Origin of the sequence: Pseudomonas sp. JBR1 (assembly GCF_028198185.1) — a bacterium.
GTDB classification, from domain to species: domain Bacteria; phylum Pseudomonadota; class Gammaproteobacteria; order Pseudomonadales; family Pseudomonadaceae; genus Chryseomonas; species Chryseomonas oryzihabitans_E.
Genome location: NZ_CP116340.1, coordinates 503,696 through 954,076 on the forward strand (window position 1 = coordinate 503,696; position 450,381 = coordinate 954,076).

Below are 450,381 nucleotides of genomic sequence, written 5' to 3' on the forward strand. Positions count from 1 at the left end.
CTTCATCCAGCGCCGCGGTCGCGAGCGTCACAACCTGGACGCCACTGCCATTGAGCGCGAAGACGTCCGTGCCATGCTCAAGGTCCTGCGGGCCGGGCGGGCGATCTGGTATGCGCCCGACCAGGACTATGGCGCCAAGCAGAGCCTGTTCGTGCCCCTGTTCGGCATTCCTGCGGCCACCGTCACGGCCACCACCAAGTTCGCGCGGCTAGGACGGGCGCGGGTGCTGCCCTTCACCCAGGAGCGCCTGGCGGATGGCTCGGGCTACCGGCTGGTCGTCCATCCGCCCCTGGCCGACTTTCCTGGCGAGAGCGAGGAAGCCGATTGCCTGCGCATCAATCGGTGGGTCGAGCGGTGCGTCAGCCAGCTGCCGGAGCAATACCTCTGGGCCCATCGGCGCTTCAAGACCCGCCCGCCCGGCGAGCCCAAGCTGTATCCCAAGAAGAAGCGCTAGATGAGTGGCGCCGCCGAGCAGCGTACCGGGCTGATCCTGGCCGGCGGCGGTGCCCGCGCGGCTTACCAGGTCGGTGTGCTGCAGGTGGTGGCAGACACCCTGAGCGCCCCGGCGAACAATCCCTTTCCCATCCTCGTCGGTACCTCGGCTGGCGCCCTCAATGCGGCGGTACTGGCCTGCGGTGCCTTGGATTTCGGTCGCGCGGTAACGCGCCTGGCAGCGGTGTGGTCAGGGCTGGAAACCGGGATGATCTATCGCAGCGACTGGGGTGGAGCGACACGCCAGGCCGCGCGTTTCGGCCTGCAGACGGTGTTCGGCGCCTGGCGGCAAGAACCACTGGCCTTGCTCGACAACGCGCCTCTACGGGCGCTGCTCAGCCGCGAACTGGATTTCTCCGGCATCACCGCCGCCCTGCGCCAGCGCGCCTTGCGGGCGGTGGCGGTCACCGCCTTTGGCTATGCCTCGGGTCAGGCCATGACCTTCTACCAGGGCCATGGCACGCTCGATCCCTGGTTCCGCCATCGCCGGGTCGGGGTACCGGCGCGGCTGGCGGTCGATCACCTGCTGGCCAGTACGGCCATTCCGTTGTTCTTTCCGCCGGTCAAGGTGGGTCGCGAATATCTCGGGGACGGTTCGGTCAGGCAGACGGCGCCCATCAGTCCGGCGCTGCATCTGGGGGCGGATCGAATCCTGGTGATAGGGCTCGGTGCCCCGGGTGGTAACGAGCTAGGTCTGCAGGGGCGGCCGCCCTCGGTGGCGCAGATCGGTGGGCATCTGCTCAACAGTACCTTCGTCGATGCCCTCGATAGCGATACCGAAACCCTGCGGCGACTCAATCTGCTCAGCAGCGCCTTGCCGGCCGGTGATCCGGTCACCGGGCGCTTCTGCCGCCCAGTGGAAATGCTGGTGATCTCGCCAAGCCAGCCGCTCGCCGACATCGCCACCCGCCACCGCAAACGCCTGCCGCCAGCATTGCGGCAGTTGCTGCGGGGCGTCGGCGTGAACCGGCCTTCGGGCAGCGCCTTGCTGAGTTATCTGCTGTTCGAGTCGGCCTACTGCCAGGAGCTCATGGCGCTGGGCCGGGCCGATGCCCAAGCCCGCTTACCGGAACTCCACAGCTTTCTCGCCGGGGGCTGACGCTTACTCGGCGATCTGCAGTTCACGCGCCTTGGTGTAGAAGTAGCGGATCTTCTCGTACTCGAACGGCGAATTCAGCTGGCCGTATCTCATGTCGGTGACGTATCTCAGGTTGATACCACGCAACACCATGATCTCCGGATGGCGACTGCTCTCGTCGTTGACGTTGAGGAAGTTCACCTGACTCTCCGCGGCGAAATCCACCGCCAGCCCGCCGGTATCGCGCAGGTTGGACGGACCGAGGATCGGCAGCATCAGGTAGGGACCATTGCCGACTCCGTAGAAGCCCAGGGTCTGGCCAAAGTCTTCCGGTTGCTTGATGAGGCCCACCTTGGTGGCCGGATCCCAGAGGCCGAACACCCCGATGGTGGTGTTGAGCAGCAGCCGGCCGGTGGTGTCCAGGGCACGACGGCCCTTGAACTGCAGGACACTGTTGAGCAGGTTGTTGACATCACCCAGGTTGCTGAAGAAGTTGCTCACGCCGGAGCGGACGAAGCGCGGCGTGATCCAGCGGTAGCCATTGACCACTGGTAGCAGTACCCACTCATCCAGTCGGTAGTTGAAGTGATAGACGTGGCGGTTCCAGGATTCGAGCGGATCGTAGACGTCCAGGGCGACCAGGGAAGCTCGTTCGAATTCGCGTTGGTCCAGTCCCGAGTTGTACTTGAGCGTCGAGAGCGGATTGCTGAAACCGTCGGCCCCGACCGGTGCGGCCGGCATGGTGTCCGAGCCGATGGTCAGCGACGAGGAGGGCAACGGGCTCGATTCGGCAGCGAAGACAGAGGCACTGGCCAGCAGAAGAAGAGCGAGCAGGGACTTAACCACGGGCGAAGAACTCCAGCATGGCGTTCGCATTGACGCGGTAGTTGAGATTGCCGCAATGGCCGCCGTGGGGGTAGACGGTCAAGCGATCGCCAAAGGTCTTGCGCAGGAAACCGAGGTCGCCCGGGCCGAGAATGATGTCGTCGGCATTATGCATGACGCCGATCTTGGGGCTGCTCTTCAAGTAGTCCTCAAGGGCCGTCAGACTGGATTTGCGCGCCAGATCGTCAAGGTTCTGCCCCTTGAAGTTCTTCTGCCAGAACGGCATCACCTGCTCGGTCATGTAGCAGTCGAAATCGCACTGCAGCGAGCGGGCGAAGAAGCGCGTCAGGCTGGTGCCTTCGGTGATGGGGTAGGTCGGCGGGGTGATCAGACCGCGACGATTGATCAGGTCAGAGGTGAAGGCGATGTCTGCTGCCGAGAAGCGGAAGGACGAGCCGATGAGCATGGCCAGTTCTTCGTTGCTCAGGCGCTCTGGCGAACGCTGGAAGTCGCGCACCACGGCGTCATTGAAGTCGACATAACCCTTTTCCTGGAAGTAGCGGGTCAGCTTCGCCAGGATGAGTTCGTAGAAGGTGCGGTTGTTGGTCACGCCCTTCACTTCGGTCTGTACCAGGCGATCGAGGTTGCGCACCGAGGTCAGCAGATTGACCGGCGGATTCACCATCAGCACCTTCTTGAAATTGAAGCTGCGCTGGCTCTCGTCGAGGTAGGAGACGAAGGCCGCATCCAGGCCACCCAGGCTGTAGCCGGTCAGGTAGTAATCGGTAACCGGCAGCTTGGGATGCTGGGCACGTACCGCCTGCATGGCGCGATAGAGATCCTCGGCGTCATGCGGGGTGTAGCCCGGGGTAGCGGTCCGCGAGACCGATACCATGAAGTCCCAGCTGGTGGGCGAGGACAGCTGCACCACGTGGTAGCCGGCGGCGTAATAGAGCCGCTTCAGGTATTCCTGGGTGCTGGAGGAATAATTGGCGCCAGTGCCGGCGATGAGGAAGATCAGCGGCGCCGGATGGTCCTGGCGAGCGAGGCGGTAGTGGAATTTCTTGACCGGCCAGAAGTTGCCGGGCAGCTGATATTCCCGTTCCGGACGCAGGTTGATGCTGTAGTCGTCCTGGTCGATGGTGCTTTCGGGCGGCAGCTCCGGCCGGAATTTTTCCGGCGTGGTGACGATGGTGGCCTCGAAAGGATTGACCAGGGGATAGCCATAGGTGGCGGCATCCACTTCGGCTGCCGCCTGCGCGGTACCGCAGAGACTGCAAAACAGCGCGCCCAGCAGGGCGGCGACGCGCAACGTAAAACGCATGGACAGAGTCCTTTCAGAGGGCTGAGAGCGTAGGTAAGACAACGGCCCGCCGATAGGTTGCATCGACAGGGGAAGGTTTCTGCGAGGCGTTGATTACAGAGCGGTCCATGGTCCGCGTCAAGCGACAACCGATGTCGTGAAAAGTGCGGCTCTTGTCGCTAACCGGTCTATGTAGGTCGTCCAGGCGGTAGTGGCCATCTTGCATTGCCCGAATGATGGGTATGGGGCAACCGCCCGAATTCCATAGCGAGAGGACTGCTGCATGAGCATGGTGAAGAAACTGTTGGGAATAGGACTCGGTGTTGCGCTCACCACCGCCATGGGCCTGGCCCAGGCGGCCAAGCCCGAAATCACCATCGGCTATGTCGATGGCTGGGCCGACAGCGTGGCAACCACCCACACCGCAGCTGAAGTGATCCGCCAGAATCTGGGCTATGAAGTCAAGCTCATGCCGGTTGCCGCCGGCATCATGTGGCAGGGCGTCGCTCGCGGCAAACTCGACGCCATGCTCTCCGCCTGGTTGCCGGTCACCCACGGCGCCTACTACGAGAAGATGAAAGACCAGGTGGTCGATCTGAACGTCAACACCCCCGACGCCAAGATCGGTTTGATCGTGCCGGAATACGTCAAGGCCAACAGCATCGCCGATCTGCAGGCGCAGAAAACTGACTTCGGCGGCCGTATCATCGGTATCGACGCCGGTGCCGGGGTCATGATCAAGGCCGATCAGGCGATCAAGGACTACGGTCTGGATTACAAGCTGGTGGCCAGTTCGGGCAGCGGCATGATCGCCGAGCTGACCCGCGCCGAGAAGGACCAGAAGGCCGTCGTGGTGACCGGTTGGGTGCCGCACTGGATGTTCGCCAAGTGGAAACTCAAGTTCCTGGAAGATCCCAAGGGCGTATTCGGCGGCTCCGAGCATGTCGATACCGTGGCCAACCCCGCGCTGGAAGCCAAGGCCAAGCCGGTCTGGGACTTCCTGAAGAAGTTCGCCTGGCAGCCGGGTGAGGTGAACGAGGTGATGCTGGCGGTCGAAGAAGGCCAGAAGCCGGAAGAGGCCGCCAAGGCCTGGCTGGCCAAGCACCCGGATCGCGTGAAGTCCTGGCTGCCCTGAGACGTAGCCGAATGAAGAACGGGCCCCGCGGGGCCCGTTTTTTTTAGCTGTGCAGCTGTTCGGCAGCGTACAGGGTGTTTTCCAGCAGGCAAGCCCGCGTCATGGGGCCGACTCCGCCCGGTACCGGGGTGATCCAGCTGGCACGTTCGCGCGCGCTTTCGTATTCCACGTCGCCAACCAGACGGCCGTCGGCCTGGCGATTGATGCCGACGTCGATGACGATGGCGCCGGGCTTGATCCATTCGCCCTTGACCAACCCCGGCTTGCCCACGGCGACCACTACCAGGTCGGCCTGGCTGACATGGTGTTCGAGGGAGCGGGTGAATCTGTGGGTGACCGTGGCGGTGCAGCCGGCCAGCAGCAGTTCCAGCGCCATGGGGCGACCAACGATGTTGGAAGCGCCGACCACCACCGCATCCAGACCATAGAGGTCGACACCGGTGCTGTGTAGCAGGGTCATGATGCCCTTGGGCGTGCAGGGCCGCAGCTGGGGATTGCGCTGCGCCAGACGGCCCAGGTTATAGGGGTGGAAGCCGTCCACGTCCTTGTCGGTGCGGATGCGTTCGAGCAGCGTGGTGGCATCCAGGTGGGCGGGGAGGGGCAGCTGCAGGAGGATGCCATCCACGCTGGTGTCGTCATTGAGACGGTCGATCAGGGCTTCCAGCTCCGCCTGGCTGGTGCTGGCGGGCAGGTCATGGGCATAGGAGTCGAAGCCTACCTCTTCGCAATCCTTGCGTTTGTGCGCCACATAGACGCGCGAGGCGGGATCGTCGCCGACCAGGATGACGGCGAGGCCAGGGGCGCGCAGTCCGGCGCTACGACGTTGAGAGACTCGCTGGGCAATATCCTGGCGCAGGCGGGCGGCAATGGACTTGCCGTCGATCAGTTGGGCGGTCATGGGCGGTTTCTGGTGGTGACGGAAAAGGGTCGGCTATTTTCGCATGGACGGGCCCACTGGCAACAGAGAAGCCTCGGGCGACGGCTAACTCATTCTTTCTGCTTCAAAATTTTTAAAAAATTAGTTGACGGGGTGCCGCGAGCTTTATAACATTCGCCCCGCTTGCCGAGCACAGCCCAAGTCACTGACAAGGGCCAGGCAAGAGGCTTCTCACCAAGGAAGTCTCTGCTAGGGCAGCTGCCGTAACAGGCGCCCGTAGCTCAGCTGGATAGAGCATCCGCCTTCTAAGCGGATGGTCGCAGGTTCGAGTCCTGCCGGGCGCGCCATTGGCGGTTCGGCGACGGCAAGCATGTAAGATATGGTGGGCGTAGCTCAGTTGGTAGAGCACAGGATTGTGGCTCCTGGTGTCGTGGGTTCGATTCCCATCGTCCACCCCATATTCAGCGAACGCCAGACCTCGTGTCTGGCGTTCGTCTTTCAAGCGTCTCGCGGACGTGGTGGAATTGGTAGACACACCAGATTTAGGTTCTGGCGCCGCAAGGTGTGAGAGTTCGAGTCTCTCCGTCCGCACCAATCAAGATGCAAAGCAGAAAGCCGGCCTAGTGCCGGTTTTTTTGTGTCTGGAATTCGAGCGGCGACCGGTGCCTTGAGGTGCGCAGCCGCCAGCGCCCCTGTTTCCAGCCTTGGGTGGTTAGTGGAGATGCCGGAGCAGAGGCGCGCAGAGGGCGAGGCCAAAGGTGGTGCCAAACAGCACGGCCCCGGTCCATATCTGGCGGAAGCCGCTGGCTAAGCGTACGCCTGTGGGCGCTGGTGAGCTGTCCCTCACGGCCGCATACGGGTGCGGGTCGTCGAACAGGGTGATCGAGCGGGTCAGTTGGGTTCGCATGATCCGGCCTCTCGCTGTGTGCACTAATAGTTATTGCCACCTTTCGAGAGTAGCGCGCCGGGCGATCAATGCAAGTTGCAGGCGGATCACTGGCGGACAGGGCGCGTGCGGGCAGGCGAGCGTCGGGTCAACGACGGACTCGCTGTGCCTGGTAGCTGAAGACGCCAGGCGACAGACGGTCAGGCAAGGGTCTCGCTCAGCAGGAAGAGCGTACCGCCAATGGCGCCGCCACTGAGCAGCACCAGGCTCAGCAAGACGCTGCCGACCCACTGAGCGATGTCGTCACTGATTTCGTAGTCCGAGTTCATGCCAGGCTCCAGGTAGAGATACCCGTCCTAGATATCAGTCGTCCGTTACAGTGCGACGACGCCGCAGCGATAACGTCTGGGCGGGCACCTCAGCTGGAGGCCCAACTCAGCCACAGCGTCTGTTCTTCGCTGAGCTGGCCGACCTCACGTAGCGCGCGTTCAAGGTCTTCCCGTACCCGGCGCTTGAGATCGGCATTGAGGTCGATCTGGGCGGTTTCCGCCAACTGATCGGCAAGTGAGAGGTCCGCGCTGAGCTGGCGTAATCGAGGGCCGATGAAATCCTTTTGCTGCATGAGCCGCTCCTGGTTCCTGATGCCCCGGAGTGTGGCATGAGCCGGCTTCCACTGAACATAAGTCGGAAAGATATTGTCTGACTCGATTGGTTAAAAGTTCGACTTGCGTCGTTTTGAGACAAGGCAATGTCCGAAGCGGTAAGAGTTTTATAGGGAAGCAAGGATCATGAGCGGGAATTCGACGCGCAAGCTGCTGGTATTGACGGCAGGTTTCGGTCTGCTGGTAGTGGCCGCCGTGGCGACCACGCACAAGAGCGATTCGACTGGCAGCGAGCCGGCCGTGGTAGCGACGACGGCGCCGCCGGTGGCAGCCCATGCACCGACCACGGGTACCCATCCCGTTGCCGAAGAGCACAAGCAAGATCTGCAGAGCTTTCTCGCTCAAGCCTCGTTGACGCCCTGCGGCGTCTCGATACCGGCGACCATCAGCGATCCTGCCTGTCGTGACGCGGTCGCGACCCATGCTCGCCATGCGGGCTATGACGATGCGGAGATTACCGCCTACCTGGACGCGCATCGCCCAAGATGATCCCTCAGGCATAGCGCCAGGGGTTATAAGCAAAGATTCTTTCAATATATCTCGGCATAACCTGAGTCGTTATCCTGTGCGGCCGCTAGATGAGCCGACAACGGCAATTGGGGCTGTAATGGAAGTAGGGGCAATAGGCTTCGTGATCGCGGGGCTGGTGGTGGGCTTCATCGTGGGCATGACCGGGGTAGGGGGCGGGTCCCTGATGACGCCCATCCTGCTCTGGTTCGGGATCAACCCGGCCGCCGCGGTGGGTACCGATCTGCTCTATGCCGCCATCACCAAGGCCGGTGGCGTCTTCGTCCATCAGCGCAATCGCAACATCGACTGGGCCGTGACCGGTTGGCTGGCCGCAGGCAGCGTACCGGCCGCGCTGCTGACGCTACTCGCCCTGGCGCTGTTGCCGGGCGATCAGCACGCCACCAATGCGCTGATCAAGCAGGCGCTGGGCATCGTGCTGCTGCTGACGGCCTTGGCCATCCTGTTCAAACGGCAGATCTTTGCCTTCGCCAGTCGCCATGCCGGCGACAGACTGCACCTGAGTGCCGGTCGCCTCATCGCCCTGACGGTGCTGACCGGCGCAGTGCTGGGCTTCATGGTGACCCTGACCTCCATTGGCGCCGGGGCCTTGGGCACGGTCGCACTCTTTCTGCTCTATCCGTTGATGGCGACCCGGCGGCTGGTCGGCACCGAAATCGCCCATGCGGTCCCCCTGACCCTGGTGGCGGGGCTCGGTCATGCCGGCCTGGGCAATCTGGACTGGCACGTGCTGGGCTTTCTGCTGCTGGGTTCGCTACCGGGCATCTTCATGGGCAGTCATCTCTCTGGACGGGTGCCGGACAAGGTACTGCGGCCTTGCCTCGCGATCATGCTGATGCTCATCGGCGCCAAGCTGGTGGCGTGAGACCAGCTGCAAGCGAAACGGGTCATTCGTCAGACGACTACTGGCGCTCCGCTGAGCGAAAACCTCTCTAGGATAGACGGAACTCAAATTGTTATCGCAATTGCCGATAGCCTGATTGCCGAGTCCCTTCCTGGAGTTGCCCCCATGTCTTCCGCTTTCACCGCCTCTGCCACCGTCGATGATGCCAGCGCCTATCACACCCTGCGCCAGGCCCTGGATCGCTCCCTGGCGGTGATCGAGTTCGATCTGCAGGGGACGGTGCTGCATGCCAACGGCAATTTCCTGGAGACCTTCGGTTATCGCCTGGATGAGATCAGCGGACGCCACCATCGTCTGTTCTGCCCGGCGGCAGTGGCCGAGAACGAGGACTACCAGGCGTTCTGGGAGACGCTGAGTCGTGGCGAGTTCCGCAGTGGCGTGTATCGACGCAAGCGCAAGGACGGCAGCCTGGTGTGGATTCGCGCCACCTACAACCCGCTGCTGGATGCCGAGGGCAAACCCCAGCGCATCATCAAGTTCGCCACCGATATCACTGAAGCCCGGCTGCAGGCGGTGGAGTTCGAGGGCAAGATCGCAGCCATCCATCGCTCCCAGGCGGTGATCGAATTCGATCTGCAGGGCAACGTGCTCTGTGCCAACGACAACTTCCTTGACATGACCGGCTACGCGCTGGATGAGCTGCGCGGGCGGCATCATAGTCTGATGTGCCCGGCCGACTACGCTCGCTCGCCGGAATATGCCCTGCTGTGGAATCGACTGGGCCAGGGCACCTTCGATACCGGCGTCTACAAGCGTATCCGCCGCGATGGCCGACCGATCTGGATCCAGGCCACCTACAATCCCATCCTCGACAGCGACGGCCGACCCTACAAGGTGGTGAAGTTCGCCACCGACGTGACCGACGCGCAACTCCAGGCCGCCGAATTCGAAGGCAAGATGGCCGCCATCGATCGGGCCCAGGCGGTGATCGAATTCGATCTGCACGGCACCATCCTCGACGCCAACGAAAATTTCCTCGCCGCACTCGGCTATCGCCTGGAAGAGGTGCGTGGCAAGCATCACCGGATCTTCTGCGAACCGGATGATGCGCGCTCGCCGGGGTATCGGCTGTTCTGGGAAAAGCTCGGCCGCGGCGACTTCGATGCCGGCTTGTACAAGCGCCGCGCCAGCGATGGGCGTCAGGTGTGGATCCAGGCCACCTACAATCCCATCCTCGATGCCGAGGGCAAACCCTACAAGGTCGTCAAATTCGCCAGTGACGTGACCGAAACTCAGCTGCGCAACAGCGACTACGAAGGCAAGGTAGCGGCCATCGACCGGTCCCAGGCCATCGCCGAATTCTCGCTGGACGGCACGGTGCTGACCGCCAACCGCAACTTCCTGCTGGCCCTGGGTTACCAGACCGACGAGATAGTGGGCAAGCATCACCGCCTGTTCTGCGCTGACGACTATGCCCGCTCGGCGGAGTATCGGTTGTTCTGGGATAAGCTTGGGCGCGGTGAATTCGATGCCGGGGTGTACAAGCGGCGCAACAGTCGTGGCGAGGAGATCTGGATCCAGGCCACCTACAACCCGATCTTCGACGCCGACGGCAAGCCGTGCAAGGTGGTGAAGTTCGCCGTGGACATCACCGAGAGTCAGATTCGCAACAGCGACTATGCCGGCAAGGTGGCCGCCATCGATCGCGGCCAGGCGGTGATCGAGTTCGACCTGACCGGCAAGATCCTCGATGCCAATCGCAACTTCCTGGCTACCCTCGGCTATCGCCTGGAAGAGATTCGTGGCCAGCATCACCGGCTTTTCTGCGAAGCCGAGCATGTCGCTTCCAGCGAGTACCGTGAGTTCTGGGCGCGACTGGCTCAGGGCGAGGTGTTCGGCGGGCGCTTCATGCGGCTGAGCAAGTTCGGTCAGCGGATCTGGATCCAGGCGACCTACAACCCGATCTTCGACGCCGAAGGGCAGGTGCACAAGGTGGTGAAGTTCGCCACCGACATCACCCGCCAGGTCGAGATGGAGCAGCACGTGCGGCAGAAGATCGAGCAGATGAATCTCTCGCTGCACGCCCTGACCCGTTCCATCAACCAGATCGCCGAGACCACCGATGACGCCAACCGCATGGCGCGCCGCACCCTGGAGGAAGCCGAGCGCGGCTCCCTGACACTGACTCGCTCGCTGGATGCCATGGCTGCCATAGGCACCACCGCCGGTGGTATCCAGGACATCGTCCAGGTCATCAGCGACATCGCCAACCAGACCAACATGCTGGCCTTCAACGCCGCCATTGAGGCCGCTCGTGCCGGTGAGCACGGCCTGGGCTTCTCGGTGGTGGCCGACGAGGTACGCAAGCTTGCCGAGAAGTCGTCCCAGGCGACCAAGGAGATCAACAAGTTGATCCTGGAGTCGGTCAAGAGCATCGCCCAGGGCAGTGAGATCTCCCGCAGTGTGGGAGAGGCCTTCGGCATGATTGCCGAAGGGGTGGGCAAGACCCAGCAGTCCATCGAGGCCATCAACGGCTCCACCGCCGCGCAGCTCGACGATGCGGCGCGGGTCAATCAGCTGATCCAGGAGCTGGACGCCGCCACTACGCTCGCGCCGGTCGTGGGAGGACCGCGTTCGTGATGCAGACCCAGGGCGTCGTGCGGATCGGTGACCTGGAAGTCGCCATCGCCGCCCAGGCCCTGGAGCGCGTAGTGGCCTGGCCGGAGCGCCTGGTGCCTCATCCCAGCCCGGCGTCCTGGATGCTCGGTCTCTTCGAGCTGGACGGGCGCCCGCTGCCCCTGGTCGACGGTCATCGCGTGTTGGGATTGCCCCCGGTGGAAACGCCGCGGCGGGTCGCCGTGATTCGTCAGGGCGGCGGCCGCTTCGGCCTGAGCATCGACGGCGTCGTGGATATCCTCAATCTCGCGCGCGAGGCCATCGTGGCGCTGCAGGGGGCAGCCGGTCGCCTGCTGGGGCGCATCCATCTGCAGCCGGAGACGGGACGGATCATCCACCTGCTGGACCTGGAGGTACTGGCGGCGTTGCCAGGTTTCGAGGCCAGCGCCGAGGCGCCGGCGGGTCGGCACCAGGCCGCCAGCGCGGACCGCAAAGGCGAGCGTCTCTATCTGCTGTTCGAGTGCGATGGCCGGCGCCTGTGCCTGGATGCGGCGGTGGTACAGGAGCTGGTGGATCGACCGCAGCTGGAGCCCACTGAGTTCGCCAGCGACAGCTGTCGCCATCACGTCCAGCTGCGTGGCCAGACGCTGCCGGTGCTCGAACTGTCCACGTTACTCGGCCTGACCACCTCGACGGTCCACGGTCGCGAGCAGTTGCTGGTGTTGGCCGCGGGCGAGCGGGGCGAGTACCGGGTGGCCTTCGGCTTCGAGCGCCTACTCGGCATGTGGCGCCGTGACCCGGCGCAGTGCGCGCCGCTGCTCGACTTCGGCCTGGAGCAGCCAGGGCTGTTGCGGGGGGTGTTCAGCGATGCGGACGGCGAGTCGGCGGTGGTGCTCGATCACGCTGCCCTGGGGCGCCAGGAGGCCGCCGTGGCCTATGCACGCATCTATCGCACCGACCGCAATCTCCTGAACGAGGAGCGTCAGCGGACCCGGCGTCAGCCCTGCCTGAGTTTTCTTGCCGGCGCGCTGTTCGCGGTGCCCTTGGAACAGGTGGCCGAGGTCTTGCCGCTGCCGCCGCGCTATCTGCGCCTAGGGCAGCGCGATCCACGATTGCTGGGGCTGCTGGAAGTGCGGGGGCAGCAGATCACCCTGGTCTGCCTCCGTACCCTGGCGGGGGAGACGGCGGTCGAATCCGCCGCCAGCGATCAGGTGATCGTGGTTCAGGGCGAGCGTCAGCGCCTGGGCTTCGTGGTCCAGCGGGTAGAGGCCATCGAGAGCTTTACCGATCTGCGCGAGGATGCCCTGGCACGCAGCTGGCAATTGCCGGAGGACGGCCGGCTGGCGGCGCAGCGGGCGCTGAGTTGGGTAGGTATCGGTACGGCGGGTAATAGTCGTCAGGCGACTCTGATCGACCTGCTCGGGCTGGTCCGCCGCTTCGAAGGCCAGGCCAGCCAGCAAGGTTTGCCGGTCAATTGAGGCTACCATTCGTCGATTCCTTGAACGGTATCCTGGCCGCCATCGGGAAGGGAGCCGTGGCTGCCCAGGTAAGGGCCATCGAAGCAGTAGGGGCGACCTAGAGCCTGTAGGAATTCGCGGCCAATGCCACGGCCTGCCTGGCGCTGGCGCCAGCGCGACCATAACTGGCTCTTTGCCGCTAGACGCGGCGTCCGGTGGGGTTTCAAGAAATGTCGCGGCGCGTCGAACCAGAGTAGGACACAACTTACCTGGGTGATCCCATGTTCAACTCCGCACTCAAACGCCGTATCGCTGATCTCGAAGCCGAGCTGGCCGAGCACCGTCAGCTGCGCGCGGCGTTCTGCAACGATGCCATTAGCCTACTGCTGGACGCCCAGGGCCGCATCGAGGATTTCAACGAGAACTTCGCGCTCTGCCTGGGCTATGCCCCGGGCAGCCTGACCGGGCGCAATCTGGATGACATCATTCCGGACTATGTGAAATGCATGGAATGCTATGGCGACCTGAAGCGCAGCTTCAGCGAAGGTCGCCAGGTGAGCGGCATCTATCGCCTGATCCGTAGTACTGGCGGCGTGGCCTGGCTCTATGCGATCTGGACGCCGGTGCGCGACACCCAGGGTCGGGTCAAGCAGATCCGCTGCTATGCCTACGACCGCACCGAGCAGGTGGAAACCGCCACCGAGCACTCAGGGATCATCAATGCCCTGTTGCGCTCCACCGCAGTGATCGAATTCAACCTGGCGGGCGAGGTGCTTACCGCCAACGAGCGGTTCCTCCAGGGCATGGGCTATTCGCTGGCGCAGATCGTTGGCAAGCACCACCGGATGTTCTGCACTCGGGAAGAGGCGGAGTCTCCGGATTATCGCGTCTTCTGGGACCGGCTGAATCGCGGCGACTATGTCGCCAGTCGCTTCAAGCGCATTGACAGCCACGGCCGCACGGTCTGGTTGGAGGCGTCCTACAATCCGGTGCTCAATACCCGCGGCGAGCTGTACAAGGTCATCAAGTTCGCCACCGTCATCACTGAACAGGTAGAGCAGGAGCTGGCCGTGGCCGAAGCCGCGCGGGTCGCCTTCGACATCTCCCAGACCACCGATGAAAGCGCTCGTCAGGGCGCGGCCGTGGTGCAGGACACGGTGGCGGTGATGACCCGCATCGCCGACGAGATCCAAGTCGCCGCCAACGGTATCGAGGACCTTGGCAAACAGTCGCTGGTGATCAGCTCCATCGTCAAGACCATCAGCGGGATCGCCGAGCAGACCAATCTGCTGGCGCTCAACGCCGCCATCGAGGCGGCGCGGGCCGGCGAGCAGGGGCGCGGTTTCGCCGTGGTCGCGGACGAGGTCCGGCAATTGGCCGGGCGCACCAGCAAGGCCACCGAGGAGATCGTCGGGGTGGTACAGCAGAACCAGCAGCTGGCCCAGACCGCGGTCAGCAACATGGCGGCGAGTCGGCAACAGGCGGAGCAGGGGCTGCACCTGGCCAGCAACGCTGGGGTGCGCATCACCGAGATCCAGGACGGCGCCCGCCAGGTCGTGGGTGCGGTCAGCCAGTTCGCCCGGCGGCTGAGTTAAGGCTGCTCGCCCCAGCCGGCGGCGCTGTACCACCGATAGCCCTCGGCCGTGAGCTCCAGCCAACGGCCCTGGTGGATGACCATCCGGGTGGCCACCTCGGCGCTGGCCAGGCCGGTCGCTACCAGCAGGCTGCGGATCAGGGCGCCGTGGGCCACCAGCAGGGTGGGGCCATCGAGCGCCTCCAGCAGCGGGCGAACCCGCTCAGCCGCATCCGCATAGCTTTCGCCACCCGGTACCCGAAAGGTATAGGGCTCGGCAGCGCGGCTGGCGTGCTGCTCGGGATAGCGCTGGGCGATGGTGGGCATGTCCAGGCCTTCCCAGTCGCCAAAGGCCTTTTCCGCCAGGCGCGCGTCCCGGCCCAGGCTCCTTGGGGTACCGGGCAGTTGCGCGAGGATCAGTTCGAGGGTTTCGCTGGCGCGCTGCAGCGGGCTGCTCAGGCAGGCGAAGGGACCTATGTCGTAGCGTTCGCGCAGGGCGAGGCCGACGGCCTGTGCCTGGGCGCGACCGCGAGCGTTCAACGGGATGTCCTGGCGTCCTTGCAGGCGGCCGCTGGCGTTCCAGTCGGTTTCGCCGTGACGGATCACCAGCAAGGGAGTGGGCAAAGGCAAAGGCATCAATCCAGGGCAGTGGGTAGAGTCAGGATGAAGCGCTGACGACCGTTCTCCAGGCGGGCGATCAAACTGCCGCCATGGCCGCGGGCGATCTCCTGGGCGAGATAGAGGCCCAGCGCCAGGCCGGCGGGTCGTTGCGCGTCGGCCTGGGTCAGCGCGGGCTGGAACAGTTGGGCCAGGGTAGCAGGGTCCACCGTGGCGGCGCTGCTGTTCACCTCGAGTTGGTAGCTGCGCTCTTCGAGCGCACCGCGCAGGACGAGGGTGTCCCCCGCAGGGCTCTGGACGGCGGCGTGCTCGAGCAGGGCGCCCACCGCCTGCAGGAGGCGCGGCAGATCGAGCCGGAGCGCAGCCGGTAGCACGGGCAACTCGCCGTTGAAATGCCGATCGGGAAAACGCGCCTGCAGTGTCGCGAGCAAGCTGGCGAGACGTTCGTTCACGCCATCCTCCAGCGCCAGCTTCAGGGGCAAGCCCAGCCCCAGGCGCGTCCGCACGAAGTCGGCCGCCTCGCCACAGCGCCCGGCCAGCCTGCCGGCCTCGGCTTGCCCGTCGCGGGCCTGGGAATCCTGGGTGGCCAGCGCCTGCAACGGCCGCTGCAGGTCCTGTTCAAAAAGCACCAGCAACTGCTCGCGCAGCGTTTGCAGATCGCTGTCGCCGCGCGGTCCGGGCATTTCGTCACGGCGTTGCTCTTCGCGTGCGAGCAGTTCGCCCAGCAAGCGGGCGAACCCCTCCAGGGTGGTGATCACCGAGCCCTGCTCCAGTCGCGGAGCGGGTCGAGGATCGAAGGCGCAAAGGGTGCCGAAGAAGGTGCCATTGGGGCGGAATACGGGCACTGACAGATAGCTCTTCCAGCCATAGAGGCTGGGCGCCGGATGGTCGCAGTAGGTGGGATTCTGTTCCACGTCGCTGATGACCACGGCGTCGTGGGAAGAGCGCACGTGATTGCAGAGGGTGGACTCGAGATCCAGCTCCGCGCCGGGTTGCAGGCCGTAGGCGATCCGATCCTCCACGGCGCAGGCGATCCAGCGCTGGTCGGTGACCTCCGCGATGGTGGCGACACCGAGGCCGCTGACCTCGCACACGACGCGCAGGAGCGCCGCGACGGAATCCAGCGACGCCAGCAGTTCAAGGCTTTCCACGGCGCTGGAGGGGTGACTGGACATGGTGTGGTAACTCTCTGACGGACAAGGCCTGAACGCTAGGCCAAGAGACGCCGGAGGGCAACCATCAGCTAGACGTCGTTGAGGTTGTTCCAGGCTACGACTAGCCGATCAGATCGGTCGCGTAGGCCAGTACGGTAAGGCAGAGCAGTAGCAGCAGCAGGTTGGCCGGGGTGATGCTTTTCATCAATGGGATCCTCTCACGCAAGGGGTTTTCCTTGTCCAGGTACACCTGGAAACGCCACGTCGGCGCGGGGGATCGCTAGGGGTGGAGCGGGTAGGTTCATCTCTGCGTCTCGATACTGCTGGCAAAGGACAGGAGTCGGAACGCCACTGTCGCCGTTCGTTCAGCGCCTGCCAGGGCAGCTGCGACATCTGGTCGAAGCGGCAGTGCGAGCGGTTCGCAGTTGCCAACGGCTGAGCAAGCCGGTAGCGTGACGCCCCATGCGAACCTTCCTCTGTCCTATCAGCGCTTATTACTACTACCTGACCAATATCGGGTGGTAGGTACTGCGCTGCATGACCGAACCGCCTAGGGCGGCTCGGTCAAGGCAACTTCTCCCGGTCTCCCTGGCACCGTCCAGCCACAGGAGACCCCATGGACAGCACCACGCAAGACCTGCTCGCCACCCTCGAAGCCCGCGGTTTCGTCCACCAGACCACCGACCGGGATGGCCTCGCGCGCGCCTTCGCTGCCGGGCCGGTGACCGGCTATCTCGGCTTCGACGCCACCGCCGATAGCCTCCACGTCGGCCATCTGCAAGGCCTGATGCTGATGCGCTGGCTGCAGCGTGCCGGCCATCCCATCCTCTTGCTGATCGGTGGCGCCACCACCCGCATCGGCGACCCCAGTTTCCGCGACAGCAGTCGCCCGGTACTCACCGACGGCCAGATCGCCCTGAACATGGCCGGCATCGCCAAGGCCTTTCACCGCTATCTCGAAGTGGGCGATGGCCACGGTCGTGCCCAGGTGGTGGACAACGCCGAGTGGCTCGACGGCCTGGGCTACCTGGATTTTCTCGGCGCCGTCGGCCGGCATTTTTCCATCAACCGGCTGCTGACCTTCGATGCCATCAAGAATCGCCTCGACCGCGAGCACTCGCTGTCCTTCGAGGAATTCGGCTACACCCTGCTGCAGGCCTATGATTTCGTCGAGCTGTCGCGGCGCTACGGCTGCACCCTGCAGCTGGGTGGCGCCGACCAGTGGGCCAACATCATCAACGGCGTGGAGCTGTCGCGCCGTCAGGGCGGCCCTCAGCTCTATGGTCTGACCATGCCGCTGCTGGCCACCCGTGATGGGCGCAAGATGGGCAAGTCGGCTCAGGGCGCGGTCTGGCTCAACGAGGAGCGGCTGTCGGCCTTCGACTTCTGGCAGTTCTGGCGCAACTGCGACGATGCGGACGTCGAACGTTTCCTGGCCCTGTTTACCGAATTGCCGTTGGACGAGGTCCGCCGACTGGGCGCCCTGGGTGGCGCGGAAATCAACCTGGCCAAGACGGTGCTGGCCAACGAGGCGACGCGGCTCGCCCATGGGGAGGGGGCACAGCGCGAGGCCGAGGCGGCGGCCGCCGAGGTATTCGCCGATCGAGACGGCGCGGGTCAGCTGCCGGAAATCGCCCTGACTCGCAAAGAGCTGGAAGGGGGCGTCAGCCTGGTCGAGTTGTTGGTGGCAGCCGGGCTGCAGCCTTCGCGCAGTGCGGTGCGTCGCCTGGCGGAAGGCGGTGGCCTGCGTTTGGACGAGCAGCCGGTGATGGATCCCGATATCCGTCTAACGCTGACGGACGCCGGGCGGCGGGTAAGTCTGGGTAAGAAAAGACATCTGCGCATCACGTTGACGGACTGAGGAGAAGGCTATGAATGTCTGGGTGATCGGTGCCTCGCGAGGCATAGGTTTGGGGTTGGTGGAGCGCTATCTGGCGCAGGGTGCTCAGGTGTTGGCGCTGGTGCGAGCGCCGAATGCCGCGTTGGATGCCCTGATGGCGACTGCCAAGGGCCGGCTGCGGGTGGTGACCGGCGATCTGTGCGATCCCGACCTCGGCACACGACTGCTGGAAGAGTTGCGTCCTGGCTCGCTGGATCGGCTGATCGTCAACGCCGGCATCATGGGGCCGGCAGAAGAGGACGGGCAGTGGGCGACGGCCGCGGAGCTTGGCGAGCTGTTCCTCACCAATGCCGTGGCACCCCTGCGGTTGCTGGATGTCCTGGCGCCGCGAATGGCCGCCGAAGGGGTGATGGCCTGTCTGAGTTCGCAGATGGGCAGCGTCAGCCTGGCGCGGTCCGCCGAGATGCCACTCTATGGCGCCAGCAAGGCAGCGCTGAACAGCCTGCTGCAGAGCTGGGTGGCCGGGCGGCAACCGCCCTGCGCGGTGCTGGCACTGCATCCGGGCTGGGTCCGCACCGAGCTGGGCGGGGCAAGCGCCCCGGTCGAAGTCGCCGATAGTGTGGCTGGTCTGGTCGCGACGATCGAGGCCCGGGTTGGCCAAAGCGGCAGCGCCTTTCTCGACTACCAGGGCCAGGCCTTGCCCTGGTGAGCCGGTGGCCGGATCGCTCAGGCGCGCTGAGCGATCCGGCCCTTGTCCCGCTGCGGGGGAGGGTCGAAGATGCGGGCATTACCCCCCTGGGAGTGCCCTCATGCGCATCGATGATCGAACCTTCCTGGTAACCGGCGCCGGCTCCGGCCTCGGCGCGGCCACCGCCGGGCTGCTGGTGGCGGCAGGCGCCCGGGTGGCGCTGTTGGATCTGCAGGCCGATGCCGTGCAGGTCCAGGCCGAACGCCTCGGCGACCAGGCCCTGGCGCTGCCGGTGGACGTGACCGATGCTGGAGCCCTGAGCGCCGCCATCGACAGCCTTATGGAACGTTGGGGCAGTCTGCAGGGCGCGATCAACTGCGCCGGTATCGTCGGTGGCGCCCGCATCCTCGGGCGCAATGGGCCGCACGATCTGGCGGCCTTCGCCCGCATCGTCACCGTCAATCTGGTGGGCAGCTTCAATGTCTTGCGCCTGGCCGCGGCCGCTATGGCCCAAGGTGAGGCCGACGAGGGCGGCGAGCGCGGCGTGATCATCAATACCGCCTCCATTGCCGCCTTCGATGGCCAGATCGGCCAGGCCGCCTATGCTGCCTCCAAGGGTGGGGTCGCCTCTCTCACCCTGCCGGCTGCTCGCGAACTGGCCGGGCAGGGGATCCGGGTCATGACCATCGCGCCTGGGGTGTTCGAGACGCCCATGATGGCCGGCATGACCCCTGAGGTCCGCGATGCCCTGGCCGCCAATGTGCCCTTTCCACCGCGGCTCGGGCGGGGCGAGGAATTCGCCGCCCTGGTCCGCCACATCATCGAGAATCCCATGCTCAACGGCGAGGTGATCCGCCTCGACGGCGCCCTGCGCATGGCCCCGCGCTAGGAGAATCGTCATGAACGACCCCATTGTCATCGTCGCCGCTGCCCGTACGCCCATGGGCGCCCTGGGTGGCGAGTTGGCCGCGCTCTCGGCGCCGCAGCTGGGTAGTGCCGTGGTTCGCGCGGTACTGGAGCGGGCCGGCTGGTCGCCCGAGCGAGTCGACGAAGTGCTGCTGGGCTGCGTCCTGCCCGCGGGCCTTGGCCAGGCCCCCGCGCGCCAGGCCGCCCTCGGCGCTGGCCTGGCCCAAACGACGCGCTGTACCACCCTGAACAAGATGTGCGGCTCGGGCATGCAGGCGACCATCCTCGGTCATGACCTGCTGCGTGCCGGCAGTGCCGAGGTGGTGGTGGCAGGTGGCATGGAAAGCATGAGCCGTGCGCCTTATCTGCTGGAAAAGGCCCGCAGCGGCTACCGCCTCGGCCATGGCGCCCTGATCGACAGCATGTTTCTTGACGGCCTGGAAGACGCCTATGAACCCGGGCGCCTGATGGGGACCTTCGCCGAGGATTGCGCGGCGCGCCTGGGCATCGGCCGCGAACGCCAGGATGCCTATGCTCAGCAGTCTCTCGCACGGGCACGCCAGGCCCAGGCCAGCGGCGCCTTTGCCGGCGAGATCGTCCCGGTGGAGGTAGTGACGCGCAAGGAGACCCTGCGCCTCGACACCGACGAACAACCCCGCCGCGCCGACCCTGCGCGTATTCCCACGCTCAAGCCGGCCTTCCGCGAAGGCGGCACCGTGACCGCGGCCAATGCCAGCTCCATCTCCGATGGCGCAGCGGCGCTGCTGCTGATGCGCGCCAGCACGGCCGCGCATGAAGGCCTGACGCCGCTGGCGACCATCCGTGGCCACGCCGCCCATGCCGGGGCGCCGGGCGACTTTCCCACCGCCCCCATCGGCGCCATCCGCACGCTGCTCGAGCGCATCGACTGGCAGTTGGGTGATGTCGACCTCTTCGAGATCAACGAAGCCTTCGCCGTGGTGGCGCTGGCTGCCCAGGATGCCCTGGGGCTGGACCCGGAACGGCTGAACGTGCACGGTGGTGCCTGTGCCCTGGGTCACCCCATCGGTGCCTCCGGCGCGCGCATCCTGGTGACCCTGATCCAGGCGCTGCGCCACCGTGGCTTGCGCCGGGGCGTGGCCGCCATCTGCATCGGCGGCGGCGAGGCCACCGCCCTGGCGCTGGAACTCAACGACTAGACAAGGACAAGATCATGAGCGAACCCTCTGCCGAATCGACCCTGTTGCTGGACATCCAGGACCGCGTGGCCCTCATCACCCTCAATAGACCCAAGGCGCTCAACGCCCTCAATGCCCAGCTACTCACTGAGCTGGATGCCATGCTGGCGCGCCTGGACGCCGATCCCGAGGTGGGGTGCGTGGTGCTCACCGGCTCGGCCAAGGCCTTCGCCGCCGGGGCGGACATCAAGGAAATGGCCGGGCAGGGCTATCCGCAGATCTATCTGGACGACTACTTCCGTGTCGCCGACCGCATCGCCGAGCGGCGCAAGCCCTTGATCGCCGCCGTGGCCGGCTACGCCCTGGGCGGTGGCTGCGAACTGGCGCTGCTGTGCGACTTCATCTATGCCGCCGACACCGCCCGCTTCGGCCTGCCGGAGCTTACCCTGGGCGTCATCCCTGGTATCGGCGGCACCCAGCGGCTGACCCGCGCCCTGGGCAAGGCCAAGGCCATGGAGCTGTGCCTGACCGGTCGACAACTGGACGCCACCGAGGCCGAGCGCGCCGGCCTGGTCGCCCAGGTGTTTCCCGCCGACCAGCTCCTGGAGCGCACCCTGGAAGCCGCGCGGGGCATCGCCAGCCGTTCGCTGCCGGCGACCCTGCTGCTCAAGGAAAGCGTCAATCGGGCCTTCGAAACCAGCCTGGCCGAGGGCATCCGGTTCGAGCGCCGGGTCTTCCATTCGCTGTTTGCCAGCGCCGACCAGAAGGAAGGTATGGCAGCCTTCGTCGAGAAGCGTCCGGCGAAGTTCGAGCATCGCTAGGCAATACCGGAGGAATCAGGACGTGTCAGCCGATAGGTTAGGCGAGCGCTATCAGGCCTATCTCGACTGCCTCAATCGCCAGGCCTGGGCGGAGCTTGGCCGTCATGTCGACGAGGCTGTCGAGCACAATGGTCGGCCCTTGGGGCTGGCGGGCTATCAGGCGATGCTCGAAGGCGATCATGCCGCCATTCCTGACTTGCACTTCGCCGCGCAGCTGCTGCTGGTCGAGCCGCCCTGGCTGGCGGCGCGGCTGGACTTCGACTGCACGCCGCATGGTGAATTGTTCGGGTTGGCGGTGAAGGGTCGCCGGGTCCGCTTTGCCGAGCACGTCTTCTATCGCTTCGAGAACGGCCGCATCCGCGAGGTGCGTTCGGTGATAGATACGGCTGCCATCGCGGCTCAGCTGGCGGCGGGCTGACTGGCGCGGGTAGGGCGCTGGCGATAACCCAGGGGGCTCAGCCCCGTCCATCTGCGGAAGGCGCGCTGGAAGGAGCGAGGATCGGCGAAGCCCAGGCGCAGGGCCAGTTCGTCCAGGGGGAGGGCGCCCTGATCCAGCTGGCGGCAGGCCAGGCGGCAACGGCGCTCGTCCTTGAGGCGCTGGTAGGACTGGCCACTAGCCGCCAGCTGACGTCTCAGGGTGGCGGGCGAGAGGCCCAGGTCTGCCGCCAGGCGGACGGCATCTGGCCAGTCCTCGGGCGCACGACTGCGCAGCAGGGCGCGGATGCGGGCGATCAGGCTGGCGTCGTCTCGATAGTGCACCAGCAGATTGCCCGGCGCGGCGGCGATAAAGCGCCGTGCGTCCGTGGCAGTACGCCGGATCGGCAGGGCCAGCAGGGCGGCGTCCAGCACCAGGCAGTCGTCGTCGCTGCCAAAGCAGAGCCCTGGACCGAAGCGTTGTTGGTAGTCGGCCAGCAGTTCCGCACCCGGCGCCTGAGCGGTCAGACGGATCTCCTCCAGCGGCAGGCGCCGGCCCACCAGCCAGCAGGCCAGGCCATGCAGGATCAGCCAGAGGGTAAAGACCGCGAAGCTGCCCGGCAGACTGCCGGGTGCCAGTCGCAAGGTCGACCGCTCACCGTCGCGTTGCAGCCGCAGATCCACACCCAGGGTCAGCCGCAGGAAGTCGGCGCTGTGCCGCAGGGCATCGCCCAGGGTCGGCTGCAGACGGGCGCTCTGGCAGAGAAAAGCAAAGCTGCCAGCCGGAAGCGGGCGCGGACCCAGGGCGAAGAACTCGTCATCGAAGCGGCGCGCCAGGCGATACCACAGCTGGCCGAACAGCGGCGCCGAGAGGCGGTCGCCGGCACCGCCAAGGAGCAGCGCCGGCAACGGGATGCCTTCGGTGGCGAGCAGCGCGTCCGGCCGCTGGCCACTTTGCCGGCACAGTCCGGCCAGGGCTTCTTCTAGAATGCCCAGGGCCAGGCTGTCGCGCGGCAGGCCGGTCACAGGTGCAGCGCCCGGCCCAGGGCCCGCAGCGCCGCTTCCTGCACGGCCTCGCCTAGGGTGGGGTGTGGGTGCAGGGTGGCGGCCACGTCTTCCAGTTGCATGCCCATCTCCAGGCTGTGGGAAAAGGCCGTGGCCAGTTCCGCGACCTGCTGCCCGGTGGCCTGCCAGCCGAGAATGCGGTGGTCGTCCGCACGGGCCACTACCCGTACGAAGCCCTCAGGAGCTTCCAGTGTCAGGGCGCGGCCATTGGCGGCGAAGGGGAAGCTGGCGACCTTGGTCTCCAGGCCCTGGGCCTTGGCCTGTTCGGGGGTGAGGCCTACCACCACGATCTCCGGATCGGTGTAGCAGACCGCTGGAATGGCCACCGGCGCGAAGCGCCGACGCTTGCCGGCGATGAGCTCAGCCACCACTTCGCCCTGAGCCATGGCGCGATGCGCGAGCAGCGGCTCGCCGGTCAGGTCGCCAATGGCCCAGACGTCGGTCATGCTGGTGCGGCAGCCGTCGTCGACGCGGATATAGCGGCCGTCATAGTCCAGCGGCAGGCGGTCCAGGCCTTCGGTGCGCGGTCGGCGGCCGGCCGACACCAGGATGCGCTGCGCCGGCAGGACCTGCTCCTGGCCGTCGCTGGTGGTCATTCGCAGGCCAGCGCCATCGGCTGCCAGGCCAGCGACGGTGCAGTTCAGGTGCAGCGCAATGCCCAGACGTTCCAGCCGCTGGCGCAGGGGCGTCGTCAGCTCGGCGTCATAGCCGGGCAGCAGTCGCGACTGGGCTTCCACTACGGCGACCTGAGCGCCCAGCTTGCGATAGGCGATGCCCAGTTCCAGGCCGATGTAGCCGGCGCCCACCACGACCAGATGCTCGGGAATGTCGGTGGGCGACAGCGCCTCGGTCGCCGAGATCACGGGGCCGCCAAAGGGCAGGTTGGGCAGCTCCACCGAGGTGGAGCCCATGGCCAGTACCAGGTGCTCGGTGCGGATGCGCAGCCGCTCACCACCGGCCCGCTGCACCTCGACGGTCTTGCCGTCGAGAATCTCGGCCCAGCCTTCGACGACGGTTACCCCCTGCTTCTTGAGCAGGGCGGCGACGCCGGTGGTGAGGCGGTCGACGATGCCATTCTTCCAGGCCACGGCCTGGCCGAGGTCCAGTTCCGGACGCCCGTGGCGAATGCCCAAGCTGCCCTGTTCCGCACGCCCGCAGGCCCGCTGATATTCCTCCGCTACGTGGATCATGGCCTTGGAAGGGATGCAACCGACGTTGAGGCAGGTCCCGCCGAGGGCGGCGCCCTCCACCAGGGTGGTGGCGATGCCCAGCTGGGCGGCGCGCAGGGCGGCGACATAACCGCCGGGGCCGCCGCCGATGATGAGGAGTCGGGTATCCATGGCTACTCCAGGAAAAGGGTGGCGGGTTGTTCGAGCAGCTGGCGCACGGCCTGGATGAAACTGGCGGCGTCCTGGCCATCGATCAGCCGGTGGTCGAAGGAAGCGGAGAGATTCATCAGCTTGCGTGGCACCACCAGGCCATTGCGGAAGGCTGGGCGTTCGACGATGCGGTTCACGCCGATGATGGCCACCTCGGGATGGTTGATGATGGGCGTGGAGGCGATACCCCCCAACGGACCGAGGCTGCTGATGGTCAGGGTGGAGCCACCCAGCTCATCGCGACCGGCCTTGCCGCTGCGCACCGCGGTAGCGAGGCGCGCCACCTCCTGGGCACAGCCCCAGAGATCCAGCGCCTCGGCATGGCGCACCACCGGTACCGCCAGGCCCTGTTCGCCCTGGGTGGCGATGCCCAGGTGCACCGCGCCATAACGCGTCACGGTGCTGGTCTCTTCGTCGAAGCGCGCATTCATCTGCGGGAAATCCCGCACCGCCACCACCAGCGCTCGCGCCAGGAAGGGCAGCAAGGTGAGGTGTGCGCGGCGTCCCTGCCAGCGCTGATTGAGGGTGGCACGCAAGGCTTCCAGCTCGGTGACGTCCAGCTCTTCCACATAGGTGAAATGGGGGATGTGGCGCTTGGCGGCCTGCATCTTCTCGGCGATCTTGCGTCTCAGGCCGATCAGCGGGATGCGCTCCTCGCCACTGCGCCTGACGAGACCTCCGCCACCCGTGGCCGGCGGCAGACCCGCGTCGCGTTGCTGTACATAGGCTTCCAGATCGCCGTGCAGGATGCGTCCGCCCTGGCCGGTACCGGTGACGAAGCGGAGCTCGATGCCCAGGTCCCAGGCGTGCTGGCGCACTGCCGGTGACGCCAGCGGCGTACTGCCCGGTGCCGGGCGGGAAGCCGGTCTATCGTCCTCGCGCTGAGACTCGGGTGCCGGACGCGGCGGAGCGGGTTCCGGCGCAGGCCTGGGCGCTTCTACCTTGGGCGCGGGTGTGGATGCCACGGGAGCGGGGCGAGTGGCCTCCCGCTGGTTGCCGTCACCGGCCACCTCCAGACGGATCAGCTCGGCGCCCACCGCCAGCACCTGGCCAGGCTCGCCGCCCAGGGCTAGCACCCGGCCAACCACCGGGGAAGGAATCTCCACCATGGCCTTGTCGGTCATGACATCGGCGAGGGTCTGGTCTTCGCTGACCTCGTCCCCCACTGCCACGTACCACTTGACCAGCTCCACTTCGGCGATGCCTTCGCCGATGTCCGGCATCTTGATGACATGGGTACCCATCTCAGACCTCCATCACGCGCTTGAGCGCGGCGCCGACCCGGGACGGACCTGGGAAGTAGTCCCATTCCTGGGCATGGGGGTAGGGGGTGTCCCAGCCAGTGACCCGCTCGATGGGCGCCTCCAGGCGATGGAAACAGTGTTCCTGTATCAGCGAGACCAGCTCGGCGCCGTAGCCACAGGTACGGGTGGCTTCATGCACCACCACGCAGCGGCCGGTCTTGGTCACCGAGTCGGTGAGGGTCTGCAGATCCAGGGGCCAGAGGCTGCGGATGTCGATCACCTCGGCGTCGATGCCGGTTTCGGCGGCGGCGGCCAAGGCGACCCAGACGGTGGTGCCGTAGGTCAGCACCGTGACCTGCTTGCCCGGGCGGACCACGGCGGCCCGTTCCAGCTCGACCCGATAGTAGCCATCCGGCACGGCGCTGGCCGGGTGTCCCGACCACGGCGTCACCGGACGGTCGTGATGGCCGTCGAAGGGGCCGTTGTAGAGGCGCTTGGGTTCGAGAAAGATCACCGGGTCATCGCTCTCGATGGAAGCGATCAACAGGCCCTTGGCGTCATAGGGATTGGACGGCATCACGGTGCGCAGGCCGCAGACCTGGGTGAACATGGCTTCGGGGCTCTGGCTGTGGGTCTGGCCGCCATAGATGCCGCCGCCGCAGGGCATGCGAAATACCAGCGGCGAGGTGAACTGGCCCACCGAGCGATAGCGCAGCCGCGCCGCCTCGGAAACGATCTGGTCGATGGCCGGATAGACATAGTCGGCGAACTGGATTTCCGCCACCGGCCGCAGGCCATAGGCGCCCATGCCCACCGCGGCGCCGGCGATCCCGTTCTCCGAGATGGGCGCATCGAACACCCGCGAGGCGCCGTACTTGGCCTGCAGGCCCTCGGTGCAGCGAAAGACGCCGCCGAAGTAGCCGACGTCCTCGCCGAACACCACCACGTTGTCGTCGCGTTCGAGCATCACGTCCATCGCCGAGCGAATGGCCTGGATCATGGTCAGGGTGCTGTGGCTGCCGGCCTGGGTCGGCAGGCCGGTTTCCTGTTGTACGGTCATGGCGTCACTTCCCGAGCTGTTGGCGTTGGCGGCGCAGGTGCGGCGGCAGGTCCTGGTAGACCTCCTCGAACATGTCGGCGGCGCTGGGGGCGAGATCGCTGGCAAAGGTGCCATGGGCCTCGGCGGCCTTCTGCGCGGTTGCCACCTCGGCTTCCAGCTCGGCGGTCAGCGCCTGGTGCTGCTCGTCCGACCAGAGGCCACGGCCGATCAGGTGCGCCTTGAGCCGGTCGATGGGGTCGCCCAGGGGGAAGTGCGCCCAGTCATCGGCAGGGCGGTACTTGGCGGGATCGTCCGAGGTGGAATGGGGACCGGCGCGGTAGGTGACCCATTCGATCAGGGTCGGCCCCAGGTTGCGCCGGGCGCGCTCGGCGGCCCAGCGCGAGGCGGCTAGCACGGCGAGGAAGTCGTTGCCATCCACTCGCAGCGCGGCGATGCCGTAGCCGATGCCACGGGTGGCCAGCGTGATGCCTTCGCCGCCGGCGATGGCCTGGAAGGTGGAGATGGCCCACTGGTTGTTGACGACGTTGAGGATCACCGGCGCCCGGTAGACATGGGCGAAGGTGAGGGCGGCGTGGAAGTCCCCTTCGGCGGTGGCGCCGTCGCCGATCCAGCCGGCGGCGATGCGGGTATCGCCCTTGATCGCCGAGGCCATGGCCCAGCCCACCGCCTGGATGTACTGGGTGCCCAGGTTGCCGGAGATGGAGAAGAAACCGAGGTCGCGGTAGGAGTACATGACCGGCAGCTGGCGACCCTTGAGGGGGTCACGAGCGTTGGACAAGAGCTGGCAGATCATCTCGTCCAGCGGTGCCTCGCGGGCGATGAGGATGCCCTGCTGGCGGTAGGTGGGAAAATGCATGTCGTCCGGGCGCAGCGCCAGGGTCTGGCCGACGGCGATGGCTTCCTCGCCCAGGCACTGCATATAGAAGGACAGCTTCTTCTGCCGCTGGGCCTTGAGCATCCGGGCATCGAACAGCCGCGTCTTGAGCATGGCGCGCAGGCCTTGCAGCAACAATTCGGGCGCTTCTTCCGTGGCCCAGGGCCCGACGGCGCGGCCATCCTCATCGAGGATACGGATCAGTTGGGTCGCCAGCTCGCGAGTATCCACCGGTGCCACGTCGATGGGCGGCTTTTCCGCGCGACCGGCGGGGCAGAGCTGCAGATAGCTGAAGTCGGTAGGGCGTCCCGGTCGGCCGCTGGGCTCGGGAACGTGCAGGCGCAGGGGTGGGTAGTCGCTCATGGCCGCCCCCTCAGGTAGGTAAGGGTGCGGGCGGGTCGCAGGACGGGTTGGCCGTCCGGGTGCGATGCAGGGTGCCACATGGTGGAGGCCTCGGCATTCTTGTTATTGGTCACCTGAGTATAGGCCGGCTCTGCTAGCCGTTTTGCCGCAATTTGGAGGTGTGCAGCAGGGTCGTTTGGTGCTATTGAACTCTCTACAAGAACAACACTAGAGGTTTTGCACCATGGCTGGTCTGGACCGTATCGACCTGCGCATCCTCAATGCCCTGTCCGCCGATGGCCGTCTGAGCTGGCGCGATCTGGCGCAGAAGATCGGCTTGTCGCTCACCCCCACCCTGCGGCGGGTCAAGCGGCTGGAAGAGGAGCGCTACATCCAGGGGTATCACGCCCAGCTCGACGAAACGCGGCTCGCCGGCAGTGTCAGCGTCTTCGTGTCGGTACGGTTGGAAAAGCAGTCCACCGACTACCTGCGCGCCTTCGAAGGGGAGATCGTCAAGGCACCCCAGGTGATGAGCTGCTTCCAGATGACCGGGGATGCGGACTATGTGCTGCGGGTGGTGGTGCAGGACCTGGCGGCCTACCAGCGCTTCCTGGCGGAGGTACTGACCTGCATCCCGGGGGTCGCCAGCGTGACCTCGGCGTTTTCGCTCAAGGCCGTCCTGCTCAGACCGGCGCCACCCCTGTGAGCGGTCAGTAGCGCTCAGCTACCCAGCGAGCGACGAACCTGCTGCGCCTGAACGGCACAGTAGTTCGAATCCCGAAGGCGGGCGGTATCCAGCATCAGCGTCACGCGACGTTGACCGGAGGGACTGCAGAGCTGCGCGGGCAAACCACCGTCCGGCGTGAGCGGGCCGAATAGGCAGGAGACGTTGGGGAGCTGGGAAACGAACTGCTGGGTAAGGGCGAGCATTGTTATTGTCCGGAATACCGAGGTGGCAATGTGACATCGCGCACACTGCCGAGGTTCCCGACCATCAGGCGCTGGGCGTCACCGAATAGGCCACGCCGTTTACCGCATCGATCAGTTGGCCGATCGACCAGGGTTTCGGCAGGAAGCGGACCTTGCACTTGATGCTGGCCGTGGACGGCGTTTCGTAGCCGGACATGACAATAATCGGCATGTCTGGCCACCGCTGGCACACCAGGTTGGCCAACTGCGCCCCATCCATCGAGCCGGGCATGCGGATGTCCGTCAATAAGATGTCGATAGTGGCGTCTTCTTTCTCCAACAGCGACAGGGCGGTGTCGGCGGAGTCAGCGGCGATGACGTTGAAGCCTTCGGGCTCGAGGATCTCGCGGACGAAATCCGCTACCAGTGGCTCGTCGTCCACCACCAGGAGAGTGGGTTGGAAGACAGGGGTTCCCGGCTGTTCTGCGCGCATGACTGGACCTTATATACAAGACATTGCTGAGCCTTGGAGGGCAAGGACCGGGGAAAATTCCCTGGCCATTAGCTAAGGATTTTGGCGTCATTTTTCTGTCTGTGCGTGCGAATTCTTCTGCCAGACGCAGCTATCCGCCCCTGCGACCCTGAGTCGCGCATATTTGGTTACGTTTACCGCAAAGGCTCTAGCGCAAGGCTTTCAGGGTTTTGATTTCCACCGCGACTGCCGGATGGCTGAAAGGTTTCATCTGGGTGGCATGTGACTTGTATTGGACAAGGCAACTGCAGGACGCAGAGCGCTTTTTTTGTCACGTCCCAGTGGCCCTACCTAAACCAGGCTTTGCTCGTACACAAAGGATATCGACGCCACGCCTCCCAAAGCAGTACTCGCCCATGACGCCTATCCGCTCCTTTGCTACCGCCCTCCGTCGTCCGCTCGTTGCGGCCGCTACCATTCTCGCGCTGTCCGCTGCCGTAGCCCAGGCCGAGCCTGTCAGCCTGGTCGGTCTGAATCTGTCTGGTGCGGGCTTTGCGCCCCAGGTGCTGCCCGGTATCAATGGCACCAACTACATCTTCCCGGTAGAGGCCTACTTCCAGCAATGGAGCGCGCGGGGCGTCAAGTTGATCCGTTTCCCCGTCATCTGGGAGCGTCTGCAGCCGCGCCTGGGCGGACCGCTGGACAGCGCCTATGTCGCCCTGGTGAACCAGAGCTTCGGCTATGCGCAGAAGCACGGCATCAAGATCATCCTCGACCTGCACAACTACGCCCGTTATCGCGGCCAGGTGATAGGGACCAGTAGCGTGCCTTATGCCCGCTATCAGGAGATCATGACGCTCATCGCACGGCAGTGGAGCGGTCAGTCCGCGCTGTACGCCTACGACATCATGAACGAGCCCCACGATGCCATGGCCTACTGGCCGACCGCGGCCCAGTACGGCATCAATGGTGTCCGTGCCGTAGACAGCACTCGTCCGATCATCGTCGAGGGCAACGGCTGGTCGAGCGCGACCCGCTGGGCCGAGTTCAACGATGCCCTGCTGGGGCTGAAGGATCCGTCCAACAACATCATCTTCTCGGCGCACTCCTACTTCGACGAGAACGCCGGCGGTAGCTACGACAAGACCGACGTCAACAAGCTGGATGCCAACTATGGCGTGACCCGGGTGAAGCCCTTCGTTGACTGGCTGAAGAAGAACGGCAAGCGTGGCTATATCGGCGAGTTCGGTGTCCCGGACAACAATCCGCGCTGGAACCTGCTGATGGACAACATGCTGGCCTATCTCAAGCAGAACTGCATTCCGTCCTCCTACTGGGCCGCCGGCCCGGGCTGGGGCAGCTACTTCATGTCGGTGGAGCCCATCAACGGCCAGGAGCGCCCGCAGTGGCCGACCCTGCGCAAGTACCTGGACGACAGCAGCTGCACCGCCATCGGTCCGATCGCCGGTGGCAGCACCGCCCCCGCGACCGGGGGCACCGCTCCCGGCAACAGCGGCTCCACGGGTGGCAATGCCGGCGCCGTCGGTAACGCGGGTAGTAGCAACAACGTGGGCAACGCAGGCAATGCAGGCAGCAATGCTGGCGTCCAGATTCCGCCGAGCACCGGGGCGACCGTGGGCACCGTCACCTCGGTGGTCAACGACTTCACCAACCCGGACTGGCACAAGGGAGTGTTCCTCAAAAAGGCCGCTATCTCGGTACCTGGTACCTCGGTGAATCGCGCGGCCTTCAAGGCCGGTGCCTACCTCACCACCGCGGACGGCCAGGTGCGCCGGATCTCCTCGGTCCAGGCTGGTAACAGCCTGGGTGTCTTCACCGAGGGCGCGCCTTTCAACGGCAACGTCGTGGGCTATCCCAAGACGGTGAGCGTGTCGCCCACTGGAGTGACCAGCGCCGCCAGCGTCAGCAGTGCCATCAACGACTTCACCAACACCGACTGGAACCGAGGCGTCTATCGCCGTGCCGCCGCCATCTCGATCCCGGCTACCGCGGCCAATCGCTCGGCTTTCAAGCTGGGTGGCTCGGTGCGGCTCGCCAACGGCCAGATCGTCAAGATCAGCTATGTGCAGGATGGGGCGAAGAATCTGGGCGTCTTCCTTGATGCCAGCCGCTTGGATGCCAGCGTCGGCTACCCCAATACCCTGGTGTCCTTCAGCCGCTGATTTCCAGGATCGGGCAATAAAAAACCCGGTGGCCAACGGCCACCGGGTTTTTTATTGCCTGCTCAGAGATGGATGAAGGTGGTGACCTCTTCCGGCTGCACCCGGCATTCATCCACGGCATGGATCACCCCCGTGGTCAGGGCTGCTTCCGGGCTCAGCAACCGGGCGTTGGCCTTCAGGCAGCTGTGGATGTCCAGGGCCTCCGCCGCACCGGCGGTGCGCTCGGCGACGATACGGGCATAGAGGTCCAGGTCGTAGTCCAGGCACATGGCGTATTCGGCCATGCGCGCATGGTCCACCGAGTTGTTCAGGTTCCAATAGAAGGAATGGTAGAGAAACTTGCTGTGACGACTGGCGGTGCGGTGCTCGCCGGCCAGAAAGAGGATGTTGCCCATGGATTCGACGGTACCCAGGTTGTGGGTGTGGACTGGAACCGGCAGGGACAACAGGAAGTTGTACATCGTGAAGCCATAGCTGCAGTCGCCGCCCATGGTGGCGATCTTGAGCAGGATGCGCGAGGCGTCCTGTTGCACCGCCTGCGAGCACTGGGCGATCAGTTGGCCGCAGCTGCCGGAATTGATGGGACCGGTGAAATGGATGACATGGGTGCTCATGGGGCCTACCGACGCGCCGGGGAGCCCGACGGAGGGCAGGGCTCTATGTCCCTTGCTTCGGCCGACCTGCGGGTCGGCTTGAGCCCTGACCGCGCCGCGCCGACGAAGCGCGCCTGGCGGGGACGGACGTGATCTAGCGCAGCAGCAACATCGGCACTTCGGTCTTGTGCAGCAGCTGGGTGGTGCGACTGCCACGCAGGAAGCGCCATACCGAGGAATGGCTGAAGGCGCCCATGATGAGCAGGTCTGCCCGGCGTTCGTCGAGATGGCGAGGGACGATGCGTTCCACGTCGCCATGGGCGACCGTGGTATCCACTCGGCAACCGGCGCTGCGCAGCAGCAGCGCCAGGTCTTCCAGGCGCTTGCGCAGGATCGGGTCGTCTTCGCCGACCCGCAGCAGGGTGCCACTCATGCCGGTCAGCAACGGACTGCGTGCCAGGGCCAGGATGCCCTGGTGGGTCGCTTCGCGGCCGTCGTAGGCGATGGTGAACTGGCGCGGCGGCTTGAAGGGGCCCGAGCACACCAGGATCGGCCGATGCACGGCGCGCACCACCGCTTCCAGCTGGCCACCGATACCGCTGTCCCCGGAGCGTTCGCCGCGCTTGCCGATCACCAGCAGGCGGGTGTCGGCTTCAAGGGTCTTGAGGGTATCGACCAACCCCTCCGGGCGACGCAGGATCTGCGGCGCCGAGGTCAGGCCCTGCTGCAACAGCCGCTGGCGGGCATTGAGCAGCAGCGCCTTGGCCATCCCGGCACCAGCGTCATCGTCGAGATAGACCGGCGTACCGTTGGCGACCTTCTTGCCACTACTAGCGGATTCCTGCACATGGAGCAGAGTGACGGGTGCATCCAGCCGTCGCGACAACCAGGCGGTGTGGTCGCAGACGCTTTCGGCGTGGGGAGAACCATCGATGCAGGCGAGCAGGGAGGCCATAGCGGTATTCCTTGGGGAGACGGGACCAGACACGATCCCAGTCCGGAGCGTAGCACCCGCCCAGCGCCTGCTGATGACGCTTGGGTGTCATCTTCGGCTTTTGCTGGGCAGGTCACGGCCGTCATCCCGGACGCCCTCACATTTCGTAGCGATCGAGTTCCCGGGTGATCAGCAAACGCTGGATTTCACTGGAGCCTTCGTAGATCTGGGTGATGCGGATATCGCGGTAGTACTGCTCCACCGGATAGTCCTCCAGGTAGCCATAGCCGCCATGGATCTGGATGGCCTTGGAGCACACCCATTCGCCCGTCTCGGTGGCGAACAGCTTGGCCTGGGAGGCTTCGCTGAGGCAGGGCTCACCGGCCGTGCGCAGGCGCGCGGCATGCAGGATCAGCAGGCGCGCGGCGTTGAGCCGGGTGTGCATGTCGGCCAGCATGTTGGCGATGCTCTGGTGCTGGATGATGGCCTTGTCGAACTGGATGCGCTCGCGGGCATAGCCCAGGGCCGCCTCGAAGGCGGCGCGGGCGATCCCCAGGGCCTGGGCGGCGATGCCGATGCGTCCGCCTTCCAGGTTGGAGAGGGCGATGGCGAGGCCCTTGCCGCGCTCGCCCAGCAGGTTGGCTGCCGGAATACGGCAGTTGTCCAGGGTGACGGCGCAGGTGTCGGAGGCGCGCAGGCCCATCTTGTGCTCGGTGCGCTCGACGCGAAAGCCGGGGGTGTCGGTAGGCACCAGGAAGGCCGATAGACCCTTCTTGCCCAAGTCCGGGTCGGTCACCGCGAAGACGATGGCCAGGCCCGCGCGGCGCCCGTTGCTGACGAACTGCTTGCTGCCGTTCAGCACCCAGCTGTCGCCCTCCAGCACGGCCCGGGTGCGCAAGTTGTGAGCCTCGGAGCCGGCCTGGGGTTCGGTCAGGCAAAAGCAGCCGATGACCTTGCCGGCGGCCAGGTCGGGCAGCCAGCGATCCTGCTGTTCGGCGTTGCCGTAGCGTAGCAGGGGACCGCAGCCCACCGAGCTGTGGATGCTCATCAGGGCGCCAAGGCTGCCATCGCCAGCGGAAATCTCCTCGACGGCCAGGGCATAGGCGACATAGTCCATGTAGGTGCCACCCCATTGCTCCGGCACCACCATGCCCAGCAGGCCGAGCTCGCCCAGCTGGGCGACCACGGTGTCGTCGATCCACTCGGCCTTTTCCCAGGCGCGGGCATGGGGCGCCACCTCACGGCGGGCGAAGTCGCGCGCCATGTCGCGGATCATGCGTTGTTCTTCGGTGAGTTCGATATCGTGCATGGAGGCCTTCCTCAGGAATGGCGGAAATCGGTGAAAAAGGCCGCGACGCGACGCGGATCCAGATCCTGCCAGCGGGCCGGATTCCAGCGGGGCGTGCGGTCCTTGTCTACCAGCATGGCGCGCACCCCTTCGACGATCTCGCCCTTTTCGAACCAGCGGCGATCCAGGTGCAACTCCAGGGCGAAGCATTGCTCCAGCGACAGCCCGCTGCCCTGGCGCAGCAACTCCAGGGCCGTGGCGACCGCCAGCGGCGAGCGCCTATCCAGGGTGGCGAGGGTTTCCTGCGCCCAGTCGCGATACGCGGGGCGGCTTTCCGCCTGCAGGCTGCCGCGCAGCTCCTCGACGGTCGCCGCGGCGAAGTGCTCGGCGATGGCCGGACGCAGGTCGGTCAGGCGGGCGGTTTCGGCCGGCGCCCCGGCGAATTCCTGGAGCAGGGCGGCCAGGTCCGTCGGTCCTTGGGCCGTGGCCTCTTCCAGGCGCTGCGCCAGGGCCTCGTTACTGGCTTCCGGAACGAAGACATCGGCGAGCCCAGCGGCCAGGGCATCGGCCGGGCCGATCTGCTCGCCGGTCAGGCCCAGATAGAGGCCGAGGTGATCCGGCAGGCGTGGCAGGAAGTGGCTGGCGCCGACATCGGGAAAATAGCCGATGGCAGTCTCCGGCATGGCCATCCGCGTACGTTCGCTGACGATGCGTAGTCGCGCGGCCTGCACCAGGCCCATGCCGCCGCCCAGCACCAGGCCATGGGCCAGTGCCAGCACCGGCTTGGGATAGCGGTGCAGGGCCAGGTCCAGGGCGTATTCCTCGGTGAAGAAAATCTGGTGCAGGTCGTCGCCACGCTGGTAGCTGTCGTACAGCGCGCGGACATCGCCGCCGGCGCAGAAGGCCTTGGGCCCGTTGCCGCGCAGCACCACGACCCGCACCCCGGGGTCGCCTTCCCAGTCGCGCAGGGCGCCGTGCAGGCTGCGCACCATCTCCAGGTCCAGGGCATTGAGCCCGGCCGGGCGATCGAGGGTCAGGTAGCCGACCCCGCCGCGTCTTTCCAACAGTACCTTGGCGTCGCTCATGCACCGTCCTCGTCCAGGTAGTCCTGGATGATGGCCGAGAAATCCAGGCCGCCGCCACCGGCGCGGCTGAACCGTTGATAGAGCTGCTGAGCCACCGCGCCGAGGATCACCGGCTGGCGCACGGCGCGGGCGGCCTCGGTGGCCAGGCCCAAATCCTTGAGCATGAGGTCGGCGGCGAAGCCACCCTGGTAGCCGCGCGAGGCTGGCGCCTGGGGCAGGACGTCCGGATAGGGGTTGTTCACCTCCGAACTCCAGCAGCGGCCGCTGCTGGTATTGATCACCCCGGCCAGGGTCTTGGCGTCCATGCCCAGGCGCGTGCCCAGGGCCATGGCCTCGGCCGCGCCGATCATGGAGATGCCGAGCAGCAGGTTGTTGGCCACCTTGGCTACCTGGCCGTTGCCACTGGCGCCGCAGTACACCAGGTTGCGGCCCATGGCGGCTAGCAGCGGCTGGGCGCGCTGGAAGCCGGCCTCGCTGCCCCCGACCATGAAGGTCAGGGTGCCCGCCGCGGCACCGCCGGTACCCCCGGAGACCGGGGCGTCCAGCAGTTCCAGCCCGCGTTCGGCAGCGGCCGTGGCCACTGCCCGGGCGCTGAGCGGATCGATGGTGGAGGAATCGATCAGCAGGGTGCCCGGTCTCGCGTGGGCGAGCAGGCCCTCCTCGCCGAGATAGACCGTTTTCACGTGGGTCGCGGCAGGCAGCATGGTGATGATCACCTCGGCACCGCTCTGCGCCACGGCGACAGGAGAGGCAGCGACTTCGGCACCTTCGTTCCGCAACGCTTCGAGGGCCGCGGCGGAGAGGTCATAGACGGTCAGCTGATGGCCGGCCTTGAGCAGGTTGCGGGCCATGGGCGCGCCCATGTTGCCCAGTCCCAGAAATCCCAGATGCATGCTGGCGTCTCCCGCTACTTGAGGGTGATGGTGGTGTTGACGACACCGGCGCTGCCGACATCCTGCTCGTCGGGCCAGCGTGTGGTGATGGTCTTGGTCTGGGTATAGAACAGCACCGCCTGCTTGCCATAGGGCCCCAGGTCGCCGAGCTTGGAGGCGCGCGAACCGCTGAAGGAAAACAGCGGCACCGGCACCGGGATGGGCACGTTGATGCCAACCTGGCCGACATCGATGTCTTCCTGGAAGCGACGCGCCGCGGCGCCGGAGCGCGTGAAGAGGGCGACGCCGTTGCCGTTGGGATTGGCGTTGATCAGGGCGATGGCCTCGTCGAGGGTGGCGGCGTGCATCACGCAGAGCACCGGGCCGAACAGCTCTTCGCGATACAGCGTCATCTCCGTGGTCACCCCGGAGAACAGCGTCGGGCCGACGAAATTGCCTTTCTCGTAGCGCTCGACCTGGATATTGCGACCGTCCAGCTCCAGGGTCGCGCCTTCGCTCACGCCACGCTCGATCAGGCCGCTGACCCGGTCCAATGCCTGGCAGGAGATCAGCGGGCCGACGTCGGTGCCATTCTCGTGACCCGCACCCACCTTGAGGCTGCGCGCCTTGGCCACCAGATCCGGTACCCAGCTGTTGGCTTCGCCCACCAGCACCACCACGGAAACCGCCATGCAGCGCTGACCGGCCGCGCCGAAGGCGGCGCCCACCAGATTGGCCAGGGTCTGTTCGCGGGGCGCGTCGGGCATCACCACCGCATGGTTCTTGGCGCCCATCATGCACTGCACGCGCTTGCCAGCCTCGCTGGCGCGGCGATAGACATGGGTACCTACACGGGTCGAACCGACAAAGGACAGCGCCTTGATATCCGGGTGATCGCAGAGGGCATCCACCACCGCCGGTCCGCCATGGACCACGTTGAGCACACCGGGCGGCACGCCGGCTTCCAGCGCCAGCTCGGCCAAGCGCATGGTCACCAGCGGATCCTGCTCCGAGGGCTTGAGGACAAAGGTGTTGCCGCAGGCGATGGCCATGGGGAACATCCACAGCGGAATCATCGCCGGGAAGTTGAAGGGGGTAATGCCGGCGCAAACGCCCAGGGGTTGCAGCAGCGTATAGGTGTCCACCCCGCTGGCGACGTTATTGGCCAGTTCGCCCAGTTGCAGGTTGCCGATGGCGGCCGCGTGCTCAACCACCTCCAGGCCGCGAAAGACGTCGCCCTCGGCGTCGGCCAGGGTCTTGCCCTGCTCGGCGGTGAGCAGCGCGGCCAGTTCGCTCATATGCTCGCGGATCAGCTGCTGGTAGCGCAGGAAGATGCGCGCCCGGGCGCCGATGGGCGTCTTGCGCCAGGTGGCGAAGGCCGTCTTGGCACTGGCCACGGCGCGTTGCACTTCCTCGGCGGTGGCGAAGGGCACCCGCGCCAGCACCTCCTGCGTCGCCGGATTGATCACCTCGCGGCCTTCGCGGCTGGTGGAGGTGACGAATTGGCCGTCGATCAGCAGCGGCACGTCTTGGATGGCGGTCTGGGTCATGACAGGGATTCCTGGGCGGTGGCAACGGAGGCCGGGGCAGGGTGGTTGGCGAAATCTTCTTCGGCATAGTCGTGGAGCTCGGCTGTGCCAGCCGCGCGGCGCTGTGCCTCGCCCAGGCGCAGCTCGATGCGGCGGATCTTGCCGGACAGCGTCTTGGGCAGTTCGCTGACGAATTGCAGGCGGCGCACCCGCTTGTAGGGCGACAGGCAGTCGCGGGCGAAGCCGAGCAATTCCCGCGCAAGGGCGGCCGAGGGCTGCTGGCCGGCGGCGAGGATGACGAAGGCCTTGGGCACATTGAGACGCAAGGGGTCCGGGCTGGGCACCACGGCCACCTCCATCACCGCGGGGTGCTCGATCAGGGCGCTTTCCAGTTCGAAGGGGCTGATGCGGTAGTCCGCCGACTTGAAGACGTCATCGGCACGCCCGACAAAGGTGATGTAGCCATCGACGTCACGTACCGCGGTATCACCGGTACGGTAGTAGCCGTCGCGCATCACCTCGGCGGTTTTCTCCGGGCTGTCCTCATAGCCCAGCATCAAACCGGCCGGTCGTGGCTGGAGCGACAGGGCCACCTCGCCGTCATCGCCTGGTTGGCCGTCGGCATCCAGCAGCTGGATCTGGCAACCCGGCAGGGGGCGGCCCATGGAGCCGGGCTTGAGCGGCTGCCCTGGGGTGTTGCCGACCAGTGCCGTGGTTTCCGACTGGCCGAAGCCATCTCTCAGGGTCAGGCCCCAGGCATCCTGCAGGCTGTCGATGATCTCCGGATTGAGCGGCTCGCCGGCGCCAACGAGTTCGCGCAGGTTGAGGCGATTGCGATAGGCGGCGAGATCCTCCTGGATCAGCATGCGCCACACGGTCGGCGGCGCGCAGAGGCTGGTGACTGGGTAGCGCGCCAGCACCTCCAGCAGCGCCTGGGGCTTGAACCGCGGCACATCATGGATGAACACGCAGGCACCGGCGTTCCAGGGCGCGAAGACGCAGCTCCAGGCATGCTTGGCCCAGCCGGGGGAAGAGATGTTGAGGTGCACATCGCCCGGTTGCAGGCCGATCCAGTAGAGGGTGGACAGATGCCCCACCGGATAGCTGCTATGGCTGTGCAGGACCAGTTTGGGTCGCGAGGTGGTTCCCGAGGTGAAATAGAGCAGCAGCGGATCCTCGGCCCGGGTCGGCCCATCGGGCAGGAAGTCGCTGGCACAGGCGGCCGGTGCATAGGGTTGCCAGCCGGCCACGGGCGTCCCGACGCAGATGCGGGTAAGGCCGGGGTCCAGACTGGCGCAACGCGCCGTATGAGCACTGCCCACCACCAGGTGGGCGATGCACCCCCGCGCGACCCGATCCTGCAGATCGGCATCACTGAGCAGGGTGGTGGCGGGTACCACCACTGCCCCCAGTTTGAAGGCGCCCAGCAGGGTTTCCCACAGCGCCACCTCGTTGCCCAGCATCACCAGGATGCGTTCGCCACGACGAACGCCCTGGCTGCGCAGGAAGTTGGCAGTGCGATTCGAGGCCTGGGCCAGCTCGGCGAAGCTGTAGCGTTCTTCACGGCCCTCGGCATCGAGTCGCCACAGTGCCGGACCGGAATGCTCTTCGGCCAGGCGATCGAAATGGTCCAGCGCCCAGTTGAAATGCTCCAGCTGCGGCCACTGGAAGTCCCGGACGGCAGTGGCATAGTCGGTGCGATGGCGCAGCAGAAAGTCGCGTGCCTCGCGAAAGGCATCTCCGGTCGTCATGACGGATACCTCGCGATATCGATGACCAAGGGAGGGTGGCGAAGTCCGGCGTGGCCCCCGGACAGGGCGTGATCGTGGGTCATGGATGCCTGCTCTTTATTGTTGTTGGCTAGCAGCGGGTCGCGCCGTCACCACTCGTGACGCGCCCTGGTAAGCAGTATAGTTCCGGCAAAAGTCTCTTGGCTTCCGACAAAAACGCCCGACCGACATGCAAAAATCCAATAATCCGGCAGCGCGTCTCGACTGGGACGATCTCAGATTCTTCCTCGAAGTCGCCCGCACCCAGAAGGCCAGCGCCGCGGCGCGGCGGTTGGGGGTCGACTACACCACCGTCTCGCGGCGTATCTCGGCCCTGGAAAAGGCGCTCGGTGCCCTGCTGTTCGAGAAATCGCGCAGTACCGGCTTCAGCCTCACCATGGAAGGCCAGCGCCTGCTGGTGCACGCCGAAACCCTGGAAAGCACCCTGCAGACCGCCTGCGAGCAGATATCGGACACGCGTCTGGCGCCTTCCGGCCAGGTGCGCATCGGCGCGACCGAAGGCTTCGGCAGCTACTTCGTCGCGCCCCAGCTGAGCTTTTTCCAGGATCGCTATCCCGGCATCACCCTGGAGGTGCTCCCGGTTCCGCACTTCGTCAACCTCTCGCGTCGCGAGGCCGACATCGCCATCACCCTGGAGCGCCCCGAGCGCGGGCCCTATGTCTGCCGCAAGCTGTGCGACTACCGCCTGCGGCTGTATGCCACCGCCGACTACCTGGCCAGGCACCCGCCCATCACACAGCTCGCGGACCTGCGGCGGCACAGGTTCATCACCTATGTCGACGATCTCGCCTTCAGCCCCGAGCTGCTCTACCTGGAACGCATCCTGCCGGAGGCCAGCAGCAGCCTGCGCAGCACCAGCGTGATCGCCCAGTACCAGGCCGCCCTGTGCGGCCACGCCCTGGCGATCCTGCCCTGCTTTGTCGCCGAGCCCGATGCGCGACTGGTGGCGCTGTTGCCGGAGCAGATCCAGATCACCCGGCAATTCTGGCTCTACTACCGCGAAGACTTGCGCCGCCTGCGTCGCATCACCCTGGTCACCGACTATTTGCGCGCCTGTACCGATGCTAATCGCGACTTCCTGCTGGGCGAGACCCGCAGCCCTCGCCTGGGTTGGCCAGAGACTTGAAGTCCGTCACCGACCGGCTGGGCACCCCTGACCGGGAGTGGGGTCTCAGAGCTGTGGGTCGTCCGTCGACGGCCTCCAGTCAACAGATGGGAACGGCAATGGAACGATATCAGGCATTGAGTCAGGCGCTGAGCAAGGCGGCCGAGCGTGAGGAAGCCTATTGGCAGGAACTGGAGCGGCGCCTGCATGAGTTGCCGGATTGCTTCACCCGCTATCTGGGGCTGAACTCCGCGGATCAGGTGGACGCCGGGCTGGGCCTGGAAAAACGCGTCGATGGCAACATCGTCCGCGAGATGGAGGTCTATGCCCGCTACGACCTCACGGTGATCGTCGATGACCTGGCCGGTACGCCGCAGACCTTCGCCATCGGCTTGTCCTTCTTCTATACCAACGAGCATTTCGTACTGAAGGAGCGCGATGGGGAATTCTCCGTTGCCCTCGAACCGCAGGACGATCCCGACCGATTCTGGGACGAAGGCTGCCGCGAGATCTACGATTCGCTGGCACGGCGGATCCGCAGCAAGACCCTGCCCGACATCGAGTAGGAGAGGGCGGCCGCTCGGGCCGCCGCTTTTCAGACGGGAGTGACCAGGGTGCCGTCGGTGAAATAGCGCTCCACATTGGCCAGCACCAGATCGGCCATGGCCTGGCGTGTCTCCCGGGTGCCGCTGCCTAGGTGCGGGGTAAGTACCACGTTATCCAGCGTCAGCAAGGCCTCGGGGACTTGGGGCTCGTCGGCGAAGACGTCCAGCCCGGCGCCGCCCAGGGCTCCCGACTGCAGCGCCTCCACCAGGGCCTGCTCATCGACCACACTGCCCCGGGCGATATTGATCAGATAGCCACGCGGACCCAGGGCCGCAAGAATGCCGGCGTCGATCAATCCATCGGTGGCGGGGCCGCCAGGCAGCGACAGCACCAGGAAGTCCGCGGCCTTCGCCAGTTCTTCGAGACTGGCATGGTACTGGTAGGGCACATCGGTCTGTTGATGACGGCCGTGATAGGCCACGTCCATGCCGAAGGCTTGCACCCGGCGCGCGATGCTCTTGCCGATGTTGCCCAGGCCGACGATGCCACAGGTCTTGCCGGCCAGGCGCGAGGTCAGCGGAAACTTGCCCGAGCGCCAGTCGCCCCGGCGCACGAAACGATCCGCGGCGCTGATGCCCCGGGCGACGTCGATCAGCAGGGCGAAGGCGGTATCGGCTACGCAATCGTCCAGCACGCCCGGGGTGTTGCTCACCACCACGCCCAGGTCCCGGGCGGCGGCGATGTCGATGCTGTCATAACCCACCCCAAAGCTGAACACGGCTTTCAGGCCGGGAAGGGCGCTCATCAACTCACGGGTCGCACCGTGTACGCCGGAAGTCACCAGGGCGCCAACCTCCTGGCCCCGCTCGCTTAGCAACTTGGCCTGATCCGGTGCCTCCCAGAGGCGCAGTATCTCGTGGCGTTCAGCGAGGGCATCTTGTAGTGCAGGCAGCAACGGGCCCACCTGCAGCAGCACGGGGCGATCTTTCTGTTCAGCCATCTCTAGTCTCCTTGAAAAAGAAGGGGCGGCGAACCCGCCCCTCTGATCGATTGGCCTCAGCCCAGCAGCTGGATGCCAAGCTGGATCGCGACCCAGATCGCCAGCAGGGTGGCGAAGCCCAGGGCGAGGTTCTCGAACCAGTTGTTGCGGTATTTATCGCCCAGCAGCGACTTCTGGTTGGACATGATCAACAGGCCCAGGGAGATCACCGGCAGGCCGACGATGTTCAGGGCATTCACGCCGATGGTCAGGGTCACGAAGTCAGGCATGCCTGGCAGCGACCACACCAGCGGCGTCACCAGAATGAAGAGCATGAACCACTTGTGCAGCGGGTCCTTGTGGAAGGTCTTGCCATAGCGCTCGCGGCGCTCCGGACGGATGTGTTGCAGGGCGTCGGTGATCAGCATGGGGAAGGCGGTGGTCTTGCCCACCACGCTGGCGAACAGGGTGGCGAAGACGCCGGTGAAGAAAATCAGCCAGCCGCCCGAACCGAAGAACAGTTCCAGCGCCGAGCCCAGGTCATTCAGGGTGTTCACCTGCAGGCCGTTGGGTCTGAGGATTTCCACGCCGACGACCCAGATAGCCAGGTTGATGATGATGCCAACCACCACGGCGAACAGCAGATCGTTGCGCTGGATGCGCTTGTGCTCCGGGCCGGTCCAGCCCTTTTCCTTCATCACATAGGGATGCACGAAGTTGGCGATGGAACCGGCCACGGCGCCAATGACCGATACCGCTACCAGCAGCGCTCCATGCACGCCTTCGTCCGGTGGAATGCTGAAGCCGATGGTGCCGCGCAGGATGCCGCCCAGGTCCGGGCCCGACATCACCGCCAGGGTGATGAAGGCCAGGGTCATGACCGCCAGCAGCACCTTCATCACGCCTTCGATCAGGGCATAGAAGTTGCGCCCCACCAGCAGCCAGACCGCGATCACCACCGCCACCGAGCAGAGCAGCGGATAGTCGACATGGAGGAGGGTAGCCAGGGCCTCGCCAGCGCCCTTGAGCATGTAGGCGTTGGTCAGGTGCCCCATGACGAGCGCGTAACCGAGCATGAACCAGGCGAACACCGGGTGCAGCTGGGCATAGCCTTCGAGGATCGACATGCCCTTGTTATTGCACAGCTGGAAGCGCGCGATGATGTTGACGATGAGAAAGCGCAGTAGCAGGGAAACCGCCAGCACCCACATCATGGCGTAGCCGTAGTTCGCCCCCGCCACCGAGGAGGTGATGAGGTCGCCAGCGCCCAGCCAGGACAATACGGCGATGATGCCGGGGCCGAGCAGTTTCGCCATCCGGCGCAGGCCGGAGCTGTGTTCCTGGGCAACGGGTACGGATTTATCGACGGAACCGGATCGCTCCATGGGGCAACTCTCCTAACGATTGTTGTTGTTCTGGATGAGGCCTCGGGAGGCCTTATCGTTAGCTTGCCCTTTCAGGGTTTAGCACTACATACGATGTCGTACAACTCATGGCGGGCTACAAAATGTTGCCTTTGGTCAGGTAAGGCGTCGCCGGATCGTGGACTGCCTTACGTACCGCTGGATCAAGCCAGGTGACTTCGCTTGAGACTGTCTCTAGAATGGTCGCCCTTGATTCTGGGGGGTCGGAAAGCCGGCCTGTTCTTGTGCCACGAGGAATATCCATGCAAGTTTCCGTTGAAAACACCTCTGCTCTCGAGCGTCGCATGACCATTGGCGTGCCGGCCGAGCGTATTGAAACCGAAGTGAACAAGCGTCTGCAGCAGACTGCCCGACGCGCCAAGGTTCCCGGTTTCCGCCCGGGCAAGGTACCCATGAGCGTCATCCGTCAGCGCTACGAAGCCTCGGCGCGTCAGGAAGCCTTGGGTGATCTCATTCAGGAAACCTTTTACGAAGCCGTCGTCGAGCAAAAGCTCAATCCGGCCGGCGCACCCGCCGTCGAACCCAAGGTGTTCGAAAAGGGCAAGGATCTGGAATACGTCGCGACCTTCGAAGTCTTCCCCGAATTCGAAGTCAAGGGTTTGGACGGCATCGAGATCGAGCGCCAGGACTCCAGCGTCGAAGACGCCGACATCGACAAGATGCTCGACGTGCTGCGCAAGCAGGGCACCCGTTATGAAGTCGTCGACCGCGCTGCCGCTACCGACGACCAGGTCACCATCGACTTCGTCGGCACCCAGGATGGCGAAGCCTTCTCCGGTGGTTCCGCCGAGGGCACCAAGCTGGTCCTGGGCTCCGGCCGCATGATCCCCGGTTTCGAAGACGGTCTGGTCGGCGCCAAGGCTGGTGAGGAGCGCGTGCTCGACCTGACCTTCCCCGAGGACTACCAAAACCTGGACCTGGCCGGCAAAGCCGCTCAGTTCAAGGTCACCGTCAAGGAAGTGGCCGCTCCCGAGCTGCCCGAGCTGAACGAAGCCTTCTTCAAGCAGTTCGGCGTGGAAGAGACCACCGTCGAAGGGTTCCGCGCCGAAGTGCGCAAGAACATGGAGCGCGAACTGCGCCAGGCCCTGAAGACCAAGGTCAAGAACCAGGTCATGGACGGTCTGCTGGCCGCCAACCAGATCGACGTACCGGCTGCCCTGATCAGCAACGAAGTGGATCGTCTGCGCGTGCAGGCCGTCCAGCAGTTCGGCGGCAACATCCAGCCCGACCAGCTGCCGGCCGAACTCTTCAGCGAGCAGGCCAAGCGCCGCGTGCTGCTGGGCCTGATCATCGCCGAGATGGTCAAGCAGTTCGAACTCAAGCCCGATGACGCCCGCGTTCGCGAGCTGATCGAGGAGATGGCCGCTGCCTACCAGGAGCCCGAGCAGGTAGTGAAGTGGTACTACCAGAACGAGCAGCAGCTGAACGAAGTGCGTTCGGTTGTACTGGAAGAACAAGTCGTGGATACTGTCCTCAAGCAGGCAAAAGTCACCGACAAGCAGGTCTCCTACGAGGACGCGGTCAAACCGACCGAGGCTCCGCAAGCAGCCTGATCTGCCTCCAGTTGCTAGTTCACCTAAGCCAGCCTCGTGCTGGCTTATGTGTTTTTGACAGGTTATCCAGATAGGGAGCTAGTGCAGGACATGTCCCGCAACTCATACATGCAATCCATGCCCGATATTCAAGCCGCTGGCGGTCTGGTACCCATGGTGGTGGAGCAATCCGCCCGTGGCGAGCGCGCCTATGACATCTACTCCCGGCTGCTCAAGGAGCGGGTCATCTTCCTGGTCGGCCAGGTCGAGGACTACATGGCCAACCTGGTCGTCGCCCAGCTGCTGTTCCTGGAAGCGGAGAATCCTGACAAGGACATCCACCTCTATATCAACAGCCCGGGTGGCTCGGTGACCGCAGGCATGTCGATCTACGACACCATGCAGTTCATCAAGCCCGACGTCTCCACCATCTGCATCGGCCAGGCCTGCAGCATGGGTGCCCTGCTGCTGGCAGGCGGCGCCGCCGAGAAGCGCTTCTGCCTGCCGCACTCGCGGATGATGATTCACCAGCCCCTGGGCGGCTTCCAGGGTCAGGCGTCGGACATCGAGATTCACGCCCGTGAAATTTTGACCATCCGTGAGCGTCTGAACAAGGTGCTGGCGCATCACACCGGTCAGCCCATGGACGTGATCGCCCGCGATACCGACCGTGACAACTTCATGAGTGGCCCCGAAGCCGTTGCCTACGGTCTGATCGACAAGGTCCTCGAGAAGCGCAACATCCCCGCCTGACCCCGCCTCGACCACCTGCCCAGGCGCCGGTCGTTTGGGCGGGTAGGCTTGAAAAACCGTGCAATAGGCTCCATCTTGCTGATGTAAGCACATTCCATTGGATCGATCGAATGACAGATACGCGCAATAGCGACGATAACGGCAAGCTGCTTTACTGCTCCTTCTGCGGCAAGAGTCAGCACGAAGTACGTAAATTGATCGCTGGACCCTCCGTCTTCATCTGCGACGAATGCGTCGACCTGTGCAATGACATCATCCGCGAGGAAGTCCAGGAAGCGCAGGCCGAAAGCAATGCGCACAAGCTGCCAGCGCCGAAGGAAATCAGCGCTATCCTCGACCAGTATGTCATTGGTCAGCAGCGTGCCAAGCGGGTCCTCGCCGTTGCCGTCTACAACCACTACAAGCGTCTGAATCAGCGCGAGAAAAAAGACGACGTCGAGCTGGGCAAGAGCAATATTCTGCTCATCGGCCCGACTGGCTCGGGCAAGACGTTGTTGGCGGAAACGCTGGCGCGCCTGCTCAACGTACCTTTCACCATCGCCGATGCCACTACTCTGACCGAAGCCGGTTACGTGGGTGAAGACGTCGAGAACATCATCCAGAAGCTGCTGCAGAAGTGCGACTACGATGTGGAAAAGGCCCAGATGGGCATCGTCTACATCGACGAGATCGACAAGATCTCGCGTAAGTCCGACAACCCCTCCATCACCCGTGATGTTTCGGGCGAGGGTGTGCAGCAGGCGCTGCTGAAGCTGATCGAAGGTACCGTGGCGTCGGTTCCGCCCCAGGGTGGCCGCAAGCATCCCCAGCAGGAATTCCTGCAGGTGGATACGCGCAATATCCTGTTCATTTGCGGCGGTGCCTTCGCTGGCTTGGAAAAGGTCATTCAGAACCGTTCCACCAAGGGCGGCGGCATCGGCTTCAACGCCGAGGTCCGCAGTCAGGAACTGGGTAAGAAGATCGGCGAATCCCTGCGTGATGCCGAGCCCGAGGATCTGGTCAAGTTCGGCCTGATTCCCGAGTTCGTCGGTCGTCTGCCGGTCATCGCGACCCTGGACGAGCTGGATGAGCCAGCGCTCATGCAGATCCTGACCGAGCCGAAGAACGCCCTGACCAAGCAGTACGCCAAGCTGTTTGAAATGGAAGACGTCGACCTGGAGTTCCGCCCCGATGCACTGAAGGCAGTCGCTCGCAAGGCACTGGAACGCAAGACCGGTGCCCGCGGCCTGAGGTCCATCCTCGAAGGCATCCTGCTCGAGACCATGTACGAGATTCCTTCACAGAAGGAAGTCAGCAAGGTGGTCATCGACGAGAGCGTCATCGATGGGAGTTCCCAGCCGCTGCTCATCTATGAGAACACCGAGCCCGCCAAGGCGGCGCCAGACGCGTGACAAAAGGGGCTTCGGCCCCTTTTTCATTTCAGCGACGGTTGTATTTTGCGGCGGCCAACCTCATGTTAGGGAAAACCGAGGCCTTAACCGCATCTGCGGCCGATTATTTGCCGAGACCCGTACCCCATGACTACGACGATAGAACTTCCCCTGCTGCCCCTACGAGACGTAGTGGTCTATCCCCACATGGTCATCCCATTGTTCGTCGGAAGGGAAAAGTCCGTCGAGGCCCTCGAGGCCGCCATGGCTGGCGACAAGCAGATCCTGCTGGTCGCACAGAAGAATCCCGGCGATGACGATCCCGCCGCGGATGACATGTATCACATGGGTACGGTCGCGACCGTTCTTCAGCTGCTCAAGCTTCCTGACGGTACCGTCAAGGTCCTGGTCGAAGGCGAGCAGCGCGGCCGCATCGAGTCCTTCGTCGAGAACCAGGCCTATGCCCGTGCCCTGGTGACCCTGATCGACGACAGCGAAGCCCCGGATCGCGAGTCCGAGGTCTTCTCGCGCAGCCTGATGAGCCAGTTCGAGCAATATGTTCAGCTCGGCAAGAAGGTACCTGCCGAGGTCCTGTCTTCGCTCAATAGCATCGAAGATCCCAGCCGCCTGGTCGACACCATGGCTGCCCATATGGCGCTGAAGATCGAGCAGAAGCAGGAAATCCTCGAGATCACCGAGCTCGGCGCGCGCGTCGAGCACGTGTTGGCCCTGCTGGATGCGGAAATCGACCTCTTGCAGGTGGAAAAGCGCATCCGTGGTCGCGTCAAGAAGCAGATGGAGCGTAGTCAGCGCGAGTACTACCTCAACGAGCAGATGAAGGCCATCCAGAAAGAACTGGGTGACATCGACGAAGGCCACAACGAGGTCGAGGATCTCAAGCGCCGCATCGACGCCGCGGGTCTGCCCAAGGATGCCCTGGCCAAGGCCACTGCCGAGCTGAACAAGCTCAAGCAGATGTCGCCCATGTCCGCCGAGGCCACCGTGGTGCGTTCCTACATCGACTGGCTGGTGAACGTGCCGTGGCAGGCCGAGAGCAAGGTCCGTCTGGACCTGGGCCGCGCCGAAGAGGTCCTGGACAAGGACCACTATGGCCTCGAGGAAGTGAAAGAGCGCATCCTTGAATACCTTGCCGTGCAGAAGCGCGTGAAGAAGGTACGGGGCCCGGTACTGTGCCTGGTCGGTCCGCCCGGTGTGGGCAAGACCTCCCTGGCCGAATCCATCGCCCGCTCCACCGGCCGCAAGTTCGTGCGCATGGCCCTGGGTGGCGTGCGTGACGAAGCCGAAATCCGTGGTCACCGTCGTACCTACATTGGCTCCATGCCGGGTCGTCTCATTCAGAAGATGACCAAGGTCGGCGTGCGCAATCCGCTGTTCCTGCTCGACGAAATCGACAAGATGGGCAACGACATGCGTGGCGATCCCGCCTCCGCGCTGCTCGAGGTCCTGGATCCGGAGCAGAACCATACCTTCAACGACCATTACCTCGAAGTCGACTACGACCTCTCCGACGTGATGTTCGTCTGCACCGCCAACTCCATGAACATTCCGGCGCCACTGCTGGACCGTATGGAAGTCATTCGCCTGCCCGGTTACACCGAGGCGGAAAAGGTCAACATCGCCACCCGCTACCTGATTCCCAAGCAGGTCAAGGCCAATGGCCTGAAGAAGGACGAGGTGGCCTTCGACGAAGATGCCCTACGTGACATCATTCGCTACTACACCCGTGAAGCGGGCGTGCGGAGTCTGGAGCGCCAGGTAGCCAAGGTCTGTCGCAAGGTGGTCAAGCAGCATGCCCTGAGCAAGGAGCGTACTGCCAGCGTCACCGTGGATACCCTGGAGCACTGGCTGGGCGTGCGCAAGTTCCGCTATGGCCTGGCCGAGCAACAGGATCAGATCGGCCAGGTGACCGGCCTGGCCTGGACCCAGGTGGGTGGTGAACTCCTGACCATCGAGTCCGCTGTCGTCCCCGGCAAGGGCCAGATGATCAAGACCGGCTCCCTGGGTGATGTCATGGCCGAGTCCATTACCGCGGCCCTGACCGTGGTGCGCAGTCGTGGTCGCAGCCTGGGCATTCCCAAGGACTTCCACGAGAAGCACGACATCCATATCCACGTTCCCGAAGGCGCCACGCCGAAGGACGGTCCGAGTGCCGGTATCGGGATGTGTACGGCGCTGGTCTCGGCCGCCACCCGTATTCCGGTGCGTGCCGACGTGGCCATGACCGGCGAGATCACCTTGCGCGGTCAGGTACTGGCCATCGGTGGGCTCAAGGAAAAGTTGCTCGCGGCCCATCGTGGCGGTATCCGTACCGTGATCATTCCGGAAGAAAACGTCCGGGATCTGCGGGACATTCCGGACAACATCAAGGCTGACTTGCAGATCAAGCCGGTCAAATGGATTGACGAGGTCTTGGAGGTTGCGCTGCAATACACGCCGGAGCCGCTTCCGGACGATGGTCCGGAGCTCGTCAGCAAGGACGAGAAGCGGGATCAGGAAGGCAAGGAGCGCGTCAGTACCCACTGACGGCGTACCTGGGCTTGATGGGCGGGCCGCCAGACGAGGTTGCTGGTGTTCCGCCGTCCTGCTGGATGCAAGGTCCTTGATCGACGAAAAGGCGCATCTCGAGATGCGCCTTTTCGCTATTTGCTATTCGACGATTTCGCCATGGCCGGTCTGGCCACAGCTCGTGGGGGGAACATGCTACAAAACATCAGGGACCGTTCGCAGGGATGGATTGCCAAAGTCATCATCGGATTCATCATCCTGCTGATGGCATTGACCGGCTTCGAAGCGATCATTCGTGCGACGGGTCACCAGGGCGCCGTTGCCCTGGTCAACGGCGACGAGATCAAGCAGACGGAGCTGGCCCAGGCCGTGGAAATGCAGCGTCGCCAGCTGCAACAGCAACTGGGGCAGGGGTTCGATCCGTCCACCCTGGATGACCGCCTGCTGCGTGAGTCCGCCCTAAAGGCGCTGATCGACAAGCAATTGCTGCTGCAGAGCGCCAAGGCCGATCGCTTCGCCTTCTCCGAACAGGCGCTGGATCAGCTGATCCTCAACACCCCCGAATTCCAGACCGAAGGGCGTTTCGATCCCCAGCGCTTCGATCAGGCCGTTCGCCAGATGAACTACAACCGCCTGCAATTCCGGGATCTGCTGCGTGACGAGATGCTGATCGGTCAGCTGCGCGCCGGCATCGTCGGCAGCAATTTCGTTACCGATGCCGATATCGAGACCTTCGCGGCCCTCGAGCGCCAGACCCGTGACTTCGCCATGCGTACCGTCAAGGCTTCCACCAGCGGTATCGTGCCGACGCAGGAGGAGATTCAGGCGTACTACGACAGCCACAAGAATGACTTCATGACGCCCGAGGAGGTGGTCATCGAGTACGTGGAGCTGAAGAAGGACGCCTTCCTGGCCAAGGCCAAGGTGGACGAAAGCCGCCTGCAGGCGGCCTACAAGTCCGAAATCGCTAATCTGTCGGAGCAGCGTGACGCTGCTCATATCCTCATCGAGGTCAACGACAAGCAGAATGACGAGCAGGCCAAGGCCAAGATCAAGCAGATCCAGGAGCGCCTGAGCAAGGGTGAGGACTTCGCCAAGCTCGCCAAGGAGTTCTCCCAGGATCCGGGCTCGGCAGCCAATGGCGGTGACCTGGGCTTTGCCGGTCGCGGTGTCTACGACCCGGCCTTCGAAGAGGCGCTGTATGCCCTCGCGCCGCATCAGGTATCCGCGCCGGTGCGCACCAGCTTCGGCTGGCATCTGATCAAGCTGCAAGGGGTCCAGGCGCCAGAAGTGCCCACCCTGGCCAGCGTTCGGCCACGCCTGGAGCAGCAACTGAAGGCGGAAGACGCTGATCGGCTGTTCGTGGAAGCAGGTCGTAAGCTGGAAAGCTCTGCCTATGAGGCCTCCGACCTGAGCCAGCCGGCCCAGGAGCAAGGCCTTCAGGTCAAGACCAGTGCTCCCTTCGGTCGTGAGGGTGGTGAGGGTCTCACTGCCAATCGTCAGGTGATCGAGGCGGCTTTCAGCGAGGACGTGCTGCGCAACGGCGCCAACAGCGCCGCCTTGCAGCTCGATCCAGATACCCTGGTGGTCATTCGCGACAAGGAGCACCGCACGCCGCAGCTGCAGCCCCTGGACGCGGTCAAGAAAGAGATCGTGACCCGCTTGAGCCAGGAAAAGGCCACAGCCGTCGCCAAGCAGACTGGCGAAGAGCAGCTCAAGGCCCTGCGTGACGGCGGTAAGGCGCCGGCAGGCGACTGGCGTACCGTCGAGGCGGCTACCCGCAATCAGGAGGGCGTCGATCCCCAGGTACTGCAAACGGTGTTCCGCATGGCCAAGCCGGAAGCCGACAAGCCGTCCTATGCCGGTATCAGCCTGCGGAACGGCGACTTCGTGCTGCTGCGCCTGCAGGGCGTCGGGGTACCCAAGGAAGCCCTGAGTGCCGAGGACAAGGCGCTCTATCGTCGCTACCTGGCCTCGCGAGCCGGACAGGTCGACTTCGCGGCCTATCGCCGGGCCCTGGATGCCAAGGCCGAGATCAAGCATCTCTGATACGAAAAAAGCCCGGGAAACCGGGCTTTTTCTTGAGGGGCATTCAGAGCGCCGGATGCCGTGCGGCCTGCCAGGCCAGAGGCCGGGAAGGGAGGAGGGGGCTCGTTGCCGGCGTTCTACTGCACGAGTTCCTGCTCGTCGAACAGGTCGTCGAAGAGCATGGTCGACAGATAGCGCTCGCCGGAATCCGGCAGGATGACCACGATGGTCTTGCCCTGCATCTCCGGCGTCTCGGCCATACGGACCGCCGCAGCCATGGCGGCACCGCAGGAGATACCGCAGAGGATGCCTTCCTCGCGCATCAGGCGCTGGGCCATCAACTTGGCTTGCTCATCGCTTACCTGCTCGACGCGATCGACCATGGCGAGGTCCAGGTTGCCGGGTACGAAGCCGGCCCCGATGCCCTGGATCTTGTGCGGGCTGGGTTTCACTTCCGCACCGGCAAGGGTCTGGCTGATGACCGGCGAGGTTTCCGGCTCCACGGCGACCGAGAGGATCGGCTTGCCCTTGGTGTTCTTGATGAAGCGCGAGATGCCGGTCAGGGTACCACCGGTACCGACGCCGGCTACCAGTACGTCGATGGCACCATCGGTATCGTTCCAGATTTCCGGGCCGGTGGTCTTTTCATGGATGGCCGGATTGGCCGGATTATCGAACTGCTGCGGCATGAAGTAGCGATCGGGCTCGCTTTCGGCGATCTCCCGTGCCTTGTCGATGGCGCCCTTCATGCCCCTGGCCGGTTCGGTCAGGACCAGCTCCGCACCCAGTGCCTTCAGGACCTTGCGTCGCTCCAGGCTCATGGAGGCGGGCATGGTCAGCACCAGGCGATAGCCACGGGCGGCGGCGACATAGGCCAGGCCGATACCGGTATTACCCGAGGTCGGCTCCACCAGGCTCATGCCGGGCTTGAGCAGGCCCTTGGCTTCGGCGTCCCAGATCAGGTTGGCACCGATGCGGCATTTGACCGAATAGCCCGGGTTGCGTCCCTCGATCTTGGCGAGCAGGGTGACCCCCTTGGGGCCGAGGCGATTGATGTAGACCAGCGGCGTATTACCGATGGACTGGGCATTGTCAGCGAAGATGCGGCTCATGGCGAATCCTGTACGGCGCGGAAAACTCGCAGCCTAGGCCTTGCGTCCGATGGCGTCCAGCCCAGGCACGGCGTGCTATCGTCAGGCGAGACAGCTGCTAGAGGATCGATGATGGCTTTTCAGGGTACCGAGCGTTATGTGGCCACGGCCGAGCTCAGTCTGGCGGTCAATGCCGCCATTCAACTGGGACGTCCACTCCTGGTGAAGGGTGAGCCCGGCACCGGCAAGACCCTGCTGGCCGAGCAGGTGGCCCAGAGCCAGGGCGCACGTCTTATCACCTGGCACGTCAAGTCCACCACCAAGGCGCAGCAAGGGCTCTACGAATACGACGCCGTGAGTCGCCTGCGCGATTCCCAGCTGGGCGATCCCCGGGTGCAGGAGGTCGCGAACTACATCAAGCCCGGCAAACTGTGGGATGCCTTCACCGCTGAGGAGCCGGTGGTGCTGCTGATCGACGAGATCGATAAGGCCGACATCGAGTTTCCCAACGACCTGCTGCTGGAGCTCGACCGCATGGAGTTCCATGTCTACGAGACGGGGGAGACCATTCGCGCCGAGCGGAGGCCGGTCATCATCATCACCTCCAACAATGAGAAGGAGCTGCCGGACGCCTTCCTGCGCCGGTGCTTCTTTCATTTCATTCGTTTTCCGGAGCGCGACACCCTTGAGCGCATCGTCCAGGTCCACTACCCCGACCTCCAGGGTCGGCTGGTCAGGGAAGCCCTGGATCTCTTCTATGATCTGCGCAACGTCTCGGGCCTGAAGAAAAAGCCGTCCACCTCGGAGCTGGTGGACTGGCTGGCGCTGTTGCTGGGTGACGAGCAGGCGCAACAGGGGTTGCATGCGGAGGGTGGCCTGCCACCTCTGGCGGGCGCCCTGTTGAAGAACGAGCAAGACCTGCAGCTGCTCGAGCGCCAGGCGTTCATGCGTCGTCGGCGGAGCTGAGAACCGGCATGTTCCTCGACTTCTTCACGCGCCTGAGGGCCGCTGGCATTCCGGTGTCCCTGGGCGAATTGCTGGATCTGCATGCCGCACTGGACGCCGGTCTCGCCGTCGCCGATCCCGAGGCCTTCTATCTGCTGGCGCGGGCAGTGCTGGTCAAGGACGAGCGCTTCTTCGACCGTTTCGACCAGATCTATGCCGGTGAGATGGCCAGGTCGGAGCGTCTGTCGGAGACGCAGGCGATTCCCGCGGACTGGTTGCGGTTGGAACTGCAGCGATTGCTTTCCGACGAGGATCGCCAGCGACTTCAGGCCCTGGGTGGCCTCGACGAATTGCTCGATACCCTGCAGCAGCGGCTCGCCGAACAGCGTGAGCGCCATGCCGGTGGCAACAAGTGGATAGGCACGGGCGGTACCAGTCCCTTCGGCAGCGGTGGCTACAATCCCTTTGGCGTACGCGTTGGTGAGGCCGGTACTCGTCAGGGGCGGGCGGCCAAGGTCTGGGAGCAGCGGGACTACCGCAATCTGGACGACCGCGCGCCCCTGGACAGACGCAACCTGCAACTGGCCCTGCGCCGGCTGCGTCGCTTCGCTCGCCAGGGCGCGGCGGCGGAGTTCGACCTGGAGGGCACCGTGGCCGCGACGGCCCGGGAGGGTGGGTTGCTGGACGTGCGCTATCGCCCTGAGCGACACAATGCCACCAAGGTGCTCCTGTTGCTCGATGTCGGGGGTTCCATGGATCTGCACGTACGCCTGTGCACCGAGCTGTTCAGCGCCTGTCGCCTCGAGTTTCGCCACCTGGAATACTACTACTTCCACAATTGCGTCTACGAGCGGGTCTGGCGCGATAATGCCCGTCGACACGAGGAAGGTCTGGCGACCGCCGAGCTGCTGCGCCGCTACGGAGCGGACTATCGCCTGGTGATCGTAGGCGACGCCAGCATGGGGCCCTATGAGATCACCCATCCCGGCGGCAGCGTCGAGCATTGGAACGAAGAACCTGGCGCGCTTTGGATCCAGCGGCTCTGCCAGCATTTCCCCCGGGCGGTCTGGCTCAATCCCTATCCGCATGATGGCTGGGCCAGCAGCACCTCGATCCAGCTGCTCCGCGACCTCATTGCCCAGCGCATGTTTCCCCTGACCGGCGAGGGGCTGGGCGATGCCATCCGGTCCTTGACCCGCCCATGAAAAAACCCGGCCGAAGCCGGGTTTTTTTCATCGCTCGCGCTTAGCGCTGACCGTAGCGGCGCAGGGCCTCGATGCGGTCTTCCAGCGGCGGGTGGCTCATCAGCAGACCGGCCAGGCCGTTCTTCAGCGAGCCATTGATGCCGAAGGCGTTCAGGGTGTCGGGCATCTGCACCGGGATGCCCTGCTCGGCGCGCAGGCGCTGCAAGGCGCCGATCATGGCGTTGGGACCGGCCAGGCGCGCACCGGCTTCGTCGGCGCGGAATTCGCGTTTGCGCGAGAACCACATGACGATGATGCTGGCCAGGATGCCCAGTACCAGCTCGGCGACGATGGTGGTCACGAAGTAGGCGATCCCGTGGCCTTCTTCGTTCTTGAAGATGGCCTTGTCGACGAAGTTGCCGAAGATCCGCGCAAAGAACATCACGAAGGTGTTCACCACGCCCTGGATCAAGGCCAGGGTCACCATGTCGCCATTGGCGACGTGGCCGATCTCGTGGGCCAGCACCGCACGCACCTCGTCAGGCGAGAAGCGCTCCAGCAGTCCCTGGCTGACCGCGACCAGGGCGTCGTTGCGGTTCCAGCCGGTGGCAAAGGCGTTGGCCTCGTAGGCCGGGAAGATGCCTACCTCAGGGGTCTTGATGCCGGCCTCGCGAGCCAGCTCTTCCACCGTCTGCAGCAGCCACTGCTCATGACGGGTACGCGGCTGGCTGATGACCTCGGTACGGGTGCTCATCTTCGCCATCCACTTGGAGATGAACAGCGAGACCAGCGAGCCGGCGAAACCGAATACGGCACAGAACACCAGCAGACTGCCATGGTTCTGACCGGTGTAGCGATCCACGCCAAGCACCTTCAAGGTGATGCTGGCAACGATCAGCACCGCCAGGTTGGTAGCCAGAAACAACAGAATGCGCATCATGGTGGGGTACAGCTCCTCACAGGTTTATCTGCCGGCTATATAAGGTTCGGCCCCGATCCATTCAACGTTTCCACTATTGCAAACTGTGTCGTCCGTTGGCCAGGCGGGCGAGGGGGCGAGCGCCTGTGCCGGCTGACGCCTTCAGGGGCGGCAACCGGTGAAAGACGCGGAAATGCTTTGCTCTACTGGGAATAGCCACCCAGGAAGTTGCCGATGCGGCCGATGGCCTGCTCCAGATCGTCGACGCGGGGGAGGGTGACGACGCGGAAGTGGTCGGGCCAGGGCCAGTTGAAGGCGGTGCCCTGCACCACCAGCAGCTTCTCCGACAGCAGCAGGTCCAGGACGAACTTCTCGTCATTGTGGATGGGGCAGACCTTGGGGTCGATCCGCGGGAAGGCATAGAGCGCGCCCATCGGCTTGACGCAGCTGACGCCGGGGATGGCGTTGAGCAATTCCCAGGTGCGGTTGCGCTGCTCCAGCAGGCGACCGGCCGGCAGGACCAGGTCGTTGATGCTCTGGTAGCCACCCAACGCCGTCTGGATGGCGTGCTGGGCCGGGACATTGGCGCACAGGCGCATGTTGGCGAGGATGTCGAGGCCCTCGATATAGCTGTGGGCGCGGTGCTTGGGCCCCGAGACGATCAGCCAGCCCGAGCGGAAGCCAGCCACGCGATAGGACTTGGACAGGCCGTTGAAGGTCAGGCACAGGACGTCCGGCGCGAGGGAGGCGGTGGAGATGTGCTGGGCTTCGTCGTAGAGAATCTTGTCGTAGATCTCGTCGGAGAACAGCACCAGATTGTGCCGCCGGGCCAGCTCGACGATGCCTTCCAGTACGTCCTTGGAATAGACCGCGCCGGTGGGGTTGTTGGGGTTGATCAGCACCAGCGCCTTGGTGTTGCTGGTGATCTTGGCTTCCATGTCGGCCAGGTCCGGGAACCAGCCAGCCTGTTCGTCGCACAGGTAGTGCACCGGCTTGCCGCCCGCGAGGCTGACCGCCGCTGTCCACAGGGGGTAGTCCGGCGCCGGGATCAGCACCTCGTCGTTGTTGTTGAGCAGCGCCTGCATGGCCATGACGATCAGTTCGGAGACGCCATTGCCCAGATAGATGTCTTCGATGCCGACACCTTCGATGCGCTTCTGCTGGCAATACTGCATGACCGCCTTGCGCGCGCTGAACAGCCCCTTGGAGTCGCTATAGCCCTGGGCGGTCGGCAGGTTGCGGATGACGTCCTGCAGGATTTCCTCCGGCGCCTCGAAGCCGAAGGGCGCCGGGTTGCCGATGTTGAGCTTCAGGATGCGGTGGCCTTCCTCTTCGAGGCGCTTGGCATGCTTGAGGACCGGACCGCGGATGTCGTAGCAGACATTGGCGAGCTTGTTCGACTTGGAGACCTGCATGGGGAAATGAATCCTGGAAAAGGGCGAGAAAGACTCGGTGAAGGCGGACGCCGACCGGCGCTTGGCAGCATCCGGGGGTGGATGCCAGACTGAGCGGGAATCATACGGCTGCATCGCCTGTTACAAAAGATGCGCCGGCATCCAGAGAGGTCACCATGGAAAAAGTACAGCGTAGCCCAGAAGATTGGCGCGAGCGTCTGACCGACGATCAGTTTCGCGTGTGCCGCCTGGCGGCTACCGAGGCGCCCTATACCGGTGCCTACTGCAACACCAAGACGCCTGGCGTCTATCGCTGCGCCTGCTGTGAGCTCGCGTTGTTCGACTCCAGCACCAAGTTCGATTCCGGTTGCGGCTGGCCGAGTTACTACGCGCCCATCGACGCCGAGGCCGTGCGCGAAAAAGAAGACTTCAGCCATGGCATGCACCGGGTCGAGGTACTCTGCGCCCGCTGCGACGCCCATCTGGGGCACGTCTTTCCCGACGGCCCTCCGCCGACCGGCCTGCGCTACTGCATCAATTCCGTCGCCCTTGATCTCCAGCCCAGAGAAACCGCGTGATCTCAGAGATTCTGCAGTTACCCTTCCAGACGGCGGACGGCCAGCAGGCGTGCCTGGCGGACTGGACGGCCCGAGCCTATCTGGTGGTCAATACCGCCAGTCGCTGCGGTTTCACCCGCCAGTACGCCGGGCTCGAGGAATTGCAGCAGCGCTATCTGGCCGACGGCTTGCGCGTGATCGTCTTTCCCTGCAATCAATTCGGCGGCCAGGAGCCGGGAAGCAACGCCGAGATTCAGAATTTCTGCGTGACCCGCTTCGGGGTCAGCTTTCCGGTCATGGCCAAGCTCGACGTCAATGGCGAAGCGGCCCACTCCTTGTTCAACGCCTTAAAGCGCGCGGCGCCAGGGTTGCTCGGAACAGCTATCCGCTGGAACTTCACCAAGTTCCTGATCACTCCGGAGCGAGAGCGGGTGCAGCGCTTTGCCCCCATCACTCGGCCTTCCCAGTTGGACAAGCACATCCGCCGGGCCCTGGCGCGTTAGCTCCGGATCTCGACAAGGGCTTTCAACTGGATTGAAAAGTAATACGATTAAAGCGCCCTCCAAGGAGGGCGCCTTGTCCGCTTCCCTTTTTCGTCGTCAAGGATGTTTCCTGTGAGTGCCTCCCTAGAAGACTTTCTGCTCCAGGCCCGCCAGGTGCTCGAGCGCCTGGAGCCCCTGTTGCCCCATCGCCGCGAATCTCTGGATTGGCAGCACTGCTATGCCGCACGCTGGCGCCGTGAAGGCCATGGCGGCTACCTGCAGCCGCTCGAGGTCAACCTGGAGTTGCGGCTGGCCGATCTGCTGGGTATCGATCGGCAACGCGACCAGCTCGCTCGCAATACCCGCCAATTCGTCGCCGGACTGCCGGCCAACCACACCCTGCTGTGGGGGGCTCGCGGTACCGGCAAGTCGTCGCTGATCCGTGCCCTGCTGGCGGAATACGCGGGGCAGGGCCTGCGCCTGATCGAAATCGAACGCGATGATCTCGCCGATCTGCCGCGTGCGGTAGAGCAGCTCGCCGGGCAAACGCAGCGCTTCGTGGTGTTCTGCGACGACTTGTCCTTCGACGCCGGCAGTGACGATTATCGAGTGCTCAAGAGCGTGCTCGATGGCTCGCTGGAGCAGGCGCCGGACAACGTCCTGCTCTATGCCACCTCCAATCGTCGTCACCTGGTGGCCGAGCGGCAGAGCGACAACGCCAACTGGGAGCACGTCGACGGCGAACTGCACCCGAGCGAGGCGGCCGAGGACAAGATCGCGCTGTCGGACCGTTTCGGTCTGTGGCTGTCCTTCTATCCCTTTACCCAGGATCACTATCTCGCCGTCGTTCGCCACTGGTGCACGACCCTGGCCGGCAAGTCCGGGGTGGAGCTGGAGTGGTCGGAAGACGCCGATCGCGAGGCCATCCGCTGGGCCTCCGGCCGCGGCAACCGCAATGGCCGCTGTGCCTATCAATTCGCCCGGCAATGGGTCGGGCTCAAGCTATTGGAGAAAGCATGACCGTAGAACTGACGGGCGTAGGTGCAGGACTAGAGGGCTACGCCATGTTGGCGGCCCAGGTCGAGGCCCTGCTGGCCGGTGAGCGCAATCTGGTGGCCAATGCCGCCCAGCTGTCGGCCTTCATCTACCAGGAAGTGCCGGACCTGAATTGGGCCGGCTTCTATTTCGTCGAGGGGCAGGACCAGCTGCTGCTCGGACCCTTCCAGGGCAAGGTGGCCTGCATGCGCATTCCCTTCAGCAAGGGTGTATGCGGCGCGGCCGCCCGGGAGCGCCGTACCCAGCGCGTCGAGGACGTCCATGCCTTTCCCGGGCATATCGCCTGTGACGCTGCTTCGCGTAGCGAACTGGTGGTTCCATTGATCCAGGAAGGTCGCCTGGTCGGCGTGTTGGATCTCGACAGCCCGAATCCAGGACGCTTCAGTGCGGCGGATCAAGCGGGCATCGAAAGCGTGGTGGCGGTCTTCATGGCAGCCACCGACTGCTGATCCCAGAGGAGGGCAGGGAAGCCCTCACTCGTAGTCGTTCTTCTTGCGCCAGCTGTCGTCCTTGAGGGTATCCACGCTGTCCGACAGCTCGTTGGCGCTGCTGCTGGCCTGCTCGGCCAGTTCGCTCTGCTGACGTTTCACCTGAGCGATCTGTTCTTCCAGATGGGCCAGCAACTCGGTGTAGCGCTCGGGCTGCTGCTGCTTGCGAATCTGCATGATCGCCCGTTCGTACGATTGGCGTGCCTGGATGTAGTGGTCGGTCTTGATCTGCTGTTCGGCCTGATAGCGGAAGAACTCCACATAGGTCACGGTGAGCAGATAGCGCATCTCGCCTACCCAGCGCTGCGCTTCCTGGCCATCGAGAATGCCGATCTGGTTGGCGTGGGCGACGAGTGCATGCAGCATCTCCATATAGCCGCGGACTTCCTTGACCCGGGCCTCGGTATGCACCGGCCGGGCGGCATTGGTGAGTTCGATATCGTCGCCCTTGGCCAGGGCTTCTTCCAGTTCGGTCTTGCGCGCGGTCAGGCTGGCGGAAGGAGCCTGCAAGGCGGCGAGGCGGGCGATCAATCCCAGTTCGATGCGATGAAACAGCTGCTTGAGCGCCGGTGTCATCAGCTGGCCCGGCAGGCTGCCGGACAACTGGGCGCAACGCTTGATCCGGTCGGTGAGATCGGCGACCAGCCGCTGCTTTTCCAGTCGTCCCGCTTCGAGCTTCTGGTTGACGAAGGCGATCATGATCACCAGAAGGATGCCAAGTCCCACTACCGCTGCAATCATCGTTGAGGACATGACCTTCTCCATGGTGCTTGCCCGCCGTTTGTCGTACGAGCGAAGTCGTTGATTTGAAAAGTATTTAATCAGCTATTGACGCCCAGGGTAAGGCTCCCTAGAATGCGCGCACTCCCAACGGCGGCAAGCGTCAGCCGAGTGGTAGGCCAGAGTCCTCAGGGATTCTACCTGGTCCCCTTCGTCTAGTGGCCTAGGACACCGCCCTTTCACGGCGGTAACAGGGGTTCGAGTCCCCTAGGGGACGCCAAAATTGCGGGAATAGCTCAGTTGGTAGAGCACGACCTTGCCAAGGTCGGGGTCGCGAGTTCGAGTCTCGTTTCCCGCTCCAAATACAATCCGGTTGCCCAAGGGCAGGCGGATGCAAGGTGAAAGGCCTTGCGGAAAGAGGTTTCGTCCCCTTCGTCTAGTGGCCTAGGACACCGCCCTTTCACGGCGGTAACAGGGGTTCGAGTCCCCTAGGGGACGCCATATTGCGGGAATAGCTCAGTTGGTAGAGCACGACCTTGCCAAGGTCGGGGTCGCGAGTTCGAGTCTCGTTTCCCGCTCCAAACATAATCCAGCGGTTTCGTTACAGTTGGATGCGAGGTGAAAGACCTTGCGGAAAGAGGTTTCGTCCCCTTCGTCTAGTGGCCTAGGACACCGCCCTTTCACGGCGGTAACAGGGGTTCGAGTCCCCTAGGGGACGCCACATTGCGGGAATAGCTCAGTTGGTAGAGCACGACCTTGCCAAGGTCGGGGTCGCGAGTTCGAGTCTCGTTTCCCGCTCCAAATAAACAAGAACACCGCCTCCGGGCGGTGTTTTTGTTTGTGCGTTTTTTGGCTGCTCCAGGCGCCCGGCACTGGGCCGGGCGAGGCAGGTTTACTGGGGCGTATAGATCTGGTCGAAAACACCGCCATCGGCGAAGTGGGTCTTCTGGATGCCGCTCCAGGGGCCGAATTCCTTTTGCGCATCCACCAGCTCGAGCGTGGGAAAGCGGTCGGCGTACTGCGCCAGGATCTGGGTATTGCGAGGGCGCAGGAAGTTTTGCGCGGCGATCTTCTGGCCTTCGTCGGACCAGAGATATTTGAGGTAATCCTCGGCCTCGGCGCGGGTACCTTTCTTGTCGACGACGCTGTCGACCACGCTCACCGGTGGCTCGGCCTGCACCGAGATGCTCGGGTAGACCACTTCGAAGCCGCCACGACCGAATTCCCGGGCGATCATCTCGGCTTCGTTCTCGAAGGTCACCAGGACATCGCCCTGCTGATTCTTCATGAAGGTGGTGGTAGCGGCGCGGCCGCCGGTATCCAGGATGGGCACATGCTTGAACAGGTCGGCGACAAAGGCGCGGGCCTTCTGCTCATCCCCGCCCGGCTGGCGCAAGGCGTAGGTCCAGGCGGAAAGGTAGGTGTAGCGACCGTTTCCGGAGGTCTTGGGATTGGGCACGATCACTTCAACGCCGTCCTTGAGCAGGTCGGACCAGTCGTGGATACCCTTGGGGTTGCCCTGGCGCACGATGAGTACCGTGGCCGAGGTGAAGGGCGCGCTGCGATCGGGTAGGCGGGTTTCCCAGTCCTTGGGCACCAGGCCGCGGTCGGCCAGCGCCTGGATGTCGGTGGCCTGGTTCATGGTGATGACGTCGGCCTGCAAGCCATCGATGACCGCGCGAGCCTGCTTGCTGGAGCCGCCGTGGGACATCTGGATCACCGGAGTGTCGCCGTGCTCGGCTTTCCAATGCGCCTGGAAGGCCGGGTTGTAATCCTTGTAGAAGTCCCGCATCACGTCATAGGAGACGTTGAGCAGCGGTGGGGCGGCGAGGGCCTGGGTGCTGGCAGCCAAGGCCGCGAGCAGGGTCAAGCGAAGGGTCTTCATGGGGGCGTCCTGCGGATAGGGATGCAGGACTATAGCCTGTCACCCCGGCGGCAGGCAGAACGGCTGGAAATAAGCTAATGCGGCGACGGCAGGCAGGGCCGCCAGTGGTAGACTTTCGCCCTTTCGCCTGCGGTTGGGCACGGCGCGGTGAACAAGGGCTCCTGATATGCGGTTGAGGTCGATCAAGCTGGCGGGATTCAAATCCTTCGTCGATCCGACGACGGTGAATTTCCCGAGCAACATGGCAGCGGTGGTCGGCCCCAACGGTTGCGGCAAGTCGAACATCATCGACGCCGTGCGCTGGGTGATGGGCGAGAGCTCGGCCAAGAACCTGCGCGGCGAGTCGATGACGGACGTCATCTTCAACGGTTCCAACAGCCGCAAACCCGTATCCCAGGCTTCCATCGAGCTGATCTTCGACAATTCCGACCATACCCTGGTGGGCGAGTACGCCAGCTATGCGGAGATCTCCATTCGCCGCCGGGTGACCCGCGAAGGCCAGAACACCTATTTCCTCAACGGCACCAAGTGCCGCCGCCGCGATATCACCGACATCTTTCTCGGTACCGGCCTGGGGCCGCGCAGCTATTCGATCATCGAGCAGGGGATGATCTCCAAGCTGATCGAGGCGCGTCCGGAGGATCTGCGGCACTACATCGAAGAGGCGGCGGGTATCTCCAAGTACAAGGAGCGGCGTCGCGAGACCGAGAATCGCATCCGTCGCACCCAGGAGAATCTCGCCCGCCTGACCGACCTGCGCGAAGAGCTGGAGCGTCAGCTGGAGCGGCTGCATCGCCAGGCGCAGTCGGCGGAGCGCTTCCAGGCCTTCAAGCAGGAAGAGCGGCAGCTCAAGGCGCAGTTGCAGGCGGTGCGCTGGCGCGAGCTGGATAACCGCGTCGAGCAGCGCGAAAAGGTGATCCGCGACCAGGAAACCGCCCTCGAAGCCCTGGTCGCCGAGCAACGCCAGGCAGACGCCGGCATCGAACGGCTGCGCGATGGCCATCATGAGCTGAGCGAGGCCTTCAACCTGGTGCAGGGCCGCTTCTACTCCCTGGGTGGCGACATCGCCCGCCTGGAGCAGACCATCCAGCACGGTCAGCAGCGCCAGCGCCAGCTGCAGGACGACCTGCGCGAAGCCGAGCAGGCCCGTAGCGAAGCCGAATCCCACCTCGAGCACGACCGGGTGCTGCTCGCCACCTTCGAAGAAGAGCTGGCGATGCTCGAGCCCGAGGAAGAGGCGGCACGTGAGTTGGGCGAGGAGGGCAGCGCCGCGCTGGAAGAGGCGGAGCTGGCCCTGGCGGACTGGCAGCAGCGCTGGGAGGCCCTCAGTGCGGCGAGTGTCGAGCCGCAACGGGAGGCGGACGTGCAGCAGGCGCGCATCCGCTCGCTGGAGCAGAGTCTGGAGCGCGGCATGGACCGGCAGCGCCGGCTACGCGACGAGCGCACCCTGCTGGGTGAGGACGGCCCATCCGAGCGCCTGGTCATGCTGGAAGAGCAGATCGCCGAAGACGAATTGCTGCTGGAGGGCCTGGCTGAACAGGAGTTGCAGGTCGCCGATGGCCTGCAACAGCTGCGAGATGAATTGCTGGTGCTGGCGGGCGAACAGAGTCAGCGCCAGGGCGAATTGCAGCGGCTCGAAGGCCGTATCGCCTCGCTGGAGGCTCTGCAGCAGGCCGCCCTGGCGCCTGATACCGGTGCTGCCCAGTGGCTCGAGGCCGAGGGTCTCACTCAGGCGCCGCAGCTGGCGGACGACGTGCAGGTCACTCCCGGCTGGGAGCTGGCAGTGGAAACCGTGCTGGGCAGCGATCTGCAGGCGGTCTGCCTGGATGACCTCGCGCCGCTACGGGTCGACACCTTCGCCAGCGGCTCCCTGAGCCTGGCATCGCCCGGTCCGGCACCCGCCGCGCTGGGCAGTCTGCTGGAAAAAGTGCAGGCGCCGCGCGACCTGTCGCCCTGGCTGGGGCAGGTGCTGGTTGCGAGCGGCTACGACGAGGCCCTGGCGCGGCGGGCTGCTCTCGCGCCGGGGCAGAGCCTGATCACCCCGGAAGGCTATTGGATCTCCCGGCACTTCCTGCGCGTGCGGCGTGCCCAGGCCGCCGAGGGCAGTGTGCTGGCGCGCGGTCGTGAACTGGAAGAGCTGCAGGCCCGTCGCCTGGAGCTGAGCGAAGCGCTCGTGCTGCAGGAGGAGCGCCTGGAGGATCGTCGCGCGGCCCAGCAGCGGCTGGAGGGCGAGCGCGAAGATGCGCGTCGGCGCCAGCAGCAGGAGCAGCAGCGTCTGGCCGAGTCTCGCGCCCAGCTGTCTGCCCAGCAGGCACGCGCTGAGCAGCTGAGCATTCGTCGACGGCAGCTGGAAGCCGATCTCGACGATGTCGAGCAGCAACTGGCGCGTGAGCAGGAAGAATTGGGTGAGTGCCGGCTGCGCCTGCAGGACGCTCTCGATGCCATGGCCGTGGATACCGAACAGCGCGCCCAGCTCCAGGAGCAGCGCGACCGCCACCGGCAGGCGGTGGAGTCGGCGCGGCAGCGACAGCGGCAGGCCCAGGAGCAACTGCATCAACTCACGGTGCGCCTGACTACCCTGAGGGCGCAGCGCCAGTCCACGCTTCAGGCGCTGGAGCGTCTGGAGCTGCAGACCGCACGGCTCGGTGAGCGCTGTGAGCAGCTCAGTCTGAATCTGGAGGAGGGCGGTGAGCCCCTCGACGAGTTGCGCCTGCGCCTGGAAGAGCTGCTCGAACGACGCCTTCAGGTGGACGAGGAGATGCGTACCGCGCGGCTGGCGTTGGAAGATGCCGATCGGGAGCTGCGCGATTTCGAGCGGCGGCGTCTGCAGGCGGAGCAACAGGCCACGCTGCTGCGCGGCCAGTTGGAGCAGCACCGCCTGGAATGGCAGGGATTGGCGACCCGCCGCAGCGGCTTCGCCGAGCAGTTGGCAGCCGATGGCTATGACCTGCCGACGGTGATCGCGAATCTGCCGGAGGAGGCCAGCGAGGCAGCCTGGGAGGAGCAGCTGGAAACCGTCGCGGCGCGGATCGCCCGGCTTGGACCGATCAACCTGGCGGCCATCGACGAATATCAGCAGCAGGCCGAGCGCAAGACCTATCTGGACGCCCAGAACGCCGACCTGGTGGAAGCGTTGGAGACCCTGGAAAGTGTCATCCGCAAGATCGATCGGGAAACTCGAAATCGCTTCAAGGATACCTTCGACCAGATCAATCAAGGCCTGCAGGCATTGTTCCCAAAAGTTTTCGGTGGCGGCAGTGCCTACCTGGAACTTACCGGGGAAGATTTACTCGATACCGGGGTTGCGATCATGGCGCGTCCGCCGGGCAAGAAGAACAGCACCATCCATTTGTTGTCGGGTGGCGAGAAGGCGCTGACGGCTCTGGCCCTGGTCTTTGCCATTTTTCAGCTGAATCCGGCGCCGTTCTGCATGCTCGATGAAGTGGATGCCCCTCTGGATGACGCCAACGTCGGTCGTTATGCCCGCTTGGTCAAGAGCATGTCGGAGAAGGTGCAGTTCATTTACATCACGCACAACAAGATCGCCATGGAAATGGCCGATCAGCTATTGGGCGTTACCATGCACGAGCCGGGCTGTTCACGGCTGGTGGCGGTGGACGTGGAAGAGGCGGTGGCCATGGTCGATGCCTAGTGACCCACAGCCTCGCGGCATGGCGGTGTAAAGTTGTCAGTAGTCGTGCTAGCTTATGGCCGCGGTAGCGGTAAGTAGAAAAAGCTAAGAAGAACACTGACTTGGCGTAGGTTGCGGACGTTTTGGAAAGGCCTCGCAGGCGTCGACTTTCCAAAGTTTCCCGACGGATGTCGGTCCATTATTTTACAGGGGTATGTCTTTTTCATGGATATGGGTCTGCGCGAGTGGCTGATCATCATCGGCGTCATCGTCATCGCCGGTATTCTGTTCGATGGTTGGCGTCGCATGAGCGGCAAGGGCAAGCTCAAGTTCAAGCTTGACCAGTCGCTGAGCAATCATCCGGAAAACGAGGACGAGGATCCGGAAATCGTCGGTCCGACGCGGGTGGTAGAGCCCAAGGAGCCGTCGTTGGACGACCCGGGCGAGCCGACGCCGCCACGCTCCACCCAGCGCAAGCGTCGCGAAGAGCGTCGTGAAGAACCCAGTGCCGACAACTTCGACCTGTCCGCCAGCGATGAAAGCCTCGCGGGCCTGGCAGCCGATTCCGATGAAGTGGTGACCCGCGGTCGGGACAAGCCGCGCAAGGAAAGACCGCTGAGTACCAAGGCGCCCGAGCGCGAGCCGATCAGCGAGCCCGTCAGCAGCGGCAGCAACCAGGCCGCCATGGCACCGGTGGACGAGGTGCTAGTGATCAACGTCATTTCCCGGGACGAGAAGGGCTTCTCCGGTCCGGCCCTGCTGCAGAACATCCTCGAAAGCGGATTGAGATTCGGCGACATGGACATCTTCCATCGTCACGAGAGCATGTCCGGCAATGGCGAGGTGCTGTTCTCCATGGCCAATGCCGTACGTCCGGGTACCTTCGACCTGGACGCCATCGACGACTTCCACACCCCCGCGGTGAGCTTCTTCTTGGGCCTGCCCGGCCCGCGCCATCCCAAGCAGGCCTTCGATTTGATGGTCGCTGCGGCGCGCAAGCTCTCGTCGGAACTCAATGGCGAGTTGAAGGATGAGCAGCGCAGCGTCATGACCGCTCAGACCATCGAGCACTATCGCCAGCGCATCGTCGACTTCGAACGCAAGAGCCTGATGCTCAAGCGTTGATCGCGCCGGAGCGAACCAAGAGCAGCCTCGGCTGCTCTTTTTGTTTGTAATCTTTGTAGCGGCGCCGCTGGTGGCGCCAGGGCCACCCCTGGGTGGCGACAGTGAGAGACCGCCATGACCGACGCCCAAGATGCCGTCACCCGGATCGCCGCCCTGCGCAGCGAGATCGACGCCCACAACTACCGGTATTACGTGCTGGACGAGCCGAGCGTGCCCGATGCCGAGTACGACCGGCTGTTCGGCGAGCTCAAGGCCCTGGAGGCCGAGCATCCCGAATTGGTGACGCCCGACTCGCCCACCCAGAGGGTCAGTGGTTCGGCGCTGGCGGCCTTCGGCACCATCCGTCACGAGGTGCCCATGCTCAGCTTGGGCAATGCCTTTGCCGACGAGAATCTGCAGGACTTCGACCGCAGCGTCGGCAAGCGCCTGCGCGAGGAATTCGGCGAGACCGACTTCGCCGGACCGGATTCTGGGGTGGAATATACCTGTGAACCCAAACTCGACGGCCTGGCCGTCAGCCTGCTGTACGAGGAGGGCGTGCTGACCCGGGGCGCTACCCGTGGCGATGGCACCACCGGCGAAGACATCACCGCCAACGTGCGCACCATCCGCAATATTCCGCTGCGCTTGCAGGGCGAAGGCTGGCCGGCGGTGCTGGAGGTGCGCGGCGAGGTATTCATGTCCCGCACTGGCTTCGAGGCACTCAACGCCCGGGCCATGGAGAGCGGCGGCAAGACCTTCGCCAATCCGCGTAACGCCGCGGCCGGTAGTCTGCGCCAACTGGATTCGCGCATCACCGCCCAGCGTCCGCTGGAGTTCTGCGCCTATGGCTTTGGTCGCGTCGAAGGCGGGGCGCTGCCGGAGACTCAGTACGACATCCTGCAGCGGCTCCGGGAATGGGGTATTCCCATCAGTCGGGAGCTGCGCAAGGTGCAGGGCGCGGAAGGTTGCCGCGCCTACTATCAGGACATCGGCCAGCGGCGGGATGCCCTGGCCTATGAGATCGACGGTGTGGTCTACAAGGTCAACCGTCTCGACTGGCAGGGTGAGCTGGGTTTTCGCGCGCGCGAGCCGCGCTGGGCGCTGGCGCACAAGTTTCCCGCTCGCGAAGAGCTGACCGAGCTGCTCAATGTCGAATTCCAGGTGGGGCGCACCGGGGCCATCACCCCGGTCGCCCGTCTAAAGCCGGTACAGGTGGCGGGCGTCACCGTGACCAACGCCACCCTGCACAACATGGATGAGATCGCCCGCCTCGGGGTGATGATCGGCGATAGCGTGATCGTGCGCCGCGCCGGGGACGTCATCCCGCAGATCATGCAGGTGGTACCGGAGCGGCGGCCAGCGGATGCCCGGCCGGTGGAGATCCCCACCCATTGCCCGGTATGCGGTTCTGCGGTGGAGCGCACCCAACTGATCAAGCGCGGCAAGGGCAAGGAGTCGGTGAGCGAGGGCGCGGTCTATCGCTGCGTGGGGCGCCTGGCCTGCCAGGCCCAGCTCAAGCAGGCGATCATTCATTTCGCCTCGCGACGGGCCATGGACATCGACGGCCTGGGCGATCGCATCGTCGAGCAACTGGTAGACCGGGAGCTGGTGAAGTCGCCGGCCGACCTGTACACCCTGACCTACGAGCAGGTCGTCGAGCTCGAAGGCTTCGCCGAGCTTTCCAGTCGCAACCTGCTGGCCGCCATCGAAGCCAGTCGCAAGCCGGCGCTGGCCCGCTTCATCTTCGCCCTGGGGATTCCCGAGGTGGGTGAGGAGACGGCCAAACGCCTGGCGCGCACCCTGGGCAGTCTGCAGCGCATTCGCGAGGCGCTGCCCGAGGTGCTGATCTATCTGCCCGATATCGGGCCTGAAGTGGCCTTCGAGATCCACAACTTCTTCCAGTCCACGCACAACCGTGACGTCCTGGAAGCGCTGCTGGCCAATGGTATCGAGCTGGCCGACGAGGCTGAGGTCCACGCCGAGTTCTCCGGCTATGCCAGCTTCGCCGATTTCCTCGACCAATTGCATATTCCCTATCTGGGCAAGACCGGCGCCAAGACCCTCGCCACGGCTTTTCCCAGCCTGGCCACGCTGATCGAGGGCTCCCAGGACTGGCTGACCTTCAAGACGCTCGCGGGACTCAACGAGCGGGCCAAGCAGGGACTGCGCGAATACTTCGCCGAGGCGGACAAGGTAGCCAAGGCACTGGCCATCGAGGCACAGCTCAAGGCCTTCGGCATGCACTGGGAGAGCACGCGCCAGATTGTGCAGGGATTGCCCTTCGCCGGTCAGACCTGGGTGCTCACCGGGACGCTGGAGGCCATGAGTCGCGATGAAGCCAAGGAGCGCCTGGAAGCCCTGGGGGCCAAGGTCTCGGGTTCGGTGTCGGCCAAGACCGCCGTGGTGGTCGCCGGCCCGGGGGCGGGCTCCAAATTGACCAAGGCCACGGAGCTCGGGGTGAAGGTATTGGATGAGGCGGCCTTCCTGCAGATCCTCGCCGCCCAGGGCCGGTAGCGTCGCTGCGGGGCAGGGCGGGTAGACGGCCTCGAGCCTTCGATCTCCCGCGTTACCTTGCAGCTAAGTCCTTGTAAGACTTGCAACTTCGCCCCAACCGCGTAGAATGACGCACCTCACCTCAGGGTGAGGCGTTATGGTGGCTCTGTCGGTCCCCCCGCAACGATCAACCGTGAACCCGGTCAGGCCCGGAAGGGAGCAGCCGCAGCGGTGATGTCGTGTGCCGGGGTGTGGCTGGCGGGGCCACCTCCATTTCTGCCCCTCGCTTTTCCCTTCTGCTTTTCCCTCTGCGCTGCTCTTCCCCTGTTTCGATCCTTTTCAATGCGCGAACCCCTTCACAGGGTTTAAGTGACGAAATGCACTGTTTTGGATCATGGCTCCGTGCCATTATGAGCGATGAATTTCAATACTGGACGAATGTCCAAGGATCTCTCGTGAAGAACGGACTCGAAAGCGCAGGACGCGCCCTTAGCTATGGTTTGCAACCCTATCGTGTCGATTGCCGGCGCGATTCTCCCGCTACCCTGGTGGCGCAGATCTTTCACCCTCAAGAGCCGCTCCTCCTGATCAGGATCAACCTGACCAATGAGGAGGCGACCAACCCCTTCAAGCTGAACGCGACCGTTACCCGGCTGCGTAGCCAGCTAGATGCGCTCGCGGCCTATGTCTCCAGTGTGGTCCTCGCAGACGGCGAAGAGTGCTGCCTGCGTGCCTGAGACGGCCTTTTCGGCGCCATTTCTCCTCCTGATCGCTTGAAAATCCCCCTGGCTACCTCCATCTAACGAGGTAGCCGAAGTCCTCGTGGCATCGCCTTGGTGCCACGCCACGGGATGCATTCGTGGCCCCTCTTCGTTAGCATGTGCTCCCCCCACGTCTTCTCCTGATCAGGTCTCGATGAGTTACCAGGTTCTTGCGCGCAAATGGCGCCCGCGGTCGTTCCGCGAAATGGTCGGCCAGACCCATGTGCTCAAGGCGCTGATCAACGCGCTGGATAACGAGCGGCTGCACCACGCCTATCTCTTCACCGGAACCCGCGGGGTGGGCAAGACCACCATCGCGCGGATCCTGGCCAAGTGCCTGAATTGCGAGACCGGGATCAGCTCGACGCCCTGTGGTAGCTGCTCGGTATGCCGCGAGATCGACGAAGGCCGTTTCGTCGATCTGATCGAGGTGGATGCCGCCAGCCGTACCAAGGTGGAAGACACCCGTGAGCTGCTGGAGAACGTGCAGTACGCGCCGTCCCGCGGTCGCTACAAGGTGTACCTCATCGACGAGGTGCACATGCTCTCCACCCACAGCTTCAATGCTCTGCTCAAGACGCTGGAAGAGCCGCCGCCCCACGTCAAGTTCCTGCTCGCTACTACCGATCCGCAAAAGCTGCCGGTCACCATCCTCTCGCGCTGCCTGCAGTTCTCGCTGAAGAACATGCCGCCGGAGCGGGTCGTTGCCCATCTTCAGCACGTACTTGCCGCGGAAAGCATTCCCTTCGAGGACGATGCCCTCTGGTTGCTGGGGCGCGCGGCCGATGGCTCCATGCGCGATGCCATGAGCCTGACCGACCAGGCGATCGCCTTTGGCGAGGGCAAGGTACTGGCTGCCGACGTGCGCGCCATGCTCGGCACCCTCGATCATGGCCAGGTCTACGACGTGCTCCAGGCCCTGCTGGAAGGGGATGGGCGCGCCGTGCTGGACGCGGTCCGCCATCTGGCCGAGCAAGGCCCGGATTGGGGCGGTGTTCTGGCCGAGCTGCTCAATGTGCTGCACCGCGTGGCCATCGCCCAGGTGTTGCCCGATGCGGTGGACAATGGCCAGGGCGATCGCGAGCGGGTGTTGATGCTGGCGCAGACGCTGCCGGCGGAAGACGTCCAGTATTATTACCAGTTGGGTCTGGTTGGCCGGCGCGATCTGCCGCTGGCGCCGGACCCGCGGCACGGCTTCGAGATGGTCCTGCTGCGCATGCTGGCCTTTCGGCCGGCGGGTGCGGCCATCCCCGAGCGACCGGCCTTAAAGACGACGGGAGCCAGCCCGGCCACGGCTGACTCCAATCCCCGTCCGGTGGCCGCAGCGGTCCCGACGCCGACAGCGCCCGCAGCCTCGCCTCAAACGGCACCCGCGCCGGCATCGGCATCGCCATCTTTAGGTAATACCACCCCTAAAAAATCGCCGGTCGATCTTCCCTGGGAGGAACCTGCGCAACCAGTAGTCGAGGCGGCAAAGGCGCCGGCCCCGGTGGCGCGGCCCGTTACGCCAGTGCCCCAGCCGACGCCCAGCGCGCCCGCCACGCCCCGGGTCGAGACGACCCCTGCGGCGACGGTGATCGCCGAGTTGCCGGCGGACACCTCCGGTGACGATCTGGACGGTGACGAAGAGCCGCCGCCAGCCGAGGATTACTACGAAGTAGGGCTGGACGACTATCTCGACAGCCTTGGCGAACCGGCGGTCGACGAGGTAGCCGCGGCTCCAGCGCCTGCGGTGCAGCCGGCCACGGGCCTCGCGGCCGATTGGCAGGCGCTGTTCCCCGATCTCAAGCTGGGCGGTCTGACCGCCAGCATCGCGGCCAACTGCACCCTGGTGGCGGTGGACGACGACCGCTGGCATCTGCACCTGGATCCGGCGCAGAGCGCCCTGTTCAACGCCAACCAGCAGCGCCGGCTCAACGATGCGCTGAACCAGCAGCAGGGACGTACAATCACGCTCGAGGTCACCATCCAGACCCCCGAGCAGGAGACGCCCGCCCAGGCCGCCGCCAGGCGTCGGGCGGAGCGACAGCGGCTGGCGGAGCAGTCCATCCAGGATGACCCGCTCATCCGCCAGATGATGCAACAGTTCGCCGCCACGGTGCGCGCGGGTACCATCGAGCCGGTCGACACCCAAGCCTGACCGGTTTTCCATTCATAGTTCGAGGTAGCAGACATGATGAAAGGTGGCATGGCCGGCCTGATGAAGCAGGCCCAGCAGATGCAGGAAAAGATGCAGAAGATGCAGGAAGAGCTGGCGAACGCCGAAGTGACCGGTCAATCCGGCGCCGGGCTGGTCAGCGTCGTCATGACCGGCCGGCACGACGTCAAGCGCGTCAGCCTGGACGACAGCCTGATGCAGGAAGACAAGGAAATCCTCGAAGACCTGATCGCCGCCGCGGTGAATGACGCGGTGCGCAAGATCGAGCAGAACAGCCAGGACAAGATGTCCGGCATGACTTCCGGGATGCAACTGCCGCCCGGCTTCAAGATGCCTTTCTAAGACGCTCCAGCTCCGGGTGTCCGCTGGACACCCGTTTCTCCCGCCTTCCAATACGGTAGTCCATGAGCTTCAGTCCCCTGATCCGCCAATTGATCGATGCGCTCCGGGTCCTGCCCGGTGTTGGCCAGAAGTCTGCCCAGCGCATGGCCCTGCAACTGCTCGAACGCGAACGCCAGGGCGGTCTGCGCCTGGCCAGTGCCCTCAGCGCGGCCATGGAAGGGGTAGGCTACTGTCGCCAGTGCCGTACCCTGAGCGAAAGCGAGATCTGCGGCTTCTGCAGCGATACCCGGCGTGACGACAGCCTGCTGTGCGTGGTCGAGGGCCCCATGGACGTCTTCGCCGTTGAGCAGACCGGCTATCGCGGGCGCTATTTCGTGCTCAAGGGGCATCTGTCGCCCATCGACGGTCTGGGTCCGGACGCCATCGGCGTGCCCGAACTCGAACGGCGCGTCAGCGAGGGCGGCTTCCAGGAAATGATCATCGCCACCAACCCCACGGTGGAAGGCGAGGCGACTGCCTACTACATCGCCCAGCTGCTGGCGCCCAAGGGCCTGACCATCTCCCGGATCGCTCATGGCGTGCCCCTGGGCGGCGAGCTGGATCTGGTCGACGGCGGAACCCTGACCCACGCCTTCGCCGGGCGCAAGCCGATCTCGCTCTAGCGCCGTACTATCCCGTCACCCTGATAGGACGACAGCTCTGTATCTTGTGATCGAGAAGCATTATCATTATCGGATGTCAGCTGCTTCCGAGGATGGTGATGCAGACGCTCGAGTCCGACCGGCACGGACAAATCCGGACCCTCTACCTGGACCACCACGGCTGGCTGCGCGAGCGCTTGCAGCGCCGGCTGGGTTGCCTGGGGCAGGCGGCCGACCTGGCCCAGGACACCTTCGTCCGGCTGCTGGCGCGAGAAACCGAGCTGGAACGCCTGCGTGAACCACGCGCCTTTCTGGCTACCGTTGCCCAGGGATTGCTGGCCAATCATTGGCGCCGCCAGGCGCTGGAGCGCGCCTATCTGGAGGCCCTGGCCACGCGACCCGAGGAGGTACAGCCTTCGCCGGAAGCCCAGGCGCTGATCCTGGAAACCCTCACCGAACTCGATGCGCTACTCGATCGCCTGCCCAGTCGCGTGCGCCAGGCCTTTCTGCTGGCGCAGCTCGAAGGCCTCACCTATGCCGTCATCGCCCAGCGTCTGGGCGTGTCGGAGCGGATGGTCAAGAAGTACATGGCGCAAGCCATGCTCCACTGCCTGGAACTGGTCTCTTGAGTGCCCTGAACCCTGGCCGCGGTGAACCGCTGGAAGAGGCGGCGCTCTGGTTTGCCGAGCTGGCTGCCGACGAGGTGGATCCCGCCACCGAGCGCGCCTGGGAGCGTTGGCTCCAGGCGGACACTCGCCACGCCGTCGCCTGGGCACGGGTGGAGGAGATCAGCGCCCGCTTCGCGGGTCTGCCGGTGTCAGGACGCTTGGCACTGGCGCGGCGCGAGACCCTGGGGCGGCGCCGTGCGCTCAAGGTGTTGGGCCTGGCCCTGGGTGGCCTGGCACTGGGCTGGAATCGTCCGGACGACTGGCGGCTAGGGCAGGGTGCTGATCTGAGCACGGCAGTCGGTGAGATCCGTGCCTTCGACCTCGCCACTGGGGTGCGGGGCTGGCTCAACACCGACAGCCAGCTGGCGCGGGAGACTTCAATCCGCTGGCGGCTACTGCGCGGCGAGGTGCTGTTGGAAAGTCGGCGCGGGGCGGCGGTCCTGCAATTGGACACGGCGGTCGGTCAGGTGCGTCCTGGCCCGGGCTGTTGCGCGGTCCGAGCGCGCGAGGACGGGCTGGAGGTCGCAGCCTATAGCGGCATCCTCCAGCTGTTGCCACTACAGGCACCCCCTCAGGTCCTGGCTGAAGGGGCTCGCGCCCTGATGACCGTGAACGGGGTGCGGCCGCTGGGTCGCGTCGATCCGGGTCGTCAGCTCTGGCGCCAGGGGCGGCTGGTGGTGGACGACTGGTCGTTGCAGGCCTTGATAGAGGAACTCGGGCGTTATCGCCCGGGGCTGCTGACCTGCACCGCCACGGTCGCCGGACTGCGCGTGGTAGGCAGCTATCCACTGGGCGACACCGATCGCGCCCTGGCAGCCCTGGCCGATAGCCTCCCGGTGCGGGTGGAGCGGCGCCTGCCCTGGTGGGTGCAGCTCGTGCCCGCCTAAAAAAAATGCGGCGGGTGGTTCCCCTTTTGTGCGCTCGTGGGGCTTAGGAGAAACGATCTGTTATTCGAGGCCTCCATGCATTGCCCACCCTGCTTTACCCTTCACCCCCTGCGTCGCGCGGCACGTGTCCTGGCGCTGGCCGTACCGTTGGGGATTACCGGTCTGGTCGCGCCGTTGGGCCTGGCCCAGGCCGCGCCCCCAGCTCAGGAGTACCGTATCGAGGCAGGCAGCCTGGCCACTGTGGTCAGCACCTTCGCCGCCCAGAGTGGCGTACTGCTCTCGGCACCAGCCCAAGGTCTGGAGGGGCGCCGCAGTCCGGGGCTGCAGGGCCGCTACACACCGGGCGAAGGCTTCCAGCAGATCCTCCAGGGCAGCGGCCTGCAGGCGGTGCGCCAGGCCGATGGCAGCTATCGCCTGGAGTCGGTGGCCGCGACCGGCGTGACTTCCCTGAGCGACACCACGGTGACCGGCTTCGCCCTGGGCAATGCCCTGGGCGAGACCGATGGCTACCTCGCGACCCATAGCAACGTGGCCACCAAGACCAGCAAGGGGCTGCTGGAAACCTCCCAGTCGGTCTCGGTGGTGACCCGCGAGCAGATCGATGAGCAGGGCGCCAAGACCGTGCAGCAGGCCATGAGATACACCCCGGGCATCTTCACCGGGCAGATCGGCGCGTCCAATCGCTATGACTATGTGGTGATGCGCGGTTTCGCCGACAACAGCGTCGACAATGTCTTTCTCGACGGCCTCAAGACCATGGGCGACAGCGGCACCTTCAGCTCGCTGCAGGTCGATCCCTATTTTCTCGAACGCATCGACGTAGTGAAGGGGCCGGCCTCGGTGCTCTATGGCCGTAGCCTGCCAGGCGGGCTGGTGGCGCTCACCAGCAAGAAACCGCTGTACCAGCCCTATCATCAGGTCCAGGCCATGCTGGGCAATCTCGGCCAGCGCGGCGCCGGCTTCGATTTCGGCGGGCCGCTGGACGAGGAGGGGCGTATCGCCTATCGCCTGGTGGGCCTCGCCCAGCACAGCGATACCCAGTTCAACCACGTGGAAGAAGAGCGCTATGCCCTGGCGCCCAGCCTGGCCATCGACCTGAGCGACGACACCACCCTGACCCTGCAGGCCTATCTGCAAAAGGACCCGGACGGTGGCTACCACAGCGGGGTACCGGCCGAGGGCAGTCTCTATCGGCGCAACGGTCGCTACATCAGCAACCATTTCTTCGACGGCGAGCCGGACCACGACAAGTTCGAGCGGACCCAGCAGATGGTCGGCTATCAGTTCGAGCACAGGTTCAATGACGTCTGGAGTGCGCGGCAGAACTTCCGCTATGCCAAGTCGCGGGTCGAGCTGGAGCAGGTCTATGGCTACGGCTATGTTGGCGACAGCAACCTGCTCAATCGCTATTACTCCGGCGGCCGCGAGAACCTGCATGCCTATACCCTGGACAATCTGGTCCAGGCGGACTTCGATTGGGCCGGCAGCCGGCACACCCTGCTCGCCGGATTGGACTACCAGCGTCGCTGGACCCATGTGGATTGGCCCAGTGGCACGGCGGATCCGCTGGACGCCTTCGAGCCCAGCTACGGCGGTCAGGTGACCATCTCCCCCGGCAGCGAATACCGCCGCGAGCTGGCGCAGACCGGCGTCTACCTGCAGGATCTCATCGAGCTGGATCGCTGGCGCTTTTCCCTGGGTCTACGCCAGGACTGGGTGGAGATCGGCATCGAGGATCGTCTGGCGGGTACGCGCAGCAGCGCGCGCCGCGGCCAGGCCAGCGGGCGGGCCGGGGCACTCTATCTGTTCGACAACGGGCTGGCGCCCTACCTGAGCTATTCCACGTCCTTCAATCCCAATGCCTACAACGACGCGGCGGGCAATCCCCTGGAGCCCACCGAGGGCAAGCAGTGGGAGCTGGGCCTGAAGTACCAGCCGCCGGGCAGCACCAGCTTCTACACCGCCTCGCTGTTCCACATCACCCAGGAAAACGTGGCGACCAAGCTGCCGCAGGAAGACTTCTATTCCTCGGTAGGCGAGATCCGTTCGCGTGGCCTGGAGCTGGAAGGCCATCTGCAGCTGGCCGAGCGCCTCAAGCTGCTGGGCAGCTATACCTTCACCGACATCGAGTACCCCCAGGCGCTGGATGGCAACCAGGGCAACACGCCGAACCAGGCGCCACGCCACCAGGCGTCGCTGTGGGGTGAGTACGAGCTGGCCGGACCACTGGCGGGGTTCAGCGTCGGCGCCGGGGCGCGCTACGTGGGTACCAGCTGGGCGGACAAGGCCAACACCCGTAAGGTACCGGCCTACACCCTGGTGGATGCCATGCTCGCCTATGACTTCACCCGGCTGGGGATGCCAGGGCTCACGGCGCGGGTCAATGCCAACAACCTGATGGGCAAGGACTATGTGGCGTCCTGCTACAGCCTAGACTTCTGCTACTTCGGAGAAGAGCGCAACGTGACCGCGACGGTCAGCTACAGCTTCTAGAGGGGGAGAGCGCCTACCGCTGGCTGAGCGGCAGGCGCAAGTCGTCAGCCTTCCAGCTGGCCGCCCGCGAGGGCGCAGAGGCGGGCGGAGTCGAGGATGCGTACCTCCTTGCCTTCGGCCGCCAGCACGCCGCTTTGCTGGAAGCGGGTGAAGACCCGCGATACGGTCTCCACCGCCAGGCCGAGAAAGTTGCCGATCTCGTTGCGCGACATGCTCAGGCGGAATTGCTGGGCGGAAAAGCCACGGGCATGGAAGCGCGCCGAGAGATTGACCAGGAAGGTGGCGATGCGCTCGTCGGCGCTCTTCTTGGACAGGAGCACCATCATCTGCTGATCGTCGCGGATCTCCCGGCTCATCACCCGCAGCAATTGCCGGCGCAGTTGCGGCAGCTGCTCGGAGAGCTCGTCCAGGCGCTCGAAGGGGATCTCGCAGACGGTGGTGGTCTCCAGCGCCCGGGCCGAGACCGGATAGCGCTCGGTGTCCATGCCCGATAGCCCGACCAGCTCGCTGGGCAGGTGGAAGCCGGTGATCTGCTCCTCCCCGGCATCGCTCAGGCTGCTGGTGCGCAGGGCGCCAGAGCGGACCGCATAGACCGAGCCGAAGGTATCGCCCTGGCGGAACAGGTGGTCGCCCTTGGCCAGCGGCCGGCCGCGCTTGACGATCTGGTCGAGGGCGTCGAGGTCCTTCAGGTCGAGCGAGAGCGGCAGGCACAGCGAGGCGAGGCTGCAATCCTTGCAATGGGCCTGGGCGGTGCGCAGCTTGAGGGGCTCGGTCATGGCGGAGGATCGCTTCTCGTCTGGTTCCAAAAGTCTAACTTTAGCAGTCATGGCAGGCATGGGTCATATCACCCGGGAAAAGCGCTGGTTGTCGTGGCCCGACAGGTAGCGGTCGAACAGCATGCACAGGGCGCGTATCAGCAGGCGGCCAGGGGGCAGCACCTGAAGGCCGCGCTCGTCGAGGCGGATCAGGCCGTCGGCGGCCATGGCCAGTAGCTGCGGCCAGGCGTCGGCGAAGTACTGGCGAAAATCCAGTTCGCAACTGCGTTCGATGGCGGCGAAATCCAGCTGGAAGTGGCAGATCAGCTGGCCAATCACCGCGCCGCGAATGCGGTCATCCCGCGACCGTCGCACGCCGCGGGCCACCGCCAGGTCGCCGTGGCCCAGGCGTTCCTGGTAGCGGGCGAGGTCGGGCGTATTCTGGCAGAGGACATCGCCGATCTGGCTGATGGCGGAGACGCCCAGGCCCAGCAGGTCGCAGTGACCGTGGGTGGTGTAGCCCTGGAAATTGCGCTGCAGGGTACCGTCTTCCTGGGCGATGGCCAGGTCATCGTCGGGCAGGGCGAAGTGGTCCATGCCGATGTAGCGATAGCCGGCGGCCAGCAGCTGTTCCACGGTGCGCTGCAGCATCTCCAGCTTGGCCGCGGGGTCCGGCAGTTCGCTGACTTCGATGCGTCGCTGCGGCGGAAAGCGCTGTGGCAGGTGGGCGTAGTTGAACACCGACAGGCGATGCGGTTGCAGCTCCAGCACCCGCTCCACGGTGTGGGAAAAGCTGGCCGGGGTTTGCCGGGGCAGGCCGTAGATGAGGTCCAGGTTGATGGAGCGGTAGTCGAGAGCGCGAGCGGCCTCCACCAGGGTGCGGGTGTCGTCGAAGGGTTGCAGGCGATTGACCGCCAGCTGCACCTGCAGATCCAGGTCCTGGACGCCGAAGCTCACGCGGTTGAAGCCCAGCTCGCGGAGCAGGCCCATGGTGCTCCAGTCGGCTTCGCGCGGGTCGATCTCGATGGAGTAGTCGCCGCGGTCGTCGTCGGCCAGGGTGAAGTGGCGGCGCAGGTCAGCCATCAGCTCGCGCAGCTGCATGGGATTGAGAAAGGTCGGGGTGCCGCCGCCAAGGTGCAGCTGTTCCACCCGCTGCCCACCGTCCAGGTGTCGGCTGGTGAGGATCATCTCCTGGCGCAGGGCCTCCAGGTAGGCGGCGCTGCGGCTGCGGTCCTTGGTGATGACCTTGTTGCAGGCGCAGTAGTAGCAGATGTTCGCGCAGAAGGGCACGTGCAGGTAGAGCGACAGCGGGCGTCCGGCCTGGCGGCTCAGGCGCAGGGCGCCGAGCAGGTCGAAGGGGCCGATGCCGTCGTGGAATTGCACGGCGGTGGGGTAGGAGGTGTAGCGGGGGCCGGCGCGATCGTAGCGGGCGATGAGGTCGGCGTCCCAGACGAGGGCGGCTGTCATGCCGGACTCCAATGGTTTCGAGGCGCCCAGTGTGAGGGGCAGGCTCCTGGCTTTATTGATCCAGATCAATAAAGGCCGGGTTAAGCTCTGGCGTTTGACGAGGAGTAGCCCATGGCAGACGAGTTGTACCTCGGTGGTTTTCGCGAATGCCGCCCCGCCGGCAGCCCCTTGGCGACCCTGTTGCTGGCCCATGGGGCAGGGGCGGGGATGGACAGCCCCTTCTTGCAGCAGCTGGCCGAGGAGCTGGCCCGGCGCGAGATCCGTACCCTGAGATTCGACTTTCCCTACATGGCGCGGGCGCGCGCCGAGGGCAGGCGGCGCCCACCCAATCCGGCGCCGGTCCTGCTGGAGCACTGGCGGGAAATGGTCGCCACCTGGCGCGCGGCAGAAAGCGGTCCGCTATGGCTGGCGGGCAAGTCCATGGGTGGGCGGATGGCCAGTCTGCTGACCGACGAGCTGGGCGCAGCGGGCCTCATCTGCCTGGGCTATCCCTTCCACCCGGCGGGCAAGCCGGAGCGTCTGCGCACCGAACACCTGGCGACCCTGGCCACGCCGACGCTGATCGTCCAGGGCGAACGCGATGCCCTGGGGTCGCGGGAGGAGGTGGCGGGCTACACCCTGGCGCCAAGCATCGAGGTGCAGTGGATCGCGACCGCGGACCATGATCTCAAACCACTCAAGCGCAGTGGCCTGAATCAGGCCCAGGTGCTGGTGGACACGGCGGCGCGGGTGGCGGGCTTCGTGCGCGCTGCGGCTATGCAGACGACGTCCCTATAGATCAGGGACGCGCTGCCAGCGTTGCAGTGCTTGTCGGCGCAGTCGAGGCATCCTGCGGATGCCTCGACCTATGCATATGCCCCATTCTTATTTCAAAAGCGGCTAATCGCCTAGGTAGGCTATAAGCCAACCTCCTGGCTGAGCCCTGCATCATGTCTCTTCGCCCACCCATTACTCGCTCGTTCCAGGCTTTCCGCGTCACCGCCAGGCAGCCTGCGTTGGTCCGCGGTGAGGCGCAGCAGCGGCGCTGTGCGTCGATCTTGGCGTCGGCCCCCGAGCAATTCCCACCCTGTCATGTAAGGCGCTTTGCGCGACGCGGGTGGAGGTCGGCACGCTGATCGTCGAGCACAAGGCCACCGCCTTCTCTGCCAACACGCCCGAGCGACAGGGCGATTGATCCTTTCCCTACGGGTTCCACCGGACCACCGGACGAGCCCTCGATATCTCGAGGTCTCATCATGGCTATACCTTCGATTTTCCAGCGCCTCGGGCTGCTCCTGGCGAGCACGACCCTGGTGCTGTCCGTCCAGGCCGCCGAGCTGCAGAAGATTCGTCTCGGCATCAACGACAGTCCGCAGAACGCTGCCCTGGAGCGCGCCGCCGAGGTGGCGCGGGAAAAGGGCGTGGAGGTGGAGATCGTCGCCTTCAGTGACTGGAACACGCCGAATCTGGCGCTCGCTCACGGCGACATCGACGTCAATTACTTCCAGCACCAGCCGTTCCTGGACAACGCCAACGCCCAGAACGGCTATGCCCTGGTGCCCATCGCCTATGGCGTGGAAAACAAGGTCGGCCTCTATTCCAAGCGCGTGAAAAGCTTTGCCGAGGTGCCGGACGGCGCCACCGTGGCGGTGGCCGACGACCCGGTCAACCAGGGGCGCGGGCTGCACCTCTATGCCCGCGCCGGTCTGATCCAGCTTGGGCCAGATGCCGGGCCCAAGGCGAGCCTGCAGGACATCGTCGCCAATCCCCGGCACCTCAAATTCATTGAGTTGCCCGGGCCGCAACTAGCGCGGGTGCTGGACGATGTGACCCTGGCGCAGAGCTATCCCTCGCATATCCTCGCCGCGGGCACCATGGATCCCAACAGTGCCCTGCTGTTCAGTGACGACGAAGCCAGCGGTCACCGCTACGCCCTGAGGTTCGTGACCAGGCCGGACAAGGCCGCCGACCCGGCGATCCGCACCTTCATCCAGGTGTTCCAGAACGATCCGCGGGTGCGCGAGGCCATCGCCAAGGCCTACGGCAATCCGCAGCTCTACAGCCTGGCCTGGCTGAACCGGCAGGAGGCCTCGCGATGACCAGTGCACTGCGTCACTCTCCAGCACCGCAGATTCTTGCCGAACCCGAGCGCCTGGCCGTACAGGAGCATCTGCGTCTGACCGGGGTGCAGAAGGTCTACACCGGCGGCGCGGTGCCCGTCACGGCCCTGGCGGACATCGACCTCAGCATCGCCCGTGGCGAGATCTTCGGCATCATCGGCCGCAGCGGCGCGGGTAAGTCCAGCCTGATCCGCACCCTCAACCGTTTGGAGGATGTCAGCGCCGGCCAGGTGCTGGTCGACGGCGTCGACATAGGCGCCCTGAAGGGCGACCGGCTGGTGGCGCTGCGGCGACGCATCGGCATGATCTTCCAGCACTTCAATCTGCTGGCCTCGCAGACGGTGCTGGAGAACCTAGCGCTGCCGCTCAAGGCCGCTGGCTTTCGCCGCGACGAGATCGAAGCCCGGGCCCGGGAATTGCTGGAACTGGTGGGCCTGCAGGGCAAGGAGCAGGTCTATCCATCCCGTCTGTCCGGCGGCCAGAAGCAGCGGGTGGGCATCGCCCGTGCCCTGATGCTCAAGCCCGAGCTGCTGCTCTGCGACGAGGCCACCTCGGCCCTGGACCCGGAAACCACCCAGTCGATCCTGGCATTGCTGCAGGACATCAATCGGCGCCTAGGCCTGACCATCGTGCTCATCACCCACGAGATGGCGGTGATCCGCCAGATCTGCGACCGGGTGGTGGTACTGGAGCACGGCCGCATCGTCGAGCAGGGACCGGTGTGGCAACTCTTCGGCGCGCCCCAGGCGGAGGCCACCCGTGCACTGCTGGCGCCGCTCTCCGCACAGTTGCCAGCGGATCTCGCCAATCGGCTGAGTGCCAGCCGCCAACCTGGTGCGCGGACAGTGCTCGAATTGAGCTACGACGGCCAGAGTGAGGAGCCCGACTTCCAGGCGCTAGGCCGGGCGCTTGGCGCGCCGCTGGAATTGCTGCATGGCGGTATTGATCGCATCCAGGGGCGAGCCCTGGGCCGCTTGCTGGTAGCCACGACAGCGCACGAGCGGCGTTTGGCCGCCTTTCTTGGGCAATCTGGCCTGTTCGCCCGCGCGGAGGTACTGGGTTATGTCTGAGTTCATGCTCAAGGCGCTGTGGAAAGCCTTCCTCGATACCCTAACCATGGTCAGCGTGTCCGCGGCCATCGTCTGGTTCGCCGGCATCGCCCTGGCGGTGGTGCTGGTCATCACCGGGCGCGGCGCCATCTTCGCCGCGCCCACCCTCAACCGAGTGCTGGGCACGGTGGTCAACGCCTTTCGCGCCACGCCCTTCATCATCCTGCTGGTGGCCCTGATCCCGCTGACGCGGCTGATCACCGGTACCACCATCGGCGTCTGGGCGGCGGTGGTTCCCATCACCCTCAGCGCCACGCCGTTCTTCGCCCGTATCGCCGAGGTCAGCCTGCGCGAAGTTGGCGGTGGGGTAATCGAGGCGGCCCAGGCGCTGGGCTGCGAGCGGCGGCACATCGTCTTCAACGTGCTGTTGCCCGAGGCGCTGCCCGGCATCATCGGTGGCTTCACCGTGACCCTGGTGGCCATGATCGGCGCCTCGGCCATGGCGGGCGCCATAGGCGCGGGCGGGCTGGGCGACCTGGCCATCCGCTACGGCTACCAGCGCTACGACACCCAGGTGATGGCCGTGGTGATCGCCATCCTGGTGGTGCTGGTGTGCGGTATCCAGTTCATCGGCGACCGCTACGTGCGGCACCTGCGGGCGCGTTAGCTGAGGCGCTCCAGATAGGACGGCAGTTCTGGGTCGGGCAGCACCGACAGTACCTTGAGCCGCTGCAGGGTGCGGTCGCGGCCGCGCAGGAGGTGGTTGCGCAACTGGCTGGCCGCCGCATCGGGACTGCCCACCAGCAGGGATTCCAGCACCAGGCGATGCTCCACCAGCACCGCCTCGTCCAGCGGGGTGCCGAGCGACTGGTGGAAGATGCGTGACACATTCAGCGGACTCTGGCTGTGAGCGATGAGTTGGGCCAGCTTGCGATTGCGCAGACCGGCCAGGCAGCGCCCATGCAGATCCGCCTCGATGCGCTCCACCGCCGCCCAGGAAGTGGGGGCGGGCTGGTCGGCCAGTTGCTCGAGCCGTTCGAGCATATCCAGCAGTTCGCTGCGCGCCAGCCCCGGCGCGGTCTGCAACAGCGCCTCGGGTTCCAGAAGCGCGCGGATCTCGTAGTCGTCGCGGATGGCCTGGGCGGTGAGGGGGCCGGCCAGCCACTGGCCATAGGGCTCCTTTTCCACCAGGCCGCGATCGCGCAGGCGCATCAGGGCTTCGCGGACCACGGCGCGACTGACGCCCAGGTGGTCGGCAGCCGGCTGCTCGTCCAGCCGGAAATGGCCGAAGAGCATGGCGTGGCTGACGCAGGCGGCGATTTCGTCGCCGACCCGCTCGCCCAGGGAGCGCGTATCGATCAATTCGTCGCTGCTGTCCAGGCCGAGCAACTGCCGCGTCAGCGGCTGACGCTGCGGCTGGCCCGCGGTACCGACCGGATCGATCAGGTAGCCGCGCCCCTCGAAGCGGCGAATCAGGCCTTCCTCCTGCAGCAGCGTCAGCGCCTGGCGCACCGGTACCCGGCTGGTACCGAACAGCTGCGCCAGCGGCGCCTCGACCAGCACCAGCCCCGGCGCCGCACGGCCGGCCAGGATGGCTTCGCGCAGTGCACTGCGGATCATCGCGTAGCGCGCGGCGGTACGACTGTCATCGAGGGGGGCGGGGACTGCTGCCGACATCGGGGACCTTCCGGAAACGAGATGAGAATTGTGGCACAGGCCCACGGCCTTTCGCGCGTTACCGGTGGGGTCAGGTACACGCACGGTAACGGGGCAGGCGTTACGGTTCTGCACAAAAATGGATCTATTTAATTTAAGTACATTTTATTGGCTTGGGGTGAGGGCAGGTTTAGATCACCCCTATTGCCTCTGTTTGCGCGCGGGCTGCGGCCTTTTGCTAAAGCTGGCATAAAGCCTGCTCTATTAAACGTACCAAATTATAAAATGTACGTTTAAGGAGTGACGATGGAATCCGCTCAAGCCCTGGCAATGGATGCGGTCGGTCTCGGTGAAGCCTATGCCGCCGGGACCCTCGATCCGGTCGCGGTATTCGAAGCGGCCCTGGGGTGCGCCCAGTCTTCCTCTTCCGTCTTCATCACCCTGACGGTGGCACGCGGTCGCGCCGAAGCCCTGGCTTCCAGGGAGCGCTGGCGCGCTGGACAGCCGCGTTCGCCGTTGGATGGCGTACCCCTGGCCTGGAAGGACCTCTTCGATCTGCAGGGAGAGATCACCACCTGCGGTGCCGGACTTCGCCGCGCAGCGTCGCCTGCCACGATCGATGCCGTCATGGTCCAGCGCCTGAGCCAGGCTGGGCTGGTCAGCCTGGGCAAGGTCAATCTCAGCGAGTTCGCCTATTCCGGCATCGGCTTGAATCCCCATTTCGGTACGCCCGCCAACCCGTGGGCGAGCGGCGAGGTGCGTATCCCGGGAGGCTCCTCTTCCGGTTCGGCGGTGGCCGTCGCCGCGGGGATCGTACCCCTGGCCCTCGGCACCGACACTGCCGGGTCGGTACGCCTGCCGGCCGCCCTCAATGGCCTGGTGGGCTATCGCCCCAGCCTGGGTCGCTATCCGGCGGCTGGCATCTTTCCGTTGGCCGCCTCCTATGACGCACCGGGTCCGCTGGCGCGCAGCCTGCGTGACGTGCAGTGCCTGGATCGCCTGCTGGTGGGCGGCGCTGCTCGACCGCTGCCGGCGGCAACGGATCTGCGGGTGGTGCTGGATGTGAGCGTGCTGGACGATGCCCGGATAGAGCCGGCGGTGCGAGCCAATCTGCTGGCCGCCGCCGAGCGGCTGGCCCGTGCCGGGGTAAGTGTGGAGCGCCGCGCCCGCACGGTCTTTGCCGAGGCCCTGGAGTTTCTCGCCGAGGAAGGCTGGCCAGGTGCGGTGGAGGCCTTCGCGCTGCACCGCGACGTGCTCGACGGTCCCGACGCCGCGCGCCTGGATCCGCGGGTACGGCAGCGCCTGGAGCGTGCGCGGGCGTTGCCGGTCGACCATCTGGCCGTTCTGCATGAACGCCGCGATCAGCTGCGGGCGCGCTTTGCCGCCGAATTCGCCGAGGCCCTGCTGCTGGTGCCGACAGTGAGCCGCGTGGCGCCGCTGCTGGCCCCTCTGGAAGCCGACGCTGATCTGTTCGCCGTTACCAATCTGGAGCTGCTGCGCCTGACCATGGCCGGGAGCCTGCTCGGTGCGCCTGGCGTATCGCTACCGAGCGGCCGCGATGCCCAGGGCCTGCCCACCGGCCTGCTGCTGGTGGCCCCGGCGGCGGCGGACGAGCGCCTGCTCGATGCCGCCACGATCCTGGAAGCTCAGCTCCGCGTCTGATTTCAAGCGGCGGTGGCGGGGGCCCGGCTCCGCCATCGACCTGTGTCTGTCCGGGTACTGGAGGTTGCAACGATGGCCAAAGAAATCTTCGTTTCCATCGGCGTCGACGTCGACGCGGTGGCAGGCTGGCTCGGCTCCTACGGCGGCGAGGATTCGCCCGATGACATCTCTCGTGGGTTGTTCGCCGGCGAGGTGGGGGCGCCGCGGCTGCTCAAGCTGTTCGAGCGCTACGGCCTCAAGACCACCTGGTTCATTCCGGGGCATTCGGTGGAAACCTTTCCCGAACAGATGCAGGCGGTGGCCGCGGCAGGTCACGAGATCGGCATCCACGGCTACAGCCACGAGAATCCCATCGCCATGACCCCTGAGCAGGAGGAGGCGGTGCTGGACCGGTCCATCGAGCTGATCACCACCCTGGCCGGCAAGCGGCCCACCGGCTACGTGGCGCCCTGGTGGGAATTCAGCCGGGTCACCAACGAGCTGCTGCTGAAAAAAGGCATCAAGTACGACCACAGCCTGATGCACAACGACTTCAGTCCCTATTACGTGCGGGTGGGCGACAGCTGGACCAAGATCGACTACAGCCAGCAGCCCGAGAGCTGGATGAAGCCCTTGGTACGCGGCCAGGAAACCGACCTGGTGGAGATCCCGGCCAACTGGTACCTCGACGACCTGCCGCCGATGATGTTCATCAAGAAGGCACCCAACAGCCACGGCTTCGTCAATCCGCGCCATCTGGAAGAGATGTGGCGCGACCAGTTCGACTGGGTCTATCGCGAGATGGACTATGCCGTCTTCCCCATCACCATCCATCCCGATGTCTCGGGGCGGCCGCAGGTGCTGCTGATGCTCGAACGCCTGATCGAGCACATCCAGGGTCACGCCGGAGTGCATTTCGCCACCATGGACGAGATCGCCGACGACTTCCTGCGGCGCCAGCCGCGCCAGCGCTAAGCGCCCAGCCCACAGGTACAGGACCATGACCCTCCCTGCCGCCAGCTCGCTCCATACGGAAACCACCGCTGCCTGGAAACCGCAGCAACTGTCTTCCGGCGATGTCCGCTATGCCACCTGGATCGCCTTCTTCGCCTGGGTGTTCGCCGTCTACGACTTCATCCTGTTCGGCACCCTGCTGCCGGTGATGGGTGGGCACTTCAACTGGAGCGAGGCCGAGCAGGCCGAACTCGCCACCTGGGTGGCGCTGGGTGGGGCCATCATCGCCTTCGCCATCGGCCCGCTGGTGGACCGGATCGGTCGCCGCGGCGGCATCATCGTCACCATTGGCGGCACCGCCCTGTGCTCGGCGCTGACCGCGCTCTGTGCCGGCATGGGCAAGGTGCCACTGGTGCTGGTTCGCTCGGTCGCTGGCCTGGGCTACGCGGAGGAGGGGGTCAACGCCACCTACCTGACCGAGGTCTATGCCGCCTCCGACGATCCTCGGCTGATCCGGCGCCGGGGCTTCATCTACAGCCTGGTGCAGAGCGGCTGGCCGATCGGCGCCCTGATCGCCGCCGGGCTCACTGCCTTGCTGCTGCCCCACATTGGCTGGCAGGGCTGCTTCGTGTTCGCCGCCGTGCCGGCCTTCGTCATCGCCGTGCTGGCGCGCAAGCTCAAGGAGTCTCCACAATTCCAGGTGCACGCCCGCATCCAGCGTCTGCGTCGCGAAGGCCAGGAGCAGGACGCCCGTGCCTTGGCCCACGAATACGGCGTGGACTACGAAGAGCACGCCAAGGCCGGCGTGGCCATGGCCTTCAAGGGCCAGGCCCTGCGCCCGACCCTGGTATTGAGCCTGGCCATCCTGCTCAACTGGTCGGCGATCCAGGTGTTCAGCGTGCTGGGGACCTCGGTGATCGTCAGCGTGCACAAGCTCAGTTTCGAGAACTCGCTGTGGATCCTGGTGCTGTCCAACGCCGTCGGCTTTATCGGCTACCTGTTCCATGGCTGGCTGGGCGATCGTATCGGCCGGCGCAACACCGTGGCCCTGGGCTGGACGTGCGGCGGTGTGGCCTTCTTCGCCATGTTGCAGGCGCCGAGCCAGTTGGTGCCGGTGGTGGCGCTCTACAGCCTGGGGCTGTTCTTTCTCACCGGGCCCTATTCGGCCATGTTGTTCTTCATGGGCGAAAGCTTTCCCACCAGCATCCGTGCCACGGGTGGCGCCATCGTCCACGCCATGGGACCGATCGGCGCCATCCTCGCCGGCCTCGGCATCACCAGCGTGCTCGGCAACGGTGGCCAGTGGCATAGCGCTGCGCTCTGGTTCGGCGCCCTGCCGTGCTTTCTCTCTGGCCTGGTGATGTGGGCCGCGCGCCACGTCGAACCCACCAGCCTCAAATGACAGGAGCCTCGATGAATGCTCACACCTCACCCGTTGCCCTGATCACCGGCGCCGCCAGCGGCATCGGCCAGGCCCTGGCCGTCACCTATGCCCGCCATGGCGTGCGGGTGGTCGGTGGCTACTACCCCGGCGATCCCCATGACCCCGAAGACACCCGGCGGCTGGTGGCCGCCGCGGGTGGCGAGTGCCTGCTCGAACCGCTGGACGTCAGCGACAGCGCCTCGGTGGATGCCCTGGCCGATGCCGCCCAGGCGCACTTTGGACGCCTCGACTATGCCGTGGCCAACGCCGGTCTGCTGCGCGCCGCGCCGCTGCTGGAGATGAGCGATGAGCGCTGGCACGAGATGCTCGACGTCGACCTTACCGGGGTGATGCGCACCTTCCGGGCCGCGGCGCGGCACCTGGGGGAGGGCGGCGCCTTGGTTGCCATCTCTTCCATCGCCGGCGGTGTCTACGGCTGGCAGGACCATGCCCACTATGCCGCCGCCAAGGCCGGGGTGCCGGGCCTCTGTCGCTCGCTGGCGGTCGAACTGGCACCGCGCGGCATTCGCTGCAACGCGGTGATTCCCGGTCTGATCGAGACGCCCCAGTCGCTGGACGCCAAGAACTCCCTGGGTCCGGAGGGCCTGGCCAAGGCCGCCCGCAGCATTCCCCTGGGCCGCGTCGGCAAGCCCGAGGAGGTGGCTGCGCTGGTGCGTTTCCTGACCAGTACCGAAGCCAGCTACATCACCGGCCAGAGTCTGATCGTCGACGGCGGTCTCACCGTGCGCTGGCCCGATTGAGGAGAAGAGCATGTTCGAGCTGACAGACCGTCGCGCCCTGGTCACCGGCGCCGCAAGCGGGATCGGCGCCGCCATCGCGCGAGCCTATGCCGCTGCCGGCGCGCACCTGGTACTGGCCGACCGCGACGCCGAGCACCTGGCGCGGGTGGCCGAGGAATGCCGTGCCCTGGGCGCGTCGGTGACGGAGACCGTGGCCGACGTTGGCCAGCCGGATGGGGCCAGAGCCGGAGTGGACGCCTGCGTGGCGGCTTACGGCGGTATCGACATCCTGGTCAACAATGCCGGGATGCTGACCCAGGCACCCTGTGTCGACCTGACCCTGGAGCAGTGGAACGACATGCTGCGCGTCGACCTCACCAGCGTCTTTCTCGCCAGCCAGCGCGCCCTGCCGCACATGCAGGCGCAGCGCTGGGGACGCATCATCAATGTCGCTTCCCAGCTCGGCATCAAGGGTGGCGCCGAGCTCTGCCACTATGCGGCGGCCAAGGCCGGGGTTATCGGCTTCAGCAAGTCCCTGGCGCTGGAGGTGGGCCGCGACAACGTGCTGGTCAACGCCATCGCCCCCGGGCCCATCGAGACGCCCCTGGTGGACGGCATCAGCGCCGACTGGAAGGCAGCCAAGGCCCGCGAGCTGCCGCTAGGGCGCTTCGGGCGCGCGGAGGAGGTGGCGCCGGTCGCACTGCTGCTGGCCAGCGATCCGGGTGGCAATCTCTTCGTCGGCCAGACCCTGGGCCCCAATTCCGGCGATGTCATGCCCTAGGAGGTACCCATGTGCGGACTCTGCGGCCTGCTCGGGCCAGATCTCCACTGGAGCGATCCCCTGGGCGACGACCTGCCGCGACGGCGCGAGCGCCTGCGTCGGGTCGCGGCCATCAACCGGGTGGTGGCGCCGTTCCGGCTCACGGTGAGCGACGTCCAGGGCGCCTCCTACCTGGTCCAGGGGCCGACCGGACGCCAGGCGCTGGCCGAGGGGCTGGACGATCTCTGGCGCCAGGCCGAGGGGGTGCTGGGGCGACCGCTCGATCCCCTGGATCCGCGCGTCCTGGCACCGCTGGAGGGGGCGCCATGAGCCTGGCGGTCAATGTCATCACCGGCTTTCTCGGCAGCGGCAAGACCACGCTGCTGCGGCGCCTGCTGGCCCAGGAAGCCCTGGGCGAGACGGCGCTGCTGATCAACGAATTCGGCGAAGTCGGCATCGACCACCTGCTGGTGGAAGAGGTGGCGCCCGATACCGTGCTGCTGCCCAGCGGCTGCGTCTGCTGCTCGGTGCGCGGTGACCTCAAGGAAGCATTGCTGACCCTGCACGGGCGCCGTAGTCGCGGCGAGATCCCGGCCTTTCGCCGAGTCCTGCTGGAGACCACCGGCCTGGCCGATCCCGGCCCCATCCTGGCCACGCTCAACCTCGATCCCCAGCTGCGCGGACGCTTCCACCTGGGGCTCCTGGTGACGGTGGTGGACGCCGAGCATGCCGCGCTGCAGGAGCGATTGCACCCGGAGTGGCTCAATCAGGTCACCGCCGCCGATCGCCTGCTGCTGAGCAAGGCCGACAGGGTTGCGCCTGCCACGCTGGAGCGACTCGACCGGCACCTGGCGCAGCTCAATCCCACCGCCACCCGGGCGCTGACGTCCAGCGTGGCCGGTGGTGACGATCTGCTGCTGGGCGAAGGCCTGCGGGCCGCCGACCCGGCCGCCGAGGTCGGTCGCTGGCGCCTGTTCGCCGCGGTCGCCGAAGGCCGCCACGGCAGCGCCGAGGTCTGCTGCCTGGAGTTCGACCGGCCGCTGGACTGGATGGCCTTCGGGGTGTGGCTGTCGATGCTGCTAAGATGCCACGGGCAACGCATCCTGCGAGTCAAGGGCATCCTCGACGTGATCGACGCCAGCCAACCCATCGTCATCCACGGCGTGCAGCACAGTCTGCATCCACCGGTGCATCTGCCGGCCTGGCCGGCGGGCGAACGTCGCTCGCGCCTGGTATTCATCGTCCGTGACCTGGATACCGCGCTGCTCAGGCGCTCCTTCGCCGCCTTCATGGGCGGCCTGGGCCGGGCCGCATGAGCACGCCGCTGACCCTGAGGGTGCTGGGCACCTCGGTGACCCTGCTTGAACCCATCCGCCAGCGGGCGGAAGCAGAGCTGGGCATCCGCCTGGTCTACCAGATCCACGATGTCCAGACCGCCCAGCGCATCGCCGTGCTGGAGCCTGATAGCTACGACCTCTACGACCAGTGGTTCCACAACGTCGACTTCGTCTGGCCGGCACGGGCCATCCAGCCCATCGACATCCGCCGCATCGCGCTCTGGGAGGAAATCAACGACCTGCCCAAGCGTGGGCGGCTGCACGCCACGGATCGCCTGGCGCCGGGCTGCCGGCCGTGCGACCGCCTCTATGTGCAGCACGACGGCAGCCTGGGCGGTCAGCCCAGCGAGCGCATCAGCATGCTGCCGCTGACCCACAACGCCGACAGCTTCGCCTACCGACCCGAAAGCCTGCCCACCGCCCTGGTCGGCCAGGAGGAGAGCTGGGCCTGGCTGATCGACGAGGGTTGGTGCGGCCACAGCGCCCTGCAGAGCGACGCTGCCATCGGTGCCCTGGACGCTGCCCTGGCGATCCAGGCAGCAGGTCTCGCGCGCTTCGACGACATCGGCAACCTGCGCCTGGAGGAGATCGACCGCCTGGCCGAGCTGCTGGTGGAGCGCCAGCGGCATCGGCATTTCGCCGCCTTCTGGTCCGACGACCGCAGCGCCGGCGAGCTGACCCTGGCCGCTGGCGTGGACATCCAGAGTCTCTGGTCGCCGATGCTCATGGCCCTGCATCGCGCCGGGGTCGACTACCGGGTGGCGGTACCACGAGAAGGCTATCGGGCCTGGTTCGGCGGCCTGTCGCTGTCGCGTTGCGCCGAGGGACGGGTGCGTGATGCCGCCTATGCCTACCTCAACTGGTGGCTGGCCGGCTGGCCTGGCGCGGTCATGGCTCGTCAGGGCTTCTACATCGCCAATCCGGTAAGGGCCAGGGATCACCTGAGCGCAGCGGAGTGGGATTTCTGGTACGGCGGTCTGCCAGCGCGGGAGGAGCTGTACGGTAGCGACGGCCTGCCGTTGATCGAGGTGGGTCAGCGTCGCGAGGGCGGTTCCTACGCCGAGCGCATGAGCCATATCGGCGTGTGGAATTCGGTGATGGACGAGCACAACTACCTGGTGCGGCGCTGGAGCGAATTCCTGCGGACCACCGCCACTTGAGGCGGCATCCGTGTGAAACCGGCGTGCCAGAGGCCTTGCTGCACTGTTGCTCAGGCAACAGCGGCCGGACAGCTGTCCCTTCGGCAACACGGGAAATCGTCGTGTTTTATCCGCCAAGTCATTGAATCAAAGGGACATTCAGACTTGGTTCGGTTCTTGATTGGAGGCTCAGGGTCAACGTTTCGCTCGCCTTGTATGGCGAGCCCTACCTGGAGAGCCTCGTATGTCGCAGAACCCCGTCAAATTCGCCTATTGGGTCCCCAACGTCAGCGGTGGCCTGGTGGTCAGCACCATCGAGCAACGCACCCACTGGGGCATCGACTACAACCGCACGCTGGCCCAGCTTGCCGAGCAGGCCGGTTTCGACTATGCCCTGACGCAGATCCGCTTTACCGCCGGCTACGGCGCCGAATACCAGCACGAGTCGGTGGCCTTCAGCCATGCGCTGCTGGCCGCCACCGAGCGTCTCAAGGTGATCGCCGCCATCCTGCCCGGCCCCTGGAATCCGGCGCTGGCGGCCAAGCAGCTGGCGACCATCGACCAGCTCACCAACGGACGCATCGCTATCAACCTGGTATCTGGCTGGTTCAAGGGCGAATTCCATGGCATCGGTGAACCCTGGCTGGAGCACGACGAGCGCTATCGGCGTTCCGAGGAATTCCTCCGCGCCCTCAAGGGCATCTGGACCCAGGACAACTTCAGCTTCGCCGGCGACTTCTATCGGTTCCGCGACTACACCCTGAAACCCAAGCCGCTGCAGCAGCCGCATCCGGAAATCTTCCAGGGCGGTAGTTCCCGGGCGGCACGGGACATGGCGGCGCGGGTCTCGGACTGGTACTTCACCAACGGCGGTACCCGCGAGGAGATTCGTGCCCAGGTGCAGGATCTGCGCGCCAAGGCCGCGGCGGAGGGGCGCGAGGTCAAGGTGGGGGTAAACGCCTTCATCATCGCCCGGGACACCGAGGCCGAGGCGTACGAGGTCCTGCGCGAGATCGTCGCCAAGGCCAATCCCGAAGCGGTCAAGGCGTTCGGCGATGCGGCGCGCCAGGCCGGCGCCGCCAGCCCGGAAGGCCAGGGCAACTGGGCCAACTCCAGCTTCGAGGACCTGGTGCAATACAACGATGGCTTCAAACCCAACCTGATCGGCACCCCCGAGCAGATTGCCGAGCGCATCGTGGCGCTCAAGACGGAGGGCGTGGACCTGGTGCTGGCGGGCTTCCTGCACTTCCAGGAGGAGGTGGAGTATTTCGGCCAGCGGGTGCTGCCGCTCGTGCGTGAGCTGGAGGCTCGGGCCGCCTCCCAGGCCGCGGCCTAGGCCAAAGGGCTCGCCTGGGTGGCGCGGGAGGCACTGGCAGGCCCGTGACCCAGGCAGCTAGCCGGAGAACGCCAAACCGCGGTAGGAAAAATTGCCAGGTGAAAGGGCCGATGCGAGAAGCAGGGCCCTTTCGCCGGGAGCTGGCTGGGCTAAGCTCCTGGGATAGCCAGGGAGCCCGACCTTGAACAAGACCTCCTACAACGCCATTGCCGACACCTTCCGCCAGGCCAGGATCAGCCTTAGAGACGACGAGCGGCGCTATCTGGCGCTGCTGCTGGAGAATCTGGCACCCGGTGCCACCGTGCTCGATCTGGGCTGCGGCACGGGCACGCCGGTCGCCGCTGCCATCCTGGCCGAGGGGCATCGCGTGCTCGGTGTCGATCAGGCCGCTGCCATGCTGGCACATGCGCGACGGGAATTCCCCAAGCAGCGCTGGATCGAGGCGCGCCTGGAAAACTACGCCTGCGCCGAACCCTACCAGGGCGCGCTGCTCTGGGATTCGTTGTTCCACCTGGAGCGCCGCTGGCACGGGCCCGTCCTGGCGCGAGTGATCGCCGGGCTGCCAGCGGGCGGGCGACTGATGCTGACGGCGGGCGGTTCGGGGAGCGAAGCCTTCGTCGATACCATGTTCGAACAGCCGTTCTTCTACGATTCCCATCCGCCGGAGGTGCTGCGGGGCCTCCTGCTGGAGCAGGGCGTGCGCATCCTCGTCGACGAATTCATGGACCTGCCCGATGGCGGCAGGAACCGCGGACGTTGCGCCTTCGTCGTCGAAAAACCTTGATCGGGCCCGCGAGCGCTACTTCTTCCAGCCTGGCTGGTACAGGGTGCCGTAGGCCTGGTCCAGGGCGGCGCGCACCTTGGGCGAGTGCTGGTAGAGATCGATCAGCTTGGCCAGGCGCGGGTCGTCCCTGTTGTCCGGACGGGCGACAAACTGGATGACGTACTCGGGATGGTCGAGGCCGTCGAACAACAGCGCCTGGTTGGGATCGAGGGTCTTGGCCAGGCGCAGGTAATGCGGATAGCCCTGGGCCAGGTCGACGTCGTCCAGCGAGCGGGCCAACTGCACGGCTTCGAGTTCGATGATCTGGATGTCGCGCGGATTGCCGGTGATGTCGGCGAGCGTCGCGTGGTAGCCGACGCCAGGCTTCAAGGTGATGAAGCCGGCCTTCTCCAGCAGCAACAGGCCACGGCCGCCATTGATGGCATCGTTGGCGATGGCCACCCGCGCGCCCTTGGGGACTTCCGCCAGGGTGCGGTACTTCTTCGAATAGAGCCCGACGTTGTTGATGATCCCCGGCGCCACCGCCATCAGGTCATAGCCGGCACTGCGCTTGGCGTTCTCCAGGAAGGGGATGTGCTGGTAGTAGTTGGCGTCGATGTCACGGTTGGCGAGGCTGGTGTTGGGGGCGATCCAGTCGCTGAATTCGACGAGCTCGACGTCCACGCCGGCGGCCTTGGCTTCCTGCACCGCCACTTCCAGGGGCGGGGCGAAGGCGGCGGTGGTGCCAATCTTGAGCGGGGCTGCAAAGGCCGTACCGCTGACGAGGCCGAGGGCGAAAAGCAGGGGTTTCAGGCGGGGCATGGGGTGTCCTTGAGCGTTCAGTCCTGACGGAAGCGGGTGCCGAAGTGCCGGGAATCCAGGCGATCACCGCGCCCGAACAGCTTGTGTCTGAAGCTGCCCTCGGCGTAGGCGGTCTTGTAGCGACCCCGGCTCTGCAGCTCCGGGATCACCAGGTCGATGAAGTCGCCGTAGCACTCGGGGGTGACGGTGCGGGCGAGGTTGAAGCCGTCCAGCCCGGTCTCGTCGGTCCACCCGAGCAGGGCATCCGCTACCTGCCGAGGATCACCGACCAGGGTGGTGTAGCGTCCGCCTAGGGCGTGCTGCTCCAGCAGCTTGCGACGGGTCCAGCCGGCATCCTTAGCCACCAGGCGCTTGAGCGCCGATTCGATGGCCTCGGTCCGTTGCGGGCGGATGGGTTCGTCGAGGCCATAGGCGGCCAGGTCGATGCCCACCGAGGCCGCATGGTGGGCGACCCCGGCCTCGGCGCTGGCATGGTTCAGGTACTCGGCGTGCTTGTCCCGTGCCTCGGCGGCGGTAGGGGCGACGATCACCGTGAGGCCCATGAACAGTTTGACGTCCGCGGCATCGCGGCCCGCCGCGACTGCCGCGCCGCGCACTCGCTCGACCTGGGCGCGGGTGGCGGCCTGGTCCTGCCCTGAAATGAAGACGCACTCGGCATGGCGTCCGGCAAAGGCCAGACCGCGATCCGAGGAGCCGGCCTGGAACAGCACCGGGGTGCGTTGCCGCGAGGGCTCGCAGAGGTGATAGCCCTCGACGTCGAAGAATTCGCCGTGGTGCACGACCTTGCGCACCCGCTCGGGACGGGCATAGATCCGCTGGACGCGGTCACGGACCACGGCGTCGTCGGCCCAGCTGCCTTCGAGCAGCTTGTAGAGCACTTCCAGGTATTCGTCCGCCTGGTCGTAGCGGCGGTCGTGGGCGATCTGGCGCGCCAGGCCCATGGCCCGGGCGGCGCTGTCCAGGTAGCCGGTGACGATGTTCCAGCCGACGCGGCCTTCGCTCAGGTGATCCAGGGTCGAAAGGCGGCGGGCGAAGGGGTAGGGCGCCTCATAGGTAAGGTTGGCGGTCAGACCGAACCCCAGGTGCCGGGTGCTGGCGGCCATGGCCGAGACCAGCAGGAAGGGATCGTTGACAGGCAACTGGATGGATTCGCGCAGGGTCAGGTCGACATTGCCGCCGTAGACGTCGTAGACGCCCAGGATGTCGGCGATGAACAGGCCATCGAACAGCCCGCGTTCCAGCAATTGGGCCAGCTCGGTCCAGTAGCCCAGCGTGTGGTAGGCGCTGGAGGTGTCGCGCGGATGGGTCCACAAGCCATGATTGATGTGGCCCACGGTGTTCATGTTGAAGGCGTTGAGCAGTATCTGCTTGGCGGGAGCATTCATTGGAAGGGCGCCCGCAAGCGGAGAACGGTGTAGAGCACGGCCATGGGATCCTCGGGAGTAAAGGCGGAGGGAGAGATCCGGTGGTCCGGTGGTTATACGTTAACTGCGTTGGAGTGCTGTCTTTAAATAACCTTATGGAATAACTTTAGGATGGCGCTCTGCCGGGTTTGGAACGCCCTGGCACCTCACCACCGAGCCCCGACAGACGCCGGAGAACTCGGGTAAGACTCGGCAAGAGGCGTGCAAAGGCCGTGCGGAGGCAGCACTATGAAGCCGCCGTGCCTGCGGCAGCAAAGCGTCGACTCGGCAATCCCTCTGATCCAAGGAGCTCACATGACCCCCTCCACAGCGGTAATGACTGAACTCGCCCCTCACGGCGTCCTGCGCACCGCGATCAACTACGGCAATCCGGTGCTGGCCCAGCGCGGACCCGATGGCGAGCCAACCGGTGTCTCGGTGGCGCTGGCCCGGGCGTTGGCCGAGCGGCTGGGCGTGCCCTTGCAGGCCACTACCTATGACGCCGCTGGCAAGGTCTTCGCGGCGCTGGAGCAGGACGCCTGGGACCTGGCCTTTCTGGCCATCGAGCCGGTGCGGGCCGCGCAGATCGCCTTCAGCGCACCCTACGTCATCATCGAGGGCACCTATCTGCTGCGCGCGGATGACCCGGCCCGGGGGGTTGCCGACCTGGATCGGCCGGAACGGCGCATCGCCGTAGGCCAGGGGGCTGCCTATGACCTCTATCTCAGCCGCACCCTGACCCAGGCGCAGCTGGTGCGGGCGCCCACCTCGGCGGCGGCCATCGACTGGTTCGTCGACCAGAAGCTGGATGCCGCGGCGGGCGTGCGACAGCCCCTGGAAGCCCATGCCGCTGCCCACCCGGGCTATCGGGTGCTGGACGACAGCTTTACCGAGATCCGCCAGGCCATGGCCGTGCCCAAGGGGCGCGAGGCGGCAGCGGCCTTCGTGCAGGCCTTTCTCGACGAGCAGCTGCGCAATGGCTTTGTCGCCCGTGAGCTGGCGGCCAGCGGTCAGGGCGATGTGCGCCTCGGTATGGCTTCAGGGACGCCCTGAGGTCACCGGACACTGGCGGGCGGTCACGTTTCCGAGACCTGTATCCGCCTCCAGTGCCTGATCGTCGCGAAGAGCAAGGCCGAGGACGGTATTCTTGCCTCCTTGGCAGCCGCCGGATGAAATCATCGACGCGGCCCGCTGCCAAAGGCCTGTCCCATCGCATTCGTCTTGAGGTTGCCCTTGCTCGCCACCCTGTCCGATCCCGTTTTTCTCGCTGGTGTGCTGCAGATCGTCATCATCGATATCCTGCTGGGGGGCGACAATGCCGTGGTGATCGCCCTGGCCTGTCGCCGCCTGCCCGAAGCACAACGTCGCAAGGCCATCCTCGGTGGAGTTGCCGGCGCCGTGATCCTGCGCATCCTGCTGCTGTTCGTCGCCAGCTATGTGCTGGGCTGGCCGCTGCTCAAGGTGGTCGGCGGTGTGCTGCTGCTATGGATCGGCATCAAGCTGCTGGTGCCAGAGGATGACGAGGCGGACGTCAAGGCCGGGACCACCCTGGGGCAGGCCATCTGGATCATCATGGTGGCCGACGTGGTGATGAGCCTGGACAACGTCATCGCTGTGGCGGGCGCGGCCCAGGGGCACCTGGGCCTGGCCGTCACCGGGGTGCTCATCAGCATCCCCATCATCATCTTCGGCAGCCAGATCATCCTGAAACTCATGGAAAAGTTTCGCTGGCTGGTCATGGCCGGCGCGGCCCTGCTCGGTTGGATCGCCGGCAAGTTGATCGCCAGCGATGAACTCCTGCAGGGGTGGCTCGGTACGGCCGACATGCACTGGGTCCCCTATGCGGCCGGCGCCCTCGGCGTCCTCATCGTGCTCGTGACTGGTCAGGTGATGGCCCGGCGTGTGGTAACGGCCTGAGCGTAATCGCGACGGCCGATTGCCAGGCTAGAAGCGTTCGCTCGTTACCTGCATCGCAGGGAAGCATCAGCCTGGAGGGTGTTATGAGCGCGGCACCAACCAAGTGTTCATTGGCCTCGCCACCGTGATGACCATTCCTCAATGGATGCTCGCTACCCTGAGGATGGGATGATGAGGGAGCATTAGGCGTTTCTTCAGGGACCGGCCCTGGCTACTGTAGGAGCGACCGCATCAGTGGACTACCTGACCGCCATGATGACTTAATCTTTTTCACCTACGGCTAAGGCCTCGGTTGAAGGGCTCCATCGCGGCCATGGGTGGCTCATACGAAAGGTCTCAGCTGGGAGAAGGTCCGACGCTTCATTTTGAGCGCAGTCCTACCAGCGCACTAGGAGCTAGCATCCAGCAGCCAGTCCTTTGAAGAGATGCCTGCTATGCACGCCTTCTGCACTGAACCTTGACCCCATTGGACGCCACGTCCGCGACACCTGTCCTGGCCGCTGGGCCAATGTGCGCGCAGCGTCGGTCTTCTCGGTTCACAAAGAAGGTCCTTCATGTCCAAAGAACTCCTGGGTATCTCGGCTATCGCCCTCATGATCATTGGCGAAGCCTGCATCATCTACGGTGAGTTGGCCGCGGCGCGCTTGGCGGTAGCGGTAAGCCGCGACTGGCGAGATGTGCTGTTGCTGGCCGGCTTCGCCTGCTTTTCCGGGCTCTGCCTGCTGTTGGCCTACGCCCTCGGCTATAGGGCAACCGGCAATATCTGGCTGGTCGCGGTCGTCTCCGTTCTGGTTCTGCTGATCTGCGAGCCGCTGCTGATCTGGATGCTGTTCCACGAAGTGCCTGGACGGGGCGCCTTGGTCGGCTTCGTGCTCGGTGCCCTGGGGTTGGCCGCGACGGTCTGGCTTTGAAGTTGCGGGCATGAGCATTTGCACCCTGGGTCCCCTGGGCAACCTTGAGGAGTAGCGAGGCAGGGCGGCACCAGGAGTCTGGAGTCCTGGACCGTTCTTTCGACGGCCCGAGCCTTGGTACGGCAACCCCCTGACAGCAGAACGCCCGGCAGCCAGGCTGCCGGGCGTTCGCTGGCGCCTGCTTAGGCCGCAGGCTTGGCCAGGAACTCCCGTAGCACGTAGTGCAGGATGCCGCCGGCCTTGAAGTAGCTCACTTCATTGAGCGTATCGATACGGCAGAGCACCTCGACGCTTTCCAGGCTGCCATCCTCGCGGGTGACTTCCAGGGTCAGCGGCATGCGCGGACGCAACTCGACGCCGTCGATGCCCAGCACGGCGATCTTCTCCTTGCCGGTCAGCCCCAGGGACTTGCGGTCGACGCCGTCCTTGAACTGCAGCGGCAACACGCCCATGCCCACCAGGTTGGAACGGTGGATGCGCTCGAAGCTCTCGGCGACCACGGCCTTGACGCCCAGCAGGTTGGTACCCTTGGCGGCCCAGTCACGGGACGAACCGGTGCCGTATTCCTTACCGGCGATGATGACCAGCGGGGTGTTCTCCAACTCGTACTTCATGGCCGCGTCGTAGATCGACAGCTTTTCGCCACTGGGCACGTGGTAGGTGTTGCCGCCTTCCTCACCGCCCAGCATCTCGTTCTTGATGCGGATGTTGGCGAAGGTGCCTCTCATCATGACTTCGTGGTTGCCACGGCGCGAGCCGTAGGAGTTGAAGTCGGCATAGGCCACACCATGCTCGGCCAGATAACGGCCAGCGGGGCTGTCCTTCTTGATGTTGCCGGCCGGGGAGATGTGGTCGGTGGTGACCGAGTCGCCCAGCAGCGCCAGGATGCGGGCATCGTGGATATCGGCGATACGTGGCGGATCGCCGGCGATGGTTTCGAAGAACGGCGGATTCTGGATGTAGGTGGAGTCGGCATCCCAGACATAAGTTTCGGCGTCCGGCACCTGGATCGCCTGCCACTTCTCGTCACCGTCGAACACGGCGCCGTATTGCTTGTGGAACATGGCGGTGTCGAGCTTCTGCACGGCGTCGGCCACTTCCTGCTGGGTGGGCCAGACGTCTTTCAGGTAGACCGGCTGGCCGTCATTGCCGGTGCCCAGCGGCTCCTGGGTCAGATCGACCTTGACGCTGCCGGCGAGCGCATAGGCCACCACCAGCGGCGGCGAGGCCAGCCAGTTGGTCTTGACCAGCGGATGCACCCGGCCTTCGAAGTTGCGGTTGCCGGAGAGCACCGAAGCCACGGTGAGGTCGGCGTCCTGGATCGCCTTCTCGATGGGGTCGAGCAGCGGGCCGGAGTTGCCGATGCAGGTGGTGCAGCCATAGCCGACCAGGTCGAAGCCAAGGTCGTTGAGATAGGGCGTGAGACCGGCGGCATTGTAGTAGTCGGTCACCACCTTGGAGCCGGGGGCGAGAGAAGACTTCACCCAAGGCTTGCGCATCAGGCCCTTCTCGGCCGCCTTCTTGGCCAGCAGACCGGCTGCCATCATGACGCTGGGGTTGGAGGTGTTGGTGCAGGAGGTGATGGCAGCGATTACCACCGCGCCGTCCTCCAGCTGGAAGGTCTGGCCGTCGAGCTGGACTTCGACGCCACTGCCGGCCTTGGGTGCCTCGGCTTTTTTCGGCGCCAGGGCGGTGAAGTCAGCAAAGGTCTTGGCGACCTCGCCGAGCAGTACGCGATCCTGGGGTCGCTTGGGACCGGCCAGGCTGGACTGGACTTCGCCCATGTCCAGTTCCAGCACGTCGGTGAATGCCGGCTCGTCGCCGGGGTTGCGCCAGAGGCCCTGGGCCTGGGTGTAGGCCTCCACCAACTGCACGGTTTCCTCGGGACGGCCGGACAGGCGCAGGTAATCCAGGGTGATCTGGTCAACCGGGAAGAAGCCGCAGGTGGCGCCGTATTCCGGCGCCATGTTGCCGATGGTGGCGCGGTCGGCCAGGGGCAGGGTGGCCAGGCCATCGCCAAAGAATTCGACGAACTTGCCCACCACGCCCTTCTTGCGCAGCATCTGGGTCACGGTCAGCACCAGGTCGGTGGCGGTAATGCCCTCGCGCAGCTTGCCGGTGAGCTTGAAGCCCACCACCTCGGGGATCAGCATGGACACCGGCTGGCCGAGCATGGCCGCCTCGGCCTCGATGCCGCCCACGCCCCAGCCCAGCACGCCCAGGCCATTGATCATGGTGGTGTGAGAGTCGGTGCCGACCAGGGTGTCGGGGAAGGCATAGGTGCGGCCGTCCTCTTCCTTGGTCCAGACGGTGCGGCCCAGGTACTCCAGGTTGACCTGGTGGCAGATACCGGTGCCCGGCGGGACCACGCGGAAGTTGTCGAAGGCGTTCTGGCCCCAGCGCAGGAAGGCATAGCGCTCGCCATTACGCTCCATCTCGATCTCGACGTTCTCGTGGTAGGCGTTTTCATTGGCGTAACGATCCACCATCACGGAGTGGTCGATCACCAGGTCGACGGGGGAAAGCGGATTGATCCGCTGCGGATCGCCACCGGCCTTGGCCACGGCTTCGCGCATGGCGGCCAGGTCGACCACTGCCGGTACGCCGGTGAAGTCCTGCATCAGCACCCGCGCCGGCCGGTACTGGATCTCGCGATTGGCGGAACGGGTCTTGGTCCAGTCGGCCAGGGCCTGGAGGTCCTCGCCGGTAACGGTCTGGTTGTCTTCCCAGCGCAGCAGGTTCTCCAGCAGCACCTTGAGCGACTTGGGCAGCTTGTCGAGAGTGCCAAGGGTCTTGGCCGCGTCGGGCAGGCTGTAATAGTGGTAGGTGCGCTCGCCTACCTGCAGGGTCTTGAGGCTTTTTAGGCTGTCCAGGGCTGGCATCAGGGTCTCCTTATCGACGGTTGCCCGCTGGCCGTTCGGGCCTCGAAAGGCAGACAAGACCCGTTCCAGCGCTGCGCGGACTGATTTTTCTAGGTGTAGTACTGGACCGACAGCCGCCGCTGGCGTTCCCCAGACGGCGCGCTGGGGTATAGTGCGCGCCCTGCGTGACCCCTTGAGGAAGCCCTGTCGTGAATACCTTGTTGCTGCTGTGCCGTACCGGATTCGAAGGCGAGGTCTGCGCCGAGCTCGGTGAGCGGGCGGCGCTGCTCGGCGTGGCGGGCTACGCCAAAGGCAAGCCGGGCGCGGCCTATGCCGAATTCGTCTGCGGCGATGCGACCGACGCCGCGCGCCTGATGCAGCACCTGAGGTTCGCCGAGCTGGTCTTTCCCCGCCAATGGTCGCGCGGCGCCTTTCTGAGCCTGCCCGAGCAGGATCGCATCGGTCCGTTGCTGGAGCTGCTGGCGGGCTATCCCGTCTGCGGCAGCCTGGCCCTGGAGATGCCCGACACCAACGATGGCAAGGCGCTCTCCACCTTCTGCAAGAAATTCGAGCGCCCCCTGACCCTGGCGCTGCGCAAGGCCGGCCGCCTGGTGGACGATGCCCGGGCGCCACGGCTGCAGCTGACCTTTCTCAGCGGACGCGAGGTTTTCGTCGGCGTGGTCGAGCCGGGCAACGCCGCGCTCTGGCCCATGGGCATCCCGCGGCTGAGGTTTCCCCGCGAGGCCCCCAGTCGCTCGACGCTCAAACTGGAAGAAGCCTGGCACCAGTTCATTCCCCGCGCCGAATGGGAGACTCGCCTGGCGCCGGAGATGCGTGCCGTGGATCTGGGCGCGGCGCCTGGTGGCTGGACCTGGCAGCTGGTGGCCCGCGAGATGCTGGTGACAGCGGTGGACAATGGCCCGATGAACGAGGCGCTGATGGACAGCGGCCTGGTGGAGCACCTGCAGGTCGACGGCTATGCCTACGTCCCCAAGCGACCGGTGGACTGGATGGTCTGCGACATCGTCGAGAAACCTGCGCGTACCGCGGCGTTGATCGAACGCTGGATCGGCGAGGGCCATTGCCGCGAGGCGGTAGTCAATCTCAAGTTACCGATGAAGCAGCGCTATCGCGAAGTAGCCGGCATCCTCGAGCGCCTGCGCGACCATTTCGAAGGTCGCGGCCAGCGCGTGGTCATCGGCTGCAAGCAGCTCTACCACGACCGCGAGGAAGTGACCTGTCATTTGCGCCGGATGGATCGGAAACCCTGAGGACCTATCCAAAGTTTGCTGCGCGTCGGCCAGGCTGCGTTGGCAGCCGCCTGGATCGCCAGCCCGCCCTGAGGTGGACCCGTCGAAATGCTCATTTACACTCGTAAACTGCGCTTCCTCGACGGCTTTATTCGCTGGCGCTCACCCTTCGGGCCAGCCGTTGGCTGTTACTCTCGCTCGTCGTTGCGCCTTGCCTGTCTTTAGCTCGCGAAACTTTGCACAGGTTCTCGCGCCTACTCGATATCTATTTTTAGCGTTTTCTGGAGTGCCGATGACCCTCGAAGCCGATGCCACCCTCGACGCCAGCGGGCTCAACTGCCCGGAGCCGGTGATGATGCTGCACAACAAGGTGCGCGACATTGCCCCCGGCGCCCTGCTCAAGGTCATCGCCACCGATCCCTCCACCCAGCGCGACATCCCCAAATTCTGCGTCTTCCTCGGCCATGAGCTGGTGGAAAAGAGCGAAGGGGAAGGGCGCTACCTGTACTGGATCCGCAAGAAGGTGGAATGACCTTCAGCGCAGGGCTCGCTTTGCTGCTGTGACTTGGCTCACAATCGCCGGTCCATCGCGCCTGTTGCCTCGACCGCCACGCCGGCTGCGCTGACCGTTGAAGACGAGCTGGCTGCACTTCAGGCCAGAAACCTGGGTTATCAGGCTTATAGCGAGCAGTACCACGCCCTTCGTCAATGTTACGGCCTGGATCGCTGAAAACGGCGCTGAACCGAGAGTGTTGGGCTTCGCTGCGCTCAACCCAACCTACGTTGATGCGGTTCTGTAGGTTGGGCTGAGACGGCTCCTTCGTCGAAGCCCAACAAGACGATGCCCGTTACCTCGTAGCGTGGAAAACCGCGCAGCGTTTTCCACTGTGTGGCATCAAGTCCGCGGACAAGGCTGCGCCGTTGTCCACACTACGTTCAGCCCTGCAGTACCTGTAGGAGGGGCCCATGGCCGCGATAACCTGGTTTACTTCCGGTAACCCAAGTCAAGGCTCAAGCCTCATCGCGGCCATGGGCCGCTCCTACATAGGCGAGTCATGCGTAGGTTGGGCTGAGACGGCTCCATCGTCGAAGCCCAACAGAGCAATGCCAGCCACCCCGTAGCGTGGAAAACCGCGCAGCGTTTTCCACTGTGTGGCATCAAGTCCGTGGACAAGGCTGCGCCGTTGTCCACACTACGTTCAGCCTTGCAGCTCCTGTAGGAGCGGCCCATGGCCGCGATAACGCCCGCTTACTTTCGGCAACTCAAGTTCAAGCTCAAGCCTCATCGCGGCCATGGGCCGCTCCTACATAAGCGAATCATCCGTAGGTTGGGCTGAGACAGCTCCATCGTCGAAGCCCAACAGGGCGATGCCAGTCACCCGTAGCGTGGAAAACCGCGCAGCGTTTTCCACTGTGTGGCATCAAATCCGCGGACAAGGCTGCGCCGTTGTCCACACTACGTTCAGCCCTGCAGGCCTGTAGGAGCGGCCCATGGCCGCGATAAAACCCGCTTACTTCCGGCAATTCAAGTTCAGGCTCAAGCCTCATCGCGGCCATGGGCCGCTCCTACATAGGCGAGTCATGCGTAAATTGGGCTGAGACGGCTCCATCGTCGAAGCCCAACAGGGCGATGCCAGCCACTCGTAGCGTGGAAAACCGCGCAGCGTTTTCCACTGTGTGGCATCAAATCCGCGGACAAGGCTCCGCCGTTGTCCAGGCTACGTTCTACGTTCAGGCGCTAGCGGCCGCTCTGACCACCCCCACCAGATGTTCCCCCAGCCGCCGATGCTGGTCCGCTTCGAAATGCACGCCGTCCACTGGGCTTACCTGGATGAGCTCCCCGGCATCGACGAAGGTCGCGCCCTGGGCCTCGGCTACCTGGCGATAGCGCTCGGCCAATTGGCGGGACTTGGCCGCGCCACCGGCGAAGATCTCGCCGAGAAAGCCCACTTCCTCGATGGGGGCCGGTGCCATCACGATGAGCCTGGGCGTGGCGCCGTTCGGGCCGGCATTGCAACGCTTGATCTCTTCCAGCAGCACCTGCAACGCACTGGCGATGTCCGCGGGCGTTACTGACAGCCGTGCCTTGAGATCGTTGGTGCCGAGCATCAGGAGCAGGGCGTCCACGGGCAGCTGGCTTTCCAGGCAGGGTCGGAGATAGGTGAGGCCGTTCTTGTGCTGGCCGTCGATGGGGTCGTCGTGCACCGTGGTTCGTGCCGGCAGGCCTTCTTCGATCACCTGCCAGTCGCTGCCCAGGCCGCGGGCCAGGATGCCGGTCCAGCGTTCGTCCCAGCCGAAGCGTTCGAGTACGCCCGGCTGGGTCAATGGCCGGGTGCCGTGGGTGTTGGAGTCGCCATAACAGAGCAGGGTACGCAGGGGCATGTCGGAACCTCGCCAGGACAGAGTGACGTCCACCCTAGAGGCTTTTCCGCAGCGCCGCGAGGACCGACAGTCGCGTCGGCGGCCTCAGCCTTCGCTCGGCGCTTCGCTGCCCCGCGCCGCCTGATCCAGCGGCGAGCCGCCTACCTCGTAGCGCACGTTCATGCGCGGCGACGCCAGTTCGATGCCGGCATCGTCCAGGTAGCGCTTGAGCTTGAGGTTGAAGGCCCGCGAGACCTCCCACTGCTTGATTGGCGCGGTCTTGAAGCGAAATCTCAGGATGGCCATGCCCGAATCGAAGCTCTCCACCCCCTGCAGCTCCAGCGGCGACCAGATGTCCCGGCCCATCAGCGGGTCCTGGCGCAGCGAGCGGCCGACCTCCTGGACCATCTCGATAGCCTTGTCCACCGACATCGCCTGCGGGATCGGCAGGCGGAAGATGGCGTAGCCGAACTGCCGTGAGTAGTTCTGGATGCTCTTGATCTCGCTGAAGGGGATGGTGTGGACGATGCCGTCGATGTCCCGCAGCCGCACGGTGCGGATGGTCAGGCCCTCGACGGTGCCCAGGTGGTTGCCCACGTCGACATAGTCGCCGATGGCCAGGGAGTCCTCGATGATGATGAACAGCCCGGTGATGAGGTCGGCTACCAGGCTCTGGGCACCAAAGCCCACCGCCAGGCCGATGACGCCGGCACCCGCCAGCAGCGGGGTGACGTTCACGCCCATGTTGGCCAGGGCGACGATCAGGGCGATGACGAAGATGGTCAGGAACAGCACGTTGCGGATCAGCGGCAACATGGTCTGGGCGCGAGCATTGTTGGGGCTCACGCGGTGCAGATTGAGGCTGCGATGGATGGCGGTGTCGGCCAGGATCCATACCAGCCAGGCCAGCAACAGGGTGCCGCCCAGGCCAAAGAACTTGCTGGCGACCGCATGGCCGTCACCCTGGCTGAACCCCAGCAGGGAGAGATTCCAGGCCCGCAGGGCCAGCTCGATTCCCACCAGCCAGATAACGATCCCCAGTACCAGCACGAAGAACGCCCGCAGCCGTTCGGCATAGGCTTCCTGGATTCGGCCGTGATGGCGCCGGTGCAGCAGGCGCGCCCTGACCAGGGCATTGAGCCCCATGGCGGCACCCATGGTCACGGCGAACAGCAGTGCCCGGCGCAGGGCGTCGCTGGTGTCCCCGGCGGAAACGAAGGTGGCCACCACCGAGACGGCCACCAGGATCAGCAGCGGCAGGTGCCAGAGCCGGGCGATCAGGTGGCGCACGCCCTGCAGGCCGCGCAGCGCCTGACGCTTGGCCAGGGGCTGGTTGCGGATCAGGTGGGCGATGGGGCGGCGGAATCTCAGGGCGAATTGCGCCGTGAGCAGGGCGGCGCAGATATTGGCGCCAATGGCGATGACCGCGGCTAGGTGCGGCCCCAGGGTCTCGGCCAGGTGCGGATCGCTGGCCACGCCGCCCAGGGCCGCCAGGCTGCCGATGATCCACAGCGGGCGAAAGGCACGCCGGCGCAGGATCAGCAACGCCCGGCTGCGGTGCGCGCCGCTGGGCAGGGAGCAGATCACCACCACCGTTGCCGCGAACAGCGGGCCGATGACGGCGGCATAGGCCAGGGTCACGGCGACGGTCTTGCCCAGGGAATCCGGCATCCACAGGGATACCAGCAGGGTGATGACGAACGCCAGCAGCCAGGGTGCCAGTTTGCGCAGGGCGAAACGCACCAGGTCCAGGGTCCGCGGTCTCAGCGGCAACTCCTCGGCCAGTCCGAACCTGATGCGCAGCCGATGGCTGATGCTCTTCAGGCCCAGGGCACAACCGGCCCAGAAGGCCAGGGTGATGACGAAACCCAACAGCAGATTGAGCCGCTGTTCGGGCGCGGGCGCCAACATGGCCAGCTCCGCGCCAGCCTGATCCAGCTGGAATTGCCAGCGCTCGCGCAGGTTGTCGCGCTGCAATTGCTGCTCGACCACCGTCATGGTGTCGGTGATCAGGCCGATCACTCCCTGGGAGGCGCTGGGTTCCGCCTTGGTCTGGGCGGCCTGCAGCTTCTTGAGATCCGCCAGCAGGCGATTGCGCTGCTGATCGCTTTCCAGGGTCTTGATGACCTGGTCCAGGGACTGGCCGAACTGGGGGTCGACCTGATCCTTCTCTGTACCTGGCAGCCCGGGCAGGGCTGCCTGGACCGGACCGATGAGCAGGAAGCAGAGGCAAAACAGCTGTAGCAGGCGAAAGATCATCGAAGCCGCACGCTCGCGAAAGGTGAAAACGCCCGTCCTGAACGGCCCAGGGCCGTCCGACGAGGGGGTCAGTGTAACAAGGGCTTGGCGCCGTGGATGCGTCGACGGGCACTGCGCGCCAGGCGCACCGAAAGCAGGATGGCTGCGCAGGTCAGACCCAGTACCAGGCCCTGCCAGAGGCCGGCCGGTCCGCGTGGCGCACCGAACCAGTCGCTCAGTCCCAGCGCCCAGCCGACCGGCAGTCCCACGCCCCAGTAGGCCAGCAGGGTGATGACCATGGTCGCGCGGGTATCCTGATAGCCGCGCAGGGCGCCCGCGGCGGTGACCTGGATGGCGTCGGAGAACTGGAAGATGCCGGCGAATACCAGCAGCGAGGCCGCCAGCTGGATCACCGCCAGGTCCTGGGAGTACAGCCCGGCGATGAAGGTGCGCGCGGTCAGCATCAGGGTGCAGGAAACGCAAGCGCAGAGCAGCCCGGCGGCCATGCCGACGCCCGCGGCGAAACGGGCCTCGCGTGGCTCGCCGCGGCCCAGTGCCTGACCGACGCGGACGGTTACCGCCATCCCCAGCGCCAGGGGCACCATGAACACCAGACCGGAGAAGTTGAGCGCCACCTGGTGACCGGCCACCACGGTCGGGCCCAGTTCACCGATCAGCAACGCCACCACGGAGAAGATGCTGGACTCGGCGAACACGGCGATGCCGATGGGTACGCCGATGGCCAGCAGGGCGCGCAGCGTGGGTCCGTGCGGCCGCTCGAAGCGGGCGAAGATGGCGCAGGAGCGATAGCGTTCGGTACGGATGATCGCCAGCATGGCCAGCAGCATCGCCCACATCACCGTGCCGGAGGCGAAGCCGCAGCCGGCGCCGCCCAGGGCCGGCAGGCCCAGGTGGCCCTGGATGAAGATCCAGTTCAGCGGCACGTTCAGCGCCAACCCCGCGAGGCCGACCAGCATCGCCGGCCGGGTGCGCCCGAGGCCGTCGCTGAAGCAGCGCAGCACATAGTAGAAGGCGGTGGCGGGCAACCCCATGGCGATGCCCTTGAGATAGAGCAGGGTCGGGCCGATCAGTTGCGGGTCGACGTGCATGGCCACCAGCAGCGGCCGGGCATTGAGCAGCAACAGGCTGGCGATGAGGCCGCAGCCCAGGGCCAGCCACAGCGCCTGGCGCACCAGCGAGCCGATCTCACCGCTGCGCCCGCCGCCGTGGCGCTCGGCTACCTTGGGCGTGGTCGCCAGCAGGATGCCGGTCATCAGCAGGAACACCGGAATCCACACGGAGTTGCCCAGGGCGACGGCAGCCAGATCCAGTGGCCCGACCCGGCCGGCCATCACGGCGTCGACGAAGCCCATGGCCGAATGCGAGAGCTGGGCGATGACGATAGGCGCGGCCAGGGAGAGCAGGGCGCCGAATTCACGTCTGATACGAGGCAGAGAGGAGGTCACTTGAGCGGTCGGTCAGCTTCGGGGCCAATAGTCTAGACCTCATGGCCGGCGTGGCAAGCCTCGCGGCGACCGTTGCCTGGTGCGAATGGCCTGCTAAAGTGCCGATCCCCGCCCTTGCGAGTGCCCAGGCATGCACATCCTTGCCGACGAAAACATACCGCTGCTGGACGCCTTTTTCGGACCCCATGCGACCCTCGAACGCCTTCCTGGTCGCGCCTTCGATCGCGAAGCCGTGGGCCGCGCCGATGCGCTGCTGGTGCGCTCCATCACCCGCATTGACGAGACGCTGCTGGCAGGTTCGAAGGTCGGCTTCGTCGGTACCTGCACCATAGGCACCGACCATCTCGATCTCGGCTATCTGCAGCAGGCGGGCATCCGCTGGAGCAACGCCCCCGGCTGCAATGCCCGTGGGGTGGTGGACTGGGTGCTTGGCGCGCTGCTGGCGCTGGCCGATGGCACCGGCGCGGAGCTGGCGCAGCGGACCTATGGCATCGTCGGCGCCGGTCAGGTCGGCGGCCGCCTCGCCAAGGTGCTGCGCGGACTGGGCTGGAAGGTACTGGTCTGCGATCCGCCGCGTCAGGCGACGGAGCAGGGCGACTTCCACAGCCTGGATGAGCTGATCGCGCGGTGCGACGTGCTCTGCCTGCATACGCCACTGATCCGCGAGGGTGCGCAGCGCACCCTGCACCTGTTCGATGCCGACCGCCTGACCAGCCTGCGCCCAGGAAGCTGGCTACTCAATGCCTGCCGCGGCGAGGTGATCGACAACGCCGCGCTGCGTACCCATCTGGCCGGTGGCGCCGAGCTGGCGGTGGCACTGGATGTCTGGGAAGGCGAGCCAGGTATCGACCCTGAATTGGCCCGTCTCTGCCACCTGGTGACGCCCCATATCGCCGGGCACAGCCTGGAAGGCAAGTGGCGCGGCACGGCGCAGATCTATGAGGCGTTTTGCGCCTGGGCGGGAGAAACGCCACGCTTGGGTCTGAGCGACCTGTTGCCGCCGCAGCAGCTGGAACGCCTGGTGTTCAGCGGGGACACGCCGCAGGCGACGGCCTTCAAACGCGTCTGTCGTGCGGTCTACGATCCGCGTGATGACGATGCGGCGCTACGCGCGACCCTCGGCCTGCCGGCCCTGGCGCGTGCCCAGGCGTTCGACGCCCTGCGCAAGGGCTACCCCATGCGTCGGGAGATTCCGGGGCTGGTGCTCGAAGGGGCGGGCATGACTCGGCTGGCGAGTGCCCTGGGCTGCAGCTGGCGACATGGCGACGACTCCGAAAGCGGCGGTGTCGCTTAGGACAGAGCCGAAGCGCAAGCGTTCAGGCGGGGTAGCGGCCCCCGCCAGTCGGCCTGGATGGCCGAGTGACGGGACTCACGGACTCAGTGGTATTCGCAGAGGTAGGCGGTGTCTTCCGCGACCTTGAGCTGGAACTTGGCGTTGGCCGGCACGGTGAACTGGCTGCCCGCGGTGAAGGTTTCCCAGGTCTCGCTGCCCGGCAGCTTCACGGTCAGGGCGCCGGCCACCACGTGCATGACCTCCAGCTGGCTGGTGCCGAATTCGTATTCGCCGGGGGCCATGACGCCCAGGGTGGCAGGCTTGGACTTCAGGCTGAAGGCGATGGATTTGACGGTGCCGTCGAAGTATTCGTTGACCTTGAACATCGGGTTTCCTTGTGCGAGAGCGGTTAGAACCGTCCGCGAGTATGCCCAAGGCCGTCCCCGGCTGTCACCGCTTCCTGCGTCGGTCAGCGCGCGAAGGCCGGCAGACTGGCGGGCAACAGCTTGGCGGTGTTGCGCGCGTCGGTCTCGGCACGATGGAGCACCCCGGTAAAGGCCAGTCCGGCCGACTCCAGCGCGGCGGTAAGACCCAGCGGGCGCGCCAGGCCGCGGGCCTTGGCGAAGGCCTGCTTGAGATTGCGATGCGGCACCCGCGCCAGGTGGGTGTGCAGGTCGTGCTCGCGCCAGGCGCGTTCCAGCAGGCGGCGGTCGAAGTCGCCCCAGCTGCACCAGCCGGCCAGGGTGGTTTCGTAGGCGCCCAGCCAGCGCTCGAAGGTCAGCCAGGTGCCCGCCAGCCGCTCGGCCCCATCGACATCGGCCTGGCTGATATGGGTGAGGCCGCGGCAGAAGGGTGTCAGCAGCGGCAGGCGCTCAGGCTGGACGAAGCTCTGGTAGCGATCCAGCTCCTGGCCCTCGGCGTCCACCATCACCGCGCCGATCTCGATGATCTCCATCAATTCCAGCGGCCAGCCACCTTCGTCGGTGGTCGCTTCCAGGTCCAGCACCAGCCAATGCTTCATTGTCACGCCCTCGGGCCAGCCGCCTCGCTCATCGCAGATAAGACGGCCGAAAAATCTCTGGGTTGCGTAGCATCGTGCGAATGGATGTTACATTCATGACTGTATAGCGACATCTGGTCACGATTCGCTTGTGAGGCCCCAGCCTTGGTTTTAAGCTTCAAGCCTCTTCTCTGCGAGTTTCACCATGGAATGCCGTCCGGGTTGTGGCGCCTGTTGCATCGCGCCGTCGATCTCCTCACCGCTGCCACGCATGCCTCAGGGCAAGCCATCCGGCGTGCGTTGCGCCCATCTGGACAGCACCAATCGCTGCGATCTGTTCGGCTCGCCGCTACGTCCTGCCGTATGCGGAGGCTTCCTGGCCGAGCCGGCCTTCTGTGGCACCAGCAGTGCCGAGGCCATGGCCATCCTGTTGCGGCTCGAAGGCGAGACCGCCGCCTGATCCGATCTCTCGACAACGCTCTCCGACAACCACAACAACAAGGGACGTCCCATGCACAAGCCGCTTCGCTCCATCCTTGCCCTGACCCTGCTCGCAGCCACCGGCCTAGCCCAGGCCGAGGACTGGCAGCTCGCCAAGCAGGAAGACGGTATCCAGGTCTATACCCGTGCCGTCGCTGGCTCCAAGTACAAGGCCTACCGCGGCGTGGTCCAGATCAAGGCCGATCCGGCCACCATCGCTCGCCTGCAGGATGATCCGGTGGGCTCGTGCAAGTGGATCTTCCGCTGCCAGTCGCTGGAGGTACTCAAGCGCCAGGACAACCAGGCCTGGACCTATATGCGCATCGACATGCCCTGGCCGGTGACCGCCCGTGACGTGGTGCTGCACATCACCGAGCAGAAGACCCCCGACGGCGGCTTTACCCGTACCCTCGAAGGTCAGCCGGATTACCGTCCCGCCGCCGATGGCTATGTACGGGTGGCGAGCTTCCAGGGCCAGTGGCGGGTGGTGCCGAAGAATGGCGGCTCGGAAGTGACCTACGAGGCCCAGAGCGAGCCGGGTGGCAGCGTGCCGTCCTGGCTGGCCAACAGCTTTGTGGTGGATGCACCGCTCAACACCTTGAAAGGCTTGCGCCAGGCTGCGCAGCGCTGATCGCTCATCTCTACCCTAAGGCCTGGCGCCCCTGGCGCCGGCCTTTTAATACCACCCCTACGATTTTGAGGTGTGGAGGATTTGCCTCCCTGCCGCGACAGCTGTAATCAACGGGCAGGGAGGGTGGCTGCCTGACTGCGTCTTCTACGACGCCAGCCATCCACCAGGCGGAAGGCCAGCAATGCAGCGCCGATGGCGGCGTAGATCGCCCATTCTTCCAGGTCCGAGCGTACGATCCAGAGATAGTGTAAAAGCCCCAGGCCCAGCACCAGGTAGGCCAGCCGATGCAGCTCCTTCCAACGCTTGCCCAGGCGGCGCATGGCCGGTCGATTGGAGGTGACGGCCAGGGCCAGCAGGATCAGCAGGGCCGCGGCACCCACGATGATGTAGGGCCGGCGCTGCAGCTCCACGCCCAGTTGCGACAGGTCGAAGCCCAGCACGAAGGCCAGGTAGCCCAGGAAGTGCAACAGGGCATAGGTGAAGGTCCAGAGCCCCAGCTGACGGCGGATCACCGGCCAGAGCTTCCAGCGGGTGAGGCGCGACAGCGGGGTCAGACTCAGCGTCAGCAACAGCAGCACCAGGGCACCGGTGCCCAGCTTGTCCACCAGCGCCTTGCCCGGGTCCGGGCCGAGGGCAAAGATCCACGCCTGGTACAGCCACCACAGCGGCGGACAGAGTGCGGCGATGAACACCGCGACCCGCCAAAGCAGCAATCCCATCAGTAGTTTCTCCGCAGATCCATGCCGGCATAGAGCGAGGCCACTTCCTCGCCATAGCCATTGAACATCAGGGTCGGCCGGACGTTGGGGCTGAAGAGGCCGCTGGGCAGCCGACGTTCGCGGGCCTGGCTCCAGCGCGGGTGGTCCACTTCCGGATTGACGTTGGCATAGAAGCCGTACTCGTTGGGCGCCATGCCCTGCCAGGTGGTGCGCGGCTGTTCTTCCACCAGGCTGATCCGCACGATGGACTTGATGCCCTTGAAGCCGTACTTCCAGGGCACGATCAGGCGCAGCGGCGCGCCGTTCTGGTTGGGCAGCACCCGGCCGTACATGCCCACCGTCATCAGGGTCAGCGGATGCATGGCCTCGTCCAGGCGCAGGCCCTCGACATAGGGCCAGTCCAGCAGGGCGAAGCTGGAGTTCATGCCGGGCATGTGCTTTGGGTCCTTGAGCGTCTCGAATCTGACGTAGCGGGCCTTGCCCGTGGGTTCGACCCGCTTGAGCAGGCTGGCCAGCGGAAAACCCAGCCAGGGAATGACCATCGACCAGGCCTCCACGCACCTCATGCGATAGATGCGCTCTTCCAGGGTGTCGGGCCCGAACAGATCCTCCAGGCCATAGGTGCCGGGTTTGCCCACCTCGCCATCGACCACCACGCTCCAGGGTTGGGTCGGCAGCTGGCCCGCGTGGGCCGCGGGATCGCTCTTGTCCGGACCGAATTCGTAGAAGTTGTTGTAGTGGGTGGCGTCCTTGAAGGGGGTGATGTCTTCGCCCTTGACCGTGGCCGCCTGCCAACGGGTTTCCGGCAGCTTGCGCTCGAACCAGTCGGGGCCCTTGGCGGCGTCGACGTCACCATAGGTAGAGGCGGCGGCCATTGCCCAGCCGGGCAGGGCGGCACCAGCGAGCAGGGCGCCACTGGCACCGAGCAGCTGGCGCCGGGACAGGTAGACGGCTTCGGGGGTGATCTCCGACCCACGGCAGGCAGAGCGCGGAACGATCTTGATCGGCATGACGAACCTCGACGGGATGCGCGCAGGAGGGCGCGGCTGGCTATCAGCGTGAGACATCCCGGTCGTGAAAAGCTTCCAGACCAGACGATAGCCTGCCGCCCCGGTCGGGCGGAAGGCCGTTTCGCTCAGCCGAGCAACTTGTCCAGGGTGATGGGCAACTGCCGCACCCGGATGCCGGTGGCATGGAAGACCGCATTGGCGATGGCCGGGGCAACCCCGACCACGCCGATCTCGCCAAGCCCCTTGATACCCAGCGGATGCCCCAGGCGATCGTCTTCGTCCAGCAGCAGGGCCTCGAGCACGGGCACGTCGGCCTGCGTAGCCACCAGGGCTTCGGCCAAATCCGCGTTCATCCAGCGCCCTTGCGCCAGGTCCAGTCGACTCTGTTCCAGCAGCGCCTGGCCGAGGCCCCAGATCATGCCGCCCTCCAACTGATTCTGGGCCAGACGGCGATTGACGATACGGCCACCGGCGAAGGCACCCACCAGGCGGCGGACCCGGACCGTTCCCAGCTGCGGATCCACCGCCACCTCGGCGAACTGGGCGCCAAAGGCGGCACGACCGAGCGCCGGGCGTTGGGCCACCTGGTCGGCGGTGCTGGCTTCAGCGCTCACCTCGGCGAGGCCATGGCATTGCAGCAACAGGCCCAGCTCATGACGTTGATCCGGGGCACGCTCGCTGACCAGAGCGCCGTCCGCGAGGCGCCAGCCCCCGGCGTCGGACGCATCCGCCCCGGTCAGCGCTACCAGGCGCCGACGCAGCTGGTCGGCAGCGGCCTGGATGGCCGCGCCGAGACTGAGCGTGGTGGAGGAGCTGGCAGTCAGGGAACTGTAGGGGAGGTCGGTGTCGCCCCAATGCAGCTGAACACGCTCCAGCGGCAGCCCCAGCGCCTCGGCGGCCAACTGAGTCAGCGCTGTCCAGCTGCCCTGACCCAGCTCGTGGGTGGCGCTCTCGACCACCGCCGTGCCATCGGCGCTCAGCCGGATACGTGCCGAGGCGGCCATCTGGGCGACATGGTAGACCGCGGTAGCCATGCCGTAGCCGATCAGCAGGTCGCCATCGCGCATGGCGCCGATGCCGGGATCACGGTCCGCCCAGCCGATGGCGGCGGCACCGGCCGCGTAGCACTGGCGCAGGCTCTTGCTCGACCAGGGATTACCGGTCTGGGGTTCCACGTCGGCATGGTTGCGCAGCCGTACGTCCAGCGGGTCCAGGCGCAGGTGATGGGCCCATTCATCCAGCGCGCTCTCCACCGCGAACTGGCTGACCGCCACGCCCGGGGCGCGCAGCCAGCTGGGTGCATTGAGGTGCAGCCGCGCCGTGGCATGGCCGGTATGCAGATGAGGGCAGGCATAGAGCTTGGGCGTCATCTCACCGACCGGTTCTATGAAGTTAGAGGTGTGGGCGTTCTGGATCAGGGCCTCCTGCAGCAGCACGCTCAGCTGGCCGTCGCGAGTGCCGCCCAGGCGCAAGCGCTGGCGGGTGGCGCCCCGAAAGGGCATCAGCGAGAAGGTCTGCCGCCGGGTCAACACCAGCTTCACGGGCCGGCCGGCGAGCCGCGCCGCCATGGCCGCGAGCAGGGGATGGGCATTGCCTTTCTTGCCGCCAAAGCCGCCGCCGACCAGGGGTGAGCGAAAGCGGATGCGCGTGGAGAAGTCCGCCTCGGCGCGACCGGCGCGCATCACGGCGGGGAAGTCCGGGCTCACGCCGAGGTCGAACGCCTGCGCCAGGGCATAGGCATCGCCATAGGTGAACTGGGTGCCGGCGTCCACCACCAGTCGGCCCTGGTTGTCCCAGGCGGCGAGGGCCGCCCCGGGCTCCAGGGCATTGTGATGCTGGGGCTCCGTGGTGTACTCCAACTCCAGGCGCTCTTCCGCCTGCGTCCAGGCCGCATCGGGCTGGCCGCGCTCGGTGATCGCCGGTTCGCCGGCGCCGACCACCTGCGGATATTCAGCCGGCAGCCGGGTGAAGTCGAAGTCCTGCTCCGTCGCTTCTGCGCTGTACTCCACCTCGATCAGCCGCGCAGCGAATTCGGCCTGGTCCGCCCGCTCGGCGACCACCACCGCCAGGGGCTGGCCGCTGTATTGGAGGCGGTCGTCCTGCAAGGGCAGGAAGCGGCCCAGCTCGCCGCCGGGCAGGGTATTGATCGGCTGCAGGCGCGGGGCGTTCAGGTGCGTCATGACCAGCAGCACACCCGGTGCCCGCTCGGCGGCCGCCACCACCAGCCGCGCCACCTGTCCTTGCGCGTGATCGCTCTGCACCAGGGCGGCATGCAGCGGCATGCCTGGGATGTCGCTATGGGTGAGATCGGCGCTGTAGCGGGCGGCACCCGTGACCTTGGCCAGGCTTTCGAGGCGGTGAGGGGCAGAGGACATGGGCAGGCTCCGGTGGGTGGCCTTTCGGCAGACTGCCCCTGGCGGCGTGCCGTTCGTGCCACTGGTCGCGTGCCATACTGCGGCGACCTCTCGCCCTCAGGAGTGCCCGATGAAGAAGCTGATCAATAACCCCGTCACCGTGGTTCGCGAGCTGCTCGAAGGTCTCGTGAGCCTGGACCCCGGTCTTGCCCTGCTGGCCGACGAACAGGTGATACTGCGCCACCCCCTGGCCGACGTCCGCGAACGCCCGGTGGCGGTTATCTCCGGTGGCGGCAGCGGCCATGAACCGGCCCATGCCGGCTACGTCGGCGAGGGGATGCTGACGGCGGCGTTGGCGGGCGACGTCTTCACCTCGCCCAGCGTGGATGCGGTACTGGCGGCCATCCGGGCGGCGGCCGGCCCGGCGGGCGCGCTGCTGGTCGTCAAGAACTACACCGGTGACCGCCTCAACTTCGGCCTCGCCGCGGAACTGGCCCGCAGCGAAGGCATTCCCGTCGAAACGGTGCTGGTGGCGGACGACGCGGCCCTGCGCCATACCGTGGCGCCGGAGAAGCGTCGTGGCATCGCCGGCACCGTGTTGATCCATAAGCTCGCCGGCGCCGCTGCCGCCGCTGGGCGACCCCTCGCCGAGGTGGCCAGCCTGGCGCGCGCGGCCAGTGCCGAACTGCGCAGTATGGGGGTCGCCCTAGGCGCCTGCACGGTGCCGGCGGTGGGGCACCCAGGCTTCGAACTGGCGGACGACGAGGTGGAGTGGGGCCTTGGTATCCACGGCGAGCAGGGCGTCGAGCGCGGGCCCTGGCTAGGCGCCGATGCCACCGTGGCGCGACTGCTGGATACCCTGGTCGAGGATGGCGGCTATCCTGGCGGGACGCGTCTCGCCTTGCTGGTCAATGGCCTGGGCGCCACGCCACCGCCGGAGCTCGTCCTGGTGGCCCGGGCGGCGTTGATCGAGTTGCGTCGGCGCGGCCTGAGCGTGGAGCGGGCCTGGACCGGTACCTTCCTCAGCGCCCTGGACATGCCGGGCTGTTCGCTGTCGCTGCTGCCGGTGGACGAGGCCCGCCTGGCACTGCTGGATGCGCCAACCCAGGCGCGGGCCTGGCCCGGTGACGGTCGGGTGCCAGCGGCGCCGCGTCTGCTGTCCGCGCCTCAGGTGACGGCCGAGGCGACGACGTGCACGCCCGGTCCCCTGGCGGAGCGCCTGCATGCCGCAGTGGACGCCGTGATCGCCAGCCTGCTGGCCAACGAAACCCGTCTCACCGACCTGGACAGCCGTGCCGGTGACGGCGATCTGGGCACCAGCCTGGCCCGTGGCGCCGAGGCGATGCGCGCCCTGCCGGCCAGCGCCTGGTACACCCCGGCCAGTGCCCTGGCCGCCATGGGACAGGCCCTGCGGCGTGCCATCGGTGGCAGTTCCGGACCCTTCTATGCCTGCGCGCTGGTCCGCGCGGCCCAGGTGTTGGACGGGGTCGCGCGACCGACACTGTCCCAGTGGGCCCAGGCCTTCGACCAGGGTGTCCAGGCGCTGGCGGAGCTGGGCGGCGCCCAGCCGGGCCAGCGCACGATGCTCGATGCGCTTCGACCTGCCGCGGATACCTTGCTGGCAGCTGCCCAGGCTGGCTCCAGCCCGGCGCAGGCCTTCGCCGAAGCGGTGGCTGCCGCTCGGAAGGGCGCCGAGGCTACCGCCGAGATGGTTCCGGGCCAGGGTCGTGCCAGTTACCTCGGCGAACGTACCCGTGGCATTCCCGATGGCGGCGCCGTGGCCGTGGTCTGTTGGCTGGACGCGTTGGAACCCGTGATCGCCCGCTAGCGCGAACCAACGCCATGGCCGGTCCCGCGACGTCCGGGCCAGCCATGGCGGCAGACCAGCGAGAGCAAGGCGCCGAGAAAGGCCAGTGCCATGTCTTTCTGTGCGTCCCAGGGATCGCCCTGGGCGCCGACGAAGGCTTCCGCGTCATCGCCCGCCAGCAGGTCAGCGCCCAGCCATTCCATGAGCTCGTAGCCCGCCGAGGAGGCGAGCACGAACTCGAGGGCGACATAGGCACTCTGCCAGCCGCGTAGCCCGGTCAGGCCCTGGACCACTTCACGAAAGGGGCGGGCCAACAGCAGCCCGTAGGCGAGGTGCACCAGGCGGTCGTAATGGTTGCGCTGCAGACCCAGGGCCTTGTCCAGGCGGAAACCGGTCAGCGCCTGCCAGGCATCGTCGTAGGGCACCTGGGAATAGGTGTAGTGGGCGCCGATCTGGTGCAGTACGAGAAACGCGAAGAGTTGCAGGCTGGCGCTGGCCGAGAGGGGAAACCGTCGCTGGATAACCACGATGGCTACCACTGCCAGGATCACCAGCAGCTGTTCGATCCCCCAGGTCAGCCGGTCCACGGGTGCCCAGCCGAGTGCCAGGGTAAGGGTGACCAGTATCAGCAGCAGGACCAGTTGTAGCCGGGAACACGGGGAAACGTTCAAATGCTTGGGGGCCTTGCGGGGACGGAAGGAGGCGAGTCGCGGTGGCGACCACTGCTGCATGGACAGATCGACACCTGCCAGCGTTCCAGCACCTGCGCGGCTTCGGTGAGAAAACCCCAGGCGCAACGTAGGCACCTGACGCCCGGGTATCCGTCGTCCAGGCGGCATGGGTACGCGAAACCTTCGCAGGGCCCCTGTAGGTTCCGGGTGCCGCTGGATCTCAGGTGCCGACCCAGGATCTAGGCATCGACCTTGTTCGGATGCCGATGCGCCCCGTCTGCGGTCTGATCCCTAGCGAGATCGGGCGGTGCAGCGCGCCGCCATGGTTCCCTTGCCTGACTGGTCAGGCCGACACGAAGGGTGCTACTTCGCGCAGCTCGATCAGCAGTGGTCGATCGGTTGGCGCGCTGGCGAGCAGGTCCTGGACATGATCCAGATCCCGTGCGCGTTCGGCCAGGCAGCCAAAGGCCCGCGCCAGCGCGAGAAAATCCGGGGTGACCAGGTCGACGCCCAGGGGCGTGATGTCCCGCTGTTCCATATAGCGGCGGATCTCGCCGTAGCCGTGGTTGTTCCACAGCAGGATGACGATGCCGATCCTCGCTTCCACGGCGCTCGCCAGCTCGCTGAGGGTAAAGAGCAGACCGCCGTCCCCGACGAGGCAGATCACCGGACGTCTGGGGTCGGCCAGGCGTGCGCCCAGGGCGGCGGGCAGGCCATAGCCCAGGGTGCCGTAACCGGTGGAAGCATTGAACCAGCGCCGTGGACCGTCCAATTCCACCAGGTGATTGCCGGCGTAGACGGTCTGGGTGGAATCGCCCACGTAGCGCGCATCCGGCAGCACTCTTTGCAGCCGCTCGAACAGCTGGCGAAAGTGCGCCCAGCCGGCCAGTTCGCGCGCCAGGCCAGCCCGGGCAATGGCCGTGCGCCGGGCGCCGGGTCCAACTGGGTCGAGTTCGCGGGCGGGCAGGCGTTGCAGCAGGCCCTGCAGTGCGGCCTGGGCGTCGCCCACCAGGCCTAGCCAGGGCGGGTGGCCGGTGACCAGCATCCTGAGGTCCAGGTCGATGCGGATCAGGTCGCCGGTCAGCTGGAAACCGCCGTCGAAGACCACATCGTAGTCGGTCTCGCCCAGTTCGGTACCCACCGCCAGGATGACGTCCGCCTCCCGCGCCAGGGCGCGTACCGGTGGTAGCGCCTGGTTGCTGCCCAGTGCCAGGGGATGGCCAGGCGGCAACAGACCCTTGGCATTGATGGTGGTGGCGGTGGGCGCATCCAGCGCGGCGGCCAGGGCGCGTACCTCGGCAGCCGCGTCCTGGCAGCCCCCACCGATCAACAGCAGCGGGCGTTCGGCCTTGCGCAGGCGAGCCGCGGCGCGGTCGAGCAGGGCTGCGGCCGGCTCCGGGCGTGCCAGCCTGGGCTTGGGCATCAGTGCCAGGTGATCGGCCGGTGCCGTGATGATGTCCAGCGGCAGTTCCAGATGGACCGGCCTTGGCCGCTCGCCGTCGAACACGGCGAAGGCACGCGCCAGTACGCCTGGCAGGCCGTCGACCTCCAGCAAGGTATGGCTGAAGGCGGTAACCCCGGCCGTCAGGTTGCGCTGGTTCGGAAGCTCATGCAGATAGCCGGCGCCATGGCCGAGCCGCGCGCGTTCGTTGACGCTGGAAATCACCAGCAGCGGGACCGAATCGCCATAGGCCTGGGCCATGGCGGTCAGGCAGTTGGTCAGTCCGGGTCCGCTGATGACGAAGCATACCCCGGGCCGTCCGCTGGCCCGGGCATAGCCGTCCGCCATGAAGCCCGCGCCCTGCTCATGGCGTGGGGTGATGTGGCGAATACCGCTGCCGGGGAGGCCGCGATAAAGCTCCACGGTATGGACCCCAGGGATGCCGAAGACGGTGTCCACGCCCCAGGCGGCCAGTTGGCGGACCAGAAATTCGCCACAGGTGGTCATGCGCATTCTCCTCCAGGGTCGATCAGGCAGGACGGCCGGCAACCTCGGCGCGTGGCGTGAGCAGGCTTACCAGCACGAAGCTGAGCAGGCTCAGTACCAGGCTGAAGTAAATCGGCGTATTGGCTTCCAGGCCATCCTTGAGCATGAAGACGATGGCCGCGCCGGATCCCAGCAGCATGCTCGCCAGGGCCCCGGGCGTGGTGGCGCGCTTCCAGAAAATGGCCCCGAGCAGCGGCACCAGGATGCCGCCCACCAGCAGGTTGTAGGCCAGTGTCAGGGCGCCGATGACGTCGTTCACCAGCAGCGCGATGACGAGCACGGCAATGCCGGTGAGCAGGGTGAACAGCCGGGCCATGCCCAGGGTCGAGGCCTTGCCGCCGCGCAGCCGGGGCAGAAGGTCTTCGGTCAGGGTGGTGGACGCGGCCAGCAGGCCGGCGCTGGCGGTGGACATCATGGCGGCCAGGGCGGCGGCGATCACCAGGCCGCGAATGCCGTCCGGCAGGGCGCTGCGGACGATGGCGGCGAAGGCATTGTTGGCATCGCCCAGGTCCGGCAGCAGCACCCGGGCGCACATGCCGATCAAGGCGCCCACCAGGCCATAGATCACGCAGTAGACCCCGGCCAGGCTGCCCGCCACCCGCGCCACGCCTTCGCTGCGGGCGGTGAAGACGCGCTGCCAGATGTCCTGGCCGATGAGGATGCCGAAGAAGTAGATCAGGAAGTAGGTGAGGATGGTGTCATAGCCAATGGTGGTCAGGGCGAAGGCGCTGGCCGGCAGCTTGGCCACCAGGGCGTCCCAGCCGCCTACTCGGGCGAGACAGATGGGCAGCAGCACGAACATCAGGCCGGCCGTCTTGATGATGAACTGGACGATGTCGGTCAGCGTCAGCGACCACATGCCGCCAATGCTGGAATAGATCACCACCACGCTGCCGCCGAGCAGGATGGCGCTCCAGAAGGGCAATTCGAACAGCACCTGGATCACCGTGCCCATGGCCAGCACCGAGACCACGCTGAGCATCAGCGCATAGACGAACATGATGGCGGCACTGGCCTGGCGTGCCAGGGGGGTGTAACGCCGTTCCAGCACCTGGGTCACGGTGAAGATGCGCAACTTGAGCAGTGGTTTGGCGAGAAACAGGTTGAGCACCAGGATGCCGCCGCCAAGCATGGCGCACAGCCAGAAGCCGGAAAGACCATGGACGTAGCCCAGCCGTACCGTGCCGACGGTGGCGGCGCCACCTAGTACCGTGGCGGCCATGGTGCCCAGATAGAAGGCCGGGCCGAGGTTGCGGCCGGCGACGAGGAATTCTTCCTGATTGCGAGCACGGCGCATGCCGTACCAGCCGAGCAGGAGCATGGCCAGGGCATAGGCCAGGACGACGGAAATATCCAGGATCATGGGAGCGGATCTCTTGTAGGGATGGGCAGGGCCGGGCACGCCGGGCCTGTGAGGACTCGGTCTTCAGGCGACGCGAGCGCTATCTAGAGCGGAGCCGGCCGCGGCGTGCCAGGGTCACCGTGCGCCGGCCGAACCGTATACGGCGGCCGGTTCCGAAAACAACCGGAGCAGGGCCAGGTAGACCTGGGTGGCGCCGCCCAGGCCCCCACGAGCGATGGCCAGCCCCCCGGCCGTGAACGACCGCCCGAAGAGGATCGGAGCGCGGCCAAGCGCGGCGGTGGCGAAGGTGTTGGCGCCGCCGAAGATCAGGCGGAAGAGATCGAAGGGGGTGGCATGGCGTTCGTGGTCGGGAATCTGCTCGACCCCGAAGGTTTCGATACGGGTGATGCCGTCATGATGGTCCATGGATGACGCCTCGACACGGTTATACGCAGGGCAGGGCCCGCGTTCTTGTTGTCGGCGGGCCAGGAGCCCGCCGGTGTTCGGCAGCGAAAGACAGCGGGTGGGCGACCGTCATGGCGGGTCACCGCACCGAAGGGGTTAGCGGTATGTCACCCCCGGCAGCACGCAGAGCATCTCGTAGAGCAGGTTGGCGCCGAGCAGGGCGGTGTTGCCGGTGGTGTCGTAGGGCGGCGACACCTCCACCAGGTCACAGCCCACCAGATCGAGGCCGCGGCAGCCGCGGATGATTTCCAGCGCCTGGATGGTGGTTAGCCCGCCGATCTCCGGGGTACCGGTGCCTGGCGCCCAGGCCGGGTCGATGCTGTCGATGTCGTAGGACAGGTATACCGGCCCGCCGCCCACCCGCTCGCGCACCTCGGCCATCAGCGGGGTCAGGGACTGATGCCAGCACTCCTCGGCCTGCACCACCCGGAAGCCCTGTTCGCGGCACCAGTCGAAGTCGTCGGCGGCATAGCCCTGGGCCCGCAGGCCGATCTGCACCACCCGGTCGCAGTCCAGCAGGCCTTCTTCCACGGCGCGGCGGAACGTGGTGCCATGGGCGATCTTCTCGCCGAACATGTGCTCGTTGACGTCGGCATGGGCATCCACGTGCACCAGGCCGATCTTGCCGTATTTCTTCTTCATGGCCCGCAGGATGGGCAGCGTCAGGGTGTGGTCGCCGCCCAGGGTGAGGGGGGTGACATCGTGCTCCAGCACCCGGTCGTAGTGCTCCTCGATCAGCCGCACCGTGTCCAGCAGGTTGAAGGTATTGATGGCGACGTCGCCCAGATCGGCGACGCTCAAGGAGTCGAAGGGCGCCGCGCCGGTGGCCATGTTGTAGGGACGGATCATCACCGATTCGCTGCGCAGCTGCCGCGGCCCGAAGCGGGTGCCGGAGCGCAACGAGGTGCCGATGTCCAGGGGGATGCCGATGAAGGCGGCGTCGAGTCCGGCCGGGGAAGCGAGGTGGGGCAGCCGCAGCATGCTGGCGATGCCGCCGAAGCGGGGCATCTCGTTGCCGCCCAGCGGCTGGTGCAGGATCTTTTCCACGGGTCATCCTCGTTGTGCTGATGACCCGATTGTGCAAAGTCACTGACAGGCGAAGAATCGGCGCGGGCAAAAAATCACTTCAGAGATTTCTGAACTAATGGCTAGACTGCCGGGCCGCGTCCACCGGGAGTCCGCCATGGCCAATGCTCTCCACGACATCCGCCTGCTCAAGCTGTTTGCCTGCGTGGTACGCCACCAGGGCTTCGCCGCAGCGCAGCAGGAACTTAACCTGTCCACCTCGGCCATCAGCACCTACATGAGCCAGCTGGAAGGTCAGCTCGGGGTCACCCTCTGTCATCGCGGCCGTGGCGGCTTCGCCCTGACCAGCAAGGGCGAACTCTTTCACCAGGAGACGCTGCGCATCCTGGGCGAGATCGAAGGCTTCGAACGCTATGCCACCACCCTCAAGGGCGAGTTGAGCGGCACCCTCAACCTGGGCGTGCTGGATTCACTGTCCAGCGAGCCGGCGCTGCCGCTGGCCGATGTGATCGGCAGCTATACCCACGACTATCCCGGCGTCCACCTGCATCTGGCGGTGACCAGTCCCTACGAGTTGCAGCTGGGCGTGCTCGAAGGACGGCTGGACCTGGCGGTGGGTGCCTTTTCCGCGCGCATGAACGGGGTGGTCTACCAGCCGCTGTACCGCGAGCAGCACTGGCTCTACTGCAGCGATCGTCATCCGCTGTTCCCGGAACGGCGCATTCCCGCCGAGGTGATCACCCGCCAGCGCATGGTGCGGCGCGGCTACTGGAGTCAGGCTGAGCTGGCACGCCATGGCTTCAAGGAAAGCGCCGCCACAGTCGAAAGCATGGAGGCCCAGCTCATCCTTATCCTCTCCGGCGCCTATATCGGCTACCTGCCGGAGCACTATGTCCATGCCTGGGTCGACCAGGGGCGCCTCAAGGCGCTGCAACCGGCGACCTTCGGCTATCAGGCGCCGTTCTCCCTCATCACCCGCCGAGGGCGTGGAAGGGAGCCGCTTATCCAGAGTTTTCAACGCATTCTTAAAGCCCAGATGCAACATGCCGATAGCGACTAGGACGATAACCAAGGGGTTACCGTTTTCACCTGTGCGGGCAATTAGCCACCATTTAAATGGTTGATGTCCCACGGAGTAGATAACCTGCTAGATAAGGCACCCGCATGCGCACGAATTTGCCGGTCACCCAACAGGGCCGTACCTTCAAGGAAGAAGAACGACTCATCTCCACCACCGACCTGCAGGGGAACATCACCTACTGCAACGAAGCGTTCATCGCCATTAGTGGCTATACGCGGGAGGAGCTGATCGGCAGTCCGCACAACCTGGTGCGTCATCCCGACATGCCGCCGCCCGTATTCGGCCACATGTGGGCGACCCTCAAGGAGGGCAAGCCGTGGATGGGCATCGTCAAGAATCGCTGCAAGAACGGCGACCTCTACTGGGTCAGTGCCTACGTCACGCCGATCTTGGAACAAGGGCGGGTGATCGGCTACGAATCCGTGCGTTCCCTGCCCAGTGCCAACGAGGTGCGCCGCGCCGGCGAGCTCTATGCCCGGATCAATGCCGGCAAGGCACCCGTGCCCCGGATCCGTCGCCTGACCAGCGCCATCTCCGCCTGCTGGTCGACCGTGGCGGCCGCCGGCGGCATCCTGGGCGGTCACTTCCTCCTGGACGACACCGCTCAGGTAGCCCTTATCGTCGCCGCCCTGCTGGGCGTTAGTGCCCACCAGCTGTATCGCCAGCGCGCCAGTATCGAGCGCATTCTCGCGGATCATCCCAAGATGTTCTCCAGCGATGTGGTCGCGCCGACCTACAGCGACCAGATCGGCGCCCCGGCGCGTCTGGATCTCGCGTTGCACAGCGAAGCCGCGCGCCTGCAGACCGCCTTGACGCGTCTGGCCGACGTTGGCGACAGCGTACGCCAGAAGGCCCGCGAGTCTTCCCAGCTATCTCAGTCCGGGGCCGAGCTGCTGGAACAGCAGCGCCACGAGACCGACCAGTCCGCCGCCGCCATCACCCAGATGACCTCCACCATCCACGAGGTCTCGCAAAACGTCCAGGAGACCGCCCAGGCCGCCGCCAACGCGGAGAACATGGTGCATTCCGGACGCGACAAGGCTGAAGAAAGCCTGATGTCCATGCGCGAACTCGGCACGGCGGTCAGCGACATCGGCCAGGCGGTGGGCGAGCTGGCCAGCTCGACCCAGAGCATCGGCAGCGTCGCCGACGTCATCACCGCCATCGCCGAGCAGACCAACCTGCTGGCGCTGAACGCCGCCATCGAAGCCGCCCGCGCCGGTGAAGCCGGTCGTGGCTTCGCCGTGGTGGCCGATGAGGTCCGCTCCCTGGCCTCCCGCACCCGCGAGTCCACCGAGCAGATCCACCAGATCATCGCCAACCTGCAGGCCAATGCCGAGCGCGCCGTGGCCACCGCCAGTCGCGGTGAAGAGACCTCGCGCCAGAGCGAACGCCATTCGGCGGCGGTGCGCGAATCCCTGGAAGGCATCAGCGAATCGGTCAGCCTCATCACCGCCATGAGTCAGCAGATGGCCACCGCCGTGGAAGAGCAGAGCCACGTCTCCGAAGACATCAACCGGCAGATCAGCCGGATCGCCGATCTTTCCGACAACAGCTCGGCCCAGGCCCGCCGTGGCTCGGAATTGAGTCGCGAACTGGAAGGCATGGCCGACTACCTGCACGACCTCACCGCGCGCTTCAATCGCTGAGGTGCCGGGGGAGCGGCGGCGATCCGGTATGATCGTCGCCGTCCTCCGCTGCGGAAATCCCGATGTCCCGTCCCGCCTGCGCGCGTTGCCAGCGCCCACTGTCGCTGTGCCTGTGCGCACTGATCCCTTCGCTGTCCAGCCATACGCGGATACTGCTGCTGCAGCATCCCAGCGAACGACGTCATCCGCTCAATACCGCGCGCCTGGCCGCCCTGGGGCTCGCCAATGCACAACTGGAGATCGGCGAGACCTTTGCCGACCTCCCACGCTGGCTCGCCGGCCATGAAGCCTGGCTGCTGTTCCCGGGCTCCGAAGCGGTCACGATCGACCGACTGCCGCCCGCGAGCGCGACCCCGGCGAAACGGCTGCTGGTGATTCCCGATGGCACCTGGCGCAAGGCGCGCCTGCTGCTGCATACCAATCCGGCGTTGGCGGCGCTGCCGAGGGTCTCCTTGCCACCCGGCCCACCGTCGCGCTATCGCGTACGCAAGGCCCCTGCAGCCGAGGCGTTATCCACCGTGGAGGCCGTCGTGGCAGCGCTGAATGCATTGGAGGCACCGGCCCGCTTCGAGGCCTTGCTGGCGCCTTTCGACGCGCTCATCGATGGCCAGATCGCCGCCATGGGCGCAGAAACCTTTGCACGCAATCATGGCGGGCCAGTGCGGGGTGATTGAGGGAATTCCCCTGCTGCAGGACCACTCTACCTAGAGAGTCAGCAGAGGAGTCACGCCATGTCCCGCTTCCCGATCCATTCGCACGACGAATTCGCCACCCTTGCCGCCTATGCCATGCCCCGCGCGGGGGGCGAGCCCGATCAGCCCGATCCCGCCCCCATCCAGCCCAGCGAGCCGGGCGAGCCCACCGTCCCCGACCAAGCACCGCCGACCCCCATGGCCAGAGCGGCCTGATGCCACCGCGTCACCCATGAAAAAAGGGCGATCATCACTGATCGCCCTTTTTTCTGCCCAATGCCGGCTAGCGCCGGGTCTTCTGCCGGAGCAGGTAGACCGTTACCGCCGCACAACTGGTAAAGGCCGCTACCCGTGCCCAGACATAGGGCACCAGCCAGCAGGAAAAGCCCACGCTGATCCACATGGCGACGATGGCGTAGACCTTGCCCTTGAGCGGGATCCCTTCGCCTTCCAGGTAGGGCTTGATCCAGGGTCCCAGCCATTTGTGGTTGACGAGCCACAGATAGAAGCGCTCCGAGCTGCGCATGAAGCAGGCGGCCGCAAGTAGCAGGAAGGGCGTGGTGGGCAGCAGCGGTAAGAACGCGCCGATAACGCCCAGCGCTACGCTGAGCCAGCCTAGCCCTAGCAGCAGGTAGCGCACCCAGCCCTTCTTCTGCCGGGGCCTGGCGGCAGCTTTGTCCATCGCTCAGTGGCGCGGCTTGAGCAGCGCCGGCTTTTCTTCGGGAGAGTGGCAGAGCAGGAACAGCTGGGTCAGCAACTCCGGGATCTGCACCATCATGTCGGCGACCAGGCGGCGATCCTGGGCGATCTCGGAGAACTCGGGCTGTTCGTCGAACAGACCCGAGCCGACCATGATCGGCAGCAGCAGCTCGCTGACTTCGTCTTCGGCATCTTCGAACCATACGGCTTCGCGCAGGAACACCCCTTCCATGAAGCCGATGCACCAGCCGCGCAGCTCGGATTCGTCCGGCTCGGGGCCGAGGTCCAGGTCGCACGGCAGATCCAGCTCTTCGTCACTGCCCAGCACGCGCAGGATATGAGCCTTGAGCTGCACCAGGGCGCGCTCGATCTCTTCCTGCTGGGTGGCATCGCGATACTGCGGCGGCTCGGCGAAGAGGGCGTCGATCCACTCGCGTTCGGGAACCTCTTCCGGGCAGATGGACAGGGCGGTCAGGTAGCCGTGGGCGGCTACGTAGTCGAGCGCTTCTTCGTGCAGATCGTCTGCATCGAGAAAATCGCGCAGACGGGTCAATTGTTCGGCGAAGGACATCGGCTACTTACCTCGGAAAGGAATCGAAAGGGCAGAACGGCCGGAATTGTAGACGAGCGCCCGAGTCACGTCGAACCTGGCGGCCAGTGGCCGGCCGACGGAAAAGCACCGCCGCAGCGACCTCGGCATCCGTATAATGGCCTTTCCATTCGAGGAGGCTTCATGTCAGAACCCGCGCTGCGCATCCTTAAAGACGTCTTTGGCTACGACGCGTTCCGTGGCAACCAGGCCCGGATCATCGAGCGCGTGGCCAGCGGTGGCGATGCGCTGGTGCTGATGCCCACGGGCGGCGGTAAATCTCTGTGTTACCAGGTGCCGGCCCTGATGCGCCCCGGCGTAGCCGTGGTGGTCTCGCCGCTGATCGCCCTGATGGACGACCAGGTCGCCACCCTCGAAGAGCTTGGTGTGGCGGCCACCGCCCTCAACTCCACCATGACCGGCGAACAGCAGCGTTCCGTCGCTGCGCGGCTGGAGCGCGGCGAGATCAAGCTGCTCTACCTCGCGCCCGAGCGCCTGGTTCAGCCGCGCATGCTGGATTTCCTCAAGCGCTTGCCCATCGCCCTGTTCGCCATCGACGAAGCCCACTGTGTGTCCCAATGGGGCCATGACTTCCGTCCGGAATACATGCAGCTCGGTCAGCTGGCCGAACACTTCCCTGGCGTGCCGCGCCTGGCGCTGACCGCTACGGCGGATTCCCGCACCCGCGAAGAGATGGCGAGCCGCCTGCACCTGGAGGAGGCCGAGCGCTTTCTCTCCAGCTTCGATCGTCCCAACATCTTCTATCGCATCGTGCCCAAGGAAGCGCCGCGCAAGCAGCTGCTGGCCTTTCTTGCCGAGCGCCGTGGCGATGCCGGCATCGTCTACTGCATGTCGCGCAAGAAGGTGGAGGAGGTGGCCGAGCAACTCAGCAAACAAGGCTTTCCGGCCTTGCCCTATCACGCCGGCCTGCCCAATGACGTCCGCGCCGCCAACCAGAAGCGTTTCCTCAACGAGGAAGGGCTGATCATGGTCGCCACCATCGCTTTCGGCATGGGCATCGACAAGCCGAACGTGCGCTTCGTCGCCCACCTCGACCTGCCCAAGAGCCTCGAAGCCTACTACCAGGAAACCGGTCGTGCCGGTCGTGATGGCTTGCCGGCCGATGCCTGGATGGCCTACGGCCTGCAGGATGTGCTGCTGCTGAGGCAGATGATGCAGAGTTCCGAAGGCGACGAGCGCCACAAGCGCATCGAGCGGCACAAGCTCGAAGCCATGCTGGCGCTGTGCGAGGAAACTCGCTGCCGCCGCCAGGTCCTGCTGGCCTATTTCGACGAGCACCTGCCCCAGCCCTGCGGTCATTGCGACAACTGCATCGACACCGTCGAGACCTGGGACGCCACCGAACCGGCGCGCCAGGCGCTGTCGGCCATCTACCGCAGCGGTCAGCGCTATGGGGTAGGGCACCTGGTCGACATCCTGCTCGGTCGCGAGACCGAAAAGATCACCAGCCTCGGTCACCAGCGCCTGGCCGTGTTCGGCCTGGGCAAGGCCCGCGGCGAAGATGAATGGCGCACCCTGTTCCGCCAGCTGGTCGCCCGTGGTCTGGCCGAGGTTGACGTCGATGGCTACGGTGGTCTGCGGCTGACCGAAAGCTGCCGACCCCTGCTGCGCGGCGAGGTACGCATCGAATTGCGCCGCGATCCCAAGCCTCAACGTGGGCGGGGTACGGGTAGCAGTGGGTCGGCCAGTGCCGCCAGCCAGCTGGTGCGTGCCGATGAACGCGAGCTGTGGGAAGTCCTGCGCACCCTGAGGCGCAAGCTGGCCGAGGAGCACTCGGTGCCCCCCTACGTGATCTTCCCCGATGCCACCCTGCTGGAGATGTTGCGCAGCCAGCCGCTTTCGCTGGACGAGATGAGCCGTGTCAGTGGTGTGGGCGCACGCAAGCTGGAGCGCTATGGTCAGGCCTTCCTCGATGCCTTGACCGATGGCAGCGCCGCCCCGGCCCCGGTCGCCGACGTGCGCCATGAGGTCTTGACCCTGGTGCGTGCCGGCATGACGCCAGAGCAGGCCGCGCGGCAGCTGAGTTGCTCGGAAAAGAATGTCTATGCCCTGTTGGCCGAAGCCATCGCCCAGCAACAGATCGCGCTGGAACAGGCCTTGGACTTGCCCGAGGACCTCTTGGCGGAGATTCAGGACGCCTTCCTCGAAGACGAGGGCGAATTGCCGCCGGTAGCCCAGATCGCCGCGCGCTTCGAGGGGCGGGTGGCGAGTGGTGCGCTGTACTGCGTGCGGGCTGCCCTGCAGGCGGAATTGGCCGACTAGCGAGGCACGGCGGTTGCCCCGCCGTGCCTTCAACCAGAATAATGAGAAAATCCAAGTACAAGGTTTAGCCTGAATGACCCCTACCGATCCACATCTGTTCGGCCGCCAGATCTTTCATGTCTCTCGTGCCTGGCGCGCCGAGCTCGACCGTCGCCTGAGTCATCTGGGGCTCTCCCAGGCCCGTTGGCAGGTGTTGCTGAACCTCGCCCGGATGAAGGGCGTGCAGCCTACCCAGCGCGAGCTGGCGCAGAGCATCAGTATCGAGGGGCCGACCCTGGCCCGGCTGTTGGACGGTCTGGAGAAGCAGGGGCTGGTGAAGCGTCTGGCAGTCACCGAAGATCGCCGCGCCAAGCGCATCATGCTGACCCAGGAAGCCGGTCCGCTGATCGAGAAGATCGAGACCATCGCCGAGGCCCTGCGCAAGGAGCTGCTCAGCGGCTTGGATGACGCGGAGATCGCCATCTGTCAGCAGGTGCACCAGCGCGTCCTTGCCAATCTCGAACGCGGTTGAATGCCGTCTGGCGGCTTGACCAGCCCCGAGGCCGGGGCCAGATGCCGGCGCAAGTCCGGGCCGAGACGTCTGGCACCGCAGCTGGCGGCCTAACTCACCCACCATCGCCTTTTCTGCGCTGACGACCATCGGTTTGCCGTCTGTCGGTATCGATGCTACGTTCCAGCGTAGCGGAGGCGATTTTTGTGAGCCACCACGCTAAAACACCGGTTTCTTCGAATACCTGACGCAGCGGTATCCATGGTCGCGAAACGCCGTCCCCTTGCCTTATTCCTTCTGTCGGCCGCCACGCTGACCACTCTTCCTCAAGCGGCGCTTGCCCTCGGCCTGGGTGGTATCACGCTCCAGTCTTCTCTCAACGAGCCCCTGCGGGCGCGAATCGAGCTGGTCAACATCGGTGCTGCCGAGGCCGGGGACTTCCGCATCCACCTGGCCACGAACGAAGCGTTCGCCCAGGCGGGGGTCGACCGTACCCAGTTCTTGAACGATCTGGTGTTCACCCCGCACCTGCGCACGGCCGCGGGCAGCTACATCGAGGTCACCTCCCGCCGCTCCCTGGTCGAGCCCTATCTCGGCTTCATCGTCCAGCTGGAACAGCCGGGCGGCAAGCAGCTGCGTGAGTTCACCCTGCTGGTGGATCCGCCTCGCAGTAGTGGCGCGCCTACCAGTGTTGCCAGTACCGCCCCGATGCCCGCCCCGGTTGCCCCTGGTCGCGCCGGTACTTCGACCGCTAGCCCGGCGGCTCGTGAGTCCGCGCCTCGGCAGCCCGAGCTCGCACCCTCGCCAGGCCTGGCCGCCGGTGACGGCATCTACCAGACGCGGCCCAAGGACACCCTCTGGAGCATCTCCAAGCGTCTTGGTCCGTTGGCCAATCGGTCGGCGGAGCAACTGATGGCGGATCTGTTCGCGCTCAATCCGGCGTCCTTCGCCAACAACGATCCTGGACGGCTGAAAGCCGGCCAGCGACTGCGTCTGCCGGCGGGTGTCAACGAGCCCGCGCCGCGGCAGCCGGTGGTGGCCAAGGCTGCACCACAGCCCGCAGCCAGCCCGGTCCCTGTCGCGCCCGTTACGCCTGCGCCCGCACCTGCGCCAGCCGCGCCGGGGGCTGCCACAGCGCCGGTTTCCACGCCAGCTGCAGCACCGCCAGTGACCCCGTCTCAGCCAGCTGGAAGCATCCCGGAAGATGCCAAGCCCTTGCTGGTGACCCAGGATCTCGGGCGGCAGGTCGGCGATCTGGAGGGGCAGCTCACCCAGTTGCAGGAACGTTACGATACGCTGCTGGCGCAGAAGGAAGCCCAGATCACCCAGCTTCAGCAAGACCGGGATGGCTTGCAGCAGCAACTGAATCAGGCGCGGTCGGTAGCCCTGGCCACGCCAACGCCTGCTCCGACGCAGGCGCCGGCGACCCCGGTAACGGAAACGGCTCCTCCTCCGGCGGCTGCTGTTGCCAGCAGTCCTGTCTCAGGCGAGGCCGACGAAGGCCTGCTGTCGCCGCGTTCGCTCCTGCTGGCCGGTGCTGCGGCCATCCTGGCCCTGGCTGGTGTGCTCTGGTGGCGTCGTCGCCAGGCGGAGCAGGCAGCGGTCTTCAGCGAAGACGAGGAGCTGAACGTGGAGCCGGCCGAGCCCTTGCCCGAGCCGGTGCTGGCGGCTACCCAGCCGGTCCCCGTCCGCGCCAAGACTCCTGCCGCGGCCAGTCCGGCACCGGTCGACGATCATGCCGGTCGAGCGGAAATCTACATCGCCTATGGTCGCTATGGTCAGGCGCGAGAGGTGCTGGAGAGCGGTCTCGCCGAGGACGATCGTCGCCAGGATCTACGTCTGCTGCTGCTCAGGGTGCTGGCCACCCTGGGTGAGGCCCAGGCGTTCAGCCAGCACGAACAGCGCTTTCTGGCCCTGGGCGGGGCGGCGGCCAGTCTTGTTGTCTTGCACGCACAGTTTCCGGGCATTTCGGCCAATGCGCCAGATGATCTACCCGAAGAGGATCTGGATCTCGATCTGCCGGCGTTCGACGCGCCGGCCAGCGAGTGGTCGGCGGAGCTGCAATTCGCCGAGCCAGCTGCGCCCGCGCCGGTGACCGAAGAACACTACGATCTGGATCTCGCTGATCTGAGCCTCGATGAGGCCATCGCCCTGACCGAAGAGCTGGACGCCGATTCCGGCTGGAAGCAGGCCGATGCCCTGGAGATCACCCTGGAAGACGACTTTCCTGAGGGGCTGGGCGAGTTGCCGGCGGTCTTGGAGCTGGACATGAGTCTCGACGAGCACTTCATGACCGACGACATCGCCCGACGCTTCGCCGAGGCCGAGGCCTGTCTCGACCAAGGCGACCTTCAGCATGCCACCTCGCTGCTGCAGGAGATCGTCAGCGAGGGCAGTGACAGCCAGCGCGAGCGAGCGGAACTGCTGCTCTCCCGTATCGCGTGATCAGAAGCTGTTGCCCAGGTTGATGTAGAACGCGTGCTCGCCCTGGTCGCTCAGGCCATAGGTGAACTTGAGCGGTCCCAATGGCGTGTCCAGGCCCAGGAACAGACTGGCGGCGCTGATGTTGCCACTGTCATAGTCGTCGTCTCGATTCCAGATGCGCCCCTGTTCCAGGCTGCCGCCCAGGTAGACCGGGGTGTCCAGCGGGAACAGTGAACGCTGGGTGAGCTGGTGGTAGTAGATCAGCCGCGCCAGGCCGTAGTTCTGGCCAGACAAGGCGTCCTGGCGATAGCCCGAGAGCTGCCAGGCGCCGCCCAGCAGGAAACTGCTGGTCACCACATTGGTATCGCTGTCGGTCGACAGGGTGCGACCCAGGCCGCCCCCGATCACGAAGGTGTTGTAGCCATAGCTGAGCGCCTTGTTCAGGTGCAGGTCCAGCTGCCGGTAGCGGGAGTCGGAGCCCAGGCTGGGATCGAATTGCTTGAGTGTCAACGCCAGGTCCTGGCCCTCACGCGGGAAGTTCACGTCGTCCAGATCGTCCAGCGAATAGCGCAGCTCATAGAAGCTTTCGGTGAAGGATTCCTCCGGAGTGTCACGCGGTCCGACATGCACCTTGGTACTACCCCAGTCGTGGCCGATGCCCAGCCGCACCTCGGCCTTGTTGCCGATTTGCCGGCCCAAGTTCAGGCCGAAGCCATAGCGTTCGCGACGGTACTCGGCGATGGGGTGATTGCGCTCCAGCTGTTCGATATTGCGTGCCTCGCCACCGACGTAGGGCGCGATGAAGTAACGTGAACCGACATCCAGAGGTTGGTAGAACTCGCTGTAGAGCTCTTGGTGATCGCCGATCTGGGCCCGCGTCAGCCATTCGCCACCCAGACGGTTGAGGCCGTTGATGCGATAGCTGGCGCCGAAGTTGAAGGCGCTGTCGCCCCGCAGGTCGTCCGACAGGTTCAGGCCCAGCCGCAGAAAGTCCGTGCCGCTGCGCTTGCCGCGGGCATAGATCATCAGCACATTGTCACCGGGTCCGTCCCGACGTATGCGGTATTCCACCTGATCGAAGTAGTCCAGGCCGTAGAGCGTGCTCATGTCGTCCTGGAGGCGTTCGACATTGAGCGGCTCTCCCAGCCGCTGACGGATGTAGTGACGGATGACCTCGTCCTCTACCTTGGAGTCGTTCTCGATGCGGATGGCATCAATGACCGGGGTCCGGCTGCTGGGCGACCGGGCGGCAGCCACCGCCGAGGACGGCTCGCTCGGCGCATTCCTGCGCAATACCGCCAGTTCGCCGGCCATGGCCATGGTAGCCCGATAGCCCGCATCGATCAGTGCCTTGACCTCGCTGAAGTCGGCGCTGGTATAGCTGGCCAGCGGCGGCTGGATGAGCAGGTCCTGCTTGCCCAGCGTCGCCAGCTGCGCCTGGGAGTTGTTGCGGGTCATCAGGGTGGTGGACTGGTTGAGCACGTCGAGCACCGTGGTCAGGTCCTTGCGCTTGAGCAGAGGGGTGCCGATATCGACCACTATGACGCGTTGCGCCCCCATGTTCCGGGCAACGTCGATGGGAATGTTGTCGACCATGCCGCCATCCACCAGCAGTCGCCCATCGATTTCCACGGGGGCGAACACCGCCGGAATCGACATGCTGGCGCGAATGGCGCGGGGCAGATGGCCATGATCGAAGACCACCTTCTCGCCGGTGGTGATGTCCGTCGCCACTGCCCGGAAGGGAATGGCCAGCTGGTTGAAGTCCCGGGTATCGCTGGTATGCACGAACAGCTTTTCCAGCATCATCCCCAGGTTCTGGCCCTGGATCACGCCGATGGGGAGGCCCAGGGTGCCATCATCGCGAAAGCTGAGCTTCTGCTTGACCAGGAAGTCCCGGTCATCCTGCTTGCGGCGAAAGGGGACATCCTTGCGTGGCGGCTGGTCGGACAGCACCTGGCCCCAATCCATGTCCAGGGCAATGCGCTCCAGTTCCTCGGCGCTGTAGCCGGCGGCATAGAGCCCGCCGATCACCGCGCCCATGCTGGTACCGGCAATGGCATCGACCTGGATACCTTGCTCTTCCAGCGCCTTCAGCACGCCGATATGGGCAAGTCCCCGCGCGGCGCCGCCGGACAGCACCAGGCCGACGGTAGGCGGTGGCGCGCCCCAGGCCAGGGCGGACAGGAGAAGACAGGCTACCAGCAGCAACGGGCGCATAGGTGGGACCACATGGCGGACAGGATCGAGGGCTGCGTATTATAAGGAGCCCAGGCCTTGCGAGGTGTACCGTGGCTGATGCCAAACCTTTCATCACCATCCACTACTGCACCCAGTGCCAATGGCTGCTGCGCTCGGGCTGGCTGGCTCAGGAGCTGCTCAGTACATTTGGGACCGATCTGGGTGGGGTGACGCTGCTACCGGGTACCGGTGGGGTGTTCGAGATCGCCTGTGGCGGAGAGGTGCTCTGGGAGCGAAAGAAGGACGGCGGTTTTCCCGATGCCAGGGCGCTGAAGAATCGGGTCAGGGACCTGCTGTTTCCGGAGCGCGATCTGGGGCATGGCGAAGGCAGGCGAAGCGGGTCGGGAGATGGCGCCCCCGAAGGGGCGTGAGATCAGGCTTCCGTACTGACCGTATCCCGTACATCGAGGGTGTTGGTGGCAGGCGCGGCAGCGGTCGCGCTCACTTCAGCCGCACGGATCTCCACGGCATGCAGACCCTTGGGGCCCTGAACGATATTGAAGTTGACCGCCTGGCCCGCTTTGAGTGTGCGGTAACCGTCCATCTGAATGGCCGAGTAATGAGCGAATAGGTCTTCATCACTGTTTTCTGCAACGATGAAGCCATATCCTTTGGCGTTATTGAACCATTTGACCTTGCCACTGAGCATACCGGCTCCCTCTGCAAAGGACTCCAAGCCTGGAGTATCATTCGACTACAGTTCCAGTGAATCCACACAGGCGCCACTACTACGGAACCCTTGGTACCTCGTCGGGTACAGGATGTTTGTAACACCCTTTCAGCCTTAGTCAAGGCAAGGCAACGGGTGGCTGAGACGTGGATCAAGCTCTTTTTTCCTGCTATTCATCCCGAAATTCGGAATCGATCAGAATGCGTGCAATCGACCCCATCCGACTGGCGGCGGACGACAACGAACATCAGGACGGCGACAACGGTGGCCTGGCGGTGCAGGAGGCAAAACCTGCGCTAAAACGGCCAGCCAGATATCGTGTTCTGATGTATAACGATGACTACACCCCCATGGAGTTCGTCGTAGAGGTGCTGGAGAGCTATTTCAGCATGAACCGCGAAGCCGCTACCCAGGTGATGCTTACCGTGCATACCCAGGGAAAGGCAGTCTGCGGAACATTTACTCGCGATGTCGCTGAAACCAAGGCCATGCAAGTCAATCAATATGCGAGGGAGTGCAACCACCCGCTATTGTGTGAAATCGAAATCGAAAGTTAGATCTGTGCTGCTTGGGCTACTGTGCTGCTTGGGCTATGAGGTGAAGCTATGTTGAATCGTGAGCTCGAAGTCACCCTGAATCTCGCCTTCAAGGAGGCGAGGACGAAGCGTCATGAATTCATGACCGTTGAGCACCTCCTGCTGGCGCTGCTGGACAATGAAGCGGCCGCCACCGTGTTGAGAGCCTGCGGCGCCAACATCGATCGCCTGCGCCGCGATCTGTTGGAATTCATAGATTCCACCACACCACTCATTCCTCAGCAGGATGATGAGCGCGAGACGCAGCCGACGCTGGGCTTCCAGCGTGTCCTGCAGCGCGCGGTCTTCCACGTGCAGAGTTCGGGTAAGCGCGAGGTAACCGGCGCCAATGTGCTGGTCGCCATTTTCAGCGAGCAGGAAAGCCAGGCGGTTTTCCTGCTCAAGCAACAGAGCGTGGCCCGGATCGATGTCGTCAATTTCATCGCCCACGGCATCTCCAAGGTGCCTGGGGCCGCGCCCGAAGCCGAGCAGGATCAAGACGCCGCCGAGGAAGAGGGCGCCGAGCCCAGTTCCTCCAACAATCCGCTCGAAGCCTATGCCAGCAACCTCAACGAGCAGGCCCGTCAGGGTCGCATCGATCCGCTGGTCGGGCGTGAGCACGAAGTGGAGCGCGTCGCCCAGATCCTGGCCCGGCGCCGCAAGAACAACCCGCTGCTGGTGGGGGAGGCAGGCGTTGGCAAGACGGCTATCGCCGAAGGCCTGGCCAAGCGTATCGTCGATGGTCAGGTGCCTGATCTGCTGGCTGATAGCGTGGTCTATTCCCTGGATCTCGGGGCATTGCTGGCGGGTACCAAGTACCGCGGCGATTTCGAGAAGAGATTCAAGGCGCTGCTGGCCGAATTGAAGAAGCGGCCCCATGCCGTGCTCTTCATCGATGAGATCCATACCATCATCGGTGCCGGCGCTGCTTCAGGCGGGGTGATGGATGCCTCCAACCTGCTCAAGCCGCTGCTGTCCTCCGGTGAGATCCGTTGCATAGGCTCGACTACCTTCCAGGAATTCCGCGGCATCTTCGAGAAGGATCGGGCGCTGGCCCGACGTTTCCAGAAGGTCGACGTGGTCGAGCCCTCGGTGGATGACACCTATGGCATCCTGCGGGGCCTCAAGGGGCGCTTCGAGCAGCACCACCACATCGAGTACACCGATGAAGCGCTGCGTGCCGCGGCGGAGCTCGCCGCCCGCTACATCAACGACAGGCACATGCCCGACAAGGCCATCGACGTCATCGACGAGGCGGGTGCCTACCAGCGTCTGCAGCCCGAAGAGCGTCGTGCCGCGCGCATCGATGTTCAGCAGGTTGAGGACATCGTCGCCAAGATCGCGCGGATTCCCCCCAAGACCGTCAATAGCTCCGACAAGGAACTGCTGCGCAACCTGGAGCGGGACCTCAAGCTGACCGTCTTCGGTCAGGATCTGGCCATCGAATCCCTGTCCACGGCTATCAAGCTCTCCCGTGCGGGTCTGAAATCGCCTGACAAGCCCGTTGGTTCCTTCCTCTTCGCCGGTCCTACCGGCGTGGGCAAGACCGAGGCGGCGAGGCAACTGGCCAAGGCCATGGGTGTGGAGCTGGTGCGCTTCGATATGTCCGAGTACATGGAGCGCCACACGGTGTCCCGTCTGATCGGCGCGCCTCCCGGCTACGTCGGCTTCGACCAGGGTGGGTTGCTGACCGAGGCGATCACCAAGACCCCGCATTGCGTGCTGCTGCTCGACGAAATCGAAAAGGCGCATCCCGAGGTATTCAACCTGCTGTTGCAGGTCATGGACCATGGCACCCTGACGGATAACAACGGCCGCAAAGCCGACTTCCGCAACGTGATCCTGATCCTGACCACCAATGCTGGTGCCGAAACCGCCTCTCGTGCCTCCATCGGTTTCACGCTGCAGGACCACACGTCCGATGCCATGGAAGTCATCAAGAAGAGCTTCACACCGGAGTTCCGCAACCGCCTGGACACCATCATCCAGTTTGGCCGCCTGAGCACTGAAGTCATCAAGAGCATCGTCGACAAGTTCCTCACCGAACTCCAGGCGCAGCTCGAAGACAAGCGTGTCCAGTTGGAAGTCAGCGATGCGGCTCGTGGCTGGCTGGCGGAGCGTGGCTATGACGTACAGATGGGCGCCCGTCCCATGGCGCGACTCATCCAGGACAAGATCAAGCGGCCGCTGGCCGAGCAGATCCTGTTCGGGGACCTGGCGGACCATGGCGGTATCGTCCACATCGATGCGGTGAACGACGAACTGGAGTTCGAGTTCGAAACCACGGCCGAACCTGCCTGAGGGCAGGTCGCGGTTTATCAGCGCCCATGAAAAAGCCCGGCATTGCCGGGCTTTTTCATGAAAGGATCCGCTTAACGCGCGCGGTAGGTGATCCGGCCCTTGCTCAGATCGTAAGGCGTCAGCTCCACGCGAACCTTGTCGCCCGTCAGGATGCGGATGTAGTTCTTACGCATCTTTCCGGAGATGTGCGCGGTGACGACGTGCCCATTTTCCAACTCCACGCGAAACATGGTGTTGGGCAGGGTGTCGACGACAGTACCTTCCATTTCGAAGCTGTCTTCTTTCGACATATATAGAAAAGCCCTCGGTGACAAGAATAGGCCCAGAGCAGTCCGGGCGAAAAAGGCCCATATTCTGACAGAAATTCAGAAAAAGCGCTATTTCGTCAGGCCAGGGCTACCCAGCGTTGATTGACGAAGAGCTCTATGGGGCGATACTCGGTCTTATAGGACATCTTGCGACACCCTTTGATCCAATAGCCGAGATAAACCGCATCCAAGCCCAGTCGGCGGGATTCGGCGATCTGCCACAGGATACCGAAGACACCCAGGCTGCGCTTCTCTTCGTTGGGGTCGTAGAAGGTATAGACCGCCGACATGCCATTGGGCAGCACGTCGGTAACGGCGACACCGATCAGGCGATCCTCTACGCGCATCTCGTAGAAGAAGGCGTAAGGCAGGTGGCTGACCAGGAAAGTGGAGAACTGCCCCCGGCTTGGTGGGAACATATCGCCATCGGCATGGCGCTCGCTGATGTAGCGGGCGTACAGCTGATAGCGTTCTTCGGTGAAGCCCGGGTCGCAGCGGGTGACCTTGATGTCGAGGTTACGCTTGAGGACGCGGTTCTGTTTGCGGCTGGGGCGGAAGCGGATCACGGGAATGCGGGCGGGAACGCAGGCTTTGCACAGCTGGCAGTGGGGGCGGTAGAGGTGATCGCCACTGCGCCGAAAACCCAGTTCGGACAGTTCCGCGTAGATCTGGCCGTTCATGGGCTGCGAGGGGTCGAGAAACAACGTGGTCGCCTGCTCGTTGGGCAGGTAACTGCAAGCGTGAGGCTGGGTTGCGTAGAACTTGAGTCTCGCCAGCTCGGTCATGTCGAACCTCTACATAAGCCTAGCCTGAGTGTAAGTCACCCGCATGAGGTAGGCCAGGCGGCCATACTGGCCTGATCCAGGTATTTGGCCAGGTAATCGGCAAAGCGTTCCCGAGGAAGGCTGCTGGCGCCAAGGCTCTGCAGATGCGCCGTCTGCATCTGGCAGTCGATCATAACGAAGCCCCAGGCCGCCAGGTCGCGCACCAGGGTCACGAAGCCGATCTTGGAGGCATTGTCCGCGTGGCTGAACATGGATTCGCCAAAGAACAGCTTGCCCATGGCGATGCCATAGAGTCCGCCCACCAGCTGGTCGCCGTCCCAGACCTCTACCGAGTGGGCCCAGCCTTGGGCGTGGAGCTCGCCATAGGCCTGCTGCATCTCGGTGGTGATCCAGGTGCCGTCGGCGTCGCGCCGTGGTCCGGCACAGGCCTGGATGACCTGGGCGAAGGCCTTGTCGTAGGTCACGCTGAACCGGGTCTTGCGCAAGGTCTTCGCCAGGCTGCGAGAAACGTGCAGGTCGGGAGGAAAGAGTACCGTGCGCGGATCGGGCGACCACCAGAGCAGGGGCTGGCCATCCTGGTACCAGGGGAAACAGCCGTGGCGGTAGGCACTGACCAGGCGCGCTGCGCTCAGGTCGCCGCCGATGGCCAGCAGGCCATTGGGTTCGCGTAATGCCTGTTGCAGGGGCGGAAAGTCAGGGCTTTCGCGAGTCAGCCATTTTACCATGGTAGGGGAGGGCGCCTTCTGATGCAGGAAGCTGCAGGTGGGAGCCTAGTGCGTAACCAGCTCAAGAAATCGTCATAACTCTTTGTCAGGACAACGAAAGAATGCTCCAATGTTGTGCCTGAAGGCGGTTCCGGTACTGCCGTCCGCTATCGTGCCATGTTTCGCCTCGGGACTGTAGAACCAGGGCCCGGGCGATCTAGAATGGCGCACTGTTTTTGATTCACGGTCACACGTTCCGTGTGCGGGAAAAGCGCGCTTGAAGCAATCCAGTTCTGTCAGCCACGTCAACCAATGGCGTGAGCATCTGCATTATCGTCTCAAGGAGGTGGTGCTCATCGCACTGGCCGCCTTGTGCCTGTATCTGCTCATGGCTCTGCTGAGCTATGACCCCTCTGATCCGGGTTGGACCCATACCAGTCGCATCGATCAGGTCCACAACGCCGCCGGCCGCGCCGGTGCCTGGCTGGCAGATGTCCTGTTCATGGCGCTCGGCTATTTCGCCTTCGTGTTTCCCGTGTTGCTCGCGGTCAAGACCTGGCAGATCTTCCGCAAGCGGCATCTGCCCTGGGAATGGAGTGGCTGGCTGTTCTCCTGGCGACTGACCGGCCTGGTGCTGCTGATCATCTCGGGGTCGGTACTGGCCTACATCCATTTCCATGCGGTATCGGCACTGCCGGCTTCCGCAGGGGGTGCCCTGGGGGAAAGCCTCGGGCAGCTATCGGTCGCTGCGCTCAATGTGCAGGGCAGTACACTGCTGTTCCTGGCGTTGTTCCTGCTGGGATTGACGGTGTTCACCGACCTGTCCTGGTTCAAGGTGATGGATTTCACCGGCAAGGTCGTGCTGGATCTCCTGGATCTGGTGCAGGGCGGTTTCAGTCGTCTCGCGGGTGGCCGTCGCCAGGCGCCGGAGCTGGACGCCTTCGACGAACCGGTATCAGCGCCGGTCGCGCGCAAGGCCAAGGCCCGCGAGGTGCCGATTCCGGTCGCTGACGAAGACCTGGACGATCTGCTCGATATCGCACCGCCGCCTCGGATGGAGCGTGCTGCACCGCGCATCGAGATGCCGGCGTCCAGTCGCGTCGTTGCCGAACCGGTTGAGCCTGCACCCAAGGCCGCCGCCCCGGTCGCTGCGGCTGCCACGGTTGCCATGCCGACGCCACCGCCGCGCAAGGCCACTCCTGCAGCGGCGCCGGTCCCTCATTCGACGCCGGCTGCCGCAACCTGGGTCGATGCAGGCCTGGAAGGCACGCTGCCGCCGCTGTCGATCCTGGATCGTGCCGAGAAGAAACAGCAGAGCTATTCGCCGGAATTCCTCGAGAACATGTCGCGCCTGCTGGAGGTCAAGCTCAAGGAGTTTGGCGTCGAGGTGCTTGTGGAGAGCGTGCATCCCGGTCCGGTGATCACCCGTTTCGAGATCCAGCCGGCCGCAGGCGTCAAGGTCAGTCGTATCTCCAACCTGGCCAAGGACCTGGCGCGCTCGCTCGCGGTGTTCAGTGTGCGAGTGGTGGAAGTCATCCCTGGCAAGACCACCGTGGGTATCGAGATTCCCAACGAGGACCGCCAGATGGTGCGCTTCTCCGAGGTGCTCGAATCGCCCGAGTACGCGGCGGCCAAGTCGCCCGTTACCCTGGCCCTGGGCCACGACATCGGTGGCAAGCCCGTCATTACCGACCTGGCCAAGATGCCGCACCTGCTGGTGGCCGGTACCACGGGTTCCGGTAAATCCGTGGGCGTGAACGCCATGCTGCTGTCGATCCTGTTCAAGTCGAGCCCGGAAGACGCACGGCTGATCATGATCGACCCCAAGATGCTGGAACTGTCGATCTACGAGGGCATTCCGCACCTGCTCTGCCCGGTGGTCACCGACATGAAGGAGGCCGCCAACGCCCTGCGCTGGAGCGTGGCGGAGATGGAGCGCCGCTACAAGCTGATGGCGGCCATGGGCGTGCGTAACCTCGCCGGCTTCAACCGCAAGGTGAAGGACGCCGAAGAAGCGGGCACGCCGCTCACCGATCCGCTCTATCGTCGCGAGAGCATGGACGACGAGGCACCGCTGCTGAAGACGCTGCCGACCATCGTGGTGGTGGTCGACGAATTCGCCGACATGATGATGATCGTCGGCAAGAAGGTCGAAGAGCTGATCGCGCGGATCGCGCAGAAGGCACGAGCCGCCGGTATCCACCTGATCCTGGCCACCCAGCGACCCTCGGTGGATGTCATCACCGGTCTCATCAAGGCCAACATTCCCACCCGGATGGCCTTCCAGGTATCGAGCAAGATCGACTCCCGGACCATTCTCGACCAGGGCGGCGCCGAGCAGCTGCTCGGTCACGGGGACATGCTCTATCTACCGCCGGGAACCGGTCTGCCGATCCGCGTCCATGGCGCCTTCGTCTCCGACGACGAGGTCCATCGGGTCGTCGAGGCCTGGAAGCAGCGGGGTGCGCCCGACTATATCGAGGACATTCTCAGCGGCCCGGATGAGGGCGCTGGTGCGGGTGGCGAGGGCGGTAGCGGCGAAGGCGGTGATAGCGACGAGGATGATCCGCTCTATGACGAGGCCGTGCGCTTCGTGACCGAGAGCCGGCGTGCCTCCATCTCCGCGGTCCAGCGTAAGCTCAAGATCGGTTACAACCGGGCGGCACGGATGATCGAAACCATGGAAATGGCCGGTGTCGTATCGCCCATGAACACCAACGGCTCGCGCGAAGTCACAGCGCCTGCTCCGGTGAGAGACTGATATCCATGAGGACTTCGATGCACAAGCTGCGTTGCTTTGCCCTGGCGGCCCTGGCTGCCGTAAGCGTTTCCGCCCATGCCGACCAGGCGTCGGTGGGTCGCCTGTCGCAACTGCTGGACAAGGCCCAGACCCTGACCGCACGTTTCTCGCAGCTGACCCTGGATGGCTCCGGGACTCGGCTGCAGGAAACGGCGGGCAACATGAGCCTAAAGCGCCCTGGGCTGTTCCGCTGGCATTCCGATGCGCCCCAGGAGCAGTTGCTGGTCTCCGATGGCAAGCAGGTCTGGCTGTACGATCCGGACCTGGAGCAGGTCACCATTCGCAAGCTGGACCTGCGCCTGACCCAGACGCCGGCGCTGCTGCTGTCGGGTGACATCTCCAAGATCGAAAGCAGCTTCGACGTCACCAGCAAGGATGCGGGCAATGTCGTCGACTTCGTGCTCAAGCCCAAGACCAAGGACACCCTGTTCGACAGCCTGCGGTTGTCCTTCCGCAACGGGGTGATCAACGACATGCAGTTGATCGACGGCGCTGGTCAGAGAACCAACATCCTCTTCTTCAACGTCAAGCTCAACGAACCGGTGGCCGCGTCCCAGTTCACCTTCCAGGTGCCCAAGGGAGCCGACGTCATCCAGGAGTGATCGCACCCCTATGGATCTCTTCAGCACCGCACCCGTCGGGCAGCCCTTGGCTGCCCGCATGCGTCCCGAGACCCTCGATGAATACGCGGGTCAGCAACATCTCCTGGCCCGGGGCAAGCCCTTGCGCGAGGCGCTGGAGCAGGGCGCGCTGCATTCGATGATCTTCTGGGGGCCGCCCGGGGTGGGCAAGACCACCCTGGCGCGATTGTTGGCCCAGGTCTCCGATGCCCATTTCGAAACGCTTTCGGCGGTGCTTTCGGGGGTCAAGGAAATCCGCCATGCGGTGGAAGTGGCCAAGCAGCAGGCCGCACAGTACCGCCGGCGTACCATCCTCTTCGTCGACGAGGTACACCGGTTCAACAAGTCGCAGCAGGATGCCTTCCTGCCCTATGTCGAGGACGGCACCCTGATCTTTATCGGGGCGACCACCGAAAATCCCTCCTTCGAGTTGAACAACGCGCTGCTGTCGCGGGCCAGGGTTTATGTGCTCAAGAGTCTGGATGACGAGGCCCTCGGTGGTCTGGCCCATCGCGCCCTGACCAGTGCCAAGGGACTGGGCGAGCGCCATCTGAGCCTGCCCGACGATGCCCTGGCGCTGCTGCTGGCTGCTGCCGACGGCGATGGCCGGCGCCTGCTCAATCTGTTGGAGAATGCAGCCGACCTGGCCGAGGATGGCGGCGTCCTGAACGCCGACCTGTTCCAGAGCCTGCTGGGTGACCAGCGTCGCCGCTTCGACAAGGGCGGTGAGGCCTTCTACGACCAGATCTCCGCACTACATAAGTCGGTGCGGGGTTCCAATCCCGATGGTGCGCTCTACTGGTTCGCCCGGATGATCGATGGCGGTTGCGATGCGCTGTACATCGCGCGGCGCGTGGTACGCATGGCCAGCGAGGATATTGGCAACGCCGATCCGCGCGCCCTGAGCCTGTGCCTGGATGCCTGGGACGTCCAGGAGCGCCTGGGCAGTCCCGAAGGCGAATTGGCCATCGCTCAGGCGATCGTCTATCTGGCCTGCGCGCCCAAGAGCAATGCCGTCTACCTGGGCTACAAAGCCGCCCTGGCCGATGTGCGCCAGAACGGCTCGCGCGAGGTGCCGCTGCACCTGCGCAACGCGCCCACCAAGTTGATGAAGAACCTTGGCTACGGCGACGAATATCGCTACGCCCATGATGAGCCGGAAGCCTATGCCGCGGGGGAGGACTACTTTCCCGAGGAACTGGAGCCGCGCCGCTACTATGAGCCGGTTCCCCGTGGGCTGGAGCTGAAGATCCGCGATAAACTGCAGCACCTGGCGGACCTCGACCAGTCCAGCCCGCGCCAGCGCCGGCGGCGTTCCTGACGCTTCGCCCACACTGCTGCCCCCATTCCTAAGTAAGAGACACGGACATGCTTGATTCGAAACTGGTTCGCACCCAAACCGAGGAGGTAGCCGCACGTCTGGCGACCCGTGGCTACGTCCTGGACGTCAGCCTGGTGGAGTCGCTGGAAGCCCGTCGCAAGGCCGTGCAAACCCGCACTGAGACCTTGCAGGCCGAGCGTAACGCCCGCTCCAAGGGGATCGGCCAGGCCAAGGCCCGCGGTGAAGACATCGCGCCGTTGCTGGCCGAGGTCGATCGCATGGGCAGCGAGCTGGAAGAGGCCAAGCGCGAGCTGGACAGTGTCCAGGGTGAACTGGATGCCCTGTTGCTGGGCCTGCCCAATCTGCCCGACGCCTCGGTGCCGGTTGGCAAGGACGAGGACGAGAACGTCGAAGTGCGCCGTTGGGGTACGCCGCGCGATTTCGATTTCGAGATCAAGGACCATGTCGCCCTGGGTGAAACCCACGGCTGGCTGGATTTCGAGACCGCCGCACGTTTCTCCGGCGCCCGCTTCGCCGTCATGCGCGGTCCCATCGCGCGTCTGCACCGCGCCCTGGCGCAGTTCATGCTGAACCTGCACACCGGCGAGCATGGCTACGAAGAGACCTACACCCCTTACCTGGTGCAGGCCGAGACGCTGCAGGGCACCGGTCAGCTGCCCAAGTTCGAGGAAGACCTGTTCAAGATCGGCCGGGAAGGCGAGAGCGACCTCTACCTGATCCCTACCGCCGAGGTCACCCTGACCAACCTGGTTGCCGGCCAGATCCTCGATTCCAAGCGTCTACCGCTGAAATTCACCGCCCACACGCCGTGCTTCCGCAGCGAAGCCGGTGCCTCGGGTCGCGATACCCGCGGCATGATCCGCCAGCACCAGTTCGACAAGGTGGAGATGGTCCACATCGTCGAGCCGAGCACCTCCTTCCAGGCCCTGGAAGAACTGACCGGCCACGCCGAGACCGTGCTGCAGCGCCTGGAGCTGCCCTACCGTGTACTGTCGCTGTGCACCGGCGACATGGGCTTCGGCGCCACCAAGACCTACGACCTGGAAGTCTGGGTGCCGAGCCAGGGCAAGTACCGTGAGATTTCGTCCTGCTCCAACTGCGGCGACTTCCAGGCCCGCCGCATGCAGGCTCGCTACCGCAACGCCGAGGGCAAGCCCGAACTGGTGCACACCCTCAATGGTTCCGGCCTGGCCGTGGGTCGCACCCTGGTCGCCGTGCTGGAGAACTACCAGCAGGCCGATGGCAGCATCCGCGTACCCGAGGTGCTCAAGCCCTACATGGGCGGCCTCGAGGTCATCGGCTGATGGATTACCTGCCGCTCTTCCACAAGCTCGATGGCCGTCCGGTGCTGGTGGTCGGCGGGGGCGATATCGCCCTGCGCAAGAGCGTGCTGCTGGCCGAAGCCGGTGCCCGCATCACCCTGGTGGCGCCGGAGATCGAGCCGGAGGTACGCGCCTTCGTCGAGGCGCGGGGCGGCAGTTGTCGGGTCGAGCGCTATGCGGCGGACCAGCTCGCCGGGCACTGCCTGGTGATCGCGGCCACCGATGATGACGGCGTCAACGAGGCGGTATCCCATGACGCCCAGGCCCTCGGTCTGCCGGTCAACGTGGTGGATGCGCCGCGGCTGTGCACCGTGATCTTCCCGGCCATCGTCGATCGCTCGCCGCTGGTGATCGCCATTTCCAGTGGTGGGGATGCCCCGGTGCTGGCCCGCCTGGTGCGGGCCAAGCTGGAGAGCTGGATTCCTGCCACCTATGGTCAACTGGCGCAACTGGCCCAGCGCTTCCGTGCCCGGGTCAAGACGCGCTTCGCCGATCTGCAGGCGCGGCGGATCTTCTGGGAAGAGGTATTCCAGGGCGAGGTCGCGGAAAAAGTCTTTTCCGGCCAGCCTCAGGCCGCCGAGCAACTGCTGGAAGCCAAGCTCACCAGCGAGACGGCCACCTTTCGGGGTGAGGTCTATCTGGTCGGTGCTGGTCCGGGCGATCCGGACCTGCTGACCTTCCGCGCGCTGCGGCTGATGCAGCAGGCCGACGTGGTGCTCTACGATCGCCTGGTGGCGCCTACCATCCTCGACATGTGCCGTCGCGACGCCGATCGCATCTATGTCGGCAAGCGGCGCGCCGAGCACGCAGTACCCCAGGATGATCTCAACCGGCTGCTGGTCAAGCTGGCCCAAGAGGGCAAGCGGGTCTTGCGGCTAAAAGGCGGGGATCCCTTCATCTTCGGTCGGGGTGGCGAGGAGATCGAGGAGCTGGCAGCGGAAGGCATTCCCTTCCAGGTGGTGCCGGGTATCACTGCCGCCAGCGGCTGCGCCGCCTATGCCGGCATTCCTCTGACGCACAGGGACCATGCCCAATCGGTGCGTTTCGTCACGGGCCATCTCAAGGATGGTTCGGCCGATCTGCCCTGGACCGACCTGGTCGCTCCCGGGCAGACCCTGGTGTTCTACATGGGGCTGGTCGGGCTGCCGACCATCTGCCAGCAGCTCATCGCCCATGGCAAGAACCCGGCGACACCGGCGGCCTTGGTCCAGCAGGGCACCACGAGCAATCAGCGCGTGTTTACCGGCACCTTGCAAGACCTGCCGCAACTGGTCGCCGAGCATGAAGTCCATGCACCGACCCTGGTGATCGTCGGCGAAGTGGTGGCGCTACGGGAGAAGCTGGCCTGGTTCGAAGGCGCCCAGGCTACGGCTTGAGGTTCAGACCGATCCCTGGATGCCTGCCCCAGTCAGGACCTCTCGGCCATGGGGCAGGTCCAGCTCCAGGGCCGGCCCCTTGGGCACGATGCCGGTCGGATTGATCTGGGCATGGCTGCCGTAGTAGTGATGCTTGATGTGCTGGAGGTCCACGGTCTCGGCGATACCTGGCCATTGGTAAAGCTCCCAGAGCCAGCCCTGTAGCGCCGGGTAGTCAAGGATTCTTCGCAGGTTGCATTTGAAGTGACCGTGGTAGACGGCGTCGAAGCGGATCAGGGTGGTGAACAGGCGCCAGTCGGCTTCGGTCAGCCATTCGCCAGTGAGATAGCGCTGCTGCTGCAACAGTCGTTCGAGATCGTCGAGGGTGGCGAAGACCTCGTCGAAGGCTTCTTCGTAAGCCTCCTGGGTGGTAGCGAAGCCGGCACGATAGACGCCATTGTTGACCGTCGGATAGATGCGCTCGTTGAGGGTATCGATCTGTCCGCGCAGGGCTTCCGGGTAGAGGTCCAGGTGATTCCCCGTCAGGTCATCGAAAGCGCCATTGAACATGCGGATGATCTCCGCTGATTCGTTGCTGACGATGCGTTCCTGTTGGCGATCCCAGAGCACCGGTACCGTGACCCGACCGGTGTAGTCGGCCTGGTCGCGCTGATAGAGCTGGTACAGGCGGTCGAGCTGATAGAGATCGTCGCCACTGGAGCCGTGCGCGGGATCGAAGGTCCAGCCTTCCTCACGCATCAGCCAGCTGACCACCGAAACGTCGATCAGGGCTTCAAGACCCTTGAGCTTGCGATAGATCAGGGTGCGATGGGCCCAGGGGCAGGCCAGGGAGACATAGAGGTGATAGCGGCCGGCCTCAGGCGCGTAGCGCGAGGCTTCTTCCGGAATGGCCTGCTCCGGGCGGGCGATCCAGTCACGGCGCTGGGCCTCTTCCCGTTTGAAATGGCCGTCCTTGCCGTTGTCGTACCAACGGTCCTGCCACTGCCCATCGACCAACAAGCCCATATCGTCATCCTCCGCTACGTTGCGGTTAGGAACCCAGGTGACCACCCTGGGTTCCGACGGCGACGTCAGAGCGTGCGATCACGCGCCTCCCAGCGGCGTTCGGCTTCGCTCTGGGCACTCGCCTGATCCTGGCCGAGGGCGCGCAAGGCCACGGCTAGCGTCGCGATGACTGCCAGACGGCCATAGGGGTCTTCCGCCTCGCCACGCCAGGTGGCGGCCAGCAGCGCCGGATCGAGGCGCTCCGGTTTGACCTGGCGGCGCTCGGTAAGCGCCGGCCAGCTTTCGTCCCAGGCTTCGCCGCCACGGGTGCCATAGAGATGAGCGATGACATCGGGATTGCGCTCGACCTCGCCCCCTTCGCCCTTGATGACGATGCTGTCGTCATGCAGCAGGCGACTGGCCTCGCGATGTACCTCCTGGTACCCCGGATGGAAGATGCTCTGCAGGATGCAGCGCGCGTCACTGGGATTGAGCAGCCGGACCAGCGAGTGGATCGGGGAGCGCAAGCCAAGTTCGGCCTTGAGGTCGATCATCCGCTGCAGCGCTGGCATCCAGGCCGCCAACGGCAGGAAGGCGGGCTGGCCGCGGTCGAGCAGGGCGCCGACGTCCTGCCAATCCTTGGCCGTTTGCAGACCCAGGTGTCCCAGGCATTGCTCGGTGTAGAGCCGGCCTCCCGTGTGGGTGCCGCCGCCATGCATGACGATCCGCACACCGCTGCCGGCCAGGCACTTCACCGCGAGCAGGTACCAGGGCAGGTGCCGCTTCTTGCCGGCGTAGGACGGCCAGTCGAGGTCGACGGGGAAGCCGGGAGACTGCAGGCGCGCCCGAACGGCGCGGGTAAAGCCTGCCAGCTCTTCGGGGCTTTCTTCCTTGTGGCGCAGCAGCATGAGGAAGGCGCCAAGCTGGGCATCGGTCACCTGGCCGTCGAGGATCAGGCCCATGGCCATTTCGGCTTCGGCTTCGGTCAGGCTGCGGGCACCGCGCTTGCCCTTGCCCAGGGCACGGACGTAGACGGCGAAGGGATGTTCTTCGGGCGTGGTGAAGGTCATAGGCAATTGTCCGGTTTCGGCAGGCCGGCGAGCTTGGCGCCGAGCTTGGCCGGTGCTCCCTTGAACAGCAGGTTGAGCTGCAGGCTGGTACCCAGTTCGGGGCCCAGTGTCTGGGCGATGTACTTGATCAGCGGCCGATTGGCTGGTGATAGCTGGAATTGCGCATAAAAGTCACGGAGCGCCTGCAGCACCTGCCAATGGCGCTCGGTCAATTCGATGCCTTCCTTGAGTGCGAGTTGCCGGGCTACTTCGGGACTCCATTGGGAGAGATCGCGCAGATAGCCTTCGGGGTCGAGGTCGAGAGAGGGCATGCTAGGTCCAGCTGATGACCTTGGCGTGGCTCACGCTCAGGTCGACGAAAGTGGGGTAATCGATCAGGGTCACGCCACGCTCCGGATGCAGGCGGCGGGCCTGGACGTCTTCCGCGAGCGCGTAGAGGCCTGCTTCCGCAGGCAGTCGTGCCAACGCCTGGCTGGCGGTGCTACCCGGGCGCAGTGCCTCCACGGCGCCACCGGTGAGCAGGATGGCGTCCCCGCCACGGACCCAGGTCAAGCCGTCCAGGGCATCGGACTCCGTCAGCGGCGAGCGGGAAAACAGGTGCAGAGTCGTCAAATGGAAATCACCTGGTCATGGTCGTGGATCAACGTGGCCAACGCCTCGGGTTCGAGTGGGGTCACCCAGGCGGGCAACTGCTCGGGCGTGATGCCCAGACGCTGCAGGGCCGTGGCTTCCGCATAGATAGCGTCGACGCCGAACAGCGGCAGAGCGGAGAGATTGGCGCTCAGATCCTTCTGCTCGAGGGCAGTGCTGTCGGCTGCCAGCAGTTGGGTCACCCCAGCGCCTGCGAACAGCATCGCCAGGGGCAGCTCGAAGGCGCCACCTGCCAGCACGATATCCAGTGCCTCGCGAGGAGCCGGACCGCCCAGCGCCGGCTGACGAGAGATGACGAGGGTACTCTTGGCCATGCTAGTCGCCTCCAAAGCAGAGCAGGCGATCAGCGTCCTGTACCGCTTCATGCAACTGCCCCAGGCCGGACAACTGCCAGGGCGCGTGCACGTTCACTGCGCCACCCCGTTCATAGCGCTGCGCTTCGTTCTCGTCCAGCAGCCCGCGCTTGAGGGCAGCGGCAATGCAGACCACGGCGTCGATCTGGTGGCGTTCGATCAACTCGCGCCAGCGCGCGGGTAGGTCCAACTCGTCCTGCCCACTGACCGAGGCGTGTGAGGCGTTATGGACGCCGTCGCGGTAGAGGAAGAGTCGAGACAGTTCGTGACCCCCGGCCAACAGCGCTTCGCAGAAGCGCAGGGCCCGCCGCGCCGAGGGCGCCTGGGGGGGAGAAAGGACAACGATGGCAAATTTCATGGATGTAAAAAGGCCCGCCGAAGCGGGCCTCTTGGGCTACCGCTGATGATCAATCGTTGTTGCTGGCGAATCCGAAGATCTGCAGCAAGCTGAGGAACATATTGTAGATCGAGACGTACAGGGTGATGGTAGCCATGATGTAGTTGTCTTCACCACCGTGCACGATGGCACTGGTCTGGAACAGGATGGCCGCGGCGGCGAACAGCACGAAGCCCGCGCTGATAGCCAGTTGCAGGCCGCTGATCTGGACGAAGAAGGACAGCACCACGGCGCCCAGCAGGATCCAGAAGCCCGCCATCAGGAAACCACTCAGGAAGCTCATATCCTTGCGGCTGATCAGGGCGTAGGCCGACAGCCCAAAGAAGGCCAGGGCGGTCATGCCCGCTGCGGAGGCGATCACGCTGCCACCGTTGGGCAAGCCCAGGTACATGTTCAGGATCGGGCCCAGGGTGTAGCCCATGAAGCCGGTCAGGGCGAAGGTGCTGACCAGACCCCAGCCGCTGTCACGCGTCTTCATGGTCAGGAAGAACAGGCCATAGAAGCCGATCAGGACCACGAAGATGTTGGGGTAGGGCAACCGCATCTGCTGCGAGACGAAGGCGACCAGGCCGCTGAACGCCAGAGTCATGGCCAGCAGGGCGTAGGTGTTGCGCAATACACGGCTGACGTCCCGAGATTGCGCGAGGGCAGGGTTGTAGGCGTATTGACGCTCGTTCATGGTGTACTCCAAAGCTAAATAGACGGTGTGATGTACCGTACGACCCCGAAGATAGCAAATGTTGCTTAAGGATCGCTTGCGAGTGTTTGACAGTGTGTTGCCATCAGGTACTATGCGCCCCTCTTACGGAAGTGTGGCCGAGTGGTTTAAGGCAGCGGTCTTGAAAACCGCCGACTCGCAAGGGTCCCAGAGTTCGAATCTCTGCGCTTCCGCCATCTTCGAAGCCCCGTTCCTACGGGGCTTTTTGCTGTCTGAGGGGTCGGATTTCAGGGGCCGTCGGGCCGGTAGAAAGGAAGGTGTTCCGAAAATATCGCGGAACCGCTTCAACGCCCTGTCATGGATGGAGGCGAGCCCCTGACTCCGATCACCCCGGCAGCCATGGCCTGCAGGGTCCCGTGGTCAGTCTGAAGCGCAGTCGCTGCGCTGGATAGGCGAGCCAAGTGGCATGGTTGTCCAAGGCTCGAAGGTGCCTGCCTCTTGGGATGAGCAGTCAGGGCGACAGGCCTCGACTGCAAGGCGTCGACGACCGACCAGCCACTAGCGGACGCCGCAAGTGGAAGCATTTAGCGCCTAATCACGAAGCGACCATGGCGATCACGAAGATGGTAGCCAGGCCAACGCACATCGCGCTCAAAGTGACTGCCAGTAGGCCCTCATCGCTGGATAGCGGTCCTCGGCGAAGACCCGCGGACCTCAGCGGGGTGCTACTTATCTGATAGTGGGGCCTGGGCTCGAAGAGCGTCACTGTCCTTGTTAACTGATAGCGCAACTGAAATATCCTTTTCAGTCTGGGTGCTGGCCGGTGGGAGCCAGCTATTAGCGGCGATTGTGGCGTCAGCAAAGCTCAACAGCAAGACAATTGCTGATACACAGGTCCCTATGGCAATCGCGTCGATCACCTTCTGTTCTTTCACAGGCGCATTCATGGGGGGTTGCCTAGCACGGTGTCGACGTCGATTGAGGTGGTCTGACAACTGGATATGGCAGAAGTGCAGACAGCCGTTGATCCCTGATAAACAACCCCAGTCTTTATCACCGAGCATCATAGGAACGGCGTTGTTTTTCAGCGGGATGGCCAGAGCGGGGGGCGGCTACAGGGACGCAGCCTAGGTGACTGCCGGGAAAGGACTTGAAGCTACGTTTTGCGGTACTGGAAGCCAGGGCAGCTTATCGAGCTCTGGATTCGGCCGAGGTAGGTGGGCAACGCTTGGGGACGGTAGGCGCCCCGGCCTTGCCCTGACCTGTACGGACTAGAGGGTTTTCTTGTATTCCTTGTCCGCCTTCTTGTCCTCGCGATGCCGCTCCTTGTCGAGGTGGTTATCGGTACGATCTGCTTCGTCCGCAGTATGGGCGGCGCCTTTGTCGACCTCCTTGGCGTCGTGGTGGGCATCCTTACGGGTGTCACGCCCGTCCTGACGCACGCTCTTTTCCAGCGGGCTTTCCGCCAGTACCACGCTGGTATCGAAGGCTCCAAGTAGGGCCAACAGGGCTGCCGCTTTAACGGATGATCTCATCGGAAAACTCTCCTGAAAGGCGAAAGAGGAGCGGCGCCTCTGGTGGCCGCTTCGTTCTTCATTAAAGCGGCAAATACCCGGTATCGACGGACAGACGACGAGTGGCGGCGCCGGAGGCAGAGCCTTTGCGTCTTGCACAGGGATCAGTTGGTTGTCCCGGCCCAGGCCGCGGCATCGTGGGGATGCAGGCTTTCCAGGTGGCGGACGTGGATGCTGACGTCCTGATAGCTGTCGCGCAGGGCGATGAGTAGTCGGCGCGCGGCGTCTTCGACGAACATCAGGTTACTGCCGTTGAGGGCGGCGAAGGCCTGTTCGTCGGCGCGTTTGACGGCGGTTTGCACCGGAGTGCCCAGTGCCTTTTCACAGCGTTCGATCAGGGGCAGCAGGCCAAGGTCGGCTACACCCAACGGTATCCCGACGCGCACCTGTGCCAGGCTACGCTGGCTGTGGGGTGTGGCGAGGGAGGCGTGGCGGCGCAGCCAGCCGGCGACCGTGACGGGATCCAGTTGGGTAGCAGCCCCATGCTCTTCGAGAAAAGCCCGCTCGATCAGCTGGCGTGACAGTGAAGCCGAGCAAGGGCAGGTGGAGGAGTAGGTGATTTCCACCCGGGCATTGAGCTTAAAGACGCCCGCTACCCAGCTGGCGTCCAGGCGCACGGGGTAGCGTTTCCAGCCGCTGAGCTCCGCGGTCACCAGGGCGGGACGACGAACCAGCAGGGCGAAATCCAGGCGCAACCGGGCGGCGCGGGAATCACAGCTGCGATGGCTGCTGACCATTTCGATCAGCAGCAGGCGCAACCGCTCGGGTGTCAAGGGCGCGTCCATCCCCAGCCGATCCAGCAACTGGTAGAGCCGGGACATATGGATGCCCTTGGCAGTGGCCGCGGGCAGGTCGACCTGGACATCGGCGCTGGCGGGCAGGAGACCGCCGAGATCACCTTCGCCGAGGCGAAGAGGGAGATCTATATGCTGCATGCCGACCCAATCGAGTGCGGCGGGCAGGGTAGCGGTCTCGCTGAGGGAGACGTCGGGGAGGATGGCATTCATCGACAGGGCTCGGATCAGTGGAGGGCGGAGGCCTGGGGCCAGTCGCTGAAGGGGTTGTGCAGCTTTACCCAGGCTTGAGGGCCAGCGGCGAGCTCGGTATCGGTCAACAGGCAGGCGTCCAGCTTGGCGCGCAGGGAGGGTTCGTCCATGTTCATACCGATGAGTACGAGTTCCTGGCGGGCATCACCGACGCCCTCGTGCCATTTTTCCTTGATGAAGGCGACGGTCTCTTCATCGTCCGGCCACTGCTCGGGTGGTATCGCGGCCCACCAGCGCCCAGCTACGCCATGGCGGGCGACGGCGCCGGCCTGGGACCAGGTGCCGGCATGGGCGGGATGGCTGGCCAACCAGAAGTAGCCCTTCGAGCGCACCACGCCAGGCCATTCCTGCTCGACCAGGGTGAAGAAGCGTTCGGGGTGGAAGGGGCGACGGGCCTGGTAGACGAAGCTTGAGATGCCGTACTCCTCGGTCTCGGGCGTGTGCTCGCCACGCAGTTCCTGCAGCCAGCCCGGCGCCTTGGCGGCTTCGTCGAAGTCGAAGAGACCGGTCTGCAGCACCCGCTCCAGCGGCACGGCGCCGAAGCTGGCCAACTCCAGCCTCGCGCGAGGATTGAGGCTGCGCAGGATGGCCAGCAGGCGATCGCGCTCGGCCGGTTCGACCAGATCCAGCTTGTTCACCACCAGGACGTCGCAGAATTCGATCTGCTCGATCAGCAGGTCGACCACGGTGCGCTCGTCTTCCTCGCCGAGTGATTCGCCGCGTGACTCCAGGGAATCACTGGAGGCGTAGTCGCGCAGGAAGTTGAAGGCGTCCACCACGGTGACCAGGGTGTCGAGCTGGGCGACATCGCCCAGGCAGCGACCGTCTTCACCGGCGAAGGTGAAGGTCTCGGCCACTGGCAGAGGTTCGGAGATGCCGGTGGATTCGATGACCAGCTGATCGAAGCGGCCGTCCCGGGCGAGGCGCTCCACTTCCAGCAGCAGGTCTTCGCGCAGGGTGCAGCAGATGCAGCCGTTGCTCATCTCGACCAGCTTTTCCTCGGTGCGTGACAGCTCGGCGCCGCCGTCACGGACCAGGGTGGCGTCGATGTTGACCTCGGACATGTCGTTGACGATGACCGCCACCCGACGGCCCTCGCGGTTGTTGAGGATGTGGTTGAGCAAGGTGGTCTTGCCAGCGCCGAGAAAGCCGGACAGCACGGTGACGGGGAGTTTCTTGCTGGGGAGGTTGGCTTGGATAGTCATGGTCATCACGGATGGAAGAGGCTGTAGGACGGCTGCATCCCTGGAGATCAATTTCGGGATTTAACTTACGTTATAACATAACATTTATAGTGCGTTAAGCAGGTATTCCTGCCTGGCGTCGAGCCGCTGGCCAGAGAGTCGATAGTGGTGGATTGGCTGCCCGTCACGAGTTTTCGCGGGCAGTCTCCAGAACAGGGCGCCGCCTAGACGTGCTGACCGCCGTTGATATGGATCTCGGCGCCATTGATGTAGCAGGAACGTTCGCTGCAGAGGAAGTAGATGGTCTCGGCGACTTCATCAGGGGTGCCCAGGCGCTTGAGCGGGACCTCCGCCTCTACCAGGCCGTCGGTTCCGGGCGAAAGGATGGAGGTCGCGATCTCGCCGGGGGCGATGGCGTTGGCGCGGACGCCCCGGGGGCCGAATTCATGGGCGAGTTCGCGGGTCAGGGCGGCGAGGCCCGCCTTGGACGCGGCGTAGGCTACCCCGGCGAAGGGATGCACCCGTGAGCCGGCGATGGAGGTGACATTGACGATGCTGCCCTGGGCCGCTTCCAGCTCTGGCAGCAGGGCGCGGGCCAGCAGAGCGGTGGAGACCAGGTTGACGTTCAGTACCTGGGTCCAGGTGTCGGCATCCGATGCCAATACTCCGAGGCGGCTGCCATCGGGCCCCTTGGGTGAGATACCGGCATTGTTGACCAGGGCGTGCAGCTTGCCGCTGGGCAGGCGCTCGCGAACGATGGCGACCAGGCGATCGATCTGGGAAAGGTCGGCAAGATCGGCCTGGATATGGGCCTCGCGCGCCTCGGGCCAGGCGCATTCTTCGGAGAACGGTTGACGCGAGACGGTAAGCAGGCGCCAGCCCAGGCTGCGGAACAGCTTGACGGTGGCGTGGCCGATCCCGCGGCTGGCGCCGGTGAGCAGCATGATGCGCTGGGTCATGGGCGACCCCGGCAGGAAGCAGGGTGGGCGAGAGGCGACAAGGCGAGCATGGTGGTTGGCTCCGGCGTCTGGCAGGCCGGTTCACTATGCCCAAGGTATCTGGGTGGGGCAATCAATGGACCCGCACCACTCGCTCAGCCTTCGTCCTGGCGCAAGCGTCCATGCTCGCTGCGCACCGCCGCCATGAAGGTCTGCATGGCCGAGGATTGCACCCGATGGCGCCGCCGGATCAGCCCATAGGGTGGCAGTCGGGGTTCGAAGGCGATGGGCAGCACGGCCAGGAGATGCCGCCCGGGATAGTCGTTGACCACCGACAGCGGGGTGACGCCCAGCATGTCGGTCTGCTGCAGCAGGGCCAGTAGGGTCATGATTGACGTGGTCTCGACGATGCTGCCGGGGATGTCCACCCGGGCATCGTGGAAAGCCTGGTTGATGATGGCCCTCATGGGGCTGGGATGCTGCTGCAGCACCCAGGTGTGCTCCTGCAACGCGCCCCAAGTGAGGTGCGTGGCCTGGGCCAGGGGATTCTGCGCCCCGGCGATCACGCAGAGCACCTCTTCGCCGAGGCTGTCGAACAGCAGCTCCTCGGCGCGGGCCCCGGTGGGAATGCGACCCAGCACCACGTCCAGCTGATCCTGCAGCAGCGCCTGGACCAGCACGTCGCTGGTGTCCACCTGGATCGACATGGACAGCCGCGGATGACTCTGCTTGAGGGTGGCGATGGTGCGGGTCAGCAGTCCCGAGGCCAGCGCCGGGATGGCGCCTACCGCGACCCGGCCGAGATTGCCCGATTCCAGGGCGACCAGCTCTTCGCGCATGCCCGACAGCTCGGCGAAGACCATCCGCGCGTAGTAGATCACCGTCTCGCCGAACGCGGTGGCGCGCATGCCTCGCGGCAGGCGCTCGAACAGGCCCACCCCCAGCAGGCTCTCGATCTCGTGGAGCATCTTGGTGGCGGCCGGCTGGGTCATGCCGATGTCGTCGGCCGCGCGGCGCAGCGAACCGAATTCGGCCAGCGCCAGCACCAGCCGCAATTGGCGCAGGCGCAGACGGCTATGGATGGTGTGAGCGTCGGGAATGCGGGTCATGCTGGCCAACCGGGGTACGGGGGAGCCGGCTAGGGTAGCGCATGAGTCGGTGCCTGGCGCGGGCGGTACTCGCCCACGCCAGGCCGGCACATTCACGAGGGGCGCACCTTGGCCCGCGGCTGGCCCAGGCGCAACGCCTGGAGTCCTCGCGCCAGCAGGGGCCAGCAGAGCATCAGCAGAGCGGCCGTGGTCAGGCTGCCCACCAGCGGGTTGGACCAGAAGATGCCCAGCTGGCCGTCGGAGAACAGCATCGATTGACGGAAGGCGTCCTCGGCCTTGTCGCCCAGTACCGCGGCCAGTACCAGCGGGGCGATGGGATAGCCGAGCTTCTTGAAGGCATAGCCAAGAATGCCGAAGCCGAGCATCAGCCAGACGTCGAACAGGCTGTTGTGCACCGAATAGGCGCCGATCACGCAGACGGTGAAGATGATGGGCGCGATGATGCAGAAGGGAATGCGCAGGATGGCAGCGAACAGCGGGACCGTCGCCAGCACCACGATCAGGCTGACCACGTTGCCCAGGTACATGCTGGCGATCAGGCTCCAGACGAAGTCGTGCTGTTCGGCGAACAGGGTCGGCCCGGGGTGCAGGCCCCAGATCATTAGGCCGCCCAGCATCACCGCCGCGGTGGCCGAACCGGGAATGCCCAGGGTCAGCATGGGCAGCAGGGCGCTGGTGCCGGCGCTGTGGTCGGCGGTCTCCGGAGCGATCACACCTTCGAGTTCGCCCTTGCCGAAGCCTTCGGGATTTTTCGAGAAGCGCCGCGCCAGGCTGTAGCTCATGAAAGAGGCGGCGGTCGGGCCACCCGGGGTCACCCCCATCCAGCAGCCGACCAGGGCGCTGCGCAGCCAGGTCAGCCAGTAGCGTGGCAGCTGCTTCCAGGTGCCGAGCACGGTTCGCAGGGTGATCCGTGCCTGCTCGCCGCGAAAGACCAGGCCTTCTTCCACGGTGCAGAGGATCTCGCCGATGCCGAACAGCCCGATCACCGCCACCTCGAAGCTGATGCCCGAGAGCAGCGCCGGCTGGTCGAAGGTCAGGCGCAAATTGCCGGACACCGTATCCATGCCCACTGCGGCCATGGCGAAACCGATCATCATGGCCGCCACCGTCTTCAGCGGCGGATTCTTGCTCATGCCGATGAAGGTGCAGAAGGCCAGCAGGTAGACGGCGAAGAATTCCGGCGAACTGAATTCCATGGCGAAGGCGGCGATACGGCTGGAGAGAAAGGTCAGCAGCAGCACCCCGACCAGGGCGCCTAGCAGTGCCGAGGTGAAGGCCGCCGTGAGAGCCTCCCCGGCGCGTCCCTGGCGGGCCAGGGGGTAGCCGTCGAAGGTGGTGGCCACCGAGGAGGGTTCACCCGGGATGTTGAACAGGATGGAGGTGATGGAGCCGCCGAACAGCGCGCCCCAGTACATGCAGGATAGCAGGATGATGGCCGAGGTGGGGCTCATGGTGAAGGTCAGCGGCAGCAGCAGGGCGACGCCGTTGGGCGCGCCCAGGCCGGGCAGCACGCCCACCAGGATGCCGAGCAGTACTCCGATCACCATCAGGCCAATGTGCTGGAAGGACAGGATCATGCCCATCCCATGCATCAGGGAATCCAATTCGCTCATGACATTGTTCTCAGCAGGCGGGCCAGATCGGCCAGGGGACCGGCGTCCAGCGGTACCTTGAACCAGAGGGCGAAGATCAGATAGCTGGCCAGGCTCACCCCGCCAGCGGTGGCCAGGATCTGCAGCACGCCATAGCGCCGTTGCCGCTGGCGATCCCGCGCCATGAACCAGGCGATGAACAGGAAGGCCGTGACATAGAGGCCCAGCAGGGGCAGGGCGACGACGAAGGCCAGCATCGGCAGGAACACCCGCAGCACCTGGCCGAAGGCGGCGCGCTCGACGAAGCCCGTGCGCAGCGCCTGCCAACGCCATAGCGCCTGTAGCGCGGTGGCCAGGCTGGCCAGGGTCAGCAGCAGGCCGATGTAGAAGGGGAAGTAGCCCGGTTCCGGGCCCGCATCGCCCCAGCCGATGCCCTGTTCCAGGCTACCGAACATCACGATACCGCCGAGCCCGGCGGTGAAGGCCGCCAGGCCCAGTTCCACCCAGCGGGTGGTGATCAGGGAATCTCCGGCCATGGCCGTCTCTCCTGTGTCGTTGCGCCGATCAGCGCTTGAGCCAGCCGGCTGCCTCGAATACCGGGGTGACCCGAGCGGTGTCCTGGGCGATGTAGTCCTGCAGCGCCTGGCCTTCGAGGAAGGTCGGCACCAGGGCATTGCGCTCGATGTAGGCCTTGAATTCCGGCGTCTGGCTCACCTTGCGCAGGAGCTCCACATAGAAGGCGCGTTGCTCCTCGCTGACTCCGCCCGGTAGCAGCACGGTGCGCGGGAAACGGTACTGGTCGATGCCCAGGCCTTGCTCCTTGCAGGTGGGCACGTCGGACCAGGCCTGGGTGTCGGTGACCTTGGCGGTGTAGCCCATGCGCGTCTGGCTGAACACGCAGAGTGGTACCACCTGACCGCCACGCCATTGGCTCAGGCTTTCGCTGGGATTGTTGACGTTGGAGGTGATGTGCTTGCCGGCTAGCTGGGTTGCGGCTTCGCTACCGCTCTTGAACGGAATGTAGGTGAGCTTGGTGCCCTCGGTGCGGTTGAGCAGCAGGGTCAGGGTCTGATCCACGTCCTTGGACTGGCTGCCGCCCATACGCTTGCCGGCCGGGTCCTGCTTGATGGCATCGATATAGCCACGGGCGTCCTTCCAGGGCGCATCGGCGTAGGTCCAGAGGATGAAGTCGTCCTCGGCGATGGCCGCCACCGGGGTGAGGTCGTCGAGCTGGTAGCCCAGCTTGGCGGTCAAGGGCAGCAAGTAGACATTGTTGGTGGCGATGACCAGCTTGTCCGCCTCGCCCTTGGCCAGCTTCATTTCCAGAAAGGCTTCAGCGCCATTGCCGCCGCCCTTGTTGAACACCACGGTGCTGGCGTCCAGCAGCTTGTGCTGGGTGATGATCGACTGGATCAACCGACCGAGCTGGTCGGTGCCGCCACCGGGACCACCCGCGACGACGATCTCGACCTTGCCTTCCGGCTGCCAGGCGGCGTGGGCCAGGGGCACTACCGTAGCGGCGAGATACAGGGGAAGGGTGGCTAGCAGGGAAGGGCTGCGCATGGGACTACCTCTTTCTTGTCGTTGTTGTCGGTGGCCGAGTGTGCGCAGCCCAAGGCGTTCGCGACCACTCAAAAATAGGCATGCACCGATAGCCTGGAGTTATGCCATATGGGCAGGAGCGCTGGCTGGTGCGTGGTAGAGCGCCTAGGCAGGATCCGGTCGCCTGACCTATATCCTGGGGCTATACGCCTATGCACAGATTTGATTAGACGGTTATCGGCCTACGCCAGATAGTCGATCTTGCCAGCCGGCAGCTGAACACCCATAACAAGAATCCCAGGGGTCCACGCCATGCTCTCGACATCTCGCACCAGCCGCCATGAGGACGCCGCTGTCCTTCCCACGGCCCTGCAGCCCTCCCGGGTCCGCTGGCGCATCTTCGCCATCATCTTTGGCCTAACCGTCATCAATCTGGTGGATCGTGTTTCCCTGTCCATTGCCATGCCTACCATCGCCCGCGAGTTCCAGCTGACGCCCGCCATCCAGGGGCTGATCCTCAGCAGTTTCTTCTGGGCCTATGCGCTCCTGCAGATTCCCGGTGGCTGGCTGATCGACCGCTACGGCCCACGCCGGGTCATCGGCTGGTCCACCGGCCTCTGGGGCGTCTTCCAGACCGTCGCAGCCTTCGCCACTGGCGGGCTGTCGCTGATCTTCGCCCGCGTCGCCCTGGGCGCCGCCGAAGCTCCCCTGTTTCCCGCTGGCGGCAAGCTCAATTCCCTGTGGCTGGCGTCCAGCGAACGCGGGCGTGGCGCGGTATTGATGGACTGCGGCGGTCCCCTGGGCGTGGCCCTGGGTGGTCTGCTCATCGCCTACCTGATCGCCGTCTTCGGCTCCTGGCGCACCGCCTTCTTCATCGCCGGTATCGCGACCCTGGCCATGGCCTGGCTCGCCTGGCGCTATCTCAGGGACGATCCGGCAATCCATCCGGGCGTGAATGCCGCCGAGCTCGCGCGTATCAACGAAGGCCGCAGCACCTCCGTGGCTCAGGCGGCCAAGGCCGGTGCGCAAGGGCTGGGCATCGCCCGCCGCTCCCTGGCGGGCATCCTGCTCGGTCGCGCCAGCTGGGCCATGGTGTTCTTCGGCCTGCTCACCTGGGGACCGAGCTACCTCGCCCAGGCCCGGGGATTCGATATCAAGGGCATCGGCGCTGCCACTTTCGTCATCTTCCTCTGCGGCGCGGCCGGGTCCCTGGTGGGCGGCTTCCTCTGCGACCTGCTGGTGCGCAAGGGCATGCGTCGCGGGCTGGCGGCCAAGGGTTTGCTGTCCTGCTCAGGGCTGGTAGCGCTGCTGGCTTTTCTGCTGCTGCCGCAGTTGACCGATCCCTACGCTGCCGTGGCGCTGCTGTCGCTCACTGCCTTCTTCCTCATGTGGGGCAGCCTCTACTGGAGTTTCCCGGCGTTACTGGCGGCGCCAGCGCGAGTGGGTCTGATCGGCGGAGTGATGAATCTGGCCGGCAGTCTCGGCGGTATCGCCGTGCCCATCCTGGTCGGCCTCTTGCTGCAACATCTGGGCGGCTATCCGGCGGTACTGGGCTTCTTCGCCCTCTGCTCGGGCCTGTTCATCCTCGGCACCCTGCTGATCGCCCTGGACGAGCGGGAGGTGCAGCATGGCTGAGCTCTACAGTGGTCCCATCATCGACGCTCACCATCATTTCTGGGAGCCCGAGCGCAACTTCCACCCCTGGCTGTCCGGGGCCGAGACCATTCCCTTTCGTTACGGCGACTACAGTGCCATCAAGGGCGACTACCTGCCGGAGCACTATTTCGCCGACGCCGCCGGTCACAATGTGGCCCAGACCGTCTACGTCGAGACCGAATGGGATCCGCGCGATCCCCTGGGCGAAACCCGTTACATCCACGAGCTGGCGCAGCGCCATGGCGTGCCCAATGCCGTGGTCGCCCAGGCCTGGCTGGATGCTGAAGACGCTGCCGACCTGCTGGCTGACCAGGCTGCCTTCGAGCGTGTGCGCAGCGTGAGACACAAGCCAGGCGGTCCGACTTGCCTGGCCGAGATGGGTAGCCAGCGCACCCTGATGAGCGACGACCGCTGGCGCCGTGGCTATGCCGAACTGCAGCGCCACGGCCTGCGCTTCGATCTGCAGACGCCCTGGTGGAATCTCGACGAGGCCGGACGCCTGGCCCGGGATTTTCCGGCCATCCAGTTGATCCTCAACCATACGGGGCTGCCGTCCGATCGCAGCCCTCAGGGCCTGGCCGCTTGGCGAGCGGCCCTGGCACGCCTGGCCGAGTGGCCCAACGTGGCGCTGAAGATCTCAGGGCTCGGCCTTGCAGGCCAGCCTTGGCGCGCCGAAGACAACGCCTGGATCGTCCGCGAGGCCATCGCCATCTTTGGCCCGGAGCGCGCCATGTTCGCCAGCAACTTTCCCGTCGACCGCCTGTGCGGCAGCTACGACACCATCATCGGTGGCTTCAAGCGTCTGGTCGCGGACCTGCCCGCACCGGCCCAGCGCCACCTCTTCCACGACACCGCCCAGCGCCTGTATCGCCCCGTGGCCGACGTCATTCGCCTGGACACCTATCTGAGGACCTCCGCATGAGCAATCCCATCCTTCCTCGCCTAGCCATGGTGTTGGGCGATCCCGCCGGCATCGGCCCCGAATTGATCGCCCGGCTGCTAGCTGATCCCGAGGTGCGCAGCCGCGCCCGCGTGGTGCTCATCGCCGACGAGGACGAAGCCCGTACGGGCATGCGCATCGCCGGCTGCGAATTTCCCTATCGGCGCATCGACAGCCTCGAGGCCCTGAATTTTCAGGACGACATGCCCTTGCTGTATCCCTATCGCGGCACTGCCGAAGGTGCCTTCGCGCGCAGTGAAGCCAGCATTGTCGGTGGCCGCTACAGCCTGGATACCCTGGCTGTGGCGCTCGACCTGACCCAGGCCGGTCATACCGACGCCATTCTCTTCGGCCCGCTGAACAAGACCTCCCTGCACCTGGCGGGTATGGGCCACAACGATGAGCTGCATTGGTTCGCCGAGCACCTGAGATACCAGGGACCGTTCTGCGAATTCAATGTGCTGGACGATCTCTGGACCTCGCGCGTGACCTCCCATGTCGCGCTCAAGGAGGTTCCCGGCTTGCTCAGCCAGGAAAGAGTGATCGAGGCCATCCAGCTGATCGACAACGAACTCAAGCGCAGCGGTCTGGCTCGGCCACGCATCGGCGTTTGCGGACTCAATCCGCACAATGGCGACAACGGCAGCTTTGGTCGCGAAGAGCTGGACCTGATCGGCCCGGCGGTGGAACGCGCCAAGGCGTTGGGCATCGCTGCCGACGGTCCCTATCCGGCGGACACCATCTTTCTCAAGGTCCAGGGCGATGCCCGGGCGTTCGACGCTGTGGTGACCATGTACCACGACCAGGGCCAGATTGCGATCAAGCTCATGGGCTTCTCGCGTGGCGTCACGGTGCAGGGCGGCCTGCCCATTCCCATCGCGACCCCCGCCCACGGGACGGCCTTCGACATCGCCGGCCAGGGTCGCGCCAACGTCGGTGCCACCCGCCAGGCCTTCGAGATCGCCTGCCGCCTGGGTAGCTCCCGCTACTGAGTTATACCGAGGCGCCCAAAGGCGCTTTCCGAATCCGCCGAACCGGCTTGAAGCGCCGGCAGGCCTCGCTCATCCCCGGAAAAGGAACCGCACCATGAAAATCACCAGCGTCCGCACCCGCGTCTTCGAATGGAAAGGTAAGGTCGTCCCGCCCCAGGCGCACTTCTGCACCAATGCCACCGACATCCTTTATGAGCGCGGCGACGCCATGGGCTCTTTCCGCTTCCATGGCTGGTTGGTCGTGGAAATAGAGACCGACAGCGGCCTGGTCGGCTTGGGCAACTGCGCCCTGGCGCCGCGAGTGGCCAAGGAGATCATCGACCTGTATCTGACGCCCATCGTGATGGGGCAGGACCCCTTCGACAACGAATACCTCTGGCAGAAGATGTACCGTCGCACCCACGCCTGGGGCCGCAAAGGCATCGGCATGGCCGCCATTTCCGCCGTCGACCTGGCGCTCTGGGACTTGATGGGCAAGGCCGTCAACAAGCCGGTGTTCAAGCTGCTGGGCGGCCGCACCAAGGAGAAGATTCCCTGCTACGCCTCCAAGCTCTACGCCAACGACAACCTGGATCTGTTCCTGGAGGAAGCCCAGGGCTATCTCAGTCAGGGCTTCGACGCCCTCAAGATGAGATTTGGCTACGGTCCCAAGGATGGCCCTGCCGGCATGCGGCGCAACATCGAGCAGGTGCGTGCCCTGCGCGAACTGGCTGGTCCCGACGTCGACATCATGCTGGAGTGTTACATGGGCTGGACGCTGGAATACGCCCGCCGCATGCTGCCCAAGCTGGTGGAATTCGAACCGCGCTGGCTGGAAGAGCCGGTCATCGCCGATGACATCGAAGGCTATGTCGAACTCAAGAAGATGGGCCTCACGCCCATCTCCGGCGGCGAGCACGAATTCACCTCCTACGGCTTCAAGGACCTGCTCGAACGTCGTGCCGTGGACGTCATCCAGTACGACACCAACCGCGTTGGCGGCATTACCGCCGCCCGCAAGATCAACGCCCTGGCCGAAGCCTGGTCGGTCCCGGTCATTCCTCACGCCGGCCAGATGCACAACTACCACCTGACCATGGCCAGTACCGCCTCGCCCATGGCCGAATTCTTCCCGGTCTTCGACGTGGAAGTGGGCAACGAGCTCTTCTACTACGTGTTCAAGGGCGAACCTCAGCCGGTCGGCGGCTACCTGCAGCTCGACGACGACAAACCCGGCTTGGGCCTCGAGTTGTCGGAGGAACATCTCAAGGACTTCGATGTGATCGAATAAGGTCTGGGCACGCAGCCGCCTCGGGGAAGGCGGCTGTCGTCTGGCGCTCAGGCGCCACCTGCCGCGATACCTGATTCAGCCAGCCAAAATCGCGGCCGCGCCCCGTGGCTGTCGGGTGTACCACAGCACACGACTGACGCCGCGAGTCACCGCCACATAGCTCAGGCGTAGCGCCTCATCGGTCATGGCTTCGTCATAGCTCTGCTGGAAATGCCCACTGGCGGCGTAGAGCGCATTGCGCAACGGATGGGGCTGCTGGGGCTGGCCATCATCCAGGACAATAGCCACCTCAGCCTGCAAGCCCTTGGCCCTATGAATGGTGCAAGTCCGCACGCCGGGCTGGCGACCCAGTTGCTCATTGATGGCTTTCAAGGGTGCATTCAGTCGGCTCATCACCATGACCGCACAGCGCTCTGGCCGCTCACGTTGCGCTGCATAGCCCCGCTGCGCGTTGATCTCCTCGAGCAGGGAGGTCAATTGGCGACCGATATCGAATTGCCCAACGACCTTCACCCCGTGGCCCTGGTCATCCGCGGCACGGAAAGCCTGGGTGCTTTTGGGTTGCTTGTGCCTTACCCGTGTCAGGATGCGCTCGCCGTCCGCCACGATCGCAGGTGAGGACCGGTAGTTGGTCCCCAGCATCAGGGTCTGACTGGGTGTCTGGCCAGGGAACCAGCGGTCGAAATGGATGAAAAGCTCCGGTGAGCTGCCGCGCCAGCCATAGATGGATTGCCAATCGTCGCCAATGGCCATCAGCGACGGTGCGGTTTTCTCCTCGGCAAGCCGGTGTTGCACTTGCTGCAGCCAGAGGGCGATCTGTGGCGAGATATCCTGGAATTCGTCGATCAGCAGATGGGTGAAGGGGTTCAGGCGTGCGATTAGTGCGCGGCTGGGCTTCTTTTGCAGGCGATCCGTCAGCACGGCAAAGGCCGTATTGAAAGTCATCAGCCGCTGATCCTTCAGCAGCTTGCCAAAGTGTCGCCAGAATTGCTGCATGGCCTCCAGAAAGATCCGGTCCCGCGTCGAGCATTCAAGCTGGCTGCTCTTTATCGAGCCGACACGCAATCCCAGGGTCTCGGCGAACGAGGCTTGTCCATAGAAGAGGTCAGGTAGCGGTTGTGGTTGGCGTTCACCGTTGAGTACGAAGGGTTGCAAAGGCGCCGCGCTGGGAGGCGCTTCCTCATTGGGTGCTGCCAATTCCAGCAATAGATGAATGCGGCGACGAAATCCGGGGTCTTCTCGATAACAGGTCTCGTAGGCCTGCAGCAGCAGTTGCCGTTGACTGTCGTTAAGGGTTGCGCCTGCCAGCAACCCGTTATCCGGCTCTTCGTCACCTTTCGAGTTGGCCGATAGCTGCTCGAACCACTGCGTCGCTCTGAGCTCGGCGCGAGCCAGTTGCGCCAAGGCAGAGTGAAAGGTTCGCACCAGTTCGCGTGCTGCGTCGTCATCCAGTGGGACGTCCCAGAAGGCCAGGACGCGCCTCAGTTGCGCTCGCAATTCATCGCAAGACGCCTTGGTAAAGGAAATGACGGTCAGCTGCTCCCGTGGGATGTCCAGATGACAAAGCATGAACACGACCCGCAAGACTAGTGTCGTGGTCTTGCCCGAGCCCGCTCCGGCAAAGATTCGCGTCGCGGGAGCGCGAGCAAGGATCATCTTCCATTGCTCCGGCGAAGGTGGCTGGACGATGCCCTGTGCCACTGCCTGCTCGACGCGGGTCTTCATCCGCTGCTCATGCGAACGCTTCACCGAGAACGCCGGGCCATAGATAGCGGCAGGGGAGGGGATGGGTGGGCTAGGTGGAGTGACAACTTTCTCGCTACGGGTTGCCGCGGCCGGCTCCTTAGCCACCCTTTGCACCTTCCGGGTTTTCACCGGCGATGCACTTTTCCGGGCACTTGGCGGCGTCTCTCCTTTAAGAAAGAGAGTCGTGCGGGGAAACCAGTCACCCAGGGTTTTCCTTAGCTGTTGTCGGTAGCGGTCCAGGATGGAAGTCATGTAGTCCTCGAAACATCATCTCCCGTCATCTTACCCTGCACAGGTGACAGCTCGGCCTCAGGCCAGCTTCCTGGCCTCTATTGCATGTTTTCTGAAATTAGCTGTTGACGCCCTCCAGAAGTCGCCTATAATGCGCCCCACTTCCGGCGCAGATGCTGAAGCGGCTTGAAAATCAAGCACTTAGGTCTGAGCCGGGCGAGGGGTCCACGGATTCTTCGCCATTTGGTTCTCGCCTTCGGGTGATGACGGAATGAAGCGGAGGGGTTGACAGCGTCTCAGGATGCTGTAGGATTCGCCTCCCGCTGCCGAGATTGGTTAGACCGGTCAGGCAAGCGCAAGTGGTTGAGTTGAAACGAAAAAGTTCAAATCAACGCTTGACAGGATGTGAGGTTGGCGTAGAATGCGCGCCTCGGTTAGCGACACGGTCGCAACCACTGCTCTTTAACAAGTTGAATCAAGCAATTCGTGTGGGTGCTTGTGAGATAAGTCTGATGTCGCAAGATTATCAGCAACACAAGTAACTCGTGAATTCATGAGTTTTTTGCGATTGCTGAGCCAAGTTTAGGGTTTTCTCAAAACCCGATCAGTCTACTTAACTGAAGAGTTTGATCATGGCTCAGATTGAACGCTGGCGGCAGGCCTAACACATGCAAGTCGAGCGGATGAAGGGAGCTTGCTCTCTGATTCAGCGGCGGACGGGTGAGTAATGCCTAGGAATCTGCCTAGTAGTGGGGGACAACGTTTCGAAAGGAACGCTAATACCGCATACGTCCTACGGGAGAAAGTGGGGGATCTTCGGACCTCACGCTATTAGATGAGCCTAGGTCGGATTAGCTAGTTGGTAGGGTAACGGCCTACCAAGGCGACGATCCGTAACTGGTCTGAGAGGATGATCAGTCACACTGGAACTGAGACACGGTCCAGACTCCTACGGGAGGCAGCAGTGGGGAATATTGGACAATGGGCGAAAGCCTGATCCAGCCATGCCGCGTGTGTGAAGAAGGCCTTCGGGTCGTAAAGCACTTTAAGTTGGGAGGAAGGGCTCATAGCGAATACCTGTGAGTTTTGACGTTACCAACAGAATAAGCACCGGCTAACTTCGTGCCAGCAGCCGCGGTAATACGAAGGGTGCAAGCGTTAATCGGAATTACTGGGCGTAAAGCGCGCGTAGGTGGCTTGATAAGTTGGATGTGAAATCCCCGGGCTCAACCTGGGAACTGCATCCAAAACTGTCTGGCTAGAGTGTGGTAGAGGGTAGTGGAATTTCCAGTGTAGCGGTGAAATGCGTAGATATTGGAAGGAACACCAGTGGCGAAGGCGACTACCTGGACTAACACTGACACTGAGGTGCGAAAGCGTGGGGAGCAAACAGGATTAGATACCCTGGTAGTCCACGCCGTAAACGATGTCAACTAGCCGTTGGGATCCTTGAGATCTTAGTGGCGCAGCTAACGCATTAAGTTGACCGCCTGGGGAGTACGGCCGCAAGGTTAAAACTCAAATGAATTGACGGGGGCCCGCACAAGCGGTGGAGCATGTGGTTTAATTCGAAGCAACGCGAAGAACCTTACCTGGCCTTGACATGCTGAGAACTTTCCAGAGATGGATTGGTGCCTTCGGGAACTCAGACACAGGTGCTGCATGGCTGTCGTCAGCTCGTGTCGTGAGATGTTGGGTTAAGTCCCGTAACGAGCGCAACCCTTGTCCTTAGTTACCAGCACGTTATGGTGGGCACTCTAAGGAGACTGCCGGTGACAAACCGGAGGAAGGTGGGGATGACGTCAAGTCATCATGGCCCTTACGGCCAGGGCTACACACGTGCTACAATGGTCGGTACAAAGGGTTGCCAAGCCGCGAGGTGGAGCTAATCCCATAAAACCGATCGTAGTCCGGATCGCAGTCTGCAACTCGACTGCGTGAAGTCGGAATCGCTAGTAATCGTGAATCAGAACGTCACGGTGAATACGTTCCCGGGCCTTGTACACACCGCCCGTCACACCATGGGAGTGGGTTGCTCCAGAAGTAGCTAGTCTAACCTTCGGGGGGACGGTTACCACGGAGTGATTCATGACTGGGGTGAAGTCGTAACAAGGTAGCCGTAGGGGAACCTGCGGCTGGATCACCTCCTTAATCGAAAGATGTCAGCTTGCTGGCAAGCACCCACACGAATTGCTTGATTCACTGATAGAAGAGCAATTGAGTTAGTTAGACTCAAGGTAAGACGATTGGGTCTGTAGCTCAGTTGGTTAGAGCGCACCCCTGATAAGGGTGAGGTCGGCAGTTCGAATCTGCCCAGACCCACCAATCGATGGGGCCATAGCTCAGCTGGGAGAGCGCCTGCCTTGCACGCAGGAGGTCAGGAGTTCGATCCTCCTTGGCTCCACCATCTCCACCTACCGCTAACGCGATTGCTTGAAAAGCTCAGACATGAGCGTTTGATACACCATCCGGTGTAGCCCAAACTCTGATGTCTGGTCTTTGATCAGAACTGTTCTTTAAAAAATTGGGAAAGTGATAGAAGTAGACTGCATTAACTGTTTTCACTGGCAGTTAGTGTCGTCAAGGTAAAATCTTGCGAACTCAAGCGCAAGTTTTCGGCGAAATGTCGTCTTCACTCATCTAACGCTTTGCAGATCGGTAGCGTCCTTGGACGCCGGCGAGATTGCTTGGGGTTATATGGTCAAGTGAAGAAGCGCATACGGTGGATGCCTTGGCAGTCAGAGGCGATGAAAGACGTGATAGCCTGCGATAAGCTTCGGTGAGGTGGCAAATGACCTGTGACCCGGAGATCTCTGAATGGGGGAACCCACCTAGCATAAGCTAGGTATCTTAACCTGAATCCATAGGGTTAAGAGGCGAACCAGGGGAACTGAAACATCTAAGTACCCTGAGGAAAAGAAATCAACCGAGATTCCCTTAGTAGTGGCGAGCGAACGGGGACCAGCCCTTAAGTTGATTTGAGAGTAGCGGAACGCTCTGGAAAGTGCGGCCATAGTGGGTGATAGCCCTGTACGCGAAACGCTCTTATCAATGAAATCGAGTAGGACGGGGCACGAGAAACCCTGTCTGAATATGGGGGGACCATCCTCCAAGGCTAAATACTCCTGACTGACCGATAGTGAACCAGTACCGTGAGGGAAAGGCGAAAAGAACCCCGGAGAGGGGAGTGAAATAGAACCTGAAACCGTATGCGTACAAGCAGTGGGAGCCCACTTTGTTGGGTGACTGCGTACCTTTTGTATAATGGGTCAGCGACTTATTTTCAGTGGCGAGCTTAACCGAATAGGGGAGGCGTAGCGAAAGCGAGTCTTAATAGGGCGTCTAGTCGCTGGGAATAGACCCGAAACCGGGCGATCTATCCATGAGCAGGTTGAAGGTTAGGTAACACTGACTGGAGGACCGAACCCACTTCCGTTGAAAAGGCAGGGGATGACTTGTGGATCGGAGTGAAAGGCTAATCAAGCTCGGAGATAGCTGGTTCTCCTCGAAAGCTATTTAGGTAGCGCCTCATGTATCACTCTGGGGGTAGAGCACTGTTTCGGCTAGGGGGTCATCCCGACTTACCAAACCGATGCAAACTCCGAATACCCAGAAGTGCCGAGCATGGGAGACACACGGCGGGTGCTAACGTCCGTCGTGAAAAGGGAAACAACCCAGACCGTCAGCTAAGGTCCCAAAGTCCTGGTTAAGTGGTAAACGATGTGGGAAGGCTTAGACAGCTAGGAGGTTGGCTTAGAAGCAGCCACCCTTTAAAGAAAGCGTAATAGCTCACTAGTCGAGTCGGCCTGCGCGGAAGATGTAACGGGGCTCAAACCAGGCACCGAAGCTACGGGTATCACCTCTGGTGATGCGGTAGAGGAGCGTTCTGTAAGCCTGTGAAGGTGAGTTGAGAAGCTTGCTGGAGGTATCAGAAGTGCGAATGCTGACATGAGTAACGACAATGCGAGTGAAAAACTCGCACGCCGAAAGACCAAGGGTTCCTGCGCAACGTTAATCGACGCAGGGTGAGTCGGTCCCTAAGGCGAGGCTGAAAGGCGTAGTCGATGGGAAACGGGTTAATATTCCCGTACTTCTAGTTACTGCGATGGGGGGACGGAGAAGGCTAGGCCAGCTTGGCGATGGTTGTCCAAGTTTAAGGTGGTAGGCTGACTGTTTAGGTAAATCCGGACAGTTAAGGCCGAGAACTGATGACGATCCTTCTTTTAGAAGGAGAAGTGGTTGATGCCATGCTTCCAGGAAAAGCCTCTAAGCTTCAGGTAACTAGGAACCGTACCCCAAACCGACACAGGTGGTCGGGTAGAGAATACCAAGGCGCTTGAGAGAACTCGGGTGAAGGAACTAGGCAAAATGGCACCGTAACTTCGGGAGAAGGTGCGCCGGTGAGGGTGAAGGGTTTACCCCGTAAGCTCATGCCGGTCGAAGATACCAGGCCGCTGCGACTGTTTATTAAAAACACAGCACTCTGCAAACACGAAAGTGGACGTATAGGGTGTGACGCCTGCCCGGTGCCGGAAGGTTAATTGATGGGGTTAGCGCAAGCGAAGCTCTTGATCGAAGCCCCGGTAAACGGCGGCCGTAACTATAACGGTCCTAAGGTAGCGAAATTCCTTGTCGGGTAAGTTCCGACCTGCACGAATGGCGTAACGATGGCGGCGCTGTCTCCACCCGAGACTCAGTGAAATTGAAATCGCTGTGAAGATGCAGTGTATCCGCGGCTAGACGGAAAGACCCCGTGAACCTTTACTGTAGCTTTGCACTGGACTTTGAGCTTGCTTGTGTAGGATAGGTGGGAGGCTTTGAAGCGTGGACGCCAGTCTGCGTGGAGCCATCCTTGAAATACCACCCTGGCAACCTTGAGGTTCTAACTCTGGTCCGTTATCCGGATCGAGGACAGTGTATGGTGGGCAGTTTGACTGGGGCGGTCTCCTCCTAAAGAGTAACGGAGGAGTACGAAGGTGCGCTCAGACCGGTCGGAAATCGGTCGTAGAGTATAAAGGCAAAAGCGCGCTTGACTGCGAGACAGACACGTCGAGCAGGTACGAAAGTAGGTCTTAGTGATCCGGTGGTTCTGTATGGAAGGGCCATCGCTCAACGGATAAAAGGTACTCCGGGGATAACAGGCTGATACCGCCCAAGAGTTCATATCGACGGCGGTGTTTGGCACCTCGATGTCGGCTCATCACATCCTGGGGCTGAAGCCGGTCCCAAGGGTATGGCTGTTCGCCATTTAAAGTGGTACGCGAGCTGGGTTTAGAACGTCGTGAGACAGTTCGGTCCCTATCTGCCGTGGACGTTTGAGATTTGAGAGGGGCTGCTCCTAGTACGAGAGGACCGGAGTGGACGAACCTCTGGTGTTCCGGTTGTCACGCCAGTGGCATCGCCGGGTAGCTATGTTCGGAAGAGATAACCGCTGAAAGCATCTAAGCGGGAAACTTGCCTCAAGATGAGATCTCACTGGAGCCTTGAGCTTCCTGAAGGGCCGTCGAAGACTACGACGTTGATAGGTCGGGTGTGTAAGCGCTGTGAGGCGTTGAGCTAACCGATACTAATTGCCCGTGAGGCTTGACCATATAACACCCAAACAATCTGACCGCAGGTCAGAGCGTGAGGAAGACGACGCCGAAAACGGGCGCGTGGGTTCGCAAGACCCAAGACGAATTGTCTACTTCGATCACAGACCCAATTGGGCCAGCCAGGCAGTCTTATTGCCTGGCCAGCCAACCGAATTGCTTGACGAACATAGAGCATTGGAACCACCTGATCCCTTCCCGAACTCAGAAGTGAAACGATGCATCGCCGATGGTAGTGTGGGGTTTCCCCATGTGAGAGTAGGTCATCGTCAAGCGCCTAACACCCAGCACCCCCGCTCAGTTCATTCTGGCGGGGGTGTTGTCTTTGGGGCGGGAAAAGTTTTGGCGGGGGGATGCCAAGGGGCTTGGGCGGAGGGGCCTGCAGGCGGAAGCTGGAAGGCCGGTAAGCCATGAGCTTGAGGCTGCCCTAACCCTAACCCTCTCCCAGGGGGAGAGGGGACTAGAGCGGTGTTGCGGAGGACTGGGAGTATGGCTTGCCACAAGGATGCTGCTGGAAGCCAAAAGCGCATAAGCCCCAGACAGCTCGGCTGCGCCGGACTATCGCGGCCATGGGCCGCTCCTATACCAGCTTCAGTGCAGGAGCGGCCCATGGCCGCTATTAGGCAATCATTGCGATGGATAACCATGGAGTTGTGAATCGTAGGGCAGCCACGGAGGGCAGGAACCAGGCACTATGCATCGGCGTGGAACGGTCCTCGGGCATCAGGACGGTAGTGGCCTCGCCTTCGATGACCAGAATTTCCAAGACCAGTTAGCCGATGCTGTCTCCTGACGTGGATCCCATGTTGGGCTTCGCAGTGCTTAGCCCAACCTGCGATGACTTCCAGATGGACCTAAATTGGTACGGCAGGGCTCGGGGTACCGTTGGTAAGAGCATTGGTATTCGGGCCGGAATGAGCCGAGATCCGCTTCATTTCACTGGGCTTTTTCGGTATACAATGCCCAGTGGCCTAAGGCCGGTAGGCAAGGGGTGCGCAGCGTCGTACCCCTTTTTCTTTGCATGACCAATCAAATTTATAGCGTAGCCTAGGATCTTATCCCTTGAACGTTAGGGTCCGCGGACAGTTGTTAGGTGACGCAAGCGATGAAAGCGCAAGCGAAGGGGAGTCGATTTTGATCAAGGTGCTGGTTGTCGACGATCATGATCTTGTTCGGACTGGCATCGTGAGGATGTTGGCGGATGTGGCAGGAATCCAGGTCGTTGGCCAGGCAGACAGTGGCGAAAATGCACTGAAGCTGGCTCGTGAGCTTGAGCCGGATGTCGTTCTGATGGATGTCCGAATGCCTGGCATCGGTGGACTTGAGGCCACGCGCAAGCTCTTGCGCACTCGATCCGACCTGAAGGTGGTTGTCGTGACTGCTTGTGAGGAAGATCCCTTTCCGACCCGCCTCCTGCAGGCAGGAGCGGCCGGGTATCTGACCAAGGGAGCCGACATCGAAGAAATGATCACTGCCATCAAGCAGGCCTTCGCGGGACGTCGTTACATCAGTGCGCAGATCGCTCAGCAGCTGGCTTTGAAGCCCTTCCAGTCGAAGGCTGAAGCCTCTCCTTTCGATCAACTGTCCGAGCGTGAGATCCAGATTGCGCTGATGATCGCTGGCTGTCAGAAGGTCCAGGTGATATCCGACAAGCTTTGTCTGTCGCCCAAAACCGTTAACACCTATCGCTATCGGATCTTCGAGAAATTATCGATTACCAGCGATGTCGAACTGGCCATGTTGGCTGTTCGCCACGGCATGGTAGATGCAACGAGTTGATATGAGCCAATCTTTCGATGCTGCAGCTTTTTTATCCGGCTGCAGTGGACGTCCAGGTGTTTATCGGATGTTCGATGAGGGCGGTAAGCTCTTATATGTAGGCAAGGCCAAGAATCTCAAAAACCGTCTTTCCAGCTATTTTAGAAAGACTGGTTTGGCGCCGAAAACGGCGTCCATGGTGTCCAAGATCGCCCAGGTCGAAACCACCATCACCGGCAACGAGACTGAAGCGCTCTTGCTGGAACAAAACCTCATCAAGCAATGGCGTCCGCCTTATAACATCCTGCTAAGGGATGATAAATCCTACCCCTACGTTTATCTCTCTACCGAGGATCAGTATCCTCGGCTGACCATTCATCGTGGAGAGAAGAGAGGGAAGGGGCGCTATTTCGGGCCGTATCCCAGTGCTGGAGCTATCCGCGAAAGTCTCAATCTGCTGCAGAAAGCCTTTCAGGTGCGGCAGTGCGATGACAACTATTTCCGTAATCGCACGCGGCCGTGCCTGCAGTACCAGATCAAGAGGTGCAAGGGCCCCTGTGTCGCCCTGGTAAGCGAGCAGGAGTACGCCGAGGATGTGCGTCACTCGGCGATGTTTCTCGAGGGGCGTAGCAACGCTCTGGCGGAAGAACTGCAAGTCAAGATGGAAAGCGCTTCGGTCAATCTGCAGTTCGAGCGAGCGGCAGAGCTGCGCGACCAGGTAGCGCTGGTCCGTCGCGTGCAGGACCAACAGAGCATCGAGGGTGGTACTGGCGATGTCGATGTCATAGCCGCCTTGGTCAACCCTGGCGGAGCCTGTGTGCATCTGGTCACCGTCCGAGGTGGGCGCGTACTTGGCAGCAAGAACTTCTTTCCGGAGGTGGGTATCGAGGAAGACTCCAGCGAAGTCCTGGCTGCCTTCCTGGAACAGTATTACCTCGCCTACCTGGAACGTGATCTGCCTGAAGAGATCATCGTGAATTCCGTACATGAGGATTTCGCCACGCTGATCGATGCTTTCGCCGAGGTACACAAGCGCCAACTAGTCATCACCCATCGAGTGCGTGGTACCCGGGCGCGCTGGCAGCAGTTGGCGGTGACCAATGCGGAGCAGGCGCTGAACACGCGCTTGGCCAACCGCCAGCATATGGGGGTTCGCTTCGATGCCCTGGTGCAAGCGCTGGATCTGCCCGAGCCGCCGCAGCGGCTGGAATGTTTCGATATCAGTCATTCCAGCGGCGAAGCGACGGTGGCATCTTGCGTCGTATTTGGGCCCGAGGGTCCGCTGAAATCGGACTATCGCCGCTACAACATCGAAGGCGTCACCGCAGGTGATGACTATGCCGCCATGCATCAGGCGCTCACCCGACGCTTCAGTCGCCTGAAGGCGGGAGAGGGCAAGCTGCCGGATATTCTGTTGGTGGACGGTGGCAAGGGCCAGTTGGCCATGGCGCGGGAAGTGCTCAGGGAGCTGGCGGTACCGGACCTGGTCCTGCTCGGCGTCGCCAAGGGTGTCACCCGTAAACCTGGGCTCGAGGTGCTTTATCTGGACGATCCTTCGAACGAATTTACCCTGCCAGCTCATTCGCCAGCACTGCATCTCATTCAGCAGATCCGCGATGAGGCGCACCGCTTCGCCATCACCGGGCACCGCGCACGTCGTGGCAAGGCGCGGCGGACGTCATCGTTGGAAGACGTCGCGGGTATAGGTCCGAAGCGCAGGCAGGAGCTCCTGAAGCACTTTGGTGGCCTACGCGAGTTGCAGCGTGCCAGTATCGAGGAAATCGCCAAAGCGCCAAGCATTAGCAAAAAGCTGGCCGAGCAGATTTATGCGGCCTTGCACAGCGAGTAGAATCGCCTCACGTTCATCAATAGCCGCGCCAATGAATATTCCAAATCTGCTTACCGTACTGCGCGTCTTTCTCATTCCGCTCTTCGTCATCCTGTTCTATCTGCCGGTCCACTGGAGCTACTGGACGGCCAGCACCGTCTTTGCGATTGCCTGTGCGACCGACTGGCTAGATGGATACCTGGCTCGTCGACTGGGGCAGAGCACACCCTTTGGTGCCTTTCTGGACCCGGTAGCGGACAAGCTCATCGTCGCCGTGGCCTTGGTGCTGCTCGTTCAGGAGCACGCCAATGCCTGGCTGACGCTGCCTGCCGTTATCATCGTCGGGCGAGAGATAGTGGTCTCGGCGTTGCGCGAGTGGATGGCGGAGCTGGGTGCCCGGGCACAGGTCGCGGTATCGAATCTGGGTAAGTGGAAGACGGCGGCGCAGATGCTCGCGCTGGTCATCCTGCTGGCCAACCCGCCGCAATTGACCTTCTGGGTGATCAGCGGTTACACCTTGCTCATCGTCGCCGCGGCGCTGACGCTGTGGTCCATGTACACCTATCTGATGGCGGCCTGGCCCCATCTGATGAGTGCTGAGAAAAAGAAATAAGTTTTTTGAATCAATGGCTTGACATGGTGGGTGGCTCATATAGAATGGCGCCCGTCACCAAGCGGGAATAGCTCAGTTGGTAGAGCACGACCTTGCCAAGGTCGGGGTCGCGAGTTCGAGTCTCGTTTCCCGCTCCATGTTTTACATGAGTGTCGCAAGACATTCAGGTTTGAGGCCGGGTGGCAGAGTGGTCATGCAGCGGATTGCAAATCCGTGTACGCCGGTTCGATTCCGACCTCGGCCTCCACTATTGAGAGCCCCGTAGATTCAGGTCTACGGGGCTTTTCATCATCCAGGGATGTATAAATACTGGATCACGTTTTACAAGCCTGCTTTACGTGGGTTTGGTTTTGCCCGAGTGGTGAAACTGGTAGACACAAGGGACTTAAAATCCCTCGACTTAACGGTCGTGCCGGTTCGATTCCGGCCTCGGGCACCATCCAATTGAAAAAGGCCACTCCTGTATGAGTGGCCTTTTTCGTTTAGGAGGGAATCGTCCAGTAGGGCGTTTCGTCCGCGTCGCGTTCGATGCGCGAGCGGCTGTCGAAGATGAAGGCCTCGAGCATGGCGGCATCGAGTAGCTCGGTACGGGCGATGGGGCGTTTGAGTACCGACTGGCCGCTGCGGGAAAAGACCTCGACGTCGTAAGCTCGCTGATCTCTTGTTGAAATCACACAGCGCAACGGCTCGAAGCCGCCTTTCAGGGTGTTGAAGGCGCTGGCGAGTTCGACATAAAGGGTCATCCGGAAGAGCTTCCTGTTCAAAGGTGGCACTGTGACAGCATCGACTGCTACAGGGTTTCACCTTTGCAGAACAGTGCCGTCATATCGCGATGCTAGTCGCAAAATCCCGGCCCTGCGTTCGGAGTTTCATTGCCAGCCTTGCAGCCAGCATTCTGCATCCTGCAACTCGTGCCAGTCCAGCGTCCAGGTGCGACGAGTGAGAACGGCTTGTAGATCTATTTGCGAGATGGGGTCGGTCTCGACTTCAGGGGTGTGGACGTGGGTGACGATAAAGTGCTTTTGCCGTTCGCGTGGCTGGACAGCTGTCCACTTGCTCAGCAACAGCTTCTTGGGGTTGATCTGTCGCGATTTCATCCCTGCATCGCCTCCAGCAGCGGTGCGCCGCGATAACGCTGCAGCAGGGCTTCCAGGTTGCGATCGGGCATGGCATGGGCTCTGAGCGCTGAAATGGTGCGTTCGACGTACTCCAGGGTGGTGCCGAAATGGCCGGAGGCTTCGGTCAGCACCCGATTGAGGATGTCGTCCGGCAGATTGCCCGCGTAGCAGGGGAGGTTGCGTTTCAACACGAAACCGAGCGCCTGCACCTTGCTGCCATCTTCCAGGTGGCATTGCAGCCAGCGGGGGCGGTAGGAGCCATCCGGCATCTCGCGCTTCCATAGGGCAAGCAGATGGTCATCCAGCTGTTCATCGGGCAATTGGTAGGCGAAGCCCGAGCAGGAGCCGCCACGATCCAGACCCAGTACCAGGCCAGGCTGCTCCGGTGTACCGCGATGCAGCTGCGACCAGAGATAGAGGCCGCGGTGATAGCCGTGCACCCGCGCGCGGCGTACGGCGACGGCCGGGCACTCGGGGCGCCAGATCAGCGAGCCGTAGGCGAACAGCCAGACGGGGCCAGGCTGGCGTTGGGCCAGGGTGGCTTCCAGAGAGGCGACGAGCTGCGGATGGGTGAGCGGCGTGGCAGGCGCGAGTTTGGGTGGATAGGAGTCGTGGATGCTGGAAGAAATCTGTCTGTGCATGAATGGCCTGTTCCTCAACCGCTGGAGCTGCCAGGTCTGCAGGACCCGGCCATAAGATCCTAACGAAAGTCCGAGGAGAACTCCTAGACCGTTCGTGCCCATCTTTATGACGCTTGGTTAGGTTGCAGCGAGAAACATGCCAAGGCGCTTGGGAAACACGCAGATGAAAAAAAGCCCGGCAGATGCCGGGCTGGAAAAGCAGAGCGGATCGATCAGGCGCTGGTACGAATCATGTGATCGAAGGCAGCCAGGGACGCCTTGGCGCCTTCGCCCAAGGCGATGACGATCTGCTTGTAGGGCACGGTGGTGACGTCACCTGCGGCGAAGACGCCAGGCAGGGAGGTCTGGCAGCGGGCGTCCACTTCGATCTCGCCACGCGGCGACAACTCTACGGTGCCCTTGAGCCAATCGGTGTTGGGGACCAGACCGATCTGCACAAAGACGCCTTCGAGCTCGATGTGATGGAACTCGCTGGAATTGCGATCCTTGTAGACCAAACCGTCGACTTTTTGACCATCACCTTTCACTTCGCTAGTGAGGGCGCTGGTGATGACGGTCACGTTGGGCAGGCTGAACAACTTGCGCTGCAGTACGGCGTCGGCACGCAGCTGGCCGTCGTATTCGATCAGGGTCACCTGGGCGACGATGCCGGCGAGGTCGATGGCGGCCTCGACACCCGAGTTACCACCGCCGATCACGGCAACGCGCTTGCCCTTGAACAGGGGGCCATCGCAGTGGGGGCAGTAGGCCACGCCGCGGTTGCGGTATTCCCGTTCGCCTGGGACGTTCATTTCACGCCAGCGGGCACCGGTGGCAAGGATCAGCGTCTTGGCCTTGAGCGAGCCGCCATCGGCGAAGCGGATTTCGTGCAGGCCGCCGACTTCATGAGCCGGAATCAGCTGCTCGGCGCGCTGCAGATTCATGATGTCGACTTCGTACTGCTTGACGTGTTCTTCCAGCGCCATGGCGAGCTTGGGACCTTCGGTCTCCTTGATGGAGATGAAGTTCTCAATGGCCAGGGTATCCAGCACCTGACCGCCGAAGCGCTCGGCGGCGACGCCGGTACGGATGCCCTTGCGTGCAGCGTAGACGGCTGCTGCGGCACCGGCAGGGCCACCGCCGATGACCAGGACGTCGAAGGCGTCCTTGGCGTTGAGCTTGTCGGCGGAGCGGGCAGCGGCGCCGGTGTCGAGCTTGGCAACGATTTCTTCCAGGCCCATGCGGCCTTGGCCAAAGGGTTCGCCGTTGAGGTAGACGCTAGGCACGGCCATGATCTGGCGGCGCTCAACTTCTTCCTGGAACAGGGCGCCGTCCACGGCGACGTGCTTGACCCGGGGATTGAGCACGGCCATCAGGTTCAGCGCCTGGACCACGTCCGGGCAGTTCTGGCAGGACAGGGAGAAATAGGTTTCGAACTGATAGTCGCCGTCGAGGGCCTTGACCTGCTCGATGACGTCCTGGCTGGCCTTGGATGGATGGCCGCCGACCTGCAGCAGTGCCAGTACCAGGGACGTGAATTCATGGCCCATGGGTAGACCGGCGAAGCGCAGGTTGATGTTCTGGCCGGGGGTCAGCAGGGCGAAGGAGGGACGACGCTCATCGCTGCCGTCGGTGCTGAGGCTCACCTGATCGGACAGGCTGGCGATGTCCTGCAGCAAGCTGTGCATTTCACGGGACTTCGCGCCATCGTCGAGGGACGCGACGATCTCGATGGGGCGCGTGACGCGTTCGAGGTAGGTCTTGAGCTGGGCTTTCAGATTTGCGTCCAACATGGCGACGTGGCTTCCGTAAAAAATGGGCAAAAAAAGAGCGCGCGGGCAAAGCGCCCGGGCGCTCGGGCTAGATCAGGCGGGCGTTAGATCTTGCCGACCAGGTCCAGCGAGGGGGTCAGGGTCGCTTCGCCTTCTTTCCACTTGGCGGGGCAGACTTCGCCCGGGTGGTTGGCGACGTACTGGGCAGCGCGGACCTTGCGCAGCAGCTCGCTGGCGTCACGGCCGATACCGTTGTCGTGGATTTCGCACAGCTTGATCTGGCCTTCCGGGTTGATCAGGAAGGTGCCACGCAGGGCCAGGCCTTCTTCTTCGATCAGGACTTCGAAGTTGCGTGCCAGGCGCGCGGTGGGGTCGCCAACCAGCGGGTAGTTGACCTTCTTGATGGCGTCCGAGGTATCGTGCCAGGCCTTGTGGGCGAAATGAGTGTCGCAGGACACGCCGTAGATCTCGACGCCCAGCTTCTGGAACTCGGGGTACAGGTCAGCAAGGTCTTCCAGTTCGGTGGGGCACACGAAGGTGAAGTCAGCCGGGTAGAAGACGATGGCGGACCACTTGCCCTTCAGATCGGCCTCAGTCACCTGGACGAATTTGCCGTTGTGGTAGGCGGTCGCGGTGAAAGGCTTCACTTCGGTGTTGATCAGGGACATTGATGACTCCTTGATGGGTTTAAGTCAGGGTTGAAATCGATAGGACGCATACTAATCGCATTTTGACGATTCACCTCATTGTTAAAGGCGATGTCGGCGATTGGGCGTCTCTATCGAATACTACAGGTTTTGTGTGAAATCAGAGTCTTAGCGCTGGCAAGCCCGGCGCTAGGCGGAGCCTAGGACCTTGATGGTGGCCGGGTGCTGTCCCCATTCGCTCCAGGAGCCGTCGTAGAGTCGCCCATCCGGCAGCCCTGCGACATTGAGCGCGAGTAGCAGGACTGCCGCGGTAACGCCGCTGCCGCAACTGGTGATCACCGGATGCAGGCCATCGACGCCCAGTGCCTGGAAGCGCTGGCGCAATTCCTGGGGTGGCAACAGGGTGCCGTCTTCGGCGAGCAGGCTGTCATAGGGGAGGCTTTGGCTACCAGGCATATGGCCGGATGCCACGCCTGGGCGTGGCTCGGGGATCTCGCCAGTGAAGCGCTTGGCGCCACGCGCATCCAGCACCTGGGTCTGGCCTACGCTAAGTGCGGTCTGGACGTCGCCCAGGCCGCAGAGCAGGCGATTGTTGAGGATGGTGGGATAGGGCGGCTGGGGCACGGGCTGGTTCACGCCAGCTTCCAGTGGCAGCCCCTGGTCACGCCAGAGCGGCAGGCCGCCATCCAGGACCGCGACCTGATCGTGACCGAACAGGCGGAATAGCCACCAGGCGCGGGCGGCGGAGAAGAGGCCCTTCTGGTCGTAGATCACCAGGGAGGTCGTGGGTGTGACACCCAGCTCGCCAGCGAGTCTGGCGAAGCGCCCGGCGCTGGGCACCATGTGCGGCAGCGGCGTATCCGGATCGGAGAAGTGTTCGATGTCGAAACGCAGGGCACCGGGAATGTGCTGCTGCCGATAGGTTTCATCGGCGACCTGAGGCTCGTTCGGTAGATAGAGACTGGCATCGAGGATCATGAGATCCGTGCGGCCGAGTTGATCTTGCAGCCAGGCGGCGGTGACCAGCGGGGAGGCGATCATGGAGCACTCCTTGGTGGGCGAAGGGAACAGCTTACCGCGCCTGGTGCGACGCGGGCTGTCAGGGATGACCGGATACTTTATCCTCGTCAGCCTGGCAACTGGGTAGATGACTTATGAGCGAATTTAATGGGCAACCCACGGGTGGCAATGACTGGCAGCTGAGTCGCATCGTTGGCGAACTGCATGCCGCACGCAGCCAATGGCGCGAAACGCACGGGCGCTTCCGTGAATTCAGCGGCCGCGAACTGCCGTCACGCAGCGTCATGGCCAGCGTGATCGAATCCCTGAGCGGCGCGCTCTTTCCGCTGCGGCTCGGACCGGATCAGCTGCGCCAGGAAAGCGAGGACTTCTATGTCGGCTTCGAACTGGAACGCGCGCTCAACGCCCTGATGATCCAGGCGAAGCTGGAGCTCGACTATTTCGGCAAACAGCGTGGCGAGAACGGTGTCGATCGCGCCGACGAGGCCCGGCGGCTGGTACAGGCCTTCGCCCTGGCCCTGCCGGATCTGCGCCGTCTGCTGGATACCGACGTCATCGCCGCCTACCAGGGCGACCCGGCCGCGCGCAGCGTGGACGAGGTGCTGCTCTGCTATCCGGGCATCCACGCCATGATCCACCACCGCATCGCCCATCATTTCTATCGCAGCGGGCTGCCGCTGCTGGCGCGCATGGTGAGCGAGCGGGCACATTCGGCCACTGGCATCGACATCCACCCGGGCGCCCAGATCGGCGAAGGCTTCTTCATCGATCATGGTACCGGCGTGGTGATTGGCGAGACTTGCATCATCGGTGACCGGGTACGCATCTATCAGGCGGTGACCCTGGGCGCCAAGCGCTTCCCGGCCGATGCCGAGGGCAACCTCAAGAAGGGGCACCCGCGCCATCCCATCGTCGAGGACGACGTGGTGATCTATGCCGGGGCCACCATCCTCGGGCGCATCACCATCGGCCAGGGCTCGACCATTGGCGGCAACGTCTGGCTGACCCATGGCGTGCCAGCCAACAGCAACGTCAGCCAGGCCAGCCTGCAGGGCTGCGCTGGTCTGGCTCAGGAGTAGTCGGCAGCGCTATCACGAACGAACTTGGCGAGAAAACGCCGGGTTCGTTCCTCCCGCGGTCGATTAAACAGCTCGGCTGCCGGGCCCTGTTCGACGATGTGGCCACCGTCCATGAACAGCACGCGGTGGGCGACGTCGCGGGCGAACGCCATCTCGTGGGTCACGATGAGCAGGGTACGGCCTTCCTGGGCCAGCCCACGAATCGTCTCCAGCACCTCGCCGACCCGCTCGGGATCGAGCGCCGAAGTCGGTTCGTCGAAAAGAATGGCCTGGGGCCGCATGGCCAGCGCGCGAGCGATGGCGACCCGTTGCTGCTGCCCACCGGACAACTGCCCCGGATAGCTGTCGGCCTTGTCGGCCAGGCCGACCTTGGACAAGAGTTCGCGTCCGTGGGCGAGGGCGCTGGCGCGGTCCTCGCCCTGGACGATGAGCGGGCCTTCGATCACGTTCTCCAGCGCGGTGCGATGGGGAAACAGATTGAAGTTCTGGAAGACGAAACCCATCCGCTGGCGCACCTGGCGGATGGTCGCCTGCTGGGATTTCAGCGGCCGGCTCGCGTCGATGGTCAACTCGCCCAGGCGGATGCTGCCGGCATCCGGCGTTTCCAGCAGGTTCAGGCAGCGTAACAGGGTGGTCTTGCCCGAACCGCTGGGGCCGATGATGGCCACCACCTCGCCCTGGGCTACCTCCAGATCGATGGCCTGGAGCACGGTCTGCTGCTGGAAGGACTTGGACAGCCCCTTCACCTGGATCATGACTGGCCTCGTTCGTTGATGTGGCGCCCGTAGTGCCGTTCCAGCCGGTTCTGCAAGGTGGACAGCAGGCTGGCCAGGATCCAGTAGAGCAGTGCTGCCGCCAGATAGAGACTGAAGATCTCGAAGGTACGGGCAGTGATCAGCTGGGCCTGGCGGAAGAGTTCGGGCACCTGGATGGTGGCGGCCAGCGAGGTGTCCTTCACCAGCGAAATGAAGCTGTTGCCCAGCGGCGGCAGGGCGATGCGCAGGGCCTGGGGCAGGATGGCGCGTCTCAGGGTCTGCAGGGGCGTCATGCCGATGCTGGCGGCGGCTTCCCATTGGCCGCGGTCGATGGCACCGATGGCCGAGCGAATGATCTCCGCCGTATAGGCCGCCATGTTCAGCGAGAAGCCGATCAGTGCCGCCGGGAGCGGATCGAGTTGCAGGCCCAGTTCGGGCAGGCCGTAGTAGATGACGAACAACTGCACCAGCAGCGGGGTACCCCGGAAAAACGAGATGTACAGCCGCGCGAGGCTACGTAGCAGCAGATTGGATGAACGCCGCAACAGGGCCAGGCCGAAGCCCAGCAGCAGTCCGAAGAACATGCCGCCAAGGCTCAGGACCACGGTCCAGATCGCGCCCTTCAGCAGGAAGGGCAGCGAATCGAGCAGGAGCTGAAGGGTGCCACTCATTGGGTGACGTCGGCCTTGAACCACTTCTCGGAGATCTTCGCCAGGGTGCCGTCAGCGCGCAGCTTGGCGATGGCCTGGTCGACCGCGGCGTGGAATTCCGGATCGCCCTTGCGCTCGGCGACGCCCGATTCCTGACGGCTGAAGGGTTCGCCGGCCAGTGCCAGGCGGTCCTTGGTCTTGGACAGCAGCTCCAGGGCGGCCAGGCGGTCGACGAGGATGGCGTCGATGCGGCCTACGCGCAGGTCCTGGTATTTGGTCGGGTCGTCTTCGTAGGTGCGGACATCCGCCTTGGGTACGTTCTGGCGCAGCCACTGCTCATAGTTGGTACCCAGACCGACGCCGACCTTCTTGCCGGCGAGATCGGCGGCGGTCTTGATGCTGTCGACGTCGTCCTTGCGCACCAGGGCCTGGATGCCGGAGACGGTGTAGGGGGTGGAGAAGTCGTATTTCTTCTTGCGCTCCTCGCTGATGGTCACCTGGTTGATCACCACATCCAGGCGACGCGACTCAAGGGCAGCCAGCAGACCGTCCCATTTGCCGGGCTGGATCTTGGCATCAACGCCCAGTTCCTTGGCCAGGGCCTTGGCGAAGTCCACTTCGAAACCGGTCAGCTGGCCCTGCTCGTTCTGGAAGCTGAAGGGTGGGTAGGTGCCTTCCAGGCCAACGACCAGTTCGCCGCGCTGCTTGACGGTCTGCAGCAGGTCTTCGGCCTGAGCGGTGGCCTGGTGCGCCAGGCCCAGGGCCAGCAACAGGGCGGCACTACGGAACAGACGCTGGGAGAGAGGTTTGCGCATGAGGTGATCCTTGAGTGTATGAGGGTGCGCCACTATGGGGGTGTCTGATCTGACATCCCAAGTCCGAAAACTGCTGACGTTATGCCATCGCCCAGTCAGTTGGCTAGCCGATCAAGCCAACCAATCGCCGTAGGCAAAGGTGCCCGGCGCCCCGCCGGTGTGCAGGAACACCACTGGCCCGGGTGGCAAGGCATCGGTAGTCACCAGGTCCAGCAGGCCGGCCATGGCCTTGCCGGTATAGACCGGATCCAGCACCAGGCCTTCCAGGCGGCCAAGGCGGCGGATGGCGGCCAGGGTGCCGGGATTGGGTTCGCCATAGCGTGGGCCGAAGTAGCCATCACGCAACACCGGTGGATCCTCAGGCGCGGTGACTTCCAGCAGCTCGGCGAGTTGTTGGCGCAGCAGGGCTACCTTGGGCAACTGTTCGGCCTGAGTGCGTGAGACGGTGATGCCGATCACCGGCATGCCCGGTCGCAGATGATGGAGGGCGAGGTCCAGCCCGGCCTGGGTGCCGGCGCTGCCGGAGGCGAGAATGACGGCGGCCGGTTGCAGGTCCAGGGCATCCAGTTGTCCGGCCAGCTCCAAACCGGCGCGGACATAGCCGAGGGCGCCCACGGCGTTTGAACCGCCGATGGGGATCACACGTGGCGTGCGCCCCTGCTGGCGCAGGCGCTCGGCCTCGGCTTCCAGCTGATTGAGCGGATCATCGAGGGCCGCGACCGAACGGATCTGGGCGCCAAACAGCTCCAGTAGAAGGCGATTGCCGCCGTGCAGATAACCGGGATCTGTTGTGCCGAGGGGATTTTCCAGCAGGGCCACGCACTCCAGCCCCTGCTGGGCCGCGACGGCCGCGGTCTGGCGAACGTGGTTGGACTGGATGGCGCCCGCGGTCACCAGGGTGTCGGCACCTGCAGCCAGGGCCTCGGCGACGAGGTACTCCAGCTTGCGCACCTTGTTGCCGCCCAGGGCCAGGCTGGTGGTGTCGTCGCGCTTGCAATAGACCGGTCGGCCGAGTTCCGCCGACAGCCGTGGCAGAACATCCAGCGGGGTTGCCGAGGGTTGTAGCGTCAGGCGCGGGAAGCGGGCGAGGGCGGTGGCGAGCATGGCGAGGCCTGATGCGGGGAGCGGGTCGTCACTCTAGGCCGAAGCCGCGCTCGCCAGCAATCCTGGCCTCAGGCCAGACCGGGGCGGCGCGCCAAAGCCTGGGGCACCAGGGAGCGCAACAGCACCCCGTAGAGCGGCACGAAGAGCAGCAGGCTGACCGTCAGCTTGACGCCATAGTCGACCAGGGCGATCTCCGGCCAGTGACTGGCCATGAAGGGGTTGTCGCTGCGCCAGAAGGCCACGAAGAAGAAGGCAAGGGTATCGAGCCCATTGCCGAACAGGGTCGAGGCGGTTGGCGCCAGCCACCAGTGGGGTGAGCGCCGCAGCCGGTCGAACACCTGAATGTCGAGCAGTTGGCCGAGCACGTAGGCGCAAAAGCTGGCCAGCGAAATGCGCAGGACAAAGACGTTGACCACGGCCAACGCCGTCCAGCCCTGGAAGCCGCCGTCCTGGAACAGCACGGAAACCAGGTAGGAGACCACCAGCGCCGGGACCATTACCCGCGCGATGACCTGGCGCGCAGGAGCCTTGCCCATTACCCGGACGGTAAGGTCGGTGGCCAGGAAGATGAAGGGGAAGCTGAAGGCGCCCCAGGTGGTATGCCAGCCGAAGAGCTGCAGCGGGAGCTGCACCAGGTAATTGCTGGCGATGATGATGAGGATGTGGAAACCGACGAGGGCGGCCACCAGGGCACGCCGCGGGGTAGCAGGCAAGGCAGACATGGGCAGTCCTTTTTTGATTACCTGGGGTGAGGGAACCCAGGGCGCTGAGGCGGGGCGGCATTCTACGGATTCACAATGCCCCTGGCGAGTGCGGCCCGGCGGGGGATGACCAAAAAGACCCGGTTGAGCGATGGGCAGACCCCTCGGGCTCCTGATAACTTGTACGACTTCCGCACGAACAGAGAGCTTCCAGATGCACTTTCGATCGCTGGGTCGTACCGATCTCAAGGTTAGCGCCATCGCGCTGGGCACCATGACCTGGGGTGAGCAGAACACCGAAGCCGAGGCCTTCGAGCAGCTGCGCGCTGCCAAGGCTGCCGGGGTCAACTTCATCGACACGGCGGAGATGTATCCGGTACCGCCGCGCGCCGAAACCTATACCCGTACCGAAACCATCATCGGCAACTATTTCCGCCAGCAGGGTGACCGCGCCGACTGGATACTGGCCAGCAAGGCGGCCGGTCCCGGGCGCGACATGGACTATATCCGCGAGGGCGGGCTGGCGTTCACCAAGGCCAATCTCACCGCGGCGCTGGACGCCAGTCTCAAGCGCCTCAACACCGACTACCTGGATCTCTACCAGCTGCACTGGCCGGATCGCCGGACGAACTACTTCGGTCAGCTGGGTTATGAGCACAGCGAGGTGGCCTTCACGCCCCTGGAAGAGACTCTCGAAGCCCTCGACGGCCTGGTGCGCGCGGGCAAGGTCCGCCATGTGGGCCTGTCCAACGAGACGCCCTGGGGCGTACAGCAGTTTCTGCACCTGAGCGAGACTCGGGGCTGGCCACGGGTGGTCTCCATCCAGAATCCCTACAACCTGCTCAATCGCAGCTTCGAAGTCGGTCTGGCCGAGCAGGCCATCCGTGAGCAGGTGGGCTTGCTGGCCTATTCGCCGCTCGCCTTTGGCGTGCTGGCCGGCAAATACCTACAGGGCGCCCGTCCGGACGGTGCCCGGCTGACCCTGTTCGAGCGCTTCCAGCGCTACAGCAATCCCCAGGCGCAGCGTGCCGCCCAGGCCTATGTCGAGTTGGCGCGGGACCGTGGTCTGGATCCGGCGCAGATGGCCCTGGCCTTCGTCACCAGCCGCCCCTTCGTGACTAGCAACATCATCGGCGCCACCTCGCTCGCCCAGCTGGAAAGCAATCTGGCGAGCAGCGAACTGGTACTGGACAGCGAAACGCTGGCCGCCATCGAAGCCATCCACGTCGCCCAGCCCAATCCGGCGCCTTGATCCACGCGGCATCCCAACGCCCGGGTACAGCACTGTACCGGGCGTGTTTTTTGGGGAGATCCAGTGCCCAACAGGAGCAGCCGGTACGGCTGCGCTCGACGGGGCAGCGGCGCAAGGCCTGCTGACCCTGACGCCTATTAAAACCTTGGCTTTGACGCCATAGAGTCGGTCGGACCTTTCCTCACGCGTGCAGGTGTCCGCCATGGCGTCATACGAGATCGTGCTCCTGGGTGATCAGGATGCTTCCATCCTCGCCCATCAGGCCATTCCACAGGCCCTGGCGCTGGCTGCCACGGAGCTTGGCGTCGTACTGCGGTCGCGCTGGCTGCCGAGCGTGGAAGCGGATGGCGCGCTGCGCGCCTGTGACGGACTCTGGTGCGTCCCGGGCAGTCCCTATCGTCATCGTGAAGGTGTCCTGGCGACGATCCGCACGGTCCGGGAGCAGCGGATTCCTTTTCTCGGTACCTGCGGCGGTCTGCAGTATGCGTTGCTGGAATACGCCCATTCGGTGCTGGGCTGGGCCGATGCCGCCCACGCCGAGGAAAATCCATTGACGACACGGGCATTGCTGACGCCGCTGAGCTGTGCCCGTGTTGAATTTCACAATGAACTTCGTCTGCTACCGGATTCGCGGCTGATAGGGCTGGACGGAAGCGAGCGGGCCCGGGCTGCCTATCATTGTCGCTTCGGCGTGAATGCCGAGTACCTGCCGGCGCTGCTCGCCGCGGGCTGGCGCGTGCTGGCCTGGGATGACGAAGAGCTGCCGGTCGCCTTCGAACTCCAGACCCATCCCTGTCATTTCGGCACCCTCTACCAGCCGGAACGCGAAGCGCTGGCCGGGCAGGTGCCGGTGGCGGTGCGGTCCTGGCTGAAGGCGGTTATCGCCGCCCGGGCAGGGCAGCCATGAGCCGGGTGGCCGTGCCTGAAGACTGCGTAGTCGTCGCCTTCGTCTCACAGCGCGCGGACGAGGATCCCGCCTATGAGCGGATGGCCAGGCGCATGCTGGAGCTGGCGCAGGAGCAGCCGGGCTTTCTGGGGGTGGATTCGGTGCGTGGCGCCGATGGCCTGGGCATCACGCTGTCCTACTGGGTCGACCAGGCCTCCGCGGCGGCCTGGGGCACCCATCCGGAGCATCGCGAGGCGCAACGGCTGGGCCATGAACGCTGGTATCGCTGGCATGACCCCCGGGTCATGCGGCTGCTGTCGTCGCGGTCCGGGGCCGGCGTCACTCCACCCGAACCGCCCCCAGGGCCGGCGTGACGCGAATCCAGCCGACGCGGCTGTCTTCACCGATCAGCATGACCTTCTTCCAGGGGCGGAAGGGCGCGCTGTCCAGGACCAGGATGCGATCACCGGGGTTGAGCAGGGTGATCAGCTGGCGGTTGGCGACCACGCTACGTTCCGGCATGGAGGGATACTGCATCAACGGAATCTGTCCGCCGCGAATCTGCCAGGTCTCGCCGCTGGAGGCGTTGATGAAGGTGGGCAGGCGCGTCAGCACGATGGCCAGCGCGAAGAACCCCAGCAACAACAGGACGAGGCGATGCGTCACCGTGCGGGCGGCGGCGATATCGGGTGAAAGCTTTCCAAGCGAGGACATGGAAAAGGCTCTGGGCGGCAGGACGGTGGAGCTTGAATGCTACCGTCAGGCGGCCAATTGACATCATTCGAATGAACGAAAGGTCAACGGCTACTCATTCGCCAGTGCCAGAGTGTGACCGGCCGCAAAGCAGCCGGCTAGAGAGGCCGCCTCAGGGGGCCAGTTGGCGAGTGACTTCCACGGCCTTGTCGAAGGACGGATAGCCGCTCTTGGCCACCGCGAGCTCCGCATAGGCGCTCTTGTAGGTCTGCGCCTGGATGGGATCCGCCTCGGGCACCAGGAAGGGATCGGTGTACATGCGATAGAGCAGGGCGTACGCCAGGGGATAGTGGTGGCTGGCCGACGTGTTCAGCAGTTCCAGTACATCGTCGGTCTGCGGCCCCTGCTTGATGGCCACCACCGCCCGGTAGAATTCCACCTCCCCATCGGCACTGCTGCCACCGTTGCGCAACAGCAGGGCATCCGCGAGCTTGAGCTGTTCTTCACTGCCGCCCAGCACCAGCAGCTTGGCCTGCAAGAGGTCGTTCTGGCGCAGCAGGGTGGTCTGTTCCGCGGTCAGCGGGCGCATCTCCTCGGCCTCGTGGTGACCGCCCAGGGAGCAGCCGGCGAGTGAAACACACAGCAACGGGAGCATCCATTTCTTCATATCGAGATCTATCCGCGGAGTCGTGACGCTGGTTCCAAACTTTGGACGATAGCAGTTCTTTGGCGCTTTGCGCAGAACCGGAAGCCAATCCTGGAGTCGTATCCGCACGTCCACTGAGCGCCCATGCCTGGCTATTTCCAGCGTCGCGCGCTTCGGGCATTGTATGCGACAAGCGGCTGGATAGACCGCCGTTCGTTTCGCCTTCACGTACAGATCAAAGGACTCCCATGATCACCAAATGTCTGTTTCCGGCAGCCGGCTATGGCACTCGTTTTCTCCCCGCGACCAAGGCCATGCCCAAGGAAATGCTGCCCATCGTGAACAAGCCTCTGGTGCAGTACGCCGTGGAGGAAGCTCTGGAGGCGGGCCTGCATCAAATCGGAATCGTCACCGGCCGTGGCAAGCGTTCGCTGGAAGACCATTTCGACATCAGCTACGAGCTGGAAAGCCAGATCAAGAACACCGACAAGGAAAAGTATCTGGTCGGCATTCGTAAACTGATCGACAACTGCACCTTCTCCTACACCCGTCAGGTGGAGATGAAGGGCCTGGGCCACGCCATCCTGACCGGCCGTCCGCTGATCGGTGACGAGCCCTTCGCCGTGGTGCTGGCGGACGACCTTTGCCTGAACCTCGACGGCGACAGCGTCCTCAAGCAGATGGTCAAGCTCTACAACCAGTTCCGCTGCTCCATCGTGGCCATCCAGGAAGTCCCGGCCAACGAGACCAACAAGTACGGTGTGATCGCCGGCGAGATGATCCGTGACGACATCTACCGCGTGAACAACATGGTCGAGAAGCCCAAGCCGGAAGATGCTCCTTCCAACCTGGCGATCATCGGTCGCTACATCCTGACGCCGGACATCTTCGACCTGATCGAGCAGACCGAGCCGGGCAAGGGTGGCGAGATCCAGATCACCGACGCCCTGATGAAGCAGGCCCAGGACGGTTGCGTGCTGGCCTACAAATTCAAAGGTCAGCGGTTCGATTGCGGTAGCGCGGAAGGCTTCGTCGAAGCCACCAACTTCTGCTTCGAGAATCTGTACAAGGCGCTGTAAGCCGCTGCGTGCAGTCGAGGAGGCCACCTGCGGGTGGCCTTGTCGTTTCTGGCGGCTGGCCACTGGCACCGCGCCAGGGGTGGCTTGCGTTATGCTGACGCCAGCAGCAGCAGAGAGAAAGCTTCATGACGACCTATGATTTCGACCTCTTCGTGATAGGCGCCGGTTCGGGCGGGGTGCGTGCCGCGCGCTTCGCCGCCGACCTCGGTGCCCGGGTGGCGGTAGCGGAAAGCCGCTACCTGGGTGGCACCTGCGTCAACGTGGGCTGCATGCCCAAGAAATACTTCATCTACGGCGCCTCCTTTCGCGATGAATTTCGCCAGGCGCGTGGCTATGGCTGGGATGCCGAGGTGCCGGCCTTCGACTGGAATACCCTGGTCGCCAGCAAGGACCACGAGATCCGCCGGCTGAATGGCATCTACCGGGCGCTGCTGGTCAACAGTGGGGTGACCCTGCTGGAAGCCCACGCGCGCATCCTCGACCCCCATACCGTCGAGGTGGAAGGCCAGCGCTACCGGTGCGAGCGCATCCTCATCGCCACCGGTGGCTGGCCGGACGTACCCGACTTCCCGGGGCGCGAGCACGCCATCACCTCGAACGAGGCCTTCTACCTGCCTGAGCTGCCCAAGCGGGTCGTGGTGGTAGGCGGTGGCTACATCGCCGTGGAATTCGCATCGATCTTCCAGGGCCTCGGTGCCAAGACCACCCTGTTGTATCGCCGGGAGCTGTTCCTGCGTGGCTTCGACCGCGGGGTGCGCGAACATCTGCGCGACGAGATGCTCAAGCGTGGTCACGACCTGCAATTCAACGCCGACGTGGCGCGGATCGACAAGGCCGCCGATGGCAGCCTGCAGGTGACGCTCAAGGACGGTCGCGTCCTGGAAGCCGATTGCGTCTTCTACGCCACCGGCCGCCGGCCGATGCTGGATGACCTGGGCCTGGAAAACACGAGCGTCGCCCTGGATAAGCGCGGCTTCATCGAAGTGGGCGAGACCTTCCAGACCTCGGAGCCCTCGATCTATGCCATCGGCGACGTCATTGGCCGGGTGCAGCTGACTCCCGTTGCCCTGGCCGAAGGCATGACCCTGGCGCGCTACCTGTTCAGTCCGGACAGCTATCGTCCACTGAACTACGATCTGATCGCCAGCGCCGTCTTCAGCCTGCCCAACCTGGCCAGCATCGGCCTGAGCGAGGAGGAGGCCCGCGAACGGGGCCATCGGCTGAAGATCTTCCAGAGCAGCTTCCGGCCCACCAAGCTGAGCCTGACCGAGGTGCAGGAGCGCACCCTGATGAAGCTGGTGGTGGATGCCGACAGCGATCAGGTACTGGGCTGCCACATGGTCGGACCGGATGCCGGCGAGCAGATCCAGTGCCTGGCCATCGCCCTCAAGGCCGGGGCGACCAAGGCGTGCTTCGACGATACCCTGGGCATCCACCCCACGGCAGCGGAGGAGTGGGTGACGATGCGCAAGCCGGTCCGCGAGGACGAGGCGCGCTAGGCAGGCGCCTCACCTTCAGTAGATCACTTGGGAAGCGGCGCCGCGACGGGCGCGGCTTCCACCGCCTCACGCCGGGCATAGCGCTGCGCCAGCACCGCGCAGACCATCAGCTGGATCTGGTGGAACAGCATGATCGGCAGCAGCACCGGACCCATGGTGCTGCCGGCGAACAGCACCTTGGCCATGGGTACGCCCGTGGCCAGGCTCTTCTTGGAGCCGCAGAAGACCACGGTGATCTCGTCTTCCTTGCTCATGCCCAGCAGCCGTGCGCTGTAACAGGTGGCGAGCAGCACCAGGGTCAGCAGGGTCGCGCAGATGAACACCAGGCCCACCAGCGACAGCACCGGCGTTTCTCGCCACAGGCCTTCGATCACCGCGGCACTGAAGGCGGTATAGACCACCAGCAGGATGGAACCCTGGTCGACGAACTTGAGCTTGCCCTTGTGGCGGTCCACCCAGTGGCCGATGACCGGGCGCAGCAGCTGGCCGGCGACGAAGGGCAGCAGCAACTGGACGCAGATCTTGACGATGGCATCCAGGGTGCTCTGGCCGTCCGAGCCGCCATGGGCGTCGAGCAGCAGCCGTACCAGCAGCGGCGTGAGGAAGATACCTAGCAGGCTGGACAGGGAGGCACTGCAGACCGCCGCCGACACCTTGCCGCGGGCCATGGAAACGAAGGCAATGGAAGACTGCACCGTGGCCGGCAGGGCGCACATGAACAGCACACCCAGGTAGAGCTCCGGCGTCACCAGGGGCGCCAGCAGCGGCTGCAACGCCCACCCGAGCAGCGGAAAGGTGACGAAGGTGAAGGCGAACACCAGCAGGTGCAGCCGCCAGTGGGTGATGCCCGCCACCAGTGCCTGGCGCGACAGCTTGGCGCCGTGCAGGAAGAACAGCAGGCCGATGGCGATGTTGGTCACCACGTTGGCGATCTGGGCCGCGAGACCGCGGCAGGGCAGCACGCTGGCGAGGATCACCGTGGCGACCAACAGCAGGGTGAAGTTATCGGGCATCAGGCGGGGACGAGCCATGGTCTCTCTCGGGTTGTCTGCGAATAGGCTCAAGGCTATCGTCTCCTGATCGAGCCGACTAACGCGAAAAGCCCCAATGATGTCGTCAAACGGACAGTCTGCGGTCGAACGTCCCGTTCCCGAACTCACCAACCTGCCGCGGCGCCTCTATGCCCGGGTCGAATCCCTGGCGCAACCCGCCTGGACGCCCTGGCACCGGCACCCCTGGGGGCAGCTGTCCTATGCCATCAAGGGTGTGCTGACGGTGACCACGGCCGAAGGCAGCTACGTGGCACCGCCACAGCGGGCGGTGTGGATCGCCGCCGATGTCGAGCACCAGGTGCGCTCTTCGCCCAAGGCCGAGATGCGCAGTCTCTATGTGGGCGCCGAGGCAGCGCCCTACGTAGGCGAGCGCTGTCGGGTGGTGGCGGTGAGTCCGTTGATTCGCGAGCTAATCAAGACCTTCAGTGGCTTCGCCCGGGAGTATGACGAGGCAGGGCCCGAGGGTAGGCTGGTGTCGGTGATGCTGGACCAGTTGCAGGCGGCGCCGGAAGTGGGGCTGTCGCTGCCGGCGCCGCAGGACGGTCGGTTGCGTCTGCTGTGCGAGGCGCTGGCGGCCAATCCGTCGGACGAACGCACCCTAGCGCAGTGGTCAGGGGTGCTGGGAGCTTCGGAAAAGACCCTGAGTCGGGCCTTCCTGCGTGATACCGAGTTGACCTTCCGAACCTGGCGGCAGCGGTTGCGGCTGATCAGTGCGCTGGAGCGCCTGGAGCAGGGCGTTGCGGTCACGGAAGTCGCCCTGGACTGCGGCTACAACTCACCGTCGGCCTTTATCGCCGCCTTTCGCCGGCAGTTCGGCGCGACACCCGGGGCTTTCGCCTTGGGCGTCTAGGGATCAGGCGGTGGCGCCGAGCAGGCTCAGGTAATCACCAAAGCCACCCCGGGCGCGGCAATCCAGCCGCGAGCTGGTACGGACGCGTACGCTGTTGCTCCAGGCGATCCGCGCGCCCTGGGTCTTGAGCGCCGTGACCAGGGTGACGTCCTCGTCCACGGTCATGGACGGGAAGCCCCCAGCCTGCAGATAGGCCGTCGCCGAGATGCCGAAGTTGGCACCATGGATGTGCTGATGGCCTTCACGGTCATGATAGGCCGCCTCGTAGCGGGCTCTCAGGCTGGGCGAATGGGGAGCCCAGTCGTCCACCTCGACTACGCCACAGACCGCGTCGGCACCATAGGCGAGCTGGGCGGCGAACCAGTCCGGTGCCACCTCGGAGTCCGCATCGGTGCAGGCCAGCCAGCGGGCGCCGCGTTGGATCAGATGGGCCGCGCCCGTCGCCCGGGTCAGGCCCACGTTGCACGCCCAGACCTCCAGGGCGGTCACCGGCAGACGCCGGACGATGTCGGCGGTGCCATCGGTGCAGCTGTCCAGGACGATGACGATCTGGACCTCTTCACCCAGCAGGGCCGGATGCCGTGCTGCGCGTAGAACGGATTGCAGACAGCGTTCGACGTGTTGCTCTTCGTTATGGGCAGGTATCACGGCACCTATCATAGAAGCTGCTCCCGGCGGGCGACGGAGGTGGGGTCGGAGGACCAGAGGGTAAGAACGAAATCGGCTTCTTCGAGCTGGCTCAGGCGGTGCAGGCCGGGCAGGGCGGCCATTCGCGCATGGACCTGGTCGCCGGTCAGGGCACAACCCTCGATGGGATGGCGCCAGTGGCAGCCGAGCAGTACGCCGCCAGGGAGCAGGGCACCTTGCGCCTGCGCCAGCAGGGTGTCGAGACCGTCAGTGCCGAGGTAATAGCCGATCTCGCTGATGACGATGAGATCGAAGCTGCCTTGCGGCCATGCGCCGGGCAGCAGCAGATGACGCACCTCGACATGGCCCTGGTCGGCCAGGCGTTCGCTGGCGGTGGCCACCGCCGAGGCGTTGCCGTCGCTCACCAGCAGCCGGTCGCAGCGCTCGGCCAGGCGGCGTGACAATTCGCCGGTAGAGCAACCGGGTTCATAGCCCTGGGCATAGCGTTGATGAGGCAGCATGGCCAGGGTCAGGTCGCGCTTGCGCGCTTCGTACCAGCGGTGGCGATAGTCCCAGGGGTCTTCACTGTCGGCGTAGAGCGAGTCGAAATAGCTCATGGAGACGGTCATGTGAGGTAGACCTCCCAGGCACGCGTCAGGCGGGTGACGACGGTGTCCGGCAGAATCGGCCCCTGGCCCGTGCTGCTGTCCTCGGTCAACTGACTGCCGAAGGCATTCACCGCCTGCTTCTTGAGCGCCACGACGTCGTCTTCCAGATCGAGGCGCTGGGCGCGGGCCCAGGGTACCCGGGCATCGCCGGGCGCCGCCCAGTGCCAGGTCCAGATCGGCACCTCGATGCAGCGGGCTCCCCGTACCCGGCAGGCTTCCACCGCGGCGCGGCCGGTGGCCTCGTGATCGGGGTGACCATCCAGGCGCCAGGTGGCGAAGACCACGTCCTCGGGCGTGAGGAAATCCAGCAGGCGTTGGCACAGGAGGTCTTCCTGCTCGCTCACCTGGCCATCGGGGATCGCCAGCCGGGTCACGGTGGTACGCTCCAGCTGCAGACGGCGCAAGGCCTCGCGGGTTTCCAGTGGTCGAGTGTTGCGTAGTCGGCTGGCTGGCCACAGCGTCGATTGCGGATGGCTGCCATCGCCGTCGGTGACCGCTACCAGCGCCAGGCGCCGACCCAATTCGCCCAGCAGGTAGAGCAGCCCGCCGCAACCAAGAATCTCATCATCCGGGTGAGGGGCGACGACCACCGCCCGGTGCCCCGGTGGTACCAGCTGGGAAGCTTCCACGGCCGGCATGTCGGCAAAGCCGCTCCACTGCAGCCAGGCTTCGGGCGTGGTGCCTGTGCCTTGAATCTGACGATCACCTACAGTTGCCAAGGAGCACCCTCCAACAGATTGAGATCACCCAGCACGGCCAGGTCGCGTTCGGCGTGGCTCTGGCGCAGATAGACGGGCAGGTCCGCCATATGGCGCGCGCAATAGGCGTCACGACACAGCGGAGCGGCGCCAAAGGCGCGACCGGCATGGCGAATAACGATCTCCGAGCACTGTTCCACCACGGCACGTAACTGGCAGATGGGATAGCGGGCGTCTGCGGTGGGTTCGCGATCTATCCAGGCGGCCGCCTGGCGAAGCGCGGTCGCCGCGCCGAGCAGGGCGGCGTCCACATGGCCCAGGTGGGCCAGGGCGTGAGGTTCGCGATGGCGCTTGCAATGGGCCCGCAGGGTGTCGGCCAAGGCGGTAGCCGAGCCATACCAGCAGGCCGCGATGCCGCCACCGCCATGCCAGAAGCCGGGACGATGCAGATAGCGACCCGGCGCGCCAACGAGAACGCCTGCGGCGCCGTCGAACAGGACGTCGACGCTACCAGTGGCCTGCATGCCCACGGCGCGCCAGCCGTCCTGGGTCACCTCGACGCCGGGTTGATTCATTTCCACGGCGACCAGCATCGGATGATCGTCCATCCAGGCGGTCACCAGCGCGTGGCTGACCAGCGAAGCGCCCGAGCACCAGGACTTGCGGCCATGCAGGGTGACCATGCTGTCGGCGCCATAGCGGACCAACAGGCGCGCATCCGGCGGTTCGGCCGCCCAGACACCCCAGAGGCTGTCAGGCAATGGTACGAACCCATCCAGTTCGCTCAGGATGGCGAGGGCATCGGTGTGGCCTTCGTACAGCTTGACCAGACCCAGGTCGTGATTGGCCACCTTGGCCAGGGCGCGCCAGCGCTCCAGGGTCCGACCCTGGCCTGGCAGCGACAGGCGGTCGAGACCACGCTGATTGAGAATCTGGAGGCGGTGTTGCAGCAGTGCAGGAGTGACCTCTTCATAGGCCCACTCGTCCAGGGTGTCCTGAAGGCTATCCAGATCGATCGACATCGGCTCCATCCCGTGGCTGGCGACGGCGCTGTCCACGACAACGCTCGTTAGTGCAGACCACGGGCAGCGATAAGGGGTTTCGCTTAGGCGGTACGCTGGCCGACGATAGGCGTGCCGCTAATCCGCGCCCAAACGTTCCCGCCGCGCCCGGGTCAGCCCCTGGCGCACCTTCGCATATCCGGCCCAAGGGTCGTCCTTGAGCCCTTCGAGGCGCTGCAGCAGGGTATCGAAGCGCCATTGGTCGCTCGCCTCAAGGGTCGACAGCTCGTCGCGGGCGATGGGTACCGAAACACCGAGGTGTGGGCGGGCGCGTAGGGAAAAGGCGCTGACCGTGGTGGCGCCATGGCGGTTGCGCAGATAGTCGACGAAGATCCGGCCCTGCCGATTCTGCGCGCCCATCTTGGCGGCAAAGAGCTTGGGCAGGGTAGTGGCCAGGTGCTGTGCCGCGGCCTGGGCGAAGCCCTTGACCGTTTCCCAGTCCTGCCGGCGATCCAGGGGGACCACCAGGTGCAGGCCGCGACCGCCGCTGGTCTTGACGAAGGCCTGCAGACCCAGCTCGTCGAGGAGGGTGAGCACCAACTCCGTCGCCTCCACCATGCGTGACCAAGGCAGGGCGGGATCAGGGTCGAGATCGAGGATGAAGCGGTCGGGTCGGTCGATGCGGTCGGCGGTGGCGTTCCAGGTATGGAATTCCACGGTACCCATCTGGGCGGCACCGATGAGGGCATCGCGGCTGTCGATGACCATCAACGGCGCATGACCGGGATCGAGCTCCGTATCCAGTTCGCGGATGTGGGGAATGGCCAGGGTCTGCTTGTGCTTCTGGAAGATCTGCTCGCCGGCGATGCCTTCGGGGGTACGCACCAGCGCTACGGGGCGATCGGCCAGATGGGGCAGCATCCAGTCCGCCACGGCTTCGTAATACCGGGCGACGTCTAGCTTCGTCGCGCCGCTGGCCTCGTCGATCACTCGCTCCGGATGGCTGATACGCACGCCAGCTACGGTGGCATCCTTGGACATGCGCGAGGATTTTCGGCTAGAGGAGGATGAAGGGCCGGATCGTTCAGCTTCGCGCGCTGGTGCCGCTTCTTCCAGGCCGATCTCCTGGGCTGGCTTGTCCTCGCGCAAACCGTGGAAGACGCCCTGACGGACGATGCGATCCTGGGTCATCTCGGCATAGGCGATCTCGCACAGCTGTTCCGGCTTCAGCCAGGTCACCTCGCGATAGGCGGCGCCCTTGGGCGGATCCACCACCGGTGGCCGTTCTACGATCAGCGGCTGGAATCTGGCGTGCAACTGCTTGAGCATCGCCGCGGTGAAGCCGGTGCCGACCTTGCCGGCATAGTGCAGCGCTCCCTGCTCATCATGCAGCGCTACCAGGAGGGCGCCCAGGTGCTGGCGACCCCCCTTGGGTGGGGTATAGCCGACGATGATGAATTCCTGGCGATGGGCACACTTGAGCTTGATCCAGTCCTTGTTGCGGCGGGAGCGATAGGGGCTGCCGAGGCGCTTGCCGATCACGCCTTCCAGACCAAGTTCGCAGGCGCTGGCCAGGATGCGATCGGCCGGTACCTCGAAGGCGGCGGAAAAGCGCAGCAGGTCGCTCTCGTTGCTGTTCTCCAGCACTTTGCCCAGCAGCTCACGGCGTTGCTCGACCGGGACCTCGCGCAAATCCGCGCCGTTGAGATAGGGCAGGTCGAAGAGGTAATAGGCGATACGGCTGTCCTTGCCGGTCTCGAAGGCATTCTGCAGCGCCTGGAAGCTGGAGACCCCATGGGCGTCATTGACCACGATCTCGCCGTCCAGCCAGGCATTGTCGAGGCCAAGGGCGGCGAGGGCCTTGGCCTGGTCCGGCAGGCGCTCGGTCCAGTCGTTACCGCTGCGGGTGAACAGACTGACCGCGCTGCCCTCGATATGGGCGAGCAGGCGATAGCCGTCGTATTTCACCTCGTACAGCCAGTCTCCCGCCGGTGGGCTGTCGACCAGGGTCGCCAGCTGGGCCTCCAGGGTCGCCGGCAGGTCGGCCTTTCGAGCCTTGGCGGTGGTCTTGCGCGCTGGCGCCTTGGGGCTGGCCGCTTGGGTGGAAGCCTTGGCTTCCTTGGCCTTGGTACCCTTGGCCAGGCGCGGCAGGGTCTTGTCGCTCAGTACGCTGTCAGGCGCCTCCACCGTGATGTCGTACTCGGCGGTTTCCCGTGCCTGATCGTCGCGCTCCTTGATCAGCAGCCACTGGGGCTTGTCGCTATGGCCCTGCAAGCGGGTGCGTACCAGGGTCCAGTGGCCACGGAGCTTTTCGCCCCTGAGCTCGAACTTGAGCTTGCCAGCGGCATAGGCTTGCGCCGGGTCGCCGTCGGCCTGCCATTCGCCGCGATCCCAGACGATGACATCGCCCGCGCCATACTGGCCTTCGGGAATGCTGCCCTCGAAGCCACCGTAGGCGATCGGATGGTCCTCCACCTGGACCGCCAAGCGCTTTTCACCGGGGTCCAGGCTGGGGCCCTTGGGCACCGCCCAGCTCTTGAGCGTACCGTCCAGTTCCAGGCGGAAGTCATAGTGCAAGCGGCGCGCATCGTGCTTCTGGATGACGAAGCTCAGGGCACCCTTGGCCTTGCGCCGACGCGGGCTGTCCTCGTCACGCGGCTCGGCGGTGATATCGAAGTTGCGCTTGCGGTTGTATTCGCTGGACGAACTGGCCATGGCGGCGCTCCTCACTTGGCCTTGCGCGTACGGCTGGCAGCCGGGCTGCGCCGGCTAGTCGAGCGGCTCGCGCTCTTGGGCTTGGGCGCATCCTTGGTCTTGTCCTTCTTGCCACCCAGGCTGCGGCGCAGCAGTTCGGTCAGATCGATGACATCGGCACCGCTGTCATCGGCCTCGGGTTCCGCGGCGACGGCTTCGAGCTTGCCGTCCTTGAGCTTGCGCTCGACCAGGGCCATGACGTTGTCCTTGAAGGTGTCATGGTACTGGTCCGGGTCCCATTGCTCGGTCATGTCGGCCACCAGGCGCTGGGCCATGTCCACCTCCTTCTTGGTGACCTTGGCGTCCAGGCCTTCGAGCCCCACCTCTTCGGCGGATCGAACCTCGTCGGCCCAGCGCAGGGTGTTGAGCACCAGGGCGTTGCCCAGGGGCATGATCACCGCCAGGTGCTGCTTGGAGTGCATCACCAGGTTGGCCACCCCGACCTTGCCAGCGGCGCTCAGGGTATCCCTGAGCAAGGCATAGACCTTCTCGCCATTCTTGTCCGGCGCCAGGTAGTAGGGCTTCTCGAAGTGCAGGATGGAGATCTCCCGGGCTTCGACGAAGGTGAGGATGTCGATGGTGCGCGTGGCCTCGGGGAGGGCATTGTGGATTTCGTCCTCACTGAGCACCACGTACTTGCCCTTGCCATGTTCGACCCCCTTGACGATGTGCTCGCTGGGCACCTCCTTGCCGGTGGTCTTGTTGATGCGCTTGTAGCCCACCGGGTCGAGACTGCGCTCGTCCAGCCAATCGAAATCGATGCCCGACTGCCGGGTCGCCGAAACGACCGATACGGGGATGTGCACCAGGCCGAAGCTGACGGCGCCTTTCCAGATCGAGCGGGGCATGAGCATTCTCCATAAGGGGGTATCCCTTATGGATAGGCCGGCGCTCCCGGGGGTTCCGCCGCTGGGGAACCCCGCTCCGTCGTTGGGTTCTACCCCCGGAACGACGATTTCGCCGTCACAGGCGCAGGGTAGAGAGGAGCAGGGCGTGGACAGTGTCGATCAAGAGGTTTTGCGCAAGACCCTGGCCTGGCGACGGGAGGGTCATGGCGTGAGCCTGTTCACCGTGGTCCAGACCTGGGGCAGCTCGCCACGCCCGCCGGGCGCCATGCTGGCGCTGCGTGACGATGGTCAGGTCTGCGGCTCGGTCTCCGGCGGTTGCATCGAAGACGATCTCATCGCCCGGCTCCACGCGGGCCAGTTCGCTGGCGACCGCCCCGAAGTGATCACCTATGGTGTTTCGGGCGACGAAGCCGCGCGTTTTGGATTGCCCTGTGGCGGCACCCTGCGCCTGGTGCAGGAGCGAGTCGCGGATGCCGACTGGGTGGCGCAGCTGCTGGAGCGGTGCGAGCATCACCAACTGGCGTTGCGCGAACTGGACCTGGCGACTGGCGAAGTGCGTATTTCCAGCGCCGAGCGCGATGAGCCGGTTTCCCTGGACGAGCAGCTGCTACGCCTGGTGCACGGACCGCGCTGGCGGCTGTTGCTCATCGGTGCCGGTCAGCTGTCGCTCTATGTCGCCGACATGGCCGCCATGCTCGATTTCGAGGTGCTGGTTTGCGATCCCCGCGAGGAGTTCCGCCAGGGGTGGGAGACGCGCCAGGCGCGCTTCATCTCCGGCATGCCAGACGACGCCGTGCTGTCGATCCGGCCAGACGAACGCACCGCGATAGTGGCCCTGACCCATGACCCTCGGCTGGATGACCTGGCACTGCTGACCGCGCTGCAATCCGATGCCTTCTACGTGGGGGCGCTGGGCTCGCTGCGCAACAACGACAAACGCCGCGATCGTCTGCTGCAACTGGACGTACCGGCGGCCGCCATCAATCGGCTGCATGGCCCCATCGGCCTGCACATCGGCAGCCATACACCGCCCGAAATCGCCCTGTCGCTGCTGGCGGAGATCGTGGCGGTCAAGAATGGCATCGCCCTGACCCAGAAGAAGCGCGCGCTGGTGGCGGTGGAGCAGGTCGCCTAGGGATGGCATCGGTACAGGTGCTGATCCTGGCGGCTGGTGTCGGCAGTCGTTTTCGCGCGGCAGGCGGCGGCGACAAGTTGCAGGCGATGCTGCCTGGCGCGTCTCAACTGAGCGTATTGCAAACGACCTTTCGCCTCTGGAGGGGCCTGGGTCTGCCGTGCCTGGCCGTGGTCTCGGATAGCGCCCCCTGGCGCGCGGAGCTGGCGCTCCAGGAAGGACTGCAGGTCTTGAGCCTGCCCACCACCGGCATGGGTGACAGCCTGGCCGCCGCGGTAAAGGCGACCCCAACGGCAACAGGCTGGTTGGTCGCACTCGGTGATATGCCCTTCGTCCAGCCATCGACGGCTCGCCAGCTGCTGGAACTGCACGAGCCCGGGCGTATCGTCGTCCCCCGGCATCAGGGGCGGCGCGGTCATCCGGTGCTCTTTGGTCGGAATTTTGCCGCTGGGCTGAGCGAGCTCCAGGGTGACGAAGGAGCGAAACGGCTTCTGCGCCAAGGCCAGGTGCTAGAGCGGGAGGTCATGGATCCCGGCATCCACTGCGACATCGACACCCCTGCCGATCTGGAAAAACTGGCCCCGGTCAGCCCCGAACTTCCCCGAATCGCTGTTCTTCCAACGCAGGAGAGCGCTATTTGGAGCAAGACGATCATGAATACCATCGAGTCCATGCTGGACTATCTCAAGGATCACGAGCTGCAGCTCACCACGGCGGAATCCTGCACCGCCGGCAAGGTGGTCGGACTATTGTCGGAAATCCCTGGCAGCGGGAGCTGCATCGAGTCCGGCTACGTCGTCTACTCGCCCGAAGCCAAACAGCGGCTGTTGGGTGTCAAGCCCGAGACCATCGAACGCTACAACCTCACCAGTGAAGAGGTCGCGCGGGAGATGGCCGAGGGCGCGCTGCGCGACAGCCCAGCCCAGATAGCCATCGCCAATACCGGTCTGGCCGGCCCAGGGGGTGCCGACGGCATCGCCCAGGGAACCGTCTGTTTCGCCTGGGGCTACCGGGTGAACGAAGACATCGTGCTCTATTCCGAAACGCGGCTTTTCCCAGGCGATCGGGAGGCGGTACAGCTGGCCGCCGCCCGTCATAGTCTTGATGCCGTGGTGCCCTATCATCAACGTCTTGAACGCGAATCCAAGGAGAACGCCCGATGACCGAAGCCCTTCAGCGCGACATCATCCAAGCCTTGCAGGTCCCAGAGCATTTCGATCCGGCCGAGGAAGCGGAGCGTCGCATCCAGTTTCTCAAGGATTATCTGCTGAACAGCCAACAGGAAAGCTATGTACTGGGCATCAGCGGCGGCGTGGATTCCTCCACCGCTGGCCGTCTGGCCCAATTGGCCGTGGCGCGGGCGCGGGAAGAGAGCGGCAACGCTCGCCTGAGATTCATCGCCATGCGCCTGCCCTATGGGGTCCAGCGCGACGAGGAAGATGCCCAGCGCGCGCTTGCATTCATCCAGCCCGATGAGACCCATACCGTCAACATAAAGCCCGCCAGCGACGCCATGCTTGCCTCGGTCCGAGAAGCCAAGGTGGCCTTCAATGATGAACTCCATGAAGACTTCACCTTGGGAAACATCAAGGCACGTCAGCGCATGATCGCCCAGTACGCCGTCGCCGGGGCGCGCCGGGGCCTAGTGATAGGGACCGACCATGCGGCTGAGGCCCTGATGGGTTTCTATACCAAGTTCGGTGATGGCGCCTGTGACCTCACCCCCTTGCACGGCCTCAACAAGCGGCGGGTACGGGCCGTGGCCGAGTGGCTGGGCGCGCCTGACGATCTGGTGCACAAGGTGCCCACCGCTGATCTGGAATCCCTGTCGCCAGGCAAGGCCGACGAAGATGCCTTTGGCATCACCTACGCGGAAATCGACGATTTCCTCGAAGGCAAGGCAGTGAGTCCGGCGACCCTGGAGATCATCCTCAACACCTACCGCCGTAGCGCACACAAGCGCGATTTGCCCTATACGCCTTTTCATTGATTTCAATGGCTTAGGCTACTTAGTTTAGGTGGATACTCATATGTAGGGCCATTGCTCGGGTGTTCAGGCGCGACGCTTCGGTGCGCTGCGGTCGATACCGAAGCGTTCGCGCTACAGGCTATAAAAGACTTTATATTCCTTGTTCAACTTGTTGAATAAAAAGGTTTTATTAGTATTTTTCGAAAGTCTCAGTCATCGCTGTTCGGCTGAACTTTTGCGCGTCGCCGGCGCTCAGACTCTTTCAGACATACCCGCGTGAGCGATTCCGGTAGCAGTAGGGCCGCGGCTGTCAGGAGTGGTGCCTTTCAAGGCATCACTGTGGACTATCGACCCCCTGTCCCAGGGTGTCGGCCAGCCGGGCCTCTTTGGCGGTAAGCCAAGCAGTAGCGGGTTCATGACCTAGGTCGCATCGCTTGGGCGTTGCGGCCTTTCACGCGTCTCTAGATGGAGTCAGGCTCGATGTCGAACACCGATCTCCCCGGTTCTTTTTCCACGCTTTCCCTCGATCCCGCCACGGCTGCCCAGACCCCACGCATTGCCATCGAGTCGGTAACGCCGACCGTCGACAATGGCCAGTTTCCCGCCAAGGGTATCGCCGGCCGGGTCATTGAGGTGACAGCCAAGATCTTCGCCGACGGCCACGACAAGCTGGCCGCCACTGTGCTCTGGCGGCAGGAGGGTGAGGAGAACTGGCAGCAGGCTCCGTTGACCCTGGAAACCAACGACCTGTGGCGGGGCCGCTTCACGCCGCCAGCGGTGGGTCGCTATGAATTCGTTGTCCAGGCCTGGTGGGACGTCTGGGGTACCTATCGCTACGAGATCGAAAAGAAGTACGCCGCGGGCGTCGGGCTGAACCTGGAGTTGCAGGAGGGCCGTATTCATGTGGAGCAGGCGCTGTCCCGCGCCGAAGGTGAGCAGCGTGGGCCCCTGGAGGCCCTGCTGCAGCGGCTGGATCAGGCCGGTAGCGAAGGTGACAAGGTCGCCGTGCTGCTGGCGGGCGAGGCGAGTCAGGCGATGACGCCGGTGGATGCCTATGTCCATCTGACCCACAGCATCGAATATCCGCTGGACATTGAGCGGGTTCGTGCCGAGTTCGCCAGCTGGTACGAACTCTTTCCGCGTTCCATCACCGACGATCCCCAGCGTCACGGCACCTTCCGCAACGTGATCGGCGAATTGCCGCGCGTGCGCGACATGGGTTTCGATGTGCTGTATTTCCCACCGATCCATCCGATCGGCCTGGCGCACCGCAAGGGTAAGAACAACACCCTGGGCGCCGGTGCCGATCAGCCGGGCAGTCCCTATGCCATCGGCAGCCCGGATGGCGGTCACGATGCCGTGCATCCGGAGTTGGGTAACCTGGAAGACTTCCGTGCCCTGGTGGCCGCGGCGGCCGACCATGGCCTGGAGATCGCACTGGACTTCGCTATCCAGTGTTCGCCCGATCACCCCTGGCTGCAGGAGCACCCGGGCTGGTTCTCCTGGCGTCCCGACGGGTCCATGCGCTATGCGGAAAACCCACCGAAGAAGTACCAGGACATCGTCAACGTCGACTTCTATGCCAAGGATGCCGTGCCAGATCTGTGGCTGGCGCTGCGCGACGTGGTCTGGCACTGGGTGGAGCAGGGCGTGAAGATCTTCCGCGTCGACAACCCCCATACCAAGCCGCTGCCGTTCTGGGAATGGCTGATCGCCGATATCCGCGGTCGCGACGCCGATGTGATGTTCCTCGCCGAGGCCTTCACCAAGCCGGCCATGATGGCGCGCCTGGGCAAGGTCGGGTACAGCCAGAGCTATACCTACTTCACCTGGCGCAACACCAAGGCCGAGCTGACCGAGTACCTGACCGAGCTCAATGAAGCACCGCTGTGTGACTGCTATCGGCCGAATTTCTTCGTCAACACGCCGGACATCAATCCGGTCTTCCTGCAGAACAGCGGCCGTCCCGGCTTCCTGATCCGTGCGGCCCTGGCCACCATGGGTTCCGGTCTGTGGGGAATGTATGCCGGCTTCGAGCTCTGCGAGGGCGCGCCCCTCACGCCGGGCAAGGAGGAATACCTGGACTCGGAGAAATACGAGCTGCGCCCACGCGACTTCTATGCGCCGGGCAACATCATGGGCGAGATCGCCCAGCTCAACCGGATCCGCCGGCAGAACCCCGCATTGCAAACCCACCTGGGGTTGAAGGTCTACACCTGCTGGAACGACCAGATCCTCTACTTCGGCAAGCGCACCGATGACCTGGGCAACTTCATCCTGGTGGCGATCAACCTGGACCCGTTCAACGCGCAGGAAGGTCACTTCGAACTGCCGTTGTGGGAACTCGGCCTGGACGATAACGCCACCACTTACGGCGAGGACCTGATGACCGGGCATCGCTGGGCCTGGCACGGCAAGACCCAATGGACGCGCCTGGAACCGTCGATGCCCTTCGGCATCTGGCGCATCCAGGCGGGCCACTAGCGACCTCTCAGGCGGGTCGGCCAGGCAGCCAGGGAATATTCCGGCTTGCCTGGTCCGGCCCGTCCCCATCGCCGGGCGGCATGGACGACCGGTGCACGCATCTGATTCAGACGCCCTGTTAAGGACCTGACGACATGGCAAAACCTAATAAAGCTCGTTCCCGCAAACCTGCCGCCTTCATCGATGATCCGCTGTGGTACAAGGACGCGATCATCTACCAGGTTCATGTGAAGTCGTTCTTCGACTCCAACAACGATGGCATTGGTGACTTCCCGGGCCTGATCGACAAGCTCGACTACATTGCCAGCCTGGGCGTCAACACCATCTGGCTGTTGCCGTTCTATCCGTCGCCACGTCGTGACGATGGCTACGATATCGCCGAATACCGCGGTATTCACCCCGACTACGGCACCATGGCCGATGCCAAGCGATTCATCGCCGAGGCCCATGCCCGTGGCCTGCGGGTGATCACCGAGCTGGTCATCAACCACACCTCCGACCAGCACCCCTGGTTCCAGCGGGCACGGCGTGCCAAGAAGGGCTCGGCGGCGCGCAACTTCTACGTCTGGTCCGATGACGACCAGAAGTACGACGGCACCCGCATCATCTTCCTCGACACCGAGAAGTCCAACTGGACCTGGGACCCGGTCGCTGGCCAGTACTTCTGGCACCGCTTCTATTCCCACCAGCCGGACCTGAACTTCGACAATCCCCAGGTCATGAAGGCGGTCATCTCGATCATGAGGTACTGGCTGGACCTAGGCGTCGACGGTCTGCGCCTGGACGCGATTCCCTATCTGGTGGAGCGCGACGGTACCAACAACGAGAACCTTCCCGAGACCCATGTGGTGCTCAAGGAGATTCGCGCCGAGATCGACGCCAACTATCCGGACCGCATGCTGCTGGCCGAGGCCAACCAGTGGCCGGAGGACACCCAGCTGTACTTCGGTGATGGCGACGAATGCCACATGGCCTTCCACTTCCCGCTGATGCCACGTATGTACATGGCCATCGCCCAGGAAGACCGCTTCCCCATCACCGACATTCTGCGCCAGACCCCGGAGATCCCGGCGAATTGCCAGTGGTCGATCTTCCTGCGCAACCACGATGAACTGACCCTGGAGATGGTGACCGACCGCGAGCGGGACTATCTCTGGAACTACTACGCTTCGGATCGCCGGGCGCGTATCAATCTGGGTATCCGTCGTCGCCTCGCGCCCCTGCTGGAGCGCGATCGTCGGCGTATCGAGCTGCTCAACAGCCTGCTGTTGTCCATGCCCGGTACCCCGACGATGTACTACGGCGACGAAATCGGCATGGGTGACAACATCCACCTGGGCGATCGCGATGGCGTACGGACCCCGATGCAGTGGTCGGTCGACCGCAACGGCGGCTTCTCCCGCGCCGACCCAGCCAGCCTGGTGCTGCCGTCGATCATGGACCCGCTCTACGGCTACCAGGCGATCAACGTCGAGGCCCAGTCCCGCGATCCCCATTCGCTGCTCAACTGGACGCGGCGCATGCTGGCCGTGCGCAAGCAGCAGAAGGCGTTCGGCCGCGGCACCCTGAAGATGCTGTCGCCCACCAACAGACGCATCCTGGCCTACCTGCGCGACTTCACCAACGCCCAGGGTGAGCACGAGACCATCCTCTGCGTGGCCAACGTCTCCCGCGCTGCCCAGGCGGTGGAGCTGGACCTGTCCAACTTCGCCGGTCAGGTGCCGGTGGAAATGATCGGCGGTAGCGCCTTCCCGCCCATCGGCCAGCTGCCCTACATGCTGACCCTGCCGCCCTATGGCTTCTACTGGTTCTACCTGGCCGGCAACGAACAAATGCCCTCCTGGCACACCGAGCCACCAGCGCCGATGCCCGACTACCAGACGGTAGTGATCAAGCGCAATCTGCAGGAGCTGCTCGACGGCGAGCCGCGCCGCATCTTCGAAGAGGTGCTGCCGGTCTATCTGCCCAAGCGCCGCTGGTTCGGTTCCAAGGACGAGGCCATCACTGGCGTGCGTCTGGACTACGCCGCCCAGATCAATACCCCCAAGTTGCCGGTGATGTTCAGCGAAGTAGTGGTGACCAACGCCAAGGGCGAGGAGCGTTATGCGCTGCCACTGGGCTTCCTCGCCGAAGAGGACCAGCACTGCAGCCCGCTGGCGACCCAGCTGGCCATCTCCCGCATCCGGCACGTGCGCCGCGTTGGCCTGGTGACCGATGCCTTCGCCTTGACCAGCTTCGTGCATGGCGTGTTCGACGCCTTCCACAAGGGGGCCAAGCTCGCCTTGCCCGCGGGTGAACTGAGCTTCGAGGTCTATGATCAGGCCGAGGACTTCGCGCTGGATCCGGACATCGAGATCAAGCACCTGGGTGTCGAACAGTCCAATAGCTCGCTGATCGTCGGCGACCACCTGATGCTCAAGCTGATCCGCAAGGTGGCGCCGGGTATCCATCCGGAAGTGGAAATGGGGCGCTATCTGGCCCAGGCTGGGTTCGCCAATATCGCCGCCACCCACGCCGTGGCCCAACGCATCGCGGCCGATGGCACGCCGCATGTGCTGATGCTCGTGCAGCAACACATCCACAATCAGGGTGATGCTTGGACCTGGAGCCTCGACGGGCTGGATCGGGTCACGCGTGATCTGCTCAGTGGCGGCATCTCCGACGTGGAGAACGAGTTCACCGCCATGGGCGACTTGGCCGCCTTCGCGGGCGTGCTCGGCAAGCGCCTGGGTGAAATGCACCTGGTGCTCGCTCAGCCCACTGACGATGCGGCCTTCGCCCCGGAAACCGTGGACGCCCAGGCGGCCAAGGAGCTGGCGCATCGCGTCCGCGTTCAGGTGGACGGCGCGCTGGATACCTTGCAAGGCATGGGCGATCAGCTCGATGCCACCGGCAAGCAATTGCTGCAAGGGCTGGTCGGCAAGCGCGAGGCGCTGGCCAAGCGCATCGAGGCGCTGGCGGCCGATGTGGAAGGGGGCCTGCGCATCCGCGTCCATGGCGACCTGCACCTCGGTCAGGTACTGGTGGCTCAGGACGATGCCATCCTCATCGACTTCGAAGGTGAACCGGCGCGTTCGCTGGAAGAGCGGCGTGGCAAGTACGGTCCGCACAAGGATGTCGCTGGGGTCCTGCGTTCGTTCGACTACGCCGCAGCCATGGTTACCCAGTCCAGCAATGCCGGTGCCGATACCTCGGACGAGAATCTGCGTCTGCGTGCCAAGGCTGCGGAAACCTACCGGAATTCGTCCTATGCAGCCTTCCTGGAAGCCTATCGCACCGCAGCGGCCGACATCGGCCACCAGTGGAGCGAGCGGGGCGAACAGGCGGCGCTGGATCTCTACAGCCTGGAGAAGGCCGTCTACGAGATAGGCTACGAGGCTGCCAACCGACCCACCTGGATCAACATCCCGCTACGTGGCGTCGTTGCCATTGTCGAGACCCTCTTGTCTGGAGCCCGCGCATGACCGATCACACCACCGCCTCCGTCGCTCCCCTGGACGACGCTCGGCTCTCGGCTGCCGAAGCCGAGTCGCTGGCCCGCGGCGAGCACGGCAATCCCTTCGCCGTGCTTGGTCCCCATCCCGATGGCGAGGGCGTGATCGTCCGCGCCTTCCTACCCAACGCCCTGGGTGCTGAGCTGGTCGATCGCGTGAGCGGTCGGCCGCTGGCCCAGATGCAACCGGGACGGGTGCCCGGCTTGTTCGTCGCGCGGCTGGAATATGCCGCGCCCTACAAGATGGTGATCCGCTGGCCCAGCGGTGTGCAGGAAACCGAAGATCCCTATTCCTTCGGGATGCTGTTGGGAGAAACCGACCTCTATCTGTTCAACGAGGGGCGTCACCGCAACCTTGGCGAGACCTTTGGCGCCCAGCGCTGCCAGGTCGACGGCGTGGAGGGCGTACGCTTCGCAGTCTGGGCACCCAATGCCCGTCGGGTATCGGTCGTCGGGGACTTCAACAGCTGGGATGGGCGCCGGTTGCCCATGCGCCTGCGCGCCAACAGCGGCGTCTGGGAACTGTTCGTGCCGCGCCTGCCGGTGGGAACGGCCTACAAATACGAGATCCTCGGCCAGCGCGGTGTGCTGCCGCTCAAGGCCGATCCCATCGCCCTGGCGGCGGAATTGCCCCCGCGTACCGCTTCGGTGGTCGCCGACAACAAGCCCTTCACCTGGCACGACCAGGACTGGATGGCTCGGCGCCGCGAACTCCAGGGCCTGGAGGCGCCGATATCGGTGTACGAATTGCACGCTGGATCCTGGCGCCGGGAGGGCGGTGACGAAGGTCGCCTGTACAACTGGCGGGAGCTGGCCGAGCGCCTGATTCCCTACGTTCGCGAAATGGGTTTCACCCATATCGAGCTGTTGCCGATCATGGAGCACCCCTTCAGCGGTTCCTGGGGTTACCAGCCACTGGGCCAGTTCGCGCCCACCTCGCGCTTCGGCTCGCCGGCTGATTTCGCCGCCTTCGTCGATGCCTGCCACCAGGCGGACATCGGCGTCATCCTCGACTGGGTACCGGCGCATTTCCCCACCGACGAACACGGCCTGGCCCGCTTCGACGGCACCGCGTTGTACGAGTACGAACACCCCTACGAGGGCTTCCACCAGGATTGGAACACCTACATCTACAACCTGGGGCGCCATGAGGTGCATGGCTTCATGCTGGCATCGGCCATGCACTGGCTGAAGCATTTCCACATCGACGGCCTGCGGGTCGACGCCGTGGCCTCCATGCTCTACCGCGACTATTCGCGCAAGCAGGGCGAGTGGATCCCCAACATCCATGGCGGCCGCGAGAACCTGGAGACCATCGCCTTCCTGCGTCATCTCAACGAGGTGGTCCATGAAGAAGCACCGGGTGCCCTGGTGATCGCCGAGGAATCAACCTCCTGGCCGGGCGTCAGCGCGCCGGTGAGCGAAGGTGGCCTGGGGTTCGACTTCAAGTGGAACATGGGCTGGATGAACGACACCCTCCACTATGTGGAAGAGGACCCGGTCTATCGCCAGTACCACCATCACCAGATGACCTTCGGCCTGGTGTACGCCTGGTCGGAGCGTTTCGTGCTGCCCATCTCCCATGACGAGGTGGTACACGGCAAGGGCTCGATGATCGAGAAGATGCCGGGTGACGTCTGGCAGAAATTCGCCAATCTGCGCAATTACCTGAGCTTCATGTGGACCCACCCGGGCAAGAAGCTGCTGTTCATGGGCTGTGAGTTCGGCCAGTGGCGCGAATGGAGCCACGACCGCGAGCTGGACTGGTTCCTGCTGGAGCATGGCACCCATCGCGGTGTGCAGCAGTTGCTCGCCGATCTCAACCATCTCTATCGTCACGAGCCGGCGTTGCACGAGCGCGATCACCTGCCCGAGGGCTTCGACTGGGTGGTGGGCGACGATAACGGCAACAGCGTCTTCGCCTGGCTGCGGCGGGATGCCCAGCAGCGGCCCCTGCTGGTGATCGCCAACTTCACCCCGGTACCGCGCAACGACTATCGCGTGGGCGTGCCTGCGCTGGGTCACTGGCAGGAGATCTTCAACAGCGATGCCGAGCGCTACGGCGGCTCCAACCTGGGCAATGGCGGCGGCGTGACGGCGGAGGAGGTCGCGGCCCACGGCCAACCGGCGTCCCTCAACCTGAACCTGCCGCCCCTCGGCCTGCTGGTGTTCAAGCCGCAAGGCTAATCCGGAGCGCCTTCCGCGGGCGCTCTGGCTGACAAGCATCACCTGTCTGGGTGATGCTTGTCAGGCATCTGGCAACCGAGAAGCCCATGATCGATCTCGCCGAATGGAATCTGACGGTACCGGTACCCATGCCCGTGGCTCAGGTACAGACCGCCGAACTCAACAGCAGCGGTTTTCGCAGTCCCTATCTCATGCGGGGCCCAGGCGGCACCTTGTTGTTCTGGGTGCCGGTGACGGGCACCCCGCAACCCTTCGATGACTATCCCGCCACCGAATTGCGCGAGACGCGACCGGATGGCAGCACCTATGCGTGGAAGTACCACGATGCAGATGCGCTGTTGCAGGCGGAAGTCGCCGTACAGCAGGTGCCGTCGCGTCCAGAGGTCGTCATCAGCGAGATCGAGGACCAGGCCCGGGTGCCCGCCGCACCCGAACCGCTGTTGCAACTGGTCTACCGGGTGGAGCGCTCGACCGAAGAGGATCGGGGTCAGGCGACGCAAGGCCAGCTGATCGCCCGGCTAAGGGAGAGCCCCAGCGACAGTGCCAAGGAGGTCATTCTGCTGGAACGCCTGCCGCTCAACAGTCGCTTCAGCTACGACATCAAGCTGGCCCGCACCGGTGTACTCACCGTGCGCGCCCACGGCGCGGGTTCCCGCACGGGAGACCTGGGTCTGCAACTGGATGGCGCCTGGAGCGACCATCACCTGTATTTCAAGGCAGGCGCCCGCTTGCGCGATGGGGAGGGGCCCACCAACGAAGGCGGGCGGGTGCTGTTCTACCGCCTGATTTCCATGCACCAGCCCAACAACCGTTGAGGCTGCTTCAGCGTGCACCCTGTTCATGCTGCTTGCGTTCTTCCCGGCGGTCGTTGCTGCGCTTGAGCTTCTTGGCGCGGCTTTCCAGGGCGAAGTACAGCACGGCAGCGATAAGCAGGGGGACGATGAAATACAGCGTCCGATAGCCAAGCAGGGCGGCGATGATCTTGCCCTGGGAGAGGCCGTCATTGGCCAGCAGGGCGATGAATACCGTCTCCAGCACCCCTACACCGGCTGGGATGTGGACGATGACCATGGCGATGCTGGACAGCAACAGCACCCCGAGCACATGCAGATAGTCCACCTGGCGGCCGAGGAAGAGATAGACGATCGCCGCCATGGCCATCCAATTGATCGACGACACCAGCAGCTGCAGGCAGGCCATGCGCAGCGAGGGCAGGGCGAGACGCTGCTTGCGGATCGTCCACTCCCGTTGCTTGGCGAAGGTACACACCCCCAGGTAGAAGACGATGAAGGCGAGCAGGCCGAAGCCGATCAGGCGCAAGGTGGTATCGCCGACGAACCAGTTGGGCGGCATGTCCACCACACCGCTGACGAAGATACCGCCGGCCAACAGGACGTAGCCCAGCCAGTTGGTAGCGATGCTCAGCGAAAAGATCCGGGTGATGGTGCCGCTGGAAAGTCCTAATCGTGAGTAGAGGCGATACCTCATGCCGATGCCACCCACCCAGGTACTTAGGGTTAGGGTGAAGGCGTAGCAGATGAAGGACACCAGGAACACCTGGCGCTTGACCAGCTTGTGGCCGCAGTAGGCGCGGCCGATGAGGTCGTAGCAGCCGTACATGACGTACGACAGCACCACCAGGCCCCCGACCATGGCGAGGGTGGTGATCTTGTAGCCGGTGAATACTTTCCAGACTTCACCCCAGTCGACCTTGCGGGCGTAGATCACCAGCAGGACGATGACCGCGATCAGGAAGACCCAGGCCAGGATGCGTTTGGCCAGGGCCCAGCGGCCGTGCTGCGGCTTGTCCGCGGTCTGCTGATGGTCCTCGTCGCCCTCGGTATGTTCGAGGGTGTCGCTGCGGCTGCTCATCGTTGGGGATACCTTGAAATCGTGGGGTCCACTCGGTCCTGGGTTTCGAGCTCGGGCTGAACCGGCGGGCTCACCAATTCGATCTTGGGCGTGTGACCGGGCAGCCAGCCGACCCAGGCAGGGAAATGGCGCAGGAAGTGGAAGACCAGCATCGTCTTGGCCAGGTGCCAGTAGGTGCGCTTGGGCACCTTGTTGCTGTCGACGTGCTCGCAGTGATTCTGGATCAGGGATTCCAGGCGCCCGCGCAGCTCACGGTTGAAGGCGTGGTCGTGAAAGATCAGGTTGCATTCCAGGTTGAGCGACAGGCTCAGGGGATCGAGATTGCTCGATCCTACCGTGGACCAATGCTCGTCCATGGTCGCCACCTTGCCATGCAGGGGTCTGAGGCAATACTCATAGATCTCCACCCCGGCCTTGACCAGGTAGTTGTAGAGCATCTGGGCACCCACCTTGACGATGGCCATGTCCGGCTCGCCCTGGACGATCAGGACGACCCGTACGCCACGTTGCGCTGCGTTGCGCATCTCTCGCAGCAGGCGATAGCCCGGGAAGAAATAGGCGTTGGCGATCACCACCTCGCGCTTGGCGTTGCGCAGCATCTCCAGGTAGTGCGTCTCGATGTCGGCACGGTGGTCGTCGTTGTCGCGAAACACCAGCAGCGCCTGGGCATTGCCCGGATTGCGGTTGTTGGCCGGCTTCTGCGAGCGCTTGCCCCACCAGCGGTGGGTTTCCTCGGGAGAGTTGATGGCATCGCGAGCGAAACGGTGGATGTCGTCGACGATGGGACCTTCCACCTCGACGGCATAATCCTGCTTGGCTTCCGGTCCGAAGTCGCCCAGGTGTTCGGCGGAATAGTTGATGCCACCGATGAAACCCAACCGGGCATCCACGACCACGATCTTGCGATGCAGGCGGCGGAAGAGGTTGGTCCTCATTCCCATCACCAGCGGGCGCGGATCGTAGTAGCGGAAACGGACACCGGCATGGACCATCTCGTCGAGAAACTCCCGCGGCAGATCGGGCGAGCCATAGGCGTCCACGGTGATATCCACCTGGACGCCGCGCTTGGCGGCGGTTACCAGCTCCTGCTGCAGGGCTTTGCCGACCTTGTCATAGAAGAGAATGAAGGTCTCGATGATGACTTCACGCTCGGCCTCGCGGATCGCTTCGAAGACCCGTGGAAAGAAGTCTTCGCCGTTTTCCAGCAGGGCGATGCGGTTTCCGTCCCGCCATTCGAAATTCATAGATGGAAGTCCGCAGCCAAGGGGGCATGGTCGGACAGGTGCGACCATGGCTGATTGCCCAGCACCTGTGGGCGACCGACACTGACGTTGCGGGTATAGATTCGGTCCAGGCAGAGCAGCGGGCGCTTTGCCGGGAAGGTCTTGGGTAGCCGTCCCGCAGTCTTCATGAACACTTCTTCGAGGCCTGCGCCCTGGCCAAGGATGTCATTGGCCTTCTGCCGCCAGTCGTTGAAATCCCCGGCCACCACGACAGGCGCGTCACTGGGCAGGGAATTGATGTGTTCGCAGATCAGCTTCATTTGCATCTGGCGATGCTTCTCGCGCAGACCCAGATGGACGCAGATGACATGCAGATCCAGGGCCTGATCGGGAATGCGCAGGACGCAGTGAAGCATCCCGCGTTTTTCCGGACCGGCGATGGAAATGTCGAAGTTGTCGTAACTGACGATGGGAAACTTCGACAGCACCGCATTACCGTGATGGCCGTCCGGGTAGACCGCATTTCGCCCGTAGGCGAAATCGGTCCACATCGAATCGGCCAGGAACTCGTACTGCGGCGCAGCCGGCCAGTTCTCGAAGCGCAACGGGTGTTTCTCGTGGGTGCCCAACACCTCCTGCAAGAAGACAATGTCCGCTGACACCGTCCGCACCGCTTCGCGCAACTCCGGCAAGATGAACTTGCGGTTGAAGGACGTGAAGCCCTTGTGCGTGTTGATGGTCAGGACCTTGAACGAAAAACCCTGTTGCGCATTCGTCATGCCTGGCGCTTCCTCCGCTTGGTCTGGGTCAGCTCGAACAGCAATACCGAGCGTCCGGTGACCTGATAGGTTTCTCCGAATTTGAAGACGTCGCCGGTATCCAGGTCAGGCTGATTGGTATCCAGCTGCAGGGACCAATGCTCGCCCATGGGGACTTCCGGCAGGGTGAAATCCACCACGTCATAGTGAGCATTGACCAGAATCAGCAGCGAGGTATCCGCGCCCTTGCGGCGAATGCCGGTCGGCTGGGCCCGGCCATCGAGCAGGATGCCCATGCACTTGTTGCTGCCGTCCTGCCACTGCTCGTCGCCCATCTCGGTACCGCCGGGCTGCAGCCAGGTGACGTCCTTGACGCCCAGTTCCTCGTTGTAGGCACCAGTGAAAAAGCGGCTACGACGCAGCAGGGGATAACGACGACGCAGGTCGATCAGATTGCGCACGTACTCCTGGAGCTCGGCACTCTTGTCGCTGATCTCCCAGTTCACCCAGCCGATTTCGCTATCCTGGCAGTAACCGTTGTTGTTGCCGCCCTGGGTACGGGCGAATTCATCACCCGCCAGCAGCATGGGCGTGCCCTGGGAGAGGAACAGCGTGGCCAGCAGATTGCGCATCTGCCGATAGCGCAGCTCGATGATTTCCGGATCGTCGGTCTCGCCTTCGACGCCGCAGTTCCACGACAGGTTGTGGGAGTGACCGTCGTTGTTGCCTTCGCCATTGGCCTCGTTGTGCTTGTCGTTGTACGACACGGTGTCGGCCAGGGTGAAGCCATCGTGGGCGGTCACGAAGTTCACGGAAGAGTAGGGCTTGCGACCACGGCGGTTGAACTTGTCGCCGGAGCCCAGGAGGATCTTCGCGAAATCGCCGATCTTGTCTTCGTCACCCTTCCAGAAGGCACGCGCGGTGTCGCGGAAGGTATCGTTCCACTCCATCCAGCCGGGCGGGAAGTTGCCGACCTGGTAGCCACCGGGGCCACAGTCCCAGGGCTCGGCGATGAGCTTGGTCTCGGCCAGGATCGGATCCTGACGGCAGGCATGCAGGAAACCGCCGCCTTCGTCGAAGCCATCCGGCTCACGGCCCAGGATGGTTGCCAGGTCGAAGCGGAAGCCGTCCACACCCATCTCGGTCGCCCAGTAGCGCAGCGAGTCGGTCACCATCTGCAGGACGCAGGGGTGGCTCATGTTCAGGGTATTACCGGTGCCGGTATCGTTGATGTAGTAACGCGCATCATCGGGCATCAGGCGGTAGTAGTTGGCGTTGTCGATGCCCTTGAGCGAGAGGGTCGGACCCATCTCGTTGCCTTCGGCGGTGTGGTTGTAGACCACGTCGAGAATGACTTCGAGGCCGGCATTGTGCATGCGCGCGACCATCACCTTGAACTCACCGATGGACTGACTGGCCATGTAGCGCGAATGCGGAGCGAAGAACGCCAGGGTGTTGTAGCCCCAGAAGTTTCTCAGGCCCTTTTCCAACAGGTGGTTGTCGTCGAGGAAGTAGTGGATCGGCATCAGCTCGACGGAGGTCACGCCGAGGGACTTGATGTAGTCGATCACCTCGCTTTCCTGCAGACCGGAGAAGGTGCCTCGGGCATTCTCGGGCACTGCCGGGTGCAGCATGGTGTAGCCGCGGACGTGGGTCTCATAGAACACGGTGCGATCACGCGGGACACGCGGATGGGTGGTGTTACCCCAGGTGAAGGCAGGGTCGATCACCCGGCAGCGCGGCATGAAGGGGGCGCTGTCACGCTCGTCGAAGGACAGATCGCCATCGTCATGGCCGATGGTGTAGCCGAACAGGGCATCGTTCCACTCCAGCTCACCGACGATCTGCTTGGCGTAGGGATCGATCAGCAGCTTGTTGTGGTTGAAGCGATGGCCATTCTGCGGCTCGTAGGGGCCGTGTACACGGTAACCGTAGAGGGTGCCAGGACGGGCATCGGGCAGGTAGCCGTGCCAGATCTCGTTGGTGAATTCCGGCAGTTCGATGCGCTCGATTTCTTCCTTGCCTTCATCGTCGAAGAGGCATAGTTCGACCTTGGTGGCGTTGGCGGAAAAGATGGCGAAGTTCACGCCGGAGCCGTCCCAGGTAGCGCCCAGGGGGTAGGGCAGGCCTTCACGAACACGAGACTTGGACTTACTGATGAAAGTGGTCGCTTCGGTTAAGGGCTTGTTGGAATCAGTTGAAGTCATTTCGACGCTCTCGGGATAGCTAGGAAGGAAGTAGCTCTGACTCGGCTCTCAATACCTGCCGGTGGCTGAATCGATACAGATCCGGCTACCTGTATATGAAAGGCCCGACGCAGCGCAGTTCCAAGCCCTGATGGCTAACCGACAAAGCGTTGTTTTTTCAAGAAAAAATGAGGAAAAAGGCAGTTGCACGAAGGCCGCAGCGAGGCGGCAGGGGGAAGGCCTGGCCGATTGGCCAGGCCGAACATCACATCACTCGCTTGCGGCGGGCTTGGCCGTCGCCGACTTGGCGCGGGAAGCGCGGGGCTTCTTCGGCGTGGCAGGTGCCACACCTACGCCAGTCGCCTCGACGTTGGCATCGGCTTTAGCCTTGCTGGCGGTGGTCTTGCTTGCACTGGGCTTGACCGCCTGCTTCACCTTGGAGGCGACCTTCTTGGCGGCCGACTCGACCTTCTCGGTCACCGACTCACCAGCGGCTGCGGACTCGGTGGCAGCCTTCTCGCTGCCACTCTTGGTCTTGCCAGTGGTGCGCGCCTTGCCTGCAACGGGCTTTTCCGCGCTCGCTGCAGCCGTGGCGGCGCGCGGTTTCTTGGCAGCGGTCTTCTTGGCGACGCCTTCCTGTTCGGCTTCGTACAAGCGGGTCGCCATCTCCCAGTGGCGATCATGTTCGTGGGCCGGCCGTCCTTCGGACTCCCAGATCTGATAGGCGAGCTGCTGGATGCGTTCGTCTTTTTGGGTCATTGCGGTGCGGCTCCTTGAGTGATGTCTTGTGTGCTGAGCAATCCAAGCGGAAAACGTGCCAGAACCTCGCCGACAGAAAGCTCTTTCTTCTGGTCATGGACAGACGAAGGGGCAAAAGTTTCCCCAAAACGGTACATGGACAAGGTTTCCGGGAGTTTTATCCGGGTGTCCTGCCACGCCTCTGCAGAAAAGGTGAGCTTCCCAGCGGTTTCCAGCAGGTCGGAGGCATGTACCGGCACGATGACGATCACCGCGTGCTGCTCCCAGGTACGGGCGAAGGCCAGTACCTGATCAGCATGGGCTCCCGCTACTGTCAGCGGCAGGTAGGTACCTTCGGTGAACAGCTGCGGTTGCTGCTTGCGCAGTTGCAGCACGGTGGCCAGCACCTGTTGCTTGACCGCGCCGTCCTGCCAGGCGTCCAGTGCCGCACTGGCAGAGGCGTGTTGCGCCAGGGCCTGCTGGCGCGGGGCATAGTCCACGGCGCGGCGGTTGTCGGGTTCCACCAGGCTGAAGTCCCAGAATTCACCGCCCTGGTAGAGGTCGGGAACGCCGGGCGCGGTGTTGCGCAGCAGCATCTGCACCAGGCCGTTCAGCGCGCCGGCAGGCGCCAGTTCGTGTACGGCGGTCACGATCTCGCCGCGCAGGGCGCGGTAGTCGTCGTTGGTCAGCAGGCCTTCCAGGAAGGCTTTGCAGGCTGCCTCGTAGTCGCCGTTCGGCGCCCACCAGTCGGACTCCAGCTTCTCTTCACGCAGAGCCTTTTCCTGCCACTGCAGCAGGCGTTCCAGATAGGCCTGCAGGCCGGCCTGATCGTCGGCTTCCAGGTGTAGCGGCCAGCTGGCGAGCAGGGTCTGGTAGAGCATCAGCTCATCGCCCGGCGTCGGCGCGGGAGCATCGTTCCACTGGCCACGCAGGGGCGCCGCCTGATTCATCCAGCCACTGACCTGGGCGATATAGGCATCCGGTCGTTCGGAGACCACCGCCAGACGCGCACGGGTGTCTTCGCCGCGCTTGTGGTCGTGGGTCGCAGTGGTCAGCATGTTGCGCGGGAAGTGCTCGGCACGCCAACCGCTGGCCTTGTGGAAGGCACTCACGGGTTGGGCGAAATGCTGGGGATCGAAACCCACATCGTTGCGCGAGAGCAGAGGGGCGGAACGATAGCAGGCGGTGTCTTCCACAGCCTTGGCGGCGATGGGCGAAGTGAGTTGCTGGAACTTGGTGATGGCGCGACGCTGTTCGCGACGGGCCACGCTGCCCACCGGCTTGTGCCGCGGTGCATCGCCACCCAGCCAGGCGCGCAATTGCTCCAGCAGCGGCTGTTCCGCTTCGCTGACGTGGGGGCGGGCCGCTTCCAGCGCGGTATCGAACCACTGGGCATCGGCGCCGACGAAACCGGCTGCGCCGGCATAGGTGCGATAGACCTTGAACTGCACGATCAGCTCCAGCAGCACCCGGCGGATGGCGCCTTGGCTGGTGTCACGGGTACGCCAGTCCTGTTGGGCCAAGAGGTGCAGCGTGTGCACGGCCGATTCGAATTCGCTGGACAGCGCGCCGGTGAGCACCAGGCGCCGTGCCTCCCGTACCTCTTCGAGGAAGTCCTCGGTACGACCGGTCTGCTCGGCCCAGAACTGACGCAGGGGCGCTTCGCCGCTGGCGGCATGCTGCACCGCCGAGACCTCGTTCATGAACTCGTAGCCGGTGGTGCCATCGATGCCCCAGCCTTCGCGCAGCTGCTCGCCGTCGGCCAGGATCTTCTCGATATAGATGGGGAAGCCATCTTCCGGCGCACCACCGCTGCGGCTGGCGCAGAGGTCGTCCACGCGGCGACGTAGTTTGCGGCAATAGGCACGGGGATTGGCCAGGCCGTCGATGTGATCCAGGCGCAGGCCGTCGAGCAGGCCTTCGCTGATGAGGCGGAAGATCAGCGAATGGGTTTCCTCGAACACCTCGTGGCGTTCCATGCGCAGGCCGCCCAGTTCGGTGATGTCGAAGAAGCGTCGCCAGTTGATGTCGTCCGAGGCGGTACGCCAGCTGGCCAGGCGGTAGTGCTGGCTTTCCAGCAAGGCGTGCAGGCGTTCCTGGTTGGCGGGCTGGCTACCGTCGAAGGCGGCGACCGCTTTCTCGATGGCGGCTGCCACGGCCGGGTCCTTGGCGGCGTCCGCCAGCTGGCGCTGGGCACCGCGGGCTTCTTCCAGGTCCTTGGCACGCGCCGAGAAGGCATCGGCGAAGAGGCTCAGTTGAGGCAGGTCGCTCTCGCGCAGGATCTGGCCATAGGTGCCCGGGTTGATGGGGAAGTGGTGGGCGTAGTACTCCACGCGGAAGGCGCCTTGCTCGGCGTCGAACACCAGCTTGAGGTCGCCGGCCTGCAGTACGTTGCCGTAGGCATCTCCCAGGAAGGGCAGCAGCACCTGGCCCTGCAGATCCGGGTCCGGTCCGTACCAGTTGATGTCGTAGAAGCTGGCATAGCGGCTCTGGCGTCCCCATTCGAGGATGTCCAGCCACCAGGCGTTTTCCGAGCCACCCACATTGGTGTGGTTGGGCACGAAGTCGGCGATCAGGCCCATGCCGTGCTCGCGCAGGCGGGCCACCAGGCGACGCAACGCCTCTTCGCCGCCCAGCGCAGGGTTGACCCGGGTCGGGTCGACCACGTCGTAGCCGTGCACGGACCCGGCGCGGGCCGTGGTGATGGGGGATGCATAGACATGGCTGATGCCCAGCTTGGCGTAATAATCGACCAGGGGCAGGGCATCGTCGAAGGTGAAATCCTTGTGGAACTGCAGGCGTACGGTAGCGCGCAAGCGACTCATCGAGTGTTCTCCGGATTGTTACGGGCAGTGCTCAGCACGCTTAGGCGTCGTTCAGGGGTGGTTGCGTCCAGCAGGCGCTCCGCAGGAGCGTCCCAGCGGCGCAGCCAGTTGGGGTGTTCGTTGGTGGTGCCGGGCAGGTTGGCCTGTTCCAGCTGACCCAGGGCGTCTTCCACCGGCAGGATGATCAGTGGCGCAGGGGTGCGGCCGATGAACTCGATGGCGGCGTCGACGGCCTGTTCGACATTGCTTTCGCGGGTATCGTCCAGCTTCAGCACCTTGGCCAGGTATTGGCGATCCTCGGCGCGCTCGTCGAGCCGGTCCTGGCGCGTGGTGCCGTCGGGCAGCAGGCCGAGCTTTTCCTGCCAGTCGGCATCACGGCCCTGCCACCAGCCGGTGAGGGTTGGCAGATCGTGGGTAGTGGGCATCCCCATGGCGGTGTCCGACCAGCCCGCGGCGGGCTTGAAGGCCTTGTCGTCGCGTTCGAACAGCAGTATCTGCATACCCATGACGGCGCGCTCGGCCAGGCGTTCGCGGAACCCCTCGGGCACCGTGCCCAGGTCCTCGCCCATGACCACGCACCGATGGCGCCAGGACTCCAGGGCGACCAGCCGCAGCAGGTCGTCGATGGGGTAGGAGAGATAGGCACCGTCGGCCGGGGAAGCGCCCTCGGGTACCAGCCAGAGGCGTTGCAGGCCCATTACGTGATCGATGCGCACACCGCCGGCGTGCGCGAAGTTGGCCCTGAGCATCTCGATGAAGGCGCGGAAGCCGTGCTTGACCATCCCGGTGGGCGAGAAGGCGGAAATGCCCCAGCCCTGGCCCTTCTGGTTGAGCAGGTCCGGCGGACAACCGACGGTGACCGAAGCCAGCAGCTCTTCCTGACGACTCCAGGCCTGGCTGCCACCCCCATCCGCGCCCACGGCGATGTCGGCGATCAGACCGATCTTCATGCCCGATTCGCGGCACTGCTTCTGGGCGGCGGACAGCCCTTCGCTGGCCAGCCACTGGGTGAAGGCATAGAACTCCACGTCCTGGGCGTGGCGTTCGGCGAACTCAGCCACGGCAGGATTCTTGGGGTCGCGATACTGCTGCGGCCAATGCTGCCAGCTCGGCGAGGCATCGCCCTGGGTGAAGGAGGCATGCAGGGCTTCGAAGCGGCAGTGATTCTCCAGGGCTTCGCCACCGTCGCGGCGGAAGGCCTCGAAGCGCTCGCGCAGTGTGCCGGCGGCGGTGCGAAACTCCAGATGCAGGGTGCGCAGCAGGCGCAGCCGCAGCTTGGCCAGGGCCGGCCAGTCGATCAGCTCAAGCTGTTCGAGGCGCTCGGCTTCCGCCTGCAGGCCGGCACGCTGCATGGCCTGACGCACGGGCTCGGCGCCCAGCACCAGCTCTGGCGCGGCATAGAGCACATTGAAGAACACCCGACTCGACGGCGAATAGGGGCTGTAGCGACTGCCATCGGCGCTGAACATGGCGTGCAGCGGGCTGATGGCCAGGGCATCGGCGCCCTTGCCGGCAGCTGCCTTGGCGAGCTGCACCAGACCCTGCAAATCGCCCGCACCGCTGCCACCGTCGCGTCTGAGGCTATAGAGCTGCACAGCCAGGCCCCAGAGCCGGGCCTGCTCGTCGCCTGTAGCGTCGGCGATGGTGAAGCAGCGCTCCGGCGCAACGGCCAGGGTCAGGGCTTCACCACCGATTTCCGCCTGGTGATAACCGGCGGTGCTGATGGGCGCGAGCTGGCCCTGGTCATCTACCTGACCTTCCAGGCGCTCGCCGTCTTCCAACTGCACCTCATAGCGGACGCCACGTTTGAACTGGTCGGGTGTCCCGACGGGTTTACCGACCACGGCCGTGAGGAGGGGTGGCAGGTGATCCTTGTCACCGACCTCGGCCAGCTTGCGCAGGCTGGCATCGATGTCCGCGTCACTGTCCGCGGGCAGCTCGATGGCCTTGAGCAGATTGCGTAGCGCCTCCGGGCTCACCCGTTGGCGCTTGCCATCGTAGGCGGTCCATTCCATGGCGATACCGGCGGCCTTGGCCAATTGTTCCAGACGATCTCCACTCATGCCTGTTTCTCCAGCCAGACCAGTGCGCAGTGGGCAGCCAGCTGACCGTCCTGACGTGCTGGCGTTGCTGCAGCGTCGCTGCTGTGCAGCAATTCACCCTGGGGCGCCTCGTCCACCTGCACGGCGTTCTCGCTCAGGTTGAGTTCGATGGTCAGGCGGCTGCCATCGGCCAGGCTCCAGCGTGCCCGCACGGCGCGGTCGGCCAGGGCTTCGGCGCCTTCGGCACGAGCGCCTTCCAGGCGCGGGAAGAGTTCCCGGCGACGGATCTCCAGCAGCTCGCGATACAGGCCAAGCCAGGCGGCATGGTCAGGCTGATCGGCCTCGCCGAAGTTGGGTTTGGAATCTTCGAAGGTCTTGGGCGCATTCGGATCGGGGATCTGCTGGCGATGTTCTTCACTGGTGAAGAAGTCGAAGTCCTTGAACTCGTTGCGGCGGCCATCCCGTACCAGTTCAGCCAGCTCGTCGTTGTGGCTGGTGAAGAACAGGAAGGGTTGGCGGCTGCCCCATTCCTCACCGATGAACAGCAAGGGAATCATCGGGCTGAGCAGCAGCAGGGCGGTAGCGGCCTTCAGTGCGGGTTCCGGCGCCAGTCGGGTCAGGCGTTCACCGAAGGCGCGGTTACCCACCTGGTCGTGGTTCTGCAGGAAGATGACGAAGGCCGAGGCGGGCAGGTTCTTGCTCGGTTCACCCCGGGCCTTGCCATGACGGGTCGGCTCGCCTTGATAGATGAAGCCTTCGCCCAGGCAGCGCACCAGCTTTGCGGTCGCATCCTCGGTGAAGTCCTGGTAGTACCCTTCGTTCTCACCGGTCAGCAACGGGTGCATGACGTTGTGCCAGTCGTCCGCCCACTGGGCGTCGTAATGCCGTCCGCCCAACAGTGTGGCGGTGTTGTCTTCGTTTTCCAGCATGAGGTGGACATGGCGACCCGGCTCGACGGTACTGCGGATCTCCTCGGCCATTTCCTCGAGGAAGCCCTTGTCGCCAATGGCGTGGACGGCATCGAAGCGCAGGCCGTCGAAGCGGTACTCCATCAGCCACATCAGGGCGTTGTCGATGAAGTAGCGGCGCACGGCATCCTGGCGGAAGTCGATGGCGGCGCCCCAGGGGGTATGGATGTCTTCGCGGAAGAAGCGCTCGGCGTAGGCGTGCAGGTAGTTGCCGTCGGGGCCGAAGTGGTTGTAGACCACGTCCAGATAGACCATGACGCCATGGGTGTGGGCGGTATCGATCAGCGACTTGAGATCGTCGGGGGTGCCGTAGGAAGCTTCCACGGCATAGGGCAGGACGCCGTCATAGCCCCAGTTGCGACTGCCCGGGAACTCCGACAGTGGCATCAGTTCGATGGCGGTGACGCCCAGCGCGGCCAGGCGAGGTACCAATTTCTCCACGCCCGAGAACCCGCCCAGGGTGCCGACATGCAATTCGTAGATGACGCTTTCGTGCCAGGGACGACCCTGCCACTCGACGGACTGCCAGTGGTAGGTGGTCGGGTCGATGACGATGCTCGGCTCGTGCACATCGCCGGCCTGGGCGCGGGAAGCGGGGTCCGGGACCAACAGATCTTCGATCTGATAGCGATAGCGGGTGCCGGCACCGCACTGCGCCTCCACTGCGAACCAGCCGTCTTGCTCGGCTTCCATGGGGATGGTCATGCCGCCTTCCAGCACCACCGACACGGCGTCGGCGCTGGGCGCCCAGAAGTGAAACAGCGTACGGTCCTTGCTCACCAGGGTGGCACCGGCGCGGGTTTGCCAGGCGTAGCCCCCGGTTACCGCGGCTGCGTCGCGCGAAATATCAGTCATGGATGGAGAACTCCCGAAACCGGACGGCAAAAAAGGCACTGCGGCCCAATTGGCCGCAGTTGCTGTTATGACCGGTGAGAGTTGCTCAAAGTTGGGCGGGGTGAGCGCTTTTCGTCGGCCTTTTGGCCAGGGAAAAGCGCTTGGTAGCCACGTCGGACATCAGACGCCGACGTGACGCTCCTGGTGAGCGGTGGCCTGGAGCAGATCGAGGTACAGCGAGGCATAGGGTTTGGCGCATTCGGACCAGAAGAACGGCCCTTGCATGGCCCTGTGACGCATGGCCAGCAGCAGGCCCTGGCGTTCGAAAACGCCCAGGGCGCGATCGATCGCACCGATGTAGTTTTCCAGCGACAGCGGGGCGAACAGGAAGCCGGTAGTGCCGTCTTCGATGCTGTCAGCCAGGCCGCCGGTACGGGTAGCGATTGGCAGCGAGGCGAAGCGCTGGGCATACATCTGGCTCAGGCCGCAGGGCTCGAAGCGCGAAGGCATCAGCAGGAAATCGCTGCCTGCATACATGCGTCGGGCTTCCGTCTCGCAAAAGCCGATGTGGGCGCTGACACGACCCGGATAGCGCAGAGCAAGAGCACGCACCTGCCGCTCGATGTGCGGCTCACCGCAACCGATGATCATCAACTGGCCGCCGCGGGCGACGATGTGATCGGCCGCCTGGATGGTCAGATCGATGCCTTTCTGCTGGACCAGACGCGAGACCACGGCGAACAACGGGCCATTGGACGGCTCGAGGTCGAATTCCTCGCGGATGCGGGCAGCGTTGACCGCCTTGCCGTCCCAGTCGGATTCGTGGAACTGCTGGCACAGGTGCGGATCGCTGCAGGCGCTCCAGCCATCGTCGATGCCATTGAGCAGACCGGTCAGCTTGCCCTGACGAGCCTTGACCTGCAGCAGGCCTTCAAGCCCGCAGCCGAATTCCGGGGTGGTGATTTCCTGGGCATAGGTATGGCTGACGGTGGTGATGTGGTCGGCGTAGACCAGGCCGGCCTTGAGGAAGGACACCTTGCCCCAGAATTCCAGACCTTCCATCTGGAAGGCGTGGGCGGGAATATCCAGGTCGGCCATGACCGAGGCCGGGAACAGGCCCTGATACGCCAGGTTGTGGATGGTGGTCAGGCAGGGGGTAGTGGCACCCTTCCAACGCAGGTAGCCGGCTGCGAGGCCCGTCTGCCAGTCGTTGAGGTGCAGCAGATCCGGCACCCAGCGAATGGAGGCGTCGCCCAGGGCGAAATCGGCAGCGGCGCTGGCAAGACGACCGAAACGGATATGGTTGTCAGCCCAGTCGGCGCCGTTCAGGTCGCCATAGGGATTGCCCGAGCGCTCGTAGAGCTCAGGGCAGATCAATACATAGACGACCAGCCCGTCGTCCAGATTGACGCGACCGATGTCGCAGGCCGGCATGGCAGCACGGGCGGCGATGCGGCCGACCATCTGCACCCGGTCCTTGATCGCGGCCATCACCTGACGATAACCAGGGATCAGTACCCGAACGTCATGGGAGGCGGCGAGGGCGCGGGGCAGGGCGCCGGATACCTCGCCCAGGCCGCCGGCCTTGACGAAGTCGGAAATCTCCGGGGTAACGAAAAGAATACGCTTGCGGCTTTCAACAACGGAGCTCAGCGTCAGCTGAGGCTCTTCAATACGCTTGTGAGGAGAGCTGGATCTGGTGGTGCGAGTGGCAGTTTCTACGGGCTCCAGAGCCCCAAATTTCCCCACGACGGCATTTGCCATGGTGCGCTCCCAATGCAGCAAGTTCGAGACTGAGGTTTACCTGATTGCTTCTTCCTGAAGCTCGATGCTCCTGGTTCAAAAACGCCTACAGCCGAGCTGCTACAGCCTTTTTGCCGGTCATCTCTTCTGAGATGTCTGGAATTGGGCGAGAACTGCTTCGCGGATTTCCAGATTGCTCTCGCACTGACTCATGGACAACGTCACAAGTTTCCCGCGCGAATGTTGCGGTTATCCTTCGTATTGCCAGATGCGTGCCCAAAGCTGACGATCATCTCTGGTGCGCTAAGGAATAAATGGCAAGTGAAGCGTTTTTTGCGCACCAGATCGCCGTAGATGACTACCAAGTCAGACTTCTGGCTGTCGCACCGCAGGTTCATGCCTTTCGTCGGAATGTAATGAAGGGAGATGATCGCGACGGCCCAGCTCGGTTCGCAGCTTGGGCAGGCAGAGGGGGAATTCGCGGTTGACATAGGTGATCAGCCGTTCGCGCACGAAACAGCGCAGGTCCCAATTCTTCGAGGAGTCGCCAGAGCTCACCAGCACTCGAACCTGCATGGATTCGCTCGAGGCATCAGTGACCTGCAGCACGCAGACGCGGCCATCCCATAAATGGGGCGCTTCGGCACAGGCGCGTTCCAATTCGGTGCGGATCGGCGCCAGCGGCAATGAATAATCCACCCAGATGAATACCGAGCCGATCAGGCTGGAGGAGGAGCGAGTCCAGTTCTGGAAGGGTGTCTCGATGAAGTACTGGAGTGGCACTACCAGCCGGCGATCATCCCAGATGCGTACCACCACGTAGGTACCGGTGATCTCTTCCACCCGGCCCCATTCGCCCTCGACGATGACCACGTCGTCCAGCCGGATCGGCTGGGTCACGGCGATCTGCAGGCCGGCGATGAGGTTGCCCAGCACGGGGCGCGCCGCGATACCGGCCACCAGGCCGGCAACGCCAGCCGAGGCCAGCAGGCTGGCACCCACCTGCCGGACGGCGGGAAAGGTCATCAGCATCAGGGCGATACCGATCAGCAGCACGACGAAGCTGAGGCTGCGCACCAGTACCCGGCTCTGCGTCTGGATCCGGCGGGCGCGCAGATTGTCGACCACATCCACCGGATTGCGCAGGGCGATGGTGGCGCCCACCGCCTTGACCATGCGCAGGCCCAGCCAGGTGAAGGCGGCGATGCTCAATAGCCCGGTCACATGCTGTACCGCACGCAACAGCGGCAGGGCATCGGGTGCTGAGTTCCAGACACCCTGGAGCACGACCAGTGGCACGGCGAGGCGTGCGGGCTTCTCCGCGTACTTGACCAGGTTGCGAGCGAGCAGGAAAGGGTTGGCCAGGCGGCGGATGGCGGCGAAGGCCAGGATCAGGGCAATGGTGCTGATCAGCAGGGCGACCGCCGCCGCGATCAGGGTGGTGATCCAGGGGGCGGTGAGCCAACCCGTCCAGTCGATGGCCGTCATGCGCTTTCTCCTATGGCAGACGGCTTCCCATGATCCTGAGAGCTGACGCGCCTGAATCGCGGGAAGCCCTTCGAGATACCTGGATTCCGACTGGAGCGGCCACCCGCGGTTCCCTGATCACCCGCCGAAACCCCTTCAGGAGTTAATACCCCTATGGTGTCTAGCCGTGTGCGGATCCCTTCTGCCTTTTTCTGTCGAGCAGTGAGGCAGGATGTCGCACCTCCGGTCTAAGCTGAGAGGAGACTGCGCAGCGGACGCAGGATAGGAGTAGAATTCGCGCCCCAACGAGACACGTCCAGTCAGATGGCGGACCTGCGGAGATCGAGACGGATTTATGAAACCAGTGGTAGTGGTCGTCGAAGACGAGAACATGTTGCTCGGGCTGATGGAAGAAGTGCTCGAAGGGGAAGGCTTTGAGGTACGGACCTTCGGTACTGCGGACCTGGCCTGGGAACACCTGTCCAGCGCGCAACCCACGCCGGACCTGCTGATCACCGATGTCCGCATGCCGGGCGCCATCGACGGCCTGGAGCTGGCTCGTCGCGTCAAGCAACAACTGCCGGGCCTGCCCATCATCGTCTCTTCCGGATACTTCGAAGAGCTGCAGCCCGAGCGCGCACCGGACATCTACTACCTGCCCAAGCCCTGGCGCTTCGACGACCTGCTGGCCGGCTGCTTCCGCTTTCTCAATCAGCGCAAGGGCTGAGGGCGGTCCCCTTGCTGGGAGGCAGGCCGCGCGAAGCGGCCTGCGCAGAGAGCACCAGGCTGACCGTGCTCAGGGGCCTTTCGGCACTTTGAGTGCGGATGGATCAGTCGCCCAGGACGTCGATCAGGCCCAGCACGAAAAACAGCACGATGCACACCGCCGCGACCGCGACGGGGATGAAGCGCGGATCCTTGATCGCCTTCCACATGACCTGACGATTACGGCGAGACCTTTCCATGACGGCGCTCCAAGGGGGAAGCCGGCGAGCTTAGCGCATCGACGAGGGCGGCGAACAGCGGTGCAGGGCGGCTCGCTTCGCCGTTTCCGACTGCCGTGCATGCTCAGGCAACACCGATCTTCCATTGGGGTGGCGGGGCAGTGCCATTGACCGCGAAGTCACCGACGATCCGGTCCTTGTAGATGCGCGGATTGTGGGAGGCGAGGGTGCGAGCATTGCGCCAGAAGCGATCCAGCCCCTGAGGCTTCAGCGTCGCCGATGCGCCCAGGGCGTCGAACAGGCGGCCGGAAGCGTCGAGGATGAGGTCCGTAACCACATTCAGCGACTGGCAGACCTCCAGTTCGGCCAGGTCCACCGCGCGATCCTCAGCGGCGGGATCGTCTGCGTGCCTGAGGTCATAGGCCCTTTGCAGCGCCTCGGCATTCTTCAGGGTGATCACCCCGGCGCAGTAGGCGGCGCTGCGCACCTGACCTACCACGGCCAGCACTTGCGGATCCTGGCTGACCCGGTCGGCATTGCCGATGGTGAAGGTACGGGTGCGGGCGGCCACTGCTGCGGCGACCTCGCCGCTCATGGCGCGTCCCAGGCCGGCCAGATTGGCGAGGTGAAACACCTGAAAGAACCCGGGCGAATAACGGAACCGCTCGCCCACCGGCACTACGTCCTCGGGCGCTACCCGAACACTGGTAAAGGTCGCTGTACCGCTGGCGGTAAGGGTCTGGCCGAAGCCGTTCCAGTCATCCACTACCTCCACGCCGGGGGCGTCGCGGCGAAGGGTGGCCGTTACCCTGTTGCCCGCGTCGTCGGTGGCGCCCACGTCGATCCAATCGGCATAGAGCGAGCCGGTGGTGTAGAACTTGGTGCCGGAAAGCAGCAGGGAATCTCCGTCCCGGCAGAGGCGGGTACTGAACTCGGCACGCCGGGCGTCACCCACTTCGCTTGAAGCCGGGCCCAGGGTCTCGCCGGCGGAGATACGGGCGAACCAGCGCCTGCGCCGCGCCTCGTCCTCACTGTTCAGCAGCCCTTCGACAAAGCCCATATGCCCGCGCAGGGCCTGGACCAGGTTGGAGTCCGCCTCACCCAGTTCGATGAGCAGGGCAAAGAGCTCCGGCAGGGTGATACCTGCCCCGCCGTATTCGATCGGCAGACGCAAGGCGGTGAACCCCGCCGCCTTCAGCCAGCCAAGCTCCTCTACGGGTAGACGCCGTTGTACTTCACGCGCGATGGCCCCCTCGCGGATGCGCCGGAACAGCGGCTGAAACTGCGCCGAGAGTTCGGCGTATCGATCGGAAGGGCCTGCGCCCCAGCCTGCGCAAAGGGTACTCATGCGAACGGGGCTCCTTCAGATCCTGTCAGCGAGGTCGCAAGCTGGGTGATGCCAATACGGGCCATCGCCGTGTGCGCCATGTCGGTACGGCCGATCAGGAGGGCAGCCGCGACAAAGCGTTGGCCTGGCGCCCCGAGCAGCGCCATTGACGACTCCGGGGATAAAGCCTGGCGGCAACTGGTGAGGCCTTGGTTCGCCTCTGCGAGTCCGGCCTGGGGCTGTTGGCCTATTACCGAACCCGCCCGGGGATGCCCGGATTCTTCCCATTCGGTGGCATGGTTCGCGATGGGCGTTTGCGTGACATTGTCTGTATAAGGAGAGCGAGTAAAAAAGAGCATGGGAGTTCATGACCACTAGGGAGGTTGCCAAAGTCTAGAAATACAACCTGGCGATCGACCAATGCTCAAAACTGCTAAGCATATGCACCGGCTTCGAATATCAATATCACTGTCCATTGCGCAACAGCGGTGAAATCGGCGAAATATTTTTAATTTTAATAAATGTCTGATTTTTATAGTAATTTATTTATTAAAAAAATAAAGAGAAAAGCTGTTTCATCTATTACTGTCCAATGGGCAACAGTGCGAAGCCTATCGGTCGTCAGCCAGCGCTGCTCTTTTCATGAGGTAATACCTAAATATTATTTGGCGTCGTTCTCGACCGTACCTAGTGTTGTCGCTCGATTGTCCTGGTTGGGATCTGGCGGTGACTGTCTATCTGGATGCGCGGCATCGCCGCCTGGTCAAAATGCTCTCGCATACCTTTGCCGCCCGCAGTGAGTGGCCTACCTGGGCGCTGGTCTTCGGCGTCTACGGCAGCTGGCTGACGCTCCTCTGTGGCTGGCAGTCGCTTGGCTATTGGACGCTGCCGCCGCTGATACTGGTCGTCGTACTCCATCAGTCCCTGCAGCACGAGCTGATCCATGGCCATCCCACGCGCTGGCCGCGTGCAAACGCCATGCTTGCCTATCCGCCCCTCGGGCTCTGGTTTCCCTTTCCGCTCTATCGCGATAGTCATCTGGCCCACCACCACCGCGAGACGCTCACTGATCCACGACTCGATCCCGAGAGCCGCTATGTCGATGCGGAGCTCTGGGAGCGGAGAGGGCAGGCCGGACGCGCGCTGCTCTGGCTGGACAAGACGCTGATCGGACGGATCCTGGTAGGTCCGGCGCTGGCGCTGCACGGCATGCTCGATCATGAAGTCCGCCGCTGGCGACGCGGCGAGCCTGGCGTGCTGCGCGTCTGGCTGGTCCACCTGGCGCTAGGCGCTGGCCTGCTGGTAGCGGTTCAAGAACTGTCCGGAATGCCCGCGGCGGTCTATGCCCTGGGTATCGCCTGGCCCGGCCTGGCCGTGGCGCTGATCAGGTCCTTCTACGAACATCGGCCGGCACAGGATCCTGCCCAGCGCTGCGTACTCAATGAGAGCGGCGGGGCGCTGCGGTGGCTGTTTCTCAACAACACCCTGCATCTGGTTCACCACGATCTGCCCGGCTTGCCCTGGTATCTCATCCCGCGGGTCTACCGTGCCAGACGCACGGCCTACAGGATGCGCAGCGGTGATTTCGTGTTCTCGGGTTATCGCGAACTAGGGCGACGTTTTGCCTGGCGTGCCGTCGATGGGCCGCTGCATCCCACTGCGCAGCCTTGGATACATGGCCTATGGATCCAGGCTACTCATATCAGCCTGGATCTTGATAATACCACCCCATGAAGGTTGATTAGCCCTGTCTTACTCCTCTGCCATGGCGATCAGGCAGGAGAGGTGGGCGTTCATGGCCGGAGCGGCCAGGTTGAACGTAATGGGGCTACCGCCGTTACCAGACGGATCAGCGGGCCCGAATGGAAAGCCGCCCGATGCTGATGGCCAGGGAGCGTCTTTGGCGGCGGTGGAGAGGGGAGACGCTACCGCGCCATGGCGCTAGGCACGTCTTTGAATCCTTCCGCCATTGGCCGAACCCTGCAGCAGCCTGACCAGGGCGCGGACGCTTTCCGGCAGCGCCTCCAGGTCCCTGACCAGGATATTGCGCTCGCGCAGGGCCCAGGTTTCTTCGAGTCTTATCGTCCGGATCTGCATGCTTTGGCCGTGATGCTGGGCAGCGGATTCCGGCAGGATGCCGATGCCAACCTTGGCTTCCACCATGCGGCACACGGCCTCGAAACTGGAGAGCTGGATACGCATGTTCAGGGTGGCGCCCAGTCGCTCCACCTGATCCTGGAGAAAATTCAGCAGGCTGGTGCCCTCGCGCAGGCAGATGTGCTGGTAGGCCAAGGTCTCACTCAGCGTGACCTGACGCTGGTTCGCCAAGGGATGGTCAATCGGTACCACCAGCACCAGCCGGTCCATGCTGTAGGGCAGGATCTGCAGGTTGTTGGCCTCGATCAGGCCGGCAGTGATACCCAGATCGGCGGCGCCATCGATGACGCCCCTGACGATGTCGCGATTAAGGCGCTCCTGAAGGTCCACCGTCACGCCTGGGCGATCAGCGAGATAGCCGGCCAGCAGGCCTGGCAGGAATTCGGTGACCGCCGTGGTATTGGCGAAGATCCGGATATGGCCGGTGGCATCGCTGCCGTATTCGGTGAATTCGCTCTTGAGAAAGTCGACCTGGCGCATCACCAGGCGGGCATGCTGCAGCAGGCGCTGGCCCGCGGGCGTGAGCTCTACGCCGCGGCTGTCACGGTATAGCAGACGGATACCGAACTGGCTTTCGAGGGCCTTCACCCGGGCGCTGGCGGCCGCTGGCGAGAGCGCGGCGCGGCGTGCGCCCTGGGTCAGGCTGGGCGACTCGGCGATATGGATGAAAAGCCGCAGGTCAGGCAGGTCAAAATGCATGCTCTTGTGCTCCGTGCGCCTTTCGGGCGTTCAGCCTAGCCGAATGCCGGCTTACACAAATGTAAATTCACAGAACGAAACAACTCCCCGCAAGCTGGTCGTGAGCCCATCGAGGGGAGTCAAGCATGAACAAAACGTCGGCCGCAGCCTGGGTAGGGAGAACGCTCGAAACCCGGGATTTCTTGGGGCAACGCCAGATCGCCCGCATCGCCCATACCCTTGACGAGCTGCCCTTGGCAGCTGGCGAGGCGCTGCCGCCGCTCTGGCACTGGGCTTTCTTCGACAACCCTGTGGCAGGCGCCCAGCTCGGGCCAGACGGTCACGCCTCGCGGGGCACCTTCCTGCCCTCGGCAGAAGGGCGCAATCGCATGTGGGCAGGCGGACGCCTGGAGTTTCTTGGCGAGCTGCGCGTCGACGAAGAGGTCCGCTGCGTCTCGACCCTGCTGCAGGTCGAGGAGAAGACCGGCCGTAGCGGTAGCCTGCTGTTCGTGACCGTGGAGCATCGCTATTTCCAGCAGGACGAGCTGGTGCTGCGCGAAGAGCAGGATCTGGTCTATCGCGAGCCTGGTGCGCCCAAGGCCGGAAGCGGCGAGGCCATCGCCCTCGGCAGTTGGGCGGAAGAGGTGGTAACGGAACCCACCCTGCTGTTTCGCTATTCCGCGGTGACCTTCAACGGCCATCGCATTCACTACGACTGGCCCTACGCGACGCAGCAGGAGGGCTACGCCGGTCTGGTCGTCCATGGCCCGCTCATCGCAACCCTGCTGCTGCGCAGTTTTCAGCGCGCCCATCCCGCTGCCCGGCTACGCCAATTCAGCTATCGCGGCCTGCGTCCGCTGATCGCGCCCACCCCCTTCACCCTGAGTGGTCAGGTCGTCGCACCCGGCGAGGCCGAGCTGTGGGCTGGCAATGCCGACGGTGTGGCCCAGGTCGCCCAGCTGCGTTTCGAATGACAGCGGCGCCCATACAACAAGAGAGGAGAGCCCCATGCTGGACGAACGACAAGAGGAATTCGCCGCCATTCGCGACGGAGTACGCGGCCTGTGTACCGGTTTTCCTGCCGAATACTGGCGCCGCCTCGACGAGCAGAAGGGCTTTCCCCAGGACTTCGTCCAGGCGATGACCGAGGCGGGCTGGCTGTCCGCGATGATTCCGGAAGCCTATGGCGGCTCGGGTCTGGGCCTGGCCGAAGCTTCCATCATCCTGGAAGAGGTCAATCGCTGCGGCGGCAATTCCGGCACCATCCATGGGCAGATGTACAACATGTTCACCCTGCTGCGGAACGGCAGCGAGGAGCAGAAGAGCACCTATTTGCCTCGCCTGGCCAGCGGCGAATTGCGCCTGCAGTCCATGGGCGTGACCGAACCCACTACCGGCACCGACACCACCAAGATCAAGACCACCGCGGTGCGCAAGGGCGATCGCTATGTGATCAATGGGCAGAAGGTATGGATCTCCCGGGTGCAGCATTCCGATCTGATGATCCTGTTGGCGCGGACCACACCGTTGGAAGCCGTGCAGCGCAAGTCCGAGGGCATGTCGATCTTCCTGGTGGACCTGCGCGAGGCCATCGGCAAGGGGCTCACGGTTCGGCCCATCCCCAACATGGTCAACCACGAGACCAACGAGCTGTTCTTCGATGAACTGGAAATCCCTGCCAGCAACCTGATCGGGGAAGAGGGCAAGGGGTTTCGCTACATCCTCGATGGCCTCAATGCCGAGCGCACCCTGATTGCCGCGGAGTGCATCGGCGATGGTCGCTGGTTCGTCGAGAAGGCCAGTCACTATGCCCGCGACCGCGTGGTGTTCGGCCGGCCCATTGGGCAGAACCAGGGCGTGCAGTTTCCCATCGCCGAGGCCCATATCGAGATCGAGGCCGCCGACCTGATGCGCTGGCACGCCTGCGATCTGTACGACCGTGGCGAAAACGCAGGTGCGGCGGCGAACATGGCCAAGTACCTGGCGGCCAAGGCCAGCTGGGAGGCAGCCAATGCCTGCCTGCAGACCCACGGCGGCTTCGGCTTCGCCACCGAGTACGACGTCGAGCGCAAATTCCGCGAGACACGCCTGTACCAGGTCGCACCCATCTCAACCAACCTCATTCTTTCCTACGTGGCCGAGCACCTGCTCGAACTGCCGCGCTCGTTCTAGGGTGACCTGCATGACCCATACCGAACGCCTGGCAGCCTTTCTCGGCGAGCTGGCCTACGCGGATCTGCCGGACGACGTCGTGGCCCGGACCGAAGAGCTGTTTCTCGATTGGTTGGGCTCCGCCCTGGCCAGCGACGGCAGCCATCCCATTCCACTGTTCCATGCCTATGCGCAAACCATGGGACCCACCGAGGGGCGTGCCCGGGTGCTCGTCGCACCCTACGGCACCTCGGCCTACTTTGCGGCGCTGGTCAATGGCGCAGCCTCCCACCTGGTGGAGCAGGACGACCTGCATAACAGTTCGGTGCTGCACCCCGCCACGGTGGTCTTTTCCGCCGCCCTGGCCGCGGCCCAGGATCTGGGAAAAAGCGGACAGGAGCTGATCGTTGCCGCAGTCGCCGGCTACGAGGCGGGTATTCGCATCGGTGAATTCCTCGGGCGCTCCCACTACCGGATCTTCCACACCACGGCCACGGTCGGCACCCTGGCCGCGGCCGTGGCGGTGGGCAAGCTGCTCGGCTTCAACCGGGAGCAATTCATCCAGGTGCTCGGCAACGCCGGTACCCAGGCTGCGGGTCTCTGGGAGTTCCTGCGCGACGCCGCCGATTCCAAGCAGCTGCACACTGCCAAGGCGGCAGCGGATGGACTGCTTGCGGCCTATCTCACGGCCCAGGGGCTGACCGGTGCGCGCAACATTCTGGAAGGTGAGCAGGGTATGGCCGCCGGTTTTTCCAGCGATGCCGATGCCCGCCGGCTGAGCGATGGTCTGGGGCACCGCTGGGCCTTGTTGGAAACCTCCTTCAAGTTTCATGCGTCCTGTCGCCATACCCATCCCGCGGCCGATGCCCTGCTGGATCTGATGCAGCGCGAGCGACTGGCGCCCGAGGACATCGCCCAGGTGACGGCGCGGGTCCATCAGGGCGCCCTGGACGTGCTGGGACGGGTCGAGGTGCCTCGTACCGTGCACCAGGCCAAGTTTTCCATGGGCACGGTGCTGGGCCTGATCGCTGTGCACGGCAAGGCGCAACTGGGCGAGTTCGCGCATTCGGCCCTAAGCGATCCCGCGGTCACGGCCTTCCGCGCGCGAGTGGGCATGCGACTGGACCCCGAGGTCGATGCGGCCTATCCCCAGCGCTGGCTGGGACGGGTCGAGGTGACCACTCGCCAGGGCGTCGTCCTGCAGGGACGGATCGACGAACCCAAGGGTGATCCGGGCAATACCCTCGACAGGACCGAACTGGAAGACAAGTTTCGCCGCCTGGTCGCCTTCGCCGGCAAACGCCCACCTGCCGAGGCCGATGCGCTGATCGCCCAGGCCTGGCGGCTGCACGAGTGTGCGGACCTCTACTGCTTCACCTGATCTGGAGTGCCCCAAGATGGCTGTCGAAAAACCTCGTCCCCTGGATGGCATCACGGTCGTGAGTCTCGAACATGCGATCGCCGCGCCGTTCTGCTCCCGGCAACTTGCTGACTTGGGCGCCCGGGTCATCAAGATCGAGCGGCCAGGCAGCGGCGACTTCGCCCGCGGTTATGACGAGCGCGTCGCGGGTCTCGCCTCCCACTTCGTCTGGACCAACCGCTCCAAGGAGAGCGTGGCCCTGGATCTCAAGCAGGACGACGCCCTGGCCGTGCTGGACAAGTTGCTTGCCCAGGCCGATGTCCTGTTGCAGAACCTGGCGCCGGGCGCGGCGAGTCGGCTGGGGCTGGGCTTCGAGGCGCTGCACCAACGCTTTCCCCGGCTGATCGTCTGTGACGTGTCCGGCTATGGCGCCGGTGGCAGCTACGAACGCAAGAAAGCCTATGACCTGCTCATTCAGAGCGAGGCGGGCTTTCTCTCGGTGACGGGTGGCCCTGAGGATGACCAGTTGGCCAAGGCGGGCTGCTCGATCGCTGACATCGCGGCCGGGATGTATGCCTACAGCGGCATCCTCTCGGCCCTGCTGCTGCGGGAGCGGACCGGGGAGGGCAGTCGCGTCGAGGTCAGCATGCTGGAGAGTCTCGTGGAGTGGATGGGCTATCCGTTGTACTACGCGTACGCGGGTATGCCCGCACCTGCACGCGCCGGTGCCGCTCACTCGACCATCTACCCCTACGGCCCCTTTCCGGCCGGCGATGGCGGCACGGTGATGCTGGGCCTGCAGAACGAGCGGGAGTGGCAGCTGTTTTGCGAGCAGGTGCTATTGCAGCCGGAACTGGCCGCGGATCCGCGGTTTTCTGCCAACTTCAAGCGCTCGGCGAATCGGGGCGTCCTGCGTGATCTGATCGTCGAGGCCTTCGCGCAGCTCAAGACCGAGGAGGTCATTGCCCGTTTGGAGCGCGCGCAGATCGCCAATGCCCAAGTGAACGACATGGCGGCGGTCTGGGCGCATCCCCAGTTGCGTGACCGCGATCGCTGGCGTGAGGTCGGCAGCCCGGCCGGTCCCTTGCCGGCCTTGTTGCCCCCGGCCAGCAACAACGCCTTCGACCCCCGCATGGACCCGGTTCCTGGCCTGGGCGAGCACACCGAGGCGGTGCTGCAGGAGCTTGGGTATGATGCGGCCGCGCTGGACGCGCTGCGCCAGCGGGGTGTGCTATGACCGAGGCTGTCGACCTCAGGCCTGACGACCCTCGCTCTGCCCTGTTCGTACCAGCGACCCGCCCGGAGCGAATCGCCAAGGCCCTGGCCAGTGGCGCCGATGCGGTGATCGTGGACCTGGAAGATGCGGTTGCCGAAGCCGCCAAGACGGCGGCGCGCGCTGACCTCGAACAGGCACTGCTCGCAGCGCCTGAGCTCAGGGTCTGGGTGCGCATCAATTCCGCCGCTCACCCGGCGCACGGCGCGGACCTGGCGCTGTGCCAGCGGCTGGAGCAGGTGCGCGGGGTGGTGCTGCCAAAGGCGGAAAGCGCCGCCCAGATCGACCACGTCTTGGCCATGACGGCCAAGCCCGTCTGGCCGATCATCGAGAGCGCCTGTGGCCTGGATCGCCTCAAGGAGATTGCCAAGGCTGCCGGGGTGGAGCGCCTGGTACTCGGCGGTCTGGACCTCGGCCTCGATCTCGGCCTTGAAAGTGGTACGGCGGCAGCGGAACGGCTGCTGGATCAGGCACGCTTCCGGCTCCTGCTGGAAGGGCGACTGGCCGGGCTGCCTGCGCCGCTGGACAGCGTCTTTCCGGCCATCGACGACTTGCCTGGTCTGGCAACGGCCACCCGCAGTGCCCGCGACCAGGGCTTCGGTGGCCTGCTGTGCATTCATCCCCGCCAAGTCGCCGTGGTGCACGACACCTTGACCCCGACGCAGACGGAAATCGACTGGGCACAGCGGGTGATCGCCGCGAGTCAGGGGGACCTGGGGGTCTTCGTCGTCGATGGAAAAATGGTCGATGCGCCGGTCATAGGGCGTGCACAGCGGCTGCTAAGGCGCCTGGGACGAACACTGTGCAGTGTTAGGCAGAGCTGAAGGCCCTGTTGGGCAATGATGAATTCCCCCCTGGTAAGGGGGCGCGTTAAATAACCCCGACCTGATTACAAAAACAAGATGAGGTGTCGCCATGCCCACGTTTCCCTTCAAGACGCTGTTCTGTGCCGCCGTGTTTTCCTTCGCCGGTTCGCTGCACGCCGCGGATGAAGCCCCCATCACCATCAAATTCGCCCACGTCGTCGCCGAACACACGCCCAAGGGGCAGGGCGCAGTGCTGTTCAAGAAGCTGGCGGAAGAACGCCTGCCCGGCCGGGTGAAGGTCGAGGTCTATCCCAACTCCTCGCTGTTCGGCGACGGCAAGGAGATGGAGGCCCTGCTGCTGGGCGATGTCCAGATGCTGGCGCCCTCGCTGGCCAAGTTCGAGCATTACGCTAAGGCGGTGCAGGTTTTCGATCTGCCGTTCCTGTTCGATGACATGGCTGCGGTCGACCGCTTCCAGGCCGGTCCCCAGGGCAAGGCGCTGCTGACCAGCATGGAAGGCAAGGGCATCACCGGTCTGGCCTACTGGCACAACGGCCTCAAGGTGCTCTCGGCCAACAAGCCACTGCGTGAGCCCAAGGATGCCCGCGGCTTGAAATTCCGCGTGCAGGCGTCCGCCGTCCTCGACGAGCAATTCAAGGCCTTGCGCGCCGCGCCCCGCAAGATGAGTTTCGCCGAGGTGTACCAAGGCCTGCAGACCGGGGTCGTCAATGGCACCGAGAACACCTGGTCCAACTACTACAGCCAGAAGGTCCATGAGGTTCAGCCCTATTTCACCGAGTCCAACCACGGCCTGATCGACTACATGGTCATCACCAACACCAAGTTCTGGCAGGGCCTGCCCGAGGACGTGCGCACCGAGCTGAACAAGGTGATGGGCGAAGTCACTGTCGAGGTGAACCGCCAGGCCCAGGCGCTCAACGACGAAGCCCGCAGCGCCATCGCCAAGGCCGGCACCAGCGAGATCATCGAGCTGACCCCCGCGCAACGCGAGGATTGGCGCAAGGCCATGCAGCCGGTCTGGAAGAAGTTCGAAGGTGAGATCGGCAGCGAGGTGATCGAGGCGGCGGTCAACGCCAACAAAGCCAGCTGAAGACCCGCGAGCGCTTCTTCCTTTCGTCCCCTGTCAGTGGTTGTCGGAGGTTCGTATGTCCGCCGTGACACGTCTTTGGGGCCGGCTAGAGGAGGCGCTCGTCGCCTTCCTGCTGGCGGTCATGACCCTGATCACCTTCGTCTACGTGGTGGTCAACAACGTTTACGCCGTTTTCTATTATCTCGCCGATCGCATCGCCTTCCTGGAAAGGCCCTTGTTCGCCCTGGGCGACGGCATCCTCTTCATCTCCCAGGAAATGACCTGGAGCATCGCTCTGACCAAGGCCGTGTTCGGCTGGCTGATCTTTATCGGCCTGGCCTGGGGCGTGCGCATCGGCGCCCACCTGGGGGTCGATCTGCTGGTCAAGACCTTTCCTCCCGGCCTGCGCAAGGCGGTTGCCTTGGTGGCGGTCGGCATCTGTATCTTCTATTGCGGGCTGATGACCTACTCCAGTCAGCAATGGGTGTCCGCCCTGATGACCGCCAACATCGGCGCCGAGGACCTCGATCGTTTCGGCCTGCGCCAGTGGCACATCGTGATGATCGTACCGATCGGCTTCGCGCTCATGCTGATCCGCTTCCTCGAAGTGTTCCTGCGCATCCTGCGCAACGAGCAGACCGGCTTCGGTGGACACAGTGAAGCCGAGGACGCTCTCAAGCTCGTCGACGGGCAGCACGGCACGGAGCGCCAGCCATGACCATCACCTTCCTGTTCCTTGCGCTGTTCGTCCTCATGTTCATCAGCATTCCGGTGGCCATTTCACTGGGCCTTTCCGGTGCCCTCACCATCCTGCTGTTCAGCAACGACTCGGTGCGCTCGCTGGCCATCAAGCTGTTCGAGACCAGCGAGCACTACACCCTGATGGCCATTCCGTTCTTTCTCCTGGCCGGCGCCTTCATGACCACCGGCGGGGTGGCCCATCGGCTGATCGAATTCGCCAACGCCTGCGTCGGCCACATCAGGGGCGGCCTGGCCATCGCCGCGATCCTGGCGTGCATGCTGTTCGCCGCCCTCTGTGGCTCCTCGCCGGCGACCGTCGCCGCCGTAGGTTCCATCGTCATCGCTGGCATGGTTCGTTCGGGCTACAAGCGCGAATTCGCCGCCGGCATCGTCTGCAATGCCGGCACCCTGGGAATTCTCATTCCGCCCTCCATCGTCATGGTGGTCTATGCGACGGCGACGGAATCCTCGGTGGGCAAGCTGTTCATGGCGGGTGTGGTGCCGGGATTGCTGCTGGGGCTGGTGCTGATGGTGACCATCTACGTCATCGCCCGCATCAAGAACATTCCGGCGCTGCCGCGAGCGTCCTTCCAGGAGGTGCTGCGCACCGGCCGGCGTGCCATCTGGGGTCTGATGCTGATCGTGATCATCCTCGGTGGCATCTATTCAGGCATGTTCACGCCCACGGAGGCGGCGGCGGTATCGGCGATCTATGCGGCCATCATCGCCGTCTTCGTGCACAAGGACATGAAGCTGCGGCAGTGCCATCGGGTGCTGATCGATGCGGGCAAGCTGACCGTGGTGCTGATGTTCATCATCGCCAACGCCATGCTGTTCGCCCATGTCCTGACCACCGAGCAGATTCCCCAGTCGATCACCCGCTGGGTGGTAGACCAGGGCTTCTCGCCGGTGGAGTTCCTGATCGTGGTGAACATCGTGCTGTTGATCGCCGGTACCTTCATGGAGCCATCGGCGATCATCCTCATCCTGGCGCCCATCCTGTTCCCGATCGCGGTACAGCTAGGTATCGATCCGATCCACCTGGGCATCATCATGGTGGTCAACATGGAGATCGGCCTGATCACACCGCCGACAGGACTCAACCTCTTCGTCACCTCGGCGGTGACCGGCATGCCGCTGACCACCACCATCAAGGCCGTTTCCCCCTGGCTGCTGGTGATGCTGGCCTTCCTGATCCTGGTGACCTACGTGCCCTATGTGTCCCTCGCCTTGCCTAATTGGTTGGGCATGACCTGAGGTGGAGGAGGGTGGCGGTGTGAAGGAATCCGGTGATCATTCACCGGACTCCTTGCTTTGCTGATGATGGCGGCGCCCTGGGCACATTCACTGGCCTAGCCGTTTCGGTACCTACTCCCTCAAGGTCGATCTCATTTAATACCACCCCTGATATTACTAGATTTCAATTAACCATCTCCCTGCAATGGCGGTTTATCAAGACGATCAGGATCCTGTCTCGGATTCCGGCCTTGGCCCTGGGCGACCTGTCTTGATAGCGTTCGATCCTTGAGCAGAAAAGGCAGGGGATGAAATGACCATCGCGACTTATGACGTCGTTGTTGTCGGGCTAGGCGCCATGGGCGCGGCCACGCTCTATCAGTTGGCCAAGCGTGGGGTGAGGGTCGCAGGTATTGATCGCTATTCACCGCCCCACGAACTGGGCTCAAGCCATGGGGCGACCCGGATCACCCGCCAGGCGGTGGGCGAGGGAGCGGCTTATGTCCCGCTCGCGATCCGCTCGCAGCAGCTCTGGCGCGAGCTGGAAGCGGAGCAGGGCGTCAATCTCTTCGAGCAGTGCGGCGTCTTGATCATGACGGCCACGACCACGGCCACCTCCCACCACGGCCGCCCGGACTTCACCCGGACCACCCTGGAGCTGGCTCGTCAATACGGCATCCAGCATCAGCAGTGGGATGGCGCCACCATCCGCCAGCGCTTTCCCCAATTTCGCGTCGCGGACGACGCCCTGGGCTACTTCGAACCGGGTGGTGGCTACCTCTACCCGGAAGCCTGCATCCAGGCGCAGCTAAACGCGGCTCGGGAGCGGGGTGCGCAGATTCATATCGATACCGTCATCGAGGGTCTTGAGCAAGACGAGGAGGGCGTGCGGCTGCATTCGGCGCAAGGCAGCTGGCGAGCCAAGCGGGTCATCGTCGCGGCTGGCATGTGGAGCTCCGAGCTGCTGGGTGCGCCTTTCGACCGGCTGCTGCGCGTCTGCCGTCAGACCCTGCACTGGTTCGAAGTCGCCAATCCCACGCTGTTTCCGCCTGATTCACCCAGCTTCGTCCTGGCCCACGGCAGCGGCGACAGCGATCTCTTCTATGGCTTCCCACCCTTGCCGGGTGAAAACGCCATCAAGGTCGCCACGGAACAGTATCAAGATAATACCACCCCTATAGGGATTGATAAATTTCCTCATCCTGATGAATCGAACCAGCTGTTCAGTAATCAAGTGGGAAGGTGGATTGGCGGTCTCTCTGCGCGGGCAGTGCGCAGTGCCGTCTGCGCCTACACCGTCACCCCGGATTTCGGCTTCATCATCGACGAACATCCGAGGCTGCCCGGCGTGACCGTGGTCAGCGCCTGTTCGGGACATGGCTTCAAGCACTCGGCAGCGCTGGGCGAGGCGCTCGCCCAGCGGGTGACCACCGGGCGCAGCGACATCGATCTCGGCAGCTTCTCCCTGGCGCGATTCGCCTAGCGGCTGCGTACGGTGAGGGTCACCAGGCGGGTGACCACCAGTGCGATGTACATGACGCCGGAGAACTGGCCCAGCATGACCAGTGAGCGCGCCATCGGCTTGACCGGATAGATATCGCTCAGGCCGACGCCTGAAAGGATGGCGAAGCTGACGTAGAGCAGCTCCGTCCAAGTCCGTGCGGCCATGGGGTCGTTGGCGGCGGTGAAGCTGTTCGGCTGGAGGATCTGGCAGGCCGAGTAGGCGTGAGCGAAGGCCCAGGCCAGCAGCGTGAAGGTCGCGCCTACCGCGAAGAGTTCATCGGTGGTCGCGCGCTGGTCTTCCATCATGTAGGCGATGAGACTGCCGGCGGCATAGAAATAGAAGATCGCGTCGAGAATGGCCAGGGACACCACCAGGTGCCGATCGCCATGCCATTCCACCAGTACCGTGAGCACCAGGATGCAGCCGGCGAGGATGAAGCCCAGCCACTGGATGGTCGGGCTGCGGCGCACCATGCGCAGCGCCGTGGCCAGGACGATGATGCCGAAGGCACCGATGATGGCGCGCCCGTGCTCTTCCTGTTCCACGAAGGGATAGAGCAGCAGACCGAGCAACTGGATGAACAGCAGGTTAGCGGAGGGGTAGCGGACCAGGTAGTGCAGCGGGCTCTTCATCGCGACTCGGCGGATGGCTCAGGGGCGGCCAGCGTAGCGGGTGCCGTAGCGGTTAGCCACGGGAGCTTGAGCCTCCCGTGGCGCCGTCGTCAGCTGGCCTTGCGGCGAGTGGAGGGCAACAGGATGGTGAGCACGCCCAGCAGCGGCATGTAGGAGCACAGCTGATACACGTACTCGATGCCGCGATGGTCTGCCAGATTGCCCAGGCCCGCCGCGGCGATGGCACTGAAGCCGAACATCAGACCAAAGAAGATCCCGGCGATCATGCCCACGTTGCCTGGCACCAGTTCCTGGGCGTAGACCACGATGGCCGAAAACGCCGAGGCCAGGATGAAGCCGATGATGACGCTGAGCACGCTGGTCCAGAACAGGTCGACGTAGGGTAGAGCGAGGGTGAAGGGCGCAGCCCCCAGAATCGAGAACCAGATGACCGCCTTGCGGCCGATACGATCACCAATGGGGCCGCCGAAAAAGGTGCCCGCCGCGACCGCGCCGAGAAACAGGAAGAGGTGCAGCTGGGAGCTGGCCACCGACAAGCCGAAGCGCTCGATCAGGTAGAAGGTGAAGTAGCTGGTGATGCTGGCCATGTAGATGTACTTGGAGAACACCAGCAGCGCCAGAATGATCAGTGCGAAGGTCACGCGCCGGCGCGACAGACCATGGCTCACGGGAGCCGCCTTGCGTCCCTTGGCGCTGCGCAGGTGGTTGCGGTACCAGCGTGACAGCCCGTATTGCACGCCGATGGCGAACAGGGCGAAGACCGCGAACCAGGCGACATGGGTCTGGCCGTAGGGAATGACGATGGCCGCCGCCAGCAGCGGTCCGATGGCCGTGCCGGCATTGCCACCCACCTGGAAGGTGGATTGCGCGAGGCCGAAGCGGCCTCCCGAGGCGAGGCGTGCCACCCGCGATGTCTCGGGATGGAAGGTGGACGAGCCGACGCCGATCAGGGCCGAGGCGGCCAGGATGGCCGGAAAGCTGCCGACGAAAGCGAGCAGCAGCACGCCAATCAGAGTGCAGACCATGCCGGCGGGAAGCAGATAGGGCTTGGGATGGCGATCGGTGTGGAAACCTATCCAGGGCTGCAGCAGGGAGGCGGTGATCTGAAAGGCCAGGGTGATGAGGCCGATCTGGGTAAAAGTCAGACCATAGCTGTCTTTGAGCATCGGGTAGATGGACGGCAGGACAGACTGGATCAGGTCGTTGATGAGGTGGGCAAGGGCACAGGAGGCAAGAATACCGGCCACCAGGGGCGAGGCGCCGGCCACGGCGGCGGTCGGGGTTTCGCCAGGCGACGCTGGCGCGGCAGAGGAAACGGCCATGCAGGTATTACCCTTATTATTTATGTCCAGCCGCTCACTGTGGCATCCTGTGCTATCGGAATCCAGTGCCAGTTACCGAATGTTTCCGGTAGCTGACGCCTAGTAACCACGGTCTTCACCCTGGTTTGGGTCGTTGGCACTGTCCATTCTTTTCACGCTTTTCGTAATGGCAAATCCCATGACAGCCAAAGATCCACTGCTTCTTGACCAACAACTGTGCTTTTCCCTCTATTCGGCTTCGCTCGCGATGACGCAGCTCTACAAGCCTCTGCTCGAGAGCATGGGGCTGACCTTTCCGCAGTACCTGATCATGCTGGTGCTCTGGGAGCACGACGGCCTCACGCTCAAGGAGTTGTCCAACCGCCTGCGCCAGGACTCGGGTGCCTTGACCCCGGTGGTCAAGCGCCTCGAAGCGGCCGGACTGGTCACGCGGCGCCGCAGCGCGGAAGACGAGCGCAACCTGTCGATCGAACTCACGCCCGCCGGACGCGCCCTGCGGGAGCAGGCCAGCGGCGTAAACAGCCAGGTCCGGGAAGTCTGCGCGCTGGGTGATGCCGGCCTGGATGATCTGCGGGAAACCCTGGTCATGCTGCGCAATCGCCTGGACGAAGAAGGCACGTCGAGCGCCTGAACCATCGGCGGGTGAGCGGTTCCCATGGCTACAGCCGCCGGGAGTTTGTATGACCTTCACCTATCAGCCCGACCAAGATTATCTGCTCGTGGATCTCACCAGCGGGCGTACAGCGGGCAAGTTGCTGCGCGGCGAGCTGCATATCGCCGAGAGCTGCCATGGCGAGGATCCACGGACCTACGCATGCCTGTCGGATGAAACCCTGCGCAGTACCCTGGGCGACGAAGTCGGCCAGCGCGAGGGGGATATTCTGACTTTGCGCCGTACCGGCATCCGCTTGCGCCTGGTGCCTTTGGAGCTCGCCTGCGACTAGGGTCGTTTCAGCGTGGACGCTCGCGGTTGCCGAAGAGCCTCCTGAACAGCCAGGCGACCAGCGCCACGTTGACCAGCGCCAGCAGGCAGAGCAGCCCCAGCACGGCCCGAGGGCCGTGGTGCTCCAGCAGGTAGCCGCACAGCAGGGGGGTAGCCGCCTGGCCGAGCAGCGCTGGGCGCGCCATCCGACCCAAGACGGTGGCATAGTCCGCGGGACTCCAGAGCACCAAAGGCAGGGCGCCGCGAATGATGGCCCTGAGGCCATTGCCTGCGCCAAAGATCACCAGCCCCGTCACCGTGACCCAGACGACCCCCGGCCCCAGGGTTACCAGCAGCAGTCCGGCCGCCGTGCAGATCACCGAGGCCAGGGCCGTCCACAGGGGATGTCCGTTGCGGTTCAGCAGGTCGATGATCCGCGAAGCCACCTGGCTTGGGCCCAGGCAGGCACTCAGGGCTACCGCGCTTGCCAGGCTGTAGCCAATGCCTTGCAACAGGGTGATCAATTGGATGGAGATCGCCGTCATCAGCACCGCACCCAGGGTGAACAACGCCGTGAGCACCGTGTACAGCGCCTGGTTCACCGGGGTGGATGGCGCTGCCGTCTGGGTCGAACGTGCGACCGATCCCCTGGCTACCGGCGCGGGCAAGGCGCGACGGTAGAGCGGCCAGATGGTCAGCAGCAGGACCGCGGCATAGGCCAGGCAGGCGCCGCGCCAGCCAAGGTGGGTGACCAACAGCGCCGCGACGGGCCAGGTGATGGCTGTGCAGAAGCCGGATACCAGGGTGATGCCGCTGATCGCCGAGCGTGCCTGGGCGCCATAACAGGTCCCTAGGGTTGCGAACAGCGCATCGTACAGACCGGCGGCCATGCCGATGCCCATCACCACCCACGCCAGCAGGAACAGCGGCAGATGCTGGGCACTGGCCATCAGGATCAAACCAGCCGCCACGCCCAGGCCGCTCAGCGACAGCAGCGTGCGCCCGCCCTGGCGGGCGATCAGCCGCCCACAAGCCGGTGCCAGCAGCCCCGAGACCAGCACGCCAAGGGAGAGGCCGCCATAGACCCACTGGCGAGACCAGCCGGTTTCCTGCACCACCGGATCGGCGAGCACCGCGAGAATGAAGAAGGAGCCGCCCCAGACCAGAATCTGGCCAATGCCGAGCAGCAGGATCTGGAAGGTCGAAGCCTTGGTTGGCGCAAGAGACATGGGTGCGGCGATAGTGGAAGCGAGTGGAGGTTGCGGACCTTAGCCACAGTAGCCAAGGGCTGCAATCGTCAGATCTTTATTCGGGACGGCAGTTTGTAATCAATCCGACATCTCGCTTGCCTAGGCTCCTCCGCTCGACCGTCTTTCTGCAGTGGCGCCTCCATGGTTCGTTTCCTCGCACGCTTTCGTCGTCCGTCCCGCCGTTCCTGGCTGAGAGTCCTCAAGACCGGCCCGCGAATGCTGTGCTCCTTTACCTTCGCGGCCGTACTGCTCGCCGGGCTCGGCAGCTTTTCCCTGTGGGAGATGCAGCAGTTACGCCGTCAGGCCCTGAGCATGGAGCAGGACTGGTTGCCGAGCATCGCCATCGCCGATTCCCTGGCGATCAATCTTGGCAAGCTGCGCAATCAGGCCTCGGTGGTCCTGCTCAACGCCGAGGATCCGGGCGCGGTGGCCATGAGCAGGATCACCCTGGAGCAGCTGGTCAACGAGACCAATCAGCTGTTTCGCGACTATGAGCCGGTGATCACCGATGCCACCGAGGGCGATTCGATCAAGGCGCTGCACGAGGCCTATCTGCCATTCGTGGACGGTCTGCGCGAGGAAGTACAGCTGATCGAGCAGCAGAAGATCCCGGCCGCGCGGATGCAGCTGGATACCGTGGTGGGCCTCAAGGGCGATCTGATGGACATGCAGGTGCAGCTCCTGCGCGAGCTGAACAAGCAGGGCGCCGCCCAAGCCAGGGAGGTGGCCAATATCCAGTTCATCCAGGCCCGCGCCATCGTCTGGTCGGTGATCGGTGGCGCCATCGTGCTATTGCTGCTGTTGGCCTGGCGCCTGACCCGTAGCGTGGTGCAACCGCTGCGCCAGGCGCTGGAGATCTCCAGTGGCATCGCCGCGGGTGACCTGCGCCAGACCATCCAGGCCAAGGGCCGTGACGAGGCGGCCCAGCTGCTGCTGACGCTGGAGCGCATGCAGGGCAATCTGCGCGAGGTACTGGCACACACCGGCAATGCCTCCGAGCAGCTGGCGTCGGCGTCGACGCAGATGAGTGCGGTGATGGACGAAAGCTGCCGCAGTCTGGAGCAGCAGACCGCCGACATTCAGGATGCGGCCAATGCGGTCACCCAACTGAACCAGGCGGTTCAGGCCGTGTGCGAGCACGCGACGTCCACCTCTGCCGAATCACAACTCTGCGTCGAGCAGGCCCAGCAAGGCCAGGCGCAGGTCCAGCAGACCCTGGTGGCCATTACCCAGTTGGTGGGCAACGTGGATGAAGCCGCCGCCCAGGCCGATCACCTGGCCGAGCAATCCAAGGGCATCAGCAAGATGCTCGACGTGATCCGCAACGTTGCCGAGCAGACCAATCTGCTGGCGCTCAACGCCGCCATCGAAGCCGCCCGTGCGGGTGATGCCGGACGCGGCTTCGCTGTGGTGGCCGACGAGGTGCGCGGCCTGGCGCGGCGTACCGGCGAGTCCACCCGGGAAATCGAAGGCCTGATCGACGGCGTGCAGCAGGTGAGCGAAAAGACCGTGATCGCGCTCGATCAGAGTCGCATCCAGGCCAGCCATACCCGCGAACAGGCAGAGGCGACCTGGCAGGTGCTGGAGGGCATCACCCAGGCGATCACCGCGATCGGTCAGCGCAACGACGCCATCGCGGCCGCCACCGAAGAGCAGACCGCCACTACCGCGGCGGTCGACCGTAATCTGACGCTGATCCGGGATGCGGCGACCCAGACCTCCGCCGGTGCCCAGCAGACCAGTGCCAGCAGCCAGCAGCTGTCGAGCCTGGCCGCTGATCTGCACGGCGCCCTGCAGCGCTTCGAGGTCTAGGGCGCGAGCGGCGTTGGTTCAGGCCGCCAGCATCACCCGATCACGGCCTTCCTGCTTGCCTCGATAGAGCGCTTGATCGGCGCGCTCCAGGGCGCTGGCGAAGGCTTCGCAGTCACGGATCTCGCAGACCGCCAGCGTCGCCGTGACCCGCGTGGGACCGCGTTCAAGGGACTGGGTGACCTCGCCTAGCCGCTGACGAATCCGTTCCGCTACGCTCCAGGCCACTTCGGTCCGGGCCTGGGGTAGCAACACCAGGAATTCCTCACCACCCCAGCGCGCAGCCAGATCCGTATGCCGGACCTCGCAGCGGATGACATCGGCGATCCGCTGCAGCACCAGATCGCCGCAGTCGTGGCCGAAGCGGTCGTTGATGTGCTTGAAGTGATCCACATCGAACAGGATGAGGCTACCGTTCACGCCGGCTTGCTGCTCCGCCTGGTGAAGAATGCGCCGACGGTTGTACAGGTTGGTGAGGCTGTCGTGGCTGGCGGAATGCAGGAGATCCAGCTGCATCTTGGTGCTGTGATGGAAAGAGGCGCCGGTGCCATAGAGCAGCAGGACCAGGGCGCAAATGATGTTGACCGTGCCGAACAGCTTGATCGTCAGGGGCGCCAGGTTGGTGGCGGGATGCAGCAGGTAGCCACCTGCCAGGGTCACCAGGATGCCGAGCACCAGCAGCAGGTGGCGTATGGGCGCGGTTCGGTAGTTGTAGATGACGATTGGCAGGATACACAGCACGTAGTAATGGAAGTTGCTGTCCCAGCCCAGCTGCCAGGTGGCGATCCAGGCGTGGGCGACTATCTCACAGCTCATCGTCAGGCTGGCGACGCGATAGCGACGCTGACGCAGGGCCGCCAGGCAACCCACGTAGGCCGCCACGCTGCACACGTTGGCCCAGGCCATCAGGGCCTGGTCGAGCAGGACGAAAACCACCAGCAGGGCGACGTGGATGCACATGGCCGCCTGGACCACGGGCTTGGCCACGTCCCAGAACCGTTCGAGCGAATGCTCCAGGGCCTGGTTGCGATCGCGATGGGAAAGAGCACTCATGAAGGGTCACCAGAAAGCAGTGCGCCAATGATAAACGCGCTAAATAATAAGCTTAATGGCAAACGGCCAGCCTGAGTAATCCTTTAGCCGAATGGAGTAGAGAAAGGGCTCAATGGAGCTTGCCGAGCCCTCTGCTCACCGCGCAGGCCGGCCTAGCCGCCCAGGCGGGCGCTGATGGCCTGGGCAGCGGCCTCGAGGCGGGACGCGGCCTCACCTTCGGTGTCCGCGGTGAAACCAGGGGCTGCACCTACCACCGTCAACACCCCCGCTAGGCGACCGCCGACGCCCAGCAACGGTGCGGAGAGCGCGTTGACGCCGGCCATCAGCAGGCCATGTACGGGCTGGAGGCGGGTTTCGCGCAGTAGGCGGGTGCTGTCGTCCAGGCTGGCAGGCGAGGGGGCTTGCGGCTGCCGAAGTTCTTCTTCCCGCAGCGCGGCGGTCTCGGCATCTGGCAGGAAGGCGTTGAACACCAGGCCCGTGGAGGAGCCGAGCAAGGGCAGCACCGAGCCGACCTGGGTGACCAGGGTAACGGCGCGGACGGCCTGCTCGACCAAAACCACGGTCGGCCCCTTGTTGCCCCAGACCGCCAGGAAGCAAGTCTCGCCGACCTCGTCGCGCAACGCTGCCAGTACGGGCGCGGCCAGTTTCACCACGTCCAGGCGGCCCAATGCCGCGAGGCCGACGAACAGCGCGGCCTGGCCGAGACCGTAGTGGTTGGTTCGCGGATCCTGCTCGGCGAAGCCACTGGCGATCAGCGCCTGCAGATAGCGGTGGACCTTGCTCGCCGGCATGTCCAGGTGACTGGCCAGGCGTGACAGCGAGGTGGAGGATGCCAACTCGGCGAGCGCCTTGAGGATGTCGGTACCGACTTCCGCGGCCTGGACCTTTTGCCGCCGTGGCGGGGCTTCTTCGGAGGTATTCGTCATCTGCTCGACCGACTGGGTAAAGGCAGCGTTATAGCTTGACGCTCTCTTGGGTTCAATTTACTTTTTGCGTAAACCTGTTACGCAAATAGGTGATCCAGTTGAACGTACAACAAGAAGAAGACAGGTCAGCGACCTACCAGTCGGGCTTCGGCAACCACCTGAACTCGGAAGCCTTGCCCGGCGCGCTGCCGATCGGGCAAAACTCACCACAGCAGGCCCCTTTCGGCCTCTATGCCGAGCAGCTGTCCGGTACCGCCTTCACCGTGCCGCGTGCCGAGGCGCGTCGCTCCTGGCTGTATCGGCTGAGGCCCTCGGCGGCTCACGGCCGCTTCTTGCGTTCGGCGAGGCAGCTGACCGGAGATGAACCGGGCGAGGCGACGCCGAATCGGCTGCGCTGGAATCCCTTGCCTTTGCCGACAGCCCCTACCGATTTCCTGGACGGCCTGGAACGGCTCGTGGCGACCGCCGCGGGGGATCAGGCCGAAGGCGCGAGCATCTATCGCTATGCCGCCAACACCTCCATGACGCGGGTGTTCTACAACGCCGATGGTGAATTGCTGATCGTGCCGGAATCGGGCCGACTCGATCTGGTCACCGAACTCGGTCTGTTGCGCATCGAGCCGCTGCAGATCGCGGTGATTCCGCGCGGGATGAAATTCCGCGTGGAGATCCCCGAGGGCGGACCGGTCCGCGGTTATGTCTGCGAGAACCACGGGCGCTGCCTGCGGCTGCCCGAGCTGGGGCCCATCGGCAGCAACGGCCTGGCCAATCCGCGGGATTTCCAGGCGCCTGTGGCACGTTTCGAAGATCGGGACGTGCCGACGCGCCTGGTACAGAAGTTTCTCGGCGAGCTCTGGGAAACCGAGCTGGACCACTCGCCCCTGGACGTGGTCGCCTGGCACGGCAACAACGTGCCCTACCGCTACGATCTGCGCCACTTCAATACCCTGGGCACGGTCAGCTTCGATCACCCGGACCCCTCGATCTTCACGGTGCTGACCGCTCCGGGCACCAGCGAAGGCATGGCCAACATCGACTTCGTGATCTTTCCGCCACGCTGGATGGTGGCCGAGCACACCTTTCGCCCACCCTGGTTCCATCGCAACCTGATGAACGAATTCATGGGCCTGATCCAGGGCGCCTACGACGCCAAGGCCGATGGCTTCGCGCCGGGCGGGGCGTCCCTGCATGGCTGCATGAGCGCCCATGGCCCGGATCACCTCTCGACGCAGAACGCGATCGCCGCGGAGCTGCGTCCGCACAAGATCGAGAACACCATGGCCTTCATGTTCGAAACCGGTCGCGTCCTGCGGCCAACCCGTCACGCGCTCGCCTCGCCGCAGCTGCAGCCTGACTATGACGCCTGCTGGGCAGATCTGGCCAAGTCATCCGTGGCACCTTCCGGAGTACCGCAACCATGACCGTCGACGGACTCAGCTGGGTCGACTCGGCCAACGGCCATGCCGATTTTTCCCTGCACAACCTGCCCCTGGGCGTGTTCAGTCGCGGCCAGGAGACGCCGCGTGGCGGGGTGGCCGTGGGTGATTTCATCCTCGATCTGCGCTTCGCCCTCGAAGCCGGCCTGTTCCAGGGCGAGGCGCAGCGGGCCGCGGAACTGGCCGGCGAGGAGACGCTGAATGCCTTCTTCGCCGCCGGCAAGACGACACGGATCGCCCTGCGCCAGGCGGTGCAGGCGCTGGTGCGGGCCGATCATCCGCAACGTGACCAGCTCCTGGAACTGGGTGAGCACCTGCTGCCCCCCCAGAGTGCCTGCCGGATGCACCTGCCGGCGCGCGTGGGCGACTACACCGATTTCTATGTCGGCATCCATCATGCCACCCAGATCGGTCGGCTATTCCGCCCCGACAATCCGCTGTTGCCCAACTACAAGCACGTGCCCATCGCCTACCACGGGCGCGCCTCGACACTGGGCGTCTCCGGCGAAGCCTTCAAGCGCCCCAGGGGCCAGACGCTGCCGCCCGGACAGGAGGCGCCCGTCGTCGGACCCTGTCGCCGGCTGGACTACGAGTTGGAACTGGGCATCTGGATCGGGCCGGGCAACGCCCAGGGTGAGCCCATCGCCATCGCCGATGCGGCGGAGCATATCGCCGGTTTCTGTCTGCTCAACGACTGGTCGGCGCGGGATATCCAGGCCTGGGAATATCAACCTCTGGGTCCCTTCCTGTCGAAGAGCTTCGCCAGCACCCTGTCACCCTGGGTGGTGACCGCGGAAGCCCTGGCGCCTTATCGCACGGCGCAGCCGGCGCGACCTACCGGTGACCCCCAGCCGTTGCCCTATCTGTTCGACGAGGACGATCAGGCCGGGGGCGCCCTGGATATCGAGCTGGAGGTGCTGCTGCACACACCGCTCATGGCGCAGCAGGGGCTGCCCGCCCAGCGTATCGCCCTGAGCAACACCCTGAACATGTACTGGACCGTGGCGCAGATGGTGGCCCATCACACGGTCAATGGTTGCGCGCTGAATCCGGGGGACTTCTTCGGCTCCGGCACCCTGTCCGGTCCGGACGCGGGCAGCTGCGGCAGCCTGCTGGAAGTCACCCAGGGCGGCAAACAGCCCCTGCAGCTGCCCGGCGGTGAAACCCGCACCTTTCTGGAGGACGGCGACGAGGTCATTCTCAGGGCACGCTGCCGCAAGCCCGGGCTGCCTGGGATCGGCTTCGGCGACTGCCGCGGCCGGGTGCAGGCGGCGGACTAGGCGTCAGCCCAGCTGATCGAGGGGCAGGGGTGAGGGACGTTTGATCTCGCGCAACACCACGGCGGAACGGATCTCGCTCACCCCCGGCAACTTGAAGATGACGCTGTGCAGGAAGGCGTCGTAGCTGGCGATGTCGGCGGTGACCACCTTGAGCAGGTAGTCGGCCTGGCCAGTGGTGCTGAAGCATTCGATGATGGCGGGGCAGTCCTGCACCGCGCGCTCGAATTCCTCCACCACGTTTTCCACGTGGCGTGACAGGTTCACCTCGGCCAGCACACAGGTGGCCAGCCCGACACGGGTGCGGTCGACCACCGCGGTATAGCCCTGGATGACGCCGTCCTTTTCCAGGGCCTTGAGCCGTTTCCAGGTGGGCGTGGTGGACAGGCCGATGCGCTGGGACAGGTCCTGGACCGAGAGGCGACCGTCCTGCTGCAGGGCGGCGAGAATTTTCAGTGAATAGCTGTCGCGAGTAGATTCATTTTTCATTTGTTGTTTTCCGTACCTGCTCTTGCTCCGATTATGCGTTTTCCGAGAAAACGGAAAAGCACTTTCTCCGCCCCGGCTCTTACCATCCTGTCCTAGGGATTCGGCGCGCCCGCCGCCGGCACCGTACTCACCACAGGACAAGAACAAGATGACGGTGATTCAGAAGAAGCCTCGCCAGGCCGCGCCTGTACCGGCAGCGCCTGCTCCTCACGCCGCCTATGATTGGCAGCGGGTGGCCTACCTGATGCTGGTCTCGCGTGCCCTCGACGAACTGGAGGAAACGAGACTGGTGCCCGAGCGCAAGGTGCTCTACCAGTTTTCCGCGCGCGGCCATGATCTGGCGCAGATTCTTTTGGGCCTGTCCCTCACCGATGTCCACGACGCGGCCTGCGGCTACTACCGCTCGCGGCCGATGCTGCTGGCGCTCGGAGTGGACCTGGCCGACGCCCTGGGGTCGTCCATGGCCCGCGCCGGGGGTTATTCCGACGGTCGCGACATCGGTGTGGTGTTCAATCATCCCAATGTGGGGGGTGCCACGGCGCTGCCCATGTGCGGTGGCGTCGGTGCCCAGTACACGCCCACCGCCGGCTGGGCCCAGGCCGTCGAGTACCGCGCCCGGGTGATGGGCGACGCAAGCTTTGCCCGCTCCATCAGCGTGGTGATGGGCGGCGATGGCTCGGTCGCCACCAACGGTTTCTGGTCCGCCCTGACCATCGCCACCACCCAGAAGCTGCCCATGCTGTTCTACATCGAGGACAACGGCTTCGGCATCTCCGTCCCCTCGACCTTCCAGACCCCGGGTGCGGATATCGCCCGGAACCTCGCCAGCTTCCAGGGTCTGCATGTGCTGTCTGGCGACGGTTGCGACCCCCAGCAGAGCGCGACCCTGATCCAGCAGGCCATCGCCCACGTGCGCGACCGCCAGGGTCCCTGCCTGCTGCGCCTCAAGGTGCCTCGCCTGCAGGGGCATAGCTTCCAGGACACCCAGGCGTACAAGAGCGCGGCGACGGTGAAACGCGAGTGGTCGCGCGATCCCTTGCCGCGCCTACGCGACTTCCTGGTGCCGGCGAGCCTGTCGGTGCACGCCTGGGAGGCGCTGGAGCGTTCCGCCCACGAAGCCGTCGAGGTGGCACGGGAAGCGGCCGAAGCCAGACCGATCAGCGATCCGCAGCAGGTGACCCGCCACGTGTTCTTCGAGGGTGAACTGCAACTCCGGGGTGGCCAGCATCCCGAAGGCTATGTGCCGCCACCGGTCAGCGAAACACCCACCCCCGCAGGCCAGCGACTGAACATGGTCGCCGCCATCCGCCGCACCCTTGATCACGAATTGGCGGTGAACGAACGAGTCGCGCTGTTCGGAGAGGATGTCGGGCCCAAGGGCGGTGTTCATGCGGTGACCCTGGGGCTGCAGGAGAAGTACGGCGCCGAGCGCGTCTTCGACACCAGCCTGTCGGAGGAGGGCATCATCGGCCGGGCGGTGGGCATGGCCCTGGCGGGGCTGATGCCGGTGCCAGAGATCCAGTTCCGCAAGTATGCCGACCCGGCGATGGAGCAGATCAACGACTGCGGCACCATGCGCTGGCGTACTCATAACCGCTTCGCCGCGCCCATGGTGGTCCGCATCCCCGGCGGCTTCTTCAAGTGCGGCGATCCCTGGCACAGCCAGACCAACGAGGTCCAATTCGTGCACTCGCCCGGTTGGCGGGTGGCCGTGCCGTCCAATGCCGAGGATGCCGTCGGCCTGCTGCGTACGGCCCTGAGGGGCAATGACCCGGTGATCTTCTTCGAGCACCGCGCCATGCTCGACGCCGCTTCGGCGCGGCGGCCCTATCCCGGTGACGACTTCGTGCTGCCCTTCGGCAAGGCGCGCACGGTGGTAGCCGGCGACGCCCTGACGCTGGTGACCTGGGGAGCCATGGTCGAGCGCTGCGAGGCCGCCGCCGAGGGTCGCTCGGTAGAGGTCATCGACCTGCGCACCCTAATGCCCTGGGACCGCGAGGCGGTACTGGCCTCGGTCAACCGCACCCATCGGTGCCTGATCGTCCATGAGGACCTGGGCACGGCCGGCTTCGGCGCTGAAATCGCCGCCGTGGTCGCCGAGCAGGCCTTTCTGCAACTGGACGCCCCCGTGGCCCGGCTGACCATGCCCGACATCCCCAGTCCGCATCATCCGACGCTGATGGAATTCGTCTTGCCTTCGGTAGCGCGGATCCAGGCCAAGATCGACGAACTGGTGGGGTTCTGACATGAACGATCTGACCGTGCAGAACCCGCCAACGGTGGAGATCCGCGCGCCGCTGGAGCGCGATGGCACGAGGGCCGAGGTCCGCCGCTGGTTGAAGGAGAGCGGCGAGCCAGTCGCCAAGGACGAGCCCGTGGTCGAGCTGGAGACCGACAAGGTGGTGGTGGAGGTCGCCGCACCGGCGGCCGGTATCCTGGAGATACTTGAGGTGGCGGGCGGCGACGTCGAACCGGGGGCCGTGCTCGGCCGTATCGGCGCAGGCGCAGGGCAGTCGCTCGAACCCCAGCCGGGGCCAAATGCGGAAGCCCCACCATCGTCAGAGAGCGAGCGGGTCCGTTTCGATCCCGCGTTGCGCCTGTCGCCCGTGGTGCGCCGCCTGCTGGCGGAGCACGACCTGGACCCGGAGGCGCTGGCGGAGCAGGGCACCGGGCGCGACGGCCGCCTGACCCGCGAGGACGTGCTCAAGGTCATTGCCGAGCGCACGCAGCCGGCAGGAAAACAGTCGGTGCCAGCGGTCACCGAGGAAGCAGCACCGGAACGGCCGGCGCCGTCTGCGGGTCCCCGCGTGGCCGCCCAGGTCCCGCACAGCACCCTGCGCCGGACCATCGCCCAGCGCCTGCAACAGTCGGTGATGGTCGCCCCCCATGTGACGACCGTCTTCGAAGCCGACTTTACCGCCGTCGAGGGGCACCGGCGCCGCCACAAGCCGCGGTTCGCCGAACAGGGCGTGCGGCTGACCCACACGGCCTACCTAGTCCTGGCCGCCGTGGCGGCCATGCGCCGGGTGCCGGAGGTGAACAGCCGCTGGCATGACGACTACCTGGAAGTGTTCGCCGATGTGAACCTGGGCATAGGCACCGCCCTGGGCGAGCAGGGACTCATCGTGCCGGTCATCCACCAGGCGCAGGCGTTGTCGCTGCTGGGCGTCGCCACCCGCCTGCAGGAGCTGACCAATGCCGCACGCGGCGGCTTTCTCCGGCCGGAAGAGGTCCGCGGCGGCACCTTCACCCTGTCCAATCATGGCGTCTCCGGTTCGCTGCTGGCCACGCCCATCATCATCAACCAGCCGCAGTCCGCCATTCTGGGCGTGGGCGCCCTGGAAAAGCGCGTGGTGGTACGAGAGATCGAGGGTATCGACACCTTCCAGGCGCGGCTCAAGGCCTATGTGTCCCTAACGATCGACCATCGGGTGCTGGATGGCAGTCAGGCCAATGCCTGGTTGACGCGCTTCATCGAGGTGATCGAAGGCTGGCCGCTGGAGTAGCGACCAGCCTTGACAAGACGCACGCAGCAGGAGCAGATTCCACTTAACGTAATTCAATTACGCAAAAACAAGAAATGGTAAGGCGATCGCGGGGCAGCCCTGATGGACCTCTACACCTATTACCGCTCGAGCTCGTCCTACCGGGTCCGCCTCGCGTTGGCCCTGAAGGGGCTCGATCATCGCGCCGTACCGGTCAATTTGCTGAGCGACGAGCAGCGCCAGCCCGCCTACCGCGCGCTCAACCCCCAAGGGCGGCTGCCCAGCCTGCGCCTCGACGGCGGCGAAGTCCTGAACCAGTCACCCGCCATCATCGAATACCTGGAAGAACGCTATCCGGCGGTGCCGCTGCTGCCGACGGATCCACTGCTGCGCGCCCGCCATCGTGGTATCGCGGCCCTGATCGGTTGCGATATCCACCCACTGCATAACGTCTCGGTGCTCAATCGCCTGCGCGGCCTGGGCCTGGATGAACCGGCGATTCTCGACTGGATTGCCCACTGGATAGGCGAGGGGCTGGCCGCGGTGGAGGCGCAGGTCGGCGATACCGGGTTCTGTTTCGGCGCACGGGGGCTGGCCGACGTCTACCTGCTGCCTCAGCTCTATGCCGCGCGGCGCTTCCAGGTGGACCTGTCGGTCTACCCGCGCCTGCTGCGCGTGGAGGCCTTAGCCGCAGCCGATCCCGCCTTTCAACAGGCCCACCCCGCGATGCAACCGGATAGCCCGGAGCGGGTGGCCTCGTGAAATTCCTCGGTTGCCAACTCCTCCTCGGTGACTTCCTCGCCCGCAGCGTACGGGGCCTCTCCTGCGCGCCGCCCTTGACCTGGTGCTAGACCGCGTTACCGGCATCGTCCCTCCCGTCGCCAGTCAAGGAGCCAATCATGGCCGATCTGTTTGAAAACCCCATGGGCCTCATGGGTTTCGAGTTCATCGAGTTCGCCTCGCCCACCCCGAATGTCATCGAGCCGGTGCTGGAAAGCCTCGGCTTCAGTCACGTCGCCAACCACAGGTCCAAGGACGTGCTGCTGTTCCGTCAGGGCGACATCAACGCCGTCGTCAACCGCGAGAAGACCGGTCATGCGGCCTATTTCGCCTCGGAGCACGGCCCATCCGTTTGCGGCATGGCCTTTCGTTGCCGTGATTCCCACCACGCCTATGCCAAGGCCCTCGAACTCGGCGCCCAGGCGGTGGACATGCCCACCGGTCCCATGGAATTGCGCCTGCCGGCGATCAAGGGCATCGGCGGCGCGCCGCTGTACCTCATCGACCGCTTCGAGGAGGGCAGCTCCATCTACGACATCGACTTCGTCTTTCTGGACGGGGTCGAGCGCAAGCCGGTGGGCGCCGGTCTCAAGGTCATCGACCACCTGACCCACAACGTCTATCGCGGACGCATGGCCTACTGGGCGGACTTCTACGAGCGGCTGTTCAACTTCCGCGAGCTGCGCTATTTCGATATCAAGGGTGAATACACCGGCCTCACTTCCAAGGCCATGACCGCGCCGGATGGCCTGGTGCGTATTCCGCTCAACGAGGAATCCTCGCGCGGCGCCGGACAGATCGAGGAATTCCTCATGCAGTTCAACGGTGAGGGCATCCAGCATGTGGCCTTCCTCACCGACGACCTGATCGCCACCTGGGATCGCCTCAAGGCCTGCGGTACCCGCTTCATGACGGCGCCGCCCGAAACCTATTACGAGATGCTCGAAGGTCGTTTGCCCAACCACGGCGAGCCGGTGGAGGAGCTGAAGTCTCGTGGCATCCTGCTCGACGGCAGCGCCGAAGGTGGCGAGCGCCGGCTGTTGCTGCAGATCTTTTCCCAAACCGTGCTGGGGCCGGTGTTCTTCGAATTCATCCAGCGCAAGGGCGACACCGGTTTCGGCGAGGGCAACTTCAAGGCGCTGTTCGAATCCATCGAGCGCGACCAGGTGCGCCGTGGGTTACTGAGCACCGCGGAGTAGCGCCTGGCTCCCCGTCGGCTTGCCCAGCGGTGGGGAGGCCTCTAAGGTGACGGCACGCCGTGCAGGCGCTCTTCAACTCTAGAGGTGGCCATGGAACTGAGCCAGACCCTGGCGCAGGAAATCGTCGAGCGCGCCATGCGCATCCTGCCGGGCAACGTCAATGTCATGGATGCGTCCGGGCTGATCATCGGCTCGGGTGATCCCGCACGGTTGTTCACTCGTCATGCCGGGGCGCGTCAGGTGATCGCCGAGGGGCGCGCGGTGGCCCTGGATCGGGCTGCCGCTGCCCGGCTGCCCGGCGCCCAGGCCGGGATCAACCTGCCGTTGTATCGCCAGGGCGAGCTGGTCGGGGTGCTCGGGGTGACAGGCGAGGACGCCGAGCAGCTGCGCCTGCCGGCCGAACTCTTGCGGCTGACGGCCGAAATGCTCATCGAACAGGCAACCGGGCAGCTGCCCAGTACGCCCTTCATGACAACGCCCCTGCTGCGTCAGCTGCTGGCACCGGGTGCGACAGTCGAGCTGGGTCGCCATGCCACTCTGCTCGGCCTGAAACCGGACCTGCCGCGGGACGTTTTGCTGCTGGCGTTCGCCGCGCCGGCGCCAGACTTTGGCGACTGGGCACAGCGGCGAGTGCCCGACAGCTGGTGCCTGCCGCGTGAGGACGGTCAGTGGCTCTGGTATCGCCCAGGGGAGGAGGCCCCTGAGGCGCTCTTGGAGGAATTGCCGGCCCAGGGCTGGGCACTCGCACGCAGCGCCTGGATTCCCCAGGCACGGCCTTGGACAGGGCTGGCCGAGACGACCCTGCGCGCGTTGGATCTGCTGGCGGTGGCGAGGCGACTGCAACCGCAACGCCATCAGGTGCGCCTGGATGACCTGGCCTTGCCGACCTGGTTGCAGGGGTACGTCTCCCGCACGGGCGACACCTGGCTGCTGGAACCGCTACTGCGGCTTCGCCAGGCTGATCGAGAGGGTCAGCTGCTGGCGACGTTGCACAGCTGGTTCGCCCAGGATGCCAGCCCCCAGGCCTGCGCCGAGGCGCTGGGGCTGCACCGCAACGGCCTGCGTCATCGACTCGATCGTATCCAGGCGCTGACGGGCCGGGATCCACGTCGCTTCGCCGACGCCGCCGAACTGTACTGCGCGCTGCTGCTGATGGATCATCACTGGGCAGACGCCTAGTCATGATCCATCTTCGCTGGGCATTCGTCCTGTTGTAGTGCCGCCTGATCCGGGAAACACTCGGCGCACAACAACGGAGAATCGCTCATGAAGATCGTCATCGCCCCTGATTCCTTCAAGGAAAGTTTGTCGGCCGCCGGCGTCGCGCGCGCCCTGGCCCGAGGTCTGCGCCAGGCCCTGCCGGAGGCGGAGCTGATCGAGTGCCCGCTGGGCGATGGCGGTGAGGGCACCCTGGACGCGGTCCTCGCAGCTACTGACGGCGAGGTGCGCGAGGCGCAGGTGACCGGCCCTCTGGGCGAAGCGGTAACCGCCCGCTGGGGCTGGCTGGCCGAGCAGCGCACCGCCTTCGTCGAGATGGCCAGCGCCAGCGGCTTGGAGCTGGTACCGAAGGCGCGTCGCGATGTCCGGGTGGCGACCTCCCGAGGGACGGGTGAGCTCTTGCAGGCGGCACTGGATGCCGGGGCCGAGCGTCTGGTTCTGGCCATCGGCGGCAGCGCCACCAACGACGGTGGCGCGGGGCTGCTGCAGGCCCTGGGCGCGCGGCTGCTGGATGCCCAAGGGCAAGCGCTGGCACCCGGTGGTGCGGCCCTGGCCAACCTGGCGAGCATCGACCTGGCGGACCTGCACCCGCGTCTGGCCGAGGTAGCGGTGGTCATCGCCGCCGATGTCGACAATCCGCTCTGCGGCCCTCAGGGGGCCAGCCATGTCTTCGGGCCGCAAAAGGGTGCTTCGCCTGAACAGGTGCTGGAGCTCGATGGCGCGCTGGCGCATTTCGCCACGATCACCGCCGCCACGCTGGGCCGCGATGTCCGCGAGCAGCCCGGTGCCGGCGCTGCCGGCGGTGTGGGCTTTGCCGCCCTGGCCTTTCTCGGGGCGACCTTCCGCCCCGGTATCGAGGTGGTGGCGGACCTGGTGGGGCTGGAGGAAGCGCTGGTGGGCGCTGATCTGGCGTTGACCGGGGAAGGGCGGCTCGATGGCCAGACCCTGAGGGGCAAGACGCCCGCCGGCGTACTGCGCCTGGCGCAGCGCCAGGGCGTACCCGTGGTGGCCGTGGCCGGCTCCCTGGGCGAGGGCTACGACGCCCTCTATGAGCAGGGCCTGGCAGCGGCCTTCAGCCTGGTCCCCGGGCCGCTCAGCCTGGACGAGGCGCTGGCCCAGGCCGAGGTACTGCTGGAGCGTACCGCCCGCGACATCGGCCGCCTCTGGCGGACCGCCAGAAGCTGAGGCCAGAGCCCTTCATGATGGCTGGCAGGGCGGCCGGATTTACCTCATGCTGGCGTCCCGTTCTCGATCGATTGCCGTGATGACCCCGACTGCGATCCTGCGTACCGGCCTGCTGTCCTTGGCGCTGGTGCTGCCGCTGCATTCCGCCCAGGCGGTAATTCCCAGCCTCAAGCCCGCCAATACCTGCGTGCGTAGCGCCTTCGTCCTGCGCTGCCAGGACAGGCAGGGAGGCTGGTACGGGGTGATGGTGCAGGGCAATGACACCCTTATGCGCGGCTATGATCCGGTCTCGGGTCTGTCCTGGTCCCAGACCAGCACCCGCTTGGGGCGGCTGCAGTTCTTCAGCGGCCTGACCAGCGACGGCCACCTCTGGCTAGGCCGTACCCATCAGCTTGGCTGGAACGTCATCAGTCGCTTTTCCACCTCACAGGGGGACCGCGCCCGCACCAGCTGTAATCGCGTGGCGGGGTGCGAGTGGCGCTAGGTGTCGAGTTGAATGGACCGGGCAGCTGGCCCGGGCAAGGTCTGAGCCGCGCTGCCGGGTAGGTTGCCCCTCAGCCCAACGCCTGGGTCAGCAGTGCGAACTGATCCACCCCGTCGCGGGACACCGGCGCCTCGCCCCTGGCCATCTGCTCGACCTCATCGACCTGGGGGATGCCCAGCTCGATGAGCCAGGGATTGAGGCCGCTACGAGCCGTCACATCAAAGCGTACATAACGTCCTTCGGCGTGACGGAGCAAGGCAAGGATCAGCGCCCTGGCCTGGTCGGCGGATTCGGCGATCACCGGGCCGACCGACAGACCGCGACCGTAAGGGCGCAACAAGGCGAAGCCGCGCAGCTGGCCGTCACGCTCCAGACCGACGATGCGCTCGGCCTGCGGCAGCAGCTTTTGTAATAGGGTGGTGCGGTCCAGGCCGGTAGCAGCCTGGGCGAGAAGCTGAAGCTGGGGGGCAGCGTCCAGGGTCAACTCCAGAACCTGGCTTTCCAGCGGGTGTTGCTGTTCGTCCATGGCCGGCAACGTGGCGACCTGGTGCTGATAGATGCGCTCGTAGGAGACGAAGCCCTGGCTGCGGTAGAGCGGGGCACCGCGCAGGGTAGCGACCAGCAGTGGTGTGCGGGTGCCGGCCAGTCCGATAAGACCGTCCATGAGGCGGCGACCGTGACCCTGGCCCTGGTGGCTGTCGGCGACGATCACCAGGCCGATGGTGGCGAAATCGCCCTGGGGGACGCAGAAGCCGGTACCGAACACCCCCTGGTCGTCCTCCAGCGCCAGGCCTTCCCCGGTATGGAACAGGCATTGCCAGTCTTCCAGCCGATGGGGCCAGTGCAGCGCCTGGGACAGGCGGTAGGCGGTAGCGAGGTCAGTTTCGCGCAGAGGTCTCAGGGTGGCGTGGGACACGGCAGGGCTCCGGTTCGGGTCTGGCTGATGCAGACGTCAGCCTAGCAAGACGCGACGGCAGATTCGGTTGCCGGTAGCAGGACGCAGCGGCGTGAGGCGCCGAAGGTCCGGCCCAGTTCGGCAAAAGATGGCGGCCGGCCGGCCTAGCATGGGGCCAAGCCCACAGCCCTAGCGGAGCGCGCCATGGCCTCGTTCGACCCCAGAGAAATTGCGGTTCGTTGTGCCCATTTCATCGGCGGCCGCAGCCGCGATGCCCGTGCCGAACTGGAGGTGTTCCGGCCCTCCGATGGCGGCTTCCAGAGCGGACTACCGTGCGCCTCGGCGGATCTGGTGGATGAGGTGGTGGAGGGCACCTGGCACGCCTGGAAAGCCAGCGACTGGGCCAGCCGACCGCCGCGGGAGCGGGCGCGGGTGATGCGTCGCTGGGCCGATCTGGTGGAGGCCGATGGCGAGGTGCTCGGTCCGCTGGAAGCCGTGGGTTCGACCCGTCCGCTGCGCGAGGTGCTGGCCTGGGACATTCCCTATGTCGCCGAGGGCATCCGCTTCTTCGCCGAATTCGCCGACAAGCACGGTGGCGAGGTGGCGGCCACCGCCACCAGCCACCTGGGTCTGCAGATCACCGAACCCTATGGGGTGGTGGGCGCCATCGCCCCCTGGAATTTCCCCCTGAGCATGGCCGGTTGGAAGATCGCGCCGGCGCTCGCGGCCGGCAATGCGGTGGTGATCAAGCCGTCGGAGCTGACGCCGTTTTCCATCCTGCGCCTGGCCGAACTGGCCACCCTGGCCGGGCTGCCCGCTGGCATTCTCAGCGTGGTTCAGGGTGATGGCCGTATCACGGGTGATGCGCTGTGCCGGCATCCGCGCATCGGCAAGGTCACCTTTACCGGCTCCACCGGTACCGGCACGGCCATCATGACCGCCTGCGCCGAGAGCGGCCCCAAGCCGGTGACCCTGGAGCTGGGCGGCAAGAGTCCGCAGCTGGTGTTCGCCGATGCGCCGGATCTGGCGCGGACCGCCCGCAGCGCGGCGGCGGCCATCACTGGCAACGCCGGCCAGGTCTGCGTGTCGGGCTCGCGGCTGCTGGTGCAGCGCGCCGCCCTGGAGCCGATGCTGGAAGGGATCCGCGCGGCCTTCGCCGACTTGCGTCCGGGGCCGACCTGGTCGGCAGAAGCGACGCTGTCCCCGATCATTTCCCAGCGCCAGGGCCAACGTATCCAGGACATCGTCACCCGCAGCCAGGCGGCCGGCGCGGAGATCCTGGTCGGTGGCGCGCTGGAGGAGGGACTGGGCGGCGCCTACTATCAGCCGACGCTGATCACCGCGGTTGGCGCGGACAATCCCGCCGTGCGCGAAGAGATCTTCGGCCCGGTGCTGACCGTGCAGGTGTTCGACGATGAAGCCGAGGCCCTGGCGCTGGCCGATCACCCTACCTACGGCCTGGCGGCCGGCGTGCACACCGCCGACCTCGGCCGGGCGCTGCGCCTGACCCGGGCGCTGGAAGTCGGTACCGTCTGGGTCAATCGCTATGGCCGTAGCCACGACTGGATCATCCCCACCGGCGGCTACAAGCGCTCTGGCATCGGCAAGGACCTGGGCCGCGCCGCCTATGAGGCCACGCTGCGCAGCAAGAGTGTGCTGATCGATCTGGAGCATTCCTGAGCACACCGCAAACAATGCTGGGCCCTACCGGTAAAACGGTTTTTTCTATCTCCCGCGGCGTCTGAAAGCGGACAACTGTCAGGCCCGCCAATGCTGTAATGCTTGCCAGGGGCGCCACCGGCGTTCCGGCCTTCACCTACCATTCCCGTCAAAGGACCCTTGCCATGACCGCCTTTCGGCCCAAGTACATCACCTTCGACTGCTACGGCACCCTGACCCGTTTCCGCATGTCCGACATGGCCCGCGAGATGTTCGCCGACCGCATCCCGGCCGAGGCGATGGATAGGTTCTGCAAGGACTTCAACGGCTATCGCTTCGACGAGGTGCTCGGCGCCTGGAAGCCCTATTCGGAGGTGCTGTACACAGCGGTCGAGCGTACCTGCAAGCGCTGGGGCATTTCCTTCACCGACGCCGAGGCCAATGCCTACTACGAGGCGGTGCCGAGCTGGGGTCCGCATCCGGACGTGACCGCGGGCCTGGCCAAGATCGCCGACAAGATCCCGCTGGTGATCTATTCCAACGCCGCCGACGAGCAGATCATGTCCAACGTCGACAAGCTGGGCGTACCCTTCCACCGGGTCTTCACCGCCGAGCAGGGCCAGGCCTACAAGCCGCGCCTGCAGGCCTTCGAATACATGCTCGACACCCTTGGTTGTGGCCCGGAAGACGTGCTGCACGTGTCGTCGAGCTTCCGTTACGACCTCATCCCGGCCGACTACATGAACATCAAGAACAAGGTGTTCGTGAATCGCGGTCACGAGCCGAGCACGCCGTTCTACAGCAACACCGAGATCAAGGACATCGGCGGCCTGGCCGCTGTGGTCGGTCTCGAATAACACCCTGAGCCGCCGGAGCGCCTGCCCATGAGTCTTGGCCCTGCATCGTCCGATTCCTACTGGCTCGCGACCGCGCCGGGCTTTACCGGGGCCACCCCGGGGCCGGTGGCGGGCGAGGTGGATGTCGTCGTCATCGGCGGCGGCTTCACCGGGCTCTCGGCCGCGGTGGCCCTGCGCCGGCGCGGTGCCAGCGTGGCCGTGCTGGAGGCCGGACGGGTGATCGGCGAAGCCTCCGGGCGCAACGGGGGACACTGCAACACCGGTGTCGCCCAGGATTACGCGGCCCTGCATGCCAGCCTGGGTGCAGAGCGCGCGCGGGCCTTCTACCAGGCTTATGCCGATGCGGTGGCCAGCGTGGAGGCGGTGATCGCCGAGGAGGGTATCGGCTGCGATTTCCACAAAGCCGGCAAGCTCAAGTTGGCGGCCAAGCCGCAGCACTATGACAATCTGGCGCGTACCTGCGAGCTGATCCGCCAGGAGGTGGACCCGGACGTGGAGCTGCTCAGCGCCGCCCAGGTGCGCGTCGAGGTGGCCTCCGACGGCTTCCACGGGGGACTCCTGCAGCGTAACGGCGCCCAGATGCATATGGGGCGCTTCGGCGTGGGGCTGGCGGAGGCGGCGGTCCGGCGTGGCGCCCAGGTGTACGAAGGCGCGGCAGTCAGTGATCTGCAGCGGCTGCCCGATGGCAGCTTTCGCGTGTTCAGCGCCAAGGGCGAGCTGCGCGCCCGTCAGGTACTGGTGGCCACCGGCAATGCGCGGGTTGGTCCCTTCCAGTGGTTTCGCCGACGCATCGCCTCGGTGGGCAGCTTCATCATCGCCACCGCGCCGCTGCCCAGGGCGCAGCTGGACGAGCTCTTGCCCAATCGTCGGACCTATGTGACCAGCCGCATCATCGGCAACTACTTTCGTACCACCCCGGATCACCGTCTCATCTTTGGGGGAAGGGCGCGCTTCGCGCTGTCCGATCCACGCCAGGACGCCAAGAGTGGCGCCGTGCTGCGCGCTGCCCTGGGGCAGCTGTTTCCCAGCCTGGCCCAGGCGCCCATCGACTATTGCTGGGGCGGGCTGGTGGACATGACCGCCGACCGCCTGCCGCGTGCCGGCGAGCAGGACGGCCTGTTCTATGCCATGGGCTATAGCGGTCACGGCGTGCAGATGGCGGTACACATGGGCCGGGTGATGGCCGAGGTGCTGGAAGGGCGCAGCCAGGCCAACCCCTGGCGGGTGCTGGACTGGCCTGCCATCCCCGGCCACTTCGGCAAGCCCTGGTTCCTGCCCCTGGTGGGGTTGTACTACCGGGTCCAGGATCGCCTGCACTAGGTTCTGTACGAAAAGTGCCTGCGCTCGGTGATGCTTCGTTGAAAAAGGCCTGGATCGCCAGCCCGGTCGGAATGCTCATTTACCGCTCGTAAACTCCGCTTCCTCAGCCTTTTTCGCCTCGCCTGACCTTCGCTCGTCGACTTTTCGTACAGAACCTAGATCCTGAGCAACGAACCGCCCGCCCGGACCCTGCCAATCGCAGTGTCCGGGCGGGCGGCTTTGTCGTTTCTGCAGGCCAGCGGGCACCCTGGAATTTTCTTCTGTGTCTGGCAGGCGTGCGGTGTGGAAACTGCCGCGAGAGCCGGCCGTTCGCAGAGGGACGCGCCCTGCGCCTGGTCGGAAACGGCACCCCGCTGGCCAGCCAGGCGTCCTGGCGGCGCGCCAAACCCGGGCATGGGCGGCCCCGCTGCGCTGTGGCGACGCACACCGCAAACAATGCTGAGCGGCTTGGCCAAAACGGTCTTTTCTGTCTCGTCGCCCACCCAATTCGACGGTATTCGACGAGGGGCCGGTGCTGTAATGAACCAGGCCGTGCGACACGGCGGCCACGAGGACAGCGCCGCGGGCCCGGGGAGGGGCACGCGGCCCTGGTGACAGAGCCCCCAACGAGCGAGCCGACATGACCGAGAAAAAGACTGGAAGTCCCCTGATAGGTGCTGCTGAAAGCGTGCGTGCCTTCGAGGCCCTGCATCGGGGTGTCTCGCGGCGCGATGCACTCCGCCTGCTGGGCGCCGCAGGACTGCTGGCGAGTGGCGTGGGCAGTCTGCTCGGCCGCGATGGCCAGGTGTTCGCGGCCGAGGACGCGGTCAGTGGCACCCCGCGCCGGGGCGGTCGGGTACGCGCCGCGGCGGCGGGTTCGTCCACGGCCGATACCCTCGATCCGGCCCGTGGCGCCTTTTCCGGTGACTACACCCGCCAGTATTTCTTCTATAACGGTCTCACGGTGTTCGACAGCCATCTCGAGCCCCAGATGGCCCTGGCCACCAGCCTGGAAAGCGCGGACGCCCTGACCTGGACGGTCAAGCTGCGCCAGGGCGTGCAATTTCACAACGGCAAGACCTTCGACAGCGCCGATGTCGTCTACTCGCTGCTGCGCCACAAGGATCCGGCGGTAGGCTCCAAGGTCAAGGCGCTGGCCGATCAATTCGCCGAGATCACCGCGGTTGCGCCCGATGAGGTACGGATCCGCCTGGTGTCGCCGAACTCCGAGCTGCCGGCGGTGCTGGCGATCTCGCCCTTCCTGATCATCGCCGATGGCACCAAGGACTTCTCGACCGCCAACGGCACCGGACCCTTCAAGGTCAAGGAGTTCAAGCCGGGCGTGCGCACCGTGGGCGTGCGCAACGAAAACTACTGGAAATCCGGCAAGCCCTATCTGGACGAGATCGAGCTGATCGGCATCGGCGACGAACCCTCGCGGGTCAATGCGCTGCTGGCCGGTGACGTCCAGCTCACCGTCTCGGTGGATCCGCGCTCCGCCGAACGTCTCAAGCAGAGTGGCAAGCTCAAGGTGGTGGCCAACACCTCCGGCAGCTATACCGACCTGATCATGCGCCTTCCCAACCGGCCCTTCGACGATCCCAACGTGGTGGAGGGCATGAAGCTGCTGTTCGACCGCGAGCAGATCCTCAAGTCGGTGTTCCTGGGCTACGGCACCATCGGCAACGACCAGCCGATCATGCCCGGCACTCCCTATCATGCCGCGGACCTGCCGCAGCGGCCCTACGATCCGGACAAGGCCAAGTTCCTCTTCCAGAAGGCCGGTATCGCCGGGGCGAAGCTGCCGCTGGTGACCTCCACCGCCGCCGACAACGCCAACGAGATGGCCCTGGTGCTGCAGCAGTCGGCGCGCCAGGCGGGGCTCAACCTGATGGTCAACCGGGTCAGCGCCGATGGCTACTGGAACAGCCACTGGATGAAGGACCCCCTGGGTTTCGGCAACATCAACGCCCGGCCTACCGCCAACATCCTGCTGTCGCAATTCTTCAAGTCCGATGCGCCCTTCAACGAGTCGGGCTGGAAAAACGAGCAGTTCGACCAGTTGCTGGTGGCCTCCCGCGGCGAAACCGACCTGGCCAAGCGCAAGCAGATGTACGCCGACATGCAGCTGCTGATCCACCAGCACTGCGGCATCGGCCTGCCCATCTTCACCAGTTCCATCGATGCCCATTCGCCCAAGCTTGGCGGTTACGGAATCATCCCCATCGGCGGCTTCATGGGCTACATGTTCGCCGAACACGTCTGGCTGGAGGCCTGACGCTCGGTGCCTGACGGCGTGTGCGGTCCGCCGAGACCGCGCTCGCCGCTCCACGCTCAAGCAGGAGGTGGCTTTGGACCTTTCCGTGTTTTCCCTCATCACCCGGCGGGTCGGGGGCGGGTTGCTGACCCTGCTCATCGTCTCGCTGCTGGTGTTCTTCGTCTCGGCGCTGTTGCCGGGCGACGCCGCGCAGCAGGCTTTGGGCCAGTTCGCGCTGCCCGAGCAGGTGGCGGCGCTGCGCGCCCAGATGGGCCTCGACCAGCCCGCGCTGCTGCGCTACTTCCACTGGCTCGGCGGTCTGGCGCACGGTGATCTGGGCCAGTCCCTGGCCAGCCAGATGCCCATCACCACCATGATCGGCGACCGGCTCGGCGGTTCGCTGATGCTGGCCGGGGTGACGGCCCTGGTGTCGGTGCCCCTGGCGCTCGGGCTGGGCATCGTCTCGGCCATGAACGCCGGAGGCCGGTTGGACCGCGCGCTCAACGTCTTCACCCTGGGCATCGTCGCTGTGCCGGAATTTCTCGTGGCGACCCTGGCGGTACTGGTGTTTGCCGTCCACCTGCAATGGACCTCGGCGCTGACCTTCGCCCACGACATCGACGGCCCCCTGGACTTCCTGCGCGCCTACGCGTTGCCGGTGGGCACCCTGTGCTGCGTGATCGTGGCGCAGATGGCGCGCATGACGCGGGCGGCCCTGGTGGAGCAGCTGCAGAGTCCCTACGTGGAAATGGCCAGGCTCAAGGGTGTCGGCCCGGTGCGCGCCGTCTTGCGTCATGCCTTGCCCAATGCCGTGGGACCCATCGCCAACGCCGTGGCCCTGAGTCTTTCCTACCTCATGGGCGGGGTAGTGATCGTCGAGACCATCTTCAACTATCCAGGGATCGCCCAGCTGATGGTGGACGGCGTCGCCAGTCGCGATCTGCCCCTGATCCAGGCCTGCGCCATGCTGTTCTGCTGCGCCTACCTGGTCCTCATGACCCTGGCGGATCTCTGCGCCATCCTGTCCAACCCGAGGCTGAGAACGCTATGACCCGACCCCTGACTCCCGTACGAGGCGCGTCCGTCCTGCCGGTGGATGGCAAGACGCTCGACGCCCAGCTGTCGCCGCCCCGCACCCGTCGCCGCGCGCGCTGGTCCCTGACCGGACTGCTCGGTGGCATCCTGGTGGTCTTCTGGCTGTTCATCGCGGCCTTCGGCGTCTGGCTGGCGCCCTATGACCCGGGCGCCCTGGGTGACAGCGCGATACTCGCGAGCTACAGCGCCGCCCATCCCCTGGGCACCGATTACCTGGGCCGCGACGTGCTCAGCCGCATCCTCGATGGTGCCCGCTTCACCGTGGGCCTGGCGCTGGCGGCGGCGATGCTGGCCTGCGTGCTGGGGACCGGGCTCGGCCTCCTGGCGGCGTTGTCCGGGCGCTGGGTGGATGAGCCGCTATCGCGGCTGGTCGATGCGCTGATCTCGCTGCCGAGCAAGATGCTGGCCCTGGTCATGGTGTCGGCCTTCGGCTCCTCGGTGCCGCTACTGATCGTCATGGCGGTAGTGGGCTACGCACCGGGCTGCTATCGCATCTCGCGTAGTCTGGCGATGAATCTGACCGAGATGGAGTATGTCCAGGTCGCCCGCACCCGCGGCGAGGGCCGGCTGTACATTGCCCTGATGGAGCTCCTGCCCAACATGCGCCTGCCGCTGCTCACCGACCTGGGCCTGAGATTCGTCTACATCGTGCTGCTGCTCAGCGGCATGAGCTTTCTCGGCCTCGGCGTGCAACCGCCCAATGCCGACCTGGGCTCCCTGGTGCGGGAAAACATCGGTGGCCTGGCCGACGGCGCCCCAGCGGTGCTGATGCCGGCGCTGGCCATCGGCACCCTGACCGTGGGCGTCAACCTGCTCATCGATCGTTTCGGCGCCCGACGTCGGGGAGGGCGCTGAGATGGTGCTCCTGGTAGAGGTCAAGGACCTGCGCGTGGTCGCGGAGAACGAGGACGGCAGCGAAACCCCCATCGTCAAGGACGTCGGCTTCAGCCTGGCCAAGGGCGAAGTGCTGGCGCTGATCGGCGAATCGGGGTCGGGCAAGACCACCATTGCCCTGTCGCTGCTCGGCTATGCCCGGGCGGGATGCCGGTTGGCCGGCGGCTCGATCCGGGTGGGTGACACCCAGGTGCTTGAGCTGGACGCCGGCGGACTGCGCCACCTGCGTGGCCGCACCGTGGCCTATATCGCCCAGAGCGCGGCGGCGGCCTTCAATCCGTCACGACGGCTGATGGCGCAGATCATCGAAAGCGCCTTGATTCACGGCGTACTGACCCGGCAGGAGGCCGAGGCGCGCGCCCTGCAACTGTTCAAGGAACTGGCGCTGCCGGATCCGGAGCATATCGGCGAGCGCTATCCGCACCAGGTCTCGGGCGGTCAGTTGCAGCGGCTGATGGCGGCCATGGCGCTGATCACCGATCCGACCCTGGTGATCCTCGACGAACCCACCACGGCGCTGGACGTGACCACCCAGATCGAGGTGCTGCGGGTGTTCAAGCAGGTGGTCCGCGAGCGTGGCGTGACCGCCATCTACGTCTCCCACGACCTGGCCGTGGTGGCCCAGATGGCCGACCGCATCCTGGTGCTCAACGGCGGCGAGGTCTATGAGAATCGCCGCACCGAGCGGCTGCTCGCCAGCGCCCGCCATCCCTATACCCGCAGCCTGCTGGCCGCGGCCCAGCCGGAACCCCTGGCGGAACGTGGCCTGCCGACCGTCGACAGCCAGGCGCCGGTGCTGGAGATCAAGGACCTGGTGGCCGGCTATGGCCCCATCGGCGCCGACGACCTGCCGCGTTATCGGGTGCTGGAGGGTATCGATCTGCGTATCGGCGCCGGCCAGGCGCTGGGGGTCATCGGCGAATCCGGCTCCGGCAAGTCGACCCTGGCGCGGGTCATTGCCGGCTTGCTGCCGCCGGCCCAGGGCAGCGTGCGCCTGGGTGGCGAACTCCTGCCGCCGGGCCTGGAAGGACGCACCCGCGAGCAGTTCCGCCGGGTACAGCTGGTCTACCAGAATGCCGACACAGCGCTCAATCCAGCCCATAGCGTGGAGCGCATCCTCACGCGTCCACTGGAGACCTATCACGCCTTCGACAAGGCCACCCGTCAGCGCAAGGTTCGTGAATTGCTCGACCGGGTGCAGCTGCCGGCCAGTCTGGCCAGCCGGCGACCGGGCGAGCTGTCCGGCGGCCAGAAGCAGCGGGTCAACCTGGCACGCGCCCTGGCCGCTGAACCCGAGCTGATCCTCTGTGACGAGGTGACCTCGGCGCTGGATACCGTGGTCGGCGCGGCCATTCTCGACCTGCTCGCCGAACTGCGCCGCGAACTGGGGCTGGCCTATCTGTTCATCAGCCACGACATCTCCACGGTGCGCAGCCTTTGCGACGAGGTGCTGGTGCTCTATTCCGGGCAGCCCGTGGAACTCGGCACCCCCGCCACACTGCAGCACCCGCCGCTGCACCCCTACACCGAATTGCTCACTGCCTCGGTGCCCGCGCTGCGCCAGGGCTGGCTGGAAGAACAACCGGTCCGCACGCTGCTGCCCCTGGCCTCGTCGGCTCCGGCCAGCGGACGCCTCTGCAGCTTCCTGCAGCGTTGCCCGGTACGGCTGGAAGGGCGCTGCGACCGGGTGCCGCCACGACCCCAGACGCTGGCCGGCGGCAACCGCATCCTCTGTCACCATGATGGCGAGACCCTGCAACGTCTGCAGGGTGGCGCCGTGCTGCATTCCCAAGGAGTTCGCGCATGACTTCCCGCTTCCAGCGACTCGCCGAAACCGGCCGGCCGCAGGTCAGTCTCACCGTCGATGGCCTGCCGGTCACGGCACTGGCCGGCGATACCCTGATGGTCGCCTTGCTCGCCAACGGTCCGGCGCTGCGGCGTTCCGAATTCGGTGACGAGCGCCGTGCCGGCTTCTGCCTGATGGGCGCCTGTCAGGATTGCTGGGTGTGGACCGCCGAGGGCGAGCGCCTGCGTGCCTGCGGCACCGAGGTCCGCGAAGGACTGCAGATCCTCACCGCGCAACCGGAGGCCATATGGAATCTGGCCTAGCCCAACCGGGCAAGAGCACTCCCCGGGTGGTCATCGTCGGCGCTGGTCCGGCCGGTGTGCGGTGCGCCGAGACCCTGCTGGCCGCCGGTATCACCCCGGTGGTGATCGACGAGAATCGGCGCGACGGCGGTCAGATCTATCGTCGCCAGCCCGAGGGCTTCCAGCGGGCCTATGCCACCCTCTATGGCAGCGAGGCGGCCAAGGCCGAGGACCTGCACCGCACCTTCGACGGCCTGCGCGGACGCCTCGATTACCGCCCCGACACCCTGGCCTGGCACCTGCACGAGCGCACCCTCTACACGGTGCAGGGCAATCGCCAGCGGACCCTGGACTTCGACGCCCTGGTGCTCTGTACCGGCGCGAGCGACCGCCTGCTACCGGTACCGGGCTGGAACCTGGCCGGCACCTATACCCTGGGCGGCGCGCAGATCGCCCTCAAGGCCCAGGCGGTGTCCATCGGCCGGCGGGTGATCTTCATGGGCAGCGGTCCCTTGCTCTATCTGGTCGCCAGCCAGTATCAGCAGGCCGGGGCCACGGTGGCGGCGGTGCTCGATACCGCGCCCCTGCGCCTGCGCGCCCTCGCCACCCCCAAGCTGCTGGCCCGCCCGGGTTTGGCCTGGAAGGGCGTGCAGCTCATGGCCGCGCTCAAGCGCGCCGGGGTGCCCTTGCACCTGGGCGTCACCCCGCTGGAGATCCTGGGCGATGCCGAGCAGGGCGTGCGTGGCGCGGCCTTCGCCGATGCCCGCGGACTGCGTCAGGAGGTGGTCGGCGACGCCGTGGGGCTGGGCTACCACCTGCGTCCGGAAACCCAGCTGGCCGACCTGGCCCGCTGCGCCTTCGAGTTCGAGCGGGCCACTGGCCAATGGGTGCTGCAACTGGATGGGGAGGGGCGAACCTCCACGCCGGGCGTCTATGCCGCGGGCGATGGCGCCCGGGTGCGCGGCGCCGACGGGGCCGAGCTGGCCGGCCGACTGGCCGCCTGCGCTGTGCTGGCGGACCTCCAGTTGACGCTACCCACGGGGCTCGCCGAGCGCTGCCGCGAGGGCCTGGCGGTGCAGGAGCGCTTTCGCCTGGGCCTCGCGGAAGCCTTTCCCTGGCCGGCCAGGCAGATGGCGAGCCTGCCGGACACGGCGGTGGTCTGCCGCTGCGAAGGCATCACCGCCGGCGAGTTGCGCGCCGTGGTTCGTGAGAAGGGCGCTCGCGAGGCCAATCGCGCCAAGGCCTTCAGCCGCGTCGGCATGGGTCGCTGCCAGGGTCGCTATTGCGCCCAGGCCGGAGCGGAGATCATCGCCGCCGAATCCGGGGTGCCGGTCGAGACCGTTGGCCGCCTGCGTGGCCAGGCGCCGGTCCGGCCATTGCCGCTGGGGATCATTACCAGCGAAGAGGAGGTTTCATCATGAGCCAGAATGCCGCCAACCAGGCAGACGTCATCATCGTCGGCGCCGGCATCATGGGCAGCGCCAGCGCCTTTTTCCTACGTCGCCGGGGCTTGTCGGTGCTCCTGCTGGAGCGTGATCAGGTCGGGCGCTTCGCCAGTGGCACCAATTTCGGCAATGTCCGCCGTCAGGGGCGCTACCTGAGTCAGGTAGCGCTCGCCACGCGCTCGCGGGGGGTCTGGGGTCGGCTACCGGAGCTTATCGGAGATGATCTGGAGTTCATTCCAGGCGGTCATCTGCGGGTGGTCTACGATCCGTCGCGCATCGCCATGCTGCACGAGTATGCACGGGCGCCGGAGACCGCCGCCCTGGAGCTGCAGGTGCTCGAAGGCGCGGCGCTGCACGATAAATTCCCTTACCTGGGGCCCGAAGTGGTGGCAGGTTCCTATGCGCCCCACGATGGCCACGCCAATCCGCGGCTGGCCGCCCCGGCGTTCGCTCGCGCTGCGGTGCGCGAAGGCGTCAATCTCCAGGAAGGGGTCGAGATCACCCAGGTCACCAAGCCGGACGGTGACTTCCTGGTGCAGGCCGCCGATGGCCGCCGTTATCAGGCGCCACGGCTACTGATCACCGCCGGTGCCTGGGGCAGCCGGCTGTCGAGCCAGTTCGGCGAGCCGGTGCCCATCGAGACCCATGGCCCGCAAATGGGCGTCACCGAGCCCTTGCCCTATGTCTTCAGGGAGGCGGTGGGCGTGTCTTCGCCGCTGGTGAGCGAGACCATCTACTTCCGCCAGATCCCGCGGGGCAACGTGATCTTCGGCGGCTGCTTCCGCACCCGGCCGGATCTGGACACCCGTCTGGCCCGCGCCGAACCCCACGGCCTGCTCAATCAGCTCACTCAGCTGCGCCGCCTGGCGCCGGCCCTGGGGCGGGTCAACGTGATCCGTACCTGGAGCGGGGTCGAGGGCTACATCGCTGACGACCTGCCGATCATGGGCCCCAGCAGCCAGGTGGAGGGTCTCTACTACGCCTTCGGCTTCTGTGGCGCCGGCTTCCAGCTCGGCCCGGGGGTAGGGGACACCATGGCCGAGCTGATCGCCACCGGCCGTACCGACACCCCCCTGGCGGCCTTCGATGTGGCCCGTTTCGCGCAACCGCGCCAGGAGAGCCTTGCCGGATGAACAGCCAGGATCTACTGCGCACCCTGATCGGCTTCCCCACCGTTTCCGCCGACTCCAACCTGGCGTTGATCAGGCATGTGCAGGGGCTGCTGGAAGCGGCCGATATCGCCTGCCGGCTGGTGCTGGACGAGAGCGGCCGCAAGGCCAATCTCTACGCCAGCGTGGGGCCTGCCGACGTACCCGGGGTGCTGTTGTCCGGGCATACCGATGTGGTGCCGGTGGAAGGCCAGGCCTGGACCTTGCCACCCTTCGCCGGCACCCTGCAGGACGGTCGGATCTACGGGCGCGGCGCCTGCGACATGAAGGGTTTCGTCGCCTGCGCGGTGGTCGCCCTGCTGGACGCCGCTCGTGGTGAACCGCTGAAACGACCCCTGCAGTTGGCGCTCTCCCACGACGAGGAAATCGGCTGCGTCGGTGTACGGCGACTGCTGGAGGTGCTGGAGCTGGCACCCGTGCGGCCTTTCCTCTGCATCGTCGGCGAACCCACCCAATTGCAGGTCGCCCTAGGCCACAAGGGCAAGGCGGCGCTGCGGGCTCACTGCCATGGCCAGGAAGGGCACTCTTCGCGAGCCCCGCAGCACGTCAACGCCATCCACCTGGCCAGCGATCTGGTCACGGCCCTGCGCACCAGCCAGCGGCGCCTGGCGGAAGAGGGCACCCGTGACGCGGCCTACGACATTCCCTACACCACCCTGCATGTTGGCCGGATCGACGGCGGCAAGGCGCTGAACATCGTGCCCAATCTCTGCACCCTGGATTTCGAGATCCGCCACCTGCCGGCGGACGATCCCGCGAGCCTGGTGGCCACGCTGCAGGACACGGCGGACACCCTGGTCGCCCAGGCGCGGCAGCTGTCGCCCAAGGCCGCCATCGAGATCGAGACGGTCAACGCCTATCCCGGACTGGATACCCATCCCAGCGTCGAGGCCGTGCGCTTCCTGCAGACCTTGGTCGAGCCCGGCACTGCCCAGCTCAAGGTGGCCTTCGGCACCGAGGGCGGCCTCTTCGCCAATCGGCTGGACACCCCGGTGGTGGTCTGCGGGCCTGGCAGCATCGAACAGGCGCACAAGCCCGATGAGTACGTCGAGATCAGCCAGCTGGAAGCCTGCGATGCCTTGCTCGGACGGTTGCGAGTGGCCTTGGGCTAAGGCCACCCTGCCTCTCGACTAGTACCCCCGCTGCCGATCCACCAAACCCTGCATCTGCTCACCGCGCTGGTGGTGGCGGATGTTCTCCAGCAAGACCGTGAAGGCCGTTTCCGGCACCGTCATGGCGCCCACGTGGGGTGTCAGCCAGATGCGCGGGTGCTGCCAGAAGGGATGGTCGGCCGTGGGCGGTTCCGGCTCCACCACATCCAGTATCGCCTGGCTCAGCTGACCGCTGTCCAGGGCCGCCAGCAGATCGGCCTCTACCAGCTGGGCGCCACGTCCCAGGTTGATCAGGCTGGCGCCACGAGGCAGGGCGGCGAACAGTTCGGCATCGAGAATTCCACGCGTCTCCCGGGTCAGCGGCAGCAAACAGATGAGAATCTCGCAGTCGGCGAGAAACGCCGGCAGCTGCTCGGCGCCGGCATGACAGCGTACCCCTGGCAACTCATGGGGCGATCGTGACCAACCTGACAGCGCGAAGCCAAAGCTCGTCAGGCGCTCCAGCACCGCCTGGCCGATCTGGCCAAGGCCGAGCACCCCGACGCGTCTGTTCTCCGCCGTCACCAGGGCATGTTCCTGCCAGCGCCCCGCACCTTGCTGGTCGAGGTAGCGCGGCAGCTGGCGATGCAGGGCCAGGACCATGAGCGTCGCGTACTCCACCATGCCGGCGACGATGCCGGGATCGAGCATGCGCACCACCGGCAGGTCGGCAGGCAGCAGGCTCAGGTCGAACTGATCGACCCCGGCCGAGGTGGCGAACAACACCTCCAGGTTGGGAAAGCGGCTGGCGAGGTCCTCTGGTGGTTGCCAGCAGGCCAGGTAGCGGACCTCGTCGGCGTTGCCCACCTCTGGCCACTGGCGAAATTCGATATCGGGCGCGCGTTCCTGGAACAAGCGGCGCCAGGCCTGGCCGCGTTCGGGATCGGCCTTGTAGAGCAGCGTCATGGGAAGGTCTCCGGCAAAGCTCAAGGATGGCGCAAGGGGGCGGTAGTTTGTCCTGAAATCCCAGGCGTCGCCGTCATGATCGGTGGTGCGGCGGAAACTGCGCCGCATCTGGGAAAAACGGCAGCTTCTGTGCTGCGTCGCGACGGAAACGCCATATCCCGGCCGTCTTGGCGGTCGATACTGACCCTGTCCGCGGCATGCCCGCCGCGCCTCTGGTCGTGAGGATTCGCCATGCCCCTGTTGCACTACTGCCAACCGCCCAATGACCGCCAGCTGCCGCGCGCGCTGCAACCCCTGCACGATGATCCCCTGGCCGCTGGCCGGGAACTGCACCTGCACGATGGCCGCCTGGGCTATGTCATGGGGAGCGCCATCAGCCACTCCGCCGATTGCCAGCTGGATGACTTTCCCTGGGTGGAAGTGAGCATTCTCGAAGCGGGCGAGTTGCAGCTGGAGTGGGCCGGTGGCGCCCTGCAGCTCAAGGCCGGCGATGCTTTCATCCTGCCGCGTGGCCTGAGTTGCCGCTGGCGCCACAGTGGCGAGCTACGCCGCCTGTTCATGGCCTTTCCCGGTCGCGCCAGCGAAGGCCCGACGCCGTCGGCGCCGTTGCTGCTGGACCCGGCCGCCGTGCGTGAGCCTTCGCCGCCACCGGCCGCCAGCGTGCTGCTCAGCCCGGCGCCCACTGCCACGGGCTGCGACCTGTTCGAAAGCGGCGGCGGCGCCTTGCGGGTAGGGATGTGGGAATGCACCGGCTACGTGCGCAAGGCAGTGACCAATCCCCATTGCGAACTGATGCTGCTTTATGCCGGCTCGGTGACTTTGGCCGTCGAGGGTGAAGCGCCCTGCAATGTCAGGGCGGGCGAGGCGGTGCTGGTACCCGCGGAGACGCCCATGGCCTGGGACAGTCGGGAGACGGTGCGCAAGCTCTATTGCATCCTGCGCTAGGCACGGCGCGCTCCGGCAGCGGGGTGCTGGCGGAGCGTCGAGGTGCGAAGTACTAGCCTGCCTTGATCAGGCTGCGCAGCGGCAGGGCGTTCTTGACCACCGGCGACTTGATGACGATGTAGCTGAAGTACTTCTCGATCCCGACGTTGCGGTCGAGGATGGATTCCATCAATTCCTGGTAGTGACCGATGCTGCTGCACATGAACCGCAGCAGGTAGTCGTAGCCCCCACTGATGAGGTGGCATTCGAGGATCTCATCGACCCCGCGGATGAAGGACTCGAACTTCACGAAGTCGGCGCGCTTGTGGTCGGAGAGGGTGACTTCGGTGAACACCGTCACCGAGTTGGCGATCTTGGCGAGGTTGACGTGGGCCTCGTAGCCACTGATGTAGCCGGCCGCCTCCAGGCGCTTGACCCGTTGCAGGCAGGGGCTGGGGGAAAGACCCACGGCTTCGGCGAGACTGACATTGGTCATCCGGCCATCCTTCTGCAGCTGCACCAGGATGTTGATGTCGATGCGATCCAGTTTTGTTGCGGCGTCCATCGTCGTTCCTCGCAATCGTGAACGGCAGGCTAGGCACGCAGGGCGGTCTGGTGGGCGTGTACCAGATCGGCGAGACTTGCGTACTCGCACCGCGTGCCATCCAGGGCCTGCCGCGAAAGGTTCCAGGGCCGCGAGCGATCACGGCGCAGGGTACACAGCGGAAAATCCACCAGGGGGTTCCAGGGATCGTCCGGTTCGCTGCCTCTTACCGGCAGCAAGTCCCCACGCACCAGGCCAAGTTCTTCCAGGGTGTCATCCAGCGCCAGGCGCAGATCGCCACCCCGGTTGGGTATGACGGCGGCGAACACCTCAGGCAACCGCGCCGTGATCGCTGCCGCCTCGCCGTCATCGGGCGAGGCCAGCAACACCAATCGATAGAACTTGCTCAGGTACTGCAGCGCGCCCGGAGCATCCTCGAACACCGGCCAGCACGCCGTGGCGTTTCCAAAAGCCACGCTGGCATCCAGGTCTGCTTCCTGTTGCAACTCCTGCGCCAGTCGCTGGTGAATGCGCAGATGCAGACTGATCTGACTGGCAGTGGGTGCTGTCTGGCGCAGTTCGCGGGCCAGGCGGTGATAGCTGCCGAGCAGCCAGTCGGGATGGGTGCTCAGCCCCGCCTGCGCCACGAGGGGGCGCAGGGCTTCGAGGATGCCCCCTTCACGGTCGACGAGGGTGCCGTAGCAGGAAAAGCCTATGGCCTGGTAACGCGTGATTCTCATGGTCGGATTCCCCTTCGCCGCGACAGTGGGGCCGGGCGGCGTTACGTTCGACCTCAGAAGCCGCTCACGATCTGCTGCGCGTCGGCCAAACTTCGTTGAAAACGCCTTCGAAATGCTCATTTACCACTTGTAAACTGCGCTTTCTCAGGCCTTTTCGCCTTGTTTGGCTCTAGCTCACGAGATCGTGAGCAACTTCTCAGGCACTGGCCTGGGCGAGGGCCTGGCCGAACATCTGCAAGGCTTCGGCCAGTTGTGCTTCTGTAGTGACCAGAGGCGCCAGGAAGCGGATGACGTTGCGCTCCACTCCGCACTTGATCACCAGCAATCCGGCCTGACGGGCGCCCTCGATGACCTGCTGAGCGAGGGCGGCGTCCGGGCTTCTGCCGTTCGCGCCGACCATCTCCACCGCCAGCATGAAGCCGCGGCCGCGGACCTCGCCGATACGCGGGTGGCGGCGTTGCAGGTCGAGCAGACCGCTGCGCAGCTGTTCGCCCAGGGCGACCCCTCGGGCGACCAGGTCCTCCTCTTCAAAGATGTCCAGGACCGCCAGCGCTGCGGCGCAGGCCAGGGCGTTGCCGCCGTAGGTACCGCCGAGGCCGCCGGGCAGGGGCGCGTCCATGATGGCGGCGCGACCGACCACCCCGGAGAGCGGCAGGCCGCCGGCCAGGCTCTTGGCCACCGTCACCAGATCGGGCTGGATGCCGGTCTGCTGGAAGGCGAAGAGGCTGCCGGTACGGCCGAAGCCGGTCTGGATCTCGTCAGCGATGAGGACGATACCGTGCTGGTCGCACAGCGCGCGCAACCCCTGGAGGAATTCCACCGGCGCCGGACGGAAGCCACCGTCGCCCTGTACCGGTTCGATCAGGATGGCGGCCACCTGGTCGGGGGAGACCTGGGTGGCGAGCACCTCGCGCAGGCCGACCAGGGCCTGCTGGGTGTCCATGCCGTGGAAGGGATCGGGGTAGGGCGCGTGATAGATGTCGCCGGGGAAGGGGCCGAAGTTCTGCTTGTAGGGCTGGGCGAAGCCGGTCAGGGTCACGCCCAGCAGCGTGCGGCCATGGAAGCCGCCGCGGAAGGCGATCACCCCCGGCCGCTTGGTATGGGCGCGGGCGATCTTGATGGCGTTCTCCACCGCTTCGGCCCCGGAGGTCAGCAGCAGCGTCTTGTAGGCCTCCCCATTGCCGATCAGGGTGTTGAGGCGGCTGGCCAGTTCCAGGTAGGGCTCGTAGGCCATCACCTGGAAACTGGCGTGGGAGATCTCCCCGACCTGGCGGCGGACGGCCTCCACCACCCGCGGGTGATTGTGGCCGACGTTGAGCACGCCGATGCCGCCGACGAAATCGAGGTAGCGGCGACCATCCACGTCCCAGACTTCGCTGCCCTGGGCGCGGGCCACCACGACGGGGTGGGCGGTGATGATGCCGCGGGGAACGCCTTGTTCGCGATAACCCAACAGACGTTCGGTGGCTTTGGCAGCGGAATTCATGCAGCGATACTCCAGGCAGGGGCGAGAGTTCCAGCCTACGCAGGCCGTGGGGTCGGTAACGCTGAAGTTACCGGCCCCCGCATCGCGATCGGCTGTTTTGATCAGGGGTGACGGCATTTTCGGTTGCTCGCCGCCTTGGGATTTCAGTCGAGCCCGCCCAGGTGCCAGGCCTTGACCTCCAGGTACTCGTCCAATCCCAGGTGCGAACCCTCGCGGCCCAGTCCGGACTGCTTCACGCCGCCGAAGGGAGCGACTTCCATCGACAGGGTGCCGGTGTTGAGCGCCACCATGCCGAAATCCAGCTGTTCGCCCACCCGCCAGGCGCGGCGCAGATCCTGGGTGTAGTAGTAGGCGGCCAGCCCGTAGGGCGTGGCATTGGCCAGGGTCAGGGCCTCGGCCTCGTCGCGGAAGCGAAACAGCGGCGCCACCGGGCCGAAGGTCTCCTCGCTGGCCAGCAGCATGTCCGCCGTGGCGCCGGTCAGCACCGTGGGGGCGACGAACTGGTCACGGCCGCCGGGCGGGCCGCCGAACAGGGCCTTGGCGCCCTGGGTCAGGGCGTCGTCGACGTGGCGGGCCACCTTGTCCACCGCCTGGCGATTGATCAGCGGACCCAGCGTCACCCCGGCCTCCAGGCCGTTGCCCACCTTGAACTTGGCGACCTCGGCAGCCAGGCGCTCGGCGAAGCGATCATGGATGCCGTCCTGTACCAGGATGCGGTTGGCGCAGACGCAGGTCTGGCCAGCGTTGCGGAATTTGCTCTGCAACACCCCCGCGACGGCCAGGTCCAGGTCGGCATCGTCGAAGATGATGAAGGGGGCGTTGCCGCCCAGTTCCATGCTGGTGCGCTTCACCGTGGCCGCGCATTGCGCCAGCAGCAGCTGGCCGATGCGGGTGGAGCCGGTGAAGGACAGCTTGCGTACCGCCGGATTACGGGTCAGTTCGCCGCCGATGCCGGCGGGCATGCCGGTGAGCACATTGAATACGCCGGGCGGAAAGCCGGCGCGGTCGGCCAGTTCGGCGAGCGCCAGGGCCGAGAGCGGGGTGAGGTCCGAGGGCTTGATCACCACCGGGCAGCCGGCCGCGAGGGCCGGCGCGGCCTTGCGGGTGATCATGGCGTTGGGGAAGTTCCACGGCGTGATGGCGGCGGCGACGCCCACCGGCTGCCTGAGCACCAGCACCCGGCGATCGCGCGCCGGGGCAGGCAGGATATCGCCATAGGCGCGCCGGGCTTCTTCGGCGAACCATTTGACGAAGCTGGCGCCATAGGCGATCTCGCCACGGGCCTCGCCCAACGGCTTGCCCTGTTCCAGGGTCATCAGCAGAGCCAGATCGTTCTGGTGTTCCAGCATCAGGGCGTACCAGCGCTCCAGCAACGCCGCGCGCTCGGCCGCCGGACGCTCGCGCCAGGCTGGCCAGGCGGCTTCCGCCGCGGCAATGGCGCGGGCGGTTTCCGCAGCCTCCAGGGCCGCTACCTGGGCGATGGTCTCGCCGGTGGCAGGGTTTTCCACGGCGAAGGTGGCGCCGTTGTCGGCGGTTATCCAGTGGCCGTCGACATAGGCGGATTCCTTGAACAGGCGGGGGTCTTGCAGATCGAGGTGCAGCGGCATGGTGGCGCTCCCAATGGCAGGTCAGGCCCTGAGTCTAGGGAGCGGCGGCGGCGGCGGATGCCGAATTGCCCCCATGCGAGCGGCGGGAGAACGCGTTCGGCGCGCCCTGGCCGCAGTTTGTGCGGTGGCCGTCCGGCTTGGTCAACCGGGCATTTCGCCAAACAGTGGATCGGCACGCAGCGCGGCCGCCGCCAGCGCAACGAAGAGTCTGACCTTGGCCGCCGCCTGACGGCCTTGCGGATAGACCAGATGCACCGGCAGAGGCGCCTCTTCATGGGCTTCGAGCACCAGGCGCAAGGAGCCGTCGGCCAGCGCCGGGGCGATCTGGTAGTGCAGCACCCGGGTAAGGCCCCATCCAGCCCGGGCAGCGGCGATGGCGGCCTCGTTGGTGTTGCACAGCAGCAGCGGATCCACCACTACCCGTTGACCCTGGGCGAAACGCCATTCCGGCGACGCCCAGGCCCCCTGGCAGGCGAGGATGCGGTGCTCGCGCAGCGCAGCCGGCGTGGTGGGAATGCCCTGGGCGTCCAGATAGGCAGGGGCGGCGCACACCACCCGCCGCACGCGGCCTACCTGGACGGCGGTGAAACCCGAGTCCGGCAGCTGGCCGATGCGCAAGGCGACGTCCATGCCTTCGTCCAGCAGATTGACCTGGCGATCGACGAAGAGGGTACGGACACGCATCTCCGGATAGCGAGCGAGAAAGTCCAGCACCAGGGGCAGCACGTGCAGTTGCCCGAACAACATGGGCGCGGTGATCGCCAGGGTTCCCGAGGGCCTGGCCTGGTGTCCCGCGGCCGCCAGCTCCGCCTCGGCGATCTCGCCGAGGATGCGCCGACAATCCTGCAGATAGCGGGCGCCGGCCTCGGTGGGCTTCACGGAACGGGTGGTACGCACCAGCAGCTGGGCGCCGACCAGCGCCTCCAGGCCGGCCACCAGGCGCGTCACCGCCGGGGCGCTCAGGTGCAGTTCCCGGGCCGCACGGGCGAAACTCTCGGTTTCGGCCACCTTCACGAACACGCGCATCGCCTGCCAACGATCCATCTGCGGGGTTTTCCTCACGACGCCGGAGAGGGCCGGCCAGACGCCCATGGTAGTCGACACGCCCTGGCTGACCAGCCTAGAGGTCGAATTCCAGCGGCGCGGACCCGGCAGCCGGCAGCGCGCAACAGAGCAGGGCCTGGTCGGCAGCGACCGCCGCGGCGGGTTCCTTGGCATAGGTGACCGCGCCCTGGAGCAGTCCCGTGCGACAGCTGCCACAGTGCCCCTCGCGACAGCTGAAGGCGGGCTCCAGGCCCTGGGCTTCGGCTAGTTCCAGCAGGCTGCCGGAGGCGGGCGTCCACTGCGCTTGCTGGCCGGACGCCGCGAAGCGCACCCGGACGGCCTCGGTGGCCGCGGCAGGCCGCACGGTCGCCGCCGTCGCCGCACCGCTGCGCACCAGGCCGGCCGGACCGAAGGCTTCGGCACGGATACGGCCATCCTCGATGCCAAAACCGCGCAAGCCGTCATATAGCCCCTGGGTGAAGGCCGCGGGGCCGCAGAGGTAGAAGTCATAGTCACCGAAGGGCAGCTGGCGGCCCAGCAGCGCCATGTCGATGCGCCCGGCGACGTCATAGTCCACCCCGGGAAGGGCAGCAGCGGGATCGCTCAGCAGCCTGATCACCCGTAGCGTTTCCGGAGCCCTGGCCATCAGCTCGCTCAGCTCCCGGTCGAAGGCCCGTTCCGCCTGGGTCCGGGCGCCATAGAACAGCGTGACTGGCCGCCGACCCTGATGGACCGCCTGGCGCAGCATGGCCAGCAACGGAGTGATGCCGATCCCGGCGGCGAGGAACACCAGGGGGCGCTCCGCCGAGGCCGCCAGGGTGAAGTCGCCGGCGGGCGCCCGGGCCTCGATCAGGTCGCCTTCGCGCAGCTGGTCGTGCAGCAGTCGCGAGACCAGGCCGTCGCGCTTGACGCTGATGCGGTAATAGCCGTCGGCGGGGAGGGAGGTCAGGGTGTAGGTTCGCACCAGGGAGGGTTGCCCTGCCTCGACTGTCACCCGGATCGGCAGGAATTGACCGGCCTGGTAGGGGGGCAGGGCTGCGCCGTCCACTGATTCGAGGTGGAAGGAGCGGATGGTGGCGCTCTCCTGGACGATCCGGGTGATGCGCAGCGGACGCCAGCGGCGGTCCTGGGCCCTGGCCTGCAGGCGCCGTTTGGCTTCCGCCCAGCTGCCGGTCAGCCGACTGCTCTCCGACTCGCCGCCGGGCTGCGCCTGCCAGCGCAACGCCAGGGCGCCGCGGCGACGGACGATACGCTGGGGGCGAAAGGTCCAGAGGCGTTCGGCGCCTTCGAAGGCGGCGATCTCGGGCGAGTCGAACAGCACCTCGGCGGTCCCGCTCAGCTGCAGCAGATCGCCGCGCTCCAGGTCCGCGAACAGCAGTCCGGCCCGGCCATTGGCGACGACATTGCCCAGGGTGTTGAAGAACAGATTGCCGTTGAAGTCGGGAATGGTCAGCAGGCCCTCGGCGTCTGCCCGGACGAAGCCCGGCTTGCCGCCCCGGTGGGAGACATCGACCCGTCGCTGGCCCTGCTGGTCGGCGTAGGAGGCGACGAAAAAGGCATCGGCACTGGTGATTAGCGCGCGGGCCGCCACATCCAGGCTGGCGAGCTGCTCCCCGGGCGTGACCGGGACGGCGCCCGGTTCGTGAGCGAAGCTCAGGTCACGCAGCTGGATATAGCGCGGGCAGTTGCCAAAGCTCTGGTCCACCGTCACGCGCAGTCCCTGGGCCGTGGGGCTGAGGATGCCGTTCATGCGATTGCGGCGGCGGGTGTGCCACTCGATGCCCAGCAGGCCCACGGCCGCGTCTGCGCCCAGTCCAGGCGCTGCTGGATCCTCGCTGGCGGGGCGGGCGGCGATATCCAGGGTGGTGGACGTGGGCGAGGCGAGAAAGCCCGGCTGGCCTTCCAGGATCGTCGCCCAGGCGTCGCCCGCGGCATCCACGCTGCCCAGTACCACGAAGGGCAGCTGGGCGAAGAACTGCCGATGCTGGTCGGGCATGAACGGCCGGATCACCCGCGGCCCCAGGGCCTCCAGGCGTTCACGAACGCCTAGCTGTTCCTGGATGAAGGTTTCCCCGGCGTGCCAGGTGGGTAGGGGCTCATGCATGACCTTGACCTCCAGCAGGGTGAGGGCTCGATCAGGCCCGGAGGCCGGCCACGGTCTCGGGAAAGGGCACGAAGCCGGGCAGGGCCTCCACCCGCTGCAGGAAGGCGCGCACCGCCGTATAGGGCGCCAGCTCCACATTGCCTTCCGGCGCTCCAGCCAGGTAGCTGTAGAGGGCGATGTCGGCGATGGTCGGGTGATCGGCAGCCAACCACTCGCGCGTGGTCAGGTGCGCCTCCAGGCGTTCGAGCAGGACATGGGCGCGGGCGATGACTTCTTCCGGATTCAGGCGGGCACCGAACACCGTGATCAGTCGCGCCGATGCCGGGCCATAGGCCAGTTCGCCTGCAGCCACCGATAGCCAGCGCTGCACCGCGGCCGCGCCAGCGGGGTCTTCCGGTAGCCAATCGGTACGCCCGGCCTTTTTCGCCAGGTAGACGAGGATGGCATTGGAATCGGCGACCACCGTCGCGCCGTCCGCCAGCACCGGCACTTGGCCGAAGGGATTGAGGGCGAGGAATTCCGCCGTGCGATTGGCGCCGCCCGGAATATCGATGTCGATCAGCTCGACCTCGATCCTCAGCAGCGAGGCGAAGAGTACGGCGCGATGGGCATGACCGGACAGCGGGGTGTGATAGAGCTTCATGATCCGACTCCTGGCAGGCAGCGGGCCGAGGGGGCCCGATAGGTGCTACCAGCTTGGGATCAGCGCGCTTTCGAGGGAATGGGTCTTCTGGTCAGTTCAGCATTCCGCAAAATGGAATGATCGGGCTAGGTCCTGTATGAAAAGTCGCCGAGCGAAAGTCAGGCGAGGCCTAGGCGGCCCCACGAAAAAGGCTGAGGAAGCGGACCGGGCTCGCGCACGAGTTTTAGACTGGTAAATAAGCATTGCGGCCGGGCTGGCGATCCAGGCCTTTTTCAACGCAGCATCACCGAGCGCAGGCAGTTTTCGTACAGGATCTAGCGGCAGGCGAAGGCCAACACCCGCCCCAGCATGGCATCGCAATCATCCAGCTGCGCCTGGCTGATGAATTCGTCCGGCTTGTGACCCTGTGCCATGCTACCGGGGCCGCAGACCACGGTGGGGATGCCCGCCGCCGCGAACAGCCCCCCTTCGGTGCCGAAGGCCACCGTGCCGAAGTCGCGCGAGCCACAGAACTGCGCGATCCAGTCGGCCGCCTCGCTTTCGATGGCGGTATCCAGGCCGGGATAGCTCGACAGCTCGGTGAAGCGGATGGCGCTCCGACCGCTGATGGCACGCATGGCGGGTAGCAGCGTCGCTTCGGCATAGGCCTGCAGCTGATGGATCACCTGGTAGGGGTCCTGGGCGGGCAGGGCGCGGATCTCGAAATCGAAGGTGCAGTCCTGGGGCACGATGTTCAGTGCCTGGCCGCCACCGATGAGGCCGGTCTGCACCGTGGAGAAGGGCGGATCGAAGCGGGGGTCCTGGCTTTCCGCTGCCTTGAGCGCCTCACCGAGCCGGCCGAGTTCCACGACCAGGCGCGCGGCGTATTCGACGGCGTTGACGCCCTGGGGCGCATAGGCCGAATGACAGGCCGCGCCGTACACCTGGCAGCGCATGGCTACCTTGCCCTTGTGGCCGAGCACGGGTTTCAGCTCCGTGGGCTCACCGATCAGGCACAGCAGCGGCTTGACCGGATGCAGGGTCAACTGGTCGAGCAGGCTGCGCACGCCGAGGCAGCCGACTTCCTCGTCGTAGGACAGTGCCAGGTGCAGCGGGCGGCGCAGGGCCGCACGGCTGGCCGCGGGCACCAGTGCCAGCAGGCAGGCCAGAAAGCCCTTCATGTCGGCGGTACCGCGACCGTAGAGCTTGCCGGCGCTTTCGCTGAGGACAAAGGGGGGACGGGTCCAGGCCTGGCCGTCTACCGGCACCACGTCGGTATGCCCCGAGAGCACGATGCCCGGCACGTCCGCCGGTCCCAGGGTGGCGAACAGATTGGCCTTGGTGCCTTCGCCGTTGTGGATCAGCTCGTAGGGTACGCCGAAGCCCTCTAGGTAGCCGGCGACAAAGTCGATCAGCGCCAGGTTGGATTCGCGGCTGGTGGTGTCGAAGGCCACCAGCCGTGCCAGTAGTTCACCGCTGGCGCTCATCGCTCGTCTCCCGGCACGCCATAACCCGGAGCGAGATCCGGACGTACCGCGCGGTCGAGATAATCCTGCAGCTGCGGCTCATAGGCGCGCCAGAGGGCGGCCAGTTGGCCGATGGGATCGGTCTCGGCCCAGTCGACGCGCAGGTTGACGATGGGCCAGCTCGGCTCGCCCACCACCAGCAACGCCGCCGAATGCACTGGTCCGGCTTCGCCGCCGGCGGCCATGGCGGCCTGCAGCGCCAGGACCAATCGCTCTGCGAGCGCGCCCTGGGTGCCTTCGAAGCTTTCCACCAGCGCATCCACCACCCTGGGGCTCGCCAGCATGTTGCCGGCGCCCACGCAGTCGCGGCCGCTGCGGGCCTGGTGCACGCCCAAAGTATGGGCGCCGCTGTGATGGGCGCTGCGGCCCTGGGTATCGATAACGGTTACCTGGCGGTACTCGGCGTAGCCGTCGCCTGGCAGGCTCTCGGCCAGCGCCGCGGCGGGAGCCAGTCCAGCGGCCAGGCGCTCCAGGGTGCGCGGCCCCAGCGCGGGCAGGGTGATGTTCTGCGAGCTGACCGCGCCGATCCCGGGTTGCAGCCAGGGACAACGGGCGCCCACGGCGATGCTCGATGAACTGATGGCGATGCCGAACTGACCGGTCGTGGCGCAGCGGGCGGTGAGGGAAAAGGTCATGGGGCGGCCTCAGTCGGGGATCACGGCGATGACATCGATCTCCATCAGCCACTGGGGCTGGCCCAGGGCCGCCACTACCAGGCCGGTGGAAATGGGGAAAACCCCCTTGAGCCACTTGCCGACCTCCTGGTACACCGGTTCGCGATAGCGCGGATCGATCAGGTAGGTGGTGGTCTTGACGATATGACTGAGGTCGCTGCCCGCTTCTTCCAGCAGCTGCTTGACGTTCTTCATGGCCTGCTCGGCCTGGGCCCGGGGATCGCCCAACCCCACCAGATTGCCGTCGAAGTCGGTGCCCACCTGGCCGCGCACATAGACGGTGTTGCCGGCCCGCACGGCCTGGCAAAGGTCGTTGTCCAGGGTCTGGTTGGGGTAGGTGTCCTTGGTGTTGAACATGCGGATACGGGTGTGGGTCGGCGCGGCCATGGGGATGCTCCTTTTTTCGAAGTAGGTTGGGCTGAGATGGCTCCATCGTCGAAGCCCAACACGGTGGATTTTGATCTCGATCATGTTGGGCTTCGCTGGCGCTCAACCCAACCTACGCGCCCTATAGGGGTGGGTATCAGGCGCTGCGTGAGTGCTGCATCGGCGCACCGGCGGTTTCGCTCGGGCGGTAGTCCTGGTAGCGGCGCTGGATGGCGATCTGGTCGGCCACATGGCGGGCGTCGTGCCAGCAGCCCCAGATGAAGGCCGAGCCGCGGCGACTGAGCCAGGGCAGCCCGACGAAATAGATGCCCGGCTCGGCGCCGACCCCGCGCTGGTGCCTGGGCTTGCCGTTCTCGCCGAAGGTGTCCACCTGCAGCCAGCTGAAGTCGGTGGCATAGCCGGTTGCCCAGATCACCGCGCTGACGCCCGCGGCCTTCAGGTCCAGCTCCTTGAGCGGTTCGCGGATGCAGGCGGCGTCCGCCACTCGTTCGCGGGCCGCGGGCTCTTCGGGCAGGTCCAGGCCATGGCGCGCGGCATAGGCGTCAGCGGCGTCGAGCAGGGCAAGGTAGTTGGCGTCGCCGGCGTCGAGATTCCTGTTGAGGTCCGGGCGGAAGCGCACCACGTCGTCGACGAAGACGTCGGTGAGGCCCACCAGGGTCATGCCGGCCTGGGCCAGGCGGCGGAAGTCCACGGTATGGCCGCCGCGGGCGCCGCTCACGGCGATGGTCACGTGCTCGCGACCCGGCTGCATGGTCTCGGTGTCCCACAGGCCGAGCACGCCCAGCCACCAGCAGAAGTCGCGGCCGCGATAGGCCCGCGGCGGCCGGTCATGGGGGCCTACGGAGAGATAGACGCGCTTGCCGGCGCGCAGCAATTCCTCGGCGATCTGCACCCCGGAGGAGCCGGCGCCCACCACCAGCACCGCGCCCTCGGGCAATTGTTGCGGATTGAAATAATGGGCGGAGTGGATCTGGTAGAGGCTCTCGTTTGTTGGTGCGATGGCCGGGATCACCGGCTTCTGGAAGGGACCGGTGGCCACCACCACACGCTGGGCGTTCAGGCTGCCGGTTGAGGTTTCCACCAGAAAGCCAGCCTGGCCGGCCTGGCGGGTCACCCGGGTGACGGCGACACCGGTGCGGATGGGCGCGTCGATCTGCCGGGCATAGGTCTCGAAGTAGGCGGCGATTTCGTCCTTGCCAGGAAAACCATCCGGCGGCGTGTCGAATTCCAGGCCGGGGAAGCGGTCATGCCAGGCCGGGCCGTTGGCCACCAGGGAGTCCCAGCGGCCGGTGCGCCAGGCTTCGGCGATGCGGTTCTTTTCCAGCACCAGGTGCTCGATACCGAGCCGCCCCAGGTGTTCGCTCATGGCGATCCCGGCTTGGCCGGCGCCTATCACCAGGGTGTCGATCGTGGTCGGTAATGTGGACATGAGGGTACCCTTCGGCCGCTCCGCAGGGTGCGGCCGTCATCTAAGCAGTAGGAAGGCGGAGCGGAGGCTCCGCGGCGATCAATCCAGCACGGATGGGTCCTGCTGGACCATCAGTTCTTTCATCTCGGCGAAGTGCTGCTCGGAGAAGTCGGTGATGCCTTCCCAGGCCCGCGCGGTCTTCTCGGCGACCGCATCGGAGAGCACCTTGAGCGGCTGACCGGTGGACCAGGCGGTGACCAGGATCTGGCAGGCCCGCTCCAGGGTCCAGATGTCGTCGAAGGCCTGGCCGATGGTGGGGGCGATCACCATGACGCCGTGGTTGCCCATCAACAGCCGCTGCTTGCCGTCGAGCAGACCGGCTAGGCGCGCGCCCTCGGCCTCGGTGTCGGCCATGCCGCCATAGAGCTCGTCCACCGCCAGGCGGTTGAAGTAGCGTGCAGTGTTCTGGTCGATGGGCGGCACCTCAGGCTTGGCCAGGCAGGCCACCGCCGTGGTGTAGACCGGGTGCAGGTGTAGCACCACCCGGGCCTCCGGCAGTCGTCGATGGATCTGCCCATGGATCGACCAGGCCGTGGTGTCCACGTCAGGCCGCTCGGCGCCCTGCGGATCGTCCGCGTCGAGCAGCAGCAGGTCACTGGCGCGGATGCGCGAGAAGTGCTTCCACTTGGGGTTGATCAGGAACTGCTTGCCATCTGGCGAGACGGCCGCGCTGAAGTGGTTGGCGACGGCCTCGTGCATGCCGAGGTGGGCGATGACGCGAAAGGTCGCGGCCAGATCGATACGCAGCCGTTCCTCGTGAGAAAGTGCCATGGTGGTGACTCCGTAAGGCTCAGGGCTTGGGCATCAGGGCGGCGATATCCGCCTCGGTGGGCGCCTGGAAGTTGTATTTCTCCAGCAGCGCGGCGTATTCGGGAGTGGCGCTGTATTGCTTGAGCGCGTCCACCAGGGCGGTCCTGACCTCGTCGTTGCCCTTCTTCACGCCAAAGCCGTTGAGCACTGGGTAGATCAGGTTGTCCGAGGAGATCACCACGCGATTGCCGAGCTTTTCCACCAGGCCACGGGCCACGGCGGCGTCGGTGATCTGCGCCTCCACGGCCTTGGACAGCAGCGCCTGGGTGGTCTGGGGATCGGTGCCGTACTCGCTCACCGCGATGGGCTTGAGGCCGTTCTTCACGCAGTACTCGTCCGACAGCTTGTGCAACTGCTGCAGCCAGGAGGTGGCGCCCATGGAGCCGATCTTGTGGCCACAGAAGTCCTCCGGCTTCTTGGGCTGATAGCTGCTGCCCTTTAGCGAGATGATCGATTCTCCGCTCTTGAGGTAGGGGATCATGTCGATCACCTTCAAGCGCTCCGCAGTGATGTACATCGAGGAGTTGGTGATGTCGAAGCGTCCCCCCTGCAGTCCGGTGATGAGGTTGGGGAAGCGGGTGTCGAGCGTCTCCACGGAGCGGCCCATGACCTTGGCCAATCCCTCGACGAATTCGATGTCGAAGCCTGCCGGCTTGTTGTCCTGCACGTATTCGTAGGGGAAGAAGGTCAGGTCGGAACCGGCGATGAGCTTGCCTGGCTGTTGGAAGGCCCCGGCAGCGGTCGAGGCCAGGGCGATGGCAGCGCCCAGCAGGGTGGCGGCGAGAGGGCGAATCGAGACGCTGAAGCTGTGCATGGCGATGCTCCGTGACGGATAGGAAGGATCAACCGGCGGCCTGGTCGAGCCCGGCCTGCTGGACGAAGAAGGAGGCGCCGCGCGGCTTCTGTGGCAGGCGCACGCTGTTGGCCACGCTGCGCACCAGACCGCTTTCCTGACCGGCCACCAGGACGCCGGCGTGTTCGCTGGGCAGCGGGTTCTCGCCGAAGGGCAGGGCGTCCTCGGCGGCATAGACGCTGATGAACAGGGTGCGCGGCAGTTCGGTTTGGTTGGGGCTGGAGGCATGCAGCAGGCGGGTGTGCATGAAGCACACCGAACCGGCCGGCCCGAAGCAGGCGGTCGGCTGGCCGCAGTGCTCGGCGACCACCCCGTCATCGACGGCGCCGCTGAAGCGACCGTCCTGCCAGTGCGACCACAGCGGACCCTGGTGGCTGCCGGGAATGACGGTCAGCGGGCCATTCTCCGGAGTGACCTCGCTCACCATCAGCAGCGCGGTGACCACGTCGTCGTTGCTGTGCGGGGTGAACAGAAAGTCCTGGTGCCATTTCACTTGGGTGGCGGTATGGGGCAGCTTCGAATTGATCTTGCTGTGGTGAAAACGGGTGCCGTTGCCGCCGATCAGCTGGGCGGCGACCTGCGCCATCCGCGAGGAAAGGGCGACCTGGCGATAGGTTGCGGAGATTTCTGTGGGCGAGCTGACCCGGCGCAGGGATGGGTGGTCGGGCCGATGGTCCAGCTCCACGTCGAAGCGAGCCCGACCATCCTGGGTCTCGCCCCAGGCCTCGGCATGGCTGCGGCTGTCTTCGACCCAGAGATCGAAGTCGGCCTGCAGGGCGGCGATCTCCTCGGCCGACAGCAGGTTCTCGACCACCAGGTAGCCGTCTCTGTGGAACTGGTCCAGTTGCGCTTGTTCGATCATGTCGTTTCTCCGAAAGCCAGGGGTGGGGGTCAAGCCAGGGACACGTCCTTGAGGAAGGCCTCGACGCGCGGGTGCTGGCCGTTACGCAGTACCTCGGGCGCGTCGTCGCAGACCACGCGGCCCTTTTCCATGAACACGATGCGATCCGAGACCTTGAAGGCGAAGTTCATCTCGTGGGTGACGATCACCATGGTGATGCCCTCCTGGGCCAGGGCCTCGATCACCTGCAACACCTCGTTGACCTTTTCCGGGTCCAGCGCCGAGGTGGGCTCGTCGAAGAGCATGATCTGCGGCCGCATCATCAGCGCCCGGGCGATGGCCACCCGCTGTTGCTGACCGCCAGAGAGCTGGTGCGGATACTTCCAGGCGTGGTCGAGCATCCCGACCTTGTGCAGCAGGGCGTAGGCCTGCTGCCGCAGGGCAGCTACGGTATCCAGGCGGTGATAGCGCGGTGCGAGCAGCAGGTTGTCCAGCACCGTTAGGTGGGGAAAGAGGTTGAAGCTTTGGAACACCATGCCGATGTCCAGGCGATGCTCGCTGTTCTCGATGAAGCGCGGTTTCTGGGCGCCGTCCTTGTGCAGGTGAAGAAAGGGCTGGCCGTTGATGCGGATCTCACCGTTATCCAGTTGCTCCAATCCATTGAGCAAGCGGATCAGCGTGGTCTTCCCCGAACCCGAGGGGCCGATCACCGAGACCACCTCGCCCGGGTGGATGCGCAGATTGACCGAGCCCAACACCTCGACGTCGTTATAGGCCTTGTGCAGGCGCGCGGCCTGCAGCGCCGGGGTGGTGGCGTCCCATTGCGGCTTGGCGCTGGCGGTCGAGGCCTGGGTGGCCAGGGCCAGCACCTGGGCGTCGGGGGTACGCACCACCTTGCGCTGGGTAACGTCGAGGAAGCGCTCCAGGCGTTTGAGCAGGAAGTCGAACAGGGTGACGATCAGCACGTAGTAGAAGGCCACCGCCACCATGGTTTCCATGACCAGGAAATTCTGCGAATAGAGGCGCTGGCCGACCATGAGGATCTCGGTGAGGGAGATCACCGACACCAGGGAGCTGAGCTTGACGATGGAGATGTATTCGTTGGCCAGCGAGGGCAGGGCCACCCGCAGTGCCTGGGGGATGACGATGCGCCACTGGGTGCCAAGAAAGCGCAGGCCCAGGGCTCGCGCCGCCTCACCCTGGCCCTTGGGAATCGACAGCAGGCCGCCGCGATGGATCTCGGCGACATAGGCCGTCTCGCTGATCACCAGGCCGATGAGCCCGGCCCAGAAGGGATCGGCCAACACCACCGAGGTGGCCGGCAGCGCCTGGGGCAGGTTGTAGATGAAGATCAGCAGCACCAGCAGCGGCACGCTGCGAAAGAACCAGATGTAGCCCCGCGCCGGCAGGCTGAGTGCGGGCAGCCGGGATTGCTTGGCCAGGGCGATGAAGAAGCCCAGCGCGATGCTGATGATCCAGGTGAGGGTGCTGAGTTTGATGACCGTCCAGGTTGCCAGCCAGAATTGAGTGTCGCCGATAAGGCTGAACATGTAGTTCCAGTCGAAAGTCATCGTCGAAAGACCCGTTGCCATTCATTGAAAGTGCGTGCCCGAAGAGGGGCGCGCTGTAGCGGTAATTACAGAATTGGCAGTGAGCGGACTTATCGTCAATTAACAAATTACGGGCCTTTGTATAGGACTTGCCTATACAGAAAAACCGCTTGTTGAAGCCTCTGATTCATATGCCCCGATACAGGGCAAGGCGCCGTCATTCAGGGCGCTAATGCGGGATTTTGGTGCAGTCTTGCGGAAGGGTCGGGAGTTAATAGCGGGCAGGATTCGCTGGCTATACAGGCATTTGGCCGTTGTTTGAGTAGAATGTCGGATGGCTGGCACAGCTTTCGCTTCAAGGGTAGAGGCTATGCAGAACCATTCTCTGCACTGTTTTTTCCTATAGGCGATATGTGACGCATTTTACGCTGAGACAACTTCGTTACTTCGTGGCAGTGGTCGAGGAAGACAGCATTGTCGAGGCGGCGCGGCAACTCCATATATCGCAGCCGTCGATATCCGTGGCCATCAAGAATCTCGAAGAAAGTTTCGAGCAGAAGTTATTCATTCGCCATCACGCTCAGGGTGTTTCCCTGACGGCCAGCGGGCGTCGGCTCTATGAGAAGGCCGAGCAGTTGTTGCGGCTTTCCCAGGAACTGGAGCAGAACGCCCGGGCAGAAAACGAGATGGTCTCGGGCACGGTGGCCATCGGTTGTTTCGAATCCGCAGCGCCGCTCTATCTGCCCAGGCTGGTCGCCGGCTTCAAGCGGCTCTATCCGGAAATCACCATCCAGCTGCAGGACGGCGAACAGCACGAGCTGATGCATGGGGTACATCGCGGCCGTTTCGACCTGGTGTTTCTGTATGACCTGGAGCTGGGCGACTCCATCACCAAGGAAAAGCTCAACGCGCCGCACAAGCCCTACGCCTTGCTGCCCATTGCCCATCCGCTGGCACACAAGAAGGCGGTGACGCTCAAGGAGCTGAGTCGTGAGCCCATGATCCTGCTGGACGTGGTACCCAGCCGCAATTACTTCATCGACATCTTCAAGGAGAAGGGCTACCACCCCACGGTGGCCTACAGTTCACCCTCCATCGAGATGGTGCGCTGTATGGTGGGGCAGGGCCTGGGCTTCTCGGTGCTGGTCACTCGGCCGACCACGGACCTTACCTACGACGGCAAGCGCCTGGCGCAGGTGAACATCCACGACGACATGCCGGCCTCGACCTTCATCATGGCCTACCTGCGCAACAACGAGCCTACCAAGGCGACCCGGCTGTTCATGGACTATTGCCGGTCCGTGGACCTCTCGCCGCTGGCGCCCGAGCCAGCAGCACGAGACTAACCCTCGCCGTTCGAGCCTTTTACCTGAGCCCGTGCGCGCGAAAGAGCGCCCGGGACTGGTCGATGCCAGTGCCTGTAAAGTAGAATCAATATCATCTAGGCATCATCAGGTAGCAGCCGGCATGAGTGATATGGCTCTCGAGTCCTCGCGCACCCTCCAGGCGTTCTATCGCGACCACAGCGGTTGGCTGCAGGCCTGGTTGCGTCGGCGGCTGGGCAGTGAGTGGGATGCCGCCGACCTCAGCCAGGAAGCCTTCCTGCGGCTGCTGCGCAATCCCCAGGTAGTGGCCGAGCTGCAAGAACCCCGTGCCTATCTGCTGACCATTGGCAAACGCCTGCTGATCAATTTCCAGCGTCGGCGCAGCCTGGAGCAGGCCTATCTCAATGCCCTGGCGGAATTGCCCGAGGCCTGCGCCCCGTCACCCGAGCAGCGCTGGGTGTTGCTGGAGACCCTGCAAGCCCTGGACGAACTGCTCGACGGCCTGCCATCCGCGGTGCGCCAGGCCTTTCTGCTCAGCCAGCTCGAAGGCCTGACCTATCGCGAGATCGCCGACCAACTGCAGGTCTCCGAGCGCACCATCAAGAGATACATGGCGCAGGCCTACGAGCACTGCCTGCTGGCCGAATTGTGCTGAGCGACTCCCAGGACCGCCGGCGGACGGCCATCCGCGAAGCGGCTGGTTGGTTGGCGCTGCTGGAGTCGGGTGAAGCCACTGCGCGGGAACAGCAACTCCTGCAGGAGTGGCGCGAAGCCGATGCCGAGCACGAGCGCGCCTGGCAGGCGGCGCTGACGCTGCAACAACGCTTCGCCACGGTGCCCTCGCGGCTGGCCATGGCCAGTCTGCGGCCAGCCGATCGCGGTCGCCGCACGGCCTTGCGTCAGCTGCTTGGCCTGGCGGTGGTGATCCCGACCGGGTGGTGGCTGGTGCGCGAGGTGCCGCTGGACGCCTGGACCGCCGCCGTCAGCACCGCTACCGGTGAACACCGCAGCCTGACCCTGGCCGACGGTAGCCTGCTGCAACTCAATACCGCGACCGCCGTCGACCTGGATGAGACACGCCGCTACCTGCGGCTGATCCGCGGCGAAGCCTCGTTGCAGGTGCCCGGCGCCCTCCCCATGACCCTGGATACCGGCTTCGGCGCGGTGACGCTGCGCCAGGCCGAGGTCTGCGTGCAGCGGCATGACGAGGGGTGCGACGTGCGCGTCGTCAGCGGCAGCGTGGATATCCAGCCGCTGGCGGGGCCTCGCCTGGAGCTGGGAGAGGGCCGGCAGCTGCGTCTGAGCGCCCTAGGCGTCGGTGCCATCGAGCCCTTCGCCGCAACCGTGCTGAGCTGGCGCCAGGGCGTGCTGATCGCCCAGGACCAGCCGCTCGGTGAGTTCCTGGAGGAATTCAGCCGTTATCGCCTCGGCCTGCTGCGCTGGGACCCGGCGGTAGCCGATCTGCGAGTGACCGGCAGTTTCCAGCTCGCCGATACCGACCGCGTCCTGGCGCTGCTGGCCGCCACCCTGCCGGTGGACGTGCAGTGGCGGACCCGCTTCTGGGTCACCCTGGTGCCGCGCTCGACCACCGCTTGAAAAAAGCCTGTCCCCTTTTCCGCGCTCGTCGGTCAGTACCGGCATAGGACAAACAACAGGAGGGGGATTCGATGGTGGCGTTGGTATGGCGTCCGTTGCTGCGCACGGGCTTGCTGGTAGCGTTGAGCGGTACCCCCTGGTGGGCCGGGTCGGTCTGGGCGCAAGAGGCTGCCCGGCGCCACTATGAGATGCCGGCGGGCAGCCTCGCCCAGGCGCTGACGCGCTTCGCGGCGGAGTCCGGCGTCAACCTGGCCGTGGATCCGAGGCTGGTGAGCAATCGCGCCAGCGCCGGCCTCGATGGCAACTACGGCGTGGAGGAGGGCTTCAGCCACCTGCTCGCCGGCTCGGGGCTGCGGCTGCAGCCGCTGGGCGAGCGGGACTTCACCCTGGCGCCGGCGCCGCCGGAGAGTGGCGTCCAAGAGCTGGCCAGCACTTCCATCGTCGCCACCAGCCTCCAAGCCGACGAAGCCCCCTACGCCGGCGGCCAGGTCTCACGCCAAGGCTCCCAGGGGTTGCTAGGCAAGCGCGATTTCATGGACACACCCTTCAGCCAGACGGCCTACACCGCCCAGACCGTACGGAATCAGCAGGCGCGCACCCTTACCGATCTGATCGCCAGCGATCCCTCGGTACGTTCCACCAATCCTTCCGGTGGGCGCTTCGAGCAATTCACCATCCGCGGTCTCAGCCTCTACAACAGCGATGTAGCTTACAACGGCCTCTATGGTGTGCTGCCGACCTATTCCATCGACCTGGAGATGGCCGAGCGGGTCGATATCCTCAAGGGACCGAGCCAGCTGCTCAATGGCATCTCCCCGCGCGGCAGTGTCGGCGGCGGCATCAACGTGATGCCCAAGCGCGCCACCGACCAGCCCATCACCGAATTCACCGGGAGCTATGCCTCCGATAGCCAGGTGGGTGGGGCCGTGGACATCGGCCGTCGCTTCGGCGAGGACAACCGCTTCGGGATGCGCTTCAACGGCGTCAAGCAGGCCGGCGACACCACCTGGGATCACCAGCACGTCGACCGCCAGATGGGTGTGCTCGGCCTGGATTACCGCATGGAACGCCTGCGTCTGGGGCTGGACCTGGGCCACACCGAGCGTGATACCGACGCTCCCCAGGAACGGGTGCTGGTAGGCGCCAATGCCCGGGTGCCCGATGCCGACGACGTGCGCCACAACTATGCCCAGCGCTGGACCCGCGCCCAGACCAAGGACACCTTCGGTGCCCTGCGTGGCGAATTCGACGTGGACGAGTCGCTGATGGTCTATGGTGCCGTGGGGGCGCGCCGCAGCGATCATGATTTCCTGCGCCACAACGTCTCCCTCACCAACGATGCCGGCGACTTCACCGTCCAGCCGCGCGACTTCACCCGCGACGAGAACGTACGTACGGCCAACATCGGTGCCCGCAAGTGGCTGCAGACCGGACCGGTCAGCCACGAGCTCAACGTCAGCGCCGACTACTTCTACATGGACTTCGAGAACGGCGGCGGGCGCTATGCCACGGGCACGAGCAACCTCTACAGCCCCCGCGACCTGCCGCCGCCAGGCGTGCAGACCCGCTCCGATGGTGAGGACTACACCGAGAACCGTTTCAGCGGTGTGGCCCTGGCCGATACCCTGGGCTTCTTCGATGATCGTTTGCTAGTCACCGTCGGCGCCCGCTGGCAGCGGGTGAAGGTGGACGACTGGTCCGATGGCGTGAGGCAGGACACCGCCTACGACGAGGAAAAGGTCTCGCCCTCGGCCGGCGTGCTGTTCAAAGCCACCGAGAAACTGTCGCTCTATGCCAACTACATGGAAGGCCTGAGTCAGGGCAAGATCGCTCCCTCGAGCTCGATCAACGAGGACGAGATCTTCCCGCCCTTCATCAGCCGCCAGGCGGAAGTGGGCGCCAAGTATGACTTCGGCGCCGTCGCCGTCACGGCCAGCGCCTTCCGCATCAAGCAGCCCGCCTACGAGACCAACGCCACCAGCCGGGTCTTCGGCCCCAATGGCAAGCGAATCAACGATGGGGCGGAGCTGAGCGTGTTCGGCGAGCCGCTGCAGGGCTTCCGCGTGCTTGGCGGCCTGATGTACATCGACAGCGAACTGAAGGGCACCGTGGGTGGCACCTTCGACGGCAATCGCGCCCCGGCCACGCCCAAGCTCAATGCCAACCTCGGCGCCGAACTGGATATCCCGGCGGTGCCCGGCCTGACCCTGACCGGTCGCGGGATCTACACCAGCTCCCAGTACCTGGACCAGGCCAACAGCAAGGAAATCGATGCCTGGCACCGCTTCGACGTGGGCGCACGTTATGCCTTCAAGGTCGACGCTACCCGCGTCACCCTGAGAGCCTCGGTGGAGAACGTGATGAACGAGCGCTACTGGGCCTCGGCGGGTGCCCCGGACGATGCCGAGCCGGGCCTGACGATTTCCACGCCACGCACGCTGGTGCTCTCGACCAGCCTGGCGTTCTGACGGCCTTGCCGTTGCGCATTCCTGGCGGCTCCGGTCTGACCCGTCGCCACCTGCTCAGGTGCGGGGGTGGGCTCGTCACCGGCGCCGCCTTGGGCCCAGCCATGGCGGCCACCCAACCGACTCGTGTGGCGACGCTGTTCCAGGGCGCCACCGACAGCACCGCGGCCCTGGGGCTCAGGCCCTGCGGGGTGGTCGATTCCTGGAGCGAGAAACCCGTCTATCGCTACCTGCGCCCGGCGCTGGCCGGGGTGCCTTCGCTGGGCCTCGAAACCCAGCCGAGCCTGGAGGACCTGGCGCTGCTGGCACCGGATCTGATCATCGCCTCGCGCTTTCGCCATGGCCGGATCGCGCCGCTGCTGCAGCAGCTCTGTCCGGTGGTGATGCTGGAGGAAGTCTTCGAGTTCAAGCAGACGCTGCTTGCCCTGGGCACGGCCGTGGGGCGCGAGCCGGCCGCCACGGCCTTGCTGCACGCCTGGCAGGCGCGCATCGCCAGCCTGCGCGGCGCGCTGCAGCGGCACTACGGGGCTCAGTGGCCGCCAACGGTGGCGGTGCTGGACGTGCGCGCCGATCACCTGCGCAGCTACCTGCCCGACAGCTTCGCCGGGCGGGTACTCAGCGAACTGGGCTTCGCCTGGCCGGCGGCCAGCCAGGGCAGCGCCGCGCCCTCGATCAAACTGACCTCCCGGGAAAGCCTGCCGGTGGTGGAGGCCGACGTCTTCTTCGTCTTCCTGCGTGCGGACCAGGCGTCGCAGCGCAACTATGCGAGCCTGATCGAGCACCCGCTCTGGCAGCGTCTGAGCGCGCCCCGGCGCGGGCAGGTCTGGCGGGTCGATGGCGTGGCCTGGAGCCTGGGCGGCGGTATCCTCGCGGCCAATCTACTGCTGGACGACATCGAGCACGTGCTGGCTTCCAAGGGGGCCGCATGACCGCGCCTTTGCGACTGCTGTTGCTGGCGCTGGCACTGGTGCTTACCGCCTGGCTGAGCCTCTCGGTCGGCGCCCGCTGGATCGCGCCCGGCAGCGTGGTGGCGGCCCTGGTGCAGGAGGCGTCGTTCGCGCTGGACGCCACCCTGGTCAACACCACGCGCCTGACGCGGCTGCTGATCGCCCTGGTAGTGGGCGCCAACCTGGCGGTGGCCGGGGCCCTGATGCAGGCCATGACGCGCAATCCCCTGGCCTCGCCGGGACTGTTCGGCATCAACGCCGGTGCCACCTTTGCGTTGGTGTTGGGGATCACCGTGCTGGGGCTGTCCAGCGCCGAAAGCTGGATGCTCAGCGCACTGCTGGGCGCGACGTTGGCGGGAACGCTGGTGTGGACGCTGGGCAACAGGGGCCAGGCACGCCTGACGCCGCTGCGCATCGTGCTGGCTGGCGCGGCCCTGGCGGCGCTGTTCACCGCCTTCAGCCAGGCACTGCTGGTGATCAACCAGGAGGGGTTGGACAGCGTCCTGTTCTGGCTGGCCGGCTCGGTGGGCGAGCGCAATCTCGCCGCCGCCACACCGTTGCTGGTGTTCGGCCTGCTGGCCCTGGTCGCTGCGTGGACACTTGCCGGCCAGCTCGATGTGCTGGTCGCCGGCGACGACCTGGCCCGTGGCCTGGGGCAGCCCATCGGCCTGATCCGGCTGCTGGCCGGGGTGCTGGTGATCTGCCTGGCCGGAAGCGCCGTGGCCCTGGCCGGCAATATCGGCTTCATCGGCCTGATGGTGCCGCACCTGGTACGCGGTCTGTTGGCGCGATCACGCCATGAGCATCGCTGGCTGATCCCGGGCTGTGCCCTGGGCGGGGCTCTGTTGCTGGTGCTGGCCGATAGTCTGGCGCGGGTGGTGATCCTGCCTCAGGAGGTGCCCGTAGGCATCATGACCGCCCTGTTCGGCGGGCCCTTCTTTATCCATCTCGCCCGCCAGGGAGGTCGCCATGGCCGCTGAACACGTCTGGCGGCTCGGCCATTTTTCCCGGCGCCTGGCCCCGGCCATCCTGGGACGGCTAGCCGCTGCACTGTCGGTGGCTCTGGTCGTGTTGCTGCTGTACCTGTGCCTGGGCAAGGTCTGGCTGGCGCCGACTCAGGTGTTCGCCGCGTTGAGCGACGCACACCACGGTGGCCTGGGCTTTATCGTCACCCAGCTACGCCTGCCGCGTGCGCTGCTGGCAGCCCTGGTCGGGAGCGCCCTGGCGCTGTCCGGCCTGCTGCTGCAGGGCCAGGTACGCAATCCCCTGGCCTCACCGGACCTGCTGGGCATCACCAGCGGCGCCAGTGCCGGGGCGGTGTGCTATCTGGCCCTGCTGGCGGGTAGCTTCGGGCCCACGGGCCTGCCACTGGCGGCCATGCTCGGCGCGGGCCTGGCGGCGCTGCTGGTCTACGGCCTGGCCTGGAATCATGGCGCCTCACCGCTACGCCTGGTGCTGGTGGGGGTAGGGGTGTCGACCATGCTCGCCGCGGCCACTACCTTCCTGCTGGTATTCAGTCCGCTGACCACCACGCTGTCCGCCTACGTCTGGCTGACCGGCAGTGTCTATGGCGCCAGCTGGCCAGAGGTCCGCGCCCTGGCGCTCTGGTGGCTGGCCCTGCTGCTGCCACTGGCTGCCCTGGCACGGCACGCCATGCTGGCGCAGCTCGACGACGACCTGGCCCGCGGCCTCGGCGTGCGCCTGCAGCGGCAACGCGCGGCCTTGCTGGCGCTGGCCGTGGCCCTGGCCGGGGTGGCCATCGCCTGGGGCGGTGCCATCGCCTTCGTCGGCCTCATCGCGCCCCACATCGCCCGCCGCCTGGTCCCGGGTGGCTTCGCCGGTCAGGCCTGCATGGCGACCCTGGTGGGCGCCGTGCTGGTCATGCTCGCCGACCTGCTGGGTCGTACCCTGTTCCTGCCTCTGGATCTGCCGGCCGGCATTTTCGTCGCCGCCCTGGGGGCACCCTTTTTCCTCTACCTGCTGATCCGGCAGCGTCCCTGAAGGAGTCCTCATGGCAACCCTGGCCAGCCGTGGCCTGACCCTCCGCTATGGCACCCAGACCATCATCGAGGATCTCGACCTCGAACTACCGCCGGGACGCGTCTCGGTCCTGATCGGCAGCAACGGGTCCGGCAAGAGCACCTTGCTCAAGGCCTGCGCCCGCCTGCTGGAACCGCGCCGGGGCCAGGTCCTGCTCGATGGCCAGGACATCCATCGGCAGTCCACCGCGGCGCTGGCCCGGCAACTGGCGGTCCTGCCGCAGATCCCGGTGGCTCCCGAGGGTATCAGCGTGCGGCAGCTGGTCAGCCTGGGCCGCTATCCGTACCAGAATTGGATGCGCCAATGGTCGGCGGAGGATGCCGCGGCGGTGGACAAGGCGCTGCGCCTCACCGACCTGCTGGACCTGGCGGAACGGCCGGTGGACGATCTCTCCGGCGGTCAGCGCCAGCGCGCCTGGATTGCCCTGACCCTGGCCCAGGACACTGACTGCCTGTTGCTGGACGAGCCCACCACCTACCTGGACCTGGCGCACCAGATCGAGGTGCTGGACCTGCTGCGCCAGCTGAACCGGGAGGAGGGCAAGACTATCGTCATGGTGCTGCACGACCTCAATCTCGCCTGCCGCTACGCCGATCACCTGGTCGCCGTCCACCAACGCCGTGCCTTCGCTCAGGGCGCACCTGCGGAGGTATTGACGGAAGCCCTGGTACGCGAGGTGTTCGCGCTGGAGTGTCGGATCATCGCCGATCCCTATTTCGGCACGCCGCTGTGCATACCCTTCGGCCGCGAGGTGCCGCCATGTGCCTGAGGCCGACCCTGGATAGCGCGGCGCGGGACGAGCTGCGTACCACCTTCGGCCTGCGCGAAGCCAGTGAGCGCGACGGGCTGCACAGCCAGCCGGTCGCCGCCTGGCTGGACGCCGCGCGCTGCGCCGAGCTGCTCGACGACCTGGCCGTGCGGATGGAAGCCCCCACGCGACGGGTCGCGGCATCGCTGCTGACCAAGCGGCTGGGCTTTCTCACCACGGGGGTGGCCTTCCATGCCCTGTCGGCCTTTGACCGGCGCCTGGACCTGACGCCTGGCAATGTCTGGATCGAGGACGGCCATGCCCAGGGCCGCTGGCGAGCGATGCTGCCGCTGATCGATACCCGGCCGCTGCCCGCCCTCGACGATCACGCCACCGCCCGGGCGTTGCTGGCCCGCACCCTGTTCGGCGATCTGCTGCGACCGCTTTGGGAAACCCTGGCGCGGGTCGGCCGCGTCTCGCCACGCATCCTCTGGGAAAATGCCGCGGTGCGGCTCTACGCGCTGTACGACCGCCGCCTCACCGAGCTGGCCGATCCCGCGATCCGCGCCCGTTGCGCCGAGGACTTCGCCTGGCTGCTGGCCGCCTCGCCGAGCGAGCTGGGGCTGGAGACCAATCCGCTGGCGCAGTTCCGCCGCCCCGCGACCGCCAATAGCGCGGGCCGCGCGGTTCGCTTTCGGCGTACCTGCTGCTTCTACTACCAGGCGACGACGCCGGCGGAATACTGCTCCAACTGCCCGCTGATCAGGCCCCGGGAGGCCTAGGCAGCGGGGCAGGCTACTCCGGCTTGGTCCCGATCTGCTCGCGCAACAGCTGCAGATAGCGCCGTGCCCCCAGGCCCTGGGGGCGGTTCTTGATCCAGATGACGTCGATCCAGCGACGGATCTGGCTGGCCATGTTGTCGAAGCCGACCGGTTCGAGCAGGCCGGCGGCAATCAGGGGGCGTACCAGCGGGTGGGGCAGATAGGCCCAGCCCAGACCGGCCTGGACCAGGTCGAGGGTGGCCAGGTAGCTGTCGGTCAGCCAGACCCGCTGCGATAGCACGATCTGCGGGTCCGAGGCGTTGCGGTCGCCGCCGGCCACCACGATCTGGCGGGTATCGGCCATGAGCGTCTCACCCAGTGGTCGGCCCGCGCGAGTCGAGGGATAGCCGGGCGCCGCGACCGCCGTGAGCAACTGGCTGCCCGCCTCGGCGAAGCCCTCGTGCTCGTCGATCCCCGGACGCTCGAAGATCAGCGCCATGTCGACGCTACCCTCGTGCAGCAGCCGGATCGCCTCGGCGCGCGCCGCCGAGCGGATCTCGATCTCCAGTGCCGGAAACTCCTCGGCCAGGGTGGCGAGTGGCCGGCTCCAGGCGCCCGTCTGCAGCTCGGGCGCCATCACCAGCACGAAGCGCCGCTCCAGGCCTGCGTGCAACTGCAGAGCGTGGGCATCGAGCAGATTCAGCTGACTGGCCACCTGCCGCGCCTGGGGTTCCAGGGCGCGGGCGGCAGCGGTGGGCAGGGCCTTGCGGGTGGCGCGGTCGAACAGCACCAGGTCCAGCTCGGCTTCCAGCTGGGAGATCGCCATGTTCACCGCTGACGGCACCCGTCCCAGGACGCGGGCAGCCGCGGAAAACGAGCCCTCGTCGATCACGGCGAGAAAGACCCTGAGCGTTTCGCTGGTAAAGGCCATGGTTGTCAATTTCGCTGATAACGATCGTCTTTTTGTATCAGCCAGACAGGCTTAGAGTCCAGTCAGACCACAACGGAGACAGCGACATGAGCGAGTCGATGGCGGGCCAGGTGGCCCTGATCAGCGGTGCCGGCAGTGAATCCGGCATCGGCATGGCGATCGCCCGGCGCCTGGGCGCGGCGGGGGCACATCTGATCGTCACCGCCAGTAGTGCCCGGATCGCCGAACGGGTGGAGGAATTGCGCGTTGCCGGTTTCACGGTGGAGGGGCAGGCACTCGACCTGACCGAAGAGGCGGCGGTCAGGGATTTCGGTCAGTGGGCCGAGGCCCGCTGGGGGCGGGTCGACATCCTGGTCAACAACGCCGGCATGACCATGCAGGGGAGCGCCGAGCCCTTGGTGGAGCTGGCGCAAATGACACTGGCCGAGTGGAACCTCAGCCTGGCACGCAACCTGACCACCGCCTTCCTACTGACCCGCGCCGTGCTGCCGGGCATGCAGAAACGCGGCTATGGCCGCATCGTCCACGTCAGCTCCGCCACCGGCACCCGGGCGGGCATTCCGCAGGCAGCGGCCTACAGCGCGGCCAAGGCGGCCATGGTCGGCATGAACATGAGTCTGGCGCTGGAGGTGGCCGGGCAGGGCATCACGGTCAACGCCGTCGCCCCTGGCTGGATCGAAACCGCCTCCAGCCTGCCGGAAGAATTGCAGGCGGCGACGCGGGTCCCCGTGGGTCGCGCCGGTCGTCCTGCCGAGGTCGCCGCGGCGGTGGCCTTTCTGGCCTCGCCCGAGGCGAGCTACATCACCGGGGAATACCTGGTGGTGGACGGCGGCAACAGCCGCATCGAAAACAAGGGGGCCTGACATGCAGCCGGTCGTACTCATCAGTGGGGTACTGGGTGGCATCGGTGGTGCGGTGCGCGAGCATTTCCTGCAGGCGGGCTGGCAGGTCTTCGGCACCGATCTCGATGACGCCGCGCTGGCCGCGCTACAGGCCGATGGCAGGCTGGCCGGCTACCACGCCGCCGATCTGCGCCGGACCGGCGCGGCCCGCGAGGTGGTGGCCGCCGCGGCGACGTTGGGGCGCCTGGATGCCCTGGTCAACTGTGCCGGTGTCTGGCGCGAGGGCCCGGCCGAGACCTTCAGCGAGGAAGACTTCGACCTGGTGCTGGACGTCAATCTCAAGGCCAGCTTCTTTCTCTGCGCCGCGGCCATTCCCGCCCTGCGCGAAACGCGCGGTGCCATCGTCAACCTCAGCAGCGATGCCGGCCGCCAGGGCAATCGCAACGCTGCCGTCTACTGCGCCAGCAAGGGCGCGGTGACCCTGATGACCAAGGCCCTGGCGCTGGACCTGGCGCCCAGCGGGGTGCGCTGCAACAGCATCTCGCCCGGGGACGTGGCGACGCCCATGCTGAGCTTCCAGGCCGAGCGTTATGGCGAAGGCGATCCGGCCGGCTACCTGCAGGACCTCCTGGCCAAGTATCCGCAAGGCGAGCAGGCGCGCTTCATCCAGCCCGAGGAAGTCGCCGAGCTGGCCTTCTTTCTCTGCCAACCCGCCGCCCGCTCCATCACCGGCGCCGACATGGCCATCGATTGCGGCGTCTCGGCCGGGCACTGAGCCCGGGCCGATCCGCCCTTCACCTCAAGAGGAGTCCGACATGACCACCAGTGGCATCAGCGAAGCGGCCGTCGAGGCCTTCGCCGCGCGCGAGCGCGAACGCTTTCTTGCGCGCAACCCCCAATCCCTCGCCCTGGCCGAGCGGGCCAGGCAGTCGCTGTTCGGCGGCGTACCCATGCACTGGATGAGCGACTGGTCGATGCCCAGCGCGTTGTTCGTCAGCCATGCCCAGGGTTCGCGTTTCCATGACGTCGACGGTCACGACTACGTCGACTTCTGCCTGGGCGATACCGGCAGCATGTTCGGCCACTCGCCCGAGCCCATCGCGCGCGCTCTGGCCGAGCAGGGGGCGCGTGGCCTAACGACCATGTTGCCGGGCGAGGATGCGGTCGTTGCCGGGGAACTGCTCGCCGAGCGCTTCGGCCTGCCGTTCTGGCAGGTGGCGACCACGGCCACCGACGCCAACCGCTATGTCATCCGCTGGGCGCGCGCCATCACCAATCGCAAGATGCTGCTGGTGTTCGACGGCTGCTACCACGGCACCGTCGACGACGTGATGGTGCGCCACCAGGATGGCCGTACCGTGCACCGTGGCGGCCTGATCGGTCAGGCGCACAACCTGGCCGAGACCAGCCGGGCCGTGCCCTTCAACGACCTCGTGGCGCTGGAGGCGGCGCTGGCGAAGGGCGACGTCGCCGCGCTGATCTGCGAGCCGGCCATGACCAACATCGGCATGGTGCTGCCCGAACCGGGCTTCATGGATCGGGTGCGGGCCCTGACCCGCCAGTACGGCACCCTGCTGATCCTCGACGAAACCCATACCCTGTCCACCGGCCCTGGCGGCTGCACCCGCGCCTGGAATCTGGAACCGGATTTCATCACCTTCGGCAAGCCCATCGCCGGTGGTGTGCCCTGTGCGGCCTATGGCTGCAGCCACGAGATGGCCCAGGCGATGCGCCTGGCGCAGCAGCATGCCAGCGAGACCAGCCACGGCCATGGGCACAGCGGCATGGGGACCACCTTGTCGGCCAATGCCCTGGCCATGCGCTGCCTGCGTGTCTGCCTCGAAGAGGTGATGACCCCGGCCGCCTATGCGCGGATGCTGCCGCTGGCGGCGCGACTCGCCGCCGGCCTGCGCGAGGTGATCGCCCGCCATGGTCTCGCCTGGTCGGTCACCGAACTGGGCGCGCGTTGCGAATTCCAGTTTTGCGCCACACCGCCCCGTACCGGTGCGGAAGCCGAGGCCGCCTTCCACGACAGTCTGCAACAGGCGCTGCATCTCTACCTGATCAACCGCGGCATCCTCATCACGCCGTTTCACAACATGACCCTGTGCTGCCCGGACCTGGCGCCCGCAGACGTCGATCTGCTGCTCGCTACCCTCGACCAGGGGCTTGCCGAACTGCTGGCGCTGCCAGGCGCTCGGGAGGTGCAGCCATGAAATTCGCCGACGCCCAGGAAGCTCGGGACTTTCTCGCTGCGCACCCCGAGGTGCGCAGCATCGAACTCATCCTGATCGACGCCAACGGCGTGCCGCGCGGCAAGCTGCTGCACCGTGACGAACTGCTGGCCATCTACGAGCAGGGTCGGCCGCTGCCCAGCTCCATCCTGGCGCTGACCCTGCAGGGGGAAGACGTCGAGGCCACCGGCCTGGTCTGGGAAGTGGCCGATGTCGACTGCTGGACCTATCCACTGCCCGCCAGCCTGACTCTGCAACCCTGGCGCAGCACCCCGACCGGCCAGGTGCAGGTGAGCATGCATCCGACTCAGGGCCTGCCGGCGACGCCCGCCGATCCGCGCCATGCGCTGGTGCAGGTGATCGAACGGCTGCAGGCCGACGGCTTCCAGCCGGTGATGGCGGTGGAGCTGGAGTTCTATCTGCTCGACCGCGCCCGCGACGCCCAGGGCCGACCGCAACCGGCCGTGCAGATGAATGGCGTGCGACCGGGTTCACCGCAGGTCTATGGGGTCTACGAACTGGAGCAATTGCAGCCTTTTCTCGACGATCTCTATGCCGCCTGCGAAGTGCAGGGGCTGCCGGTGCGTACGGCCATCTCGGAATACGCCCCCGGCCAGCTCGAACTGACTCTGCTGCACCGCGTCGATGCCCTCCAGGCCATCGACGAAGGCATTCGCTACAAGCGCCTGGTCAAGGGCGTGGCCAACCGCCACGGCCTGCAGGCCTGCTTCATGGCCAAGCCCTTCGGCGACCAGGCCGGCAGTGGCCTGCACCTGCACGTCAGCCTGGCCGATGCCGAGGGCAACAACCTCTATGCCAGCGAAGATCCACAGGGCACGCCGCTCCTGCGGCATTCCATCGGCGGCATGTTGCACCGGATGCTGGATGCGCTGGCGATCTTCTGCCCCAACGCGAATTCCTACCGGCGCTTCCAGGCCAACAGCTACGCGCCCCTGGCCAAGAGTTGGGGCGTGAACAACCGCAGCGTCTCCCTGCGCGTACCGGGTGGTCCGGCCAGCAGCCGCCATATCGAGCACCGCATCTGCGGCGCCGATGCCAATCCCTATCTGGCCGCCGCGGCCATCCTCGCCGCCATCCACGAAGGCATCCGTGACGAACGCGACCCCGGACCGGCCATCGTCGGCAACGGCTACGAGCAGGCCACCGACTTCCTGCCCACCGATTGGCTCACCGCGCTGCAGGCGCTGGAACGCTCTGCATGGATCAAGGAGGCGCTGGGGGACCGGTTCATCGAGGTGTATCTCGCCATCAAGCGTGCCGAGTACCGGCAGTTCATGGCCGAGGTAGGGGAGCAGGACTGGCGCTGGTATCTGACTCACGCCTGAGCGTTTTCTTCAAAGCGCCAGGCTGGCCTGCCAGCGCCGGTCCCGCTGTGAAGGCCGTCGGTGCAAGCGCTCGTCCAGCAGCGCGCCGGCCCTGGTGTGGTCGCCCCCACGTAGCAGGGCGACCAGCAGGGTGTCTTCGATGACTTCGCGCTGGGCGCCACTGCCACCGATGCGGGCGACATCCGCGCGCAACGGCTCCAGCAGCCGAGCGCAGCCCTCATAGTCCTCGTCGGCGAAGGCCAGCAGGGCGCGGCAGAGCAGGGGGCGACCGGACCGGCTGCCAGGTTGCCGGCGCGCAAACGGGTTTCGAGTCCGGCGACCCGCTCCTGCACCGCCTTGCGATCACCGGTTGCCGCGGCGATCAGGGCCATATGGATGTCGGCGAAAGCCAGGCCAGGCTGCTGGAACAGTCCGGTCGCGCTGGTGGCCGTGGCCTGCCAGAGGTCCGCTGGTACCTCGTGGCCATAGAGGCCGAGGCGCCAGAGAAAGGAGGCGTTGTCACTGACCCGATTGAGTGGGCCGGCGGTGGACGCCGCCGGTGCTACGAACCGCTGATAGAGATCCAGTGCGCCCTGGCTGTCGCCCCGTTCCAGCGCCACCAGGGCACCATGCCAGGCGATATGGCCATGCAGGGTACCGTGCCGGGGATACTCGGGCAGCCAGCCGGCGATCAGGGCTTCCGCGGCCTGGCTGTCACCGGATTCATGCAGAACATGGGTCAGGGCATGGGCCGCGTTGACGTTGTATCGGCGTAGCTCCAACGCCCGCTCGGTCATCTGCCGGCCCCGCACCACGTCGCCGTTCTCGCCAAGTGACCAGCCGCGGTAGGTCAGGAACCACCAGTCATCCGCGGCGAACTGGCGGGCATGGCGTTCACAGAGGTCGACCCGCGCCTGGTCATGATCGGCGCGTCCGGAAAATCCCAGCAGGCCGAAGGCTCCCAAGGGTAGACCCAGAATGAGGATGTCCCGCGGCCAGCGGTCGGCATGCGCCAGCGCGCCTTGCAGCGCCTGGGCGGATTCGCCGGCGATCAGCCGCTGCAGGACCTCCACATGGCTGCGCTCACGCGGTGTGCCGCGTCGCTCGACCAACCGTTGTGCCAGGGCGATGGCATCCCGTGCTGCACCCGCCTGGTTGTCGATCAACTGCAGGCGTGCCCGGGCGGCGTGGGCCAGGGCGAAGTCGGGGTCAGCGGCGATGGCCTCGTCCAAGGCTTCCGATGCCCCCGGCCAAAGCGACAGCAGCAGATCGACGCCATCCCGATAGCGGTCGGCGGCAAGGGCGGAAGAGGTGGACAGTGGCAGGTCGTAGCGGTCGGTATAAGGCGTGGGCATCGTGTGTGTCTGTCATCCGGGAAAGGGTGCCGCGGCTCGGGCGCCGGCGCGCTGTCAGGCGCCATGAATAGCAGCCAGGCCGGGTGCTGGATAGCGCCCGTCGCTCAAGGTGACATGAGTGAGTCTCATCGTCGGGAACGGATCTGTCTGCGTCAGGCGCGGAAGTCACTCAAGGCGCGCGCGCTGCGCCAGGGCACGATTAGTGTCACCCCATATTAAGACGAGCAAGCGCCCGCAAACGGCCGATTGTGTTTCACCCCTGGGCCAAAACGAAACTTCTGTCGAGTAGGGGCGAGGATACTGAAGACACTTCAGACCCAGGAGCCTTCACCCATGTCCTTCCGCCCGTTCAAAGCCATGACCTTCGACGTCGTCGGCACGCTCATCGATTTCGAAGCCGGCATTCTCAATCACGTACGGCAGGTCAGTGGAGAAGCCGGCAAGGCGCACGGCGATGACGACATTCTTCAGGCATACCGCTATGCCCGGGCCAAGAAGGATGCAGGCTGGTTCCCGGACGACCTGGAGCGCTGCTATCACCTCATGGCGGCGCAACTCGGGTTGCCGGACAGCGAGGAGCACGCCCGAGGGCTGGCGCAGTCGGTCAGGAACTGGCCGGCGTTCCCGGATTCGGTCGAAGCCCTCAAGCGCTTGCGCAAGCATTTCAAGCTGGTGGCCATGACTAATGCCCAGCGCTGGGCCCTGGACTTCATGGCCAAGACCCTGGAAAACCCCTTCGATCACGAATTCACCATCGATGACTCCCGCTACGAAAAGCCCGATCCGCAGTACTTCGCCTTCGTGCGGGGTGCGTTGTCGACCGACGGCATCCGCTTCGAGGACATCATCCACACCGCCCAGAGCCAATACCACGACATCGGTGTCGCCATGCGCCTGGGCTATCCGACCTGCTGGATCGAACGGCGCTTCGACAAGCAGGGTTCCGGCGGCACGCTCGAGTCCGAGCGCACCGAGCCGACCCATCATTTTCGTTCGCTGGCGGAACTGGCTGACGCCGTCGACGCCGAGCTGCTCAGCCAATCGGCCTGAGCACGGCCATAACCCTCGCTGGCGGACGCCCTGATGACTCCCGATTCCCTCTGGAACGCCACTGCGCTACCGGCGCCGACCTTGACCGCGCTCCAGGGCGACCACCGCTGCGATGTGGCCATCGTCGGTGGAGGGTTCACCGGGCTGGCGGCGGCCCATCGCCTGGTGCAGGCCGGCCAGGAGCCTGTGGTGCTGGAGGCGAACAGCCTGGGCTGGGGCGCCAGCGGCCGTAACGGTGGCGTGGTATCGCCCAAGTTCCGCTTCAGCTTCGCCGGGATGATGGCCCGGCACGGTCGCGAGGCCGCCCTGCAGATGTACCATCTCGGCTATGCCGCCATCGATGCGCTGGCGGAAAACATCGAACGGCTGGGGCTGCACGAGGCCGAGCTGAAGCTCTGCGGGCACATCGCCGCTGCCCATACCGAACGCGCGCTGGCCGGCCTGCGGAGCACCGCCGAGTGGATCAGTCGGGAGACCGGTGGTGCCTCTTCGGTCATCATCTCCCGCGAGCAGGTCCGTGAACTGACGGGATCGGACCTCTACCATGGTGGCCTGCTGACGCCCAAAGCCGGCGGCATCCATCCGCTCAACTACGCACGGGGGCTGGCGCGGACCCTGGTCGAGCGCCAGATCGGGCTCTTCGAGCACAGTCCGGTCGCGTCGGTACAGCGGGAACAGGGTGGTTTTCGCCTGCGTACCCCAACCGGTAGCCTGCTGGCTCGACAGGTGATCTATGCCACCAACGGCTACTCCAACCAGACGGCGGCGACCGCCACCTTGCATCGGCGGCTGATTCCCTTCCGCAGCGCGATCATCGCCACCGAACCGCTGGCGCCGGATGTCCTTGCCCGGATCCTGCCGGGCGGACAGGTCTGCGGCGATACCAAAAGGATGCTGCGCTGGTTCCGCCTGGTCGGGAACCGCCTGATCTTCGGCGGCCGTGGCGCCTTTGGCAGCACCGACTCCGAAGCTGCCTTTCGCGATCTGCAGCGCAGTCTGGGCACGGTGTTTCCGCTGCTTGCCGACGCGCGCATCGATTATCGCTGGTCCGGCCTGGTCGCCATGACCCTGGACTATCTGCCCCACGCCGGTCAGCTGGACGACGGCCAATTCTATGCCGTTGGCTACAACGGCGGGGGCGTGGCGCTCTCGACCTATCTGGGCCAGCAGGTCGCAGCCCTGAGCCTGGGGGAGACGCCGGAACTGGGCCTCATGGTCAGCGAGGGCTTCAACCCCATTCCGCTGCATGCCTTTCGCGCCCCCGGTGTCCGCCTGGCGGCCGGCTGGCAGCAGTTCCTCGACGCGGTCGGGCGCTGATCCTCGGCCACGCGGGTCGCCAAACACAATCTGTGCGTGGGCTCTTCGAGAACAGCAGGAAGCAATACCGGCGGCGCTGAAAAGAGCATTTCCACCAGTGGGTACTATGGTGAGATGGCTGCATCGCAGACTCACGGCCATCGCGCCGCAGGAGGAACCATGCAGGGCTTCAACGAAGGCTTCGAGTCGGTCACCATCGACAAGGTGTGCAAGCACTACGGCACCCTCAAGGCGCTGGACAATGTCGACCTCAAGGTCGAGGCGGGCGAGTTCATGTCCTTGCTCGGCCCGTCCGGCTCGGGCAAGACCACCTTGCTCAGCATCCTTGGCGGCTTCAATCGCGTGAGTTCCGGCAGGATCTTCTTCGGCGACCGCGACGTGACCCTGATGCCACCGCACAAGCGCGACATTGGCGTGGTGTTCCAGAACTACGCGCTCTTCCCCCATATGAACGTGCTGGAAAACGTGGCCTTCCCGCTCAAGGCGCGCGGGGAGAAGGCGGCCAGTGCCCGCGAACGGTCGTTGCGGGCGCTGGCCACGGTCGAGCTGAAAGGTTATGAAGATCGCGACATCGCCGCGCTATCGGGCGGGCAACGCCAGCGGGTGGCGCTCGCCCGTGCCATCGTCTTCGAGCCCAGGCTGATCCTCATGGACGAACCCCTGTCGGCGCTGGACAAGCAGCTGCGGGACGTCATGCAGATCGAGCTGCGCGCCCTGCATCGGCGCCTCGGCGCCACCATGGTCTATGTCACTCACGACCAGCGCGAAGCCCTGACCATGAGCGACCGTATCGCGGTGATGAAGGGTGGCAAGCTGGTGCAGGTGGATACCCCGCGTCGCCTGCACGATCACCCGAGCGATGATTTCGTCGCCAGCTTCATCGGTGAGAGCACCCTGGTACCCCTTTCCCGGGGTGTCGGCGGCGAGTTGCTGCTGGGCCAGACGCCCTTGCGCACGGCTCGGCCCGTACCGCTTTCCGGCGAGCTCTTCCTCGCCGTCCAGGCGGAGAAGCTGCTGCTGGACAGCGAGATCGCCGGCGGCGACTGGAATCGCCTGCGCGGCCAGGTGATCGACATCGTCTTCCAGGGCGAAAGCCTGAAGATCTTCGTCGAGCTGGAAAACAAGCAGCGGATCAGCTTCCGCCAGTCCAGTCATCACGAAGGCAATCTGCAGCTGCCCCAGGTAGGGGCGTCGCTGTCCTTGCGACTGCATCCGGAAGACACCATCGTGGTGCCCCGCGCGGCCTGACAAGGGCTTGGCCCAGCGGCATTGGCACTGAGCCAATGCCGGCTTTTTCATAGATCACCTGGCGCTTTACCGTCCAGGCCTTATCGCGGCCATGGCGGTCCGCCGATGCGGCCGCTCCTACAGTTCAGGGTATGCTGTAGGAGCGGCCGGGCGGACCGCCATCGCCGCGATAAGACAGTTGCGCCGCTGCACGCCTTCCCGTCAGGCGTGCTCTTTGCCGCCGCGACCGGCGATCAACACCATCAGCAGGGTGATGGCGACCAGCATGGTGCTGATGGCGGCGATGGTCGGATCGATTTCATCACGCAGGGCCGTGAACATCCGCTTGGTGATGGTCTCGTTGTTGCCACCGGAGATGAACAGGGCCACCACGGTTTCATCGAGGGAGGTGATGAAGGCGAACAGCGCGGCCGAGACCACGCTAGGTTTGATCTGCGGCAGCGTCACGGCCATAAAGGCACGGAAGCGATTCATGCCCAGGCTGCGGGCGACCATTTCCTGGGTCATGTCGAAATTGCGCAGCCCCGCCAGCACGGCGATGATCACATAGGGCAGCGCCAGCATGATGTGCGCGAGGACCAGGCCAGACAGCGTACTGATGATGCCGACCCGCGCGTAGACGAAGAAGACGCCGGCAGCGATCAGGATGATGGGCACCATCATGGGCAGCAGCAGGACCAGTTGCAGCGTCCGCATGACCCGGAGTGACGAATTGCTGATCGCATAGGCCGCTGCGATGCCCATCGGCAGGCTGATCAGGGTGGTGGCCACCGCGGTGATGAAGCTCACCTTGGTAGCGGACATCCATTCGATGCTGTCGAAGAAGGCCTGGTACCAGGTCAGCGAGTAGGCCTTCGGCGGAAACTGCAGGAAGCGCGCCTCGGAAAACGACATCGGCACCACGATCAGGATCGGCAGCACCAGATACAGCAGGATCAGCCCGACCAGCAGGGTGAACAGGAGGCGCGACGGTTTGAGCCCTTGCCGGATGTTCATCAGCGCACCCCCAGTACACGTTCGATGGGAATCATCTTGTTCACCGCCCAGAAGATCAGGAACACCGCGGCCAGCAATGTCAGGCCGACCGCACTGGCCGCGCCCCAGGCGTGGTAGAGCTCGACGTTGCGCTGGACCAGCATGGACACCAGCACGGTGCGTCCGCCGCCGAGCAGTTCCGGGGTAATGAAGAAGCCGAGGCAGATGACGAAGACCAGGATCGAGCCGGCCATCACCCCGGGTGCGGCCATCGGCAGGAAGACGCGGCGAAAGGTATAGAAGGGCCGGGCGCCCAGGCTGTCGGACGCCAGCAGCAGATCGTTGGGGATCTTCTTCATCACCGAGTACAGCGGTAGCACCATGAAGGGCAGCATGACATGCAGCGTACCGATCACGGTACCCGTCGCGTTATGCACCAGCTCCAGGGGACGGCTGATGATGCCCAGGTCGAGGAGTGTCTGGTTGATGACGCCGCGGCGCTGCAGGAGCACCAGCCAGGCATAGGAGCGGACCAGCACGCTGGTCCAGAACGGCAGGATCACGCAAAGCAGGATGAGGCTCGACAGCAAGCCGCGGGTACGGGCCGCGGCATAGGCGATGGGAAAGCCCAGCAGGATGGACAGGACCGTCACGATCACGCTGATCTGCAAGGTCGTGCTGAAGGTGTCCCAGTAGATGGCTTCGGTGAAGATGCGGGTGTAGTTGGCGAGGGACAGGCCTTCCTCGCCCTGCACGGATTGCAGGCCCAGCCAGAGCAGCGGGAGCACCAGCAATAGGGCGACCATCAGCAGCGCAGGGGTCAGCAGAAGCACCATCGTCAGATGCTCCCTGCGCTCCTCCTTGACCACGGCGGGGCTGGTGAACAGCCCCTGTTCCGACGTTTGCAAGGCGCCTCCGGGCAAGGTCTGGATCGTTGTCGACTGGGTCATGCGCGGAAGCCTCCGATTATTTGGCCTGGACGAAGGACAGCCAGCGCTCTTCTGCCTTCACCCCCTCGGCCGAGGCCCACCATTTGGCGGACAGCACCGCTTGCTTGGCCAGGTTCTCCGGCGAAGAGGGCAGCACTGCCCGCCGCGCGGCCGGGATGGTGCCGAGGCTGAAGGCCTCCGGATTGAGCGGGCCGTAGTCGATGATCATCGGCAGGGCCGCCTGCAGCTTGGCGCTGATGGCTTCATTGACGAACTTCATCGCCGCCTCCCGGTGCCTGGTGCCCTTCAGGACGCAGAGGGAATTGGTTTCCAGGATGCCGTCGTTGTAGGTGAAGGCCACCGGTGCCCCGGCGGCCTGCACGGCGGAGGCGCGACCGTTCCAGATCTGCACCATGTCCACCTCACCGTCGCTGATGAGCTGGGCGGACTGGCCGCCCGAGGTCCACCAGGTGGTGATGTCCGGCTTGATGGCTTCCAGCTTCTTGAAGGCGCGGTCGACATCCAGCGGGTAGAGCTGGTCGGCCGGCACCCCGTCGGCGCGCAGCGCGATTTCCAGGGTGGGGCGCGGCAGATTGCGCAGCGCGCGGGCACCCGGAAATTTCTTGGTGTCCCAGAAGTCGGCCCAGGTCTTGGGTGCGCTCCCGTCATCGAAGGCATCGGTCCGGTAGGCCAGGACCGTGGAATAGCTGATGTAGCCGGCCATGTAGTCGTCTTTCAACTCGGCGGGCAGCTTGGCCAGGTTGGGAATGAGCTGAGGGTCCAGCTTTTCGAACAGCCCCTCGGCCTGGCCCCGTACGCAGTCACCGGTGGGCAGGTCCACCACGTCCCAGCTGACGCGACCGCTTTCGACCTGGGTCTTGATGATCGGATAGGCCTTGGGTGAACTGTCCTGCTTCAGCGTCAACCCCAGGTTCCGCGCCGCCGGCTCCAGAATGGCCTTGGCCTGGGCCTCCTGATAGGCACCGCCCTGGGAAACGAAGGTGATCTCTTCAGCGCTGCTGGCGGTCGCCAGACTTGTCAGCCCGAGGGCGACGACCAGCGAGGTGACCTGGTTGCTTAGGTGAGACATGGTCTATCTCCCGTAGTGGCAGAGCTTGAGAATGGCGGAACCTTTGTTATCCCCTGATCGCGCTGCGTGCGTTCTCGCCTCCGGTCACTGTAATGATTCTGTTAAATACGAATGCGCTGAAATCCCGGGCACGGGAACGCAATCTCCCGTTTTGCGGGAGGCAGGCGACATGTATTGCTTGGGGAGCAACACCAGCCTCTTTTCATCGCGGAAGCGACCTGCAGCTAGGAGGCTAAAACAACAGATGTCGCCAACCACTCCGGATGGACGGTTCCTTTCGTGCTGCGGCGCTAAGGAACCAGCGCCGCGATCAGTGCCTGGCGGAAGGCATTGACCGCCGGCGGCAATTCGCGACCCGCCATGCTCTGCAGTTCGATCCGCCGGGCCGCGAGGCCTTCATCCTGCAGCGGCAAGGCCAGCAGCTGACCTTCGCGTAGCCGGCTGCGCAGGCTCAGTTCGCTGGAGAGCGCCACACCGCCGCCCAGGGCGGCGAACCGGTAGAGCGCCTGCATGTTGTTGCTTACCAGCACCGGCTCGAAGGAGAGTCCCTGGACGCCGCAGCAGATGTCGAACAGTTGGCGCACCGTGGTATCGGGCATCGGTAGCGCCAGAGGATAGGGCTGCAGATCGGCCAGACTCAGGCCGGTACGGCCGGCCAGCGGGTGGTCGGGCGCCACCACGGCTTCGATGGCGCCCCTCAGGGTGGCCTCGACGCGGATATCCGGCTCGGGCCTCAGGCTGAAGGTTAGCCCCAGATCGGCATCGCCTTCCTGGACCCGGCGGGTCACCACGGCGGGGGCGCAGACTTCCAGGGAAAAGTGGATGCCGGCGTAGCCCTGGCGAAAGGCGGCGATCACCTCGGGCAGGAAGTCCAGCGAAAAGCCTTCGGTGGTGGCCAGGCGTACCTGGCCGCGGCGCAGGTCGGCCAGGCCGCGCAGTTCCGCCGCCACCTGCTCGCTGGCCAGCTGTGCCTTGCGCGCGTGCACCGCCAGGCGTTCGCCGGCGGCGCTGGGCACCACCCCACGGGCGCGGCGTTCGAGCAGCGGCGTCTCCAGCTCGCGCTCCAGCTTGGCGATCTGGCGACTCACGGCACTGGCCGCGACATTGAGCCGTTGAGAGGCTTCGCTGATGGAGCCGCAACGCACCACCTCGAGGAAATAGCGCAGGGCGGTGGACTGGATTCCGTAGGGCTGCATGGGGCCTCCTTTGCCGAAAAGGCATGGCTCGTATCTAAATATTCTGCTTGTGGCATGGGATAGCAAGACCTAGAGTCGGGCCAAGAGACCAAATAACAGGTGTCAGCTGTTCCTCCTTTCCCGCGTTTCGCGGATCTGCCTTTGACCAACCACCGCCCCGGAGACAGACGGCATGGGACTCAAAGGTTTCGCTTGTGGCATCGCGCTTTCCACTCTTCTGGCCCAGAGCCAGGCCTTCGCCGGCAAGGCCGACGACACCCTGGTCTACGCCTCCGACACCGAACCCGAAAACGTCAGTCCCTACCACAACGATGCCCGGGAAGGGGTGATCCTCGCCCACCTGGCCTGGGACACCCTGATCTACCGCGATCCCCAGACCGGTGAATACCGGCCGATGCTGGCCACGCGCTGGGAGCAGGTCGATCCGCTGACCCTCGACTTCGATCTGCGTCAGGGCGTGACCTTCCACAACGGCGATCCCTTCACCGCCGACGACGTGGTCTTCACCTTCAACTACGTGGCCTCGCCCGAAGGCAAGGTGGTCACCCAGCAGAACGTCAACTGGATCAAGAGCGCCGAGAAGCTGGGCGAATACAAGGTCCGCCTGCACCTCAAACAGCCGTTTCCGGCAGCGCTGGAGTACCTGGCCAATCCCTTGCCCATCTATCCCGGCAAGTATTTCCAGCAGGTGGGCCTGGCGGGCTTCGCGCAGAAGCCGGTGGGTACCGGGCCTTATCGCATCGTTGCGGTCAACAGCGGCCAGGGGGTCACGCTGGAGCGCAATCCGGACTATTTCAAGGACAGCCCCCAGGGGCAGCCGCGCATCGGCCACATCAGGTTCCGCGTCATCCCCGACGCCGAGACCCGGCTCGCCGAGCTCATGACCGGTGGCATCGACTGGGCCTGGCGCGTGGCGCCGGACCAGGCCGAGCAACTCAAGGCCGCGCCCAGCCTCACCGTGGAGAGCGGCGCCAGCATGAGGATCGGCTTCCTCAGCATGGACGCCCAGGGCGCCTCCAGCCCGGATTCGCCCTTTGCCAAGGCCGAGGTGCGCCAGGCGGTCAACTACGCGATCAACCGCAAAGCCATCGCCAGTCAGCTCATGGGAGGCGGCAGCCAGCCGCTGCAGGTGGCCTGCTATCCGGAGCAATTCGGCTGCGATGCCAAGGCGGTGCCGGGCTATCCCTACGATCCGGCCAAGGCCAAGGCGCTGCTCAAGGCCGCCGGCTATCCCAACGGCTTCAGCACCGAGATCTTCGCCTACCGCGATCGCGACGTGGTGGAGGCGCTGATCGGCGACCTGCGTGCGGTGGGCATCGACGCCAAGCTGCGCTATCTGAAATACGCCGCCCTGCGTGACCAGCAGCGCGCCGGCAAGGTGCCCATGGCCTTTCTCGCCTGGGGTTCCTTCTCCATCGCCGATGCCTCGGCGGCCACCGGCGTGTATTTCAAGGGTAATGCCGACGACGTGGCCAAGGATCCCCAGGTGATCGACTGGCTCAAGGTGGCCGACACCGCCATGGATCCGGCGGTGCGCAAGGACAACTACCGCAAGGCGCTGCAGCGGATCGCCGAGCAGGCCTACTGGGCACCGGTGTTCAACTATTCCATCAACTACGCCTTCACCTCGGACCTGGCCTTCCAGCCCTATCCGGACGAGTTGCCGCGATTCGCCCTGGCCCACTGGAACTGATCCGTCCCGGCGCCCCGCACGGGGGCGCCTTCAGAACCTGTTCAAGCGCTCGCGAGCTAGAGCCAAACAAGGCGAAAAGGCCTGAGGAAGCGGAGTTTACGAATGGTAAATGAGCATTCCAAAGGCCTTTTCAACGCCGTTTGGCCGACGCGCAGCGCGCAGCAGCGCTTGAACAGGTTCTCAGCCGAGGAGCCGAACATGTCCGCCTATCTCCTGCGCCGCCTGGGTATCGCCCTGGCCGTGGCCTTTACCGTTTCCCTCATCAGCTTCTTCCTGCTGCACCTGTCCGGCGACCTGGCTACCGCCATCGCCGGCCCCGAGGCCACCGCCGAGCAAATCGAGGTGGTGCGTCATCAGCACGGACTCGATAAACCCCTGGCGGCGCAGTACGTCGAGTGGATCGGGCAGTTGCTGCAGCTGGACCTGGGGCAGTCGTTCTTCTTCCAGGAATCGGTGCGGGATCTCATCGCCAGCCGCCTGCCCATCACCCTGACCCTGGGCGCCATCGCGCTGCTGGTGGCGCTACTCATCGCCATCCCGCTCGGGGTGCTGGCCGCGGTCCGGCGCGACACCTGGATCGACCGCCTGGCGCTGACCCTGGCGACCTTTGGCCAGGCGATGCCCAGCTTCTGGTTCGCCCTGGTGCTGATCGTCATCTTCGCCGTCACCCTGAAATGGCTGCCGGTGTCCGGCAATACCAGCTGGCAGCACTTCATCCTGCCGGCGATCGCCCTGGGCTACTACGCCACCCCCTCGCTGATGCGCCTGACCCGTGCCGGGATGCTCGATGTGCTGGGCGCCGACTACATCCGCACCGCCCGGGCCAAGGGCCTGAGTCCGGCGCGGGTGCTGTTCAAGCACGCCCTGCGCAATGCGCTGATCCCGGTGGTGGCCCTGGCCGCGGTGGAGTTCGGCTTCATGCTGGGTGGCTCGGTGGTGATCGAGGCAGTGTTCTCGCTGCAGGGCATCGGCCAGCTGGCCTGGGACGCTATCGCCCGCAACGACTTCCCGGTGGTGCAGGCCATCGTCCTCTTGATCGCGTTGATCTACATCGTGCTGACGCTGGTGGCCGATCTGCTCAACGCCTTGCTCGACCCGCGCATTCGCGTGCGCTAGGAGACTCCATGACCGTCGCCAATCCCTTCGTGCTCGACGACTATCTCCCGCCGCGCCCGACCCTGGGCCGCCAGCTGCGCCGCTGGTTCGGCCACCGCGGCTTCGCCCTCGGCGCCGTGCTGCTCGTCGTCATCGTGTTCGCCGCCCTGGCCGCGCCCTGGCTGGCGCCCCACGATCCCTACGCCCAAGACGTGATGCAGCGGATGAAACCGCCGGTATGGATGGCCAAGGGCACCTGGGCCCATCCGCTGGGCACCGACAAGCTCGGCCGCGACTACCTCTCCCGCCTGCTCTATGGGGCGCGCATCTCGCTGTTCATCGGCCTTGCCGCGGCGCTCATCTCCGGCGCCATCGGCACCCTGCTCGGGGTGCTCGCCGGCTACTACGGCGGCAAGGTCGATGCCCTGGTGAGCTACCTGGTGACCACCCGCCTGGCCCTGCCGGTGGTGATGGTGGCCCTGGCCGCCGCTTCCCTGGTGGGCGGCTCGCTGCAGGTGGTGGTGATCCTGCTCGGCTGCCTGCTGTGGGATCGCTTCGCCGTGGTGGTGCGCGCCGCCGTCCAGCAGATCCGCGATGCCGAATACGTCGCCGCCGCCCAGGCGCTGGGCTGTTCGCCCTGGCGGGTCATCGTCGGCGAGATCCTGCCCAATGTGCTGGGGGCGCTGATCGTCGTGATCACCCTGGAGATGGCCCACGCCATCCTGCTGGAGGCGACCCTGTCCTTTCTCGGCGTGGGCGTGCAGCCGCCGCTGCCGTCCTGGGGGCTGATGATCGCCGAGGGCAAGCCCTACATGTTCTTTTCGCCCTGGGTGATCGCCACTCCCGGCATCGCCCTGATGCTGCTGGTGCTGGCCATCAACCTGGTGGGTGACGGTATCCGGGACCTGGCCGCGCCCAGTGGGCGCAACTAAAGCGGAGGACTGACCATGGCACTGCTCGACGTCAAAGACTTGCGCATCGATATCCCCCTGGGTGATGACACCCTACACGCCGTGCGCGGCCTCGACCTGCAGGTGGAGCGGGGCGAGATGCTCTGCCTGGTGGGCGAATCCGGCTGCGGCAAGTCGCTCACCTCCCTGGCGCTGATGGATCTCCTGCCGCGCCAGGCCCGGCGCCAGGCGGCGCGGCTGACGCTGGGCGAACACGACCTGCTGACCCTGGGTGAAAGGGGCATGCGCGACCTGCGCGGCAATCGCCTGGCGATGATCTTCCAGGAACCCATGACCGCCCTCAATCCGGCCTACAGCATCGGCGACCAGCTCGCCGAGGTGCTGCGGCGCCACCGCAGGCTGGATCGCAAGGCTGCCTGGGCGCGGGCCGAGGCGATGCTGGAAAAGGTCGGCATCAGCAACGCCGGCGAGCGCCTGCGCCAGTATCCGCACCAGCTCAGCGGCGGATTGCGCCAGCGCGTGGTCATCGCCATGGCGCTGCTGTGCGAGCCGGACCTCATCATCGCCGATGAACCCACCACGGCGCTGGACGTCACCATCCAGGCGCAGATCCTGCACCTGTTGCGCGACCTGCAGCGGGAATTCGGCACAGCCATCGTCTTCATCACCCACGACCTGGGCCTGGTGGCGCGCATCGCCGACCGGGTGGCGGTGATGTATGCCGGCCAGATCGTCGAGCAGGCACCGGCCGCCGAACTCTTCGCCGCGCCGCGGCACCCCTATACCCGTGGCCTGCTGGAGAGCATCCCGGTACCGGGCCGGACCCGTCCCGGCCAGCCGCTGGGCGCCATCCCCGGCCTGGTGCCCAGCCTGGTTGGCGAGCAGCACGGCTGCGCCTTTCGCAATAGATGCCCGCAGGCGGTGGCGGCCTGCGCCGACAGCGTGCCCTTGCTGGAGGAGGGCGCGCACCTGGCGCGTTGCCACTTTGCCCTGCCCAGCGAACCCCTGCGCCGGGTAGGAGGTGTGCGATGAGCCGCGAGATCGCCCTGGAGCTGTGTGACATCCGCCGCGAATTCACCCTGGGTCGCGGCCTGTTCCGCCCGCCTGCCACCCTCAAGGCGGTGGATGGCATCTCCCTGCGGCTCTATCGCGGCGAGACCCTGGGGCTGGTGGGGGAGTCGGGGTGTGGCAAGAGCACCCTGGCCAAGCTGCTGCTGGGGCTGCTGGCGCCCACCAGCGGCGACATCCTGGTGGGTGGCGAGCACCTGCGCGGGGTGGATCGCAAGCGCATGGCCCGGCACATCCAGCCGATCTTCCAGGACCCTTATTCGTCGCTCAATCCGCGCAAGACGGTGCGCGAGATCGTGGCGCTGCCGCTCAAGGTGCATGGCCTGGGCACGCCCGCCGAACAGCAACAGCGGGTCGCGGAGATGCTCGATGTGGTGGGCTTGCCACGGCGCGCCGCCGACAGCCATCCCGGCCAGCTCAGTGGTGGCCAGCGCCAGCGGGTGGCCATCGCCCGCGCCCTGGTGATGCGCCCGGACGTGCTGATCTGCGACGAACCCACCTCGGCGCTGGACGTCTCGGTGCAGGCGCAGATCCTCAATCTGCTGCTGGAACTCAAGCGTGAATTCGGCCTGACCTATCTGCTCATCAGCCACAACCTGGCGGTGGTGGAACACCTGGCCGACCGGGTGGCGGTGATGTACCTCGGCAAGATCGTCGAGGAGCGCGAGCGGGCGGCGCTGTTCGCCCAGCCGGCGCATCCCTATACCCGGGCGCTGCTGGACGCGGTGCTCACCCCCGATCCGGCGCTGGGGCTCCCGGCGCTGGGCCTGGGTGGCAGCTTTCCCAATCCCATCTCGCCGCCCAGCGGCTGCGCCTTCCATCCCCGCTGCCCACGCTGCTTCGGCCCCTGCGCCGAGCGCTATCCGGAACGCGAAACCATCCCCGGCGGCAGCAAGCGCTGCCACCTGCCCGAACCCGCCTGACCCCGGAGTCCGCCATGACCAGCCGTACCCATGCCCTTGAGCTTGCCGCCGCGCACTTCGACAGCGGCGCCTTCCGTACGCGCCTCGCCTCCGCGGTGGCCCATCCCACCGAAAGCCAGGAACCCGAGCGCCAGGCGGAGCTGCAGCGCTACCTGGATGAATTCATCGCCCCCTATGTCGCCAGTCTCGGCTTCAGCAGCCGGCAGCTGGATAACCCGGTCGCCGGCAAGGGGCCCTTGCTGGTCGCCGAGCGGATCGAGGATCCGACGCTGCCGACCCTGCTCAGCTATGGCCACGGCGACGTGGTACGCGGCGACGCCAGTCGCTGGCGCGAGGGCCTTGCGCCCTGGACGCTGGTGGAGCAGGGCGAGCGCTGGTACGGCCGCGGTACCGCCGACAACAAGGGCCAGCACCTGCTCAACCTGGCGGCGCTGGAGCAGGTGATCGCCGCGCGCGGCGGGCGCCTGGGCTATAACGTCAAGCTGCTGCTGGAGATGGGCGAGGAGATCGGCTCGGTCGGGTTGCGCACCTTCTGCCAGGAGCAGCGCCTGGCCCTGGCCGCCGACCTGTTCCTCGCCTCCGACGGTCCGCGAGTCTCGGCATCCCGGCCCACGCTGTTCCTGGGTGCCCGGGGCACCTTCAATTTCGACCTGCACCTGGACCTGCGCGAAGGCGGCCATCACTCCGGCAACTGGGGCGGGCTGCTGGCCAATCCCGGCATCATCCTCGCCCATGCCCTGGCCAGCCTGGTGGATGCCAGGGGCCAGATCCAGGTCGCGGGGCTCAAGCCCACCGAGCTGCCCGCACCGGTGCGCCGTGCTCTGGTCGACATCGAGGTGGGCGGCGCGCCGGGCGATCCCGCCATCGATCCCCGCTGGGGCGAGCCCGGGCTGACCCCGGCCGAACGCGTCTACGGCTGGAACACCTTCGAATTGCTGGCCTTCACCACCGGCAATCCCGAGGCGCCGGTGAATGCCATTCCCGGCAGTGCCCGTGCCCACTGCCAGATCCGCTTCGTCGCCGGCTGCGACTGCACGACCTTCATTCCGCTGATCGAGGCGCACCTGGCCGAACGGGGTTTCGCCGCCGTGCGCGTCACCCGTGCCAAGGACGAGATCCTCCACGCCTCGCGGCTGGACCCGGAGAATCCCTGGGTGGACTGGGCCCTGACGTCCCTGACCCACACCCTGGGCGAAAAGCCCGCCTTGCTGCCCAATTTCGGCGGTGGCTTGCCCAATGACATCTTTGCCGACATTCTCGAACTGCCTACCCTGTGGGTACCCCATTCCTATCCCGCCTGCTCCCAGCACGCGCCCAACGAGCATCTCCTGGCCCCGGTCGTGCGGCAGGGGCTGCAACTCATGGCCGGGCTGTTCTGGGACCTGGGCGATCGCTGGAGTCGCAGCTGATGTCCCTTGCCGAGACCGCCGCCCTGGAGTGGCTCGCCACCCAGCGCGAGCCGATGACCCTTCTCCTGCAACGCCTGGTCGATACCGATTCCAACAGCTACGACAAGGCCGGCGTCGATGCCGTCGGTGCAGTGCTCACCGCCGCCCTGGCCGAAGACGGCATCGAGGTTGCCCGGACGCCGATCGCCGACTTCGGTGACGTCCTCGCCGCCCAGGTGGGGCCCGCCACCGGCGCTGCGGTGTTGCTGCTGGGCCACCGCGACACCGTCTTTCCGCCGGGCACCGTGGCCAGCCGCGGCTTCACCCGCGATGCCAGCCGGGCCTATGGCCCCGGCGTCGCGGACATGAAGGGTGGACTGGTGGCGAGTTGCTTCGCGCTGCGCGCGCTGAAGCGCGCCGGCGAGTTGCCGTTTCCGGTGCGGGTGCTCTACACCGGCGACGAAGAGATCGGTTCCGGCACGGCTCGCCCGCACCTGGAAGCGGCGGCCCGCGGCGCCCGGGCCGTGCTCAACTGCGAGCCCGGGCGGGTCAGTGGCAACGTGGTCAAGGCGCGCAAGGGCGGCGCCACCCTGGCTATCAGCGTGAGCGGTCGTGCCGCCCATGCCGGCGTCAGCCACGCCGAGGGCGCCAGTGCCATCCAGGCCCTGGCGCTCAAGGTGGCCAAGCTGCACGCCCTGACCGACTACGAGCGCGGCATCACCACCAACGTCGGCCTCATCGAGGGCGGCACCTCCAGCAATACCGTGGCGCCCAGCGCCACCGCGCGCCTGGATGTGCGCTTCGTCGCCTTGGCCGACTGGCCCGCGCTGCAGGCGCGCATCGAGGCCATCATCGCCGAGGTGGAGGTGCCGGGGACAGCCGCCCGTGTCGAACCCACCTGCCTGTTCCTGCCGATGGAGGCGCACCTGAGCCACGACCTGCTGGCTCTCTACCAGCGCGAGGCCCAGGACCTCGGCTTCAGCGTCGAGGGCGAATTCACCGGCGGTTGCGCCGACTCCGGGTTCACCGCCAGCCTGGGCGTGCCCACCCTCTGTGGCCTGGGCCCCGTGGGCGGCAAGGTACACACCGACGCCGAATTCCTGGTGCTCGATACCCTGGTTCCACGCACCCAGGCGCTGGTGGCGACCATCCTGGCCCTGGCCGTAAAGGCCTGACCCTCACGCCGGTTTCCGAAACAGGTGCGACTCCTGGTCGGGGAGGGCCACAATTGGCGGCTTTAGATCCTCGAGCTATCGATTCATAGCTGCCCTTGGTTCGGGGCAGCAATCGGCCAGGATCTGATATTGCTGGCGAAGACCTGCCTGTCGATGACAAGGGCGGTAGGGCAGCCATTCGTCAGCGAGAGAAAAGGCCCTTCCTTGACAGCGAAGTTGTCTGGGCAAATACTCGCTGCAAGATTCATATAGATGACTAGATAACAAGGTGAATAAAGTCGATGAATTCTTTATCCAGTGATGCCCGACTGCCGCTGTACCAACGCCTGCGTGACCAATTGGCTGAGCAGATCGCCAATAATCGCTGGCGTCCGGGGGAGGCGATCCCTACCGAAGCGGCGCTTTCTGCGGAATATCAGCTGTCCACCGGCACGGTGCGCAAGGCGATTGATGCCTTGGTCAGTGAGGGCATTCTGGAACGTCAGCAAGGGCGCGGGACGTTCATTCGACGGGCGCAGTTTCAATCCTCCTTGTTTCGTTTCTTCCGATTCCAGACGGTTTCCGGTGAGCGCCAGGTCCCGGAGAGTCGCATCCTCTCGATCGAGCCCGTTGCCGCACCTTCGGCCGTAGCGCAAGCGCTAGGGTTGCCCGCCGATGCGTTGGTCATTCGTATTGTCCGCGTGCGTCTGCTCGATGTTAAGCCGGTGCTCGCCGAAGAAATCTGGCTGCCCCGCCAGCGGTTCCAGGCGCTGCTGGAGATCGACCTCAGTCGCGAAGGGCCGCTGCTGTATCCGATCTACGAAGAGGTGTGCGGACAGGTTGTTGCCTCGGCCGAAGAAACGCTGACCGCCGAATCGGTGAATGACGTGCATGCCCGCCTGCTCCAGGTACCGGTCAACAGTCCGGTGATTGTGATCGAGCGCTTGGCCCGCGATTACGCGGGTAGCCCGCTGGAGTGGCGTCGTTCACGCGGCCACGCGGAGCATTTCCGCTACAGCGTGGATATTCGCTAACGCCTGTCTGCGTAGCGAAGCGTTCTGCGGCGGCTAGATCGCCAGCCGAGTGCTTGTTTGGTTGCCAACGTCGACCCTGTCGCGGTGGGGTTGGCCGTCGGCTGCCTTGCGTAACACCTATAAGGATAAGACTCATGTTCAGCTGGTATCGCCAAATCACTCCTCGTGAGCGCAAGACATTTTGGGCCTGCTTCGGCGGATGGTCACTCGACGCCTTGGAAGTACAGATGTTCGGTCTGGCGATTCCGGCGCTGATCGCCGCTTTCGCGCTGACCAAGGGCGATGCCGGATTGATCAGCGGCGTTACCCTCGTCACCTCGGCACTCGGTGGCTGGGTAGGTGGGACATTGTCTGACCGCTACGGCCGTGTACGCACCTTGCAGTCGATGATTTTGTGGTTCTCGTTCTTCACCTTTCTCTCGGCTTTCGTCACGGGCTTCAATCAGCTGTTGGTGGTCAAGGCGCTGCAGGGTTTCGGGCTTGGCGGGGAGTGGGCGGCCGGCGCGGTGCTGATGGCCGAGACGATCAATCCGCGCTATCGCGGCAAGGTCATGGGCACTGTACAAAGTGCCTGGGCGGTGGGTTGGGGCCTGGCGGTCGGGGTGTTCACGCTGATCTATACCTCTGTGCCGCAGGACATGGCCTGGCGTGTGATGTTCCTTGTCGGGTTGCTGCCGTCGTTCCTGATCTTCTGGGTACGCCGTAACGTTGAGGAGCCGGACAGCTTCCGGCGTCTGCAAGAAGGCAACGCCATTCCGCAGGGTTTCTTCACGTCGCTCGCGGGCATTTTTCGCCCGGAACTGCTTCGCGTGACGCTGTTTGGCGGGCTGCTGGGACTGGGCGCGCACGGTGGCTATCACGCGGTAATGACCTGGTTACCGACTTTCCTCAAGACCGAGCGCAATCTGTCTGTGCTGAACTCGGGCGGCTATCTGGCGGTGATCATCCTCGCCTTCTGGTGTGGTTGTGTGGCCAGCGGTTATTTGATCGATCGCATTGGCCGTCGAAAAAACATCGTGCTCTTTGCCTTGTGCTGCGTGGTCACGGTGCAGTGCTACGTGTTTTTGCCGCTGACCAATACGCAGATGCTGTTCCTGGGGTTCCCGCTAGGGTTCTTCGCCGCCGGTATTCCGGCCAGTCTGGGAGCGTTCTTCAACGAACTTTACCCGGCCGATGTACGCGGCGCCGGCGTTGGCTTTTGCTACAACTTTGGCCGGGTGCTGTCCGCTGTATTTCCATTCCTGGTCGGGCACATGAGTGATTCCATGTCCCTGGGTTCGGCGATCGGTATCGATGCCGGAATCGCCTACGGCGTGGGGGTGCTTGCCGCACTTTGCCTGCCTGAAACCCGGGGCAGGGATCTTGAAGCCAATGCCACCGCCGTTCCGGCCACTATCAACGGCAATCAGCGCGCTCGGGCGTGATGGTCCCAACCTTCAGTAGATAAAACCCATGTCAGCTCCCCGCTCCAAGTCGATCACCGGCATTGACGCCCATGCCCATGTGTTCAGCCGTGATCTGCAGCTGATCGGTGCACGCCGCTATAGTCCTGAGTACGACGCCACGCTCGACCAGTACCTTGCGCATTTGCAAACCCAAGGTCTGAGTCACGGTGTCCTGGTGCAACCAAGTTTCCTTGGCACCGACAACAGCTACCTGTTGGCGGCGTTGAAGCAAGCACCTCAGCAGTTGCGTGGTGTGGTCGTGCTGGAGCCAGGCATCAGTCGTTCTACCTTGAACGACATGGCGCAACTGGGCGTGGTCGGCGTGCGCCTGAACCTGATCGGCAAGGCGTTACCTGATTTTCGTGACAGTGCCTGGCAAGGGTTTTTCAGCGATATCGCCGATCTCGACTGGCATGTCGAGTTGCACCGGGAAGTCAGGGATCTGCCGGGCTTGATCCGGCAATTGACGCCGTTCGGGGTGAAATTGGTGATCGATCACCTGGGGCGGCCGGACGCGAATGCGGGTCTCGATCAGCCCGGTTTTGGCGAGTTGCTTGAGGCCGGATCGAAAGGCTCGATCTGGATCAAGGTATCGGGAATCTATCGTCTGGGAGGTACGCCACGACAGAACATTGATTTCGCTCGAAGGGCATTACCGTTGCTGGAAAAAAGCGTTGGCCTGCATCAGTTGGTATGGGGCAGCGACTGGCCGCATACCCAGCATGAGCAAAGCGTTGACTTCGCCACCGTCGTCGACCAGTTGCAAGCCCTGGAGCTCTCCGCGCAAGCCAGCGCCGCGCTGCTGGTGAACGCGCCTCGCAGGTTATTTGGTTTCTAGGAAGACGAACGCTGCAACCTGGCCGTTGCAGAGGCCATTCATTTCACCCTCCTACAAGAGTTTGGCACCAGCCCAACCGAGAACCTTTCATGACTCCCTTAGATATAGATCTGTTACTGACTGCATTGATCAGCGTCGTGGTGCTGGTAGTGCTGATCGTCTCGCGCCTCAAAATGCACCCGCTGTTGGCGTTGCTGGTGGTTTCCGTCGGCGTAGGCTTTGCAACCGGTATGGAGCCAGATCGCATCGTCTCCCAGCTGGTCACCGGCGCCGGCAAGACACTGGGGGCTGTGGGGGTGGTCATCGCGCTGGGGGCGATGCTCGGCAAGATACTTGCGGACGCCGGCGTCACCGAGCAGATTGCCGCGGTCATCCTCAGGCGCACATCGGATCGGATGATTCCGTGGGCGATGATGATGGTCGCGTTCGTGATCGGCATTCCGATGTTTTTCGAGGTCGGCCTGGTGATCATGCTGCCGCTGATCTTCAGCGTGGCGCGCAAGCTGGAAAGTCAGGCGCGCTTCAAGGGTTCAGCCTATGTCTATGTGGGCGTTCCGGTGATTGCCGCACTGGCCGCGATGCACGGTATGGTCCCGCCGCACCCTGGCCCGTTGACGGCCATCGCCGCGCTGAAAACCTCGGTCGGGCCGACCATGCTCTATGGTTTCCTGGCGGCTATCCCGGCGATGATCCTGGGCGGCCCACTGTATGGCGCTTTCATTTCCCCGCGCATGAGCACTCGGCCCGATCAGGTGTTGCTGGATCAGTTCACCCTGGCTGAAAAAGCCGACGATAAACCAGGCCCCAGCGTATACCTTGGCGTGCTGGCAGCCTTGCTGCCGGCGATCCTGATGCTGATCCATGCCGTCGCAGAGATGGTATTGGCCAAGGACAATGCGCTGCTGAAAATGGCTGGTTTCCTCGGCAATCCGCTGATAGCGATGCTGCTGGGCGTGCTGTTCGCCGGCGCGAGTCTGGTACTCGCGCGCGGCGGCGATGCGGAGCAATTGCGCGAATCGCTGGGCAAGAGCCTCAAGCCAATCGCCTCGATCATCATGATCATCGCTGGCGGCGGTGCCTTTCAGCAGCTGCTGACCAGCGCCAAGGTGGGCGATGCGATTGTCCACCTGACTCAGCAGTCGGCGTTCCCTCCGCTGGTCCTCGGCTGGTTGATCGCCATGTTGCTTTCGGTCTCTACCGGTTCCGCCACGGTCGGTATCGTAGGGGCTGCCGGCTTGCTGGCGCCGCTTGCCGGTGCCGATCCCAGCCTCAACCTGCCGCTGCTGGCCTTGTCCATTGGCTGCGGCTCGCTGTTCTTCAACTACGCCAACCATGCAGGTTTCTGGATGGTGAAGGAATCCTTCGGCATGACGATGGGCGAAGCCACCAAGACTATTTCGGTGGTGCAATCGATCGTCGCCGTGGTCGGTTTGATCGTGGTGTTGCTGTTGAACGTGGTCGTGTAATGGCCTGAGGCGGCGTCAAATCAGGACGCCGCCCTCTGTGAAACCCCTTATCTGAACGGGCGCCGCTCGGCACCCGTCCCTCCCTAGGCGCCACCCACCTGTTCAGATAGGCAACAGCCCCTCGGTCTTGACTTCGTTCAGCACAAAAAAGGTGCGCACCTGGCGCACGCCGGGCAGGGCGATCAGCCGTTCGCTGTGCAGGCGATTGAAGGCGGCGATGTCCTTGACCCTGAGCTTGATGAAGTAGTCGACGTCGCCGGCCACTAGGTAACACTCCAGCACCGGGGGCAGGGCGCGGGCGGCCGCTTCGAAGGCCTGAAAGGAATCCGGGGTCGATCTGTCCAGCACCACGCCTACCAGTACCGCGGTTTCTCGTTGCACCGCCTTGGGGTCCACATGGGCCCTGACGCTGGTGATGACGCCGCTCTCGAACAGCCTGCGCGTGTGGTTCCAGCAGGCGCTCGGGCTCAGGGCAACCTGGCGGGCCAGCTCGGCATTGCTCAGCCGGCCGTCCTGCTGCAGGGCGCGCAGGATCTTGCGTTCTACCGAGGTCAGTTCCGCAGCTTCGCTCATCGAAAGATTCTCCTTGGAAAGCGGTTATTGGAGGAACATCCATGCGGATTCTGGGAGTCCTTCAAAAGGAAAGCAGATTTCGTACCGCTCATTCGAAAGCACCTTTTTCAGGGTTTTCCCTAGCATTGAAGGCGTTCTCTCACCACTGGAGTCGCTGCTATGTCCCTGGATCTCGAAAAGCGTTTTCCCCGCGTCAAGCTCGGTTACTTCCCATCGCCCCTGCACAAGCTGGAGCGCATGTCGAAGGACCTTGGTATCGAACTCTGGGCCAAGCGTGACGACGTTTCCTCCGGTCTCGCCTATGGCGGCAACAAGGTGCGCAAGCTGGAATGGCTGGCCGCCGATGCCCTGGCGCAGGGCTGTGACACCCTGGTCTCCATCGGCAATATCCAGTCCAACCACACGCGCCAGGTGGCGGCCGTCGCCGCCGTGCTCGGCCTCAAGTGCCGGTTGGTCCAGGAGGAGTGGACCAAGTGGGATGATCCGGTCTACGACAAGGTCGGCAACATTCTGCTGTCGCGCCTGATGGGCGCCCAGACGCTGCTGGAAGGCGAGGGCTATTCCACCGCGGTGAAGGCGACCTGGGAGCGCGCGCTGGACGAGGTACGTCGCGAAGGCGGCAAGCCCTATGCCATTCCCGCCGGTGCCTCGGACCATCCCCTGGGCGGCCTCGGCTATGCTCATTTCACCGATGAACTGGCTGCCCAGGAACGTGAGCAGGGCCTCTTTTTCGATACCGTGGTGACAGCCACCTGTACCGGTTCTACCCAGGGCGGCATGGTGGTGGGCTTTCGCGCCCAGGAGCGGGAACGCCGCCTGATCGGCATCGACACGGCGGCGGACGCCGAGATGACCCGCGCCGCCGTGACCAAGATCGCGCGCAACACCGCAGAGATGATCGGTCTCAAGCAGGAGATCAGAGACGAGGACGTCATCATTGATCCGCGCTTCTGCGGTCCTGACTACGGCTTGCCGGACGCACCTACGGTAGAAGCGATCCGCTACACCGCGCAGATGGAGGGGATGCTCACCGACCCGGTCTACGAGGGCAAATCCATGGCTGGGCTGATCGCCATGGCGCGCAGCGGCGAGATCGCCAAGGGCAGCCGGGTGCTCTATGTTCACCTCGGGGGAGCACCAGCGCTCAACGCCTACCACAACGCCTTCGCCTGAACCCAGGCGACGTCCGGTCACCAGGAGGTCCGGCATGACGATCCAGCCCTGGACAGCGGTAGAGGACCTCCGACCGGCCGTGGCGCTGGTCATCCTGCATGGCGGTCTCGAACCGGCGGTGACAGTTGAATTACGTACCGGCCTACCGGGTTGCAGCGACCTGCCCGTGTTGCAACTGGAGGAGGCTGCCCGTCTGCATGAGGATTGGCTGGCGCGTGGCCCGCACAGCCGGATCGTGGGGCTGCTGTCCCGCCTGGGGAGCGATTGCCTGCTGCTGGTCGTCGAGCCGGAAGGCGCGAGCGAGCTGGAGTGGCTGGGATCGGTCGCGGGTCAACGGCTGCAGCATTTCTCGACCGCTACCCCCACGAGCGAGTTGATCGCGCGGCTGCGACAACTCAGGCGTGAACGCCTACTAGCGGTGTTGCCGCTTTGACCCTGTCCGTCACGCCAGTCGTTCGACCTGTTCGACAATCAGCGCCTTGATCGCGCGCAGGCAACGCAACTCGCCGGCAAAGATGGCCCGCAGCTCCGGTCGCGCGCTGGCCAGGACCTGGTTCTCCTGCTCGGTCCGTTCCAGCAGGAGTTGAGCTTGTTGCGGCAGGCGCTGACGCAGCCGCTGCAACTGGGCAGCCGCTGGCGAGCGCTTGATACCTAGGGCCTCGGCGGCATCCAGCAACCGCTCGCGGTCGATGGCAGCCAGGCGGCTTTCACCCAGGATCGGCCAGGCGAGGGTGGTCGCATCCGGCCAGCGCTGCTGATCGAACGCACGGCTCTCATAGACGGCGGTGCAGAGCAGGTCGTAGCAGGGCGCCAGGGTCAGGCCACGCGGGGAGACCAGGAAGCCCAGGTTCTTCAAATGGGCGTCGGTATTGCCCACCAGCACGTTGAAGGCCAGCCAGTTGAACAGCCGCGTACGGGTCACGGCAGGTGCCACGCACAGCCGGGCCAACTCGGCCAGGCGCTCCAGGCTACCGGCCTGGTACTTGAAGTGACGGTCCAGCCCCAGCACCTGGCAGGCGTCGATGCCATGCTGCCGCTGCCAGCCCCGGGCCGTATGGACCCGGTCGAAGCGCTCGATCAGATAGACCGGTTCGGGTACGTAGCGCCGCTCGACGACAGGAACGATCAGTCCCACGGTACCCGCCAGGCGCATGGTGTACCACTCGTTGATCACCGAATGAGCGAAGGCCTCGTGAGGGTGATCCGGCTTGAGGATATGGGTCGAGGGCCAGGCCCCCACCGGCTCCTGCAGCCCCTGCTCATCGAGGATTACCGCCAGCTTGTGTTGGGCGCCGGCCAGCGACATGCGTTTGTGCGCTTCATGGGTCAGCGGCAACTGCGGCATGGCGTGGATCCTCCGGGAGAGGTCGGCATCGCTCAGGGGGCGACGATCTCCGGGTGGAAGGTGCTGGCCGTCGGCGAGCAGGGTGAGAGAGCCGGCGGATTCGGCGCCGTACCAGCTCAGGAGCGCGAAGGCATCGGCCGCATCAAGGCAGGCATCCTGGGCGAGTAGGTGTCGCTGGCCTTCTTCGGGAAGTAGGTTGTCGAAGTACCACTGCACCGGCCGCTGCGAGCTGCCGTCGATTATTGGCCCGGACTGCAGGGGGAGCTGCGGGCAGAGCGCGAAGGCCTGCCAATCGGGCCCATACTGGAAGGACCAGATACCGTTCTCGTCCCGTAACCGACCTACCAACCGGTCGTCGATCCAGGCCAGCAGTTCACGCCTCATGGTTTGCGGGCATCTGAGAGGAGGTCCACCTCAGGGGGCAGATCCACGATCAGGCGCACGCCTAGGCCTTCGAGCACCTGAAACAGCTTGCCCCACTGAACGCTTTCACCGCCGCGTTCGACCTTGCCAAGGAAGTTTTCGCTGACGCCAAGACTGCCCGCGGCGTCGTCCTGACGTAGCGCCTGAGCCTTGCGCGCCTGGCGAACGAGGGGTCCCAGAGCAGCGGCATTCTTGAGTATCACTTGCATGATTTATCCTCACGAGCGTGAGGACTATCTTACCGCCGTAGGTTGATTCTACACAATCCTTACGATCATGAGGATTCTGCTAAAGTCGATAGGATATTCCCTAGAATCCTTTCGACCGTGAGGATTTCGTGGCTCGACACAGTCACCTTATCGATCGAAGTGCCGTTTGAACGGACCCGCTCAAATCAGGCTCGACGTCAACGCCGCGCCCCTATCTGCTGGGGCGCGAGAAAAGCACTGTGGAAGTAGCTGCGAAAGGCCTGCATGGCTGGCGTCAACGGCCGTTCACGGTGCCAAGCCAGGCCCACGCTCATCGGCGTGATGGGCTCCACCAGCGTACGCGTTTCCAGCCGCTTGCCTTCCAGCGACCAAGGACGATAGACCAGGTCGGAGAGGATGGCCACGCCGCTGCCATTGGCCACCATGCTGCGCACCGCTTCTACCGAACTGGTGCGCAGCAGTACCTGGGGCTCATGACCCGCCTGGCGCCAATAGCGCCTCGCGCTCTGTTCGGCCTCGTCGACGGTAAGCAGGATATAAGGCTCGCGGGCGACGTCGGCCAGGCTGACGTTGGGATGGTCCCGTAGCGGATGGCCGCTGGGTAGCCAGAGGCGGCGCTCGGAGTTGAACAGCGTTTCGGAAACGATGTCCTCGTGGGTCAGGTTGGCGGTGAGCACCACCGCCATATCGATGCGCTTGTCCAGCAGGGCTTCCTCGATGGCCTGACGCTCCTGCTCGTGGACCGCTACCCGCACTTCGGGATAGAGCTGCGCCAGGCGTTGCAGGTGGTGGGGCAGGAAGTAGCCGATCACCGTGTAGCTGGCGGCGATCCGCAGTTCACCGCTGGCACGGTGGTCGGGCAGGGCGCTGCTCAGGGCGTCGTCGACCCCGCGCAGGATGCCGTAGGCATGATTGAGGAAGTGCCGACCGGCATCGGTCAGCGCCATGCCCTGGGCCGAGCGGACGAACAAACTGGCGCCCAGCAAACTCTCCAGCTCCTGAATGGCACTGGTAACGGCCGACTGGGAAATGTTCAGGTGAATGGCTGCCTGGGAAATCTGCCCCAGTTCGGCGGTCGCGGTGAAGTAACGCAGCTGACGCAGGGTAAGGGCCATGGCGATCGTCCTTGGGTATCAATTTTTCCGAACGCTGGGCTTTGGATAATAAATCTTCCCAAGGGGGCAGGGCAGTCCTAAGGTCGAGGACAACGCACCGCTGCCAGGAAGACCGCAATGATCGAAGTGGATTTCAATTCCGACATGGGCGAGGGCTTCGGCGCCTGGACGCTGGGCGACGGGGTGGACGACCAACTGCTCGACCTGGTCAGCTCCGCCAACATCGCCACCGGCTTCCATGCCGGTGATCCCAGTCTCATGCAGCGCACCGTGCTACAGGCCAAAACGCGCCAAGTGGCCATCGGTGCCCATCCGGGCTATCGCGATCTGGTGGGCTTCGGTCGCCGTCCGTTGCAGATGTCCGCTGAAGAGCTGGTGGCCGACATCGTCTACCAGCTCGGCGCCCTGCGTGAATTCGCCCGGCTGCATGGTCTGCGGCTACAACACCTCAAGCCCCATGGCGCGCTGTTCATGCACCTGGCGCGGGACGAGGCGGCGGCCCTGCTGCTGGTGGAGACGCTGCAACGGCTCGAACCCGGCCTGCTGCTCTATTGCCTGCCCGATTCGGCCACCTGGCGAATCGGTCGCGAGCTGGGTCAGCCCCTGGTGCGCGAGTTCTATGCCGATCGCGACTACGACGCCAGCGGCTCCATCGTCCTGGTCCGGCGCATGGGCGCGCTGGATCCCCAGGCGGTGGCCGAACGGGTGCTCAGAGCCTGCCAGCAGGGAAGGGTCTCCACGGTGGAGGGGGGGGAGGTCGAGGTGGCCTTCGAATCCATCTGCCTGCACAGCGACACCCCCGGGGCGCTGGGCCTGGCCCAGGCCATCCGTCAGCGCCTGGAGGCCGCCGGTATCGCCATCCGCGCCCCTGGCGCCCGCTAGTTTTCCACGCGGACACCGGCGCCAAGACGCCGGGTCCTCCTGCTCTTAGCTACGCCTGCCTTTCCGACAACATCGCCTAGAAGAGGAATCGTCATGGCCGAACATTCGGTGCTTTCACCCCTGCCCGGGACGTTCTATCGCAAACCCACGCCCGATGCCGCGCCCTATGTGGATGTCGGCGAAACCGTCACCGCCGGCACCGTGATCGGTCTCGTCGAAGTGATGAAGCAATTCTCGGAGGTCCATGCCGAAGTCGATGGGACCCTGGCGGCTTTCGCGGTCGAGGACGGTGATCCGGTCGAGCCGGGTCAGTTGCTGGCTACCCTGACCGGAGCGGCCTCGTGAGCTCGGCGGCAGGGGGGATCCGCCGTCTGCTGATCGCCAATCGTGGCGAGATCGCCGTGCGCATCCTGCGCGCTGCCAAGGCCCTGAACATCGAAACCGTACTGGCCTGCAGCGAGGCTGATCAGGATTCGCTGGCAGCTCGGCAGGCCGACGCCGTGGTGGTGATCGGCCCGGCGCGGGCGGATCGCAGTTACCTGAATATCGAGGCGCTGCTCGCTGCCCTGCGGGACAGTGGCGCCGATGCGGTCCATCCCGGCTACGGTTTTCTTGCCGAGAACGCTGCCTTCGCCGACGCGGTGGAGGAGGCGGGTGCCATCTTCGTCGGCCCTTCGGGCGACATCATCCGCCGCATGGGCGACAAGGCCGAGGCGCGACGGACCGCCTTGGCCGCTGGCGTCCCCGTGGTACCCGGTTCTGAAACCGAGCCGGTCGATATAGACGCCGCTGTGGTCGCCGCCGAGGCCGTGGGCTACCCCTTGCTGATCAAGGCTTCGGCAGGCGGAGGAGGCCGGGGCATCCGTCTGGCCCGGGATGCCAACGAGCTGGCCCGGGAATTTCCCATCGCCCAGCGCGAGGCCCAGAGCGCCTTTGGCAGCGGCGCCCTCTATCTGGAACGCTTCATCGAGCGTGCCCGCCATATAGAGGTACAGATCCTGGGTGATGGTCAGCGCGCGGTGCATCTGTTCGAACGCGAATGTTCACTGCAGCGCCGTCGCCAGAAACTCATGGAGGAGGCGCCGTCACCGGTTCTGACCGCCGCGCAACGCGAAACCCTCTGTGCCAGTGCGGTACGGCTGGCCGAAAGCCTTGGCTATCGCGGCGCAGGCACCCTGGAATACCTGTTCGATGAAGCCAGTGGCGAGTTCTACTTCATCGAGATGAACACCCGTATCCAGGTGGAGCACCCGATCAGCGAGATGGTCACCGGCATCGACCTGGTCCAGGCCATGCTGCGCATCGCCGCGGGCGAACCTCTGGCGCTGCGCCAAGAGGATATCTACCTGCAGGGTGCCGCCATCGAGCTGAGACTCAACGCCGAGGACCCGGCGCGCAATTTCTTTCCCAGTCCCGGGACGGTCGAGCGTCTCCAGTGGCCGCGTGGCGCGGGCATTCGCGTCGACAGTCATCTGTATGCAGGGTACCGGGTACCACCGTACTACGATTCGCTACTGGCCAAGCTAATTGCCCACGGCGCCGACCGTCGCGAGGCGCTGGCCCGTGCGCGTCAGGCGCTGGACGAACTGCGCCTCACCGGCATGGCTACCACCGCAACCCTGCATCGACGCCTGCTGGACGAGCCCTGGGTGATTGAAGCCCGCTTCGATACCGGTACCCTGGAACACTGGCTGGCCGAGGAGATTCCCGCATGACGACCGATATCCGCTACAGCTTCGGCGGCGACGAGCACCTGTTCGTCGAAGTGTCCGAAAGCATGTCCCTGGAAGCCTTTTTCCGCGGCCTGGCCATGACCCGCGCGGTGCAGGAGCTGCAGCTGCCAGGCATCCACGACATCTGCCTGGCCAACGCCTCCTTTCAGATCCGTTTCGATCCCGATGTGCTGCCGCCCGACCAGCTATTGGCGGCGGTCCAGGGTGTAGAGGCCCTGGCAGTAGCCGAGCGCCAACTGGCCACCCGCATGATCGAGATCCCGGTGCTCTACAACGATCCCTGGACCCACGAGACGCTGATGCGCTTTCGCGATCGCCACCAGGATCCGTCCGCCACGGACTTGGAATATGCGGCCCGCATCAACGGCCTGGCCGATGTCGAGGCCTTTATCGCGGCCCACAGCGGCGCGCCCTGGTTCGTGTCCATGGTGGGCTTCGTGGCCGGACTGCCGTTCATGTTCCAGATGGTGGAGCGCGAGCGCCAGCTGCAGGTACCCAAATACCTGCGGCCACGTACCGATACACCCAAGCAGACCCTCGGTCACGGCGGCTGCTTCGGCTGCATCTATTCGGTACGCGGCGCTGGTGGCTACCAGATGTTCGGCGTGACGCCGGCGCCCATCTACGATCCAGCCCAACGTCTCGACTATCTGCAGGAGCACATGGTGTTCTTCCGGCCCGGCGACATCGTCCGCTTCCGCGCCATCGACCGTGCCGAATACGACCGGATGCTGGCCGAGGTAGAGGAGGGTAGCTTCACCCTTAATATCCGTCCGGTGGACTTTTCCCTTGACGCCTTTCTCGACGATCCCCGTGGCTATCCGCGCACCCTGATGGAGGAGCCCGCATGATCAAGGTACTCAAACCCGGCCTGGCCACCTCGATCCAGGATCTCGGTCGCGAAGGCTACTATCACCTGGGCATCCCGCCGTCTGGTGCCATGGACAGCTATGCCTTGCGCGTCGCCAATCTGCTGGTGGGTAATGCCGCCGGCGCTGCGGCATTGGAATGCACCTTGCTCGGACCGGAGCTGCAATTCGCCGAAGATGCCTTGGTCGCCCTGAGCGGCGCGCGCATGACGCCACGCCTGGACGGCGCCGAGATGCCCTTGGATGAGGCCTTCCCCGTGCGAGCGGGTCAGGTGCTCAAGTTCGATTATCTCAAGGCCGGCGCCCGTGGCTATCTGGCGGTGGCCGGAGGCTTCGACGTGCCCGAGATGCTGGGCAGTCGCTCGACCTATACCTTGGGTGGGCTCGGTGGCTTCCAGGGTAGACGTCTCGCCGCAGGAGACGAATTGACTGTCGGAACCCCGCCGACAGGCGCCAAGCCTGGAGCCCCGTTGCCAGGCGATCTGGTGCCGGCTTGCGGTGGCGAGGTGATCCTGCGTGTCGTGCCGGGTCTCTACCATCACCGCCTGACCGCGGACGCGGCCGAAGCCTTTTTCGCCGATACCTGGACAGTAGGCTCCGAAGCCGACCGCATCGGTTATCGCTTCAAGGGCGGCCGACCGCTGGAATTCACGCCACGCGAGCAACCCTTTGGGGCCGGCTCGGATCCGTCCAATATCGTCGACAGCTGTTATCCCATTGGGTCGATCCAGGTACCGGCGGGCCTCGAACCCATCGTCCTGCACCGAGACGCCGTGTCGGGTGGCGGCTACGCCATGATTGGCACGGTCATCAGCAGTGACTTGGACCTGATCGGCCAGCTGCAGCCGAATCAGAAGGCACGCTTTGTCTCCGTAACGCTGGAAGATGCATTAGCGGCGCGTCGGGTTTACCAGGAACGTTTGCAGCGCCTGGAGCAGGCCTTGGCAGGATGACTGGCGGCAAGCAGCCAGAACGCTCAGCGGTGAACTGAAAGATCCTGAAGACGCGGTCGGTAACCGGCACGTCTTCAGGATCGTCGCTGAACGATCTTGAGTAGAAAAGCTGAGCAGCGATGCGTGCGGGTGATATTGGATGCCGGCGGGAAATTGTTCTGCAGCTGTGTAGAGGTCCAGCGATTCTTCAGCGGCCTGACTAGCGAAGGCAACCTCGCAAGCCAAAGACGGTTTTGTTCGCACAGCGAAGATTCGTCACAAGCAGCAATCGCCGCAATGAAAACAAGCCGATCGACAATGTCAGGGTAGGGAAGTCAAAGCCGAGGCTGGTCTGGCAGTAAGGGAGAAAGGCAGTGGCCTAATTGGATGCAAAGGACAGAGGGCAGCACCGTTCCATATCCAATTTAACATAATATACATTATGCGAATTTGTGGTTATGGAGCGTTGCACCGAGTGTCTGCCTTTTCACGTTGGCTGCTTTCTTCCATTTCCTACGATCTGGCCATTTTGCCTGACATTGCGCCTCCAGGGATTCGGACCGCAAATTCCGCAGCACTCGTTTGTGCAAGACGTCGTCGCCCGCTTTAATCGGATAGCGTCTTTTCGCCGGACCTCGTTTCGGTTGTCGCGCCTCTGCTGTGTCACCATGCGCGAACGTCCTGGGCTTCCAACAACTATTTCATCCCGAGGAGTTTTAAATGGCTTATCAAGCCGCATCCGATCGTTATGACCGTATTCCTTACCGCCGCGTCGGCCGCAGCGGTCTCGTGCTGCCGGCGCTGTCCCTGGGTCTGTGGCACAACTTTGGCGACACCACGCCGCTGGATCGCCAACGCGCCTTGCTGCGCACCGCCTTCGACCTGGGCATCAATCACTTCGACCTGGCCAACAATTACGGTCCGCCTTACGGCAGCGCCGAGATCAATTTCGGTCGGCTGATGCGTGAAGACTTCGCCGCCTACCGCGACGAGCTCATCATCTCCAGCAAGGCCGGCTGGGACATGTGGCCCGGCCCCTATGGCCAAGGTGGCGGCTCGCGCAAATACGTCCTGGCCAGTCTGGACCAGAGCCTCAAGCGCCTGGGGCTGGATTACGTCGACATCTTCTATTCCCACCGATTCGATGAGCACACGCCGCTGGAGGAAACCGCCAGCGCCTTGGCCACGGCGGTCCAGCAAGGCAAGGCGCTCTATATCGGCATCAGCTCCTATTCGGGAACCAAGACCCGCGAAATGGCCAAGCTGCTGGCCGACTGGAAGATCCCGCTGCTGATTCATCAGCCGGCCTACAACCTGCTCAATCGCTGGATCGAAAAGGATCTGCTGGATGCGACCGAGGAAATCGGCAGTGGCGTAATCGCCTTCACGCCGCTGGCCCAGGGGCTGTTGACCGACAAGTACCTCAACGGCGTACCAGCGGAAGCCCGGGTCAACCAGCCCGGTGGCCAGTCACTGCAGCAAGGTCATCTGTCTGCCGAGAACCTGGCCCGGGTCCGTGCCCTGGATGCCATCGCCAAGCGCCGTGGCCAGAGCCTGGCGCAGCTGGCCCTGGCCTGGACCCTGCGCGATCCGCGCATTACCAGTGCCCTGATCGGTGCCAGTCGGCCTGAGCAGATCGTGGAAAACGTGGCGGCCTTGGACAACCTGGCCTTTACCGCCGAGGAACTGGCCGAAATCGATACCCATGCGGTCGAAGGCGACATCAACCTTTGGGCGAAGCCGTCCAGCGCGGAATAAGCCGCTATCTGGCGTACCTGGCCGTTCGACGATCAGGTACGCCAGCGTCCAGCTTGAGACGCAACCACCCTCACCCGCCCTCGCCCATTCGGCTCACGGCTGGCGTCTGCTCCCGACCAGTGCCCGTCGATACTGACTCGGCGTCTGTCCCATCTCGTTCCGGAAATGCCGGTTGAAGTTGGACAGATTGGCGTAACCCACCTCGAAGCAGATGGTCGCGATGGACAGCTCCGCCTGCAGCAGCAAACGACAGGCCCGCTGAATACGCAGCTTGCGCGCCAGTTCGATGAAGCCGTGGCCCGTGACTTTCTTGAAAAACCGCGAAAAGCCTGCCTCGCTCATGCCAACGCGCTTGGCGATCACCGGCAGCCGGATATCCTCGGTGAGTTCGCTCAGCAGATAGTCGAACGCCTGATGGACACGTGCGGAACTGCGGGCATCCAGGGCCGGTGCATAACAGGCACTCGCCAAGACCGACATCTCGCTGGCCGGCGCCTTGACCAGCAAGCCAAGTAACGCGAAGAGCTTGAGCAGCCGTGCGGCGCCCTGTACCTGGCCGATCTCCTCGATCAGTTCGGCGGCCTGCCGGGCCGTGCCGCCGCTGAATTCCAGACCGCGTCTGGCCTGTTCCAGCAAAGGTAGATAGTCGCCAAGCTCGGGAGCCAAGGCGCTCAGCGAGCGCAACAGCTCGCCGTTGAACTGGATGACCACGTCACGACCGGTCAATACCTCACCGGGCGGCAGATCACCAATCCAATCGTGCGGCAGGTCAGGACCGATCATGGCCACGTGGCCGGCCGCGAACGGCCCGACATAGTCGCCGGCCAGTAGCCGTCCGCTACCCTGGCGAATCAGATGGATCTCATATTCCGGATGGTGATTCCAGCGCGCCAAGGCATAGGGATAGTCGTGCTCGTACCAGCGAAAGCTCTGGTCGGGCGCGGACAGGATCACTTCCAGCTCTGCCGGCCGCGCTTCGAGGAAGGCGGAAGCCTTCATGGTGCCACCTCTGCTTGTTATGGGCCGTTCTATCCTGTCTGAGCCTATCGATGCTTTTTTGATCTGCGATACCTAGGCACTGCCGGTCAAAAAAGTATCGGCACCCGGTCAATGGCCAGTTAGCAAGGGCTTGGGTGCTGCTGTTGTAATCATCTCCAGCCGCCAGGTTGAAATCAAATTTCCATCGGCGACCACGATGCATAACAACAACAAGCTGCCGTTGCGGCAGTCACGGAGAGAAAACCATGAAGCGCCCCTGCGCAGTGCTGCTGTTGGCCGGTCTCGGATTGACCGGTGTCGCTCAGGCTGTCGAATCCGTAACCGTTGCCACCGTCAACAACAGCGACATGGTGCGCATGCAGCGTCTGTCACAGGTATTCGAAAAGCAGCATCCCGACATCAAGCTCAATTGGGTAGTGCTCGAAGAGAACGTGTTGCGGCAGCGGCTGACGACCGATATCACCACCGGCGGTGGCCAGTTCGATGTGCTGACCATCGGCACCTACGAAACACCGCTGTGGGGCGCCAAGAACTGGCTGGAACCGCTCGACAACCTACCGGCCAGCTACGACGTCGAGGACATCTTCCCCGCAGTTCGTCAGGGTCTGTCGGTGAACGACCACCTCTATGCCCTGCCATTCTATGGCGAAAGCACGGTCACCTATTACCGCAAGGATCTGTTCAAGGCGGTCGGGCTGCAGATGCCGGACAAGCCGACCTGGTCGCAACTCGCCGACTTCGCCAGCAAGCTCAACCAGCCAGACAAGGACCAGTACGGACTCTGCCTGAGAGGCAAGGCCGGCTGGGGTGAGAATGTCGCCCTGCTCAGCCTGATGGGTAACGCCTTCGGTGCGCGCTGGTTCGACGAGCAATGGCACCCCGAGCTGACCAGTCCGGAATGGATCGCGGCGGCCAATTTCTATGTCGACAACATGAAGAAGTACGGCCCACCCGGGGCGTCCAGTAATGGCTTCAACGAAAACCTGGCGCTGTTCAACAGCGGCAAGTGCGCCCTCTGGGTGGATGCGAGCGTGGCTGGCTCCTTCACTACCGACAAGACCCAGAGCAAGGTAGCCGACCAGGTCGGCTTCGCCGCTTCGCCCCAGGAGGTGACGGACAAGGGATCTTCCTGGCTGTATGCCTGGTCGCTCGCGATTCCTGCCAGTGCCAAGCACAAGGAGGCTGCCAAGACCTTCATCACCTGGGCGACCTCCAAGGAATACATCCAGCTGGTGGCCGATCAGGATGGCATCACCAATGTGCCGCCGGGCACTCGGCAGTCCACCTACAGCCAGGCTTACCTGACCGCTGCGCCCTTCGCCAAGATCACCCTGGACATGATGCAGCACGCGGATCCGGCCCATCCCTCGGCCAAGCCGGTGCCCTATGTCGGCATCCAGTACGTGACCATCCCCGAATTCCAGGCTATCGGCACCTCGGTCGGCAAGCTGTTCTCCGCGGCCCTCACCGGCCAGATGAGCGTTGAACAGGCCCTCAATGCCGCTCAGACTTCGACGACACGCGAGATGAAACGCGCGGGCTACTTCAAGTAACGCCCCCTTACCCAAGAGGCCGCCGCCCGCTGCACTAATGACTCGCGCGGCCGGCCTCGCTGATCGGAGCAAGATCATGAACAGACTGGAAGGAAAGAGCGCCCTCATCACCGGGGCCGCCCGCGGAATCGGCAAAGCCTTCGCCCAGGCCTACCTCAGGGAAGGCGCGACGGTAGCCATTGCCGATATCAATATCGAAAGAGCACGCGAGACCGCCGAAGAGCTGGGCGAAGGTGCCTATGCCCTGGCCATGGATGTCACTGACCAGGCCTCGATCGATACCGCCATCACCCAGGTGGTCGCCACTGCGGGCAAGCTCGACATCCTGGTCAACAACGCTGCCCTGTTCGATCTGGCCCCCATCGTCGAGATCTCCCGGGAAAGCTATGACCGGTTGTTCTCCATCAACGTGGCTGGTCCGCTCTTCACCCTGCAGGCCGCGGCCCGCCAGATGATCGCCCAGGGCCACGGTGGCAAGATCATCAACATGGCCAGCCAGGCGGGCCGCCGCGGCGAACCCCTGGTCGCCATCTATTGCGCGACCAAGGCCGCGGTTATCAGCCTTACCCAATCGGCGGGTCTCGATCTCATCAAGCACCGCATCAACGTCAATGCCATCGCTCCAGGGGTGGTCGATGGCGAACATTGGGAAGGCGTAGACGCCCTCTTCGCCCATTACGAACAGCGTCCGCTGGGCGAGAAGAAACGCCTGGTGGGCGAAGCCGTACCCTATGGCCGCATGGGAACCGCGGAAGATCTGGTCGGCATGGCGGTGTTCCTGGCCTCCAGTGATAGCGACTTCGTAGTCTCCCAGACCTATAACGTCGACGGTGGTAACTGGATGAGCTGATCACCATGCGGTCAGCTCAGGTCGTGCAGTTCCTTGACGATCGCTGGCCCGATCTGGAGGTCGGCAAAGCTGACCTCCAGACCTTCACGCTGTGGCGAGCAGCAATAGGGACCGACTTCCAGGGCCGCGCCCTCTTCGCTCGCGAACCGGCACAGCCGTAATAGCGGCCAGGCCACCCCGTCCAGGGAATACTGGATGCGCAGCACTTGCTCATGCAGCGTCATCCGCAGCCAGAAACCCCGGACGGCATCGGGCATCGGCCCGAGCGCCCAGTCGGAATGCCCCAAGGTCAGGACGCTACCTAGATGGGCGATACCATCGTTGATCTCGAGCCCCGTCTTGCACCAACGCTCGCTCCCCTGCCTTACCATCAGGCCAGCCTGATCGTACAGCTCGGTAAAGGTCCCGGTGATCCGTACCTGCGCCGTGAAATCCTCACCGGCCGCGAAGCCGCGGAAATGCCCACTGTCACGCTCGAAGCCGTATTGGGTCTTCTGCCAGAAGTCGGTCCCGCTATCGGTTCTTATGTGCAGCACGCCATCCGTGTCGGACCAGCGCGTCGGCTCGTTGAGCCATTGGGCAGGCAGGGTCTTCGTTGGGCTCATGGGGAGGCATCCGCAGCTGATGGGCTGCGAACACGATAGATCAAGGATGGGCGATGCGCCAAAGACGGTCCCAAATGGGTGACGCTACAAGGTCAGCAACTGATGAGGATAGAGCTTGGTGACCATCATAAGCAGGATGATGAACATCCCCAGAAAGCCGGCTATACCCATCCAGAACCACCAGGCATAAGCTCGCTGGAAATCGGCGCCCAGCAATTCACCACGCTCGGTAGCCTGCCGGGCCAGCTTCAACATTCGGCCCTGCAACCAGAGCACCGGTAACCAGAGAGCTCCTACCGCGAAAAACAACACGAGCGAGGCGAATACCCAGCTGGCGAATGGTGACAACCCCATCAGGGTAACCAGCGCAATACCTGTGCCCAGCTGCAGGAAGCCAGCCGGCGTGGTGATCCAGGTATCGAAAAACACCACCATACGCGCGACATGGGTGATCACCTGCGGTGTGCGGCTGCGTGTGGCTGCGATCAAATAGAGATAGGAACCCATGCCGAAGCCAAACAAAAACACCGCGGCCAGGATATGCAGGTACTTCAACAATAGGTAGGTCATCGCGACCACTCCGTGATCGTGATGAACGAAGGCCCTATCGCCTCCAGGTATTCTTGCAGGCCTATTTCTCCCACACAGACCCGAGCCCCAGATATGGGCTGGTAGCCTGCGGCCATCTTGCGAACCAGAGCAATGGCTGCACAGCATGGAATTTCGGGTCCCTTGTTGTGGGTGGCCAGCAATTCCCAACGGTAACTCGCCGGCTGATTGCCAAGCAAACCGCCCAATTCCAGAAAGAAGGCGCTCTTGCCAGTACCGAACGTTTCGAACCGTTGCCCAAGGCGGTGCAACTGACCGGCAATCTCCCTCGGTCTGCTTACCAGTCCGCTCCGGACGGCCCGTGCCAACAGGTGGTTGGCCAGCGTACCCAGTGCCAGACCGGGACCAGCTTTGAAGCGGATGTCCCGCAGACCATAACGTTCCGGGAAGACTGCCATGTCGGGTACATCCACATCCGCCACGAGGCGTCGACCTCGAATACCCCTTATAGGTACCCATTCCAGACCATACCAGCCTGGTACCTGCTCCAATCGTCCATTTCGCTGCTGCGGAATGGGACTCCCAGCGTAGCTGAGCACACCCTGGACCGTGGAGAGCCCAGGCATTTTGGCTGATGAGGTGATGCCGTAGCACAGCTCCTCTGGCCGAAAATCGCCAGCTGTTCTGGCCAGGTAGGCATCGATGACGGCTGCAGACAATGTAGGTACGGAACTGCAACCGCTAAGAATCGCTACCCCTCGGGCACGAGCGGCCTCATCGAGCTGGGTAATACCCGCGACGAATTCACGAGCGTCGGACAGATCGCAATAGTGTGCACCCTCTTTGATACAAGCCCTGGCGACCGCATAGCTCTGCCCCTGGAAAGGCCCCGCTGTATGAATGACAAGACCTATCTGAAAGGTTCGTAAGGCTTCGGCGAAGTCGGGGCTCAACGCATCACCCTGCCAGAATCTGGTGCCAAGCTCCTGAGCCAATACGGCCACCTGCGCCGCGCGCCCTGCCAGCGTGAGCTCGATTCCGTCCACTCGCGCCAGGCGACGGCTGATGATGGAACCGAAATTCCCATACGCGCCGACTACCATCACCTTCAGACTCACCAGAAGCCGTCCTCTCTCGATTCAAGATCTGCCACCAGCGGCCTGGCGACACCCTTTCTGGAGCATAGGTCAACAAGGTACGGAGTGTCGGATAAGGTCCGGTAGCAAGGCGCGACACTGGTCCTTGACCAGGGACTGTTCTGAAAGGCGCAACGCGGGATTTCGCCATAGGAGTCATAGCCGACTGGTTGCGGTGCGCTGTAAGCACCACTGAAATCGGCGCGAAGCTTTCTTGCAGGCATGAAAAAAGGGAGCCCTAGGGCTCCCTCATCCAAGTACGTCTGCTGTCCTCTTGTTTTTGTTGTCGGACGTCAACGTCATCGATCTTTAGTACGCCCCACCAGAGGTGGGAAGTGAACAGATTACTTTGGTCGCTCTGGAGCGTTCCAAAATGATCGGTTCGCGAGCCTTGGCCATCTTGTTTTTGTTGTGGGCTGTTAGCGGCGCATCTTGTTGTTCTTGTGCCAATAATAAAGCAGGCACTGTGCCAACATTTGTAAGCTGCTGAATTTGCTGGTTTTTATCAATTCAGCTCCAAACCGAAGCCAGCCTGGCAATAGGATTTCGTTACCTTTTCACTCGGAAATGAAGGATCTGGTTACGACATCCACCCGCCCGGTAACGCCATCGGTCTCCGGAATGCTCAGCGACTGTAGGTCGATCGCTTGAGCGTGGCTTCATTGTTGCGCTGGGCCACTGGCCGCTCCGGATTGTCGGTCGGCAGGTACAACAGTCGTGTAGCCAGCACTTCGCGACGCGGCTTGATGTCGGGTCGCAGCGCCCCGCGTTGGGTGCGGTCGAAGTCACGCAGATCGACGACCTGCATGCCATCCTGGGCCGGTACCACGAACACCGGCAGGTTGGCGTGGATCATGGCGTCGTAACGGCTTTCCTCGCCGAACCAGAGCATCGCCCTAGGATGCGGGGCGATTTTCTTGTGCCGAACCAGGATGTCGTCGTCGGCCATGCGATTGAGCGTCTGGTGTTCTTGCCATTCCGGCGTGCGATCCAGGGCGATCCGCTCACGGTCGGCACGTGCCATGGCCAGGGTCTTTAGCTGCTCCCGTACCTTGGCTACCTTCACCCGCTCTCCTCCTGCCGTATGTCCGGCCCAGGTAAAGGTCAGCTGCCGCACCGGGTCGGGAAAGCCATGTACCTTGCGGATCAGCTGCTTGGTATTGAAAGCGCCACCCAAGGCCTTGCGCATGATTCGCGGCCGCGCTTCAGGAGCCAGTTCCAGTTCCAGGCGTGTCTGCTCGATCGCCTCGCTAAAGGCAACCTTGCAGGTGTTGATGGCCAGGATCTCTTCCATCAAGGGCTCGGCCAAGGCGATATAACCTGGCAGACGACTGACGGTACCCGGCGCCTGCCCCGGTTGCAGATGGAACGCCAGCAAGGCATCACGGGTGAGTTCCACGGCGGCGGCGCCCTCGAAAGACTCCGCCGCGATGTGGTCAGGCACACGCTGCTGCGCCAGCAAGGGCAATCGCCACGCCCGCGCGGCTATCACTTTACTGGGCCACCGTTCATTGAAGGTCTCGATACTTCGCTTGAGATCTTCGAACGCGCTCTTGATGTCTTCGTGCATAACCGACTCCAACCTGATAACTACCAGATTGTAGCATTTGCGCGAATTTACCCTCTTCCTTGATTACCTTGCGTAGGGTTTCGACAATTAAATTGTTTATATATGGGTGGTATTACTTAGCATGGGATGGAGCTGCTGGGTGAATTGGGAGCGTCCATCCTGATCACGCAAGGTGACGGTCAAAACAGCGGATTCGCCCTCGATCTCCACTTCGCCAAAGAACTGAAAGCCTCCCAGGGGGGACGTATTGGCCTGAGGCGGCGCTTTCTGGAACACGACCTCGGGGCCGAACGTGGCATCCAGTGGATTGGGGCCGAAGCTACCCGCATTGAGCGGTCCTGCCACGAATTCCCAGAAAAGCTCGAATTCCTGGAAGGCAGCCCGGTTGGGGTGATAGTGGTGAGCGGCGCAGTAATGCACGTCCGCGGTCAGCCAGACGGTATTGCGGATCTTCTGACTAGAGATGAAGCGGAGCAAGTCAGCCATTTCCAGCTCCCGCCCCTTGGGTGCACCGGGATCGCCATTGGCGATGGCTTCCCAGCGCGCCTGACCCTGCGCATCCTTGCCGTCCGGGACCTGCAGGCCGATGGGCATATCAGCGGCGATGATTTTCCAGGTCGCGGTGGACCCTTGCAGCCCCTTCTTGAGCCACTCCAGCTGCTCAGCCCCCAGGAAAGCACCAGGACCGCCCTCCTCGCTGCCCAGGTTGCTGTCATTCCCCGCGCGATAGCTACGCATATCCAGGACGAACATGTCCAAGAGCGGGCCGTAGGCGATCTTGCGGTAGATGCGCCCTGCCCCGTCGGCCGACACGCCACGCATGGGCGCGTACTCCAGAAACGCCTGACGTGCCCGACCGCTCAGGACCTTGATGTCCTTGACTTGGTAGCGATCGTCCAGCGTCTTGCTTGGCGACCAGTTGTTGGTGGTCTCGTGATCGTCCCATTGCCACACCTGCGGGACTTCGGCATTGAATCGCTTCAGATGGGTATCCATCAGGTTATAGCGATAGTTGCCGCGGAATTCGTCCAGCGTTTCCGCCACCTTGCTCTTGGCTTCTGTGGTGATATTGCGCCAGATGCGCCCTTCTTCAACCGTCAGCTGTGCTGGTACGGGGCCGTCCGCATAGATGGTGTCGCCACTGTGCAGGAAGAAATCCGGACGCCGCTCGCGCATGGCGCTATAGATGCGCATGCCGCCGATATCGGGGTTGATACCAAAGCCCTGCCCCACGGTATCGCCACCCCAGACGAAACGAATATCGCGGCGTTGAGTGGGTGCCGAGCGTAGGTGGCCGGCAACGGGCTCGCTGAGGGCACCGGTATCCAGATCCTCGAAGCGGACGCGGTAGAAGATCTGCTGATCAGCCGGCAGCCCCGCCAGATCGACGCGGGCGGTGTAGTCCTGGGCCGCCGTGGTGACCGGCCCCGCCGCTTTGTGCGCCGAGCGGAAGCTCGCCTGGGTATCCCACTCCACCAGCAGCCGTGCCGGCCGATCCGTGCGACTCCATATGAGGGCACGGCCGTCCATGACATCTCCGGCCTGAATCCCATCGGTTATGGCCGGTCGCCCTGCAGGCGCTGCCCAGGTACGAGCCCCGAAGGCAGGTAGCAATAACGTAGCGCCCAGCCCCTGCAGGACACGACGACGATCAGGACGAACAAGAGACATGGCAGCAACCTCTGGTGGAAAGCTGCTAGCACTACCCTGCCTTGATTACCTGTTTGTGACAGAGAAGGTTCAGGAGTAACAGGTGCCTGCATATAGGGGTGGTATTAAGATCAGATGCTTGGGGTTGCATGCCCTGAAATGGCATCATGGCGCCCCTGTTGCGGCCCGCCGCCATGGCTGTCGCGAAGTTGCTTGGAGCCCCCATGTCCGCCAGACCCTACATCGTTGTCACCCCTACCAAATCCGCGCTGCACGGACGAATCGCCCCTCCCGGCTCCAAGTCCATCACCAACCGGGCGCTCTTGCTGGCGGCCTTGGCCAAGGGCACCAGCCGCCTGACCGGCGCGCTCAAGAGCGACGATACCCGGCACATGTCCGAGGCGTTGCGCTTGATGGGGGTGACCATCGATGAACCGGACGCCACCACCTTCGTGGTGACCAGTAGCGGGCGCCTGCAGCAGCCGGCGCAACCCCTGTTCCTGGGTAACGCAGGCACTGCGGTCCGCTTCCTGACCGCGGCGGTCGCCACCATCGATGGCACCGTCACCGTGACGGGCGACGCCTACATGCAGAAGCGCCCTCTCGCGCCCCTGCTGGACACATTGAGTGCCAACGGCATCCAGGTGGCAGCCCCGACGGGCTGCCCTCCCGTGACGGTCACTGGCCAAGGGCGTCTCACGGCGCGCCGCTTCGAGGTGGATGCCGGCCTCTCCAGCCAATACGTCTCCGCGCTGCTGATGCTGGCAGCGCTGGGTGAAGCGCCCGTGGAGGTTGCCCTGCGCGGCAGTGATATCGGCGCCCGTGGCTACATCGATCTCACCGTGGCGGCCATGCACGCCTTTGGTGCCGAGGTCGAGCAACGGGACGCCGCGACCTGGCGGGTAGCACCGACCGGCTACGTCGCACGGGATTATTTCATCGAGCCGGACGCCTCTGCCGCTACCTATCTATGGGCCGCGCAGGCCTTGACCGGTGGCACCATCGACCTGGGCGTGGCCGACGCTGCCTTTACCCAGCCAGACGCCAAGGCCCGCGAGTACATCGCGGCCTTCCCGCGGCTGCCAGCGGTCATCGACGGTTCGCAGATGCAGGACGCCATCCCTACCCTGGCAGTGCTAGCAGCTTTCAACGAAACCCCGGTGCGTTTCGTGGGCCTGGCCAACCTGCGCGTCAAGGAGTGCGATCGCGTGGCCGCGCTGCACGATGGCCTGAACGCCATCCGTCCCGGTCTCGCCCAGGTGGAAGGTGATGACTTGCTGGTAGCCGCGGATCCCGCCTTGGCCGGCAGCCAGGTCGAGGCCGTGATCGAAACCCACGCCGACCACCGCATCGCCATGTGTTTCGCCCTGGCCGGACTCAAGGTGGCAGGCATTCGTATTCTGGATCCCGAATGCGTGGGCAAGACCTATCCTGAGTACTGGAATGCCCTACGCAGTCTGAACGTCCAGCTGAGCGAGGGTATCGAAGCCTAATAACCCGCATTGCGCGCTCGCTGAACGGAACCCCAGCATGTCGATCACTTCGCTCGAACAGCATGCACTCTTGCAGCTGACGTCCCATGCCCTGGTCATCACCGACCGCGATGGGCGTATCGAGCGTTGGAACCGGGGAGCGGAGCTCCTTTGCGGCTGGCCAGCTGCGCAGGCACAGGGGCAACTCCTGCTCGAACTGCTGACGGCTGGCAAGGACAGCGCCTTCCTGGCGACCGCCCAGCATCAGTCGCTGGTCGATGACCACGGTCGCGGTGCAGGCTGGATCGCCGTTCAGGGCAGCGCCTCCCGTTGGGTGGAAGTCGCCACGACGGCGCTGAGAAGCGCTGACGCGGTACTCGGCTTCGCCCATGTCCTGCAGGATCGAACCGATCAGCTGGTGTCCGAGGAGCGCGTGCGCCTGGCCCAGGAGGTCGGGCGCGTCGGCACCTTCGAGTTGCTGCCGGATGAAGCCCGCCTGCTGGTGTCTTCCGGCTTCTGTCAGCTCTGGGGGCTGCCGGAGCGACGCAGCTATGGCCTGGATGAGTTGATCAGGCAGTTGCATCCCAATGACATCGGCAGTCTGCGTACCCTGACCGCGACGCCCGCTGACGACGCCCTCGACTATCTCGAATACCGTATTCGTCGGGCCGATACCGGTGAGGAACGCTGGCTGGGACGCCGTGGCCAGTTGATGAACAGTCAGGGCGGTGGGCGCTACCTGGGCGTCTGCTACGACATCACCGAGCGCAAGCGAGATGAGGCGGCCATTACCGAACGGGATGTCTGGCTGCAGGAGCTTTACCACGGCATGCGCGAGGGGTTCTATACCGCCCAGGCGATCCGGGATGCCAATGGCCTCATGGAAGACTTCCGCTTCCTGGAGGTCAATCCGATCTTCGCCACCCTGACCGGCATCCCGCTGGACCAGGTACTGGGCAGGACGCTGCGCCAGTCGCTGCCGCAACTGGAAGCCGATCTACTGCCCGCCTACATCGATTTCATGAACTCCGACGCCGAGTTCACCCAATTCGACATCCTGTTGCATCTGCAACACGAGCATTGGTACGAGGTACGCGCCCACAAGCTGCCAGGCGATCGCTTCGCGGTGCTATTCATCGACATCAGCGGCCACCGCCGCCAAGCCCAGGAACTGGCCCGCAACGAGGCGCAGCTGCGCGCCATCATCAACTCCATCGACCAGATGGTGTGGGCCACCCGACCCGATGGCCATCACTTCTACTTCAACGATCGCTGGTATGAATTCACCGGGGTGCCCGAAGGCTCCACGGAAGGCGAAGGCTGGGCCAACGTCTTCCATCCCGATGACCAGGAACGCACCTGGAAGGTGTGGCACCACAGCCTCAGCACGGGCGAGCCCTACCACATCGAATACCGCCTGCGGCATCGTTCCGGTCGCTACCGCTGGGTACTTGGCCGGGCGCAACCGGTACGTGACGCCAAGGGCCGCATCGAGCAGTGGTTCGGCACCTGCACCGATATCCAGAGCATCGTCGATGCGCGGGAGGTCCTGACCCGCTCGCGCAAGGAGCTCGAACACCAGATCGAACTGCGGACCCGCGAGCGTGACCGGATGTGGCGCATCAGCCACGATCTCATGGTGATCTGCCGAGCCGACGGCGAGGTGAAGACCGTCAACAGCGCGGCCACTCGCCTATTGGGACGACGCGAGACGGACCTGGCCAGCGTTCAGTTGGCCGAATTGATTCACCCCGACGATCAGCGCCAGGTGTTCGATACCCTGAGCTGCCTGGGGCGTCAGCAGGGCTCCGCGAGCCTGAGGGCACGGTTGCGAGGGCGTGACGGCAGTTACCGGGTGCTCGACTGGACGGCGACGGCCGAGGATGACCTCATCTATGCCGTGGGCCGGGATGTCACCGAGCAGCAGGAACTGCAGGAGCAGCTGCGCCAGGCGCAGAAGATGGAAGCGGTCGGTCAGCTCACCGGCGGTATCGCCCATGACTTCAACAACCTGTTGACCGGCATCATGGGCAGCATCGACATGCTGCAGCGCCACCACAAGGCCGGACGCCAGGACAAGTTCGATCAATACCTGCACTCGGCGTTGAGCTCCGCCCAGCGCGCGGCGGCTCTGACCCAGCGCCTGCTCGCCTTCTCCCGGCGCCAGGCACTCGATCTGCAGCCCATTCACGTGAACGATAGCGTCAGGTCCATGGAGGAGCTGCTGCTGCGCAGTCTGCGCGGTGACATCGTCCTGGTGCTCGATCTGAACGAGGATCTCTGGCAGGCGTTGACGGACGGGCACCAGCTGGAGAGCGCCCTGCTCAACCTGGTCATCAACGCTCGCGATGCCCTGCCCCACGGCGGGACCATCCGCATCGAAACGCGTAATGTCTACCTTGCCGAGAGTGGCAATGGCCTGGATGCGGTGAGTGCCGGTGACTACGTGGCGCTGCTGGTCACCGACGACGGCACCGGGATGCCGCCCGAGGTCGTGGCGCGCGCCTTCGATCCCTTCTTCACCACCAAACCCATCGGCCAGGGCACCGGTCTGGGCCTGTCCATGATCTACGGCTATGCCAAGCAGTCCAAAGGGCACGTCCGTCTTGATTCCGTACCCGGCAAGGGCACGATCGTAGGCCTGTATCTGCCCCGCTACCTGGGGGCCGACGTCGAGCCACCCCAGGTGGCCATCCCTGCCCCTACCCCCAGCGGCGCCGGCAAGACCGTTCTGGTGGTGGAGGACGAGCCCGTCGTGCGGCAGATGGTCGTGGATCTGCTACGGGAACTGGGCTACGCCACCCTGCAGGCCGAGGATGCCCGCGCCGCCCTGCCCCTGCTGGAAAGCCAGCGTCCGATCGACCTCTTGCTCTCCGATGTCGGCCTGCCCGGCATGAACGGGCGCCAGTTGGCCGAGATCGCACGCCAGCGCCGCCCCGGGCTCAGGGTGCTCTTCGCCACCGGGTATGCCGAGGGCGCTCATCTGGAAGGCTATCTCGACCCCGGCATGACCCTGATCACCAAGCCCTTCAACCTGGACGCCCTGGCGCTTCGCGTCGGCGAAACCCTGGCCGCGGACAGCGACGGCCTCAGCGCCGCAATTCCTCGCCCGCAAGACGTCGATAGCTGAGCGGACTCTGCCCGGTGCCGCGGCGAAAGAAGCGCGAGAAATAGGCCGGGTCGGCGAAGCCGAGCAGATCGGCCACCTCCGCCACCGACGCCTGGGTATAGGTCAACCTGCGCCGCGCTTCCAGCAACAGGCGCTGGTGCACGATGGCCAGGGCCGAGGCACCCGCCAGCTGCCGGCACAGACTGTTCAGATGCATGCCCGAGATACCGAGCGCCGCCGCATAGCGGCCGAGACTCCACTGCTCGCGATAATGCTGCTCCACCAGCGCCAGGAAGCGACCCAGGTGCTGTTCGGCGCGGCGTGGCAAGGCCACCTCCTGCTCATGTCGATGTTGCCGAATGAGCCAGATCGCCAGGCTGTCGAGCAGGGCTTCGAGCAGCACTTCGCGTCCAGGCCGGCGCCCTTCGTATTCCGCGACGAGCTGACCGACGAGCTGGTCGATCCACAGGGCGTCGGCCTTGGCCAGCACCAGGCGCTCTGCCTTGAAGAACAGGCCCTGTCCGGCTCTCTGGCAGCGTTGCTTCAGGCGCTCCAGCTGCGGGACCGGCAAGGTGATCACGAAGCCTTCGACCGCTGGATCGAAGGCGAAGGCGTGCACGCACAGCAGGGGTAGCACCACCAGCAAGGGCCCGGACAGCTCGCCGTGCCAATCCTCCAGCTGCAATCGCACCCTGCCCCGGCGTACATAGAGCAACTGGGCCAGATCCGCGTGCCTATGGCTCTCGATGCACCAGCCATGCAGCCGACTTCGACTCTCGATCGTCTCGCAGTGCAGCAGATCCGGTGCCGGCCAGGCCTGAGCCTCGCCGTACAGCTTGAAAATGGGTGGATAGGCGTCGTTCACCGTCAGCCCCTGGGCGATAGCCGCACGAATCATTGGAAAGTACCAGAAAGTCAGCACGAACCGCCTGTCGATACTCGAAAAAATCGTTCAAAAATACCGGAGCCATACAAGAAGACGGCGATTACGCCAGATAAGAGGACCTGCTTCATGCATACCCAAGTCGTCATCATCGGCGCCGGCCCATCGGGCCTGCTGCTCGGCCAGCTGCTCACCCGCTCCGGGATCGATAACGTCATCGTCGAGCGCCAGACCGCGGACCATGTCCTCAGCCGCATCCGCGCCGGGGTACTCGAGCAGGGTACGGTGGATCTGCTGCGCCAGGCAGGTGTCAGCGAACGGCTGGAACAGGAGGGGCAAGTGCATGAGGGGGTGGAATTCGCCATCCATGGCCAGCGCGAGCGACTGGACCTAAACGATCTGCTCGGCGGTCGCTGCGTCACCGTCTATGGCCAGACGGAGGTGACCCGTGACCTGATGGCCGCCCGGGTAGCCAGCGGCGCTCCTACCCTCTACCAGGCCAGCGAGGTTCGACTCCACGAGGTCAAGGGTCAACGGCCCTCTATCACCTGCCAGGTCGCGGGCGATGTCCTGCGGATCGACTGCGACTACATCGCCGGCTGCGACGGCTTCCACGGCGTCTCGCGCCGCACCATTCCAGAAGGTGTGCTCACCGAGTACGAGCGGGTCTACCCCTTCGGCTGGCTGGGGCTGCTGAGCGATACCCCGCCGGCCAGCGAGGAACTCATCTACGTCAATCATCCCCGCGGCTTTGCCCTCTGCAGTATGAGATCCGCAACGCGCAGTCGCTATTATCTGCAGGTGGATGCCAGCGATTCGGTGGAGAACTGGTCGGACGAGCGCTTCTGGACGGAACTCAAGGCACGGCTTCCCGCCGAGACGGCCGCCCAACTGGTGACCGGACCCTCCCTGGAAAAGAGCATCGCCCCGCTCCGCAGCTACGTGGTCGAACCGATGCAGTATGGCCGGCTGTTTCTGGTCGGCGACGCGGCTCATATCGTGCCGCCCACCGGCGCCAAGGGACTCAATCTGGCCCTGGGCGATGTGCGCAATCTACATCTGCTGCTGGAGCGGGCCTATCACCACGGCGACGCCAGCTGTCTCGAGCGCTACTCCGAACTTTGTCTCAAGCGCGTCTGGGCCGCGGTCCGTTTTTCCTGGTGGATGACCACGGCGCTGCATCGCTTTCCCGATACCGATGCCTTCACCCAGCGGGTGCAGGATGCCGAGGTGCGTGCGCTGCTGGACTCCAGAGCCGGTCGCACTACCCTCGCGGAGAACTACGTCGGCCTGCCCTTTCCGGACTTGGATTGATCGAGCGGGCAGACAGGTGGTGAGCGGCGCCCGTCTGATGCATGATGGCGCCCCCGTTCCACCTGGCGCCCGCTCCCATGTTCGAATTCGCCCTGGACCCCATGACCCTGACACTGCTTGCCGGGGTCGCCTTCCTGGCTGGTTACATCGATGCCATCGCCGGCGGTGGAGGTCTGCTTACGGTTCCTGCGCTGCTGATGGCAGGTATCCCGCCCCATCTGGCCATCGGCACCAACAAGCTCAGCTCCACCTTTGGCAGCGCCACCGCCGCCTATACCTTCTATCGCCGCAAGCTGTTCCAGCCCCGCCAGTGGCGACATGCGCTGGTGGCAACCGCCGTGGGCGCGGGCATCGGAGCGCTGGTAGCTCACCATTTGTCCGCGGAATTCCTCAATCAGCTGCTGCCGGTGGTGGTTTTCAGCTGCGCGCTCTATCTGCTGTTTGGTGGCACGCCCAAGGCGCCGGTGCTGAGCGATGCGCCCGTGCCGCAACGGCGACAGTGGCCCCAGGGCCTGACGCTCGGGGCATACGATGGCATGTTCGGTCCCGGGACCGGCGCCTTCTGGACCGTCAGCAGCCTGTTGCTGTATCCCCTGGATCTACTCAAGGCCAGCGGCGTGGCACGCACCATGAATTTCGTCAGCAACGGCGTGGCGCTGGTGATGTTCATCGCCCTCGGTCAGGTGATCTGGGTACTGGGGCTGACCATGGGGTTGTCGCTGACCCTGGGTGCCTATCTGGGCGCACGCAGCGCCATCGCCGGGGGTGCCAAGTTCATTCGCCCGGTATTCATCTGCGTGGTGCTGGCGCTGACCGTCAAGCTAATCTGGCAGCACTGGTTTGGTCCCGCCTAGGCGTTCGACCCGATAGAGATCGATCAGATAGCGGGAGATGGAGAACGGCGGCGGTAGCGTCGGCAGCTCGTTCAGGTGGAACCAGCGGGCATCTTCGATCTCTTCCGGCTGGCAACGGATATCGCCATCCAGGTAATCGACGTGGTACCCCAGCATCAGCGAGTGCGGATAGGGCCAGTTCTGACTGCCCTGGTAGCGCAGGTTGCCAACCGTGACACCCACCTCTTCCATGATCTCCCGGTGCACGCAGGCTTCCGCCGACTCGCCCGGCTCGACGAAACCCGCCAGGGTACTGAAGACCCCTGGCGCGAAGCGCGGCGATCGTGCCAGCAGGACCTCGTCACCCCGGGTGATCAGGGCGATCATGCTCGGGGATAACCGCGGATACTGGGTCAGCTGGCAATTCGGGCATTTCAGGCCACGCTGCCCATCCAGCGCGAAGGTGCCTGTGCCGCACTGACCGCAAAAGCGGTGCTGGCGTGCCCAGGTACCGATCTGATTGGCATAGCCCAGGAGCTTGAACAGCGCATGGGGCGATTGCAGCATCAGGGGCCGAAGGGGCTGCCAGGCACAGCCCTCGATGTCCGGTGGCGAATCCAGTTCGAGCAAGGTGACGGGCTGATCCTGCCAGAGCCCCAAGCCATGACGATCACCAGCAAGGCCCTGGACGTGCGGATCGTCCGGGGCGAAGAGCACGTCCGTACCCCGGGAGAGAAAGGACTGACCGCTATGGACGACCAGCCAGCCGGTCGCGGGTTGGATGGTCGGGAACCAACTAGGCTGCCAGGCCATCATGCGGCAGCCGAGGTCCAACCCAGGGCGCGAATGCTTTGCGCCGCAATGTCGAGGATTTCCGGCGTACCGTCCTGGCCCTCGGTACCGCCACTCTCGACAAAGAACTCGATGCTGCTGAGAGCGTCGGCCAATACTTCCAGGGTGGCCGGCTCACAGGCCTGGCCGCCTTCGATCAGGCAGCGCTGGATATAGCCGGTACAGGCACGTACCAGTTCAGCGGCACGTGGATTGCCCAGGAAGAACAACGCCCCCCGTACGGTATCGAGCAGCGCGGGGACCGTGGCCAGGTGCAGAGCATCGCCACGGGAGTCGAGGAAGGCGCCGATCGCGCGCTTGGCATCGGTCAGGCCCTTGTAGGCTTCACGGTGCAGCAACGCCTGGGCTTCGCCGAGCTGATAGTGGGCGACACTGACCTGGACATCGTCGGCTTCCAGGGGAACGTCGATCAGGGAACCCTGCCCTTCGGGATGAGCCACCAGGCTTTCCACGAGCAGCAAGGCGTCGGCCAGGGGGCTGAGATCTTCGAGTACGAAGGTCTTTTCCCGGAGCTGGGAGATGCTCGGCAGGCACTGCTGCAACACCTGCCCGGCATTCTCCTGGCCAACCATCTCCAGCGTCTTGCCAAGCAGGCCGACCTGGACATACAGCCGGGAGACATTGTCGGACAGCGGCGCACGATTCTGCACGGCGGCGTTGCGCACCTCGCTCTCGATGAGATCGATCAGGTCCTTGACCGTCTCCAGCTCTTCGCGAATGGCTGCGGACAGCGAATGCATGACCGCATGACCGGGACCGGCCAGACGCTTCTTGCCCGCTTCGAGCTGGCTATCGGTGAAACCGAGACGCTCTATGCTGTAGGCATTCATGACTTCCTGCTGGTGGGCGCTATCGGCCCCTGCCAGCGCCAGCAGGTAGAGAAGTTCCTTGAGGGTGCTGCGCGCAGGCTCATGCAGATCATTGCCCAGCATCTGGCGCAACTCGCGGTCGACACGGGCGAATAGCTGCTTGCGTTCGCGGGTGGCGGTCAGGCGGCCTTGGGCGAACCCCTCGACCGTGGCGGCCGCGACCCAGGGCAGATAGCCGCCAACATGATCGTGCAGCAGTGCAGCGGATCGTTCCAGGGCGCGCGCCATGAGTCTGAGACTGGCCACGGCATTGACGTCACGCAGGAATCCCAGCAGGCCGATCTGGTACATCTGCCGCATCCGGCGAGCCTGGGCCTGGCGTTCACGCATGCCGAGTCGGGTGGTCTCGCTGATCAGCGGGCGCTGATCGAGACGAACGCTGAAAAAATAGCTTTCCGAAAGCTCGGGCTCGCCCCCGGCAAGGCGCAGGGCGTTGATCGCGGGCAGCAGCAGTTCGGGCATCTCGTCCTGGCCGCTGCGCAACTGTTCCAGGTACCGGCGCAGTACATGCAGGCCCCGACAGATCGACATCAGGTGTTCGTCGTGTTCGGGACCAGCGCCGGCGGGAATGTCATTGGCGATCTGCAGCGTTTCGTGGGCGAGCAGTTGGGCACCCGCCAGTTCGATGAGCGTCAAGGCGCCTCGAATCTGGCCGATACTCTCGACCGCGCGCTGCAACAGACTGCTGCAGTGCCGCTCGACAATGAAACGTTCAAGATGGGACTCAGCTTCCTCGATGGTCGCGAACAGCTGTTCGCGGACCAAGCTCAAAGCTCTCGCTCCGGTCACCATGGTGCCTTACGCCTCCTGCGCCAATACAACCTCGCAAACGCCACTCTAAAACGGGAAGAAAGATTTGCTGTTTCCGATGAAGCCTAGGTGCCCGTGTCTTCCTGACCGAGCCACGCTAATCATCCCATGCATGGTTGCCGGGATCACTGCTCCGAAACACCAGACCTGTAAATCCACAACAGCGAAGCGATTATTCCGAATCGTCTTATGAATCAAAGGAACGAAGAAAGTTCCGTGAGACTCGAAATATGATGCTTCATGCGGGCTCAATTGCTTAGCCTGCAGCATCTTTGTTGAACGGTAGCTGAAAATTGTGAAGGCTTTCAGCTTATTCAGACGAACGCTAACGCCTGACCAATGATAGGCCAGGCGGTTAGCCGTGCAGAGGAGCTATCACTCGGCGCCAGGCGTGGATAGCCAGAGTGGTACCCTGCCGCAGCTCTTTTCGATCGCTGCCATACGGGCGGCATGGGCGTCGAGATCCTCCGCGGTGGCGCTGATGACCCGAGTCCGCTGCCGATCGGCCGGCAGGCGCTTGATCGGCATGACGTAGTTGCCATCGCCATTGCCCTCCTGCCCATGCGCGGCCAACGACAGGCTGGTCTGGCCACCAGTCATGGCCAGGTAGACGTCGGCGAGAATCTCGGCGTCGAGCAGCGCGCCGTGCAGTTCGCGGTTGGAATTGTCTACGCCATAGCGCTTGCAGAGGGCGTCCAGGCTGTTGCGCTGACCGGGATGGCGACCGCGCGCCATGACCAGGGTATCGAGCACCGAGCAATGCTGGGTGATATCGGCCCGCTCGGGGTGAACACCCAGGCGTGCGAACTCCATATTGATGAAGCCCACGTCGAAGGGCGCGTTATGGATGACCAGTTCCGCGCCTTCGATGAATTCGAAGAAGCTGTCGGCGATCTCGGCGAAGCGTGGCTTGTCGGCGACGAACTCGTCGGTGATGCCGTGGACCGCGATGGCACCCTCGTCGATCTGCCGATCCGGATTGAGATAGACATGGAAATGCCGCCCGGTCAGACGCCGGCCGATGACTTCCACTCCCCCGATCTCGATGACCCTATGCCCATCGGTCACCGGCATGCCGGTGGTTTCGGTATCCAGCACTACGTATCTCATCGCTACCTCTCGCCCTGCTAGACCTTGGCGGCCTGCCTGGCCTGTCTGACTTCGTCCACTCCTCGATTGGCCAACTGGTCGGCCCGCTCGTTCTCCGGGTGACCGGTATGGCCGCGCACCCAGCGCCACTCGACCTGGTGGCGTTGGACCTGGGCATCCAGGGCTTGCCACAACTCGGCATTTTTCACCGGCTGCTTCGCGGCGGTCTGCCAGCCGCGCTTCTTCCAGTTAACCAGCCACTGGGTGATGCCCTTCATTACATACTCGGAATCAGTGGTCAGGCGGATCTGGCAGGGGCGCTTGAGCGCTGCCAGGGCCTGGATGGCCGCCATCAATTCCATGCGATTGTTGGTGGTGTTGGCTTCTCCGCCCCAGAGCTCGCGCTCCGCACCCTTGAATTTCAGCAAGGCACCCCAGCCACCCGGCCCGGGATTACCCTTGCAGGCGCCGTCGGTAAAGACCTCGACGATGTCGTCACTCATTGGATTCACTCGATTCGCGCCGGCTGATCTTGGCCACCGGCATGGGCAGCAGCTTGCCGCGCGGTTCCCTGCGCACCTGGGGTGCGGGGCGCATGCCAAACATCAGCTTGCGCGCCGATAGCAGATAGAAGCCCGCACCCGCCGCCTGTTCGCGGTTGGGTTCGGCTTCGCCTTGCTCCATCCAGGCCAGACGCTGTTGCCACTTGGGGGATGAAAGCGGCGGACGATAACACCCGAAGCGCCGTTTCTCCAGCGCGAACCCCAGCACCGACAGCCAGTCCGCGACTCGATGAGCACCGAAACAGCGCGCCTTGCGCAGCGCATCGCGGGCCAGGTAATGACGCACCCCCCATAGACTCCAGGGATTGATCCCGACCACCACCAGATGCCCGCCGGGCCTGACACTGAGCGCCGCCTCACGTAGCAGTCGATGGGGGGCCAGGGAGAAATCCAGACCATGCTGCAGTAGCACGACATCCGCCGCGTGTTCGCCCAGTGGCCAGGCCCCCTCCTCGCAAACGATATCGACATCGCCGAGCGGCGGACCGATACGAACACGATGCCGGAGTTGGCCACAGTTGGCTGGCGACTCGGGATGAGGGCCATAGTGAATCAGGTAGCTGCCGAAATGCCGCTTGAGCTCTTCATCAATCAGCAGCCGCTCCTGTTCGAGCAGCAACTGCCCCAGGGGCCCCGACAGCCACTCCCGGGCCGAGCTCATCAGCTTCAACCAGCGCGGATCGACCTGGGCGGAGAATTCATCGTGCATCGTCTGGTCCTCTGATACTGAAGCCTCTGCTGTTACCGTGCTACCGACTGCTACCCTAGCGATCAGAGAGTAACCTCATGTTCGACATCCTTCCGCTGCGCGCTTTCAACGACAACTACATCTGGCTGATCACCGACATCGAGAAGAGACAGGCGGTCGTGGTCGATCCCGGCGACGCCGCACCGGTATTGACCTGGCTCGATGACCACCCTGACTGGCGGCTGACCGACATCCTCATCACCCATCACCACAACGACCACACCGGCGGTATCGCCGCACTCAAGCAGCGCAGCGGTGCCCGAGTGGCGGCGCCAGCCGACGAGCGTATCGCCAAGGTCGACCTGCCGCTGGCGGACAACGATCGTCTGGTAGTCCTGGGCGCTACCTTCGAAGTCCTGCGAGTCCCTGGCCATACCGCCGGCCATATCGCCTTCTATCTCGCCGGCAAGCGACCGCTGCTGTTCAGCGGCGACACCCTCTTTTCCGCAGGCTGCGGTCGCCTCTTCGAGGGGACGCCTAGCCAGATGCTGGCCTCCCTACGCCGACTGGCCAGCCTGCCGGACGCCACCGAGATCTACTGCGGCCACGAATACACCTTGAGCAACCTGCGCTTCGCCCAGGCCGTGGAACCGGATAGCCCCGCCGTCCAGGAAGCCCTGGCCGAGACCGAGCGTCTACGTGACGCCCAACGCCCCACCCTGCCCTCTACACTAGGTCGTGAACGCCACATCAATCCCTTCCTGCGGACGACCGAGCGCAGCGTTCGGCAACGTTTGCAAGAGCAGCGCGAGGTGGCCGCGGATGCCTCGGAGGATACCTTTTTCGCGGCCCTGAGAGCCTGGAAGGACACGTTCTGACACTCATTGATCGGCCCCTCTGGCAGCGCTGGAACAGCGGGTCTTCGGTCGTCGTACAGGTCACAGGCTGACGGGTTGTTCCTTGACCCCCCGGGATGCGGTTCCTAGAATCGCCCATCCTTCAGTTCCCGGAAAGCCCAGACCAATGCCGCCAGCGACGCCGAAAACCCGCGAAATAGACGTGCTGGCCACCTCTTTCAAAGTCTCGGCGCTATGCCTTGCCGTCTTCCTCGCAGGTTGCCAGAGCACCCCGCAGTCGGCGGATCAGCCCTACCAGGCCGATCTGGAAATGACGCCCAACAAGATGCAGCGGCCTCCCGAGTGGTTGCGCAAAGCCCCAGCGGCAGCGGCCACCAGCGGCGATATCTGGGACAGGGTGAGGGACGGCTATCAACTACAGGGCGCGGGCGACAACGGGACCAACCCACGCATCGAACGCCAGCGACTCTGGTACGCGAGCCACGAGGCGGCGCTCGCCCAATCCTGCAGCCGCGGCGCCCCCTATCTGCACTACATCGTCGAGCGCCTCAAGGAGCGCAACATGCCGCTGGAACTGGCCCTGCTCCCGGTGGTGGAAAGCTCCTTCAATCCCAATGCCCTCTCGCGTAGCGCTGCCTCCGGTCTCTGGCAATTCATCCCGACCACGGGCAAGTACTTCAACCTGCGCCAGACCCGCTTCTACGACGGTCGCCGCGACATCACCGCGTCCACCAATGCCGCGCTGGACTATCTGACCAAGCTGCACGACATGTTCGGTGGCGACTGGCTGCTGGCCCTGGCCGCCTACAATGCTGGCGAGGGAACGGTGAGCCGCGCCATCGAGCGCAACCAGTCGCTCGGCCTACCCACCGACTACTGGAATCTGTCCTCGCTACCGGCAGAAACCCAGGATTACGTGCCCAAGCTGCTCGCCGTTTCCCAGATCGTACGCAATCCGGACGCCTATGGCCTGGCCCTGGAATCCATTCCGGACGAGCCCTATTTCGAGGTGGTGGACATCAAGCAGCACCTGGACCTGGCGCGGGTCGCGGAGCTGGCCGACCTGGATGCCAACGAACTCTATCGCCTCAATCCCGCCTACACCCAGCGCGTGACCATGGACGGCCCCAAGCATCTGCTGGTGCCGGCGGAAAAGGCCAAGCGTCTGGTCGCGACCCTGCCCAATATCGCCCCTGAAGCCGTGGTGCGCTGGCAGGAATACCGGATACGTAAGGGCGATACCGTGCGCAGCATCGCCAAGCGCAATCGCGTGAGCGTCGAGCAACTCGTAGCACTCAACAAACTCAGTAGCAGCAGCCGCCTGTCCGCTGGCCGGGAATTGATGATTCCGCGTCGCGAGACCGGCAAGACCACCACCCCTCTCGAAACCATCGCCGTGGCCGAAGAGCCCGTGGTACGGACCTACAAGGTGCGGACCGGCGACAGCCTCTGGTCCATCGCCCGCGCCAACGAGGTGGAACTGGGCGATCTCAAGCGCTGGAACGATCTGGGCAAGCGTGGCCTCAAGGTCGGTGAAACCCTGAAGCTGCATGGCACTGGCAGCAGCACTGCCACGGCCGTGGCGATGCCGGCGTCCTATACCGTCAAGACCGCCAAGGCGGCAGCCAAGACGACCAAGACCGCCAAGGCTGCCCCGACCTACTACCGGGTCAAGGCCGGTGATTCGCTGTACCAGATCGCCAAGCGCTACAACATCGGCGTGCAGGCCCTGCAGGATTGGAATCCGCGCATCGCGTCGGCCCTGACGCCTGGTCAGACACTGACGCTGTTCCTCAACTGAGCCGCGACCCCGCACTGCAGCGGTCATCCAGCGCTTTTGTCGCGGGTATCGACCTGCTACCTTACCGCCCCACCCGTGTCGGGTACCTCCAGGTGCCCGGACCAGATCTCGCTCTGACCTGCGCAGAGCCCTGCCCAACCCGGACCTCAGCCCTCTGGCTGCTGCCTGGGATTCAACACAGAAGAGGAAAAAACCATGGGATTTCTCGCCGGTAAGCGCGTTCTCATCGTCGGCGTCGCCAGCAAGCTGTCCATTGCCTCCGGCATCGCCGCGGCCATGCACCGCGAGGGCGCCGAGCTGGCCTTCACCTACCAGAACGAGAAGCTCAAGGGTCGCGTCGAAGAATTCGCCGCAGGCTGGGGCTCGAACCCCGAGCTGTGCTTCCCGTGCGACGTCGCTGACGACGCCCAGATCGAAGCCGTGTTCGCTGCACTGGCGAAGAAGTGGGATGGCCTGGACTGTATCGTCCATTCCGTCGGCTTCGCTCCTGGCGATCAACTGGATGGCGACTTCACCGCTGTGACCACCCGTGACGGCTTCAAGATTGCCCACGACATTAGCGCCTACAGCTTCGTCGCCCTGGCCAAGGCCGGTCGCGAGATGATGCGTGGCCGCAACGGCAGCCTGCTGACCCTGTCCTACCTGGGTGCCGAGCGTACCATGCCCAACTACAACGTCATGGGCATGGCCAAGGCTAGTCTGGAAGCCGGTGTACGCTACCTGGCCGGCAGCTTGGGCCCGGAGGGTACTCGCGTCAACGCCGTGTCCGCCGGCCCCATCCGTACCCTGGCGGCCTCGGGCATCAAGAGCTTCCGCAAGATGTTGGCTGCCAACGAGCGCCAGACTCCCCTGCGTCGCAACGTGACCATCGATGAAGTGGGCAATGCCGGCGCCTTCCTGTGCTCCGATCTGGCCTCGGGCATCAGTGGCGAAATCCTCTACGTCGACGGCGGCTTCAACACCACCGCCATGGGCCAGCTCAACGACGACGAGTGATCGTGGCAGCTGACTGATCAGCGCGAAGGGCCGGCCATGTGCCGGCCCTTCTGCTTTCAGGTTTCGCTGCGTACCTGAGCGTGGCTGATCAGCGCGAAGATCAGGCTGCCCCCGACGATATTGCCTGCCAAGGTCGGCCCGGCGAAGGTCAGCCAGAAGTCCCCCCAGCTCGCTTCTCCGGCGAACACCAGATACGCCACCTCCACGCTGCCCACCACGATATGGGTGAAGTCGCCCAGTGCCATCAGATAGGTGATGAGCACGATGATCCAGATCTTGGCGTTCTCCGCTGCCGGCAACATCCAGACCATGGTGGCGATCATCCAGCCCGAGACTATGCCCTTGGCGAACATCGCCGAGACATCGTTCTCCATCACATGGGTGCCAATCTGCAGAAATTTCGCATCGGTCTTGGCATCGAACAGCGGCAGGTGCAGGACCACGTAGGCCACCAGGATGGTACCCAGCAGGTTACCGACCAGCACCACGCTCCACAGCCGCGCCAGTCGGCCGAAGTTGTGTAACGTGGGCTCGCTCATCACGGGTAACACCGCCGTGAGGGTATTCTCGGTGAACAGCTGCTGGCGCGCGAGGATCACCGCCAGAAAGCCTGCCGAATAGCCGAAGCTGGCGATGATCTTGGTGTAGCCCCCTTCGGGCAGATTGGCATTGAGCAAGCCCATGGCCATCAGCGACAGGCCCATGGTCAAACCTGCGGCCAGCGCCGACCAGAACAGCGCGGCGAGGGTCCGTTCCAGCTCGTGATCACCCTGGGTACGGATGATCTCGTGCAGCACCACGGCACGTGGCAACTGGTTTTCGTCGACATCCTCCTCTTCTTCGCGACTCAGCTCCGGATCTTCCGGAGTGGACTCCCCGCTCTGTCGAGGTTCTTCGTCACGCTCCTGGTCTCCCTTCATCAGACGGCCTGCTCGTCCCAGAGAAGTTCATCGTTCTCGCCGATTTCCGTCACGCGATTGAGGGCCGCATCGGCCGCTTCCTCCGCTTCGGAGGCCAGGTCGAAATGCCGCTCGGTCGCGACCTTGTGAAAGGTCGGATGTGCATCCTCCCGCCGCGCCTTGACGGCGATGACCGCTTCGAATCCCTGCTCAGCCGGAACGGCAGACGAGATCGCTTCGTGATGAGTGAAATGCTTGATAGCCATGGACGCCGATGTCTCCCAACCTGAGGCGACCGGACTGGTCGCGCCTGATCAATAGACTGTCCGGGCGGGAAAACGATCTGTGCGGCGGGTGTCGATCAGGCGCCGAGCAGCTTCTGCACCTGCAGGTGAAGACGTTCGAGGGAGAACGGCTTGGTCAGCAGGGGAACCTTGCCCAGTAGCGGGGAGCCGGTATCGATGATTTCGGCAGGATAGCCGCTAATGAAGAGGACCTTGAGGTCGGGGCGCAGCTTGAGTGCCGGCTCGGCGATCATCACGCCGGAAACGTCATCGGGCAGACGAAAATCGGTGATCAGGAGATCGAGATGTGGCCTGCCCGCGAGGATGCGGAAGGCTTCCAGCGAAGACGGGGCCTGCAAGACGGTGTAACCCAGTTCGGAAAGATAGTCCGCAAGGATCATCAAAATCTGCGGCTCATCCTCGACCACCAGGACGACCTTGCCAGTTTCCCCACTCACCATCTAACCCCTGTACGCAAACGTTCGGCTCCCTTCGACAGAAAGGGCCGATAAAGTTCAAACTATCGAAAGGTAAGGGCCGCCGAGCGTACCGGCAGCCCCTTGGCCTTACTGCTGTTTTTTCTGGCCTTGCTCGTTGATGGTGGTCTTGCCAGCACCGGTGGCGGCGCCAGCGCCTTCACCGGTCTTCTGACCAGCCGGGGTACCCATACCAGCACTGTTGGCCTTCGGCGGGTTACCCGCACTCTCGGCTGCGAAGGCAGTGCCACTGACGGCGATCAGACCAGCAAACATCAAGGCGGCGGTTTTCTTTGCGTTCATGGTAGGACTCCGGTTTGATTGGACACTGTTTAGGCAGGCCAAGCGCCGATTCGTTCTCTACCTCTGCATGCGAGGGCTGTAACCGGATGCGAACCTCATGAGCGCCGCTCTTTTCTGTAGGGCTTAGCGCCCTCTCACCTGCTCGCGCTCAACCGGCTGGCGCAAGGCCTTGCTTGGACATCCACACCAGACCCACCGCCACAGTCGTGCCAGCAGTACCGGCCGAGCGTCAGAGCAGTCGCAACGGATAGTCGACGATCACCCGCAGCTGATCCACCGAACCACCGGTGGAGAGCGAGCCGCGGTGCCAGGCCTGGCGCACCCTGATGGACAGTCCCTTGGCCGAACCGGCCTGCACGACATAGCGTCCTTCCAGATTCAGCTCGCGCTCCTGGTCATCGGCTCCGTACATCCCTCGGTAGGCGCTACCCACGGGCAGGTGGCTGCCATCGATGTCGGTACCCTTGATATAGCGGGTCATGAGACTGAGACCCGGCACGCCCAGCGTCTTGAAGTTGAGGTCGTAGCGCGCCTGCCAGGAGCGCTCTCCGGGTGCGTTGAAGTCGGAAAACATCGAAGCGTTGCCCAGGAACAGACCACCGCCGGTACGGCCGTTGTCACCCATGCCGATGTAGTCGAACGGTGTATCGCCATCGATCCGCTGCCAGCCGAGGGTGAAGGTCTGGGGGCCGTGGCTGTAAGCGGCAGCCAGGCTGTATGACGTATTGTCGATAGGGCCAGCATTGGCGGCGCCGGTATCCCGGGTGCGATAGAGGTTGCCGTCGAAGGTCAGGGATTGGGTGGCCGACAGTGGCCGTACCAGATTGACGTTGCCGTAATACTGGTTCCAGATGTCATCGAGCTGGGCGGCATAGAGCGACAGACTGACACCCTCGGCCAGCTTGTACTTGCCACCGGCGAAGTCGACGTGATCGGCGCGGCGGCGGGCGTAGCCCGCCCAAAGATCGCCGTCCCTGTTGGTACTGACCTGATCGGTACCCGAGGTGAAATGCCCGGCTTCCAGGGTCAGGTCGGGGATATCGGTGCTCAAGAGGCTCCAGCCGGTGGCACTCTGGGGCACCAGGCGGCTGGTGCTGATGGCGAACACCGGCGCTGTGGGCAGTTGCTGGCCATAGCGAACAACCGTCTGCCCCAGCCGCAGCTTGGCTGCCGCGCCGGCCCGGGAGTATTCGTCTGCCGGCTCGTTGCCAGCATGGATTGGCAGGTTGCCGGTACCCCGCCGCCCAGGACCGGCATCGAGCTTCATGCCCAGATAGCCGAAGGCATCGACACCCAGGCCAACGGTGCCCTGGGTGAAGCCGGACTGGTAGTCCAACAGGAAGCCCTGGGTCCAGTCCTTCTGGTCAGCACGCCCGTTGCGGCGATCACTGCCGAAGTAATAGTTGCGCAGGGTCAGCGTGAGCTTGCTGTCGTCCAAGAAGCCGTCAGCCCTGGCGTCCTGCCCATTCAGGAGTAATACGCAGCCACCCAGCACGCCGAGTGCGAGAGGTGCGGCCAGACTGCGCCCCTTCAGCCCGTGAGCGCGAGGGGATGTTCCTTTCCGATATAGCGAGAGTTCCATGAAGTCCTCTGGATACTGTTGGCGATCTGGTTATGTGAAAGGCGCGCGCGCGAAAGCAGCGGATTCCTTCCGCGGCGGTGGCGACGTCCGGTGGGTGAGGCCCGCCCTCCCCAGCGCGGGCCGTTACGTCAGGTCAGGGACTCAGCCAATCGGCTGCCCCGTCCTGCTACAGCTGCCGGCTCCTGCAGCGGCCTCGTGCCGCCGGCCAGATGCAGGCGCCGGTCCGACACGGCGTCCACGAGGTCCTCGTCGTGACTGACCAGCAGGATGGCCGTCCCGAAGGCTTCGGCAGTCTCGGCCAGCAACTCGATCATCTCCTTCTGGGTGATGAGATCCAGCCGCGAGCTGGGTTCGTCGGCAAAGATCAGCACCGGATCGAGCAGCAGTACGCGCAGCAGGGAAAAACGCTGCAGCTCGCCACCCGAGATGTTGCCGGGCAGTCGATCCAACAAGCCTTCGTCGAGGCGCAGGCGCTGCATCAGTCGGCCGATTCTGGAGGTGTCCAGCCGGTGCAGCTGAACCAGATCCGCCAGCAGCTGGCGAAGGGTCACCGAAGGCGCAAAGGCGGCGACCGGATCCTGGTGCAGCTTCTGGAAGGCGAAGCGGCTCAGACCAGGCTGACGCCGGATCGCGCCCGCGCTGGGAGCGGCAACCCCCAGAATGAGGTCTCCCAGGGTCGACTTGCCACAACCGGATGGCCCGGTCACTCCGAGAATCTCGCCTGGCCTGACCGCGAAGGAGAGGTCTTCGAACAGCTGCCGACCGCCGCGCTGGACCGCCAGACCCTCGACCGCCACCACGGGGTCGCCCGTGAGCGGTCGCGGCACCCGTCTGGGCCACTGCGCAGGATCGGCGGCCAGCAACTGGCGGGTATAGGCGTGCTGCGGCTGACCAAGGACCTGTTCAGCGCTACCGGACTCGACCACCCTCCCCTTGAGCATGATCATCACCTCGCCGCCCAGTCGGCGCGCCACTTCGAGATCGTGGGTGATGATGAGCAGACTGCCGCCATCGGCCAACATGGCCTTGAGCAGGTCGATGACCTCGTCGATACGATCCCGATCCAGGCCCTTGGTGGGCTCGTCGGCGATCAGCACCGGCGAGCCACCGGCATGGGTGGCGGCGAAGGCCAGGCGTTGCGCCATGCCGCCGGACAACTGGAAAGGATACTTGCGCTCGGCGCCGGCCAGGCCCAGTCGCGCCAGATCCGCGGTAGCCTTCTGGCGGGCCTCCGCAGTCTTGAGCCCGACCACCTGGGTATAGGTCTCAGTCACCTGGGACAGCGCCTTCATGGTCGGGTCCAGGCTCAGCCAGGGCTCCTGGGGCAGCACGGCCAGCCCCCTGCCCCAATGCTGGCGGCGGCCGGACTGACGCCCCTCCTCGCTGAAGCCGTCCGGCAAGCCGACCTGCCCGTGCGCCTGCAGCCCCGCCGGCAGATTGCCGACGACGCCCTGGGCGAAGAGACTCTTGCCGGAGCCGGTTTCCCCGATGATGGACAGCACCTGACCCGGTGCCAGGCTGATGGACAGCGGTGCCACCAACTGCGCCTCGGCCGTGCGGATCTCCAGCGCCGTGGTCGTGAGCGACGAGGTCATGGCTTGCGTCCTCCAGTGATGAGCATCAATGACAGCACGGTCAGAAAGATCGCGATGATCGGCAGGGCGATGACGTAAGGCGCCTCCGCGTAATAGGGCAGCAACTCGGTGATCATCAGCCCCAGCTCCGCCGTGGGTGGCCGCACGCCGATACTGACGAAGCCCAGAGCGGCAATGGCCATGATGGTCGAGGCGGCGCCGAAGGCGGCGATGGTCAGCAGCACCGGTGCCAGCTGTGGCCAGAGGTGACGGCGTACGATATAGACGGGACCGAAGCCCAGCAGCTGGCTGGCGGACACCGCCGGCGAGGCCAGCACGGTGCGCGACAGGGCGCGGGTCATGCGGAAGTATTCCACCCACAGCACCAGGGCCACGGCGCTATAGAGCGCGACGAAAGACCCGGGAAATACCGCGACGATCAGCAGTACCAGCAGCAACCCCGGCAAGGCCAGGAACAGCTCGGCCAGCCCACCCAGCAGCTTGTCGACCAGACCGCCCTTCCAGGCGGCGAGGATCCCTAACAGCACACCAGGGATGGCGGCGGTACAGACACTGATGAAGGCCAGCCCCAGGGAGAAGCGGATGGCCACCGACAACCGGGCCAGCATGTCGCGCCCCAGGTGGTCGGTACCGAAGGGATAGGCGCTGCTGGGTGCCGCGAGGATCGCCATATAGTCCTGGCGGGCGATGTCGCCTTGCCAGAGCAGCGGGGTCAGCACCGCAAAGGCGACCAGGGCTCCCAGCAGGCTCAGACCCAGCCAGCGGGCGGAGGATTTTACCGGTGGCGCCGCCAGGGCGGCGGTAGCGTCCAGATTCATGCGTTTCTCCCGCGCGGATCGATCAGGTGGTTGGCGAGATCGACGAGGGTATTGAGGATGACGAACAGCAGGCCCATCGCCAGGGCGGTCCCCTGCACCATGGGCACGTCGCGCTGGACGATGGCATGGACCAGGCCGTGGCCGATGCCCGGCCAGGCGAACAGCGTCTCTACCACCACCACGCCCTCGATGAGATACACCAGCTGTACCCCGAGGTAGGTCACCACCGGCACCCCGATGTTGCGCAGGCCATGGCGCAGGAACACGCTGGCGCCTCTCAGCCCCTTGAGTCGGCCAAAGCTGTAGTAGGCGGATGCCGCCACCTCCACGGTGGCATCCCGGGCAACCCGGGAAGACACGGCCGCCAGGCCCAGTGTCAGGGTCAACGTGGGCAACACGCTGTGCCAGAAGGTGCCGTGCCCAGCCGCCGGAAACAGCTTCCAGGAGATGGCGAACAGCAGCACGAAGATCACGCCCAGAACGAATTGCGGCAGCGCCCGGATGGCGGTGGTCAGCACCAGCAGGCCGCGATCCAGCAGACTGCCCGGACGCAGACCCGCCACCACGCCCAGCGGCGGCCCGATCAGTAGCGACAGGCAGACGGCGCCAATGGCCAGGCGGATGGAGCTACCTAGCTCATGGGCAACGACGTCCATCACCGGCTTACCGGACACCAGCGAATGCCCGAGATCCAGGGTCAGCAGATCGCCGATCCAGGTAAAAAAGCGCCAGAGCAGCGGCTGATCGAGATTGAGTTCGGCCCGCACCGCCTCGGCGGCGGCGGTATCCACCAGGTCGTAGCCGTAACGTCCGGCCGCGATGCGGTAGGCGGCGTCACCCGGCAGCAGATTCATGAACAGGAAGGTAAGGCCTCCAACCACCAGGGCGACCAGGCCCGCCTGCAGCAGGCGAAAGGCGAGCAATCGGGTCATTGGGTCCACCGCATCTTGCTCAGGCCGAAGGTGCGCTCGAAGGGATCAATGGCGGCGCCTTCGACGGCATTGGAGACAGCCATGGTCTGGCGGTACCAGGCCACGGGAATCACCGGCAGGTCCTTTTGCACCTGGGCCATGGCGGCGTAGCGCTGGCGCTGTTGCTCGGCTGGATCATCGCTGGCCAGCAGCGCGGCCAAGGCCTGGTCGAAGGCAGGATTCTTCCAACCCAGCGGCCCCCATTCGGCGCCGCCGTGGCTGAAATCATTTAAGAGGGTGACCAGAGGATCGGGCACCAGGGCGAAGTTGCGGCCATAGAGCGCCAGCTGCAGTGAGCCGTCATTGTGAGCTGCCGGAATGGCGCTGGAGTTCTGCACCGCGACCTCGACATCCACGCCAACCTCCCGCAACTGCGCCTGCAACGCGGTAGCGATCAACGGCAGCTCAGGACGATCGGAATAGGTCAGCAGCTTGAGCCTGAGGGGCTTGCCGTCCTTCTGCAGGATGCCATCGGCTCCAGGTGCCCACCCCTGCCCGGCCAGTAGCGTGCGCGAAGCGCCCGGATCGTAGGCGAGTGGCGCCAGCTCGGGGTCGTGCCAGGCGGGCACGTTCTTGGCGAACAGCTGGGTCGCCCCGGTACCCGGCGCTCGCAATACGGCGGCGGCGACTCCCTCGCGCTGGATGGCCAGACTGAGCGCCTGGCGGACCTCGACCGGCGCGGTGGCGCCAGCGCCGGAGTTGGGGGTCAGCAGCACCACCCGCGGGACCGGCTCGATCAGCACCTTGAGGCTGCTCGACCGCTTGAGCCGGGCGATGCTCGGCGGATCGAGCTGGAATACCAGCTCCGCATCGCCACTCTCCGCCATCAGGGTACGCGTCTCGCCCCGGCCGGCGGCCAGGTAGGTCGTCCGGGCGATTTCCGGCTTGGTGCCCCAGTAACCCGTGAAGCGCTCCGCGGCCAGGCGCTGCGGCGGTTCCAGTAGCGTCAGCTGGTACGGCCCCGTGCCGATGATCTTCTGCACCTTGCCCTCGGCGTCATAGGCGGCTGGTGCCAGGATATTGGTGGAGGAATGCGCCAACAGCGCCAGCAGTGGTTTGAAGGGCTTCGCCAGGCGGATCACCACCTCGTTACCCTCGGCAGTGACCGATTCCATGCCTGCCTGCTTGAGTACTCCGGGCTTGCCGCGTGCCGCATTGAGCGCAGCGGCCGCGGCTTCCGCCGTAAGGTCGCTGCCGTCATGGAATTTCACCCCCTGGCGAATGGCGAGCCGCCAGGTCAGGCCATCTGCCGATTCCGTCCAGCGCTCTGCCAATCCGGGAAGCGGCTTGCCTTTGGCGTCGGCTTCCAGCAGCGTTTCGGTGATCTGCATGCGCTGGAAGACAAAGCCCGAGATGGACGGATCCAGCCCGCCGATCTCGAAGGGGCCGACCACGTCGAAGACGCGGTCCTGGGCATTGGAAAGCGTGGGCACGAAAGCGACCAGGGTCGCCAAGGCCGAAGCCGTCAGGGCTGTACGGAAGGTGCGGGATAAAAGCATGACAGTCCTTAGCAAAGCGAAAACGCCGATACCCACCGCTGACGCCAGAGCACCGGCCAAGCCAATGAAGGCGCACGTTATATCATAACGTTTTCACGGGAATCCAAAGGCAATCCCTGATGGCAACATCTTGAAACAGCTAGCTAAAATCAAGCGATGGAGATCTGGCTGTCGTCGCCTGATAGCAGCGGACCTGCGCTCTGGTAGCCCTGGACGATTCACTGATGTAGGCCCGTGCAGGAAGAAAGGCCGGTACGTTCATGTGCTGAAGATGGCGTACTACAGCTAGGCGCCGTCCTGACAGGCAACTAGCATGTCACTGGTGAGATAGCCGTCATCGAGGGCGCGGTCGTTGCTGGCATCGGCCTATCCCACGAACCGCCAAGGGGTGTACAGATTTGCAGCGCTAAGCCCACCGCATCCCTTGCTCCGCATGCGTCCCCCTCAAGCCTAAGCAGTCAGGGTCCGCTCGGAGACCGGGAAATCTTGATAGACTGTGGGCCTCTCGCGGCGCCGCCTGATCTGGGCATAGTCATTCACGCCCTTATCTCTTTCTCGCCGTGTCATCCTTTCTTCTGCTGCCGAGTGCTAGACGTTTTTCCCGAGTGCTTAGGTTTAGCACTGAGCCAGGAAGACACTCCCACAGGTGCAGCACATTGCTACAAACGAAGTCTCCCAATGCTTGCCGAAACCGCCCCAAACCCAGCAACCACGCGCCCTGAGCCGTCCCGCCGCTTTTCCGTGGCGCCCATGATGGATCGGGCCGACCGAACCTGAAACGCCCATCTGGAGCGGCCTCCAGAGCCCTCCACTTCGTTTCGTAGCAAATTTGTAGCACTGACCTCTTCCGGCCCCTCCTTTTCGCCCTCCTCTACACGCCATTCCAGCCTGCTTGTCGACGCCTCAGCCAGCGCCTGAGCGTCAGCCTGTGAGCGTCTGTGAACGTGCGAGAGCGTCAGAGTGAGCGACGGACTATTATCGCGCTAATTGGGCGTTAGCCCCATTTTATGTTCAGGGCTGGGGATGGCGTAATCTTCGTTACCGACTTTTTGAGTGGCCTGGGAGCCCTCTCAGTATGCGGCCTCCAGTGATTGGTCTTACTGTTCCGGCTGCGTAATACCACCGTTCTCCAGTAACAAACCCTACTGTTACGATAAAAAAACAATAAACCTATATTTATCAGTCACTTAGGGAACGGTCACAGAGACGGGGACAGCGCTGGAACAGTAGGCTGAAAAGCGGGAAAGCTAGGAGCGACGCGGGTTGTTGCGGGTAGGGCTGAGTCGGTGACAGTAGGAACGGCTCCCCAGCCCTCTCTGGAAAATAGGGGTCGCAGGCTCGACTAGAAAAAGCCTGGTGGTGCAGGGATTCGCAGGGATTTTCAGCGTGCCGTATCTTTACTCCGCCCCAGTAGCGGCGCTGGCCAGAGGCTGCTGCAGGGGTGCAGAAAAAGCGACCCATTTAGCCCGCAGGCGTGGCGGGGGGACGACGGCACGCGCTGGGTGCAGCCCCAGGTCTGATCACTGACCAGGGCACAGCCAGCTCATCCATAGGAAGTGGGCCTGGCAGCCAGCGCCTAATGCCTGGACCACGGCACTTACCGAGGTGACTCCACCCACGAGAACAGCAAAGACCCGCTCTCCTACCGTCAAGCTCAGCCGTTTCTTCACCTCAATCGGCTTGCCATCCCAGTAAAGGCTCCCTTCTCTATCCACTCCGATCATGTCCATCTGACCTATCGTTATCGCCGACACGCCTGCTGGCCAATGTGATTTATCTGCTTCTTCGCCAATCTCGATGTGTTCGTAAGGCACGGCCGCCTCCTCGTATCAATAACTCAATTCAGGTGGCAGCCTAGCTTGGCGTTGACTGGAGCGCATAGTGGACCCTACCATCTAGACGTCGCTGCAAATTCAGCGGCCTGGGATTGGCGTCCCGGAAAGTACAGGCGGACATGAACACCGCCCCGAGCGGTTTTTTTGTGCCCGCAGCATGGCTACACCTGTAATGGGCGGGCCGTGTGTGGGAGCCTTCGGGCTCACCGGATCCTGTACCCGGCACGCCAACCCGCACGGTTCCGCTCTCCCCGATTGGCGTCAGGCGGCGGCTCTAAGTTCAGTACAGGACTCCAGCCATGTCCCTCAATGCACTGTCACGTCTCGACGATCTGCACTCCCGCTTCAATCTGCTCCGCGGCCTCGATGATGCCGTCCTGAAAGCCAACGGCTTCGACGCCAGCCTGGAAGAGCTGGGCAGCGTCATCACCGGCCTCAAGTCCCTCTCCCATACGCAATCTCAACTGAGCAGCCTGCACGGCGCCCTGGAGCTGCTACTGATCCTGCTGGACGTCGCCCACGCGCGAAACCTGAGCGGTGATCACCTGCATTGCCTGCTGGAGCCGCTCCGGGTCAAACTGGACGGGGCGCTGAACGAATTGGACTCGATCATCTAGGCAAGGAGCCGACGCCATGCACACCGCACCTCAGCTATTCCCCGTCCCCTTCCACGGTGACACGGTCGTCCTGGTCGGCCAGGACAATGAGCCCTATGTGGCGATGAAGCCGATCGTTGCCAACATGGGACTCGATTGGGCAAGTCAGTACACCAAGCTCAAGTCCAACTCTGAGCGCTGGGGTATTGTGATCATCACAATACCTTCGCTGGGAGGTATGCAAGACGCCTTGTGCCTTCCGTTGCGGAAGGTGGCGGCCTGGCTAATGGGGATCAATCCCAACAGGGTTGCCCCCGAGCTACGCGAGAAGATTACTCGCTACCAGGAAGAGTGCGACGACGCACTGTGGAATTACTGGACCCAAGGTGTGGCCGAGCGGCCAGGCTCGGCGGCGAGCGCAAACAAGCAGATCGCCCTATCCAGCCACCGGCTGGCGTTGCTGAAGGAGTTGCATCGCACTTGTGACAGGGCGCTACGCGTAGCAATCCACGAACAGCTTGTCCTCATTTCGTATGGACTAGGATTAACCGCGCCTCCGCTAGATGATATTGGTAGTAGCGCGCCTGATTATTCCGAGCAAATTCTAGCGTTCTGGAGAAACATTGAGATGCTTGAGCTCGCCAGCGTCAGAGTAAACCACGCTTCACCTGGAGGAAAAATCCTTGCTCTCAACCTAAGCGAAATCAAGTCTCACTTCGAAAGGACACAGACACCTTTAAAAATTGACCAGTCCCTTAGAGAAGCCCTGAGGCAAAGCAAGAGCCCTGCATACATAAAGGAAGCTACTTTTCACAGCAGAATACACAACAAAAAAAATCAGAGCCGTCATATTCCAGAAATAATGTAGAGCACAGGCCCGTGACCTCGAGAAAAAATCACCACTTCGTACCTCAATTTTACTTTCGCTACTTTTCACAAGATAATTCCAGCATCAACGGAATTATAAAATCAAACGGAAAAATAATAAATGAGGCCCCTATAAAAAACCAAGCCAGTAAAGCTTGGTTCTATGGAGAATCGGCAGAGCCAGAGAAAATTCTTGGCGAGATTGAAAATCGATGCAGTCAACCTTTGAGAAAAATCATCGAAAGCAAAAACTTTGATACTCTCAATGCTGAAGATCAGGAAAGCATTCTCACTTGGGTCTTGCTGCAGCGGTCGAGAACTAATTCCGCACGTCTAATGAATAGAGACTACCTAGACAAACTCGCCCAACTTTGGTTCGAAGCATCCATAAACAAAAATAATGACTTTGATGAAGAGGTCAAACAAACGGCACTGGATTTAAAAGAGCACATCGGAGTAGATCCGGTCCAACTTCAATATATACTAATGCATACTGCCCTCGATAATACACAGAGCATTTCAGACCTAGCGCCGCTGCTTCTTCTAAATAAGACGAATCGCCCGTATATCTTCAGCGATAACCCAGTGGTTTTCTACAATGCAAGATATCACCAGGTAAAACATAGAGGAGTTCTTGGTTATGAGTCTCCTGGCTTAATGATTTTTTACCCAATCAACAGCGAAATCTGCCTCCTACTATTAGACGCAAAGTGCTACACCCCGCGAAAAATCAGAGATGGAAATATCGTCCACCTCAGAGAGCTCTCTCAGATAAGAGAAATAAATCGACTTCAGATCTATGCTGCCTCAAATTGCATATATTTTGGAGATGGCAAATTTGGCGATTACGCACACAGCTTGTGGCAAAACGAACCTGCGCATCTGACTACAGTTACTGGAAAATTTATTGAAGCGCCAAGTTACTCCGCTGAAACAGGCGAGCGTCGAGGTGATGTCTTACATGGCTTCGAACCACAGATCCCCGCAAAGATTAAACTAGATTTCTTGTCTTTTGAAACTGTAGAAGAATATGACTACCAGTTCTCCAGGAGAAGTGAGCGCCGGATGCGCCAGTCATCTATACCTTAGTGTCTAAGGTACGGGGCAGGAAGCGTAGGCGGTGAAGCGAATTACCTCATCTTCGACCCACTCATTGACCTGAGCAAGCCGCGCCTGCAGCGGCTCCAGCTCGTTGGCGGCGTAGACCTCCGCCGCCTCCTTTATCGATCCAAAACCACCAGCGTTCTGCGGCACGATCCCCATAAGCTGCGGCGGGATCCGCAGGCCGGCGAGCATGTCGTCCCGCGTGATGCCCTTGATGGCGTTGAATTCGTCCTTCGCCGCCACCTCGCTCACCGGGATCAGCTGGATGCCGTCTTTCTTGCCGTTGGGCGCGTAGACGAACAAGTTGCGGAAGTTGCCCGGGCCCTTGGCCGAACGGAGCGCGGTGCGCAGGGAGTCGATGTCTTCCTCCTTCTGCGCGGCGTCGGTCATGTAGAAGATGAAGCCGGCGTGGCTGCCGTTGTTGTAGTACTTGCGCCGGAACAGCGTGGCCGACTCGTTCAGCAGCGCCGACTGCATGGCGGCGAGCCACTCGGGCATGCCGTAGATCTCCTGGTTGATGTCAGCCTCGCGCAGGTGGCAGATGGTGCTAGGGGCGAACTCGTGTTCGTCCTGCCAGCCTCGCACCTGGAAGAAGCGGCCCTCCTCCCCTCGCCTCATGTACTTGGCCAGCGGCGGCTGCAAGCTGATCGGCGTGCCCAGGCGCGATTGCCTGCGCTCCAGGTAGGCGTTTCCGCACCAGAGATAGTCCAGGGCCAGTTGCTCGAACGCGGCGCGGCTCAGCAGCGGATGCGGGATGAAGGTGCGGGCCAGGAGGTTGCGCTTGAACTTGAGCCCGGAATCCAAATAGACACTGGCCCGAGTGGCCTTGGCCAGGCCGTCGAGGGACAACGGCGGATCGTAGTAGCGGCCGTTGAACCAGCACTCCAGGTAGTCGAAGACCTCGCGGCCATCGAGCACTGGCGCCGGGTCGCCGAAAGTAAAGGCCTCGACGCCAGGCGCGTGGGCGGCCGGGCTGGCCAGGGCGGTGGAATCGCTCATCAGTAGATCTCCATGACGCCGGTGTTGCGGCCGGTATGGCCCTCCAACGGCTCGTTGTGCAGGGCATGAAAGAGGGCCCACGCGAGATCCGCGTGGCCCGTGGTGTCGTTGCGTCCGGCCGTGTAGGTGAACTGGCGGCCGCTGGCGGTGGTGGTTTTGCGGATGGCCATGAGCGACTGGGCGACGTCGGTCCAGCCGGCGTCGAATTCGAGCCGGCCGTTCTTGATCACGTCGTAGGCCTTGAGCACCAGGCGGGTCTTGACCTCGGGCGAATAGCTGAAGGTGGTCAGCCCCGGGAAGAACTGGCGCACCAGCTGGGCCACGCCGCTGCCCATGCCGGTGACATCGATTCCGATGTAGCTCACCCAGTAGCGCTGGCAGACCTGGCGGATCGCCTCGGCCTGGGCGGCGAAGTCCATCCCGCGGAACTGGTGGCGCTCAAGCACGCGGAATTTGCCGCCCGGCACCGCCGGCGGTGCGACCACCACCAGGCCGGCGGTGTCGCCGGTCTCGGCCGGGTCATAGCCGACCCAGACCGGGCGATCACCCAGCGGCCGGGCGGCGAAGGGCTTGTAGTCCTCGGCCCACTCGACCCAGCTGTCCACCATGCAAGGCTGCAGCATGGCCAGCGGGAAGATGCTCGCGCCGTCGTCGACGAACTGGCACATCAGCAGGTTCTGGAAGGCCTCGGCCGAGTATTCGAGCTTCAGCTCCTCCAAGTCGAACAGGTCGCAGCCGCGCGCCTCGGCATCGAGGATGGTGACGATCTGGCGCCAGATCCGGTCCTCGCAGAGCCGGCCCTGCTGCAGGGCGTCGTGGGAGACGTCCAGCTTGAGGTGCTGGGCGACGGGCTTGCCCTTGTTGAAGCGCTCGCCGGTCCAGAAGGTGTAGGCCTCGTGGGCCATGGAGCTGGGCGTCGAAAAGTAGGTACGGCGGTACTGCTTCTGCATGGCCATGCCGCTGGCTACCTTATTCAGCTCCTCGAAGCGGAAGGTCCAGAAGAATTCGTCGAAGTAGAAGTTGCCGTGGTAGCCCTGGGCGGTTCGGGCATTGGTACCCAGGAAATGCAGCTCGGCACCGTTGGCCAGGATGATCGGATCCCCGGTCACCTCGACACCGCAGACCTCGCGGGCGAAGGCCTGGATATACGCCTTGAAGATATGCGCCTGGTTCTTGCTGGCCGACAGGAAGATCTGATTGCGCCCGGTGATCAGGGCATCCAGGAAGGCCTCGCGGGCGAAGTAGAAGGTGGCGCCGATCTGCCGGCTCTTGAGGATGGCGCGGGTCCGCTGCTGGCCGGCACGGTACCAGTCCAGCTGGTAGCCGAAGCACTGGTCGCGGAAAGCGCTCTCAAGGGCCTCGATCTGCTCCTCGGTGAATTCGTTGCGCGCGGCCTTCTTCTTCGGACCGGCATTGCGGTTGTCCAGCTTGGGATTGAGCTCGGCCTCGGTACCGCCTCCCTGGAAGCGCTGGATCCGCGCCTGGCGCTCCAGCTGGCGGTGCAGCAGGTCGATCTCCTTGAAATCGCCGCCGGTCTTGCTGTCCTTGAGGATCAGCTGCACCAGGCGCGCCTCCAGGGCGCCGCCGATCCGCTCGACGTTGTCCGCCCGATCCCATTCGTCCCGGGCCTTCCAGCTGTGAACGGTCTTTTCCTTCTCGCCGATCGCCTCTGCGATCTCGGTCACCCGCCAGCCCATCCAGTAGAGATGCTTGGCGCGGCGGCGCACGTCCATCAGCAGGTCGGTGGACGGGATAGGCACGGAGTCGGATTCAGGTAGGCTTTTCATGGCCGCCAGACTGCCGCCCCGGCTCCCTCCTCCATAGCGCGCGGATTTGTACAGCGCGCCGTTACAACGGCCCCTCGTTGCTGGGACGCGCGCGCGTCCCGACCATGCCCCTCATCGCCCAAGCACTCCCGCTAAGCCTTTGAGGATCCCCGGCATGGCCGACCCCAAGACCCCGAAACTTCGCTCTCCCTTCTTCCGCGTCGCCGTCGAGGGCGCTACCAGCGATGGCCGCCAGATCGAGCGCGCCTGGATCGAGCAGGCTGCGGCCAGCTACAACCCCAAGACCTACGGCGCCCGCATCTGGATGGAGCACATCCGCAGCAGCGTGGCGGACAGCCCCTTCAAGGCCTACGGCGACGTGGTGGCGGTGAAGGCCGAAGAGGTCGAGATCAACGGCCAGAAGAAGCTGGCCCTCTTCGCCCAGATCGAGCCCACCGCCGACCTGGTGGCCATGAACAAGGCCAAGCAGAAGATCTACACCTCGATCGAGATCTCGCCCAAGTTCGCCGACACCGGCGCCGCCTACCTGGTCGGCCTGGGCATCACCGACAGCCCTGCCAGCCTCGGTACCGACGTGCTGTCCTTCGCCGCGGCCAATCCGGCAGCCAACCCCTATGCCAGCCGCAAGCTGCACGCGGACAACCTGTTCACCGTGGCCGAAGAGACCGCCCTTACCTTCGACGAGGTCGAGGACAAGCCCGGCCTGGGCGCCCTGCTCTTCGCCAAGGTCCAGGAGCTGCTCAAGGGCAAGGAGGCGCAGACCCAGGGTGAGTTCGCCCAGTTTGGCGCCGCGGTCACCGTCGTGGCCGAGCACGTTCGCGAGCAGGACGAGCGCTTCACCCGCGCCGAGGCCACCCTCACCGAATTGGCCGGCAAGCACCAGCAGCTGCAGACCGACTTCGCCGCCCTGCAGGTGCAGCTCAGCCAGACCCAAGACCCCAGCCAACCCAAGCGCCCTCCGGTCACCGGCGGCGATGGACAGAACCTGACCGACTGCTGATCAGCCGTTTACCTTTCCGGAGAGATCCATGCGTAACGATACCCGTGTGCTGTTCAACCAATACCTGGAGCAGGTCGCCAAGCTGTCCGGCGTCTCCTCCTCCGCGGCGACCTTCGCCGTGGCGCCCACCGTCCAGCAAAAGCTGGAGACCCGCATCCAGGAGTCGAGCGAGTTCCTGAGCAAGGTCAACATCATTCCCGTCGACGAGCTGATGGGTGAAAAGGTCGGCCTGGGCGTTTCTGGCACCATCGCTGGCCGCACCGACACCAGCGGCACCGCCACCCGCCAACCCCGCGAGATGCAGGCGCTCGACAATCGCGGGTACGAGTGCAAGAAGACCGATTTCGACACCGCCATCACCTACCAGCTGCTGGATACCTGGGCCAAATTCCCCGACTTCCAGTCTCGCCTGCGTGACGCCATCGTGAAGCGGCAGGCCCTGGACCGCTTGATGATCGGCTTCAACGGCACCAGCGCCGCGGCCACCACCAATCGCGCCACCAACCCGCTGCTGCAGGACGTCAACATCGGCTGGCTGCAGCAGTACCGCAGCAATGCACCGCAGCGCGTGCTGAAGTCGGGCAAGGCCGAAGGGAAGATCGTGATCGGTACCGGCAGCGACGCCGACTACAACAACCTGGACGCTCTGGTCTTCGACGCGGTCAGCAACCTGATCGACCCCTGGTACCGCAAGGATCCGGGCCTGGTGGTGATCCTCGGCCGGGACCTGGTGCACGACAAGTACTTCCCGCTGGTGAACAAGGAGCAGCCCGCCTCCGAGAAGCTGGCCACCGACGTGATCCTGGCCCAGCGCCGCATGGGCGGTCTGCAGCCGGTGGAGGTGCCGTACTGCCCGGACAACGGGATGCTCATCACCTCGCTGCAGAACCTGTCGCTCTACTACCAAACCGGTGGCCGCCGCCGCTTCGTCAAGGAGGCGCCGGAGAAGAACCGCATCGAGAACTACGAGTCGAGCAACGACGCCTATGTGGTCGAGGACTACGGCTTCGGCTGCCTGATCGAAAACATCGTGACGGGCGTGTAAGCCATGGCCTCCTCTCCCGCGAAAAGCCACTTCCAGGCAGCTGCAGCGGCACTCGCCGCCGCGGCCGCCGGGCCAGCCGACAGCATGGCGGGCCGCACCGTGTACGAACAGCAGCTGTCCCAGCTGCTGCAGGACCGGCTGCGACTCAAGCAGGTGCAATCCACTCAGGCCAAGGCCGAGCTCAAGCGTCAGCTGCTCGGTGCCTACGCCGACTACGTCAGCGGCGTGCTCGAGGGCGGCAACGGCGCCCAGGACGAAGTGCTGGTCACCGTGATGATCTGGCGCATCGATGCCGGCGAGTTCACCGGCGCCCTGGACATCGCCGCCTACGTGCTACGCCACGGCCTGCTGATGCCCGATCGCTTCGAGCGCACTCCGGGCTGCCTGATCGCCGAGGAAGTCGCCGAAGGCGCACTGGCGGCGCAGAAGGCCGGCCAGACCTTCGACCTGGACATCCTGGTCCGCACTGCCGTGCTCACGGATGAGCACGACATGCCCGACGAAGCGCGCGCCAAGCTCTACCTGGCGATCGGCCGGGCCGAGTTGGCCGACGTCGACGAGGATCGACCCGGCCGACCGGGCCAACTGGTCTCGGCGATCGAGATGCTGCGCAAGGCGATCGGCCTGCACGACCGCTGCGGCGGCAAGAAAGACCTGGAACGGGCCGAGCGCCTCGCCAAGAAACATGCCGCCCCTGGCGGCTAACCGAGCGGTCCCCCGCAACCCCGCCGGCTCGGGGCGGATCGGCCAGGCCTTGCCCCTGACCGTGAAGCCCCGATCACCGGCGCCCTATTCGAGAGCAGCCCCATGAGCGGATTCGTTGCAGGCGGCACCGTCGCCAGCGGTCAGGTGGTGTCCGACCCCTTCTGGCCGGCGATCGATCTGGACCAGGTCCGCGCGCGGCTGCGGATCGACAGCAGCGTCAGCACGGAGAAGCTGAAAGCGGCGGTGATCGCCGCAGCCATCGCCGTCAATCGCGAGCTCGCTGGCTACCGCTTCGCCCAGACCACCGGCGGCTACGCGAACCTGGCCGCCGTGCCCGGGCTTCAGGTCGACGGCGTCAGCGAGCGTGCCCACCTGTATCTGCGCGCGATCGACGCCGCCACCGCGGCCGAGGTCGCCGAGCGGTACCGCAGCTACGACAGCACCGCCAAGGGCGACAAGGACGCCGAGGCGCAGACACCCACCATTGACGAGTACCGGCGCGATCAGCGCTGGGCTATCCGCGACTTCCTGGGCCTGGCCCGGACCACCGTGGAGCTCATCTGATGGCCACCGTCGTGCGCGCCCAGCAAGGCGACACCCTGGACCGGATCTGCCTGCGGCGTTACGGGCGCACCCAGGGCGTCACCGAGGCCGCGCTCGAAGCCAACCCGGGCCTGGCGGAGTTCGGCCCCATCCTGCCAATCGGTACCCCTATCACCTTGCCAGACGCCCCCGCCCAAACCTCTGCCGGCATCGCCGCGCAGCAGCCGGTGAACCTCTGGGACTAACCCCCATGCACGAGAAACCTCCTATGCCCGACCGTCCCGACACCTGGGCCTGGCTCGCCGCCTGGCTCGAACACAACTGGCCTGCGCTCTATGCCGGGCTGGTGGCTGGCGTCATTGCCGCCCTGCGCATCGCTTACGGCGGCGGCACGCTGCGCCGCGTGCTGCTCGAAGCGCCCCTCTGCGGCGCCCTGGCCCTGGCGGCGAGCCATGGCCTCTCCCTGCTGGGTATCCCGGCCAGCACCGGCCCCTTCTGGGGCGGAATCATCGGCCTGCTGGGCGTCGAGGGCACTCGCGCCGCAGCCAAACGCTTCGTCGAACGCAAGGTGGAAACGCAATGAACCAGCCCAAGATCCTGATCCTCGGCGCCCACGGCCTGGCCGTGCGCGACCTGCAGAAAGCCCTAACCGCGGCCGGCTTCACCGTCGACCTGGATGGCGACTATGACGAAGGCACCGAGCAGGCCGTCGAAGCCTTCCAGCGCTCTGTCGGCCTGGTCGCCGATGGCATCGCTGGCCCGAAGACCTTCGCCGCCCTGCTCGGCAAGCGTGACCTGCTCCACCTGGGCTACGCGGACCTCGAGCTCGCTGCCAAGGCCCTGGGCGTCCCCATCGCGGCCGTCCAGGCGGTCAACGAGGTCGAGTCCAAGGGCGAAGGCTTCCTGGACAACGGCAAGGTGGTGATCCTGTTCGAGCGCCACGTCTTCTACCAGCGCCTGGTCAAGGCCCACGGTCAGGCCGAGGCCGATCGCCTGGCAGCCCTCAACCCGAACCTGATCAACCCGAAGTCCGGCGGCTATGCCGGCGGTGCGGCGGAGTGGCAGCGCCTGACCTCGGCCCGGCAGATCGATGAGGCCTGTGCGCTGGAGTCGTGCAGCTGGGGCCTGTTCCAGGTCATGGGCTACCACTGGAAGGACCTGGGCTATGCCAGCGTCCAGGACTTCGTCACCCGCATGCAGGCCAGCGAGGCCGAGCAGCTCGACGCCTTCGTCCGCTTCGTCAAAGCGGAGCCCGCCCTGCTCAAGGCGCTCAAGGCCGGCAAGTGGGCCGACTTCGCCCGCGGCTACAACGGCCCGGCCTACGCCCGCAACCTCTACGACGTGAAGCTTGAGCGTGCCTTCGCCCGCTACAGCGCCGCCGCCCCGACTAAGGACGCCGCATGACACCCGTCACCGACGTGCAGCGCCTGGAGCCGCAGGATGGGGAGGTCTTCATCCTACCGGCCGGCGCGTCCTTTGAAGAAGCTGAGCGCCTCTGCGAAGCCATCCAGACCGCCAAGCCGGGCGTGCGGGCTGTCGTGGTAATCGGCGAGCTCGAACACCTGGACCAGGCGGCGATGAACCGCGCTGGCTGGTACCGCCAATGATCAGCTGGAAGGAGAAGGCGCTCTTCGCGCTCGCCCTGGCCCTGACAATCGCCGTGCTGTGCCTGACCCTCTATGCGCAGGGCCTGCGTATAGACCAGGCCAACCAGAAGCGCGAGGCCGCTGAGGACCAGGTCACCCAGCTGACCCGCGAGCGCGACCACCTCACCGCCACCCTCACCCAGCAACGGGCCGCCCAGGCCCGGCTGCAGACCACCCAAACAGACCTGCGCCGCGAGATCGATGTCCGCAAGCGCCGGATCCAGGAGCTCGAAGATGAAAACGCCGACCTCAAGGCTTGGGCTGGCCAGCCTCTGCCTGCTGCTGCTCGCCGGCTGCGCCAGCGGCCCGTCCTCACCGGAGCCACGGCTTACCGTGAGTGGCTGTCCAGTGATAACGCGCTGCCAGCTGCCGTCGACCGCCCCGCGCAATAACGGCGAGCTCCTGGACGACAGCGAGGCCCTGGAAGCTGCCTGGGCCGACTGCGCCGCCCAGGTCGACATGATCTACGACGCCCAGCAGGCTCACCCATGAACAAGCCCGAAAGCCTGCGCGCTCATCTACTCGCTGCCGTGCCGGAGCTGCGCTACAGCCCTGACCGGCTGCTGGTCTTCATCGACAAGGGCAAGCTGCGCTGCACCGCGGCGGCCAGCCTGTCCTGGGAGTACGGCTATGAGCTCCAGATTATCCTCACCGACTTCGCCGGCCACCCGGATGCTGTGATGCTGCCGCTACTGGCCTGGGTTCGGACGAACCAATCCGAGCTGCTGGCCAACCTGGACAAGTCCGCCCAGGGCATCGGCTTCGAGGCCGACATCCTGGACAACTCCAAGGTCGACCTGGCGATCACCCTGCCCCTCACCGAGCGCGTGGTCGTCAAGCGCCAGCCGGACGACACCTACCAGCTGAGCCACGTGCCCGAATCCCCTTACACCGAGTACCAGGAACCGGCCACCTGGCAGGTCTTCGCCGGCGACGAGCTGCTCGCCGAATGGCAATCCGGATCCGCTGACGACGCCCTGGCCCTGGAAACACCGCAGCCGGGCCGCAGCCATGGCTGACCTCGAGGCGCTGGAGACCTGGCTCTCGCCGTTGCTGCAGAAGCTGGATGGCCGCGGCCGGGCCCAACTTGCCCGCAAGGCCGCCCAGCAGCTGCGCCGCAGCCAGCAGCAGCGGATCCGAGGCCAGGTGAACCCTGATGGCTCACCGTTCGAGGCGCGCAAGCCGCGGGATCTGCGCGACAAGAAGGGACGGATCAAGCGGCGCATGTTCGAGAAGCTTAAGATGGCCCGCTATCTCAAGGCCAAGGGAACGCCGCAGCAGGCCTTGATTGGGTTCGCTGGCCGAGTGTCTCGTATTGCCCGCGTTCATCAGTACGGTCTGAAAGACCGCGCCGAGCGTGGAGCGCCCGAGGCTCAATACGCTCGAAGAGAGCTACTTGGACTTGACCGAACAGATATTGAATTACTTACTGAATTAATATTTAATCACCTTTCATTTACCAGAACCTCCTGATTGTCTATTTATATCTTCATACCATTTATCCTGAGATATCTGTAGTTCCTCACCCATATACTCTCTCAGAATCTTAGCAAGCCCTGAATTATCAACAGTAGGGTCTGCCTTTTGATTAAGGCCCCCTACCTCTATCTCTATCTCTATCAAAAACTTTATAAGATAAGTAGATATTTCTTTACTAAAATCCTCGGCGCTCTTCCAGTTTGGCGGTACTGTCTCCAACGTTGCCCTCAGATATTCAGATATCTTTAATGCGAGATAACCAGCTTTTCTACCCAAATAAGGCTGTATCTCCAGCGCATAATTCTGGCATTCGATCAAAAGCTCGCGCTGCCGATAGATATCAAACTTCGCTGGATCTTGGATCAGTCGATATGTAAAGGCCTTCGCATATCTATTTAAAAACACAGAAGCCTTTTCAAGAATTATTGAACTCTGTGCTCTCGCGGTCTCTGACGAGAGCTGTTTTATAGCAAGATCAGACTGCATTTGAGACGACTGCAGCGCTATCCACCCAGTTATCGCAGACGCGATCAAGGTAGACGCGACAGTAATAATTAGATTTTTTGTTTCATGACGCATAGCTTGATTTCCTTAAAGTGCGACAGCAATCCATATATTTGAGTAAGCTAGCCACTATCACGGCTTTCCAAGACTAAGCTTTCAAAACTCAAGCCTGCACATCTAAAATCTTAACGCGATGCGTACGGGCGCCCACTACATCCTCGCGAGACCACCGATCTTTGCCGCCTTCTCCCGCTACATCGAAAACCAAATCCGCCTTGGCATTAGTGCAGAGGTGGATCATGGTAGGACCGGCTGGCCGCCCTGCACCCCCGAACAATTCATGCCTCATGAAACCGCCCTTCCATTCAGTTCAAGATGAAACCCATATAAATCGATCTTTAAACGCTTTCTCCCATCTTCCGATCTTATCACCAAGGTTAAGCGCTTTGTTTGATGCTTGCTGCTCAATCATTTGCAATAACAACCACTCCAGAGCCTCCAATGGAACGCCCTGCATCATGCGCGTAACTGAAGACAAATCATGCTTTGCTTTTTTTACCTGATCCTCACCAGTCAGCTCGGGCTTTATTAGCTTGCTCTCAAATAGCGGGAGCAACTTATAAGCAATAGCGAGCATTGAGGCAGTCACACTTATCCCGGGCACATCACTCTCAACCAGTTGAAATACATTTTTCCTACGATTGTAATCGTACCTGTACAGCTTAGAGGGAAACATAAAGAGCTCTGTATTTCCACCAAATGCACTGTAAGTACCATCATGCGCACTAGCATTTCTGGCGGACTTCATAAACCCAAACCAAAAGTGGCTATGCTCACTGGTAGGTGAAAAATAGCCGTCGAAGGCGTGCTGATCCTCTAATAGTTTATTCTCGTACGGCAGCATAGCACTTGGATCAATCGAATTAATGGAGCAATGCAGCTGTATAGACAGTTTCGATATTTCCCAGCATGATGATATTGCATTTAAGAAAGCTGAGAATGAAAACTGCATCACATCGAAGAATTTGTTATCCTTCGGGCAGGGCGCATCGGAATAAGCGTCGCTATTCTCTATTGCCAGCTTTAGAAAATAATCAACCTCTTCTGATTTGCGATAGAACTGGAAATAAACATTTTCAGCGTAATGCACGATTTCCATTAGCTACTCCAAAGTTCATTTTGTAGCGTTTGTAGCTACAGGAATGGCTTACTGTGCCAGATTTTGATCGCTGGCATCCTCCGCGGCATGACAGACATCGCCGCCCTCTCCCGCCTCATCGAGAACCTGATCCGCCTCGGCACCATCGCCGAGGTCGACCATGGCAGTCTCCAAAACAAACGCCCTGCCCGTGTTCGGGTGCAGAGCGGCGAGCTGCTGACCGGTTGGCTGCCCTGGACCGCCCTGCGCGCCGGCACCACCCGCGACTGGGATCCGCCCACCGTGGGCGAGCAGGTCCTGGTCCTGAGCCCCAGCGGCCAGACCGCCCAGGGCATCGCCATCACCGGCCTGTTCAGCGCCCTCATTCCAGCCAACGGCGATCGCGCCGGCCTGCACCGCAGGACCTACCCAGACGGCGCCGTCGTCGAGTACGACAGCGAGGCCCATCGCCTGCGCGCCATCCTGCCCGAGGGCGGCGTCACCGACCTGACCAGCACCGGCGGCATCAACATCATCGGGCCGATCAACCACCAGGGCGACTACACCCAGACCGGCAACCAGACCGTCACCGGCAAGGTGACCGTCAGCGAAGACGTCGTCGCCTCCGGCATCAGCCTGGTCAAGCACAAGCACGGCGGCGTGCAGACCGGCGGCGCCCAGACCGGAGCGCCGGCATGAACCGCGCCACCGGCTTGAGCCTAACCGACCTCGAGCACCTGCAGCAGTCCGTGGTCGACATCCTCACCACACCCATCGGCAGCCGCCTGATGCGCCGGGACTACGGCTGTGATCTGTTCAGCCTGATCGATCAGCCCCTCAACGGCGCCCTCGCCCTGCAGGCCAAGGCGGTCATTGTGATCGCCCTGCTGCGCTGGGAGCCACGTATCAACCTCACCCGCATCGCCCTGGAGCTGGGCGACGCGCCCGGCCAGGCCTTCGTTGACCTCGAGGGCTACAGCACCGTGACCAACACCGCCGTCAGCCTGCGGGCTCCGCTCGCCCTGGGAGGCACCCGGTGACTACCTTTACCCCGATCGACCTCAGCCAATTACCAGATCCGGCCGTCGTCGAGGCGCTCGACTTCGAGACCCTGCTTGCCGCGCGCAAGGCCAAGATGGTCAGCCTCTGGCCCGTCGCCGAGCAGGCCGCTATCGCCGCGCGCCTGGAGCTTGAATCCGAGCCGCTGACAAAGCTGCTGCAGGAGAACGTCTATCGCGAGCTGCTGCTCCGCCAGCGTGTGAATGAGGCGGCCCTCGCTACCATGCTGGCCAAGGCCACTGGGACCGACCTCGAGCAGATCGCCGCCGGCGTCAACCTCACCAAGCTGGTGGTCACTCCGGCCAACCCCAGTGCCGTGCCGCCAACCGCGGCCGTGATGGAAACGGACGACGCCCTGCGAGAGCGCGTCCAGATGGCCTGGGAAGGCTTGAGCGTCGCCGGCCCACGCAACGCTTATATCCTGCACGCCCGCAACGCCAGCGGGCTGGTGGCCGATGCTAGCGCCACCAGCCCGAGCCCGGCCGCCGTGACCGTTACGGTCCAGGCCCTAACCGGCGACGGCACCGCCTCGGCCGAGCTGCTGGCCACGGTCAGCAAGGCCCTCAACGACGAAGACGTCCGGCCGGTGGGCGATCGTCTCACCGTGCAATCGGCGCAGATCCTGCGCTACCAGGTAACGGCGATCCTGCACTTGGCTAACACCGGCGCCGAGGCCGAGGTCATCCTGGCCACCGCCAAGGCGAACCTCACCACCTACGTCAACCAGCGCCGTCGCCTGGGCGTACGAATCCCGCGCTCCGGCATCGATGCCGCCCTCCACGTCGCCGGCGTGGCCTGGGTCGAGCTGGTCGGCTGGCAGGACATCACCCCTACCGAAGCCCAGGCGGCCTACTGCACCGCTACCAGCGTCACCGTAGGGAGTTGAGGCATGACCGCACTGCTCCCACCCAACAGCACGCGCCTGGAGCGCCTGGCCGCCGAGGCGCTGGCCAGCATCGGCGACGTGCCGGTCCCGTTACGTGACCTGGGCGACCCCGATCGCTGCCCAGTGGCCCTGCTGCCCTATCTGGCCTGGGCCCGCTCGGTCGATCGCTGGGACAGCAGCTGGAGCGAGGCCACCAAACGGCAGGTCATCAAGTCGGCCTACTTCGTCCACGCCCACAAAGGGACCATCGGCGCCCTGCGCCGGGTGGTCGAGCCGCTTGGCTATCTGATCCGCGTCCGCGAGTGGTGGCAGGAAAACCCGACCGGCACGCCTGGCACCTTCCGCCTGGACATCGGCGTCTTGGATACCGGCATCACCGAATCCATGTACGACGCCTTGTCGCTCCTGATCGACGACGCCAAGCCGGTCAGCCGCCACCTCCTGGGGCTGGCCATCAGCCTCGAAGCCCGCGGCCCGGTCGGCCCGCGCCTGGCCGCCTATGAGGGCGAAATCCTCACCGTCTACGCCTACCAACCCGAAGCCATCGTCGTCAGCGGCAGAGCCCTGCTGGGCGCCGGAGGCACCCATAGCATCGACACCCTGAGCATCTACCCATGAGCCAGACCTACTACGCCATCCTCACTGCCATTGGCGAGGCCAAGCTCGCCAACGCCGCGGCGCTCAACACCACCCTCAAGATCGCCAAGATGGCCGTAGGCGACGGCGGCGGCGCGGTTCCCACGCCCAACCGCACTCAAACGGCCCTAGTCGGCGAGTGGTACCGCGCCGGCCTCAATACCCTCAAGGTGGATCCGAGCAACACCAGCCAGATCATTGCCGAGCTGGTGATCCCCGAAGCCACCGGCGGCAACTGGATCCGCGAGATGGGCCTGTATGACGTGGATGGCAATCTGATCGCCGTGGCCAACACCCCTCCCAGTTACAAACCGCAGTTGGCCGAGGGCTCCGGCCGCACCCAGGTGCTGCGCATGGTCCTGGTCGTCACAAGCACCATCGCTGTGGAGCTCAAGATAGATCCGGCCGTCATCCTGGCCACCCGGCAATACGTTGACGAGGCCATCACCGCGGCCATCAACACCCTGGACAGCAAACAAAGCGTGCGCGTGGCTACTGTCGGGCCGATAGCCCTCAACGGCACCCCAAGCGTTGACGGCATCGCCTTGGTCGTAGGCGACCGAATCCTGGTCAAGGACCAGGCGGCCGGCGCGGCCAACGGCATCTATGTCGTCGCGGCCGGCGCCTGGCCGAGGGCGGCCGATGCCAACGCCTCATTGGAAGTGACGCCTGGCATGCTGATACCCGTCGAGGTAGGCAACACCAACGGCGATAGTCTCTGGCAGCTGGTCACCGACGGCGCTATCACCCTGGGCGAAACGACGTTGGCGTTCGAGATGGTCGGCGGCATCGTTGGCGCCGCCGGAACCTATCGCAGCGTGACTGTCGACCGTCGCGGCCGCGTGATCGGCGGGACCAACCCGACCACTATCGCCGGCTATGGCATCGTCGACGGTCCGCAAGCCTACGGCATCGGCCGCCATGTGGACTGGCGTGAGGTGAGCGGCGTCAGCATTACCGGGGCGCCCTCTTCGTTCTATGGCCGCGGGACCGCGCATGGCTTCGCCAATGGCGCCACCGATGGCAACCGTGCGCTGGCCATCCCGGCACTGGGGACAGGCACCGTCTACGGCGCTCTTACGGTCCATGCCCAATGGGCTGATAACTCCGGGCTATCGACCGTCATCCGCGAATTCCGCACCGGCACTCGGATCTTCATCAGCGCGGCCGCTAGTGCGACCACTTGGAGCAGCTGGGTCGAGGTCTTCACCAGCGGCAACCCAGAGGGCCTACCCTATGCTGCACTGCCCTTTCCCACTGTGGACACCCATGATGGCCGGATCGCGGTGACGGCTACGGTCGTCTCTGGCAATGGTGGCCGCGTCTCCATTCCCAGCGGCGTCAAGATCGCCTTGGGCGAGGAGCTGCCCGGCAATACCGCGCGGGTACGAACCCTGGCGACGCCGGCCTGGAACAGCGATGCACTGGCGGAGAACAAGACCTATTTCCTGCGGGCCAACATCCAGAATGGTGCTCTGACACCTTACATCTCCACCGGTAGCGACACCGATTCGGCACCGCAAAGCCTCAAGACCCAAGCGGGTCAGCCTGCTGGCTATGACTCCACTGTTCTGGACGTGCTGCTGGCCAAGGTCGTGACTGGCGCCGCAGGCTCTGCGCCCACCGTGATCGCCCTCGCAAACAAGGCGAAGCTGGAGGCAGCGGCCTATTGGGTAGGGGCCAGCGGCAGCTACTCCCTCACGCTCAATTGGGCGCGATCGCCCAAGGCCACAGTTGCCTCCTTTGCCGATTACGACGACAACAGCAAATCGGACTACACCATTGCGGCCGATAACACCGGCCCGGACAGCATCCCCACAGGGGGCTACAGCGACCGCTACGCCGGCCGCGTCTACATCGCCGCCTATATTCCGACCGGCAACCCCGGCCCGGGCAAAATCAACGCTCGCGTTCGCTGGGAGGCCTAAGCCATGCGCGCACTAATCGAAAGCAACAAGGTGGTGGGCTTCGTCCTGGGCGATGCAGCCGAAGGCATCGACGTGCCGCAGGGGCAGACCGTCCAGCCGGGCTGGACCTACTCAGGTGGCACCTTTGCGCCGCCCATCCCGTCCCTGGACGACGCTCGCACCCTCGTGCTGGCCGAGCTGGAAGCCGGCTGTGCGGCCACGATCCTGGAGGGCTTCGTCTCCTCGGCGCTGGGTGCTGCGTACCGCTACCCGTCCAAGGCATCGGACCAGAGCAACCTGCAGGCGTCGGTCCTGGCATCACTCTTCCCCGGCCTGGCCGAGGACTGGACTACCCCCTTCTGGTGTCAGGACGCCGCTGGCACCTGGGCCTATCGCCCGCACACCGCTGCCCAGATCCAGCGGGTAGGCACCGATGGCAAGGACGCCATCAATGCCTGCATCGCCCAGAAGATCCAGCTCGAGGAGCAGCTGGCCAAGGCCAAGACGCTGGCCGAGGTCGAGGCCATCACCTGGACGCCGCCGCAGTGATCCGCCTGGCCCTGTACAAGGCGCCGGGCGACACCTACGACCGCCTCATCCGAGCCTGGACCCGCAGCCCCTACTCACACTGTGAACTTGTGCTGCCGGACGGGCGCTTCGTCAGCAGCTCGCCCCGGGACGGCGGCGTGCGCGCCAAGGTGATCGAGCCGGATCCAGCGGTCTGGGACTTCCTCCCCCTGCCCTGGCTCCCAGCTGCTCACGTCGAGCAGCTGCTCGAGCAGGAAGCCGGCGCCGGCTACGACTGGCTGGGCATCCTCGGCACCCAGATCCTGCAGGCCGGCATCCAGAGCCGGTCGCGCTGGTTCTGTTCGGAGTTCTGCGCCAAGGTGGTGGACCTGGAGCAGCCGCAGCGCTACAGCCCCGGGCAATTGGCCGAAGCTGTGCATTGGGCATTAAGATTGGGGATTACAGAATTCTAGAAAGCACAGTTTCAGGGGTTTCACTTGCGCAACTACATTCACCATATAAAAAATTACAACGAGCGACGGAAGCCTCGCGCATTTTTACTGGCAGACACCTTAATTTTTCGCCTGATTGTTATTTTTATGGCAGCAATTCTAGCGGCATTAGGAATATATGCTTTGGATCGGATTTACTGGAAAAGCGACACATACACACTTTTACCGTTTTGGGTTTTATTACTCGAGCTGCTTTTTGTTCCAGGGTTTCTTCAGCTTGAGCTTCTCAGGAAACTGGCCAAAGACTCAGCGTTTCACCCGCACGCTCCCACACACTCATTTCGAACCGCAGCCAAAAGAGAAAGGCTAAGAGACGAAATGCTTCTCTGCTCTGAATTCGGGAATACCAATATTAAATCCCTGATCGACGAAATTATGGAGCAATGGAGCTGGAGAAGGTCGGTATTGAGGCAGGTCCGGCTTTCCCGTGGAGTGCAGACCAGGGCGCTCTTCAGACCACCATCCTCAGCAAACTCTCTGACACTCTTAAGCATCATCGTAGGCGCCGCAGTTACTTTCATCGTAGCCCTCACTCAAGAGACTGACCACTTCCAGTCTCTTCCGCAGATTATTGACCTGCTGAAAACCATGTTCTATATCGCGCTCAACTATGGATTGATACCGTTCGCAGCTTTCGCAATGCTAATTCCGACCATTTGGAATGGCCTACGAAATTCTGGAATCTCCATCCTGGAGACCATTGATGATGACTACCTGAGCGACAAAACTTTGTTTGCCTTCATCAACGAAGCAATGGAAATCCATGAGGCAAAAATCCCGCGACTCAGATTAAGAACAGCCGCCCGTGTGTACTGGTGCATCCGGATTCTTACTGAGCCCATGTCGAGGCTTAGTATTGTCATCCGCCAAGCCCGTAAATCAGGGCGAATCGGCAAGCTTCGTCGTAAGCAACGCCAGCTCGTTTTGTAGCAGCGCCCGCTACAACTCCCGCCCCGCGCCCCTCGTGCGCAAATCCGCCAGCCTGTGCAGCGTCACCTACCCACCTGCGCAGGCTTTCCCCCATGGCTGACTACCACCACGGCACGCGAGTCCAAGAGATCAATCAGGGCACGCGTTCCATCTCCACCGTTTCAACCGCCATCGTTGGCATGGTCTGCACCGGCAGCGATGCCGATGCCACAGCCTTCCCTCTCAACACCCCGGTCCTGCTGACCAATGTCCAAGGCTCGGTCGGCAAGGCCGGCAGCAAGGGAACGCTCGCGGCCTCGTTGCAGGCCATCGCCGACCAGGCCAAGCCCATGACCGTTGTCGTCCGGGTCGAGGAAGGCAAGGACGCAGCCGAGACCACCTCGAACATCATCGGTGGCGTCACTGCGGGCAAATACACCGGCATGAAAGCCCTGCTGGCGGCCAAGGCGCAGCTCGGCGTAGTGCCGCGCATCCTTGGCGTGCCCGGCCTGGACACCCAGCCCGTCACCAACGCCCTGGTGGCCATTGCCAAACAGCTGCGTGGCTTCGTCTACGCCAACTGCAACGGCTGCGCCACCAAGGAAGAGGCGGTCGCCTACCGCAACCAATTTGGCGCCCGCGAACTCATGCTGCACTGGCCGGAATTCCTGGCCTGGTCCACCCGCGAGAACAAGACCGTTACCGTCAACGCCACCGCTCGGGCCCTGGGCCTGCGTGCCCAGCTGGACCGCGACATCGGCTGGCACAAGACCCTGTCCAACGCCACCGTCGAAGGCGTCACCGGCATCAGCAAGGATGTCTTCTGGGATCTGCAGGACACCGCCACCGACAGCGACTACCTCAACAGCAACGAAGTGACCACGCTGATCAACCACGACGGCTACCGCTTCTGGGGCTCGCGCACCTGCAGCGAGGATCCGCTCTTCGCCTTCGAGAACTACACCCGCACCGCCCAGGTGCTGGCCGACACCATGGCCGAGGCGCATTTCTGGGCCGTGGACAAGCCGATGCACCCGAGCCTGGTGCGCGACCTGGTCGAGGGCATCAACGCCAAATTCCGCGAACTGACCCGCCAGGGCTACCTGCTGGGCGGCGAGTGCTGGTACGACCCGGACGCCAACGAGAAGGATTCGCTCAAGGCCGGCAAGCTCTTCCTGGACTACGACTACACCCCCGTCCCGCCGCTGGAAGACCTGACCCTGCGCCAGCGCATCACCGACCGCTTCCTGGCTGACTTCGCCACCCGCGTGAACGCCTGACCCTGATCACTCGGCGCCCCCTGGTGCGCCCTCTGGAGAGCTGCCCCCATGGCCATGCCTCGCAAACTCAAGAACCTCAACCTCTTCAACGATGGCAACAGCTACCTCGGCATCGCCAAGGGCTGCACCCTGCCGCCCTTGGGCCGCAAGATGGAAGCCTTCCGCGGCGCCGGCATGAACGGTCCGGTCAAGGCCGACCTCGGCCTCTCCGATGACGGCATCCAGCTGGAATGGACCCTCGGGGGCCTGGATCTCGTTGCCCTAAAGCAATTCGGCGCCGTGGGCGCCGCTGCCGTGCCCCTGCGCTTCGCCGGCGCCTACCAGCAGGACGACACCGGCGACGTCAGCGCGGTCGAGATCGTCGTCCGCGGCCGCCACGAAACCATCGAAATGGGCGAGGCCACGCCGGGTGAAGACACCGAGCACAAGATCACTACCACCTGCAGCTACTACAAGCTGATCGTGGACGGACAAACCGTTATCGAGATCGACCTCCTGGCCTTCGTCGAGAACGTCGGTGGCGAGGATCGCCTGGCCAAGCAGCGCGCCGCCCTCGGCATCTGATCCCTCCCCCTTTCTCGGCCCGCTCCGGCGGGCAAGCCCTAGCCTATTACCTGGAGTACCACCATGAGCACCACCACCCCCGAGAACGTCGTCGTCCTGGACCAGCCGATCGTCCGCGGCGAGACCACCATCGAGCAGATCACCCTGCGCAAGCCCAATGCCGGTGAGCTGCGCGGTATCACCCTGTCCGACCTGCTGCAGCTGGACGTCAACGCTATTGTCCGCGTGACCCCACGTATCAGCCAGCCCACCCTCACCGAGGCGGAGCTGCGCGCTATGGATCCGGCCGACCTGGTCGACGTGGGCGGGAAGATCGCTGGTTTTTTGCTGAAGAAGTCCGACAAGGCGGCGCTCTACCCCGCCACGTAGAGGATGCGATGGCGGATCTGGCCATCACCTTCCACTGGCAACCGGCCCAGCTCGACGCGCTGGGCCTTGATGAACTGATGGACTGGCGCGAGCGCGCCCGCAAACGAGTTGCCCCCGATGGCCAATGACCTGCAGATCCGCGTCCTCCTGTCCGCCCTGGACAAGGTCACGGCCCCGCTCAAACGGATTGCCGGGGGCAGCTCCGCCACCGCCCGCGCCTTGAAAGAGGCGCGCGATCGCGTGAAGGAGCTCAACCAGCAGCAGCAAGACATCAGCGGCTACCAGCGCCAGCGTGAGGCCGTGCGCCAGAGCGCCGAGGCCCTGGCCAAGGGCCAGGAGAAGCTGCGCGCCTACCGCGAGCAGCTCAAGGCCATGGACGCCCCGTCCACTGCCTTCCAGAAGACCTTCGCCAACGCAGCCGCTGCCGTCGACAAACTGCAGGCCAAGCACACCGCCCAGCGCACCGAGCTGCAGCGCCTGCTGCCCATCATGCGCACCAGTGGCATAGATACCCGCGACCTCGGCGGCGCCCAGGCGCGGCTGCAGGCGCAGCTCACCAGCGCCAATGCCGCGATAGACACCCAACGGGGCAAGCTCGAGCGCCTCAATCGCACCCAGGAGAAGCTGGCCAGCGCACGCAACAAGCTCAAGCGCGGCCAGGAGCTCGCTGGCAACGCCGCCATGGCCGGCGCCAGTTCGGCCGCCACCGGCGCTGCAATCGGCGGCCCGGTGCTGGGCATGATCAAAGCCTTCGCCCCGGCCGAGGACGCCGCCACCCAGCTGCGTGCCTCACTGATGCTGAGCGACGGCACCGCCCCCAAGGAATTCAAGGAGATCTCCGACCTGGCCACGCGCCTGGGTGATCGCCTGCCCGGTACCACAGCCGAATTCCAAGAAATGATGACCATGCTGGTGCGCCAGGGGATGTCAGCCAAGACCATCCTCGGCGGCATGGGCGAAGCCGCGGCGTACCTGGGCGTCCAGCTCAAGATGCCGGTCACCGAGGCCGCAGAGTTTGCCGCCAAGATGCAGGACGCCACCCGCACCAGCGAGAAGGACCTCATGGGGCTGATGGACACTATCCAGCGCGGCTTCTACCTGGGCGTCGACTCCAACAACATGCTCGAGGGCTTCAGCAAGATCAGCCCGGCGCTGGACATTATCAAGAAGGAAGGCCTCGAGGCGGCCAACGCCCTCGCCCCCCTGCTGATCCAGCTCGATCAGACCGGTATGGAGGGCGGCGCTGCCGGCAACGCCCTGCGCAAGATCTTCCAGATGGGCATGGACACCGACAAAGTCGGCAAGGCCAACAAAGGCCTCAAGGACAAGGGCATCACACTGGACTTCACCGACGGCAAGGGTGAATTCGGTGGCATGGAGAAACTCTACGCCCAGCTGGACAAGCTCAAGGGGCTCAACACCGAGACCCGCCTGGGCGTGCTGAAACAGATCTTCGGCGACGACTCCGAGACCCTCACCGCGCTCAATACCATGATGTCCAAGGGTCTGACCGGCTACCAGGAAGTCCAGGGCAAGATGAAGGCCCAGGCCGACCTGCAGATGCGCGTCAATGAGCAATTGGGCACCCTCTCCAACACTTGGGAGGCCGCGACGGGCGCCTTCACCAACGCCCAGTCAGAATTCGGCGCCGCCATTGCCCCCCAGCTCAAGAAAATCATCACTTGGCTGGGTGACCTCGCCGGCAAAACCGGCGCCTGGGCCCGCGAGAATCCGGTCCTCGCCGGCAACCTGGTCAAGGTGGCCGCGGTACTGTCTGCCGTCTCGATCGCCTTCGGTACCGTCGCCCTAGGCGTCGCCGGTGTGCTCGGCCCCTTCCTCGCGCTGCGCTTCATGCTCGCCCAGGTTGGCATCCGCCTGCCAAGCCTCATCGGCCTGCTGTTCAACCTTGGCAAGACCACCCTGCCCCTGGTGGCTGCCGGCTTCCGCCTGCTTGGGGCCGCGGTAATGGCCAACCCCATCGCTGCCATCATCTTTGGCCTGGTCACCGCCGGCGCCTTGCTCTACACCAACTGGAGCACTGTTGGCCCGTGGTTCAGAGGGTTATGGGAGGAGATGAAGACGGGAGCCACGGGTGGTATTGCTGGGATAGCCAAGCTGATCCTGGACTTCTCCCCGATCGGTCTCTTCTACCGCGCCTTCGCGGCGGTGATGACCTACTTCGGCGTCGAGCTCCCGGCCAAATTCACCGACCTCGGCGGCATGATGATGCAGGGTCTGGTCAACGGCATCACCAGCGGCCTGGGCGCGGTGAAGAACGCCGTTATGGGCGCCGGCGAGAGCGCGATCAACTTCTTCAAGGAGAAGCTCGACATCCACTCGCCCTCCCGCGTCTTCGCCTCCCTCGGCGAGTTCACCATGCAGGGCCTGGCCATCGGCCTAGGCAAGGGGGAAGGCAGTCCGCTGGCCCAGATCGCTGATACCGCCAAACGCATCGCCAGCGCTGGCGCGGTCGCCTTGGGCGTCGGTACCGCCGCCACTCCCGCGCTGGCCAACGGCATCACCTTCGACGACCGACCCGCGATGTCCGCTGCAGCGCCTGCGGCACCGGCAGGCGGCAACGTCTACCACATCACCATCAACGCGGGTGCCGGTACGGATGCCCAAGCGATCGCCCGCGAGGTCCAAGCCGCCCTGGCCCGCATCGAGAGCCAGAAGGCCGCCCGCGGCCGCAGCAGCCTCAGAGACAGGAGCTGATCACCATGATGATGGCCCTCGGCAATTTCATCTTCAGCCTCTACACCCTCGCCTACCAGGAGCTCCAGCGGCAGACCGACTACCGCCACGCCAGCAGCTCTCGCGTGGGCGCCGCGCCGGCGCGCCAGTTCCTGGGCAAGGGCGACGACAGCATCACCATGCCCGGCTGGCTCGCCCCGGAGCTTGCCGGCACGCCCAGCAGCCTGGACGTCCTGCGCTACATGGCCGGTACCGGCGGCGCCTGGCCGCTGATCGAGGGCAGCGGGCGGATCTACGGCCTCTGGGTCATCGAGAGCATCACCGAGACCAAGACGCTCTTCTTCCAGGACGGCACCCCGCGCCGCATCGAGTTCAGCATCGCGCTCAAGCGCGTCGACGACGACACCGGCCGCGAGCTGCTCGGCGCCGGCCTGGCCGGCATGGGCAGCCTGCTGAGGAAGCTGCTGTGATCCAGGAGCTGCTCGACACCGCCACTGGCCAGCTGCGCACCCTCGGCCGCGACCTGGTGCAGGGTGCTACCTATGCCCAGGCGCGCTACCAGATCCTGGTCGACGGCAAGGACATCAGCGCCCTCATCGCGCCACGGCTGATCAGCCTGGACCTGACGGACAACCGCGGCCTCGAGGCCGACCAGCTGAGCCTGGTGCTGTCCGACCACGACGGCCTGCTGGCCATCCCGCCCCAGGGCGCCAAGATTCGCCTCTGGCTGGGCTGGTCCACCACCGGCCTGATCGACAAAGGCAGCTATGTCGTCGACGAGACCGAGCACAGCGGGGCCCCCGACGTGCTCAGCATCCGCGCCCGCAGCGCCGACCTGCGCAAGGGCCTCAAGACCAAGCGGGACCAGAGCTACAGCGCCACCACCCTGGGCGCCGTGCTGCGCGTCCTGGCCGCGCGCCAGGGCCTCACCCCGCTCATCGCGCCCGACCTCGAGGCGCAGCAGGTCCTGCAGCTGGACCAGACAGGGGAATCGGACGCCAACCTGCTGACCCGCTTGGGCGAGGACTACGACGCGGTGGCCACCGTGAAAGCGGGCCGGCTGCTGTTCCTGCCGGCCGGCGGCGGCAAGTCGGTCAGCGGCGCCGATATGGGCCACGTCACCCTCACCCGCCAGGACGGCGACCAGCACAGCTACCTGCAGGCCGATCGCGAGAGCTACGACGCCGTGCGGGCCTTCTACTACGACGTCAACAGCGCCAAGAAGCAGGAGGCCATCGCTGGCGGCGGCGAGAACGTGAAGGACCTGCGCCACACCTACACCGATGAGCTCTCCGCGCTGCGCGCCGCCCGGGCCGAATGGAACCGCCTACAGCGCGGCACCGCCACCCTCACCTACCAGCTCGCCCTGGGCCGGCCTGAGCTCATGCCCGAGCTTACCTACACCCTGCAGGGCGTGAAGGCTGAGATCGACGCCATCATCTGGTACGGAGGGAACGTGCAGCACAGCCTCACCGCGGACGGCGGCTACACCACGCGCCTCGAGCTGGAAGCCAAGCTGCCGGAGGACCTGGTAGCCGACCTGGCCGACGAGATCCAGGGCGACTACACCGGCATCATCGCCTACTACCGCGATCCGAAGACCGGCAAGGAGCACACGCTCACCGCGGGGAACCAAAGCAAGCCACGACGGCTGCGGCACCTGTATGCGACCAAGGCGACGGCGAAGCGGGCGGTGGAGAGAGAGTGGAGGAAAATGATGCAGGGTTGGGTAGGGCAGATGAGTGGCTGAACCGAACTCGGCAGAACGCGGTCGGATGCTGGCAATATGCTGACTTTTCAAATCCATGCATCAAGATGTCATGACCCACATCAAACCGTTAGTCCTCCTGATCGAGGACGAGTCGCTGATACGTGAACTCCTAAGCGAGTTACTTGCTGAACTTGGTGCCTCAGTAATTGAGTTCGAGACCGCAGACGCAGGCATCGAGTACCTGTCAGCCTCCCCCGGCACCTTTGACATGATCATCACCGACGTGATGACACCTGGCCGTTTCAGTGGGCTAGATCTGGCCAACCTTGCGTCTCAGCGCTGGCCCACGATCCCCATCTTGGTCACGTCGGGCTACCCCGGCGCAGACCAATTCAAGCTGGGCGCCAAGGTGGGCTTCCTCAGTAAGCCGTGGGACTACCAAAAACTCGAGAGCACGATCATGGCATACCTGCCTGATCGGGACCTGGGACCTGCCCCTAGTTCGGCCGTGCGGTAACGTTTTGGTTATGGGCGATACCTTTCTGTTCGATTCGAACGCTACCTACGTCGTCATACCCAGCGACGACACGGCAGCCCCGACCAGCCTTCTGAAGGAGGGAAAGCTTTTCCTCTTCCGCCACGGAAAGCTGGATCTCCAACAGGCCATGGGCGACATCCGGGGTAGCGTTCTCTACCTACTAAACACAGACATCGTCATTGGCAGCCTTGTGGGGGACTGCCTAACCCTGAATCGTACGAAGGCGACCTTCACCGTCCTCCCGTGCGAGCTTCCTACCAAGACGTGAAGCGCATTACCAAGCACAAGGCCTGCAGCCCAATGGCTCGCGAACTCTCCTTGCCTAATCCCCTCAAATGGATCAGCCTAGGAGGCCCACGTGGAATCACTCGCGCAACAACTCAGAGCTCTCAACCCGCCCCTCAAACACGAAATCGAGTCCCAGGGCGACGTAATTGTTTTTACGCTAATTGATCCAGCCCGCCCCGCTCGCGTGACGAGAAGCTTGAGCCAGGCCTTGGTCAGCAACACCGAATTGCTCTACACCGTGATCAGAGATGCGGTGAACGAAATTCGAGAATTGGGATGCCACCCAGCGATTACGGCAGACCAGATTTATCCTGACGACTAGGCCATTTGAGCCGGTCTCTAACCGGTGATCTACCTATGACCTACGCTAATCGTGCAAGCGACGGCGAGATCCTTCGCGATGTCTGTCTCATGGCGAAGGAGATGTGGCAGGCCCGTCAGCAACTGGACGACACCCTGATCGATTGGGACCAGCTCAATGACCTGGTGCACCAGACTTTCGCTGTCAGTGCAGCGAAATCAGTGGGGGTCCAAGGGAAGGAGTGGCGAGATCTGCTCCACCGTTATCGCGCCCCAGGTCAGACGATGATGCAGCTGTGCAGCCAAGCCCAATTGGGTACTAGCTAGGGTCTAAGCCACACGCCTTCATCAGCTTTCCCAAGGTCCACGGCTTCGGCAGCAAGGTCACTTGCGAAATCTGCTGCTCGGTCCCCTCGAAATAGCCAGACGACACCACGATCGGCAAGTCCGGACGGACCTTCCTGGCGGCAAATACCAGATCCAATCCCGTCTTCTCGCCCGGCATTTTGACGTCAGTGAAAAGTAGGCTCAGCTCTGCAATATGCTCATCAAGCTGGGCGCAGGCTATATCGGCGGTATCGAAGGCTACTACTTCGAAACCAGCGTCTTCAAAGACCTCACTCAGCATCTCCACCAGTGCTGACTCATCCTCGGCAATCAATACTTTACCTTTCATTTGACTGCTTCCAGGATCGTTCAGATATCAGCTGATCCTCAAACGAAGCGATATTATCCCGGTTGTACGATGAAACGCTGCTTGTATAACTTTTAGCTCAAATGCAGCTGAAAAGCGGCCGCTTCGTATAGGCCTGGTATAGCGGCTACACCGCCCGCGGCAACTCCCCCCACCGCGTCGTATACCCGCGCGACAGCAACTCTCGCCGCATCTGCCACCCGGGATCAGCGGGCACCCGCCCCACATGCAGCGCCGTCCGCCCGTACCGGGCATTGATCCGGTCCACCACCTGCATCAGCTCGCTCGGCCGCCCCTGCCCGACCGGGGCGAAGAGATCCGGCGTGAACTCGTCCGTTTGCACGATGCTGCCCAGCACCACCGCGCACTTCGAGTAGGCATAGCCCTCGCGATAGATCGGGTCTATCCCAGCCAGGGCGGCCTGCACCAGAATGCGGGTATCGTCGGTCGGGTGCGCGAGCTGGATGCCCAGGCTGCGGTAGTAGCGGCGGTCCTCGGGCTCGTGCTGGCCGGTCTGGACGCTCACCAGCAGCGTGGAGCACAGCGAGCCCTGTTCACGCAGCTTCTCGGCCGCCCGGGTCACGTAGGTGGCCATGGCTTCGCGCAGCGGCTCCAGGCGGTACACCCGGTGGCCGAACATCCGCGAGCTGATGATCTCCTTCTTCAACGGCGGCGCCTCGTGCAGGCGCATCCACTGCTCGCCGCGCAGCTCCCGCGCTGTCCGCTCCAGGACGCGGGAGAATTCCTTGCGCACCACCCGCAGATCCGCACGAGCCAGGTCCTGGGCGGTGGTGATGCCGAGCCCCTGCAGGCGAGTGGTCAGCTTGCGGCCCACGCCCCATACATCACCCACCTGCGCCAGCGGCAGTAGGCGCCCCTGCCGAAGCGAATCGGTGAGATCCACCACCCCGCCGGTGGCGCGCCAGGTCTTGCCCGCCCACTGGGCCAGCTTCGCCAGCGTCTTGGTGGTCGAGATCCCGACGCCGACCGGGATGCCCACCCAGCGGTGCACCCGCGCCTGGATCTCCCGGCCGAGCGCCTCAAGGTCGCCAGGCATGCCAGTGAGGTCCGCCCAGCATTCGTCGATCGAATACACCTCCAGGTCCGGCACCATCCCCTGGATGGTCCGCATCACCCTATTCGACACGTCGGCATAGAGCTCGTAGTTGGAGCTAAAGACGGCCACATTGTGCTGCCGCAGGAAGGCCCGGTTCTGGAAGTACGGTACGCCCATGCCGATGCCCAGGGCCTTTGCCTCACGGCTTCGGGCGATCACGCATCCATCGTTGTTCGACAGCACCACCACCGGTCGACCTTTCAGCTCGGGCCGAAACAGCCGCTCGCAGCTGCAGTAGAAGGAGTTGCAGTCGATCAACGCGTAGACGCTCACGGCCGCAGGTCCCGCATCAGGAAGTCCACCACGCCCCATAGCTCGACCTCGCCGATCAGGTCGAGGGGCCGCGGATGGCCATCGCGCCCGATCGTGGCCAGCAGTTGCTGCCGCTCCTGGCTGGTGAGCACCGTGCAGAGCCGGTGCTCACAGTCGGCCACCACGATCACCGCGCGCCCAGGCTCGACATCGCCGGCACGGTCCACGACCAGGACATCCCCCTGGTGGATGCTCAACCCCGCGAGGGCTTCGCTGTTCACCAGCCAGAGCCAGAGGTTGGGCGCGCCCCAGCCAATCGCCTCATCGATCGAAAGCGGCAGCTGCGCATGATCCTCGGCCGGGCTCTGAAAGCCGGTGATCTTCAACCGCGCCTGAGAAAGCGCGAGCTGGGCGAGTCTGCGACCCCGTGTCTGGAAAGTGTCCATGGTGGCACCTTGATACTGTACGTTTAAACAGTATAGGTGACGGCGTTAGAAAAAGGTCAACAGACGAAGCGACGAGTGGAGCTCAGACCTTGGAAGAAATGCCTTGAGGCCGGCTGTAGCACCCTCCTCATCCGGATCACTTCGCCCCCATCCTGACCTCGGTTCCTACAGAGGCTAAACACTTCCGCGTAAGTGGCCCGCTTACCCGGGCCAGGTCCAGCACTAGCAAATAGACCCGTTGCTGATCATCCCGGGATAGCACTCTCACTGCCTCCAGCAGTTGCGCCTCGTATTCACAGGCTGTCGAAGGCACCGATTGTCGTCCGGAGATCATGAAAGGGGCTTGCTTGAGCTGTTCCATAGGTACTGCACACTCCTTGTTACTGTATACAAATACAGTACATTTTGTGATGCAGCTCGCCAACTATCGAAAGCGGCTTGAAACAAAAAGCCCAGCTCTGGGCTGGGCTTTTGCGTTTCTTTTTAAGGCCTTCAGGGCTTGCCGGAATCTAGGCTGCCATCTGCCGCAGCCATGGCAAAAGCCATACGCCGCACCGACTCTTTGTTGTAGTCGGACATACCTCTGACGTAGAGAAGAATCTCCGCCTCTAGCGGCCCAACAGAAGCTTCGCTGATGGCAGTGAAGCGTTGTCCCGTGATGACGAAGGACACATCCACACCTGCGCGAGATAGCGCTTCCAGATATAGAGCGTCAGGGCTCCGCTCATCCTTCTCATACTTCACCTGGGCGTTTGTCTTCACGCCGCCGATTTCGCCGAAAACCCCCTGAGACATGCCGAGGCGCTCGCGCTCCTCCTTCAACCGGCTGCCGATTGAACTCATTTGAATAGACTTACCCTGTTGACTTAACTCATTTGAGTGATACAGTTCGCCTGACTTAACTCATTTGAACGAATTTGAACTATGACAGCGCTACGCACGCCGGCACAAGCACGCGAGGTCTTGGAGCGCGAGGGCAGGAGCATCGCGGACTTTTGCCGCGAGCATGACCTTGATGCTTTCACCGTCTACCAGGTACTGGCAGGCAAGAAGAAAGGAAAAAGAGGCATGGCCCACCGCGCTGCGGTACTGCTGGGCATCAAGGATGGAGAGGTAGCCACCGCTAAGGCAGAACAGTACGGACCACTGGCCCAGGGAGAAACTGGAAGATGAAACGCCCTGCCCTAGAAACCCGTCGCCAGGTCATCAGCGCCGTGATCTGCGCCTACCCGGGCGGTCGTGAGTGCGCCGCCGCCCGCCTCGGCCTGCCGCTCAAGAAATTCGACAACCACGCCTACGAGACCGCCGGCTGCCGCCCGCTCAATGACCAGCAGATCCTCCTGCTGGAGCAGGAGACCGGCACCACCCACCTGGTGGACTACCTAGCCGGCCAGTACGGCGGGTACTTCGTCAAACACGTCGACGTGAGCGACCTCGACAACGTGGATCTCTATGCGCGCGCAGTCGATACCTCGGCCAAGCGCGGGGTCGTCGATCAGATCATCGCCAAGGCCTTGGAAGACGGCGTCATCGATGAGCAGGAGGTGGTGAACATCATCAATGCGCACCGCGCTCATATGGCGGCTCGTGAAGGTGAAATCGCGGCGGTGATCGTGCTGCACCTCAAGACCTCAACACTTCCCCGCACCTGAAGGACCAGACCATGAGCCGCTACGACATCCACATCCAGATCTCCGGCGTTCCCGGCGCAGGCAAGACCACCCTGCTCCAGCTCATCGGGCATCACCTCGCGCAGTATGGCCATCCAATAACGCTACGAGACGCCGGCTATCCCTCCGAACTGAGTCAACGGGTCATGCCGGTGGAGGGGCCGGTGTTAGGTCGCATCACGCTCTCGACGCAAAGAGTCGGTGATCAGGAGCTCGAGCAGCTCGTGCGAGGGTCGGACCGAACGCCCGATTTCGATGGGATCGACGACGAGGGCCCGGCGCAACCGCCTGAAGTAATCGGCCTTGCCCCGCGTATCCAGCATGGCCAGGACATCACCACACACGCGCAGCCCAGCCTTCTCATGGCCCTGGGCGATCAGCAAACAGCCGCTGGCGTACAGATTGCGCAGCACTACCGAGAGTTCGTGGGGGCGGTCTTTGTCGATAAGCACGGACAGTTCGTACGCGTTGATGCCTTGACTGCTCATCAGCTGCTTACCCTGGCGTTGGATGAAGCGCCCAGCATGCCAGACACGGCGCCGTCACCCCAGGGTCACCCTCTAGGAAGCTAGCGGTTCTACCTATTCCATGTTTGCCAGGGCGGCAGACAAGCAGTCGGCGCGGAGCGCCAGAACCCGGCCAGGCCGGAGCCGCGCAGAGCGGCGGGAGTCACGATGCAGTTTCTGTGGAAGCTCTTTGGCAAGACGAAGAAGACGCGGTTTCGCTGCGAGATCTGCGGCGCGCCCTTGATCTGCCGAACCAGTTGGTTCGAACACATCTTCATGCGGCGCGAGCTGTACCAATGCGACTTCGTGCCGTGCAGCCAAAGCTACTGGGGCCGGACCGAGCTAACCCATGCCGCCAATCGTAGCGGCCTGCCCGGTTCTCCGCCCTCCCAGCTGCCGATGCAAAACGAGGATTATGTGCGTATGGCGGCGCACGTCTATCGCTACAACCAACATCTCGCCGCAAAGAAGAAGAGTGAACAGCAGCTGGACCTGCTGGAAGCCGATCAGGAAGACCTTCAGCACTCCGTAAGAGAGGACCTCGCATCATGACCCACCATCCCGCCGACTACCTCGACGCCATGCAGGCCGCCGCCCTCGCCTTCCTCCAGCGTCATGCTCCCCAGTACCTGGACCGCAGCCAGGCCCTGTTTGATCGCACCGTCGAGCACCTGCAGACGATGGACGTCCAGCGTCACACCGCCGAACGCCTGGTGGCCCGCGCCCATGACCAGCTCGAAGCCCTCAAGGGCCATCGCTTCCTGGACATCGACGCCAGCACCGGCGACGTCGTCGTCCTGGTCAACCCGGCCACCGGCCTGCGCTACCGCATCCCGGTCCAGGAGATCTTCGACGCGCTGATCGACGAAGACCCCGGCATCCAGCGCGCCACCCGCTAACCCCTGACCGCCTGATCCATGCCCGCCTTGCGTGGGTATGGGTGAACTGCGCCTTTTTGCCGCGAGAACCACCATGCCGAACACCCTTCCCGTCCAGATCGAGCTACCGCCAGCCGTTGCTGAAACCTTCGCCCGCTGGCTCCAGGGCCGCGCCGACTACACCGTCAACCAGCACTGGAACGAGCCGCGCTACGTCCGCATCGAGGACACCGCCAAGCGCCGCGTCGCCATCCTGCGCCGCTTCCCCTCCATGTTCGCCGCCCACCAAACCGCCGCCCAGATCCGCGCTCAGCTGAGCAACCAGGAGGCAGCCCAGTGACCCTGCACCCCATCATCCTGGACCACTCTCCCGCTCTACGCGCGATTGTCGAAACACATCCGCAGGTGCTTGGCGGTCTGCAGCAGCTGACAGCCTATCCACGCGACGCCTCCCGACTCAGCGCAATCCTTGCCCACTACCTATGGAATCTGCCTGACGTCGACGATTCGGTAATGATCCACGCCGTTCTCGACTTGGTCTCTATCAACGGCTTCATCCAGGCGATCCTGAGCGCTGCCGGCGTCGAGGAGACCAACTGATGCGCCGCCAACTCGACGTCACCCTCCACCGCAACGCCAGCCAGCCCCTGGTCATTTCCAATGACGGCGCCCTGGGCAAGGAAGACTTCTGGACCCCCGCCGACCTGCGCGAGCTCGCCCGCGCCGTGAACATCCTGGCCACCGACGCCGAACGCCATGAGGGCAGCGACCTGCGCCTGGTACGCGACCTCGGTACCGGCCGCACGGCGGAGTGCTGAGCATGTACGCGATGGATCACCAGCTCCGCGCCGACGTGCTGCAGCGTCTGGAGGGCGACCTCGGCCTGCGCCATATCAGGGGCACGGACTATATGCGCAAGGGCACCTGCCCGGCGTGCCACAAGGCTGAGCTCTTCACCAGCTACAGCACGCCCTGGGTGGTCAAGTGCGGCCGAGAGTCGAAGTGCGGCCAGACCTGGCACGTCAAAGAGCTCTACAGCGACCTGTTCGAGGACTGGTCCGAGCGCTTCAAGCCCACCTGCGACGCCCCGGCCGCCAGCGCCGATGGTTACCTCCAGTTCGCCCGCGGCTTCGACCTGAGCCTGATCAAGGGCTGGTACAGCCAGGAGAACTATTGGGACCGCGCCCAGGGCATCGGTTCGGCCACCGTACGTTTCCCGTTGGCCAAGGGCGGCTATTGGGAACGGCTGATCGATCGCCCCGCGCGCTTCGGCAAACAAAAGGCGCGCTTCCAGCCCGGGGCCAGCTACCGCGGCGTCTGGTGGAGCCCACCGAGCCTGGATCTGCAGACGGCCCAGGAGCTGTGGATCGTCGAGGGCATCTTCGACGCCATCGCCCTGACCCATCACGGCATCGCTGCCGTCTCGGCCATGAGCAGCAACGCCTTCCCTGAGCAGTCACTCAAGGACCTGGCCAGCGCGCGACAGGGCAAGCTGCCGAAACTGGTCTGGGCCCTGGACAACGAACCCGGCGCCCACCGCTACACCCGCCGCTGGGCGCGCCAGGCCCGTGAGCTGGGCTTCAAGTGCGAGGCCGCGCAGATCCCGCAACCAGGCACCCGCAAGGTCGACTGGAACGACCTGCACCAGCGCTGGGCCTTCGAGCAGGACCAGGCGAAGCGCGAGGAACGCCGCGACCAGGACCTCAAGGAGGCCCGCTACCACGGCGCCCTGCTGCTGGCCGACACCGCCGCGGAGAAGGCGGTGCTGATGTACGAATGGCGTGAGCGCCACGAATTCCACTTCACCTTCGAGAGCCGCCTCTACTGGTTCAAGCTCGACCTGGACAAGTACAACAAGGCCCTCACCCACATCGAGGAGTCCGAGCGCGACGAAGACCGCGAGCTGACCACCAAGCAGCAACGCGACAAGGCCATGCGCCTGGCCGGCAACGTGGTAGAGATCGCCAACTGCGCGCCCCAGGCGCTGTACTTCCAGCGCAACGAGGTCACCGACGAGTCCTGGTACTACTTCCGCGTCGAGTTTCCCCACGACGGCGCGCCGGTGAAGAACACCTTCACCGGCGCCCAGGTCGCCGCCGCCAGCGAGTTCAAGAAGCGCCTGCTCAGCATGGCCGCCGGCGCCGTCTTCACTGGCAGCGGCACCCAGCTGGACAAGATCATGAAGGACCAGCTCTTCGGCCTGAAAACCGTGGAGACCATGGACTATGTCGGCTACAGCCGCGAGCACGGCTGCTATGTCTTCGGCGACCTAGCAGTGCGCGAGGGCCAACTGCACCAGGTCAACGACGAGGACTACTTCGACTTCGGCAAGCTGCGCCTCAAGACCCTGCAGAAGACCATCGGCCTCAAGCCCAACCCCGCCGCCGGCGACTACCGCAGCGACTGGCTGCCGCTGCTCTGGACCTGCTTCGGCGCCAACGGCCTGACCGCCCTCACCTTTTGGTTCGGCTCGCTGTTCGCCGAGCAGATCCGCGCGCGCTATCAGTCCTTCCCCTTCCTTGAAGCCACCGGCGAGGCCGGCGCCGGCAAGACCACGCTGCTGACCTTCCTCTGGAAGTTGTTCGGCCGGGCCGGCTACGAAGGCTTCGACCCGTCCAAGTCATCCACCGCCGGCCGCAGCCGCGCCATGGGTCAGGTCGCCGGCATGCCCATCGTCCTGATCGAGGGCGATCGCAATGACCCGGAGAAGGCCCACGCCAAGAGCTTCGACTGGGACGAACTGAAGGATTTCTTCGGCGGCGGCACCCTGCGCACCCGCGGCATGAAGACGGCGGGCAACGAGACCTACGAGCCGCCCTTCCGCGGCACCATAGCCATCAGCCAGAACGCCCCGGTCAGCGCCTCCGAGGCCATCCTCACCCGGATCGTGAAGTTGCACTTCACCCGCCCGGTGCTGACCGACGTGAGCCGCGCCGCGGCCGACACCCTGAGCCGCATGGACGGCGAGGCCCTGAGCCACTTCCTGCTGCTGGCCACTCGCAAGGAATCCGAGGTGCTGGCCCGCTTCCACGAGCTCTTCCCGCAGTACGAAGCCAAGCTCCGCCGCCTAGGCGAAACCTGCTTCTGCTGCGGCATCCGCCTGACCGGCGACAGCCATCGCTGCAGCAGCTGCCAGAGCGACCTGGTCGGCCACCTGCGCATCGAGCGGATCGTGAAGAACCACGCCATGTTCCTTGCCCTGCTCGATTGCCTGGCCCTGGTGGTCGCTATCCCCGAGGACATGGTCCGCCAGACCCAGCGCACCATGGTCCGCATCGCCCTGGAACGCCAGGCGGCCATCAGTGCGGATAACCCTGTCGTGACCGAGTTCTGGCAGGTCTACGACTACCTCGAATCCATGAGCAGCGACCCCGTCGTCAATCACAGCGATGACGACCGCGCGATCGCTATCAACCTCAACGAATTCATCGAGCGCGCCGCTGAGCACCGCCAGCGCCTGGCCGACCTGAGCACCCTGCGCGAGCTGCTCAAGGACAGCCGCCAATTTCGCTACCTGGACAACAAGGTCATCACCAGCCGGATCCGTAAGAACCAGCGGCGCGCCAACCCCTTGGACACCCGCCCGGACAAGGTCCGCTGCTGGGTCTTCGCCAACCCGGCAGGCCCAGCATGACCGTCATCGACTTCCCACCCCGCGCGGGCCACGACGCGGAAACAAAAAAGCCCGAGAGAGCGGCAACTCCCCCGGGCCCTACCACCAACCCCTGGAGAACCATTATGCAAATGATCCAGAGCAGCAGTACTCACCAGCCTATCACGGCCCACCCCACTCTGGTCCGCCGGTGCCGGGCCACCGCCCTGCTCGGCGAGGCGCTGATCCGCTACCAAGTCAGCAACACTTTGGGCGATCGCATCCACCTCCTCGCCCTGGCCAGCATGGCCAACGCCCTCGGCGCCCTGACTCAGCAGGACGCCGACGTCATCAACGCCACCTTGGCCAAGCCGGCCCAGCAGCACATGGGAAAGGAAGAATGACCATGAACAACCTCAACCTGATCAGCAACGCCTTCCAGTTCGCAGAGCGCGACGTTCGTACCGCCATCGGCGCCGATGGCGAGGTCTGGTTCTGCGCCAAGGATGTATACGAGGTACTTGGCATCGTCTGGAAAGGCGCGTCCGGCAGCCTGAAAAATACCCCCGAAAAGTGGCAAGGGGTCTGCTACTGCCAGACCCCTGGTGGGGGGCAGGAGGTCATTTTCATCTCAGAACCCGCTATCTATCAGACCGCTTTCGCCTCTCGTAAACCGGAGGCACAGGCGTTCGCCGAGTGGGTCTGCGGTGAGGTATTGCCATCCATCCGCAAGCAAGGCTTCTTCGGCACCGTCCCCGGCCCGCAACGCGCCGCCTACTCCCGGCAGATCGCGAAGCTCACCCAGCAGTTGGTGGGCACCAAGGACGCCTTCGCCCGCCAGCTCTTCATCGGCGAGCTGCGAGACCTCTGCAACCTGGTAGGCAGACCGATGCCGGACCTAGCCCTACTGGGCAAGGACCACCAACAACTGCCGTTGGGGGTGTGACCCTTGAACACCCTCTTCCTGCTCATGGCCCAGTATCAGGGCGCTGCGGTGGTGCCGCTGGAGCGCGTCTGCACCGACTACTTCAGCCACCTGACGCCGACAAAGCTCCGCAGCAAGATTGTCGCTGGTGTCATCGACCTGCCGCTGGTTAGGATCGAGAACAGCCAGAAAGCCGCCCAGGGCGTGCACCTGACGGACCTGGCTCGTTACCTGGACGTGCAGCGTGAGCGGGCTGTCCGCGAGAACGACAAGCTGCACAACCGGGCACGCTAGCCCAGGACGCGCGCGCCGAGCACCACCGGCGCCGCGATGATCCTCTCCAACCAGGGCCATCCCGCATAGGGATCGCCCTGGCCTTTCAGGTGCGTATAGCGCCGCATCGAATTCCAGTCGCGATGGCCCGAGACGCTGGCCACGCGAGGAATGTCCCAGTCCATCTCGAACAGCCGGCTGACCCCATCGTGCCGCAGGTCGTGGAAGCGCAGATCCTGCAGGCCGAGAAATTGGCAGGCCTTGGTGAAAGACGCCGAGATCGAGTCACCGTTGTAAGGGAAGATCTCCTCGCACTCACGCGGCATCGACTGCAGGATGGCCCAGGCTTCGTCTGGGAGGTGGCACCAGACGTGGTTGCCGATCTTCTGCCCCGGGTTCTTCATGTCGCGCACCAGCACCGCCTGCCGGCGCTCGTCCACGTCGTCCCATCGAATCCGGGTGATTTCTTCCTGGCGGCGGGTGGAGAAGATGGCGAAGGCGATTACCTTGGGCATGTTGATCGACGCCGGCCGACGCCGCTGCATCTCGAAGAAGTACTCCAACAGCAGGTCCAGCTCCTGGGGCTCGGGCCGGCGATCGCGCTCCTTGCTCTTACTGATCATGCCCATTTTCTTGAGCACCCGCCGGGCATCGGCCATGGCATGCGGATCGATCTCATAGCCCCACGCCGGCCGCGCGATCGACAGAACAGCTGCCAGGTGCGAAAGGTCGTTGCCCACCGTCTGCGCCTGTACCCCACCGCCTTCGGAGCCCATGCGCCACTGGCCATATTCCACCAGCCGCTGGCTGGTGAGTTCGCGGTCCTCGAGGTCACCGAGCCACGTCTCGCCAATGGCCTTCAACGTGGCCTCTTTGGTCCGGCCGAGCGTGGTACCGAACTGCTCCACGTAGCGGCCGATCATCTGTTGAACAGTCGATCCCTTCCGCTTTGCACGCTCCAAGGCACCTGGCTGGGCGAGTTCAGTTTCTCGCTTTTTCAGCCACGCCTGCGCGGTCTGCTTCCGGTCGAAAGTCTGGCTTTCCTGATAGACTCGAACTCCATCCCGCATGATGCGGACTTGGGCCGTATAGCCTGTGCTGCCATCCTTCCGGCGGCGTGACGTTATCGTCCCCATTTCGATTTGCTACATGACCGTTTGCGATTGCTACATTGTAGCAACGCACCTCCAAAAACCGTCTGAAATGTAGCAAAACGAGCCTAGAACAGACGTACCGAGATGCTTGCCGAAACCGCCTCAAACCCAGCAACCACGCGCCCTGAGCCGTCCCGCCGCTTTTCCGTGGCGCCGATGATGGACTGGACGGACCGTCACTGCCGTTATTTCCATCGCCTGCTGTCCCAGCACGCCCTGCTCTATACCGAAATGGTCACTACCGGTGCCTTGCTGCATGGCGATGCCCAGCGGTTTCTGCGCCATGACGAGACCGAGCATCCCCTGGCGCTGCAGCTGGGTGGCAGCATGCCGGCTGAATTAGCCACCGCAGCGCGGCTGGGCGAGCAGGCGGGTTATGACGAGATCAACCTGAACGTTGGCTGCCCTAGTGATCGCGTGCAGAACAACATGATCGGCGCCTGCCTGATGGCCTATCCCGAGCGAGTGGCCGAAAGCGTCAAGGCGATGCGCGATGCCGTGGCCATTCCGGTGACGGTCAAGCACCGCATCGGCATCTCCGGGCGAGACAGCTACGAGGCCCTGCGGGACTTCGTCGGCCAGGTCGCGGAAGCCGGTTGCCGCAGCTTTACCGTGCATGCGCGCATCGCCATCCTGGAGGGCCTGTCGCCCAAGCAGAATCGCGAGATTCCGCCGCTGCGCTACGACGTGGCCGCGCAGCTGGTGCAGGATTTTCCGGATCTCGAGTTCATTCTCAATGGCGGCATCAAGACCCTGGATACCTGCCGGGAGCAGCTGGAGATCTTCGATGGGGTGATGCTGGGTCGCGAGGCCTATCAGAACCCCTATCTGTTGGCCGAAGTGGATGCGGCGCTCTACGGCTGCGACCGTCCGCAACTCACCCGTCATGAAGTGATGCTGCAACTGCGGCCCTATGTCGAGGCGCACCTGCAACAGGGGGGCGTCATTCATCACGTCACTCGCCACGTCCTGGGTCTGGCGCAGGGGTTTCCCGGTGCGCGGCGCTTCCGCCAATTGCTGTCCACCGACCTGCATCGCAGCCCTGAACCGCTGCGCCTGTATGACGAGGCCACTGAACTTCTCAGAGGTCACTGAGTCACGTCTCCACGATGTCCATTCGCTAACCGAAGGAAAGACCTGCCATGAGCAAGCTGGAACAACTCAAGCAATACACCACGGTCGTCGCCGATACCGGCGATCTGGACGCCATCGCCCGTCTCAAGCCCTACGACGCCACGACCAACCCCTCGCTGCTGCTCAAGGCCGCCGCCCTGCCCCGCTATGAAGAACACTTGCAGGCTGCCTTCAGTGGCGCGAACGGCGACATCGGCCTGGCCTGCGATCGCTTCGCCGTGGCGGTAGGTGGCGAGATCCTCAAGCTGATCCCCGGGCGCATCTCCACCGAGGTGGACGCACGCCTTTCGTTCGACACCGGCGCCACCCTGGACCGTGCCCATCGTCTGATCGAGCTGTACGAGAAGGCCGGCATCGGCAAGGACCGCGTACTGATCAAGATCGCCTCCACCTGGGAAGGCATCCGCGCCGCCGAGCAACTGGAGAAGGAAGGCATCCAGACCAACCTGACCCTGCTGTTCTCCTTCGCCCAGGCTGCGGCCTGCGCCGACGCCGGCGTGTTCCTGATCTCGCCCTTCGTCGGTCGCATCTACGACTGGTACAAGAAGGCCGAAGGCCGTGACTACGAAGGCGCCGAAGACCCGGGCGTGAAGTCCGTGACCCGCATCTACCAATACTACAAGGCCAATGGCTACGACACCGTGGTGATGGGTGCCAGCTTCCGCAACCTGAACCAGATCGAGCAGCTGGCCGGTTGTGACCGCCTGACCATCAGCCCCGAACTGCTGCAGCAGCTGTCGGACGCCCAAGGCGACCTGCCCCGCGTGCTGACCGCCGACACCAGTGGTGGTGAGCCCAAGCAGCAGCTGAACGAACCTGCCTTCCGCTGGGCACACAACGAAGACGCCATGGCCACCGAAAAGCTGGCCGAAGGCATTCGCCAGTTCGCGCGGGATCAGGAAAAGCTGGAAGTGCTGCTGCCCGGCAAGCGCTAAGAGCCGACGCGGTCAGTGCCTTTCGAGGGCACTGACCAGATCGCGAAAGGCATTGCGATTGGATTCATTGAGGCCCATCAACACCCGATGGGCTTCAAGCACACGACTGCGCACCTCGGCTTCTGACTGATCCTGCGGTGGCAGGTCGGTCAGGCAGTCCGGGCAAGGCACCACGGTTTCGACGATATTGAACACCTGATCGAAGCCCATGGAATCCAGCAGCCGCAGGATGTCCGGGTTGTTCGTGGTCAGCATGGGCAATAGCCCGATGCGCTGCCGCGACAGGATCGACAGCTTGGCCAGCAGGCCCAGGGTGGTGCTGTCGATGCTCTGCGTCTCCGTCAGGTCGATGACGATGGACGAGAAATTCAACGACGAGAAGATGTGCTCGATGGTCGCGTCCAACGCCGAGCAGAGGGTCAGACGCACCTCGCCGGTAAACTTCAGGACGAAGGTACCGTCCTGCTCGGCAAATTGGATTTTTCCGGTGCTCATGCCAGGTTCCTGCTCAACACCAGCAAAGCGATATCGTCAGGCATCTCGGTAACGGATGCCAGATCCAGGGCTTCGCTAAGGCCTGCCAGTGTACCGCCAGCACGGCGGACGTAGTCGGGCAAGCTGTGTTCTTTCTCTTTCAAATTGTCTCCCGGCAGCAGATCGAAGATGCCATCCGAAAAGAGGGTCAGGCTGAAACGCTCGGGCAAGGCCATCTGGTGGTCATTGTAGGTGGCCTCCTGGAACAGGCCGACCGGCAGCCCCTTGCCCATCAGGAAGCGGGTTTCTTCCGGCGTGTGCAGGACAGGCAAAGGCAGATGGCCACCGATGCTGTACGCCAGGGTACCCGTGGTTTCGTCGATGACGCCACCCAGCATGGTCACGTGCTTGCCCAATTTGCAATCCAGTAGACCCCTGTTGATGTGACCGAGCACATCCGACGGCTTGAATTCGGGCAGCGTGCCGTTGCGCTTGGACTCATAGAGCAGGCGCGTGGTCATGAACTTGAGCAACACGGTCACGAAGGCCGACGAGGCGCCATGACCGGAGACGTCGGCCAGGTAGAAAGCGACCCGGTGTTCGTCGATGCGAAAGTAGTCGACGAAATCGCCGGACAGATAGAGCGAGGGGATGATTTCGTGGGCGAAGTTCAGCCCCTCGGTCTCCCAAGGCGTCACTGGCAGCATGTTCATCTGCACGTGGCGTCCGGCGTTCTGGTCTTCCTGCAACAGGCTCAGGCTGGCCTGCAGCTCGCGATTGGTGTTTTCCAGCTTGACTCGATAGCGATCGTTTTCCAGTCGCAGGCGCGCACGGTCCAGGGCGCGATTGACCGAGTGTTCGAGCACCATCAGGTCTTCGAGCGGCTTGATCAGGTAATCGGCCGCGCCCAGCCGCAGGGCTTCCACGACGTCGCTCATGACGCCGGCGCCGGACAGCACCAGCACGGGCGTATCGATGGACAGCTCACTGATGCGGCGCAGCAGCGTCAGCCCGTCGACCTGCGGCATGCGCAGGTCGCAGATGATGAGGTCAGGCTGTTCGCGCTCGAACATCTCTAGGCCCTGCTGACCATTGCTGGCCTGCAGGACATTGAAGCCACTGTCTTCGAGATAGTCGGCGAGACTGAGGCGAACCACCTCGTCATCGTCAATGATCAAGAGCGTGGCAGGCGAATTAGACATAGAGGATCCAGGCATGCACCCGAACGGCAAACCGGCGGACACGATCCGACACGGGCCACGGTGATTACGACACGGCGGAGACACTACTCCCATCCACCGGGGCGTTCAAGCTTGCCAACCGGATGGAATTTCTTTACAGGGTGCCGTTCATGAGTTTATACCTCCAGCACACCGCCATCCATCCTCCCAAGCAGTAGGATTGCCATGAGTACCATTGACCGTTCTTACAGTGAAAAGCGCGATTTCATTCGCATGCACATCAACTCCAAGGCCGTACTGAAGGTAGGCGATGCCTCCTTCGAGGCGCGCTGCGTCGATTTGTCCAGCACCGGTTTCCAGATCGAGGCCGCCACCAGCCTGCAGGTCGGTGACAAGGTGACTGTCCTGATCCCCTCCAGCCATGCCGAACTCCCCGGACTGGAAGCGGATGCTGAGGTCCTGCGCATCCAGGCTAGCGATTCGGGCAAGCAGCTGCTTGGCCTGTCCGTGCTCGACATGCGCTAGGCGCAAAGACCATAAAAAAGGCAGCCCACGGGCTGCCTTTTTTTATGGTCCGGGACTAGAAGTCGTCGACCACGTGACCATCCTTGACCTTGAATTCGCGGGTCTGCAGATAGGCGTTGCGAATGAACACGTACTTGTCGCCAGTGATCAGGCGCTCGGCCTGCAGCAGACCGGCACGGGTATCGACGGTGCTGAGGGCGAAGGCGCTGTTACGCACGGCCACATCATCGACATAGGGATAGGCACTGGTGTAGCTGTCCGGTACCCGGGCCAGGCCATCACGTACGCTGCTGGGGCCAAAGAACGGCAGGACCAGGTAAGGGCCGCTACCGGCGCCCCACTTGCCCAAGGTCTGGCCGAAGTCCTCGTCGTTGCGCTGCAGGCCGGCCTTGGTCGCCACGTCTACCAGACCGAGACCACCCAGGGTGGTATTCATCAGCAGGCGCGCCGTATCGACCCCGGCATGCTCGACCTTGCCCTGCAGCAGGTCGTTGGCCAGGTTGCGCACGTCACCCAGGTTGTTGAAGAAGTTGCTCACACCGGTCTGCACGAAGCCGGGAGTGAAGCGCTGATAGCCCTGGGCGACCGGCTTGAGGGCATAGGTGTCCAGGGTATCGTTGAACACGAAGATCTTGCGGTTGAAACCTTCCCAGGGATCGGGATTCTCGGTTTCAGCCGCCATCGCCTGACCGGCAAACGTCAAGGCCGTTACAAGGAGCGCTCCCCAGACCCTGGAACCACGTCGCTCGATCATCATCGCTTCTCTCCTCGTTACACTCAGACGCCTGAAAGGCGCCGATTATAGTCATAGCTTTGCCACTTTGGCTTAGGGCCAGGCGCTGTCACTCGATCTTTGACCCGCCGTTGCGGTCAAAGAATCCGAACACAGGAGAAACGCCCCATGACCACCTCTCATCTGCAGGAACAGCTCGACCACCTCCGCCACCAGCTGGACCAGGATCCGCCCGCCTCGCCCGAGGATCGGGAAGAACTGGAACTGCTGATCCGGGACATCGAATTCCAGCTGGCTAACGAAGATGCCACCCATACCCGGGATGGCAGTCTGGTAGAAGGCGTCAATCTGGCCGTGGAGCGTTTCGAGGTCAGTCACCCCACCATGGCCGGCACGCTGCGCTCGATCATGAACAGCCTGAGCAGCATGGGCATCTGATCACTGCCGTACGTAGCGCTCGGCGGCGGGCTGGATGGCGTCACTGCTTCGGTAGGGATTGATATCCAGCCCACCGCGCCGCACATAGCGGGCGAACACGGTCAGCTTCACCGGCTTCAGTAGCCGCCACAGATCCAGGTAGATGCGCTCGACGCACTGTTCGTGAAAGTCCGCATGCTGGCGGAAGGCGACCAGGTAGCGCAGCAAGCTGGCCGGGTCCAGCGCCAGCCCCTCTGCGTACTCCACCACTACGGTGCCCCAGTCAGGCTGTCCGGTAACCGGGCAATTCGACTTGAGCAGATGGCTGTAGAACCTCTGACTATCGCGCGCTTCACCCACGCTCAGCAGTTCCGCCTGCGGGTGGGCGTAGCGATCCACGCTGACATCCAGATCATCGACGCACTGGCCGTCCGGGCGCTGCACACCCCGGGTCGTCCAGGCATCCAGCGATACCAGACTGACACCCACAGCACCGCCGGCTGCTGCGCTCAGGTCCCTGACCAGTACGGCTTCCAGTTCGGCCATGCTGGCGAACACCGACTGGTTCAGGGAGTTGAGGTACAGCTTGAACGACTTGGATTCAATGATGTTCGGCGAATTGGCCGGAATGGCGAATTCGCCGATGGCCACTACTGGCTTGCCGGAAGGTAGCAGCCAGGACAGCTCGTAACAGGTCCAGACATCCACACCGCGAAACGGCAGGCTCCCCCCGTCCAGGCCCAGCTCCGCCCACTTGGGCGCGCGCGGAATCGGATAGAGCAGCGTCGGCGCGTACTGGCTGACGTACTCGGTGCTTTTGCCCAGGGGCGATTGTTCTACGCTATGCATGACGCTCAAACACTCAGTGACGCATGCCGCGCCCGCTCACGAGCAGACGGATGCTGACCAGATAAAGCACGACTACGGCGAACAGCATGAAGGCGATCGCCACCCCGATGCGGATATCGGACACCCCGAGGATGCCGTAGCGGAAGGCGTTGACCATGTGCAGGATCGGATTGACCAGCGACACCTTCTGCCAGAAGGCCGGCAACAGGTCGATGGAGTAGAACACCCCACCCAGATAGGTCAGGGGCGTCAGCACGAAGGTCGGCACGATGGAGATGTCGTCGAAGTTGCGCGCGTAGACGGCGTTGATGAAGCCGCCCAGGGCAAAGATCGCCGCGGTAAGGACGATCACCAGCAGCATGATGCCCAGGTGGTGCACCTGCATGTTGGTGAAGAACAGCGACAGCAGGCTGACGATGGCCGCCACGGCAAGGCCGCGCAGGATGCCGCCCATGGCATAGCCGATGAGGATCACGTGCGGCGACACCGGCGAGACCAGCAGTTCTTCCACGGAGCGCTGGAACTTGCTGCTGAAGAAGCTGGAGACCACGTTGCTGTAGGCGTTGGTGATTACCGACATCATGATCAGGCCCGGCACGATGTACTGCATGTAGGTGAAGCCACCCATGCCACCAATGCGGTTGCCGATCAGGTTCCCGAAGATCACGAAGTACAGGACCATGGTGATCGCCGGGGGCAGCAGCGTCTGCGCCCAGATGCGGGTGAAACGGCGCACTTCGCGATGGACGATGGTCCGCAGCGCCACCATGTTGGCTTGGAATTCGGTACTCATCGGGCAACCTTGGCTAGATTCTTTTCCACCAGGGAGACAAATAGCTCCTCCAGGCGGTTGGCTTTGTTTCTCAGGCTCTGGACCTGGATGCCGGCAGCGTCCAGCTGACGGAACAGGGCATTGACCCCGCTGGCCTTGTCGATCTGCACCTCGAAGGAGTGATCGCCCAACAGCTTGGCCGGATAGCCTTCCAGCTGCGGCGCCACCGTCAGCGGCTGGACCACGTCGACGATGAAGGTCTCGACGTTGAGCTTCTGCAGGAGCTTGCGCATGCTGGTGTGCTCGACCAGCTCGCCATGGTCGATGATGGCAATGTTGCGACAGAGGTGCTCGGCTTCTTCGAGGTAGTGAGTGGTGAGGATGATGCTGGTCCCCTGCCTGTTCAGCTCGGTGAGGAAACTCCACATGGAGCGGCGCAGCTCGATGTCGACTCCGGCGGTAGGCTCGTCGAGGATCAACAGACGTGGTTTGTGGATCAGGGCGCGAGCGATCATCAGGCGACGCTTCATACCGCCGGAGAGCATGCGCGAGGGCGTATCGCGCTTGTCCCACAGTCCGAGCTGGGTGAGGTACTCCTCGGCGCGTTCACCGGCGATCCGCGCGGGAATGCCATAGTAACCGGCCTGGGTGACGACGATGTCGAAGGCCTTCTCGAACTGGTTGAAGTTGAATTCCTGGGGCACCACGCCCAGGCAGCGCTTGAGGCCTGCGGGATCCTTGTCCAGGTCGTTGCCGAACACGGACACCTCACCACCCGACTTGTTGACCAGGGTCGAGAGGATGCCGATGGTGGTCGACTTGCCCGCCCCGTTCGGACCGAGCAGCGCGAAGAAATCACCTTCGACCACATCCAGGTCGATTCCCTTGAGGGCGGTGAAGCCGTTGTTGTAGGTCTTGGTCAGACCACGAATGGAGAGAGCTAGACTCATGTGCCTCCCGGCAAGAACTGATTCGCAAAGAAAAGTGCTACTTCCTATAACCCCGGCGAAGGGCAAAGGTTCGATCCTAGTCGAACCAGACAACGTCGGACAGTGCCCCTATACTGCGCAGCCGTTTTTTCAGGAGACATCCATGGCCACTTCCTATCTCGCCCACCACGTCGCCCTTCTCGCCCAGCTGCGTGCGGTCTTGGCCGACGTCGGCGCAGCCGAGCAGGTGCCCTCGGAGAACCACGTACTGTTCCTCGACCGCTTCGATGAGCTGGTCGCCGGACTGCCCCAGGCGCCCGAAGAGTACGCCTATCTCGGCCAGGATCTGCTCAGCCAGATCTTCAGCCGCTATCCGCAGATCGCCCACCGGGTACCGCGCGACCTGCTGTGGTTCTTTGGCGGCGATTGCCTGCACTTCATGCCGGATGAAGAGCTGGCGCTCTACCAGCGGCTCGACGAGCGTCGCCACGAGGCGGAATCCCGCGGCGAAGCCTTCGACTGGGAGCAGGAACAGCGCCTGCTGACCCTGCCGGAAGACGCAGCACGTCACTGAAATGTCGAAGGGCTATCGATCGGCTCGATAGCCCTTCACGACTGCAAGGCCGCCAGGCTACTTAGTAGTAGGCGTTTTCGCGGTTGGTATGGTCGGTCACGTCACGTACGGCGGTGAGCTCGGGGATACGCTCCAGCAAGGTGCGTTCGACGCCGTCCTTGAGGGTCAGGTCGACCTGGCCACAACCCTGGCAGCCACCGCCGAAACGCAGCACGGCCACGTTGTCGTCGACGATGTCGACCAGGCTGACCATGCCGCCGTGGCTGGCGAGCCCCGGATTGATCTCGGTTTGCAGGTAGTAGTCGACACGCTCGTTGAGCGGGCTGTCCTCGTTGACCATGGGCACCTTGGCGTTGGGCGCCTTGATGGTCAGCTGGCCGCCCATGCGATCGGAGGCGTAATCCACCAGGGCGTCTTCGAGGAAGGGCTGGCTGATGGCGTCGATATAGGCGGTAAAGCTCTTCAGACCGATGGGCTGGTCATCGGGCTTCTCTTCACCAGGCTTGCAGTAGGCGATACAGGTCTCGGCGTACTGGGTGCCAGGCTGGGTAATGAAGATGCGGATACCGATCCCAGGGGTGTTCTGCTTTTCCAACAGATCAGCCAGGTAATCCTGAGCCGCGTCGGTAATGGTGATGGCGCTCATGGTAACTCCTCAACAGGTACCACAAGTTTACGCCACCCCACCCCTCGACGAAAGCCCTAGTGAAACAGTCGGATAATCGTCTCAATCCAGCCGGTGAACGAAGCTGCTCACCCGATTGCGCCCGGCATGCTTGGACTCATAGAGCGCCTTGTCCGCCTGCTGGATCATCTGCTCGTGATTGCCCAATGGCACGGACAGGTCCGTGATGCCGATGCTGATGGTGAAGGCGACGGGCGTGCCCAGCACGTCGAGATGCATGGCCTCCACAGCCTCGCGCAGGCGTTCGGCGAGCAGCCGGGCGCCCTCCACCGCCGTATCGAGCAGCACCACGCCGAATTCCTCGCCACCGTAGCGCCCGGCGATGTCGGCGTTGCGCACGTGGGTCTTGATCACCCCGGCCAGGGCCTTGATCGCCTGGTCACCGACGGCATGGCCATAGGTGTCGTTGATACGCTTGAAGTGATCGATGTCGAGCATCATCAGCGCCAGACGGCCGCCATAGCGCTGGTGACGGGCGAACTCCTCCGTAAGGCGTTCTTCCCAATAGCCCCGATTGGCCAGGCCGGTGAGACGGTCGGTGCGCGACAGCTCCTGCAGCTTGTCGTTGGAGAACTCCAATTGCCGCTTGTTGATGGCGACATCGGTGACGTCGTAGATCACCACGCAGATATGGGCGATGGCGCCGGTGGAGTCACGCAATGGCAGCAGCGTCACGTTCTGGTACATGAAGGCCTCCACGCCGGTGATCGGCTGGTAGCTCTTGAAGTGCACCAGGTAAGGCCGCTGCTCCCAGATGGAGAAAGCCCGGGTGCCGAGCAGGACCACGCTTTCAGCCTTGGCGCGAAACCAGGCCTCGTCGATTTCGGCGAAGACCGCGAACAGCGATTGCTGGCTGACCTCGCTGAGAATCCGACCGGAATGGTTTTCCATGAAGCTGTTCCAGACCTCGATGCGGTAGTCGAGGTCCAGCACCACGACGCCGACATCGATGTTCTGCACGATGTCCAGCAGCCAATGGAGTTCGTTGATATCGATCTGTGCGGCCATGTTCAATTCATCAGGTAGCCGATCTTGCGCGTGATGCGCTTCACCGAGTCCTCGGTGAACAGCAGCAGCAGATCGAAGTGGACGTTATGGCCTTCCAGGCTGTAGCTGAGCTCGACAGCCAGGGTCTTCTTCCAGCGCGTCTTGTTGATGACGATGAGTTCATCGATGGACGCATGATGACCGAGGATGGTGGGATGCCCTTGGGAGAAGCGGATGTCGAACTGTTCGGCGATGCCGGCCAGGCAGGCACCGATGATGATGCTCGACAGATCCAGCAGCATCTCGATGTCGCCGGACTCGCCCGCTTCGCGCCAGCGCACCAGGCGCGCCATGTCATCGAACTCGGAGTCGTGGAAGATCAGCAGCGCCTCGCCGGCGATACCCTCGCCGATGTAGCCCTGACACACCGCACTGAGCCGGTCCTCGCGCTGCGCATCCACCAGCGTCATATGCAGCTCGCTGACTTCCAGGATGTTGACGTTCGGAATGGGCAGCTGGACGAAGACATCCAGCGCCTTGGCCAGCAGGGCACCCGCGCGCCCCATGGAGACGTTGACGACCTCGCGGAAGGCATCGCGGAAACTGACCTGCAGTTCAGGGCGCTCGACCGGCCCCGCTGGAACCGCGGGATTGGGGGTGTAGAGACCATGCCGCTGGAGCACCGCGGCCAGTTCACCGGGATCCGCGGGCTTGCGAATGAAGTCCAGGGCACCCAGTTCGCGAACCCGCGCCAGCGCCTGCTCCTGGACGTCGCCGGAGACCACGATCACCTTGACGGCCAGGCCTTCGTTGCGGATGGCCGCCAACGTGCCATAGCCATCCAGGATCGGCATGGTCAGGTCCAGCAGCATGACCTGGCCCAGCCCCTGACGCAGCGCCGCCAGGGCTTCTTCGCCATTGGTGGCCTGGGTGATGGCTACTCCCCAGCCTTCCGGCAAGGAGCGAACCAGCTGCTTGCGCGCCATGTTCGAGTCATCGCATATCACCAGAGGAATCACGGCCACCTTCCATGACGCAGTTTTGACGCACAGTAAACGTCGGTCATCAGACAGTAAAGCAGCGCTTCAGCGGTTTGCACGGCGACCACGCCGGATCGCGGCGACGCTGAGAATGAAAGAGCCGCTGACCCTGTATGAGCATTGCTCATCCTAGAGACCTTCCAATGCCGGGAGCACCCTTGGCTTTTGCTATGCTGCCGGCCTTTGTCCTTTGCCTCTTCATCTGTGTGGAATGCCCATGACCGATCGCACCGCTCGCCTCGCCGCCCTTCGCCAAGCCCTCGCGCAGCGCATTCTCATCCTCGACGGCGGCATGGGTACCATGATCCAGAGCTATCGGCTGGAGGAAGCGGACTACCGGGGCGAACGCTTCGCCGACTGGCCGAGTGACGTCAAGGGCAACAATGACCTGCTGCTGCTGACCCAGCCGAAGATCATCGCCGAGATCGAAAAGGCCTACCTGGATGCCGGTGCGGACATCCTGGAAACCAACACCTTCAATGCCACTCGGGTCTCCCAGGCCGATTACGGTATGGAAGAGATCACCTATGAGCTGAACCTGGCCGGTGCCCGGGTCGCCCGTGAGGTAGCCGATGCCAAGACCCTGGAGACACCGGAGCGTCCGCGATTCGTCGCCGGCGTGCTCGGCCCCACCAGCCGTACCTGCTCCATTTCCCCGGACGTCAACAACCCCGGCTATCGCAACGTCACCTTCGACGAGCTGGTGGAGAACTATACCGAGGCTACCCGCGGCCTGATCGAAGGCGGCGCCGATCTCATCCTGATCGAGACCATCTTCGATACCCTGAATGCCAAGGCGGCGATTTTTGCCGTCCAGGGCGTGTTCGAGGAGGTCGGCATCGAGCTGCCGATCATGATCTCCGGCACCATCACCGACGCCTCCGGCCGCACCCTGTCCGGCCAGACCACCGAAGCCTTCTGGAACTCGGTGCGCCACGCCCAGCCGATTTCGGTCGGCCTCAATTGCGCCCTGGGCGCCAAGGAACTGCGGCCCTACGTCGAGGAACTGGCAACCAAGGCCGATACCTTCGTCTCGGCCCACCCCAACGCCGGCCTGCCCAACGCCTTCGGTGAATACGACGAAAGCCCCGAGCAGATGGCCGCAGTGGTCGAGGAATTCGCCGCCAGCGGCCTGCTCAATATCGTCGGCGGCTGCTGCGGCACCACCCCGGCGCATATCCAGGCCATCGCCGAGGCGGTCGGCAGGCATGCGCCGCGCCAGTTGCCGGAGATTCCCAAGGCCTGCCGCCTCTCGGGCCTGGAACCCTTCACCATCAGCCGCGAGTCGCTGTTCGTCAACGTTGGCGAGCGCACCAACATCACCGGCTCGGCCAAGTTCGCCCGGCTGATCCGCGAAGAAAACTATGCCGAGGCCCTGGAAGTGGCCCAGCAACAGGTGGAGGCCGGCGCCCAGGTCATCGACATCAACATGGACGAGGGCATGCTGGACTCGAAGGCGGCCATGGTCACCTTCCTCAACCTGATCGCTTCCGAGCCGGACATCTCCCGCGTGCCGATCATGATCGACTCCTCCAAGTGGGAGGTGATCGAGGCGGGCCTCAAGTGCATCCAGGGCAAGGGCATCGTCAACTCCATCTCCATGAAGGAAGGCGTCGAGGCCTTCATCCACCACGCCAAGCTATGCAAGCGCTATGGCGCTGCGGTGGTGGTCATGGCCTTCGACGAAGACGGCCAGGCCGACACCGAGGCGCGCAAGAACGAGATCTGCGCCCGCTCCTACGACATCCTGGTCAACCAGGTGGGCTTCCCGCCGGAAGACATCATCTTCGACCCCAACATCTTCGCGGTGGCGACCGGGATCGAGGAGCACAACAACTACGCCGTCGACTTCATCAACGCCTGCGCCTATATCCGCGACAACCTGCCCTACGCCCTCACCTCCGGCGGCGTGTCCAACGTCTCCTTCTCCTTCCGCGGCAACAACCCGGTGCGCGAGGCCATCCACTCGGTCTTCCTCTACCACGCCATCCAGAACGGCCTGACCATGGGCATCGTCAACGCCGGCCAGCTGGAGATCTACGATGAGATCCCAGCCGCCCTGCGCGAGCGGGTCGAGGACGTGGTGCTCAACCGCACCCCGGCAGGCACCGACGCCCTGCTGGCCATCGCCGACGACTACCGGGGCGGCGGCGCGGTCAAGGAAGCCGAGACCGAGGAATGGCGCGGCCTGCCGGTGGGCAAGCGACTGGAGCATGCGCTGGTCAAGGGCATCACCACCTATATCGTCGAGGACACCGAGGAGTGCCGCCAGCAATGCGCGCGCCCTATCGAGGTCATCGAAGGCCCGCTGATGAGCGGCATGAACGTGGTCGGCGACCTGTTCGGTTCGGGCAAGATGTTCCTGCCCCAGGTGGTCAAGTCCGCCCGGGTGATGAAACAGGCGGTAGCTCACCTGATCCCCTTCATCGAGGCGGAGAAAGGCGACAAGCCCGAGGCAAAGGGCAAGATCCTCATGGCCACGGTCAAGGGCGACGTCCACGACATCGGCAAGAACATCGTCGGCGTGGTGCTGGGTTGCAACGGCTACGACATCGTCGATCTGGGTGTCATGGTCCCGGCGGAAAAGATCCTGCAGACCGCCATCGCCGAGAAATGCGACATCATCGGCCTCTCCGGCCTGATCACCCCCTCGCTGGACGAGATGGTCCATGTCGCCAAGGAAATGCAGCGCCAGGGCTTCACCCTGCCCTTGATGATCGGCGGCGCCACCACCTCCAAGGCCCATACCGCGGTCAAGATCGAGCCGCAGTACAAGAACGATGCCGTGGTCTATGTCACCGACGCTTCCCGCGCGGTGGGCGTGGCTACCCAGCTGCTGTCCAAGGAACTCAAGGCCGGCTTCGTCGAGCGCACCCGCGCCGACTACGTCGAGGTCCGCGAGCGCACCGCCAACCGCAGCGCCCGCACCGAACGCCTCTCCTACGAAAAGGCCGTGGCCAACAAGCCGGCCTTCAACTGGCTCGGCTATAAGGCGCCCAAACCGACCTTTACCGGTGCCCGGGTGCTGGAAGACATCGACCTGGCGGTATTGGCCGAATACATCGACTGGACCCCCTTCTTCATCTCCTGGGACCTGGCCGGCAAGTACCCACGCATCCTCACCGATGAAGTGGTCGGCGAAGCGGCCACTGCGCTGTTCCACGACGCCCAGGCCATGCTCAGCAAGCTGATCGACGAGAAGCTGATCAAGGCGCGCGCCGTGTTCGGCTTCTGGCCGGCCAACCAGGTGCGCGACGACGATCTGGAAGTCTATGGTGAAGACGGCCAACCCCTGGCCACCCTGCACCACCTGCGCCAGCAGACCATCAAGCCCCAGGGCAAGCCCAACCTTTCTCTGGCCGACTTCGTCGCGCCCAGGGAGAGCGGCGTCACCGACTACATGGGTGGCTTCATCGTCACCGCGGGCATCGGCGCCGAAGAGCTGGCCAAGGATTACGAGCGCAAGGGCGACGACTACAACTCGATCATGGTGAAAGCGCTGGCCGACCGCCTCGCCGAGGCCTGCGCCGAGTGGCTGCACGAGCAGGTGCGCAAGGAACACTGGGGCTATGCCGCGGACGAGACCCTGGACAACGAGGCCTTGATCCGCGAGCAGTACAAGGGCATCCGCCCTGCCCCTGGCTACCCGGCCTGCCCCGATCACACCGAGAAGGCCACCCTCTTCAAGCTGCTGGATCCCGAGGCGAGCTTCAACGAGGCCGGCCGTAGCGGCGTCTTCCTCACCGAGCACTACGCCATGTTCCCGGCAGCAGCGGTCAGCGGCTGGTACTTCGCCCATCCCGAAGCCCAGTACTTCGCCGTGGGCAAGATCGACAAGGATCAGGTCGGCAGCTACACCGAGCGCAAGGGCCAGGAGCTGGCGGTAACGGAGCGGTGGTTGGCGCCGAACCTGGGCTACGACAACTAGTCTGGCAGACGCCTCAGGTAACAAAAACGCGGCCCTTTTCGCTGGCGTCCCTACTAGGGTGTAGGGACTTCCACCGACGAGGACAGCGTGCCCATGAAAGGTCTCACCCTAGCTGCCGGCAGTCTCCTGCTCGGTCTCGCCACCCTGAACGCCAATGCCGCGCCCCAGGCCCTCTCCCAGGATCAGTGGCCCTTCACCGCCACGCCACGGGCCACCCTGGACGCGCCCTGGGCCATCGCCTTCCTGCCGGATGGCACTGCCCTGGTCACCGAGAAAGGCGGTGTGCTCAAGCACCTGAATGTGCAGACCGGCAAGGCCCAGGACATCAGCGGCGTGCCCAAGGTGGTCGCCGCCGGCCAGGGCGGACTGGGCGATGTCATCCTGCATCCGCAATACGCCAGCAACGGGCTGATCTACCTGAGTTATGCCGAAGCCGGTGAAGACGGTACCCAGGGTGCCGCCGTAGCCCGTGCCAAGCTGACCTTGAAAGAAGACGGCAGCGGGGCGCTCGGCGATCTCGAGGTGATCTGGCGGCAGACGCCCAAGGTCAGTGGCAACGGTCACTATGGCCATCGCATGAGATTCGGCCCGGACGGCAAGCTGTGGATCACTTCGGGGGAGCGGCAGAAATTCACGCCAGCCCAGGACATGACCGGCAACCTGGGCAAGCTCATCCGCCTCAATGACGATGGCAGTGTCCCCGCGGACAACCCCTTCGCCAAGCAAGGCGGCGTGGCGGCCCAGGTCTGGTCGCTGGGTCATCGCAATCCGCTGGGTATCGCCTTCGATGCCCAAGGCCGGCTGTGGGAACAGGAAATGGGCCCCCAGGGTGGCGACGAACTCAACCTGATCCAGCGCGGCGGCAACTACGGCTACCCTGAGGTCTCCAACGGCGACCACTATGGCGGCAAGCCGATTCCGGATCATTCCACCCGCCCGGAATTCATCCCGCCAAAGGTGACCTGGACACCGGTGATCTCCCCTGCCGGACTGATGATCTATGGCGGCGAACGCTTCCCGGCCTGGCAGGGCAATGCCTTCATCGGCGGGTTGTCGTCCAAGGCGCTGGTGCGGGTCGAACTCAAGGGCGAGGAGGCGCGCGAAGTGGAGCGCTATGCCATGGGCACGCGCATCCGTGACGTCGAGGAAGGGCCAAACGGCAGTCTCTGGGTACTGGAAGACGGCGCCAATGCCAGGCTGCTGGAGCTGCAGCCGAAGTGACGGTCAGGGTCACCCAGGTTAGGGTGACCGCTGCCTCAGCGCAGCTCGGAGGGCGAGCGGCGGACGATCTTGATCGAGTGCTTGATGTCGGGCTTGCGGGTCACGCTGATCGGCCGCTTGGTGACGGTATCCAGGGTGATGTTCCAGAAGCCGGTGCTGGGTACGGTGATGCGCGCCGGAAAGGTATCGAAGGCGCCGCCATGATAGGTATGGCGGCCGCCGTTCTTGAAGCTGCGGAAATTCGCATCGTTCATCAGGCGGATGTTGCACACCCCCGAACTCTGGATGACGACCAGGTCGCCCTCGTTGAGATGCTCGCGCTGGTGGATGAACTTCATGACGGGTCCTCGTCTTGCAAAGGACTAGGATAGCATCCCTGCCCTGTCCTATTATCCCCGCCCGCCCTCGACCTGCCCTTTTCCCATGCGTATTTCCGATGTCGTCCAGTTGCTCGCCGATGCCGGCGCCAAGCCCAAACACAGCGCCAGAATCCTGCGCGCCTGGTGCCAGGGACTACCCCTGGACACCGGTACCCGCCGCCAGCAGGCGGAAAACTTCCTGCCGCTGGAGGTGCGCCATGCCATCCCGGCGCTGACCGCGCGGCTGGAAGGTCTGGCCCGGGTGACCTCGGAGCACCCGGGAGCCGACGGTTCGGCACGGATGCTGGTGACCCTGGGCGACGGTCAGGCGGTGGAAAGTGTGCTGTTGCCGCGTGACGGGCTCTGTGTGTCGTCCCAGGTTGGCTGCGCAGTGGGCTGCGTCTTCTGCATGACCGGCAAGAGCGGCCTGCTGCGCCAGGTGGGCAGTGCCGAGATCGTCGCCCAGGTCGCCCTGGCGCGACGGATCAGGGCGGTGAAAAAGGTCGTCTTCATGGGCATGGGCGAGCCTGCGCACAACCTGGACAACGTGCTGGAAGCCATCGACCTGCTGGGCACCGCCGGCGGTATCGGCCATCGCAACCTGGTGTTTTCCACTGTCGGCGATCCACGGGTATTCGAGCGACTGCCCCAGCAGGCGGTCAGGCCGGCACTGGCGCTGTCGCTGCACAGTACCAATGCCGAGCGCCGGGCCCACCTGCTGCCCAAGGCGCCGCGCTACGAACCGGGCGAGCTGATCGAACAGGGTGAAGCCTATGCCCGACTAATCGGCTATCCGATCCAGTACCAGTGGACGCTCCTCGCCGGCATCAACGACAGTCAGGAAGAAATGGACGAACTGCTGCGCCTGATGAAGGGCAAATACGGCGTGCTCAATCTGATCCCCTACAACAGCCTGGAAGTGGATGACTACCAGCGCCCCGATGGCGAGCGCATCGTGCAGATCGTGCGCTACCTGCACAGCCGCGGCCTCCTCACCAAGGTCCGCAATTCCGCCGGCCAGGATGTCGATGGCGGTTGCGGCCAGTTGCGGGCCCGGGCCGAGGTGCTGCGGCCAAGACGCGTCAGCGCCTGACCGATCGTCCCGCGCCTGGCCCCGCCCATCAGGTGTGGCGGAACGCCAGGCCGGGCGGCCCCTCAGAGTGCACTCGCACCATTCAGAGGGAAGTTTTTCCATGCAGGATCGCATCAAACGCCACGACCCCTTCATCGCCGGTCTGAAGGAACGCCTGCCCGAAGAGCTGCGCGAATCCTTTACCGAAGAGCAGCTGGAAGCCCTCAAGCTGGCCTTCGGCACCCGCAGCTGGGGCAAGCACAGCGTCGATCTGCGCGGCACCGTCAAGTTCTGGCACCGCCGTTACTACTTCGTCTTCCTCGCCGGTCGCAACTACCGTCAGCTCTCGCGCCTGGAGCAGGAATTGTCCCTGCTCGGCAAGGCCACGGTGCTGGCGGCGATCCTGCTGGCCTGCGGTCTCGTGGGGCTGGTGCTGCTCTATCTGCTGAAGTCCGCGCTGGGCATCGACATCTTTCCCGACTACTCCTTCGGAGTTTGGACCTGGTTCAAGGGTCTATTCGAGTAGCACGGATTCGCTTGACCCTGGCAGGGAGGCTTGCCCATCGGGAGACTTCCTATGCCCCACCTGAATCGCCGTCAGACCCTCGGCCTGCTGGCTGCCAGCGCCGCCCTGCCCCTGCTGGGCGGCTATCCGCTCCACGCATTCGCGGCGGGCGATGAATACCTCGCCCTGGTCGAGAAGGAAGCCCCCGGCGTTGGCTTCTATCGTCTGGCCGATGGCAAGCGCATCGGCAGCCTCGAACTACCCGAGCAGCCCCATGAGATCGTCGCCGATCGCCAAGGCCGCTATGCCTATGTCGGCCAATATGGGGTCAAGAGCTGGCAGGCACCCGGCGAAGGGGGGCATCAGGTCAGCGTGATCGATCTGGCCGAGCGCCGACTGGTACGGTCCATCGACCTGTCGCCCTATCACCGCCTGCACGGCATGCGCCTGGATGACCAGGGTCGCCTCTATGTGCTCAGCGAGACCGATTCGCTGCTCATTCGCTTCGACCAGCCCGCCACCGCCGAATCACCCAGTCAGATCGTCCCGGTGGGCGGTACCCGCAGCCACTACTTCGTGCTGACCCGCGATGGGCGTCGCGCCTATGTCGCCGATACCCTCAGCGGCCTGGTGATCCTGGTGGATGCGCATAATCCGGCCGTGCTGCCGGTGAAGAAATATCTCGGCCAGGCGCCGGAAGGCTGCTGCCTGAGTCCCGACGAGCGCATCTTCTATGTGCTGGATCGCTTCGCCGGCATCCTCCATGCGCTGGACGCCCGCGACTTGACCCCGATCCACCAGGTCAAGCTGCGTGGCGAAGCCGTGCGCGTGGCTGCGCTGCCAGATGGTCGCCTGCTGGTCTCCAATCTGGCGGACAAGAGTCTTTCGCTGCTCCGGCCCGATACCCTCGCCGAAGTCGCCTATCTGCCCATGGGTAGCGCCGTGCCGGGGCTCAATCTCGACGCCCGGGGCGAACGTCTGTTCGCAGCGCTGGAAGACAACCAGTTGGCAGTGGTCGACCTGCGCAACTGGCGCGAGATTCGCCGCTTCGCCACCGGCAAGGCGCCGGATACCGCGGTGGTCTTCCAGGCCTGAATCCTGCCAGCACCGTGATCCGCTGCAAGCAACCGAGCGGATTCCGGCGGCACGAGAATCATCCTCATTTAACAATCCGAATCATTGTGATACAAATCACCGACCTCCGGGCGCCTTCGCGCCCCTTCGCTTATGTCGGTGATAGCTTTCATGCTCGTTCCCTTTTTGATCATGCTCCGCGAAGGCATCGAAGCGGCGCTTATCGTTGGCATCATCGCCAGCTACCTGCAACGTACCGGTCGCGGACACTGGATGCCTGCGGTCTGGATCGGCGTGATGCTGGCTGCTGCCCTGTCGCTGTTCGTCGGCGCCGGCCTGCAGCTGGCCAGTGCCGAATTTCCGCAACGCCAGCAGGAGCTGTTCGAGGCGATCGTCGGCCTGGCCGCCACGGCCATCCTCACCTCCATGGTGTTCTGGATGCGCAAGGCGGCGCGCTCGATCAAGACCGAGCTGCACGACTCCCTGGAAAATGCCCTGTCCGCCTCACGCAACCAGGTCTATGCCCTGATCGGCATGGTGTTCCTGGCCGTCGCGCGCGAGGGCCTGGAAACCGTGTTCTTCCTGCTCGCCATCTTCCAGCAGAGCGCTGGCCCCGGTGCGCCCCTGGGCGCCCTGCTGGGGCTGATCATCGCCATCGCGGTGGGCTATGGCCTCTATACCGGCGGTGTACGGCTGAACCTGGGCAAGTTCTTTCGCTTCACCGGCCTGTTCATCCTCTTCGTCGCCGCTGGCCTGTTCACCAATTCGATCAAGGCCCTGCATGAGGCCGGGCTGTGGAATGCGCTGCAGCAGGTGGTCTTCGACTGGAGCCACCTGCTGCCCGCGGACGGCCCGATCGGCACCGTGCTGTCCGGCATGTTCGGCTACCAGGACACTCCCACCGTCAGCACCCTCGGCGCCTATCTGCTGTTCCTGGCCGTGACCCTGCCGCTGTTCTTCCGCACCCCGGCGCCGCCCCAGCGCCCGATCACCGCTACTTCCAACGCCTCGCTGGAGCGCCCGTCGTGAGTAACCCCACCCCTCATCCGCCGAAGAGCAGCTCACTGGCGATGCGCCTGGCCGTGATCGGCTCCGCGACTCTGCTGATCGTGGCGGCCGCTGCCTTCTACTATGCCTCGCGCTCGGCTGGCCAGCGCCATGCCGAGGTGAGCGATGGCGAAGTCAGGGTCGAGATCCTGGCCAACCGCTGCGAACCCAATGCGCTCGAAGTACCCGCCGGACCAGCACGCTTCCGCATCGTCAACCGTTCGGATCGAGCGGTGGAGTGGGAGATCCTCGATGGCGTCCTCGTGGTCGAGGAGCGCGAGAACATCGCCCCCGGCCTCAGCCAGGTCATCAATGCCACCCTGGCACCCGGGGACTACGCCATCACCTGCGGCCTCCTGAGCAATCCGCGCGGGACGCTGAAGGTGCTACCCACGGCCGCTTCGGAAGCCGCCAGCAAGGCGGGCCCGACCCTGACCCAATTCGTTGGTCCCTTGTCGGAGTACCGCGTCTACCTGAATCAGCAGAGCCGGCTGTTGCTGCAGGGCATCGCCACCCTGCAGCAGGCGCTGGCCGCGGGTGACCTGAACCAAGCGCGCACCGACTATGCCGCTGCCCGTCTGCCTTACCAGCGCCTGGCGGCGACCGCGCAGCGCTTCGCCGAGCTGGACAATCGCCTCAATGCCCGCGCCGACTACTACGAAAAACGCGAACAGGATCCGGCCTTTGGCGGCTTCCATCGCCTCGAACAAGGCCTGTTCGCTGGCAACAGCACCCAGGGCCTGGAGCCGGTCGCCGACCGTTTGCACCAGGACGCCGCCGCACTGCGCGATGCGCTCCTCGGCCAGTCGCTGCCACCCGAGCAGCTCAGCGGCAATGCCGCGCGCCTGCTGCACAACCTGGCCAGCACCCGGATCTCGGGTGAGGAAGAACGCTACAGCCAACTCGTCCTGCCAGGCTTCGCCGCCAACCTGGAAGGTACGCGCAAGGTGATCGACCTGTTGCGTCCGCTGCTGAGCAAGGGTCATGCGGATCTGCAACAGCGCCTCGACACCCAGGCCCAGGCCTTCGCCGACGCCTTGGGCGATGTCCAGCGCCCCTACACCGCCCTGTCCACCGACGACCGCCACCGCATCGCTACGGCGGCCCAGGCCCTGGCCGACTCCCTCGACCAGGTCGCCCCGGCCCTGGGCCTTGCCGCGACCAAGACCATGCCATGAAGAAGTCCGCCCCCGATCAGCCCAACATCGACCGTCGCCGCCTGCTGGGTGGCCTCGGCGCCACCGGCCTGGCCCTGGCCGGCGCCGGCCTCTGCCCGATGCATGCCCGGGCGGCCAGCACCGCCGAGGTGACCCGCGCCCCTGGCAGCGCCAATACCCATCAGCACCAGGACTTCTTCGGCCGGCATCAGAGCGGCATCGTCACCCCGCGCCCGGCTGCTGGGATGATCGTGGCCTTCGATGTGCTGGCCAATGACCGTGAAGACCTGGAACGGTTGCTGCGTACCCTCGACGAGCGTATTCGCTTCCTGATGCAAGGCGGCCCGGTCCCCGAGGTGGATCCCAAGCTGCCGCCGTTGGATTCGGGCATCCTCGGCCCGGTGGTGACGCCGGACAACCTCACCGTCACCGTCTCGGTGGGCGAGTCGCTGTTCGATGATCGTTTCGGCCTGAGCGAGGTCAAGCCGCGGCAGCTGCAGCGCATGACCGGCTTTCCCAACGACGCCCTGGAAGCGGACTGCTGCCATGGCGATCTCTGCCTGCAGTTCTGCGCCAACACCCCGGACACCAACATCCACGCCCTGCGCGACATCCTGAAGAACCTGCCCGACCTCCTGGTGATCCGCTGGAAGCAGGAAGGCAGCGTGCCGGTGCAGGATCCGCCGCCCGGACAACCGGCGGAGAGCGCGCGCAACTTCCTGGGCTTTCGCGACGGTTCCGCCAATCCAGACTCCACCGACCGACAGGCGATGGATCGCATCGTCTGGGTCCAGCCCGACAGCGGTGAGCCCGCCTGGGCTGCCCAGGGCAGCTACCAGGCGGTACGCATCATCCGCAATTTCGTCGAGCGCTGGGATCGCACCCCACTGCAGGAGCAAGAAGCCATCTTCGGCCGGCGCAAGGCCAGTGGCGCCCCCATGGCCGGCGGTCACGAGACCGACGTGCCGGACTACGAGAGCGACCCCAAGGGCAAGGTCACACCGCTGGACGCCCACATCCGCCTGGCCAATCCCCGCACCCCGGAGAGCCAGCGCAACCTGATCCTGCGCCGCCCCTTCAACTACTCCAATGGCGTGCGCAAGAACGGCCAGCTCGACATGGGCCTGCTGTTCATCGCCTACCAGGCGGACCTGGAACAGGGCTTCATCGCCGTGCAGAAACGTCTGGATGGCGAGCCTCTGGAGGAATACATCAAGCCCATCGGCGGCGGTTACTTCTTCGTGCTGCCAGGCATCACCGATCCAAAGGACTATCTCGGCCGCAGCCTGCTGGCAGCCGCACCGCTTTAAACCCTCGACAGGAGAAGTCGAATGAAACGCTCGTTCCTCGCCGTTGCCCTCGGTCTGGCCCTGGCCACGCCGGCCTTCGCCGCCAACTCGCCGCTGGATCTGGTCGGCCCCATCTCCGACTACAAGATCTACGTCACCGACAACCTCGCCAAGCTCACCGAGCAGACCCAGGCCTTTACTGCGGCGGTCAAGCGTGGCGACCTGGCTACCGCGCGCAAGCTCTATGCACCGACGCGGGTCTCCTACGAGCAGGTCGAGCCCATCGCCGAACTCTTCAGCGACCTGGACGCCGCCATCGACTCCCGTGAAGACGACCATGAACAAGGCGTCAAATCCGAGGACTTCACCGGCTTCCACCGTCTGGAACACGCCCTCTTCACCCAGAACACCACCGAGGGCCAGGGTCCCATCGCCGACAAGCTGCTGGAGGACGTCAAGGACCTGCAGAGCCGTGTCGACGGCCTGACCTTCCCGCCGGAAAAGGTCGTGGGTGGCGCCGCGGCGCTGATGGAGGAAGTGGCGGCGACCAAGGTGTCGGGTGAGGAAGAACGCTACAGCCATACCGATCTGTACGATTTCCAGGCCAACGTCGACGGCGCCAAGAAGATCGTCGACCTGTTTCGCCCGCAGATAGAGAAGCAGGACAAGGCCTTCGTCGCCAAGGTCGACAAGAACTTCGCCACCGTCGACAAGATCCTGGCCAAGTACAAGACCAAGGATGGCGGCTTCGAGACCTACGACAAGGTCAGCGAGCGTGATCGCAAGGCCCTGGTCGGCCCGGTCAATACCCTGGCCGAAGACCTCTCCACCTTGCGCGGCAAGCTGGGCCTCAATTAAGGCCCCAGGTGGGCGGCATCCGGCGCCGCCCGCCTCATCTTCGCTTATCGCCGGAATAGATTTATATATAAAGAAACATCGCTTTTAAGCATATAGACCTGCTGCTATCGTGCACGACCTAGAAAAGTCGCCAGAGCACCCTTCGGGTGCCCAAGACTTCGATCACGCGCAGCCGTGCGCGCCGCCTGACAGCAGGATGACCATGTACGTTTACGATCAGTACGATCAGCGGATCGTCGAAGAACGTGTCGCCCAGTTTCGCGACCAGACCCGCCGCTTCCTGGCCGGAGAGCTCGGCGGTGAAGAATACCGCCCCTTGCGCCTGCAGAACGGTCTCTATATCCAGCGCTATGCGCCCATGCTGCGCGTCGCCGTACCCTATGGCCTGCTGAACACCAAACAGGTGCGCAAGCTGGCGCAGATCGCTCGCGACTACGACAAGGGTTACGCCCACATCAGTACCCGCCAGAACTTCCAGTTCAACTGGCCCGAGCTGGAAGACGTCCCCGAGATCCTTGCCGAGCTGGCCACCGTGCAGATGCATGCCATCCAGACCAGCGGCAACTGCATCCGCAACACCACCACCGACCAGTTCGCTGGTGTCGCCCATGACGAGCTGGTCGATCCGCGCCCCTGGTGCGAGATCATCCGCCAGTGGTCGACCTTCCACCCCGAATTCGCCTTCCTGCCGCGCAAATTCAAGATCGCCGTCAATGGCGCTGCCCTGGACCGCGCCGCCATCGAGGTGCACGACATCGGCCTAGAAGCGGTGCGCAACGACGCCGGCGAGCTGGGCTTCCGCGTCCTGGTCGGTGGCGGTCAGGGCCGTACCCCCCATACCGGTGCGTTCATTCGCGAATTCCTGCCCTGGCAGCACCTGCTCAGCTACCTGGAAGCCACGCTGCGGGTCTACAACCGCTATGGTCGCCGGGACAACAAGTTCAAGGCGCGCATCAAGATCCTGGTCAAGGCACTGGGCGCCGAGGTCTTCGCCGAGAAGGTCGAGGCCGAATGGGCCCACCTCAAGGACGGCCCCATCACCCTGACCGACGCCGAGGTCGCACGGGTCTCGGCCTTCTTCGTCGACCCGGCCTATGCCGACCTGCAGGACCAGGACGAGGCCCTCGCCCGCCTGGACGCCGAGCACCCCGGCTTCGCCCGCTGGCGGCAGCGCAACACCTTCCGCCACAAGCGTCCGGGCTATGTCGCCGTGACCCTGTCGCTGAAGCCCACTGGCGTGGCGCCGGGTGACGTCACCGACCGCCAGCTGGATGCCATGGCCGACCTGGCCGATCGCTACAGCTTCGGCGAGCTGCGCACCTCGCACCAGCAGAACGTCATCTTCGCCGACGTCCGTCAGGACCAGTTGCTGGAGCTCTGGCACGAGTTGCGCGAGCATGGCTTCGCCACGCCCAACATCGGCCTCCTGACCGACATCATCTGCTGCCCCGGTGGCGACTTCTGCTCCCTGGCCAACGCCAAGTCGATTCCCATCGCCGAATCCATCCAGCGCCGTTTCGACGACCTGGACTATCTGTTCGACATCGGCGAGCTGGACCTCAACATCTCCGGCTGCATGAACGCCTGCGGCCACCACCACGTCGGCCACATCGGCATCCTCGGCGTGGACAAGAAGGGCGAGGAGTTCTACCAGGTATCCCTGGGCGGCGACGCCGGCCGTGACGCCACCCTGGCCAAGATCCTCGGCCCCTCCTTCGCCCAGGACCAGATGCCCGAGGTGATCGGCAAGCTGATCAACGTCTACGTCGAGCAACGCACCGAAGACGAGCGCTTCATCGACACCTACCGTCGTATCGGTATCGACCCCTTCAAGGAGCGCGTCTATGCAAAGAATCATTAAGGGCGACCAGCTGGTCACCGACAACTGGCACCTGCTGCCCAAGGACGTCGCCTTCGAAGACGTCCCCAACAGCGACGACGTGATCATTCCGGCCGCGCTGTGGCTGGAACACGGCCATGCCCTCACCTGCCGCGACGGCCGCCTGGGTATCTGGCTGGACAGCGACGAAGAGCCGGAGAGCATCGCCGGTGATCTGGAGCACTTCGCCCTGATCGCCATCAACTTCCCGGCGTTCGTCGATGGGCGCGGCTATTCCTATGCCCGCCTGCTGCGCGAACGCTTCGGCTGGACCGGCGAGCTGCGCGCCATTGGTGATGTCCTGCAGGACCAGCTGTTCTTTCTCAAGCGCTGTGGCTTCGATGCCTACGTGGTGCGCGCTGACCGCGATCCGGAAGCGGCCCTGGCTGGTCTGCGCGACTTCAGCGTGACCTACCAGAGCGCAGTGGATCAGCCAGAACCGCTGTTCCGCCGTCGTCAGGCCTGACCGCCTCGGACGCAAAAGAAAACCCGCCGCGGCGGGTTTTTTTTTGCCTGGGATCGCTCAACCGAGATCGACCACCACGCGACCCACCATCTTTCCCGCCAGGATCTGGCTGATGGTATCGGGCAGTTCTTCGAGGCCGATCTCCCGGGTCAGGCTGTCCAGGTCGTCCAGCTTCCATTGCACCGAAAGCTTGTCCCAGAGCGCGGCCTTGGCCATCAGTGGCAACTCGACGGAATCGACGCCCAGCAGGTTCACTCCGCGCAGGATGAAGGGAAAGACCCCCGCTTCGAATGTGGTGCCAGCGGTCATGCCACAGCAGGCCACGCTGCCGCCGTACTCCAGCGACTTGATGACGTTGAAGAGGATGTCACCACCCACGGTATCCACCGCCCCGGCCCACTGCTGATCCAGCAGCGGCTTGCCGACGCCGTCGGCCAGGGTCGCGCGATCGAGGATCTGGCGGGCGCCCAGCCGATGCAGCCACTCCGCCCGCTCCAGCTTGGCGGTCGATGCGGCGACGTGGTAGCCGAGCCGGGCCAACAGCTTGACCGCCAGGCTGCCGACGCCACCGCTGGCACCGGTCACCAGTACGGTGCCAGCCTCGGGAGTCAGGCCCATCTGTTCGAGCTTCTCGACGCACAGGGCCGCGGTGAGACCGGCAGTGCCCAGCACCATGGCTTCCCGCAGGCCGAGGTTGTGCGGACGGCGGATCACCCAGGCCGCCGGAACGCGGACGTACTGGCCGAAACCACCCGCGGTATTCATGCCCAGGTCATAGCCGGTGACGATGACCTCATCGCCCACGGCGAATTCGGCGGCGCTGGAGGCTTCCACCACGCCGGCGGCGTCGATGCCGGGGGTATGGGGATAACGCCGGGTCACGCCGCGGTTGCCGATGGCCGACAGCGCATCCTTGTAGTTGAGGGATGAGTAGCGCACCCGGATCAGCACCTCGCCCTCGGGCAGGTCGTCCAGGGTGCGCGTCACCACCTCTTGCCGGAAAGCGCCATGGGCCCCTTCGGTCACCCAGAGCGCCTGGAAATTGCTCATCGCAGATCCTCCCTCGAAATCTTGTTATGGAGTTATCGACCTCAGCGCCAGCGGGTCGACTCGGCCAGGCGCTCCCACCAGGTGGTCACGAGGCGATCGACGCCGAGGCTTGCGGCCATGCCCAGGCGTTCGGGCAGAGACTTCTTCTCGACGAAACGCAGGGAGAAGACCTCGACCACCTGGGCCCGCTCGGCCAGGTATTCGTCGCTGGTGCGCAACTCGTCCACCAGTTGCTTGCCGAGTGCGGCCTGGCCCAGCCAGACCTCGCCGGTGGCGACCTCGTCGATATTGAGTTGCGGCCGATAGTGGGCGACGAAGTTCTTGAACAGGACATGGGTGGTGTCCAGGTCGTGCTGGAATTTTTCCTTGCCCTTCTCGTCGTTCTCGCCGAACACGGTGACGGTGCGCTTGTATTCGCCGGCGGTGAACACCTCGAAGTCCACATCATGCTTCTTCAGCAGGCGATGGACGTTGGGCAGCTGGGCGACCACGCCAATGGAGCCGAGGATGGCGAAAGGCGCGCTGAGGATACGGTCGCCGATGCAGGCCATCATGTAGCCACCGCTGGCCGCCACCTTGTCGACGCAGATGGTCAGCGGGATTCCCGCCTGGCGGATGCGC

At 64.5% G+C, this 450,381-nt stretch carries 414 protein-coding genes, 15 tRNA genes, 3 rRNA genes, 1 other RNA gene and 9 pseudogenes (2 of these 442 only partly in view); 262 read left to right on the forward strand and 180 right to left on the reverse strand.

Annotated elements, in window-relative coordinates:
* A protein-coding gene (locus tag PJ259_RS02455) for a lipid A biosynthesis lauroyl acyltransferase (protein WP_271654590.1) crosses the window boundary here: on the forward strand, positions 1-454 show its final stretch. It extends 482 nt beyond the left edge of the window; only the last 454 of its 936 coding nucleotides appear in the window; the start codon falls outside the window, past its left edge; the stop codon is at positions 452-454.
* Complete coding sequence (locus tag PJ259_RS02460) at positions 455-1,591, forward strand: patatin-like phospholipase family protein (protein ID WP_271654591.1); 1,137 nt, start codon at positions 455-457, stop codon at positions 1,589-1,591.
* A gap of 3 nt (positions 1,592-1,594) precedes the next feature.
* Here the strand turns inward: PJ259_RS02460 and PJ259_RS02465 are convergent, their stop codons facing one another.
* Positions 1,595-2,311: an MlaA family lipoprotein gene (locus PJ259_RS02465; protein ID WP_420480512.1), complete on the reverse strand. Its 717-nt coding sequence runs from the start codon at positions 2,309-2,311 to the stop codon at positions 1,595-1,597.
* Between the two features lie 97 nt (positions 2,312-2,408).
* Positions 2,409-3,719, reverse strand: a complete 1,311-nt coding sequence (locus PJ259_RS02470) for an alpha/beta fold hydrolase (protein ID WP_271654592.1) — start codon at positions 3,717-3,719, stop codon at positions 2,409-2,411.
* Positions 3,720-3,981: 262 nt separating this feature from the next.
* Between PJ259_RS02470 and PJ259_RS02475 the strand changes: the two genes are divergently transcribed.
* Entirely contained in the window at positions 3,982-4,833 is an 852-nt protein-coding gene (locus PJ259_RS02475; RefSeq protein WP_271654593.1) for a glycine betaine ABC transporter substrate-binding protein, read from the forward strand.
* Between the two features lie 43 nt (positions 4,834-4,876).
* Here PJ259_RS02475 and folD read toward each other — a convergent pair whose 3' ends face one another.
* Positions 4,877-5,731: a bifunctional methylenetetrahydrofolate dehydrogenase/methenyltetrahydrofolate cyclohydrolase FolD gene (gene folD / locus PJ259_RS02480; RefSeq protein WP_059314516.1), complete on the reverse strand. Its 855-nt coding sequence runs from the start codon at positions 5,729-5,731 to the stop codon at positions 4,877-4,879.
* A gap of 249 nt (positions 5,732-5,980) precedes the next feature.
* On the opposite strand from folD, the gene PJ259_RS02485 reads away from it, so the two are divergent.
* The 3 genes from PJ259_RS02485 to PJ259_RS02495 all read left to right on the forward strand — a co-directional run bounded on the left by PJ259_RS02485 (position 5,981) and on the right by PJ259_RS02495 (position 6,304).
* Positions 5,981-6,057: transfer RNA gene (locus PJ259_RS02485), tRNA-Arg, on the forward strand.
* A 35-nt stretch (positions 6,058-6,092) separates the two neighbouring features.
* Positions 6,093-6,168 (forward strand) — tRNA-His (locus tag PJ259_RS02490).
* A gap of 51 nt (positions 6,169-6,219) precedes the next feature.
* Positions 6,220-6,304: transfer RNA gene (locus tag PJ259_RS02495), tRNA-Leu, on the forward strand.
* Positions 6,305-6,796: 492 nt separating this feature from the next.
* Here the strand turns inward: PJ259_RS02495 and PJ259_RS02500 are convergent.
* Both PJ259_RS02500 and PJ259_RS02505 read right to left on the reverse strand, forming a co-directional pair.
* Positions 6,797-6,925 (reverse strand): hypothetical protein, encoded by a 129-nt coding sequence (locus tag PJ259_RS02500; RefSeq protein ID WP_271654594.1) that lies wholly within the window; start codon positions 6,923-6,925, stop codon positions 6,797-6,799.
* A gap of 89 nt (positions 6,926-7,014) precedes the next feature.
* Positions 7,015-7,218: a hypothetical protein gene (locus PJ259_RS02505; RefSeq protein ID WP_059314518.1), complete on the reverse strand. Its 204-nt coding sequence runs from the start codon at positions 7,216-7,218 to the stop codon at positions 7,015-7,017.
* 166 nt (positions 7,219-7,384) lie between these two features.
* Here PJ259_RS02505 and PJ259_RS02510 point away from each other — a divergent pair, with 166 nt between their 5' ends.
* The 7 genes and pseudogenes from PJ259_RS02510 to PJ259_RS22830 all read left to right on the forward strand — a co-directional run.
* Complete coding sequence (locus PJ259_RS02510; protein WP_271654595.1) at positions 7,385-7,747, forward strand: hypothetical protein; 363 nt, start codon at positions 7,385-7,387, stop codon at positions 7,745-7,747.
* A gap of 118 nt (positions 7,748-7,865) precedes the next feature.
* The gene (locus tag PJ259_RS02515) at positions 7,866-8,651 is read left to right on the forward strand and encodes a sulfite exporter TauE/SafE family protein (protein WP_059314520.1); all 786 of its coding nucleotides are present in this window, start codon (positions 7,866-7,868) and stop codon (positions 8,649-8,651) included.
* Between the two features lie 144 nt (positions 8,652-8,795).
* Positions 8,796-10,658: pseudogene (locus PJ259_RS02520) on the forward strand (PAS domain-containing protein); the annotation flags it as partial.
* 165 nt (positions 10,659-10,823) lie between these two features.
* Positions 10,824-11,270: pseudogene (locus tag PJ259_RS22820) on the forward strand (methyl-accepting chemotaxis protein); the annotation flags it as partial.
* A complete protein-coding gene (locus PJ259_RS02525; protein WP_271655820.1) occupies positions 11,270-12,724 on the forward strand; it encodes a chemotaxis protein CheW in 1,455 nt (484 codons plus the stop codon). The pseudogene PJ259_RS22820 and the gene PJ259_RS02525, both read left to right, overlap by 1 nt.
* 260 nt (positions 12,725-12,984) lie before the next feature.
* Positions 12,985-13,755, forward strand: a pseudogene (locus PJ259_RS22825) (PAS domain-containing protein); the annotation flags it as partial.
* Positions 13,756-13,860: 105 nt separating this feature from the next.
* Positions 13,861-14,298: pseudogene (locus PJ259_RS22830) on the forward strand (methyl-accepting chemotaxis protein); the annotation flags it as partial.
* Here PJ259_RS22830 and PJ259_RS02535 read toward each other — a convergent pair.
* Positions 14,295-14,906 (reverse strand): histidine phosphatase family protein, encoded by a 612-nt coding sequence (locus PJ259_RS02535; protein ID WP_271654597.1) that lies wholly within the window; start codon positions 14,904-14,906, stop codon positions 14,295-14,297. The pseudogene PJ259_RS22830 and the gene PJ259_RS02535 overlap by 4 nt on opposite strands.
* A gap of 5 nt (positions 14,907-14,911) precedes the next feature.
* The gene (locus PJ259_RS02540) at positions 14,912-16,069 is read right to left on the reverse strand and encodes a GAF domain-containing sensor histidine kinase (protein ID WP_271654598.1); all 1,158 of its coding nucleotides are present in this window, start codon (positions 16,067-16,069) and stop codon (positions 14,912-14,914) included.
* Between the two features lie 595 nt (positions 16,070-16,664).
* On the opposite strand from PJ259_RS02540, the gene tyrS reads away from it, so the two are divergent.
* The 6 genes from tyrS to PJ259_RS02570 all read left to right on the forward strand — a co-directional run bounded on the left by tyrS (position 16,665) and on the right by PJ259_RS02570 (position 21,878).
* Complete coding sequence (gene tyrS / locus PJ259_RS02545) at positions 16,665-17,909, forward strand: tyrosine--tRNA ligase (RefSeq protein WP_271654599.1); 1,245 nt, start codon at positions 16,665-16,667, stop codon at positions 17,907-17,909.
* A 10-nt stretch (positions 17,910-17,919) separates the two neighbouring features.
* The gene (locus tag PJ259_RS02550; protein ID WP_271654600.1) at positions 17,920-18,597 is read left to right on the forward strand and encodes an SDR family oxidoreductase; all 678 of its coding nucleotides are present in this window, start codon (positions 17,920-17,922) and stop codon (positions 18,595-18,597) included.
* A 100-nt stretch (positions 18,598-18,697) separates the two neighbouring features.
* The gene (locus PJ259_RS02555) at positions 18,698-19,465 is read left to right on the forward strand and encodes an SDR family NAD(P)-dependent oxidoreductase (RefSeq protein WP_271654601.1); all 768 of its coding nucleotides are present in this window, start codon (positions 18,698-18,700) and stop codon (positions 19,463-19,465) included.
* A gap of 10 nt (positions 19,466-19,475) precedes the next feature.
* Positions 19,476-20,660: an acetyl-CoA C-acyltransferase gene (locus tag PJ259_RS02560; RefSeq protein ID WP_271654602.1), complete on the forward strand. Its 1,185-nt coding sequence runs from the start codon at positions 19,476-19,478 to the stop codon at positions 20,658-20,660.
* A 14-nt stretch (positions 20,661-20,674) separates the two neighbouring features.
* The gene (locus tag PJ259_RS02565; protein WP_271654603.1) at positions 20,675-21,460 is read left to right on the forward strand and encodes an enoyl-CoA hydratase; all 786 of its coding nucleotides are present in this window, start codon (positions 20,675-20,677) and stop codon (positions 21,458-21,460) included.
* Between the two features lie 22 nt (positions 21,461-21,482).
* Positions 21,483-21,878 (forward strand): ester cyclase, encoded by a 396-nt coding sequence (locus PJ259_RS02570; RefSeq protein WP_271654604.1) that lies wholly within the window; start codon positions 21,483-21,485, stop codon positions 21,876-21,878.
* On the opposite strand, the gene PJ259_RS02575 is transcribed toward PJ259_RS02570, so the two are convergent.
* Genes PJ259_RS02575 through PJ259_RS02595 form a run of 5 tightly spaced genes read right to left on the reverse strand, consistent with a single transcriptional unit; the run spans position 21,860 to position 27,859 of the window.
* Complete coding sequence (locus PJ259_RS02575) at positions 21,860-22,900, reverse strand: helix-turn-helix domain-containing protein (RefSeq protein ID WP_271654605.1); 1,041 nt, start codon at positions 22,898-22,900, stop codon at positions 21,860-21,862. The two genes, PJ259_RS02570 and PJ259_RS02575, sit on opposite strands and share 19 nt — an antisense overlap.
* Positions 22,897-24,279 carry a dihydrolipoyl dehydrogenase gene (gene lpdA / locus PJ259_RS02580; RefSeq protein ID WP_271654606.1) on the reverse strand — a complete coding sequence of 461 codons (1,383 nt, stop codon included), beginning with the start codon at positions 24,277-24,279 and terminating at the stop codon, positions 22,897-22,899. Before lpdA ends, PJ259_RS02575 begins: the two co-directional genes overlap by 4 nt.
* A gap of 2 nt (positions 24,280-24,281) precedes the next feature.
* Complete coding sequence (locus tag PJ259_RS02585; protein ID WP_271654607.1) at positions 24,282-25,562, reverse strand: dihydrolipoamide acetyltransferase family protein; 1,281 nt, start codon at positions 25,560-25,562, stop codon at positions 24,282-24,284.
* Position 25,563: 1 nt separating this feature from the next.
* Entirely contained in the window at positions 25,564-26,622 is a 1,059-nt protein-coding gene (locus PJ259_RS02590; protein ID WP_271654608.1) for an alpha-ketoacid dehydrogenase subunit beta, read from the reverse strand.
* A 4-nt stretch (positions 26,623-26,626) separates the two neighbouring features.
* Complete coding sequence (locus PJ259_RS02595; protein WP_271654609.1) at positions 26,627-27,859, reverse strand: thiamine pyrophosphate-dependent enzyme; 1,233 nt, start codon at positions 27,857-27,859, stop codon at positions 26,627-26,629.
* A 223-nt stretch (positions 27,860-28,082) separates the two neighbouring features.
* Between PJ259_RS02595 and PJ259_RS02600 the strand changes: the two genes are divergently transcribed.
* Positions 28,083-28,544, forward strand: coding sequence for an Lrp/AsnC family transcriptional regulator (locus tag PJ259_RS02600; protein WP_059314535.1), 462 nt, complete (start codon positions 28,083-28,085; stop codon positions 28,542-28,544).
* Between the two features lie 14 nt (positions 28,545-28,558).
* Here PJ259_RS02600 and PJ259_RS02605 read toward each other — a convergent pair whose 3' ends face one another.
* Together PJ259_RS02605 and PJ259_RS02610 are read right to left on the reverse strand one after the other, a co-directional pair.
* Positions 28,559-28,768, reverse strand: a complete 210-nt coding sequence (locus PJ259_RS02605) for a hypothetical protein (RefSeq protein WP_059314536.1) — start codon at positions 28,766-28,768, stop codon at positions 28,559-28,561.
* A 64-nt stretch (positions 28,769-28,832) separates the two neighbouring features.
* Positions 28,833-29,240: a response regulator gene (locus tag PJ259_RS02610; RefSeq protein WP_059314537.1), complete on the reverse strand. Its 408-nt coding sequence runs from the start codon at positions 29,238-29,240 to the stop codon at positions 28,833-28,835.
* Positions 29,241-29,635: 395 nt separating this feature from the next.
* On the opposite strand from PJ259_RS02610, the gene PJ259_RS02615 reads away from it, so the two are divergent.
* Positions 29,636-31,402, forward strand: coding sequence for a glycoside hydrolase family 5 protein (locus tag PJ259_RS02615; RefSeq protein WP_271654610.1), 1,767 nt, complete (start codon positions 29,636-29,638; stop codon positions 31,400-31,402).
* A 62-nt stretch (positions 31,403-31,464) separates the two neighbouring features.
* Here PJ259_RS02615 and PJ259_RS02620 read toward each other — a convergent pair whose 3' ends face one another.
* The 7 genes from PJ259_RS02620 to PJ259_RS02650 all read right to left on the reverse strand — a co-directional run bounded on the left by PJ259_RS02620 (position 31,465) and on the right by PJ259_RS02650 (position 39,454).
* Positions 31,465-32,016, reverse strand: a complete 552-nt coding sequence (locus PJ259_RS02620; protein WP_271654611.1) for an ATP-dependent Clp protease proteolytic subunit — start codon at positions 32,014-32,016, stop codon at positions 31,465-31,467.
* Positions 32,017-32,149: 133 nt separating this feature from the next.
* Positions 32,150-32,950, reverse strand: coding sequence for a universal stress protein (locus PJ259_RS02625; RefSeq protein ID WP_271654612.1), 801 nt, complete (start codon positions 32,948-32,950; stop codon positions 32,150-32,152).
* Between the two features lie 136 nt (positions 32,951-33,086).
* Entirely contained in the window at positions 33,087-34,238 is a 1,152-nt protein-coding gene (locus PJ259_RS02630) for an acyl-CoA dehydrogenase family protein (RefSeq protein WP_271654613.1), read from the reverse strand.
* Between the two features lie 11 nt (positions 34,239-34,249).
* The gene (locus tag PJ259_RS02635; RefSeq protein WP_271654614.1) at positions 34,250-35,302 is read right to left on the reverse strand and encodes an enoyl-CoA hydratase/isomerase family protein; all 1,053 of its coding nucleotides are present in this window, start codon (positions 35,300-35,302) and stop codon (positions 34,250-34,252) included.
* Positions 35,299-36,195, reverse strand: a complete 897-nt coding sequence (mmsB, locus tag PJ259_RS02640; RefSeq protein ID WP_271654615.1) for a 3-hydroxyisobutyrate dehydrogenase — start codon at positions 36,193-36,195, stop codon at positions 35,299-35,301. Before mmsB ends, PJ259_RS02635 begins: the two co-directional genes overlap by 4 nt.
* A 14-nt stretch (positions 36,196-36,209) precedes the next feature.
* The gene (locus PJ259_RS02645) at positions 36,210-37,724 is read right to left on the reverse strand and encodes a CoA-acylating methylmalonate-semialdehyde dehydrogenase (protein WP_271654616.1); all 1,515 of its coding nucleotides are present in this window, start codon (positions 37,722-37,724) and stop codon (positions 36,210-36,212) included.
* Positions 37,721-39,454 (reverse strand): AMP-binding protein, encoded by a 1,734-nt coding sequence (locus PJ259_RS02650; RefSeq protein WP_271654617.1) that lies wholly within the window; start codon positions 39,452-39,454, stop codon positions 37,721-37,723. Before PJ259_RS02650 ends, PJ259_RS02645 begins: the two co-directional genes overlap by 4 nt.
* A 208-nt stretch (positions 39,455-39,662) precedes the next feature.
* On the opposite strand from PJ259_RS02650, the gene PJ259_RS02655 reads away from it, so the two are divergent.
* Positions 39,663-40,619 carry a LysR family transcriptional regulator gene (locus PJ259_RS02655; RefSeq protein ID WP_271654618.1) on the forward strand — a complete coding sequence of 319 codons (957 nt, stop codon included), beginning with the start codon at positions 39,663-39,665 and terminating at the stop codon, positions 40,617-40,619.
* Positions 40,620-40,717: 98 nt separating this feature from the next.
* The gene (locus tag PJ259_RS02660; RefSeq protein WP_271654619.1) at positions 40,718-41,164 is read left to right on the forward strand and encodes a hypothetical protein; all 447 of its coding nucleotides are present in this window, start codon (positions 40,718-40,720) and stop codon (positions 41,162-41,164) included.
* Positions 41,165-41,193: 29 nt separating this feature from the next.
* Here the strand turns inward: PJ259_RS02660 and PJ259_RS02665 are convergent, their stop codons facing one another.
* Positions 41,194-42,144, reverse strand: a complete 951-nt coding sequence (locus tag PJ259_RS02665; protein ID WP_271654620.1) for a 2-hydroxyacid dehydrogenase — start codon at positions 42,142-42,144, stop codon at positions 41,194-41,196.
* 56 nt (positions 42,145-42,200) lie between these two features.
* Positions 42,201-43,508, reverse strand: a complete 1,308-nt coding sequence (locus PJ259_RS02670) for an Nramp family divalent metal transporter (protein WP_271654621.1) — start codon at positions 43,506-43,508, stop codon at positions 42,201-42,203.
* Positions 43,509-43,789: 281 nt separating this feature from the next.
* Between PJ259_RS02670 and tig the strand changes: the two genes are divergently transcribed.
* The 5 genes from tig (at position 43,790) to PJ259_RS02695 (ending at position 51,777) form a co-directional block, all read left to right on the forward strand.
* Positions 43,790-45,100, forward strand: a complete 1,311-nt coding sequence (gene tig, locus PJ259_RS02675) for a trigger factor (protein ID WP_059314550.1) — start codon at positions 43,790-43,792, stop codon at positions 45,098-45,100.
* A 90-nt stretch (positions 45,101-45,190) separates the two neighbouring features.
* Positions 45,191-45,832 carry an ATP-dependent Clp endopeptidase proteolytic subunit ClpP gene (gene clpP / locus PJ259_RS02680; RefSeq protein ID WP_007162222.1) on the forward strand — a complete coding sequence of 214 codons (642 nt, stop codon included), beginning with the start codon at positions 45,191-45,193 and terminating at the stop codon, positions 45,830-45,832.
* A 110-nt stretch (positions 45,833-45,942) separates the two neighbouring features.
* Positions 45,943-47,223 (forward strand): ATP-dependent Clp protease ATP-binding subunit ClpX, encoded by a 1,281-nt coding sequence (clpX, locus tag PJ259_RS02685; RefSeq protein WP_059314551.1) that lies wholly within the window; start codon positions 45,943-45,945, stop codon positions 47,221-47,223.
* Positions 47,224-47,349: 126 nt separating this feature from the next.
* A complete protein-coding gene (gene lon, locus PJ259_RS02690; RefSeq protein ID WP_059314552.1) occupies positions 47,350-49,746 on the forward strand; it encodes an endopeptidase La in 2,397 nt (798 codons plus the stop codon).
* A gap of 174 nt (positions 49,747-49,920) precedes the next feature.
* Positions 49,921-51,777 carry a SurA N-terminal domain-containing protein gene (locus tag PJ259_RS02695; protein ID WP_271654622.1) on the forward strand — a complete coding sequence of 619 codons (1,857 nt, stop codon included), beginning with the start codon at positions 49,921-49,923 and terminating at the stop codon, positions 51,775-51,777.
* Positions 51,778-51,893: 116 nt separating this feature from the next.
* On the opposite strand, the gene cysK is transcribed toward PJ259_RS02695, so the two are convergent.
* Positions 51,894-52,868: a cysteine synthase A gene (gene cysK, locus PJ259_RS02700; RefSeq protein WP_271654623.1), complete on the reverse strand. Its 975-nt coding sequence runs from the start codon at positions 52,866-52,868 to the stop codon at positions 51,894-51,896.
* Positions 52,869-52,979: 111 nt separating this feature from the next.
* Between cysK and PJ259_RS02705 the strand changes: the two genes are divergently transcribed.
* Together PJ259_RS02705 and PJ259_RS02710 are read left to right on the forward strand one after the other, a co-directional pair.
* The gene (locus tag PJ259_RS02705; RefSeq protein WP_271655821.1) at positions 52,980-53,813 is read left to right on the forward strand and encodes an AAA family ATPase; all 834 of its coding nucleotides are present in this window, start codon (positions 52,980-52,982) and stop codon (positions 53,811-53,813) included.
* A gap of 8 nt (positions 53,814-53,821) precedes the next feature.
* The gene (locus PJ259_RS02710; RefSeq protein WP_271654624.1) at positions 53,822-54,997 is read left to right on the forward strand and encodes a vWA domain-containing protein; all 1,176 of its coding nucleotides are present in this window, start codon (positions 53,822-53,824) and stop codon (positions 54,995-54,997) included.
* A gap of 40 nt (positions 54,998-55,037) precedes the next feature.
* On the opposite strand, the gene htpX is transcribed toward PJ259_RS02710, so the two are convergent.
* Together htpX and PJ259_RS02720 are read right to left on the reverse strand one after the other, a co-directional pair.
* Positions 55,038-55,916: a protease HtpX gene (gene htpX, locus PJ259_RS02715; protein WP_059314556.1), complete on the reverse strand. Its 879-nt coding sequence runs from the start codon at positions 55,914-55,916 to the stop codon at positions 55,038-55,040.
* 182 nt (positions 55,917-56,098) lie between these two features.
* Positions 56,099-57,310 carry a pyridoxal phosphate-dependent aminotransferase gene (locus PJ259_RS02720; protein WP_271654625.1) on the reverse strand — a complete coding sequence of 404 codons (1,212 nt, stop codon included), beginning with the start codon at positions 57,308-57,310 and terminating at the stop codon, positions 56,099-56,101.
* A gap of 155 nt (positions 57,311-57,465) precedes the next feature.
* Here PJ259_RS02720 and msrB point away from each other — a divergent pair, with 155 nt between their 5' ends.
* The 4 genes from msrB (at position 57,466) to PJ259_RS02740 (ending at position 59,833) form a co-directional block, all read left to right on the forward strand.
* Positions 57,466-57,867 (forward strand): peptide-methionine (R)-S-oxide reductase MsrB, encoded by a 402-nt coding sequence (gene msrB, locus PJ259_RS02725; RefSeq protein ID WP_059314558.1) that lies wholly within the window; start codon positions 57,466-57,468, stop codon positions 57,865-57,867.
* Positions 57,864-58,349: a glutathione peroxidase gene (locus PJ259_RS02730; RefSeq protein WP_271654626.1), complete on the forward strand. Its 486-nt coding sequence runs from the start codon at positions 57,864-57,866 to the stop codon at positions 58,347-58,349. Before msrB ends, PJ259_RS02730 begins: the two co-directional genes overlap by 4 nt.
* A 102-nt stretch (positions 58,350-58,451) precedes the next feature.
* Complete coding sequence (locus PJ259_RS02735; RefSeq protein ID WP_434776386.1) at positions 58,452-59,348, forward strand: ATP-binding protein; 897 nt, start codon at positions 58,452-58,454, stop codon at positions 59,346-59,348.
* The gene (locus PJ259_RS02740; protein ID WP_271654628.1) at positions 59,345-59,833 is read left to right on the forward strand and encodes a GAF domain-containing protein; all 489 of its coding nucleotides are present in this window, start codon (positions 59,345-59,347) and stop codon (positions 59,831-59,833) included. The genes PJ259_RS02735 and PJ259_RS02740 overlap by 4 nt, the downstream gene beginning before the upstream one ends.
* A gap of 24 nt (positions 59,834-59,857) precedes the next feature.
* On the opposite strand, the gene PJ259_RS02745 is transcribed toward PJ259_RS02740, so the two are convergent.
* Positions 59,858-60,625: a hypothetical protein gene (locus PJ259_RS02745; RefSeq protein ID WP_271654629.1), complete on the reverse strand. Its 768-nt coding sequence runs from the start codon at positions 60,623-60,625 to the stop codon at positions 59,858-59,860.
* A gap of 171 nt (positions 60,626-60,796) precedes the next feature.
* Between PJ259_RS02745 and PJ259_RS02750 the strand changes: the two genes are divergently transcribed.
* The 6 genes from PJ259_RS02750 (at position 60,797) to PJ259_RS02775 (ending at position 61,393) form a co-directional block, all read left to right on the forward strand.
* A tRNA-Glu gene (locus tag PJ259_RS02750) sits at positions 60,797-60,872 on the forward strand.
* 5 nt (positions 60,873-60,877) lie between these two features.
* Positions 60,878-60,953: transfer RNA gene (locus PJ259_RS02755), tRNA-Gly, on the forward strand.
* 64 nt (positions 60,954-61,017) lie between these two features.
* Positions 61,018-61,093 (forward strand) — tRNA-Glu (locus tag PJ259_RS02760).
* Positions 61,094-61,097: 4 nt separating this feature from the next.
* Positions 61,098-61,173, forward strand: a tRNA-Gly gene (locus PJ259_RS02765).
* A gap of 64 nt (positions 61,174-61,237) precedes the next feature.
* A tRNA-Glu gene (locus tag PJ259_RS02770) sits at positions 61,238-61,313 on the forward strand.
* 4 nt (positions 61,314-61,317) lie between these two features.
* A tRNA-Gly gene (locus tag PJ259_RS02775) sits at positions 61,318-61,393 on the forward strand.
* Positions 61,394-61,484: 91 nt separating this feature from the next.
* On the opposite strand, the gene PJ259_RS02780 is transcribed toward PJ259_RS02775, so the two are convergent.
* Positions 61,485-62,477, reverse strand: a complete 993-nt coding sequence (locus PJ259_RS02780) for a sulfate ABC transporter substrate-binding protein (RefSeq protein WP_271654630.1) — start codon at positions 62,475-62,477, stop codon at positions 61,485-61,487.
* Positions 62,478-62,643: 166 nt separating this feature from the next.
* Between PJ259_RS02780 and smc the strand changes: the two genes are divergently transcribed.
* The 11 genes from smc (at position 62,644) to PJ259_RS02835 (ending at position 77,658) form a co-directional block, all read left to right on the forward strand.
* Positions 62,644-66,129 carry a chromosome segregation protein SMC gene (gene smc, locus PJ259_RS02785; protein WP_271654631.1) on the forward strand — a complete coding sequence of 1,162 codons (3,486 nt, stop codon included), beginning with the start codon at positions 62,644-62,646 and terminating at the stop codon, positions 66,127-66,129.
* Positions 66,130-66,333: 204 nt separating this feature from the next.
* The gene (zipA, locus tag PJ259_RS02790; protein WP_271654632.1) at positions 66,334-67,233 is read left to right on the forward strand and encodes a cell division protein ZipA; all 900 of its coding nucleotides are present in this window, start codon (positions 66,334-66,336) and stop codon (positions 67,231-67,233) included.
* Positions 67,234-67,347: 114 nt separating this feature from the next.
* Complete coding sequence (gene ligA, locus PJ259_RS02795; protein WP_271654633.1) at positions 67,348-69,729, forward strand: NAD-dependent DNA ligase LigA; 2,382 nt, start codon at positions 67,348-67,350, stop codon at positions 69,727-69,729.
* A gap of 146 nt (positions 69,730-69,875) precedes the next feature.
* Positions 69,876-69,972, forward strand: an RNA gene (gene ffs / locus PJ259_RS02800) — signal recognition particle sRNA small type.
* Positions 69,973-70,163: 191 nt separating this feature from the next.
* Entirely contained in the window at positions 70,164-70,445 is a 282-nt protein-coding gene (locus tag PJ259_RS02805) for a hypothetical protein (protein WP_271654634.1), read from the forward strand.
* A 178-nt stretch (positions 70,446-70,623) separates the two neighbouring features.
* The gene (dnaX, locus tag PJ259_RS02810; protein WP_271654635.1) at positions 70,624-72,609 is read left to right on the forward strand and encodes a DNA polymerase III subunit gamma/tau; all 1,986 of its coding nucleotides are present in this window, start codon (positions 70,624-70,626) and stop codon (positions 72,607-72,609) included.
* Positions 72,610-72,642: 33 nt separating this feature from the next.
* Positions 72,643-72,969 carry a YbaB/EbfC family nucleoid-associated protein gene (locus PJ259_RS02815; RefSeq protein ID WP_007162246.1) on the forward strand — a complete coding sequence of 109 codons (327 nt, stop codon included), beginning with the start codon at positions 72,643-72,645 and terminating at the stop codon, positions 72,967-72,969.
* A gap of 62 nt (positions 72,970-73,031) precedes the next feature.
* Positions 73,032-73,631, forward strand: coding sequence for a recombination mediator RecR (recR, locus tag PJ259_RS02820; protein ID WP_271654636.1), 600 nt, complete (start codon positions 73,032-73,034; stop codon positions 73,629-73,631).
* A gap of 98 nt (positions 73,632-73,729) precedes the next feature.
* Positions 73,730-74,239, forward strand: a complete 510-nt coding sequence (locus tag PJ259_RS02825) for a sigma-70 family RNA polymerase sigma factor (protein ID WP_271654637.1) — start codon at positions 73,730-73,732, stop codon at positions 74,237-74,239.
* A complete protein-coding gene (locus PJ259_RS02830) occupies positions 74,236-75,165 on the forward strand; it encodes a DUF4880 domain-containing protein (protein ID WP_271654638.1) in 930 nt (309 codons plus the stop codon). Before PJ259_RS02825 ends, PJ259_RS02830 begins: the two co-directional genes overlap by 4 nt.
* Positions 75,166-75,240: 75 nt before the next feature.
* Positions 75,241-77,658: a TonB-dependent siderophore receptor gene (locus PJ259_RS02835; protein ID WP_271654639.1), complete on the forward strand. Its 2,418-nt coding sequence runs from the start codon at positions 75,241-75,243 to the stop codon at positions 77,656-77,658.
* Between the two features lie 44 nt (positions 77,659-77,702).
* On the opposite strand, the gene fnr is transcribed toward PJ259_RS02835, so the two are convergent.
* Positions 77,703-78,434: a fumarate/nitrate reduction transcriptional regulator Fnr gene (gene fnr / locus PJ259_RS02840; protein WP_017639628.1), complete on the reverse strand. Its 732-nt coding sequence runs from the start codon at positions 78,432-78,434 to the stop codon at positions 77,703-77,705.
* A gap of 63 nt (positions 78,435-78,497) precedes the next feature.
* Positions 78,498-79,880: an oxygen-independent coproporphyrinogen III oxidase gene (gene hemN, locus PJ259_RS02845; protein WP_271654640.1), complete on the reverse strand. Its 1,383-nt coding sequence runs from the start codon at positions 79,878-79,880 to the stop codon at positions 78,498-78,500.
* A gap of 111 nt (positions 79,881-79,991) precedes the next feature.
* Here hemN and PJ259_RS02850 point away from each other — a divergent pair, with 111 nt between their 5' ends.
* The 4 genes from PJ259_RS02850 (at position 79,992) to PJ259_RS02865 (ending at position 83,695) form a co-directional block, all read left to right on the forward strand.
* A complete protein-coding gene (locus PJ259_RS02850; protein WP_271654641.1) occupies positions 79,992-80,657 on the forward strand; it encodes an alpha/beta family hydrolase in 666 nt (221 codons plus the stop codon).
* Positions 80,658-81,115: 458 nt separating this feature from the next.
* Positions 81,116-81,958, forward strand: coding sequence for a MetQ/NlpA family ABC transporter substrate-binding protein (locus PJ259_RS02855; protein ID WP_271654642.1), 843 nt, complete (start codon positions 81,116-81,118; stop codon positions 81,956-81,958).
* Entirely contained in the window at positions 81,955-83,049 is a 1,095-nt protein-coding gene (locus PJ259_RS02860) for a methionine ABC transporter ATP-binding protein (RefSeq protein WP_271654643.1), read from the forward strand. The genes PJ259_RS02855 and PJ259_RS02860 overlap by 4 nt, the downstream gene beginning before the upstream one ends.
* Positions 83,042-83,695: a methionine ABC transporter permease gene (locus tag PJ259_RS02865; protein WP_271654644.1), complete on the forward strand. Its 654-nt coding sequence runs from the start codon at positions 83,042-83,044 to the stop codon at positions 83,693-83,695. The genes PJ259_RS02860 and PJ259_RS02865 overlap by 8 nt, the downstream gene beginning before the upstream one ends.
* Here the strand turns inward: PJ259_RS02865 and PJ259_RS02870 are convergent.
* A complete protein-coding gene (locus PJ259_RS02870) occupies positions 83,692-84,705 on the reverse strand; it encodes a GntR family transcriptional regulator (RefSeq protein WP_271654645.1) in 1,014 nt (337 codons plus the stop codon). The genes PJ259_RS02865 and PJ259_RS02870 overlap by 4 nt on opposite strands.
* A gap of 285 nt (positions 84,706-84,990) precedes the next feature.
* Between PJ259_RS02870 and PJ259_RS02875 the strand changes: the two genes are divergently transcribed.
* From PJ259_RS02875 to PJ259_RS02920, 10 genes are all read left to right on the forward strand, one after another.
* Positions 84,991-86,346: an amidase gene (locus PJ259_RS02875; protein ID WP_271654646.1), complete on the forward strand. Its 1,356-nt coding sequence runs from the start codon at positions 84,991-84,993 to the stop codon at positions 86,344-86,346.
* A gap of 72 nt (positions 86,347-86,418) precedes the next feature.
* Positions 86,419-87,300, forward strand: a complete 882-nt coding sequence (locus PJ259_RS02880; RefSeq protein WP_059314588.1) for a polysaccharide deacetylase family protein — start codon at positions 86,419-86,421, stop codon at positions 87,298-87,300.
* A gap of 25 nt (positions 87,301-87,325) precedes the next feature.
* Positions 87,326-88,681, forward strand: coding sequence for an MFS transporter (locus PJ259_RS02885; protein WP_271654647.1), 1,356 nt, complete (start codon positions 87,326-87,328; stop codon positions 88,679-88,681).
* 11 nt (positions 88,682-88,692) lie between these two features.
* Complete coding sequence (locus PJ259_RS02890) at positions 88,693-89,463, forward strand: SDR family NAD(P)-dependent oxidoreductase (protein WP_271654648.1); 771 nt, start codon at positions 88,693-88,695, stop codon at positions 89,461-89,463.
* A gap of 10 nt (positions 89,464-89,473) precedes the next feature.
* The gene (locus PJ259_RS02895) at positions 89,474-90,223 is read left to right on the forward strand and encodes an SDR family NAD(P)-dependent oxidoreductase (protein ID WP_271654649.1); all 750 of its coding nucleotides are present in this window, start codon (positions 89,474-89,476) and stop codon (positions 90,221-90,223) included.
* A 9-nt stretch (positions 90,224-90,232) separates the two neighbouring features.
* Positions 90,233-90,532 carry a hypothetical protein gene (locus PJ259_RS02900; RefSeq protein ID WP_059314592.1) on the forward strand — a complete coding sequence of 100 codons (300 nt, stop codon included), beginning with the start codon at positions 90,233-90,235 and terminating at the stop codon, positions 90,530-90,532.
* The gene (locus tag PJ259_RS02905; protein WP_271654650.1) at positions 90,529-91,518 is read left to right on the forward strand and encodes a CobW family GTP-binding protein; all 990 of its coding nucleotides are present in this window, start codon (positions 90,529-90,531) and stop codon (positions 91,516-91,518) included. Before PJ259_RS02900 ends, PJ259_RS02905 begins: the two co-directional genes overlap by 4 nt.
* The gene (locus tag PJ259_RS02910; protein WP_271654651.1) at positions 91,515-92,699 is read left to right on the forward strand and encodes an ABC transporter substrate-binding protein; all 1,185 of its coding nucleotides are present in this window, start codon (positions 91,515-91,517) and stop codon (positions 92,697-92,699) included. Before PJ259_RS02905 ends, PJ259_RS02910 begins: the two co-directional genes overlap by 4 nt.
* Positions 92,700-92,922: 223 nt before the next feature.
* Positions 92,923-94,014 (forward strand): dimethylsulfone monooxygenase SfnG, encoded by a 1,092-nt coding sequence (gene sfnG / locus PJ259_RS02915; RefSeq protein WP_271654652.1) that lies wholly within the window; start codon positions 92,923-92,925, stop codon positions 94,012-94,014.
* Positions 94,015-94,195: 181 nt separating this feature from the next.
* The gene (locus tag PJ259_RS02920; RefSeq protein WP_271654653.1) at positions 94,196-94,798 is read left to right on the forward strand and encodes a class I SAM-dependent methyltransferase; all 603 of its coding nucleotides are present in this window, start codon (positions 94,196-94,198) and stop codon (positions 94,796-94,798) included.
* A 15-nt stretch (positions 94,799-94,813) separates the two neighbouring features.
* Here PJ259_RS02920 and PJ259_RS02925 read toward each other — a convergent pair whose 3' ends face one another.
* Together PJ259_RS02925 and PJ259_RS02930 are read right to left on the reverse strand one after the other, a co-directional pair.
* On the reverse strand, positions 94,814-95,599 hold the full coding sequence (locus PJ259_RS02925) for a MetQ/NlpA family ABC transporter substrate-binding protein (RefSeq protein ID WP_271654654.1): 786 nt from the start codon (positions 95,597-95,599) through the stop codon (positions 94,814-94,816).
* A gap of 17 nt (positions 95,600-95,616) precedes the next feature.
* Complete coding sequence (locus tag PJ259_RS02930; RefSeq protein WP_271654655.1) at positions 95,617-96,984, reverse strand: LLM class flavin-dependent oxidoreductase; 1,368 nt, start codon at positions 96,982-96,984, stop codon at positions 95,617-95,619.
* A 333-nt stretch (positions 96,985-97,317) separates the two neighbouring features.
* On the opposite strand from PJ259_RS02930, the gene PJ259_RS02935 reads away from it, so the two are divergent.
* The 3 genes from PJ259_RS02935 to PJ259_RS02945 all read left to right on the forward strand — a co-directional run bounded on the left by PJ259_RS02935 (position 97,318) and on the right by PJ259_RS02945 (position 99,830).
* The gene (locus tag PJ259_RS02935) at positions 97,318-98,055 is read left to right on the forward strand and encodes an ABC transporter substrate-binding protein (RefSeq protein WP_271654656.1); all 738 of its coding nucleotides are present in this window, start codon (positions 97,318-97,320) and stop codon (positions 98,053-98,055) included.
* Positions 98,056-98,235: 180 nt separating this feature from the next.
* Complete coding sequence (locus PJ259_RS02940) at positions 98,236-98,919, forward strand: TerC family protein (RefSeq protein ID WP_271654657.1); 684 nt, start codon at positions 98,236-98,238, stop codon at positions 98,917-98,919.
* Positions 98,920-99,473: 554 nt separating this feature from the next.
* Entirely contained in the window at positions 99,474-99,830 is a 357-nt protein-coding gene (locus PJ259_RS02945; RefSeq protein ID WP_271654658.1) for a hypothetical protein, read from the forward strand.
* A gap of 182 nt (positions 99,831-100,012) precedes the next feature.
* Here the strand turns inward: PJ259_RS02945 and acnA are convergent, their stop codons facing one another.
* Entirely contained in the window at positions 100,013-102,712 is a 2,700-nt protein-coding gene (gene acnA / locus PJ259_RS02950; protein WP_271654659.1) for an aconitate hydratase AcnA, read from the reverse strand.
* 188 nt (positions 102,713-102,900) lie between these two features.
* Here acnA and rlmM point away from each other — a divergent pair, with 188 nt between their 5' ends.
* A complete protein-coding gene (gene rlmM / locus PJ259_RS02955; protein ID WP_271654660.1) occupies positions 102,901-103,962 on the forward strand; it encodes a 23S rRNA (cytidine(2498)-2'-O)-methyltransferase RlmM in 1,062 nt (353 codons plus the stop codon).
* 271 nt (positions 103,963-104,233) lie between these two features.
* Positions 104,234-104,473, forward strand: a complete 240-nt coding sequence (gene tusA / locus PJ259_RS02960) for a sulfurtransferase TusA (RefSeq protein ID WP_027597771.1) — start codon at positions 104,234-104,236, stop codon at positions 104,471-104,473.
* Positions 104,474-105,672: 1,199 nt separating this feature from the next.
* Here the strand turns inward: tusA and PJ259_RS02965 are convergent.
* The 3 genes from PJ259_RS02965 to PJ259_RS02975 form a co-directional block, all read right to left on the reverse strand.
* On the reverse strand, positions 105,673-106,323 hold the full coding sequence (locus PJ259_RS02965) for an SGNH/GDSL hydrolase family protein (RefSeq protein ID WP_271654661.1): 651 nt from the start codon (positions 106,321-106,323) through the stop codon (positions 105,673-105,675).
* Between the two features lie 84 nt (positions 106,324-106,407).
* Entirely contained in the window at positions 106,408-108,561 is a 2,154-nt protein-coding gene (locus tag PJ259_RS02970) for a mechanosensitive ion channel family protein (RefSeq protein ID WP_059314626.1), read from the reverse strand.
* Between the two features lie 68 nt (positions 108,562-108,629).
* Positions 108,630-110,006, reverse strand: a complete 1,377-nt coding sequence (locus tag PJ259_RS02975) for an MATE family efflux transporter (protein ID WP_059314627.1) — start codon at positions 110,004-110,006, stop codon at positions 108,630-108,632.
* Between the two features lie 130 nt (positions 110,007-110,136).
* On the opposite strand from PJ259_RS02975, the gene pdxB reads away from it, so the two are divergent.
* Entirely contained in the window at positions 110,137-111,300 is a 1,164-nt protein-coding gene (gene pdxB, locus PJ259_RS02980; RefSeq protein ID WP_271654662.1) for a 4-phosphoerythronate dehydrogenase PdxB, read from the forward strand.
* Positions 111,301-111,383: 83 nt separating this feature from the next.
* Here pdxB and ppnP read toward each other — a convergent pair whose 3' ends face one another.
* Positions 111,384-111,665 carry a pyrimidine/purine nucleoside phosphorylase gene (ppnP, locus tag PJ259_RS02985; protein ID WP_271654663.1) on the reverse strand — a complete coding sequence of 94 codons (282 nt, stop codon included), beginning with the start codon at positions 111,663-111,665 and terminating at the stop codon, positions 111,384-111,386.
* An 83-nt stretch (positions 111,666-111,748) separates the two neighbouring features.
* Positions 111,749-112,300 carry an exonuclease domain-containing protein gene (locus PJ259_RS02990; protein ID WP_271654664.1) on the reverse strand — a complete coding sequence of 184 codons (552 nt, stop codon included), beginning with the start codon at positions 112,298-112,300 and terminating at the stop codon, positions 111,749-111,751.
* A 184-nt stretch (positions 112,301-112,484) separates the two neighbouring features.
* Between PJ259_RS02990 and PJ259_RS02995 the strand changes: the two genes are divergently transcribed.
* Both PJ259_RS02995 and PJ259_RS03000 read left to right on the forward strand, forming a co-directional pair.
* Positions 112,485-112,739 carry a YkgJ family cysteine cluster protein gene (locus tag PJ259_RS02995; RefSeq protein WP_271654665.1) on the forward strand — a complete coding sequence of 85 codons (255 nt, stop codon included), beginning with the start codon at positions 112,485-112,487 and terminating at the stop codon, positions 112,737-112,739.
* 51 nt (positions 112,740-112,790) lie between these two features.
* The gene (locus PJ259_RS03000) at positions 112,791-113,390 is read left to right on the forward strand and encodes an START domain-containing protein (protein ID WP_271654666.1); all 600 of its coding nucleotides are present in this window, start codon (positions 112,791-112,793) and stop codon (positions 113,388-113,390) included.
* Between the two features lie 107 nt (positions 113,391-113,497).
* Here PJ259_RS03000 and msrQ read toward each other — a convergent pair whose 3' ends face one another.
* The 3 genes from msrQ to PJ259_RS03015 form a co-directional block, all read right to left on the reverse strand.
* Positions 113,498-114,109, reverse strand: a complete 612-nt coding sequence (msrQ, locus tag PJ259_RS03005; RefSeq protein ID WP_271654667.1) for a protein-methionine-sulfoxide reductase heme-binding subunit MsrQ — start codon at positions 114,107-114,109, stop codon at positions 113,498-113,500.
* The gene (msrP, locus tag PJ259_RS03010; RefSeq protein WP_271654668.1) at positions 114,109-115,119 is read right to left on the reverse strand and encodes a protein-methionine-sulfoxide reductase catalytic subunit MsrP; all 1,011 of its coding nucleotides are present in this window, start codon (positions 115,117-115,119) and stop codon (positions 114,109-114,111) included. The genes msrQ and msrP overlap by 1 nt, the downstream gene beginning before the upstream one ends.
* A gap of 125 nt (positions 115,120-115,244) precedes the next feature.
* Positions 115,245-117,494, reverse strand: a complete 2,250-nt coding sequence (locus PJ259_RS03015) for a xanthine dehydrogenase family protein molybdopterin-binding subunit (protein WP_271654669.1) — start codon at positions 117,492-117,494, stop codon at positions 115,245-115,247.
* Positions 117,495-117,603: 109 nt separating this feature from the next.
* On the opposite strand from PJ259_RS03015, the gene PJ259_RS03020 reads away from it, so the two are divergent.
* Complete coding sequence (locus tag PJ259_RS03020; RefSeq protein ID WP_271654670.1) at positions 117,604-119,301, forward strand: dihydroxyacetone kinase family protein; 1,698 nt, start codon at positions 117,604-117,606, stop codon at positions 119,299-119,301.
* Here PJ259_RS03020 and PJ259_RS03025 read toward each other — a convergent pair.
* The 5 genes and pseudogenes from PJ259_RS03025 to speB form a co-directional block, all read right to left on the reverse strand.
* Positions 119,298-119,951 (reverse strand): DUF2238 domain-containing protein, encoded by a 654-nt coding sequence (locus tag PJ259_RS03025; protein WP_271654671.1) that lies wholly within the window; start codon positions 119,949-119,951, stop codon positions 119,298-119,300. The genes PJ259_RS03020 and PJ259_RS03025 overlap by 4 nt on opposite strands.
* A 343-nt stretch (positions 119,952-120,294) precedes the next feature.
* Entirely contained in the window at positions 120,295-121,899 is a 1,605-nt protein-coding gene (locus PJ259_RS03030; protein ID WP_271654672.1) for a 5-guanidino-2-oxopentanoate decarboxylase, read from the reverse strand.
* Positions 121,900-121,921: 22 nt separating this feature from the next.
* On the reverse strand, positions 121,922-123,301 hold the full coding sequence (locus PJ259_RS03035; RefSeq protein ID WP_271654673.1) for a sodium:solute symporter: 1,380 nt from the start codon (positions 123,299-123,301) through the stop codon (positions 121,922-121,924).
* 156 nt (positions 123,302-123,457) lie between these two features.
* A pseudogene (locus tag PJ259_RS03040) lies at positions 123,458-123,706 on the reverse strand (cytosine permease); the annotation flags it as partial.
* Positions 123,707-123,841: 135 nt separating this feature from the next.
* The gene (speB, locus tag PJ259_RS03045; RefSeq protein WP_173148142.1) at positions 123,842-124,792 is read right to left on the reverse strand and encodes an agmatinase; all 951 of its coding nucleotides are present in this window, start codon (positions 124,790-124,792) and stop codon (positions 123,842-123,844) included.
* Positions 124,793-124,928: 136 nt separating this feature from the next.
* Here speB and PJ259_RS03050 point away from each other — a divergent pair, with 136 nt between their 5' ends.
* From PJ259_RS03050 to PJ259_RS03065, 5 genes and pseudogenes are all read left to right on the forward strand, one after another.
* Positions 124,929-125,831 (forward strand): LysR family transcriptional regulator, encoded by a 903-nt coding sequence (locus PJ259_RS03050; RefSeq protein WP_017641749.1) that lies wholly within the window; start codon positions 124,929-124,931, stop codon positions 125,829-125,831.
* Positions 125,832-125,935: 104 nt separating this feature from the next.
* Positions 125,936-126,217, forward strand: a pseudogene (locus tag PJ259_RS22835) (PAS domain-containing protein); the annotation flags it as partial.
* Positions 126,218-126,370: 153 nt separating this feature from the next.
* Entirely contained in the window at positions 126,371-127,501 is a 1,131-nt protein-coding gene (locus PJ259_RS03055; protein WP_442964882.1) for a methyl-accepting chemotaxis protein, read from the forward strand.
* Between the two features lie 62 nt (positions 127,502-127,563).
* A complete protein-coding gene (locus PJ259_RS03060) occupies positions 127,564-128,175 on the forward strand; it encodes a tRNA-uridine aminocarboxypropyltransferase (RefSeq protein WP_271654675.1) in 612 nt (203 codons plus the stop codon).
* Between the two features lie 57 nt (positions 128,176-128,232).
* A complete protein-coding gene (locus PJ259_RS03065) occupies positions 128,233-128,409 on the forward strand; it encodes a hypothetical protein (protein WP_271654676.1) in 177 nt (58 codons plus the stop codon).
* A gap of 67 nt (positions 128,410-128,476) precedes the next feature.
* On the opposite strand, the gene PJ259_RS03070 is transcribed toward PJ259_RS03065, so the two are convergent.
* Positions 128,477-128,875, reverse strand: a complete 399-nt coding sequence (locus PJ259_RS03070; protein WP_271654677.1) for a YbaN family protein — start codon at positions 128,873-128,875, stop codon at positions 128,477-128,479.
* Positions 128,876-128,878: 3 nt separating this feature from the next.
* Entirely contained in the window at positions 128,879-129,463 is a 585-nt protein-coding gene (locus tag PJ259_RS03075) for a UPF0149 family protein (protein ID WP_059314643.1), read from the reverse strand.
* Between the two features lie 162 nt (positions 129,464-129,625).
* Between PJ259_RS03075 and recQ the strand changes: the two genes are divergently transcribed.
* The 3 genes from recQ to PJ259_RS03090 all read left to right on the forward strand — a co-directional run bounded on the left by recQ (position 129,626) and on the right by PJ259_RS03090 (position 134,699).
* On the forward strand, positions 129,626-131,764 hold the full coding sequence (gene recQ, locus PJ259_RS03080; RefSeq protein WP_271654678.1) for a DNA helicase RecQ: 2,139 nt from the start codon (positions 129,626-129,628) through the stop codon (positions 131,762-131,764).
* A gap of 73 nt (positions 131,765-131,837) precedes the next feature.
* Positions 131,838-132,275: a MarR family transcriptional regulator gene (locus PJ259_RS03085; protein WP_059314645.1), complete on the forward strand. Its 438-nt coding sequence runs from the start codon at positions 131,838-131,840 to the stop codon at positions 132,273-132,275.
* 240 nt (positions 132,276-132,515) lie between these two features.
* On the forward strand, positions 132,516-134,699 hold the full coding sequence (locus tag PJ259_RS03090) for a FimV/HubP family polar landmark protein (RefSeq protein ID WP_271654679.1): 2,184 nt from the start codon (positions 132,516-132,518) through the stop codon (positions 134,697-134,699).
* Here PJ259_RS03090 and PJ259_RS03095 read toward each other — a convergent pair whose 3' ends face one another.
* Positions 134,700-136,898 carry a patatin-like phospholipase family protein gene (locus PJ259_RS03095; RefSeq protein WP_059314647.1) on the reverse strand — a complete coding sequence of 733 codons (2,199 nt, stop codon included), beginning with the start codon at positions 136,896-136,898 and terminating at the stop codon, positions 134,700-134,702.
* A gap of 71 nt (positions 136,899-136,969) precedes the next feature.
* Between PJ259_RS03095 and PJ259_RS03100 the strand changes: the two genes are divergently transcribed.
* Complete coding sequence (locus tag PJ259_RS03100; RefSeq protein WP_271654680.1) at positions 136,970-137,290, forward strand: SelT/SelW/SelH family protein; 321 nt, start codon at positions 136,970-136,972, stop codon at positions 137,288-137,290.
* A gap of 2 nt (positions 137,291-137,292) precedes the next feature.
* On the opposite strand, the gene cspD is transcribed toward PJ259_RS03100, so the two are convergent.
* A complete protein-coding gene (gene cspD, locus PJ259_RS03105) occupies positions 137,293-137,568 on the reverse strand; it encodes a cold shock domain-containing protein CspD (RefSeq protein ID WP_271654681.1) in 276 nt (91 codons plus the stop codon).
* A gap of 221 nt (positions 137,569-137,789) precedes the next feature.
* Between cspD and clpS the strand changes: the two genes are divergently transcribed.
* Both clpS and clpA read left to right on the forward strand, forming a co-directional pair.
* A complete protein-coding gene (gene clpS, locus PJ259_RS03110; RefSeq protein ID WP_059314650.1) occupies positions 137,790-138,146 on the forward strand; it encodes an ATP-dependent Clp protease adapter ClpS in 357 nt (118 codons plus the stop codon).
* Between the two features lie 48 nt (positions 138,147-138,194).
* A complete protein-coding gene (gene clpA, locus PJ259_RS03115) occupies positions 138,195-140,465 on the forward strand; it encodes an ATP-dependent Clp protease ATP-binding subunit ClpA (RefSeq protein ID WP_059314651.1) in 2,271 nt (756 codons plus the stop codon).
* Between the two features lie 71 nt (positions 140,466-140,536).
* Here clpA and infA read toward each other — a convergent pair whose 3' ends face one another.
* The 3 genes from infA to aat all read right to left on the reverse strand — a co-directional run bounded on the left by infA (position 140,537) and on the right by aat (position 142,283).
* Positions 140,537-140,755: a translation initiation factor IF-1 gene (gene infA, locus PJ259_RS03120; RefSeq protein ID WP_002553999.1), complete on the reverse strand. Its 219-nt coding sequence runs from the start codon at positions 140,753-140,755 to the stop codon at positions 140,537-140,539.
* A 95-nt stretch (positions 140,756-140,850) separates the two neighbouring features.
* The gene (locus tag PJ259_RS03125) at positions 140,851-141,558 is read right to left on the reverse strand and encodes an arginyltransferase (RefSeq protein ID WP_271654682.1); all 708 of its coding nucleotides are present in this window, start codon (positions 141,556-141,558) and stop codon (positions 140,851-140,853) included.
* Positions 141,559-141,593: 35 nt separating this feature from the next.
* A complete protein-coding gene (aat, locus tag PJ259_RS03130; RefSeq protein WP_271654683.1) occupies positions 141,594-142,283 on the reverse strand; it encodes a leucyl/phenylalanyl-tRNA--protein transferase in 690 nt (229 codons plus the stop codon).
* Positions 142,284-142,539: 256 nt separating this feature from the next.
* Between aat and PJ259_RS03135 the strand changes: the two genes are divergently transcribed.
* The 5 genes from PJ259_RS03135 to cysG are packed head-to-tail and all read left to right on the forward strand — an operon-like array spanning position 142,540 to position 149,722.
* The gene (locus PJ259_RS03135; protein WP_271654684.1) at positions 142,540-145,023 is read left to right on the forward strand and encodes a DNA translocase FtsK; all 2,484 of its coding nucleotides are present in this window, start codon (positions 142,540-142,542) and stop codon (positions 145,021-145,023) included.
* A 17-nt stretch (positions 145,024-145,040) separates the two neighbouring features.
* Entirely contained in the window at positions 145,041-145,664 is a 624-nt protein-coding gene (gene lolA / locus PJ259_RS03140) for an outer membrane lipoprotein chaperone LolA (protein WP_271654685.1), read from the forward strand.
* Between the two features lie 10 nt (positions 145,665-145,674).
* A complete protein-coding gene (locus PJ259_RS03145) occupies positions 145,675-147,003 on the forward strand; it encodes a replication-associated recombination protein A (RefSeq protein ID WP_271654686.1) in 1,329 nt (442 codons plus the stop codon).
* Between the two features lie 47 nt (positions 147,004-147,050).
* A complete protein-coding gene (serS, locus tag PJ259_RS03150) occupies positions 147,051-148,328 on the forward strand; it encodes a serine--tRNA ligase (RefSeq protein WP_271654687.1) in 1,278 nt (425 codons plus the stop codon).
* Positions 148,328-149,722, forward strand: coding sequence for a siroheme synthase CysG (gene cysG, locus PJ259_RS03155; protein ID WP_271654688.1), 1,395 nt, complete (start codon positions 148,328-148,330; stop codon positions 149,720-149,722). The genes serS and cysG overlap by 1 nt, the downstream gene beginning before the upstream one ends.
* A 3-nt stretch (positions 149,723-149,725) precedes the next feature.
* On the opposite strand, the gene PJ259_RS03160 is transcribed toward cysG, so the two are convergent.
* From PJ259_RS03160 to PJ259_RS03190, 7 genes are all read right to left on the reverse strand, one after another.
* Positions 149,726-150,727: a glutathione S-transferase family protein gene (locus PJ259_RS03160; RefSeq protein WP_271654689.1), complete on the reverse strand. Its 1,002-nt coding sequence runs from the start codon at positions 150,725-150,727 to the stop codon at positions 149,726-149,728.
* A gap of 65 nt (positions 150,728-150,792) precedes the next feature.
* Positions 150,793-151,776 carry a glycosyl transferase family protein gene (locus PJ259_RS03165; RefSeq protein ID WP_271654690.1) on the reverse strand — a complete coding sequence of 328 codons (984 nt, stop codon included), beginning with the start codon at positions 151,774-151,776 and terminating at the stop codon, positions 150,793-150,795.
* The gene (locus PJ259_RS03170; protein ID WP_271654691.1) at positions 151,773-152,087 is read right to left on the reverse strand and encodes a TusE/DsrC/DsvC family sulfur relay protein; all 315 of its coding nucleotides are present in this window, start codon (positions 152,085-152,087) and stop codon (positions 151,773-151,775) included. The genes PJ259_RS03165 and PJ259_RS03170 overlap by 4 nt, the downstream gene beginning before the upstream one ends.
* A gap of 1 nt (position 152,088) precedes the next feature.
* Positions 152,089-152,388: a sulfurtransferase complex subunit TusB gene (gene tusB / locus PJ259_RS03175; RefSeq protein WP_059314662.1), complete on the reverse strand. Its 300-nt coding sequence runs from the start codon at positions 152,386-152,388 to the stop codon at positions 152,089-152,091.
* Positions 152,385-152,741 carry a sulfurtransferase complex subunit TusC gene (gene tusC, locus PJ259_RS03180; RefSeq protein ID WP_271654692.1) on the reverse strand — a complete coding sequence of 119 codons (357 nt, stop codon included), beginning with the start codon at positions 152,739-152,741 and terminating at the stop codon, positions 152,385-152,387. The genes tusB and tusC overlap by 4 nt, the downstream gene beginning before the upstream one ends.
* Position 152,742: 1 nt before the next feature.
* Positions 152,743-153,138, reverse strand: coding sequence for a sulfurtransferase complex subunit TusD (tusD, locus tag PJ259_RS03185; RefSeq protein WP_271654693.1), 396 nt, complete (start codon positions 153,136-153,138; stop codon positions 152,743-152,745).
* Positions 153,139-153,187: 49 nt separating this feature from the next.
* Positions 153,188-153,856 carry a Bax inhibitor-1/YccA family protein gene (locus PJ259_RS03190; RefSeq protein ID WP_271654694.1) on the reverse strand — a complete coding sequence of 223 codons (669 nt, stop codon included), beginning with the start codon at positions 153,854-153,856 and terminating at the stop codon, positions 153,188-153,190.
* 127 nt (positions 153,857-153,983) lie between these two features.
* Between PJ259_RS03190 and PJ259_RS03195 the strand changes: the two genes are divergently transcribed.
* Positions 153,984-154,071 (forward strand) — tRNA-Ser (locus PJ259_RS03195).
* A gap of 1,035 nt (positions 154,072-155,106) precedes the next feature.
* On the opposite strand, the gene PJ259_RS03200 is transcribed toward PJ259_RS03195, so the two are convergent.
* The 8 genes from PJ259_RS03200 to PJ259_RS03235 form a co-directional block, all read right to left on the reverse strand.
* On the reverse strand, positions 155,107-155,370 hold the full coding sequence (locus tag PJ259_RS03200; RefSeq protein WP_271654695.1) for a hypothetical protein: 264 nt from the start codon (positions 155,368-155,370) through the stop codon (positions 155,107-155,109).
* 143 nt (positions 155,371-155,513) lie between these two features.
* Complete coding sequence (folE2, locus tag PJ259_RS03205; protein ID WP_271654696.1) at positions 155,514-156,416, reverse strand: GTP cyclohydrolase FolE2; 903 nt, start codon at positions 156,414-156,416, stop codon at positions 155,514-155,516.
* A gap of 14 nt (positions 156,417-156,430) precedes the next feature.
* The gene (zigA, locus tag PJ259_RS03210) at positions 156,431-157,666 is read right to left on the reverse strand and encodes a zinc metallochaperone GTPase ZigA (RefSeq protein WP_271654697.1); all 1,236 of its coding nucleotides are present in this window, start codon (positions 157,664-157,666) and stop codon (positions 156,431-156,433) included.
* Between the two features lie 197 nt (positions 157,667-157,863).
* Positions 157,864-158,598: an SDR family NAD(P)-dependent oxidoreductase gene (locus tag PJ259_RS03215; protein WP_059314725.1), complete on the reverse strand. Its 735-nt coding sequence runs from the start codon at positions 158,596-158,598 to the stop codon at positions 157,864-157,866.
* 134 nt (positions 158,599-158,732) lie between these two features.
* The gene (locus tag PJ259_RS03220; RefSeq protein ID WP_059314726.1) at positions 158,733-159,686 is read right to left on the reverse strand and encodes a LysR family transcriptional regulator; all 954 of its coding nucleotides are present in this window, start codon (positions 159,684-159,686) and stop codon (positions 158,733-158,735) included.
* A 92-nt stretch (positions 159,687-159,778) separates the two neighbouring features.
* Complete coding sequence (locus PJ259_RS03225; RefSeq protein ID WP_059314727.1) at positions 159,779-161,299, reverse strand: tripartite tricarboxylate transporter permease; 1,521 nt, start codon at positions 161,297-161,299, stop codon at positions 159,779-159,781.
* Complete coding sequence (locus PJ259_RS03230; protein ID WP_271654698.1) at positions 161,296-161,814, reverse strand: tripartite tricarboxylate transporter TctB family protein; 519 nt, start codon at positions 161,812-161,814, stop codon at positions 161,296-161,298. The genes PJ259_RS03225 and PJ259_RS03230 overlap by 4 nt, the downstream gene beginning before the upstream one ends.
* A gap of 28 nt (positions 161,815-161,842) precedes the next feature.
* Positions 161,843-162,841 (reverse strand): Bug family tripartite tricarboxylate transporter substrate binding protein, encoded by a 999-nt coding sequence (locus PJ259_RS03235; protein WP_271654699.1) that lies wholly within the window; start codon positions 162,839-162,841, stop codon positions 161,843-161,845.
* A gap of 291 nt (positions 162,842-163,132) precedes the next feature.
* Between PJ259_RS03235 and PJ259_RS03240 the strand changes: the two genes are divergently transcribed.
* From PJ259_RS03240 to PJ259_RS03255, 4 genes are all read left to right on the forward strand, one after another.
* Positions 163,133-164,455, forward strand: coding sequence for an MFS transporter (locus tag PJ259_RS03240; protein ID WP_271654700.1), 1,323 nt, complete (start codon positions 163,133-163,135; stop codon positions 164,453-164,455).
* On the forward strand, positions 164,448-165,398 hold the full coding sequence (locus PJ259_RS03245) for an amidohydrolase family protein (protein WP_271654701.1): 951 nt from the start codon (positions 164,448-164,450) through the stop codon (positions 165,396-165,398). The genes PJ259_RS03240 and PJ259_RS03245 overlap by 8 nt, the downstream gene beginning before the upstream one ends.
* Positions 165,395-166,408: a 4-hydroxythreonine-4-phosphate dehydrogenase PdxA gene (locus tag PJ259_RS03250; RefSeq protein ID WP_271654702.1), complete on the forward strand. Its 1,014-nt coding sequence runs from the start codon at positions 165,395-165,397 to the stop codon at positions 166,406-166,408. The genes PJ259_RS03245 and PJ259_RS03250 overlap by 4 nt, the downstream gene beginning before the upstream one ends.
* A gap of 94 nt (positions 166,409-166,502) precedes the next feature.
* Positions 166,503-167,678, forward strand: coding sequence for an L-rhamnonate dehydratase (locus PJ259_RS03255; protein ID WP_271654703.1), 1,176 nt, complete (start codon positions 166,503-166,505; stop codon positions 167,676-167,678).
* A 75-nt stretch (positions 167,679-167,753) separates the two neighbouring features.
* Here PJ259_RS03255 and PJ259_RS03260 read toward each other — a convergent pair whose 3' ends face one another.
* Positions 167,754-169,676 (reverse strand): UvrD-helicase domain-containing protein, encoded by a 1,923-nt coding sequence (locus PJ259_RS03260; RefSeq protein ID WP_271654704.1) that lies wholly within the window; start codon positions 169,674-169,676, stop codon positions 167,754-167,756.
* A gap of 593 nt (positions 169,677-170,269) precedes the next feature.
* Here PJ259_RS03260 and PJ259_RS03265 point away from each other — a divergent pair.
* The 5 genes from PJ259_RS03265 (at position 170,270) to rrf (ending at position 175,521) form a co-directional block, all read left to right on the forward strand.
* Positions 170,270-171,806, forward strand: a 16S ribosomal RNA gene (locus PJ259_RS03265).
* 97 nt (positions 171,807-171,903) lie between these two features.
* Positions 171,904-171,980 (forward strand) — tRNA-Ile (locus PJ259_RS03270).
* A gap of 6 nt (positions 171,981-171,986) precedes the next feature.
* Positions 171,987-172,062: transfer RNA gene (locus tag PJ259_RS03275), tRNA-Ala, on the forward strand.
* A gap of 292 nt (positions 172,063-172,354) precedes the next feature.
* Positions 172,355-175,246: ribosomal RNA gene (locus PJ259_RS03280) — 23S ribosomal RNA — on the forward strand.
* 159 nt (positions 175,247-175,405) lie between these two features.
* Positions 175,406-175,521: ribosomal RNA gene (rrf, locus tag PJ259_RS03285) — 5S ribosomal RNA — on the forward strand.
* Together the 16S, 23S and 5S rRNA genes with 2 tRNA genes alongside form the textbook arrangement of a ribosomal RNA operon.
* A 365-nt stretch (positions 175,522-175,886) precedes the next feature.
* Here the strand turns inward: rrf and PJ259_RS03290 are convergent.
* Positions 175,887-176,018: pseudogene (locus PJ259_RS03290) on the reverse strand (DUF1698 domain-containing protein); the annotation flags it as partial.
* Positions 176,019-176,380: 362 nt separating this feature from the next.
* On the opposite strand from PJ259_RS03290, the gene gacA reads away from it, so the two are divergent.
* The 6 genes from gacA to PJ259_RS03320 all read left to right on the forward strand — a co-directional run bounded on the left by gacA (position 176,381) and on the right by PJ259_RS03320 (position 179,884).
* Positions 176,381-177,025: a response regulator transcription factor GacA gene (gene gacA, locus PJ259_RS03295; protein WP_059316865.1), complete on the forward strand. Its 645-nt coding sequence runs from the start codon at positions 176,381-176,383 to the stop codon at positions 177,023-177,025.
* A gap of 1 nt (position 177,026) precedes the next feature.
* Positions 177,027-178,853: an excinuclease ABC subunit UvrC gene (gene uvrC, locus PJ259_RS03300; protein WP_271654705.1), complete on the forward strand. Its 1,827-nt coding sequence runs from the start codon at positions 177,027-177,029 to the stop codon at positions 178,851-178,853.
* 31 nt (positions 178,854-178,884) lie between these two features.
* Positions 178,885-179,445 carry a CDP-diacylglycerol--glycerol-3-phosphate 3-phosphatidyltransferase gene (gene pgsA, locus PJ259_RS03305; RefSeq protein WP_059314738.1) on the forward strand — a complete coding sequence of 187 codons (561 nt, stop codon included), beginning with the start codon at positions 178,885-178,887 and terminating at the stop codon, positions 179,443-179,445.
* Positions 179,446-179,506: 61 nt separating this feature from the next.
* Positions 179,507-179,582, forward strand: a tRNA-Gly gene (locus PJ259_RS03310).
* A 36-nt stretch (positions 179,583-179,618) separates the two neighbouring features.
* Positions 179,619-179,692, forward strand: a tRNA-Cys gene (locus tag PJ259_RS03315).
* A 105-nt stretch (positions 179,693-179,797) separates the two neighbouring features.
* Positions 179,798-179,884, forward strand: a tRNA-Leu gene (locus tag PJ259_RS03320).
* 43 nt (positions 179,885-179,927) lie between these two features.
* Here PJ259_RS03320 and PJ259_RS03325 read toward each other — a convergent pair.
* The 6 genes from PJ259_RS03325 to sseA all read right to left on the reverse strand — a co-directional run bounded on the left by PJ259_RS03325 (position 179,928) and on the right by sseA (position 184,643).
* Positions 179,928-180,188: a hypothetical protein gene (locus tag PJ259_RS03325; protein ID WP_059314739.1), complete on the reverse strand. Its 261-nt coding sequence runs from the start codon at positions 180,186-180,188 to the stop codon at positions 179,928-179,930.
* A gap of 126 nt (positions 180,189-180,314) precedes the next feature.
* Positions 180,315-180,542 (reverse strand): TIGR02450 family Trp-rich protein, encoded by a 228-nt coding sequence (locus PJ259_RS03330; RefSeq protein WP_059314740.1) that lies wholly within the window; start codon positions 180,540-180,542, stop codon positions 180,315-180,317.
* Positions 180,539-181,204 carry a gamma-glutamylcyclotransferase gene (locus PJ259_RS03335; protein WP_059314741.1) on the reverse strand — a complete coding sequence of 222 codons (666 nt, stop codon included), beginning with the start codon at positions 181,202-181,204 and terminating at the stop codon, positions 180,539-180,541. The genes PJ259_RS03330 and PJ259_RS03335 overlap by 4 nt, the downstream gene beginning before the upstream one ends.
* 212 nt (positions 181,205-181,416) lie before the next feature.
* Entirely contained in the window at positions 181,417-182,976 is a 1,560-nt protein-coding gene (gene ahpF / locus PJ259_RS03340) for an alkyl hydroperoxide reductase subunit F (protein ID WP_271654706.1), read from the reverse strand.
* Positions 182,977-183,059: 83 nt separating this feature from the next.
* Positions 183,060-183,623: an alkyl hydroperoxide reductase subunit C gene (gene ahpC / locus PJ259_RS03345; RefSeq protein ID WP_059314743.1), complete on the reverse strand. Its 564-nt coding sequence runs from the start codon at positions 183,621-183,623 to the stop codon at positions 183,060-183,062.
* Positions 183,624-183,791: 168 nt separating this feature from the next.
* Positions 183,792-184,643: a 3-mercaptopyruvate sulfurtransferase gene (sseA, locus tag PJ259_RS03350; RefSeq protein WP_271654707.1), complete on the reverse strand. Its 852-nt coding sequence runs from the start codon at positions 184,641-184,643 to the stop codon at positions 183,792-183,794.
* A gap of 113 nt (positions 184,644-184,756) precedes the next feature.
* Between sseA and epsC the strand changes: the two genes are divergently transcribed.
* Positions 184,757-185,701 (forward strand): serine O-acetyltransferase EpsC, encoded by a 945-nt coding sequence (gene epsC, locus PJ259_RS03355; protein ID WP_059314745.1) that lies wholly within the window; start codon positions 184,757-184,759, stop codon positions 185,699-185,701.
* Here the strand turns inward: epsC and tcyN are convergent.
* From tcyN to PJ259_RS03380, 5 genes are all read right to left on the reverse strand, one after another.
* Positions 185,692-186,456 carry an L-cystine ABC transporter ATP-binding protein TcyN gene (gene tcyN, locus PJ259_RS03360; protein WP_271654708.1) on the reverse strand — a complete coding sequence of 255 codons (765 nt, stop codon included), beginning with the start codon at positions 186,454-186,456 and terminating at the stop codon, positions 185,692-185,694. The genes epsC and tcyN overlap by 10 nt on opposite strands.
* Positions 186,453-187,127: a cystine ABC transporter permease gene (gene tcyL / locus PJ259_RS03365; RefSeq protein WP_059314747.1), complete on the reverse strand. Its 675-nt coding sequence runs from the start codon at positions 187,125-187,127 to the stop codon at positions 186,453-186,455. The genes tcyN and tcyL overlap by 4 nt, the downstream gene beginning before the upstream one ends.
* Entirely contained in the window at positions 187,124-187,921 is a 798-nt protein-coding gene (gene tcyJ, locus PJ259_RS03370; protein ID WP_059314748.1) for a cystine ABC transporter substrate-binding protein, read from the reverse strand. The genes tcyL and tcyJ overlap by 4 nt, the downstream gene beginning before the upstream one ends.
* A gap of 111 nt (positions 187,922-188,032) precedes the next feature.
* Positions 188,033-189,025, reverse strand: coding sequence for a D-cysteine desulfhydrase (locus PJ259_RS03375; protein ID WP_271654709.1), 993 nt, complete (start codon positions 189,023-189,025; stop codon positions 188,033-188,035).
* A gap of 68 nt (positions 189,026-189,093) precedes the next feature.
* Positions 189,094-189,747 (reverse strand): 7-cyano-7-deazaguanine/7-aminomethyl-7-deazaguanine transporter, encoded by a 654-nt coding sequence (locus tag PJ259_RS03380; protein ID WP_271654710.1) that lies wholly within the window; start codon positions 189,745-189,747, stop codon positions 189,094-189,096.
* A gap of 193 nt (positions 189,748-189,940) precedes the next feature.
* On the opposite strand from PJ259_RS03380, the gene PJ259_RS03385 reads away from it, so the two are divergent.
* From PJ259_RS03385 to PJ259_RS03395, 3 genes are all read left to right on the forward strand, one after another.
* Positions 189,941-190,978, forward strand: coding sequence for an NADP(H)-dependent aldo-keto reductase (locus tag PJ259_RS03385; RefSeq protein ID WP_271654711.1), 1,038 nt, complete (start codon positions 189,941-189,943; stop codon positions 190,976-190,978).
* Between the two features lie 202 nt (positions 190,979-191,180).
* Positions 191,181-191,885, forward strand: a complete 705-nt coding sequence (locus PJ259_RS03390; RefSeq protein WP_271654712.1) for a glutamine amidotransferase-related protein — start codon at positions 191,181-191,183, stop codon at positions 191,883-191,885.
* Positions 191,882-192,238, forward strand: a complete 357-nt coding sequence (locus tag PJ259_RS03395) for an antibiotic biosynthesis monooxygenase family protein (protein ID WP_271654713.1) — start codon at positions 191,882-191,884, stop codon at positions 192,236-192,238. The genes PJ259_RS03390 and PJ259_RS03395 overlap by 4 nt, the downstream gene beginning before the upstream one ends.
* Here PJ259_RS03395 and PJ259_RS03400 read toward each other — a convergent pair.
* Both PJ259_RS03400 and PJ259_RS03405 read right to left on the reverse strand, forming a co-directional pair.
* Positions 192,204-192,578: a hypothetical protein gene (locus tag PJ259_RS03400; RefSeq protein WP_271654714.1), complete on the reverse strand. Its 375-nt coding sequence runs from the start codon at positions 192,576-192,578 to the stop codon at positions 192,204-192,206. The two genes, PJ259_RS03395 and PJ259_RS03400, sit on opposite strands and share 35 nt — an antisense overlap.
* Before the next feature lie 151 nt (positions 192,579-192,729).
* Positions 192,730-193,212 (reverse strand): hypothetical protein, encoded by a 483-nt coding sequence (locus tag PJ259_RS03405; protein WP_237140589.1) that lies wholly within the window; start codon positions 193,210-193,212, stop codon positions 192,730-192,732.
* Positions 193,213-193,451: 239 nt separating this feature from the next.
* On the opposite strand from PJ259_RS03405, the gene galU reads away from it, so the two are divergent.
* Positions 193,452-194,282, forward strand: a complete 831-nt coding sequence (gene galU, locus PJ259_RS03410) for a UTP--glucose-1-phosphate uridylyltransferase GalU (protein WP_059314756.1) — start codon at positions 193,452-193,454, stop codon at positions 194,280-194,282.
* A 125-nt stretch (positions 194,283-194,407) separates the two neighbouring features.
* On the forward strand, positions 194,408-195,781 hold the full coding sequence (gorA, locus tag PJ259_RS03415; RefSeq protein WP_271654715.1) for a glutathione-disulfide reductase: 1,374 nt from the start codon (positions 194,408-194,410) through the stop codon (positions 195,779-195,781).
* 23 nt (positions 195,782-195,804) lie between these two features.
* On the opposite strand, the gene PJ259_RS03420 is transcribed toward gorA, so the two are convergent.
* Positions 195,805-196,812, reverse strand: coding sequence for a bile acid:sodium symporter family protein (locus PJ259_RS03420; RefSeq protein WP_271654716.1), 1,008 nt, complete (start codon positions 196,810-196,812; stop codon positions 195,805-195,807).
* A gap of 76 nt (positions 196,813-196,888) precedes the next feature.
* On the opposite strand from PJ259_RS03420, the gene PJ259_RS03425 reads away from it, so the two are divergent.
* A complete protein-coding gene (locus PJ259_RS03425) occupies positions 196,889-197,683 on the forward strand; it encodes an AraC family transcriptional regulator (protein WP_082696320.1) in 795 nt (264 codons plus the stop codon).
* 3 nt (positions 197,684-197,686) lie between these two features.
* On the opposite strand, the gene PJ259_RS03430 is transcribed toward PJ259_RS03425, so the two are convergent.
* From PJ259_RS03430 to ku, 6 genes are all read right to left on the reverse strand, one after another.
* Positions 197,687-198,343 carry a glycosyltransferase gene (locus PJ259_RS03430; RefSeq protein ID WP_271654717.1) on the reverse strand — a complete coding sequence of 219 codons (657 nt, stop codon included), beginning with the start codon at positions 198,341-198,343 and terminating at the stop codon, positions 197,687-197,689.
* Positions 198,340-198,939 carry a class I SAM-dependent methyltransferase gene (locus PJ259_RS03435; protein ID WP_271654718.1) on the reverse strand — a complete coding sequence of 200 codons (600 nt, stop codon included), beginning with the start codon at positions 198,937-198,939 and terminating at the stop codon, positions 198,340-198,342. Before PJ259_RS03435 ends, PJ259_RS03430 begins: the two co-directional genes overlap by 4 nt.
* On the reverse strand, positions 198,936-199,697 hold the full coding sequence (locus tag PJ259_RS03440) for a PIG-L deacetylase family protein (RefSeq protein ID WP_271654719.1): 762 nt from the start codon (positions 199,695-199,697) through the stop codon (positions 198,936-198,938). The genes PJ259_RS03435 and PJ259_RS03440 overlap by 4 nt, the downstream gene beginning before the upstream one ends.
* A complete protein-coding gene (locus PJ259_RS03445; protein ID WP_442964883.1) occupies positions 199,685-200,698 on the reverse strand; it encodes an acyl-CoA dehydrogenase in 1,014 nt (337 codons plus the stop codon). The genes PJ259_RS03440 and PJ259_RS03445 overlap by 13 nt, the downstream gene beginning before the upstream one ends.
* A gap of 117 nt (positions 200,699-200,815) precedes the next feature.
* Positions 200,816-203,392: a DNA ligase D gene (gene ligD / locus PJ259_RS03450; protein ID WP_271654721.1), complete on the reverse strand. Its 2,577-nt coding sequence runs from the start codon at positions 203,390-203,392 to the stop codon at positions 200,816-200,818.
* Positions 203,393-203,403: 11 nt separating this feature from the next.
* Positions 203,404-204,279 (reverse strand): non-homologous end joining protein Ku, encoded by an 876-nt coding sequence (ku, locus tag PJ259_RS03455; RefSeq protein WP_271654722.1) that lies wholly within the window; start codon positions 204,277-204,279, stop codon positions 203,404-203,406.
* A 145-nt stretch (positions 204,280-204,424) separates the two neighbouring features.
* Between ku and PJ259_RS03460 the strand changes: the two genes are divergently transcribed.
* From PJ259_RS03460 to PJ259_RS03495, 8 genes and pseudogenes are all read left to right on the forward strand, one after another.
* Positions 204,425-205,414: an XdhC family protein gene (locus tag PJ259_RS03460; protein WP_271654723.1), complete on the forward strand. Its 990-nt coding sequence runs from the start codon at positions 204,425-204,427 to the stop codon at positions 205,412-205,414.
* 2 nt (positions 205,415-205,416) lie between these two features.
* A pseudogene (locus PJ259_RS03465) lies at positions 205,417-205,854 on the forward strand (nucleotidyltransferase family protein); the annotation flags it as partial.
* Positions 205,855-206,064: 210 nt separating this feature from the next.
* Complete coding sequence (locus PJ259_RS03470; protein WP_059316868.1) at positions 206,065-206,574, forward strand: CinA family protein; 510 nt, start codon at positions 206,065-206,067, stop codon at positions 206,572-206,574.
* The gene (nadE, locus tag PJ259_RS03475; RefSeq protein ID WP_271654724.1) at positions 206,571-207,401 is read left to right on the forward strand and encodes an ammonia-dependent NAD(+) synthetase; all 831 of its coding nucleotides are present in this window, start codon (positions 206,571-206,573) and stop codon (positions 207,399-207,401) included. The genes PJ259_RS03470 and nadE overlap by 4 nt, the downstream gene beginning before the upstream one ends.
* 459 nt (positions 207,402-207,860) lie before the next feature.
* The gene (locus tag PJ259_RS03480; protein ID WP_271654725.1) at positions 207,861-209,864 is read left to right on the forward strand and encodes an alpha-1,4-glucan--maltose-1-phosphate maltosyltransferase; all 2,004 of its coding nucleotides are present in this window, start codon (positions 207,861-207,863) and stop codon (positions 209,862-209,864) included.
* Positions 209,865-209,998: 134 nt separating this feature from the next.
* Positions 209,999-213,328, forward strand: coding sequence for a maltose alpha-D-glucosyltransferase (gene treS / locus PJ259_RS03485; RefSeq protein ID WP_271654726.1), 3,330 nt, complete (start codon positions 209,999-210,001; stop codon positions 213,326-213,328).
* Positions 213,325-215,544 (forward strand): 1,4-alpha-glucan branching protein GlgB, encoded by a 2,220-nt coding sequence (gene glgB / locus PJ259_RS03490; protein WP_271654727.1) that lies wholly within the window; start codon positions 213,325-213,327, stop codon positions 215,542-215,544. Before treS ends, glgB begins: the two co-directional genes overlap by 4 nt.
* Positions 215,545-215,630: 86 nt before the next feature.
* Positions 215,631-216,359, forward strand: a complete 729-nt coding sequence (locus PJ259_RS03495; RefSeq protein WP_271654728.1) for a polysaccharide lyase family 7 protein — start codon at positions 215,631-215,633, stop codon at positions 216,357-216,359.
* Positions 216,360-216,366: 7 nt separating this feature from the next.
* Here the strand turns inward: PJ259_RS03495 and PJ259_RS03500 are convergent, their stop codons facing one another.
* From PJ259_RS03500 to PJ259_RS03545, 10 genes are all read right to left on the reverse strand, one after another.
* Positions 216,367-217,416 (reverse strand): lysylphosphatidylglycerol synthase transmembrane domain-containing protein, encoded by a 1,050-nt coding sequence (locus tag PJ259_RS03500; protein ID WP_271654729.1) that lies wholly within the window; start codon positions 217,414-217,416, stop codon positions 216,367-216,369.
* Complete coding sequence (gene clsB, locus PJ259_RS03505) at positions 217,413-218,660, reverse strand: cardiolipin synthase ClsB (RefSeq protein WP_059314771.1); 1,248 nt, start codon at positions 218,658-218,660, stop codon at positions 217,413-217,415. The genes PJ259_RS03500 and clsB overlap by 4 nt, the downstream gene beginning before the upstream one ends.
* Positions 218,657-219,418 (reverse strand): endonuclease/exonuclease/phosphatase family protein, encoded by a 762-nt coding sequence (locus PJ259_RS03510; RefSeq protein WP_059314772.1) that lies wholly within the window; start codon positions 219,416-219,418, stop codon positions 218,657-218,659. The genes clsB and PJ259_RS03510 overlap by 4 nt, the downstream gene beginning before the upstream one ends.
* Positions 219,415-221,604, reverse strand: coding sequence for a glycogen debranching protein GlgX (glgX, locus tag PJ259_RS03515; protein WP_271654730.1), 2,190 nt, complete (start codon positions 221,602-221,604; stop codon positions 219,415-219,417). The genes PJ259_RS03510 and glgX overlap by 4 nt, the downstream gene beginning before the upstream one ends.
* 249 nt (positions 221,605-221,853) lie before the next feature.
* On the reverse strand, positions 221,854-222,342 hold the full coding sequence (locus tag PJ259_RS03520; RefSeq protein ID WP_271654731.1) for a DUF2934 domain-containing protein: 489 nt from the start codon (positions 222,340-222,342) through the stop codon (positions 221,854-221,856).
* Positions 222,339-225,146 (reverse strand): malto-oligosyltrehalose synthase, encoded by a 2,808-nt coding sequence (gene treY / locus PJ259_RS03525; protein WP_271654732.1) that lies wholly within the window; start codon positions 225,144-225,146, stop codon positions 222,339-222,341. The genes PJ259_RS03520 and treY overlap by 4 nt, the downstream gene beginning before the upstream one ends.
* Positions 225,143-227,209, reverse strand: a complete 2,067-nt coding sequence (gene malQ, locus PJ259_RS03530; RefSeq protein WP_271654733.1) for a 4-alpha-glucanotransferase — start codon at positions 227,207-227,209, stop codon at positions 225,143-225,145. The genes treY and malQ overlap by 4 nt, the downstream gene beginning before the upstream one ends.
* Entirely contained in the window at positions 227,206-229,011 is a 1,806-nt protein-coding gene (gene treZ, locus PJ259_RS03535; RefSeq protein WP_271654734.1) for a malto-oligosyltrehalose trehalohydrolase, read from the reverse strand. Before treZ ends, malQ begins: the two co-directional genes overlap by 4 nt.
* 159 nt (positions 229,012-229,170) lie before the next feature.
* Complete coding sequence (gene glgA / locus PJ259_RS03540) at positions 229,171-230,754, reverse strand: glycogen synthase GlgA (RefSeq protein ID WP_271654735.1); 1,584 nt, start codon at positions 230,752-230,754, stop codon at positions 229,171-229,173.
* Positions 230,755-231,099: 345 nt separating this feature from the next.
* Positions 231,100-232,221, reverse strand: a complete 1,122-nt coding sequence (locus tag PJ259_RS03545) for a mechanosensitive ion channel family protein (protein WP_271654736.1) — start codon at positions 232,219-232,221, stop codon at positions 231,100-231,102.
* A 334-nt stretch (positions 232,222-232,555) separates the two neighbouring features.
* Here PJ259_RS03545 and PJ259_RS03550 point away from each other — a divergent pair, with 334 nt between their 5' ends.
* Positions 232,556-232,927: a response regulator gene (locus tag PJ259_RS03550; RefSeq protein ID WP_059314778.1), complete on the forward strand. Its 372-nt coding sequence runs from the start codon at positions 232,556-232,558 to the stop codon at positions 232,925-232,927.
* A 103-nt stretch (positions 232,928-233,030) separates the two neighbouring features.
* On the opposite strand, the gene PJ259_RS03555 is transcribed toward PJ259_RS03550, so the two are convergent.
* Both PJ259_RS03555 and PJ259_RS03560 read right to left on the reverse strand, forming a co-directional pair.
* Positions 233,031-233,165 carry a hypothetical protein gene (locus tag PJ259_RS03555; RefSeq protein WP_257721115.1) on the reverse strand — a complete coding sequence of 45 codons (135 nt, stop codon included), beginning with the start codon at positions 233,163-233,165 and terminating at the stop codon, positions 233,031-233,033.
* A gap of 103 nt (positions 233,166-233,268) precedes the next feature.
* Positions 233,269-234,492, reverse strand: coding sequence for an acyl-CoA dehydrogenase family protein (locus PJ259_RS03560; protein ID WP_271654737.1), 1,224 nt, complete (start codon positions 234,490-234,492; stop codon positions 233,269-233,271).
* Between the two features lie 747 nt (positions 234,493-235,239).
* Here PJ259_RS03560 and PJ259_RS03565 point away from each other — a divergent pair.
* Entirely contained in the window at positions 235,240-236,205 is a 966-nt protein-coding gene (locus PJ259_RS03565; protein ID WP_442964884.1) for a fatty acid desaturase, read from the forward strand.
* Positions 236,206-236,412: 207 nt separating this feature from the next.
* Here the strand turns inward: PJ259_RS03565 and PJ259_RS03570 are convergent, their stop codons facing one another.
* The gene (locus tag PJ259_RS03570; protein WP_271654739.1) at positions 236,413-237,327 is read right to left on the reverse strand and encodes a LysR substrate-binding domain-containing protein; all 915 of its coding nucleotides are present in this window, start codon (positions 237,325-237,327) and stop codon (positions 236,413-236,415) included.
* A gap of 125 nt (positions 237,328-237,452) precedes the next feature.
* Here PJ259_RS03570 and PJ259_RS03575 point away from each other — a divergent pair, with 125 nt between their 5' ends.
* From PJ259_RS03575 to solA, 9 genes are all read left to right on the forward strand, one after another.
* Positions 237,453-238,280 carry an FAS1-like dehydratase domain-containing protein gene (locus tag PJ259_RS03575; protein WP_271654740.1) on the forward strand — a complete coding sequence of 276 codons (828 nt, stop codon included), beginning with the start codon at positions 237,453-237,455 and terminating at the stop codon, positions 238,278-238,280.
* A gap of 34 nt (positions 238,281-238,314) precedes the next feature.
* Positions 238,315-239,478, forward strand: coding sequence for an acyl-CoA dehydrogenase family protein (locus PJ259_RS03580; RefSeq protein ID WP_434776495.1), 1,164 nt, complete (start codon positions 238,315-238,317; stop codon positions 239,476-239,478).
* A gap of 10 nt (positions 239,479-239,488) precedes the next feature.
* Positions 239,489-240,838, forward strand: a complete 1,350-nt coding sequence (locus PJ259_RS03585) for an MmgE/PrpD family protein (RefSeq protein WP_271654741.1) — start codon at positions 239,489-239,491, stop codon at positions 240,836-240,838.
* Between the two features lie 16 nt (positions 240,839-240,854).
* Positions 240,855-242,054 carry a CaiB/BaiF CoA transferase family protein gene (locus tag PJ259_RS03590; RefSeq protein ID WP_271654742.1) on the forward strand — a complete coding sequence of 400 codons (1,200 nt, stop codon included), beginning with the start codon at positions 240,855-240,857 and terminating at the stop codon, positions 242,052-242,054.
* On the forward strand, positions 242,051-242,914 hold the full coding sequence (locus PJ259_RS03595; RefSeq protein WP_271654743.1) for an HpcH/HpaI aldolase/citrate lyase family protein: 864 nt from the start codon (positions 242,051-242,053) through the stop codon (positions 242,912-242,914). The genes PJ259_RS03590 and PJ259_RS03595 overlap by 4 nt, the downstream gene beginning before the upstream one ends.
* A 91-nt stretch (positions 242,915-243,005) precedes the next feature.
* Positions 243,006-244,007, forward strand: a complete 1,002-nt coding sequence (locus PJ259_RS03600) for a TRAP transporter substrate-binding protein (RefSeq protein WP_271654744.1) — start codon at positions 243,006-243,008, stop codon at positions 244,005-244,007.
* A 55-nt stretch (positions 244,008-244,062) separates the two neighbouring features.
* Complete coding sequence (locus PJ259_RS03605; protein ID WP_271654745.1) at positions 244,063-244,704, forward strand: TRAP transporter small permease; 642 nt, start codon at positions 244,063-244,065, stop codon at positions 244,702-244,704.
* On the forward strand, positions 244,701-245,984 hold the full coding sequence (locus PJ259_RS03610) for a TRAP transporter large permease (RefSeq protein ID WP_271654746.1): 1,284 nt from the start codon (positions 244,701-244,703) through the stop codon (positions 245,982-245,984). Before PJ259_RS03605 ends, PJ259_RS03610 begins: the two co-directional genes overlap by 4 nt.
* A gap of 292 nt (positions 245,985-246,276) precedes the next feature.
* Positions 246,277-247,446, forward strand: coding sequence for an N-methyl-L-tryptophan oxidase (gene solA / locus PJ259_RS03615; protein WP_271654747.1), 1,170 nt, complete (start codon positions 246,277-246,279; stop codon positions 247,444-247,446).
* On the opposite strand, the gene PJ259_RS03620 is transcribed toward solA, so the two are convergent.
* Together PJ259_RS03620 and PJ259_RS03625 are read right to left on the reverse strand one after the other, a co-directional pair.
* Positions 247,443-248,099, reverse strand: coding sequence for an ion channel (locus PJ259_RS03620; protein ID WP_271654748.1), 657 nt, complete (start codon positions 248,097-248,099; stop codon positions 247,443-247,445). The two genes, solA and PJ259_RS03620, sit on opposite strands and share 4 nt — an antisense overlap.
* 89 nt (positions 248,100-248,188) lie before the next feature.
* Positions 248,189-249,421, reverse strand: coding sequence for an MFS transporter (locus PJ259_RS03625; protein WP_059314782.1), 1,233 nt, complete (start codon positions 249,419-249,421; stop codon positions 248,189-248,191).
* A 178-nt stretch (positions 249,422-249,599) separates the two neighbouring features.
* Here PJ259_RS03625 and PJ259_RS03630 point away from each other — a divergent pair, with 178 nt between their 5' ends.
* Positions 249,600-250,052 carry a MarR family winged helix-turn-helix transcriptional regulator gene (locus tag PJ259_RS03630; RefSeq protein ID WP_059314783.1) on the forward strand — a complete coding sequence of 151 codons (453 nt, stop codon included), beginning with the start codon at positions 249,600-249,602 and terminating at the stop codon, positions 250,050-250,052.
* 49 nt (positions 250,053-250,101) lie between these two features.
* Complete coding sequence (locus PJ259_RS03635; protein ID WP_271654749.1) at positions 250,102-250,365, forward strand: hypothetical protein; 264 nt, start codon at positions 250,102-250,104, stop codon at positions 250,363-250,365.
* 7 nt (positions 250,366-250,372) lie between these two features.
* Here PJ259_RS03635 and PJ259_RS03640 read toward each other — a convergent pair whose 3' ends face one another.
* Complete coding sequence (locus PJ259_RS03640) at positions 250,373-251,572, reverse strand: MFS transporter (protein WP_059314785.1); 1,200 nt, start codon at positions 251,570-251,572, stop codon at positions 250,373-250,375.
* 162 nt (positions 251,573-251,734) lie between these two features.
* Between PJ259_RS03640 and PJ259_RS03645 the strand changes: the two genes are divergently transcribed.
* Positions 251,735-253,405 carry a methyl-accepting chemotaxis protein gene (locus PJ259_RS03645; protein ID WP_271654750.1) on the forward strand — a complete coding sequence of 557 codons (1,671 nt, stop codon included), beginning with the start codon at positions 251,735-251,737 and terminating at the stop codon, positions 253,403-253,405.
* 18 nt (positions 253,406-253,423) lie between these two features.
* Here the strand turns inward: PJ259_RS03645 and PJ259_RS03650 are convergent, their stop codons facing one another.
* Both PJ259_RS03650 and PJ259_RS03655 read right to left on the reverse strand, forming a co-directional pair.
* A complete protein-coding gene (locus tag PJ259_RS03650; protein ID WP_271654751.1) occupies positions 253,424-254,455 on the reverse strand; it encodes a GGDEF domain-containing protein in 1,032 nt (343 codons plus the stop codon).
* A 152-nt stretch (positions 254,456-254,607) separates the two neighbouring features.
* The gene (locus tag PJ259_RS03655) at positions 254,608-255,381 is read right to left on the reverse strand and encodes an IclR family transcriptional regulator (RefSeq protein ID WP_271654752.1); all 774 of its coding nucleotides are present in this window, start codon (positions 255,379-255,381) and stop codon (positions 254,608-254,610) included.
* Positions 255,382-255,479: 98 nt separating this feature from the next.
* Between PJ259_RS03655 and hmgA the strand changes: the two genes are divergently transcribed.
* A complete protein-coding gene (gene hmgA, locus PJ259_RS03660) occupies positions 255,480-256,802 on the forward strand; it encodes a homogentisate 1,2-dioxygenase (protein ID WP_271654753.1) in 1,323 nt (440 codons plus the stop codon).
* Positions 256,799-258,097, forward strand: a complete 1,299-nt coding sequence (gene fahA, locus PJ259_RS03665; protein WP_271654754.1) for a fumarylacetoacetase — start codon at positions 256,799-256,801, stop codon at positions 258,095-258,097. The genes hmgA and fahA overlap by 4 nt, the downstream gene beginning before the upstream one ends.
* Before the next feature lie 3 nt (positions 258,098-258,100).
* On the opposite strand, the gene PJ259_RS03670 is transcribed toward fahA, so the two are convergent.
* A complete protein-coding gene (locus PJ259_RS03670; protein ID WP_271654755.1) occupies positions 258,101-258,583 on the reverse strand; it encodes an Lrp/AsnC family transcriptional regulator in 483 nt (160 codons plus the stop codon).
* Between the two features lie 148 nt (positions 258,584-258,731).
* Here PJ259_RS03670 and PJ259_RS03675 point away from each other — a divergent pair, with 148 nt between their 5' ends.
* The 7 genes from PJ259_RS03675 to PJ259_RS03705 all read left to right on the forward strand — a co-directional run bounded on the left by PJ259_RS03675 (position 258,732) and on the right by PJ259_RS03705 (position 266,934).
* Entirely contained in the window at positions 258,732-260,828 is a 2,097-nt protein-coding gene (locus PJ259_RS03675) for an alpha-ketoacid dehydrogenase subunit alpha/beta (RefSeq protein WP_271654756.1), read from the forward strand.
* 1 nt (position 260,829) lies between these two features.
* Complete coding sequence (locus PJ259_RS03680; RefSeq protein WP_271654757.1) at positions 260,830-262,089, forward strand: dihydrolipoamide acetyltransferase family protein; 1,260 nt, start codon at positions 260,830-260,832, stop codon at positions 262,087-262,089.
* Between the two features lie 102 nt (positions 262,090-262,191).
* A complete protein-coding gene (gene maiA / locus PJ259_RS03685; RefSeq protein WP_271654758.1) occupies positions 262,192-262,830 on the forward strand; it encodes a maleylacetoacetate isomerase in 639 nt (212 codons plus the stop codon).
* A gap of 137 nt (positions 262,831-262,967) precedes the next feature.
* Positions 262,968-264,047 (forward strand): 4-hydroxyphenylpyruvate dioxygenase, encoded by a 1,080-nt coding sequence (hppD, locus tag PJ259_RS03690; protein WP_271654759.1) that lies wholly within the window; start codon positions 262,968-262,970, stop codon positions 264,045-264,047.
* A gap of 90 nt (positions 264,048-264,137) precedes the next feature.
* On the forward strand, positions 264,138-265,226 hold the full coding sequence (locus PJ259_RS03695; protein WP_271654760.1) for a CdaR family transcriptional regulator: 1,089 nt from the start codon (positions 264,138-264,140) through the stop codon (positions 265,224-265,226).
* Positions 265,227-265,313: 87 nt separating this feature from the next.
* Positions 265,314-266,450, forward strand: a complete 1,137-nt coding sequence (locus PJ259_RS03700) for a glycerate kinase (RefSeq protein WP_271654761.1) — start codon at positions 265,314-265,316, stop codon at positions 266,448-266,450.
* Between the two features lie 79 nt (positions 266,451-266,529).
* Entirely contained in the window at positions 266,530-266,934 is a 405-nt protein-coding gene (locus PJ259_RS03705) for a hypothetical protein (RefSeq protein WP_271654762.1), read from the forward strand.
* 70 nt (positions 266,935-267,004) lie between these two features.
* On the opposite strand, the gene PJ259_RS03710 is transcribed toward PJ259_RS03705, so the two are convergent.
* Complete coding sequence (locus tag PJ259_RS03710; RefSeq protein ID WP_271654763.1) at positions 267,005-267,850, reverse strand: GNAT family N-acetyltransferase; 846 nt, start codon at positions 267,848-267,850, stop codon at positions 267,005-267,007.
* Positions 267,851-268,033: 183 nt separating this feature from the next.
* Between PJ259_RS03710 and PJ259_RS03715 the strand changes: the two genes are divergently transcribed.
* The 11 genes from PJ259_RS03715 to argE (PJ259_RS03765) all read left to right on the forward strand — a co-directional run bounded on the left by PJ259_RS03715 (position 268,034) and on the right by argE (PJ259_RS03765) (position 281,704).
* Positions 268,034-269,509 carry an aldehyde dehydrogenase family protein gene (locus PJ259_RS03715; RefSeq protein ID WP_271654764.1) on the forward strand — a complete coding sequence of 492 codons (1,476 nt, stop codon included), beginning with the start codon at positions 268,034-268,036 and terminating at the stop codon, positions 269,507-269,509.
* Between the two features lie 164 nt (positions 269,510-269,673).
* Positions 269,674-270,345: a haloacid dehalogenase type II gene (locus tag PJ259_RS03720; protein ID WP_271654765.1), complete on the forward strand. Its 672-nt coding sequence runs from the start codon at positions 269,674-269,676 to the stop codon at positions 270,343-270,345.
* Between the two features lie 27 nt (positions 270,346-270,372).
* Positions 270,373-271,665: an NAD(P)/FAD-dependent oxidoreductase gene (locus PJ259_RS03725; RefSeq protein ID WP_271654766.1), complete on the forward strand. Its 1,293-nt coding sequence runs from the start codon at positions 270,373-270,375 to the stop codon at positions 271,663-271,665.
* 619 nt (positions 271,666-272,284) lie between these two features.
* Complete coding sequence (locus tag PJ259_RS03730; RefSeq protein ID WP_271654767.1) at positions 272,285-273,922, forward strand: ABC transporter substrate-binding protein; 1,638 nt, start codon at positions 272,285-272,287, stop codon at positions 273,920-273,922.
* A gap of 73 nt (positions 273,923-273,995) precedes the next feature.
* Entirely contained in the window at positions 273,996-274,952 is a 957-nt protein-coding gene (locus PJ259_RS03735) for an ABC transporter permease (RefSeq protein WP_059314804.1), read from the forward strand.
* Positions 274,949-275,851: an ABC transporter permease gene (locus tag PJ259_RS03740; protein ID WP_271654768.1), complete on the forward strand. Its 903-nt coding sequence runs from the start codon at positions 274,949-274,951 to the stop codon at positions 275,849-275,851. The genes PJ259_RS03735 and PJ259_RS03740 overlap by 4 nt, the downstream gene beginning before the upstream one ends.
* A 1-nt stretch (position 275,852) precedes the next feature.
* Positions 275,853-277,697 (forward strand): ABC transporter ATP-binding protein, encoded by a 1,845-nt coding sequence (locus tag PJ259_RS03745; protein ID WP_271654769.1) that lies wholly within the window; start codon positions 275,853-275,855, stop codon positions 277,695-277,697.
* Positions 277,694-277,999, forward strand: a complete 306-nt coding sequence (locus tag PJ259_RS03750) for a (2Fe-2S)-binding protein (protein WP_059314807.1) — start codon at positions 277,694-277,696, stop codon at positions 277,997-277,999. The genes PJ259_RS03745 and PJ259_RS03750 overlap by 4 nt, the downstream gene beginning before the upstream one ends.
* Positions 277,984-279,399 carry an FAD/NAD(P)-dependent oxidoreductase gene (locus PJ259_RS03755; protein ID WP_271654770.1) on the forward strand — a complete coding sequence of 472 codons (1,416 nt, stop codon included), beginning with the start codon at positions 277,984-277,986 and terminating at the stop codon, positions 279,397-279,399. The genes PJ259_RS03750 and PJ259_RS03755 overlap by 16 nt, the downstream gene beginning before the upstream one ends.
* Positions 279,396-280,556, forward strand: a complete 1,161-nt coding sequence (locus tag PJ259_RS03760) for an NAD(P)/FAD-dependent oxidoreductase (RefSeq protein ID WP_271654771.1) — start codon at positions 279,396-279,398, stop codon at positions 280,554-280,556. Before PJ259_RS03755 ends, PJ259_RS03760 begins: the two co-directional genes overlap by 4 nt.
* A complete protein-coding gene (gene argE / locus PJ259_RS03765; protein WP_271654772.1) occupies positions 280,553-281,704 on the forward strand; it encodes an acetylornithine deacetylase in 1,152 nt (383 codons plus the stop codon). The genes PJ259_RS03760 and argE (PJ259_RS03765) overlap by 4 nt, the downstream gene beginning before the upstream one ends.
* Positions 281,705-281,722: 18 nt before the next feature.
* Here argE (PJ259_RS03765) and PJ259_RS03770 read toward each other — a convergent pair whose 3' ends face one another.
* Positions 281,723-282,649: a 2-hydroxyacid dehydrogenase gene (locus tag PJ259_RS03770; RefSeq protein WP_271654773.1), complete on the reverse strand. Its 927-nt coding sequence runs from the start codon at positions 282,647-282,649 to the stop codon at positions 281,723-281,725.
* 231 nt (positions 282,650-282,880) lie between these two features.
* On the opposite strand from PJ259_RS03770, the gene PJ259_RS03775 reads away from it, so the two are divergent.
* The gene (locus PJ259_RS03775) at positions 282,881-283,594 is read left to right on the forward strand and encodes a cupin domain-containing protein (protein ID WP_271654774.1); all 714 of its coding nucleotides are present in this window, start codon (positions 282,881-282,883) and stop codon (positions 283,592-283,594) included.
* A gap of 52 nt (positions 283,595-283,646) precedes the next feature.
* On the opposite strand, the gene PJ259_RS03780 is transcribed toward PJ259_RS03775, so the two are convergent.
* The 15 genes from PJ259_RS03780 to PJ259_RS03850 form a co-directional block, all read right to left on the reverse strand.
* A complete protein-coding gene (locus PJ259_RS03780) occupies positions 283,647-284,138 on the reverse strand; it encodes an Lrp/AsnC family transcriptional regulator (protein WP_007161776.1) in 492 nt (163 codons plus the stop codon).
* Between the two features lie 29 nt (positions 284,139-284,167).
* Entirely contained in the window at positions 284,168-284,857 is a 690-nt protein-coding gene (locus PJ259_RS03785) for a haloacid dehalogenase (RefSeq protein WP_059314813.1), read from the reverse strand.
* A gap of 196 nt (positions 284,858-285,053) precedes the next feature.
* Positions 285,054-286,343 (reverse strand): 4-aminobutyrate--2-oxoglutarate transaminase, encoded by a 1,290-nt coding sequence (gabT, locus tag PJ259_RS03790; RefSeq protein ID WP_271654775.1) that lies wholly within the window; start codon positions 286,341-286,343, stop codon positions 285,054-285,056.
* Positions 286,344-286,486: 143 nt separating this feature from the next.
* Positions 286,487-287,950 (reverse strand): NAD-dependent succinate-semialdehyde dehydrogenase, encoded by a 1,464-nt coding sequence (locus PJ259_RS03795; RefSeq protein WP_271654776.1) that lies wholly within the window; start codon positions 287,948-287,950, stop codon positions 286,487-286,489.
* A gap of 141 nt (positions 287,951-288,091) precedes the next feature.
* Positions 288,092-288,994, reverse strand: coding sequence for a LysR family transcriptional regulator (locus PJ259_RS03800; protein WP_271654777.1), 903 nt, complete (start codon positions 288,992-288,994; stop codon positions 288,092-288,094).
* A gap of 76 nt (positions 288,995-289,070) precedes the next feature.
* The gene (locus PJ259_RS03805) at positions 289,071-291,098 is read right to left on the reverse strand and encodes a 2Fe-2S iron-sulfur cluster-binding protein (protein WP_271654778.1); all 2,028 of its coding nucleotides are present in this window, start codon (positions 291,096-291,098) and stop codon (positions 289,071-289,073) included.
* Between the two features lie 31 nt (positions 291,099-291,129).
* Positions 291,130-291,741, reverse strand: a complete 612-nt coding sequence (locus PJ259_RS03810; protein WP_059314816.1) for a glutathione S-transferase family protein — start codon at positions 291,739-291,741, stop codon at positions 291,130-291,132.
* A 314-nt stretch (positions 291,742-292,055) separates the two neighbouring features.
* A complete protein-coding gene (argE, locus tag PJ259_RS03815) occupies positions 292,056-293,207 on the reverse strand; it encodes an acetylornithine deacetylase (RefSeq protein ID WP_271654779.1) in 1,152 nt (383 codons plus the stop codon).
* Positions 293,204-293,881: a DUF1028 domain-containing protein gene (locus PJ259_RS03820; RefSeq protein WP_271654780.1), complete on the reverse strand. Its 678-nt coding sequence runs from the start codon at positions 293,879-293,881 to the stop codon at positions 293,204-293,206. The genes argE (PJ259_RS03815) and PJ259_RS03820 overlap by 4 nt, the downstream gene beginning before the upstream one ends.
* Positions 293,882-293,890: 9 nt before the next feature.
* Positions 293,891-294,307, reverse strand: coding sequence for a RidA family protein (locus PJ259_RS03825; RefSeq protein WP_059314819.1), 417 nt, complete (start codon positions 294,305-294,307; stop codon positions 293,891-293,893).
* A 136-nt stretch (positions 294,308-294,443) separates the two neighbouring features.
* A complete protein-coding gene (locus tag PJ259_RS03830; protein ID WP_059314820.1) occupies positions 294,444-295,736 on the reverse strand; it encodes a flavin-containing monooxygenase in 1,293 nt (430 codons plus the stop codon).
* Between the two features lie 78 nt (positions 295,737-295,814).
* Positions 295,815-296,546, reverse strand: coding sequence for a class II aldolase and adducin N-terminal domain-containing protein (locus PJ259_RS03835; protein ID WP_059314821.1), 732 nt, complete (start codon positions 296,544-296,546; stop codon positions 295,815-295,817).
* 19 nt (positions 296,547-296,565) lie between these two features.
* Entirely contained in the window at positions 296,566-297,399 is an 834-nt protein-coding gene (locus PJ259_RS03840) for an ABC transporter substrate-binding protein (RefSeq protein WP_271654781.1), read from the reverse strand.
* 28 nt (positions 297,400-297,427) lie between these two features.
* On the reverse strand, positions 297,428-298,300 hold the full coding sequence (locus PJ259_RS03845) for a phytanoyl-CoA dioxygenase family protein (protein ID WP_059314823.1): 873 nt from the start codon (positions 298,298-298,300) through the stop codon (positions 297,428-297,430).
* 29 nt (positions 298,301-298,329) lie between these two features.
* The gene (locus tag PJ259_RS03850) at positions 298,330-299,850 is read right to left on the reverse strand and encodes an amino acid ABC transporter permease/ATP-binding protein (protein WP_271654782.1); all 1,521 of its coding nucleotides are present in this window, start codon (positions 299,848-299,850) and stop codon (positions 298,330-298,332) included.
* 392 nt (positions 299,851-300,242) lie between these two features.
* On the opposite strand from PJ259_RS03850, the gene PJ259_RS03855 reads away from it, so the two are divergent.
* The 9 genes from PJ259_RS03855 to PJ259_RS03895 all read left to right on the forward strand — a co-directional run bounded on the left by PJ259_RS03855 (position 300,243) and on the right by PJ259_RS03895 (position 309,732).
* The gene (locus PJ259_RS03855; protein WP_271654783.1) at positions 300,243-301,175 is read left to right on the forward strand and encodes a LysR family transcriptional regulator; all 933 of its coding nucleotides are present in this window, start codon (positions 300,243-300,245) and stop codon (positions 301,173-301,175) included.
* Between the two features lie 121 nt (positions 301,176-301,296).
* Entirely contained in the window at positions 301,297-301,809 is a 513-nt protein-coding gene (locus tag PJ259_RS03860) for a sigma-70 family RNA polymerase sigma factor (RefSeq protein WP_059314826.1), read from the forward strand.
* Positions 301,800-302,750 carry a FecR domain-containing protein gene (locus PJ259_RS03865; RefSeq protein ID WP_442964885.1) on the forward strand — a complete coding sequence of 317 codons (951 nt, stop codon included), beginning with the start codon at positions 301,800-301,802 and terminating at the stop codon, positions 302,748-302,750. The genes PJ259_RS03860 and PJ259_RS03865 overlap by 10 nt, the downstream gene beginning before the upstream one ends.
* A gap of 71 nt (positions 302,751-302,821) precedes the next feature.
* The gene (locus PJ259_RS03870; protein WP_271654785.1) at positions 302,822-305,218 is read left to right on the forward strand and encodes a TonB-dependent receptor; all 2,397 of its coding nucleotides are present in this window, start codon (positions 302,822-302,824) and stop codon (positions 305,216-305,218) included.
* Positions 305,219-305,319: 101 nt separating this feature from the next.
* Positions 305,320-306,144 (forward strand): ABC transporter substrate-binding protein, encoded by an 825-nt coding sequence (locus PJ259_RS03875; RefSeq protein ID WP_271654786.1) that lies wholly within the window; start codon positions 305,320-305,322, stop codon positions 306,142-306,144.
* Complete coding sequence (locus tag PJ259_RS03880; RefSeq protein WP_271654787.1) at positions 306,141-307,142, forward strand: FecCD family ABC transporter permease; 1,002 nt, start codon at positions 306,141-306,143, stop codon at positions 307,140-307,142. Before PJ259_RS03875 ends, PJ259_RS03880 begins: the two co-directional genes overlap by 4 nt.
* Positions 307,132-308,163, forward strand: a complete 1,032-nt coding sequence (locus tag PJ259_RS03885) for a FecCD family ABC transporter permease (RefSeq protein WP_271654788.1) — start codon at positions 307,132-307,134, stop codon at positions 308,161-308,163. Before PJ259_RS03880 ends, PJ259_RS03885 begins: the two co-directional genes overlap by 11 nt.
* A 10-nt stretch (positions 308,164-308,173) precedes the next feature.
* Entirely contained in the window at positions 308,174-308,971 is a 798-nt protein-coding gene (locus tag PJ259_RS03890) for an ABC transporter ATP-binding protein (protein WP_271654789.1), read from the forward strand.
* Positions 308,962-309,732 carry an IucA/IucC family C-terminal-domain containing protein gene (locus PJ259_RS03895; protein ID WP_271654790.1) on the forward strand — a complete coding sequence of 257 codons (771 nt, stop codon included), beginning with the start codon at positions 308,962-308,964 and terminating at the stop codon, positions 309,730-309,732. The genes PJ259_RS03890 and PJ259_RS03895 overlap by 10 nt, the downstream gene beginning before the upstream one ends.
* Before the next feature lie 13 nt (positions 309,733-309,745).
* On the opposite strand, the gene PJ259_RS03900 is transcribed toward PJ259_RS03895, so the two are convergent.
* Positions 309,746-310,642, reverse strand: coding sequence for a LysR family transcriptional regulator (locus tag PJ259_RS03900; RefSeq protein ID WP_059314834.1), 897 nt, complete (start codon positions 310,640-310,642; stop codon positions 309,746-309,748).
* An 86-nt stretch (positions 310,643-310,728) separates the two neighbouring features.
* Here PJ259_RS03900 and PJ259_RS03905 point away from each other — a divergent pair, with 86 nt between their 5' ends.
* Genes PJ259_RS03905 through PJ259_RS03920 form a run of 4 tightly spaced genes read left to right on the forward strand, consistent with a single transcriptional unit; the run spans position 310,729 to position 315,064 of the window.
* Complete coding sequence (locus PJ259_RS03905) at positions 310,729-311,505, forward strand: SDR family NAD(P)-dependent oxidoreductase (protein ID WP_271654791.1); 777 nt, start codon at positions 310,729-310,731, stop codon at positions 311,503-311,505.
* A 1-nt stretch (position 311,506) separates the two neighbouring features.
* Complete coding sequence (locus PJ259_RS03910; RefSeq protein ID WP_271654792.1) at positions 311,507-312,259, forward strand: SDR family NAD(P)-dependent oxidoreductase; 753 nt, start codon at positions 311,507-311,509, stop codon at positions 312,257-312,259.
* Between the two features lie 40 nt (positions 312,260-312,299).
* Positions 312,300-313,700 carry an aspartate aminotransferase family protein gene (locus PJ259_RS03915; protein ID WP_271654793.1) on the forward strand — a complete coding sequence of 467 codons (1,401 nt, stop codon included), beginning with the start codon at positions 312,300-312,302 and terminating at the stop codon, positions 313,698-313,700.
* Positions 313,697-315,064 (forward strand): glutamine synthetase family protein, encoded by a 1,368-nt coding sequence (locus PJ259_RS03920; protein ID WP_271654794.1) that lies wholly within the window; start codon positions 313,697-313,699, stop codon positions 315,062-315,064. Before PJ259_RS03915 ends, PJ259_RS03920 begins: the two co-directional genes overlap by 4 nt.
* Here the strand turns inward: PJ259_RS03920 and PJ259_RS03925 are convergent.
* Positions 315,055-316,398, reverse strand: coding sequence for a tetratricopeptide repeat protein (locus tag PJ259_RS03925; RefSeq protein ID WP_271654795.1), 1,344 nt, complete (start codon positions 316,396-316,398; stop codon positions 315,055-315,057). The two genes, PJ259_RS03920 and PJ259_RS03925, sit on opposite strands and share 10 nt — an antisense overlap.
* A 333-nt stretch (positions 316,399-316,731) precedes the next feature.
* On the opposite strand from PJ259_RS03925, the gene PJ259_RS03930 reads away from it, so the two are divergent.
* The 3 genes from PJ259_RS03930 (at position 316,732) to PJ259_RS03940 (ending at position 320,013) form a co-directional block, all read left to right on the forward strand.
* Positions 316,732-317,448, forward strand: coding sequence for an HAD-IA family hydrolase (locus PJ259_RS03930; protein WP_271654796.1), 717 nt, complete (start codon positions 316,732-316,734; stop codon positions 317,446-317,448).
* A 33-nt stretch (positions 317,449-317,481) separates the two neighbouring features.
* Positions 317,482-318,765 carry an NAD(P)/FAD-dependent oxidoreductase gene (locus tag PJ259_RS03935; protein ID WP_271654797.1) on the forward strand — a complete coding sequence of 428 codons (1,284 nt, stop codon included), beginning with the start codon at positions 317,482-317,484 and terminating at the stop codon, positions 318,763-318,765.
* A 159-nt stretch (positions 318,766-318,924) separates the two neighbouring features.
* Positions 318,925-320,013, forward strand: coding sequence for an ABC transporter ATP-binding protein (locus tag PJ259_RS03940; protein WP_059314842.1), 1,089 nt, complete (start codon positions 318,925-318,927; stop codon positions 320,011-320,013).
* Positions 320,014-320,214: 201 nt separating this feature from the next.
* Here PJ259_RS03940 and PJ259_RS03945 read toward each other — a convergent pair whose 3' ends face one another.
* From PJ259_RS03945 to PJ259_RS03960, 4 genes are all read right to left on the reverse strand, one after another.
* Positions 320,215-321,009, reverse strand: a complete 795-nt coding sequence (locus PJ259_RS03945) for an ABC transporter permease (RefSeq protein WP_271654798.1) — start codon at positions 321,007-321,009, stop codon at positions 320,215-320,217.
* Positions 321,009-321,896, reverse strand: a complete 888-nt coding sequence (locus PJ259_RS03950) for an ABC transporter permease (protein WP_271654799.1) — start codon at positions 321,894-321,896, stop codon at positions 321,009-321,011. Before PJ259_RS03950 ends, PJ259_RS03945 begins: the two co-directional genes overlap by 1 nt.
* Positions 321,897-321,954: 58 nt before the next feature.
* Positions 321,955-323,007, reverse strand: coding sequence for an ABC transporter substrate-binding protein (locus tag PJ259_RS03955; RefSeq protein WP_271654800.1), 1,053 nt, complete (start codon positions 323,005-323,007; stop codon positions 321,955-321,957).
* A gap of 290 nt (positions 323,008-323,297) precedes the next feature.
* Positions 323,298-324,203: a LysR family transcriptional regulator gene (locus tag PJ259_RS03960; protein ID WP_271654801.1), complete on the reverse strand. Its 906-nt coding sequence runs from the start codon at positions 324,201-324,203 to the stop codon at positions 323,298-323,300.
* 172 nt (positions 324,204-324,375) lie between these two features.
* Here PJ259_RS03960 and PJ259_RS03965 point away from each other — a divergent pair, with 172 nt between their 5' ends.
* The 11 genes from PJ259_RS03965 (at position 324,376) to PJ259_RS04015 (ending at position 337,218) form a co-directional block, all read left to right on the forward strand.
* The gene (locus tag PJ259_RS03965) at positions 324,376-325,896 is read left to right on the forward strand and encodes an ABC transporter substrate-binding protein (RefSeq protein WP_271654802.1); all 1,521 of its coding nucleotides are present in this window, start codon (positions 324,376-324,378) and stop codon (positions 325,894-325,896) included.
* A 198-nt stretch (positions 325,897-326,094) separates the two neighbouring features.
* Entirely contained in the window at positions 326,095-327,012 is a 918-nt protein-coding gene (locus PJ259_RS03970; RefSeq protein WP_271654803.1) for an ABC transporter permease, read from the forward strand.
* An 8-nt stretch (positions 327,013-327,020) separates the two neighbouring features.
* Positions 327,021-327,923 carry an ABC transporter permease gene (locus tag PJ259_RS03975; RefSeq protein WP_271654804.1) on the forward strand — a complete coding sequence of 301 codons (903 nt, stop codon included), beginning with the start codon at positions 327,021-327,023 and terminating at the stop codon, positions 327,921-327,923.
* A 15-nt stretch (positions 327,924-327,938) separates the two neighbouring features.
* Positions 327,939-328,934: an ABC transporter ATP-binding protein gene (locus PJ259_RS03980; RefSeq protein ID WP_271654805.1), complete on the forward strand. Its 996-nt coding sequence runs from the start codon at positions 327,939-327,941 to the stop codon at positions 328,932-328,934.
* Positions 328,931-329,893, forward strand: a complete 963-nt coding sequence (locus PJ259_RS03985; protein WP_271654806.1) for an ABC transporter ATP-binding protein — start codon at positions 328,931-328,933, stop codon at positions 329,891-329,893. Before PJ259_RS03980 ends, PJ259_RS03985 begins: the two co-directional genes overlap by 4 nt.
* A gap of 14 nt (positions 329,894-329,907) precedes the next feature.
* Entirely contained in the window at positions 329,908-331,302 is a 1,395-nt protein-coding gene (locus tag PJ259_RS03990) for a M20 family metallopeptidase (RefSeq protein ID WP_271654807.1), read from the forward strand.
* Positions 331,302-332,456, forward strand: coding sequence for a M20 family metallopeptidase (locus PJ259_RS03995; RefSeq protein WP_271654808.1), 1,155 nt, complete (start codon positions 331,302-331,304; stop codon positions 332,454-332,456). Before PJ259_RS03990 ends, PJ259_RS03995 begins: the two co-directional genes overlap by 1 nt.
* Before the next feature lie 281 nt (positions 332,457-332,737).
* The gene (locus tag PJ259_RS04000) at positions 332,738-333,469 is read left to right on the forward strand and encodes a GntR family transcriptional regulator (protein WP_133861704.1); all 732 of its coding nucleotides are present in this window, start codon (positions 332,738-332,740) and stop codon (positions 333,467-333,469) included.
* 134 nt (positions 333,470-333,603) lie between these two features.
* On the forward strand, positions 333,604-334,893 hold the full coding sequence (locus tag PJ259_RS04005) for an MFS transporter (RefSeq protein ID WP_271654809.1): 1,290 nt from the start codon (positions 333,604-333,606) through the stop codon (positions 334,891-334,893).
* 28 nt (positions 334,894-334,921) lie between these two features.
* Complete coding sequence (locus tag PJ259_RS04010; RefSeq protein WP_271654810.1) at positions 334,922-335,752, forward strand: amidohydrolase family protein; 831 nt, start codon at positions 334,922-334,924, stop codon at positions 335,750-335,752.
* An 89-nt stretch (positions 335,753-335,841) separates the two neighbouring features.
* On the forward strand, positions 335,842-337,218 hold the full coding sequence (locus PJ259_RS04015; RefSeq protein ID WP_133861701.1) for a GntP family permease: 1,377 nt from the start codon (positions 335,842-335,844) through the stop codon (positions 337,216-337,218).
* 102 nt (positions 337,219-337,320) lie between these two features.
* Here the strand turns inward: PJ259_RS04015 and PJ259_RS04020 are convergent, their stop codons facing one another.
* Complete coding sequence (locus tag PJ259_RS04020; RefSeq protein WP_271654811.1) at positions 337,321-337,791, reverse strand: Lrp/AsnC family transcriptional regulator; 471 nt, start codon at positions 337,789-337,791, stop codon at positions 337,321-337,323.
* Positions 337,792-337,950: 159 nt separating this feature from the next.
* Between PJ259_RS04020 and PJ259_RS04025 the strand changes: the two genes are divergently transcribed.
* Together PJ259_RS04025 and PJ259_RS04030 are read left to right on the forward strand one after the other, a co-directional pair.
* Complete coding sequence (locus PJ259_RS04025) at positions 337,951-338,964, forward strand: 1-aminocyclopropane-1-carboxylate deaminase (RefSeq protein WP_271654812.1); 1,014 nt, start codon at positions 337,951-337,953, stop codon at positions 338,962-338,964.
* Positions 338,965-338,998: 34 nt separating this feature from the next.
* Complete coding sequence (locus tag PJ259_RS04030; protein WP_271654813.1) at positions 338,999-339,397, forward strand: hypothetical protein; 399 nt, start codon at positions 338,999-339,001, stop codon at positions 339,395-339,397.
* Positions 339,398-339,406: 9 nt separating this feature from the next.
* Here PJ259_RS04030 and PJ259_RS04035 read toward each other — a convergent pair whose 3' ends face one another.
* From PJ259_RS04035 to PJ259_RS04045, 3 genes are all read right to left on the reverse strand, one after another.
* Entirely contained in the window at positions 339,407-340,693 is a 1,287-nt protein-coding gene (locus PJ259_RS04035) for a HipA domain-containing protein (RefSeq protein ID WP_271654814.1), read from the reverse strand.
* Positions 340,690-340,941 (reverse strand): helix-turn-helix domain-containing protein, encoded by a 252-nt coding sequence (locus tag PJ259_RS04040; protein WP_271654815.1) that lies wholly within the window; start codon positions 340,939-340,941, stop codon positions 340,690-340,692. The genes PJ259_RS04035 and PJ259_RS04040 overlap by 4 nt, the downstream gene beginning before the upstream one ends.
* A gap of 197 nt (positions 340,942-341,138) precedes the next feature.
* Positions 341,139-342,056 (reverse strand): LysR family transcriptional regulator, encoded by a 918-nt coding sequence (locus tag PJ259_RS04045; protein ID WP_271654816.1) that lies wholly within the window; start codon positions 342,054-342,056, stop codon positions 341,139-341,141.
* Positions 342,057-342,173: 117 nt separating this feature from the next.
* On the opposite strand from PJ259_RS04045, the gene PJ259_RS04050 reads away from it, so the two are divergent.
* The 6 genes from PJ259_RS04050 to mgrA all read left to right on the forward strand — a co-directional run bounded on the left by PJ259_RS04050 (position 342,174) and on the right by mgrA (position 348,230).
* Positions 342,174-342,938: a 5-oxoprolinase subunit PxpA gene (locus tag PJ259_RS04050; RefSeq protein ID WP_271654817.1), complete on the forward strand. Its 765-nt coding sequence runs from the start codon at positions 342,174-342,176 to the stop codon at positions 342,936-342,938.
* A gap of 93 nt (positions 342,939-343,031) precedes the next feature.
* On the forward strand, positions 343,032-343,283 hold the full coding sequence (locus PJ259_RS04055; RefSeq protein WP_271654818.1) for an acetyl-CoA carboxylase: 252 nt from the start codon (positions 343,032-343,034) through the stop codon (positions 343,281-343,283).
* 17 nt (positions 343,284-343,300) lie between these two features.
* Entirely contained in the window at positions 343,301-344,653 is a 1,353-nt protein-coding gene (locus tag PJ259_RS04060) for an acetyl-CoA carboxylase biotin carboxylase subunit (RefSeq protein WP_442964886.1), read from the forward strand.
* Positions 344,650-345,522, forward strand: a complete 873-nt coding sequence (locus PJ259_RS04065; RefSeq protein WP_271654820.1) for a 5-oxoprolinase subunit B family protein — start codon at positions 344,650-344,652, stop codon at positions 345,520-345,522. Before PJ259_RS04060 ends, PJ259_RS04065 begins: the two co-directional genes overlap by 4 nt.
* The gene (locus tag PJ259_RS04070; RefSeq protein ID WP_271654821.1) at positions 345,519-346,493 is read left to right on the forward strand and encodes a biotin-dependent carboxyltransferase family protein; all 975 of its coding nucleotides are present in this window, start codon (positions 345,519-345,521) and stop codon (positions 346,491-346,493) included. Before PJ259_RS04065 ends, PJ259_RS04070 begins: the two co-directional genes overlap by 4 nt.
* A gap of 699 nt (positions 346,494-347,192) precedes the next feature.
* Positions 347,193-348,230: an L-glyceraldehyde 3-phosphate reductase gene (mgrA, locus tag PJ259_RS04075; RefSeq protein ID WP_271654822.1), complete on the forward strand. Its 1,038-nt coding sequence runs from the start codon at positions 347,193-347,195 to the stop codon at positions 348,228-348,230.
* 93 nt (positions 348,231-348,323) lie between these two features.
* On the opposite strand, the gene PJ259_RS04080 is transcribed toward mgrA, so the two are convergent.
* On the reverse strand, positions 348,324-349,229 hold the full coding sequence (locus tag PJ259_RS04080) for an AraC family transcriptional regulator (RefSeq protein WP_271654823.1): 906 nt from the start codon (positions 349,227-349,229) through the stop codon (positions 348,324-348,326).
* A gap of 245 nt (positions 349,230-349,474) precedes the next feature.
* On the opposite strand from PJ259_RS04080, the gene PJ259_RS04085 reads away from it, so the two are divergent.
* Together PJ259_RS04085 and PJ259_RS04090 are read left to right on the forward strand one after the other, a co-directional pair.
* Positions 349,475-350,782 (forward strand): ABC transporter substrate-binding protein, encoded by a 1,308-nt coding sequence (locus tag PJ259_RS04085; protein WP_271654824.1) that lies wholly within the window; start codon positions 349,475-349,477, stop codon positions 350,780-350,782.
* A gap of 76 nt (positions 350,783-350,858) precedes the next feature.
* On the forward strand, positions 350,859-351,632 hold the full coding sequence (locus PJ259_RS04090) for an L-iditol 2-dehydrogenase (protein ID WP_271654825.1): 774 nt from the start codon (positions 350,859-350,861) through the stop codon (positions 351,630-351,632).
* 11 nt (positions 351,633-351,643) lie between these two features.
* On the opposite strand, the gene PJ259_RS04095 is transcribed toward PJ259_RS04090, so the two are convergent.
* The 5 genes from PJ259_RS04095 to PJ259_RS04115 all read right to left on the reverse strand — a co-directional run bounded on the left by PJ259_RS04095 (position 351,644) and on the right by PJ259_RS04115 (position 357,163).
* Positions 351,644-352,237, reverse strand: coding sequence for a DUF1349 domain-containing protein (locus tag PJ259_RS04095; RefSeq protein ID WP_271654826.1), 594 nt, complete (start codon positions 352,235-352,237; stop codon positions 351,644-351,646).
* Between the two features lie 84 nt (positions 352,238-352,321).
* Positions 352,322-352,807 carry a DUF2269 family protein gene (locus tag PJ259_RS04100; RefSeq protein ID WP_271654827.1) on the reverse strand — a complete coding sequence of 162 codons (486 nt, stop codon included), beginning with the start codon at positions 352,805-352,807 and terminating at the stop codon, positions 352,322-352,324.
* Complete coding sequence (locus PJ259_RS04105; RefSeq protein ID WP_271654828.1) at positions 352,804-353,904, reverse strand: saccharopine dehydrogenase family protein; 1,101 nt, start codon at positions 353,902-353,904, stop codon at positions 352,804-352,806. The genes PJ259_RS04100 and PJ259_RS04105 overlap by 4 nt, the downstream gene beginning before the upstream one ends.
* A gap of 643 nt (positions 353,905-354,547) precedes the next feature.
* Positions 354,548-355,492 carry a DNA replication terminus site-binding protein gene (locus PJ259_RS04110; protein WP_271654829.1) on the reverse strand — a complete coding sequence of 315 codons (945 nt, stop codon included), beginning with the start codon at positions 355,490-355,492 and terminating at the stop codon, positions 354,548-354,550.
* Positions 355,493-355,588: 96 nt separating this feature from the next.
* A complete protein-coding gene (locus tag PJ259_RS04115) occupies positions 355,589-357,163 on the reverse strand; it encodes an alkaline phosphatase D family protein (RefSeq protein ID WP_271654830.1) in 1,575 nt (524 codons plus the stop codon).
* A 203-nt stretch (positions 357,164-357,366) separates the two neighbouring features.
* Here PJ259_RS04115 and PJ259_RS04120 point away from each other — a divergent pair, with 203 nt between their 5' ends.
* A complete protein-coding gene (locus PJ259_RS04120) occupies positions 357,367-358,635 on the forward strand; it encodes a 3-phosphoshikimate 1-carboxyvinyltransferase (protein ID WP_271654831.1) in 1,269 nt (422 codons plus the stop codon).
* A 37-nt stretch (positions 358,636-358,672) separates the two neighbouring features.
* Complete coding sequence (locus tag PJ259_RS04125) at positions 358,673-361,744, forward strand: hybrid sensor histidine kinase/response regulator (RefSeq protein WP_271654832.1); 3,072 nt, start codon at positions 358,673-358,675, stop codon at positions 361,742-361,744.
* On the opposite strand, the gene PJ259_RS04130 is transcribed toward PJ259_RS04125, so the two are convergent.
* Entirely contained in the window at positions 361,704-362,621 is a 918-nt protein-coding gene (locus PJ259_RS04130; protein ID WP_271654833.1) for a helix-turn-helix domain-containing protein, read from the reverse strand. The two genes, PJ259_RS04125 and PJ259_RS04130, sit on opposite strands and share 41 nt — an antisense overlap.
* A gap of 114 nt (positions 362,622-362,735) precedes the next feature.
* On the opposite strand from PJ259_RS04130, the gene pobA reads away from it, so the two are divergent.
* Together pobA and PJ259_RS04140 are read left to right on the forward strand one after the other, a co-directional pair.
* A complete protein-coding gene (pobA, locus tag PJ259_RS04135) occupies positions 362,736-363,920 on the forward strand; it encodes a 4-hydroxybenzoate 3-monooxygenase (RefSeq protein WP_271654834.1) in 1,185 nt (394 codons plus the stop codon).
* A 77-nt stretch (positions 363,921-363,997) separates the two neighbouring features.
* Positions 363,998-364,774, forward strand: coding sequence for a TSUP family transporter (locus PJ259_RS04140; RefSeq protein ID WP_271654835.1), 777 nt, complete (start codon positions 363,998-364,000; stop codon positions 364,772-364,774).
* On the opposite strand, the gene nudC is transcribed toward PJ259_RS04140, so the two are convergent.
* The 5 genes from nudC to PJ259_RS04165 all read right to left on the reverse strand — a co-directional run bounded on the left by nudC (position 364,742) and on the right by PJ259_RS04165 (position 369,645).
* Positions 364,742-365,569, reverse strand: a complete 828-nt coding sequence (gene nudC, locus PJ259_RS04145; protein ID WP_271654836.1) for an NAD(+) diphosphatase — start codon at positions 365,567-365,569, stop codon at positions 364,742-364,744. The two genes, PJ259_RS04140 and nudC, sit on opposite strands and share 33 nt — an antisense overlap.
* Positions 365,566-367,266 (reverse strand): ferrous iron transporter B, encoded by a 1,701-nt coding sequence (locus PJ259_RS04150; protein ID WP_442964870.1) that lies wholly within the window; start codon positions 367,264-367,266, stop codon positions 365,566-365,568. Before PJ259_RS04150 ends, nudC begins: the two co-directional genes overlap by 4 nt.
* A gap of 393 nt (positions 367,267-367,659) precedes the next feature.
* Positions 367,660-368,394 (reverse strand): DNA polymerase III subunit epsilon, encoded by a 735-nt coding sequence (gene dnaQ / locus PJ259_RS04155; protein WP_271654838.1) that lies wholly within the window; start codon positions 368,392-368,394, stop codon positions 367,660-367,662.
* Between the two features lie 17 nt (positions 368,395-368,411).
* Complete coding sequence (rnhA, locus tag PJ259_RS04160) at positions 368,412-368,876, reverse strand: ribonuclease HI (protein ID WP_271654839.1); 465 nt, start codon at positions 368,874-368,876, stop codon at positions 368,412-368,414.
* A complete protein-coding gene (locus tag PJ259_RS04165; protein WP_271654840.1) occupies positions 368,869-369,645 on the reverse strand; it encodes a methyltransferase domain-containing protein in 777 nt (258 codons plus the stop codon). Before PJ259_RS04165 ends, rnhA begins: the two co-directional genes overlap by 8 nt.
* Positions 369,646-369,722: 77 nt before the next feature.
* Here PJ259_RS04165 and gloB point away from each other — a divergent pair, with 77 nt between their 5' ends.
* The 3 genes from gloB (at position 369,723) to fabI (ending at position 373,278) form a co-directional block, all read left to right on the forward strand.
* Positions 369,723-370,502, forward strand: coding sequence for a hydroxyacylglutathione hydrolase (gene gloB, locus PJ259_RS04170; protein WP_271654841.1), 780 nt, complete (start codon positions 369,723-369,725; stop codon positions 370,500-370,502).
* Between the two features lie 145 nt (positions 370,503-370,647).
* Positions 370,648-372,282 (forward strand): lytic transglycosylase domain-containing protein, encoded by a 1,635-nt coding sequence (locus PJ259_RS04175; RefSeq protein WP_156428944.1) that lies wholly within the window; start codon positions 370,648-370,650, stop codon positions 372,280-372,282.
* 195 nt (positions 372,283-372,477) lie between these two features.
* Positions 372,478-373,278: an enoyl-ACP reductase FabI gene (gene fabI / locus PJ259_RS04180; RefSeq protein ID WP_042134086.1), complete on the forward strand. Its 801-nt coding sequence runs from the start codon at positions 372,478-372,480 to the stop codon at positions 373,276-373,278.
* A 56-nt stretch (positions 373,279-373,334) separates the two neighbouring features.
* Here the strand turns inward: fabI and PJ259_RS04185 are convergent, their stop codons facing one another.
* The 10 genes from PJ259_RS04185 to PJ259_RS04230 form a co-directional block, all read right to left on the reverse strand.
* Positions 373,335-374,198 (reverse strand): formate/nitrite transporter family protein, encoded by an 864-nt coding sequence (locus PJ259_RS04185; protein ID WP_271654842.1) that lies wholly within the window; start codon positions 374,196-374,198, stop codon positions 373,335-373,337.
* Positions 374,198-374,443: a hypothetical protein gene (locus PJ259_RS04190; protein WP_059314875.1), complete on the reverse strand. Its 246-nt coding sequence runs from the start codon at positions 374,441-374,443 to the stop codon at positions 374,198-374,200. Before PJ259_RS04190 ends, PJ259_RS04185 begins: the two co-directional genes overlap by 1 nt.
* A gap of 95 nt (positions 374,444-374,538) precedes the next feature.
* A complete protein-coding gene (locus tag PJ259_RS04195; protein WP_156428945.1) occupies positions 374,539-374,922 on the reverse strand; it encodes a response regulator in 384 nt (127 codons plus the stop codon).
* 105 nt (positions 374,923-375,027) lie between these two features.
* Positions 375,028-375,240 carry a hypothetical protein gene (locus PJ259_RS04200; RefSeq protein WP_271654843.1) on the reverse strand — a complete coding sequence of 71 codons (213 nt, stop codon included), beginning with the start codon at positions 375,238-375,240 and terminating at the stop codon, positions 375,028-375,030.
* A gap of 229 nt (positions 375,241-375,469) precedes the next feature.
* On the reverse strand, positions 375,470-376,774 hold the full coding sequence (locus PJ259_RS04205) for an OprD family porin (protein ID WP_442964887.1): 1,305 nt from the start codon (positions 376,772-376,774) through the stop codon (positions 375,470-375,472).
* A gap of 176 nt (positions 376,775-376,950) precedes the next feature.
* Positions 376,951-378,417 carry an ABC transporter ATP-binding protein gene (locus tag PJ259_RS04210; protein ID WP_271654845.1) on the reverse strand — a complete coding sequence of 489 codons (1,467 nt, stop codon included), beginning with the start codon at positions 378,415-378,417 and terminating at the stop codon, positions 376,951-376,953.
* Positions 378,414-379,235 (reverse strand): ABC transporter permease, encoded by an 822-nt coding sequence (locus PJ259_RS04215; protein ID WP_271654846.1) that lies wholly within the window; start codon positions 379,233-379,235, stop codon positions 378,414-378,416. The genes PJ259_RS04210 and PJ259_RS04215 overlap by 4 nt, the downstream gene beginning before the upstream one ends.
* Complete coding sequence (locus tag PJ259_RS04220; protein ID WP_271654847.1) at positions 379,232-380,167, reverse strand: ABC transporter permease; 936 nt, start codon at positions 380,165-380,167, stop codon at positions 379,232-379,234. Before PJ259_RS04220 ends, PJ259_RS04215 begins: the two co-directional genes overlap by 4 nt.
* Positions 380,164-381,705, reverse strand: coding sequence for an ABC transporter substrate-binding protein (locus PJ259_RS04225; protein WP_271654848.1), 1,542 nt, complete (start codon positions 381,703-381,705; stop codon positions 380,164-380,166). Before PJ259_RS04225 ends, PJ259_RS04220 begins: the two co-directional genes overlap by 4 nt.
* A 1,520-nt stretch (positions 381,706-383,225) precedes the next feature.
* Complete coding sequence (locus tag PJ259_RS04230) at positions 383,226-383,519, reverse strand: hypothetical protein (RefSeq protein WP_271654849.1); 294 nt, start codon at positions 383,517-383,519, stop codon at positions 383,226-383,228.
* 320 nt (positions 383,520-383,839) lie between these two features.
* Between PJ259_RS04230 and PJ259_RS04235 the strand changes: the two genes are divergently transcribed.
* From PJ259_RS04235 to PJ259_RS04245, 3 genes are read left to right on the forward strand one after another with little or no spacing between them, the layout of a single operon-like run.
* On the forward strand, positions 383,840-384,157 hold the full coding sequence (locus PJ259_RS04235) for a DUF1484 family protein (protein ID WP_271654850.1): 318 nt from the start codon (positions 383,840-383,842) through the stop codon (positions 384,155-384,157).
* Positions 384,158-384,173: 16 nt separating this feature from the next.
* Complete coding sequence (locus tag PJ259_RS04240; RefSeq protein WP_271654851.1) at positions 384,174-385,004, forward strand: phage antirepressor N-terminal domain-containing protein; 831 nt, start codon at positions 384,174-384,176, stop codon at positions 385,002-385,004.
* Positions 385,005-385,015: 11 nt separating this feature from the next.
* Positions 385,016-386,092, forward strand: a complete 1,077-nt coding sequence (locus PJ259_RS04245; protein ID WP_271654852.1) for a DUF4238 domain-containing protein — start codon at positions 385,016-385,018, stop codon at positions 386,090-386,092.
* Positions 386,093-386,095: 3 nt separating this feature from the next.
* Here PJ259_RS04245 and PJ259_RS04250 read toward each other — a convergent pair whose 3' ends face one another.
* On the reverse strand, positions 386,096-387,106 hold the full coding sequence (locus PJ259_RS04250) for a phage portal protein (RefSeq protein ID WP_271654853.1): 1,011 nt from the start codon (positions 387,104-387,106) through the stop codon (positions 386,096-386,098).
* Positions 387,106-388,893, reverse strand: coding sequence for a terminase ATPase subunit family protein (locus PJ259_RS04255; protein ID WP_442964871.1), 1,788 nt, complete (start codon positions 388,891-388,893; stop codon positions 387,106-387,108). Before PJ259_RS04255 ends, PJ259_RS04250 begins: the two co-directional genes overlap by 1 nt.
* Before the next feature lie 154 nt (positions 388,894-389,047).
* Between PJ259_RS04255 and PJ259_RS04260 the strand changes: the two genes are divergently transcribed.
* From PJ259_RS04260 to PJ259_RS04315, 12 genes and pseudogenes are all read left to right on the forward strand, one after another.
* Positions 389,048-389,893, forward strand: a complete 846-nt coding sequence (locus tag PJ259_RS04260) for a GPO family capsid scaffolding protein (RefSeq protein ID WP_271654854.1) — start codon at positions 389,048-389,050, stop codon at positions 389,891-389,893.
* 28 nt (positions 389,894-389,921) lie between these two features.
* Entirely contained in the window at positions 389,922-390,938 is a 1,017-nt protein-coding gene (locus tag PJ259_RS04265) for a phage major capsid protein, P2 family (protein ID WP_271654855.1), read from the forward strand.
* A 3-nt stretch (positions 390,939-390,941) separates the two neighbouring features.
* Positions 390,942-391,643 (forward strand): phage terminase small subunit, encoded by a 702-nt coding sequence (gene gpM, locus PJ259_RS04270; RefSeq protein ID WP_271654856.1) that lies wholly within the window; start codon positions 390,942-390,944, stop codon positions 391,641-391,643.
* A gap of 102 nt (positions 391,644-391,745) precedes the next feature.
* Complete coding sequence (locus PJ259_RS04275) at positions 391,746-392,207, forward strand: head completion/stabilization protein (protein WP_271654857.1); 462 nt, start codon at positions 391,746-391,748, stop codon at positions 392,205-392,207.
* Positions 392,207-392,431 carry a tail protein X gene (locus PJ259_RS04280; RefSeq protein ID WP_271654858.1) on the forward strand — a complete coding sequence of 75 codons (225 nt, stop codon included), beginning with the start codon at positions 392,207-392,209 and terminating at the stop codon, positions 392,429-392,431. Before PJ259_RS04275 ends, PJ259_RS04280 begins: the two co-directional genes overlap by 1 nt.
* Positions 392,432-392,454: 23 nt before the next feature.
* On the forward strand, positions 392,455-392,769 hold the full coding sequence (locus PJ259_RS04285; RefSeq protein ID WP_027599397.1) for a phage holin, lambda family: 315 nt from the start codon (positions 392,455-392,457) through the stop codon (positions 392,767-392,769).
* Entirely contained in the window at positions 392,766-393,590 is an 825-nt protein-coding gene (locus PJ259_RS04290; RefSeq protein ID WP_271654859.1) for an N-acetylmuramidase family protein, read from the forward strand. The genes PJ259_RS04285 and PJ259_RS04290 overlap by 4 nt, the downstream gene beginning before the upstream one ends.
* The gene (locus PJ259_RS04295; RefSeq protein WP_017641680.1) at positions 393,587-393,793 is read left to right on the forward strand and encodes a hypothetical protein; all 207 of its coding nucleotides are present in this window, start codon (positions 393,587-393,589) and stop codon (positions 393,791-393,793) included. Before PJ259_RS04290 ends, PJ259_RS04295 begins: the two co-directional genes overlap by 4 nt.
* Positions 393,790-394,143 (forward strand): annotated as a pseudogene (locus tag PJ259_RS04300) (Rz-like lysis system protein LysB); the annotation flags it as partial. The gene PJ259_RS04295 and the pseudogene PJ259_RS04300, both read left to right, overlap by 4 nt.
* A complete protein-coding gene (gene lysC / locus PJ259_RS04305; protein WP_271654860.1) occupies positions 394,067-394,324 on the forward strand; it encodes an Rz1-like lysis system protein LysC in 258 nt (85 codons plus the stop codon). The pseudogene PJ259_RS04300 and the gene lysC, both read left to right, overlap by 77 nt.
* Complete coding sequence (locus PJ259_RS04310; RefSeq protein WP_271654861.1) at positions 394,321-394,851, forward strand: phage tail protein; 531 nt, start codon at positions 394,321-394,323, stop codon at positions 394,849-394,851. The genes lysC and PJ259_RS04310 overlap by 4 nt, the downstream gene beginning before the upstream one ends.
* On the forward strand, positions 394,844-395,305 hold the full coding sequence (locus tag PJ259_RS04315; protein WP_271654862.1) for a phage virion morphogenesis protein: 462 nt from the start codon (positions 394,844-394,846) through the stop codon (positions 395,303-395,305). The genes PJ259_RS04310 and PJ259_RS04315 overlap by 8 nt, the downstream gene beginning before the upstream one ends.
* Here PJ259_RS04315 and PJ259_RS04320 read toward each other — a convergent pair.
* Together PJ259_RS04320 and PJ259_RS04325 are read right to left on the reverse strand one after the other, a co-directional pair.
* On the reverse strand, positions 395,285-395,890 hold the full coding sequence (locus tag PJ259_RS04320; RefSeq protein ID WP_271654863.1) for a hypothetical protein: 606 nt from the start codon (positions 395,888-395,890) through the stop codon (positions 395,285-395,287). The two genes, PJ259_RS04315 and PJ259_RS04320, sit on opposite strands and share 21 nt — an antisense overlap.
* A gap of 295 nt (positions 395,891-396,185) precedes the next feature.
* Positions 396,186-396,974 (reverse strand): hypothetical protein, encoded by a 789-nt coding sequence (locus PJ259_RS04325; protein WP_271654864.1) that lies wholly within the window; start codon positions 396,972-396,974, stop codon positions 396,186-396,188.
* A gap of 87 nt (positions 396,975-397,061) precedes the next feature.
* On the opposite strand from PJ259_RS04325, the gene PJ259_RS04330 reads away from it, so the two are divergent.
* The 19 genes from PJ259_RS04330 (at position 397,062) to PJ259_RS04420 (ending at position 411,440) form a co-directional block, all read left to right on the forward strand.
* A complete protein-coding gene (locus tag PJ259_RS04330) occupies positions 397,062-397,652 on the forward strand; it encodes a phage baseplate assembly protein V (protein ID WP_271654865.1) in 591 nt (196 codons plus the stop codon).
* Positions 397,649-397,993: a GPW/gp25 family protein gene (locus PJ259_RS04335; RefSeq protein ID WP_271654866.1), complete on the forward strand. Its 345-nt coding sequence runs from the start codon at positions 397,649-397,651 to the stop codon at positions 397,991-397,993. Before PJ259_RS04330 ends, PJ259_RS04335 begins: the two co-directional genes overlap by 4 nt.
* Positions 397,990-398,898 carry a baseplate J/gp47 family protein gene (locus tag PJ259_RS04340; RefSeq protein WP_271654867.1) on the forward strand — a complete coding sequence of 303 codons (909 nt, stop codon included), beginning with the start codon at positions 397,990-397,992 and terminating at the stop codon, positions 398,896-398,898. Before PJ259_RS04335 ends, PJ259_RS04340 begins: the two co-directional genes overlap by 4 nt.
* Before the next feature lie 3 nt (positions 398,899-398,901).
* Positions 398,902-399,516 (forward strand): phage tail protein I, encoded by a 615-nt coding sequence (locus PJ259_RS04345; protein ID WP_271654868.1) that lies wholly within the window; start codon positions 398,902-398,904, stop codon positions 399,514-399,516.
* Positions 399,513-401,462, forward strand: coding sequence for a phage tail protein (locus PJ259_RS04350; RefSeq protein WP_271654869.1), 1,950 nt, complete (start codon positions 399,513-399,515; stop codon positions 401,460-401,462). Before PJ259_RS04345 ends, PJ259_RS04350 begins: the two co-directional genes overlap by 4 nt.
* Before the next feature lie 3 nt (positions 401,463-401,465).
* Positions 401,466-401,990 (forward strand): DUF4376 domain-containing protein, encoded by a 525-nt coding sequence (locus PJ259_RS04355; RefSeq protein WP_271654870.1) that lies wholly within the window; start codon positions 401,466-401,468, stop codon positions 401,988-401,990.
* Complete coding sequence (locus PJ259_RS04360; RefSeq protein ID WP_271654871.1) at positions 401,987-402,421, forward strand: hypothetical protein; 435 nt, start codon at positions 401,987-401,989, stop codon at positions 402,419-402,421. The genes PJ259_RS04355 and PJ259_RS04360 overlap by 4 nt, the downstream gene beginning before the upstream one ends.
* A 24-nt stretch (positions 402,422-402,445) precedes the next feature.
* A complete protein-coding gene (locus PJ259_RS04365; RefSeq protein ID WP_271654872.1) occupies positions 402,446-403,390 on the forward strand; it encodes a hypothetical protein in 945 nt (314 codons plus the stop codon).
* 92 nt (positions 403,391-403,482) lie between these two features.
* Positions 403,483-404,649, forward strand: coding sequence for a phage tail sheath protein (locus PJ259_RS04370; RefSeq protein WP_271654873.1), 1,167 nt, complete (start codon positions 403,483-403,485; stop codon positions 404,647-404,649).
* 48 nt (positions 404,650-404,697) lie between these two features.
* On the forward strand, positions 404,698-405,213 hold the full coding sequence (locus PJ259_RS04375; protein WP_271654874.1) for a phage major tail tube protein: 516 nt from the start codon (positions 404,698-404,700) through the stop codon (positions 405,211-405,213).
* A 63-nt stretch (positions 405,214-405,276) separates the two neighbouring features.
* Complete coding sequence (locus PJ259_RS04380) at positions 405,277-405,582, forward strand: phage tail assembly protein (protein WP_059314905.1); 306 nt, start codon at positions 405,277-405,279, stop codon at positions 405,580-405,582.
* Between the two features lie 8 nt (positions 405,583-405,590).
* A complete protein-coding gene (locus PJ259_RS04385) occupies positions 405,591-405,710 on the forward strand; it encodes a GpE family phage tail protein (RefSeq protein WP_271654875.1) in 120 nt (39 codons plus the stop codon).
* Complete coding sequence (locus tag PJ259_RS04390) at positions 405,700-408,297, forward strand: phage tail tape measure protein (protein ID WP_271654876.1); 2,598 nt, start codon at positions 405,700-405,702, stop codon at positions 408,295-408,297. Before PJ259_RS04385 ends, PJ259_RS04390 begins: the two co-directional genes overlap by 11 nt.
* Before the next feature lie 5 nt (positions 408,298-408,302).
* A complete protein-coding gene (locus PJ259_RS04395) occupies positions 408,303-408,746 on the forward strand; it encodes a phage tail protein (RefSeq protein ID WP_271654877.1) in 444 nt (147 codons plus the stop codon).
* Entirely contained in the window at positions 408,743-410,026 is a 1,284-nt protein-coding gene (locus PJ259_RS04400) for a phage late control D family protein (RefSeq protein ID WP_271654878.1), read from the forward strand. Before PJ259_RS04395 ends, PJ259_RS04400 begins: the two co-directional genes overlap by 4 nt.
* Before the next feature lie 70 nt (positions 410,027-410,096).
* Positions 410,097-410,504, forward strand: a complete 408-nt coding sequence (locus PJ259_RS04405; protein WP_271654879.1) for a response regulator — start codon at positions 410,097-410,099, stop codon at positions 410,502-410,504.
* Positions 410,505-410,514: 10 nt separating this feature from the next.
* Entirely contained in the window at positions 410,515-410,793 is a 279-nt protein-coding gene (locus PJ259_RS04410; RefSeq protein ID WP_271654880.1) for a hypothetical protein, read from the forward strand.
* A gap of 90 nt (positions 410,794-410,883) precedes the next feature.
* A complete protein-coding gene (locus tag PJ259_RS04415) occupies positions 410,884-411,135 on the forward strand; it encodes a hypothetical protein (RefSeq protein WP_144958029.1) in 252 nt (83 codons plus the stop codon).
* 35 nt (positions 411,136-411,170) lie between these two features.
* The gene (locus tag PJ259_RS04420; protein WP_271654881.1) at positions 411,171-411,440 is read left to right on the forward strand and encodes a hypothetical protein; all 270 of its coding nucleotides are present in this window, start codon (positions 411,171-411,173) and stop codon (positions 411,438-411,440) included.
* On the opposite strand, the gene PJ259_RS04425 is transcribed toward PJ259_RS04420, so the two are convergent.
* The 4 genes from PJ259_RS04425 to PJ259_RS04440 all read right to left on the reverse strand — a co-directional run bounded on the left by PJ259_RS04425 (position 411,433) and on the right by PJ259_RS04440 (position 414,465).
* Positions 411,433-411,789 carry a response regulator gene (locus PJ259_RS04425; protein WP_271654882.1) on the reverse strand — a complete coding sequence of 119 codons (357 nt, stop codon included), beginning with the start codon at positions 411,787-411,789 and terminating at the stop codon, positions 411,433-411,435. The two genes, PJ259_RS04420 and PJ259_RS04425, sit on opposite strands and share 8 nt — an antisense overlap.
* A gap of 145 nt (positions 411,790-411,934) precedes the next feature.
* A complete protein-coding gene (locus tag PJ259_RS04430) occupies positions 411,935-413,197 on the reverse strand; it encodes a Y-family DNA polymerase (protein WP_271654883.1) in 1,263 nt (420 codons plus the stop codon).
* Positions 413,194-413,622 (reverse strand): hypothetical protein, encoded by a 429-nt coding sequence (locus tag PJ259_RS04435; RefSeq protein WP_271654884.1) that lies wholly within the window; start codon positions 413,620-413,622, stop codon positions 413,194-413,196. The genes PJ259_RS04430 and PJ259_RS04435 overlap by 4 nt, the downstream gene beginning before the upstream one ends.
* Positions 413,623-414,114: 492 nt before the next feature.
* A complete protein-coding gene (locus tag PJ259_RS04440; RefSeq protein WP_271654885.1) occupies positions 414,115-414,465 on the reverse strand; it encodes a helix-turn-helix domain-containing protein in 351 nt (116 codons plus the stop codon).
* 81 nt (positions 414,466-414,546) lie between these two features.
* Here PJ259_RS04440 and PJ259_RS04445 point away from each other — a divergent pair, with 81 nt between their 5' ends.
* The 12 genes from PJ259_RS04445 to PJ259_RS04500 all read left to right on the forward strand — a co-directional run bounded on the left by PJ259_RS04445 (position 414,547) and on the right by PJ259_RS04500 (position 421,487).
* Positions 414,547-414,795 carry a hypothetical protein gene (locus PJ259_RS04445; protein ID WP_059314908.1) on the forward strand — a complete coding sequence of 83 codons (249 nt, stop codon included), beginning with the start codon at positions 414,547-414,549 and terminating at the stop codon, positions 414,793-414,795.
* Entirely contained in the window at positions 414,792-415,274 is a 483-nt protein-coding gene (locus PJ259_RS04450) for a YmfL family putative regulatory protein (RefSeq protein WP_271654886.1), read from the forward strand. Before PJ259_RS04445 ends, PJ259_RS04450 begins: the two co-directional genes overlap by 4 nt.
* A gap of 11 nt (positions 415,275-415,285) precedes the next feature.
* On the forward strand, positions 415,286-415,864 hold the full coding sequence (locus PJ259_RS04455) for a hypothetical protein (protein ID WP_271654887.1): 579 nt from the start codon (positions 415,286-415,288) through the stop codon (positions 415,862-415,864).
* A 102-nt stretch (positions 415,865-415,966) separates the two neighbouring features.
* A complete protein-coding gene (locus tag PJ259_RS04460) occupies positions 415,967-416,350 on the forward strand; it encodes a hypothetical protein (RefSeq protein ID WP_271654888.1) in 384 nt (127 codons plus the stop codon).
* Positions 416,347-416,697, forward strand: a complete 351-nt coding sequence (locus PJ259_RS04465; RefSeq protein WP_271654889.1) for a hypothetical protein — start codon at positions 416,347-416,349, stop codon at positions 416,695-416,697. Before PJ259_RS04460 ends, PJ259_RS04465 begins: the two co-directional genes overlap by 4 nt.
* A gap of 73 nt (positions 416,698-416,770) precedes the next feature.
* A complete protein-coding gene (locus PJ259_RS04470) occupies positions 416,771-417,016 on the forward strand; it encodes a hypothetical protein (protein ID WP_271654890.1) in 246 nt (81 codons plus the stop codon).
* Positions 417,013-417,276: a hypothetical protein gene (locus PJ259_RS04475; protein ID WP_271654891.1), complete on the forward strand. Its 264-nt coding sequence runs from the start codon at positions 417,013-417,015 to the stop codon at positions 417,274-417,276. The genes PJ259_RS04470 and PJ259_RS04475 overlap by 4 nt, the downstream gene beginning before the upstream one ends.
* Positions 417,276-417,494, forward strand: coding sequence for a hypothetical protein (locus tag PJ259_RS04480; protein ID WP_271654892.1), 219 nt, complete (start codon positions 417,276-417,278; stop codon positions 417,492-417,494). The genes PJ259_RS04475 and PJ259_RS04480 overlap by 1 nt, the downstream gene beginning before the upstream one ends.
* A gap of 2 nt (positions 417,495-417,496) precedes the next feature.
* Positions 417,497-420,310, forward strand: coding sequence for a toprim domain-containing protein (locus tag PJ259_RS04485; RefSeq protein ID WP_271654893.1), 2,814 nt, complete (start codon positions 417,497-417,499; stop codon positions 420,308-420,310).
* A 104-nt stretch (positions 420,311-420,414) separates the two neighbouring features.
* Positions 420,415-420,672: a hypothetical protein gene (locus tag PJ259_RS04490; RefSeq protein WP_271654894.1), complete on the forward strand. Its 258-nt coding sequence runs from the start codon at positions 420,415-420,417 to the stop codon at positions 420,670-420,672.
* A gap of 2 nt (positions 420,673-420,674) precedes the next feature.
* Positions 420,675-421,214, forward strand: coding sequence for a BRO-N domain-containing protein (locus PJ259_RS04495; RefSeq protein WP_271654895.1), 540 nt, complete (start codon positions 420,675-420,677; stop codon positions 421,212-421,214).
* Positions 421,215-421,217: 3 nt separating this feature from the next.
* Positions 421,218-421,487 (forward strand): pyocin activator PrtN family protein, encoded by a 270-nt coding sequence (locus PJ259_RS04500; RefSeq protein ID WP_271654896.1) that lies wholly within the window; start codon positions 421,218-421,220, stop codon positions 421,485-421,487.
* Here PJ259_RS04500 and PJ259_RS04505 read toward each other — a convergent pair.
* A complete protein-coding gene (locus tag PJ259_RS04505) occupies positions 421,484-422,602 on the reverse strand; it encodes a site-specific integrase (protein WP_271654897.1) in 1,119 nt (372 codons plus the stop codon). The genes PJ259_RS04500 and PJ259_RS04505 overlap by 4 nt on opposite strands.
* A gap of 102 nt (positions 422,603-422,704) precedes the next feature.
* On the opposite strand from PJ259_RS04505, the gene dusA reads away from it, so the two are divergent.
* On the forward strand, positions 422,705-423,715 hold the full coding sequence (gene dusA / locus PJ259_RS04510; RefSeq protein WP_271654898.1) for a tRNA dihydrouridine(20/20a) synthase DusA: 1,011 nt from the start codon (positions 422,705-422,707) through the stop codon (positions 423,713-423,715).
* 47 nt (positions 423,716-423,762) lie between these two features.
* Positions 423,763-424,689, forward strand: coding sequence for a transaldolase (gene tal / locus PJ259_RS04515; RefSeq protein ID WP_271654899.1), 927 nt, complete (start codon positions 423,763-423,765; stop codon positions 424,687-424,689).
* Positions 424,690-424,701: 12 nt separating this feature from the next.
* On the opposite strand, the gene rssC is transcribed toward tal, so the two are convergent.
* Positions 424,702-425,184 carry an anti-sigma factor antagonist RssC gene (rssC, locus tag PJ259_RS04520; RefSeq protein WP_059314913.1) on the reverse strand — a complete coding sequence of 161 codons (483 nt, stop codon included), beginning with the start codon at positions 425,182-425,184 and terminating at the stop codon, positions 424,702-424,704.
* Positions 425,181-426,365, reverse strand: coding sequence for a two-component system response regulator RssB (gene rssB / locus PJ259_RS04525; protein ID WP_271654900.1), 1,185 nt, complete (start codon positions 426,363-426,365; stop codon positions 425,181-425,183). The genes rssC and rssB overlap by 4 nt, the downstream gene beginning before the upstream one ends.
* A 204-nt stretch (positions 426,366-426,569) precedes the next feature.
* Between rssB and PJ259_RS04530 the strand changes: the two genes are divergently transcribed.
* Positions 426,570-426,869, forward strand: a complete 300-nt coding sequence (locus PJ259_RS04530) for a PilZ domain-containing protein (protein WP_271654901.1) — start codon at positions 426,570-426,572, stop codon at positions 426,867-426,869.
* Between the two features lie 55 nt (positions 426,870-426,924).
* On the opposite strand, the gene PJ259_RS04535 is transcribed toward PJ259_RS04530, so the two are convergent.
* Positions 426,925-427,551 carry an MlaA family lipoprotein gene (locus PJ259_RS04535; protein ID WP_271654902.1) on the reverse strand — a complete coding sequence of 209 codons (627 nt, stop codon included), beginning with the start codon at positions 427,549-427,551 and terminating at the stop codon, positions 426,925-426,927.
* A gap of 219 nt (positions 427,552-427,770) precedes the next feature.
* Between PJ259_RS04535 and PJ259_RS04540 the strand changes: the two genes are divergently transcribed.
* Entirely contained in the window at positions 427,771-428,040 is a 270-nt protein-coding gene (locus tag PJ259_RS04540; protein ID WP_007158392.1) for a DUF4404 family protein, read from the forward strand.
* Here PJ259_RS04540 and queF read toward each other — a convergent pair whose 3' ends face one another.
* The 3 genes from queF to PJ259_RS04555 are packed head-to-tail and all read right to left on the reverse strand — an operon-like array spanning position 428,041 to position 430,590.
* Positions 428,041-428,868: an NADPH-dependent 7-cyano-7-deazaguanine reductase QueF gene (gene queF / locus PJ259_RS04545; protein WP_271654903.1), complete on the reverse strand. Its 828-nt coding sequence runs from the start codon at positions 428,866-428,868 to the stop codon at positions 428,041-428,043.
* Positions 428,869-428,881: 13 nt separating this feature from the next.
* Entirely contained in the window at positions 428,882-429,661 is a 780-nt protein-coding gene (locus PJ259_RS04550; protein ID WP_017640581.1) for an ABC transporter permease, read from the reverse strand.
* The gene (locus PJ259_RS04555) at positions 429,658-430,590 is read right to left on the reverse strand and encodes an ABC transporter ATP-binding protein (protein ID WP_059314918.1); all 933 of its coding nucleotides are present in this window, start codon (positions 430,588-430,590) and stop codon (positions 429,658-429,660) included. The genes PJ259_RS04550 and PJ259_RS04555 overlap by 4 nt, the downstream gene beginning before the upstream one ends.
* A gap of 142 nt (positions 430,591-430,732) precedes the next feature.
* On the opposite strand from PJ259_RS04555, the gene PJ259_RS04560 reads away from it, so the two are divergent.
* Positions 430,733-431,143, forward strand: a complete 411-nt coding sequence (locus PJ259_RS04560; RefSeq protein ID WP_271654904.1) for a PA2817 family protein — start codon at positions 430,733-430,735, stop codon at positions 431,141-431,143.
* Positions 431,144-431,204: 61 nt separating this feature from the next.
* Here the strand turns inward: PJ259_RS04560 and nfuA are convergent, their stop codons facing one another.
* From nfuA to PJ259_RS04575, 3 genes are all read right to left on the reverse strand, one after another.
* Complete coding sequence (gene nfuA, locus PJ259_RS04565; RefSeq protein ID WP_059314920.1) at positions 431,205-431,789, reverse strand: Fe-S biogenesis protein NfuA; 585 nt, start codon at positions 431,787-431,789, stop codon at positions 431,205-431,207.
* Positions 431,790-431,870: 81 nt separating this feature from the next.
* Positions 431,871-432,836 carry a sensor domain-containing diguanylate cyclase gene (locus PJ259_RS04570; protein ID WP_271654905.1) on the reverse strand — a complete coding sequence of 322 codons (966 nt, stop codon included), beginning with the start codon at positions 432,834-432,836 and terminating at the stop codon, positions 431,871-431,873.
* A 2-nt stretch (positions 432,837-432,838) separates the two neighbouring features.
* Positions 432,839-433,840 (reverse strand): response regulator, encoded by a 1,002-nt coding sequence (locus PJ259_RS04575; RefSeq protein ID WP_271654906.1) that lies wholly within the window; start codon positions 433,838-433,840, stop codon positions 432,839-432,841.
* A 226-nt stretch (positions 433,841-434,066) separates the two neighbouring features.
* Here PJ259_RS04575 and metH point away from each other — a divergent pair, with 226 nt between their 5' ends.
* On the forward strand, positions 434,067-437,783 hold the full coding sequence (metH, locus tag PJ259_RS04580; RefSeq protein WP_271654907.1) for a methionine synthase: 3,717 nt from the start codon (positions 434,067-434,069) through the stop codon (positions 437,781-437,783).
* Positions 437,784-437,876: 93 nt separating this feature from the next.
* Positions 437,877-439,004 carry a PQQ-dependent sugar dehydrogenase gene (locus PJ259_RS04585; protein ID WP_271654908.1) on the forward strand — a complete coding sequence of 376 codons (1,128 nt, stop codon included), beginning with the start codon at positions 437,877-437,879 and terminating at the stop codon, positions 439,002-439,004.
* Positions 439,005-439,039: 35 nt separating this feature from the next.
* Here the strand turns inward: PJ259_RS04585 and PJ259_RS04590 are convergent, their stop codons facing one another.
* Positions 439,040-439,342 carry a DUF1883 domain-containing protein gene (locus PJ259_RS04590; RefSeq protein WP_007158402.1) on the reverse strand — a complete coding sequence of 101 codons (303 nt, stop codon included), beginning with the start codon at positions 439,340-439,342 and terminating at the stop codon, positions 439,040-439,042.
* Positions 439,343-439,427: 85 nt separating this feature from the next.
* Between PJ259_RS04590 and PJ259_RS04595 the strand changes: the two genes are divergently transcribed.
* The 9 genes from PJ259_RS04595 to PJ259_RS04635 all read left to right on the forward strand — a co-directional run bounded on the left by PJ259_RS04595 (position 439,428) and on the right by PJ259_RS04635 (position 448,710).
* Positions 439,428-440,456, forward strand: coding sequence for an RNA methyltransferase (locus PJ259_RS04595; protein ID WP_271654909.1), 1,029 nt, complete (start codon positions 439,428-439,430; stop codon positions 440,454-440,456).
* Positions 440,457-440,556: 100 nt separating this feature from the next.
* Entirely contained in the window at positions 440,557-440,961 is a 405-nt protein-coding gene (locus PJ259_RS04600; protein WP_059314926.1) for a hypothetical protein, read from the forward strand.
* 51 nt (positions 440,962-441,012) lie between these two features.
* Positions 441,013-442,035 (forward strand): YncE family protein, encoded by a 1,023-nt coding sequence (locus PJ259_RS04605; protein WP_271654910.1) that lies wholly within the window; start codon positions 441,013-441,015, stop codon positions 442,033-442,035.
* A 150-nt stretch (positions 442,036-442,185) separates the two neighbouring features.
* Positions 442,186-443,043 carry an iron uptake transporter permease EfeU gene (efeU, locus tag PJ259_RS04610; protein WP_059314928.1) on the forward strand — a complete coding sequence of 286 codons (858 nt, stop codon included), beginning with the start codon at positions 442,186-442,188 and terminating at the stop codon, positions 443,041-443,043.
* On the forward strand, positions 443,040-444,239 hold the full coding sequence (gene efeO / locus PJ259_RS04615) for an iron uptake system protein EfeO (RefSeq protein WP_271654911.1): 1,200 nt from the start codon (positions 443,040-443,042) through the stop codon (positions 444,237-444,239). The genes efeU and efeO (PJ259_RS04615) overlap by 4 nt, the downstream gene beginning before the upstream one ends.
* Complete coding sequence (gene efeB, locus PJ259_RS04620; RefSeq protein ID WP_271654912.1) at positions 444,236-445,528, forward strand: iron uptake transporter deferrochelatase/peroxidase subunit; 1,293 nt, start codon at positions 444,236-444,238, stop codon at positions 445,526-445,528. Before efeO (PJ259_RS04615) ends, efeB begins: the two co-directional genes overlap by 4 nt.
* 21 nt (positions 445,529-445,549) lie before the next feature.
* A complete protein-coding gene (gene efeO / locus PJ259_RS04625) occupies positions 445,550-446,365 on the forward strand; it encodes an iron uptake system protein EfeO (RefSeq protein ID WP_271654913.1) in 816 nt (271 codons plus the stop codon).
* Between the two features lie 202 nt (positions 446,366-446,567).
* Positions 446,568-448,226, forward strand: coding sequence for a nitrite/sulfite reductase (locus PJ259_RS04630; RefSeq protein ID WP_271654914.1), 1,659 nt, complete (start codon positions 446,568-446,570; stop codon positions 448,224-448,226).
* Positions 448,210-448,710, forward strand: coding sequence for a DUF934 domain-containing protein (locus PJ259_RS04635; protein ID WP_271654915.1), 501 nt, complete (start codon positions 448,210-448,212; stop codon positions 448,708-448,710). The genes PJ259_RS04630 and PJ259_RS04635 overlap by 17 nt, the downstream gene beginning before the upstream one ends.
* Positions 448,711-448,767: 57 nt before the next feature.
* Here PJ259_RS04635 and PJ259_RS04640 read toward each other — a convergent pair whose 3' ends face one another.
* Both PJ259_RS04640 and sohB read right to left on the reverse strand, forming a co-directional pair.
* Positions 448,768-449,760, reverse strand: coding sequence for a YhdH/YhfP family quinone oxidoreductase (locus PJ259_RS04640; protein ID WP_059314934.1), 993 nt, complete (start codon positions 449,758-449,760; stop codon positions 448,768-448,770).
* Between the two features lie 41 nt (positions 449,761-449,801).
* Positions 449,802-450,381, reverse strand: the 3' portion of a protein-coding gene (gene sohB, locus PJ259_RS04645) for a protease SohB (RefSeq protein WP_271654916.1). Its footprint extends 446 nt past the window's final position; the window shows 580 of its 1,026 coding nt (coding positions 447-1,026); the start codon falls outside the window, past its right edge — the gene reads right to left on this strand; the stop codon is at positions 449,802-449,804.

Excerpts from the sequence above, each read along its gene's own strand:
- PJ259_RS02460 (WP_271654591.1), top strand. The coding sequence starts at position 455 with ATGAGTGGCGCCGCCGAGCAGCGTACCGGGCTGATCCTGGCCGGCGGC.
- PJ259_RS02465 (WP_420480512.1), bottom strand. The coding sequence starts at position 2,311 with ATGCCGGCCGCACCGGTCGGGGCCGACGGTTTCAGCAATCCGCTCTCG.
- PJ259_RS02470 (WP_271654592.1), bottom strand. The coding sequence starts at position 3,719 with ATGCGTTTTACGTTGCGCGTCGCCGCCCTGCTGGGCGCGCTGTTTTGC.
- PJ259_RS02475 (WP_271654593.1), top strand. The coding sequence starts at position 3,982 with ATGAGCATGGTGAAGAAACTGTTGGGAATAGGACTCGGTGTTGCGCTC.
- folD (WP_059314516.1), bottom strand. The coding sequence starts at position 5,731 with ATGACCGCCCAACTGATCGACGGCAAGTCCATTGCCGCCCGCCTGCGC.
- PJ259_RS02500 (WP_271654594.1), bottom strand. The coding sequence starts at position 6,925 with ATGAACTCGGACTACGAAATCAGTGACGACATCGCTCAGTGGGTCGGC.
- PJ259_RS02505 (WP_059314518.1), bottom strand. The coding sequence starts at position 7,218 with ATGCAGCAAAAGGATTTCATCGGCCCTCGATTACGCCAGCTCAGCGCG.
- PJ259_RS02510 (WP_271654595.1), top strand. The coding sequence starts at position 7,385 with ATGAGCGGGAATTCGACGCGCAAGCTGCTGGTATTGACGGCAGGTTTC.
- PJ259_RS02515 (WP_059314520.1), top strand. The coding sequence starts at position 7,866 with ATGGAAGTAGGGGCAATAGGCTTCGTGATCGCGGGGCTGGTGGTGGGC.
- PJ259_RS02525 (WP_271655820.1), top strand. The coding sequence starts at position 11,270 with ATGCAGACCCAGGGCGTCGTGCGGATCGGTGACCTGGAAGTCGCCATC.
- PJ259_RS02540 (WP_271654598.1), bottom strand. The coding sequence starts at position 16,069 with ATGTCCAGTCACCCCTCCAGCGCCGTGGAAAGCCTTGAACTGCTGGCG.
- tyrS (WP_271654599.1), top strand. The coding sequence starts at position 16,665 with ATGGACAGCACCACGCAAGACCTGCTCGCCACCCTCGAAGCCCGCGGT.
- PJ259_RS02550 (WP_271654600.1), top strand. The coding sequence starts at position 17,920 with ATGAATGTCTGGGTGATCGGTGCCTCGCGAGGCATAGGTTTGGGGTTG.
- PJ259_RS02555 (WP_271654601.1), top strand. The coding sequence starts at position 18,698 with ATGCGCATCGATGATCGAACCTTCCTGGTAACCGGCGCCGGCTCCGGC.
- PJ259_RS02560 (WP_271654602.1), top strand. The coding sequence starts at position 19,476 with ATGAACGACCCCATTGTCATCGTCGCCGCTGCCCGTACGCCCATGGGC.
- PJ259_RS02565 (WP_271654603.1), top strand. The coding sequence starts at position 20,675 with ATGAGCGAACCCTCTGCCGAATCGACCCTGTTGCTGGACATCCAGGAC.
- lpdA (WP_271654606.1), bottom strand. The coding sequence starts at position 24,279 with ATGGATACCCGACTCCTCATCATCGGCGGCGGCCCCGGCGGTTATGTC.
- PJ259_RS02585 (WP_271654607.1), bottom strand. The coding sequence starts at position 25,562 with ATGGGTACCCATGTCATCAAGATGCCGGACATCGGCGAAGGCATCGCC.
- PJ259_RS02590 (WP_271654608.1), bottom strand. The coding sequence starts at position 26,622 with ATGACCGTACAACAGGAAACCGGCCTGCCGACCCAGGCCGGCAGCCAC.
- PJ259_RS02595 (WP_271654609.1), bottom strand. The coding sequence starts at position 27,859 with ATGAGCGACTACCCACCCCTGCGCCTGCACGTTCCCGAGCCCAGCGGC.
- PJ259_RS02600 (WP_059314535.1), top strand. The coding sequence starts at position 28,083 with ATGGCTGGTCTGGACCGTATCGACCTGCGCATCCTCAATGCCCTGTCC.
- PJ259_RS02605 (WP_059314536.1), bottom strand. The coding sequence starts at position 28,768 with ATGCTCGCCCTTACCCAGCAGTTCGTTTCCCAGCTCCCCAACGTCTCC.
- PJ259_RS02610 (WP_059314537.1), bottom strand. The coding sequence starts at position 29,240 with ATGCGCGCAGAACAGCCGGGAACCCCTGTCTTCCAACCCACTCTCCTG.
- PJ259_RS02615 (WP_271654610.1), top strand. The coding sequence starts at position 29,636 with ATGACGCCTATCCGCTCCTTTGCTACCGCCCTCCGTCGTCCGCTCGTT.
- PJ259_RS02620 (WP_271654611.1), bottom strand. The coding sequence starts at position 32,016 with ATGAGCACCCATGTCATCCATTTCACCGGTCCCATCAATTCCGGCAGC.
- PJ259_RS02625 (WP_271654612.1), bottom strand. The coding sequence starts at position 32,950 with ATGGCCTCCCTGCTCGCCTGCATCGATGGTTCTCCCCACGCCGAAAGC.
- PJ259_RS02630 (WP_271654613.1), bottom strand. The coding sequence starts at position 34,238 with ATGCACGATATCGAACTCACCGAAGAACAACGCATGATCCGCGACATG.
- PJ259_RS02635 (WP_271654614.1), bottom strand. The coding sequence starts at position 35,302 with ATGAGCGACGCCAAGGTACTGTTGGAAAGACGCGGCGGGGTCGGCTAC.
- mmsB (WP_271654615.1), bottom strand. The coding sequence starts at position 36,195 with ATGCATCTGGGATTTCTGGGACTGGGCAACATGGGCGCGCCCATGGCC.
- PJ259_RS02645 (WP_271654616.1), bottom strand. The coding sequence starts at position 37,724 with ATGACCCAGACCGCCATCCAAGACGTGCCGCTGCTGATCGACGGCCAA.
- PJ259_RS02650 (WP_271654617.1), bottom strand. The coding sequence starts at position 39,454 with ATGACGACCGGAGATGCCTTTCGCGAGGCACGCGACTTTCTGCTGCGC.
- PJ259_RS02655 (WP_271654618.1), top strand. The coding sequence starts at position 39,663 with ATGCAAAAATCCAATAATCCGGCAGCGCGTCTCGACTGGGACGATCTC.
- PJ259_RS02660 (WP_271654619.1), top strand. The coding sequence starts at position 40,718 with ATGGAACGATATCAGGCATTGAGTCAGGCGCTGAGCAAGGCGGCCGAG.
- PJ259_RS02665 (WP_271654620.1), bottom strand. The coding sequence starts at position 42,144 with ATGGCTGAACAGAAAGATCGCCCCGTGCTGCTGCAGGTGGGCCCGTTG.
- PJ259_RS02670 (WP_271654621.1), bottom strand. The coding sequence starts at position 43,508 with ATGGAGCGATCCGGTTCCGTCGATAAATCCGTACCCGTTGCCCAGGAA.
- tig (WP_059314550.1), top strand. The coding sequence starts at position 43,790 with ATGCAAGTTTCCGTTGAAAACACCTCTGCTCTCGAGCGTCGCATGACC.
- clpP (WP_007162222.1), top strand. The coding sequence starts at position 45,191 with ATGTCCCGCAACTCATACATGCAATCCATGCCCGATATTCAAGCCGCT.
- clpX (WP_059314551.1), top strand. The coding sequence starts at position 45,943 with ATGACAGATACGCGCAATAGCGACGATAACGGCAAGCTGCTTTACTGC.
- lon (WP_059314552.1), top strand. The coding sequence starts at position 47,350 with ATGACTACGACGATAGAACTTCCCCTGCTGCCCCTACGAGACGTAGTG.
- PJ259_RS02695 (WP_271654622.1), top strand. The coding sequence starts at position 49,921 with ATGCTACAAAACATCAGGGACCGTTCGCAGGGATGGATTGCCAAAGTC.
- cysK (WP_271654623.1), bottom strand. The coding sequence starts at position 52,868 with ATGAGCCGCATCTTCGCTGACAATGCCCAGTCCATCGGTAATACGCCG.
- PJ259_RS02705 (WP_271655821.1), top strand. The coding sequence starts at position 52,980 with ATGGCTTTTCAGGGTACCGAGCGTTATGTGGCCACGGCCGAGCTCAGT.
- PJ259_RS02710 (WP_271654624.1), top strand. The coding sequence starts at position 53,822 with ATGTTCCTCGACTTCTTCACGCGCCTGAGGGCCGCTGGCATTCCGGTG.
- htpX (WP_059314556.1), bottom strand. The coding sequence starts at position 55,916 with ATGATGCGCATTCTGTTGTTTCTGGCTACCAACCTGGCGGTGCTGATC.
- PJ259_RS02720 (WP_271654625.1), bottom strand. The coding sequence starts at position 57,310 with ATGCAGGTCTCCAAGTCGAACAAGCTCGCCAATGTCTGCTACGACATC.
- msrB (WP_059314558.1), top strand. The coding sequence starts at position 57,466 with ATGGAAAAAGTACAGCGTAGCCCAGAAGATTGGCGCGAGCGTCTGACC.
- PJ259_RS02735 (WP_434776386.1), top strand. The coding sequence starts at position 58,452 with ATGTTTCCTGTGAGTGCCTCCCTAGAAGACTTTCTGCTCCAGGCCCGC.
- PJ259_RS02740 (WP_271654628.1), top strand. The coding sequence starts at position 59,345 with ATGACCGTAGAACTGACGGGCGTAGGTGCAGGACTAGAGGGCTACGCC.
- PJ259_RS02745 (WP_271654629.1), bottom strand. The coding sequence starts at position 60,625 with ATGTCCTCAACGATGATTGCAGCGGTAGTGGGACTTGGCATCCTTCTG.
- PJ259_RS02780 (WP_271654630.1), bottom strand. The coding sequence starts at position 62,477 with ATGAAGACCCTTCGCTTGACCCTGCTCGCGGCCTTGGCTGCCAGCACC.
- smc (WP_271654631.1), top strand. The coding sequence starts at position 62,644 with ATGCGGTTGAGGTCGATCAAGCTGGCGGGATTCAAATCCTTCGTCGAT.
- zipA (WP_271654632.1), top strand. The coding sequence starts at position 66,334 with ATGGATATGGGTCTGCGCGAGTGGCTGATCATCATCGGCGTCATCGTC.
- ligA (WP_271654633.1), top strand. The coding sequence starts at position 67,348 with ATGACCGACGCCCAAGATGCCGTCACCCGGATCGCCGCCCTGCGCAGC.
- dnaX (WP_271654635.1), top strand. The coding sequence starts at position 70,624 with ATGAGTTACCAGGTTCTTGCGCGCAAATGGCGCCCGCGGTCGTTCCGC.
- PJ259_RS02815 (WP_007162246.1), top strand. The coding sequence starts at position 72,643 with ATGATGAAAGGTGGCATGGCCGGCCTGATGAAGCAGGCCCAGCAGATG.
- recR (WP_271654636.1), top strand. The coding sequence starts at position 73,032 with ATGAGCTTCAGTCCCCTGATCCGCCAATTGATCGATGCGCTCCGGGTC.
- PJ259_RS02825 (WP_271654637.1), top strand. The coding sequence starts at position 73,730 with ATGCAGACGCTCGAGTCCGACCGGCACGGACAAATCCGGACCCTCTAC.
- PJ259_RS02835 (WP_271654639.1), top strand. The coding sequence starts at position 75,241 with ATGCATTGCCCACCCTGCTTTACCCTTCACCCCCTGCGTCGCGCGGCA.
- fnr (WP_017639628.1), bottom strand. The coding sequence starts at position 78,434 with ATGACCGAGCCCCTCAAGCTGCGCACCGCCCAGGCCCATTGCAAGGAT.
- hemN (WP_271654640.1), bottom strand. The coding sequence starts at position 79,880 with ATGACAGCCGCCCTCGTCTGGGACGCCGACCTCATCGCCCGCTACGAT.
- PJ259_RS02850 (WP_271654641.1), top strand. The coding sequence starts at position 79,992 with ATGGCAGACGAGTTGTACCTCGGTGGTTTTCGCGAATGCCGCCCCGCC.
- PJ259_RS02855 (WP_271654642.1), top strand. The coding sequence starts at position 81,116 with ATGGCTATACCTTCGATTTTCCAGCGCCTCGGGCTGCTCCTGGCGAGC.
- PJ259_RS02860 (WP_271654643.1), top strand. The coding sequence starts at position 81,955 with ATGACCAGTGCACTGCGTCACTCTCCAGCACCGCAGATTCTTGCCGAA.
- PJ259_RS02865 (WP_271654644.1), top strand. The coding sequence starts at position 83,042 with ATGTCTGAGTTCATGCTCAAGGCGCTGTGGAAAGCCTTCCTCGATACC.
- PJ259_RS02870 (WP_271654645.1), bottom strand. The coding sequence starts at position 84,705 with ATGTCGGCAGCAGTCCCCGCCCCCCTCGATGACAGTCGTACCGCCGCG.
- PJ259_RS02875 (WP_271654646.1), top strand. The coding sequence starts at position 84,991 with ATGGAATCCGCTCAAGCCCTGGCAATGGATGCGGTCGGTCTCGGTGAA.
- PJ259_RS02880 (WP_059314588.1), top strand. The coding sequence starts at position 86,419 with ATGGCCAAAGAAATCTTCGTTTCCATCGGCGTCGACGTCGACGCGGTG.
- PJ259_RS02885 (WP_271654647.1), top strand. The coding sequence starts at position 87,326 with ATGACCCTCCCTGCCGCCAGCTCGCTCCATACGGAAACCACCGCTGCC.
- PJ259_RS02890 (WP_271654648.1), top strand. The coding sequence starts at position 88,693 with ATGAATGCTCACACCTCACCCGTTGCCCTGATCACCGGCGCCGCCAGC.
- PJ259_RS02895 (WP_271654649.1), top strand. The coding sequence starts at position 89,474 with ATGTTCGAGCTGACAGACCGTCGCGCCCTGGTCACCGGCGCCGCAAGC.
- PJ259_RS02900 (WP_059314592.1), top strand. The coding sequence starts at position 90,233 with ATGTGCGGACTCTGCGGCCTGCTCGGGCCAGATCTCCACTGGAGCGAT.
- PJ259_RS02905 (WP_271654650.1), top strand. The coding sequence starts at position 90,529 with ATGAGCCTGGCGGTCAATGTCATCACCGGCTTTCTCGGCAGCGGCAAG.
- PJ259_RS02910 (WP_271654651.1), top strand. The coding sequence starts at position 91,515 with ATGAGCACGCCGCTGACCCTGAGGGTGCTGGGCACCTCGGTGACCCTG.
- sfnG (WP_271654652.1), top strand. The coding sequence starts at position 92,923 with ATGTCGCAGAACCCCGTCAAATTCGCCTATTGGGTCCCCAACGTCAGC.
- PJ259_RS02925 (WP_271654654.1), bottom strand. The coding sequence starts at position 95,599 with ATGCCCCGCCTGAAACCCCTGCTTTTCGCCCTCGGCCTCGTCAGCGGT.
- PJ259_RS02930 (WP_271654655.1), bottom strand. The coding sequence starts at position 96,984 with ATGAATGCTCCCGCCAAGCAGATACTGCTCAACGCCTTCAACATGAAC.
- PJ259_RS02935 (WP_271654656.1), top strand. The coding sequence starts at position 97,318 with ATGACCCCCTCCACAGCGGTAATGACTGAACTCGCCCCTCACGGCGTC.
- PJ259_RS02945 (WP_271654658.1), top strand. The coding sequence starts at position 99,474 with ATGTCCAAAGAACTCCTGGGTATCTCGGCTATCGCCCTCATGATCATT.
- acnA (WP_271654659.1), bottom strand. The coding sequence starts at position 102,712 with ATGCCAGCCCTGGACAGCCTAAAAAGCCTCAAGACCCTGCAGGTAGGC.
- tusA (WP_027597771.1), top strand. The coding sequence starts at position 104,234 with ATGACCCTCGAAGCCGATGCCACCCTCGACGCCAGCGGGCTCAACTGC.
- PJ259_RS02965 (WP_271654661.1), bottom strand. The coding sequence starts at position 106,323 with ATGCCCCTGCGTACCCTGCTCTGTTATGGCGACTCCAACACCCACGGC.
- PJ259_RS02970 (WP_059314626.1), bottom strand. The coding sequence starts at position 108,561 with ATGATCTTTCGCCTGCTACAGCTGTTTTGCCTCTGCTTCCTGCTCATC.
- pdxB (WP_271654662.1), top strand. The coding sequence starts at position 110,137 with ATGCACATCCTTGCCGACGAAAACATACCGCTGCTGGACGCCTTTTTC.
- ppnP (WP_271654663.1), bottom strand. The coding sequence starts at position 111,665 with ATGTTCAAGGTCAACGAATACTTCGACGGCACCGTCAAATCCATCGCC.
- PJ259_RS02990 (WP_271654664.1), bottom strand. The coding sequence starts at position 112,300 with ATGAAGCATTGGCTGGTGCTGGACCTGGAAGCGACCACCGACGAAGGT.
- PJ259_RS02995 (WP_271654665.1), top strand. The coding sequence starts at position 112,485 with ATGGAATGCCGTCCGGGTTGTGGCGCCTGTTGCATCGCGCCGTCGATC.
- PJ259_RS03000 (WP_271654666.1), top strand. The coding sequence starts at position 112,791 with ATGCACAAGCCGCTTCGCTCCATCCTTGCCCTGACCCTGCTCGCAGCC.
- msrQ (WP_271654667.1), bottom strand. The coding sequence starts at position 114,109 with ATGGGATTGCTGCTTTGGCGGGTCGCGGTGTTCATCGCCGCACTCTGT.
- msrP (WP_271654668.1), bottom strand. The coding sequence starts at position 115,119 with ATGCCGATCAAGATCGTTCCGCGCTCTGCCTGCCGTGGGTCGGAGATC.
- PJ259_RS03015 (WP_271654669.1), bottom strand. The coding sequence starts at position 117,494 with ATGTCCTCTGCCCCTCACCGCCTCGAAAGCCTGGCCAAGGTCACGGGT.
- PJ259_RS03020 (WP_271654670.1), top strand. The coding sequence starts at position 117,604 with ATGAAGAAGCTGATCAATAACCCCGTCACCGTGGTTCGCGAGCTGCTC.
- PJ259_RS03030 (WP_271654672.1), bottom strand. The coding sequence starts at position 121,899 with ATGACCACCTGTGGCGAATTTCTGGTCCGCCAACTGGCCGCCTGGGGC.
- PJ259_RS03035 (WP_271654673.1), bottom strand. The coding sequence starts at position 123,301 with ATGATCCTGGATATTTCCGTCGTCCTGGCCTATGCCCTGGCCATGCTC.
- PJ259_RS03050 (WP_017641749.1), top strand. The coding sequence starts at position 124,929 with ATGGCCAATGCTCTCCACGACATCCGCCTGCTCAAGCTGTTTGCCTGC.
- PJ259_RS03060 (WP_271654675.1), top strand. The coding sequence starts at position 127,564 with ATGTCCCGTCCCGCCTGCGCGCGTTGCCAGCGCCCACTGTCGCTGTGC.
- PJ259_RS03065 (WP_271654676.1), top strand. The coding sequence starts at position 128,233 with ATGTCCCGCTTCCCGATCCATTCGCACGACGAATTCGCCACCCTTGCC.
- PJ259_RS03070 (WP_271654677.1), bottom strand. The coding sequence starts at position 128,875 with ATGGACAAAGCTGCCGCCAGGCCCCGGCAGAAGAAGGGCTGGGTGCGC.
- PJ259_RS03075 (WP_059314643.1), bottom strand. The coding sequence starts at position 129,463 with ATGTCCTTCGCCGAACAATTGACCCGTCTGCGCGATTTTCTCGATGCA.
- recQ (WP_271654678.1), top strand. The coding sequence starts at position 129,626 with ATGTCAGAACCCGCGCTGCGCATCCTTAAAGACGTCTTTGGCTACGAC.
- PJ259_RS03085 (WP_059314645.1), top strand. The coding sequence starts at position 131,838 with ATGACCCCTACCGATCCACATCTGTTCGGCCGCCAGATCTTTCATGTC.
- PJ259_RS03090 (WP_271654679.1), top strand. The coding sequence starts at position 132,516 with ATGGTCGCGAAACGCCGTCCCCTTGCCTTATTCCTTCTGTCGGCCGCC.
- PJ259_RS03095 (WP_059314647.1), bottom strand. The coding sequence starts at position 136,898 with ATGCGCCCGTTGCTGCTGGTAGCCTGTCTTCTCCTGTCCGCCCTGGCC.
- cspD (WP_271654681.1), bottom strand. The coding sequence starts at position 137,568 with ATGCTCAGTGGCAAGGTCAAATGGTTCAATAACGCCAAAGGATATGGC.
- clpS (WP_059314650.1), top strand. The coding sequence starts at position 137,790 with ATGCGTGCAATCGACCCCATCCGACTGGCGGCGGACGACAACGAACAT.
- clpA (WP_059314651.1), top strand. The coding sequence starts at position 138,195 with ATGTTGAATCGTGAGCTCGAAGTCACCCTGAATCTCGCCTTCAAGGAG.
- infA (WP_002553999.1), bottom strand. The coding sequence starts at position 140,755 with ATGTCGAAAGAAGACAGCTTCGAAATGGAAGGTACTGTCGTCGACACC.
- PJ259_RS03125 (WP_271654682.1), bottom strand. The coding sequence starts at position 141,558 with ATGACCGAGCTGGCGAGACTCAAGTTCTACGCAACCCAGCCTCACGCT.
- aat (WP_271654683.1), bottom strand. The coding sequence starts at position 142,283 with ATGGTAAAATGGCTGACTCGCGAAAGCCCTGACTTTCCGCCCCTGCAA.
- lolA (WP_271654685.1), top strand. The coding sequence starts at position 145,041 with ATGCACAAGCTGCGTTGCTTTGCCCTGGCGGCCCTGGCTGCCGTAAGC.
- PJ259_RS03145 (WP_271654686.1), top strand. The coding sequence starts at position 145,675 with ATGGATCTCTTCAGCACCGCACCCGTCGGGCAGCCCTTGGCTGCCCGC.
- serS (WP_271654687.1), top strand. The coding sequence starts at position 147,051 with ATGCTTGATTCGAAACTGGTTCGCACCCAAACCGAGGAGGTAGCCGCA.
- cysG (WP_271654688.1), top strand. The coding sequence starts at position 148,328 with ATGGATTACCTGCCGCTCTTCCACAAGCTCGATGGCCGTCCGGTGCTG.
- PJ259_RS03160 (WP_271654689.1), bottom strand. The coding sequence starts at position 150,727 with ATGGGCTTGTTGGTCGATGGGCAGTGGCAGGACCGTTGGTACGACAAC.
- PJ259_RS03165 (WP_271654690.1), bottom strand. The coding sequence starts at position 151,776 with ATGACCTTCACCACGCCCGAAGAACATCCCTTCGCCGTCTACGTCCGT.
- PJ259_RS03170 (WP_271654691.1), bottom strand. The coding sequence starts at position 152,087 with ATGCCCTCTCTCGACCTCGACCCCGAAGGCTATCTGCGCGATCTCTCC.
- tusC (WP_271654692.1), bottom strand. The coding sequence starts at position 152,741 with ATGGCCAAGAGTACCCTCGTCATCTCTCGTCAGCCGGCGCTGGGCGGT.
- tusD (WP_271654693.1), bottom strand. The coding sequence starts at position 153,138 with ATGAAATTTGCCATCGTTGTCCTTTCTCCCCCCCAGGCGCCCTCGGCG.
- PJ259_RS03190 (WP_271654694.1), bottom strand. The coding sequence starts at position 153,856 with ATGAACGAGCGTCAATACGCCTACAACCCTGCCCTCGCGCAATCTCGG.
- PJ259_RS03200 (WP_271654695.1), bottom strand. The coding sequence starts at position 155,370 with ATGAGATCATCCGTTAAAGCGGCAGCCCTGTTGGCCCTACTTGGAGCC.
- folE2 (WP_271654696.1), bottom strand. The coding sequence starts at position 156,416 with ATGAATGCCATCCTCCCCGACGTCTCCCTCAGCGAGACCGCTACCCTG.
- zigA (WP_271654697.1), bottom strand. The coding sequence starts at position 157,666 with ATGACCATGACTATCCAAGCCAACCTCCCCAGCAAGAAACTCCCCGTC.
- PJ259_RS03215 (WP_059314725.1), bottom strand. The coding sequence starts at position 158,598 with ATGACCCAGCGCATCATGCTGCTCACCGGCGCCAGCCGCGGGATCGGC.
- PJ259_RS03220 (WP_059314726.1), bottom strand. The coding sequence starts at position 159,686 with ATGACCCGCATTCCCGACGCTCACACCATCCATAGCCGTCTGCGCCTG.
- PJ259_RS03225 (WP_059314727.1), bottom strand. The coding sequence starts at position 161,299 with ATGAGCGAATTGGATTCCCTGATGCATGGGATGGGCATGATCCTGTCC.
- PJ259_RS03230 (WP_271654698.1), bottom strand. The coding sequence starts at position 161,814 with ATGGCCGGAGATTCCCTGATCACCACCCGCTGGGTGGAACTGGGCCTG.
- PJ259_RS03235 (WP_271654699.1), bottom strand. The coding sequence starts at position 162,841 with ATGCGCAGCCCTTCCCTGCTAGCCACCCTTCCCCTGTATCTCGCCGCT.
- PJ259_RS03240 (WP_271654700.1), top strand. The coding sequence starts at position 163,133 with ATGCTCTCGACATCTCGCACCAGCCGCCATGAGGACGCCGCTGTCCTT.
- PJ259_RS03245 (WP_271654701.1), top strand. The coding sequence starts at position 164,448 with ATGGCTGAGCTCTACAGTGGTCCCATCATCGACGCTCACCATCATTTC.
- PJ259_RS03250 (WP_271654702.1), top strand. The coding sequence starts at position 165,395 with ATGAGCAATCCCATCCTTCCTCGCCTAGCCATGGTGTTGGGCGATCCC.
- PJ259_RS03255 (WP_271654703.1), top strand. The coding sequence starts at position 166,503 with ATGAAAATCACCAGCGTCCGCACCCGCGTCTTCGAATGGAAAGGTAAG.
- PJ259_RS03260 (WP_271654704.1), bottom strand. The coding sequence starts at position 169,676 with ATGACTTCCATCCTGGACCGCTACCGACAACAGCTAAGGAAAACCCTG.
- uvrC (WP_271654705.1), top strand. The coding sequence starts at position 177,027 with ATGAGCCAATCTTTCGATGCTGCAGCTTTTTTATCCGGCTGCAGTGGA.
- pgsA (WP_059314738.1), top strand. The coding sequence starts at position 178,885 with ATGAATATTCCAAATCTGCTTACCGTACTGCGCGTCTTTCTCATTCCG.
- PJ259_RS03325 (WP_059314739.1), bottom strand. The coding sequence starts at position 180,188 with ATGACCCTTTATGTCGAACTCGCCAGCGCCTTCAACACCCTGAAAGGC.
- PJ259_RS03330 (WP_059314740.1), bottom strand. The coding sequence starts at position 180,542 with ATGAAATCGCGACAGATCAACCCCAAGAAGCTGTTGCTGAGCAAGTGG.
- PJ259_RS03335 (WP_059314741.1), bottom strand. The coding sequence starts at position 181,204 with ATGCACAGACAGATTTCTTCCAGCATCCACGACTCCTATCCACCCAAA.
- ahpF (WP_271654706.1), bottom strand. The coding sequence starts at position 182,976 with ATGTTGGACGCAAATCTGAAAGCCCAGCTCAAGACCTACCTCGAACGC.
- ahpC (WP_059314743.1), bottom strand. The coding sequence starts at position 183,623 with ATGTCCCTGATCAACACCGAAGTGAAGCCTTTCACCGCGACCGCCTAC.
- sseA (WP_271654707.1), bottom strand. The coding sequence starts at position 184,643 with ATGATCGCCTCCCCGCTGGTCACCGCCGCCTGGCTGCAAGATCAACTC.
- epsC (WP_059314745.1), top strand. The coding sequence starts at position 184,757 with ATGAGCGAATTTAATGGGCAACCCACGGGTGGCAATGACTGGCAGCTG.
- tcyN (WP_271654708.1), bottom strand. The coding sequence starts at position 186,456 with ATGATCCAGGTGAAGGGGCTGTCCAAGTCCTTCCAGCAGCAGACCGTG.
- tcyL (WP_059314747.1), bottom strand. The coding sequence starts at position 187,127 with ATGAGTGGCACCCTTCAGCTCCTGCTCGATTCGCTGCCCTTCCTGCTG.
- tcyJ (WP_059314748.1), bottom strand. The coding sequence starts at position 187,921 with ATGCGCAAACCTCTCTCCCAGCGTCTGTTCCGTAGTGCCGCCCTGTTG.
- PJ259_RS03375 (WP_271654709.1), bottom strand. The coding sequence starts at position 189,025 with ATGCTCGCCACCGCCCTCGCCCGCTTCCCGCGCCTGACGCTACAACCC.
- PJ259_RS03380 (WP_271654710.1), bottom strand. The coding sequence starts at position 189,747 with ATGTCTGCCTTGCCTGCTACCCCGCGGCGTGCCCTGGTGGCCGCCCTC.
- PJ259_RS03385 (WP_271654711.1), top strand. The coding sequence starts at position 189,941 with ATGCACTTTCGATCGCTGGGTCGTACCGATCTCAAGGTTAGCGCCATC.
- PJ259_RS03390 (WP_271654712.1), top strand. The coding sequence starts at position 191,181 with ATGGCGTCATACGAGATCGTGCTCCTGGGTGATCAGGATGCTTCCATC.
- PJ259_RS03395 (WP_271654713.1), top strand. The coding sequence starts at position 191,882 with ATGAGCCGGGTGGCCGTGCCTGAAGACTGCGTAGTCGTCGCCTTCGTC.
- PJ259_RS03400 (WP_271654714.1), bottom strand. The coding sequence starts at position 192,578 with ATGTCCTCGCTTGGAAAGCTTTCACCCGATATCGCCGCCGCCCGCACG.
- PJ259_RS03405 (WP_237140589.1), bottom strand. The coding sequence starts at position 193,212 with ATGCTCCCGTTGCTGTGTGTTTCACTCGCCGGCTGCTCCCTGGGCGGT.
- galU (WP_059314756.1), top strand. The coding sequence starts at position 193,452 with ATGATCACCAAATGTCTGTTTCCGGCAGCCGGCTATGGCACTCGTTTT.
- gorA (WP_271654715.1), top strand. The coding sequence starts at position 194,408 with ATGACGACCTATGATTTCGACCTCTTCGTGATAGGCGCCGGTTCGGGC.
- PJ259_RS03420 (WP_271654716.1), bottom strand. The coding sequence starts at position 196,812 with ATGGCTCGTCCCCGCCTGATGCCCGATAACTTCACCCTGCTGTTGGTC.
- PJ259_RS03425 (WP_082696320.1), top strand. The coding sequence starts at position 196,889 with ATGATGTCGTCAAACGGACAGTCTGCGGTCGAACGTCCCGTTCCCGAA.
- PJ259_RS03430 (WP_271654717.1), bottom strand. The coding sequence starts at position 198,343 with ATGATAGGTGCCGTGATACCTGCCCATAACGAAGAGCAACACGTCGAA.
- PJ259_RS03435 (WP_271654718.1), bottom strand. The coding sequence starts at position 198,939 with ATGACCGTCTCCATGAGCTATTTCGACTCGCTCTACGCCGACAGTGAA.
- PJ259_RS03445 (WP_442964883.1), bottom strand. The coding sequence starts at position 200,698 with ATGTCGATCGATCTGGATAGCCTTCAGGACACCCTGGACGAGTGGGCC.
- ligD (WP_271654721.1), bottom strand. The coding sequence starts at position 203,392 with ATGGCCAGTTCGTCCAGCGAATACAACCGCAAGCGCAACTTCGATATC.
- ku (WP_271654722.1), bottom strand. The coding sequence starts at position 204,279 with ATGCCCCGCTCGATCTGGAAAGGCGCCGTCAGCTTCGGCCTGGTGCAC.
- PJ259_RS03470 (WP_059316868.1), top strand. The coding sequence starts at position 206,065 with ATGAATACCATCGAGTCCATGCTGGACTATCTCAAGGATCACGAGCTG.
- nadE (WP_271654724.1), top strand. The coding sequence starts at position 206,571 with ATGACCGAAGCCCTTCAGCGCGACATCATCCAAGCCTTGCAGGTCCCA.
- PJ259_RS03480 (WP_271654725.1), top strand. The coding sequence starts at position 207,861 with ATGTCGAACACCGATCTCCCCGGTTCTTTTTCCACGCTTTCCCTCGAT.
- treS (WP_271654726.1), top strand. The coding sequence starts at position 209,999 with ATGGCAAAACCTAATAAAGCTCGTTCCCGCAAACCTGCCGCCTTCATC.
- glgB (WP_271654727.1), top strand. The coding sequence starts at position 213,325 with ATGACCGATCACACCACCGCCTCCGTCGCTCCCCTGGACGACGCTCGG.
- PJ259_RS03495 (WP_271654728.1), top strand. The coding sequence starts at position 215,631 with ATGATCGATCTCGCCGAATGGAATCTGACGGTACCGGTACCCATGCCC.
- PJ259_RS03500 (WP_271654729.1), bottom strand. The coding sequence starts at position 217,416 with ATGAGCAGCCGCAGCGACACCCTCGAACATACCGAGGGCGACGAGGAC.
- clsB (WP_059314771.1), bottom strand. The coding sequence starts at position 218,660 with ATGAATTTCGAATGGCGGGACGGAAACCGCATCGCCCTGCTGGAAAAC.
- PJ259_RS03510 (WP_059314772.1), bottom strand. The coding sequence starts at position 219,418 with ATGACGAATGCGCAACAGGGTTTTTCGTTCAAGGTCCTGACCATCAAC.
- glgX (WP_271654730.1), bottom strand. The coding sequence starts at position 221,604 with ATGACTTCAACTGATTCCAACAAGCCCTTAACCGAAGCGACCACTTTC.
- PJ259_RS03520 (WP_271654731.1), bottom strand. The coding sequence starts at position 222,342 with ATGACCCAAAAAGACGAACGCATCCAGCAGCTCGCCTATCAGATCTGG.
- treY (WP_271654732.1), bottom strand. The coding sequence starts at position 225,146 with ATGAGTCGCTTGCGCGCTACCGTACGCCTGCAGTTCCACAAGGATTTC.
- malQ (WP_271654733.1), bottom strand. The coding sequence starts at position 227,209 with ATGAGTGGAGATCGTCTGGAACAATTGGCCAAGGCCGCCGGTATCGCC.
- treZ (WP_271654734.1), bottom strand. The coding sequence starts at position 229,011 with ATGACTGATATTTCGCGCGACGCAGCCGCGGTAACCGGGGGCTACGCC.
- glgA (WP_271654735.1), bottom strand. The coding sequence starts at position 230,754 with ATGGCAAATGCCGTCGTGGGGAAATTTGGGGCTCTGGAGCCCGTAGAA.
- PJ259_RS03545 (WP_271654736.1), bottom strand. The coding sequence starts at position 232,221 with ATGACGGCCATCGACTGGACGGGTTGGCTCACCGCCCCCTGGATCACC.
- PJ259_RS03550 (WP_059314778.1), top strand. The coding sequence starts at position 232,556 with ATGAAACCAGTGGTAGTGGTCGTCGAAGACGAGAACATGTTGCTCGGG.
- PJ259_RS03555 (WP_257721115.1), bottom strand. The coding sequence starts at position 233,165 with ATGGAAAGGTCTCGCCGTAATCGTCAGGTCATGTGGAAGGCGATCAAG.
- PJ259_RS03560 (WP_271654737.1), bottom strand. The coding sequence starts at position 234,492 with ATGAGTACCCTTTGCGCAGGCTGGGGCGCAGGCCCTTCCGATCGATAC.
- PJ259_RS03565 (WP_442964884.1), top strand. The coding sequence starts at position 235,240 with ATGCTCTCGCATACCTTTGCCGCCCGCAGTGAGTGGCCTACCTGGGCG.
- PJ259_RS03570 (WP_271654739.1), bottom strand. The coding sequence starts at position 237,327 with ATGCATTTTGACCTGCCTGACCTGCGGCTTTTCATCCATATCGCCGAG.
- PJ259_RS03575 (WP_271654740.1), top strand. The coding sequence starts at position 237,453 with ATGAACAAAACGTCGGCCGCAGCCTGGGTAGGGAGAACGCTCGAAACC.
- PJ259_RS03580 (WP_434776495.1), top strand. The coding sequence starts at position 238,315 with ATGCTGGACGAACGACAAGAGGAATTCGCCGCCATTCGCGACGGAGTA.
- PJ259_RS03585 (WP_271654741.1), top strand. The coding sequence starts at position 239,489 with ATGACCCATACCGAACGCCTGGCAGCCTTTCTCGGCGAGCTGGCCTAC.
- PJ259_RS03590 (WP_271654742.1), top strand. The coding sequence starts at position 240,855 with ATGGCTGTCGAAAAACCTCGTCCCCTGGATGGCATCACGGTCGTGAGT.
- PJ259_RS03595 (WP_271654743.1), top strand. The coding sequence starts at position 242,051 with ATGACCGAGGCTGTCGACCTCAGGCCTGACGACCCTCGCTCTGCCCTG.
- PJ259_RS03600 (WP_271654744.1), top strand. The coding sequence starts at position 243,006 with ATGCCCACGTTTCCCTTCAAGACGCTGTTCTGTGCCGCCGTGTTTTCC.
- PJ259_RS03605 (WP_271654745.1), top strand. The coding sequence starts at position 244,063 with ATGTCCGCCGTGACACGTCTTTGGGGCCGGCTAGAGGAGGCGCTCGTC.
- PJ259_RS03610 (WP_271654746.1), top strand. The coding sequence starts at position 244,701 with ATGACCATCACCTTCCTGTTCCTTGCGCTGTTCGTCCTCATGTTCATC.
- solA (WP_271654747.1), top strand. The coding sequence starts at position 246,277 with ATGACCATCGCGACTTATGACGTCGTTGTTGTCGGGCTAGGCGCCATG.
- PJ259_RS03620 (WP_271654748.1), bottom strand. The coding sequence starts at position 248,099 with ATGAAGAGCCCGCTGCACTACCTGGTCCGCTACCCCTCCGCTAACCTG.
- PJ259_RS03625 (WP_059314782.1), bottom strand. The coding sequence starts at position 249,421 with ATGGCCGTTTCCTCTGCCGCGCCAGCGTCGCCTGGCGAAACCCCGACC.
- PJ259_RS03630 (WP_059314783.1), top strand. The coding sequence starts at position 249,600 with ATGACAGCCAAAGATCCACTGCTTCTTGACCAACAACTGTGCTTTTCC.
- PJ259_RS03635 (WP_271654749.1), top strand. The coding sequence starts at position 250,102 with ATGACCTTCACCTATCAGCCCGACCAAGATTATCTGCTCGTGGATCTC.
- PJ259_RS03640 (WP_059314785.1), bottom strand. The coding sequence starts at position 251,572 with ATGTCTCTTGCGCCAACCAAGGCTTCGACCTTCCAGATCCTGCTGCTC.
- PJ259_RS03645 (WP_271654750.1), top strand. The coding sequence starts at position 251,735 with ATGGTTCGTTTCCTCGCACGCTTTCGTCGTCCGTCCCGCCGTTCCTGG.
- PJ259_RS03650 (WP_271654751.1), bottom strand. The coding sequence starts at position 254,455 with ATGAGTGCTCTTTCCCATCGCGATCGCAACCAGGCCCTGGAGCATTCG.
- PJ259_RS03655 (WP_271654752.1), bottom strand. The coding sequence starts at position 255,381 with ATGACGAATACCTCCGAAGAAGCCCCGCCACGGCGGCAAAAGGTCCAG.
- fahA (WP_271654754.1), top strand. The coding sequence starts at position 256,799 with ATGACCGTCGACGGACTCAGCTGGGTCGACTCGGCCAACGGCCATGCC.
- PJ259_RS03670 (WP_271654755.1), bottom strand. The coding sequence starts at position 258,583 with ATGAAAAATGAATCTACTCGCGACAGCTATTCACTGAAAATTCTCGCC.
- PJ259_RS03675 (WP_271654756.1), top strand. The coding sequence starts at position 258,732 with ATGACGGTGATTCAGAAGAAGCCTCGCCAGGCCGCGCCTGTACCGGCA.
- PJ259_RS03680 (WP_271654757.1), top strand. The coding sequence starts at position 260,830 with ATGAACGATCTGACCGTGCAGAACCCGCCAACGGTGGAGATCCGCGCG.
- maiA (WP_271654758.1), top strand. The coding sequence starts at position 262,192 with ATGGACCTCTACACCTATTACCGCTCGAGCTCGTCCTACCGGGTCCGC.
- hppD (WP_271654759.1), top strand. The coding sequence starts at position 262,968 with ATGGCCGATCTGTTTGAAAACCCCATGGGCCTCATGGGTTTCGAGTTC.
- PJ259_RS03695 (WP_271654760.1), top strand. The coding sequence starts at position 264,138 with ATGGAACTGAGCCAGACCCTGGCGCAGGAAATCGTCGAGCGCGCCATG.
- PJ259_RS03700 (WP_271654761.1), top strand. The coding sequence starts at position 265,314 with ATGAAGATCGTCATCGCCCCTGATTCCTTCAAGGAAAGTTTGTCGGCC.
- PJ259_RS03705 (WP_271654762.1), top strand. The coding sequence starts at position 266,530 with ATGACCCCGACTGCGATCCTGCGTACCGGCCTGCTGTCCTTGGCGCTG.
- PJ259_RS03715 (WP_271654764.1), top strand. The coding sequence starts at position 268,034 with ATGGCCTCGTTCGACCCCAGAGAAATTGCGGTTCGTTGTGCCCATTTC.
- PJ259_RS03720 (WP_271654765.1), top strand. The coding sequence starts at position 269,674 with ATGACCGCCTTTCGGCCCAAGTACATCACCTTCGACTGCTACGGCACC.
- PJ259_RS03725 (WP_271654766.1), top strand. The coding sequence starts at position 270,373 with ATGAGTCTTGGCCCTGCATCGTCCGATTCCTACTGGCTCGCGACCGCG.
- PJ259_RS03730 (WP_271654767.1), top strand. The coding sequence starts at position 272,285 with ATGACCGAGAAAAAGACTGGAAGTCCCCTGATAGGTGCTGCTGAAAGC.
- PJ259_RS03740 (WP_271654768.1), top strand. The coding sequence starts at position 274,949 with ATGACCCGACCCCTGACTCCCGTACGAGGCGCGTCCGTCCTGCCGGTG.
- PJ259_RS03745 (WP_271654769.1), top strand. The coding sequence starts at position 275,853 with ATGGTGCTCCTGGTAGAGGTCAAGGACCTGCGCGTGGTCGCGGAGAAC.
- PJ259_RS03750 (WP_059314807.1), top strand. The coding sequence starts at position 277,694 with ATGACTTCCCGCTTCCAGCGACTCGCCGAAACCGGCCGGCCGCAGGTC.
- PJ259_RS03755 (WP_271654770.1), top strand. The coding sequence starts at position 277,984 with ATGGAATCTGGCCTAGCCCAACCGGGCAAGAGCACTCCCCGGGTGGTC.
- PJ259_RS03760 (WP_271654771.1), top strand. The coding sequence starts at position 279,396 with ATGAGCCAGAATGCCGCCAACCAGGCAGACGTCATCATCGTCGGCGCC.
- argE (WP_271654772.1), top strand. The coding sequence starts at position 280,553 with ATGAACAGCCAGGATCTACTGCGCACCCTGATCGGCTTCCCCACCGTT.
- PJ259_RS03770 (WP_271654773.1), bottom strand. The coding sequence starts at position 282,649 with ATGACGCTGCTCTACAAGGCCGATCCCGAACGCGGCCAGGCCTGGCGC.
- PJ259_RS03775 (WP_271654774.1), top strand. The coding sequence starts at position 282,881 with ATGCCCCTGTTGCACTACTGCCAACCGCCCAATGACCGCCAGCTGCCG.
- PJ259_RS03780 (WP_007161776.1), bottom strand. The coding sequence starts at position 284,138 with ATGGACGCCGCAACAAAACTGGATCGCATCGACATCAACATCCTGGTG.
- PJ259_RS03785 (WP_059314813.1), bottom strand. The coding sequence starts at position 284,857 with ATGAGAATCACGCGTTACCAGGCCATAGGCTTTTCCTGCTACGGCACC.
- gabT (WP_271654775.1), bottom strand. The coding sequence starts at position 286,343 with ATGAATTCCGCTGCCAAAGCCACCGAACGTCTGTTGGGTTATCGCGAA.
- PJ259_RS03795 (WP_271654776.1), bottom strand. The coding sequence starts at position 287,950 with ATGCCGCTGCACCTCGATCTGCAAGACCCCCGCCTGTTCAAGGAATCC.
- PJ259_RS03800 (WP_271654777.1), bottom strand. The coding sequence starts at position 288,994 with ATGGATCGTTGGCAGGCGATGCGCGTGTTCGTGAAGGTGGCCGAAACC.
- PJ259_RS03805 (WP_271654778.1), bottom strand. The coding sequence starts at position 291,098 with ATGCATGAGCCCCTACCCACCTGGCACGCCGGGGAAACCTTCATCCAG.
- PJ259_RS03810 (WP_059314816.1), bottom strand. The coding sequence starts at position 291,741 with ATGAAGCTCTATCACACCCCGCTGTCCGGTCATGCCCATCGCGCCGTA.
- argE (WP_271654779.1), bottom strand. The coding sequence starts at position 293,207 with ATGAGCGCCAGCGGTGAACTACTGGCACGGCTGGTGGCCTTCGACACC.
- PJ259_RS03820 (WP_271654780.1), bottom strand. The coding sequence starts at position 293,881 with ATGACCTTTTCCCTCACCGCCCGCTGCGCCACGACCGGTCAGTTCGGC.
- PJ259_RS03825 (WP_059314819.1), bottom strand. The coding sequence starts at position 294,307 with ATGGCCGCGCCGACCCACACCCGTATCCGCATGTTCAACACCAAGGAC.
- PJ259_RS03830 (WP_059314820.1), bottom strand. The coding sequence starts at position 295,736 with ATGTCCACATTACCGACCACGATCGACACCCTGGTGATAGGCGCCGGC.
- PJ259_RS03835 (WP_059314821.1), bottom strand. The coding sequence starts at position 296,546 with ATGGCACTTTCTCACGAGGAACGGCTGCGTATCGATCTGGCCGCGACC.
- PJ259_RS03840 (WP_271654781.1), bottom strand. The coding sequence starts at position 297,399 with ATGCACAGCTTCAGCGTCTCGATTCGCCCTCTCGCCGCCACCCTGCTG.
- PJ259_RS03845 (WP_059314823.1), bottom strand. The coding sequence starts at position 298,300 with ATGATCGAACAAGCGCAACTGGACCAGTTCCACAGAGACGGCTACCTG.
- PJ259_RS03850 (WP_271654782.1), bottom strand. The coding sequence starts at position 299,850 with ATGACTTTCGACTGGAACTACATGTTCAGCCTTATCGGCGACACTCAA.
- PJ259_RS03860 (WP_059314826.1), top strand. The coding sequence starts at position 301,297 with ATGAGTGATATGGCTCTCGAGTCCTCGCGCACCCTCCAGGCGTTCTAT.
- PJ259_RS03870 (WP_271654785.1), top strand. The coding sequence starts at position 302,822 with ATGGTGGCGTTGGTATGGCGTCCGTTGCTGCGCACGGGCTTGCTGGTA.
- PJ259_RS03875 (WP_271654786.1), top strand. The coding sequence starts at position 305,320 with ATGGCGGCCACCCAACCGACTCGTGTGGCGACGCTGTTCCAGGGCGCC.
- PJ259_RS03880 (WP_271654787.1), top strand. The coding sequence starts at position 306,141 with ATGACCGCGCCTTTGCGACTGCTGTTGCTGGCGCTGGCACTGGTGCTT.
- PJ259_RS03885 (WP_271654788.1), top strand. The coding sequence starts at position 307,132 with ATGGCCGCTGAACACGTCTGGCGGCTCGGCCATTTTTCCCGGCGCCTG.
- PJ259_RS03890 (WP_271654789.1), top strand. The coding sequence starts at position 308,174 with ATGGCAACCCTGGCCAGCCGTGGCCTGACCCTCCGCTATGGCACCCAG.
- PJ259_RS03895 (WP_271654790.1), top strand. The coding sequence starts at position 308,962 with ATGTGCCTGAGGCCGACCCTGGATAGCGCGGCGCGGGACGAGCTGCGT.
- PJ259_RS03900 (WP_059314834.1), bottom strand. The coding sequence starts at position 310,642 with ATGGCCTTTACCAGCGAAACGCTCAGGGTCTTTCTCGCCGTGATCGAC.
- PJ259_RS03905 (WP_271654791.1), top strand. The coding sequence starts at position 310,729 with ATGAGCGAGTCGATGGCGGGCCAGGTGGCCCTGATCAGCGGTGCCGGC.
- PJ259_RS03910 (WP_271654792.1), top strand. The coding sequence starts at position 311,507 with ATGCAGCCGGTCGTACTCATCAGTGGGGTACTGGGTGGCATCGGTGGT.
- PJ259_RS03915 (WP_271654793.1), top strand. The coding sequence starts at position 312,300 with ATGACCACCAGTGGCATCAGCGAAGCGGCCGTCGAGGCCTTCGCCGCG.
- PJ259_RS03920 (WP_271654794.1), top strand. The coding sequence starts at position 313,697 with ATGAAATTCGCCGACGCCCAGGAAGCTCGGGACTTTCTCGCTGCGCAC.
- PJ259_RS03925 (WP_271654795.1), bottom strand. The coding sequence starts at position 316,398 with ATGCCCACGCCTTATACCGACCGCTACGACCTGCCACTGTCCACCTCT.
- PJ259_RS03930 (WP_271654796.1), top strand. The coding sequence starts at position 316,732 with ATGTCCTTCCGCCCGTTCAAAGCCATGACCTTCGACGTCGTCGGCACG.
- PJ259_RS03935 (WP_271654797.1), top strand. The coding sequence starts at position 317,482 with ATGACTCCCGATTCCCTCTGGAACGCCACTGCGCTACCGGCGCCGACC.
- PJ259_RS03940 (WP_059314842.1), top strand. The coding sequence starts at position 318,925 with ATGCAGGGCTTCAACGAAGGCTTCGAGTCGGTCACCATCGACAAGGTG.
- PJ259_RS03945 (WP_271654798.1), bottom strand. The coding sequence starts at position 321,009 with ATGAACATCCGGCAAGGGCTCAAACCGTCGCGCCTCCTGTTCACCCTG.
- PJ259_RS03955 (WP_271654800.1), bottom strand. The coding sequence starts at position 323,007 with ATGTCTCACCTAAGCAACCAGGTCACCTCGCTGGTCGTCGCCCTCGGG.
- PJ259_RS03960 (WP_271654801.1), bottom strand. The coding sequence starts at position 324,203 with ATGCAGCCCTACGGAATCCAGTCCACCGCCCTGCGCTATTTCCTCGAG.
- PJ259_RS03965 (WP_271654802.1), top strand. The coding sequence starts at position 324,376 with ATGGGACTCAAAGGTTTCGCTTGTGGCATCGCGCTTTCCACTCTTCTG.
- PJ259_RS03970 (WP_271654803.1), top strand. The coding sequence starts at position 326,095 with ATGTCCGCCTATCTCCTGCGCCGCCTGGGTATCGCCCTGGCCGTGGCC.
- PJ259_RS03975 (WP_271654804.1), top strand. The coding sequence starts at position 327,021 with ATGACCGTCGCCAATCCCTTCGTGCTCGACGACTATCTCCCGCCGCGC.
- PJ259_RS03980 (WP_271654805.1), top strand. The coding sequence starts at position 327,939 with ATGGCACTGCTCGACGTCAAAGACTTGCGCATCGATATCCCCCTGGGT.
- PJ259_RS03985 (WP_271654806.1), top strand. The coding sequence starts at position 328,931 with ATGAGCCGCGAGATCGCCCTGGAGCTGTGTGACATCCGCCGCGAATTC.
- PJ259_RS03990 (WP_271654807.1), top strand. The coding sequence starts at position 329,908 with ATGACCAGCCGTACCCATGCCCTTGAGCTTGCCGCCGCGCACTTCGAC.
- PJ259_RS03995 (WP_271654808.1), top strand. The coding sequence starts at position 331,302 with ATGTCCCTTGCCGAGACCGCCGCCCTGGAGTGGCTCGCCACCCAGCGC.
- PJ259_RS04000 (WP_133861704.1), top strand. The coding sequence starts at position 332,738 with ATGAATTCTTTATCCAGTGATGCCCGACTGCCGCTGTACCAACGCCTG.
- PJ259_RS04005 (WP_271654809.1), top strand. The coding sequence starts at position 333,604 with ATGTTCAGCTGGTATCGCCAAATCACTCCTCGTGAGCGCAAGACATTT.
- PJ259_RS04010 (WP_271654810.1), top strand. The coding sequence starts at position 334,922 with ATGTCAGCTCCCCGCTCCAAGTCGATCACCGGCATTGACGCCCATGCC.
- PJ259_RS04015 (WP_133861701.1), top strand. The coding sequence starts at position 335,842 with ATGACTCCCTTAGATATAGATCTGTTACTGACTGCATTGATCAGCGTC.
- PJ259_RS04020 (WP_271654811.1), bottom strand. The coding sequence starts at position 337,791 with ATGAGCGAAGCTGCGGAACTGACCTCGGTAGAACGCAAGATCCTGCGC.
- PJ259_RS04025 (WP_271654812.1), top strand. The coding sequence starts at position 337,951 with ATGTCCCTGGATCTCGAAAAGCGTTTTCCCCGCGTCAAGCTCGGTTAC.
- PJ259_RS04030 (WP_271654813.1), top strand. The coding sequence starts at position 338,999 with ATGACGATCCAGCCCTGGACAGCGGTAGAGGACCTCCGACCGGCCGTG.
- PJ259_RS04035 (WP_271654814.1), bottom strand. The coding sequence starts at position 340,693 with ATGAGGCGTGAACTGCTGGCCTGGATCGACGACCGGTTGGTAGGTCGG.
- PJ259_RS04040 (WP_271654815.1), bottom strand. The coding sequence starts at position 340,941 with ATGCAAGTGATACTCAAGAATGCCGCTGCTCTGGGACCCCTCGTTCGC.
- PJ259_RS04045 (WP_271654816.1), bottom strand. The coding sequence starts at position 342,056 with ATGGCCCTTACCCTGCGTCAGCTGCGTTACTTCACCGCGACCGCCGAA.
- PJ259_RS04050 (WP_271654817.1), top strand. The coding sequence starts at position 342,174 with ATGATCGAAGTGGATTTCAATTCCGACATGGGCGAGGGCTTCGGCGCC.
- PJ259_RS04055 (WP_271654818.1), top strand. The coding sequence starts at position 343,032 with ATGGCCGAACATTCGGTGCTTTCACCCCTGCCCGGGACGTTCTATCGC.
- PJ259_RS04065 (WP_271654820.1), top strand. The coding sequence starts at position 344,650 with ATGACGACCGATATCCGCTACAGCTTCGGCGGCGACGAGCACCTGTTC.
- PJ259_RS04070 (WP_271654821.1), top strand. The coding sequence starts at position 345,519 with ATGATCAAGGTACTCAAACCCGGCCTGGCCACCTCGATCCAGGATCTC.
- mgrA (WP_271654822.1), top strand. The coding sequence starts at position 347,193 with ATGGCTTATCAAGCCGCATCCGATCGTTATGACCGTATTCCTTACCGC.
- PJ259_RS04080 (WP_271654823.1), bottom strand. The coding sequence starts at position 349,229 with ATGAAGGCTTCCGCCTTCCTCGAAGCGCGGCCGGCAGAGCTGGAAGTG.
- PJ259_RS04085 (WP_271654824.1), top strand. The coding sequence starts at position 349,475 with ATGAAGCGCCCCTGCGCAGTGCTGCTGTTGGCCGGTCTCGGATTGACC.
- PJ259_RS04090 (WP_271654825.1), top strand. The coding sequence starts at position 350,859 with ATGAACAGACTGGAAGGAAAGAGCGCCCTCATCACCGGGGCCGCCCGC.
- PJ259_RS04095 (WP_271654826.1), bottom strand. The coding sequence starts at position 352,237 with ATGAGCCCAACGAAGACCCTGCCTGCCCAATGGCTCAACGAGCCGACG.
- PJ259_RS04100 (WP_271654827.1), bottom strand. The coding sequence starts at position 352,807 with ATGACCTACCTATTGTTGAAGTACCTGCATATCCTGGCCGCGGTGTTT.
- PJ259_RS04110 (WP_271654829.1), bottom strand. The coding sequence starts at position 355,492 with ATGCACGAAGACATCAAGAGCGCGTTCGAAGATCTCAAGCGAAGTATC.
- PJ259_RS04115 (WP_271654830.1), bottom strand. The coding sequence starts at position 357,163 with ATGTCTCTTGTTCGTCCTGATCGTCGTCGTGTCCTGCAGGGGCTGGGC.
- PJ259_RS04120 (WP_271654831.1), top strand. The coding sequence starts at position 357,367 with ATGTCCGCCAGACCCTACATCGTTGTCACCCCTACCAAATCCGCGCTG.
- PJ259_RS04125 (WP_271654832.1), top strand. The coding sequence starts at position 358,673 with ATGTCGATCACTTCGCTCGAACAGCATGCACTCTTGCAGCTGACGTCC.
- PJ259_RS04130 (WP_271654833.1), bottom strand. The coding sequence starts at position 362,621 with ATGATTCGTGCGGCTATCGCCCAGGGGCTGACGGTGAACGACGCCTAT.
- pobA (WP_271654834.1), top strand. The coding sequence starts at position 362,736 with ATGCATACCCAAGTCGTCATCATCGGCGCCGGCCCATCGGGCCTGCTG.
- PJ259_RS04140 (WP_271654835.1), top strand. The coding sequence starts at position 363,998 with ATGTTCGAATTCGCCCTGGACCCCATGACCCTGACACTGCTTGCCGGG.
- nudC (WP_271654836.1), bottom strand. The coding sequence starts at position 365,569 with ATGATGGCCTGGCAGCCTAGTTGGTTCCCGACCATCCAACCCGCGACC.
- PJ259_RS04150 (WP_442964870.1), bottom strand. The coding sequence starts at position 367,266 with ATGGTGACCGGAGCGAGAGCTTTGAGCTTGGTCCGCGAACAGCTGTTC.
- dnaQ (WP_271654838.1), bottom strand. The coding sequence starts at position 368,394 with ATGAGATACGTAGTGCTGGATACCGAAACCACCGGCATGCCGGTGACC.
- rnhA (WP_271654839.1), bottom strand. The coding sequence starts at position 368,876 with ATGAGTGACGACATCGTCGAGGTCTTTACCGACGGCGCCTGCAAGGGT.
- PJ259_RS04165 (WP_271654840.1), bottom strand. The coding sequence starts at position 369,645 with ATGCACGATGAATTCTCCGCCCAGGTCGATCCGCGCTGGTTGAAGCTG.
- gloB (WP_271654841.1), top strand. The coding sequence starts at position 369,723 with ATGTTCGACATCCTTCCGCTGCGCGCTTTCAACGACAACTACATCTGG.
- PJ259_RS04175 (WP_156428944.1), top strand. The coding sequence starts at position 370,648 with ATGCCGCCAGCGACGCCGAAAACCCGCGAAATAGACGTGCTGGCCACC.
- fabI (WP_042134086.1), top strand. The coding sequence starts at position 372,478 with ATGGGATTTCTCGCCGGTAAGCGCGTTCTCATCGTCGGCGTCGCCAGC.
- PJ259_RS04185 (WP_271654842.1), bottom strand. The coding sequence starts at position 374,198 with ATGAAGGGAGACCAGGAGCGTGACGAAGAACCTCGACAGAGCGGGGAG.
- PJ259_RS04190 (WP_059314875.1), bottom strand. The coding sequence starts at position 374,443 with ATGGCTATCAAGCATTTCACTCATCACGAAGCGATCTCGTCTGCCGTT.
- PJ259_RS04195 (WP_156428945.1), bottom strand. The coding sequence starts at position 374,922 with ATGGTGAGTGGGGAAACTGGCAAGGTCGTCCTGGTGGTCGAGGATGAG.
- PJ259_RS04200 (WP_271654843.1), bottom strand. The coding sequence starts at position 375,240 with ATGAACGCAAAGAAAACCGCCGCCTTGATGTTTGCTGGTCTGATCGCC.
- PJ259_RS04210 (WP_271654845.1), bottom strand. The coding sequence starts at position 378,417 with ATGACCTCGTCGCTCACGACCACGGCGCTGGAGATCCGCACGGCCGAG.
- PJ259_RS04215 (WP_271654846.1), bottom strand. The coding sequence starts at position 379,235 with ATGAATCTGGACGCTACCGCCGCCCTGGCGGCGCCACCGGTAAAATCC.
- PJ259_RS04220 (WP_271654847.1), bottom strand. The coding sequence starts at position 380,167 with ATGACCCGATTGCTCGCCTTTCGCCTGCTGCAGGCGGGCCTGGTCGCC.
- PJ259_RS04225 (WP_271654848.1), bottom strand. The coding sequence starts at position 381,705 with ATGCTTTTATCCCGCACCTTCCGTACAGCCCTGACGGCTTCGGCCTTG.
- PJ259_RS04235 (WP_271654850.1), top strand. The coding sequence starts at position 383,840 with ATGTCCCTCAATGCACTGTCACGTCTCGACGATCTGCACTCCCGCTTC.
- PJ259_RS04240 (WP_271654851.1), top strand. The coding sequence starts at position 384,174 with ATGCACACCGCACCTCAGCTATTCCCCGTCCCCTTCCACGGTGACACG.
- PJ259_RS04250 (WP_271654853.1), bottom strand. The coding sequence starts at position 387,106 with ATGAGCGATTCCACCGCCCTGGCCAGCCCGGCCGCCCACGCGCCTGGC.
- PJ259_RS04255 (WP_442964871.1), bottom strand. The coding sequence starts at position 388,893 with ATGAAAAGCCTACCTGAATCCGACTCCGTGCCTATCCCGTCCACCGAC.
- PJ259_RS04260 (WP_271654854.1), top strand. The coding sequence starts at position 389,048 with ATGGCCGACCCCAAGACCCCGAAACTTCGCTCTCCCTTCTTCCGCGTC.
- PJ259_RS04265 (WP_271654855.1), top strand. The coding sequence starts at position 389,922 with ATGCGTAACGATACCCGTGTGCTGTTCAACCAATACCTGGAGCAGGTC.
- gpM (WP_271654856.1), top strand. The coding sequence starts at position 390,942 with ATGGCCTCCTCTCCCGCGAAAAGCCACTTCCAGGCAGCTGCAGCGGCA.
- PJ259_RS04275 (WP_271654857.1), top strand. The coding sequence starts at position 391,746 with ATGAGCGGATTCGTTGCAGGCGGCACCGTCGCCAGCGGTCAGGTGGTG.
- PJ259_RS04280 (WP_271654858.1), top strand. The coding sequence starts at position 392,207 with ATGGCCACCGTCGTGCGCGCCCAGCAAGGCGACACCCTGGACCGGATC.
- PJ259_RS04285 (WP_027599397.1), top strand. The coding sequence starts at position 392,455 with ATGCCCGACCGTCCCGACACCTGGGCCTGGCTCGCCGCCTGGCTCGAA.
- PJ259_RS04290 (WP_271654859.1), top strand. The coding sequence starts at position 392,766 with ATGAACCAGCCCAAGATCCTGATCCTCGGCGCCCACGGCCTGGCCGTG.
- PJ259_RS04295 (WP_017641680.1), top strand. The coding sequence starts at position 393,587 with ATGACACCCGTCACCGACGTGCAGCGCCTGGAGCCGCAGGATGGGGAG.
- lysC (WP_271654860.1), top strand. The coding sequence starts at position 394,067 with ATGAAAACGCCGACCTCAAGGCTTGGGCTGGCCAGCCTCTGCCTGCTG.
- PJ259_RS04310 (WP_271654861.1), top strand. The coding sequence starts at position 394,321 with ATGAACAAGCCCGAAAGCCTGCGCGCTCATCTACTCGCTGCCGTGCCG.
- PJ259_RS04315 (WP_271654862.1), top strand. The coding sequence starts at position 394,844 with ATGGCTGACCTCGAGGCGCTGGAGACCTGGCTCTCGCCGTTGCTGCAG.
- PJ259_RS04320 (WP_271654863.1), bottom strand. The coding sequence starts at position 395,890 with ATGCGTCATGAAACAAAAAATCTAATTATTACTGTCGCGTCTACCTTG.
- PJ259_RS04325 (WP_271654864.1), bottom strand. The coding sequence starts at position 396,974 with ATGGAAATCGTGCATTACGCTGAAAATGTTTATTTCCAGTTCTATCGC.
- PJ259_RS04330 (WP_271654865.1), top strand. The coding sequence starts at position 397,062 with ATGACAGACATCGCCGCCCTCTCCCGCCTCATCGAGAACCTGATCCGC.
- PJ259_RS04335 (WP_271654866.1), top strand. The coding sequence starts at position 397,649 with ATGAACCGCGCCACCGGCTTGAGCCTAACCGACCTCGAGCACCTGCAG.
- PJ259_RS04345 (WP_271654868.1), top strand. The coding sequence starts at position 398,902 with ATGACCGCACTGCTCCCACCCAACAGCACGCGCCTGGAGCGCCTGGCC.
- PJ259_RS04350 (WP_271654869.1), top strand. The coding sequence starts at position 399,513 with ATGAGCCAGACCTACTACGCCATCCTCACTGCCATTGGCGAGGCCAAG.
- PJ259_RS04355 (WP_271654870.1), top strand. The coding sequence starts at position 401,466 with ATGCGCGCACTAATCGAAAGCAACAAGGTGGTGGGCTTCGTCCTGGGC.
- PJ259_RS04370 (WP_271654873.1), top strand. The coding sequence starts at position 403,483 with ATGGCTGACTACCACCACGGCACGCGAGTCCAAGAGATCAATCAGGGC.
- PJ259_RS04375 (WP_271654874.1), top strand. The coding sequence starts at position 404,698 with ATGGCCATGCCTCGCAAACTCAAGAACCTCAACCTCTTCAACGATGGC.
- PJ259_RS04380 (WP_059314905.1), top strand. The coding sequence starts at position 405,277 with ATGAGCACCACCACCCCCGAGAACGTCGTCGTCCTGGACCAGCCGATC.
- PJ259_RS04385 (WP_271654875.1), top strand. The coding sequence starts at position 405,591 with ATGGCGGATCTGGCCATCACCTTCCACTGGCAACCGGCCCAGCTCGAC.
- PJ259_RS04390 (WP_271654876.1), top strand. The coding sequence starts at position 405,700 with ATGGCCAATGACCTGCAGATCCGCGTCCTCCTGTCCGCCCTGGACAAG.
- PJ259_RS04395 (WP_271654877.1), top strand. The coding sequence starts at position 408,303 with ATGATGATGGCCCTCGGCAATTTCATCTTCAGCCTCTACACCCTCGCC.
- PJ259_RS04405 (WP_271654879.1), top strand. The coding sequence starts at position 410,097 with ATGACCCACATCAAACCGTTAGTCCTCCTGATCGAGGACGAGTCGCTG.
- PJ259_RS04410 (WP_271654880.1), top strand. The coding sequence starts at position 410,515 with ATGGGCGATACCTTTCTGTTCGATTCGAACGCTACCTACGTCGTCATA.
- PJ259_RS04420 (WP_271654881.1), top strand. The coding sequence starts at position 411,171 with ATGACCTACGCTAATCGTGCAAGCGACGGCGAGATCCTTCGCGATGTC.
- PJ259_RS04425 (WP_271654882.1), bottom strand. The coding sequence starts at position 411,789 with ATGAAAGGTAAAGTATTGATTGCCGAGGATGAGTCAGCACTGGTGGAG.
- PJ259_RS04435 (WP_271654884.1), bottom strand. The coding sequence starts at position 413,622 with ATGGACACTTTCCAGACACGGGGTCGCAGACTCGCCCAGCTCGCGCTT.
- PJ259_RS04440 (WP_271654885.1), bottom strand. The coding sequence starts at position 414,465 with ATGAGTTCAATCGGCAGCCGGTTGAAGGAGGAGCGCGAGCGCCTCGGC.
- PJ259_RS04445 (WP_059314908.1), top strand. The coding sequence starts at position 414,547 with ATGACAGCGCTACGCACGCCGGCACAAGCACGCGAGGTCTTGGAGCGC.
- PJ259_RS04450 (WP_271654886.1), top strand. The coding sequence starts at position 414,792 with ATGAAACGCCCTGCCCTAGAAACCCGTCGCCAGGTCATCAGCGCCGTG.
- PJ259_RS04455 (WP_271654887.1), top strand. The coding sequence starts at position 415,286 with ATGAGCCGCTACGACATCCACATCCAGATCTCCGGCGTTCCCGGCGCA.
- PJ259_RS04460 (WP_271654888.1), top strand. The coding sequence starts at position 415,967 with ATGCAGTTTCTGTGGAAGCTCTTTGGCAAGACGAAGAAGACGCGGTTT.
- PJ259_RS04465 (WP_271654889.1), top strand. The coding sequence starts at position 416,347 with ATGACCCACCATCCCGCCGACTACCTCGACGCCATGCAGGCCGCCGCC.
- PJ259_RS04470 (WP_271654890.1), top strand. The coding sequence starts at position 416,771 with ATGCCGAACACCCTTCCCGTCCAGATCGAGCTACCGCCAGCCGTTGCT.
- PJ259_RS04480 (WP_271654892.1), top strand. The coding sequence starts at position 417,276 with ATGCGCCGCCAACTCGACGTCACCCTCCACCGCAACGCCAGCCAGCCC.
- PJ259_RS04485 (WP_271654893.1), top strand. The coding sequence starts at position 417,497 with ATGTACGCGATGGATCACCAGCTCCGCGCCGACGTGCTGCAGCGTCTG.
- PJ259_RS04490 (WP_271654894.1), top strand. The coding sequence starts at position 420,415 with ATGCAAATGATCCAGAGCAGCAGTACTCACCAGCCTATCACGGCCCAC.
- PJ259_RS04495 (WP_271654895.1), top strand. The coding sequence starts at position 420,675 with ATGAACAACCTCAACCTGATCAGCAACGCCTTCCAGTTCGCAGAGCGC.
- PJ259_RS04505 (WP_271654897.1), bottom strand. The coding sequence starts at position 422,602 with ATGGGGACGATAACGTCACGCCGCCGGAAGGATGGCAGCACAGGCTAT.
- dusA (WP_271654898.1), top strand. The coding sequence starts at position 422,705 with ATGCTTGCCGAAACCGCCTCAAACCCAGCAACCACGCGCCCTGAGCCG.
- tal (WP_271654899.1), top strand. The coding sequence starts at position 423,763 with ATGAGCAAGCTGGAACAACTCAAGCAATACACCACGGTCGTCGCCGAT.
- rssC (WP_059314913.1), bottom strand. The coding sequence starts at position 425,184 with ATGAGCACCGGAAAAATCCAATTTGCCGAGCAGGACGGTACCTTCGTC.
- rssB (WP_271654900.1), bottom strand. The coding sequence starts at position 426,365 with ATGTCTAATTCGCCTGCCACGCTCTTGATCATTGACGATGACGAGGTG.
- PJ259_RS04530 (WP_271654901.1), top strand. The coding sequence starts at position 426,570 with ATGAGTACCATTGACCGTTCTTACAGTGAAAAGCGCGATTTCATTCGC.
- PJ259_RS04535 (WP_271654902.1), bottom strand. The coding sequence starts at position 427,551 with ATGGCGGCTGAAACCGAGAATCCCGATCCCTGGGAAGGTTTCAACCGC.
- PJ259_RS04540 (WP_007158392.1), top strand. The coding sequence starts at position 427,771 with ATGACCACCTCTCATCTGCAGGAACAGCTCGACCACCTCCGCCACCAG.
- queF (WP_271654903.1), bottom strand. The coding sequence starts at position 428,868 with ATGCATAGCGTAGAACAATCGCCCCTGGGCAAAAGCACCGAGTACGTC.
- PJ259_RS04550 (WP_017640581.1), bottom strand. The coding sequence starts at position 429,661 with ATGAGTACCGAATTCCAAGCCAACATGGTGGCGCTGCGGACCATCGTC.
- PJ259_RS04555 (WP_059314918.1), bottom strand. The coding sequence starts at position 430,590 with ATGAGTCTAGCTCTCTCCATTCGTGGTCTGACCAAGACCTACAACAAC.
- PJ259_RS04560 (WP_271654904.1), top strand. The coding sequence starts at position 430,733 with ATGGCCACTTCCTATCTCGCCCACCACGTCGCCCTTCTCGCCCAGCTG.
- nfuA (WP_059314920.1), bottom strand. The coding sequence starts at position 431,789 with ATGAGCGCCATCACCATTACCGACGCGGCTCAGGATTACCTGGCTGAT.
- PJ259_RS04570 (WP_271654905.1), bottom strand. The coding sequence starts at position 432,836 with ATGGCCGCACAGATCGATATCAACGAACTCCATTGGCTGCTGGACATC.
- metH (WP_271654907.1), top strand. The coding sequence starts at position 434,067 with ATGCCCATGACCGATCGCACCGCTCGCCTCGCCGCCCTTCGCCAAGCC.
- PJ259_RS04585 (WP_271654908.1), top strand. The coding sequence starts at position 437,877 with ATGAAAGGTCTCACCCTAGCTGCCGGCAGTCTCCTGCTCGGTCTCGCC.
- PJ259_RS04590 (WP_007158402.1), bottom strand. The coding sequence starts at position 439,342 with ATGAAGTTCATCCACCAGCGCGAGCATCTCAACGAGGGCGACCTGGTC.
- PJ259_RS04595 (WP_271654909.1), top strand. The coding sequence starts at position 439,428 with ATGCGTATTTCCGATGTCGTCCAGTTGCTCGCCGATGCCGGCGCCAAG.
- PJ259_RS04600 (WP_059314926.1), top strand. The coding sequence starts at position 440,557 with ATGCAGGATCGCATCAAACGCCACGACCCCTTCATCGCCGGTCTGAAG.
- PJ259_RS04605 (WP_271654910.1), top strand. The coding sequence starts at position 441,013 with ATGCCCCACCTGAATCGCCGTCAGACCCTCGGCCTGCTGGCTGCCAGC.
- efeU (WP_059314928.1), top strand. The coding sequence starts at position 442,186 with ATGCTCGTTCCCTTTTTGATCATGCTCCGCGAAGGCATCGAAGCGGCG.
- efeB (WP_271654912.1), top strand. The coding sequence starts at position 444,236 with ATGAAGAAGTCCGCCCCCGATCAGCCCAACATCGACCGTCGCCGCCTG.
- efeO (WP_271654913.1), top strand. The coding sequence starts at position 445,550 with ATGAAACGCTCGTTCCTCGCCGTTGCCCTCGGTCTGGCCCTGGCCACG.
- PJ259_RS04630 (WP_271654914.1), top strand. The coding sequence starts at position 446,568 with ATGTACGTTTACGATCAGTACGATCAGCGGATCGTCGAAGAACGTGTC.
- PJ259_RS04635 (WP_271654915.1), top strand. The coding sequence starts at position 448,210 with ATGCAAAGAATCATTAAGGGCGACCAGCTGGTCACCGACAACTGGCAC.
- PJ259_RS04640 (WP_059314934.1), bottom strand. The coding sequence starts at position 449,760 with ATGAGCAATTTCCAGGCGCTCTGGGTGACCGAAGGGGCCCATGGCGCT.